The sequence below is a fragment of the Novipirellula artificiosorum genome, from assembly GCF_007860135.1.
GTDB classification, from domain to species: Bacteria; Planctomycetota; Planctomycetia; order Pirellulales; family Pirellulaceae; genus Novipirellula_A; species Novipirellula_A artificiosorum.
On record NZ_SJPV01000001.1, the window covers coordinates 1,215,656 to 1,637,078 of the forward strand.

Here is a 421,423-nt window from a genome sequence, read left to right on the forward strand (position 1 = left end):
CGACAACGAACGATTCATGGAACGGATCGACAGGGGGACAAGGTAGGTGACCGTAAGAAAGCATCAAAATAACTCATCCGGTTGATTCCGTCGACGCCGGCACACCTGCCGGTGGAAGTGCTGTTTTTCGGCTACCCCCAACTGCGTCCCAGACTGGATGCCAACTTGCCGGTCACTTCCGCCCTATTTTTCGTCGCGCGTCCTCGCGTTTCGCCCCATGTCCGCGGTTGACTTTGGACTGGTTTGTTCACCACTGGTTGCGTCAACGCCGAACGCACGCAGCGCATTCTGAAGTGATTCACCACTAATCTCTGCGGGCAATTCGACCACTTGGACTTCGCCGCTTGGACGGGCCGCATCGTCGAGTTTCTCGATCATTTCGCAAACCAACTCAAGTAGCGGTTCTCCCTCGGTGCTGACCAATAGCGAGTTTCCTACGCTATCCACTCCAAGTGACAGCTTACCTTTGAATGAAAAATCGGCACCGCCACCATCACGCCCTCCCTCGGTTTCCACAAAACCGCTTCCGCCCCCGTCGCGGTTCTTCTGAGCCCCGTTTCCTGGGCCTCCGCTCGCACCCTGCTTGCCGCCGCCTTGAAAGGTTTTGTCATTGCTGCTGAGCAGGTCTCGGTAGGCCTCCTTCACCGTCTCGGCAATTTTATCGGCCTTGCCAAAACGGATCGACACCAGCTTGGTGTAGCGAGATTTTCGCTTGTTAGCCGGCTCTTCGGTGTCCCAAAGATCGATCAAATCGGCAATCGTTCGAAGCTGGTCGGAGGTGGCTCCCGTGACCACCAACGTGCTGGTGTCGGCATCGTCAATGAACCTCATCTTGTTGCCTTTGCCCAGCCCCGTCGGCCCATCGTCGCTGGTGTCTGAGTCGATATCCCAGTAATAACGATAGAACGAATCCGAAGCGGAGTCCTTTTTCTCGTCCTCGTCCTCGAAATACTCTTCCAAGTTCAGCCGCATCCAATACGCCGTCGCATGTTTGATTTTGAAAACATGGTAGGGGCGTTTCGGGGGCGAGATTTGCAACATCAAATCCTCGAGTCGATCGAGTGCTTTGGTATCACTACTGCTCAAGACCAAGTTGCCTGAGGGATCGAGCTCAATGCGAACCGCAGCCGGTGGGCCGGCCGCTGAATTTGCATTGGGCACTTTTTTGACATCGCCAAACATGCGATCGAAATCACGGCTCGATCGAATCGGCGGCGCTTCGTCGGTTGGGTTCTCCGATGGCGTCGGTTGCTCTGGGGCCAATTCAGGTGATTGCATCGCGGTCAACCGATAGCCCCGTTGGGCACCGGAGTTCGCCAAATCAGCTTCCTTCGCGACTTCGTTGACCTCTTCGGTGTCGGTCGCATCGGAATCGTCGGACGTCGGCGAACGATTCGGATCGATGAAGTCTTCCGTCTCCGGCAGCTCTAATGGGTTCGGGGCCAATTGGCTCCATTGCCTCTTCAATCGTTTTAAATACTCCAGCGTTTCGGGAGTCGCCGAGGCATCGATGACCCGGATGGTGCGGTCGCTGCCACCGGGTGGAGGCAACTCGCCCAATTTGATCAACAACGATTCAACTTGCTCCATCTCCATCGGGTTGGCCCACAACAACACCTGTCGGTACCGGCTGTTGGCAGCGACACGGAATTCATCCTTGTCCTCCTCTTCCTCTTCGTTGCCATAGCCGTACCACGAGTAACGCTGGTTCCGGCTGTTCTTGTCGTCCTCGTTCTTCTGTCCCATCAGAAAAGCGATCGACTCCGTCACTTCGCCTGCATCGAGTCGTCGCAGTTGCAGCACCTGGAAACTGCGTCCGCTGCCGTCAAGTCGTTCGATCAGGGACTGGATGATAAAACGATCGGCTGGGGAGCCTGACACGATCAGGGCGTTATTGTCTTCGTCGACGCGGATACGAGTCGATGGCTCTAGGATGTTCATCTCACCCACAATGTCGACCAACTTCTCGGGATCGAGCGAGGCGAGCCGATAGACTTGAATGCGGCTCTCGATGTCCGAAAGGGAGGCAACGGACTGACTCGGCACGTCAATTCGTTTGATAAACTCACTCGCGATCATGACACGGTCTTCCGGCGCCCGAATGATGACGGAATTTTGACGCGTGTTGGCGACAATCGAGATTTCCGTTTTTTTCTCGGGCGTTGGCGGCGCCTCGCCACCGCTTCGCTGCCGCATCTGCTGCATCATTTGCATCTGCTGAGGCGTCATCGGCGCCGCACTTTTTTTCTCGACGCCTAAAAACTCTTCGAGCATCTTTTTCGCTTCCTCCGCTGGTAGGTACCGTAGCTTGAACTCTGGAGCAAGCGCTTCACGACTGTCGATGCTACGTTCTTGTAGCAACAAATTCGCGATCTGTTGCACGTTGATTGCCGCGTCCATCACCTCGATGCGGTTGGTGGTTGTCAAGGCGGTCAACCGACCGTTGGAACTGATCATCGGTTTCAGCTCCTCCGACAGTTTCTCAGCCGACAGCCATGCGACATCAAGCGATGTTCGGACAAACGTGTGCGGCGAAAGCGTATCGAGGCTCTCGGGATCCACTCGCGGCACAATCGCAGGGTTGATCGATTCCGTCTTCGCCACGGTCAACCCACCATCGAGTTCCAAGATGACGTAGCCTCGTGCCAATAAATAGCGATTAAACAGATCGCGTGTTTCGGCTACCGTGTATCGTCCTGGTGACGAAAGGTTCACTCGGTCGCCTGGCAGTTCAAGCCAATCGAGCGGCTTGTTCGAGATCTCTGCGAGCCATTGAACCAGACCAACCCAGGGTTGATTGCGAAACTGAAAGGCAACTCGTCCATCTTCGCCGACGGTCGCCCGCAATTCCTCGGGGTCCGCATCCTCGTCTTCGTTTTGGTCTCGGCGAATGACCTTCGGTTCGGGCCCCTCCGGCTTCTTGGTCTCTTCTTTGCCTTCGTCGCCCTTGTTTTCTGCTCCTGCCTGACCCGGATTCGCACCCGGCGGCATCGCACCCGGCGGCATCGCACCGGGCGGTTTCACACCTGGCGCCATCCTAATCGCGGCAGCGGAGCTAACCGGTCGGCTAGGCGCCTGCGCTAGACCCGACGCCGGATGGATCCATGCGGTAAAGACAAGGCAAACAAGCAGCAGAAAGAACGAACGCAAAACAGACACCTGTGTGCAGAGAAGAGGGATTACAAGCCCCACCGGCCGAGTGATGTTAACGCATTATGGCCGGATAAACGAAGGATGACAAACGTTCGTGACATTTCTCTAAAAAAAAGCGTCCCCGCGGCAAGAAAACCTAGAAAAACAACTCCTTTTCATGGACCAGGGTCGTGGGAGTCAGGTCGTCACGGATGGCAGTCGCGAGCATTTGCTCCCCTTTCTCATTTTTGACGAAGACGGCTTCACCGGGGCTGACGTTTGCATTCCAGTGCCGCTGAAACACCGCAACCAACTCGCGTCGAGTCGCCAGGCAGGAAGGCACGGCGTGCAGCATCGCCGTTTTGCGAATCCGGCGTTCAAAGAATCGGCTGATGAAGTTTGGGAGCCATCTGCGAACCATCGTATCGACCGGAATGTCAACGCTGCGAGGAATCAGGTATCGGGGTTGATCAATCGGGCAGAGCGTTTCGCGTACCGCGGTGGCGAAGATCTTGGCATCGGATGGTATTGCCCGTTCCAAGAACACACGCACGTAGCCTCCGTCGCGGATCGCAACACGGAGGATCGACTCGGATCCAATCATTTGGTTTTCACGAAGCGCCAATAGCACGGAACGACTGATCGCCAAAACAATCGATTGTAAATCCCATGCCGAGCGGCTGCCTTGAAAAGGCGGATAGCCAAGAGTCAAATTTGGGCGACGCGATGCTACTTCGATCGCATGAACGGGTTCCGCATTGTAGGGTTTGCCGATCCGCCACAGATTGTAGATTTCGTCCCGGCGAGCAGCGCGGTCCATCATGTCGTGGTTCAATTCGTCCACGTTTCCGTCGACCCATTCAGGACGCTGCGTTGTGAAGGCCGCATGAACGTGGCCGCCCCCTTTTTCAATGGCTCCGTCGTCACAGATTCCAAAGATCGTTTCGTGTTTCTTGATGAATCGGTGGTAATCCGCCAGACCGTTGGTGTGTTCGGGTGCGATGCATACGATGTCCCAATTGTTCGCAACCTTCCGCGGTTCGTTGGGATTCAATCGAAGGGAACGACCCCTCAATTGCTTGACGGTCATTGATGTCGTCACCGTGGATAGGTCGATCAGAACATTCACCGTATTCGCATCCCATCCCTCGCCAAGTAAACCGCGCGTTCCCACCAAGCAGCGTGTGACGCCGTGCTGAAACAATTCAGTGATCATTTCCACGTAGACTCGCGGGCACCAATCGCTGCCTCGGCCATTGATCTCGTAGAAGTTGCCTTGACGCGTTTCGTTTAATTCGACCTCGATCGAACGTCGTTGTAGCCAGCTGGCCGCGTCACGCATTATCCGGTGAACCAAGTCGCCGTCGACCAAGACGGTCGATCCGGTAATCAACACGGGGTCAAGATCATTGGTTTGCATGTCATCGACAAGGGTTCGGAACGCAGCAACCGCGCCGCCCGCTTCTGCGTCGAGCACGTCAGCCACATCCGCTGAGATCGCCGACGATTTTTCGTAGTCCGCGATCACGACGGCTCGCGTCTCGTCGCCAAGGATCTCCATTTCACGGCGAAGCAGCTTCGCAACGGCAGCAGACTTGCTACGCGTGTACGCGATGACGCGCGATACCGGGGATGCACAAGCACGAATGCCGGTTTCGGTGATCTGAACTCCAAGCATCCTTAGTCGATCCACCGCGACCTCAGCCATTCGGTGATCCTCGGGATGGGGCGATCGTCTAAGGTAGTGACGCGTGTAGCGATCGATCAGCGTGCCCCATTGATCCATGCTGACCGATTCGACTTGCAATGGAGGTGGGACGTCCGCCGGGATCTCAATGGAACGGGACTGTAGAAACGCGACGGCCGATTCTGCAAACTCACGATCCCGCACATAAAACGATCGCCAATCCGCAGCTTGTCCGACGGGCAACTGTTTGTCTCGGAGCACACGGACCAGCCAATCGATCAGCGATTCTCGCGAGCTGGGTGACTCGCCCAACGGGGGACTGCAAAGCTGGTCCAGCAGGGAGGCGAATTGGTTGTCCACACCTGCAATAAAATCCAATTCCTTTTCGGTGGGACGAACGAAGTAGGCGAGATCTTGGTACGGGGCCAGAAAACCGTCCTTCACGACCGCTGGCACCGGAACGTCATAGTCAATCGGTCCAAAGAAACGATCGTATCGCTTGATGTCCTCCTGCTTTCGATTGGATCGATCGGGTGGCGTCGCCGTTAAGCCAACGATGATGGGGTCACCGAGGTATTCGCTCGCCTCGGACAAAACCCGTCCCCAATGACCCATCAAATGATGGCACTCATCCAAGATGAGCAGTCCCACCCCGGTCTCGCGCAGCCGGACCAATGTGTCGATACACGATCGATGGAGCAACGACATGGCCAGTCCTCCGATCGCATCGTCATCGCGAATTCGCTTTCGGTAGCCTGACAATCGCTCGTTGAAATACTCGGGATTGTGCCGTCGCAGGTCATCGATCCACACTTCCGCTTCGGTTGCATCTTGGGCTTGGTCTTTTTCCAGCAAGGTCTGCGTCCACAGATCAATTGCCCGTTGCTGGTCCCACTCGGTGGACCGAGCGGGCATCGTCACCGATTGGTACGTCAACGATGTCAACCTTCCGGGAAAATCGGCCGATGTGCTGATCAGCGACTGCAAGTCGTCAACGCTGCGGTGCTTGAACAGATCGGTGCGAGTGACCCATTGAGCCTGGATCGCGGAGTTGGGCGACAAGACCAGGGCGGGTGTACCCACCAATTCGGCCCAAATGTACAATCCGATCACGGTCTTGCCGCTTCCAGGCGGCGCAACGATATGCAGTCGTCTTTGGCCCGCATTGAGTTGCCGGCTTGCGACTTCGACCACCTCTTTTTGACTCGGTCGCAATTGACCGGCGAAACGAATCTCGGGCATCATCTCGCCTCAAACAGGGGCTTCACGTCGAGACGCGTTGTTTCGAACGCGGGCCGTTGAGGGGGCGGGATCAGCATGCGGCATGTCGACGCGAAAAAACTTGCAGCTGGCCGATTGCAGTTCGGGTGCAAAATCTTGTCTTGAAGTCAGCACCAGTAGAGCTTGATTCGGCATCGCTTGCATCAAATCTCGATAAAGCTTGTCGGATTCCGAACGCATCGTATATTTCGCCTTCGCCAAACGGATCAGTAAGTCTTGCAAGTCGCTGGCATGATGGGATGATCGAGTACGATTCGATAGTACCTCCTCTCCCGTGATCATCATTTGCACTTGAATTGCACGCTGGCGAAGTTCGGTAACGGCGGTTGCGGCAAACGACAAGACACGTTCGACCCCCTCGTCCCGTTGTGTCCCTTTCGCCGCGTCGCTCGGAGCGGTGTCGACGAACAGGATGGCCGTACGGACACCCGGCGAATGGAATTCGCGCACGATTGGACGGCCCAGTCGCGCCCAAGAGGCAAAATCCCAACGGCGAACGGGCATTCCGACCTCGTATTCGCGGCTGCCTGCGTAGTCATAGGCTTCACTTGCCTTAAATCGTCTCGCCCACCGAGATAGTTCCGACAATTGTCCGCTCGCGACCGCGTCATCGGACTCACTCAACAATCGCGGCGAAACTGCGATCGTCGCACCGCTAGGAAAAATCGCCGAAGATTTGAACAAGCAAAAGGGGAACAACGAGCGGACTCGGACGCGTGGCAATCTCTGAACGCCACGATCAGAAAATCGGAGCGACGCCTCAATCGAAACCAGTTCGTGTGGCCCGATGACCGGTACCGATACGTTATCGGATTGCAATTCAAAACTTTCGTAGCGGTTGTGAACACCGAATCTCGATTTGCGAAACAACCGACGTTGCCGAAACAGCGATCGAGTCTCGCTAGCAACAAAGCCCGAGGTCAACTGTAACGCCGGCAAGGAGCGACGATTTCGGAGGTGGATCCGAACGGAAAAGACTTGGCCCGCTTCGACACAAGGGGGCAAGCTGAAACCAATCTTCAGCCGCGGTGACATCCACCAATTCACACCCCATCCGATCGTCATTGTGGACACACAGGCGGCAAACAGACCAATCCAAGGATATCCCCATAAGATGTTGAGGGATAAAATCCCGACCAACAGCAGTGTGACCGATGCCGCGGTTGCCGAACGCCGAATGGCAAGCATCACACGCACAGGAAACATCAAGAGGGCGATCAGCTGCCGCAACGAGATTCCCAGCCATCGCCCAAGCTTGGGAGTCATGCCGGCACCTCGATCGTTCGGACAAGCTCATGAATCGTTTGAGTGGTTTCTGATGAAGAGGCCAGAGCGTTTCGGGGTGAAACGCGATGCGACAACACCGCGGGTGCAAGAAGTTGGATGTCATCGGGAAGCACAAAGTCGCGTCCCATTAGCACCGCTCGTGCCTGAGCGGCGCGGAGCAGCATCTTCGATCCGCGCGGACTGCACCCGACGCGAAGTCGCGTATCGGTTCGTGTTGCCGATGCGATCGCGACAATGTACGCCGCGGCTTTGCGGTCCACTTTGACATGCCGAACAAACGATTGAAGCGCAAGCAATTCGTCTTGCGACATCACCGGCTGGAGACCCTGTGCGGGATCATGGGAAGCCTGCTCAAGCAACAAGTCGATTTCACTTTCCGTGTCCGGGTAATCCATCGACAACCGCATCAAGAAGCGGTCGAGTTGCGATTCCGGCAATAAAAACGTGCCTTCGAAACCGGTCGGATTTTGGGTGGCCAGTACAATGAACGGCCGTTTCAGCGGGTATCGGGTGCCATCAATGGTCACTTGCGATTCAGCCATTGCTTCGAGCAAGGCGCTTTGAGTCCGAGGGGACGCGCGGTTGATCTCATCGGCGATGAGCAAGTTACTAAAAATCGGTCCCGAGCGGAACTCGAACGTTCCCGAAGAGGGCCGAAAGACACTGCTACCCAAGATGTCTGCTGGCAACAAATCAGGCGTGCACTGAATTCGCTGGAATTCCAAGTGGATCAGGCGGGCGAGCGATTTTGCAAGCGTTGTCTTTCCCACACCCGGTACGTCCTCCAACAACACCGAACCCTCGGCCAACAGTGCGGTCAACACTGCATCGATGACATCGCTTTTTCCAAGAATGATTCCCTGGAGCGATTGACGCACCAAATCAATTTTTGCCAATAGCACGTCCGGATGAGCGGGAACGGCAACGGGAGTTGGAACAGACATTGCTTGTAGCGATTTGAAAAGGGAAAAAGCGATCTGTTTCTGTGGCGGTCCGCAAAAACAATATCGGACTCGCAGCGTGACAGTGTAACCGAATCAATTCGCGGGTGGTTACGGTTGTTCGTATTTTGCGGCCCCCTTGGAATTGGCAGCGCGATCGATTGGGACTGCGCACGCTATCTGCGACCTATGCTATCGATAAACACGTGGCGCGAGGCCCACGCTTCAACATTTTTGCGTCAATCGGTCGCACCGAGGGGAAGAAGGAAGAATGAGATCCATATCCAAAAAATGCATTGGTGTCTTGACGAGCGGGGGCGATTGCCCAGGGCTCAACGCGGTGATTCGCGGTGTTGTCAAATCGTCAAACCAACTCGGTTATGATTGTGTCGGTTTTTTGCAGGGGTACGAAGGCTTGCATGATCCGGTCCGTTATAAAACGTTGACACCCAAAAATACCACCGGGATCTTGAACCAAGGCGGCACGATCCTGGGGTCGACCAACAAGGGACGATTCGCAGCGACCGTAGGCGTGTCGGATCGAGTCGAGATTGATCCTGAATTGCTCGCAGGCGTGAAAACGACTGTTGAGCAACTGGGGATTGAGGGGTTGGTCTGTGTCGGAGGCGACGGGTCACTGGCGATCGCACAACAATTCCACGAGTATGGAATTCCAGTGGTGGGCGTTCCAAAAACCATCGACAATGATCTGTCATCCACGGCATTCACCTTTGGTTTTGATAGTGCGATCGAGTGCGCGACCAACGCGCTCGACCGACTGCATACGACGGCGGCAAGTCACGGCCGAATCATGGTCTTGGAAGTGATGGGACGTCATGCCGGCTGGATCGCCCTGCATGCGGGAATCGCAGGGGGCGGAGACGTGATCTTGCTGCCGGAGATCCCTTGGACCTGGGAAAACGTCTGCCACAAGGTGCTTTCACGGGAAAGCCAAGGCAAGCAGTTTACGTTAGTGGTCGTCGCGGAAGGTGCTGCCTTGCCGGATGGCCGTGGCGTGGGCAAAGAACAATCCGGCCGGCAAGCCCAACTTGGTGGGATTGGGCAAATCGTGGCCGAAGAAATTGAGCGGAGGCTTCAACGCGAAACCCGTGTCTGTGTCCTCGGTCATCTCCAACGGGGCGGTGCACCGACAACATTTGACCGAGTTCTCGCGACTCAGTACGGTGCCCATGCCGTGCGATTGATCGTTGAAGGTAAACTTGGTGAAATGGTCTGCTATCAACCACCAGACATCATGAGCGTTCCGATCACCGAGGCCGTGAATCAACTGCGTCAAGTGGATCCTAATAGTTCCGCAGTGCAGGCGGCTCGCGCCTTGGGGATCAGTTTCGGCAACAGTACCGCAGATTCCAGCCCGTTTGCTTTCCGATCCGCAACGGATCATCGTAGCGGCCAAGGGCTGAGCCGTCGCGAAACCGTCGAAACCGATGCCGCCTTTGCGCTCGATCTTGTTGAAGCGGCAACCGAAGAAGCCTTGGCGTAGTGCGCTGCGATCACCCTCCAAGCGTGCTGCCGCTCGGGTTAGGTTGGACCGATCTCGGCGGTGGCTCGGTTTGTGTCGCGGTTCGCTGCTGATTCGCAGCAATGGATGTCGAGATCGCAACGAGTTAAAGAGGCGGCTATCGAGCCGTCCCGAGCAAGTGCTCCTCCAAGTAATTCGTCATCAGCTTGCGCAAATGGCGGGTCGTGTTCTTTCGCTCGCTAATGGAATGGGATCGATTCGGGTACGCCATCATCGAAAACGGCTTGTCGTTAGCGATCAGCTCATCGAATAGCATTTCAACGGTTTGGTAGTGGCAATTGTCATCCCCCGTGCCATGAATAATCAGCAAATTGCCTGCCAACTGTGATGCGAAACTGATCGGCGAACCCTTGCGGTACCCTTCGACGTTCGATTGCGGCAATCCCATGTATCGTTCTTGATAGATGGTGTCATAGTAGCGTTGGTTCGGAACGGGCGCGACCGAGATGCCGGTCGCATACAGCTCAGGAAACTTGAACATCGCGTGAAGGGTCGAGGATCCTCCACCGCTCCACCCCCAAATTCCGACCCGCTTTTCATCCAAGTAGGGACGCTGTTCCAAGACGTTGCGAAGCGCATCGGCTTGATCTGCCGGTCCCAGGGTGCCGATTTTTCGGTACACGCATTTCCGAAACTCCCGACCACGTGGCACATTGGTTCCACGGTTGTCAAAACTCATCACGACGAGGCCGCGTTCGGCCAACATGCGGTGCCATAAATAAGTGCTCCCCCCCCATTTATTGGTCACCGTCGTGCCAGCGGGTTCGCCGTAGACATAAACCAGCAAAGGGTATTGGGTTGTAGGATCAAAACCAGGCGGTTTGATGCACGATCCGTCAAGGGTCACCCCATCGTCAAGTGTGACGCGGAAAAACTCCGTCTCAACTCGCTGTAGCTCGGCCAACTTGTTCACCAATTCCTCGTTGGTCTCATAGACGCGAATCGTCTTGTGTTCCGGCAAGGAAACCAGTTCGACCACGGGTGGGACTGCGAGTGAACTATGAGTGTGTATCGCAAACTTGGCATTCGGCGAGATGGCATAGGCATGCGTGCCTGTGGCACCCCCCGGAGTGATACGAACCGTCGATTCACCTGCAAAATCGCTGCGATACAAATACCGTTCGGTTGCGTTCTCTGGTGAAGCAAGGAAGTACAGTTGCCGGTGGGATTCGTCGACCTTCAACAACTCGACCACATCAAAATCGCCTGGTGTTGCCTCGACGGCGACCCCGGTTTCAACATCGACGCAATAGGCTCGCCGCCATCCCGTACGGTCACTGATCCATGTAAAACGCTTCCCCTCGTCCATCCAAAACAACTCGTCGTGAACGTCCACCCAAGCGTCATCGGTTTCTGTTAGCAATACGTTGACGGTCCCCTTGTCGACATCTGCCAAAAAGAGAGTGTTCGTGTTCTGCAATCGATTGAGTTGCTGAATCAGCAGTTGTTTTGACGCGCCACCGGTATCGGACGTGTTGGGGACCCAGTCGATCCAGGGGACATAATGATCGCGACGATCGCCAGGCAATTCGATCCAAGAGGTTGCTTTCGATTCGAGATCGACGACGCCGATACGACAAATGGGATTTCGCGTTCCCGCTTTGGGGTAAGCAAACCACGTGACCTTAGGATAGAGGGAGTCGGTATTGTTGATGAGAGGAAACTTCTCGACTCCTGCGGTGTCAATCTGCCAGTAGGCGATCTTGGTTCCGTCGCCGTTCCAGCGAAATGCGTCTCGCAAGCGGAATTCTTCTTCGTAGACCCAATCGGTCGTCCCGTTGATCACCGTATCGGAATCGGAATAGGTCAGTTGCGAGATCGAATGGTCGACGAGGTCTTCGACGAACAAATTTCGATTGCGGACAAAAGCAACTTTGTTGCCATTGGGTGACAGTTTCGCGAACATCATGGAGGAAGCGGGTCCATCGCCGCCAAGTTTTCGCAATTGGCGACTCGATCGATCGAGCAGCCAGTAATCGCCTCGCGTGTTGGTTCGCCAAACCCGCTTGGTGTTGGTGAAGACAAGCAAGCGGTTCTGATCGGTCGACCAAGCATAGTCGTCGATCGAAAGCGGTTCGGATTCGCCCGGGGGAACCAGTTCGCTTGCAGACACCATCGTTGATGTTTCGCCAGTCTGGGCGTCGTGCCGGACAATTTGTTTGGCGTTCGAATAGGCATCCGAAGGTTCAAGCGTGGTCATCGCCGTCGAGGGGCCGTCGCGATCTAACCAGCGAGCCGAGTAGCTCTTGGCGTCGAAATCATGGTCTTCATAGATTCGATCCACCGTCAACACGGCCTTGGCATCGGCCGACACCGGGGCGGGCGTCTGCTGTGCGAACGTGGTGGAACCAAGCAGGGGCACCAGCCATGAGCAGGCAACGAAAAACAATCGAGGGTTATAGCGCATCAATCTTCGCATCACGGATTCAGAGGGGATTTGGAAGTGCGAACCTCCCCACTTCACTCTGCCAAATGAAGAGTTTTGAACACATGCTCAGAGCAGGGGGAACCAGGAACAGGCTCGCATCAATAATGAGGCGGTTTCTCGTCTAACGGATCTTCAGCCGGCTCTTCCACCGATTTCATTTCCTTCATCTTCTCGGTGAGTTGCTTGATCGCATTCTGCATCCGATCTTGCCGCATGGCTTGTTCGGTCACCACCTCATTTAATTGGTCACATACTCGCTGCACATGGGCAATATGGATCTCGAGTTCGACCAACCGCTCGCTGAGTTCGGTCTCGGATGACATCGTTTACAACTGATCCGCGTTGAAAGTGTCCCCTTGGCTCAGATCGCCCGTCTCCAACCCCTTCATGAACCAACGCAATCGTTGTTCGCTCGTTCCGTGAGTGAAGGATTCGGGGACGACATAGCCGCGGCTTTGACGTTGCAAACGATCGTCTCCGATGGCGGATGCAGCACGCAGTCCTTCTTCGATATCGCCAGGTTCCAGGATGTCTTTAGACCTCTGGGCGTGATGCAGCATCACGCCGGCAAAGAAATCGGCTTGTAGCTCGAGTCGGACGGATGCCAGATTTGCTTGCGTTTCACTTTGCGTTCTTCGGACCTGTTCGACTTGGTCGGTATAGCCGAGTAGGTTTTGGACATGATGTCCTACTTCGTGGGCGATCACGTAGGCTTGAGCGAAATCTCCCGGCGCGCCAAGCTGCTGTGACAATTGATTGAAGAACGAGGTGTCCAAGTACAGCTTCTTGTCCGCAGGACAGTAGAAGGGGCCGGATGCCGCACTGGCCATTCCACATGCCGATTGAACCTGCCCGCTGAACAGCACCATGCTGGGCTTTTCGTATCGCCGCCCTGCTTGTCGGAACAACTCGGTCCAAACGTCTTCGGTATCTGCAAGGATCGTTTTCGCAAACTCGCCCGCTTCAACCTCTTCGGGGCTCAGTTCGGCTTCGCCACCGGGACCCTGGGCCGCCGGAGCGCCCTGTTGAGCCTGCTGCATCACCTGTCTCGGGTCGCCTCCCATGAACGCGACCAACAGCGCCATGATCATCAGACCAATTCCACCACCGACCGCGACTGGACCGCCAACACCGCGACGATCTTCAACATTTTCACTCTGACGACGTCCACGCCAACGCATTGGCTAACTCCAATAAAAGCAATGAGTTCCAGAATTTTGAAAAGGTGCCCCACTCGGGTATCCACAGTTTTAGAACCCGCGACTAGGATTTTCTACGGGGCTATTGTATCGAGCATCGCTTTTTTGGCGAATCGAGCTATAAACGGGACTTCTGCATCCCTTGTCGACGAAATCCCTTGTCGACGAAAAGGATGGGGTCACGACGCGATTCCAGCGACCTACGCCATCGAGGCAGCGTCATCCGAGCGATCGCTCGCTTGGTTTGCGGTCGTGATGCCCCTCGACTTGGTGTCGGCCCATTTTACGAAAACGGAACCGGAACATCGGTACTGGGTCACTTGAAACTCGTCTTCCCCCCAATTCTCTCCCCCACTTCTCTTCATGATCATGTCCGACTCAGCGACTGAATTCGTTTCGCGTGCGACTCCACTTCGAGCCGCTGTTACGGGTCTGGCTGCTGGCGGAATCATGAACGGCCTTTTTGCGGTGGGCACATGGTTCTACTCCGGTGCGGCGATGGCCGCTGGCTGTGCGACCGATTTGGTGATGCCCGTTGGACTGATTTGGACGTTTTCGCTTGTCGCGAGTCTTGTCTTTTTCCGCGCGGGGCGTCGCTGGGCCTCGGCCGCCATGGTGGGGATTTTCCTGTTGGTTTCAGTAAGCGGCAATGGCTGGATAGCAGACAAGTTCATCCATTCAGTCGAAATGCCGCGAAAGACACTGCAACCGGCAGCCGAGCCACTTCGGGCAGTCGTCATGCTCGGAGGCTCCGCGGGATTGGCCTACGATGACGTTCCTGAGCTCCGTGATGCCGGTCAGCGAAACTGGCTGACCGCCCAACTATGGGCTGCCGGTAAAGCCCAAAGTGTGATTTGTACCGGGACGTCGCCGGTCGCCAAGATGGGGCCTTCGGAGGTCGGTCGCGTGCTGTTTGAATCGATCGGCATTCCCGAGGACAAGATCTTCGAGGTTCCTGGGGACAATACGTCTCAAGAAATGAAGAACTTGGCTGCTTTTTTTGCTTCCCCACCCAAGGCCTTTCCGGTCACCGGCGAGATTGGCTTGGTGACCAGTGCCTTTCACATGCACCGGGCGATCCGGTTGGCGGAAGCGGAGGGGATCGATTTCTTTATCCCGCTACCATGCGGCTACGAATCGTCGGCTCCTCAAGACTTCTCCCCCCGCATGCTGGTCCCCAGTGCTGAAGCGATGGATACCTTTTCTCACGCGCTCAAGGAACGGTTGGCCCGAATCGTCGGCCGGTAACGCATCTTGCCACCAAGACCGCGAGCACCGAGGAATTGGAATCGGCGTTGAGTTTGTTCGCAGACGATGTGACTCGGGTTCGCGAGTGGATCTGGCCTGACCTCAGACTCTAGATTTCGCGGGCGAAAGAGGGATTGAACCTGATTCGCCAACCCGCTTCGGTGGCGTTCGTATTGGGACCCTCCAATACCGGTGCGGGCAGTGGCTCTTCGTCTTCGGGCGCCACGGAGGGGGCCGCGTTGGTTTCCTCATCGAGGTCGGACGACTCTTCTGTGGGCGTACTCTCGAAAGATTGGACCCGTGATTGGGGTTCTTCGTTGAAGGTTGCCGGCGGCATCAGCACGGAATAACCGTTGTTGTCGATCGGTTGAGAAACGGTCGGCGAACTCATGATGACATCCGACGCACTCGGTGAAACGGAAAACGATGAGAAACCACCGATGATTGCGGGGCTGAACGGATCGTAGTAGGAGAGGGGAACCTTTTGAACCACTTGACGTGGGACCATCACCGTTTCGTTGACCGTCACGTACTTTTGGCGTGTCACGGGCCGGCTTACTTTTCGCGTCACCGCCTCTTGTTCGTAGTACGAGACTTGAACCGGTTCTCGGCGTGTCTCGTAAACGGTCCGTGTCGTTTGTACGGGCACTTTGCGAACTTGTTCTTCGGTCACCCAGCGCTGCTGAGTCACGGGGACCTTGCGAGTCAACGTTTCGGTTACCGGACGTTGGACGACATACGGCACCTTACGCACTTCGGTCGTTGGAACCATCCGTGTCGTTTGAACGGGCACGTTTTGTGTCATCGTTTCGGTCTGCATCCGCTGTACTTGCACAGGCACGTTCTGTGTGACCATCTCGGTCTGCATCTTCTGAACCTGAACCGGCACTTGCACCTGTTGGACTTGAGGGACATACGAAGTCTGTGCAATCTGCTGCTGAACATAATTCGGACGATAGGCCATTTGCGTTTGCACCGTCGGCGGCGTCATTTGGGGTGTCACCGCGTAGGCACCTCGGACGCGGGCGAAAAGCCCAAACGGACCGGGCACCGCGTAGGCATTGGGCACGTATTGCGTCTGGTATTGCAGTTGCCCTGGTGTGACGACTTGTTGCGCAACATAGCCGCCCGTGTCGACGGTTTGATTTTGGTACGTTGTCACGGGACGCATCGTCGTGTACTGCTGCGTCTGGTACTGAGTTTCTACGACCGGGCGTTGAACCGCATACTGCTGTTGGCGATACTCGGTTTCGACGACCGGGCGCTGAACCTGATACTGTTGTTGGCGGTATTGGGTTTCGACGACTGGCTTGTAAGTCGTGTATTGTTCTTCACGTTCGGCGGTTTCCGTCACCATCCGCGTCTGCGTGACCGTTTCGTCGCGGTACGAGGTTTCGACGACCGGCTTCCAAACGGTGTAACGTTCTTCACGGTACGAGGTCTCGACGACCGGTTTGGCCACCTTGTACTCTTTTTCTTCGGTTCGCGTTTTTAGCACAGGGCGATAAACGGTCTCTTCTTCCTCGACGTATTGCGTTTCATAGGTCAATTTCAAGCGTTGGACGGTTTGCGGCTCCATCACCGTTTCACACTGCAAGCGATACGCTTGCTCAAAGCAGCAGGCATCTTGGGCCTTGACGTCTATCGATGGGGTCGCAACCGCCACAGCCGCAAATCCGCCATAAAGACTGAGTCGTATTATGTGTCTTCGATTCATTTTTCTTGCCATCCACAGAACCTTGGAACGAGCCGGATCCCTTTCCAGCCGCCGGTCAACTCGCACGCGAACCGATATCGCAGAGTGCTTCGCTACTCTTCTAAGGTTACGCACCGCTTGAGGAAAAAGTAGTGGAAACCTCGAAAAATGCGAACATTTAATGCCGAGCGAACCCACCAAGTTCACCATTTTTCCTGGTCTGTTTATTTGCCGCTACAGATGTTGCCTTTTATCAACAGCGTCGAACCAGCCGAGAGGCGAAAGCGTTCTTACCGTAGGACCGCCGCGGCAGGCTCCGCCAATGGGACTTCAGCCGACGGGCGAAGGTTACGGCGCCAGCGGGTCGAGATTCGGATCGAGGCCCAGTTGACGCATCGCCGCGCCGATGGACTGACCCTGTTGCGTCAATTGGATTCGTCCGCGACGGTGCTGCCGCGACACGATGCTCTGAGCCCGACGAACGATCCAGCCAAGGTTCTTTCTTGAAGCCCGAATTCGATTTGCTTTGTCGGGGCCGAAAGCCATTTCGACGACTTCGTCATCGGGGCTGACAAACGTTCGGACGCTGCCCGGGTCCCCTTGTCGCGCGCAGCGGCCAGCAAGTTGACGATCAATCCTCGCTGCCGGATGCAGTTCGCTGACGATCACATGCAGTCCACCGGATTGCCTCACCCTGTCCGAAACTTGGATGTCGGTACCTCGACCAGCCATGTTGGTTGCCACGGTGACTCGCCCCTCGGTTCCCGCAGCAGCAATGAGTTCGGCTTCGTGGCGGCGGTGTCGTGCATTGAGCACGACGTGAGGGAGGCTGCGTGAGTGCAGCAAGCGGCTAAGCGTTTCTGACTTTTCGATGGTCCGTGTTCCGAGCAGCACCGCTCGGCGACCTGCGACCATCGATTCAACCTCGTCAACGATTCGCTCAAACTTATCCTCTTCCGAAACACAAACCGTGGTTGGCAACACGGTGCGTCGCGAGGGGCGATGGGGAGCGACACGTTCCAGCGGAAGTCCATAGACCTGTGCCAGTTCACGGCGATCTTCCCATGCCGTCCCGGTGGTTCCCGACAAATGCTTGAAACGCGTGACTAGCTCTTGAAGGGTGATGCGCGCGACCGGTTGTGAGGGACAGGTGATGTTGACACCTTCGCGGGCTTCGATGGCTTGCTGCATGCCGTCGGCGAAGGAGCGGTCTGGTTGCGTGCGCCCGGTGAATTCATCCACCAAGAAGACGCGATTGTCGAGCAGAATATAGTGCTGGTCACGACGCAACCGATGGATCGATTCGATCGCACGTTCAACGAAATGGACGATCGCCGTCGTCGTCATCGAATTCATGTCTGCGGGCATCGGTGAACGGGACAGCTTCGAGTAGCCAAGCGGGGTCAAGGCAACTGCATTTGTATCAGTAGGGACCACGTAGTCGCAGGAAGTTGATAGCGATCTGGCAATTTGCGCTGCCCACAGGTAAGCGGATCGATCAGCCGAGTCGATGGGTCCGGTGGACGAAGTAACGATCAGCGGCGTTCGCGCTTCGTCAATCAGGACGTTGTCGGCCTCATCAACGATCAGAACGTCCATCCGCGGAGATTGCCGCGGTGGGGCAGCAGCGTGGCGTCGCCTTGCCTCTCGATCGGCCATTTCTTGCTGCAGGTAATCGAATCCGAATTGTCGGAGCGTGCCGTACGTGACGGAGGCCGCGTAAGCCGATTGTTTCGCAACCATGCTGCAAGAGGCCGACACCGCGTCGACGGTGATACCGAGATCGTCATAGATCGGATGCATCCAGTCGGCATCGCGGCGAGCCAAGTAGTCGTTGGCCGTAGCGATATTGACCGTTCGCCCGTTGCTGGCCATCGCGATCGCGGCCACGGCAATGGCCAAGGTTTTGCCTTCGCCCGTTTCCATTTCAACAATGCCACGGCCGAGCAAATGGTTAGCGACGGTGACTTGGGTCTCCCTCAGTTCGACCCGTAGCCGATCGGCAACCGATTGGCGGATTTGTGACAATTGCATCCGCGGGATCGGATCAGGCGGCGGCGAGAATGGAAAGGACAACCGGGATATCAACTGTCGCTCTCCAATAGAGGCCGGGGGGATGGAAGAGGAAATGCGTCGGAGGAATCGGAATATTTTACATCACCGTTACACTTCGTGGGCAAATCGGTGACAGAACGGGGATTACAAATCGCTAGAATCCAAGTCGTTCGTGCAAATCGCGTTGCGAATCGCAGCGTATGCTGTCGCTCACGGAAATCCACTAGGAACTTGCCATGGCTTCGGTCATCCAGCCACCCCCACAAAAAACTCGTCGCTCCCGCGAGACCTCCTCGCCTCACTCGGCGACGGTGCTCCCGTCGAAACCGAAACCGACCGCTTTTTCGAATCCAACGGCTGCCGACCGTCGTCGCTGGGACAACGTCAGCGTCTGGGCCATCGGCTGGCTGGCGATTGCTCATGTGGTCGTTTTGGCCGCTCCGTTCACGTTCACCTGGGCGGGGTTGGGCGTCGCGCTGCTTTTGCATTGGATCACCGGCAGCCTTGGGATCTGTTTGGGGTACCACCGTTTGTTGACCCACAGCGGGATGAAGACCTATCCGTGGGTTCGCTACCTGTTTGCTACGGTCGGGACGTTGGCGGGCGAAGGTTCGCCGCTGGATTGGGTAGCAGACCACCGCAAACACCATGCCCATAGCGACCAAGAAGGCGACCCGCACTCACCGCACGATGGTGGATGGTGGTCGCATGTTTTTTGGCTCGCGTTTCACACGCACGATGGCGACCGAAAAGCGTACCTGCAGCGTTGGGTTCCCGACCTGTACAAACAACGCGGCATGCGAATCCTCGACGTGTTGTTTTTGCCCCTGCACCTTGCCACCGGTGTTGCGCTGTTCGCAGTCGGCTATGGGTTCGGCGGCCTCACGTTGGGCACCTCGTTGCTGGTTTGGGGGATGTTCGTCCGCTTGGTCGCCGTTCTGCACGCAACGTGGATGGTCAACAGTGCATCGCACTTGTGGGGCTACAAGAATTATGAAACGACCGACGACAGCCGGAACAATTGGTTGGTTGCAATCGTGGCCTATGGCGAAGGATGGCACAACAATCATCACGCATACCCACGCATGGCCAAGCATGGGCACAAGTGGTGGGAATTCGACATCACTTGGCAAGCCATTCGATTTCTAAGGGCCACGGGGTTGGTTTGGGATGTCGTCGATTACCGCACCGCATCAGAGAAAAAAGCCACGAAGCCCAGCTAATTCAGACAGCGGCGCCAGACGCTTTAGTCGGTACGGTCGCGATGGTTCACCTCGTAAACGGTGACCGATTCGTTGGGTTGCGAAAGCAGCATCGAAAATGGCAGCTTGGCCACGTGAAGTGTCGCGGCTTCCGTTTGCACCGATTCGAGAAACGCGGGTTCAAGTAAGTTCTCATCGCTTTGGGGGCTGGAGTAGGGTGACCCTTCGATCGGGCCAGGATCAAGCCAAATCCCAGTCGGGTCCAGTTGCATCGTCCCCATCTCGAAATCGACCAGGATCCGCATCACTTCGTAGCTGACCCATACATTGAGGAAATCGTTTTGAGCGTCGAGTAGGTCGGAGAGTGCCGAGACCAAGTCACGCGCGGCGGTGGGGGAGGCACCCTGATTGGCTTGTCCGGGTCGTAGGGGGGGATTCAACTTCAATCGCGCGATGTCCACCTGGGCAATTGCGACCTGAACCGCGACACGACGCACTTCCAAGTTGATCTGATTGAGCGTGACGATGCGAAGCGTGTTTCGCAAGCTTTGTTTCACCCGATCTTCGAACAACATGTACGCACGCCGCGATTCTTGGTAATCGATGAGTGCCTCGCGGTAGCGATTTCTTTCCACCAATCGGGCGGTGGGAGTATCGAACTGTGCCCCAAAGCGAATCCGACTGTTGTCTTTTCGGAAATCGACGATGTTGCCCGAGCGAGTTCCTAATTGGCCCGTGACCACGATGTCGAGGTCACTCTTGAGTTCATTCGCAATGAACTCAATGTTTCGCCAGCTATCGACCAAGTTGGCACGAGCATTCATCCAATCAAGCCGGTTGACTCGAGCCACCTCGATGGCCTCGATGGGATCGAGTTCCAAGTCCATCAACGTAATGCCTTGCAAGCGGACCTCAGCCTGAAGCAGAGAGAGCTCCAGTAGCAAATCCGACAGCTTCGTTGCGTACTTGTTGAGTTTCTTCCAGCGACGCTTCATCGGCGATAGTTCGCCGTCTTCTCCTTCCTCGATCTCCTCCATGCCGCCGTCGATCGAATCGATCACCTCCGCGATCTCGTCCTTCAAGTGGGGCAAACGATCTAACAGAAACCCAATCCGGCGCATCAGAGAGGTTTCTTCGTAAACGCGAGGATCGACATCGGCTCCGAGTTCTTCAATTTTTCGCTTGACCTTTTGCAACTGCTCGCGTCGCTCGGGCAATCGCGTGTCGAGATCTTGAACGTCTTCCTCGGCTGACGCCACTCGCTGGGCGATTCGGTCTTGGAATGCGGAAACTGATTCGACGGAGTTGACGATCAGTGCATCGGTAGGATTCGTGCGGCCCTTGCGAATCAACAGCAGGATTTCAGCAAGCTCCTCTTGCAATTCGGTCAATTCGGGGCTAATCAAAACAAACCGGTCGAGCAAGGTGTCGCGAATTTCAAGCGGCAGATCGGGCGGCAGCCCCATCTCCATCTTGAAACTGTCGAGTCGCGATTGATAAGCAGACTTGGATGACAACAAGCCACTTTGGGCATTGAGCAAGGCTTGGCGCGCCTGGTCGACCTGCAACCGGCTATTGATTCGATTCGCGTCGAACGCCGCTTCAAGTTGCGCTAAACTATCTCGTAGTGCCACAATGTTGGTCGTTTGGTTGCGGATTTGTTGTTGGTCTTGCAGCAGCCCCAAATATCCCCCTGCATCCGCAACGCCAGTACGACCGCTCGGGAATCCTGCGATCAGCCCGAGTCCATTTTGTCCAACGACGTCACTCAAGCTCGGGCCGCTGCCGGAGTTGCGGCCAGTGACAATGTTGACGTAAAAGCCTTGGCGGTATTGCTCCATTTGCCGGACGTTGGCGAGTAGGGTTCGTTCGCTCTGCGTTAATCGTTCCATCACTCGCGCGCGACCACCGAATCGCAGTAACGGCTGAATCAAACTGAAATCGATGGCCGAGGTCAGGACGTTGGAATCGGTTCCCCAAAAATCGAAAAGCAGTGAGTTCGCGAACCCCACGACGATCTCTCCACCGGCAGTGTTCAACTTGTTGAATCCGGCAAAGGAACGCACCGCGAGCGGGCTTGTCGCGCCGATGTCACGGCCAAGGTGGCTTTGAAACGTGCTGGCCCCGGCATAGAATTGATGATCAAAGCGAAATCGCTCAAACGACACATCCAATGCCGACCGATACAGCGTTTCGCAATTGCGTTGATAGTCACGGGAATTGATGCGTGAAACTCGCACCGCATCCGCAAGGTCCAATGTCACGGTGCCGTCGTCATCGGTGGGAAGCGATGCAAGCCATCCGTCGGTTTCGACCGATCCGAGCGTGCCGTTACGATTCCAGTGCTTCCAGCCTCGTTTGCCGTCGACACAATGCATCAGTTGGTGCGACCGTGGGTCGTCCGGCGGCATGGGGGGGCAGTCGATACAGAAGGGGTCGTACATGCGAGAGTTCGGCGGAGCGTAAACGGTGCCGCCGTCCAGGTAGCCACCTTTTTGCTCGATCAAACAGGTTGCTTCGCGGTCCGCACGGCGCCGATTCCACGATCGCGAACACCCGACCAACACCAAAGTTGCTACGAGCAGCAATCCAGCCGTCATGGAGTGCCGATTCCACATCCTGGGTGTCGTATCCGTTGTAAGAGTGCCTGCTGAACCACCATCGTATTGGATCGGCACCGTTTATAGCGATCATGAGGATAAAACCGGTGAGAGGATGTTGTTTGCTAGCCTGCCGGGGTCGATGCGATACCTTTCGGTTCGGGTGCAGGCCAGACGCCCTGATGGGTCGCCCTTGACATGAAGTGCGCATATGCGCATATTGAGTCTGTGGTTTGAAACGGGGTCCAACTGAATAAAGCAAACGATGCCACCACCGAAGCAATGCCGACGCGTTGGGATGTCGGTTGACTGCACCTACTTCAAGCCTGCGGGAGTTCCGACCCGCAGCCTCGAGGAGGTTGTTTTGGCCATTGATGAACTGGAAGCGATGCGGTTGGTCGATGTCAACGGCCTCTATCACGACAAGGCGGCGGAACAGATGGGTGTTTCGCGACGAACCTTTGGACGGATCCTCGATACGGCGAGGAAGAAGGTTGCCCGCGTGTTGGTCGAGGGAATGGCTCTACGGATTGAGGGTGGGCACATTGAAATCGTCAAGCAGCGTACGTTTGCCTGTAGCGAATGCCGGCACATCTGGAATTTGCCGTTCGGAACCGGGCGGCCAAAATCGTGTCCGGCATGCGACAGCAAGCGGTTCCGAAGAGAAGTCACAACCTAGAGGATCCTAAGATGAAGATCGCAGTTGCTTCGAGTGATGGAGTGTTGATTTCCAAGCACTTTGGTCGTTCGAGTTGCTTTATTGTTTTTGAGACGCAGGGTGAGGCGATTATTCGCGAGAGTGTTCGTGAGAATCGCCAGACGGCACATGCCAAAGGCCACTGCACCGGAGATCATGACCACCACGATGGCGACGATCACCCTGTGCACAGTCACGACGACATCGCGATGGCGTTGTCGGATTGCACCATCGTTTTGTGCTATGGCATGGGATGGCGAGCCGCCGAGGCACTTCGGCAATCGGGGACCCAGCCGTTTGTCGTCGATGGGGAGATGACACCCCGCCAGGCAGTGCTGCAGTACCTTGCGGGGCAATTGAAATCAGCAAGTGACTTTTGTCGTTGTCACTAGTGATCGATAAACTCGGTCGTTCGATTTTCAACTTGATTTTCACCAAATGAAGGAACCAACCATGAAATTGACATCACACATGATCGTGCTCGTGACGCTGGCGTTGACGTGTTCCGCGAACGCATGGGAGACGTTGCCGACGACCGCGGGGCCGACGGCGGAACCGGCCAGTCAAGAAATGATCGAACTCGGCAAGCAATTGTTCTTCGATCCACGTTTGTCACTGACGGGCACGGTTTCCTGCAACACGTGCCACAACTTGATGGAAGGTGGCGACGACGGGCGGGAGACATCGATGGGAATTCATGGTCGTACGGGGCCACGCAATGCGCCAACCGTTTGGAACTCCGTATTCCAAGGGTCCCAATTCTGGGATGGGCGTGCCGCAACCTTAGAAGAGCAAGCCCAAGGCCCCATCGTCGCAGCACCCGAAATGGGAATGCCGGATCACAACCACGCGCTCCAGCGAATTGCGAAGATCCCGGGTTATCAAGCTTCGTTCCAGTCCGTTTTTGGAAGCGAAAACGCCTTGACGCTCGAAAATGCGGTGAACGCGATCGCTGCATTCGAGAGGACCTTGATCACTCCTCATAGCGATTTTGATCGCTATCTCGACGGCGAAGAACATGCGATGAACGCCCAACAGATCGCGGGGATGGGCCGGTTCGAAAGCGTGGGCTGCACCGAGTGCCACGACGGGCCGGCACTAAATGGCTGGCAACCGGGTGATGTCGAAAGTGTCTTTCAAGAATTCCCTCGTTCGATGGACTCCGGTCTGGTCGATCGGTATCAGCTCGCGGCAGACCTTGGCCGATTTGCGGTGACGCAAGCGGAATCCGACAAGCATCTTTTCAAGGTGCCAACGCTTCGCAATATCCTGCTAACGGCTCCTTACTTCCATCACGGCCGTGTCTCCACGATTCACGAAGCGATTGATGTGATGGCACAAACGCAGCTCGATACGGAGCTTAGCGGAGCCGAGATTGCTGAAATCGCCGCATTCTTCGCCGCGTTGGACGGCCGATTTCCCGAGTTGCCGCTTCCTCGATTGCCATCGAGGGCAGGGGAATCGGTGATTGATGAGCCTGAGGTGTTGGATGAGTAAGGTGTGACGGACCACTAGAATTCCGACTCAGCTTGAATTGTGAGTCGGCGTTCGGAGTAGGGCCGGTTCCCACCGGCCAAATCACTTGAGAGTGTGGCCTGTAGAAAACGGCCCTTCCCGAAAATTGAGCTGCGGCGGAATACAAGTGGACCGTCAGCATTAGATTTTAGGGTAGTGGATTTCGCCAGAAATCCGTAACTCAAATGTTCTTAGGGACTTCTGGCGAAGTCCACTACGTCCCAACTCGCAGTTTTAACCTCGACGGTTCACTAGCTTGTCCGGGCTGCTGGCACCCCTTGGAAATCCTATTTCAATTGCACGCGACAGAGTTTGTCGTCGGCGGTCATGTAGAGCGTCTTCTGGTCGCCGCTGAGGGTGCAATTGCTGATGCGTCCGCCCGTGATGATTCGTCCGAGTAGTTTGCCCTCCGGCGTAATCAAGTAGACGGCTCCGGGGCCACTGCAGTAGATCATGCCATCTTTTGCAACCGCCATACCATCGGGAGCTCCGGGCATGGTTTTCGCGTACTCGGTGGCGTCGAAGAGGACTTTGCCTTCACCAAGGGTCTGGTCTTCGTTGATCGGTAGTGCCATCAGGATTGGCGCCGACGAATCACTTTGGGCAACGTAAAGCGTTTTCTCGTCCGGCGATAAGCCAATCCCGTTGGGCCGCGAAAACTGTTTCGTTAACAAGCTCAGGGCACCATCGGGAGCAAGCCGGTAGACACCGCAAAAATCCAATTCACGCCGTGGATCCGCAGCACCATCTGGCAAACCGTAGGGCGGGTCGGTGAAATAGATCACCCCGCTTGAATCGATCGTCAGGTCATTCGGACTGTTCAATCGTTTGCCCTCAAAACGGTCGGCCAGCGTCATCTTCCCTCCGCTGGGCGTCAAGACCGAAACTCGGCGATCTCCGTGTTCGCAAGCGACAAGCCGACCCTGGCGATCGAGGGCCAATCCGTTGCTGCCGGGCTCGAGCCCATAGTAGCTGTCTCCGGTGTAGCCGCTTGGCTTCATGAACAACTCAACGCCGCGAGCAGCGGACCAGCGGAAGATGGAGTTGCGTGGGATATCCGAAAATAGCAAGTGTCCGCCATCGTCATCGGCCACCCACAGTGGGCCCTCGGACCAGGTGAAGCCTTTTGCCAAGACTTCAATCTTCGCATCGGCGGCGACCCGTTCCGAAAACGCAGGGTCTATCGCTTCGACCCGTCCGATCGCCGTTGGTGACTGGCTCCTGGCAACGAGAGTCATTTGGATTGAGACGAGGCATCCAAAAGCGAAAAACAATACACGTCGTCGAAAGTGTCGCATGATGAAAACTCCTGAGATGAGCTGGATGAGTGATGGGGCTGCGGATAGAAATCACGCAGGTTGCGGATGGTCTTTGATCACATTTTGGTAACGTTCAATCACTTCCATCGGCAAATCGTAGTCTTCCAAGTTGCCGCTAAGGAATTTCTCGTAGCCGAGCAAATCCATCATTCCGTGACCGCTGAGGTTGAACACGATGACCTTCTCTTTACCTTCCTGTTTCGCCAAGTTGGCTTCACGAATCGTTGCGGCGATGGCGTGATTCGTTTCCGGCGCAGGGATAATGCCTTCGGTTCGCGCGAACAACAAACCGGCTTCGAAGCACTCGGTTTGCGGCAGCGCGACGGCATCAATGAAGCCCGCTTGCATCGCAGCGCTGACCAACGGTGCCATGCCATGGTAGCGAAGACCGCCTGAATGAATCGGGGCGGGAATGAAGGTGTGCCCAAGGCTGTGCATCGGCATCAGCGGCGTCATCCTTGCGACGTCGCCATGATCGTAGGTGAACGGGGCGCGGGTCAGCGTGGGGCAGGACGTCGGCTCGGCGGCGACCACCTTGATTTTCGCCCCGTGGATGACGTCATAGATGAAGGGAAAGGCCAATCCCGCGAAGTTGCTGCCACCGCCTGCACAGCCAACCACAACGTCCGGAGTCCTCTCGCCAAACTTCTCGAGTTGTTTTTTGGTTTCCAGGCCAATGATCGTTTGATGCAGCATGACATGGTTTAGCACGCTGCCGAGCGCGTAACGCGTTTCACCTTTTGGATCTGCCACCGCCTGTTCGATGGCTTCGGAAATCGCGATCCCAAGCGAACCGGGGGTGTCAGGGTCTTGTTCAAGGATCGTGCGGCCTGCGTTCGTTTCGCGACTTGGACTGGGGACACAGGTTCCGCCCCAAGATTCCATCATCATTTTGCGGAACGGTTTCTGGTCGAAACTGATTCGCACCATAAACACCTTGCACTCTAGCCCCAGCAACGAACAGGCGAACGACAAGGCGCTGCCCCATTGGCCCGCGCCCGTTTCGGTCGTGATTCGTTTGATTCCAAATTGCTTGTTGTACCAAGCTTGCGCCACCGCCGTGTTGGGTTTATGGCTGCCGGCCGGCGAGACGCTTTCGTTCTTGTAATAGATCTTCGCCGGTGTACCGAGGGCGGCTTCCAGCGCGGTTGCGCGAACTAGCGGCGTCGGTCGCCAGCGAGCCAACAGTCCCAAGATTTCCTCTGGAATGTCAATCCAGCGATCCGTACTCATCTCCTGTTCGATGATGTTCATCGGGAAGACAGGCGCCAGCATTTCAGGCGTGATCGGTTGCCGGTCTGGCCCCAATGGAGGGTGCATGCGAACGTCAGCAGCCAAGTTGTACCATTGGCGTGGCATTTCGGATTCAGAAAGAAATATTTTTTTCATCGTGGTTGGTGGGATGGGAGGCAAAAAAAGGGCGAGCCATAGGCAGGAAAAACTTCTAACCAGAGATACGATACGCTCCCTCGGGTCAAGACGCCATTCCCGCACTCGGGGGGCCTCGTTTTTTGTCTTGCGTCCGTCGCTCTGTTTTGCGACCCTTGACCTCTCCGTGAAACTTCACGTTACCCACCCCCATGATCTCTAAGGATGGAGCCGCTTGCTGTGAATCGTCATCATTGTTCGTCCATTTCCGTGGCACTGCTGGCTGCGCTGACTGTTTCTCTTTCAACTGCGCAAGCGGAGGAACCGGCGAATCCTGCCCCCAGTGTGCTTGAAAAATTCACGCTTCGCTACGACTTAAACGCGGGTGAAACCATTCGATATGAGGTCACCCATCAAGCAAAGACGAAGACTCGGATTCGTGGCGCTGAGGAGATTTCTCAGGTTCATACGGTCAGCCAACGACACTGGGACGTATTGACCGCAACGGAGGATGGCGAAGCGGTTTTTGAGCATGTTGTTGACAGCGTCGAAATGACGCAGCAGCGAGGTGAAGAGGAGGAGCTTCGTTGGTCCAGCGAAAGTGGCGAGGAACCGCCTATGGAATTTAGCGTCGTTGCGAAACAGCTGGGCACGAAGTTGGCCACCGTCACGATTAACTCCCAAGGGAACGAAACGCACCGCGAGGATCATGCGGGTAGCAAGGCCTCGTTGGGAATGGGATCGTTGACGCTACAATTACCCGAAGAACCTCTTGCGCTAGGCGCCTCGTGGTCGGTGCCGCATGAGATCAGGGTTCGACTGGAGAACTCGGAGATCAAGGTCATTAAGATTCGTGAACGCTATACGCTCGAAAAGGTCCAAACGGGCGTTGCGACGATTTCACTTCACAGCGAGCCGCTGACACCGATTTCCGATGATTCGGTACGCGCTCAGGTCGTTCAGCAGCTCAGCAATGGTGAAATTCGATTCGACATCGACAACGGTCGCATGCTGAGCAAGCAGCTCGACTGGGATGAAACGGTCGTTGGTTTCCAAGGTGCAAACAGCTTAATGGAATACCGAGCTCGGATGACGGAGCGTCTCGTCGACAAGGTTCAACGAACCGCCACGCGTCCTTAGGATTATCAATTGGCTGCCGTTCCACCCTGGTCCGTGGTCTCTGCGCGAGAGCGATGTCGTCGGGTCGCCTCGGTGCGATCGTTCGTCACGCAGCGCATGGCCCGATTCGTTCAACTCGCGTCCAACGATCAACGAACCAACCCCTTCGAGACGATCACCGCAGAGCTCCTACCGCTTTGCGAATCTCTGAGGTTTCTCGGCCGCACGGGGCCAAAAGTCTTAAAGCCACGCGTTTGCGGGCTGGCGGGGCGTCCCGTTTGGCTGTGGGGCGTCCGCAGCGTGGTCCGACGCGATCCGCTCGGAACGGTACTGATCATCGGCACGTGGAACTATCCGATCTTTTTGGTCGGGACCCAGGTTGCCCAAGCGTTGGCCGCTGGGAATCGCGTGCTCGTCAAGCCGGCCGAAGGTTGCGAAACGACGACGGCGGAATTGCTCCGCTGCTTCCACGATGCCGGGATCCCAACCGATTGGCTGAAACAACTTGACTCTCCCGCGATCGAGGCCGTCAAGGCAATCGAGTCCGGAGTGGATTTGGTCATTCTGACGGGCTCGGCTGCAACCGGGCGGCGAGTGCTTGAACAAGCTGCTGCGACGATCACGCCGACCATCATGGAACTGAGCGGGTGCGATGCGATGATCGTATTGCCCAGTGCCGATGTGTCACGAGTTGTCGATGCGATTGACTTCAGCATTCATCTCAACGGAGCCGCAACCTGTATTGGGCCTCGAAGGTTGATCGTGGAAAACTCTCCCAAGACGCGACCTTGGCTGGAGGATCTTCTTACACAGATCGAGACTCGATTTAGGCGGCGAGACTTGGTCATTCACCGCTCAGCCCGCGACAACGTTGCCGAGGCCGTTGAGGGGGCCATCTCCAGCGGTGCGGTCGATCGCGTCGGTCTGTTTGATGCGAACCGAGTGCGAACCACGGGACAGATGAACGCGGTCCTGCTCGATGGTGTTGCCGCGGACGCAGAGATTGCCTCGGCCGACCTGTTTGCTCCCATTCTGAGCGTGATTCGAGTCGATGACATCTCCAACGCCATCGGCATCGTCAATGGATGTCGCTACCGATTAGCCACCTCGATCTTCGGTTCGGATCGCGACGCATCCGTGATGGCAAGGCAGCTTGCTACGGGTTCCATCACGATCAATGACGTGGTCTTTCCGACTGCGGATCCACGCGTTCCCTTTGGCGGTCGTGGCGAGAGCGGTTTTGGTGTCACCCGGGGTGTAGAGGGATTGCTGGCCATGACGGTTCCTGTCACGGTCAGCCGTCGAACGAGCCGATTTGCACCTCACTTGCGCCCCCAAGACCAATTCGACCTAGCGAGGATGACAGGACTGATGCAGTGCAGTCACGCAGGGTCGGTGAAGTCGCGAATCGCGGGACTCAAGCAGTTGATTTGGCCCCAATAGGCAAATCTTGAAGCGTCTTGCTGTTTTGGGCACCAAGCGGAATTGGCCCACAAACAAGGGATGCTGGTTTTGCTACAATAGGCGTCCTGTCACCGCATCGACAGCCTGACCCACGCAACCCGCCTGACAATCGAAATCCCCACGAGGTTCTCCGAATGATCGCCACCCGATTCATGATTTGTGCCAGTTTGGTGTGTGCAATCGCATCCGGTACTTGCGATACGACACAAGCTGCAGACCTCTTCGTCGAAGCAGAGAGCTTTGCCGATCATGGCGGGTGGAAACTCGATACGCAATTCATTCAGCAAATGGGATCGCCCTACCTGCTCGCCCATGGACTTGGCCAAAAGGTTCCCGATGCGGTGACCACCGTCGAGGTCCCCGAAAAAGGCACCTACCGCGTCTGGATCCGCTCGATCGATTGGGTGGCACGTTGGGGCGTGAATCCGTCACCGGGCACGTTTAAGCTGAGCATTGGGGAAACGACGCTCCAGCCCACCTTCGGAACCGTGGGCAGCGAGTGGAGCTGGCATGATGGTGGTACCGTTGAGTTGGCAGCCGCAGCGGTAGAACTCCGGTTGCAGGACCTGACTGGTTTTGACGGCCGATGTGATTGCATCTACCTGACCACTGATTTAGAGGCAACGCCACCACCCGCAGATCGCGTGTTGTCCGAATGGAGGCGAAAACAATTGGGCCTGCCGGATGAGCCCCAAACACGCGGCGGATACGACTTGGTCGTGATTGGCGGTGGCTACGCAGGAATGGGCGCTGCGATTTCGGCAGCCCGGATGGGATGTCGCGTTGCGCTCGTCCAAGATCGCCCTGTACTGGGCGGGAATGGATCAAGCGAGGTGCGGGTTTGGGCAAAGGGTGAGATTCGCCGCGGAAAATTCCCTCGGATTGGCGAGATCATCGAAGAATTGGCCGATTCGGCAACCAAGTCGCCCGGTACCTACGAAGAATTTGAAGATGCCAAGAAAGAACGTATCGTCCGCGCCGAACCCAACATCGACTTGATGTTGAATCATCATGCTTACTCCGTCGAAATGGATGGCGAGCGAATCGTTTCGGTCACGGCACTCGATACCACCACGGGAGCCGAAGTAAAAATCCTCGGCGACTATTTTTCCGACTGCACCGGTCACGGTTGGATCGGGACCTGGGCGAACGCTGAACGAACGATGGTTCCAACTGGACGGATGGGCATGAGCAATATGTGGGCTTGGGACGAGGTCGACGCCCCGACCACGTTTCCCGAAACTCCTTGGGCCCTCGATTTGTCGATGGCCGATTTTCCTTACCCTCGCGACCACCATGGGCAATGGTTCTGGGAGAGCGGCTTCGACAAAGACGCGATCAACGATGCCGAGGCAATTCGGGATTGGAATCTACGCGCGGTTTATGGTGCGTTCAACGCAATGAAGAATCGTGACGGTGCCGATGAGCACACCCGTGCGGTTTTGACCTGGGTCGCTTTCGTTGGTGGACCTCGCGAAAGCCAGCAATTGATCGGCGATGTCGTGCTTACCGAAGATGATATTGTGTCCAAGCGGGATTTCCCTGATGGCTGTGTTCCGAGTACGTGGTCGATCGATTTGCATTATCCCAAAAAACAATATGCGGAGAAATTTCCTGACAACCCCTTCATCTCCATCGCCGTGCACGGCAAAGGTGTCGATCGGTCCTATGGCTATCCCGTTCCGTATCGGTGCTTCTACAGCAAGAATGTCGAGAACTTGTTCATGGCTGGCCGCTGCATCAGCGTGACTCACGAGGCACTAGGGACGGTCCGCGTGATGAAGACGTGTGGCATGATGGGAGAGGTCGTCGGCAAAGCTGCATCCCTCTGTGCAATTCATGATTGCAGTCCTCGTCAGGTTTACCAGGATCACTTACCTGATCTACTCGATTTACTTCAGCTACCTGGAAAAGCCCATCGCAGCACACCCACCGCGGAGATCGTGATACCTGCTGACTCCCTTCCGTTAGCGACTTCGTTGGGTATGCCAGCGGGAATCGATCCTGCTAGCATCGAGGGGATCGTGGCAGATGATTCACAGTCAACCAAGACGGGGCGCTGGACCGCTGGTACCGGATTGAAGGATTATGTTGGGTTCCAATACTTGTATGCGTCCCCAGACAGCGGTGCGGAGATCGTATTTAAGTTAATAGTGAAAGACTCAGGCCGTTACGCGATCGACGTGTTCACGCAATCCCATGCAAATCGCTCGACCCGCAGCCCGGTATGGATTCGCTACGGCGATCAGCAACAAAAGCAAACCATCAATCAACGTAAATTGCGCGAGGAACCCTATGTCTCAGTTGCCGAGATTGAGCTGGCAGCCGGACAAGAGGTAACGGTTTCAATCGAAACGACCGATGCCGACGGGTTCGTTCATGCCGACGCGGTTCGGCTCCGAAAAACCGATCCGGCTAAGCATCAATAGTCTCGATCTCACTGGCTTGGGACCGTCGTTGCTCAACGGGCTTTCCCGCGACGGCCCAAAGTGGCGTATCGTTCCTTAGGGTCGTTTCTTCCCTCAGAAAGTGTCAACCGATGACCGCCGAGCAATCCAATTCAGCCGCTCTGCCCCCGCATGATCGGGAATTCCAACAGGCGTCTGAGGTCGTCATGGCTCGGGATGTCATGCCAGTGAGTCGACGCGAGGTGATTGCGGCGATGACTTGGACCGTGCTGGCCGACCTGCTGCTCTTTCGCGCGGTCGGTTTCTCGGGGCCTGCCGTTTTCTTTGCCCTCGTTCCGATCGTATTGTTGATGGGGCGTACTCGGTTTCTTCGGCCTCGGTACGGGATTTCCATCGCATGCTTGTCGCTGCTTGTTGCGATACGTCTCGCTTGGCAGGGTTCGGTTCTCACGTTCGTTTCCGCTGTGGCTCTCACTCTGGCGATTTCGATGGCGGCGGCAGGGTCCGTCCCGTTTGTCTTCGAAGGCATTGTGTTCGGAGTGCGTGTTCTGTTTGACGGTGCCTCGCGAATCGGACGATATCGGTGCTGGGGCAAGGTGCGCAACAGGGCAACCACCGGGCCCTCGTTAGCGAGCTGGCTTTTACCACTGGCATCCGTGTTGGTTTTCGGCGCCCTTTTCCTGTTCGCCAATCCCGACCTGTTATCCACGACACGTACGTACTTGTTCAATCTAGCCGACTATGCATGGCGATGGGTTTCAGCAGAATCCGTATGGGAGATTCCCTTTTGCATTTTCGCCTTGTTGGTTGGTGCCGGCCTCGTTTGCCCGAGGTTGCCGATGTTTCAGCTTGGCCCACAAACGGAAAAGGACGCCTCGGCCACGGCACCGGATACGGCCCAGTGGCTGCCCGCCTTCTACAATTCACTGGTGGTGCTGATTCTTCTGTTTGGTGGTTATCTTTGTTTTGAATTCGCTACCTTGTGGAAACGTGATTTTCCCACAGGCTTCTATTACGCTGGCTACGCGCATCAAGGGGCGGCATGGTTGACGGTTGCCTTGGCGCTGGCGACCTTACTACTTTCAGCGGTCTTCAATGGGACGATTCTCAATCACCCACGAATCGTTCCGCTACGATCGCTTGCCTGGGTCTGGTCCGGTTTGAACCTACTGCTCGCCATTGCGGTATACAATCGTTTGTTCATTTACGTCGGCTACAATGGGATGACGCGAATGCGCACGGTAGGCTTTTTCGGCATCACCGCCGTGGTGCTCGGGTTCCTGCTGGTGTTGTATAAAATGGCTCATCACCGATCTTTTTGGTGGCTGATCCGCCGTCAATTGATGGCACTGGCGTTAACCGTCATCGCCTACAGTCTGTTTCCCGTGGACTGGGTGGCCCATCGCTACAACACGTCTCAAGTGAATCGCGGCTACTTGCATCCTTCCGTCATGATCGCGGTGAAACCGATCGACAATGAAGGTTTTTTGGCGTTGATTCCACTGACCGACCACTCGGACGAGATCATTCGCGAAGGAGTGCTGGCAATGCTGGCGTCTCGCCAATCCGAGTTGGAAGGGGGGTTGCAAGCGAATGCCAAGCATTGGACGTCGTATCAAGCGTCCGAAGTGATCCTGTTAAAGCGGCTTCGAGCGAAACAATCGAAGTGGGCGGCGTATTTGAATGCTCCGGCCTTGCAAGCCGCAGCAAGGAATCGCTTCGAAGACTACGCCATGCAGTGGTATTAGCGTGTTTGGACACCGCCGTCTGCACCGGACCCATCGGCCTTGCTTTTCGTCATCTTGTTCAGCTTCGCGTCACTCGCAATCCGGTGGTGGAGACGGACATGTCCACAAAGCGAGCTCGGGCATTAGGGGGTTGGCTCTCCAGGTCACGGCGTAGCTTTACGGCGTCCCTTGTGGTTTTCGCGATCAGGTACAGAAAGCCGCCGCCGCCCGCCCCGGCCAGTTTCAACGCCGAAACATGCGGCTCCATACGGTTGACCAACTCCGCGACCTCAGGCGGATTGGTGCCTTGATCGAGTTGTTGATTCAATTCCCAACTGCGGCGGATCGACTTGGCAAAGCTGTCCATGTCCGATCGCTGCGCCGCGTCGAAACAACTCAAACTATTGTCACCGATTGACTTGAGCACGCTCAGCCGATTGGGATCGTTCAAGAACATCCCCCGCACGATCTCCGACAACACATCATGGGCGACTCGCGTGATCCCCGTGTAATACAACAACGTTCGTGAAGTGAACTCGGGTGAATTGAAGAAGTCCGAGGGCAGCCAGCGAACCGCAGCCTGCTGCAAAACGCCTGGTTTCGTTTGAATCAATTTCGCCCCGTGCAAAAGACCGCCGAATTGATCTTGCCATCCGCCACCGCTACCCAACATTTGTTCCACTGCGCTGACGCGAGCAGCAATTTCATGCACGTCCCAACCCAAGTGACAAAGCTCGCTCAACGCTCCGAGCACGGTCCCCGCAAGAATGCTGCTGGTTCCCATTCCCGAGCCTTTCGGGATCGCCGCCAACATCGACACATCCACTCCGCCGCCAAACCGTTCGAGTTGCTGCTGAAGCGACTTAAAGGCGTCGCCATTGAACTTGGGGTAGAAACCGGCAAGCGCCAACGCGGCCTTGGCAACCGAAAAGCCGCTGCCAAGCCCACGGTAGCTGCCGATGTCTTCATAGCAAGTCAGCGTTTCGCTTTTGCCCAAATCGATTGACCGAATGGTGATTGTTGGCGATTCACACCGACGTGCAAATACTTGCACCGGGGGTTGGCCATTCATGTCAACGGCAACGTTCACGACGCTACCCCCGATCTCCATGCAATACGGCGGCGTATCCGTCCAACCACCGGCCAAGTCAACTCGGGCCGGACTGCGCGCCCATACGATTTGATCCTCGGCTAATCGGAACTCAGGCAACACGCGTTGATGCTCGTAGGGTTGCACGAGAGACCGTTCGAGCAAGCCGAAACAGGAAGCCTCTTCCTGTCGCCAGCCGTCATCGCCGCGTTGACGCAGGACTTCCGAGCGGAACATTCGATTATGGACCGCTAAAATGACGCTTTCTTCAGCGTCCCATGCGGGTGGAATTAGGGCATCGGACGATGCGTACGTTTCTGCTGCGGCGGACAAGTCCAAGTTGTAGAAGACGCTTCGGTTGCCGTGAGCCGCCATGATCGGCAAAATCGCCTCCCGAAGTTTTGAACGCTGTGCGTACAATCGTTCCAGCGATGCTGAGTGTGCGAGTTGCCTCGCCGACATCCGACGTCGGTTCCGCCACAAAGTGCGATGAGCCGATGTGTCATCACCCGGGCTTCGATCGATCATCCATTGGACAAATTCGCCGCTCAGCTCTTTCCTCGAAAGTACAGGAAAAAGCTCGGCTTCCTGCAAATCCGTATCGGACGCGATCCCCGCCTGAGCGAGATTCAAACCGCGAGCCGTGAACCAATCCCCAAGGGGATGTTCCAGCCACCGCGTTTGTGGGTCGCTGACGCTGCCTCGGAACGAATCATGAAAGCCATACACGCGAATGGCAAATTCATCATGCCCGATTGGCACAAAATCTAAACAGCAACCTTCGCCGAGACGCAAGCACCAATCGTTTGGCGGGACGCCGGTCAACATGTGTCGACGTGACAAGGTCCATGTCGAAGGGATGTAGCTGTTCTCGACCCACAACGATTCATTCTCTTGTCGCCGTAGCGGAACGCCAAACTCGGCATCCTGAATGAATTGGCGTGGTTGGGCTAACGACGGCACGACGCCCAATTCCGTTTGGTCCCGCACGATTGTTTGCAAATCGTACATCGAATCAATCACGTCAACCGTCTTGCCAAAGTGATAGAATTCCCCGTGCGAGATGGGGGCAACGGCGACGGTCAGCTGTGAGATGGTTTTATCGATTGCTTGGGGTTGTTCGCCCAATCGAAGTGCCCAGTGGCCGTACAGATCACATGGATTCGGCTGATCGTTCGTCTCAAACATGGAACGATCACTGTCCCACCCGCACTGTGTCATCAAACAATTCACCGCTCGACTGCTGAGTAGCCAAACTCCGATATCAATCAGAAATGCGGAATCTCGCGAGCGGTCACGGATTTCGTCCGGATCTGGCTTCTGCAAAAAAGTCTTCAATCGGGAGGGTTGCGATTTGTCGACGAACATCACCCCGAAGTTCTTTGCGATCTCCGGGTTCGCCCACATCCCAAGCAACACCACGTCGGCGCGGGGCAGCGGATCGAGCAACCGGGTGCTCCGTAGCAACACGTCGCCACTTGCGATCATCACGCGAGCATTGTCCGCTGCATTTTGAAAGGCAGCTTGCAAAAACGGCTCATTGACGTCAAGCAGCGTCTGCCCAAGCCGTTGCCCTTTCGCCCAACGTAGCGTAGGAATCGGAATGAACAGCTTGCCGACCGTCGCATAGGCTGGCAATCGACGGCTTTCACCCCCGCCGTGGATCACGATACGGCCACGTTCCTCCATCCAATCTGCAAACGATTCGCAACCGCTGTGCAACCACGCTTGATGGAGGATATGAGCGGTTCCGCCTCCCGATCCCAACTGTGCCGCCGGTGGGTCTGACGTCGCGTAACAACGCTGTGCAATGTCACCGTGACAATTTTTTAACTGCTGCGCCATTTGGGGAGGTAGCGACAGCAAGAGTTCCTGGTTCAGATTCATGGACCGCATCTTCGTTTGTTCACAGTTGGATGGGGGTAAAGTCTAAACCAATGCGGACGAAATGGCATCCCTTGGTTTTGTCGAACGCTGGCCGCAGACAAGGGTACGGTTGCCCATCCATCATGCGTGATCAGGATCGAGAGCTGTTTTGACCAAAAAAGATGCGGCTCGTTCTAGATAGAACGCTCGTTCCGATTCTGCAAGACTCGCGTGATCACTCGCGCGAAAACCGACTAGGTTTTGCGGTGAAACGACGTCGCGTCAATCGTCCTGGGGCCATTGCGGCTGCTTGTCTCGCCTGAATCGGGCCAACGTGTAGACTCCGAACGGCCTTTGCGCAGCGGTTCGCTTGAGGATTTCGACTCCGCCCCATGCGGTGATCCCTCACGACTTCGCCGTTCGACTTTGACATCCGAGAACCGGACATATCGGCTCAAGACGTACCGTCGGACCAGATCTCGACCCGCTGGAACGAGTAACAGAAAACCAAGACCATCCGTCAGCAGTCCAGGGGTCAGCAGCAGAGCAGCCGCAAAAACGACCATCAATCCGTCTTGGATCTCACGGCTCGGCATTCGACCTTCGGCGAGCGCCGAACGAAACCGGTACCACGCCATCACCCCTTCTCGCTTCGCAAGCATCGAGCCAATGACACCTGTGACGATGACAACCCCAAGCGTCATCGCCACACTTGTCGCATCCGCCAACCGCAACAGCAGGGCCAATTCGACGAGCGGGATGATAATGAACGCCGCGAGTAATCGGAAAAACATCACAAATTCCGTGTTTGTTGAGTAGCCATGCCAACCGTAGGCCCACCGCCATTATGACATCGAAAACGCTATGATGGTGATTGGTTGCAGTTTCCGTGCCAACGCCTTCACTCGGAATTCTACCCACATTCGGTGCTCCCCATGAAATCCTGCGTTTTGTTGACATTGCTTGTCTTCACTCCCACCGCGATTCTGTTTGCCGTTGAGCCACCGCGGGTTCTCGACGCCGATTGGCAAATCGAGCTCGTTGCCGCTGAACCCGACCTTGTGACCCCCGTCGGCCTCTGCTTCGACGGTTCCGGCCGGCTGTTGGTGATCGAGTCCAACACCCATTTTCCGCCCGACGACTACGACGGTCCGAAAACGGATCGCGTCTTTGTTTTTGATGACACCAAGGGGGATGGGTTTCTCGACCGCCAGCGTTTGTTTTACGAGGGAGGCATCGCGACGATGGATATCACTCCGTTGGATGACAATTGGATTGCGCTATCGACGCGGCGTGAAGTGGTTCGGATTCGCGACACCAACGGTGATGACGTTGCCGACGAACGAGAGGTGTTGCTGACGCTTGAAACCGATGCGGATTACCCGCACAACGGTCTCAACGCAGTCACCGTTGGCCCCGATCGACGGCTTTACGTTGGCCAAGGCGAGAATTTTGGCGAGCCCTATTCGCTCGTCGCAGCCGATGGATCGACGCAAGTCGGTAGCGGCGAAGGGGGAAATGTTTTCTCGATCTCTTTCGACGGAAGCGATCTGCAACGCGTGGCGACCGGTTTCTGGAATCCGTTTGGCCTTTGGTTCGACAAGCAGGATCGTCTATGGGCCGTCGGTAATGATCCCGATGCAATGCCCCCGTGCCGTTTGTTGCACGTGATCCCCTGCGCGGATTACGGGTTCCAATTTCGCTTTGGGCGTGCTGGCACGCATCCACTTCAATCGTGGAATGGTGAGTTGCCAGGGACGCTCGGTAGGGTTGCAGGGACCGGCGAGGCGCCCTGTGCGGTGGTCGGCTATGGCGAACATTTATGGGTGACGGCTTGGGGCGATAACCGGATTGAGCGATACAAATTGGAGGAAAGCGGCGCCAGTTGGCAGAGCCGTACCGAAGTCGTGGTACAGGGTGATGCGAGGTTCCGACCCGTCGACATGGCGGTCGCCGCAGACGGATCAATCTACATTACCGATTGGGTTGACCGCAGCTACCCGGTGCACGGTCAAGGTCGGCTGTGGCGGATGAGCCGAAGACAAAACGCACCGCCGATCCTGGCAACGTTGCCTGAGCGGACAGCGGCTGAAAGCGAATCTCTTCGGTTGATGAATGATCCGAGTCTCCGTTCCCGTGATCGTGTCGAGGCGCTTCGCAGTCGTGATCCTTTTCTGCGGCAAGCCGCAATGGCCGGGTTGGTTCGAACGGGACAGTTGAAGGACGTTGATGGGAAGATGGCCACCCGTCCTTTGCAACGCGTCGGGTTGATGACCGCGTGGCGATGGGAATCGCTTTCGGATCCCAATCGCATTTCTACGGCGGGAAGAAATGAATGGATAGAATGGGGATTGTCCGACCCGTCCGCTCAAGTCACATTGGCTGCGGTTCGCTGGGCGACCGAGTGTCAATGCCGCGAGATGCTGCCGAAGATTCGCTCGTTGCTTGACCGAGAGGACTTGTCACCATCACTTTTCAATGCTGTGATCGCCTCGATCGCTTTCCTCGAAACGGGCTCCGCGGCGAGTGGCAAAAGAGATCCGGCGATTGAAAAGACGTTGATTGAGTTTGCGTCGGAACAAGATCGGCCTGCAAGCTTACGAGCACTTGCGATACAAAAACTAGCATCCGAGAGTGACGTGCCGTCCGATGCGGAGCTTGGTCGCTGGTTGCGTGGCGAAAACGACCGAGACTTTTCGCGGGAAGTTGTGCGACTACTGGCGGAGCGAGCCAAGCCAACATCGCTTGCGGAGTTGGCGACGATCGCGATGGATTCCTCACTGGACGAGCAGACTCGAGCCGATGCGCTGGCGAGTTTATCGAAGAACGCGGGCACCTATTCCTCTGTGTTCAACCAATTGGTCTTGCCAAAGCAATCCGAGTTGCTTCGCACCGAAGCCAAGCGAGTTTTAAAGCACTCGTGGCAATACGATGCCGATAAGCGACCGCCAAACAAACAGGTTGCAGAGTGGTTGGCCGCGCTCGGAAACGGCGGCGATCCCGATGCAGGGCGGCGTGTTTTCTATCGTTCTGCTTGCGCAAGTTGCCATGCCCACAGCGGACGTGGTGCCACGACCGGACCGGATTTGACGACGCTCTCGGGACGAATGACACGACGCCGAATACTAGAATCCATCCTCGAACCAAGCCGCGAAGTCGCGCCCCTGTACGTCCCTTGGCGAGTCCTGACGGTGGATGGTCATGTGTTGACAGGCTTGAAACTTGGCGAATCCGGAGTGCGGAAACGTCTTCGGTTTCAAGGGGCCGATGGGATCACGTTCGAAGTACCGCTCGATGAAATCGAACAGCAAGATCCGATCACTCAATCGATCATGCCGGCCGGGCTCGAGGAATTGATGTCGATCGCCGAACTACGTGACCTGTTGGCCTTTTTGGAGAGTCGCCCAGAATAGACATCACGCGAGAGTCTTCTTTCAAGTGATGACACCATCGGAGACCCTGCTCTTAGAGCACCCTTGCGGCGAGCCGTTTTCTGCTGAAATCGGTCGATGGCCTATCCCATGATCTTCAATGCCAAATACGGCGCCAGATTAAACACAAAGATTGCGAGCTTGTAGTTCGCCAGGAATTGAAAATAGATCGGTGGCAGCTGTTCCTCATCAATCGGAAACAACTGAGCGTGAATCCGCCTTACGGACTTCCCGCCTAGGACCAAGGAGAGGGTTGCCAAAACAAGAACGCTGAAGTTGATCACCAAGCACCATCCCAAGAAGCTGGCGAGTGTTTCGGTGGTCATGGATCTAGTCCTTTCGGTGAACGAGCCTCTTGAGTCTCAGCGACGATGCTGCAACTCGTGGTACGTGGCCTACGAAGCGTTGACCCTTCTAGGATAGCACGGTCTACCGCTGCCGGCGGTGGCTACGTTAAAGATCAAAATGCTCTAGCTGGACAGCGCCACTCTATCGGTAATGGTGGTATCCTGCCGCCAGTGGTTTGTCTATGGTTCAGATTGCGGCGGCAAGGATGCCACCGATACCAAAATGACGCTGTCCAGCTAGTTTCCAGAAGGGTCGAGCATTTGGTGCAGCAGTCCACGCGTTTCCGCGAAACCGCTCGCGGTCGCGATCGGCCCGAGCCCAGGATTTGCGACGACTCCGTCGTAATGTGTCAGCAATTCACGTAGTGCCAAGGCATTACCGCTTTCGACAAGAGAGTGGATTCGATCGGGTGCCAAGTAATCCATCCATGCCTCACCATGTCCCCCCTCGCTTAGCGCATGTGACAACACTTCACTGGAACGCATCAGGCGATCGGCGACGGGGCCTGCCACCGAATCGGGTACGACGAAGTCGCTTGAATAGGAGGAATCGGTTGTTGCGACGGGAGGGGAAAACGTTTGGTACGTTAAACCCGGCACTTCGGAACGCAGGACCAGCGGCGATCGCCGGCGACGTGGATCGTCTCGGCGGCCTGGGTAACGGCTGTCAAATCGATGTTGCTCGATGAAGTAGGGATCGTCGAGCAGGTCTGGTACCCGGAAACTGCCCGATTGGTACGGATCGTTCACATAGCCGAGTCCATACGGCGCGACACTGCCAAACGTTGAATAACCGTAGCCTCGGTAGGAACCGATACCGATTCCCATACGCATCCCTCCGCCTCGATAGGCAGGTCGGCTGGAGTAGGAGTGAGGATGCCCACCGCCACGATAGCGGCCTTGAGCGCTCACGTCACGAGAACTGGAGACGACCGTCAGGGTCAGGGCGAGCAGGGCGGAAAACAAGCGAACCATGATTTGCAACTCGGGTGAGACGACGAAAACGGAGCCGTTCAAGTCTACGTTGTCATTCACCCGAATCGGCAAGAACCAAAACGGCGAACGGCTGATTTTCAGCGTTACAATCCCTACAAACGCCAAATCGGCCTGTCGATCCCGGAAAGACGCTAAACCAATCTCTGCCGTGCTTCGACCACGGAGCGAACGACCCGCGAACGATCCTCTCCGACGCACGTCAAATGTCCCATTTTTCGGCCCATTTTTGCCTCCTGTTTGCCATACAAATGCAAACAAACGCCCTCCACCGCGATCGCTTGGTCCCAAGCAGGTGGTGATTCGCAATCGCTGCCCCAAACGTCGCCTAGCAAATTCGCCATCGCGGCCGCACGAGAAACAAGATTCGTCTTCCCGAGCGGTAGGCCACAAATCGCCCTGACGTGCTGCGCAAACTGACTCGTGTGACACGCTTCGATCGTTAAGTGACCGGAATTATGAGGTCGCGGTGCGACTTCGTTGATCAACACCGTATCGGATTCAACGAACATCTCCACACATAACAAGCCGACCACGTCCATGGTTTCTGCAGCCGAAACCGCGATCGATCGGGCTTGGTTTTGCACCTTTTTGGATACGGCTGCGGGAACCATGGAAATATCCAAGATATGGTTCGTGTGCTCGTTCTCGAAAATGGGAAACGATGCTGTCCGTCCGTCCGAACTGCGTGCCACGATCACCGAGACTTCTCGATCAAAGCAGATCAATTGCTCCGCCACCCATCGATCGCATGATGCCCAATCGACCTGCTTTGCGTCTTCGATTGTTTCAATTCGGTGTTGTCCCTTACCGTCATATCCGCTTCGGGCCGTTTTCAAAATCAGCGGCAACCCAACCCGCTCGGACGCGACCACAAGCGAATCAAAATCATTTACTTCCGCAAACGGCGCGACCGGCAAGCCCGCGTTTTGTAAAGTCGATTTTTCCCGAAGTCGATCTTGGGCCGTCGCCAACACGTTTGCCGATGGATACGTCGGAGCGAACCGCTGGCAAGCAGCGATCGTGGACGCTGGGATGTTCTCAAACTCTAACGTGATCACGTCACAGCGACTTGCAAACTTTTCGACAGCCTGCATGTCATCCAACTTGCCGACGACACACTCATGAGCCACCTGCGGTGCCGGCTCATCCCTTGATTCGCAGAACACGACCACGCGGTACCCCATGCTTGCCGCGGCCATGGCAAACATCCGCCCCAACTGGCCACCTCCGACCATTCCGATGGTCCCGCCCGGCAAGATGACCTTTGTAGACTCACTCATCTACAACTCCGCTGATTCGAGTACAGCGGCGGTTTGTTTGGCAACAAACTCGTCAAGACGTTTGGCGAGCGCGATGTCGGACAACGCCAAGATTCGAGCTGCCAGGATCCCCGCGTTCTTTGCACCAGATGGACCGATTGACATGGTCGCCACCGGAATGCCGCCGGGCATCTGCACGATGGACAACAACGAATCGAGCCCCTGCAGCGCGCGGCTCTGGACCGGAACGCCGATCACTGGCAAATTTGTCTCCGATGCAACCATGCCCGGCAAATGAGCCGCCCCGCCCGCCCCGGCAATGATCACTTTCAATCCGCGACCTGCCGCCGACGTCGCATAGTTCACCATTCGCGACGGTGTCCGATGCGCCGAAACAACCAACTTTTCGTTCGGTATGCCCAGCTGATCAAGGATTTCTGCTGCGGCACTCATGGTATCCCAGTCATTACGGCTTCCCATGATGACGCCGACCTGAGCCTCCGTCGCCGCAAATTCACTCGTTTTCGTCATCTCTCAATACTCCAAGTGCTCCAAAAATTCTAACCTTGACCCTACCCGCCGATCACTTCCAAATTAGCAAACGCGAGTCGAAAATTTCGTTCGCCATCGTCAAACCGGATCATTGCGGTTCGCTTGGGGCCTCGACCGGTGACCGAGACGATGGTTCCCTCGCCATACTCACCGTGCCGCACCTGAGTTCCCTCGCGATAAACGGTCAGCGGAGGTGCGGATCCGCTCGCAAGCATCTCTGCGGCGGTTTGCAAGCTCGCCAGCGGCGCTCTCGTTTTCTTCTTTCGCTTGGCAATCTCTTGTTCTCGATCCTGTTCCGTCAATTGGCAGGTTTCATCAAACAACGAGTCCGGTTTCTCATGAACCGCCGAACCTGAATCCTGGTTCGGCTCGGAATCCTGGTTCGCCTCAGAATCTTCTTCTGGTAAATCCCATGAATCCGGATAGCTGTTACCGTATGGATCGTCATCAAACCAATTTTGCTGAACTTCGCTTTCAACACGCCGTATTTCATCAAGCGGCATTTCGTTGAAGAAGGGACTCGGCACCGCTGGTCGAGAGTCTCCTCGAAACGTGCGACTTTTGCAACAACTCAACTGCAATCGTTCCTTCGCTCGCGTGATCCCCACAAACAGCAATCGGCGTTCTTCTTCCATTCCTGCATCGGTGTCTCGCGATCGCGAATGGGGCAGCAACCCATCTTCGACACCAATCACAAACACACGCGGGAACTCGAGCCCCTTTGCGGCGTGCAGGGTCATCACCGTGATCCGATCGTTCTCATCCTCGAACGCGTCGGTATCGGCCACCAGTGCCGTTTGTTCTAAAAACAATTCAAGCGATCCATCGTCTGGATGGTAACGGTCAAACTCAACGCCCGCCGTGATCAACTCGTCGACGTTTGCGACCGCACTGCTATCCTGTTCGTCGACATGCGATTTGAGCAAAAACGCTTCATACTTCGTTTCCTCAACAACGTAGCGCAGCAAGTCCTCGATCGATGCGGTCGCCTTCAAGCTGAGACGATCGAACAGTTCCACAAATCGGGTCACACAGGTTGCAGACCGTTTTGCGAGTCCTTCGATCTGGTCCACCTGACGCGCTGCATCGAGCATGGGAACGTTGTGTCGGTCGGCATAGCCTCGAAGCCGCTGGATGGTCTTGGCACCGATCCCACGCGTTGGCGTGTTGAGGATCCGCTGCAGCGCCACATCATGCCGTGGGTTGTTGATCAAATGCAGATAAGCCAATAAATCCTTGATTTCTTTACGTTGATAAAACTCTAATCCGTTTATGATTTGATAGGGCAGTCCACGACGCCGCATCGCGTGTTCAAGCGATCGCGAAAGGGCATTCATGCGATACAGAATGGCAAAATCCCGAGGCCGGAAACCCTCGACCGCCATCGCGTTGGAAATCTCGTCTGCGATCGCGTCGGCTTCTTCGTAACCATTGTGATAGATCCGCAGCACCACCGGGTCGCCCTCGTCGTTATGCGTGTACAACTCCTTTTGCTTTCGCCGGCGATTGTGCTGAATCAATTGATCCGCAACCCGTAAAATATTGGGTGTGCTACGATAGTTTTGCTCCAAGCGAACCGTTTTAACGCTCGGGTAGTCCTTTTCGAAATCGAGAATGTTGTTTAAGTCGGCACCGCGCCATCCGTAAATCGACTGGTCGGGATCACCCGTCACCGACAAGTTGGGATGGTCGATCGAAAGCGCCCGAACAATCGCGTATTGGGCCAAGTTGGTGTCTTGGTATTCGTCCACCAAAATGTATCGAAACCGGGCATCGAGTTGTGCGCGAAGTTCTGGGTTGTCTCGAAGCAATAAAGCGATGTGTAACAGCAGGTCGTCGAAATCAACGGCGTTCGCGGTCAATAGCTGCTGCTGGTATTGTGGGTAGACCTTTGACGCCATCGTCGGTCCCGATCGCTTCGAGCTTGCTAGCATCATCTCGGGCGTCACCAATCGATTCTTCGCGCGGCTGATCGTCGAGGCGATTTGTTCCGGTGACGTATGGCTGGTGGAAACGTCGGCCACCTCGATCGCCCTCTTCATCGCTTGTTTTGAATCCGAGGTGTCGTAGATCGAATAGTTTTCAGCCAATCCGACCATCGGGGCATAACGACGCAGCAATTGTGCGCAAAAACGGTGGAACGTTCCCATCCAAACCGACTGACCCGGGACCAGCTTTTCGACTCTCAATCGCATTTCATCCGCCGCCTTGTTCGTGAAGGTCAACGCGGCAATCTGAGACGGTGCGATGCCCTGCGAGATCATGTAAGCGATGCGGTGAGTGACCACGCGAGTCTTTCCCGATCCCGGGCCTGCCAACATCAGCAGCGGGCCGTCCAGATGAGTGACGGCGTCGATTTGGCTCTCGGTCAGGTCTTTCAGAATCGCATCCATGACAGCCATCAGAGCGTCTAGTGGAAAGTTGAGCTGGGAAAAGCGAGCCAGCGAGGAAGTCAGGCGAGCCGGCTGGCATCCGCGGTGCCTTCGCCTCCGGCCGGCCTTCAATGATAACGAATCGGCGAAAAATGGTTAGTCGAGGAGCCGACGGATGTTGACCCTTCATTTTCAGGGTTAGACAACCTTCCCTCGTGACTTTGCTGGCTTCCCTCGTGACTTTGCTGGCTTCCCTCGTGACTTTGCTGGCTTCCCTCGTGACTTTGCTGGCGTTACGATAAGCGGGTTACCCCACGCTAGAGCGAGCATCGAAAGACGAAAATGGCCGCAAAGAACGTACTCGGCACCGATCTTCAGTCCTGCAGCACGGACCCGATGACCGGGTTCTACCGCGACGGATGCTGTAATACGGGTGCATCCGACAGTGGGCTGCATGTCGTCTGTGCCCAAATGACCGCTAGTTTTTTGGCATTTTCAAAGGAACGGGGCAACGATTTGTCGACCCCGAACCCCGGATTTCGCTTTCCTGGTTTGAAACCAGGCGACCGTTGGTGTTTGTGTGCTGCGCGTTGGAAGGAGGCCTATGATGCCGGCGAAGCGCCGCCTGTCGTGCTGGAATCGACCCACATCAGCGCGTTAGAGTTCGCCTCACTCGAAGAATTGCAAGAATACGCAGTGGACTCCTCCGAATAGAATGAAGCATCTCGCAGAGAGGGCTTGCGAGAGCGAACCCGCGGCGCTAAAATCCGTCTCCTTCAGCGATGAGTTCGACTCATCCGCACCCCTAGCTCAATTGGATAGAGCATCGGTCTACGGAACCGAAGGTTAGAGGTTCGAATCCTCTGGGGTGTACTTCTAAAGCCAGTAGCCATAACGGTTTCTGGCTTTTTTCGTGTTAGCATTCGCGGAAGTTGTGGTGAGAGCGAGTTGATCTGGCGGTGAGTGGCGGGATTCTCTATTTGGGGGTGCATGAGTGCTTCGGTTTTAGAATCTCAGTCGGTTGATGAACGTCTAAGGTCACTGACGACCTTGGTCGAGGAGCTGATGCAGGAAGTTAGCGACCTGCGATCAGAAAACGCGGATCTGCGACAGCAGGTCCGCGAGTTGCGATGCGACGTCGGGTATTGGAAAAGCATGCATGCCCGTGCCGTGCAGCGGCACACTCTGACTCAAGCGGAACTGGATCAATCCAAAGCCGAGGTTCGGCAACTCAAAGCGGAGCGTTTCGGTAAACAGTCCGAAAAGAAATCCAGCAAGGATCGGTCCAACGATCTGAGTGATCCTGACCAGCCGCCCAAACCCAAAAACCGACGTGGGCAACAACCCGGTCGTCCCGCTCCCAATCGACGAGACTACTCTCACTTGCCCGAGCGTGAGCAACTCATTGACTTGCCCGAGGACGCAAAAGTCTGTGCATGCTGCGGCGAGCCACTGGTAGGTCTCGGGCAAAGTGATCCCTGCGAGCAGATTGAAATCGAGACGATCCTTTACCGGACAATTGACTCGCAGTGAATGACGGCAGGTTGTGTAAGCTGGGTGACAACTCACGGTCGCGCTGCAGAGGTGCCATAGAGTGGGATAACGATCAGGTTGTCAGCTCGTGCCGGGCATTGATCCCAGTTCAGACGATTTGTATTCCCAGCGGATGCGTCTTCGATAATATGGTATGGATCGTTGGGAGGAGCTTTTCGGTGATCGGTCGTGGAAGCGAAGATCGACATCTGTGAACCCGCGCCAATTCTTACGGCGGGCTCTGATCTCGGGCCATTGCGGCAGATGTTGAAAATACCTCCGAGGACTTCGGTGCGTCCACCCTCAACGGTTTGAAACGCTGTTCCGCTCTTTTCGGTTTTGAATCCAAGCACCCAAAGATCGGAGCCGATGTTTTTCACTTCGGGCGCAGCCCGCTCCGGATTCAACTGCCGTGCCCAGACCTACTGGCCCGTCAGCTCAAGGCAGTTCCTATACGGGCCAAATTGATCCGTCGTGCAGACGTTCTCGACGAACAGCTTTCCGCCCGAAACCGAGTTGCGATAGAGCGCCGCCACCTGTACTTGCAAGTCGCTCAACACAACCGTGCGCGCGATACGTGATCGACCAGATAATGGGCTCCGAAGAACAGTTCAAAGGAGAACAGATCCTCGATGAGCAGCGGTCGATCAGACTCCCCGACCACGCGGAACGCGCCAAGCCCGTCTTCGTCCTGCAAGCGGGGACCGGCCAACAGATCGACATACATGAAATTCAGACGTTCGACAGTCGGCGGAACTTCAATGGTTCCATTGATCAAATAGGTTCCTGGCTGGAAGAACACAACGGGCTTGCCAGACCGGCACGCGTCCTGGATCGCGTCGGTGTCGTCGGTCACACCGTCCCCCGTGGCGCCGCACTCGTTGACTGAAACCGTCTTCAAAAATGATCTCTGCGTTCGCTTGCGCGACGAGACTTGCCATCCAGACGCCAACCAAAATCGGCGTTGTCAATTTTTTACGTGTTCGCATTAGTAGTCCTTTGAGCTGGATGACGTTGTTGTACAAGTCAAGCGGAGGCATCATTCTCTGTTCGACGCTCACCCAAACTCGGGTGGTGTTGGGACTTGCTGAGAGCCAACGCCACTTGCGTCTTTGAGTTGCCAAGGACGGGCTCAATTTCCATCAGTCGAAGACTCATCAATTGTCGGAACGACGGTGCCCTTCCACTCCCGCCATTTTGTTCCGCCAGAAGAGTCCTCACGCAGTGACTTGTAGAAGCTGATCCATCCGCCGTTGCGTGTCCGTGACCAAATAGGGATGTCGGTCCAGAAGTAGCCGATCAACATTTCGTTGTCGGATTGCGGTTCGACAATGCTTTGGATGGCCGAATCGAGCTCGGCAAGAAACCGGGGGTCGAAAACATCCTTATAGGCAAACTGCGAATCGGGTTTCCATACGCAGACGGGAACGAGATTGATGCCTTTTGTGTAGGGATAACGCTTCCAAATCCATCGCGGTCCCTGGTAGCAACCGGCATTGAATCCCCACGACCTGATTTGTTTGACAACAGCGTCGTAGTCCTTCGATGACATGTTGTGGAAATGGTTGATTCCGAGAGCCCGGTAGCCATGTCCTTCGGGCGTGACCAGGAAGTGACGACCGTCCAAATGCTCAAGCCGAAAAAAACCAGTAGCCTCAGCCTTGATCGTTCTGATACCGCCGTACTGATCGAAAGCCGGTTCGTCACCAAATCCCAAGGTTGGAACGGAGACAAGCATGAGTGCAGTCAGGAACGTTGAAAGCTCTCGGGAAGGCTACGTCGCAAAACGGTGGCACCAACCAGAGTCCATAGACTGAAATTTCATTGGCGTTCCACAGTCAAGAAGAAGCAGAGCAGAAGGCACCGACGCATCAACATATTACTCGTTGACTCGGTCGCTGTCACGGCTCGGGTCCTTTTGCGGAGAATTCGGCACACTTGCGTTGAATCGTCCTCGCAATCGAGTGCCGTTGTGTCTTATAAAATGCGGGCTTTTTCTCAAGAAGTGAATGGCGCTGGTTGCGAAGATCCAATGGCACGCAAGCCAGTTGTTCCCGCGCGTCGAATTCATCGCGGCCAACAAGCATACGTTCTGGGCGGTTGACAAGGCCTTCGAGACGGCCGAGGAGGTCTACGCCGAGTTCAAGAACACGCCCGAGGGACGACGATTCACACCTCGGGCGACCTTTCACGATACAGGGCGAGCAGACGTCCACTGGGCCGAAAGCCGCACGATCACCACGTTCGATCGCGTCGTGTGTCGCGACGCTCGCACCGATCAACTGCTCTGGAGCCACAACGTCGGCCCCCACTGAACGGAACCGGCGTTGGAACAAGGACAGGTCTACGTGCCGACCGTCAGGTACTGGTCGTACATACGAGCCGCTGCTGTTTGCGTTTGGCATTGGTAACACAATGTCTTTGGGTATTCGGAGACAGGCCAACTGATCGCATGGTCGACGATCATGATGGGCTCTCCTGTGCTGCGATGTATTTCATCAAAATAGCTTTGATCGAACGACGATTCTTGCTTGCCCTGTCCGCTGAAGGGACCGAACTCTTGGCCATCCTGAACAGAAATCTCATCGGTGTATTTGGCCGCTGCTGCCAGTACCGCTTGCGGATGATCGTGTGATTTGAATTTTTCAGCTAACACCAACGCTCCGTGGTCTTAAGTCGGGTGAGGCCGAACGATAATTCCCTGAGCCTTGTGCCAGGTTTCGGCATCCAATCCTGGCGCGTCCCGACGTCCCCCTACCGCCCGCTGCGCGCGGCTAGGTAGGCGAAGTAGTATCCTGTCGGGCCGATCGACTGATGGACGGTGTACTCGCTCATCTCGGGCCAGCCGGCCGTATCGATGTGGAACTCGGAGGCCGGCCAGTTCTCGGCCGGTGGGACGAGGTTCTTCCCCAACACCCAGGTCTTCACCCAGTCGGGGACCTTGGTTGGGTCGTGCGGGCCATAGATCGTGATGCCGCGCGGTGCCGGGTCGCCAGTCCGCATGGTGTCGCAGTGCAGCGGGGCGCGCGGATAGTCGTGGCCCAGGCCGGTGGTCATCGTGGCATTGACCGGATTGGCGCCGACGGTGTACTGCGTGGCGGCCACGGCCCCGGCCAGGTACTTGGCGTCGCCGGTCAAGTGGTGTACACGGGTAAGCACAGGGCCAACGATCGTCTCGGGTGTGGTGAAGTAGCCGACGAATCCCATCATCGGAAGCTGCGGCACGCGGGTTGTGGTGTTGAAGCCATTGCGGCAGCCCACCTCGAGCGCCTGCTCGGCCGAGACGATCAGGGCCTCGCGAGCTTTCTGCATTAGCGCCGTGTCGCCAACATCGTCTGGAAGGTTGGCATAGGTGAACGTGGCGTCGAGCTGCTCCGCCGGATCGCCGCCGACTATCGCCGAACACTCCAGAAACGCTGCATGGAACGTGTCGTCGCCGGTCAACCGCCATAGCTCGACAGCCGCCAGGGCACGCGGCTCGGCGATCGTCTCTTCGGTGGTACCCTTCACGCGGCCGCCGCGCGAGCGGACCTGGTCAATCACGTCAAGGTTTTCATCGGCCCACTGCCATGCTCGCTGTGCGGATTCGGCGAAGGTGTCGGCCATCTTCTTATCGTAGCGACGCAACAGCCCGGCGGCCTTGGCGGCCGCGGCAGCGTGGCGGTAGCTGCTAACCGGGTCGGGCGCATAGACGCCGACCAGCAGCGATTCCTGCCAGCTCGTTTCGCCGGGCCTGGGATGTGCCGTCGACTCGACGCCACCGCCAACGCCGCCATCGTCGTCTTGCAGCCGCCGGTAGAAGTCGATGTTCCACAGCGCCTCGTCCAACAGGTCGGGCAAGTGGTTGTTGGCCTCCTTGGTCGGCAGGGCCAGGTTCGCTTTTTCGAAGAACGTCGGGAACATCTCCAGTAGTTCGAGCTGCAGGTAACTGACCCGGAGATGTAACGATCGGCGATCCCAGTCGCCAGCGTCCATATAGCCCCCCCAGGCCTGGTCGTTTCGAGCCAGCGACGACGCATCGAGCTTCGTCCCCAGCAGCCGACCAAGCGACTCTCTGACCACGTCCGATTCGCCGTCGAGCACCGTGCGATCGAGCCGGAACACCTTGCTGCCGTCCGCCGGATGGAACGGCCGCGGGCGACGATAGTCGGTCACCGGTGGTCCCAACGCGATTCCGCTACGATGGCACAGCAGGCCGTGCATCGATGTCTCGAATGCCCGCAGCCACACGTCGTCGGCGATCCGCAACGGATAGCTCACGCCGACGTTAGGAAAGAGCACGCGATAGGTGCCCGGCGTGGTGAAGTCGGAGAAGTCGAGGTGGTAGACGTTCGTGCGGTTGTGGTTTTTTTCGGGCCGCATCCGTTCGACCTGCTCGGCGGGTACAGCTAGACGAACGTCGCCCTGATAGACCGATTGGCCCGACTCGGCATCGATCAACTCGAAGCGCTGGACGTCGTAGGCCAGCTCGCCCCCCGTCCCCAGCCACACCGACAGATACGCCCGCTTCAGCGGATCGTCGGGCCGAAAACCGACATGCGAAACGTGGACCGCCTCACTGCGAACGTTGTGCGGCTGGTGTGTGTAAGTCACTTGAGGCTGACGAGTGTTGATGCCGTGCAGCTCGATCGTATAAGGAGTGCCCTCCTGGAGTGGCTCGGCAAGCTTCAAATAGACGACGTGTCGGATCGGCGCTTGACCGTTGTCGGCTCGATCGAGTGGCTTGCTCTTGCGAAACACATCGGTTGGCTGGACAGCCTTGCCGGGCTCGTCGGTGATGCCAATGCGATAGGCGGCCGGTTCGGTCAACGTCTCGCTGGTGATCGCCTGACCTTCCAGCCGCGATTCGGTGGTGATGGTCCGGCCCTGGTCGACCAGCAGGCCCAGCCGTTTCAGATTGCCGCTTTCGTCGTCCTTGCGCCACACGCTACGGGCAGACGACATTGCCGGTCGACCATCCTCCCAGGCCAAGTACGTGTGGTCCTTCTTCTCGACACGGATCTCGTCGTCCGGCTGGGCCTGGTACGGGACCTGGCCGCCGGGGATGCGTCGTTTCTCTTGGATAGTCACTGCAAGGATGTTCGGAGCCACAGCGCAAACTTGCTGCAGCTCTGGTCCGTCCGCGGGATGCTCAGCGCCCTCGCGGAGCATCCTCGCTCGGGCCTCTTCCTCGCGACGCGATTGCTCTTGCTTGCGGGCTATCTCCTGGTTGACCTTTGCCACTTTGGCCGCACGCTGCGCAAGCAACTCGGTATTGGGCTTGGCCAGCGTGATCTCACGGATCAGGATGTCCAGTGGCGAGCCGCTCCAGTCGCCGATTAGTAGTTGGCTCTGGATCATCGACGTGTCGAACGACCGATCGACCTCGTCGGTCGCGGCGGGCGAGACGGCCCAGCCATCGTTGGGCATCAACGGCGTGAATTCGCTGGTTGACGCCTTGCTCAGGTCGTAGCTGAATTCGCGTTTAACGCCGCCGGCATCCTGCAGGATCAGCTTCAGCGTTGACGCCCGGTTCTGGGTGCCTCGTTTGACGACCATCACCGGGCAGTCGGCGCCGCAGTTGGACAGATCAGCCGCCACGTTGTAGCCAGCTCCGCCACGCCCGTTTTCCGCCACAATGTGGGCTACGCCGCCAGCGACTTTGACGTGTTCCTGAAACGATCCGAACGCATAGCCGATCGGCATGGCAAACGTGTTGAGCACACCATCGATGGCCGGGTCGAGCGCCCCCTCAATCTTCAGATCAGCCAGCCAGACCTTGCCCTGACCCTCGAAGGTCAGGTTGAGAAAGATCATCCCGACGTCGGTCGGGACAGAGACCGATTGGTTGCCCGATTGCCAGTCGCCTGGTCCGTTGGCCACCAGGATGGGTTTCGAGCCGCCCTGGCCGCCGATCAGGTTGAGAGCTAGCGACGCGATCTTGACTTGCCCCGCCACCTTGACCCGGGCAGATACGGTAATCTTTCTGTTCGAGTTGGTCAGCAAGGCGCGACCCAGTGCCCCGTCGGTCGGCTCGGTTGAGAAATCCAATAGCATGGCCGCTTTGCCGCCGGATGCTTCTCCGCCGGGCAGGATTTCGGCCTTGCCCGACTTGATCTCGGGCTTGCCCCAGAACTTGCCGAAGTCGACCTGCTCGGCCCCGGTCGCCGAGCAGGCAATGGAGGCCTGGGTTGTGAACATGACCAACGCCGAAAGAAACCGTATCGCTCGCATCACTTGTCCTCGTTGGATGTTTTAAAAAACACACCACTGTAACGGGTCATTTTTTTTGGTGGAAACGCGTTCTTTGTCACAAGGTGATATGCACGGTGACGCCTCATTGTCCGTACTCGATCAGATAATACGGTGAACCGTCTCGCGCAGTATCAACTTGGAAACGGCCGTTTTCGATTGTTAACGTCTGGCCTGTTCTTGATCCACCATGATCGAGGATATGAATTGTCGGAGATCCTTCACGTTTGAGTTGAATGTCCGCGACAACGGGTTCCATAACGATTGGGCCATCGGGTTTGTTACCTCGTGTATTTCCGAGACTCATCAAGTAACAGTCATTCAAAACGACCATCCCCTCGTTACGGGCACGAGCAATCGCTGTCAATAGGATCCCTTCGTCCTTTGCGATGGTACCGTGTGGCGATTGAGCGCTTAGGTACACTGCCGCAAAGCGGCTACGAGGCGTGATCTGTGTATCCGCCATGGGAATCACCCGATCTTTTGCAAACCCAATCACTGCCTGTGTCCCTGGTGTGCTGATCGCAATATGCCCATCCTGCGCGTGCTTGCCCGGTGTCCAAAGCAATTCACGTGTCGTCGAAAGCAGGTGTCCCTTCCGCTTGTGCTCGGATAGGTCAAAGTGATCCGTAGCTTCAAACTCACCTGAAAAACGGACGGTCCCACGTGCGACGGCTAGCGACTCGGCGGAAAAGACCTCGCTATCGAAAGTCTTCTCGTCCCATTCTTGACGGACAAATTCGTCAAATCCAATCTGCTGCTGATCGAGCGAAGGAATGTGTACGTTGCGATGGTGGTTCACCATTGATTCCTTAACATCACCCCTCAGCACTTGCCGAGAAACAGCGGGGAAGACGCCAATGAACTGTGGTGCGGTTACGTCCCAGCTATGCCCTCCGATGATGCTGCTGAATGTGCCGTCGTCAGCGTTTTGGAAGGCGTAGGAAACGTCCCAGCCCTGCAAACCCATTCCATAGGCCCCAATAATTGCCGGCCCCTCGACGCCCCATTCATTCGGCAAGACGTGAATCCACTCCGACAGCATAAATGGACGGTCGGTAACCTGTTGCAGCGAAGAGGACAGACTGCCCGATCCCGGCACTGCCAGCATCGAGGCACTTCGAAACGGCCCCAACCCACGCCCTCCGCCAAAGTAATTGTGCCGATCGATCGTTCCGATGCGATAGTCCGAATGCAAGTTGTAAAAATGGCTCGTCATCCGACCAGCTTGCCAATTCGAAGCAATCAGTTCGCCTTCATAGCCTGCCTCGCGAATCGCATTCGCGTAGCGATCATAGACATTGTTTTGCAACTCGTACAAGAACGCCATCGTATCAAGCAACCGACGCTGCGCGTCTTGCTGCGAAGTGTTCAGATTCGTTGGATCAAAGAACCAAGGATTGCCAGCAGGGTAGATTCGATTCTCGCTCCAGTTCTCATCTTGCGGTAGCTTTTGATTCTTCAGCAAACCATGGTTGAGTGCTTTGTCGCCCCAAGCCTGCAGGAATGCAGCTTCCGTTTCATATTTATGTTTCAGCCATTCGGCAAACATCTCCCCACCGCGTTTTCGCAGTGTCGGGCTCTTGGCCATCACACTCGTTACGCCACCGAATAGGGCGCTGTCTTCGTTGTAAAGCTCAACATAGGCAATTGCGGTTTCTTGGGCATAGGTTTGACCTGTGTAAGGATTGGTGTGTCGCAGCAGGGTCGCGACCTGGTCGATCAGCAAATCCTGTAACTCCGTCGACAAATAGAGACTGCCATGCTTTGCGCTGACACGATTGTTTTGCAGCGGGCCGAATTCATCCATGTAAGGAACCCGTCCGCGATCGCCCGGACCAACATCAACAATGAACACCGGTGACAGCTTCGTGTAGATCCCACGCTCTTTCAATGCGGCGACATAATAGTCCATTCGATCAAGTCCCTCAGGATCGAACTCAGCAGCGCTTTCTTTTGTCAAGATTCCGGCCCATCCGGTCCCATCCGCGTACTTGTGCAAGCGAACGGTGTTGACACCCATCGCAGCATAAAAATCGGCCCGCTTGTCAGCCAGCTCTTTTTCAGGAGCGCAAGCGGAGTATGAATTATTCAGTCCCCAGAGCTTGATGGGTTTGCCGTTGTACACGAGCTTGTCACCATGACGCTTGATGCGGCCGTGTTTGCCCGCCGGTTTCTCGAGCCAGGATTGCATGTTCCACTCGCTGTCCAAAGCAATCGGGCTTGGTGGGTCAAAACGGTACCAGTGGGTCATGTCGACAAGCGATTGCGCCGCATCCATACCAGCTACAAATTGCATGGACTTGGGGAGTTGAATGCGAAATGCAAGTTTTTGGACAACGCCTTCCTTGATCCCATCTTTGGCAATCGTGATGCGAGCTTGCCGATCGGCAGCAATCGATGTGGGCTGTTCAAACATCAAGTGAGTTTTGTCGCCTGCCGCATCAATCAGCTCAAGCTTTACCACTTGTTCACCAAGGTCAACTCGGCCCAGTGGCAAGCGATGCGTTACATTGGTGCCGTCATGTTGAGTCACAACGACGCTGCCCCCATCAAACGCGACCCCGGGGTTGAGGCCGAACTGCGCAATGACTAATTCCGAATCGCCACCGGGCTTCATCACGGCTTCGAAACGTAGTTGATCTTTCGCAGGCGATGACCAAGCTCCTACGATGGTAAACGGTGTTTGCGTTTCCTCGATGACATTTTCAAATGAAAACCGAGCAACGTCGCCGTCCTCGCTAACGCTCTTCTCGCGTTTAACGCTTGACCAACCGGGCCCCCAATCATAGTAGTTGATTCCAAAATACTCGGTCGTTCGATCAAGCACAGACAGATCACCGGACTTTGGATTCACAACGCTTAGCAGTTCGGCTTGGGCCGATAGGGTGATGAGCCAAAAGACGTTGATAGAAGTCAGAAAGATAAAACGCTTGGCCAGACAAGGCTTGAGTTGATTGACAAACATGGTTTTATGGGGAGAGCGATGGATGGCTTGGGTAGGAAATCGAATTCTGAGGGAGCGCTCGCCATTTTAGCATCATTCTGATCAATTCTGTTTGCAAGGCCGATAACTTTATTTGGTCGCTTGCTACTCCAATAATGGTCGCTTCTACATGTTTGCCCAGATGATTCATGGCATTGGGGCTAGATTACGTGACGCAAGCCAAAGTCCGGCTACTTTTAAACTTTGTCAACCAAGAACGTTCTTCTCAATCGTTCTATTTGACATGCAGGGTGACGCCGAGGTTATTGTAACCGCTCGAAGGCTCCCAGATGCTTGCACCGTTCCGCTTGCTCGCTAAGCGGATGCTGTAGTCTGGGTTATTGCGGATGGAGTCGATCGGATCTGGCAGGTTCAACAGCCAGATAGAAATGGACCTCACACTGATTCCGATCAAGTCAAAGGCGGAGTTCCATCGAAGAAATTGCCCCATTTGTCCAGCCCGCGTTGGTCGCAAAACAAAATGCCAATGCGTGGGCATTAAGCTGTAAGAAAAAAATTCAACAGCATACCGCCCAAGCCCCTTGGCCAGCGTGCGCTCCAATGCTTCGTAGTCTATGGTTCGTTCTAAGATCTATCGCTCTACATTGCCACGGTATTACCACGGCTCAGAGCGTGATAAAATGCAACCGCTTCATCTGCACGGTTCGGTCGCGGCATCCGATTACCTTGTCGCAATGGCAAATTCAAACATCAACAAGCTAGTACAGCCAACATCATTCCCTACCTAGACGCCCCCCTACCCCTTTTCAGACAAAGCGTAGCATCGCCGTCTGTCGTCGTATCGGCTACGCGTGTCCCATAAGAGCCAAAGGAAAGTCGTTCGATGAAAACATGCACGCAATATTTGGCTGTTGCCAATTGCCTTCTGGTCGTTAGCCTGGTTGCCACTGCGCCAGCGGCAGCAGACGAACTCCAGAACGCTGTCAAGGACAACCAGGGGGCGAACCTCCAGGATGGCTGGCTCGCCGTTGAGTCGTTTGAAGACCTGCCGCCGATCGAGCGCAACGCCCTTCAGGCACGCCGTGCCCTGGTCCAAAGCAATCTCTACATGCGGGGTTGGCTGAAAAAGGTAGATCCGGCCTCGGGCCTGATCCCCGAGAACTTAGCGCGCGGCATCGACCGCTGGAACGGGCGGAACAACGCCGCCGACAACTATGCGTTCATGGTTCTCACCGCAGCCCTCACGGATCGCCATCGAATGCGGAACGAACTGCGTGACATGCTGATCAACGAGCAGCGACTGACCAATCGTGTCGATCGGCTTGGAGATGCCTACAAGTTCTCGACGCAGGCTTTCGAGCATGAGTTTGTCGACATGGACCGGATCATCTTCGACAACTCCGAGTATCTCAAAGACGGTCTGATGCCATGAAGCGCAGTTGCCATCAACAGGTTTGAGTTAAACGAATGCAATTCCTGCGGAAGCGGTTCAGGAGTTCCAAATTCTCGTTGGAGTGGCTCTTCCGCTGAGGCCACCGAAGCAGCAGCAACAAGAATGAGTGCAAGGCTTGTGGCGATAAGTCTCATGGGTTTCAGTTCCTGTTGTGTTTGGTGTCGTTGCCGTCGCCAGACGGTTGATATGTCGGGATTTCCAAGCTCTGGCGAGCGAACCCCTTCGGCCGCGACTCGATCGATGCTGGGTGTCTGGAGCAGATCGCTGCCGTAGGCACTGATCGCGCTGGTGGCGTGATCATCGCTCATACCGAGTAGAATGTTCGGCTTGTCACCGGCGATCGTTACCGAAACGCCAGAAATGGTGATGCCGAATATTTAAACAGCCTTGAAGAGGTTCATGGTGATTGATTTGCACTTATGAATGGATGGGAGTTGTAAACGGGACAGCGCCACTTTGGAGCCGAAACGTCGTAAATGCAAGCTCGAAGCGCAAGCGAGTGGGGGGGGGTGACGTAAGTGGCTCACTCGCTTGCGCTTCGAGCTTGTATGAAGATGAAAGCACTAACTGTCGTTTTTGATGATGCGGAACGGACGACGCGAAGTGACGGTTTCGCCGCTGGCGTCTTGATACTCCGCCACCAATTCGTATTCGCCTTGTTCGGATGGAAACTCCATCTCCAAGGACTGAATCTGTTGACCGAATGCTGCGACGACGGGGCGGAAACTCTGCTGAGTCAACACATCATTGCCGCGAACCAGTTTGACAACGATCTCGTTTGTGAATTCGCTTGGCAAATCGTTCGTGACATAGAGCTTGAATTTCTTGGTCCCACCAGCGGACATCTCGGATTGCCAGAAATCCAGCATGAGTCCTATTGGGGCGAAGGCATCCTTCACTCGCTGCTCGAATAGCGGATCCATCTTCAAAGCCTCGACATCCAAGAAGTGATCACTGGTCGCTCCGCCTTCGGGACGTGGAATATCGCCGGGACGTGAATAACCGAGCACCGTGAAATGCAGCACGCCGGCACACTTGCGTTTCGCTCGCCAAAACTCGGTCAGCGCTGCCAGGTATCGAGCGTAGATTTCACGACGTTCCGCGACAGTTGAGTTCGATCCCAGCAAATCTTTGTAGACTTTCTGTGTCAAACAAGTAGGATTGCCGTCGCGCGTCAACCAAAGCCATGCATACTCGTTGATGATAATCGCATGCTCGTTGACGTTTTGATTTTGGTAAACCTTTGGGGTGCCATCCAGTTTGGCGAGATCACTCAACTTGAACGGTTTGTTACCCCACTCGACGGCACTAAACAGATACGGATGCGATTCGAGACAGTCAGATTTTGATTGGGCTTCTCCCCAGCCGTTGTCCCAAGGGCGATTGGAAAGGTCCAACCTGCGAACCTGCATCAACGCTTTACCAGTTTGGTCCGTTTCACTCTCGTTTTGTGCATCCCAAATCACGACGCAGGGATGGTTCCAACGCTCCCGCATCCAATCGACGTACTGGGGAACAATGTGTTCCGTTTTGGGTGATTCGGGTGGTTTCGCACCTGGGTTCAATGTCCAAATCGGAAACTCATCTTGAATCAAAATCCCTTCTTCATCTGCAATGTCGTACCAAAATTCGGGTGGGAATCCGATGCAATAGCGTAGCGAATTCCAGTGCATCGTTTTGCATTTCCTATGCAGATCGCGAACCCACTGCTCTCGCCACGGTAAGTCACCTCGCGCCGAATCTTCGAAGAATCGCAGAAGCGTGATGTTGCTGCCTCGCATGTAGTAAGGCTTGCCATTTAGCATCGCTCGCTTGGTGACTGGGTCGAAATGAAACGACCGCATTCCAAAGCGTGACTTCGCTGCGTCTCCGTCTGTTTTTATTGTGACTTGATACAAGAATGGATCTTCGGGCGACCACAAATGACAATTGGGAATCGGGATGGTCATCGTGACTTTGCCGTCGTCATTCAGGCCGGACGCTGTAGCGGTTCCGACCGGTTCGTCTGCCGACGCGGTTGTCACTTCGGCTGAAACATCGACATCAGGATCGTCCGCTTCAATTTCCGCAACGATGGTGACTTGCCGAGCATCGATGTCGGGGACGACTTGGACGTTGCGAACGTAAGGTTTTCCCGTCAGAATCAGTTCGACTGAATCGTAAATTCCTGGGATGTAGCGATACTTTTCAAAATCCCAGCCGTTCGGGCGGTCCTGTGGTAATGATTCACGATCGGCACCGACTCGAATCACAATTTCATTCTCTTGTCCGCCCCCTTTCAATACGCTTTTGACGTCAAAGTAACCGGGCGTGAACGACGGCGGATGCTCCGCGATCATTTCTCCGTTAACCCAGATCTTGCTGCCGTATTTCGCTTTATGCAGTTTCAATATCGAAACCGCCGGGATGTCGCCTTTGATGGTAAAACTCTGGCGATACCAAAACGCTTCGCGTAGATCGCTTTTGATACCGACTTTGTCAAACGCAGGCTTCGCCATGTCGACCAGCCCAGGAACAGGCACGGCGTGGTCGAACGATTCCGGACGGTCACTCATCGTTCCTTGCGCAACTTCCCATTCGCCATCAAGCGAAACGTTCTGACGAGGTCCTGATGGTTTCAGTGATGCCGAAACAGGTTCAAAGATCACAAACAATAAACAGAAAATCAAAAACAGATTTAGGAATTTCATGAGGTAGGTTCCTACGCAGGTGAGGTGGGAAGGAATTCGCCGCTCTGACGCTAGCCAGCTAAGTTCCGCTTTCCGAAGCGGGGCGGCTGTAGTCGTCATCATATCGACTGATCTCGAGTACCATACTTTCGGCACCCGAGCAGTGAACCGTTCCGGCGGGGATCAAAAAGTGATCGTGCTTTTTTGCAGGGATGCAGTTAGCATAGCGGTCGGCGTCAAACGCCGCGCCGCCCGCTTGAGCAGACTCTAAATCCGCAATCATCTGGTCGGGATCAATCCCGTCTTTCAGTCCCAAATAGACACACGCATCCGGACCAGCATCGAGCATGTAATAGCTTTCGTCTTGCGTATAGTGCATCCCAAACGTGTTTTGAATGTACTCGGTAAGTGGATGGACTTGGAACGATAAATTACCGCCGCCGATTGTGTCCAAAAAGTCGAATCGAATTGGGAATGCCGCCTCAGAACGTCCATGGACGGCATCACCCAATAGAGACACCGGTTGATCGAGAACCAAATCCATTGCCGGCAACTCAATCGTCTGGTCGCCCATCGAAAGTAGTAAACTGTTCTCTTCGGGAACACAATCGAAACACCATCCAAAGTTCGATTGGTCACGATCAAGATCACAGAACTGCTTCATCCATTGGCCCCCCCGGGGTGCCGGATCGAAAAAGGGGACGACACGAAATGGACGGTGTGCCGAAACACTCAATCCGCGGCGGACGGCGTCACCGTCGGCCAGCTTTGGCTCATTGGCGATGGTTGTATCAAGCAAGAAATCCCAACTACTGATAAGCGGTTTCTTCCAACGGTCGCAGACTCGCCAATCGACAAAGAACGCTCGTTTGTACTGAACTTTAATGTCGGCGGATCGATTTTTCACTCCTAAATTATCCGCTTCGCCACGCCGATAGCGAAGCTGTCCTTCCCACCGAGGCATGTCGGCATACACCAACACGTCGTGCTCGACCATGCTGGCACCGCAACCGACGATCAACACGATTCCACTTTCGACTTTTGCAACTTGGCGTCGTAGCCGTTCGACTTTTTCAGCGTCAAAAAACTCGGCAAGCGTCAAACCCGACAGGAACCCGAACACGGGATCGTCGCCACCGAGAAAGGGGGCGACCAGCGAATCGATCGCCTCTGGCGTTTTCATTGCCTCTTCAACATTGCCCGCCATCGCGACCTTCAGCCGTGACCGCAACTCACGGCTGATTGTGCCGACATCGACGCCAGTGTAACAGTCGATTGCGACGACGGTTTTGTTGCCGTCTCGCCGCGAAATTGTATCACGCAAGCGATCTGCGATAGCGTCCCATCCCTTTACGACAGCGTCCTTTGAGTCGGGAACTGCCACAGATGGGAATTTGTTGTAGTTAGATTTCCTCGTCAATGGATTCTCTCGTTTGTTGTGTTGCACTTTTCATCGACCAACCACTCAGCAGCCGCCAAAGCGACAGTGGGCTAATTGTTCTCTTGCCGATCTTGCTATTCATCGCTTGCTTTGCCTTCTCTCTAGGGCCGCTGACGTGGATTGTGATTTCTGAGATTTTTCCCAATCGAGTGCGAGGGCGAGCGATGTCGGTGGGAACGTTTGCTGTGTGGGGCGGCTGCTTGTTAGTCGCACAAACGTTTCCATGGCTACTTGAAAAAGCGGGGCCCGCATTCACGTTTTGGCTCTACGCGGTGTTAGTATTCCCCGCAATCCCACTCACGATTTGGCTTCTACCTGAGACAAAGGGAAGAACGCTTGAAGACATTGAAAACGGTTGGCGCAAGCACGCATGAGTGTGGACCAGCAAAATACAATCCAATGCAAGCTAGAAGCTTACGCCACGTTTCCATTTCCAAATACCAAAGCAAGTACCGGCCACCCACGCTTCCCGCGTTCGGGGATGCACCCGTACCCAGACGCCTTCACACCCGCCATCGCGTGGCTGAAGATCCAAAGGAGTGCGACGTGTTAATACCTCCCAATTCTGTCCGGCATCTACCGAACGGATCACGGCCGCATTGGACAAAAAAGTGTTGCGACGGGACACCGCGTACAGGATAGCTGGGTCGATGGGATCGACCGCAACGGAACGGATACCGACCGTGCACTGTTGGTCCTTGGGAAGATTGGTGAATGTACTCCAGGACTTGCCATCCCAGACGACCAGTTGTCGCGAGGTGGCTGCGTAAACTCGGCTGCGCAGATGATCCACGGCCAAGTCCACAATCCGTCCCGGAGCCTCAGCCAAGGTCTGCCACGTGCGCCCACTGTCGGCCGAAGTCACCACAGTTCGTTCACCCTTCACGCCATGCAACGTGCCATCGGATCCAGCCGATGCGGTGAACACGGCATCGCAGTCATTCATTGCCAGCCATGACCGCCCGCCATCTTCGCTGCGCAAATTCGAAACAAAGGCCACCTCGGGCCGGCGCGGGTCGCCGCATGCTACAGCGGGGCCGACGAGTTGCTGTTGAGTGTGCAGCCAGGTTTCTCCGCCGTCACGTGACAGGGCCAAGGTTCGAGGGCCGTGCCAGCGACTGGTGCTGCCCACCGCCAGAACGTCGGGCGAGAGTGCGTAGGCTCCGTAACTGTGCCCGCCCCAGCGCTGGCCTGAAACGTTGGTGTATCGCCATGTGTCGCCGCCATCGTCGCTGACCGCGCCGTTGTAGTCCTGCGAGCCCACAAACAACAGTTCTGGGTGATGGACATTAAAATTGAAGCTATCTCCCACGAGAATCCCGGTGTAACCGTTGGCGTGCCAGGCGAATCGCTCGCCGCGATTGGTACTGCGATTGATCCAGTCTCCGCCGAAGGAGAATGCAACCGATGCATCGGTCGGGTGCCAAGCAAAGAGGGTCTTGCGCGGGTTGTAGGGCAAGAAAGCGTCACTCGAATCGAGCTGGACCTGGTGCCACGCGCGGCCTTCGTCGTGTGAAAAATAGCGAGGCCAGTCATATTTTCCCCCGTCGGCCCAAAGCAGCAGAGAGTCGGGACTCACAGGACTTGCTGTGATCTGATGCAAAGTCTTGCCCTGGGGTAATCCAGTGCTAGAGATTTTCTGAAAGCTTCGTGCGCTATCGCGTGAGACATAGACGCTATCCCCAGAGGTCATCAGTACCCGGTCGGAACGCTTGGACACGACGGTGACGGAGGTGCCGTTCGATTCAAAGGCAATGATATAGATGAATCGATTCACAGCAATTGTGGTTGCCACCTTCATTCCAGGTTGACCGGCGGTCGACACCTGTTTGTAGAAATGGTATCCCGGCAGCACTTCAAAGCTGCCGTCTTCATGCACGCGGATTGCGGCGGCGTCGTTCGCTTCGCCGTTCTTCCAATGGGCATTGCGATGAATACCAGCCCACGGTATGTAGCCGTTCACTTTGGCCGTGTAGATATTGCTCGTCCCAGCACAAATAGGGGGGCGTAACCGTAGTTTTGAAAGTAGTGCCAACAGCTGGTTTCACCAGGAGTAATGCCGACATTTCGCAATCCTTCTTTGTCGAGATAGGGACGAAGGAGTTTAACGAATTGTACAACATACTGTGGCGGCCAATACGCATTGTAGTCCCAGCCAAAATCACTCTCGTTCCATTTGTCCATGCTATAGCCGCCATGCACAGGAAAGTCGTAGGGTTTGTCGCCCTGATTGTGCAACGACACATAGCCCACTGGCAAACCGTCATTCCTTAAAAATTTGATCCAGTCTGTCATGTAGCCAGCAAGCTTTGCAAATTGGTCAGGATCAAGATCGCGGGCGCGCATTTCCTTTTTCTTGGTGGCCCAGGTTGGAACGCCATAAGCTGTCGTAACGATCTGCAGATCGCTACCGGGCTGTCGCGTCATCTTCAATCCATGGTGGACGAAATCACGCATCCATCGAGTCGTTGTGGCGTGATCGTACTTACCATTTCCAAGTGGTTCGTGAATCGGATCGAGGAACATTTTAACGAGTCCGACTTTCAGTCCATCCTCACCAAAAATGAGCTGCAAAATGGAATCGCGAATGCCTTCCAGAAAATTCGGGTGTTCCGCTGCGCCTGCCTTTTCGAGCGTGACCGTTTCGCGGTAAATGCCGGGATAGACGTGAATGACGCTTCCAGGCAGCGCGAGTTTGACAGCGGCAGAAATGGTTTTGAATGGCTTCTCGATGCTCCGCTACTGGTTCTGCTAGCGCTAGCCATTTTCCCAGCCAAAGAACTCCACAATTTATCTTGGAATTACCGACGTCGTAAGCTCAGCGTTCGAGACGTTCCGACTCGCTGAGTCTTCCTCGCTCGCGACGGACTCAAAGCTTAACTGACCGTCGTCTAGCAGGACGATCGGTGACCTCGATGCCCAGCTGTGCTGATTCAGAGTCGTTTTGCGCAGACAGACCCAGCGACTGCGCCAACGATGCCTCATAGCTGATACACGCTGTCACACCAAAGAGGACCAGATGTGCGAAACCGCCCACCGTCTTTGATCTCGACAACCTGTTTCGTTTCATTCCTCAAAACTGAATGAACGAAGATCCCAGTCCCCTAGCCCGACAGCAATCCGACAGCCCTCTGTGTCAACATCAACAGTAATACGATGGCAAACAGGAGAACCGCCATCCAAAACACACCCTCTCGATGACTTGGTGACCAGCGTTTGACGTTCATTGACATCGCCCCTTCAACCGGAATTTTACTTTCATCAAACCCACCTTCCGCGCCACCCTTGTTCCTCTGCACATGTCGTTCCACCCCCAATGCAAACGAGACGGCGTTCTATTTACTAGCGGCATACCGATCGCGTGAAGGACACCGTTGTGCCTCTCGGGACGTGCGATTCATAAGTTGCGGAACTGTTTTGCCCACACCGAGCGGGATGCCTCGATCTGCGTGTCACAATGATGCTTGCTAATGGACTGAATGGATCTTGGGCTTTACGCCAACGGCGTTGTATTCCAAAGCCTAGCTGGACAGCGGCACTTTATGAGCAGCAAGGCTTTAGCCCGGATATTGCATCCGCTGATTGCGCAGCCCCTATAGCGCGAAAGCCTTAGTTCCGGTATGTATTGGAGTTACGACACTTCATACACCACGAACCCAAGGCTTTCGGCAATGACAAAGCGTACACGAAAACGACCTGTACTGAAACGGCTCCGACGACAAGCTGTTGAGCTCGATTTCGATGGCGGAACGCTCACCTCCGACGGAGGCCTCGTGCTGCTGCGAGAGGTCGACCGTAGGCTCGATCTGATTCGCCGCATTGACGAAGCGATTCCCGAGTTGCCGCCGGACGCACTCCCGCACAAAACAATTACGAGGACGAACATCAGCCACTCGCAAGTCCCTCGACGCACAGCCGGTTTGAAAATCGAATCGACTCCAAGGCAATTTTTGAATTACACGAAGTCCTTGTCGATACTTTCCTGGACAGTTTTGAAGAACCTCCTGAAGAGATTATTCTTGACTACGACGCTACCGACGACACCATCCACGGCGAGCAAGACAAACGATACTTCAACGGGCTCTATGACAGCTATTGCTTTCTTCCGTTGTATGTTTTTTGCGGCGACCAAATCCTCGTTTCATACCTTCGTCCCAGCAGTGTAGGGGCGGCCCATCACGCTCGCGGAATTACCAAACTATTGGTTGCCAAGATCCGATCGCGATGGCCTGATGTACGGATCACCCTACGCGGCGACAGTGGATTTGCGATCGAACGATTGATGCGTTGGTGCGACAAGAACGATGTTAGCTATGTATTTGGTTTGCAGAAAAACAGCGTTTTGATCCGGCAAATCGCGTGCGAAATGACACGAGCCCGCATCAAGCAGTCTTGTTTTGGCACCAAGCAAGCGTTCTTCAAATGGCTCCGCTATCGAACGACAAAGAGTTCGGATCGCCATCGCTGGCCAATCAGTTTCGGTTGATGCTTTCGTCGTTCGCTTATGTGCTGATGGATGGTCTGCGGCGTTTGGGTTTGTCCGCCAGCGAGCACGCACGCTGGCGTGTCGACACGATTCGTCTGAAGTTGATGAAGATTGCTGCGCGGGTTCGCGTGACGGCACGACGCGTGGTGTTTCATCTATCGAGTCACAGCCCAAGCCCGCCGCCAACGTCCATCGACGCGAAGCAGCAGAACATCGCATCCGAATTGCGAATTGCGATGCTTCAAGAAGCAGCCAATCAAGAGCCGGCCGTCAATGCCGAGCGGAGTGAAGAATCCCAAGTCGATCTACTCAAACAGATCGATGTCGTTATCGCTCAACAGAAGAACACCACTTCGACACTTCAGGACATTCAGAGTAAGCAAATCGAGTTGAATACGGAACTCGGACGGTTGGCCAACAAGCAACTCGGCGAGGGGCCGCCCTATTCGATCTTGATGCTCAAGCAATTGAAACCGTTCGGGCCTCTCGCGTAATTCGATTTTGTTTTGTTCTCAAAAAGCCACCGAGACGATGGAAGAAAGATGGAAAGGGAAGGCAGCCACCCCATCCGAGTCGCATCGATCCTCTCGGTTCCCCCATCAGTCACCTTCTAATCCTAAAAGATCGACCCGCGTCACCGGTAACCCACGTGAAATTCAGTTTGTGCCACCCCTAAACGAGCCGATCGCTGTTCGTCACCCGGTTTCTTTGTTAGCTTTTGGATTGTTGGGGCGCGCCAAATTCGCTGATTTAAAACGGAACAACGGGAAGATTAAGATGAATCGACTTGCAGTCATCACCATGCTATGGACAGCACACATCGCGTGTGCTCAGGACATGCCGAAGCAGAGCGTTTTTGGTGGTCTCGAGAACATGGTGCTTTCGACGGGCTCCCGCAGAATACGGCTGATGGACCAAACTGGGGAGATCAAATGGTCCTACCCCGCCGGCAATGCGCACGACTGTTGGATGTTGCCCAACGGTAACGTCTTGTTTGCCGATGGTGAGATCAAAGAGGTCAACCCTGAAACGAACGCTATCGTGTGGCAATACAAGTCTCAAAAGACGCGGGGTGGCGGTGCTTTTTCCTGCCAACGATTGCCGGGCGGCTTGACGCTCGTAGGCGAAAACTCCACAGGCCGAATCTTGGAGATTGACCAGGACGGAAAAATTGTCTTTCAGATGCAAGTTCAGCCGTACCGCGAGGGGGATCACCATAACCTCCGAATGGTCCGCAAACTGAACAACGGCAACTACCTTGTTTGCCACTCGGGAGCGCATGTCGTCCGCGAACACACGCCCCAAGGAGAGGTCGTCTTCGAGGCCAAAGTCGATAACATCGCTTTCTCTGCGGTTCGGCTCGACAACGGAAACACCCTGACGGGACACATCGATCAGATCACCGAATTCGATCCCCACGGAAAGGAGGTCTGGAAGTTATCCAATAAAGAGATTGAGGGCGTGGTCATCGGCTCGATGTGTGATGTCCACGTCCTGCCGAACGGCCACATCGCCGTGGGTGTCTACCAAGCCTATCAAGAAGATGGGCGTGGTAATGGACTCTTTGAGATTACACGCGACAAGCATTTGGTGTGGCGTTATTCCAATCCGAACGAAGACAAAAACATGATGGGCATCCAGGTACTTGACGCGACCGGAAAGCCACTACAAGGCACTCCGTTGAGATGAGCCCCGACGCATCGGTGCAGCACCAATCGTTGACCACGCGAAAGAGGAGAGTGGATTGGCCCTAGTATTCCGCCGCAACTCAATTTTCGGGAGGGCGGTTTCCTACCGGCCACACTCTCAAGTGATTTGGCCGGTGGGAACCGGCCCTACTCCGAACGCCTGCTCGCAATTCAAGCTGAGTCGGAATACTAGTGGTGCGTCAAGATCAAGAATTGGGGTTAAGGGGTCGGGACGTCGGGTTAACTGGCCTTAACTGGACACGATGGGCTCGAACGCTAGCCGCGTTTGTGTGGCGCAACCAATCCGCTTCCGTCCGGGTTGCCGTCTCCCGAGTTCGGTGCGGGACCGAATAGTTCGCCGTCGCCGACCGAGCCGGGCAGCGTGTCGAAGCCGCTTCCGTCCGGTATGCCATCCCCGGCGTTCGGAGCGGGGCCGGGCATCGCGTCGACAGCCGGCAAAATCGGATCCTCGGAATCTTCCGCCACCATCGCGAGATCAACGGCCACCGGTTCCATGCGCTCGGCGACGGCGACATCGGCTCCACCTTTCCATCCCATTCCGGGACGTTCGTGTGCCCCCGGAGACTGACCGACTCGATCGGATTTTCTAGCGTGACACTGTGTCTCAGGTGGATTGACGATCTCCACGACGTTTGCCGACTCCGCATCGGTGGCCGGTAGTCCGGCAGCTAGATCAGCGGCCACGTCACCGGCGAGCAGACGACGCGTCTCCAGTGATTGGCAAGCCAGTTTCCGGCAGCTTCGTTTTCGATCTGATTTCATCTCAATCTCCTCCGTAATGAATAGCTTGTGACGAGAACAACAATCTAAACCCGCAGCAACAAACTGACGGGTTTGAAAAAGCGCGCAATTTCTTCACACCTCCACCGGCATCGTCGTGCAAATATTTCTCACACGAAGTCACCGTCGCACGTCGGACTCCCCAAATTCCCCGGCAACAACAATCTGACCCGGTTGGTTGATCGTTCCCCGTGCCCTTAACCAAGCAATCCCTGCACATCGCGTTCCAAATGCCCGATGGGTTCTGAAGAGAAGCATCCGACCGAACAACGCGAGCGACGCATTCGGTCCTTCTTGCCTTGCAGCCGACGGTCCGTGATTCGGATCTTGACCATCCTTCATGGACAAAACGACGCACACTCATTGCGCGAGTGGCGCATGTGAGTCGGCAACCCTACAAGCACGCGGCGCCAGGGAGTGCATCGAAACCAAAATTCATCCGCCTCAAGTTTGCGTGGGGGATTTTCCTTAGCATGACTCGGGTATTCCCGGTTCAAAACAAAGCGACCATTGGTAGTGCGCATTCTTAGCCTCGACTGGAACCTGAGACATTGATTCACGAATCAATCATCCGGCGGAGCCGAACCTACGCTCACGGCACCGAGGAGTGAACTCACGGCTGCGGTGGGAAACGTCGCCAGCGGGACACGATAGAATAGGGCAGTGCGACGAGCCGTGTTGTGCTCGCCGTGAGCGTCTAAATGTTAACCGAGAGTGTCCGAAATGAACCCGCACCGTGCATCCTCCATCCAGGATCGGCGAGATTTTCTTCGCATGTCTGCCTGGGGCGCCGCCGCGACGGCAGTCACAGGTATGGGGATATCCCGTTTAGAGTCAGCCGAAACGCCCGATCTCGTGTCGCCCGCTCAACTGCCGACCCGGCCAGCAAGCATCAAAGTGCTGATGCCGCGCGATCGAGTGCCGCTGTCGTTCATCATTGATGATTCAACGTGCTTGGTGAACATGGGGCACTTTTGCAATCCTCAGTTCGCGGCCGCCTGGCCAAACCGCGCCGAGTATCAAAAACCGTGGAGATCATGGCCGCGTGAGATCCCCGATGGCTTTGTCCGCCAATTCGGCGAGTGGTGTGCCGATCAGGGGGTGAAAGGCAAATACAGCATCGTCCCCAATCCTGCCTGTGTCGGCTGGCTTGATCGCGAATTGCCCGGTTGGTCGCGAGCCGAATTGCAGTCCAGCTTGAAACTTGTCCGCGAGTTGATGGTCCCCAACTGGGACATTCATCCCGAGATGATCACGCACACTCGCGTGATCAATCTGAAGACCGGCAAACCGATGGCGGAGATCAATGCGGCAACCATGGAGAATTCGTATCCACAGGAGCAAAAGAGTGTGGACGAATTGGCGGCCTATCTGGCCTATGCACTTCGCATCTTGAAGAACTGTGGTCTACCCTGCGAAGGAATCACCACTCCCGGGGGATTTGGTAACTCGGTGAAAAGCGAATTGCCGCTCGCGGTCGACCAGGCGGTTCGCGACGTGTATGGCATCGACCTGCCGCACTATTTCAAGTATGCGAACTCTGGTGACCAAAGTACCGAGCCCAAGCTCGAACATTTGCGCGGCGTGGGAACCGACGACGTGCGGTTAACCGTACACGTTCCGGCGGGAACGGGCGATTGGTTTGGCGGTTGGCAGGGCGATTCCCTCTCTGAACCCGATCGCTATTGCGATGCCGAGGCGACCCGCGGCCGAATGGTCGAACTGATCCAGCGGCGGCAACCAGCGGTCATGCTCTGTCATTGGCCGGGGATGTACAGTAACGGCAGCGAAGAAGGGTTCCGTTCGTTCAAGCGAGTCGTTCAATCGTTGGCATCGCGATTCGCCGACGACACGATCTGGATGAAGGTCAGCGAGATTGGCCGCTACTGGGCCGCCAAACAATTGACCGAGATTAGCCGTGACGGTAACCGGTTGACGCTCACCGCACCCTTTGCCGCGGAAAGATACACATTGCAGGTTAACGGCGCGTCGGGACCTGTGAGCATCGAGCAGGGAACCGATCGCACGATGCTGCGAGAGGCGACCCGTCGATCGACGTTGGATGCAGGGACATGGATCGCTAATGAACGAAACCTTGTCGCTTGTTTCGACTTGCCGAAGGGGACGAGCGAGGTCGTGCTGGGAGCGACTTCCTAGTATTCCGACTCAGCTTGAATTGCGAGTAGGCGTTCGGAGTAGGGCCGGTACCCACCGGCCAAATCACTTGAGAGTGTAGCCAGTAGGAAACGGCCCTTCCCGAAAACTGAGCTGCGGCGGAATACTAGCCCGTTCCACTTGCCGCCCGCAGACAACCCTTCTGCGACGACCCACCTTCGGTAGATGTAGTCGGTGCTAGGGAAAGCAAGAGCATTTTTCGGCTTTGCTTTCCGCCGAACGAATGACAAACGTTATACTCCGTGCCATCAACTTTACCAAGCTGATCAAATCAGGCACTTTGAATACACGCAAAGGCCGCACTCAGCGGCGAAGCACGATCCGACATCCAATGAAAATGAATTCAATGAAATACTCACCCGAACAAAGGCTCTGGACATCCGTCCTCATCGGTGTGATGGGTTTAGCCGGCAGCGGTTCAGCGTTCGCCCAAGTCTCTCAAGAAACCCTCGAATCGATCGCCATCCCTGATGAGGTCGAGACACCGATCGGAACGCTGGAGTTCTTCGACGGCGTGCCGAACGACGCTACCATCGACAAGCTCTACGACAATCTCTATCGGATGCGGGCTGTCGAGGTTTATCTCAACAACCAGGGCGCTGCATCGCTCAATGCCATGCGGAAAGGCAATGCAAGCATCGGTGCGGATGCGTCCAACAAGGTCACGATTTCCGAGCAACTCCTTCAACCCGCATCGCTCTACCTCACGGGCAACACTTCCACCTTGTATGCCCTGACCTATCTCGACCTGAAAACCGAAGGTCCGCTGGTCGTCGAACTTCCGCCCGGCATGCTGGGATTCCTCGATGACGCTTGGTTCCGCTTCATCGACAACCTCGGCGTGATCGGCCCGGACAAGGGCCAGGGTGGCAAGTATTTGCTGCTTCCTCCGGACTACAGCGGAGACGAGCCCGAGGGCTATTTCATCGTCAAGCTGCCCACCTACAACAACCTGATGTTCCTGCGTGGTTCGATTGCGAAGGGACTCGCGCCGGCCGTGGAGAATATTAGATCGAAGCTCCGGATCTACCCACTCGCGAAGGCGGACAACCCTCCTGCCACCGAGTTCATTAACATGTCCGGTAAGAGCTACAGCACGATCGTCACCCGTGACATTCGTTTTTTCGAGGACCTCAACGAGCTGGTGCAAGTTGAACCCCTCGATGCAACCGGACCGGAGATGCGAGGCCAATTGGCGGCGATCGGCATCGTTAAGGACAAGCCCTTTCGCCCTGATGCCCGCATGAAGGCAGTTGGAAGCCACCGGGCATCGTGAAGGCAAGATAAACAAGATCCACTACATAAGTTATCACGCGGTTTGATTTTTTGTTGTGGTGATTTTACGTGGCTGTGGCTTCCAGTCGCAGTCTCTTTTGATCTGGGGCTGGAAGCCACAGCCACGTTTGCGGGCCCGCCGCCTTAAGGTAAAACCGATGAATACCGTAATGACGTACCAACCTACCCGACCAGCGACATACCAAAATCTTCTCAATTCAATGACTATGACAACGAACACTCTCACACTAATACTGACCGTTGCGCTCACTCTCACGAGCGCCAACGCACAAAGCGATCCAGCCGTAGAATCCAAGACGCCCATCGTCGTTAACGTCGACAATTTCAACAAAGCACAGACGGATTTTGAGTTCGAAGGAATCGCGAAGCTGTCGGGTATCAACCAGGTTCACAGCAATCGGACGCCCACGCCCATCGACAAGCAAAATGTCATTCGAATGAACCGCGATACGCTTTATAGCATCGGCGTTGTTAACATTTCAAAAGGCGCGACGGTAACCATGCCCGATAGCGGCAAGCGATACATGTCCTTGATGGTGATCAACAACGACGGCTATGTGAATGACGTCTATTACGGTGCTGGTTCGCATGAATTGACGATGAAGAAGTTTGAAACTCCCTACGTCGGCGTGGTCATTCGCACGCTTGCGAATCCGGAAGATGCCGCAGATCTGGCGATCGCCCACAAGCTTCAGGACCAGATTCAGATTGACACGGGATCTGACGAACCTTTTGTTCTGCCGAACTACGACAAAGCCAGCTACAAGGCGACGCTGGATGCGATCCTTGAATTGGCCAAGGGACTGAAACGATACACCCAGACCTTCGGCTCCAAAGCCGATGTCGATCCGGTTCACTTCATGATCGGCAATGCATCCGCTTGGGGCGGCCTGCCGGACAAGGACGCTCAGTATGTGAATGTGCAACCGAACCTGCCGGTCGGCGAATACGAGATCACGGTCAAGGATGTACCGGTCAAGGGCTTTTGGTCCATCAGCCTCTACAACGAAAAGGGATATTTTCAGCAGAACAAATACAACGCCTACAGCCTCAACAGTCTGACTGCCAAACCCAACAGCGACGGGTCCTACACCATCCGCTTTGGAGGAGATCCAAATACCACAGAGAATTGTCTGCCGATCATGGAAGGATGGAACTACGCCGTTCGAATGTATGAGCCGAGTCAGGCGATCATCGACGGCAGCTGGACGTTCCCGGGCCCACCGAAGAAAAGAAGCAAGTGAACTACATCGATGTCACAAGGTAGAAACCGTTTCAAGTTCCACCGACAAAGTCACTCACGACTCATTACCCCCTAGAATCAATGAAACCAAGCATCATCACCCTAACACTTATCGGCACGCTCACCATCGCGACCGCCTACGGACAGAACGACCCAGCCAGGGAAGCCGCGAAAACGACGGCGGCTTCCATCCCAGACAAAGTTCATACGGTGGCTGGCGAACTAGAATTCTTCGATGGCGTGCCGATTGGTGACACCAACGACCTCGTCTATGACTACCTAACCCGCTCGCGTGCGCTCGGGGTCTACCTTGACAATGTCGGCGCAGTATCGATCTACAGCGTCCTTGCCGGAATGGCCGAGCAAGGAGCCGACGCACCGAACAAGATCGCTATCTGGGAACAGCTGATGGATTCCCGCACGCCGGTTATCACCTCAAATACCTCGACGATGTATGCCTACGCTCCCACGGATCTGGCAAACGACGGACCGACCGTCATCGAGATCCCACCCGGCATGCTCGGCTTCCTCGACGACGCATGGCAGCGATTCGTCGGCAACATGGGTGTCACTGGACCTGACAAGGGCAAGGGCGGTAAATACCTCGTCATCCCTCCCGGCTATCAGGGCGAGATCCCGGACGGCTACTTCCTGCTGAAGCCGCCAACCAACAAAAACTTCCTATTCCTGCGTGGCTCCATCAAGGACGGCCTCGAGGCGGCCGTTGAGAACTTCAAATCCGGGCTGAAAGTTTATCCGTTGAAGGATGCCGCCAATCCGGCACCGACAGAACTCGTCAATATGTCCGGCCGGTCGTTCAGCACGATCTTCCCGAGCACCTTGGAATACTATGAGATTTTGAACAACATCGTTCAGGCCGAGCCGATCGATGCGGTCGGTCCAGAGGTGCGTGGATACATGGCCAGCATCGGCATCGTCAAAGGACAGCCCTTCCATCCTGACGAGCGGATGAAGAAGCTGCTAACCGAGGCGGCCTTGCTTGGAAATGCCGCAGGGCGTTCCATTACTTACGACACACGAATCTCCGGGGTGAAGATCTATCCTGATACGAATAGCAATTGGGTGACCGCCTATGCGAACAAGAACACCTCCTTTCAGGAGGACGGTGCGATGAATCTCGATGCGAGGGTGCTCTTCTACTACAACGCGGGCGGCGTGACTCCCGCGATGGCGACACCTCATGTGGGACAAGGTTCCGATTACGCTTTGGGTGTGTTGGACAACAACGATCAACCCTTCGATGGCGCGAAGACCTACAAGCTGCATTTGCCGCCGAACGTGCCGGTGAATGATTTCTGGGCGGTCACGATCTACGACACCCAGACCCGTTGCCAGCTCCAGACCAGCCAGCTTTTCCCCACCGTCGGCAGTCTTACCAAGGGGATGAAGAAGAACCTAGACGGTTCCTACGACGTCTACTTTGGACCCAAAGCACCCAAGGGCAAAGAAGGCAACTGGCTTGCTACCAAACCTGGCAAAAGCTGGTTCTGCATCCTTCGCATGTACGGACCGCTCGAGCCATGGATCGAAAAAACCTGGCGTCCCGGCGAGATTGAAACGGTGAACTAGCGATTCATCCACACCAGGATTCGGGGTTGGGCCGCAGCGGTAGTCGCCCTTTGGTTTCAGTTGGCAGGGTGTACTTAAAGGCTGGGGCCATTGTCTGGCGGCATGGACTGATGCCACTCCAATAACGACTTTGTGAGTTGGTTCGCAACTTCGGCGTGGCCAACGGCTACGTTCTTTGACTCCGCGGGATCATCGCGTAGATCGTACAGTTCGACTTCGGTGCCGTCGTATTCGCATAGCAACTTCCACCTGCCCGAACGGACAGCCAGATCAGGCAGGTCTTCGTCGCCGTAGAAGGAGTCGCGATCGGGAGGACGACGAAAGAAGATCGGAGCCTTGCGAGAGCCTCCTTCGCCAAGCAGCGTGTTGACGAGCGGCTCACCATCGAACGCGGTGTCGTCTGGAAACGGCGTATGAGTTAACTCCAGCAACGTCGGTACAAGGTCGATGGCCGAGAACGCCGATCGCTTGTCCACATGGTTTTGCTTCTTCACGAACTTCGGTCCCCAAACGATCAACGGCGATCGAAGGCCGCCCTCGTAAAGGTGCGTCTTGAAGCCCCGATACGGCCCCGCTTCGCCAGCACCCTGTTCGGGCCCGTTGTCCGAGCAAACCAAGATCAACGTGTTGTTGCGAAGTCCGTCGTCGTCCCGAATTCGATCAAACAGCCTGCCCAACTGTTTGTCCATCGACTCTAGAACCGACAGATAGAGTGTTCGCTTGGAACCATCGCCCCAAGTTTCCACCGGTGGCCAGAACGGTGAATGAACATCATCGGGCCAAAGGTTGACGTAAAACGGCTTGTCAGCCTCCTCTGCTTTATCGATGAACGGGATCGCGGCGTCCACAAACCCTGATGTAATCTCACTGCGCAGCATCCATCGATAGCCTTCACCCAAGCTTTCCGCTCCGCCCCAAATCCTGCCGGGTTCGTTCTGCCCCGGTTTTAGTGTCAGAGGCAATAGCTTTGGCCCCATACCTTCAAAATTGGTTAGCGACTCGTCGAATCCGTAGTCCGTGATCGCTGGAGCCTCGTTGACGTCTCGCTGGCCGCCCATGTGCCACTTGCCAAAATGCCCAGTCGCGTAGCCTGCCTGATGAAGCGATCGTGCCAGCATGGGAGCCTTCGGATCAAGCCACTGCGCCATCCCGCGTCGATGGTTGTCCTTGCGATTATTCAAAAACGACGTGATCCGCCAACGCTGCGGATACTGTCCGGTAGAAATCGCGGTTCGCGATGGCGAGCAGATCGGCGAGTTGACGTAGAACTGCTCGAAGCGAACACCTTCGGTCGCCAGACGGTCGATATTGGGCGTTCTGGCGTCCTCATTGCCGAAGCATGAAAAATCGCCCCATCCCATATCGTCGATGAAGACGAGAACGATGTTGGGCTGATCCGCCGAGTTGGCAACAGCCGGAGCTTGCCCAAAAACGACCGCCAGCAGTGCGATGCTCGCACAACCAGTACAAGATTGCGAGGTTCGCTGCGGAAATCGAATTGTCATCTTAAATCTATTTAGGTTCATGTTTTTGTTCCGTGTAGTATCAATATCGGGATGGGGCCCCCCTCCCGACGCTCTCGCGACCAATGGATTGTTCTCGAAGTCGTAATTGTACCCGTTCCGTTCATGCTCGGTCTCGTGCAGATTGAACTGTGGAAGAACGGCAAGCAATGCGTCGCGTTCGTTTCGATGAGCGTCGCTTTATCGGGGCAAGCGGGCAGCTCGTAAATGGTGTGTCGGTTCTTGTCGTCGGTATCCTATCTTTGCCTTTGTGTCCGCAATGTGCGTACTTGTTCGATGCAGTCGTACCCGTATTATGTGCATGGACACGCCAATTATGTGCATGGACACGCCAAAAGACAATCATTTTGATTCATGTAGGACAATCAAGATGAAAGCGATGCTCATCAACGCCTATGGCGAAAACGCGACCTTTGAAGCGGCAGCCTTGAAGGGGCAAGTCGGACAAGCATAAACTCGCTTGGAGAGAAAAAAAGCGATGGGCAAAGTGGTTGTAGAGGACTAGTCCTCAATCAAGCGACTGCCTAATTTAGAAAAATGAGAAAAACTCGAAAACCCTCAGCGTTTTGCGGGTGTATTGGAGGTTACGAAGACTTCAATCCACTTACTCAACGGAGGGTTTCGAGTGAACGCTAAAGTACGTCAGCAGCTCCGAAAACGCAAACGCAAATTATTACGCCGCATCTCAATTGAGCATGGAAAATGGCAATCTCCCATGATCCGTCCGGCGACGACTAAGATCGAACTCGCTGAGAAGCAACAGGCCGTCACCTGCGGAGGACTGGCGGCGATTGTCGAACTCATCAAAACGCTTGGGATTCGAAAGGAACTGAATCGATCGGCCAGCGTGCTGAAACTCCATCTGCCCTATGACGAAGCGGATCACATTCTAAACATCGCCCTTAACTTGCTCGCCGGTGGGACATGCCTTGATCACATCGAACACCGACGCAATGACGAAGCCTATCTCGATGCACTTGGAGCCGAACGCATCCCCGACCCGACGACAGCGGGTGACTTTTGTCGACGATTCAGTCACGTACAATTGATCATGGTGATGCAGGCGATCAATCGTGTTCGACAGACGGTTTGGAAACAGCAAGAAGACCGTTTCTTTGATTGTGCGACGATCGAAGCGGACGGCACGATGGTGGAAACCGCTGGCGAAAAGAAAGAGGGAATCGGAATCAGCTACAAAGGACAATGGGGCTATCATCCGCTGGTTGTCACGCTCGCCGAAACCCAAGAATTGCTTTACATCCACAATCGCCCTGGCAACCGAGTCAGCGAAGAAGACTCGGCGTTCTTCTACGACCTGGCGATCGACCAATGCAAAAAAGCGGGCTTTCGAAAAATTGTCCTTCGTGGCGATACTGCATTCTCTTCAACCGAACACTTGGATCGCTGGGATGAGTTGGGCGTGAAGTTTGTCCTCGGCTACTCGGCCCATCGAAATCTTTGCCGAATGGCCGATTCCCTGCCAAAAACCGCATGGAAACGCCTCGATCGATCCTCAGTCGGTGCAGCAGACGAGATGAAGCGTGCGAAACGTCCGAAAGTGAAGGAGCGCATCGTGGTCGCCAATGGCTACAAGAACAAACGCCTCACCGGTGAGAGCTACGCTGAATTCGAGTATCGTCCCACGGCATGCAAGAAGTCGTACCGGATGGTTGTCGTGCGGAAAGACATCGATGTGACCAGTGGCCAGCAATTGTTGTTCTCTGAAGAAAAGTATTTCTTTTACATCAGCAATGAAGCTTCCGACGATGCGCCTGCTCGCGAAGTCATTCGTGCCAGCAACAAACGCTGCAACCAAGAAAATACGATCAGCCAACTGAACGCCAGCGGAGCGTTGACCGCGCCGCTGGACAACCTAGAGAGCAACATGGCGTACATGGTGTTTGCGTCACTGGCTTGGACGTTGAAAACATGGAGCGGAATGTTGATCCGGGTCAAAGGCAACGAAGGTCAGCGGCGAGTCCGTCGAGAAGCACGCAACCGCATCGTTCGGATGGAATTCTGGACGTACTTGAACTCGCTGATGCTCCTTCCTGCACAGGTCATTCGTTCATCGCGTCGGCGAATATTCCGATTATTAACGTATCGACCCACGGTCGACTTGCTGATGACGATGCATGACCACATTCGTCAGCCGTTACGCTGTTGAAGAACGAATCATCGAAGCCGAAGTCTGGATGCTTCGGTCCGCCGCGGCGCCCAACCAAAAAGAACACTGACTATGCGAACAACCACGACGAACAGACGACAAGCCAGGCCACCGGTCCGCCACGTTTTTCCGCCGCGATACGATCAGAATCTCAATGAACGGTCGCTTGATTGAGGCCTAGTCACGACCGAGGCAACTACAATGGAAAGGGTACGACCTTGCCTCTTTCTGTGATGCGGTAAACCGTAATGTACCGATTGGTGTGGATCATCGCTGTCCTATTGATTCTGACTTTGGTCGGGATCGGTTGGTTCACTCTGGTTGAGGGCTGGTCGTTACTCGATGCGGCCTACATGACCGTGATCACGATCAGCACCGTTGGATACAACGAGGTTCGGCCGTTGTCGGATCGGAGTCGCGTTTTCGTGATGTTCTACTTGATCGGCGGATTAGGGGTGTTTCTTTTCGCCATCGTGCAGTTGGGTGAGTTGATTGTCCGTGCGGAATTGAGAACTTGGTTGAGGAGACGTGGCATGATTTCAACGCTTCACTCGGTAAAGAACCACTTTGTGGTGTGTGGGTTTGGTCGGATGGGACGCACGATTTGTCGCCACCTTGCCGATCGCAGTTTGCCATTCGTCGTCGTCGATCGAGACGAAAGTGCGCTTGCGGACTGCGAACAGCAGGGATGGCCGTGTGTTTGTGGTGACGCCACGAGCGACCACACGTTGTTAGAAGCGGGGATTGAACGAGCTCGGGGATTCGCGGTTGTTTTGGATAGCGATGCAGACAACTTGTACGTGGTGCTGTCCGCTCGATTGCTTTCGCCCGGGCTTCAGATCATTGCAAAAGCGACGGACGAGAACGGTGCACGCAAAATGGAAAAGGCAGGTGCCAACCGTGTGGTGAGTTTGTTTGCGACCGGCGCCGCAACGATGGCTCAGCTCATGATCAATCCGCAGGTCGAGGACTTCTTTGAAATCGTTTCAGGTTCGGGAACCACGTTGGACTTGGCTGAAATTCGAGTCAGTGCTGGTTCGCCATGTGCTCACCTTGCACTCGAAGAGACCGACTTTCGGAAACAGGGCGTCATCATTGTGGCGATTCGTCGACCGGATGGTGAGATCCTGCTGCCACCCTCTGCCTCGACCCCGATTCTTCCTGACGACGTACTCATCGCCTTGGGGGAAGTCTCTGCGGTGTCGGGTCTGCTTTCACGCGAAGCGCAATAGCTGGACCACTCCAACGAATAATCCGGGCTCGTGCTCGATCGTCGAGTTTCAAAGCCGAGATTCGAGTAGGAAGACGAGCACCACTTTGTAAAATTCGAGTTCAATTTTATTGAAAACCCATGACGCGAAACTGCAAGACCTGAAAACGCCGGGAAAACGGTCTGCCCTGGGTCTTCGTCGCCCAGGGATGCTGCGGACGAGCCCACGTTTTCAGAGGCCACGGGAGTGATTTCCAGCGAGCCAGCCGACCCGTGGTTTAAGATGGAGCAACCGATTTTTAAAAAATCACCGGAAATCTTCTAAGAAACCGAGCTATGGCGAGTCTACTTCTTTGAGAGGACGCTTTTCGTGGCCATTCAGCAATACCAGGCGCAGCGAACCGAATGAATGTTGAATCCGAGTCCCCAAGTCGATCGGCCTAGCGACCACGATGAGTGTGCGCTCACCGTTGGGGCTCTGTTCGATTCCGAGGAGTCGCCCTTGCTTTGTTACGCATTTTCCCTGATTGGGGAGCGCGCGGTGGCTGAGGATATCGTCCAAGAGGTTTTTCTGCAGCTGCACATTCATTGGAACAAAGTTGACTCTCCAAGAGCGTGGCTGTTCCGAAGTGTCCGTAACCGTGCCTACAACCACCTTCGTGATTCCCGACGAGAAGTTTTCGGCAGCGATAAGGGTGACATGCAAGATCCGAATGCTTTAGAGGAAACGCCCGAAAGCGTGCTGGTGCGGATGGAAGCCGCCGCTGCCCTGCGCCAGTTGCTAGCTGAACTCGACGAGAGCGACCGACAGCTGATCACGCTCAAATATTTTGACGGCCTTCCGTATCGCGACATCAGCACAGCGACGGGTCTCAGTATGGGCAATGTGGGTTACCGTCTGCACCATATTTTGAAAGCACTGGCTGCCAAATTGGGTCCACTGGGAATCGATGAAATCTCATGAATCAAACTCCAAACCCTCCCTCGAACGATCCGGAACTCGAAGCACGCATCGTGGCGCTTGTGCTGGGTGAGGCTTCGGAAGCCCAACGGTCAGATGCCCCTCGCGATGAGCTGAAGCGGCTGATCGAAGAGCATCCCGAACAGGCCGCCTTCATGAGGGAAATTCAAAATGTGGACGGACTGCTGCGCGATGTAGCAAAGGGCGAAGCGGTGGGTGGTGAGGAGGAATGGAAGTTGCCTGCCGAAAAACGCAAGATCGTCCTTGCTGAGATACACGGCGAGCTTCCGGAGTCGTCACACGGCAAGTCTGCTGTGAGCATGCCCCTTCGGCGTCGTATGATGCAGCGAGATTTTTTGCGCAGCTTCGCGAAGGTGGCGGCCGTGTTGCTTGTTGCCGTGTTGTTTGGAAGTATCTGGTTCGGTTCGGTTGCGATGCGAACAGCCCAACGTGCGCGAAGCTCATATTCTTTGTCGCAAAGGAAGCAACTCGACGATGCCCTGCACTCTGAATTGAATGCGGTGGCAATACCGGAATTGTCGAGCTACGCATCCATGGCGGAGGGGGCGATTGCAAAGCATGGCGCGATCGTCATGACCGACGGTATCGTGAGCAAGGATGATCGTGATTCAAGCCGCGGACGGTCAGCAATGAGCACTGCAGAGTCAGACTCGAAGAGTTCCCTTTCGGGGATCCGAGAAAGTCTCGAAGCGAAGTCGCTCCCTTCACCGTATTACCTGCAAGACGATGTGCAGTACTTTCCTGCCGGCCCCGAATTTAAACTATCGCGTGAAGCGGCGGTGCTGCGGCAAACGCGAAAAGAGGAACTACAGACTCGCGCTGGACAAACCGACGTACTTCGGCGATCGATGTCATTACGCGGAGGTACAGACCTCAGTTATTCTCTTGAGGCCGCTCCGGCAGATGCGCCTGCGGCGGGGCGAAAAATGGATGTTGACATGGACATCGATGGCGTTGAGCAAGAGGGTGTTTGGCTTGACCATGAATCCGTCCGCGCGGACGGAATGTCGGCAGGGCTTGCTGGTGAAGACAAGGTCTTAGGCGAACGTCTGTTGGAGGAATCGGTCGCCGCCACGTCACGTGATGTGAAGGGGCAATACTTTTCGGCTGATTCCGCAAGCATGGGTGAGCCCCCCGCGCCCTCGGCGCCATGGGGTGGTATGGGAGGAGGCGGCATGTCGGGTGGAGCGGCGATGGATGGTTTGTCGGATCGATCCAAGAAAAATCTCGATCGTGATCAGTACGATTTCGGCTTGCAAGAGAATTCGCCGATGGATGGCGAAAGCGAGCCGATGGCGACGATCGACGAGTTGAGTATCGCGGGAAAAGTGGTGAAGGGATTGACCGAAAACAAGACGGCGGACCAGCCTGAGTGGAGGGTTCAACCTGGGCAGTCAAATCGAGGATGGTTCTTTGGCGACGATGCATCGCGCGAGCATGCTGACCCTGTACCGGCTGAGCTGGAGGAATTGGGGAAGGACTCGATCAATCTTAACCTTGGTGGCATCGCATCCGCTTGGGATGAACTTCCAACGCAGCAGAAAGCCGAACTTGGAGAATCGCGTCAGCTTGAGGACCACTTTGCGGCGATTGACGGGGGAATGCGGTATCGTTTTGTGGCTCCTGAGTTGCCCGCTTTGTATGGGCAAGACTTATTCCGAGATTATAAGAATGCGTCGCCTCAGAGATTGGCTGCTCCCGCGGGTCTCGATGAAAAGACTGCCGAGGCGGAAGCCTTTTCAACCTTCTCGCTGCACGTCAGTGACGTTTCGTTCAAGCTTGCCCAAGCAGCACTTGCCAGTGGTTCGTGGCCGGAACCTGGCAAGGTGCGTATCGAAGAGTTCGTCAACGCGATGGATTATGGCGATCCGATGCCTAGCGAAAGTGAGAAAGTCGCTTGTCGTGTCGAACAGTCCATCCATCCGTTCTTGCAGCAGCGGAACGTGTTGCGAGTTTCCATGCGAACCGCGGCCGCGGGGCGTGCAAGCAACACGCCGCTTCGTTTGACGCTCTTGTTGGACAATTCCGGATCGATGGAACGCATCGATCGCAGTCAAACCGTGCGTCGCGCTTTCGCGATGCTAGCCGAACAACTGAAACCCATCGACCAAGTCACTCTGATTAGCTTCGCGCGGCAACCGCGACTGTTGGCGGACCAAGTGAGCGGTTCTCAATCGAACGAGCTTGTTCAGCTGATTGACAATCTGCCCAGCGAAGGCGGCACCAATATCGAAGCCGCCCTGCAATTGGCGTTCGAAAAGGCGCGAGAACAACAGCTTGAGGGTGCCCAGAATCGAATTGTGTTGCTTACCGACGGAGCCGTCAATTTGGGCGATGCCAATCCCGACCGTTTATCACAGATGATCGTGACGATGCGCGGTGCGGGGATCGCATTCGATGCTGCCGGAATCAGTGCCGAAGGATTGAACGATGAAATCCTCGAAGCCCTCACTCGCAAAGGCGACGGCCGTTACTACTTGCTTGATTCGGTCGCATCGGCGGACGATGGATTTGCCCGCCAAATCGCGGGTGCACTGCGTCCGTCTGCTAAAAACGTCAAAGTGCAGGTCGAGTTCAATCCCAAACGGGTTGGACGCTACAAGTTGCTCGGTTTCGAAAAGCACCTGCTCAACAAAGAAGATTTCCGCGACGACCAAGTGGACGCGGCGGAAATGGCTGCGGCGGAAGCCGGAGTGGCGCTTTATCAATTCGAAGCAAAGCCGGATGGTGAAGGGGATGTTGGTTCGGTGTCGGTGCGATTTCGTGACTTGTCGACCGGCCAGATGATCGAAAACCACTGGCCGATCCCCTACGAACCGGGCGCCCCTCGTCTTGATCGAGCCGCTCCGTCGCTACGCATCGCAACCTCGGCCGCACTGTTAGCGGCCAAGCTCCGAGGCGAGCCGCTCGGCGAAACCGTCGACTTGAAAACCTTAGCAACTTTGATCGCAGGATTGCCCGATCAGGATCGAACAGCACCTCGAATCCTGCAGCTTGGGCAAATGATCCAGCAGGCCCGAGAAGTGAGTGGGAAATGAACCCATGGCATGCAGGCCTTTTGAATATCACGCAGGTGCAAGCCTGAACCCCAACGAGCAACCAGCTATGAAAACAACTATCTCACCCATGTTCCGTGTTGCCTCGGATCTCATCGTGCTTGGACTTGTTAGCTTGATAGGTTTTCCCTGTCACGCCGGCGACGAAATAGACGGAGCCAGGTTTAGCAGTTCCATTGGCCCCGATGGCACCGGTTCGATCGTTGTCGAAGCCCACGGCCATCTACCGGAGCCGCCGGTGTTCTACACCGCCAAGGCCAACGGAACCGCCAAAGTCAGCACCGATTACATTGAGCAATCAATTGATGTGGCAATCCGTGTCATTCAAGGTGATGCGAAGACGCTGAGCTTTGGGCTCCGGGGTGAAGGACAAGTGATCTCGGTTGAGGGTGACAACGTGCTGTCGTGGTCCGTTCGCCAAGTGGGCTCCGATCGGTTCCTTGACCTGCACCTGGAAGAAAACGCTACGGATGCGAAAGCGATCGTCGTGGTCCGTTCACCTGATTTTAAATCCAAGCTTCCCGCAGCGATCGATCTAACCCACCTCGCGCCGGGAGACTCGGTTGGTTTTGATGCGACGTTGACGATCGAGTACGTCCCCGAAATGGAGGGCACCGTGACTGACGTGACGGGGTTTGCTCCGATCGATGCCGATGGCACCGTCAAACGTTTTCAAACCTCGACCGGGGGACAAATCACACTGTCGCTCCGTCGCAGTGGTGCTGCGCCCCCGTCCGTTGAGTGGATCGATACCACATTGCGGGGCGATGTTCATGCCGATAGCGATTCGGTTGCGTTTCAGTTTCGAGGCACGGCACGGGTCAGCGAAGACAATGCTGAAATCACGATTCTGTCTGGCAATGCCGCGGTCAGCCAAGTGCCGAGCGATCCCCATTATCGCTTGCGACTCGTCATCGAGAACAAAATACCGGTCTACAAGCTTGTGTTTCCCAAAGCGGGTGAGTATCCCGTCACACTCGAATTCGTTGCGACATTGGCCACGCCCGAGGCCAACGGGCATCGCATGGACTTCACCATTGCCGCCAGCGCTGTCGTTCCCTTGACGCTCATGGGACTCGATGCGGATCTCGAGTTTCACCGCGATCAACAATCGGTGGTGCCACTACGAGACGATGACGCTTGGTTGGGTTTTTTGCCCGCCAGCGGGCGTACTCGGCTGCAGTGGAAAACCGCGCGCAAGGCAGGTGACGGAAAACTCTTCTTCACCACGACCGGCCATGTCGAAGCCAAGGTCGGTGCGGGCTTGCTGCGTCAGGACCATCAGATTGACTTCCAAGTCCTTCAGGGTGAGCTGAAGAGCATTCGGATTTCGTTACAGGGCCCCGGGGAGATCCTCGACGTTCAAGGCAGCAACCTCGTTGGATGGAAAGTAAGCGGCGAGGACCTGGATCGGCAATTGGAGGTGACGCTTAGCCAGCCGATCAAGGGCACCCGTCAAATCAACGTCCGCAGCCAAACGCCACTCGGTGCCTTTCCCGTTCGCGCCCAAGGATTGCGATTGAGTCCGATCGGTGCGATTCGACATTCTGGTTTTCTGCGAATGACCAATGTAGGATCGGTGCGTTTGGCACCCACGGGGTTGAGCGGATTGACTCAATTGGCGCCAGAGCAATTTCCTGGCGAGCCCACCGAAGCGCGGCAAATCTTCGTCTACCGCTTCCCGGCTGCTGACCATGACTTCACCATCGTTGCGGACCGGATCCAACCGGAAGTCAACGTGTCGGAATTGGTTCTCTATCAATTGGCCGAAGCGGATCGTGTGATCCAAGCGGACGTCGAATTGGATATTCGTGAAGCGCCAATTCGTGAGTGGGACTTTGGCATTCCAGCCGACTATTCGGTCGTCTCGGTTAGCGGCGCAAACGTGGCGGATTACATCGCAACGTCCGAGGTGAATGACGGTCGACGCAACTTAAAAGTCATGCTAAATCAGGATGTCATGGGACGCCAACTCGTCACGTTGCATTTAGAAAAGAGCGAGGCCGCGGCCGCCGAGGACTGGGTCTTGCCACGCATCGAATATCCTCAAGCCAAAACGGTTCGCGGGGACATCGGGATCATTGGCGCACCGGGGTTCCGGATTGCGGTGGAAGAAACCGAGCTGTTGGTTGAAAAGCCGCTTTCGTATTTTCCCAAACCCACGGCCGGACTCCAACAAGCCTTTCGTATACGTCAGCCGGAGTGGTCCGCCACGATGCGAATTGAATTGCTTGAGCGGAGTGTTCAATCGGATGTGTTCCATTTGTATTCTCTGAACCAACAAACCGTTTATGGCAGTGCGCTGATCAACTACTTCATCACCGGTGCTCCCGTCTCGGAGTGGAGAATTGCGGTACCGCCCGAGTTTGGCAATGTGATGGTCGACGGCCAAGATGTCCGCACTTGGCGTCAAGAAGACGACACGCTGATCGTTTCACTCCACCAGGGTGTCATGGGCGCTTATACCTTGTTGGTAACGTTTGAAGAAAAGCCAGATCAAAACCAAGGCTCATTCCAGGCTGGGCAGGTGGCTCCTCTCGGCGTGCAGGGCGAACGAGGTTACGTCCAAGTGGTTAGCCCGATGCAAGTGGAGATCCATACCCTCTCGGTCTCGGACGACATGCTACAACTCGATCCGCTTGAATTGCCCGCAGAGTTTCGGCTGCTCAGTACGGCCCCTTCGCTGGGGACGTGGCAATACACCGAGCGTCCCTTCCAACTTGATTTGAAAGTCAACTGGTTCGAGCCCGGCACCACGGTGACCCAGGTGGTTGAATTCTCCGAAGCGAATAGCCGTGTTTCGCAGGATGGCGAACTGGTGACCGATGTGCTGTACTACGTCAAATCTCGGGGGCAACGCACGCTCAAGGTCAAGTTGCCCGGTGAACCGGTTCGGCTTTGGGAAGTATCGGTCAACGGTCAAGTCGTCACCGCCCGGCAAGCGGACGAGGCGACGTTGATTCCGCTGCCTGGTGGAATCAATCCCAACGTGCCGATCGAGGTCCGTTTGCGATTGGGGAAACCGTCGGTTGACGAGTCCAAGCCTCTGCTCGCCTTACCGATCGTTTTTGCGCCCGTGCTAAAAACACAATGGACCGTTAGCGGAGACGAGAAACACGTGTTGGTTCCCAACGGTGGAACGGTCTCGCCAGCGGTACCCGTGACACGGCCTTCCGGCTTCGATTGGGTGGCCAAACGTGGGCTTTTTTCACTGCTGTGGATCAGTCTGTTTGCCGGCATTGGAATTTGGGCGTGTGGTCAGACGAGTGCTTGGCGCGTGTTGGGGCTGCTCGGACTGGCGATCGCAATGATTGTCTGCTTGGCAACCGCTCGTACGGCACTGTCACAGGCGGGATCGCCGAATCCGTTGCAGCTGAGCTTGCCGATTCTATCCTCAGGGGACTCCGTCGAACTTTCTGTCAAGAATATGCCGTTGTGGCGAGTTGATTTTTCGTTCTTTGGATTGCTCCTTTGTCTGGCGGGTATCGCCGCGATCATTTTGTCCTATCGAGCATCCATCCCGATGGTTGCAAAGTTCGTCCGAACATGGACATCGTCCTCTTGCGAGGGCAGCGACCGTCAACAAATTGGCATGCGCGGTGTCGGCATGCTGCTCCTTGCATTGGGTGTTTTGCTGCAAGGGGGTGGTGCTCCTTGGTTCTATGCCCTGCTTGCCCTGGCGATTCTTGTTTTGCTTTTTGTTCGTCCAGCGCGCGGTGCGATCGACAGCCTTGGTCGATGGTTTCGTCAGCTTGATCCGAGACCCACCGCAACCACGGCAGACGACGGAAGCGATTCGAGCGGGGAAAAGGGAAGCGAGGAATCATCAAGCACGCAGTCCGGTGGCACCGTGACAGCGACGACGGTACTGCTGGCCTTGATACTGTCTTCAGCGTCTTCATCACTGTGGGCGGACGTTCCCCATGGTTTTGAAGCAGCCGATTCCATCCATCAGGAGTGGCAGCTAGCGGATCAGGAATCGCGATTGCACGCCAAGGGAACGATCGCGTTGTCGGGGCAACCCGGCGATCGATTTTTGCTGCTGCGAGCGCCGGCGGTGTTGACTCGCTTCGAAGGAAGGGGGCTGCGTCTGAGCAAGTCAGAGATTCCTGGATTAGGCCTTGCCTACGTGATCAGCATTCCCGTTGCGAAAGAAAAAGCGGAGCCGACGGTGCCCGGCGAGGCTAGCGTCCTCCGCTCACTCTCCCCCGAACCCGTTTCATACGAGGCGACGTTCGAGTACCAAATGGAAGCGGTCAATCCAATCGAAGGCGTGCCTGTGCTGACGGGCACGGCGGCGGTTCGGAACATCAACGTTCGCTATGACGAAGCCGGCTGGGATGTCCTTTGCCCGACCGCTGTTCGCGTTGAACCGATCCCCAGCGACGCCTCAAGGACCGAGGCTGACGTGTTGCTCGGTCCCGGCAACGCGAGTGTCTTGCTCCGACCCAAAGCGCGTGACGTGACCACCGAGCAGACGCAGTTTTTCGTCGAAGCCTCGAACCTCTATTTGCCAGGTCCCGGTGTGGTCGACGGTCGTCATCGACTTCATCTCCGCACTTCGCAAGGTCAAGTCAGTGAACTGAGCGTGATCGTCCCCTCGGGGCTGACTGTCAGCGCGGTCAATGGTCCCGTGGGATCTTGGCAATTCGACGCTGATAGCGGTCGCTTAAAACTCGAGATCGAACCGGCTCAGTCGCAGCCATTTGATGTCATGATCGAGACGCAGCGTGGTCTCGATCCGTTGCCAGCCGAGGTCGAGTTGGCTCCGCTGAGAGTCGCCAGTGCGGATGGCGAAGTCGGACTCGTTGCGATCGCGTTTGGGCCCGATGCCCAGCCGGAAAAGTTGGAGTCACAAGGAATGTCCGCCGTCAACTTAGGTGATTTTGATGCCGGGCTGCTTGCAAATTCACAAGCCGTGTTGCATCGGGTCTATCGTTATGGTGTTGAGGGTGGTGGACTGATGCTGCGCGTGGCCGCAGTGGAGCCGGAAGTCCGCGTTGTCAGTCAACAAGTGCTTTCGCTCGGTGATGAACGCGTGGTCTTGGGCGTTAATTTCTCGGCAGAGATCTCGCGAGCGGGCTTGTTTCAATTGAGTTTCCCCTTGCCGTCAGGACTCGAAGTCGAATCATTCACAGGAGCCTCGCTGCACCATTGGACCGAACTCAGCGAAGGGGACCAGCGACAGATTCTGCTGCATCTCAATGGAAAGACGATCGGTTCGCAGAGTTTTTCGCTGACGCTCTCGGGTACCTCGCCGACGGAAGCGGGCGAGTGGGAGATTCCTCGTTTTGAAATGAATGAAGCAACTCGCCAGACTGGCGAATTGGTCGTCCGACCGACCACCGGAATTCGGCTCCGAACCGTGTCGCGTCAAAATCTGTCGGAGACCGATCCGCGTACCATCGGCGGTCAGGCGCAAGGTGCGTTGGCGTTTCGGCTGTTGCAACGTGATTGGAACCTTGTGCTCGGCATTGAAAAACTCGATCCCTGGGTGACCGGCCAGGTGCTGCACGAAGTCACTTTGCGCGAAGGTCAAACGCGATCTGCGCTGATTGCTGACTTTCAAGTTCAAAACGCTTCGGTTCGAACGCTCCAAGTCGTTCTGCCGATCACCAACGAGGACGAAATCAAAACGCTGCGAGCCAGCGGGGATACCGTCAGCGATTTTATCTCGGTGTCGCCCGAAACGAATGTATGGGAAGTTCAGTTTAAACGCCGCGTGATTGGCAAAATTCAGTTTCGAATCGAGTACGAGCGACGCGGAGATCGTGAAAACGAGCTCGAAGCCTTCGAGCCCGTCGAATTCCCTCAAGCTCGCCAGCTTTCGTATTACTTTGCGATTCGGGCCGGCGGCCGATTGGAGTTAACGCATGAGACTCTGTCACAAGGCTGGCAGCGGGCGGATTGGAACTCGGTCCCGCAAACACTCCGTGATCTCGGAAATCGAAATGCTCCCGCCGTCTCGCTGCGTGCGGTGATGCCGGAGAGCCCGCTGCAGATCATGGTCAAACGCCATTCGCTGGCCGAGGCGCTGAAGCTCCGTGTGGCCGAAGGCTCTTTGACCACCGTCTTGTCGCCCACCGGTAACCAATTGACCGCCGTCGCGATGAGTATGGAGGTTATACAACGCAGCAGTTTGAGCGTGGGTTTACCCGAGGGCGGAGAGTTATTCAGTATTTTTGTCAACGGTGAAAGTGTGAATTCCATACGACTCAATGGCAAAGCAAATGTATGGCAGTTTTACATCCTGCCCGGCATCGACGACCGCACTGCGCAAGTTCGCTTTGTCTACTCGGTCGCGGGCGAGAGTCTGAGCGGATTGAAGCTGACCAGTCCCGAACTGAATGTGCCTCTGGAAAATATTCAGTGGAACGTTGTTGCGCCGAAGGGATTTGAATTGGTCGACAACGATGGCAATCTCGAGCTCGTCCGACGGTCAAACCAAAAAGCCTATGACCGAACCTCGTACTTGTCGAAGATCAGCGGCAAGCGAGAAGTGCAGGCACAACAGGCTGCCGAGCTGTTGGAGCAGGCCAATCAATTACTCCAAGCGGGTGAGCAATCGAAGGCTCGACGCGCGCTTAGCAGCGTTGCCAATCAATATGCACTGGATGCGGCCTCGAACGAAGACGCACGCGTGCAGCTCGAGAATCTGCAAACGCAGCAAGCAATCGTGGGGCTCAACACGAGACGACAACGATTGTATCTCGACAATAAACCCAGTGACGATGGCCTCGCCGATAACCAGCAGCTCCGTGAAGCGGCGGCGGTCAATCCCATCCTACAGCAACAGGAACTCAATTTTCGTCCTCAGCAATTCAGTGAACTGTTGCGGGGCAACACCAGTGAGGACAACGCGATCCTCGGGCAGATCGCCGGTCGTTTGGTTCAGCATCAACACACCACGGAACCCGCGCCGCAGGCCATCCTGATTAGTCTCCCCGAGGAAGGGGCGGTTTACACGTTCAGTCGAAGCGTTCAGGTTGCCGAAAATGCACCACTCGAACTTGATCTCGATTTTGGCTCGCAACTCAGGCTTCACCTCTGGCAGATCGGTTCGGTACTGGCACTCCTAATCGCCATCGCGGCCACGTTGGCGTGGGTCACGACGAGACGAGAAACCGCGTAGCAAGGTCAGCCGGATGGAGCACTAGTTCGCCGGTGGCGGTGGCAGTTGGATCGCAGATCCGGGAGCGGTGAGTGCTTGATAGTAGTGCTTCAGCAATCCATCGACCGACTGAAACTCTGGACGCGATGCGAGCGATGCGAAACGGGGGTCGGCCGCGACCGTATTGAATTTCTGGATCACGGCCTGGACCTCCTGAGCCGAGGGGTGCGATACACCAAGGAACATGGACGATGGAAGCCCAAGGTACGTCTTCCATTGGTCGTCAATCAACTCGTACAGCTCGGGTGCGAGTTGGGTCAACTGAGCTCGCAACGCATCAGCCTCGGATACACTGTTTTGCTGCACGAGTTCCGGATGATGTGCAAACTCTGCGGGCTCCGGAGCGGGTACCGTGGCGTTGGGCTTGTTGCCGGCAGCGTAAGACGCGACGGTCGCCGTCAATTGCAATGCGGATGGGGGCACGACAACGGGTTGCCCCGGCGCAGGGCTGCGGTAGTAAGAGCCGGTTGCGAACTGGTCCACTTGGACAACCGACCCATCAATGGACACGCCGGCGAACAGGCCGCGGCTACGCGAGTAGGTGTAGATTTCGGCTTGCAGTTGTCCATCCGTTGCGATCGCGGTCCCACGTCCCACGGGACCGGCTGCGGCTGACGCGTCTCCGCCGATGGTCAACTTGCCAGCAAGCAACCCTTGGATACTGCGAGGTGTTTTGAAGACCAAGATGATGTCCGAGGATTGGACGCCAACCTGCCAGCCAACGTTGCCCCCGGTCAAAGTGACGAACACAGGAGCATGCCAAATTCCATCGTTTTCACGAACAAACAGAAGCCCCCGGCCGTGACGTGCCCCAATAATGAAGCTGCCCTTGATGACGTTTGGGATGATCGCAACCCCCGAAGCGTTCTCAAGCATCGCCTGGGGAATCTGGTTGCCGGGAGTCGCCATGGTCTCGGTCAACACCACCGTGGCGGCCTGGATAACCTGCTCTTCAGCAACTTGTCCCTGAGCCGCCGGGGGCGAAAACGAATAGATAGCAACGCAAACAATCAGGCAAGTCATTCTCAGCATAACGTATGGGTCCGTCGTAACGAATGGTTTGGTATTAAACGTTTGGGCGGAAGTGTAATCGATTCGAGAGCCTGCCAAAACATGGAAATTTCGGTTTTGATGCGTCTGTTTGGCGAGCCAATCTGCCGATACAGAGCGAAAGGGTCTGCGGTACGACCGCAAACGAAGTGAGCTGCCGCTCGGGCCAGGTTGGCCCGCTTACGTTGGCCCGCTCCCCCATAGGTCGCTGGAATCGCGATGTGAGAAGTTCCACTTCAGCGATTGATGGATCGAAAACGATAGCAGAGGGTTATTTGCTGCGATGCGAGAGAATATCACCAAGACCGTCAGTTTTCTGCGTGCGACTGCGATTGGGGGGGTGTTTTTCTTGTTGCCACTCGGCGTCGTCCTGGGTTTGCTGGGCTACATCTACAATCTCGTCATCGCCGTCGCCGCCCCTTTGCATGACGCATTGCCGTCCTGGTTGCCGCTCAACACTCCAGTCGGAATTGCCTTCCTGTTCTCTTTGTCGGTCACGATCTTGGTGCTGTTGTGCTTCGCATCGGGCATCGCGGCTCGCCGAGCCATTGGCAGACGGTTTTCCCAGACCCTAGAGAAACAACTCACGACCGTCTTTCCAAAGTACGCCATCTACAAAGATCTCCTGGCGGGCAATCTGAAGCACGATCGTATCGGTCCCTCGCTCAAACCGGTATTGGTTTCGAGCGTCGACGGCTATCGATTGGCGTTCGAGGCGGACCGACTTGAAAACGGTTTGGTCGTTATTTATGCACCGGGCGCTCCAGATACTTGGATTGGTGCGGTGACCTTGGTTCCACACGACCGCGTTTTTCCAACGGAAATCGATTTCAATGAGACGCTTGGGATCTTTGAGCGGCTTGGACGCGATTCTCGGGTGATACTGGCTTCGGTTAAGTTTCCGGATCCGCAGGGTGGGCCAATCGTAGGCGTTGTTCCTGAACCTCAGACAGAATGAACTGTGCGTGTCTCCGTTTCTTGGCTACCCGCTTCGAGCGTGTATTTGGTTTGGCGAAGTGCCGTTTGCGTTCGATAGGAGGAAGGTATCCCTCCAACTTTCTGCAAAGGTTACCTCAAGTGGGCACCCACCTCTCTCGCCTCCCGCTGTCATTCGCCTTCACGACCGTGCTCTTGATTGCGGGCCAAGCGGTTGCGCAGGAGGAACGCGAGATCGAGACCGACCGCGATTCGTTTACGCCAGCCCTATCGACGGTGGAACAAGGTCGGGTCATGGTCGAGGCGGCCTATACGTTTGTTGATAACTCGGGTGTCGCTGAATCGCACAGTTTTCCGGAACTCTTGCTACGCTACGGTTTAACCGAGAATATCGAGTTGCGTTTTGGATCCAACTATGAAATCGGGGGCGAACCCAATGCGACCTCTGGCAGCGGAGGATTTGATATCGGTGAAGCGTTTGAGACGGAGCCAGGTGCATTAGAAGAAGAAGCGAAAGTGACTTATGGCTTCAAGGTGCTGTTGCTTGAGCAACATGGTTGGGTACCGTTGAGCAATTTCACGTTGATGGGCGCTACCCCCACGAGCGGAAAGGAAACAGCGTCTCGAATGATCGCAAGCTACACGTTCGGATGGGATTTCAATAATGAGTGGGAGTGGGCATCGGCAATTCGATACGGGTTCATCGGTGCCAGTGAGGATTCGTTCAACAGCTGGGCTCCCTCGACGGTCATTCGGGTCCCTGTTAGCGAGCGAGTGAAGCTTCACGCGGAGTATTTTGGCATCTTCACCGATGGTGCCGAGTCGGAAACCACGAAGCATTTCTTCAGCCCAGGTGTCCACTACCTGATCACCAAGGATCTCGAAGTCGGGGTTCGCGCCGGTTGGGGACTGAACGACCAATCGGCCGATTTTTTCTCGAACGTTGGTTTCGGTTGGCAGTTCTAAAGAATCCGGCGATCCCCTCATGCGGCGAGAGCTCAATAACTCGTGCGAAATCGTTGGCGATTTTGATGGGCAGCGCTGCACACGCTTAACGAGTCGTTATAATGCCAGTCCAGTGCCGGGCCTATGACTAGCCCAATAGGCGTTTGCCACCTCAGGCACCCCTTGTCCAAATGCCGCAAGCTGCGGTGATTCCAGCCGGACGGATGCTCGGCCCCATCGACCCCTCTTCGAGACACGCTGACACAGAATAGGTTTGCAAATGCGATCAACCAGGATGCGATTTTTCGTTGCCATTTTTTCGATGGCCATTCCCCTCGCCGGGCTATCGGCCGATGATTCCAGCGGTGATTCGAGTGTGATCCGCGAGATTCAAGCCTACGTGGAGGCCTTCAATGCCGAAGATGCGGCAAAGGTCGAATCGATGTGGGCTGAGAATGCCACTCACATGGATCATGAACTCAATCAGCGAACGGACGGGCGAGCTGCGATCATGGCAGATATTGCCGCGGTGTTTGATCTTCCAGAGCCTGTGACGCTATCGGGATCCGTCGACAATGTGCGGATGGTCACCGATTCCGTGGCGAGCATCGACGGCAAAATCAACGTGACCGTCGGGGATTTTGAGCCAACAACCAACAAGTTCTCGGCGATCTTGACCAAGCAGGACGAAAAATGGGTGATTGACTCGATGGAAGAGATGTCGGTGCCTTCGCCGGTGTCTGCTGCCGCGGCCCTCTCAAAACTTGATTGGCTGATCGGGTCTTGGCAAGACGCTTCCGGTGAGATGCGTGTTCGCTGTTCGGTGAAACGAGCCATCGGCGGCTCGTTCCTGGTCCGATCGTTCGAAGCCTCGGCGGATGACGAGGCGGTTGCGCAAAGTACGCAGGTGATCGGCTGGGACCCACGACTTGGCCAGTTTCGATCGTGGACGTTTGATGCTGACGGATCCTTCGGTGAGGGGGTTTGGAGCGAGAATGGTGGGCAATGGCTGATCAAATCGGCGCAAGTGCTCGCTGATGGTCAGACCGCATCCGGCACCTTTGTGATGACTCCGCAAGATAGCGATCACTTTGCGATCGAGTTGATCGGGCGAACCATCGAGGGCGAGTTGCAGCCGTCTTCCCCCGAAGTGACGGTGTCACGCGTCGGTTCTTCGGATGAGGCGGACGATTCGACGACGACTACGGAACCATCATCGGGGCAATGAAGATGAAGAAAATACTAATTTGTGTTTGTATGGTTGCGTCGTTTTGCATGACGGACGCATCCGATTCGTGTGCGGGTGGGTTCAAAGGTGGCGGCGGACGTGGCGGTGGCGGTGGCCGCAGTTTTGGAGGCGGCGGCGGTCGCCCATCGAGCATGCCGCATATGGGAGGCGGATCCCGTCCCTCGGTTTCCCGTCCCTCGGTTTCCCGTCCCTCGATGTCTCGACCCTCGGTTTCGCGGCCGACGACATCACGGCCTAGCATGAGTCGACCCTCGACAAGCCGCCCGAGTTTTGGGGGGACGGGTTCGAGTCGTCCAAGTATTTCTGGGTCGCGCCCCAGCTTTCCCTCAAGCAGCAGTCGTCCCAGCACAAGGCCCAGTACGCGGCCAAGCCTGGGGGGCGGCGGTCTTGGCGACGGGTTGACCGGTGGCTTGAAGCCGTCCACACGCCCGTCCACCCGCCCGTCCACTTCCAACCGGCCTTCAACGTTGCCGGGCAACCTAGCGGGCGGCAATCTGGGAGCCACTCGCCCGGGCGGAAGCCGGCCGAGTGGCGGATTGGGAAGCAATCGGCCCACAACCTTGCCGGGTAACAAACCAAGCTTTCCGAGTTTAGGTGGCGGGGGCCGTCCCTCGACACGGCCTGGTGGCAGTGTGGATCGTCCGTCGAGCGGTGAACTTGGCGACTTTCTTGGCATCGGCGGTGGGATTCGCCCTGGTGGAAACCGTCCAACGACGCTGCCGGGTAACGTCAAACCCAATCGCCCCGGCCTTGCCGACCGACCCTCGACGCTGCCGGCCCGACCTGGCGATGGGATTCTGCCCGGTGGAAATCGTCCCGGTGGGGGCGATTCCCCTACGACGCTGCCTGGAAATATCCGACCCAATCGCCCGGATATTGCCGACCGACCCTCGACGCTGCCGGCCCGACCTGGCGATGGGATTCTGCCCGGTGGAAATCGTCCCGGTGGGGGCGATTCCCCGACGACGCTGCCTGGAAATATCCGACCCAATCGCCCGGATATTGCCGACCGCCCCACGACCCTGCCGGCCCGACCTGGCGACGGAAATCGTCCCGGGCGTCCAGACCGGCCCAATCTTCCTGGCATCGGTGCGGGGATTGGCGCAGGCATTGGCGCTGGCATTGGAAACAACATCGGCAGCGGAAATAACAACAACATTTCGATCGGCAACAACCGTCCCAGTATTCGCCCAGGCACGCCTGGACGCCCAGGATGGAACGATCGTCCCATCAATATCGGGAACCTCAATGTTGGGAACAATGTGATCAACAACCGCCCCTCTTGGGTCAACATCGATCGCAACCAGTTCAACAATATGCAAAACCGCTGGGGAAACCAGATTGGTGGTCTGCATGGTTGGGCCCAAACGCGCCCGGGACGGGTAGGCTATTGGAACGGCTGGGCCAACGGGGTTCGGTTCGGCTGGAATTCACACCAATACCACCACAATTGGTTCTGTGGTGATTGGTGGAATCGTCACCCGGGTGGGCTGTGCCGTTGGCATTACTACCATCAATTCAACAACTACCCTTGGGGCTATTGGTGGCGTCGCCCGACTTGGGCCGTCGCATCCAGTTGGTTCACCTGGCCGGCACCTCAGGCGGTTTGGTCGGAGCCAATTTATTATGATTATGGAACCGGTGGGAACGTCGTCTACAACGAGGACAACGTTTACATCAATGGCGAGCAGGTGGCGACGGCGGATCAGTTTGCCGAGAGTGCAGCTGCTCTGGCAACCGTACAGCCACCGGAATCCGAAGAGGCTGCGGAACAGGCCGAATGGTTGCCGCTGGGCACGTTCGCCTTGTCGATGAGCGAGTCGGACAAGGAACCCACGAACATCGTTCAATTGGCCGTCGATAAATCGGGTGTCATTTCAGGCACGTTGTACAACCGCGATACCGATGAGTCCCATGCCATTCAAGGACGTGTCGACAAGGACACGCAACGGGTTGCGTTCCGCGTCGGCGAAACCGACACGATCGCTGCGGAAACCGGACTGTATAACCTGACCCAAGATGAAGCCCCGTTGTTGGTCCATTTTGGAACAGAGAAAACAGAGAATTACCTGCTCGTCCGCTTGGACCAGCCCGAGGACGATGCCGCGGAAGCGGGGGACGATTCGGCCGACAACGCCGAGAGTTCCACCGATTAGCCGTTGTCGCTTCACGCCGTAGCGACGTTGCTTTGTCTCGTTGCTGCGGCCTTTTTTTTATTGGCAAGCTATTGGATCACGCTATGTGCCACTCTCTGAGTTCTTGTCGCCTGATGATGGCGCTTTCGGTTTTTGTTTTGGGGACCGCTCCGACCGCCTTCGCCCAAGACCCACTCCACTCGTGGAACGAGGGATCCGCAAAGGCCGCGATCCTTGATTTCGTCGACAAAACCACGGCGGAAGACTCGGACGATTTTGTCGCGGTCGAGGACCGCATCGCGGTCTTTGACAACGACGGCACGCTTTGGCCCGAGAACCCGCTACCTTTCCAACTCATCTTTGCGATTGACGAACTCAAGCGACTTGCGCCGAAGCATCCCGAATGGAAACAAGACAAGCTGCTTGCTGCCGCATTGTCGGGTGACGTCGCAACGCTAAAAGAGGACGTGATGGGGTCGCTGAAGCAGCTTCTCATCGCCACGCATAGCGGGATCACAACGGACCAGTTCAATCAGCGAGTCGAAGATTGGATGGCAACCGCCAAGCATCCACGATTCGACCGTCACTACACCGATTTGGTCTACCAGCCGATGCTTGAGGTGTTGGTTTATTTGCGTGCAAACGGGTACCGAACCTTCATTGTTTCGGGCGGGGGTGCCGACTTCATGCGAGTTTGGGCGGATCAGACCTACGGAATTCCCTCCGAACAGACGATTGGATCGATCGGCGAGGTGAAGTTTGAAATTCGCGATGGCGTTCCTGTTTTAATCAAACAAGCTGCGATCAGCTTCATTGACGACAAAGAGGGAAAGCCTGTCGCGATCCATCGTCAAGTTGGACGTCGGCCTGTTGTCGCATTTGGCAACTCCGACGGGGATAAGGCAATGTTAGAGTGGACCACGATGGCCCGTTCTCCGAGCCTTGGTGTGATCGTCCACCACACCGATGCCGAACGTGAGTACGCTTACGACAAGTCCCCCCAAAGCAGTGGCAAACTCATCGAGGCTTTGGCGGATGCTCCCAAACGAGGCTGGGTTGTGGTCGACATGGCGAAGGACTGGAATCAAGTTTTCCCTGACGAGAATGCACCCAGTGCAGGAGCTGCAGCAAGAATGGATTTGGCGGGAACGAATTGGTTGGTCGAAGACATCGCGGGTCGCGGCGTGATCGACCGAGCCCAAACCACGATCGAGTTCAGTGAAGACGGCACGGTATCGGGAAACACGGCGGTGAATCGTTATTCCGGCAAGGTGTCGATCAAGGGTGACTCGATCGATTTTGGCCCCCTGATCACGACGCGCCGTGCCGGACCGCCCGCGGTGATGGACCAAGAACAAAAATTCTTGGCCGCGATGGAGCGAGTCAAACGTGTCCGCGTTGACGAGAATGGCTTGCTGCACTTCGGCGGTGAGGATGGCGAAGCCGTGATTCGAGCATCCAAAATTCAATAGCGTGACGACGACACGCTGACAGACTGAGAATGCGTCGCAGAGCTGGTTCGGGGTGGCTCCGTGTTTCGCTTTTTTCTAGACGACCTCGTTTTGTTTCAGGAATCGACTATGAGCTATTTTTCGTGGAAAACGGTTTCCACGGCGTTTGTCGCCATCTGCGTCATCGCCTCCTCCGCGGCCAGAGCGGACGAGAAGCGTCCGAACATCGTGATCATTTGGGGAGATGACGTTGGGCGTTCCAACGTCAGTGCCTACACCCAAGGCATGATGGGCTATCGGACGCCGAACATCGATCGTGTCGCTCGCGAAGGCATGTTGTTCACGGATTACTATGCCGAACAGAGCTGTACCGCCGGACGAGCCTCGTTCATCATGGGCCAACACGGGATGCGAACCGGATTGACGAAAGTGGGTTTGCCCGGTGCCGCATTGGGAATGCGACAAGAAGACCCAACGATCGCGGGTCTCTTAAAACCACTCGGTTATGCGACGGGTCAGTTCGGTAAGAACCATCTTGGTGACCGCGATGAAATGTTGCCAACCAACAATGGTTTTGATGAATTCTATGGGAACCTGTATCACCTCAATGCCGAGGAAGAACCAGAGCATCCCGACTACCCGAAGGACCCTGAGTTCCGCAAAAAATATGGACCGCGGGGCGTCCTTCACTCATTCGCCGATGGCCGTATCGAAGACACGGGACCGTTGACCCGCAAGCGAATGGAAACGATCGATGATGACGTCGCCGATCGCGCGGCGGACTTCATGGAGCGGCAAACTAAAGCGGACAAGCCGTTCTTTGTCTGGGTGAACTTCACTCACATGCACTTCCGAACTCACGTCAAGCCGGAGAGCAAGGGCCAATCGGGCCGCTGGATGGGTGAGTACGCGGACGCCATGATTGACCACGATAAGAACGTCGGCACGGTGCTCGACAAGATCGATGAACTCGGCATTGGCGACAACACGTTTGTGATGTATAGCACCGACAATGGGCCGCACATGAACAGTTGGCCTGATGCAGCGATGACGCCGTTCCGCAACGAGAAGAACTCGAACTGGGAAGGGGCTTACCGAGTTCCCGCCATGGTCCGATACCCCGGCAAGATCAAGCCAGGCAGTGTCTCGAACGAGATCGTTTCCCACCTCGACTGGTTACCGACCCTCTTGGCAATGGCAGGCGAACCGAACATCAAAGAGAAACTTCTTGAAGGCCACAAAGCGATCGGTCGCGATTACAAGGTTCACCTTGATGGATACAACTTGCTGCCTTACTTAACAGGGGAAGAAGAAGAGTGCCCTCGAGAGTCGTTCATCTACGCGAACGATGACCAGCAAATTACGTCGCTTCGCTTCGACAATTGGAAACTCGTTTTCATGGAGCAACGTGCTGCGGGAACGCTGCAAATCTGGTCGGAACCCTTTGTTTCGCTACGATTGCCCAAGATGTTCAACCTGCGTCTTGACCCCTACGAGCGAGCGGACATCACGTCCAACACCTACTATGACTGGGTTCTCGATCACGCGTTCCTACTCGTGCCCGCTCAAGACTACGTTGGAAACTTCCTCTCAACATTCAAGGATTTCCCACCACGCCAAAAAGCGGCCAGCTTCAATCTCGATGAGGTTCTGAAGAAGTTGCAAGAAGGCGGCGGGTCGAAGTAATTTTCTTGCCAGATCCCTACGGCGTCGGTTCGCAGGAACCGACGCCGTGTCTGCTCCGCCAATCCGGCTCCATGGCATCCGTGGGACGATCCGGTTTTGTTACAATGACATGCGGAGGATGTAAATCCCTTTCCCTCTGCAGCTCTTTTGACTTAAGGAACCAAGCATGTCGGAACAACGCACCGCGGTGGAAGAACTGATCCGCACCCTGAAACGTGAACGAGACGAACTGGCGCTGAAGATGCATTTGGCGAACATGGATGCGAAGGATGAGTATGAACGGTTGTCATCCAAGCTAGGTGAACTAAGCGATCAGTATGAACCGGTCAGCGATGCGGTAGAAGAAACCGCTGGCAACGTCTTTTCGGCGCTCAAACTCGCTGCCGAAGAAATGAAGGCCGGCTTTCACCGAGTCCGCAAAGCGATTTCTGAAGAAGGATGATCGATAAGAAAATGACTTCGCGCGAACAACTACTCGAACTCCAGCGGCGGATGTCGTTGTCGATCATCGGCCAGGATCACGTGGTTGAACGCTTGCTTCTCACCTTGCTTTGCGACGGCAATGCCTTGCTTGAAGGCCTTCCGGGGCTTGCAAAGACCCGTGCGATCAAGACGTTGTCACAGAACTTGCAGTCAGACTTCAGCCGGATTCAGTTCACGCCCGATTTGCTGCCTTCGGATATCACGGGTGCCGAGATGTACCTGGGCGAAGACGCAACCGAGCGTTTTCAGTTTCAGCCTGGCCCGATCTTCGGCAACCTGATTCTTGCCGACGAGATCAATCGGTCGCCCGCGAAAGTGCAAGCTGCCTTGCTCGAAGCGATGGAAGAACGCCAAGTCACGGTGGCTGGGAAAACTCACAAGATGCCGAAACTGTTTATGGTATTGGCAACGCAAAACCCAATCGAACAAGAGGGAACCTATCCGCTGCCCGAAGCCCAGATGGACCGGTTTCTGATGCACATCACGATGACCTATCCCGATGACATATCGGAAAAGGCGATCGTACGGTTGGTTCGCAACGAATCATCGCAAGATGACGTAAAACAGCAAGCTCCGATCATCCCGCAACAAGCGGTCTTTGCGGCTCGTGGTGAGATCCAACAAATTGGCATTTCCGACGCCATGGAAGATTACTTGGTTGCCATTGTCGCAGCGACGCGCCGTCCCGCCGAATGGGATTCGGATCTTGGCCGTTGGATAAGCGTTGGGGCAAGTCCCCGTGGGTCGATTGGTCTCGACAAAGCCGCTCGTGCACATGCCTGGTTTCACGGTCGTGACCAAGTAGCACCTGATGACATCCGAGCGATTGTGCATGATTGCTTGCGGCACCGCATCATCCTCAGCTACGAAGCCAACGCGGACGGCGTCACGGCTGACGAGGCGATTACGCAAATTCTCAAACTCGTCGCCGTGGCATGAAATCAAATCTACTGATTCAGCGTCAGACGGCACAAGCAGCTCGCAAACGAGCCGCCGGCGGGTTCGATGACGAACGTGTGTATGTCAATCTGCACCAACTGAATCTGCTTCAGCATCGAGCTCGCGGACTTTCGTTTCTGCCAAAGCAACCGGTTCACAGTTTGCTCTCGGGTAGGCATGCATCGCGGATTCGTGGACGAGGACTCAATTTCGAAGAAATCCGAGTTTATCATCCTGGCGATGACGTGCGCACGATTGATTGGAAGGTGACCGCACGACTTCGCAGCCCCCATACACGAGTTTTTACCGAGGAACGCGACCGTCCGGTGTTGCTGGTGGTGGATCAACGTATCGGAATGTTTTTCGGGACGCAGTTGAACATGAAATCGGTAACCGCCGCGCAGGTCGCTGCGTTGTCGGCGTGGCGGGTGCTTGATTCAGGGGATCGGGTCGGAGGAATCGTATTCAACGATTCCGCGGTTGAGACCATCACGCCACACCGCAGCCGCCAGACGGTTGAGAAGATTCTTCAGACGGTCGTTCAATTCAATCACCAGCTTTCTGCGGATTCAGCGGCACAGCCGAACGCGGCGAAATTCAATCAAGTGCTCGAACAGGTCGTTCGGATTGCGAAACACGATTATCTGATCACCCTCGTCAGCGACTTTTTCGGTTGCGACGATCAATCGTTTCGTTATCTACAGCGGATTCGGCAACACAACGATGTGATCGCTGCGTTCGTGCACGACCCCAGTGCATCGAAGTTGCCAACCAGTCGCGATTTCGTGATCACCGACGGTGATCTGCAAGTCGAGTTGGCTTTGTCCGGAAAACGAATGCGACAACGAATCGAAGATTCGACAAGCGGCCGAATTGCCAATGTCTTGGCATTGCAAAACCGATTGCAAATGCCTGTGCTACCGATCAGTACGGCGGAACAGGTTTCGAACCAGTTACACAAGTTGTTAGGACATGCAGCCAGATCCCTACAGCCTTGATCGACTTCAAGACATTGTCACCTCGGAGCCGGTACGATGGTGGCCACCTGCGCCATTTGGGTGGTTTGTCATCGCATTGCTCTCGCTTTGGGGATTGATCTTGGTTGCCATCCGAATCCATCGATGGATCTTTAACGCCTATCGGCGTCAAGCGCTGCGGGAACTCACGAAACTCCAATGTGGCCAAGACCGGTCACTGACCAAGGTGTCGATCCTGCTCAAACGGACGGCACTTGCAGCTTACCCTCGCGGACAAGTTGCTGCATTGAGTGGAGAGGAATGGACTGAGTTTTTGAGGGACGCATGCGATCACGTCAGCTTCCACGGCGGTATCATGAAACAACTGGGGACCGCTTCGGTTCAATCGGAAAACGCTCCGATTGCGGAATCCGATTGGCTTGCGGTTGTCGATGAGGCCCGTTATTGGATCAAGCACCATCGGGGTGGCGAATTCGTGGAGGAAGCACGGTGATTCTGTTTGCATCGGCGTGGTTCTTTCTGCTCTTACCGCTACCGATCTTGCTGCATTTTTTGCTGCCCCCCTTTCAAGACGCTCGTTCGGCACTTCGCGTTCCTCTGTTTGACACTCTGGCGAAGACGAGCGGTCAAACCCCCGCCGCGGGAGCGGTGGTTCGTCGACGTGGGCGATGGCAGTTTGCCCTTGCCTTGCTGTGCTGGGTTGCCATCGTCACGGCACTTGCTCGTCCTCAATGGCTTGGTGAGCCGATTGTTCGCGAGCTTCCGACGCGTGATCTATTGCTTGCGATTGATTTGTCGGGTTCGATGCAAACGGAAGATTTTGTCAACAAGGACGGTGAGAGAGTCGACCGATTGACCGCCGTCAAAGAAGTCCTTGACGACTTCCTGACCGAACGACAAGGTGATCGGGTCGCGATGATTGTTTTTGGTAACGGTGCCTTTGTGCAAATCCCATTCACCCAAGACTTGGAGGTATGCCGTCAACTACTTCAGCAAACCGCCGTGGGCATGGCCGGCCCGAAAACGGCATTAGGTGATGCGATTGGGCTGGGGATCACGCTGTTCGAGCGCAGTGAACTCAAAGACAAGGTGATGATCGCCTTAACCGATGGAAACGATACGGGTAGCCAAGTCCCGCCTGCTGAAGCGGCAAAGATTGCGGCGGACAAAGGGATTGTGATCCACACGATCGCAGTCGGAGATCCAGCCGCTGCGGGCGAAGAAAAGATCGACGAGGCAACGCTCAAGGAGATGGCCAACGTTTCCCAGGGGCGTTTTTTTCGAGCCAATGATCGCCAGGAATTACAACAGATCTACACGGAGCTGGACAAGATGAGCGAACGAAAAGTGGAATCGATTTCGCATCGACCGAAGCGGGACTTGTACTTCGGTTTCCTAGCCGTGGCGCTGATGCTGTCGGTGGTTTATCACGTGATTTTGATCCTACGGGGCATGCTCGAACGAAGAGTAAGTGCGGGATGAACGAGCTTTGGAACCACTTTCATTTTTTACGGCCTTTGTGGCTATGGGCACTTCCGGTCGTTGTGTTCGTTTGGTGGTTACGGGTCCGTGCCAACGATCCAAAGCAAGCTGTCAAGGGTGAGATCGCGTCTCACTTACTAGAACACCTGGTGAAGTCACCGACGGTGACCTCGTCAATTCGGCCGATCACGCTGTTATTGCCGCTTTGGATCGTTGCCGTTGTCTCGCTTGCGGGCCCAGCGTTTCGTCGCCAACCGTCACCCTTTGCCGAAGACAAGGCTCAGTTGATGATTCTGGCCAAAATGACTCCATCGATGTTGACCGAGGACTTGCAACCGTCTCGGTTGGAACGTGTGCGGACCAAATTGCATGATCTGTTGGACTTGCGAAAAGGATCCGGGTCGGGACTGATTGCTTACGCGGGATCCGCCCATTTGGTGATGCCGGTAACCACGGATGCGGGTGTTATCGATCATATGCTTGAGGCCCTCGATCCGTCGATCATGCCCAGTGAAGGGGACAATCTCGTCCAGGCCTTGGATGCCGCGGTCAAGCAGCTTTCGGAGCAGAATGCCGCAGGATCGATTTTGGTGGTCACCGATGCTATCGATGCGGGTCAGCTTTCCGCTTTGCAGCGATGGCGTGCGGAGAACGCGATGTCGGTACAGATTTTGGCGGCACTTCGCAACGACGCTTCTTTGGCAGCTTCGGGCATTCCAAAGGCAGCAGACACGCTCCATGCTCGCGTTCAAATCGTATCACCCGATGATCATGATATCGAGTCGATCGCCAAGTCGGCCGATCGATCGATCGTAACCGCCAGCAACGCCGATGCGGCTCAGTGGCGCGATGACGGCTATTTCCTGGTCCCCGTTCTCGCGATCGGCGCTCTGTTTTGGAGCCGTCGCGGATGGAGTGTGAGCGTTCGATGAGAAAGAATGGGGTACCTCAAATTCTGAGGAAGTGGGCCATCCGAGCGACCATCGTGATGGTGCTTGCCGCTACCTTCTTGGCATTCAAACAAGGTCGCAGTTTTTTCTCGACTGCCGATTGGCGTGGCCAAGCTCGGATGAGAAAGCAGGACTACAAAGGTGCTGCGGAGACGTTTGTCGATCCGATGCGTCAAGCCGAAGCGTTCTACCGAGCAGGTGACTTTGAACGAGCCGCATCGGTGTTGGGTGGATTGCCTGGCGAAAAGGCTGACTACAATCGAGGCAACTCGCTGGTGATGCTCGGCAAGTACGACGACGCTGTCAAAGCCTATGACCTAGCACTCGTGACTCGACCCGATTGGGAAGCAGCGAAAACGAATCGCGAAATCGCCGCCGGCCGAGCGGAACGTTTGAGGAAAGAAGGGGGCGTGATGACGGGAGGCAAATTGGGAGCCGATGAGATCATTTTCACCAAGAACAAGAACAATAAAAGCGATGGCGATACGGTTGAACCACAAGAAATGAGCGATGAAGAAACCCGTGGGCTATGGTTACGACAGGTTCAAACGACGCCACGTGATTTTCTGAAGTCGAAGTTCGCTTATCAAAACGCCATGGCCGACGAGGGGGCGAGCGATGAGTGAACCGTATGGCATTGGGGTGACCAAGTTCGCCAGGGAAGATGGCACGCGACGAAGGGGCCGTCGCGGCATTCCACTTCGATGGCTGGTGTTCTGGCAAGTCGTTTTCTTAACACCGGCTAACCTCGTGGCGCAAGAGCCAATCGTTGTACGTACCGCGATCCAGCCGAAACAAGAAGCGATCGTTGGCCAACGCGTCCTGCTGAAGATCGACGTTCTGGCTAAGGACAGCTGGGCAAACCTTCCCTCTTTGCCCAACTTCGAAGTGCCCGGCGCGGTTGTCTATGCACCACCGACCCAAAGCGTACGGTTGAGCGAGGCGATCAAGGGGGACAGCTATACGGGGCAGCAATTCGAATGGTGGCTCTATCCACAACGAGCCGGCAAGCTCCGAATACCAAGTTTAAAACTGGCCGTCGAGCTGAAAAGCTTCGGAAGCGACCGTGAACCAGTGACCGAATCGAAAACATCCGATGCCATGACTCTTGATGTTGGGTTTGCCAAGGGCGCCGAAGGGATGCCAGGGATCATCGGAACGGAAAGGTTTTCGATCGAGCAAAGCTGGTCACAGCAGGAAACGTCGTTGAAAGTGGGCGACGGTATCAGCCGAACGATCACTCGCTCGGCTGAGGGCGTTCCCGGCTTGGTGTTTGCCCCCATCGAAACGCCAAAGATGGTTGGCGTTCGGATTTATCCCAAACAACCCGAAGTCGAGAATGCGTTCAACCGTGGCAGTCTGACAAGTAAACGCGTCGATCGTATGACCTATGTCTTTGAAGCCGAAGGTGAGGTCTTGTTGCCGGAGATCGACATCGCATGGTGGGATACGTCCGACGAAAAACTCCGTCGGGAAACGCTCGACGCACGCAGGTTGACCATCACGCCGGCGGATCGACCCACGACCTCAGGTGCGAACGGCTCGGTGGAGCCGTATGAAGACAGCAAATCCGTATCCCGATGGCTGATCTTGTCCTTTATCGTCCTCGTCGGACTTGTACTCCATTGGGCTTGGAAACCGATCGTCCATCGATGGAACGGATGGCAATCGAAGCGACGATCGTCGGAGCGATCGTACTTTCGACGATTCGAGGTCGCGGCGAAGAGTAACCACCCACGCGAGACGCTTCGAGCCTTGGTCCAGTGGTGGGATGTCGCGGATCGCCACAGTCTCGCTCCACGGCTGGACCGGTTCTTCCTCCGCTACGGTGATCGCGATGCATCGGCTGTTTTGGTCAAACTTGAGAAGGCCGTCGACCAGGATCAATCGCCATGGTCGAGTCGCGATGTTTTGGCCCAAGCCCAATCGGCTCGGACTCGATTCCTGGCAGATCAACAATCGAGGCAACCGGTGATATCACGTCGTTTGCCAGAGCTGAATCCCTAGTGCTTCATCCACACCAGGATTTGGGGTTGGGCCGTAGCAGGTGGGTTCCCTTTCCCGGGTCTGATGCGAAGCCGTATCTTTTCGCTAATCCCTACAGCCTCCCTAGCCGATACAATTGGTGAAGTCTGTGTTCCTGCGCGCATGCTCTCGGGAAACGCTAGCAACAATGCCGGCGATTCCCGAAAAATCGTTCACTCTGCGGAAATTGGGAAAACGTGTCTCAAGGTTCAAAAGCAATACTCGGATCTCGCGGCGCTGGGCCGTTGACTCAGTGGATCACCGATTGGGGATCTGCGGTTGTTGATAGCGTGACGATGGTCGGCGATATTTCGTTGTTTGCCTGGCAGATGTTCCGCTGGTTGTTCACCCGGTTGCCACGACGTGGGACGATCTTGGTGAACTTCTATCAAGTGGGTGTGTTAAGTTTGCCTGTGGTAGCCCTAACCGGGACCTTCATCGGCATGGTGTTGGCGGTCAATAGTTACTACCAGTTTCACATGCTTGGACTGGAAAGCCGGCTCGGCGTGGTGATCAACACATCGCTGGTCCGCGAACTCGGTCCTGTGCTTGCGGCAACGATGCTGGCAGGGCGGGTTGGCAGCGCGATGGCTGCGGTGCTTGGTACGATGCGGGTGACCGAGCAGATCGATGCGCTCACGACGATGGGAGCCGACCCGATTCATTATTTGGTGGTCCCTCGTTTCTTGGCCTGTATTCTGCTGATCCCCGCCTTGACGATCATGGCCGATTTTATGGGGATTGTCGGTGGGTATTTTTACAGCGTCGTGATCCTGGGCATCGATCACGCCGCCTATTTGAACCACTCTCGTGATGGTGTCGTCGGGTTCGACTTGTTCAGCGGCATCTTTAAGAGTTTCTTTTTCGGCGGCGTGATCGCGATTGTCAGCTGTTATCGTGGGTTTCACTGTGAAGCGGGTGCCGAAGGTGTTGGCAAGGCGGCAACCGCAGCGTTTGTCTACTCTTTTGTCCTGATTCTTGCCATTGACTTGTTCATGAACATCTTGCTGGATGCGGTTTATTTCAAGTTCTATTCCCAAGGGGCATCGCCACTATGAGTACCGCCATGCTTGAAAAGGAAAACGACTACGAATCACACTCGCTGGAATCCGGTCCGGACGTGTTGGTCGATTGCGAAAACGTGGGCGTCAGTTTCCATCACCAATTGATTCTGGCCGGCATTGATGTTTCGGTGCTGCGAGGCCAGACGGTTGCAGTGATCGGCGAGAGTGGTTGTGGCAAAACCGTTTTCATGAAGACCATTGTTGGCTTGGTTGCTCCCACCGTCGGGTCGGTCAGTTTTGAGGGGCAACGATTGAGCGAAATGAGTCTGATGCAATTGACGCAGACGCGGAAGCGATTTGGCTTTGTCTTTCAAAACGCAGCGTTATTCGACAGCATGTCGATTTTGGAGAACATCGCCTTCCCGCTCCGGCAAAACGAAGAAGTGTCAGATTCCGACGTGCGCGATCGCGTGATGCAGTTGTTGTCCGAAGTCGGGCTGCCCGCCGAGGTCGCGCGGAAGTACCCCGCGGAGCTATCCGGAGGGATGAGGAAACGTGTCGGACTTGCCCGAGCCTTGATCCTGAGGCCCGAGTTGGTCGTGTATGACGAACCGACGACCGGGCTCGATCCGATCATGAGTGATGTGATCAACGAACTGATCCTGGAAACGCGTCGTCGCTATCCGGTCACCAGCATTGTGGTGACGCATGACATGCACACGGCCCGAAAGGTCGCCGACCGCGTTTTGATGTTCTACCCGCGACGACGGTTGCAGCCCGACGAATCCCAGGTGCTCTTTGATGGTTCGCCGAGTGACCTCGAGCATGCGGAAGATCGTCGTGTGCGGCAATTTGTGCGTGGGGAAGCGGGAGAACGGCTACGCGAAATCTCACTGGAATCGGAAGCGTAGTGGGTTGGGGCAAGCATCCGGTTTGCGAAACGTCAGTTACGAGAAAGTGTCATGGACGACAATAAGCTTCGATTCGGTGTCGGCGTGCTGGTCATCTCAGCGATCGGCATCGGCATCATCCTCACATTCCTGTTTGGTGCGTTTCCAGACGTTTTGAGCAAGGACTATAAGTTGACGGTCAAATTCCCGTCGGCCGAGGGAGTCAGCGAAAACACTCCGGTGCTGCGCGATGGCGTTCGGATTGGACGAGTGGACGACATTTCGTTGTTGCCCGAAGGCGGCGTGTTGGTCGGTTTGTCGATGGACAGCGGGCAGGAAATCGCTCACCGTTACGTCCCCACGATCGGCAATAGCTCGCTGGTGACGGGTGATTCGACGATTGAATTCGTGCGAGCCGACGAACGAAAGCTGGCAGAAATTTTCCCCCAAGATCGAAGTATCGTTGATGCGCCCTACGGCGATGGCGACTACTTGGACTACGGCCAAAAAACAAAGAACCCCTACTCGGTCTTATTCAGCATGGAGGAGCAAATGTTGCAAACGCTTGAATCGATCCGTATCGCAGGGGATTCGATCTCGACCGCAGGGCAAAGCGTGAACACGCTGGCAACCCAGGTACAAGGCACCGTGGGCCAGGCGGATGCGAAAGTCAATCGTGTAGCGGACGAAGCCGTCGAAGCGCTGGAAGAATTCCAAGGGGCAATGCGAGACGTTCGATCGATCGTCGGGAACCCTGAATTGCGTCAGGGGCTGGAGGATTCGATTTCGCAGTTGCCACGATTGCTGACCGAAGCGCAAAAAACACTCGATAGCACACAAAGAACCTTCGAAGGATTGCAGCGGGTCAGTGACCGCTTCGAGCGAGTCGGCGTGGCCGCGGAAGAAACGGTGGCGAGTGCCAAAAGCACCGTGGACAGCGTCGATCGAACGGTCAGGAACGTCGAGAAATTCACCGAACCGTTGGCCGAACGCGGGGACGAAATTGTCTCGCAGGTGCTCACCAGTCTTGCCAATGTCGATCGCACACTCGCTCAGGTGGAAACGTTTGGCAAGGCGGTCAACAACAGCAACGGATCGTTTCGTCGGTTCCTCGAAGACGAGGACATTTACTGGGAGATCCGACGGACCATCGGCAACATCGAGCAGGCGTCGGCACGCATCCGGCCCATCCTGGATGACGTGCGGATCTTCAGTGACAAAATCGCTCGTGACCCACGCCAATTGGGTGTTCGCGGCGCGATCTCACAGCGTCCCACGGGCGCGGGGCTGAAATAGTTTTTCGGCCGTTCGGCAAATCCATGCTTGCGACGAGTGTTACCACCCTGCACTTAGGTCACCAACCCCTTGGTGACGGTCATGAAGACATCTTCAAGCGTCGGGTCGCGGTCGTTGAACGATCGCATTCGCACTCCTTCGCGAATCAATTGTTCCATCAACCCTGCGATCACTTCATCATCGGCTTCCAATTCGGCGACAACGCGGCTGGGTTCTTGTTCAAGCGAACGCAGCTCGGGGCAACTTCGTAAAATCGACAAGCCGGCTTCTTCGTTGGCGAGGAATTGAATCTCGACAAATCGGTTTCGGCGAATTTGCCGATAGACGCTGCCGATCGGTCCGCTCATCAACAGCTGACCTCGCTCGATGATTCCGATCGATGTGCAGCAATCGGCTAGCTCGGTCAAAATATGGCTGCTAATCAGGATCGTCTTCCCCATCTTTCGAAGCTCTTTCAACAACGCCTTGACCTCGATTCTCGCGCGTGGGTCGAGCCCGCTCGCCGGCTCGTCCAGGATCAAAACGGGGGGGTCATGCACTAAAGTCTTGGCCAGGCAGAGACGTTGTTTCATGCCTCGCGATAAGCCGTTAACGAAGTCATCGCGTTTATGACTGAGATCGAGAAGCTCGAGCACATTGTCGATGATCTGTTTGCGGTCGGTGCGTCCGATCCGATAAGCAACGGCAAAGAAGTCCAAAAACTCCCAAACACGCATGCCATCGTAAACTCCGAAATTATCAGGCATGTAGCCAATGGCTTGTCGCACGCCGACGGGGTCACCCATCACATCGCAGCCGGCTACTTCTCCTCGTCCGCGACTGGCCCTGAGCAAGGTTGCCAGAAATCGGATCGTCGTGCTTTTGCCAGCACCATTGGGGCCGATGAATCCGAAGGTCTCGCCCGCATCGATTTGCAAATCAATGCTGTCGACCGCCATGAAGTCGCCGTAGTCCTTGCCGAAACCGCTGAGTGAAATCATAAGAAGGCCGCGCAATCGAGTGAATGGGAAAACATGTCTTGCCGCCGCTTGCCAATCAATTCGAATCGCTCGATTCGCCATAGTCTGGCAACGAAGATCGGAAATCGCTCGGCAAATTCACGTCCGCCTGCCTCTTCCGAAAAGGGGGATGACTCAGATGGGCCAGGACGACCGTTTGCGCCGTCGCTTGATTGGCTTGGGGAACAACCGACATCGTTGGCATCGAAGCATCAATCCGGGCAACCATCCTTGCCGAAGCCTCGGGGATCGCAGCCGAGTTGAGCAATCGGCTCATCAAGCGTCGCGATTGCAGCGGCAAGTTGTTTGGGACGCTGACCTGATCAGCCGAACGAAACCGAAGTTTTGCTTTTGAATTCGGCAAGACGGAACCGAGTACCGCAACGCGCACCTGCCCTGCATCGTCTTTTGCACTCACCATGGCATCAAGCAACTCGTAGTCCGTGTCATTGAAAAGCTGATCATCGCGTTGATAGATGCCACCGCCTAAATCGAGGATTTGTTCGACGTGAATCATTTCCGTGTCGTTACTGTCTACCGCGACGCCCGCTAAATGAGGCCCTTCGTCGAAATCGGTCCGAAAGACCATCGGCCGACTTGAGGTGGAATCCCTCGAAGGACGCAGTGCATCGGCAGCCGCATCGACCGTCTTAAATCCAAAGTCGTATTGGCTCGACAAGGAGTTGTAGATTGCGACGACTCGCGACAGATGGGCACGAGGGTAGGAGGGTTGCGTTTCCAGCACGGCAATCTCCGTTTGGCTGCGGGCAAAACCAATGTCCAGCCGTGCCGCCCGTGCCACCCAAATCGCGCCAACAAGTGCGATCACCGGAGTGGCTAACCAAGCGTACTCCAATCGACCGAGCAGTCGAAAAACAAGGTAGTTCACCGGAACAAGGGCCAGCAAGTAGAAACCAAGTGATCGAATCACCAATTGTGAGCTAGGAATCTCAATCCCTGACTCACGTTTCAAGATGTCTTCGCAGAGGCTGATCGTATCACTGTCACTCGACCAACTGCTCGTTCCCGCGAACGGATCGACTCGTGTGAGCACATCGATCGATTCCGCAGGCTTGGCGATTTCTGCCCGCGGGCTTGGCGTACGGGGGCCCGCTTCTCTTTCGTCCAAGACGAGCTCGGGAAGTTGCCGTCGCAACACGTCGTCACGCGATGCGAGACGAAATTTTGTGTTCATGGTCGGATGCGTATCAGTGCGATCGAGATCAATGTAGCGCTGGACCAAGGACATTTCCTTGCTTGTCAATTGCCGTCGTGGGCGATCGAGGATCACCGCGTTGAAGAAACTGTCGTACGATTGCCAATTCGTCATCCAATCGCTCATCAAATCAAAACGCGTCTGGACGACGCGGCCACGCCCGGCACGACGGGCGAGGATCAATCCGCCCGTCCCGTCGATGGGTAGAGCATCCTCCGCCTCAAGACCTTCGACCGCAATTCGTCCTGATTGGCTCTTCAGCAGTGCGATTTGATTGTCGGTGGATCGGTCCGTAGCGACCGCCCATTTCGATAGCAGTTCGGCGCCCGCGTCGCTATCGAGCTCGACATTCCCACGAGGGCGGATGGGCAGCAAGTCCGCAGCGGCCGTATTCGCAATCGATTCACTCGCAATTGCCCCGTTGACGATCAATTGACCGCCAAAGTGAACCCAATCGCGAAGGGCTCGAAGTTGTCCAGGCGTCAATGCATCGGGTGACACGTCGTCCCAAAGCAAAACTGCTGTACTCGTCCAATCGAGCATCGTTTCGGAAAGCGGCTGTAACTCACCCGACCTCGGAATGACGATGTGATAGTTGGCCGCTTTGCTTTCGAAATCTAAGTCACTACGAAACGGACGACGCCAATCGGCCACTTGCAACTTCGCAAACCTCTCAGGACGCGCCGTCAAAATCACGAAAAAGTACTCTTCCGAAGAAAGCGTTTTAAACTCACGCGGCTGCGGACTTGTTGGGAAAGTGGACGTGCGTCCGCTGGCGACAAACGTGCTGTCAAGCAGCATGCGCTGTGTCGCTGTTTTTGCTCTCGGAGCCAACACGCGATAATCAAAACGTCGCTGTTGGCCCTTGGGTAATACAACGGGACGTACGTTCTGCAGCGGGCTGTCGATGCGATTGGCCGCTTGGGCTGTTCCTGCGGAGATCGCTACTTGAGTTTGCAGTTCTCCTCGCGAGTCTTCCTTGTTGCTTCGGATCTGTTGAGACGCGGTTAACCAATGCCCAGGTTTCACCAAACCGTCCGGCGTCACCATGCCATCGGGAAAAACGCGAGTGGGTTTTGCCGTAAACGCGGCGAGCGGGGCCTTCTTCTTCTCTTCCTCTTCTTGGGTCGGATCGCTGCGACAGCCCTCGCAGCCAGCAATCAGTAGGCTGCTGAGCAATAGAAAGAAGAGTGGCAATCGACGCATCGGCCGTCCCGCAGGTGCGCAAAGAAAAGAAAGGACCAAGGAACGAAGAAATTCCCCGAGGTAAGCCGGAGGGTCGGTTGATCAATCCTACCCATAAAGCCCTGCCGACGGATGACAGGACACGATCTGATAACACGATCCTCGCCAGGAAAGATCCTGGCTTTTCCCTAATAGCGAGCCGTGACAATGCCCTCGTTGGTCAACGCACCCAAGGAAGCTCACCAACCCATGGGAAGTCTACCAGCCCATGACCATGTTGGACTCAATCGCCTTACGTGCATGCTCCAAATCGCTGCCGGTTTCCATGCGATAGAGGCGGATGGCGTTTACCTTGTCGCCCGACGAACGGCTGAGACATTCGCGAGCAATCGCGCACGGGTCGGCCGTCGTATTGGTCAAGCCAAGTGCCCCTTTACTAATGACCCAGGTGTCTCGAGGACGTTTGGTGAGCCGAGCGATCTCGTCGCTCGGATAGGCCTCGGCGACAACAACTCGAGCGGCCTCCTCGTCCTCCGCCCAAGTGATCAGAATATGTGAGTCGGTTTCAACCTCGAACAGTGGCATCGGAAGCTCCTTCAGCAGGGTCAGCAACAAAGGTGGCGAGGCGACGAGTGCGCCACGCTCAATCACTTAATGATACCGCCATCGGATCGACATGCAAAGTTTAGGATGCCCCGATTTGCTTTTCTTCGCCAGTTTTCCTATTGCCCAGCAGGAGAAGGATGTTTTGGCGGTTTTTGCGGGACCAGATCAAGAGAGCTCGTGAAAAGGAGCGACACGCCGAATGGGGGGATTGCAGTTGCAGACGCTAACGTTTGATCGCGGTTCCCCGGAGGCACAAAAAGCCGAAGGTTACTGCACAGGCGGACATAATCCCCCACTGAGTGACCGACATTCGATTGAAGTACCGGACCAGCTCGTTGAGGGCTTCGGAGGACCAATCGCTGATCGAAAAGGCGAGCAAGAAGTCAGAAATCATAGTGAACCTAATGGGTTGGACGATGGCCATCGACGGAGCAACCATCTCGAAATGCTCCGCTGAACCCTAGGTTTCCTGGATCGCTGGGCCGCTGGAAAATGCCCGCAACTGGCCGTAAAACCTCGGCAAGGACCATCTTGATCGTCACAAGCCGAACAATCAGATCTAAGTTCGCGTCGTCGAGAAAAGTTCTTGCCAAAGGTGACTTGCGGCCGCCGACTCGGCCGATATAATTTGCCTCCTACCAAGAATAAACGCGTTCCTAAGCGAGTACGTTGTTCTTGGACCCTAAACGCATCTCTTGCCAGATTGCAAAGCGGGTTCGCCCGAAATCTGGTGAGTGTCTCGTTCGCGAGGCGCGGTAGCTCAATTGGTTAGAGCCCCGGACTGTCGATCCGGAGGTTGCGGGTTCGAGTCCCGTCCGCGTCGCTTCTCAGTTAACCAGTGATTAACGGCATTTGCCGCGACCTGCCGAACGTCGGCAGAGCACTCTTTCAAGCGTAAGTGGTTCGGGAACTTTCCCGATAACGCAGAAACGAGCTCCGGTAATGGCTAGGCCGTCGACGTTCCCTCGTACCGGAAACACTCATCCGGGTTGATCCTTCGGAATAGCGGGTTGCTGTTCACCGCTTTCGCCCAGCTTGGATTCGGTGTAACGGCGTCGAAGTTCCTTCTGAGCATCTTCCAGCTGTTGAATCGTGTTTGCCCAGGCGAGGCAGTCAGGCTCGGCCGTCAGTTCTTCAGGGTCGGCGTCCATAAAATCTCTGTCGGGTAACGTTTGCGAAAACTGGGTGGCCGCGGTTGATGTTCCATTTGTAATCGCGCTACCGGTCGCTCCGGTTCGCGACGGGGATATCTGGCCATTGATGGGATCAATCGTGCTCTTCGATCGATGGATCAATTTCGCGAGCCTTTTACCCATCAGCCTTGGCTTTTTCGAGTTCTCCGCGTGCAACCCATGGTTCGTCGCGTGTTCGTGCTTAACGCTTGTCCCGAATCATCGCAGGCAATCGTGCAACCTGAGGAGGTTTTCAACTCGCCTTGTTAGTTCGACTCGGTTTACCGGCGTACTAAGGAAATCGTCGGTGCCAGATTCAACTGCCCTCTCGATATCATCGAGGGAATTCAGTGAGGTCACCATCAAAACCATCGCGATGGAGTCCTGTTTGATACGTTCGCACGCATCGAATGCATCGAACGATTTCCTTGCGGTGTCGAGCAGAACGAGTTGCGGCTGAAAGGCGCGCAGTTGTTCGAGAGCATCAGCGTCGGCAGCGACCGATTGGATTTGGTAGTCGTATTCGGAAAGGTGCTCGCGAATTCCGTCAGCATCGGCTTCGCTCATTCCGGCAAGCAGTATCCGTCTAGGTCGAGCCATGAGATTGTCTGGGTCGGAGCTTTAGCGGCTTAACGCGAGCTCGAAGAATCGGCTCGCTTGCCGCCAGGCCGCTTGACAAGCAAGCGTAAAGCGATTTCATGGTTCGCGAACTACTTCTCGATTCTTCGATGTGAGCCAAGCCACTCGCCTAAGCATCATTTCGAATGCGAGCGACAGTACCGCTGAAAGTACCAGTACAGATATGAACATGGCGAAGGTACCTCGATAATCAGCTAGTGAGGTTGAACGCATAGCATTTGAAGCCGCCCGCTCAACGTATTTCGGCATCATCCCCATCGACACACCAGCGGCAATGCGACACGCTCGAATCGCTCTGTTGGAAAGGTCCGCGGCAAGAAAGGTCGCCGAAAACATCGAAGCCACGGCGGCAATCGCTCCAAATCCAGCTAGAATCATCATCGATCGCACGTCTATCAGTTTCTGCAATCCGTTGAAACTTCCAGTTCTCCAGGAAGCTGATACAAATTGGGCGATGACTGCTGAAGCCACGAAGTAGCTCACGCCCCTGAAACGATCAATAGGCTCAGGGTTGAGTTCTTGCTGAGCGTCACCGGGATGAAACGGATTGATTTTCATTTTTGAACCAACTATCACGATCGACCGTCTCGATAGCGAAATGGCGAGCCACCAGCAGATTTCGTATTGTACGAGATAGAGTAGCTCGCGTATTGCCACCAATCATGTTCATGATCCTCTGCTACGGGAAAGGTCTCGATCGGTTCCGTTGTCTCTGAAGAGAATCGCCACCAACGAAACTCGCGAACAATCCGGCGGCAGTTGCCGCACAAGTGACACGACTCAAGTCGCGTTTCCCGGTGATGGGGTGTTGGCGGCACCAACGCAACCAGACCGGTGAGAATCACACCGATGGCGAATCACGCTACCAAGCCCCGAAAATTGCAATGTAAATAGCTGTGCCAATCAGGCCAATCCCCCCGATGAACCTTACCAAAGAACTCAGTTTAGCCAAACCACCGGTAAGCTCGTTTCCGTATTTGTCACGAGCGGTACCAGATTTGAGTCCCGCTACGCCAAAATAGAGTAACGCGCAACCGAGCACCGTCATTCCGGCACTAAGGACGAGTGGATTCTCTCGCAGCCATTGATTGGCCGCGCTGTTTCGGTCGGCAAGAATCGCGAATTCCGATAGCATTTCTTCTCTACTTGTTTTAGGCGGGTAACGGTTGCCGTCACCTGGGACGGACGATTGATTTTCCATTGGTGAAGCCGTGCAAGCCGTCCTCAGGTGCACGGCTTGGTTCTGGCTTCCTGCCTTCACCGTACTCGTACTCAGCCTCGCGGTACTCGTACTTGTACTCGCTTCCGGACTCAGCCACGACGTCCGAACGTGCAATCAAGCGTGTCAACATCGAGACGATTCGATGGAGCAGTCGTTTCAGTTGGCGATGGCGTTCATCACTCATTCCATCGGTCGCCGCAAGACTGTCTTGGATCGCAACACATTCCAGCACTGATCCGCGTGCGATGTCGAGAAAGCGACTGCGATCCTTGAGGCTCCGTTTCCCGTTGCCTTCGGCGATGTTCAGCGGAATCGATTGGGCAGCACGTAGCCATTGGTCACGAGCGTGACGATGGCAACCGCCAAGATCCTTTGCGATGGCGAATGATGACGCGACGTAGTCAATCGAGAGACGGTAAACGTCGAGCCGATCGTGGTCGAAGATTGGTTCGCTCATCAGTGCCCCATTCGAGTAGGAGTACGAGTACCGGCTCACGCCTGAGTACGAGTACGATGTCACTGTGTGCCAGAACTTGTATATCAGCGAAAGGCCCGGCGATATTCCCTGAGGGGAGACTATTCTCGCCGGCATCACCTTCGGTGCCGTGGGTGGCACTCACGTATTCTCGTCGGTCGACCGCGTATTCTCGCCGGGGAGGTGAGATCGCCTCTTTGAGTATTCTCACGGGTTCCCGCAGTGGTGTCAATTAACATTCGGGCGTGATTAGAACTGCCAACAGAAGAGCGATTGTGTGTCGTAAAAGCGAATACCCGACACGTCGAAAGAGTGGGAGGGGCAAACTGTCGCAGCTGGCACTGTGGCAACGAACTGTTCACTCCAGTGTCCAAGCATGCACAGCCAAGCAACCTTGATAGCGGATTCTGCAAGGGGAACTGTCGCAACAAAACACCGAGCTTCAACCTGCTTTGTGCTGTAGTCGATCACGCTTGAACCGAACCGACTTCATCATGTCTTCACTCTCTCGCGGCTTGGAGCTCGTGCAGGTTTTAGGTGTTTGTTTATCGGGTCGTTGCGTCTGCGGAGAACCCCTCACCCCCGACCCCCTCTCCCCGCGAGCGCGCGGGGAGAGGGGAGCCAGAATCCATCAGCGCGTCGTGTATCAATACCGATACTCTCTGGATGGGGCACGCTAACTGGACGACCTCAACATTGCACGGAGAAGGGAGTCTGAGATGAAGGGTGCTGATGCCCATTATTGGGAAACGTCGGCGTCGGAAACGTCGGGATGGATTGATAGCCCGATTGCTAGGAACAGAAACGGGCCAATCGAAAAGGCCGCAACACCAAATCTAACAGTCCAGGCTAAGCTCCCACTAACAAGTGATGGTGAGATGGCGGGCGACGGGATTGCTATTGCTTCAAGTGGAACATCAGCAGATGTTGCCCCTTGCCGCCAACGGCCAAGCGGTCGCCGGCGGGTGAGAACTCGAGATCCCGGATCGGTTTCAGGTCCGTTCGCACCGATAATTGTGGCTCCCAGTTTTCGGTGTCCCAGAACAGCACTTCGCCGTCAAAGTACCCGACCGCCATGACGGAACCGTCCGGGCTGATTGCGATGCTGCCAGCTTGGTTGGCGTTGGGGTGGCGGCGTGCGATTTGGTCAAGTGTCGGCGTCGACCAAAGGGTGATCGATCCATCGTAAGCCCCCACAACCAGTGTCTCACCACCTGGCATGAACTCCATCGTTTTCAATTCAGCAACGTGACGTTCCGCCAAGAACTCAAGCTGATCGTTGTCCCCTATTCGCCACAACGCAATCGTCTCCTTTTCATCATACGTTGCCAGCAGCCCAGAAGGCTCATCGTAGGCTTTCGCTTCGATCGGTAGGTCCATCTCAGCGCTAGCACCAACGAGCGTCGGTCCTTCGTCGGCTGTCTCTCTGATTTCGAGCCAGACGGGCTGGTATCCTCGAGTATGGACGGGTTTTGAGGATTCGATGTTGTCGCCGGTGGCATCAGGCGTCGATTCGTCATCCATAGCAGTATCGACCGATTCGTTTTCACAAAAGCCGATTAGCAATCGATCACCTACCAGCACGACCTTGTTTGTATTGGGTTGGTTTTCTGTCATGGCATGCCGCCCCCCATCCGATGCACTTCGCAGTGATGCTTGATGTTGCCGTTCATTGGTGACAAGAAACCGATCGTTCCCAGCAAAGAATAGGTCGGTAACCCCCCTGGCACCGCTTGGGGATTGCCAGAGAATTTCACCGCTACTGACATCATGGTAACTGAGGTGGCCAGCGCCGCTCACTGCGACCAGCGCTTTGCCATCGAAAGAAAAACACAACTTCGCAACCGTCGGTTTCGCTGGAAAAATTGTGTCATAGATCGGTGAGGGTGACGCCTTGGTGAGAACAACCGTGCCACCGCGAAGCCCGATTGCAACGGCACTATCTGCCAATGCGGAATCAATGACCAGCGGATCCCACTGAGAACTTGATCCAGCATCGGGGATCTCGTCGCCCACCATTGAACTAAGGAAACTCCGGCGTTCATACAGCGCTGCCAACTCCATGTTGGTTTGCCAAAGTCCAACTCGATCTCGCCCTGAAACCAGAAATCTCGGGTGCATCGGGTTGGTTCGATACTCCACAACATCAATGTCGGGATAAAAGTCCAAATGGCTCCACCAGAGATAGGGCTGCTTGGATCGGAGATCCCAGAGCACCGCATCACCGACTTCCGTGCACAGAATGCCCCATCTTAGGTCGCGTGAAACGCGAGCCAGATCCCACCTCTGGACCGTGAATTTCGGATGAACCAAATGCTGTTCCTCCAGCATCTCTCCCGTATCGAGGTCACCATGATAGGCGTCCCCATCTTGGGTGAGAACACAAAAGCGATCTCCTTCGATCGATACGGCAATCGCAATGACAGCGGCATCACCCATTTGCCGATTCCAAAGTTGAGTGCCACCTGGACCGTTCCAGTGTTCCAGATGACCTGATTGCGTACCAATTAAGTAGCCGCCCTGATGGCCTGTGGCAGCCAATGCCATTACATGTTCAGGCGTCGAGTGAGATAGGCTTTCGGCTCGATTCGCGTCCACATCCAATCGGATCGGCCCACCGTCACGACGGACCAGCAACACCGAGCGAGTCTGGTTATCCAAAGCCAAACGTACGCTCGGCGATTCGTCAAGATTACGGTACTGAGCAATGATGGATTGCGATTTGAGATCCCAGACGCGGATGCCCTCTGCGCCACTGGTGGCCAGCCAACTTCCATCATCCGATATCGCAAGCCCCATCAGAGTCTTAGCATCAGCTTGCCAATGAACCATTGACCGCTTGGCGGATTGATGCAGAAGCCGCCAGGCAAATCCTCGCGATTCGGTGGGGAATCGCGATTCGTCTTCGAGTTGATCCAAGACGTAGTTTGGTTCTTGGTCCAACAGAGTGCCAAGCCGCAAGAGCGTTTGATTTGAGACGCTGCGACGTAGTCGAGCGGCTGTGGCTGCATATCGTTGATTGGAAGCTTGCAGGCGGGAACGACTGGTTTCAAGCTGTTGGTTTACGTCCGCTAGCTTGCGGGCTCGATCCGATGCCAAGGTCGCCCACAAACCGGCGGCGACGCCAAGCACTAAGAACAATCCAAGAACCACTACGGATACCGCGGCGACACGCCGATGCCTCTGACACCATTTCCAAAGCGAGACTGCGGCGTTTTGCCTGCGAGCACGAATGGGATGGTTGTCCAGATACCGACGCAGGTCATCGGCAAAATCGGTGATCGATGCGTATCGTTCTGTGGGGTCCTTTGCCAGAGCCGTTTCCAGGATCACCTCGATGTCGCCACGAAGTTGTCGATCGACTCGACCGATGGGTACCGAAGCAGTGTTCTGAACGATCTGGGCCGATTCCCACATCGATTTGTCTTTGAGCTGGTAAGGAAGCCGACCAGCAAGCAATTCGTAAAGGACCACTCCGAAACCATAGATGTCCGTGTGGAAATCAATTCGTTCTGGTTCGCCACTGAATTGTTCGGGGCTCATATAACAACGTGTTCCGATCCAGCCATCGGCCGTTGATGCGTTTTGTTTGGAGGTATTCGCTCTGTGCCGAATTCTGGCCAAGCCAAAGTCGATTAACTTGGGGACTCCTTCTCGCGTGACCATCAGGTTGGCTGGCTTCAAATCGCGATGGATCACTCCTGCTTGGTGGGCTTCGGACAATGCGTCCATGTATGCCAAGCAGAGCCGAATCGTATCGGCGTGCGTCCAAGCAGATGACTTCCGCTGTTGCTTGATGAAGTCGACGAGGTTCAGCCCATCAATCCATTCCATCGTGAAAAACAGTCGTTGCGAACCAAAGACCTCCGCGACACCGGCATCAAAAATCCGAGCAATGTTATGATGCTGCAAGGAAGCAAGTAGCTCTGCCTCCAGACGGAATCGAAGTTTTGATCGCTCTCGCTCAGCGACATCCTGCAACAGTTTCAGGGCAACTTTTCGCGTTGGAAATGCTTGTTCAGCGAGATACACGATCGATGTGCCACCTCGCGCGATCTCCTTTAGAATTTTGTACTCACCGATCGTTTCCGGCGTCTTCGCGACGGGGACTTTTTCGAATCGAGAAAACGCTTCCAGCATTGCGATGTGGTCGCGCAGCTGATTGGCCAGGTCAGGATCACCTTCGCAGAGTTCTTCGGGATCAATCGGCTGTCCACTTTTCTTGAGCTTTTCCCAGTGACCGATTAACTGCTGAAGCGGAATGCTGATGCCGGACGATTCATCGGGTGAGGATGAGGTTGTCGTTTCGTCGCCTGAATTCGTCAAAGGAACTTGCCCCTCGTTAGCTGGATCGCTTGCCGAATGATTGGCAACTCAACATTTCATCATCATGGTATCGCCAGACAGTGCTTTGGCGATCGTAGTTTTCGCCTCGGACCATCGTCGTTGAAGCTGTCGCCGAAGATGCACAGCGGCCAACCGCCTCAAATGGGTAGGCGATTTCACCTGCAGCGAGGAAATTCCAAAGTGCAGTCGGATCAGTGCGACCTGAACGATGTCATCGGTTTGTTCCCAACGACGAACGATCGGAAACTGACGCAGCATCCGGCCGGCATGTTTGCGGAACTGTGATTCGAATAAGCGAAGCAGCTCGGCTTCGTCGGAAAACGAATCGAGTTTGAATGACACGGTTTGAAGACACATACTTGCTCTTCATGTTTGCGCATGAGCAGTGAACAAGACGCCATCATAGTGGCAAGGTAGCGCTGGTCAAGCGAGTGTCCAAAGCATTGACTAATTGAATACGAATAGGTGATGAGGATTCTACGTGGCAAGGAGCTCTTCAAACATTCCAACGCGATGCTTGGTGATCTTGCCGGTCCCGTCGACGCGGATCACCGTTGGTATCGCAGAAACTTCGTAGTCTTCAAAAGGACCGGACCATGGGCCTTGAGGGTTGGGAGCGCCAACGAAGATCGGGCACTTCAGGTTGAACTTCGCGACCTTTGCTTCCACTTTTTCAAGATCGTCTTCAGCGGCAAAAACAACGAGGTGCTGGACCGGTGAATCTCGATCGATCGCGGCTGCAAACTGTGCCAGCATGTCTTCGCAGGGAGCACATGCGAGTGAGGTGAATCCAATTTCGAGTGGTCGGCCGCGGAAGTCGACAATCGATTTTGGTTGGCAATTCACCCACTCTCCCTCGCCAAAATCAGGTGCCTCTTTGCCGACCAGAGCCTGCTGCTTCTGTCGCATCTTGTCGTTTTGTTCTTTGTCTTTCGCGTGCTCTTTCCAAATGGCATCCCATTCCGCTTCGCTGCGGTCAGGATCGTGTGTGTAGACCATCAACGGGTCGTAGCGAGCGTCGACGACGCGGCCCCCCTTTTCGAATTCGATGACAAACTCATCGTCTGTGGGTGGTGTTTCAAAATCAAAGCGGGTGATCGATTCTCCGGTCCAAGCGAGAATGCGAGGATGATCGCGATGGGAACCACCCGGCGGAACGCGATAGTTTTTTACATCGCATCGCATGGGCCAATGGATCCCCGGCGCTACGGCCTCGAAGTCGGAAAAAAGGCGGACGCTGTTGCCGTGTCGCGTTCCGCGAAGACGCATATCGGTTGTCCCGATGATATACCGCGTTCCTGGCGCGTCGGTGAACATGAAACATTCCTCTCCCTGGTGGACCAGCCAGCCATCTGAAAAACAATTCCGGTTCTCGTCGAGCCGCAGCTCGTAGTCGAACTTCGGGCCACATTGCTGCAACCACCATGGCACCACATTGCAAGGCCCCGAAAAGGCGAATCCAATGACATCACAGCTCGTTGGCTTGATCATATAAGCGTCGGGTTCGCCCTGTCGTCGGTAGACCTGTTTCGCCATTTCGCCGTCCCAGACAATGCGGAGGTGGTCTGTCGGGGAAATCTGGTCGAGGGCAACGCGATTCTGATCAAACACCCATCGATAGGTGGATTTCGAGATGGGTTTGAGCGAGGGGAAATCCTTTTCGTTGATGTCGATTCCAGGCCACTGCTGCTGAAGTTCCGCTCGAATTTGATCGATCTCGAAGGGTTCCTTGTGCTGCGTCCACTCCTTTTCGATCACACCGTATGGCTGCGACTCGAACCATGCTTTCGCACGTTGCAGTCGCTGAATCCCCGGACGCATTTCGTCGGCTGAGATCAGCGCTCGTTCGAAATGGGTGAATTCGGGGGTCACCTTGGGGTAGCCCGCAAGCCGTTTCCAAACCGCCGTCCCACAAAACAGCACCAGTCCCATGGCGACAGCGACCCCAAGCAAGTTTCGTCGCATACCCTACTTCTCACTTCCAAAAAAATGAAACCTTTGCTCCGCTGTCCCGCCTTGCACACAATGGTTCGCGTGAGACGTGGCATCGTTGGCTGAACGCGGCCGCCGCAGTCGACGCTACCTGATCTTGCGGACAAATTCTTCATCATCGCCGCATCTCCAGAAATGGACCGATGCTATCTTGATCCCCAATGACCTTCATTTTACAGCGACCAGGGGAGAACGGCAATCATTTGCGGACGTTCTCGTCTCCATTCAACGTCGAAACAAGGGTCGGCTGTTATCCCGATTCGACCAACGAATCGGTGCGCCACAGGTGTTCGACAAAGACACGCTTGCCAACGGGCAGGGTGATGGAACATCGATGCGGTCGTTTGTAAAACCCTTTCAGGGTACAGGGTATTTGGTGTGACGTGGTCGACAACCCAGGGTGCGCATTGCGGCTACGCCGCGGCGCGACCCTGGGCTATGGAATGTAACGCCGTTGGCGTAAAGGTCGGCAAAAGGGGACGGGGGTATTAAAGGACTGCACCCGAGTTTCCGAGGTAGGATAGGAATTGAGTCGCGAAAACGACCCCCGTCCCCTTTTGTCTTGCGTTCGACACTCGGGCAAACAACTCGGCAACGAACTCATTTCGATTGACTGCCATCGCGGAATGACTACACTTCGCTCTGCCGAAACCTAATAGATTCAAATTGGGGATTTCACTGTGAAGCTGGCTGTCTTGAACCTCTGCTGTCTCCTTGTCGTTCCATCGATGCTCAGCGCCGCACCGCCAAACGCCGCGGGGATGGTTGAAAAGCAAAGTGTGATGGGGCCTCTTGTCGTGCATGCTGGTAACGGACGCTACTTTGCAACGCCTGACGGAAAGCCTGTTTGGCTGACCGGTTCGCATACCTGGGCTACTTTGCAAGAACGGGGCATTGAAGGTGAAACGCCAGCCTTCGATTACGAACAATATCTCGGCTTCATGCAGCACCATGATCACAATTTCCTGCGACTGTGGGCTTGGGAACATAGCCAGTGGATGCAGTTTGTGGATTCGGACGTCCATGTGCGATACAAGCCAACGATCTTCCAACGCACCGGGCCTGGGGTCGCGCTCGATGGTGCACCAAAGTTCGATCTTACGAAATTCAATCCCGAGTTCTTCCAGCGGCTGCGAGAGCGGGTTGAGGAGGCACGGAAACGGAATATCTATGTCAGCGTGATGTTCTTTCAGGGCTTTAGCGTGAAGAAGCCGCCAGCATCACCTCGTAGCGGTAACAATTGGCATGGCAATCCGTTTAACAAATTGAACAATATCAATGGAATCGACGGCGATCCATCAGGCCGAGATGCGGGGCACGAATTGCATACTCTCCTAACGCCCGACGTTACGCGAGTTCAAGAAGCCTATGTCCGTCGCGTGATCGACACGCTTAATGATCTCGAAAATGTGTTGTGGGAGATTGGTAATGAATTGCCGGCAAGCTCGGTTGAGTTTCAATATCACATGGTTGATTCTGTCCGCGAGTATGAATCGAGCAAGGCAAAGCAGCATTTGATTGGGATGACGGGCGCGCCTGTGAAAACAGCGGAATTAATGGCTAGCGGCGCCGATTGGATCAGTCCGCCCGGTTCCGTCTGGACCGACAATCCTCCGCCCTGCGATGGCAACAAGATCATTGTCGTCGATACCGATCATTGCCGAGCGATGAAGTACGACCCCGATTGGGTTTGGATCAACTTCACACGTGGCAACCACTTTATACTGATGGACTCGTACATGGACTTCCGCGTGGGTTCGCCGAAGCAGCCAGATCCGAAATGGAATCCGACTCGTGATGCGATGGGGGCCGCTCGGCGGTTGTCTGAGCAATTGGACCTGAGCCACATGAAACCCTTGCCCGAACTGGCATCATCGGGTTTCTGCCTGGCTGACCCAGGCACGAGCTGGGTTGTATTTCATCCGGGCGGGGATTCGTTGAGCGTCCAGACGGGACGGGGACGGTGGCGGGCAACCTGGCTCGATCCGATCACCGGAAAGGCGGTTTCGCACCGTGACGTGGATTCGGCCGAAGTGTGGGTTTCCTTCAAGCCACCTCGGCCTGGTCGTTGGGTTATGCTGGTTACAAAGTCACTGCAACAAAGATGAGAAACAATCATGCAATGTCACTCTTTGCCATCCTTCCTTATCGCCTTGGCCATCACCTGTTCCTCCGTGCAAGCGGTTGAGCAGTGGGGTGTCTTTGAGCTAGATGCCGTATCCAACGAAGCGCCGCACACGATCGATTCTGCTTTCTCGGCGACATTCTCTCAAGGATCACAGAGTATTTCTGTTCCGGGTTTTTGGTACAAAGATGACGTTTTCAAAGTGCGTTTCAGTCCGCCGACGTTCGGCTCGTGGAGTTACAAAACGCACAGCAAGTATGTCTCACTTGATGGCAAGTCAGGGTCAATCCAAGTTGGAAAGCCCTCGGGCGACAATCATGGCCCCGTGCAAACGTTCGACACATTCTATTTGCGGTATGCAGATGGGAAGACGTACCATCAATTTGGTACCACTTGTTACGCCTGGGTGCATCAACCGGAATCATTGCAACAACAGACGCTCAAGACGTTGGCGGCTTCTCCGTTCAACAAGATTCGTTTTTGCGTATTCCCCAAGAACTACACGTACAACAAGAACGAACCTTCCTTTTTTGCGTTTCCCAAGAAGGCTGATGGGACATTCGATTTTGATCGGCCGGATCCAGCGTTCTGGGAGCATTTTGAACAGTGTGTTCTCGATCTGCAAAAGCTGGGGATTGAGGCCGACTTGATCCTGTGGCACCCCTACGACCGTTGGGGCTTCGCCGACATGAGCGACGCGCAAGATGATCGATACTTGCGTTACTGTATCGCACGCTTATCGGCGTATCGCAACGTTTGGTGGTCACTTGCCAATGAGTTCGATTTCATGACCAATCAACCGGCTGGCCATCGCGGCAACAAACAACTGGGGGACTGGGACCGCTTCTACGAGATTCTTGAGAAAGAAGATCCGCATCATCGGTTGCGCGGAATTCATAACGGGCGATTGTGGTATGACCACACGAAACCTTGGGTGACGCACGCGAGTTTGCAGACGTCGGATATGAAGGGGGGAGTCCGATATCGTCAACAGTATCAAAAGCCAGTGATCTATGACGAGTGCAAGTATGAAGGCAACGTCCCGCAGGGCTGGGGAAACTTGTCCGGCCGTGAAATGACGCAGCGGTTTTGGTTGGGCACGATGAGCGGTTGCTATGTCGGGCACGGTGAAACGTATTTACATGATGACGACATCCTTTGGTGGTCCAAAGGAGGAGTTCTGCACGGCAGCAGTCCGCAGCGAATTCAATGGCTCAAAGACTTTATGGCCCGTTCCCCGGAATTCGACTCGCTCAAGCCGCTTGGCAATGACCAGGGCGACTTCTTGCTGGCGAATCCAGGTGAGTATTACTTGCTGTATGCATTGGCCGGTACGACACCTTCGGTCACGCTATCGGGTGATCGTCCCTACAAGGTCGATGCGATCGGCCCGTGGGAGATGCAGGAGTGGCCGGTAGGCACGGCGGATCCGGGCAAGTACCAAGTTGAACCGTCCGGCAATGACATGGTCTATCGATTCGTGCCGTATGCAGCGGGGGAAAAACTTCGTCCGTTGGCAAAGCCGACTGCCGACGTGTCCGAAGGCGTACCACCGTTGGCCGTGAAGTTTACCAGCGGCATCGCTGCGAAAGTGGAATGGGATTTCGGCGACGGATCGGCTAGCCATCAGAAGAACCCGGCGCACACGTTTGATCAACCTGGCATCTACACGGTGACGCTCAAAGTAACGGACCGTGATGGTGGTAGCGCCCGCAGTCAAATGAGAATTGTCGTCGATCTCGACTCGAAAGCACCGATCGTGCGCGCGGGTTTTCGAGGCGATGAAAAACCCTTGCTCCAATTCAACGGAACCGCAAAGCGGTCAGCCGATGGAGCATTGTTCTTGCCCGACGGTGAGCCTTGGGGCTGGGTGAAAGCAGGTGACCGGCCCGTTGAAGACCTCGCTGGATTGCGATCGTTTACTATCAGTGGTTGGCTCAAGCCAGAGAGCTTGGTCGCGGGTCAGGGCGGCAATCGAATTCTATTCTGTCTGCAGCATGATCACTCGGGGATCGATTTGGTTTGTCACCGCGACGGCAGATTGCGATTGGCGGTCAACGAGTGGCCTGATGGAGTTCAAAACGACAGTTCGCCTGGGAAACTCGTCGTTGGAAAGTGGACGTACTTTCGCGTCACGTACGACAGCACGGCTACGAAAAACAATGTTGCTTGGTCTTTCTCGTCACCGCTTGATCTGCCAGCGAGTGTGGCGTCGGTGAAGCTCGACCGGCACACCGATTACAACGCGGGACCCGTCGGTTCCAACGTTGGCCCACTGGCCCTTGGGAATTTCAACATCACACTGCAAGGTGCCGGACTTGACCGCCAGTTTCGAGGCGAAATGCGTGAGCTCGAAATTTTTGGCAGCCGGATCAGTGGGATTGGTGCTTTGCCTGGGATACGAAAAGGTGACGGGCGTCGTAAATGACGGTGACGTTAGGTGTTCCGCAATGTTGTAAAACCCTTTCAGGGTTTGGCGTGTGAGGTGTTCGATCTCCCAGGGTGCGCATTACGGCTTCGCCGCTGCGCGACCCTGGGCTGTGGAATGTAACGCCGTTGGCGTATGGAGTTGCACGTTGCGTTACCGCGACGCGGTTTGATTCCACAGGCCAGGGTCGATGCGAAGCAGCGCACCCTGGGTTCACTTGCGCCGAATCACGATTCGAGCTCATCAAGTCTTTTCTCTAACGCTTCAATCCGCTCGTTTACTGTGTCCATCCGCGCGATCAACGCATCGACAGCGTTGTTGCTGGCCTTCGCTGGCGAAGGTGCTGCTGCGGCTTGCTTCTCGATCTTGGCCTCGAGGTATTGTCGTTCTTCGGGTGGGTAAAGTTTATGAGCGAAGGTTTGTCCTCGCCCGGGTGGGGTCAGCGGTTCGATCAAGTCTTTTTCGATCAGCTGATCGACAATTTGTTGCGTGGTGCTTAAATCGTCTAACGCGTACATCCGCGAAGCTCTGGTGCGAATTTCACCTAAGGTCTGGGGGCCTCGTAACAACAATTCCGTCATCACCGCGGCACCGGGACTGTCGACGTCAAGCCACTCGTACGCCGCGTGCCGATACTTGGTCACCCGCCCACTGCCTTGAATCTCTCGCGCGGCACCCACCTGTTTGAGTTCGTCGATCGCGGTGAGTACATCGTCTTCATCGAGTTGGAGCTGTGGCGATCGATTCGATTTTTGATTCGAGCCGCTGATGATACCGGATACCGACAACGGGTAACTGTCGGGCGTGGTCTTTGCTTTTTCGACCAAGACACCGAGCACGCGCCGAGCGTCTCGCGATAGAGGGACCGGTTTCGATTTTTCTAGCGATGCGTCTTCGTTCATCGTTGCGAGCCAATCAAGAGTGGGATGAGGTGATGCTTGAACACCATCTTTGCGTGTTCGCATGCCCTGCTCAACTCCCCTTTCGCACGAACGGGTTAAAATGGGTTAAATTGGAGCCCTGCCCTGTGTATCGTCGTGCGGCACGGCCGCAGGCGAAGCGAGCTACCGCTCGTAGTGGCTTTGGCCCGCTCCCGTTGGTCGCTGGAATTGTGCTCAACTAACATCAAATTCAGCGATCACGGATAGGTTCTTAAAGCAGAGGGTTTTTAACGCAAAGGGAGATGATTTGATGCGTAGGGTAACTGCTTGCTTGATGGTTCTCATGATGACTTCCGCCGCAACCGCAGCGGAACGGCCCAATGTCGTTTTTGCTTTCGCAGATGATTGGGGTTTTCACAGCAGTGCGTATGGGAAATTGGATCCTGGTGGCGTGAACGATGTCGCAACGACGCCCCATTTTGATTCGGTTGCCGAGCAAGGGGTGTTGTTCACTCACGCCTACGTCAGCGCTCCGTCCTGTACGCCTTGCCGAAGTTCGCTGATGTCGGGTCAACACTTCTGGCGCTGCGGTCGCGGCGCGATCCTGCAGGGAGCGATCTGGGATTTTTCCAGCCCCAGCTACCCGCTAATGCTCGAAGCGTCTGGATATCGGATCGGCCATACCTACAAGGTTTGGAGTCCGGGGACGCCGGCCGATGCACCTCATGGCGGTGCCGCGAGGGCGTTCAACTCGGCGGGGCGTCGCTTCAATGGGTTTTCACAAAACGCGATGAAGGCGACGGATCCCAACGAGGCCAAGCAGAAGTTGTTCGACGAAGTACGCCAGAACTTGTTGTCCTTTCTGGATCGCAATCAAGACGACCAAGTGGATGGCGATCAACCGTTTTGCTATTTTTTTGGGCCGACCAATTGTCATCGCAAATGGATCGCCGGCAGTGGCAAGCAGTTATGGGGGATCGACCCCGATGCGTTTACCGGAAAGATCCCACCCTACTTACCGGATGTCCCGATCGTGCGTGAGGACTTTGCCGACTACTTTGGTGAGATCCTGGCTTTCGACTCCGCGGTCGGCGTCCTCACCGAGGAACTCGACCGGCTTGGCGTTGCCGACAATACAATCCTTGTCATCAGTGGGGACCACGGTTTTCCTGGGGTGTCGCGAGGCAAATGCAACCTGTACGACTTGGGGACTCGAGTCCCTTTGGCGATTCGTTGGCCCGACGGTATCGAAGTGGAAAACCGTGTGATCAATGATTTTGTTTCGCTACCCGATCTCGCTCCCACCTTTTTGGACGCAGCCGGAGTGGCTATCCCCGGATCGATGACGGCGCGGTCTTTGATCCCGTTGCTCAAGAGTAAGCAATCGGGAACCGTTGATCCGAGCCGTGATGCGGTGTTCACCGGTCGTGAACGACATGTTGCCAAGGCTCGCACCGGAAACAAGCCCTATCCTCAACGGGCCATCCGTACGGATCGCTACCTGTTGATCATCAACTTTGAACCGGATCGATGGCCGATGGGAACGGCAACGGGGTATGGCCAACCGGAGGGGGAACTACCCGATTTTGCAAAGCTTCGTGAGAACACTTTCGCTGGCTTTGGTGACATGGATGCGAGTCCCACAAAAGCTTGGATCGTAACGCATCGCGAGGATCAGCCCGGGATGTTCGAGTTTGCCATGGGGCGCCGGCCGAGGTTCGAGCTTTTTGATCTTCAGAACGACCCGCACTGCATGAACAACTTGGCGGACCATCCAGAGCATCGGGCGACACGCGACCAGTTGGACGAGAGATTGATGGAAGAGCTGCGTCGAACGGGTGACCCGCGTGTCCGTGACGAAGTGGTTTTCGAATCGTCACCCTTTACCGACTGAGCGTGTCGTTAGGGGTCGATGGCACTGCGATTGACCTGTCGAAACTGCCCCAAGGGAAGGTAAGGGGTGGGTCCCAGGTTTGATGCGAGGCAATGCAGTGATCCACCTTTCGTCGCGAGCTGCGTGCAGTCGATGAATTTGATTTCCCAATCGGGAAGCAGTGCTTCGTAGACGGATTTGACCTCTTGCTCGATCGCCGGTGCAACCCCTTGGTAGGACGGGACTAATAGAACACCGTTGGCAAAGATCACGTTGGTGTAGCTTCGCGCGAGTCCGTCCTTGATTGCGGGCATCGGAACGCGAGCTAATTTCAGCGGGTGCCCATTGGCTTCCAAAGAGGAAATCTGTGTGGCGAGAGCGTTGAGCATTTGACCATTGGGATCGCTGTCGTCTCGTAGGTCGGAAAGCACAAGTGTGGTGGGGTCCGTGAAGGTCATGAACAGGTCGATGTGTCCGGTCAACTCGCCCATCAAGGGTTCCACGGGCATGATCGCTGTCGCCCCCGTCACGTATTTGAGCCCACTCTGGATCGCCGCCAGGTCAAAACCATATCCAAGGTTGTCTTCGATCAAACTCGTCGAGCAAATCGTAAAACCTTGGCCGTTGGACAGCATCGCACCGCCTTCAATATGTAGTGGCGTCTTGATCATCCTCGCGTTCCACCGCGTGGACAGCAGTCGTGGAAGCGAGTCGTTCACCGAACGCTGGAAGTTGTCGAATCGCACTTGATGTGAGTCGAACCAAACTGAGTTTCCGGCTGCCGACTTGGCGACGATCGGTCCAAAGTCACGAAACCAAGGTACTTCAAATTCACAAACCCCAAACCGAATTCGCTCCGTTGGGATTTTGGCGATTCGGAACGCCTCGATCGCTTCTTCAAGTGATTCGTCATTGTCGGTCAGAAGGTCGATTCTCCATCTCTGATGCGTTGCGCGGGCAATCTCGAGGACCGTTTCATGAGCCCATTGATAACTTCCCCACGCGAGTACAACCGCTGATTGCGAATCAAATTCTGCTACTGCCTTGATCTTCAGATCAGGTTCTGGCTGAATCATTTCGGTTGCCATATCGATCAATGGAATCCAACGCCAAACGTCAGCATTCTGAGCCTCGATTGCCAAGAGGTTGTGATCCACGTACTCCATCGCATTTCGATAGCGAATGGTACTGGATGCGGTATCGTCGCTGACGTTGTAGTTTTCTGCGTCAGTTAGCATCCTGTCGAGCTGTCTGCGTGACTCCTCACAAACGGCTTTTGCCTCATCAAAATTTCGCTGCAAATATAACCCCTCGGCCAAGAGGGTCAGCGTGTCGATCATGAGTTCATGGGTGATACTCAGAGGGCCGCTACTCGTCTCCTTTTTTAATATTTTGACCGATTCGCGAAGTTCCGAGATTCCACCCTCGCCCATTCGTTGTTGCAGCACGCCGAGGTTTCGCATCGTCAGTGCCAAGGCAATCTGCTCTGGCGATTCGCGATAAAACGATGCGTTCTCCAAAAGCAGGTCGAGAGCTTGTTTATCAGCGTCAATCAGCGTGAGGACACTTGCGAGTGTGTTTTTCGCGAAGGCGGCTAATCGCTTGTCATCGTTTTGGGACGCAATCGACACGGCCTGTGTCAAGCAGCGGACGGCCTCCCGGTTGTTGCCTTCCAAGCCATGCAATTGGCCGAGCCGGAAATTTGCGGTCGCTTGTTGGATCGGAAAATGGTTTTGGTTGCGTCTGTTATGCAGCCAACGCAGCAGCAACTGTTTCAGGTCGTTTCTTACGAGTGAATAGTCATCGCTCGGCTGAATCCGCCTCGCTGTTTTAGTCAAAAACTCTCTCTGCAGCGAGTCGAGCTCGTCAAGAGACATGCTCAAGAAAAGATCCGCTTCGCCCAAGTCCGTTTGTGACTGGCTCAGATCGAGTTGCGACTGAGCGTAATTGTGATTCGCTTCCGCCAGCAGGACGGCCGTGTATCCGGCAGCAAGCATGCACAGCACCGCGATCGCTACGAGGCCTATCGGGAGGAGACGCCGGCGTTGATATGAGCGAAGTGTCAAGCGAAAGATACTTCAAGGAGGGTGGGAATGGTTGGAATGGTTGGAATCGCCGCAGGCGTAGCGGGAGTGCCGGAATGGGCCGCAACTTGCTAAACCGCGAATCGACCGATAAGTAGCGGGGGGTAGGGTGAAAAAGAGAGAATTCGCTGGCCGCGATTTCAATCTCTCTTGTGCGCGGATCTTGTGCGCCACCGTTTCACCGCCCCCCAGAGTGATGCCACTCGACTAGCGCGGGGGGAAATTGATTAAGTCGGGGTGGGGGTGAGGCGGTGTTTTTTGAAGCGACAACCGCAATCGTGTGGCTTCGGCGGTCAGGCCGCCCGCTTCGAACCGTTCCATTAGGGTGATCGTGGGGCCGACCTGCATCACCAGCGGCAAGGCATCAAGCTTCTCTTGCCATCGAGTCGCTTGACGGGCAATGTCTGGCGGTGCGGTGGTTCGCCAACGCAGCACCTCGGCCAACTTGGCAATTTCGGGTCGAGCGTTATCGCGGCTGAGGCCGGCGAGCGTCTGAGCGGCAGCGTCTCGACGATCGGACGACAACAACCAACTGGCAGCGATCAATCGGACGGCAGGTGACGGGTTGTCGAGTTGGTCGTCCGCCACCTTGCGTGTCTCGGATTCAACACGACTGCTGCTCCACGCGACGGGCAGCCAGGCCAGGACCAGTGGGGGCAGAGGGCGACGATCAAGTTGTTCCACCAGCTTGATTGCAATGGCAGCCCGCCCGCTCCGCCATGCGGCTTGAGCGGCCATCATCGACAGCCATTGTTGCTGCCAAATCGGTGGACGCTGTTTCAGTGTTTCCAGCAGACTTCGTAGCGATTCGTTGAAGCCACCCTTCATGAATTGTTCGATGGCCAACGATTGCTGTTTATCCTTGGCGCCCACTTCAACCCAAAGCACCCGAGCGGCCGCGACGACACGCTGTTGTTTGGTTTGACGGTTCTGAAGCACCATCCGCTTGGCATCAAACTCAGCGATCTCGCCGCTGACGGTTTCGATCGCTTGCGGGTACCACGTGCTTTGGGTCGCGGTGGGTCGGGGCGGCTCGAGCCATACTTGATCGGGTTGGGTTTCTTGGGCGTTACCACGCATCCCGTGTGTCAACGAATAGAGCAACATCAGGATGAAAACAACACGAGCCAGGATTGCATTGGCAACCTTCATGCGAGCAACCTTCCTTGTTGTGGATGTCGGGTGGCAGTCGCTACGTTTGTCGAGCACACGGCAACTCGGTTGAATTCGACGATGGCCGAGATTGCTGGCACTCATGGTACCGTTATCGGTTGAGGGTTTCCCAGCGAACGGAGGTCAACGTAGTGATACTGCCCATTGTTTTGAGCGGCCAGCTGTTGCAAGAAGCTATCGTTCGTCGCGCTCGGTTCCGAGCCAAATTCAATTGCGTGGATGGTGGTGCCTGCTCGTTCGGCTTGCCGACGAATTTCGTTTAGTTGCGAACCGGAGAGCCTTGGAATCCGGGCATCGGTCAGAAAGAAGATGACATCCGGTCCCATTCGAAGTGCCATCCTTAGCGCACTTTCGTGTTCCGTCGCTCCATAGGCCGTGATCGACTCGACGAAGTGAATGGCTCGGCGGAGCGTCGCTTCTTCGGCAAACATCAAACCGGTCGTCATGCCTTCGGTCTGAAACGGCTTGGGCTGTTGGTTGTAGAAGATGATTTGAAACTGCTGCCGCTCGGTCAGCGTTCTCAAACTATTGACCAGTTCACGTTTTGCGGCTCGAAGCGGTAAGCCGCCGTTGCCGTTCATGCTGTCGGATCGATCAAAGACATAAACGAACCGGGAACCGCTGCCCGAAACCCCGAACACGCTGGTTGTCGTTCGGTTTGAATCCCCATTCCCGCCGGGTGGTTGTTTTGAATCGAAGGCATCGGCATCCAGCGTGGTTTCCCCGGCGATGCCGGTCCCAGAAAGGGGCGAAGGGGATCGTTGTAGCTCGCTTAAAATCCCATCCAAATCGATGGGGGGCGACAAACCGGCGGGCGGTGCTGCCGCAGACACCGAATCGGCCGTGGAGGACACGGCGTTTTCGCTGCTCACGTCGCCTTGGGACGTCTCGGCTGAATCCACATAAAGGTCACGCTCGGGCATGCGATGGACCATCGCGATTCCGACCGTCCGGTCAACTTCCGAGCCGCTCCCCGATGGGGGGCTCGAGAGCAGAAATCCCAACGTCGTCAACAGCAGGACATGAAAGACCAGCGAAAACATCAAAGCTGGAAGCGGCCGCTCGGGCAGTTCCATCTCCAAGGTGTCGGTCGGGTCGGGTGAGGCAGGATGGTCTAAAACAGCCATTCCGGAGGATGGGCTTATGGAAAAGGTGGAATAATGTCTGGATTTCACCGGGAACCGCGGTTCCGTCGCGAAGCGACGCTTTTCAGAATCGGTCTCGGCAATTACTTTAGTGGACCAACCTATTCTAACTCCATCACGCCCCTTTGGGGGGCAGCACTGCTGGGCGGAAATCGTCCGGTGGTGATTTTTGGATGATCAGTGAGTCGAATTACCCTGCGGAGAAAAACCTCGTGAGCAATGCTCGATACCTATTTACCAGTGAATCCGTCAGCATGGGCCACCCCGACAAGCTGGCCGACCGTATTTCCGACGGAATCTTAGACGCGTTGCTCGCCCAAGACCCCAATAGCCGCGTTGCATGTGAGACGATGGTCACAACGGGAATCGCCATTGTTGCCGGCGAGATTTCGACCAAAGCGGTGGTTCAATATTCCGACGTGATTCGCGAAGTGATCAATGAAGTCGGCTACACCGACGACCAAATGGGTATTTGTGGCGACACCTGTGCCGTGATGGTTTCGCTCGATACGCAAAGCCCCGATATCGCTCAAGGGGTGAATGAAGACGGGGCGGCCGGAAAAGACGTCGGAGCGGGCGACCAAGGCTTGATGTTTGGCTATGCATGCAAAGATACGCCGGAACTGATGCCGCTGCCGATCGCTCTTTCGCACCGCATTATCAATCGGATCACGGAAGCGAGATTTGCTAAGGAAGTCGATTGGCTCCGTCCCGATAACAAGTCGCAAGTCACCGTGGAATACGAAGGCTCGAAGCCCGTTCGAATTGACACGGTGGTGGTCAGTGCACAGCATGGTCCGGATGTGACCAATGACGAAATCCGAAAATTCATCATCGAAAAGGTCATCAAGCCTTCGATCCCTGCGGAGTTGGACAAAGGTGATATCAAATACCACATCAATCCAACCGGCCGATTCGTCGTCGGTGGACCCCATGGTGATTGTGGTCTGACCGGACGCAAGATCATCGTCGATACCTATGGCGGTTGGGGACGTCACGGTGGGGGTGCGTTCAGTGGCAAGGACTCGACGAAGGTGGACCGAAGTGCGGCCTACATGGCTCGCTATGTCGCCAAGAACATCGTCGCAGCGGGCTTGGCGGAACGTTGTGAAGTACAACTTGCCTATGCCATCGGAGTGACCGAACCGGTCAGCGTCCATGTTGACACCGAGGGCACGGGCAAGGTTGATGATGCGAAGCTTTGCGAACTCGTTCGCGAGCATTTTCCCCTGACGCCATCGGGCATCATCAATCATCTGCAACTTCGTCGTCCGATCTTCCGCCAAACCAGTGCCGGTGGGCACTTTGGTCGCGAAGGGGACGCGTTCACGTGGGAAAAGACCGACAAGGCGGAAGCTTTGTCCGAAGCGGCAGGCGCCGCGGCAACCGCGTAGTTGACTTTCGATCGTTACCGCACCCAATCGAGACGACCGTGCAATTGGCTTGGACGACCGATCCCCATTTCGACCACGTCAACGTGGACTCGATGGATCGGTGGTTCGAGCACGTTGCGTCGCAGCGTCCATGTGGCTTGATCGTCACCGGTGATCTTTCCGAGGGAAGCGACGTCGTCGTGCAATTGCGACGATTGGCGTTGACGCTCGGCATCCCGATCTATTTTGTTCTGGGCAATCATGATTTCTACCAAAGTTCCATTGCCCGAACGCGTCAACAAGTTGTGTCGTTCGCTCGCGACCAAGATCAACTCTTCTACTTGACCGATGTGGGGCCGATTCAACTTGCCGAAGGTGTCTATTTGACCGGTGATGATGGATGGGGCGATGCGACGATTGGCAACTATGAAGCATCGCCCATTCGGCTGCGCGATTTTGAACAGATCGAAGATTTCCGCGACGCGGATCCCACGGAGCGCAAAGCGATGTTGCAACGCGAAGGGGCCGATTCTGCGGCGCGATTGAGAGCCAAGCTTGAATCGATTCCCATGGATGCAGCGAAAGTTTTGATCGCGACGCATCTCCCTCCCTTTGCCGAAAGCTGCTGGTACCAAGGCCGAACGACGGATGAGTTTTGGGCTCCGTTCTTCGTTTGTGGCAGCATTGGAAAAATGCTTCTCGATGTTTGCTCCGCTCGAAGCCACTGCGACTGGATCGTGTTATGCGGACACACGCATCACGACGGCGTCGCGACGCTGGCCGACAACTTAACGGTTTACACCGGAGCCGCCTGCTACGGAGATCCAGGGATCGAAGCGATGATCCAGGTTGAGGCGAACGGGGTTCGTCTTGCACCTTTTCGGGGCGGCAAGAGCACGCACACCATTTGATCGTGGGCACTGGTGCGCTTTTGTCGGACGAACCCTAAGACGCCCCCAGGCGTAGGTTGATCACCCTCGCCATCTTCTGCAGGTCTTCGGGCTGTCGAACGCGAAGCATCGCTCCAAATTCCGAGAGCGTCGCTTCGTGGCAGGTTGCGAGCTGCGAGCATGCTGCGATTTGGACCACTTGCGGTAGCGATCGAGTGAGCGCCATCATGAAGCGAGTGGATTCCGCAAACGAATCGGGCGTGATCTCCCAAACGACCACGATGTGTGGTTGGCCTTGCCGCAATTGGCGCCCTGCCAAAGCGACGACTTCATCGTCATCCGCAGCGCGGACCACGGGGGTTACCGAATCGGCAAGCTGCTCGGTACAGAAACAGCGGACCGCTTCGATCCATCGATTCCCGTGTTCACAGACGATCCAAGGCCGTTCAGGCGACGCATCGAATAGGCCATCGGCAAACGCATTCATTCGTCGTCACTCGTCCCGCCTTTGGCGGCTACATCCAATCGCCGAATCAAACGCGATCGCGTGATGCCAAGGACGCGTGCAGCGGCCGCTCGATTCCCGCCCGTCGATTCGAGGGCCCTCTCAATCAGTTTGATCTCGTACGCCTCGAGCAAGTGATCGAGTGCCAGATCGATGCAGGGCTTGGTTTTCGGCTTTGCGGCCGGATGGTACGAGCGGATCGCAAGTGGCAAGTGTTCCGCACCGATATGGTCCCCCGGAGCACTGCGGATTGCATGACGGAGGGCGGCATCAAGCTCAGCGAAATTATTGGGCCAAGGGTAGCTCACCAAAGAATCAATCGCGGCACGGCTGACACGTTCGGCACGCCCCTCGCCCGCAGCGTACCGCGAATCGACGATTCCAGTTGCTATAAGTGGGATGTCTTCGACACGCGACGCCAACGGTACGAGCGAGATCGTCAGACCACCGATCTTTTCGATCAAGTCGGCAATGATCATGCGTCTCGGTTCAGGCAATTCCGTCGTCAAGGTGGGCGCAAGGTCGTATTCTCCCATCGCCGAATCCTGCAAAACCACGCCGTCGCTCGAGCATAAACCGATGATGCGAAAGCGATGGGTGAATCTCTCGACGAGATTGGCAAGATGCCGCTGAGCCTCAACCGGCATTTCGTCCAGGTCTCTCACGATCGCAGTCGCCAGAGCGTCGGGCGATTCGGTGAGTCGGTTGACTGCGGGGATGATCGAGGCATCCAAGAGTTCGGGGTCCATTAACGGCCCATCGACCATGACCAGCGGCTCGCGGGGACATGCCGTGTGGTGAATTTGTCGTGCAATCGACTCCGCCGCCGATCCAGGCGGACCAAAAAAGCCAAGGTGAGTGCGCAGTGACGCAGCGACGTGTAACCGAGATCGGATACGGCGTGCTGCCAAGGAGGTGCCAGCGGTTGCTAAGGTGGCAATCGAAGCATGCTCTTTTCGCCAAGCATCAAGTTGTGCACGAACAATTGCTGCGTTTGCTATCTCTTCATGGATCGTCCGATCGTCGAATTGTCCTGCAATGGCGAAGACAAACGATGATTCCTGAGAACCAATTCGCACAAAACGAACATCGAGCGGTTCGATCCGCTGGGGGGGAAACGAACTCGGTTTCGCCTGGCCCGCCGCCAGCGGGCGGTGCGTCTGGCCCGCCGCCAGCGGGCGGTGCGGCTGCACACGTAACGAAGCCGTCCCACGAGAACGAAGCCCGGGAGGGGCTGACAGCGTAGCAGCAAGCTGGTCCAGCGGGTCATCCGAAACGGGACTGCCTGCTACCGCGCGGCGGTTCAGCAAGGCCTCACCCTCGAGACCAAGCCAGCGTGCCGTGGCGGCCGACAAGTAGACCAGCTTGCCGTCGGGGCCTATCGCCCAAACGGGAGCATCGGATGCGTCCAGCAGACGCATCAAGTTTCGGATTTTGGTGCCAGCGGTCATGGACCCTATCTTCGGAGGTCCCGGCGGACTCCGCTAGAACACGTCCAAGATGAAATGATGTCCTTGGTGAAAGCGGCGGCTGCTGGGGTAATAGTTGTGCCACTTCTTATTGTAAACCGGGATTCGCATTTCTGGCGGATAGCGGTAGTACATGCTATCACTGCTCTGGAAATACTCTTGGCTGTAGAAGTTCTGCGGATAGTAAACGTACGGATAGTGGTAAAAGCGATTCCAATCGCGGGAGCCGGCTTGGCCACCCCAGTTTTGGCCGTAGGCATGCTGTTCGGCCGAGGCGGAATCCGCGAGGGCGAAACAACTGCACGAGACCACAGCAGCAATCAGTAAATGGCGGAGCATCCGGTATTTCTCCCACTCGGGGCTTCCTGTCGAGTGCGCGATGAAGGCACACTCGGGCGTTGGTCGTAAAGGAACGTACCAGGACTATCGGCACATTCAGTATCACCGGTTGAGTCGTTCATGAGCCGAATGAGCAGCAAAATTCTGCGCATCCGACGAAACGGACCGTTGATTCGACTTCTCAGACCCCACCCCAGCGACCTATGATGGAAGGGCCGAGATGATTGAAGAATCGGCAGAAGCCTTTCTTACCCAATAATTCCATCTTTCCGTTGGTCAACCGTATGTCGATTCGCCAAATTACCGCGATCGTTTTGGTCGCGTTCGCAGTCGTGACATCGCCGGTCGTTACCGTAGCCTGTCCGTTCTGTAGTGCGGTAGGCCAAACGCTTCGGCAGGAGATGGCTTTGATGGATGCGGTCGTGATCGCCACCTCGATCGAAGGCGATTCGGCACGAAATTTGGAGACCGGTGAGGTCCGAATGCGGATCGAGCGGGTGTTGAAGGGGGGCGATTTGGTCAAGCAGGGCCAAGAAGTCAATGCGATCTACTATGGCGAAGTGGCGGTCGGTCGGCGGTTCATGCTTTCTGGGGTGGATCCGCCCGACATGCAGTGGTCTTGCCTGCCACTGAGTGAACGAGCCGAGGCTTATGTGGTGAAGATTCCAACGCTCGGCGAGGACGACTCCGAACGACTCAAGTTCTATTACGACTACCTGCAAGATGACGAAGCGATGTTGTCGCGCGACGCCTACGACGAGTTCGCGATCGCCCCTTATGCATCGTTAAAAGCGCTGAAGCCGCAAATCGATCATCCGAAGTTGGTGGAATGGATTGGCAATCCTGAAACGAGTGTCGATCGCAAGCGATTGTATTTGACGATGCTTGGCGTGGTGGGCGATCAGCAGGATTTGCCGTTTTTGGAGCAAATGCTGCGAAGTTCTCAAAAAAGCACTCGCAGCGGTTTGGACGCGCTGATCGGCTGCTATTTGACCCTTGCGGGTGAAAAGGGGCTGGCGGACGTTGACGAGCTGTTTTTGGAGAACAAGAAAGCATCCTATGCCGACACCTACGCCGCGATCATGGCGATCCGATTTCATGGAACCGAAGGGGATGTGATTCCTCGCAGCGCGTTGGTCGAATCGCTTCATCATGTGCTCGATCGTAAGGACCTCGCCGATTTGGTGATCCCTGACCTTTCACGGTGGTCCGATTGGAGCCAAATCGAGAAGATGAGAGAGCTGTTTTTACAAGCGGATCCTGACAACAACTGGGTCCGAGTGCCGGTGGTGAATTATCTGCGGGCCTGTCCACGGCCCGAGGCAGCAAAGCTGCTTGAGGAGCTTGAGAAAGTCGATCCTGACAGCATCAAACGGGCGAACAGCTTTTTCTCGATTCCCGTGCCAGCGCAAGACACGAGCGAGTCGGAGACGTCGATACAGCGAAAAACGGATCGAAAGACGGTCCAAAGGAGCGAGAACGAGTCGAAGAAGCCGGCTGCCATGCTCACTCGGGTAGGCCCGCCCGCTCAGAAAGGCCCGCTTGCACCGAACGGAACGGTCGGGACGGGCATCGCCGCCCCCGATCCGGTTGGCTTTGGCGAACGCAAAGCCGCCGGTTTAGGGCCGATGGCCGCGACACCGAACCCTTGGCGATTGGCTTACGTAGTTTCGCTAGCTCTGTCCACGATCATGATTGGGCAATTCTTGCTGCTCTCGGGCGGTCCCCAAGCGAGCGGCTTGTAAGCCCATTCGGCTGCGAACTCCGGTCATCGGGTGGCATGGGGCTACGTCAGGTCAGGATTTGGTAGTTGACACCCCTTTTCGCACTAGGTGCTCAAGAAAAAAATGTCTGCGGAACTTCAGATGTCGACAGCCGATGATGCGGTCGATTTTCCTTATCGAGCGGTTAACCGACCAGCCATTGCGTCGGTGTTTTTTTTCATTCTCGCTTTGCCGGGTCTGATTCCAACGTTTGCCCCGATGTTGGTTCTTGCCTTCGTTGGCTTGGGAACGGCTTTGGTCGGGGCGCGTGCGATCCGCCGCTACCCCAACGAGTACAGCGGTGGTGGATTAGCGATGTTTGGCATGATTGCGAATTTGTCGCTCCTGATCGGCGGCAGCTCGTTGCATGCGTACATTTTCATGACCGAGGTCCCCGAGGGTTACCAGCGCGTTCCGTTTTACCAGCTTCAGCAACCCGACGAGGGTCCCGACTTCCCCACCGAATTTGCTACCGGTATTGACGGTGAAGACGTTTTCATTAAGGGTTACATCCACCCGTCGTCTGGGAGCGGATTGTTGCGCCAATTCATTCTTGTCCCCGACCTTGGCACTTGTTGCTTTGGAGGCCAACCCAAGAGCACTGCGATGATCGAAGTCACGCTGGCGGGTGGAAAAAGCGTGGAGGGTGGGATGATCAAGCGGAAATTGGCGGGCAAATTCACCGTCAATCGCGTGCCTCACAAGAAGACGGATTTCGACAACATCGTCTTCTATCGGCTGAAAGCCGACCAAGTTCGCTAAGGCTCTACCCTTTCCCTTTAGAAACGACTGCGCATGGTTTTCCTTCAAACCTCTCGATCGATGCTGTCTCTGCTGGTGGCGTTTTTTTTTGCGGCGTCGAGTTCGGTGATTTCGGCTCAAGGCCCTCAGCGGAGCCAGATGCCCGAGACTCGTAAACCGGTCGAAGTGCGAAAGAGCAGTGAAGCGTCGCTGGCAAAAGGCGATATCACGTTTGACGATTTAAAGTTTGACATCGAGAAAGATGGTGTCTTCGATAAGTCGCGTTTGACCAAAGAGGTGAAGGGGCTGGAAGGTGTGAAGGTCAAGCTTCGCGGCTACATTCTACCGAGCACGCTATTCAAGGAAACCGACATCGACCAGTTTGTCTTGGTGCGAGACAACCAAGAGTGTTGTTTCGGGCCGGGGGCAGCGCTTTTCGATTGCGTCATTATCGAGATGGTTCCCGGTAAAACCACTGATTTTGTCACCCGCCCCGTGACCGTCGAGGGCAAGTTCAAGATCGACACCGAGAAATACAAATACCCGGGTGGCCAGGGTCCGGGTGGCGCCAGTCACTTTGCCATCTTCAAAATTGCCGGTGAAGCGGTCAAATAGTCGATCATTGGAAAATTGCTCTTGCTGCGTCCTGCGGTATCTTTTTAGTGTGGCGATCGTTTTAGGTGTACGAACCTGGTTTCGTTTCAAACGCCTTCTTCCCCTTGGAAACGATCAATGCACTCCCGAGCGAGCGAACCGAACACCGCGATGCCCCGCAGACTGTGTCTGTTGGTGACCGCTCTGTTTGGCGGTGTTCTTCTCGGATGTAGTCAGAATCCCTACTTGGCCAGCTCACCCGGCGGGGCGTGGCAGGTCCCGCAAAGTGTCGCGGTTCAGCCCTCGGAGGCCCAAATCGCCGAGTTGAACCGACGCGTTCAGTTGCTCGACGACAATAACCGACAATTGCACACCCAATTGGCTCAGAGTGAGCAACAGTCGCAGGTCTATCGCGACGAGTTGAATCTCGTCCGTACCCAGCTTGCCGATACGACTCAGAGGCTCGAGTCGACGGCGATCGCAGCCAAAGAGGCCGAGAACCGCGTCCGTGGCTTCCAAGCTTCGACCCAAATGCGCGGCGGAACCAGTATTCAAGCCAACACGGATTTGACGCAAGCAGCGAGTCGATTGAATCTGGGAGGCGTTCCGGTCGAGAGAAACGGGGACGTGATTCGTGTCATCGTCTCATCCGATCATCTGTTCCAACCGGGGACGATTCAGTTGTTGCCCCAGGCAGCCACCACGCTGGATCCCATCGCGGCTCAACTGCGAAGTGTCTTTCCGCGACAACGAATTGGAATCGAAGGCTATACCGATGATGCACCCTTGTATGGAGGCCAGGTCGCGACCAGTCACCAATTGACAGCCGGTCAAGCGGCTTCGGTCCTCGACTTGTTGACGCGTCGTGCGGGCATGCCATCGCAACAATTGTTCACGGTGGCTCAAGGTGCCAACAACCCGCGTCAACCCAACACCTCGGCTGCCGGTCGCGCAGCCAACCGTCGCATCGAGTTAGTCGTCTATCCTGAGACGTTCTAGTGCCTTTGGGTCCATGGCCACGCGCGCTTGACGAAGACGCTATGATTGAGGGAATTCCGGGCCACGCCGGAACTCCTTTCCTGTTTGTCTAGCTCCTCGTTGAGTTTCGCTGATGTTGAAAGTGCACTCGCTTGTCAAGTCCTTTTCGGTCGATGCGGGAGAGGTGCGCGCGGTGGATGAGCTTTCGTTTCTGGTGCCGAAACAAGAAGTCTACGGGCTGCTTGGGCCGAATGGGGCAGGCAAGACGACCACGCTGCGGATGATTCTCGGCCTACTCGATCCTGACCAGGGGTATGCGGAAGTGGAGGGGATCCGAACGGCTCAGGATCCGATCGCGGTGAAGTCGCGATTGGGTTTTGTTTCGGCAAGCGACGGAGTCTATCCGTGGCTGAGCGTTCGTGAGATGTTGCTCTATTTTGCCGATCTTTACGCGGTCGATCCGGATGTGGCCCACCGCCGTGCCGAAGAGCTCTCTGGGATGATGGGGATCGAAAAGTTGCTTGATCGGCGTGCCGGCACGCTCAGCACCGGACAGCGGCAGCGAGTGACGCTTGTGCGCGGCTTGATTCATGATCCTCCCGTCATGTTGCTCGATGAACCGACGCGAGGACTGGATGTGGTCGGAGTGCAAACGATTTTCGAGTACATTGATCATTTGAGGGATGTGGGAAAAGCGGTCGTCGTCTGCACTCACCGTCTCGATGAGGCCGAGCGGTTATGTGATCGCTTCGGATTGCTTCACCAAGGACGATTACAATACGAAGGTACCATGGGCGAACTACGAGCGGCGACTCATCGCGAGCACTTGGTGGATATGTTCGTTGATCTGATGAGTACAGCCACGGCATGAGCGGAAACACCACCCAAAGTCGAATTCTTCGGCTCTGCCAAAAAGAGCTTCGCGAGACGATTCGTGACCGACGTACCGTCGCAACGCTGCTGCTGATGCCACTGCTGCTGTATCCGCTATTAAGCATGGCACTGAACCGATTTTTGCTGACATCGGATGTCGGTGCGGCAAATGTCTTTCTTGTTGGTTTGGCGTCGGAGCAGGAAGGTGAGCTGTTAACCGCTTACTTGAATGATCCCAACAGCCAGCCACCCGATTCGATCCTGCAATCGAGTTCTGGCGATTTAGCTAACTTTGACATGCGGTTGATTGAGAATCAGGATCCCGTCGACGCCTTGAAAGAGAACGTGGTGGACGTTGCGGTCAGCATCAAGCTTGGCGATACGCCCGAATTCACGATCACGGCTTATCAGGGTGATGGGGCGAGTGAAACGGCCCGTCGGATCCTTGTCGAACGGTTGCAATGGGTGCGCTCGAATATCGCGCAGCGATTCGCCACCGAACACTCAGACAACTACCGCCCCCCCGCCGAAGTTTTCGTTCGCACGGTGGGTGATTCGGAACGCATGCCGCTGCTGGCGACGATCGTGCCGTTGGTGTTGGTGCTGATGACGATTACCGGAGCGGTTTATCCCGCAATTGACCTGACCGCCGGCGAACGCGAACGGGGGACGATGGAATCCTTGATGGCGTCTCCGGTACCGAGATTTTACGTTCTGTTTGCCAAGTATGTCGCGGTGGTGATCGTGGCGCTGCTGACCGCGATGATTAATTTGCTGGCCATGTTCACGACGCTGTGGGCTTCTGGCATGCTTCGTTTTCTGACCGGCAACGATGCCTTTCCCTGGACGACGGTGCTACAGATTCTGGGGCTGTTGGTTTTGTTCAGCGGATTCTTTTCGGCGTTGCTGCTGTCCTTAACCAGTTTTGCAAAATCCTTCAAAGAGGCCCAGGCGTACTTGATTCCGGTGATGTTGCTGGCCCTTGCACCGGCGATGTTGTCGTTGATGCCAGGTGTCAAGTTATCGGGTCCGTTGGCGATTGCTCCGTTGATCAGCATTGTGCTGCTTGCGCGAGATCTGTTAGCCGGCACGTTTCAACCGGTCGGCGCCTTGGCGGCGGTGATCAGCACCGTTGCTTACGCAGCTGCGGCCTTAGCGATCGCGGCTCGGCTGTTTGGAAACGATGCCGTGATGCGGACAAGCGAGCAATCGATTGGTTCCTTTTTCAAACGCCCACAGAAAATAACCGCGGTACCGAGCGTCCAATCGGCGGCGCTAATGTTAGCCCTGCTCGTGCCAATCTATTTTGTCGGATCCAACGGTCTGATGCGTTTCTTGCAAGCGGCTCGTGACGAAATCACGATGTCGACTCAGTTTGTGCTCAACGCGCTAACGCTCGCTTTGACGTTCGGACTGGTTCCATTGGCTGCCGCCTACCTTGGCCGAAACCGCTTGCGAACCACATTTCGCTTGAGCATGCCTAGCGTGATCAGTTTGATCGGTGCGTTCCTCGTTGGCCTTGGAGCCTGGGCGATCGCTCACGAATCCTATGTGCTTGCCCAATCGCTTGGGATTGGGGGGCTGAGCGAACAGCGGATCAAGGATGCACTCGGGCAGCTGGAAGCCTGGAAACAGGTGTCGCCATGGTTGCTGCTCTTTACGTTCGCGTTCGCCCCGGCGGTGATCGAGGAACTCTGCTTTCGCGGCTTCTTGTTTTCGTCGCTTTCTACCGCGTTATCTCCGCCACGCGTGATTCTGTTGACGGCCGTTTTGTTCGGATTGTTTCATGTGTTGACCGGCAATGCCTTGTTGATTGAACGGTTCATTCCCACGACGTTGCTGGGAGCCATTCTTGGCTGGGTCGCCTATCGAACCGGCAGCGTGATACCGGGGATGTTGATGCATTTTGTTCACAATGGCCTGCTGGAACTGGTCGGTCGCTACCATGAGCGAATTGATTTCTTTGGTAGCGACCTGAATGACCAAGCCCATTTGCCCACGGCGTGGCTGCTTGGGACCGCAGCCATTGCCATGCTCGGTGCGTGCTTGATTGTATGGAGCACGCGGAACCGTTTCGCTGAGCAAGCCGGTTAGTGCGACGAGCTTTGGTAATCGGCCAATGCGCTCATCGAACCTTTCAGCTGTTGGTAAAGATCTCGGTAGATCGGGAACAGCTGGTTGTAATTGGCAACCGCCTTGCGATCCGGCTTGGTTTCTTCGGCGACCTTGATCGTCGCGGTGCAAGCCGACTCGATCGATTTGTACGCTCCGTCGCCGACGGCTGCGAGCAGTGCAACGCCAAACGCCGCCCCTTGTTCGACTTCCAAGCGGGTGATCTTCTTTCCGAAAACATCCGCTTGCATCTGTCGCCAAAAGGGATTCTTGCTGCCACCACCCGATGCTCGGATCTGTTTGACGGGGACCTCGAGTGATTCGATGATGTCCAAGCTGTCGCGCAAGGCCAACGTGATCCCTTCCATCACGCTGCGAGTCATATGACCACGTGTGTGAGTCAGGTTCATACCGACAAAGCTGCCACGGGCGTTGGGGTCGGCGTGGGGTGTGCGTTCTCCGTTCAAGTAGGGCAGGAACAACAAGCCATTACTCCCGGCGGCAACCGCTTCGGCTTCCGCTGTCGCCGCTTCGTAGCGTTTGGCCTTATCGATTCCGGCAAGACCTTGCAGCACGGAATCGACCCACCACTGTAGCGACCCTCCGCTGGTCAAATTCACTCCCATCATGTGCCATTTGCCGTTGACGGCATGACAAAACGTGTGCAAACGCCCGGCGGCATCGTACTGCGGCTGGTCACTATGAACGAACATCACGCCGCTGGTTCCGATCGACGTGCTCAGGACACCCTTTTTCACGACGCCATTGCCGACCGCGCCGGCAGCACAGTCGCCCGCACCGCCGACCACTTTGCAATCGGTGGTCAATCCGAGCAGCTTCGCGGCTTCGGACGTCAGCGTTCCGGTGACTTGATCGCTTTCGACCACTTCGGGAAGCAAATCCATGTCGAGTTTCAACTTACCCATCAATTTTTTCGACCAGGTCCGTTTCACGACATTTAGCAGCAGCGTCCCGCTGGCGTCGCTGACTTCGCTGACGTAGTTGCCGGTCATCCGCCGCCGGATGTCGTCCTTGGGCAGCAGTACTTTGGCAAGTTTGTCGAAGTTCCTCTTTTCCTTATTGCGAAGCCAGAGGATTTTGGGAGCCTGAAACCCGGTCAGCGCTGGGTTGGCCACCATTTTGATCAGTGCTTTTCGTCCCCCTGCTGCTTGGGTGATCTCGTCGCATTCGGCCGTTGTCCGTTGATCGTTCCAGAGCAGCGCAGGGCGAATCACCTTACCGGCTTTGTCGACAAAGACCGAACCGTGCATTTGGCCGCTGAGTCCGATCGCCTTCACGTCGGCCGGTTTCAGCCCGCTGCTGCGCATCACGTTACCCACGGTTTTGATGGTTGCTTGCCACCAATCTTCGGGGTCCTGTTCGGTCCATCCTGGCCGCGGTTGATGCATTGGGTATTCGGCGTTGGCTTCGGCGACGACCGTCCCGTCCGCCTTGATGAGCAGCGTTTTTGTACCGCTCGTTCCAATGTCAATTCCAAGATAATGGCTCATAGGTAGGTTCCAACGTGGGAGGAAATAAAAAGGAGAAAATGGATGACGAACAGCTCCACACTATAGTGCGTACAAGGCCGTAGCCAAACATGCCGTCCCAAAAACCCAAAAGCGAAATCGTGGCCGATTCTCCCAACGCCGTTTTTCTTAACCGACGAGAGCTCCTCGCCACCGCGGGGGCTGCCTGGTTGGTTTCAGGATGCAGCCGTGACCCCGAACCCCTTTCGTCGCCAACGGTCCCCCGCAGCGACGTGCCGATTCAAATCACGTGGGTTGGGTCCGAACAGGACGCCGAATCGATCCGTCGAGCTTGGGCGGCGGTGGATCCCCAGCCATTGAAAATCAAGTCGCTGCCCTTTTCGCGAGCCAACGAGCCCAATTGGATCAGCGATCTCGTTGCCGAGGCACAACGAAGCGACTTGGTGATCTATCCGTTGCTGGCAACCGCTGAGTTGGTTGGAGCGGAGGCCTTGGTCCCGATCAGCGACGAACAGTTTGATGAAATGGAGCAGGAGCTTGGGCCATTCCTGTCCGCCCCCCGAAATGGAGCGGCCCGCTATGCGGACGAGTATGTTGCAATGCCTCTCGGAGCTCGACTGCCGGCGCTGCTGAGCATACTCGAGGTCCCCGATTTGGTTTCTTGGGCCGACTATGATTCATGGGTGGCGACGGAGCTCGAGGGTCAAGCGGCCGAGCCACTTGCGGATGGCTGGGCTGCGGTGATGTTTTTGTGGAGAGCGGTGTCGTCGATTTCAAGTGGTTGGCTGTTTACTCGAGACGACTTCGTGCCGACGATTCAGTCACCGCCCTACGTGGAAGTGCTGACCCAGATGGCCGAAACCGCGACTCGCTACAAATCTGGTCGCTTGACACCCGATCAAATCTGGGAGTCGTTGCAGAAGGGTGAGATTGCTGGCGGCATCGGATTTCCAACCACGCCGATGACCAGCGAGACCGAAATCACGATCAGCGATCTGCCTGGTGGTGGCGAAAGCATCCGCATGTTGCTGGATCCCTTTTCCCCGGTCGTTTCGGTGTCGAGCCATTGCCGCCAAAGTTCCGCCTCGAAGCGTTTGATGAATTGGTTGTCAGGGGGCGAAGGAAGCCAATTGCTTCGCCGGGAGGTACGTATGATCACTCCAACGCGATCGGCCAAGCCGTCCGTGTTGGCTACCGAGTCGCAAGCCGGCAATCCTTATGAAAAATGGTTGGTGGAGCGATTGACGTTGCCGGTGACGGTACCCTCGCTGCAATTGCATTCGGCGGACGCGTACTACCGATCGCTCGATGAGGCCGTTGGGCGATGCGTCGACGGTCAAACGTCGGCGGAGGATGCGCTCCGCGAAGTTGCCGAGCAATGGCAGACGCTGACGCAGCGAATCGGCAAGGAAAAGCAGCTATCGGCATGGCGGCGAGCCCAAGGGTTGCGGGCTTAGCGGAGCGGGTTGGAGTTCAGGCTTCCGCCGTACGAGCGCAACCCGCAGTCGCCTGAAGGCTAAACTCCAGCGCACACCCCCTCATCCCCAGCCCTTCTCCCCCAGAAAAACGGGGGAGAAGGGAGCCAGGATATCGGGCGAAGTGATCGCTGCACGTTCATCCCAACCTCCCTTGCAGGTGGGATTTTCATCAGGCCTCCCGCATGCAGGGTGAAGTCCGTAAACGCCTATTGTTCAGGTACTTTAAGACTGCACGACCTTCTCAGTGTAGAATCGGCTTGTACTTTGTCACTGCTTGATTTCTTGGGGCAGAGGAACTCGCAGCGAGTTCCCTCGGTACACCGGGAATTGCGGAATGTCTCTACGGCGTCACCTACGCCTGCTCTCCGCATTCTTAGCGGTGACAAAGTATTGGCGGTCTTTTCACTTGTCTCGGAGAACTCAGATGCCCTCTGCTCGTCACTCTCTTTTCGCTTTCGTTGCTATCTGTGGCTTCGTCTCCTTGATTGGGTATGAGCCCGTGTTGGGCGCAGATGCTTTACCCGCGGGTGGCAACGACGCAGCCAGCACCTGCATTTCTTCGCTACCCCCGACGACGCCTGCGATTCAGGACGCCATGCAGTCGCGTGCCTTTGACCAAGCCTGTGAGTTGATCGAAGCGGAACTGGCAAAGGAAGCCGTCACCGATGCCGACCACCTGCGCTACCTACAAGGGGTCGCATTGACCGAAGCGAAGAAATACGACGAAGCCATCGCGGCATTTGAGCGGCTTGAAAAAGACTTTCCCGAAAGCGATTGGATTAGCCGGTCGCGGTTCGGACGTGCGAATGTCATGGTACGGCAGCGACAATACATCGACGCGGGTGTGATCTACGAAGCGGAAGCCGAGCGGCTACTTTCCCGCGATCGAAAAGATGAACTCGCAAAGATCTACTTGGAGTTCGCCGATCGCTACTTCGAGGGTTTGCCTGCCGAGGATCCAAGTCAAGCCAAACAACCAGACTATGCACAAGCGCTGACGTATTACTCCGAGGCCGTCAAGCTAGGTCCGACGCTGGCGGTTCGACAACAGATCGAGTTTCGTATTGCGCGTTGCCAAGAAGAATTGAAGCAAAATGCAGAAGCGGACAAGTCGTATCAGCGGTTTCTTGATCAATACGCTGAGGGCGAATCGGCGGGAACCGAGGAAATGCTGGTCGAAGTGCAATTCCGACTTGGCAGCGTCCAATTGGGACAAGGGCTGAATGCTGCGGCGAGACGAACCTGGCAGGACTTGTTATTGGAGGGGAAACACAAAACAACGGAATCCGCGACCGATGCGATCCAAGAGTTCGTGGCCCGAGCCGAGTACGAAATCGCGCATACCTACGGATTGCCCAAAACCCCAACGGTTGGCGATCTCGAATTGGCAGTCGCGGCAGCTGCGAAATTCTTACAGAACCATCCCACGCATGAACTCGCACCGAAAGCGGAGTACGAAATCGCAGGTGGCTATTTTCATCATGGCCGCCATCAGCAAGCGATCGAGTGGCTCAAAAAGCTGATTGACAACCCTGCGTACCAATCGTCGGACCAAGTCCCGATCGCTCGGCAAGCGCTCGGGAACCAATTCCTGGCTCAAGAAAAGTTCGATCAAGCGATATCGGCCTGGAAAGCGTTTCTCGACAAACATCCGACCGATCCGAAATGGCCAGAGGTGCAGAAGCGGATTGTCGATGCCGAGTACGCGAAAGGAGAGTATGCGGCGAAACAAAAGCAATACGACGCCGCGCGAGAAACTTGGCAAACGTTCCTGAACAAATACCCGCTCGATCCTCGCGCCGCTTCGATCCTGCTTCAATTTGGCAAGATGAAGTACGACGCGGGCGATGCCGAACACACCGAGAAGGTGTCCGCTGCTGTGGAAGCGGGACAGTCCGCTCAATCGGTCGAACTCAGCGAGGTGTCGGCTTCGTTGTTCGAAACCGCGATCGTCGATTGGCGGCGAGTGGTCAGCAAGTACCCCAAGACGTCCGAAGCATCCGAAGCGTCTTGGTTGATTGGCACGACCTTAGAAGACCAACTTGGAAAACTCCCCGAAGCGCTAAAGGCCTACAAAGAGACAGAAGGTGCCTTTGCCGCCCAAGCCCATTCACGCATTACAAGATTGACCACGCCTCAATTGCAATTGGTCACCGAGCGTAAATTCCGTTCCGATGAAAAGCCTCGCATCAAGCTCACGACACGGAACCTCGAGAAGGTGAGCGTTAAGGCCTATCGCGTCGACATGACCGACTACTTTCGGAAAATGCACTTAGCCACTGGTCTCGAAAAGCTGGACATCGCACTGATCGATCCCGACCAACAATTCGAGCATTCGATTGATGGTTTTGCCGAGTACAAACAAATCGACGGTGATGTCGAGATCGCGATCGACGGACCTGGCGTGACCGCCGTGACGGTTTCGAGCGAGAAATTGGAAGCGACCACGATGGTGGTCGTCAGCGATATCGACATGATCGTCAAATCGTCAAGAAATGAATTGTTTCTGTTTGCCGAAAACATGTTGGAAGGCAAACCGGCCGCCGGCGTCAGCGTGTTAATCAGCGACGGATCGAAAGTGTTTGCCGAGGAAATCACCGGCGACGATGGCGTGCTGCAGAAGAACTACGACGAACTGAAAACGGTCCAGGATTTACGAGTCTTTGCGGTGCATCAAGGTCATGTCGCCTCGACGGTGAACAATCTGAACGGCCTCGATTTTGCCGTCGGGCTGACGCCACGCGGCTACCTCTACACCGACCGACCTGCCTATCGTGCTGGTCAGTTGGTGAACATCAAAGGGATCGTACGTTGGGTCGATCAAGATCGGTTCACGTTTGCGGTGGGCGAGACATTTAAATTGGATCTCTACGATTCTCGCGGGTTGCTGCTGCAAAGCGAAGACGTGGCTCTGAATGCGTTTGGCGCGATCACCAGCAATTTACTGCTGCCCGAGACGACGGCCGAAGGCGATTGCCGCGTTCACCTACACCGGGTGTCAGCCGGCGAAGACGATGCGGTTGGCGCGTTGTCGTTTAGCACCTCCTTTAAGGTCACCGAGTACAAGCTGGAACCGATCGAAATATCGGTTGACCTCGAAAAGAGCGTCTATTTCCGAGGCGAAACGGTCAAGGGCGTGATCGAGCTGAAGTATTACTACGGCACTCCTTTGGTGGGTGAAAGCGTTCATTATCGCCTCGGCAATGATGGCGAGTTGTTGACGGCCAAGACCGATTCAAACGGAAAAATAGAGATCGAGTTTGAGACGCAGCGGCTGAGTGAATCGCAGGTCTTGCCCCTAACGGTCGAATATCGCGACCGCAGCTTGTCAGCCACGCAGATGGTTTACATCGCAACGCGCGGATTCGCCGTGACTGCTTCGTCACGAAGAGATGTCTACCTGGTCGGCGAATCGTTTGAGACCCAATTCCAAGTTGCCGATCCTGCGGGAGACCCCGTGGAAACGAAGTTGGAGGTCGAAGTCTTCAAGCAAACGACCACGCCCACCGGTCAAGGGGAAAAATGGGTCGAATCGCATCAAGTGACAACCGATTCTGCGGAGGGCTTTGCGAGACAAACCCTTGCGCTCGATGACAATGGAATCTACAAAATTCGGGCGACGGGAACCGATCAATTCGGAAATCAAGTCAGTGGCGAGCATCAAGTACGCATTTCTGGCGACAAAGATGCGATCCGGCTGCGGATTCTCGCCGAGCGTCATTCGTTCAAGGTGGGTGAATTGGCAGAACTGAACTTGCATTGGCGTGAACAACCCGCCCTGGCACTGGTGACGTTTGAGGGAGCATCGATCCTGTCGCACCAATTGGTGGACTTGGCACAAGGCAACAACACTTTGAAAGTTCCGATGAGCGTGGATTTTGCCCCCAATGTTTATTTGAGTGTCGCGGTCATGCAGCGAAATCAATTCCATGCCGCAGAGAGCGAATTTCAAGTTGCCCAGTCGCTGCAGGTCACGCTGACCCCGGATCAAAACGAATTGACACCTGGCGGCGAAGTGTCGGTCGAGATCGAAGTTGCCGATCCACAGGGCAAGCCGGTTTCCGCCGAGCTTTCACTGGCGTTGGTGCAAACGAACTTGTTGCAATCGTTTCAGGAATCGCAAACCGCGATCGATGAGTTCTTCCGTTCGGGCCGGCGAACGCGGGCGGTGCGTCAAGCAACCAGTTGCACGTTCGATGATCGTCCCACGACAAGGAAGATCAGCCAATTCTTGCTCGCGGAATCGGAGCGGCGCGAAACGCTCGAGCGTGAAACGCAAGAATTGGCAATTGTTGGCGACTTTGCCGTCTCGCAGTATTCGCGAGCTCCACAGGCTCAAATGGGCGGCTATGGGATGGGCGGAGGCGGTTTTGGCGGCGGTTTCGGTGGGATGGCTCCGCCGGTGCCCAATGCACCCGCTTCGATGGAGCCGCAATCGGCTGTCACTTCGGGCCGGATCGTGTACGGTGGCGCCGTCAATGCTGACGCCGGGCAGGCAGGGCAAATGCAGATGGGGCGGCAGAGCGGCAGCAATCGAGCGATGCCTTCGTCTAGCAAGACGTGGGCCGCCAACCTTTCATCGGAGCTGAACGAATCGCCCCAAGACCAAACCAGTTTGGTCCTTTCCACGACCTCTTTGGGGCTCCCACAACAAAGCCAGGTATCGATCAACGGGATCACGTCCGCAGGGAAATTCGTGACCGTGAACGGACGAGGCCAAGCAGAAGCGGAACAATTGGCTCGCAGCCAAGGGTTGCAAGTTTTGCCCGCGACCGCTTATGGCGAAACCGCATTTTGGGACCCTGTCGTTGTCACCGACGAGCAAGGCAAAGCGACCGTGACGATCACGCTGCCCGAGCGATCGACCGCGTGGCGACTTCGTGCCAAAGGCATCAATCATGGCACCTTGGCGGGTGAAGCGAGTGCGGATGTTGTGACCAAGAAGGATTTGTTCGGTGAATTGAAATTGCCGTTGGCCTTCACCGCTGGTGACTCCGTGCAGGTTCCTGTCGAGATTCATCATTCGCTCGACGATGCGCGAAAGGTAACGGTGAAACTCAAGGCGACGTTGGGTGACAAATCGACCGAACAGACCCAAGCAGTCGACGTTGAGGGCCCCGCGATTCAAAAACTGGTTTTTCCTGTCGAAATCGAAGCAGCCGATCAAGCCGTGTTTGAATTGTCGGTCTCGGCCGACGATGGTCGTTCGGATCAAACGACAGCCGTCGTAGCGATTCGACCGTACGGTTTTCCTGTCTACGCGACCGCCAGTGGGACGTCGAGTCAAAGTACTTTGGCGATGTTGGCCTTCAACGAAAAACTGAAAGCCGAAGAATCATCCCTAGAGATCTTGATTGGCGCCAACGTCAACCGTTCGCTGGTCCGCAGTGTGCTCGGCAGCGGCGACGTGGTCTTTCCCTGTGGACTGATTTCGACCAGTCCGATGGAACGAGCTGTATCCGACGTGCTCGGTGGAGTCAGCTTGCAGAAAATGATGGGTGAGGTGATGCAAGGCAACTCGCCCGATTCACAAACGCTGAGCAACCGAATCACATCGGCCGTGACGGTGTTGATCTCGGCGCAGCGTCAAGACGGCGGCTGGGCGTGGTCGGGAAAACCGAATCAAGGTGACGCGGATTCCTACCTATCGGCGCGAGTGATGTGGGCGCTCAGCGAAGCGCGTGCGGGCGGATTTTTGGTTCCCTCCCCTTCGTTCGACAAAGGCAAGTCCTTCCTGCAATCCTCCTTCACCTCCACACCGCAAAGCAACCTCGAACGACAAACGGTCTTGCTGCATGCGATGGCGGTTTCGGGGTGTGGTGACTTTGCGTTTGCGAATCGTTTGTACCGTGAACGCAATCGGCTTAGTTCCGCAGGGCTAACGCATTTGGCCCTCACGCTCGCGGCGATGAACCGCAAAGAAATGGCCGCCGGATTGATCGATCTGATCAAGATTCCGTTCGACAGCCAACCGATTGCCCCAGCCGATCGTAGCCGCATGTTGCCATGGACGCGAAATCGAGTGGAACTGCAAGCGATGGTGTTGTTGGCGATCGAAGAGATCGTTCCGAATCATCCGCAGGGTGCCAAAGGGGTCGAGGCCTTGATGGCGGCACGCATCGGTGACCGTTGGCCGGTCGAAAAATCCAATGGTCCAGCGATCGCAGCCTTGGCCCGTTGGTATTCGATCAAGCGACCTGGATTGGAAACGTATCGGTTGACGGTTTCGGTGAACGATCAAGAAATCGAAACGCTCGAGATGGATCCGGCACAAGACCCAGGTCGTCGCATCCGTGTTTCCGGTCGTTTGCTACGCAGTGACAAACCCAATCGGATCGAGTTTTCCTTGCAGGGGCGAGCGACTTTCTGCTACTCAGCCGTTCTGACCGGCTTCGTGGCGGCGGGCGAGATCGAGAGCACGACCAAGGAGTGGTCCGTCAGCCGCAGCTACGAACCCGCCAAACGCATGTTCGACGGTCACGAAGTACCGCGAGGCTTCGATGTCGTCAACGGAAGTTACAAATCGTTCACGAACCCGTTGACTCAATTGCCCGTCGGGCAGCTTGCCGAAGTGACCTTGAAGCCGCGTCGTTATGTCGCTTCAAGTCAGCGTGATCAGCCGGCGGATTATCTGGTCTTAACCGAACCGATTCCGGCTGGTTGCGTGGTGCTGAGCGAATCGGTCTCGGGAACCTTCGAGCGATTTGAGATCGGGCCGGGGCAAATCACGTTTTACCTCGGCGATCGACAATACCCGGGCGACATTCACTACACCGTCGTCGGCTATGTCCCCGGCCGTTACCGAACACCGCAATCGGTGCTGAGAAGTTTTTATGAGCCAGCTCACTTTGCCGTTTCCACCGAAAAGGAATTGCAGGTTCTCGGTTCCGAAGGCATCTCAGCCGACGAATACCGCTGGACACCCGACGAATTGTATTCCTTGGGCCAGCAAGCCTTCGAGAAGCAGCACTATGCCTTAGCTCACCAACACTTGACGACGCTGTTTTCGAGTTGGCAACTCGATGCCGACAAATACAAACACTGTGTCGAGTGGCTGTTTGCCGCTTCGTTGGCCGAGAACATGCATAACGACATCGTGGCGTACTTTGAAGTGTTGAAAGAGAAGTATCCCGAGGTGGAGATCTCGTTTGAAGACATCCTGCGGGTCGCCAAGAGCTACCAAACACTCGGTGAATATGAACGGAGCTATTTGGTGTACCGGGCGACGATCGAAGGGAGCTTTGAACGCGAATCACAAGTCGCTGGATTCCTGAACGCGCGGGGCGAATTCGTTCGCAGTGTTCAGGCCATGGAAAAGCTGCTGCGTGATTATCCCCGCGAATCCTACATTGCGTCCGCTGCCTATGCCTTGGCGCAAGAAACCTTCCGCCGTGCTGGCTCCGCGAACCAGGATCAGAAAATGAAAGCAACCGGTTTGACTCGGGTGCATTTAATTCGTTCGTCCATCAAGATGCTTGACCATTTTGTCACCACCTGGCCACTTGACCCTGAGGCAGACCAAGCCAGCTTTGCCTTGGCGACGGCATTGGTCGATTTGGAACAGTTTCCCGCAGTGATCCAGCGTTGCAAGGCGTATGCCGATCGCTATCCAAGCAGCCGATTATTGGATTCGTTTTGGTACATGATTGGGTACGCGCACTTCGAACTCGAACAGGCTGAGCAGGCCCTCGAAATGTGTCGCAAAGTCGCCGCGGCGACCTTCCCGGTTCCCGCGACAGGGGCCACCCGGCGAGCCGACAACCGCTGGGAAGCGATCTACATCATGGGCCAAATCTACCACAGTCTGGGCGATGCTGCGAAAGCCATTGCGGAGTACACGCAGGTCGAAGAACGGTTTGCGGACGCCGCCGAGGCGATTGACTTCTTTAATCGAAAACAGGTTGAATTTGATGAAGTCACGACCATCAAAACCGACAATCCGAAAACGGTGGAATTGCGATTTCGCAACATCGACGAAGTCGCATTGAAAGTGTACCGAATCGACTTGATGAAGTTTGGTTTGATGCAGCGAAACTTGAACCGGATCACAGCCATCAATCTGGCAGGCATCAAACCGCATCATGAAGAAACGGTGCAACTTGGCGATGGCAAAGACTATCGGGATCGGACGAAAACGCTATCGCTGCCGCTCGAGAAGGAAGGGGCTTACTTGATTGTCGGTCGTGGAGGCAATTTGTATGCATCCGGCTTGGTGCTCGTCAGTCCCCTGACGCTGATGGTCCAAGAAGATGTGCGATCCGGTAGAGTACGGGTGAGCATCAAGGACGCAAGTGATGACCGGTTTGTCAGCGACGTGCACGTCAAGGTGATCGGCTCGGCGAATGATCAATTCGTTTCTGGTGATACCGATTTGCGAGGGTTAATGATCGCGGACGACATTCAAGGAACCTCGACGGTGATCGCTCAACGAGGTGCGGACCACTATGCGTTTTACCGAGGCAAGTTGCCGATGCAACGGGTCCAGGCCGAAGACGACCCGCCGATGGGGGAACCGTTCGGTGGGGGAGAGGATCCGTTCGACGATCTATTTGGTGGCGAGCCCGCAGCGCAGCAAGCTGCACCACGTGGAGCGAAAGGGAAGGGAACGCTGCGAGATAACCTGTTGCGGCAAAACTGGATTTTTCAAAACGAAAAGCAACAGCTCTACGAAGGCTTGCTCAATAACGAGCGTAGCGGCATCAAGTCGAAAGAGGCCTATTAGCATTGGGAACATCGTGGCGGCTTGGATCGGATGCTTGTTTCGGCTGCGGTTTCTCAGCCCACCTTCGCAGGGTCTGGATCAAGCGCCGTCGGGAGTGCTTCGGATGGTTCCTCGCGTCAGCACGTTGCCGGAGATGGCGGTCAGGTGGTAAGCTGCGGGAAATCGAAAACGTCACTTTTTTCCCGTTCGGATCGGTCCATGCCTCGCATTGAATTCGTCTACTTTGACCTCGGCAACGTGTTGCTGTCGTTTGATCCCGAGCGTGCTTTGACGAACATGGCCAGCGGGTTGGGGACCACCGCGCGGGAAGTGGAACAAAGCCTCTACCTGAGCGGGCTGCAAGATCGCTACGAGCATGGCGAAGTCACGGGTGAGCAGGTGGCGACGATCTTGCGGAATCAGTTTGGCCGCAGTGAGGCGGACTTGACGACTGCGGCTTTCCTTGAAGCCGGCAGCGATATGTTCACGCCGATCGAGTCGATGATTGAAACCGTGACCCAGGTTCAGCGATCAGGCATTCGCTGTGGCTTGTTATCGAACACCTGCCAGTCTCACTGGGATTGGGTCAATCGTCCGACCTGGCCCGTCGCAGCCATTTCATGGGCGACTCAGATCTTGAGCTGCGAAGTCGGTGCGATGAAACCCAATCCGGTGATCTACGAAGCCGCCGAAAAGGCAGCGGGCACACGGCCCGATCAAATTCTATTCCTGGACGACCGAGAGGAGAATGTCATCGCAGCGATGGATCGCGGGTGGAATGCAGTACAATGTTTTGGTGGCGAACAAGCCGAAGCCGCATTGAAGGAATTTGCGGTGATTTGATCAACGCTTCATATCAAGGGCCACGCAGCCATCGGCGGTGGTCGGAACGCCACGGATTCTGAACGCCACGGATGATGTCAACCCGCAGGACGTTGGTCTCCGACTTCTATTAAAAACACAAACATGACCTCCACCGCTCAAATTCCATCGACTCCTCTTCTTCCCATTTCGCCTCGACCGGTGGCGGTCATCGATATTGGGGCGACGAGCATTCGGATGGCCATCGCGGAAATTCATCCCGATGGCGAAGTCCGCACCCTTGACACGCTGGTTCAACCGGTCGATCTCGGCCGCGAAGCGTTCGCAATACGGCGGCTCAGCCGCAAGAGCATCGAACGAGCGGCAGCGATCCTGAAACAATACCAACGTGTGCTGCGTGAGTACGGCATCACGTCGAATGAGAACGTTCGCGTGGTTGCGACGACAGCCGTTCGGGAAGCACTCAACCGTTTGGCATTTACCGACCGCGCGTACATCGTCACGGGATTGACGGTCGAGACGATCGATGAAGCCGAGGTGAGCCGTATCACGTACATGGGGATCGCACCTCAGCTGCGCAGCGATCCCGAACTGGCCGATGGCCGCTCGATCGTCGCGGAGGTCGGTGGTGGCAACACCGAGGTGTTGGTGATCCGCAGCGGCAACGTTCTCCACAGTCAATCGTATCGACTTGGATCGCTGCGGCTATTGCAATTGCTTGATCAGGCTCGCGTCCTGCCGTCGCGACGTCGCGGCTTTTTGGAAAGCCATATTCGGAGGACGCTTGACAATATGGTTGACGACGTCCAACCCGATCCGACCAACCGCATGGTGGCATTTGGCGGCGACATTCGATTCGCCGCGCATCGTTTGCTCGACGATTGGGACGGCGTTTCACTGGCTCCCCTGGCGACCGACCGCTTGGCCGAATTCACCGATGAGGTGCTCAAGCTGGATGAAGACACCATCGTGAGACGTTACGGCGCGAGTTTCATTGAAGCGGAAACACTCGGCCCGGCACTGTTGGGGTACACCATGTTGGCTCAGGCCTTTCAACAGCCTTCGCTGTTTGTGTGTGACACCAATTTGCGAGATGGGCTGCTGCATGACATGGCGGTCGGTGGCAGTTGGACCGCCGAATTTCGCAATCAAATTGTCCGTTCGGCGTTGGGTTTGGGGCGTCGTTTTGATTTTGACGAAGCCCACGCACGGAATGTTGCCGAATTATCGAGAAAACTGTTCGACCAGCTCAAGCCAGAACACAAGCTTGATTATCGTCATGAGGTGATCCTGCATGTCGCTGCATTGCTGCATGAGATTGGGTTGATGATCAATGTACGGAGCAATCACAAGCACGCCTTGTATGTCATCCGCAACAGTGAGATTTTTGGATTGTCGAAGAGCGAGTTGTTGCAAGTCGGTTTGCTCGCCCGCTATCACCGCCGTGCCTACCCCCAACCGTCGCACGAAGGTTATGGGGCGCTGGGCCGAGAAGAGCGAGTGGTGGTGGCCAAATTGGCGTCGATTTTGCGTTTAGCCATTGCGCTGGATGATACGCGCAGCGGCCGTATCCGAGAAATCGAATGCACGCGAGAATCGAGGCAATTGGTCATCAATGTCCCTGGTGTCGATGATGTGTCGCTTGAACAGGTTGCGATGCGACAGAATGCTGGGCTGTTTCGAGACGTGTTTGGCATGCCGGTCTTGCTACGCGCGGGACGCTGATAAGTAAACAGAAAGGATAAGTGATCCATGTCCCATCGCTGTGTTTTCCGTGTAACGCCAGTGGCTTGTTTCTTGGGGAGTCTTTGTTTGGCATTTTTGATTCGGTCCGAGCAGACTCAAGCGGACGACCTCTATGCGATCGCTCGAGAACAGTTGGTGCGAGATCGCATCGCAACCGCTGGGGTGACGGACGAGCGCGTTCTTGACGCGATCCGTGCCACGGAGCGGCATGAGTTTGTGCCGCGAAGCCAACGGGAACGCGCTTATTTGGACATGTCCCTACCGATTGGCGAGTCGCAAACGATCAGTAGCCCGTTCATCGTTGCGATGATGACGCAAGCGATTGAGCCGAAATCGACCGACATCGTATTGGAAATTGGGACCGGCAGCGGCTACCAAGCGGCCGTGCTCAGCCCGCTCGTCAAGCAGGTGTACTCGATCGAAATCGTCAAAGAGCTTGGCGATCGCGCCGCCGAGACGCTGAAGCGGTTGGATTACAAAAACATTTCGACTCGTGTCGGCGATGGCTTCCTTGGCTGGGAAGAAGCAGCACCGTTTGACAAGATCATCGTCACCTGTAGCCCCGAATCGGTCCCACTGCCGCTGGTCGAGCAGCTCCGTGAAGGGGGTGTCATGATCATTCCGGTTGGCGAACGCTATCAACAAACGCTCTATTTGATGACCAAGCAAGAGGGGAAACTTGTTCGCAAGGCGCTCCGTCCTACCTTGTTCGTTCCGATGACCGGCGAAGCAGAGCAAGGAAGGCAAGTCCATCCCGATGCAGCCAATCCCGTCGTCGTGAACGGCGATTTCGAAACCCTGCCAGGCGATGAAGAGGTCGCGGTCAACGATTTCGTGCCAGGCTGGTATTACGGTCGCCAAGTCAAACACGTCCGCGCGGACAGCAACGATTCGAAGGATACCGCGAGCGGCAAGGCGTTTGTTCGCTTCGAAAACGAGACCCCTGGACTCAGTTCGCATCTGTTGCAAGGCATCCCGATCGACGGAAAGCAAGTGTCCATGATCCGGTTGAGCGGGCGCGTGCGAACCGACGGGGTTCAAATCGGCCCCGATCCCGAATCGCTACCGATGATCGCGATCAGCCTTTACGACGAGCAGCGCCGCGACCTCGGGACCTACTGGCTCGGGCCCTTCCGAGGTACGCGATCTTGGAAAGAAGTCAGCCGATTGGTGCGAATTCCTGGGCAGACTCGTGAAGCGATCCTCCGGTTGGGCCTGTTCGGAGCCACTGGGTTGGCGGAATTTGACGAAATTGTGATCAAAAAAGTCGACTGAATTTGGGTGATTCCGCCTGCCGATTCCCTCGATCACGCCGCAAGGTTGACGCAGACGCCCTTGTCTTCCTGGGCTATAATTCCTTCCTAAACTGCTTGTTTCTCCGCGAGCAGCCGCTATCCTACCGCTAGCGACGTCTCCACCTTCTGGAGTGCGAAATCGCTCTTTTCAATCGAATCATCGAGCTTGACGGAGGGTTTTTCTGCAGTGATCCATTACTTAAGGGTTCTCACCATTGCCTCAGCAATGGTCGCAGCGAGCAGCTTGCCGAACATCGTGTCGGCAGCTGGCAGTTACGGTTCTTACGGCGGCAGCTACGGTTCTTCTGGCGGCAGCTACGGTTCCTCTGGTGGCTACACCTCTCACGGAGGGGGATCCAGCGGCGGCTACGTGGCCTACAACCTTGGCAGCTCGGGCGGTCGCGTTGGACCGCTTGCAAGTCTGTTTGAAAAACTCCATGCGAAACATGCCGCTCGCAAGGCAGCTCGTTACCAAGGTGGCTGTAGCGGTGGCAGCACGGGATACGCTGTGTATCGCAGTCGTGGCGGATCGAGCGGTGGATCCTATGGGGGCTACTCGGGTTACAGCGCAGGATGCTGTGGTGGAAGCGTCAGTCCGGTCAGCTTCGTCATCGGCAGCTACGGCAGCAGCGGAGGAATCAGTCGATACGAAGCTCCGACGGTTCCGGCGGTCGATTTCTACTCGGCCCCGATCGAATCGGAAATGGGCTACGAGTCACCGATGATCGAATCGTCCTATGAAACGTATTCGTCGCCGATTGAGGAGACAATTCTTGAGGGCGGTCAAGGCTCGGATGCGATCATGGAAAGCGGTCCGAGCGTGATTGCCGATCCAGAACCGCCCCTTGAAGACGGTTCGGTCAGTAACGAAACGATCGAAAATTCGACTCGCTATGAATCAGCCAAACCACGGCTCGACCAAGATGCCGCATTGCTAACGGTCGCCGTCCCTGACGATGCCAAGGTAACGGTCAACGGGCACGTTACGACGAGTGAAGGCAACGTTCGTCAATTCATGTCGCGTGGATTGAAAGAAGGATACGTCTACACGTACGTGGTGCATGTCGACTATACGTCCGATGGCGAGACGATGTCGGATTCACAGTCGATTCAACTTCGCCCTGGTGACGTCGAACGGGTGATATTTGACGTTCCTGTGAAAGAGCCGCAACCGGAAACGAAAGCCGCGCCAGCAAACAGCGATGTCGTCACGGTTGTGAAGTTGCATGTGCCCGAAGGCGCTGCCGTCACTTTGGCGGGTAACGTGACCAACGGCAAAGGTAGTTTGCGGACCTTCCGTACCTCGCAGTTGAAGCCGGGCGAGCAATGGACCGGGTACACCATTCACGTCACCGCAACGGTAAACGGCCAATCGGTTAGCAAGGAACGAACCGTTGATGTGGCCGCCGGCAGCACGACGGAGTTGACCTTCGATTTCGACAGCAACGCAATCGCTCGACGATAGTCGATGGTTCGTGTTACCGTATGATGGCAACGCCATTTCGAATCAGCCGCACTCTTTACAGAAGGGTGCGGCTTTTTTTTGGGCCGTTCACGAGATCCGTTAGCCCGGATTATTCGTTGGAGTGGTAGGCTTTAGCCGATTGCGTGCTGGATCCTTACTGAATCGGCTAAAGCCTACGACTCCAACATACGCGTCTGTTTTGATCCTGTAAGGATCTCAGAAGGTAGCCCAGGGGTCGCTGCGTAGCGGCGCACCCCGGGAGAGGGGAGAGGGGAGTCAGAATCCATTAGCGCGACTTGTGTCGATCATTTTAGTCTCTCTGGATGGGGGACGCTAAACGGCACAACCTCCAAGCGGGAGAGTGAAATCCGAAATTTGTTTATAGAAGGTCCCAAGCGGTTCGATACAACGCCAGCGGGCGTAAAGGCACTCCTTCGAGGCAAAGGTGCTTTCGGAATCATCCCTTTCGGTGCTAACGCCCCAACCGTGAAGTTGAATAGGGCCAGCACACTAACTTGCCCGAGGGTGAGCCTTTTCATAAACCGACAACAGGTTTGCGGCGCTGACGTGAGTGTAGATTTGGGTTGTCGCCAAACTCTTGTGCCCCAGCAATTCTTGCACACTACGAATGTCGGCCCCGCGATCGAGCAAATGCGTCGCAAAACTGTGACGAAGCGTATGTGGGCTGGTGCGGGTATCAAGCCCCACCACTGCAATGTACTTGTCTAACATCCGGCCCACGCTGCGGGTCGTCAGGATACGACCGAAACGGTTGACAAACACCGGAGCATCGCGTCCGAGACTTTCCGCCTTCGGATCTCGAACGCGGCGTTTTGCATAGGCACGAATTGCCTTGATGGCGTACGATCCCAACGGGCTGATCCGTTCTTTGCGTCCCTTTCCGCGAACGCGAAGGATCTGTTCTTCGAAATCCATGTCACCGTCGCGAAGCGCAACCAATTCGCTGACCCGCAGACCGGCCGAGTACATGGTTTCCAAAATCGCCCGATCTCGCAGCCCTGCGGTTTCACCCGCAGGCGGAGCCAACAACAATTGGCCGACCTCTTCGTTGTTGAGCACATGCGGCAGTTTCCGTTGACGCCTTGGGTTGCGCAACGGTTTGGCGGGATTACTTGTCGCGATCCCTTGTCGCATTGCGAATCGATAGAAGCTTCTTAGGGACGCCAGTTTTCGGGCGATCGTGGTGCGTGCATATCCGGCCGCTTGCAGTGCGGCCTGAAATGCGCGGAGATCTTGCGGCGTCAATACATGGGGCGCCGGCGTTTTACCACGCGTTGCATTCAACCATTCCACTAAACCAAAAAGATCTTCCCGGTACGCTTTGACCGTCAATTCGGAGGCGTTGCGCTCGGTCGCGAGGTATTGTAGAAATTGGGCGATTGAACGATGCATGAACCGCAGCCATCGATGGGAAAACCGGAATGAGCCTTGGCGAACGGGCGCAGCAGATCAATAGAAATCATCAATCGACAAACTATCAAACTCTTCGCTGGCGATCATGTCGTCATCCGTCGGCACAGCATCGCGGATCTTTCGGCTCAGCATCGCGGCGTCATACCATGAAAAATCGAGCTCCGGGTCGGCTGCAAAGCGAGCCAATTGGCGAAGCGTGCTGTCGCGGTTCTCGTCGTCAAACAAAAAGATAAACCGCTCTTCACCTTTTACGAGCGCAAGAACGTTGATTTCCTTATCCATGGATGCGACTATCCGTTTGCTGTCTTATCGATACTTGCCATTCAGCCGAGACCACCCGGCCTGCCCGGCTTTCAGTATCGGCTAAGGGGCCAGCGGAGGATGAGGTCGGTCTGCTCACTTCCCCCCCTGGATTCCAGCATTTCGGCAATGTGCAAGTGACAACAGAAACGAACGAAATCTTCGCTACGTTTCAAATAACCCTGCCATCCTCCCGGGCGTGCATCATCCCCCAACTCGACGTAGTCGGACAGCCGGTCGGTAAAGTAGGAATCGTCACCCCGATAGATCCGAGTGTGTGACAAAACCGGTTCGTGATTGACAAGCGGTACCGGTCGCACCGGTGAGGGAGGGTCGGGGATCAGATCGGTTGGGTCTGGCCAATCTTGAGGCAGGGGCGCTTCGGGCGCCGGATTGCCACCGAGTCCGAAAAACACTTCGGTGGACGCAGGGTCGTCTGTACTAGCAAATGCGTCCCCCCCTTGTGACGAATAGGCTTCATCGGGGCTGCCCAAATCGAAGGAAGCGTCGGTTGAGGGGGAAACCGGCAATTCGGCTGAGACGCGGTGCAGTTCCCGCTGGGCGATCTCTTGCCCATCGTTGGATGCCAGGGGTGTTTGTGTGGCCAATTGGCTGCGCGCCAGTTCGAATTCGGCCTCGCGAGTGATCCTACGAGGGATCTGCTTCTCGTTTTCGGTACCCCACGGCAAACCGTAACCAGCGGGAATGGGATGGAAGCCTTCGTTCGCGGCGTACCAATGAACGGTCATCGCCATGCGTGGTGGATAGTAGGCTTGGTAATCCGTGACCGATCCAACAACCAGCGCCTCGACGCCCATCTGCTTGGCGAGTCGCTGAAAATCTTCTCCGGTGGTCGGCTCACCGTACGTGGCAGCGTATTGCATCCACTGAGCTTTGGTGACACCAATCGGCAGGACTTCAAATCCAGCAATCGATTGCAGTGCCGCGTAGTAGCCTTCGGCGACCATTTCGGTGTCGAGCGTCGGTTCGCTGCTCTGATTGAAGAATGGCAGCACGGCGACCCGTTTCATCTGCGGAAACGGGTTGTGAAGCGTCTCGCGATGACGCGTTTCGGGCACCAAGGAGCAGCCCGTCGCGAAAAGCGAAGTTGCGATCAGGAACAGCGGTGCAAATGATGGACGGAGTTTCACGACATGCCTCGGCGCAGCGAACCGCGCAATGTCTCTCCACCCCCGCTGATAAGAATCGACGCTCTCCGACCGCAAGCTGAACAGAATCCGAGTATTTTTACAAAGAACGACGACTCGCTGCGGTCGTAGGGGCTGCTGACGGGGCACTCGTGTTCCGCCGCAGCTCAATTTTCGGGAAGGGCCGTTTCCTACCGGCCACACTCTCAGATGATTTGGCCGGTGGGAACCGGCCCTACTTCGAACGCCGACTCGCAATGCAAGCTGATTCGGAATACTAGTTACGAATGTAAACAGGAATGTAAATCGTCCGATGGGATCGATAGCGGCTGCTTGTCATCGGGGTCGCGGTCCAGGTTGGCCGTAACGGCTCATATCCCATCCATAGATTCCGCTCAAGGCGTGCGATGCGCTGTTGCGTTCGGTACATTGCCCGTGCTTGGAGCAGTTCTGCCGTTGTCCGCGCCGAGCTGTGCAGATCGGCTGAAGGACTTGGCTCCGCTGCCAGAGTCGGCGGGGCAATCGAGTCGAACAGGTTGGCTCGCTCCTCGGGCCCGATAGGTTGCGAATCCTGTGCAAAAGAACGCCCGACACAAGCAAGCGAGATGAAGGCGAATGCAATCGCGATCGCAAATGGAAAACGGACGTTCATAGTGGCTCACTAAAAAAACAGAGGGTGCGTCGGTAGGTCGCAGCCACAGGGGATGCTTGGTCAAAAGATCGGTGGAACGCGTCGAACCACATCACGGAACCGTCAAAAGCGCGACCACTTCCTTTGATTTCGGTGGCGAAACTGAGGATTATTTGGATCCTCCCCTTCAAATTTTGCGAAAACCGATTCCACTGTTAGAGTGAAGTCGCGGTCGAAAGTCATGCGGTTTCTGCCTAAAATGGTTAAGAGTGGACTTCCGCATCATCTGGTCCACGCTCATTTCTACACAACTCTCCGAAACAGAGGTTTTTGACTGTGAAAAACATGAAAACGGTTTTGACGACCCTCACGGCTGCTGGCATGCTCGTCGTAGCGGCTGGCTGTCAGCCACCAGCAAAGCCCGATGTCTCTACTGACATCACGGTTGAAGAAACCACCACCACCAGCGACTCGAACACGACGATGGCCGTCGAAACTCCGAGCAGCAACACGACCGCTGCTGCCGAAACCCCAGCCGGCGAAACCCCGTAGGCTTTTGGCCAAATCGTTGGAACCGGATCGGTTCGAGCTTCAGCAGCGTAGGCGTATCGGTGTTGCCGAAAGACGTCTACGCTTTTTTTGTGGCGAACGGCTTCAATCGGCTCTCCCACGGCGCGGGATCCGACAGCAAACGCAACTCGATCAGCAGGGCGGCGACGGGGACGCCACCGAGATTGTCCGTGCACAGTTTCACCAAATCCTTGTGCGTGCAAACGATCATCGACACCGCGTCGCCGAGGGAACGCGCCCACTGGCGAATCGCTTGGACCGTGTCGGGCGAGTAAGCGTCATGATCAGGCAGGGTTCTCGAATCGACAAGGTTGGCGCCGCAGCCGCGAAGCGTTTCGGCAAATGCGGCAGGGTTGCCGATGGCCGAAACGACGGCAATGTTGCGACCGCGGAGCGAGTCGATCGGCATTTCACGGTTGGGATACTCGAGCAACCTCGTCGGGGTGTGGCTCGAATGAACGATGGGAACCCGAGCGTTTGCCTGTTGGACTCGTTGCTCGATGCGCTGAATGGCTTGATCGCTGACCGAGTCACAGCGTGAGAGGATCACGATGTCCGCTCGACGGAGACTCACGATCGGTTCGCGCAACAGTCCGCGCGGCAGCAGGTGCCCAAACCCAAACGGCTCGGTCGCATCGATGACAACGACGTCGAGATCGCGATGCAAACGCCGATGTTGGAACCCATCATCCATCAAGATCAGTTCCGTTTCCAATTCTTCGACCGCGATTCGGGCAGCCTCCACACGATCTGCATCTTGCACGTGGGGCACGTCGGGCAACCGCGCATGCAGTTCGAGTGCTTCGTCGTTCGCATCGTTTTCGCCGCGACCGTAACCACGGCTCACGATCGCGACGCGAATGCCTTGGGCGCGAAACCATTTCGCCAAGAAGCACACCACAGGCGTTTTGCCAGTGCCGCCGGTCGTGAGATTCCCGACGCTGATCACTGGGACGCCACAACGATGAATTTCACTTCGCCCGGTATCGTAACTTCGGTTGCGTCTCGCGATGGCGATGCGGTACGGAACACTGCCGATCGACAACCCGGTTCGCATCAACGAGGCGAGCAATCCTTTTCGTTCTCCGCTCATGATCGCTCGAAAATCGATCGACATTGCTAGGGGTTCCTTCGGCCGAGGCCTACCAAATCATCCACCGGCCCTTTCGGATCGGCCAGAATCTCGTCAGTGCTTTGCGGATCAATTTTACGACACGTTTCGGTCAGCAGATCCGCCAACTCATCGAGCGGATCTTCCCACGTTTCCACCGTCGATTCGATGGGTGGCACATTGGCCATCTCGTCGAGCAGCAGGATCATCCGCAAGCAATGACGAAACAAGATCCCTTCTTCCTTCTGCAGCTTTCTGGCTGTCACATACTTGTTGAAGTCGCCACCGAACTCCAACAGCTCACCGACAATCCAGACCGGCCGCACGTTCACGTTGTGCACGCGAGGAAACGCATCACGGAAGAGTCGGAGGATCTTTTCACCGATCGTCAGCGGCCACACCTTCGGTTCCTCAAACATCACGCGACCGAACCCACGATCGCGAATCTCTTCCTCCTCTTCATCGCTCTTGCCGCCAAGTTCTTCGGCCGTTGCGAGACCGAGCTTCAATAGTTGTGGATCGAGTCTTGTCGTGGCTAAGGTTCCCGCCGGCATGTCTTCATACGAGGGCATCCGCGTAAAGCGAGCCACCGTTCCGGGGACTTCCAAAACGCTTTCAAGTGCTGCAATCCGTTCGTTTGGATCGGCAATCGCCAATTGGTCCGCCAAGTAGACACCAAACAGCGGGTTGATGCTGCGGAGGTGAACAAGCCTTTCCAATCGCTCGGTGGGAAGCGCGTGATCGGGCCGATATTCGTCGACTTCGTAACCACGGCTTTCGATCAAGTTCGGGTCTTGATTCGCCTCGGCTTCCTTCTCTTTTTTCTTGGGATCCTCCTCTCGCATTTGGTCCAAAATCTCGCCGAACAAGCCTTCCGTTTTCGGAACCCCCGTCGCATCCTCTTTCGGCTTCACCGGTTTTGGCTGGGCTGCACGCGGTTTTGGATCGAGTTCGATGTAGCCGGCGGTCCACAGCGTGATCAGCATCCGATTCAAATCTCGCTGTGCCTCTTCGATCCCTTTGGGCGGCAGCAAACGGCGATTGACCAGATCGCGTATCGGCTGGACCGCCGAGTCTTGCCCGAGCAAGTAGGCCAATAATCGCCACGGCAACCGTCCCCGGCTCGACAAGTTCGCAGACGTCGCTTGTCGCAACTGCTCGAACTGACCTGCCGTCCAATAGGATTCGCCAGCCCGTCGCTTTGGCATTTTCTTTTTAAGCTGTTTTCTGGCCTTCAGCAGTCCCGGGTCTTTGGTGTCTTCGGGAATCTGATCAAACTTTTCACGCCACTTATTGATCTTTACGTCATCTTCATGAGCGAGCGAGAAGACGTACCCGCGATCATCAAATTGTGGACGTCCCGCTCGACCGAAAATCTGCTGGGCCGATGCCGGATCGACCAGCTTCATCTTGTCTCGCGGCCCTTTCAACAAACTCGGCAACACGACGCTACGTGCTGGCAAGTTGATTCCGGCCGCCAACGTTTCCGTGCAAACACAAAAGCTGAGCAGCTTCCGCTGGAACAATTCTTCCACCATCCGACGGTACCGAGGCAAGACACCCGCATGATGGACACCGACACCACGCATCAAAATCGCCTTCAACTTCGGTCCAGCCCCCTCGCTCATGTCCGCTGCATTCAAATAGTCGGCCAATTCGGCTTGGCGATGTTTATCGATCAGCTTTTTGCCTTTCAGTAACTCGGCCGTGGTCCAGCACTGTGATCGGCTAAAGCAAAACAACAACGCTGGCGTACGGCGCGACGCTTCATCACCCGCTGCGATTTTTTCGGAAAAATCCGCCAAAATCTCATCCTCAATCCATTCATATTGCAGCGGTACTTTGCGCTCGGTTCCTACGACCAATTGCAAGCGTCGGTTGTGGGCCCGGTACAACCACGATGTGAAATCCATCGCATTCCCCACCGTGGCGCTCAGCAACAACGTACGAATGTGGGCCGGCAGCATGCCCAGGGTCAATTCCCAAACAATGCCGCGTTCGGGATCGTTGAAACAATGAAACTCGTCCATGACCACCGATGCGACTTCGGCAAAGTCGAACGATTCCGGATTCAAGAGTCGATTCAGTAGAATTTCGGCGACGACCACCAACACGGGCGCGTCCGGATTCACGCGGCGATTTCCCGTGACCAAGCCGACTTGATCCGCCGAAAATCCCCAGCGAACGGCCGATTGGCGAAGTTCGTCGAGTTTCTGGTCGGTCAGCGCGATCAGCGGCGTGGTGTAGTACATCCGCTTGCCGGTTCGAAGCGCCTCATAGACGGCCGCTTCGGCGATTAACGTCTTGCCGGTTCCGGTCGGCGCACACACCAGCACGCCTTGGTCGTTCGTAAAATACGCCAGCAGCGATTCTTCTTGGACCGGGTAGGGCTCGAACGGGATCTGCTCAAAATATTCCGAAGCGAGCACGTCGCGATCGGGAATGTCGTTAGTTTGCGTCATAGTCGCTATGTTGTAACAACCGAGTGCCATTCGGTCGACTTGCGTTATCGGATGCAATGGCATCCTGAGCAGCGACTTCCGATCTTCCCGTTCCGAACGCTCGGCGCGCTCCGCTAGGATTGGTCAACCATGAAAAACCTCCGCCAAGACGCACTTACCATCTTTAACGCTGGCGTGGCCGCGGTTCGCGGCCGGCAACTCGTGGACTCTCACGTGACCATCGAAGACGGATCGCTGATCGTTGCCGATCATGCCTTCTCCGCTGCCGATTATGACCGCGTCGTCGTTGTCGGCGCCGGGAAAGCAACTGCCGCCATGGCAGCGGGATTGGTCGCGACCCTCGGCGGTTGGTTGCCCGTTCACGGTTGGATCAACGTGCCCGCCGGTACCGAGATCGCCATGGATGGTGTCCACGTCCATACGGCTCGTCCCGCCGGTGTCAACGAACCTCGCAGCGAAGGCGTCTACGGCACTGAGCAAATCTTGCGGATCGCAGAGCAAGCGGGGCCACGCGACCTCTGCATCGCGCTGATTTCTGGCGGTGGCAGCGCGCTGCTGCCCGCACCGCGAAAAGGAATGACCCTCGAAGACAAGATCACCGTCATCCGTTTTCTCAGCGGATCCGGCGCCGACATTACCGAACTGAACACCGTTCGCAAACACCTCAGTGAAGTCAAAGGGGGGGGACTGCTCCGCGCATGTCGAGCCGGTCACTTGCTCACGCTCGTGTTGTCCGACGTGCTCGGTGACCCCGTCGACTTGATTGCGTCGGGGCCGACCGTGGAAGATCGATCCAAACAGCACGAAGCACTCGAGATTGTTCAACGCTTTGATCCTGACAAGACGTTGCCATCAAGCGTCTACTCGCTACTGCAGAGCCAACCGCCGGCACGACCTGCTGTGACGACGCAGACCACCGTGATCGTGTTGGGTAACAACGCATTGGCCGTCGATGAAGCTGGCATTTGCGCCGAACGACTCGGATTCAATCACGTGATGCACTCGGCAAGTCGGGCCGAAGGCTCGGCGGAAGAGGTCGGACGTCATCACGCCGAAATGATCGTCAACATGTTACGAGACCACACGGGCCATCGATCGAATTGTTTGATCACCGGGGGGGAACCGGTCGTGACCCTGGCCCCGGAAAACATCCGGGGCCTCGGTGGACGCAATCAGCAGTTGGTCTTAGCGGCTTATCAGCATCTACGCGATGGTGATCTGACCGATGCCGAGTGGAGTCGCTTCGCATTTCTCTCCGCAGGAACCGACGGCGAAGACGGCCCGACCGACGCCGCCGGCGCGATTCTTGACGGAGCGGTTCACCAAGCTGCGATCGCACGATCCCTCGACCTCGCCGACCAGCTCCGTCGCAACGATGCGTATCGTTTTTTTGAGAAGTGTGGTGGCTTGATTCGAACCGGCCCCACCGGAACGAACGTCTGCGACCTTCGCGTCGCGGTCGTCGCCTCAGGCTAACGCCTGTCGCCAACGGTCGGTTCCACCGGATCCTTCCTGCTTGGGAGCATAAAATCTGACTATTTTGTGTTGCGCGATGCCTCGCTTCGCATCTTTCTTATCTGAAGCGTTATTTTCCCACCCAAACGCCCCGAGGCAAAAGCGTGAACCTTTCGAACACCGAAGAGCTTCCTGACCCTGGTGATAAGAACCCAGTGGATCTTGACGAGCGGATAGGGATCGTTTTGCAGGCTTGGCTCGAACGCCGCGAAGAGCGGGTGGCCGAAGACGCTGAGCAACTCATTATGGATCATCCGGAACTCGCGCCACGACTGCGTGCGTGTGTTGAATCGATCGATCTGCTCAGCGGTGTCGCCACTTCGATCGATGCGGAACAGCAAGCTTGCTATCCGAAGATTCCCGATTTCGAGATTCTTGGCACGCTCGGCCGTGGCGGGATGGGCGTGGTTTACGAAGCAAAGCAACTATCGCTCGATCGTGTCGTTGCGCTAAAGGTCTTGCCGCTTGGGACGGTGAATCCGCTGACTGCGAAACGATTTCAGCGCGAAGCCGAAACCGCGGCGTCCTTGCACCATACGCATATCGTTCCAATCTATGCCGTGGGTCAACACAAGGGTGTTCATTGGTACGCGATGCAGCGGATTGTCGGTTTGCCTTTGAACCAAGCGTTTCGAGAGCATACCGATGGCGTTGAAATCGACGAAGTGGTACGGATCGGTGTCGAAGCGGCCGAAGCATTGGAGCACGCGCATCATCATGGGGTGCTGCATCGCGATATCAAGCCCGGTAATCTGCTGATCGAGCCGGAGGGTCACGTCTGGTTGACGGATTTCGGACTCGCTCGTCGCGACGCCGATGTGACGGCGACCGTTTCGGGGGCAATCCTCGGGACGCCTCGCTACATGAGTCCCGAGCAGGTATTTGCACCTGCGGGTCAGTCGCTTGATTTTCGATCTGATATTTACAGTTTGGGCGCGACGTTGTTTGAATTGGCAACTGGCACACCGCTGTTCGATGGCCCCACACCGCTGGATGTGCTGCAACAAATTCGCACGTTCCAAGCCCCAAGCCCACGATCGATTCAAGCCAGGATTCCGCGTGATTTGGACGTGGTTCTCAAAAAATGTCTCGAGAAGGATCCAAACAACCGTTATCAATCGGCTGGCGATTTAGCCGACGATTTGTGCGCCATTCGCGATGGTCGCCCAATCAAAGCTCGCGGCGTGCCGTTATGGGAAGTCGCCCGACGTAAATTGATCCGTCACCGCGAACGCGTGAAGTTCGCCGTGGGGATGGTGATGGCCACTGCAATCTTGCTGCTTGGTTCGGCTATCGTGTGGCGCGGCCGACAAGAAGCTCGCAAGGGCATGGTCCGCATTGTCTCACCGGGCGGTCCGTTCATTGCGTCGGTTTATCGAATGGGCGACGCGGTCGATCCGATCGCTACCGTTACGGTGCCAATGCAAGATCCCTTGGTGCTCGACGAAGCTTCGTATCAAGTTCGTTTAGCTGGCGAGGATCAGCACAGCAGTTTGTCACGGTTTGATGTTTCCGCTGGCCAGTTGACGCGAGGGCTGCTGGTCAATCGATCCGAACCGTTCGATGCGTTCGATGCGATTGAAATCGAGGGCAAAGAACTTTGGCTGCTGCGAGGCGATTCGCCTGGGGAAGAGTTGTTGGCAACGATCGATGCGGCCAACGCCCGTTGGGCGGTTGACCTTGGCGGACGCGAGTTGACACACTTGCACGAGTCACCGCACCATCCACCATTGGCAGAACTGCGCAGCGATAAGGATGTTGTTTGCTTGGTGGATCTGTTTGACGGTCGCGAGGTTTGGCGATCCGTGGCGGAGATCGATCGGCTAAACCAGCGGAGTTTGTTTGAGGAACCGACACCAAGGGTTCAGGGGAATGCGGATGGCTACAGTATCGTTCATCAAGCTCGCGATGGCATTCGGTCAACAACGATTCGCGATCCGTCCCCAAGTTCGGAGCTTAGGAACGCTCTCGCCCGACTGCCGCCCCAGGCACGTGACCGCCGTTTCGAAAGACTTTCTCCGATGTCACCGTTTTGGGGTGGCAATACAGTCCGTTCGACATTGTCATCAATCGTGATCGGCATCGCGCAGACTTGTCTTGCGATTCTATTGCCGCTTGGTTATCTGGTTCATGCAGTGCGCAAGCGCTCTTTCAGTTTGTTGTATCTCCTGCTCGCTCCGGTGGTTGTCGTCTTTGCAATGTTGACCTGGCAATCGTTGCTTGACCCGTCTAAATCGCTCTCGAGCGACCCAAATGTGCGCCAAGGTTGGCCGATTACACTGATCGCTGGCTTGTTTCTAACGGCCGCGTTGTATGCGTTGACTCATCTAATTGTTCGAAAAAACTACATCGCACTGGGGGGCATCTTCTTAGTGGCTTGCTGTCTGACCTCCGCATCGGCAGTGATTCCGATTCTGTTTCAGCGAATGTCCCGTGAGGGTCAGTGGTATACAATCACCGTGGCAGACATCGCGTTTTTGTTTGTGATGATGTTGCTTTATACAACACTTTTCGGTTTTCCGATCGTCAAGCTGGTCCAATGGATTCGCAAGATCACCGGGCGGGTATCGCATGGGTAATTTCGACGCTACAAACGGCGATCCCGAGAGCAGTTTGCGTCACAGTTGGTCGATTGGCCCGCTGCGCCCGTGGTTGTTACGAATTGCAGTGAAGGAGATTCCGGATCATTTGCGAGGCAAGATTGATCCGTCGGACGTTGTCCAGCAAACGCTGCTTGATGCCTGGCGAGGCGACGCTGGTTTTCGTGGATCGTCTCACGCCCAGCGATTGGCATGGTTACGAGTCATTCTGCGTCGCGTGGTTTTGCAAAACCAGCGAGGGTTGCGGGCCGCCAAGCGAGGCGACGGTATCGAGCGAGTAATCAACGACGCGATCAACCGAACAAGTGTTCGCATCGAGGATATCGCAGTTGGCAAGGAGCCCAAGCCGGATGAAGCGGTAGAGGACGCCGAGCAAAATCTGCTCGTTTCCTCTGCAATCGAACGCTTACCCGAAGAGTACCAACGCGTGATCGAACTGCGACATTTCGAGCATTTCACTCACGCTGAGATCGCGTCGAAAATGGAGCGTTCACCTGCCGCAATTCGCATGCTGTGGATCCGCGCATTGATTGCGCTTCGGCAAATGGTTGACAAGGCTGAGTGATCGATCAGCCCATCCGGCCAACGGATGCTGGAATGGGTTCGGTCGATTCCCGCCCATTTCTGCGTTTTTGTTACCGCAAGTTGCTGTCACAAACGGTGACCGTTTCCCAGTTGTCCTTTTGCTCGGCGATGAATTGCAGATGCGGCTCGACTGTTTGGTAGGCGTCGTGCGACGGGCGGTCTCTGAAAATCACGTGCAGGGAAACGTCAAAGTCGAGGTTGACGGGCCGATTGAGTTCCGCTTCGCGTGTGCCGACCGAAAAGTCGACGACACCCTCGTGACCGTCGAGATACTTCTCACAAGCACTGGCGAGCGACTCGATCGATTCGGGGCTGCGGTCCTTGAGAACGAAGAAAACGTGGTGGGCCAAGCGAGCCATGGATTGCACTTCCGAGCGGTAAAAGAGGATAGGGTGTGGGCAAGCGAACGTTTCTCGCCCTCCACCAAACCTTACTCGTTCAAATCGCGATTGGAATAGGGGCTCTTTGGGTCCCGTTTCTTCAGGCCCGCTCGGTCCATCAGCGAGCTCTTCATCAAGTCTTCTAGGTAATCATCGTCTGCGGGCGGTGGTCCGTAGGCCCCGAGGAGCTGCGGCTCATATTCAATCGTGAAATGGTGTTTGGCGATGGACACTTTGCAATGGGGATCGAGCCGTTTGCGGATCACTGGCCGGCCGTCGACCTTGATCCCGTTGCGACTGTTCAAGTCACGAATGAACCAATACCCGTGCTCTAACGTCAAGCGGCAATGCTGCCCCGACACGTTGGCGAATTTCAACTGGATGTCACACTCCCCACGACGGCCGATCAACAAGCGATCCTTCACCAGAGGGATAATGTCCCCGCCGCCGGTGGGGGTTAGCTGGCCATAGGGACCGGCGAAGTCAGGTTTTGATTCAGTATCCACGTTGCGCTCTCGATCGACTTGCTTGTTCACAGACTAGAACCTATTTTGACCGGTTTCCTTGAAATGGCAACGGTTCGACATGGCATCTGAGCAACGATTCGATCAGCGATTGGCCTGGCGATCCGAAAATTTGCGTTTTAACGCCTTTGGGGCTGCATTGAAGCGAAAGTTTGGCGGTCGAATTCAGCGGGTCAGTATCGACGCCGGTTTTACCTGTCCAAATGTTGATGGCGCCGTCGCTCGCGGAGGGTGCAACTTTTGTGACAACCGTTCGTTCAGCCCCTCTCGCCGGGTGCGGCTGAAACAGGTGAACGAGCAGTTGACGCGGGGGATTGCCTCGGTGACAGAGCGATACTCGAAAGTTGCCGGGTTTATCGCCTATTTTCAACCTGCCACCAACACTTACGCTCCGGTTGATCAGTTGGAGGAGCTTTTCGAATTAGCCCTTTCGCTCGACGACCGAGTCGTTGGGTTGGCGGTCGGGACACGGCCTGATTGTGTTCCCGATTCCGTGCTCGATCTGCTCGAGCATTTTGCGAAGACCGCCAACGTCTCGCTCGAATTTGGCATGCAAACGATCCACCAGGCGGGGCTCGATTGGATGAATCGGGCTCATGATCACGCCAGCATGGTCAACGCGATCGACCGCAGCCGAGGTCGTGGATTCGAGTGCTGCGGGCATGTGATTTTGGGCATTCCGGGGGAGACGCACACGATGATGATGCAGACGGCCCAGGAGGTCGGACGGTTAGGATTGGACGCAATCAAGTTGCACAACTTGTATGCGGTTGAGGGCACGCCGCTTGGGGATCAAGTGATCGCAGGGGAAATCGAATGGATGGGAAAAGACGAGTACATTCACACCGTCGTCGATTTTCTCGAGCGGATTCCCCCCGAAACGATTGTCGAGCGGATCAGCGGGGAGGCGCCACCGAGTTACTTGATCGAGCCACGGTGGTGCCTGGAGAAATCATCGATTCGATTAGGGATTGAGCAAGAATTCGCTGCTCGCGGTACACGGCAAGGGGACCGTTTCGTTCCGCCCGAGGTTGCCCCCGCCGATCGGCCTCGCCCCAGCGACACGACGCCCGAGTCGATTCGTCACCAAATCGATCAGCGTCGCCGATTGCCCGTGCTCAAAATGGAAGGCTAGTTGCGGGACTACATGCGGGTTGATTTGTTGCTATTCTACTTGCGTAGCGCGGTGCGACCGCAAACGAAGCGAGCAAACGCTCGGATCCCGTTGGCCCGCATCCGTGGGTCGCTGGAATCGTGTCACGAGGACATCCATTTCGGCGACAACTGATTTCGAGGGATTTCTTTGCTTTTCCCTCCATGATTGACTCTTCTACCGAAGGAAGTTGCATGTCCGCAGACCCCGCGGCGAACCCAGACGCCATCAGCTCCGATGCCCTTAGCGAGGCAGATACGGGCCGGCTGCATGAAGCGCGCAGACGCATCATCGAACAACTTGGCAAAATCATTGTTGGCCAAGAACGGGTCATCGATGAAATCATGATCTGTCTGTTCAGTCGCGGTCACTGCATGCTCGAGGGGGTCCCGGGGCTAGCCAAAACCCTGATGATCAGCACGCTCGCTCAAACCTTGGACCTGTCGTTTAGCCGAATCCAGTTCACGCCCGACTTGATGCCGGCCGACGTCACGGGAACGGAAATCATGGAAGAAGACCGGGCGACCGGTCACCGTGATTTCCGCTTCATGCAGGGACCCTTGTTTGCCAATGTCGTGTTGGCCGACGAAATCAACCGCACTCCGCCGAAGACCCAGGCCGCACTGCTCGAAGCGATGCAGGAACGACAGGTCACGGTGGGCCGTAATCGCCACCCGCTTGCCGATCCGTTTTTCGTCTTGGCCACGCAAAACCCGATCGAACAGGAGGGCACTTATCCGTTGCCCGAAGCCCAGCAAGACCGCTTCATGTTCAAGGTCTATGTGAAGTATCCGAGCTTTGATGAGGAGTTCGAGGTGGCGCGGCGTACAACCGGCACGGCCATCGAAAAAGTCGAAGCGGTGCTTGGAGCCGAAGAGATTTTGCGATTGCAGCACTTGGTGCGGCAAGTGCCCGTCAGCGACCATGTCGTTCGCTATGCCTTGTCGCTGGTTCGGCAAACGCGCGTCGGCGGTGATGGCGTGCCCGATTTTGTCGATGAGCTTGTCGGTTGGGGGGCCGGTCCCCGGGCGGTCCAGTTCATGATTCTCGGTGGCAAGGCTCGGGCTCTGTTGCAAGGGCGTTTCCATGTGCAAATCGAGGATATTCAATACTTAGCCAAACCGGTCCTTCGTCACCGCATGGTGGTTAACTTTGCCGCGGAAAGTGACGGGGTGACCAGCGACGATGTGATCGACCGCATTATCGCGGCAACGCCAACGACCGAGGATGAACTTTCACGCGATGCCCGATTCCAAAAGATATTTGCGTCCTGAGGTCACCGCGCGAATCCGTCGGTTGGAGTTGACGGCGCGACGTGTGGTCGAAGGGTTCCTGTCAGGAATGCACCGAAGTCCTTACTTTGGACAGTCGATCGAGTTCCTGCAGCACCGCCAATACACTCGAGGTGACGAGATCCGTCATATCGATTGGAAGGTCTACGCGCGTCAAGATCGATTGCACATCAAGCAGTACGAAGAAGAAACCAACATGCGGTTGACCTTGTTGGTCGACCGCTCGGCCAGCATGGCGTACGGCGACGGGGAATCGAATAAGTTCGACTATTCGTCTTCGATTGCCGCTTCGTTGGCCTACCTTGCACTTCGTCAAAAAGATGCCACGGGGCTATTCACCTTTGACACTCAAGTCCGAGCGACCGTTCCGGCCAAAAGCAACCAACAGCAACTGACGCGTATCCTATCGATGCTCGACTCGGTGGGTGCCGACGGCCGAACTGATTTGGTGGCCGTCGCGAAGGAAATTGCTCAAGGCATTCCACGCCGCGGTTTAGTGGTGATCCTTTCCGATCTGCTCGGAGTGGATTCGCTGGTCGAAGGGTTGAGGTTCCTGAGAAGTCGAGGCCACGATGTCGCAATGTTTCACGTCTTGCACGGCGATGAATTGGATTTCGAGTTCAATGGAGCGACTCGCTTCGAAGGTTTGGAAACCGATGACATGCTCAATTGCAATCCAAGAGCCTTGCGGGAAGGATACCTTGAGGCCTTGAATGAGTTTTTGACCAAGACCAAGCAAGCGTGCGGCCGATTATCGATCGATTACCTACAAGTCCGGACGAACGAGCCGCTGGACGCGGTGTTAGCCAAGTTTTTAGCGGCACGGCAATCGTTGCCGAAGTTGAAGAAATGAGAGACAGCGTGGGCTGGGGATGAGGGGGCCTCGTGGACGCAACTCAGGGCCAACGGATGGCCAGGAGGCAGCAAGACAGATGACAGCAAGAATACACCTTACACCGGGACCCTGGACTGATGAAAAGATTGTGGACACGTTCTCGCAGTTAACCGAACTAGACCTGGCTCCCTTCTCCCCCGATTTTTCGGGGGAGAAGGGCTGGGGATGAGGGGGGATCAGCACACGCAAATGGCCAGTAACTCTGGCTCGGCGAAAGCCCCTCACCTCCAGCCCCTCTCCCCACAAGGAGGTCGTGCAGTTTTTAAGTTGTTGATTGAAAAAGACTTACAAGATTTACCTCTCCCTCTGGGAGAGGTCGAGCCTAAGCGAGGGAGAGGGAAAACGGGCTGCGATTACAACATGAAATTCCAGCACTGTTTCTATACCGGCCCTCCCCCTCGCTGCGCTCGACCCCTCCCGCTGCGCGGGCAGGGGTGGTTGGATACCTAAACACTTCAGCAGTCACAACTTAAAAACTGCACGACCTCCAAGTGGGGCGAGGGGAGCCAAAATGGATCGGGTCGGTGTGAACGTGAAAAATGGCTTCGTTTGTCTAGTCGAATTCCTTTCATCAGGCCACCCTGACCCCTGACCGCTGACCGCTGACCGCTGACATCTGACATCTGACATCTGACATCTGACATCTGACATCTGACCCTCAACTCCCCACTCGACCTTGTTCCTTTACCCTGCTTTAACGATTGGCTTTCTTTTCGTCGCGGTGCCGTTGTTGGTCCATTTGATCAACATGCTTCGGCATCGGCGGCAGAAATGGGCCGCCATGGATTTTCTGCTGGCCAGTTATCGGAAGCAGAAGAAATGGATTCGTTTACGGCAGATTTTGCTGCTGCTTTCTCGGTTAGCGGTCGCTGCGGTCCTGATTGCGATGCTTTGTGGTTGGACGGGCGGTGGACCGATCTTGGGGGTCCTGGGGGGCAGTACGACGCACCATGTCGTGGTTTTGGACGACAGCTATTCGATGGGAGACAGCAGCGGCGGCGTGTCGGCCTATGTTCGTTCGCTACAGACGCTCCAGGATCTGACGCGTCGTTTGGCCAGTGACGATGGCATTCATGAGTTAACGGTGATGCGATCGAGCCGCGCGGCGATGACCGTGCGTGGTGGTAGCGACTCGGGTGACTCCGCTGCTGATTTGTCTGCCCAAACGATCACTTCCGACGCTCGGTTGATTAACCGCGTGATGTCAACCGAAGTTTCGCCGATTCAAACCGACTTGGTTGCCGCGCTCGATCTTGCAGGAGAGTTGATTCGCACCGCGCCGGCCGACCAGAAGGTCCTGTACATCGCCAGTGATTTTCGGCAGCGTGATTGGGCTTCCCCTCAACGAATCGCGGAATCGATGCGTGCAATCTCCAGTGATGACGTCTCGATTCGGATGATCGATTGTGCGATCCAGCCCGTATCCAATTTGGCCGTGACGGACATTGCTCCGGTTCGGGATGTTTGGGTCGCGGGAGTGCCGGTCGTCGTCAATGCGACCCTCCGCAATTATGGGCCCAACAATGTAAGCAACGTTCCGCTTGAAGTGAAGGTCTACCATTACTCGGCGGAACTCGGTCAGCCCGACCCGACGTTGGCCGTCAGCGGCCGAGTCGAATCGTTGCCTGCCTTGGTGATCGAATCGCTGGAAGCGGGAGCCGAAATCACCAAGACGTTTCAGGTATTCATCGCCGAACAGGGGACTCACGCGATCGAAGTCTCGCTTCCCGAGGATTCGCTGGCCATCGACAATTCGCGAACGTGTACGTTACCGCTATCGGATGCCGAGAAGGTTCTGATCGTCGATGGCAGCACGGATGGGCGTGGCGCTTATCACGTGGCCTCGGTACTCGATCCCGGCAGCCAAGTGCGTATCGGTGCGATTCCCGACATCCAGCCGCTCTCGTTCTTGCGATCGGCAACGGCTGAGACTTTGGCCACCTATCGCGCCATCTACCTTATCGATGTGCCGGAGATCAGCGAGAATGTCGCGGATGCGCTCGATCGGTATGTACGACTTGGGGGCGGATTGGCTTGGTTTCTTGGCAACGAGATCAACAAGGATTCTTACAACGAACAGCTTCTTGCCGGTGACCGGCGCCTCTTGCCGCTTCCGCTAGAGACGCAAACCGATGTTCCGCCGCCCTCGGAAGCATCGTCTGCGGATGTGATCTTTGGTGACGCACCAGAGCTTCTTGCACCTCTGCGAGCCGGTGGTGATGCCGCCCTTTCGTTGATCGGTTTGTCTCGTTCATGGACGCTCGAAACGCCAAGCCTTGAGCAACCGGATGATACCGATCGACCGCGAGTCCGCGTCGCGATTCAACGCCGTGACGGTGCGCCGCTCGTCACCCAGCATGACGTTGACCGGGGGCGAATCATCACGGTGCTAACCGGATTGGATGGGAGCTGGACGAATTGGCCGGGTGACCCCACGTTTGTTGTCTTCCTGCTGCAAGCGAATGCAGATTTGTGGAGTGGTGCGGCTCCGCCAACCCAGCGGTTTATCGATGAGGCCGTGAATCGTCAGGTAGCACTTTCTGCCTACGCGCCCGAAGCGACCTACGTGCCCGCCGCGATGGAACCACCACGCGTGCCGATTGAAGTGGCGGCGAATGTGATCGAAGATGCTGCGGAGCCTTTTGCTTCGATCGCTCAATTCGCGTGGGATCCTACCGAATTGGTCATTGACGGCGAAGCGAACCTGAATGATCTGTTGCGGCCTGGCATCGCCGAATGGGTCTTGACCCGTAGCGACGGACGTGGCCAAGTCATCCCCGTCGCCTCGGTCCTTCGTACCGGCGAAGGGGATTTGCGGCGTGCGGATTCCGCAGCGATTCAGCAGGACTTGTTGCCCATCGAGGTCAAGTTTTTGTCCAGCGATGATTGGACCGCGCAGTACCAAACGGCTGGCAGTTCGACGTTGGCCTTGCTGTTGCTCGGTTTGCTCGGCACACTGCTTGCCGCCGAGCAGACGCTTGCGTACTGGGCAAGTTATCACGCGCCTGCAAGCGGAACACAAAAATCAAAACGGTCCTTTTTAAATCACCAAGGACCGTTTTCTGTCCGAGGTGGACGATGAATGAAATGATCAACGAATCGATTGGCCACGGCACGCAACAAGTGGTCTACGAATTCGCGCGGGCGTCGACGCTTGAAGGTTGGTGGTCTTGGGCCCTGCTGATCGGTTCGCTGGCTGCGCTGTTGTTCGTTTCCGTACGGCTCTATCGTCGCGATGTCGCCGAATTGCCAAAGCTGACACGGTGGACCTTGATCTGGCTCAGACTACTGACGATCGCCTCGCTGATCTTTTTCTTCTTCGATTTGCATCGGCGAACCGAGCGGCGGGTAACGCGACCGAGTGAGGTGGTGATCCTGGTCGACACCAGCCAGAGTATGTCGCTGCCCGTTGGCGCGATCGCCAGTACCGAGACGCGAGCGGAACGAGCGGCTCGGGTCTTAGCCGAATCGGATCTCTTGTCGCGGCTTGAGCAGGAGCACCGGGTCAGCGTCTATGCGTTTGACCAAGCCAGCGCCCCCCAATTGCTTGAAACCCGTGGCGGATTTTTTGAGACCCGCGAGGATGACGAGGCCGATTCCTCGTCGTCATCGTTTTCGACCTTGGCGGTCGTCGGCTCGTTGCTTGTGGCCCTCGGGGTGTTGCTGTCCGCGCTGTCGTTGTTGGTCGGAGCGGCGGGTCGGACTCAGGCGGTGCCTTGGCTGCTGGCCGCGACAGCCACCTCGTTGGTGCTCGGTGTGATCGTGCTCGGCAGTGTCTACGCGGTGCATACGGACCAATCGCTGACGCAAATTCTCGGGGTCAGCGAAGAAGCTGCTGCGACACAACAGGAAAAGGCTCCAGCGGAACCGAGCACGACTCCGGCGCCTGTTCGCGTTGCCGATTGGTCTCAAGCCATCGCGGCCACCGGCTCGCAAAGCCGAATCGGTGATGCGTTGCGAAGTATCTTGTCGGATTTTGACCCCTCGACGCTATCCGGCATCGTCGTCATGACCGACGGCCAAAATAACGGAGGCGTTGGGACCGGAGCCGCGATCGCAGCCGCACGACGAAGCGAAGTTGCCATCTTCCCGGTTGGCCTAGGCAGCAGCAGTGCCCCAGTGAACGTACGGGTCGTCGATCTTGACGCTCCGCGACGCGTCTACCCCGGTGATAAATTCGCGGTTACTGCGATGCTACAAGCCAGCGGGCCAAACAACCTGGAAGTCGATGTTCAATTGCTGGACCAACTTGATCCTTCGGCTACCAGTGGCATGAATGCAGCGGACGAATCCTCAACGAGTTTTGGGGAAGTGGTGGATAGTCAAAAAGTGAAAGTCGCCAGCGACGGAACGTTGACCTCCGTCCGCTTCGAGATCGAACCCGAGACCGTGGGCCGTCGCCGCTTGGCGATTCGTGTTGTTGCACCCGAGGAAGACCAGAACCAACGTGACGATGCCCGATCCGCTCGATACGAAGTGGTGGCGAAGAAGTTGCGCGTCCTCGCCATCGCCGGGGGGCCAACTCGCGAATACCGTTTCGTGCGAAACTTGTTGTTTCGTGATAAGTCGATCGAGCTTCATGTTTGGTTGCAAACGGGAAGACCCGGCATGAGTCAAGATGCCGATCGCGTGCTCGATCAGTTCCCCGCGAAGCCAGAGGAATTGTTCGAGTACGATACGATCATCGCGTTCGATCCCGATTGGACAGCGATCAATGCCGATTCGCTTGACCTGCTCGATCGATGGCTTAGCCAGCAAGCCGGTGGACTGATCCTGATCGCGGGGCCGGTCTACCATCCCCAATGGACAAGGCTGAGGACCGATCCGCGGGTGAGCCGCATTTCGGGGTTCTTCCCGGTCAATTTGTCGACGCGTGGAGCTCTACTCGCAGGCGGTCGGCAAGGTGGCGAGAATTCGTGGCCTTTCCAATTTACCCCCGAAGCGCGGCGAGCTGAGTTTTTATGGATTGCGGAAGATCCGGCCGACAGTTTTGATGCTTGGGAACAATTTGGCGGTGTCTACGATTTCGTTGGCGTGAAAACGGCAAAACCCGGTGCCAAGGTTTATGCCTACTTTTCCGATCCCACCACCGAGGTTGGCGGATCGCTGCCTGTTTATTTGGCATCGCATTTCTACGGTGCGGGTCGCGTCTACTTTCAGGGCAGCGGTGAGATCTGGCGACTGCGCGGGGAAAGTGATGCTTATTTCGATAGCTACTACACCAAGTTGGTCCGCTGGGTGAGTGAAGGCCGTTTGATGCGTGACAGTACCCGAGGTGTGTTGCTGGTCGATACATCGCGAGCGATGGTCGGGGAAACGGTCACGGTGCGTGCCATTCTGAGCGACGACCAATTCGAACCCCTCGACGTCCCCCAAGTCGCAGCCAAGTTGTTGTCCCCGAGTGGCCGTATCGAAGATATCTCGCTGTTGCCGCTGAAAGGCGAGCCCCGACCGGGTACCTACGGCGGTCGTTTTGTCGTTCGCGAAGCGGGAAGCTATGAATTGTTGCTAACGCTCGGTGATGCATTAGAGGAACAAGTCCTTCGTCAAAGCGTGCAGGTGCGGCTGCCGACCGTAGAACTCGAGCGACCGCGACGGAACGATGGGGAACTCAAACAACTCGCCGAGATGACCGCGGGTGTTTACACCGCCGTCGATCCCGATACGACCAACGATCAGGTCAGAAAAACATTGACGGCAGAGCTAAAACCGCAACCGCAAACCACGATCTTGCCTGGCACCCCTGACATCGATTTCAATCGTCGCCGCAACGTCGTGCTGATGTGGCTGATTGCGATGATGCTGACCATGGAATGGGTGACAAGGCGACTCCACCGGTTGGCATAGGGCTTTCGTCGTTGGTGAGCACGCCGCGGCTGCTTTGCTATAGCTAAGAAGGTGGGTTCACGATGGTGAGCCGTGTTCGCAATTCGACACTATGCTAAACTACGTTATCTTGGCGCCCTTTTCATTGCCTTTCCTTTCGATTGTTTTTCTCGATGGCCAAACCGTCTTCGCTTGATCCGAAACTTCGCGAATTGATCGATTTGCTGCGGCAACAGATTCGCCGCTATGTCGTCATTGATTCTTTGTTAGCAATCGCCGCGGTCATTTTGACCGCATTTTGGATTGGATTGGCGTTGGATTATGGCCCCGTGTTACTTGGCGGGACAGAGATGCCGCCGCTGGCGAGAGCCATTTTGTTGATGTTGGTTGCGGGCACGGTCATCGCGATCACCGCTCGAATGTTGATGGGTCGGTTACGTCGGCCGCTTCCGGACGACAGTTTGGCGCTGTTGGTCGAACGTCAACATCCTAACCTTGGCGGCCGGCTGATCACGACGGTCCAGTTAAGTGAAGCGACACGGGAAGGGGATTCGCATTCGCCCGAGTTGCTTCAACGCGTCCACCGACAGACAGCCGCAGCCATCGACGAAGTCGAGACGCATCGAGTCTTTTCGTGGCAACCGATCCTGCGCAAATCGATGCTGGTCGCGCCATTGGCGTTGGCAGCAATCGGGCTGCTCTTGATCAGCCCCCAAGCATTCGGCCGAGCGGCGGGCCGTTTGACGCTGCTTTCGAATGAACCCTGGCCAAGACGCGCTCATCTTGAGATGGTCGGGATCGAGTTACCGGTGATCTCTGCTGCGGAAGAAGATGCCTTGCCCCCTGAATTGATTCCGTTCGTGGACAACAAGCTCCGACTGCCTAAGGGTAGCAGCGGAACACTTCGAATTCGTGCCAAGGCCGACGACGCCGAAGTCCCGGTGGTTTGCACCGTCTATTATCGCAGCGAGGATGGCACGCGGGGACAATCCAACATGCGGCGAATCGGTCGCGTGGTTGACGGTTATCAATCGTTTGTGCTTGACGGTCCGCCACTGGCGGGGTTAAGCGAATCGCTCTCGATCAGCGTTCGTGGGCTTGATGATCGATTAGCGGAATACCAGATCGACGCGGTCACCCCACCTGCTATCACGAACATGGAGGTCTCGGTCCGCTATCCCGATTACCTGCGCAGTGAGGGTTCCTCTTCCTATGACTTGCAAACCCGTTATCAAGCAGGACTTCGGCTTCGCGAAGGTAGCGACGTTGTCCTGACGGCCACAAGCAATGTTCCGCTGAGTGAGTCCGATGTTGTGCTGCGGACCGATTCCGGCGCGACCGAAGCGATTGAGTTGACACCCAACAAGGATCACCGTCAAAACCAAGTTATGATCGAGAATTTTAGCCGTGCGACGGCGATTCGGATCGTGCCACGAGATTGGGAGGGCATTTCGGCTCAGGCCCCTTATCGCTACTACCTTGGCGTGATCACCGACGAGGCCCCCGAAGTACGATTGCGGCTGAAGGGGATCGGGACTGCGGTGACTCCGATCGCCAAGATCCCGTTTGAGGTTGTGGCAACCGACGACTACGGGGTCGAGTCGTTGCAAGTGACCGCTGCGACGATGGTCAAGGCAGAGCCAGGGAAGAGCGACGCCGCCCCCACCGAGTCTGCCGACGCAGCGTGGACGAACGAGTCCGCCTCGGTCAGCGTGCCATTGAGGTGGGATCGCGCAGGAAATGCGAATTCCGAAATCGACTTGCGAGACGATGCTGCATCGGGGCGTTTGCCTGAGCTCCGTCCGGACGAAGCCATCAGCGTGTTTGCCGAAGCTGACGATGCTTACGACCTCGGACAGCCGCATTTGACGCGTAGCGAGCTCTTCCGTTTGCAGATCGTCACACCTGAGAAGTTGCTGGCACTTTTGGAGCGGCGCGAACTCGGCCTACGAACGCGGTTGGAACAAACCATCGATGAGACCCGTCATTTACGAGACACGCTCGATCTATTGCGTTCGCAAGGATTCGAAGACGTCGTGGAGGGTGAATTGGGCGAGGATGCTGCGGGGGCTCTCGGCGACCAAAACGACGCGACGCATGCCAAGCAAGTGAGACGGCTTCGGGTGCAACAATCAGGGCTTCAGGCGAACAAGACGTCCGAGGAACTCACTGGGATCGCTGCATCGCTTGACGATTTGCTTGAAGAAATGATCAACAATCGTGTGGATTCGGCGGATCGCCGGGAACGGATCGGATCCGGCGTGCGTGATCCGCTGAAGAACATCGTTGGAGGACCGCTGGAAACGCTGAAACGCCAAATTCGGGAACTCGAAACGCTGCGAGATCAGCCCGTTGAAGCGAGCGCGAAAGCGACGGATTCGGTTCAAACCGCGGAAGAGGTCCTGCTGCAATTGACCGCGGTGTTGGAAAAGATGCTTGACCTGGAAAGCTACAACGAAATCCTTGATATGGTTCGTCAGTTGATCGAGGACGAAACGACGCTGCTTGAGGAAACGAAAAAAGAGCAGAAGAAGCGAGTCATGGATTTGTTTAAATAGTCTTCGGATCCCCTAAAAGAATGCTCATGAAACTGCCCAAGCACTTGCCGCGAATCGCCATTGTGGTCGTTACCCTGTTGGTTTCGATGGCTAACACGCTGGCCCAAGAAACGAATTTACCGCAACGTCAATCGGGAGTCGCCGGTCGCTACGAACGACTCGAAGAGTTGCTGCTGCGATTGGCGGAAATGGAATCCACCGAGAATCCCGAACGCGCGGCGCTGCTGCGCCGTGCAGCGCGTCAATCACGCGACCAGTTTGTGCTGAATAAACTTCAAACCGCCTCTGCGGCTTTGCTGAACCAGCGGTTCCAAGAAGCGGTCGATAACCAAACCGATGCGAAAGAGGGGCTGGAAAGCTTGTTGCAGTTGTTGATGAGTGAAGATCGTTCAAAGCGCATTCGTGATGAAAAAGAACGTATCGCAAACTTGATCAAGAACTTGAAACGGGTCGAGCGTGCCGAGCGTAGCACGCGTTCGAGGACGGAGAACGGCGCCGACATGAAAGAGGTCGAAGCCGAACAGAAATCCATCACCGAGCGGAGCGAAGCACTCAAAGCCGAGCTGTCGCAAAATGACGACGCCGAACAGGAACCGAAGGAGTCCTCCGAAGACGAGAGTTCCGACCAAGCCACTCCCGACGAAAAGGAAACCAACCCAGACAAGCCATCCGATCCGGCTGGCGAAAAGCCGGAATCCGATTCCGCTCAAAAGCCGAACGATTCGAAGCCAAACAAACCCTCTTCCTCGAAGCCGTCACCACCGCAATCGAAGCCGTCGGACCAGCAGGCTGATCCCGAGAGCGAATCCGAGCCAAATCCAGATCAGCCAAGGGAAACGCCGCAGGCCAATCCCTCGGAACCATCACCCCCCCAGCAAGCTCAATCGCCCGAACAACTCGCCCAACAGCAGCTGCAAAAGGCGATTGAGAAAATGCAGGAAGCGGAAAAGGAGCTCGAAACCAGCCAGCGCGACAAAGCGTCGGAGCGTCAGCGGGAAGCGGAAGAAAATTTGCGGGCGGCCATCGACCGATTGGAACGCATTTTGCGTCAGCTTCGTGAGGAAGAAATGCAGCGAGAGCTGGCGAAGTTGGAAGCTCGACTGCGCCGAATGGCGGCGATGCAGTCCAAGGTGCTTGACGATACCGTGGCGCTGGCTGCGACTCCAAAAGCACAACGAAACCGGCAAACCGACCTGAAAGCGGGCGATTTGGCCTTTGAAGAAAAAAAAATCACCCTCGAAGCGGATCGGGCGATGCTACTATTGCGAGAAGAAGGATCCAGTGTCGCGTTTCCGGAGGTCGTTTCGCAAATTCGCTTGGACACCACGCATGTAGCCGAGCGATTGGGCGAAACCAAGATTGATGCGGTCACGCAGGGGATCCAGACGGATATTTTGGCCGCTCTCGAAGAAATGATTGAGGCCTTGCAAAAGGCGCAGCGGGATTTAGAGAAGAAACGACAGGAGCAGCAGGGCGAACCCCAACAGGGGGGGCAGGAGGAACAGCCGCTGGTCGAAGCGTTGGCGGAATTGAAGTTGCTGCGTACGATGGAAAAGCGAGTGAAAACGACGACCTCACGCTACTCGGCACTTCTCGAAACGGGCGAATCGTCGATCGCCGAAACGCTGCCGCTGCTACAAGACTTGTCGCTGCGGCAAAATCGTCTGTACCAGATCGCTCGAGATTTGGTATTGAAGCGAAACCAGTAACAAAACCCGAGGATGCCCGTGGCTGTTTTTAACGCATCTCGATCGACGGATCTGCCCAAAACTTGGGCAGCCGCTCAGCCCTCGGCCACCGTTTGGGTCTGTCCGACCCCCTGTTCAATCAAGTTTTCGGTTGCCGCATGCGTCTACTTCGCGGCGGCCATTGTTGCGACTTCGGTAGCGTTTGGCGACGATGCCTTCGAGCGACGATCGAGCTGGCAGCGGTACGATGTTGCCCAAATGTCTCAGATGCTGCGGTCGTCACTTGATGAAATTGGCGTTTTGCCCCTTGCCATGGATCAAGCGTCCGAACAGTTCATCGCGGCGATTGAAAAGCGGGATATGGATCCACTCGATGCGTATGTCGCCAGCGTGCGACGGATCGTGCCGTCGGTCGACGCCTTGGTGATCTCAACCGAGATGAGTTTGGCGCAGGCGGGGGCCAGCATCGACCCCAATGCTCCCACCTATGGCGAGATTGAATCTTTATCCAAAACGCTTCGGATGACCCTACGAACGTGGCTTGGCCGCGAGCTCGTCCGCAGTCGTTTGTATGACGAAGCGCTTCCAGTGATTGCGGAAGTCGATGCAACCGAATCGATTGACCCCGCTGCGGTGTTGTTCTATCGCGGTGCGTGTTATCACGCCTTGTTGATGAAGACGGAAGCCTTGGCGGATCTCCGGCGCCTTCTTGAAAACGAGGACGAATCTCCCATTCGCTTTACTCGAACCGCTCAGATGATGATTGCGGACATCAAACCACTCAAAGAGGATTCGCTTGACGAAATCTCGCGGATCATGACCGATGTTTCGCGGCGTTTGGATCTGGGACGCACCGATGAAGAGGTGGAAAAGCGGGAGCAACAGATCATCGACAAGCTGACGAAACTGATTGACAAGATCGAGCAGCAACAGCAACAACAGCAACAGAACCAATCCGCGGGCGGTCAGAACGGCCAAGGCCAGCAACAGGGAACGCCGATGGAAGACAGTCGAATCGCGGGAGCCAATGGCAACGGCGACGTTGACCCCAAGCAAAGAAAAGATGGCGAGGGATGGGGCAATTTGCCTCCCGCACAGCGACAAGAAGCACTGCAACAGATCAGCCGCGATTTGCCAACCCACTACCGCGAAGCCATCGAAGCCTATTTCCGAAAGCTGGCAACCGAAGGGAAATAGAGCGAGGGAGCGTCGCCACCCCCGTCTTTCGCATTTCTTAACACAATCTTCACGGATTCATAACACAACTCTGCCTCGTGTGTTGGGACGTCGACTGCTAGCCTACATGGCAAGTGTCAAGTCGAAGTCGCTCGAGTGACCTTTCCCAACTCAAAATGCAGAGTACTCAGATGAAACGTGAGTCTATTTTTCACTTGATGATCGCCCTGGTGGCAATCACCCTCGGATCCCGGTCGGTTTCGGCCCAAAATTCCGGCCTGCTGGGCAGGGTGGAGATCGATGGTAGTAGTACCGTCTATCCGATCAGCGAAGCAGCAGCAAGCGGATTCACGAGAGCTTTCCCAAAGGTGAAAGTTAATGTCGGTGTTTCTGGAACTGGGGGCGGTTTCAAGCGGTTTACGGTTGGCCAAACCGACATCTCCGACGCATCTCGCCCGATTAAGGCCACGGAATTCGAAGCAGCGAAGGACGCAGGAGTTGACTTCTTTGAACTTCCCGTAGCCTATGACGGTTTGACGCTGGTGGTTCACAAAGGCAACAACTGGGTGGATCATCTAACGATTGACGAGATCAAGAAAATCTTCACGAGTTCTGGGGCCGCAAAGACATGGGCCGAAGTTCGTCAAGGTTGGCCCAATAATCCCATACAAATTTTTGCACCGGGGACAGATTCGGGAACGTTTGATTACTTCAAAGAGGTCGTTGCAGGCGATGACGGTTCATTGCGCTCGGACATGAGCACCAGTGAAGACGACAACGTTCTGGTCACGGGCGTTTCCGGTTCACCAAATGCCATCGGTTTCTTTGGCGTCGCCTATTACGAAGAAAACAAGGACAAGTTGAAATCGGTCGCCATCGTGAATCCTGAATTGAAGGAACCCGTATTGCCGACTGCTGCCACGATCGAGAAGGGAACTTACGCACCATTCAGCCGTCCGCTTTTCATCTACATCAACGCTCGCTCGTTTCGGCGTCCCGAAGTCAGACAGTTTGTTGCCTACTACTTGAAGAACGCCGCTGACTTGGCGACCCAAACGGGCTATGTTCCCCTACCCAAATCCGTGTACGCCGAAGCCATGAATCATTGCCGGCAAGGGAAAACAGGGACGCATTACTTGACCAAGGACATGGAAAAACGATCGGGTGCGGTGACCGAGATTTACACGACTGAAACGCTTGTCAATTAGATGTCCACCGTCATGGAAACGCACGTGCCGGCCGAGGAGCGGATTCGCAGCTTCTTTGTTCGCCCTCGCCGAAGTCTGGCGACGGTCCGTTTGAAAGAGAAGGCGATCTTCTTTGTGCTGATTTGTTGTGGCATCTTCTCGGTGCTCATTACCATCGCAATCATTGGCGTGTTGCTGAGCGAAACGATCACGTTCTTTGGATTTGAAGAAGTCAGCCTAAAGAACTTCCTTGGATCGGCTCAATGGACGCCGCTGCTGGGTGCGACCAAGAGTTTCGGGATTTGGGGGCTGATCAGTGGCACGTTGTTGATCACTGCGATCGCAATGTGTTTTGCATTGCCGCTCGGTTTGATCACCGCGGTGTATTTAAGCGAGTATGCTCCGCGTCGCGTACGAAGCGTCCTCAAACCAGTGCTCGAGGTGTTGGCGGGGATCCCAACGGTCGTGTATGGCTTTTTCGCTTTGACCACGATCACACCGATTTTGCAGTGGCTGCATGGTGGCTTCAACGTTTACAACGCGATGAGTGCCGGGATCGCGGTTGGGATTCTCTGTTTCCCGACGGTCTGCTCTCTCGCCGAAGACGCGCTACAAGCGGTGCCTAGCTCGCTCCGAGACGCCGCCTATGGTTTGGGGGGGACTCGCTTCGATACGTCGGTGAAGGTCATTGTGCCAGCGGCGCTGAGCGGGATTATCAGTGCGTTCTTGCTGGCGATCGCTCGAGCGATTGGTGAAACGATGATTGTCGCCCTCGCCGCTGGAAGTCGCCCACAAATGACCCTTGATCCGCGCGACGAAATTCAAACGATGACCGGCTTCATGGTCCAAATGGCAGGTGGTGATGTGTCGAATTTTGGCACCGAATACTATTCCATGTATGCGGTCGCCTTCACACTCTTCGTCATGACGCTTTCGTTGACGCTGATTGGAAATGTAATCCGCAAACGTTTCCGGGAGACATACGAATGAGCCGCTCACCAACAACGAACGAAGAGGACATTGAAGCGAGACTGAAGAATGCCGAACCGGCCAGCAATCGATCGAGGATGCAAAAGGATCGTGCGTTTCGTTGGCTCTGTATCGCCATCGCAACCGTTTCGGTTCTTGTCTTGGTCGCCTTGTTGACTTCGATTGTGGTGCAAGGCGTCCCGGTGATTTCATGGACCTTGCTCTCGGGCACTCCGGAGCCTGAACCAAGCGAAGCCGGTATGTTTCCTGCGTTGATGGGGACGATTTGGATTTGCAGCTTGTGTGCACTGATCACGTTGCCGATTGGTGTTGCAACCGCGGTATTGCTTGAAGAATTCAAGCCGCGAACCAAAGTCGCTGCATGGTCCTATAGCCTCATTCAGCTGAACATCAGCAACCTTGCAGGGGTACCGAGCGTGGTCTATGGCATCTTGGGCTTGACTGCGTTCGTGTCGATGTTCTCGCTTTTCGGGAATGCAACGCAACCGGGCGCAGCCGTTTGGGAGTGGGGAGCAACCTATTATGACCAATTCTCGAACCTGGGCAGCGATCCTTTTTTGATGATGAGTGATGAGGTGGATGAACGGTACTTTCTTGTGCCGGTTGAAAACCGTACCAATCCACCGACCGTGCCGACCGAAGGGATGATGGCGTACGAAAACAGCGTGGCGGGTTTGGTTCCCGTCGAGGTGCATGTGGCCGATGCCATGGGAGATTTGCCGACCGATCCCGAAGTGTTGGCAACCAGCATCGATTCGGCGGCGGTCCCGGGACGCATTAGCGAAAAGGCATGGTACTATTTCCAATTACCGCTTGGGCGTGGCGTGTTGGCCGGAGCACTGACGCTGATGCTGGTGATCCTGCCCGTGATCATCATCAGCACTCAGGAAGCGCTCCGCGCGGTTCCGTCGTCGTTGCGAGATGGGGCGCTCGGGATCGGAGCGACGCCTTGGCAGGTCGTTTGGAATGTGACCTTGCCCTCGGCGATTCCGGGGATCATGACCGGTTCGATCTTGGCCATGAGTCGTGCGATTGGTGAAACGGCACCGATTTTGATCATTGCGGGGATCGTGTACATTCGAACCTCGCCTCAACATCTGATGGACAGTTATACGGTCATGCCGCTTCAAATCTACAACTGGACCAGCCGACCTCAAGATGAGTTCCACTCGCTTGCAGCCGGCGGGATTGTTATCTTGCTGGGCATTCTGCTTTCGTTCAACGCTGTGGCGGTACTGATTCGTCACCGAATGCAAAAGCCATTGAGCTGAGTACTTATTCACAACGGGCGGCAAGGCCGCAAGAAACGAGTTACCGCTCGCGGATCCTTTTGTCGCACCAAGACAAGCATTCACCTGTTCAACGAAAGAGGAGTGAATTGACCCGTCATGTTATCGCCAGACACTGAATCGATCGGTTTGATGAACGAAATTCCTGCGACCAAGCCAACGGCAAAACCAACCGCCCCGACGGCTTCCGAACCACTTGAAGCGGCTATTTGCACCCAAGACTTGTCGGCCTGGTACGGCGACTTTCAGGCCCTGCATTCGATCACGATCGACATTCCCAAGAACCATGTCACCGCGTTCATTGGCCCCAGTGGTTGTGGAAAGAGCACGCTGCTGCGGTGGTTCAACCGTATGAACGATACTGTGCTGTCGGCGCGGGCGACCGGAACCGTGCGGCTTGGCGATTTGGATTTGCTCAGCCAAGAAACGGACACCGTGGATCTGCGCAGACGCGTGGGGATCGTTTTTCAAAAAGCGAATCCGTTTCCCAAGAGCATCTATGACAACGTCGCTTTTGGTCCACGCTTGCATATGAAATTGAGCAAGAGTGAGTTGGATGAATTGGTGGAATGGTCCTTGCGAAAAGCGGCCGTCTGGGAAGAAGTGAAGGACCGTTTGCATGGTTCCGCACTGGGTTTATCGGGCGGTCAACAACAACGACTTTGCATCGCGCGTGCGATTGCGGTTGGCCCCGAAGTGTTGTTGATGGATGAACCCTGCAGCGCGCTTGACCCCGCCAGCACCTTGGCGATCGAAAACTTGATCTTCGAACTGCGCAAACAATACTCCATCATCATCGTGACTCACAACATGCAACAAGCGTCGCGATCGAGTGATAAGACCGCTTTTTTCTTTGAAGGTCGTTTGATTGAGTTTGCCGATACCGAACGTATTTTTACTCAGCCCGCGGACAAACAAACGGAAGACTACGTGAGCGGTAAGTTTGGCTAGTGGTGCGTCACAACGAAGAATTAGGGTTGCTGGTAGTGGATCTTGTCAAAGATCCCCGTGTCATAGGATCTTTAACAAGATCCACGACCCTGAAATTTGATGCTGACGGTCCGCTAGGAACGTATTTCAAAGTCGAAGCTTGAACCTCCCCTACCCATCGCGCTGAAGCGCAAACTCCAACACTTCCTCTGCAATGTCAAAACACCTTCAACGTGGCCTCGATGCGTTACGGCAATCACTGGTCGATCAATTCGGAAAAGTCGAGCAAATGATCCAATTGGCGGTTCGTGCGCTGGTGGAACGTCGTACGGACTTGGCTGATCGCGTGATCGCCAGCGACGAGGAGGTCGACCATACGGAAATCCTTATTGAAGAAGAATGCCTCAAGCTGCTGGCTCTCTACCAACCGGTCGCCAGCGATCTGAGGCGTGTGATCACGGTGATTAAAGTTAACAGCGACTTGGAACGGATGGCCGATTTGGCGTGCAATATTGCGGAACGCGCACGAGCCATCGATCTGCATCCGTTGTTTAAGGCACCCGAAGAGTTGACCGAGATGGTCGCGATTGCCAACGAGATGGTCCGAAATGCACTTGACGCCTTTGTGGAAGACGATCCGGCGAAGGCAGCCGACGTCATTCGTACCGATGCCATGGTGGACACACTTAACCGAATCGTCATTGACCAACTGCACGAGACGATGGTTCATGATCCTGAGAGCATTGAACCCGCGGTGAATTGTTTTAGTGCTTCACGGCATATTGAACGGATTGCCGATTTAGCCGAGAGCATTTCCGAGGATGTCATCTATCTGGTCGAAGGCGAAATCATCCGCCACAAGCACGGCGTCTTTTTCGATTCCCATCAACGTCGTTCTTGATGCTCTCGCCGACGTCCCCTGCGACGGCTTGGCTGTCAGAGGGTCTTCAAGTACTTCAACACCCTTGCGGGTGACAGTTTCGTGTTGTACTCGATTCGTGGCATCCCCAGCTCGGGAATCGATTCTGCTACCGAATGGGAAATCGCCAGCAGGATGCGACCGGAATCACGAAACCGATTCAGCGTCCTGCCCTTCTCCTGCAAATATTCAGGAGTCCAAAACCCCACGATTTCCAACAAGACATCGCCATGAATCGGATGGCGCAGCGTAAAGTCGGGCATAAAGACGGATTGGCCCTGATGCAGAATCGTTGCCTCACGCAGCAGCACCCATCCAGCGGTCTCAGCCTGCTGCCATGCTTCGTAGAACGACTTTTCTAAATCGCTGTCGAAATCGTCGTTTCGGACCTCGCTTCGCAACCCATCGCGAGGGGATAAACGCAGGGCATAGCGTTGCTGCATCGGCCCCAGCACGGTCGCTTGCATTCTCCAACCTTCGGCTGACAACAAGCCAGGCAGGAATTTGGCCAATGCAACTCCATAGCGACGCGTGCTTCGTACCACCGATGCAGGTCCATCGAAACGGAGTCGATAGCCGGTGCCATGCGGTTCGATGCTGTGCATCAAACGAGCAAGTTTGGCGTATCGCATGATTTGCTTGAAGTCTCGCTCAGCCCAAACGGTCATGGACAACGCTCCGTACAACGCTGCCTGCGTCTGTGCGACGTTGTAGCAGCGAAGGAGTCCGCCGGCGTCCAATTCCTTTGGCGGTTGGATCAGCGGGTGGAATTCGATCACATCGTTGAACAACACCGATTCGATCTCGTCCCATTCCCTATTGAGTTCTTTGGCAATTTGTTGCTTGACTTCCGATTCGGCATGATCGAAAAGCTGATCCGTCGCTTGCACCAATGGATGCTTTGTAGCGGCCAGCAAGAAGACTCGTTCCCTTAACTTGGCTGCTTTGGATGCCGTGTCCTTGCGGTACTCGCTTGCGTCGTCAAGCAGTTTGCAGAACGCCGCAATACGACGAGTTGAACAATCGTCGGTGTTTTGCAAAATCAGCCGAATACTTTTGTGCAATGTTCTACGTGGCTGCCCAACGCCTTGGCGATAGGCTGCCAACATCTGTTGAGCGAGCGGCAGGTAATGTGCGTGCGTCTTTCGAGTCAGCCGATCGGGATGGACTCGTTGGTTTTGAAAGTCGAAATGGAGAATCGATTGTTCTTTCGTCAACATCATTTTTTCCGGAAAGCGTCACTGCGTCGTCGGTCCCGCGAACGGATTTCGTCGCGAGTCCCCGAGGTGACGATCTCGTAGAAACAGGCACGGCCGAAACGATTCTTCCTCAGGACACGACCGAGTCGTTGCAAAGCTTGTCGTGTTCCGCTTCCCCCGCCCACGACGATGGCTACATTCACTTCGGGCAAGTCGACGCCTTCATCGAGCACACGGTTCGCTACGATCACAGGGTAACGACCTTCACGAAAACCCGCCAGGATTTCTTTCCGTTCGCGTTTGCGACAATGGCTTAGCAGGCAGGGAACCAAGAACCGTAGCGAAACATCACGCGCCATGGCGTTGGAACCGCAAAACACGATCACCGGTTCTCCGGCATGTAGCCGAAACAAATCTTCAATCAGACGAAGCTTGTCGGTTGCCCGGTCTTCGATCGATCGCTTGGCATGGAACGCCAACATGGCCGCCCGAGCCTTGGGGTCACTGCCGCTGTCACGGCACAGCGTTTGCCAATCGTAGCCAGGGTCGTCGACCCGCCGTTCAGCGATAAAGTTTGCTACCGTTCTCCCAAGCATCTTGTAACGCTCGCGTTCTTCCTCCGACAGGTGCACCGACATTCGCACGATGTCGTAGTGAGCCAATGTCTTGCCCCGCGCCGACTCGATCGCTTGAGTGTAAACTCGCGGTCCGATCAATTCGTCCAAAAGCACTTCCATTCCGTCACGTCGCTGTGGTGTCGCCGTCAATCCAAGCCGAAAGGGGGCGGCACTCATTCGGGCAGCATCTTGCCGGACCGAACCGGGCAAATGGTGGCATTCGTCAAACACAACAAGTTGGAATCGGTTGCCGATTCTCGGCATATGGATCGACGCGCTGTCGTACGTGGTCACGCTGATCGGGCTGACGCGATGAACTCCGTCGCCAATGATTCCGGCGTCAATCCCGGTGGCGGCCAAAATCCGATCATGCCATTGGTACATCAAATCACGCACGGGCGACACCACCAAGACACTGCCGCCGAGTCGAGCGATCACGTGGAGTGCAACCTCGGTTTTCCCCGTCCCCGTGGGCATCACGACGACGCCGCGACGAGTGGCGAACCAAGCGTTGACGGCGTCGGCTTGATCGCGACGAAGCGAGTGCAGGTTCTGCCTCGGAAATACGACCGGCTTCCAATCTGCAACGTCGTCGATCCAAGATGCCGCTAAATGCAAAGAAAACCGCTTGGCGACCTCACCGTAGTGAATCGCGTCGGTCCGCCAACCCTTTGACCGTGGGTCGCTCACCCAGATATTCGGTTCCCACAATCGCTTGAGTAACGACTCGGAAACGCCGGAAAGGGTCAGCGTTCCCTGATCAAATGCCAATCGCACCGAGTTGGCGAAAGCAGAATGGGACATCGTGCCTTGGCGACGAGCCTAAATGGAGGGGATTGGTGTACCGGAGCGATGCCGTATCATAGACGGCACGCTCACGCGATCCAAGCTTTGTCACAAATACAGAAGTCCACTTTTTACGGAAATAGAAGAGATGTCACACCTTACCAACACCGAATCGGTAGTCGCCTCGCGGTATTCGGCGGCCGCCGAGGCGGTGGAACCGGCGCTTTGCTGTCCGGTCGATTATGATGCCCAGTACTTGAAAGTGATCCCGCAAGAAGTCATCGACCGAGATTACGGTTGTGGCGACCCGTCGAAGTACGTTCGTAAGGGTGAAACTGTCTTGGATTTGGGGAGTGGCGGGGGCAAAATCTGCTTCATTGCGGCTCAAGTCGTTGGCGAATCTGGGCGTGTGATCGGCGTGGACATGAACGACAACATGCTCGCACTCGCTCGCGCTAGCCAAGGGTCCGTTGCCAAGCAGATTGGCTATGACAATGTCACGTTCCTTAAAGGCCGTATTCAGGACATGACGATTGACCGCGACCGAGTCGATGCCTACCTCAAGCAGCATCCGGTCAGCGATGAAGCCTCGCTTCGAACCCTCGAAGCGTTCCTCGCAAGCTTGCGCCACGAAGCACCGATGATTCCAGAGGAATCGGTCGATGTGGTTGTCAGCAACTGCGTTCTAAACTTGGTCGATCCGGCTGAAAAAGCAGTGCTATTTGAAGAGATTCACCGCGTCCTGCGGGTCGGAGGGCGAGCCGTGATCAGTGACATCGTTTGCGACCAAGAAGTTCCAATGCATTTGCAACAAGACCCACAGATGTGGAGCGGCTGTATTTCAGGCGCGTTCCGTGATACCGATTTCGTCAACGCGTTTGTCGAAGCCGGTTTCTATGGTGTGGAAATGGTGGCGTTGCAACAAGAGCCCTGGCAAGTTGTCGAAGAGATCGAGTTCCGTTCGGCAACCGTGATTGCCTACAAGGGGGAAGTGCCCTTGGAAACGGACGAAGCTAAGAATCACACGGTGATCTATCGTGGCCCGTTCGCGGCGGTGCGAGATGAGTTTGGTGAAGAATTCTGGCGAGCGGATCCAACGGCGGTCAACGAAGCGACTTTTCGCAGGATCAACGAAGATCCTTACCGCGATCAATTCATTCGGATCGAAGCCGATGGTAAGAAACGCATCACGCGGACGCCGGTACTGCCCGTCGCCGATGCGTGCTGTTCCTCCGGTGAATGCTGCTGAAAAAACGGACTTGCCGAAGGGGCACCGTTTTAGGCAAAGTTTTCTATGACGCCAACGCCTTGAATGCCGGATTGCATCAAGCGGGTCGCCAAGCGTTTGACTTCGTCCGCGTCGGTGTGTTCCACATCGCGGACAATCATTGCGCTTTCAACCGACGTTGCATACGATGTCGCGTCGTCGGATTCACCGATGGGGCCATCCACAATCACTAAGTCGAAGTGCTGTTTAAGCGTTTTGAGGAGTTGCTGGATTTCATAGGGCTTTGCTTGATCCGCCATGTCGGTTCCGAACAATGGCAAGAAGGTCACGCCGTCTTCGAGCCCCGCAACGGCAACGCTGCTGAGGGGTTGTCCATCGCGAATCGCATCCAACCACCCCGCTTCCACATCAAGACATAGATCATCCACGAGCGTCGGCGCAATCGTATCCCCATCGACTAACGCGACTCGAATTCCGGCTGCGGCCGCCGCCATCGCGACGCCCATCGCAACGGTGCTTCGCCCCTCTTCCCCATGGACACTGGTGATCAAAACGCTGCTCAAGCCGGTGTCGACAGCCTCCAACATCTGTTCCGCAATCTGCTGAAAAATTTCACCGTTGAAGAACAGTTTCGCCACATTGGCAGGCAAGTCGAATTGGTCCACTTCCCAGGCTGGCCGAAACACGGTGGTGGCTGCCGCAGATGCCATCGCATCTTCGATCGCCTGCTGTGCGTCGGCGTGAGTCAGCGCGGCAGGCTGTTGGATCAGGGTGGGGCTTGGCTGCGACGACTCGACCGTCACATCGGTTTGCGATGGCGGATCGGATGGCTCCGCTGCAAAGTTTTGCTTTTTCGTTCTCGGCTTCAGCTGTTTGATCGAGAAACGAACATGTGCTTGATCTGCACGCGTCGCTTGATTGCTTTGTGAAATCGACGCATCGCTCCCCGCCGGAGACGCCGATTCGGTGGGGGGCAATCCGGTCTGTTTCGATTCGCTCGGCAACGTCTCGAGTGGCAATGTCTCCCGCGGCAACGTCTCGAGTGGCAACGTCTCGAGTGGCAACGTCTGATCCGGCGATGTCTCAAGCGGCGACGTCTCAAGTGGCTGGGGCATCGTGATGGTTTCAGAGTGGCCGTAGAGCGATGCCAACTGGTCACTTTCGGCTGTCCCGATCGTGAAAGACTCGGTGATCATCTGATCGTTCTCATCCGCCAGTTGAATGTCGTCATCCAAGTGCGGTTTCGGAACGACCTGCTGAGGGTCGCTATCTGCGCGATACTGATTGTCATCCGCTTCATCGATCCACCACGTCGCTGCCGCTTCGGCGGAAACCTGTTTGGTGGTTTGCTCGCGAACAGGCGTTTCCGACATCGAAACCCCCGAGTCAGGTTCCTGGGATGCAACGTTGGTGGTGGCCGCTTGACGATTTCGTCGGGAAAATGCCTTGACGAATCCTTGGTTGTTTGAATTCATGGTCGCTACCAAGCTGTGAACGGTTGATCGAAGGGAGGAGTAAATGTCATGCGGTCGGGGGCGAGTCGAGCTTGGGCACGCAGTTGGTGCCCAGACTTATTGTCCGGGGAAACCGGTTGGGAAATAGTTTTCCCAATTGGAAATGCCGTCCGGAGTGGCGGTCGCCGGGTAATCATCATCCTGGGGATTCGAGCTCTGAATCGCTGCGGGCTGAGCAGTCACCTCGGGGGCCACGATCTCGTCCGTTGCCGTTGGATACCGATTGCTGAAGTGCGCCGTTGTCGCAAGTTCACTGACTTGAGCTTCGCGGGCGTCCGGGGTCATCTCGCTGACCGTCGTTGCCATTGCGGAACCCGATCGATTCGCGGCTCGCGACGTAGGCAACGGCGAGTCGGTAGCACTCGGCGTCGAACCTGCGGTGGCTTCAGGGATTGGCGCCGACAGTGTGGCGACCAAGGGAACCTCATCGGACATCTCACTCGGCGTCGTTTCTGCGGTGGCAAACGAAATCAAATCGGTGGGAGGCACCAATTCAAAGGACTCACCTTCCGATGAATTAGCTTGATTCGCTCGGTTTTGAGACCGTCGACCCACCACCAAGGCGGCGACCACAACCGCGAACAGCAGCACCAAGACCAAGCTGTGTGAACCCATCGACTCGACCCAGCCGCGGCCCGATGGCGCGTCGGGGGCAGCCGCCCTTTCGCCCACTGACGCCTCTTGGATCGGCCCAGAACTGTGAGGATTCGAACCGTGAGGATTCGAACCGTGAGGACTCGAACCGTGAGGACTCGAAGCGTGGGGAATCGAAGCAATCGGATCCACGATTAACGGGGCCGACGGATGCCGATTTGGCTCGGCCGGTGCCTGAACCTTGGCTTGTCGATCTTGGTCTAGGGAAACAGCCGGTTCTGGCTGCTTGGTGCTCGCTGATTGTGGAACGTTGTCGGTTTGCGAACAAATGGGCTCGTGGGCCATCCCACACCCTTGTGCCGTAGGCGCGGTGGAGGACCGATACAGATTCTGCAGCTGGAATAGTGTCGGCGGCAAGGAGGCGTCCGATTCGGGGCCACCGGTCGCAGGGGCTGCTGGATGCGGTAGCTGCCCGCGTCTGCCGTCTTGGGCTGGATTGGGCGAGACGGTCATGTGATCTTCCTGAAACACGAGTGCGAGGCGCCCCGATGGGAGCGTTCTATTGCTTTCGAACCGATATTCACCACAAGGGGACCCATACCGGACTCCGGGTAATTAGATCGGCCTGCAACGGTCTTGATCTTTAGGATGCCATTACCGATCCTTCGGAATGTGCGGAATAGTCAAAGTTGGCCGACTGAGCAATATTGAATGCCCCGTTTCTTGGCAGTTCACCTTGTTAATCTGCGAACAGACGAAGAAGATACTGGGGTTAGAGCCCACGTTTTTGCATTCAAACGACGAAATCACACGGAAATATGCTTCAATCGACGCCAACTGATACGCTGATCGCTGAACTGGTTCGCCAACGAATCCTGCTGCTCGATGGTGCAATGGGGACCATGATCCAGCGGCTGAAGTACGACGAAACGGCTGTGCGTGGTGAGCGTTTCGCGAATCATCACAAGGATTTGAAGAATTTCTCCGATATCCTCTGCCTGACCCACCCTGCGGAAATCACCAAGATCCACCACGCCTATTTAAAGGCGGGTAGTGATATCATTGAAACCAATTCCTTCGGGGCCTCGCCCGTTGGAATGGTTGAATTTGACCTACCGCTCGAATTGGTCGACGAAATCAACCACGCCGCGGTGGCTTGTGCTCGCAGCGCTGTTGATTTCTGGAACCAGCAGACCCCTGAAAAGCCACGTTTTGTCGCCGGATCGATTGGACCGACCACCAAGCAGACCGCGATCAGCACCAACGTCGAAGACCCCGCTCACCGCGACACGACTTTCAACGAGATGAAAGACAGTTACCGGGCTCAGGTCGATTCGCTGGTCGAAGCGGGCGTAGACCTGCTGATGCCGGAAACGGCGATTGACACGCTGAATCTCAAAGCGTGTCTGTTCGCGATCGAGGAGTTCTTCGCCTCGGGCGGTCGGCGTGTACCGGTCATGGTCAGCGGTACGTTTGACAAAGGGGGCCGAACGTTTGTCAGCGGCCAAAGTGTCGAGGCCTTCGTCACGTCGTTGGCTCACTTTCCCCTGCTATCGATTGGGATGAATTGCGCTTTGGGACCCGATGTGATGCGCGGCCACATTGAAGAGATGTCACAATCCACGGGGATCCCCATCAGCTGCCACCCCAACGCGGGATTGCCCAATGACATGGGCCAATTCGACCTCGGCCCTCGGGCGATGGCGGAAATCGTGGGCGAGTACGCCGACAACGGCTGGGTCAACATCCTTGGCGGTTGCTGCGGGACCACCCCAGAACACATTCAAGCGATTGCGGAACGTGTCCAGGGCAAGCAACCCAAGCAAGAATCAAGCGGCCCCGTCTACACCCGTTTGTCGGGCCAATTGCCGATGGTGATGCGACCCGAGATTCCGTTCACCATGATCGGTGAAAGAACGAACGTCGCCGGTAGCCGTAAATTCGCTCGATTGATTCGTGACGAACAATACGATGAAGCCGTCGAGATTGCTCGCGAGCAGGTCCTCAACGGGGCGATGGTGATCGACATCAACTTTGACGACGCCTTGCTCGATGGCGTGGAGGCGATGACTCGTTATCTGCGTTTGATCTCGGGGGATGACGTGGTTGCTGCGGTGCCCGTGATGATTGATAGCAGCAAATGGGAGGTTCTCGAGGCCGGTTTGCAAAACGTTCAGGGCAAAGCGATTGTCAACTCGATCTCATTGAAAGATGGCGAACCAGAGTTTCTACGACGAGCACGCTTGGTGCGCCAATATGGTGCGGCTGCGGTCGTGATGGCCTTTGACGAACAAGGGCAAGCCGCGGACGAAGAGAATAAGGTGCGAATCTGCAAGCGAGCCTATGATCTGCTGGTCAACGAAATCGGCTTCCCGCCGGAAGACATCATCTTTGATCCGAACATTTTGACGGTCGCAACGGGGATTGAGGAACACGACAACTATGCGGTCGATTTCATCAATGCCGTTCGTCGCATCAAAAAGGTATGTCCAGGTGCAAAGACAAGCGGCGGAGTGAGCAACATCAGCTTCAGCTTTCGTGGTAACGATCCGGTCCGCGAAGCGATGCACAGTGCGTTCTTGTATCATGCCGTGCGCGCGGGATTGGATATGGGGATTGTCAACGCCGGCCAATTGGAAGTCTATGAAGAGATCCCCAAGGACTTGCTCGAACGTGTCGAGGATGTGCTACTAAACCGTCGCAGCGACGCGACCGACCGGATGCTCGAGTTTGCCGAGTCGGTGAAAAGCAAGGGCAAGAGAAAGTCCGGCGAAGACTTGGCTTGGCGAGACGCGGCGGTAGCCGATCGCATGAAGCATGCCCTGATTAAAGGGATCGACAAGTACATTGTTGAAGATGCCGAAGAAGCTCGCCAGCACTACGACCGCTGTTTGCAAGTGATCGAAGGTCCGCTGATGGACGGCATGAGCGTCGTGGGCGATCTGTTCGGCGCCGGGAAAATGTTCCTGCCACAAGTCGTGAAGTCGGCGCGGGTCATGAAAAAGGCAGTCGCCTACCTCGAACCGTTCATGGAACAAGAGAAGATCGAGGCAGGGGTTGAAAACGATGATGCGCGAGGAAAATTCCTGATTGCAACCGTCAAAGGCGACGTGCATGATATCGGCAAGAATATCGTCGGTGTGGTGCTGCAGTGCAACAACTACGAAGTCATCGATCTGGGCGTGATGGTCTCGAGCGATACGATTCTCGAAGAGGCAGAGAAACATAATGTCGATGTCATCGGGCTCAGCGGGTTGATTACCCCCAGTTTGGACGAAATGGTGCATGTCGCTCGCGAGATGAAACGCAAGAAGATGGATATCCCGCTACTGATTGGTGGCGCGACTACCAGCGCGAAACACACCGCAGTCAAAATTGCCCCTGCTTACGACGGTGGCGTGGTGCATGTGTTGGACGCCAGCCGTAGTGTGAATGTCGTCGAAAAGCTGATCAGTCAAGAAAACAAGAAAACCTTCATGGCCGAAAACGAGAAGCTGCAGCAGCAGTTGGCGGCCAGCTATCGAGATCGCAAGCAGACGCTTGTCACCTATGCCGAAGCATTGGAAGAGCGGTTTGCAACCGATTGGGACACCGTGCAAATCGAGAAACCCTCATTTACCGGTGTGAAGGTATTGAGCGACTTCCCCCTTGAAGAGATTCGTCCTTACATCGATTGGTCTCCCTTTTTTATGACCTGGGAATTGAAAGGAAAGTACCCAAAGATCTTTGATGACAAGGTGGTGGGAACCCAGGCAAAAGAGCTTTTCGATGATGCAAATCAGCTGCTGGATCAAATCATTGCCGACAAGACGCTTCAAGCCAATGCCGTTTATGGATTCTGGCCAGCCGCCAGTGATGATGATGACATTGTGCTTTACAGCGACGCGGCCCATTCGCATGAATTGACGAGGCTTTACTGTCTTCGTCAGCAATGGGAGCGCAAGGGGCAAAAGGATTATCGTTCCCTTGCCGATTATGTCGCTCCGGTCGATAGTGGACGCAGCGACTACCTTGGTGGATTCGTTGTCACTGCGGGCATCGGTGCAGAGGCCTTGGCCACAAAGTTCAAAGCGGAGCTGGACGACTACAAAGCGATCATGGTGCAAGCCGTGGCGGATCGGTTAGCGGAAGCCTTTGCAGAGTTGATGCACGAACGAGCACGAAAAGACTGGGGCTTTGGAACGGCGGAAGGCTTAACCAAGGAAGAAATGATCGCCGAGAAGTATCGCGGAATTCGGCCGGCGGCCGGTTATCCCGCCTGCCCCGATCATACCGAAAAGAAAACGCTGTTCGAACTGCTCGATGCCGAAAAGAACACGGGGGTTGAATTGACGAGCAGCTATGCGATGACACCTGGTGCAAGCGTCAGCGGTCTGTACTTTGGTCATCCCGAATCTCGTTACTTTGCCGTGGACCGAGTCACCAAAGACCAGATCGAATCCTACGCCAAACGGAAAGGCCAATCGATCAAAGAAGTCGAACGATGGCTCAGCCCCAACTTGGCTTACGACCCTGAATGACCGTGCCGCTGCGGGTCAGCAGAAGCTACAATTCGGTGATGCGACGCATCATCTACCTATCGCTGGCAAGCTGGGTCTGCTTTGCTTTTTGGGCCTTGCTTTTCTATTGTTTTTGGCGACTCCAATGGTTGCGGCCTCATGGCGTGTGGGCCGTTGCGAGTTTGTCGACGATGTTCGGGCTGTCGCTGTGGTTGGACCTTATCGGGCTTCGGTCTTTGTGGCGAGGCAACAGACGCGTTGCGGTCGTGGGTTGGATGCTGATCGGAATCGTCCCGCTTGCCTCGTTTGGCGTACATCGCTTGAGCAGCGTCGAGACGTTCCAAAATCGATTGCCAAATCGCGTAACGACCCTCGACCGAGTGTCGGCGTGTTGGCTTTCTTCGTTTTTCCACGCTGCTTCGTTGGCTAAGCTTGATCGATCGGTCACGGGACGCCACGTGGTCCTGCTTGATCAGGGGCAATCAAAGAATCCGAGGGATCTCGTCGCTCAAATGGACGCGCATCTCGAGCAGATGGCAGCTCGGATTGGGCAAGCTCCGCCCCAACAAATGATTTATTGGGTACGAGGATCGATCCTGGGCATTGATGGCTTTGCCGTGGGGCCATGGGCCTTTTGCAGCCGCAACGAAGATGCTGCGACGTTGACCCCCCTCGATCGTCACGAGGTCGCACACTCGCTGGTCTTTACCCTCAGCGGTCCGGATCAAAATCCGCCGCATTTGTTGGTCGAAGGTTGGGCGGAATCGCAGAGCAATGATGACAAGGCGATGATCGAATCGCTACAGCGAGATCGCAGCGTTCATCGCCATCACCGGATCGATGATTTGGTCCAGCATCCATACTATGGGGCATCACGCGGACCCACCTATTCACACGGAGGGCCGTTCTGTCTCTTCCTGATGCAGCGATACACTCCCGAAACGTTTTTTAAGCTATATCGCGGAGTGCGGCGAGACTCGTTTCGAAGCGACGCCGAGCGCGTGCTTGGGGATCCTTGGTTGGAGGTGGAATCCCAGTTTTGGATGTGGTTGAAAAGCGAAGCGGAGCAGATCAGCAAAGAACGCTTCGTCCAGGACGGGCGATTCGAGAACGTCATCGAGTTCGACGAAGGTGTCGATCGCGAGCAGTGGGAAACGCTCGTAGAAAAGTGTAGCTTGGCCGAGTGGACGGATCACTCAATACCTCATGATGTGTCGTATGCCGTTGACCTTTCGTTCAAGGATAAACGCCAACATCGAACTCCATTGATCGACCGACACCTGAAGGCGGTTTTTGATCGCCAACAGTGCTGGATCACCGAAAGCCAGACGCCGCCAACATCGGAACGGTTCCTCATGATCACAGGCGAAAAGATCGCAGATCTGATCCGCCATCAAGATGGTTTGGTGACCGGTTCGTCGGCGGGGACTCAGATCCGTGCAGAAGTTAACCACGAGATCTACTCCCTCCTCGAAAGGACGCACCAACCACTCGACTGCAATCCGTGGGGCTATCTTCCACGACAACGAAACGATCTCACCTACAACGAGAACATTCGAATCCACTCCGTTGTAGCACCGTCGCCAACCACAACGCAATGGACCATCCGTTTTTCGAAGCGGATGGAATATGGGAAGACGGAGCGTCCATCGCATGAAGGACAAGAAGTGGAAAGGGAAGTGGAAGAGGAAGAAGTGGAATTGAGGTTGGGCGAAGCAAATGGCATGGCGTTGTCGAAATTGATTCTGATGATCCAATCGACCGGAGAACGCTACACCTATGAAGCCCGTTGCGAAAACGTGGGCGGCAGAATCATGCCGGTCAAGGGAGTCCTGACAGTACTCGACGATCAATCGCAAGTGCTGGCGGAAGGCCGGGTCTCAACACGACGGATGACGTCGCAGGAATCGCTCGCAGTCAAGCAAGCCGTCGCTGCGATGGCAGCGAACGTGGATACCGACTTCAAGTCGATTTGGGCGGATGATCTGCGCTGGTTCGTTTTCGCGGTGCTGGTCGGGGGATTGGTTTGTGTTGCCATCGGCCGCGAGCCCCCTCTTCCTGAACGGCATATCGGTGAAGTTTCGAGCCGATGAAGCCTCAAAAGAGCGTCTCACTTAGGAAATGGGTAAACCAAGGATAACGACCACGGAGTGGTCACTGCTACCGGGCACTCCCTAAGTTGGGTCTTCTTTAGAGGCGGTACACCAACCTGCGACACGAATAATCCTAGCTAGACGCAGTGCAGTCCTTAGGATCGTTACAAGCGTCTCTGTTCGCCAATCGTTAAAGCTTTTCTGGCCAGAAAAGTTGCCTTAGAAGGGCAAGTTCCCGCAACCGGCGTGCTATGTTTTTTTGGCCCAACACCTACCACTGATTCCTTGAGAACGTTTACCGCAGCTTGCCACTTGCGGTCTCGCCAGCGTTCTTCCAACCGATAGGGACACCATCATGCCAAAAGCGAACGAAGCCGATCAAATCGAAGACCAGAACATCATCACGATGGATCGCCGCAGCCTGGACCGCCGATCGGGCAACCCCGAGGCCGTCGATACGGGCATGATGGAAAAACCTCGTCGCAAAAAGCAACGCCGTCGTCACATCGACCCCACGACCTGCGAACGAGATTACAACGAACAAGAAATCGAGTTCATGCGGGCGATGGACGACTACAAACGAGCCGCCGGACGAATGTTCCCAACCTGCAGCGAAGTGCTCGAAGTCATCCGTTCGCTCGGTTATGTGCAATTGACTCGCGAGCAATTCGAGGTCCTTGAGCTCGACAGCGAAGCGGATGAGGCCTACGAAGCAGAGACAGACATCGAAGCGGACCTGGAAGAAGAACTCGCCGACGCATAAAGGCGGTAGCTGGGGTTGGAGTTCAGGCTTTAGCCGCACGAGCGCATCCCGCAGTCGCCTGAAGGCCAAACTCCATCGCACAAACCCAAATCCAAGCTGGCGTAGCGGAATTCGCCATTTTACGCCCACTTGCCTTGCAGGCAGGCTTCCCATCAGGCCGGGTTTTTCGAGTAGCCAAAACCTGCACGACCTCTGCGCGGGAGTGGTGACGTGAATGGCACGGTCCATGGTACACTTCCTCTGACGCCATTCGGGCTGTTCTCCGCTTTGGATCTATCTTGTGCACAGACTTGTTCGATGGTTGTCCTACCTTTGGGCTTCCCCCTACACGTTGACCGGAATCTCGATCGGCCTGCTATTGGGTGGCCGTTTTCAGTGTGTTCATGGAGTGGTCGAAATCAGCGGCCCGCGTATCGCTTTGATTTTGAGACGCATGGTCGTCCCTGCCTTCGCGCTGACGTTCGGTCACGTCGTGTTTGGCCAATCTTGCGAAGCACTGGACATCACGCGAAACCATGAACGGGTGCATGTTCGCCAATACGAGCGCTGGGGACCTCTGTTCGTGCCGCTGTACTTGCTCTTTTCTGCGGTGCTTTACCTGCGCGGCCGCGACGGGTATCGCGAGAATCCGTTCGAGGTCGAAGCGTATGCCGTGGACGATTTTTGAAGAGGCCTGCGTGTCGAGGGGCATCGTTTCCCAGCTTTACGGCTGTTGTGGAAAATCTTAAGGTGAGAGGCTCCGCCACGTTCGCTTCGCACTTCGTCCCCCTGCAAAGCCGCGACAAGACACGAGCCGTATGCCGACAAGCCCCCAATCTCCGTCCCATCAAGCCATCATCCGTCCCAACGGATCGCTCGGAATCGTTCCAGTCGATCCACTCGATGCAAAGTTCGGCCAAGGGGGAAGCGTTCCCGCGGCATTGATCAAACGGTTTGCGAAATCGACGGTGGAGGGATTGGCCTATTTGGTTTCGACGCGGTGTGACGGAAAAATGCCGCCGTCGATTCAGTTCTGGCGGGACTTTACCAATCGCTACTTTCGATCACTCTGTCGCCAGCAGACGCCGGCAGCCAATTGCTGGGAAAGCCCCCAATGTCCCGACGAACCCTCCCTTCGTGAGATCCTCGACGCAGCACCTCCGATGCGCGGACTCGAATATGCCTCCGTCGCCTTGCTGCAGTCGCTTTGGCAGCTGCTTGACGATCATACTCAACATCATGCCACAGCTAAGCCAGGGGGACTCGCAAATTATTTGCATTCGCTAAGGCCGGATTGGAATCTTATTGGACGCGTCACGTTTCATCTTGCCGAGAACAAGAAGAACCCTCAACTGCCCTTTGCGTTTCTCGCCACCTTTACCGAAAGCCAATCAGGCGGCGTGATCAAACATGTTGCACTCGCCGAAGCGCTCAAACGATCGATCGCGGAAAACGACACCACGCAACTGGATGCTTTGCTCGCTCCGGTTTCTCGTGCAGCCGAAACGTGCGAGTTGATTGACAAAATGCTTGATTCGCGAACGCTGTTTTCACCCCAAGCATGGGGCATCCAACAAGCGTACCGTTTTCTATCCAGTGTGCCGCAAATGGAAGACGCTGGCGTGATTGTCCGCGTCCCCAATTGGTGGAATGCGTCGAAACCCCCGCGACCACAAGTCCAGGTCAAGATTGGCTCCAGGAATCAATCGATGTTGAGTGGGCCGAAATCGCTTGATCTCGATGTGAACGTATCGATCGATGGAATTCCGCTCAGCGAACAGGAGTTAGCGGAATTGATGGCGGCACGCGAAGGCATGACGCTGTTGCGAGGCAAATGGGTTCAAGTCAATCAAGAACAATTGCAAACAGCTCTGGACCAGTGGAAGCAGTTGCAAGCTCAGCACGTCACTGGCGTGGGCTTTCTGGAAGGTTTGCGGATGCTCTCAGGTGCCTCACTCGGTGATGAATCCTTTGATGATCAACTTCGAAGCTGGACACGTCTCGAACCGGGGCCTTGGTTAAAACAAACCCTCGATGAACTTCGTGAACCGAGCGGTAGGATCAACATCGATCCGCAGCGTCGATTGAAGGGTACACTCCGGCCCTACCAACAAGACGGTGTTCGTTGGCTCTGGTTTGCCACACAACTCGGGCTAGGCGTCTGTTTGGCGGATGACATGGGGCTCGGGAAAACCATTCAAGTGATTTCATGGTTACTGCAACGGAAACAGTCGTCCGGAAAAAAAAGCAAGCCGAGTTTGCTGATCTTACCGACGTCACTGCTTGGCAATTGGCATCGCGAAGTCCAACGATTTGGCCCCGATTTGAAAATGTGGATCTCTCACCGGTCGATGACCGATGCTGCGGAGTTGAAGAGGATCGCAGCGGCACCTGCGCAGGAACTGGCGGGCTATGATCTGGTCGCAACCACCTATGGATTGGCCCGCCGTGAAAAATGGCTTGCCGAAATGGAATGGGCAATGGTGATCCTGGATGAAGCTCAGGCAATCAAGAATGCCGGTGCCGCTCAAACCAAAGCGATCAAGGCAATCCCCAGCGAAGGCCGACTCATTCTGACAGGCACCCCCGTCGAAAATCATTTAGGTGACCTTTGGTCGCTCTTTGATTTTTGCTCTCCAGGTCTGCTAGGTTCCGCCGCCGAATTCAAGAAGTTTGCCAAATCCGACGATCCGAGAATCCTCTCCCAACGCCTCGCCTCGATCCGCCAATTGATTCGTCCGTACGTCCTGCGTCGGATGAAAACCGATCCCAATGTCGTGCCTGACTTGCCAGACAAAACGGAAATGCGGGTGGATTGCGGGCTTTCGACCAAGCAGGCGGCACTCTACAAGCAAGTCGTCCACGAGCTTGAACAATCGCTTGACCTTGCAACCGGAATGCAGCGCCGCGGTAGGGTGCTGTCGGTGTTGATGCAACTGAAACAGATTTGCAATCATCCCGCGCTGTATCTGAAACAGCCAGAATTCGCAGGGGATGCATCCGGAAAATTGACGGAGTTAAAACAGATCTGCGAAACGCTGATTGAAAAACAAGAGAAAGTACTGGTCTTCACCCAGTTTCAATCCATGTGTCAACCGCTGGCCGGGTTCTTGCAGCAGGTCTTCGGCAAGAGTGGCTTGATCTTGACAGGAAAGACGCCAGCAAAAGCACGCAACAAGATGGTCGAAACGTTCCAACAGGATTCAGGACCACCTTTCTTTGTGATCTCCGTCAAAGCGGGCGGTACAGGGTTGAATCTGACTCAGGCCAGTCATGTGGTCCATTTTGATCGGTGGTGGAATCCCGCCGTGGAGGACCAAGCAACCGACCGTGCGTTTCGGATTGGACAGAAGAAGAATGTCGTCGTTCACAAATTTGTCTGTCGCGGTACCTTGGAAGAAAAGATCGATGATATGATTGCTGCCAAGAAGGAGATCAGTCGCGAGCTGTTTGGCAGTGACGGTGAAATCGAATTGACCGAAATGTCAAACGAACAGCTCATGAGTTTTGTTGCGTTGGACCTTCAAAAAGCAACCACCTCTTAGAAATCGGAATTCAGTATGGGATGGAGGGACTACGGCCACTGGAAGCCTTACGTTCCAGTTCGGCAGCGGATCGCAAACGGAAAAAGACAGGCAAAGAAACAACTGAAGAAAGACGAATCACTCGACCCGGTCGAGAATGTCGGCCGCGTGATTGCAAGCACATTCTGGGGGAAAGGATGGTGCGACCACTTGGAAAAGTACAGCGACTTTTCCAATCGATTGCCCCGAGGCCGAACCTATGCTCGCAACGGGTCGATCGCGCACCTGCGAATCACCAAGGGGCGAGTCGATGCGATGGTGTGCGGGTCCGAATTGTACAAGATCACGATCAAAATCGAACCAATGGATGCGTTGCGTTGGAAGGCAATTTGTCGTGACAGTGCCGCATCGATCCATTCGGTCATTGACTTGATGCGAGGAGCATTGAGTGATTCGGTGATGCAACGGTTGACCGATCCGAAAACGGGACTGTTCCCGGCCAGCGATGAAATCAAGATGAATTGTGATTGCCCCGATTGGGCCGGGCTGTGCAAGCATCTGGCTGCGGTACTGTATGGAATCGGACATCGGCTCGATCACTCACCCGAACTGTTGTTTGTTCTGCGCGGCGTTGACCAAGCCGACTTGGTTTCCGAGTCGTTATCGACCGTCAATGTCAACGAGGCCATGGGACTCGATCAGCAGTCGAGTATCGATGCGAACGACTTAGAATCAATCTTTGGCATTGATCTAGCCAATTCGGCTCAACCGGTTCCCCAGCCAAAAGTGGCAAAGAAGAAAGTCACCCGCAAAAAGGTCGTTGGCAGAAAGAGTACGAAGAAAAGGGCGACGGAAAAGAAGGAGATAGCGAAGAAGGAAGAGCCAAGCAAGAAGGTCACAAAGAAGAAGGTCACAAAGAAGAAGGTCACAAAGAAGAAGGTCACAAAGAAGAAGGTGGCAAAGAAGAAGGTTGCAAAGAAGAAGGTTGCGAAGAAGAAGGTTGCGAAGACAACCAAGGTTCAACGCAAGCGAAAGAAGGCCGCGAAGAAGTCGAAGTGAGAAGACGCCTCTCACAGAACGCCCCCTTTCTTACCGCTTGGGATGCCAAGCAAATGACTGACGGATTTGTCTTGTCTTTCATGCCGCAGGCATGTCAGCAATTAGCCGTGGGCCGAGCGCAGCGATGCCCACGGATAACGAGGAAAAATCTCTCTTCCGACCCTGGAAGGGTCGCAGCGATCCGTGATCTTCGACCCTTCCAGGGTCGGGCCTGTTGGTTGTTACGTGTACCGGGGGTGCGCCGCTTCGCAGCGACCCCCGTCTACCTTCTGAGATCCTTTTCAGGATCAAAACAGGCGCGCAGGTGTCGCTTAGGGACACAAGGGTCCAGTGCGACGGGGGGATGAGCCGTCGGCTCACAAACAAGACGGAACTTACGGTTTCTCGCACTAACCCGACCACCGGCTAATGGCTAAGAACACCTTCGATAGGTCTCACCTCCACAAATCCCGCTATCGCCGATTCAGGATTGGGGAATCTCCAACGCCGTCGGCGCTCCTTGACATCCATGAGCCACAAAACCAACGAGGCCCGCGGACAATCACTCTTGAGGATCAAACTCAGTTAGGATTGCGATCCGCTAAACAACGATTGGATCACGGTGCCGTTACGGACCAGCGTGATCGGGCGGCCGGTGCCGGATTCGTACTCCATCGTTGGGTCGATCCCGAGATTATGGTAAAAGCTGGCGGCAACGTCGTCGGGTGAGATCCCTTCGTGACGCGGCCCCGATCCGGTGTCGTCACTTTCGCCAATCACCTGGCCACCTCGTACCGCTCCACCTGCCATCAGCATGAACATGCATCGCGGATAGTGATCGCGGCCTCCCTCGGCACTTCGGCTGTTGATTTTTGGGGTTCGCCCAAACTCGCCCGTAACAAACACGGCTGTCGATTCAAGTAGCCCGCGTTGCTCGAGTCCCACCAGCAACCCGCCCAATCCTTCATCTAGTTTCGGTAGATTGACCGTCTTCAACTTGGTGAAGTTATCTTGGTGCGTGTCCCAGCCTCCCAGTTGGACGCTCACCAAACGCACGCCAGACTCGACAAGACGCAGCGCTAACAAGCAGCTTTGCCCGAACGCGTCTTCGCCAAACTGTTTCGCAAAGCTCTCGGGTTCCTTGCTGATGTCAAAGGCCTCACGGGCACGTGAGGAGGTGATCATCGAATAGGCTTGCTCGCCGAATTGATCAAGGCCTTCCAGCAACTGGTCATCTTTTTCAAGGGTTGCGAAGCGACGATCGAGTTTCTTGAGCAACCCCTGCCGTCGCTTAACTTCATCAATGCCAATCCCACCAGAAAGTGAAATCCCTCGAACGCTGTAGGGCTGTCCAAACTGAGGGGACGAATTGGTTTCGAGCGCCGCGTAGCGAATCCCCAAAAAGCCGGGGCCCTGACTGCTGCGTGGCACGGCCACTTGGCTGGGAATCTCTGCGTCCGAGGGTCGCTCTTTGCTAAGCACCGCTCCGTAACTGGGGTACTCCAACGACGGCAAGGGTTTGCTTCCCGTATTGACGTACTCACGCCCAAGTTGGTGGGCCGCCAACGTGTGACTGACACCGCGCAGAATGGCATACTTGTCGGCACAAGCCGCAAGCTTCGGAAGATGTTCGGAAATCTGAATGCCAGGGACATTGGTCGCGATGGGTTTGAAGGTTCCTCGAATCTCCTCCGCTGCGTTCGGCTTCATGTCGAACATGTCCAAATGAGACGGACCGCCGCTGAGCTCGACAAAAATAGCCCGTTCCGCTCGGCCCGACGCAATCTGTCCCGCCTCGGCCAACCGCAAGTAGTTGGAAAGCGTCAAGCCACCCACCGTCAAGGCGCTCGCCTTAAGCATGTCGCGACGTCGAACTCCATCACAAGTCCTGTGTGTATTCATCACTTCGTTCTCTCCCAAAAGACTGAGGTTCACGCTTTTGCGTGCATCCCCCAAAAACGGATCCAATGTCGTCCTCGAACCACTCAGTGCGTGATAATAAACTCTTTCGTATTCACCAAAGCCCAAAGTAGTGACTCGACACCCTCGGCTTTCGACTCCGATTGCTCAATGTACTCGGATGCAATCGACTGCTCTTGATCATCGGGATACCGGCTCAAGGTTCTCAGGTAAGCATCCTGAACCAGCTCATCGATTGCCTTGATTTGGATGCCCTTGGCCAAATCATCCGAAGGCTCGACTTGCTTCCATGCATTGGGGTTGTCAAGGAGTCGCGCAAGCGGAGGCATCTCGAACCCAAACTGATTAAACTTGCTCTTGACGCGGCGATACTCCTGCTCGACTCTGGGCTTCATCTTTGCCCTTCGCGCGAGCGGCGTGTCATTGAACTGACGTACCTTCGCGAGGATCTGTTTTCGGTAGCCTTCCGCCGCTCGAGCTGCTGCCATCTTTCGCGGGTCGATTCGCTGATCGGGCCCGTCGACGCCCAACGAACGACACGCCTGAGCGACCCAGCCGTCTTTATCGGCCAATCGGCGATGCATGTCCGAATCGTTCCGCAAATAGATCGACTGCAGCAAACTGGGTGCATTACTGCGGTCACAGTCGCAATTCGATTCCCGAATCGATTGTCCAAAGACCTGTAAAGCAAAATCACTGCGATTTCTCGCTCGCGGAAGTCCCTCTGCGATCGCCATGGCGTCGAGTTCGGTGCGAAGTTCGCTCACCTTCTCATCCGATCCGGTCGCCAACACAACCGCATCGTAGACGACCTCGGCTGGCAAACGCCGGGGAAGGTGATGGGAAAAATTAGTACGATCGGCGACATTCGTCTGATTCGTCTCGGCACTTCGTTGGTACGTGTCGCTCGCTACGATTTCTCGGTGAAGCCATTTCAAGTCAAAACCGCTCGCGATGAACTCCGTCGCCAAGTGATCCAACAACGGCTCATTGCTTGGCGGGTTCGCCATATTCATGTCATCGGTCGGATCGACGATCCCAATGCCGAAATAGTTGCTCCAGACGCGATTCACAATCGCCTTGGCAAAGTAGGGATTCTCATCTGATCGTAACCACCGCATCAGTGCGGGACGCGGGTCGGTGGTCAGCATCACCGGAGCGGTTTGGCCAAGGATGTTGCCGCTCAAATTCGGAAGATCGTCCACTTTGCGACCCTGCTTCTTAGCCAATGCTCGAGCCTTCTTCACCTTTTCCGAAACAAACCGATCGGCAACATACAATTCGCCAAACGGAACCGTTTTTCCCTTTACGGCCGCTTGATAAACCGCTTTTCGCAAATCGCCACCACTCAGTTTCTTGCCACCGGTCACTTCAGCGAGCAATTCGTTTCGCTCGGCTTTTGCCTGTGGGGATACTTGATTCGGATTCGTGCGAATCGTTGAAAACAGCTGTGCAAAGTGATCGAAATCATCTTTTGACCATTGATCAAAAGGATGCTTATGGCACTGCGCGCACTCAATCCGCAGCCCTAAGAACGTGTAAGCGAAACCGATGGCGCGGTCCTCGGGTTTCTGGAAATTCCGACGAGCCCAATACAACGGCAATCCCTCTCGCTGGGCATAGACATTCTCGTTGCCAGCCTTGCATGCCTCGGTCATGTTCTCACAGTACTGAACGTAACTCTCATCCTCTTCGCGACTCTGCGCTTCGACGATCCCCGCAACGATCTCGTCGTAGGGGATATTCTGTTCAAGTCGAACGCGAAGCCAATGGTGCCACAATCGTGATGCGGCACCTCGAACGGGCAAGGCATTGTTCAATTGCTCTTCACTGTTTCCGGTCCAGTCCGACAACCGGGTCGCCCACCATGCGGCATAGGCGGGCGACTCGAGAAGTTCGTCGACGAGTGCCAAGCGTTTTCCGGGTGAATCGTCAGCCAAGAATTCTCGGACGGTATCGCCAGCGGGTAGGACACCGGTCATGTCCAGTGATACACGACGAATGAACTCCGCGTCGGTACAACTGGGTGAAGAGACGATTCCGAGCTGATCCAGCTTCCGTAGTACAAGCTGATCGATAGGCTGTTTCGCAGTCGCGGCTGCATGTTGCCTTGTACCGATTGGCCGCAACACAGGAATCGCCGCAACGGCATTGTCGTAGTAGATCACAACATGGGTGTCCCCTTTCATGCCGGACGTGACCGTGCCGTATTCATCGATGAACGCAATCGAATCATCATTGGTACTGAAACGACACAGCGGCGTGACCTCTTCACGTGTCCCGTCTTGCCAAGTTGCAATCACCGATAACGAGACCGATTCATCGGGGTTCGTAAAGTGAATTTCGCTGGGCGTGACTTCCAAGCGGCTAAGCGTATGCATTTTGTTGGCATCGAACGACGCCCCGGCGTCAATCCACCGTCGCAGCACGTGATGCTGCCAACTTCCCGCGTCAAATCGTTTCCCGCCTTCGTGCATCTCTGCATCCGTCGGCTTGGCCAGGATCAAACTCTCATCGACATCGTCGACGTCCACACGGCCACTGTGTTCGGCCAACAACGCTTCATGGTCCGCCCGAAAGTCGTAGCCGAACAGCGAGAGTTGAAATCCACCTCGCCCTTGAAACGAACCATGGCAGGCGCGACCGTTACAGCCAAGCCGACCGATCAACGGAACAATATGTTTCTGAAAATCAGGAACCTCGTCGCTGTCCAACGATTCAAACCGTTGGTTCAGCGGAGCAATCGATCGCAAATCGTCTCGCTCCACGGTGCCCCCGACGGTCGCAGCCGTGTTTGCCGCAAGCGCGACAAACGTCCATGATGTTGATTGCAGCAGCAAGGACGCCGCAACAAAAACAACGCTCCTCGATTGAACGAAAGCCATCGATCGACCCCACCTAATAGACGTCATTTCCACTTGAATGCGTCGCCGACGAGCATCGCATGCTCCTCGACCCGCCGCTCCAGTATACCAGCGACATACCCTGTGTGGGGGCCTGACGAATCGGTGGGGGTTTGGAGACCGATGGAAAGTATCAACGATTCGAAAGTGGTCGTATGCAGCAAAGTCAATTGGGTGCCAAGGAACCCTCTCCCTCGCTGCGCTCGACCTCTCCCAAAGGGAGAAGTACACCACCGCTCCCGCTTGGAGGTCGTGCAGTTTTTAAGTTGTGACTGCTGAAGTGTTTAGGTATCCAACCACCCCTGCCCGCGCAGCGGGAGGGGTCGAGCGCAGCGAGGGGGAGGGTCCAGGACGCGCGGCCAACTTTTCGATACGTCTTAATATCGATTCGTTAGGCCGCCCCGTGGGGGATGTTTTTCCTTCCAAACCGACGTTTTTCAGCTCGTTGCTTTCTTCGCTTCCGCTTGACGCAGGGCTTCCACCAACTGTTGCAGCTCAGTGACCGTCAATTGCTCGGTCCGACTCGTCTCACCGTGTCCGAGCGATGCGAGCACCTGATCGACCTCGGCTTTATCCAATCTCCCCTTCATCGCACTGATGACAACGCTGCGCAAGAATTTGCGACGGTGAAAGAACAGGGCTCGGACCGTGTCATGGAAATACTTCAAATCGGGAATCGCGGCCCGTTTTTCCGGCTCGGCGTCGAGGCGAATGATGGCGGAATCGACCTTCGGCCGTGGCCAAAACACCTTCGGAGAAAGCACGCGCACGATGCTTGCCCGGCAAACCGATTGCACCCAAACGCTTAGCGCCCCGTAATCCTTCGTCCCCGGTTGGGCGACCATGCGGTCGGCGAGCTCCTTTTGGATGGTGACGACGATCACGTCCGGGTAGGGCGTCTCGTGAAGCAAGTTGCTGATCAGCGGGGTCGCAATGTTGTAGGGCAGATTGGCAACGAGTGCGAATCGAGCATCGTCTCCGATTCTCGCGATCGCATCACGAATGTGCCCCATCAAATCATCACGGAGCGCATTCTTGTTTCTCAGCGCATCGCCTTTGAGCAATAGCACGTTGGGCCGGCCAGAGAGTTCCTCGCTGGCCAATTGGTGCAGATTCGCGTCAATCTCGATGGACAACACCGCCCCCGCGGCATCCGCTAGCTTTGCAGTCAACGATCCGACCCCCGTACCGACCTCGAACACGACATCGTTTGGCTTCAACTCGGCCGATCGAGCGATCAAGTCGATGAGATTCAAATCAATCAGAAAGTTCTGACCGAACCGAGTGACCGGGCGCAAACCAGCCTGGGCCAGCCGCTTGGACAAGTACGTTGCCGTTTGCCGCGTTTCGTTGGGCTCACGTTCGTTGGGATACGGCTGATTCAAGTGTCTGTGTCGCTGTGAGTGGGTGCAAGCGGCGCTTCGCCATCGCCAAGCATTTCCAAAGATCGCTGGACGTATTTGGCCAACACATCGGTTTCGATATTCACTTGGTCACCGTTGGAGAGCTGCCCAAGCGTGGTGACGTCGAGGGTATGAGGAATCAAGGCAACGCTGAAAGAATCCTGATCCGCGTCCACAATCGTCAAACTGACGCCATCCACCGCGATGCTCCCCTTGCTGGCGATTTGTGGAGCCAGTCGCTTGGGCACTTCGAAGCAGAGCGTGGCCCAGGGCGGATCGTTCTTCCGTTCACGCAGCATTCCCTGGCCATCAATGTGGCCTGTGACATAATGCCCCCCCAACCGATCGCCAATCGCAAGCGAACGTTCCAAATTGACGCCTGAGCCGATTTTTAGCGTGCCTAAATTGGTCCGCGAGAGCGTTTCTTCGCCAGCTTCGAACTCGAGGATTTTTCCGGCAGCTGCCACAACGGTCAGGCAGCAGCCATTAATGGCAACACTGTCGCCAACTTTCACACCTTCAGCCACTCGACCTGCGTCGATGGCGAATCGCTTCCCCGGCGGCTCATCACGGATCTCCGACAATTGGCCCATCGCTTCGATAAGTCCGGTAAACATGGCTCATCACTAACAGTTAAAGGAAAACAGGTGTTTGAGACGAAGGAAAACGCTCGCCGCCGTCCATGACGGGTAGCGGCAATGCAGCTCATTGGACAAAATGCCGGCGGTTTGCACAACGCAGTGGTCAGAAAAACCGACTCGCGGCTTGGCTGCCCGGACATTTCGTCACGATCCCAACACACTTTCTGTTCCCACTTTACGAGGCCTCTCAATGACTTTAATCGAAGCAATTCACGCACGCCAAATCCTCGACAGCCGCGGCAATCCTACCGTCGAATGCGAAGTGCTGCTCAGCGATGGAGCACACGGACGAGCAGCCGTCCCCAGCGGTGCCAGCACCGGCGTTCACGAAGCCTGGGAACTGCGAGATGGCGATAAATCCAAGTTCCTGGGTAAGGGCGTGATGACGGCCGTCGACAACGTCAACAACAAGATCGCCGATGCGTTGGCCGGCATGGACGCGACCGACCAAGCCGCCGTCGATGCCGCGATGCTCGAACTCGACGGATCTCCCAATAAAAAGAACCTGGGTGCCAACGCCATCCTCGGTGTCTCGCTTGCCACCGCACACGCCGCGGCCGCCTCTACCGGACAACCCCTGTATCGCTACCTCGGTGGTGTCGGTGCTCGATTGCTGCCCGCCCCGATGATGAACATCATCAATGGTGGCGAACACGCGGACAACGATGTCGACGTCCAAGAGTTCATGGTCATGCCGCTCGGTGTCGATTGCTTCAGCGACGCACTTCGTTGTGGTGCAGAAATCTTCCACAACCTCAAGAAGGTCCTTTCCGACAAAGGCTACAACACGGCCGTCGGTGACGAAGGCGGTTTCGCACCCGATCTGAAAAGCAACCAAGAAGCGCTTGACGTGATCATGCAAGCGATTGAAAAAGCCGGCTACAAAGCGGGCGAACAAGTTTGGATCGCCTTGGATCCCGCGTCGACCGAGTTCTATGACTCCAAGACCAAGAAGTACAAGATCGATGGCAAAGAAATCAGTGGCGACGAAATGGTCGACTTCTGGGCCGATTGGTGTAGCAAGTATCCGATCTGCAGCATCGAAGACGGTTGTGCCGAAGACGATTGGGACACCTGGAAGAAGCTGACAGACAAGCTTGGCGACAAGATCCAACTCGTTGGCGACGACCTGTTCGTGACCAACGTCGAACGCTTGCAACGTGGTATCGACGAAGGGATCGGGAACAGCATTCTGATCAAGGTCAACCAAATTGGAACGTTGACCGAAACGATCGACTCGATCCAATTGGCGAACCGCAATGGCTACACGGCTGTGACCAGCCACCGCAGCGGTGAAACCGAAGACTCGACGATCGCCGACTTGGCGGTTGCTCTTTCGACCGGCCAAATCAAGACCGGTTCGGCAAGCCGCAGCGACCGGATGGCCAAGTACAACCAATTGCTACGGATCGAAGAGATGCTTGGCGACGCTGCACTTTACGGCGGTCCCGTCCTCGCCAAGAAACTGCTGGCAAAGAGCTAGTTCCCTCTGCAACGGGTTGAACCATTCGCCGGCAATGCCCGGCGGATGCAAGATTGAAAAACAAAGCCATACGCATCCTCGTGCGTATGGCTTTTTCGTTTTCGTGCTTTCAAGTTTGTCTCTTCCGGCGGATCATCCCGTGATCAGATTCAGCAAGTCACCGATCGTTCGGTGCCAATTTATGGTCGACTCGGATGGTTTGGATGATCTGATCCAAATCCGGAGAGCCAGCGGCAAGTTGGTGCGAACGAATCCATTGCTCCTCGGTCGCCGAGGGGCCGCAATCGGGCAACGGGATCAAGTTTTCGTTGTCCGCTTCCGATTCACAGGTGATCGCCGTGATTCGAGGAATCGGGGCATGATCGGGACTGGCCACCAAGCGGATCTTCTCGATCCGGTCCCCTCGAGGGGCGACCACCAAATAGGGCTGGTAAGGGTCAGCCGACGGATGCAGATACGACGCCTTTGAGGAACTGAGGCGTTTGTAGCGCCCATCCAGCGTGAAACCGATGATCAGGGGAAAGACGTCGGGTGAACCGGTCGCGTAATGGACTTCGATGGCACCGCAGGACTGCAGCGGTTGTCCACCGCTCACGGTACCGCCAAGGAAAAAGAGTCGTCGAGCGCTGAAGCCACATGGTAATTCGATTTGCCCGCTGTTTGGAATCAGCGTGAATGTCGAGACGCTCCGTTTGAACGGTACACCGGGCGCAATGGTTTCATAACGAACGTCCACGGACCGTTCGGGTCGCTCCCAACCATCCGGCATACCTTGACGAAAGTCGATCGTCAGTGACGAGCCGGCATCAATCTTCCCAATCCCCATCCACCCATAGGCACTACCGCTGTTACCGTCATGGATTTCGATTCGCACCTCTTTGCCTTGATGCGGACGGACGTTCCACGATCGCTGCTGCATGCCGTCATGACCCGGTGCAGCCGTTTGCATCAGCATTTCGCCTTTACGAGCATCGACCAGAGCGATGTAGTTTTTCCCCTCTCCGCCCCCCGCGCCGTCGTGGCCACAGATCGTGAAGGAGATTTCATCGTCGGCGATCACAAACGGAGGCGAGGAGGCGACCCCGGTACCCGCTTCCCCTTGCCCTAACGACGAGAAGTAGGGTTCGATCGCACGGTTTGCTCCATCCCGATCAAGCAGGGCCCAGGTGGTGCCCGCAGTCGTGGGAGGACTTTTCAGGGCCTGGTATTTCTTCGAAATGGACGTGGGCTCTTCGGTGAAGCCTGCGCCAGTAAACAGAATGCAGAGCAGAACCATTGCTCGTGAAGTACAGGGAATCATCGCTACTATCCTACCTTCCAATATCGTGTGAATGCTTGTTGAGGGTGCGACGCCTCGTCTCGTAGCCAACCCGTGTAAAGCATCGTGCAAAAAACAACGCTCAAATTTCCAATGCTGAGCGGTATTGGGCGCTAGCCGCCGGATGATTCGTTGGAGTGCTAGGCTTTAGCCGATTGCGTGCTGGATCCGTGCTGAATCGGCTAAAGCCTACGACTCCAACGTGCGCAGTTTATTTTTGACTCAATCGATGTATGCTGATTGTATACAAAGGGTTACGGGGAATAGGTTTGGACGGGCTCGCCGCGAGAAACCTCAGGTTTCGTCCAGTCGCAAGCTAGCCTATCTACACGGTATTGCTAGCCCGGTAGGTGATTGATCCTGAAAGGATCGCAGAAGGTAGCCGGGGGTCGCTGCGAGAGCAGCGCACCCCCGGTATTGAACGAACAACTCGGACCGACCCTGGAAGGGTCGAAGATCACGGATTCCCGCGACCCTCTCAGGGTCGGTTTAGAAATCCGCATATCGATCCGGTGGTATCGCTGGCGCTCAACCACCGGCTAACTTCTGCGATCCTTTCAGGATCAAAACAGGATGGAACTAACGATTCCTAACGCTAGCCGCCGGGTTTAGGCTAGAAAACTCTATTCGCATTTAACGGTGGCTAACGCCATTCCGCTCACCTATTGTCCGACCGTCACTAACTGGATAGCGCCGCTCAGTCCGAGATTGATCTGGCAAATGACGGTAAATCGCCCACAAAGTGGCGCTGTCCAGCTACGCGAGATCGGGAAGTTCCCATCCTTGACGTCGCGGTCGATCCAAGTACGCATTCGCTTCTTCGTCCCCGGGAAATTGCTCTTCGTTTGGATCCCAACGAAGCTTGCGGCCCACTTGCCGAGCAATGTTGACCAAGTGACAAACGCTGATCGATCGGTGACCGATTTCGACGTCGGCGTTAGGCGTTTTGCGCGTGCGGATGCAATCGAGCCAGTTCTGGATATGGGGTCGGGCAACCCAACCCGCTCCTTCCCAGGAGAGCGCCTCTTCGAGGGCCGGTGGATTGCGAACGAAATCAGGCGGATTGGTGGTGAACTTGTTGCGGTTGATCTCAATCTTTGCATCACTGCCAGTGAAGATGCCGCCTCCCATCGGTCCCTTGTCGAGTTCGTAATCGACTTGAATGCCATCGGCATAGCGCATCGACACCTTGCCGTTGGGTCCCGGCGTCACGGGCCAGATTTCTTCAGGCCCTGTCAGACTCTTGCCCAACGCCCATTGAATTTGGTCAACTCCGTGTGCGCCCCAATTGGTCATTTCGCCACCCGAATAGGCTCGCCATCCCATCCATCCAAACTGCAACGCATGATTAAACGGTCTCGCCTCGGTTTGTGCTTGCCAAACGTCCCAGTTATCACCCTCGGGGATTGGCTGCTCCGGCAGCCCCTGATAGTCTCGCGGCCCCGTATAGCAAATCCCCTGAACTCGCTTGATTTTGCCGATCCCGCCTGACCGAACCAACTCACAGGCAAATCGATTCAACTCCATCGTTCGCTGTTGCGAGCCCACTTGGAAAACGCGGTTGTACTTCCGTACTGCGTTGACCAAAACGCGGCCCTCATGGATCGTCAACGTCAAAGGTTTTTCGGCATAGATGTCCAACTCTGCCTGGCAGGCATGGATGCAAGGCAGTACGCGTGCGTGGTCGGGAGTCGCCACCACGACGGCATCCAGGTTCTCCGATTCAAACATCTGCTCGTGGGAGGAGTAGGTCTTCCAGTTCTGTTGTTTTTCCTTCAGCGTATCGATCATGCGCTGCTGGTAGACGTCACAGATCGACACGATACGACCGTCCGCGGGGACGTGATCCATCAATTGGCGAGCTCGCCCGCCGGTACCAACAAAACCGATGATCACGCGATCATTGGCCCCGGGTCTACCCGCTGCAGCCAAGACACCCTGAGGAATGAAGTAGGGCAAAGCAATGGCACTCGCAGCAGCGCTGCGTTTCAAGAAACGACGCCGAGAGGACTGAGGTGAACGAGGCATGTTGTCGGAGCTCGGGGTGGGTGGGAAGACTCGCTGCGGAGAGGGAAGCCGATCGGAGGAATTGGGGGAAATCAATCCGCCACTATACCATGCCGCGATCCGGGCAGTGCAGCGGCCCCAGCCCAACGGTATCGATTCACTCTGAGCAAGAGTCACCACGGGATCGCGACAAAAAAGGCATTGGTATCGGCACCCTACCACTCAGGCTCCCTTCTCCACCCGATTTTTCGGGGGGAGAAGGGCTGGGGATGAGGGGGGCGATCATGCAGAAATGTCACAAGGCGCAGAGCCGACTTGTACACTCGCGTTGCCGCTCCCTACGCGGGCGTGCGCGTGGCGAGCAGATCCAGTCGATTCGGGCACCGTCTCAACACACCATGCCGCCGTCTTCAGCAGCCCAGCCCCCCCCAGCCCAATACCTTGGGCGAACGACAACTGCAAGCGATAACGCGTTTGGTTTCCGCAACGAAGTCGATGCTGCCAGCATCGGAAAGCATGATCCAAACCATCGATCGTCTTAAACGCGTGAAAATTTTGCACACCAGGATTTCGGCAGATGAGCATTCGCTTCACACCTGCTACCGAGAAAAAACGAATCACAGTATCCAGAAATGCCATAACTCCTTTCGGTATATCGACTTGGAAGTGTTTTGCGAGATTCGTAGCTGTGCACGCCATGTTTGGCACTCAACGTGCAAATACGAAATGCTCATCAGCGTTCGCTCTGGCTGCAAATGTCTGGAAGCGGCAAGTCCCCATAACAACCTTTTAGGAGAAGTTCAGTGAACAGTCAGTTTTCAATCGGCTTTGTAATCGCGCTAGTGATCGGTCTTGCTGCCGGTGCTTTGTGGCCAAAATATAGCGATTCACTATGGAGCGATTCATCCTCGCTGTCTAACAATGCTCAACAAATCCGTTTCACCGATTCCGGAAGAGGTTACGGAGGACAGGGATTTGACCAAGGTAGAGGCCGGTTCCAATCCGGTTCGGCAGGGCAATGTGCCGGGAATCGAGGTATGGGATCACAGCAAGGGAACCGAGGATGTAGCTCTAGCGGGTGCAGCGATTCCAATCATGCGTCCGCGGGTGGTTGTTCGGGCAATCAAGGATCCGGCCGAGGCCAAGGAAATCACGGAGGTAACAATGGTGGATGTTCAGGAAGTGACCATTCGGGACATGGCCAGCAAGGTGGCGGGTGCAGTGGTGGCTGCGAAGAAGCTCATGGCGGCGCTGGTTCACCTGGAAACGGTCAGGGGCGCGGAGACGGCCGAGCCCAAGGGAGATTTGGAAGAAACCGGAGTGTAGCCCTCATCTCGACGCCAAATGGTCTCGGAAAACAGAGGCACCAAGGCGGAAACGCTCATGCGGGAGGTTGCCAGGAAGCTAACGGGCAATGCGATTCACAATCGGTTTGCTCGGAGGGCAACACATCGTCTTATTGCCAAGCCAACTCTTCCGGCCAGCGCCAAAGCTGCAGTGACTCCGGTGATGCTCATGGATCATGCCAATCGACTGAAAATCGTGACGCAGTCAATCACGAACAAAAAGCTAAGGAACGGCACGGCGAACCTTCCGCCGAACATCACAGCCCTGGCATGGGCATGGGCATGGGCATGGGCATGGGACGCGGTTGGGGACGAGGTCTTTCTGAATTCTCTGAAGACTCCACAGAGGATTCTGTGGAGCAAGAGAATGCTGATGAGGCTCAAACAAGGGACTAAGCCCATAAAAACCACAGAGTGCGGCGTGGATCAATGACGTAGAGATTTCTCGCCGCACTTCCCGAACGGGTTCTCGTCAAACGCACTGATCAAGTAAGGAATCATGCCATGTCTTCCGCCGATTTCGCAAATCCCGATACGAGCGTCCCCAGTCGCAAGCGGCGTGCTCGTGCAGAAATCACCAAGCCAAGTGTTGCTGCATCGGTCGAACGTCCATTTAGCCTCCGTGGCTTTATTTCCATTCTGCTGGTGTTCTGCTTGTTCATGATGTTGATTTCTGGTTTCCTTCTCTACATTGCCCCGCGAGGACGGGTTGCCAACTGGACATCATGGACCGCCCTCGCTCTTCGACGCGACCAATGGGTGGCGGTACACATCAATTCAAGCTTGATCTTTATCGTTGCGGCCCTTTTTCATTTGATCAAAAACTGGTCGCGTATGGTTGGCTACCTCAAACAGAGATCCAGCATGCGAGTCAATATGAAACGGGAACTCGCCGCAGCGTTCGTTTTGACCAGTCTAATCCTTGCCGCAACGATCTTCGAGCTACCGCCCATTAGCATACCGATTGAGCTCAAGTACAAACTGAGAGATAGCTGGGAGCAAACGAGCGACCAACCAACTTCATCCAAAGTGATTACGATCAACAATTCGTTGCCTGGGGATCGTGTTTTGTCGTCGCTATCTTGAACGAGCGTTGGAATTGTTGAAAAACTACGGACAATGGACTACGACCGAAGTCATCAGACGCTTGATCCGGCTCTCGTGACGAGCCTGGCATTCCAGCTCCGTCAGTTCGGCTAGGTCTTGAATATGGCTGAGATCCTCCGCTGCCGCGCGATCGGCCGACGATTGAAACTGGTCGCGAAACATCGATGAACGCGGAGTGGCCGAGATCGCGTTTACAAATGGAAGATCATCAGCGACCACCAGGTCACGGCGACCACTGTGAAGTTTGCGGTCGAAGTTTACGATTTTGCTTGCCTCGAACGATTGCCAGATCTCCAAGTACTGGTGCCGGGCCAACCGGGGGTGGCGGGTAAAAAAACAGATCGACGTTAGCCAGTGGCCAACGGACGATTCGACTGGCCAACCAGTGCGTTCGAGTCTGCCACTTCCCGGCTCGCTGCATTCACCTCAGTGGGTGTGTTGAGCAATACCAACGGGGACGCCTGAGGCACGGTGCTCAAACGGGCCACCGTTGTAACCGCACGGTCACGCTCATGGCGCTAACGTGGCCGCCTATTCCAATGTGGACGAGGGTTGCATGTTGGCCTTCTTGTACTCCCAATCGTGGGCCAGGAAGTGCTTCAATGCGCCGAGCAGATAGGATCGAAACCGGCCACGCTCTGGCTCGGCAGAAGCGAATCCGCGGGTCTCGATGAGGCGGGCGAAGAAGGACTGCGTCAGGTCCTCGGCATCGGTTGGAGAATATCCGCGATTGCGCACGAAGGTATAGAGAGGATACCAGTATGCCTTGCAGAGCTCCTCTAAAGCCTCTTGAGCCTGCGTCTGGCTCGCCCCGTCTGGTTTCGCTGCAACCACCAGACTCCAATGCGTGGTAGCGAATTCGCGGGCGCCTTGCGGATCATTATCCATTCATCATAGCGGCGGGGAGCTCGGTTGGTGCTGGGGGACACCGGAGCCGGATCGGATCGCGGGAATCAAACCTTCGACAACCGCGATTTGCCAGACTACGGCGGACATCGCGACCGATGCGAGTTCCGCAGTCTGCTTCGTGCACGAGGATGCATCGACCTCGCGGCGTTCACTCAGACTCTTCGACGCACAGTTCGTGAAGAATCCGACACCGTTTGTCGGAACTGTGCAGCGAAGTGGCGTTATGAAGCGGTGTCGACTTCGGCGCGGCTGAGTTTCTAGCTGCTTTCCTCGCAGCTCGCCCGATCGCCTTCGTTACAATATGACTAATCACGCCATGAACCGGAAATCGCGAGGCGCGGTCGTGACTGCTCGCCGGATTTGGCGATCCTGGTTACGTTGAGATGCTCCGTGGCGGTAGTAATACGACAAAAAAATGGGGCGAGGATTGGCTGAGACGCCACAACTGCTAATTGTCGGTGGTCCGAACGGGGCTGGCAAAACGACCGTCGCATTGCAATACGCGTCGTCGGAGGCAATTGCGTACATTGGCGCTGATGCAATTGCTGCACTGATTGCTCCTGACGATCCGACCTCTGCTCGGGTTGATGCAGCGAGACAGTTTATTCGATCCGTCGATGATATTATTGCGGACAAGGGTTCTTGTGTGGTGGAATCGACGTTGTCCGGGCGATCGTTTCGAACCCGCATTCTTGAAGCGCGAAACCTTGGATACGAAATCACGATTGTCTTTGTCTTCGTTGATTCGGTCGATGTTTGTATTGCACGCGTCGCAGAACGCGTCCGCAAGGGTGGACATGACGTGCCGGAATCAGACATACGGCGCCGTTATGTTCGTAGCATCAAGAACTTCTGGTTGCGCTATCGCGAATTGGCCGACAATTGGGTTGTGCTTTACAATGGAGGAAGTCGGATACAAGATGTATCAACTGGATCGCGTCGCGAATTGACCGTTCGGGATGCGACTCTCCACAAGGCCTTTTTGAAACTGGTTGAATCGCTGAATGATTAAGAAATCGATTTTGACCGCTGAGCAATACGCCAAGATTGATGAACTCGTGCGACAGGGAAGCATCGCGGTTGACAAGGCTCAAGACGAAAGCAGGCGTCTGGGTGTGCCTAATGTCTATTCCATCAACGGCCGACTTTACTATGAAACTCGAACTGGCGAACTCTCCGTTTCGGACCCTGGCGTTAACGCCCCAGAAACAGGTGATGAACGGAAGTCGCAGTAGCCGGTCAATTTCGTAATAGTCGATCAAATCCCGCGACTTGCTAGTCGCATGTTCCGCTGTATTCACAAGGGCTTGGGATCAGCCCTTATCGCCCTCGGCTCTCACTTCCGCAACTCGCGTAGGTTGCATCGACCGAACAGAGTTCGGTCGAGTGCTTCGCCACTACGTTGAAGTCGATGGCGGCGACGCTCACCGGGTGTACTTTCAGGGCACGCCGCATCTGGGTAGCAACCTTGCGGCGCTGCGAAGTTTGCTGGAAGTCGGACAATTCATCGGTGACTTGAACTTTGGCTTCGATGCTGCGTTGGCCTCTGCCATTCGCGACGGGCACGGACAGATCTCGCATGACCTACTGCCAGATAGCATGTTCCTAACTTACTTGAATCGTCCGTCGCGGCCTCGACATCTGGAACGCTACGCAATCTACCGCGGGAAAGCGTTCTCGCGAACGCGGTCGTTTTTTGTGCGAGCCGCTTTGTCATCGACAATCAAATCGCTTGCACGGCGACTGGACGAGGACGGCAGCGACGACATCAGTGTCGAATTCGCCCGCGCAGCCCTCGATACACTGGTGTTGCCCGACGAGATCTTCGAGGGCGATCTGTGTGTGACGTCCCTTAGTGCCCAGTTTGAAGGGGTGGAAAAAATCTACGACTATCGGCTCAACCATACGGCATTGCCGCGTGATCCAGACGTGGTTGAGCACTTGGCCCAACAACTGGTTTCGGACAACCAGTGAGTGACACGCAGATCAACGATTCCCGACTCAGCCGCATTCAATGTCGATTAGAAGTCGATAAGCACGATTTCTCGCCGGGCTCAGGCTGGTTGTTCGGTTTTCAACTCCTCTGGTTTCGCATCTGGCGATCAGAGCGCAATTATTTAAGGGCGAGGAGGGGGCAATAGCGGACTCTGGTATTGCGTTACAAAGACGCTTCGGTCGAAGTGAAAATCGCGTCGGTGTCTTCAGAATCCGGACAACGACACGCCGAAACGGCCTCAACCGAAGACGCACCGGTTTCATCGACCGACGCGAGTCCGCGGGATTGCTTCGATGCACACTTCCCGAAATCGAGGACTACCCGACAAAAAACGGCTCATCCGACGGAAGCGCGCGGAACCCAGACTCGAGGTTTTTTTGGAGGTATGGCTCCGGTGTCCAATGATGTCTTAGAAAAGAGTCCCCGACGGACGGTCGTTCGCCGGGAACCGGTAGCACCCTTGGCGCACCGTCGACCGGGATATCCCTTGTCAAGTTGCACCTCTGCAGAGCTCGACTCCGTTTCTCCCGGAAACTGCACGATAACCAGTGAAAATAGCTCCTGCCAGCAATGATGGGACACCGGAGAGATGCCTCGAAAACCTCCTGCGCACGCTTCCGCCGGATGAGCCAAAAAAACTGCGCTGAATCTGCTAACTTACGGCGCTGATCACACTGAAGCGGCGAAGCGGCGAAGCGGATTGCTTCAAGAGCTTTTCGCAAATGGGGTCAACGGTTCATGTTCGACGACGTGTTGACAATGGTTGCATCGGCCTCAGCGAGTTGCGTTGAGCTCGCACTCGCATCGGTGAACTCACCGATGCGAGCAAGCAAGGAGCGTTTCGTCGGATCTCAACGCGTCTTCCCTGCGAGCGTGGTTCACATCGACCCGTTGGAGTTAAGCAGCCAGGGCGAGCCTGACCGAAGCAGTCTTGCGGTCGCTCCAACTTGGGCGGGCGGCTGTCGACGCCGGGGTAAGGAACGCCGTTGGCCGTTCATCAACCTCCAATTCTAGGGTCCAGAAGTAAAGGTCGACACAATCGTTCGCAGTGTGCGAGTGTGCCCGGATTGTGCGAATACTCTCGCACAAAGCCGTTAACTCATCGTCACCGCGATTTGTTTGCTGATCGGCACAGCGATTGCTGTACTTGCCAACTGAGTGACACGCCAGCACTATTGGAGATTCAGATGGTGGCAATCCAATGGAAGAACGTATCCGACTGTTGTTTAAAAGTGTTTGTTTGTGCGATCATTTTGGCGTCCAGCAATGCGTTTGCTGATGAACCCACATCGTCTGGAAAGGTTCAGTTGCGGTGGAAATTTGGAAATGGGCAAACATTCTACTACGCGCAGCGAGATGAGTACGCTGCCCGCGAAACCGTCGACGGTGCCGTCCACGAAACCACCAATCGACGCACCACTCTGTACAGCTGGGAGGTCATTTTAGAGGGTGAAGCGTCGGCAATTGGTGTTAGTTTCGAGCGTGTCAAACGCGAATCGATCACACCGGAACGAACGATCACGACGGACACATACATGCCTTTGGGGGCGAACGACTTGGATCCCGAGGAGAAATTCTTTCAAGACGAGGTTTTTCGCTTCGTGCAGTCGCACTTTTTGTTTTACGCGACACCAGACGGCGGCACGGTTTTGCCAGAAGAAGTTCCAGGAATCGAGATAGAACCGTGGATGAGAGTTCCTGAAGCGATCAGCGACCCGCGAACCTTCACTCCGGGGGATACGGTCGGATTGCCAAAGAATGCGGTGTCGATCGGTGATTCCTGGACGGTCCCGCTTTACGACGGCAAGGGGACGAGTCGGTTTCAACTTGTCGGTCAGGAAATTCGGCTCGGACACCGTTGCTGGCTGATCGAAGGTCAAACGACCTACCATCAGATGCCTGAATTTTTGAGTCAACATCCGGACCTCGAAAGCATCCGTTCCGGCCCAAGAATAAGCACGTATTGTTTCGATTCGGAACTTGGCCGACTCGTTCAAGGTGAGGAAAAGACCCCACTACAGATGAAGTTTCGCGACGGCAGAGTTGCTGAAACTACCGTGCGGGTGATGCGGCGATTGATGGAATCGCCACTCGAGCCGGTGACGATGAAAGTGACTCGCAAAATCGCAGGCGGCCAAACCATCACGCTAGCGTATCGTGGCGGTTCGCCCACAAACTCGCAGTGTGCTTGGGCGGACGTCGCGAGCGCGGGCGTCGGCTTTGGCGCAACTCAGCTTCCTGACGGAAAAGTTGACGTGTCAGAATTAGCGTGGTCGATCGTCTTGACTCCGAAAGTAGCCGATATTCAATCGGTTCGAGTGTATGACGTCACTTTCGCTTCAGCGGTGCTAATGTTGGATGATAACCCCCCCAAGGTTACCGATAAGTCGATGGTCCTGCTACTTAAAAAGTTGCCTATCAGCGATCCGCTGGCGCGATGGTTTCACGAAGACGTTGCGACGGAACGGATCTTTCGAATTGAACTGAACAACAGCCGCGGTGAAACCAAGGTGCTCCACCAAGCAATTCTGATCCAAACGGAACAAATCAGAGCATCAACTCAGCTCGCTGCTCACGACAGCTGAACGGTCACGCGTCGATCATTTGTGGAACGCGATTGTGCGTTTCAATTCCGCCAGCCGCCCCCGGACCGCCCTCGTTGATCTCAATCAGAAACCGCAGCAGCTCCAAAAGCTCCTCGCGATGTCTCAAATTTCAACGGTCATGAAATCGATCGCGGCCATTGTGTCCTAGCGAGCTTTTAAGAACTTACTCGACGAGCCCATTGTCTTTCGACTCGGCGCAGGTTCGATGCCCTGCGACTTAAGAATGTTTCCAACGGCCCGAGCTGTTTCAGTTGCGTGCGGAGGCGGCGCCAGCGACCCCAGGAGCGATCATCGATCGGCGAGGCCGGAAGATGTCAAGGGAGCGAAACAGGCCTTTTGCCGTCTCGGCAATTCGTTGCGCAACTCGCAGCGGTTGCATCGCCCGCTAGCTCGAAGCGAAATCGCTTCCACGCACACCTCGTGAAATCTCGGACCAGATCGAATGGAAATTGCGCTCAAGTCGCTACCTGCATCGGTGTGCCGACCGTGGATAAAGCCATCAACAGGAATGCCATAATTTGACCGCCGCCAGGCGTCTGTCTATAAATACGGATCCGCGTTCTTGGTTCGGATCTGCATGAATTGGTGATGCCAACATGGCTCAAAGTACGTCGGAACCCCCTGAGTCGGCGCGGGTGAACAAGAAAGCAAGGGCAGTGGTTTTTGCCGCATGGGCTGTGGCAATCGTAATTGTCTGCTTGATGCAGCAATCTGACATCCGGCGTGCTTGGCGAGTATCCCGTCTTCCACGCGTACCGGGAGAAATCGTTTCCAAGCATGTCATAGATGTAAATTATCGATACTCAGTAGACGGGTCCGAGTATACGAGCTTATGGATAGGACCCGAGCGACAGGTCAAACGCTTCGCTATCGGCCAGCCAATCGAGGTTGCCTTTTTCCCAAGTCATCCGAAACGCTCATACATCTATCCGGAAAACCAGTTCATGCGATCATCCGCCTTTCAAGACTTGGTGGGTTCGCTGTTGGCCTTCATTTTGATTCCCATTGTTGTTTTCTTCTTACTGTCAAGGACTCAGGGGCTTCAGATCTGGGAAAGATGACCCGTCCCCACCGGCCGTTTGCATGGTGGGAAGTATTCATTGGCTCCGGCTTAAGACGTCTCCCCGACCCGCCCGAGAGACCGCGCCGTTCTTTCGACCCACAGCGAGAAAAAGTCCGCCGAGGAGCTGGAGATCGAAAGGTAAGCCAGCAGTGGGACGGTCTACAACCAGATTTCCTTGATGGCACCAACGGCTGTAGAAGCACCCTTGTTTGCCGTGCAACGTCGATGCGCAACTCGCGGCGGTTGCATCGACCTCCGCGCTTTAGCTAAATCAATTCGACGCAGTTTCCCTGGAATGTCGGACTATTTTGGGGTGAATGTGCAGCGAATCGGCTGCGGTAACTAATACGCCCGCTCGAGAGCATCTTGGACGCGGCAGTGGCTTCTCTAACCGTTCTGCCCTAACGCTGAGAGTCGCCGAGACTCGAAGACGGTGTTGGGACTGTCAGTTGACTGGCGTTTGAGTAGGTCAGACCGAAGAGCAAGGTTCCGATCAGGAGAACGCACGCCGCACCGGTGATCCGCAATCCGGAAGTGAAGCGAGCCCGCCGAGGATCGTCAGCCTTCATCTGGCGGAAAGCGACGCGCCTGCCGAGGATGGCGAGCACGCCGATGCCGGACATGGCGAGTGCCATTCCCGCGGAGATGGCAGCGACCATCAGGATGGCAGGAAAGAGGAGGTCGTTGGCCACGCCGAAGAGCAGCACCAAGAGCGCGCCGGTGCAGGGGACGACTCCCACCGCGAGGGCGAGCCACGTGCCCGCACCCCCATTTTTTTTCTCAAGCGCGGAGCAGGCGAGGCAGTCGTGATGAGCATGATCGTCGTGGTGGTTACCATGACTTTCGTGATGGTGATCATAGCTGGCGTGGGCGTGATCACCCGTTTCAGCTTCCAGGCTTTTCCGCGATTGTCTCGAGGCTTGGATGGCACTGCGCAACATCACGGCTCCGATGGCCATGATCAGGACGTAGCTGCCGAGGCGGATGGCGCGGTAGTCCGACGGAGCCTGGCCGGTGGCCTGCCTGACGGCAAAATCCATCACCAACACGACGATGATCGAAGACAGGACATGAAAGATCGCGATCAACACTCCTATCGTGAAGCCTTTGCGCAAGCTGCCTCCATCGCCAACAAAGTAGGAGATCACCACGGCCTTGCCATGGCCGGGACCAAGCGTGTGCACAAGACCGTAGCCGAAGGCCACCAGGATAGCGAACCAGAACGCCTTCGAGCTCCCATCGTCGCGAAGGCCGCTCATGGCCTGAGTGAAAATCAGGGAAACCTTCGCCTGCGCTATTTGAAACCAGCTGTGCCCTGCGAAGGCACTCTCGGGAATCTCCACCTTGGCGAGGTCGTCCGAATCCGCAGCCGAATAATCGCTGATTACATCGGTCACCATCGTATAGGCGACCTTCACCTGCATGCTGCCATCGACGAGGAACAGGTCGTAGCTCGCCGGTTTCACTTCAATCGTTCCTTCGATCCACACCGGGGAGAATTGCCCTCGCGGTTCCATCCCGCCCGGAACCGAGACGTGGATCATTTGATTCGGAGGCGGCGGAGGCGTGTGAATGCAGGCACCCACCCAGGGAACGAGCAGGAATTCCGTGATCTTCTGCCCACCCGTCCCGAGTGGCAGGACATAACCGGCGAGTCGCACCTGCTTGCCGTTCAGAGTGCCGTTGACCGCGGCCAGCGCGTGTGTTCGCTGGGCGACGATCTCTCCACGCAAAGCGATCAATCCATCGATATCGATATCGTCCTCTTCAAGCCGCTTTACAGCGCCAGTGAGCTTCTCCAGTTGCTCTGGCGTAATTTCCACGCCTTCCGACTGTAGCTCCCGTATTCTGGAGGCTATCACGAGGTCGAGTTTCTGATCAGAGGTCAACTCGAGAAAGGGATCGTTATCAATCTCAACTTGCGGGACAAGATTTCTCCACGTGATTGGCTGCACCTTGTCAGTGGAGGCCGCCAAGTCGATGCCGTTAGTGAACGTTTGATGGAACGCATTCACAGCGCTATCATCGCGCAAATCTTCCCTTTGAACGAAGGTGTTGGCATCCAGGGTCCAGCCGCTGAACATACGCGACTCTCCATCGAGGATGAATATGGTGGCATCGCTTGCTTCGACACGCAGCAGGCCCGAGACTTGAACCGGCACATAGAGAGACTGGCCCTGCGGATCTTCTTTCAACTTTACCCGCACGAGTTCGTTCGGCGGAGGCGGCGGAAGATGGCTGCACATCCCCACCTGCGAGACCAGATAGCCGTAGTAGGTGCCATCTGGGGCCTGCGGCGCAGGGATCAGATAGCCCGACAGCGTCACCTCGACCTTGTCCAACGCGGGGTTCGTGGCCATGAGTGCGGCCCTCCGCTTCTTGGCGACCTCCCAGCGTTGGGCGATCAGCTCATCGACGTCGTAACCGTTGATCTCAAGCATGTCCTTCGCCGCGGTGCGTCGGTCTTCGAGCCGGGCACGCTCATCTTCAGCGAAATCGTTTTGCGCGAGTCTCTCATCCACCTGAAGAATGAGCTTCAACTCATTCAGCAGTTGGAACCCCATGTCTCTGTAGGGATCGTCAAAGACAACGGCCAGAGGATCCGCAAGGTCTGAAAACTCGATCTCTTCAGGGGCAGCAGAAACCTTGGTAGCGGCCAACATGGCCGCCACTGCAAAAACGAATCCTAAGAACCGCATATTACACATTCCGGTTTAACACGGTGTTAGGCATGAAAAAGGTCATTTGTCTTTTGCCGTTAAGTAATAAAAGTCGTAGAGAGTCCGGCCAACTTCCGCAATGGCGCGATCCCGGTCCGCCACGGGTGTCTTGCTGCTGTTCGTGAACACGGCGATCGCAAACCGCCGACCGTCGGGGAGCGTGACATAACCGACGTCGTTGGCAATTCCGCCTGCGGTTCCGGTCTTGTGCGCTACGGACGTTCCCTTCGGCAACAGCCCCTTGATACGGTCAGCGCCGGTGCGCGTGCGCGACATGACTCCCAGCAGGAACTTGCTGCTCTCGGCGCTCATCGCCGTGCCACCGTCGATGGCAAGCAGCAGTTGCAGCATCGCAAGGGGCGTTGCGTGGTCGCGGGGATCCGCCTCGAAGTCCGGATTGGGATCAACCTGGGCAATCACCAGTTCCGGGTTGTTTTTGATGGCCTCAGCGACAATCTCTGGCGTGGCCCCCGACAAGCCGTAGAAATCCATGAGAATCTGGCGGGTAGTCCGATCGACCCTGAAATCGGTGATCCCGAGCCTGTGCAGGTTCTTGGTCACCGCCGCTGCTCCGCCTGCCAGCTCCATGCAGACGTCGGTCGCCGTGTTGTCGCTTTCCGTGATCATCACCTCGATCAGGTTCGCCACCGAGAGCTTGATCCCGGGGTGCGGGAATGTCTCGGCAAGCGCAATTACGCCGGTGACGTACATGTCGGGCGGGACTTCGACCAGTTGGTCGAGCCTGAGCTCTCCTTTGTCTACGCGATCCAGCACGGTCGTGGCGATCGCCACCTTGTAGGTGCTGGCCATGGCGAAGGTCTCATCCCCATTGACCGCGATGACCTGGTCGCCGCCAATTTCCTGCGCAGCCACACCAATGCGGCCAACCAGTCCCTGCGAAAGTTTCTCGATCTTCTGAGAAACATCTTTAATATTTTTTTCTTGAGCTAATGCCGATTGAACTGCAAGTAATAACGAAGCCATTACCATTAAATACAGTGCTATGTTTTGTTTCATCGTTCTTTTCTTATTGTTATTAAGTCAATTTAATTTGAGTGAAGACGGCGTTGCCAACAGCAAGTGCTATTGCCCGATAAAAGTGGCGTAGCGCAGCGAACTGATTCACTCGCTGTTAATCGTTTTCCTCGGTGGAGCGACGGAAGATCCGGTGCTGCATGCTAAGGAACGCCGGCTTTCCAGACTTGTCACGCAGCAACTCACCAACCGTTCCTTGAAAGGCACCATCTGTCATGATAACCATGTCTTCACCCACGCTACTCATCGAAATCGGTGGAGGGTTCTCATAAAATTGGACTCCTCCCAATGGTTTGTATAAGCGATCAGCCATGAGCTGGTCGTTGTCAAAAAAGATTTTGTAGTCTTCATTATCCCCTAACCAAAGTCCTACGAAAGGTTCAAGGGAACTACGATCTGCAGTGACTGTAACCAAGGGTATTTTCTCAATATCCAAATACTTTTTGAGAGCCAGTGCGATTACCGCATCGTACACCTCAATACCACGGTCGCTGTTGGTAAGAACAATGATCCCAAATTTCTTCTCCGGTGCAAACAGCATCTTGGCGGTAGCACCTGCCGACCGACCGGCATGAAAAACGGTTCGCACACCGCCGATATCCTCAACGAACCACGTAACGCCGGTGTGTTCACTCAGCTCGCCTTCGACCAAGGGACTGTGCGACATGTCCAGCAACTTTGGAGACAACAGTTGACTTCCGTCCTTGTCCTTACCGTCAAACTGAAATTGCATCCACTTCAACATATCACTGGCGTTACTGAGTATGGCTCCGGCGGGATAGACGCTGCGAGGAAAAGGCATAAAGCTGACCTGAGGTTCGGACGTCCCGTCATAGACTCCGGCATGGCCAACAGCAAAGCGCTCTGCCATTAGTTCCGCCATGAAGAATGAGGTGTGCGTCATGCCCAGGGGCAGAAACAACTCGTCCTTAACTCTTTGTTCATAAGATTTTGCACGGCTTACGACTTGAATGAGGCGTCCTGCAATGATGAAGTTGTTATTGTTGTAAGCCCAGACTTCGCCATAAGGTGTGCGTTGCGGTAGGAATCGAAAAGCCCGCACGGCCTTCTCCAAGGCATCTTCCCCTGAACTGGGATCCTCAAAGTAGTCGCCTTGCCAGCCAGTCCGGTGCTGGAAAAGGTCGATGACCTTCGCCTTTTCTGAAGCCTCGCTATCGAGGACCGAAAACTCCGGGAGATACTTTCGAACCGGGGCTTCGAGGTCGAGCTCTCCGCGTTCTGACATTTTAAGAGCTACGGTGGTCGTAAAAGTCTTCGATATGGAGCCGATATAAAACACGGTGGCTTCAGTGACAGCCTGAGGATCGTCAACATTGGTAATGCCCAGGCCGGCCATTTGGACCTTACCATCGTGAAGGATCCCGATGGCTAACCCTGGGACTTTGATTTCGTCCATGAGTCGCTGAGCTTCGCTCTTAATTTCCTCAAACCGCGTGTCCATGTTTTTCTCCTGGGCAAAGGCCGACGAAACGGTCAAAAGACCTGTCGTCAGGAGTATGCGGATGCTGGTAGAAACATTCATGGTCTGGATGGCAGCTTTTGGGGGGTTGTGGATTTCATCGCTGCTCTCAGGCGAGGGATTGAGGACGAGGAAATCACGGGCGTGACGTGATCACTTTTCGACCTTCTGGGGGAAGGCACCCGTGAAGGTATCCGGCATACCCGTCGAGAAGGTAGCATTCCACGACTCGACCGAGATCGGCTCGAAGCGCGGTTTGTCTTCGGGTTCAAACCGGATCGGCTGACCAGGAAAAACCGGAAGCTGCACATCGTCGCGCACAACCACCTGACCGTTGACGATCACGGCTTTCATGCCCGTCGAAGGGATAGCGCCATTTTCGTAGGTTGAATTGTCCGTGAAGAGTTCGGGGTCAAACACCACGATATCGGCAACCATGCCAGTCTGGATGCGGCCGCGTTCTTGCATGAACTTCAGACCGGTATCGCCCAGATGCTTGGCAGCGTTGTAGCTGAGGATCGACATCAACTGCATCATGGGGATGTTGTTTTCCCGACCGAGGCGAATCGTAGCGCCTCGGGCGCCCGCCGTGCGGGGATGAGTGCCGCCCAGCTTCTCCATCGGGTAATCCCACGGGGCGTCGTACGGCGTGGCACCAACCGCATCGCTGGCCATGGTCACGCCCTTCAGCGTCAGCCACTTCGCCTGGTCTTCTTCGGGCATCTTGAAGAGGACGATCGGCCTGCTCGGTTCGGATTTGACGGTGGCCTTGTAGGTCTCCAAGGTATAGTACTCACCCGTGACCGGATCCAGCATGGTATCTTCATAGCGATGACCCAGGTCGTCGACCCAGCTCTTAGGCTCCAGGAACGAAGCATTGATCGTGGTGGAACCGGCAGCGTAGGGATAGACTTCACCCCAGATGTTGTGGCCCTGTTCCTGAAGCCCGATGATCATTTCGTGTGCAAGCCGCCAGCCTGGGTTGTTGAAATGCAGGACGATCGCCGGGGCGCCAAGCGCCAGAGCGTTGGCGACGAGTTCCTGCGCGCCGTTGTTCTCCGTGGTGTCGGTGCCGAGCGTGTAGCGGGTATGTGCGCCGGTTGGGCGGCCATAACGTGCCCCGACTTTCTGCACCTCGAACATCTCGCGTGAAGAGACGCCTTCTCTCATGTAGCCCACGGTGCTGCCGACGCCCACGGCGCCAGCCTGCAGGCCCTTGTCAAGCTCTTCGAGAATCGCGTTGCCCTGTTCCAGGGTCGGGCGAGTCTGGCTCCAGCCAGTTTTCTTCCGGGTTTCTAAAGCGGCTATGGGGCCGTCTTTCAGGTAATCGCCGTCTGACCCGTCGATGAACATCGCACGGGCAAATTCGTGGCTGACCGCAATGCCATAGTTGGCCTGGGTCTTACCGGCGCGTGCTTTATACCAGCCGTCGATATAGGATCCTGCACAGCCCATCTCGAAATCCATGCTGCTGGTCAGGCCGTCGCGCAACCCGAGGGAATAGCCGATCGGCATTTGAAAGTGAAAATGGGTGTCGATGAAGCCCGGTGCCACGATATGGCCGGTGGCATCCACCGTCTCGGCACCTTTGAGTGGTTCTTTGCTGATCGTGACGATGCGGCCGTCCTTAACACCGACATTGGCGATGTCGTTGAACAACGTTTCAGGGTCGATGACCCGGCCGTTGTTGATCACGAGGTCGTAGTCCTGGGCAAAGACCGACGAAACGGTGAGAAGGCTTGATGTCAAAGCCGCAACAAGGGTGAACACATTAAACTGCTTGCGCCCTTGTTTAAGAACTCTTCTTATTTGATTCATTTTGTTTTTCATATTGGTTGTTGGTTGTTTAGGTGCTCGCTCTTCAATAGACCAAACACTGATTGCAGAACTCACTGGTTCGGTTCAAAAATCCTTGGTTCGATATTAATCTGGTCAAGGCGGCCCTTTTCCTGAACCGGAAAACGGATCGGTTTACCCGGAAAGACCTTTTGCACTTCGGAATCTTTCACCACCACGACGCCGTTCACCAACACGTAGGGAATACCGGTAGAGGGCAGCGCTCCTTCGCCCGGCTTGTAAGTGCTGTTGTCAGTGACCGTGTCCGGGTTGAAGACGACGATGTCGGCGTCAGCACCCACCTGCACCCGTCCCTTGGTCCTGAATGGGCTGATTCCGCCCAACTCGTCGAAGTACTTGGCGTGCAGGTAGCTCATCTTGGAAATGGCCTCCATCAGGGGCATGATCTTGTCTTCGCGCACCATGCGCAGCACCTTGGCGCGTGTCCCTGCGCTGCGCGGGTGGACTGACTTGCCTTCATAAGGCGAATCCCACGGGTAATACTCGAGGTTCTCATCCTGGATCGCCATACCGTCGGAGACGATGACCACACCTGGCTGAGCCATCCATTTAACGATGTCCTCTTCCGGGTTGATGTAAATCAAAACGGCTCTGCCGGGGTCATTCTTGCGAACGTCCTCATACATCGCCTTGTCCCAACGGGTGCCATCAAGGTTTGCGACGTCTGAATAGGTGATTCCCATTTGAGCCATACCTGCCTCTGTAATAACATCGGTAGAGGCAATGGTAGAACCTGCTACGTAGGGGTAAACCTCGCCCCACACCTTGGCCCCTCTCTTCTCCCTGGCATCGTTGATCAGAGGAATGGTGTACTCCCAGTCCATGTTGCTGTTCAGGTGCGAGGCCATGAATGGCGCATCCAGAACCAAGGCGTTGGCAAGCATTTCCTGAATACCAAGCTGCCCTCCAGTTGGGGGGCGAACGCCGGCAAAACGGACGTGTCCATTGGTAACGCGACCGTATTTTGCAGCCAACTCCTGGTACTTGTATAATTCGTACTGGGTCACACCCGTGGTCATGTAACCGACTGGAACCCCTACGCCTAAAGCTCCTTGGCGAAGGCCTTCGTCGACTAGGCGCATGATCTCGGTCATCTCCTCCTTATTGGGCAAGGTGGCCGTCCAGCCTGGCTTGCGCCCCTCTTTCTCAGCCTTTACGGCGGCGGCTTTCACCGTATGAGCGAACAGGCCACCCATGTCATTACCCAGAGCCGCGATTTCAGGGCCATCCAACACTGATATCCGGGCAATGAGCGCGAGCATTACCATACCGTAGTTGCTCTGGGTTTTCCCCTCGGCCTCTGCATACCACTTGGCGATATCGCCGGCGCCTGCTTCGAAATCCATCTGTGTGGTCAAGCCATCACGCAAATTCACCTTGCGACTGAACGGGTCGGTCGCGTGCTGGTGCCCCTCGATGAAGCCCGGAGCTACCACGTGACCCGTGGCGTCGATGGTCTCCTTGCCGGTGATGGCGTCCTCGGTGATCGCAACGATCTTGCCATCCTTCACCCCGACATTGCGCACGCCATCGAAGTTGGTCTCGGGGTCCATGACCCTGCCGTTGTTGATCACGACATCGTGGTCCTGGGCCGAAAGCGTAGCGCCGCCAAAGAGGGCAGCAGCCAGAATTAAGGAGTAAGCGATCAGCTTCATGACGTGGGCCCTTTGAGATTGACAGGTTTGCGGGAATGATCGTGTCCCAATCGGTGGTTTTTCACAGTACGAAGTCGAATGATGACCATCGCTCTATACGCGATGATCGGATTAGTGTGCGATTAGCGTTTATGAGTGTTCCACAATTTGCCTCTCATCGATTCTTTGGAACGTGAAGATCGTCGATCAGAAAGCGTTTCCATTCCAACTCACCTTTCTTCCCAAAGTTGATGAGATTGCCCACCCGCTGGAAGACATCTTCTGCCATGCCATAGCCAAGCTCGTTATAGACCTCGAAAGCGGCCCCCATCAGATCGTAACCTTCTTGCTTCAACATTTCGGTGAATCCAAATTACGGGATGATTCGGGGGAACACTAATCAACGCTGATCAAACACTAATTTCTGGTTGCCAAATCGTTTGATGCGTCTGCGATTGGTCTCATGAGGGATCCTATGAATTTGGGTGATGAATGGAGCGCGTTTCAAACAGTTTGGAAATGTCGCTGCTGTTCACTCCGCCGCGACTGCCAATGAACACAGTCCGGGACCTCGGGGGTTCCTCTTCCCGAAGCTGTCCGACGGTGATCGCGGCACGGCCTGACGTTGCTTGCAGGATGCCGACAAGATCGACTTCATTGAGCACCGCGACATCCGACGTTTCAATCACGATGTACTCCGGTGGTTCGTAAGACCCCGGTTCGTTCTCGGGCAATCTCACCGCAGCCTCTTCTGCAATGGTAGCGGACGCCGCGGAAAGAGCAGAAGCAACCGAATTCCCGGCCGCGGCCATTTTGATGAAATTACGACGGGAATTGGAGAATATTTCTGCGGCTTGATCGGACCCCATCTTTTATTCTCAAGTGATAAGTAGTGCATGATGGACTGGCAAACTGCTTGATTGCGAACTCGAACGCTGAAAATTCGTTGATACTGTTCCTAGTGAACATTCAACAGTCAACTTCGACCTCGTCGCCTTTTCCAACGCGCAGGCTTACCCCCCGCCTATTCTATCAGCAGGGGCCGTGTGAATGTAAAATTCGAGTGTCTTGTCTCAACGAAATCGATATGCAAAAAGCGCAACCGATGGCTCGTGCGGCTCAAAATCAGTCCGACCGATTCGCCACCGAAACGCGGCAGTTTACCGACGTCAGCGAAATGACCGAGGCTTACCAGGGCCGTGCTGACGTTCGATTCATCCAAACGGCACGTGGCAGCGTCACGGCGAAGTCCCGGCTGACGTCAATCGGCCCGCTGCAAATTCAACAGTTTAGCTGGACCGGCAAGCTGATCACCGAGGCTGCAAACGCATCGAATCGGACCACCCTGTTCATTCCCGAACCGCAGGCACGTCCCGCGTTCATATCTGGCGAACATCTCAACGACGCACAAGTCATGCTGTACGGCCCGCACAGCGAGCATTTCGGCGATATGTCAGGTCGTAGTCGAGCCACGCAATTGTTTTTGCCCGAGGGAATGCTTGAGCAAGCGATCGGGGCGCGTCTGCAAAACGATCCGATGAACCTGGCATCAAAACGCCGACTTCTGACTCCCGGGCGTGTCGCGATGCATTCCCTGCGACAACTGATCGTCGAGCTGACTCAAATCATTGATAACGACGAGGATGCAGGAGTCGAACCAGTCTGCACTTCGTCGCTGATAAACAATCTAGTCGATCGCATTGCCGAGACTCTCTGTCGCGATTCATCGCTGGCTTCGATGGCGAATGATCAGCTTCACGCAAGCGGTTGTCTCTTGTCTAGAGTGAGGGACATTTTCGAAGAGTCTGGACGAGAGTCGATTCACCTCTACGAGTTGTGCAAAGAGTTTGGCGTCAGTGCACGTACGCTGCAAATCACTTTCAAGCAGGCCTACGGCATTTCCCCGATGCGATACCTGAAACTTCGCCGGCTCCACGCGGTGCGTCAGCGTCTGATCACATCATGTGTGGATGACGTCAGTATCAAAAGAGCAGCCCTGGAAGGCGGCTTCTTTGACCGAAGCCGTTTGGCAGAAGACTTCAGGAAACTATTTGGTCATCTGCCTTCGCAGACTCCAAGAGCCTGACACAAGAGCAACGCGACCGGCCTCAGCTTTGCCCGCAGCGCGATCCCATGGCACATTATGATGATTCAGTAGAACCTAAAGATATTAGCCAAATAGCCCATATTGTCGGACGCTGAAGGATGGCGTTATCGTTACGATTGCCACGAACTAAATCGTGACCGCGGCGTTGGCACTCGGCTACCCTATCAGGAATTCTTGTTCGGTTGCCCGAACGGCGGATTACCGTCGCGCAAATGCTTGCCTCGCCTTGTTCCGAACCTATCGAGACGCGTTGGTTTCAGCAAGCTGGATGATGGTTGTCTCCAAAAACGAAAAAAGCCGGCGGTTAGCCGGCTTGGGTGGATGGGTTTCGTAATCGGTTTTGATCGGTCGATCGACTGGTCTATCGAGACTTAGGTTGACCCCCGCGAGCCGGCCATTCGTTTGAGGCGCGTTTTGCCGGCGGACCGCTCCTGTCGCCCGCCGCGAGAGACAATTTGGCGGACGACCTCAGGCTGGGGCGTTATCGCACGGAGTTCGGTACGAACGACTCAGAACAAGGCACAAGGGTGAATACGCAGGCAGTCATTGCTGCAGAGTTCGGCAAGGGACGAATGATTGCCTTTGGCTTTCATCCGGAAGCGAGGAAAGCGACCCAGCCACTCGTCAAGCAGGCGGTGCTGGCAACCGCACCCGAAAACCGAGATCGCCCGGCCAAGAAGCCTCCGTAGGTCCCGTTCTCTCAATCCCGCTGAACGAAGTGCAGAGCGGTGACGGAGGTTTCCCGTATCCCGTCGCTCGGTAGGTCACGAAAGAACGGTTTTCGCTATTGAAGAAACTGCATTGATTGCAGAAAAGAGGCGACGGTGGGATTCGAACCCACGAATAAAGGATTTGCAATCCTTCGCCTTAGCCACTTGGCCACGTCGCCTTTGTTGACCCGCAAATTAGGAGATGTGTGCGGATTAGTCAAGATCGCGAAATTGATAGAAATCGACGAAGCGATCCGGATATGGGGTTTCTATCGGATCCTTTTCGGGTCTCTCTTTAGCCAGACGCTCGAAAAAGATCTTCGGCGGGTCGCTTTGGCGGCGGGGACCGTCATGAATGCTAGCTTGCTTGTCTCGAGAACAACAAATCTGTCGTGACATTCAAGCTGAGCTTTTGTTACACCTCATGAACAGCCGTTGGTTTTGGGGCATTTCCATCGGCATGGTGATGGCCGCTGTATCCTTTAGTCGACCGTATTCGTGACCTGTTGGGCAATGATTGTGATCCACTCCCGCATTGATTTCCGTGCCGCGACGCGCTGGATGATCTGGACCGTCTGGTTCGGGACGCCCGCGTGGTTTGCCTTAACGACAACGGCCGCAGAATCGCAATTAGGCCAAGCGGCAGCCATCCCGCTATGGCAGCAGGGCGTTTCTCGATGGACGGGCGCGGGTTACAGCCAAGTCCCGAACACCCCTTCATTTTCAAACGACTCAGTCGCGGCAACAAGCGAGGCGATCGCCCAGGTGTCGAACGAGGTGCCGGCGCCGCCGAGCCCGGTTCCCTATACCGTACCGTATATCCCCTCGATTCAAACGCTCTCTAGCTCGCCTCTATTAATGCCGTCGACGCAAGACCGGATCGCAGCGCAAAGCACAGCTCCCAGCCTTGTGGGGCCCAGCCTTGCGGAACCTCAAGTTTCGTCGGATCCGTCCGCGGTGCCGCTTACCGATTGGTCCGATCTGCCGCCGATTGGACAAGGGCTTGCGACCGAATTGCCTCAGCCCCTCTCCGAACCCACCTTCACGCCGCCGTCGTCCGATCCGCTCGCCAATCAACCCATCACCATGGAACCACTTCCACTCGAACAAGAGGTGATCCATTGGTATCAATATCCCATGCGTTGGATGCAAGGATGGAATAGCCATGCCGAGTTCGGTCTTGATGGCAGCTCGGGCAATGCCGAGACACTCGCGCTGCAGACAGGCTTAGAGATGAAGCGGAAAACAGACGATTACACCTTGGCGCTTGACGTCGATTACCGGGTTGCCAGCAGCCGTGATGTGACGACCGAAGACAATGGCCGTTTTAATGTCGACTATGACCGCATGATCAATGAGACGCCTTGGTCGTTGTTTGGGAAATATGGCATGGAGTGGGACAAGTTCAAAGCGTTCGATTTGCGGGTCAACATCAATGGTGGTGTTGGCTATCACTGGATTCGCACTGACGATACCACGTTGGTCACGCGTTTTGGTGCCGGTGCGTCCCGCGAGATCGGAGCCCCGATTGACGAGTGGACCCCTGAAGCGGTTTTTGGACTCGAAGCGGAACGTCAATTGACCCGTCGCCAAAAGTTGAAAGCGAAGGTCGACTATTTTCCTGCCTGGGATGATTTTGCCGACTATCGACTGGTTAGCGACTTTTCGTGGGAAATCTTACTCGATGGCAGTGAGAATCTTAGTTTGAAATTGGCAGCGACCGATCGCTACGACAGTACCCCGCAGGGAGCGAAAAACAACGACCTCTACTATTCCTTGTTGTTGCTTTACAAGTTCTAGCGAAGTGTTGGTGCGGCGGAGTCGTGTGCTGTAGAATGCGGGGCCAAGCAAGCATCCCCTTCCGATTCTCACACCACGAGTCTACTTGATGCGCCCCCAACCGACCTCGCTGCTTTTGTCCCTTTTTTTCGGCATCGGCTTGTTTGTCTCCGCGGCGATGGCGGAAGATCCTGGTGCAACCTTGACGCTGAGGGCTGATGCGACGGGGCCCCAAGTGAACCCGAATGTTTATGGTCACTTCGCCGAACATTTGGGGCGATGTATCTATGAAGGGATTTGGGTCGGCGAGGATTCTTCGATCCCAAACACACGCGGCATACGCCAGGATGTCGTTGCTGCACTTCGCGAACTGGAGATTCCGGTGTTGCGTTGGCCAGGTGGCTGTTTTGCCGACGAGTATCATTGGAAGGATGGGATTGGCCCGCGAGAAAATCGCCCTAAGCTGATCAATACGCATTGGGGCGGTGTGGTCGAAAACAATCACTTTGGCACTCACGAGTTTCTTGATTTGTGCGAGCAAATCGGTGCCGAACCCTACATTTGTGGAAACGTCGGCAGCGGATCGGTCCAGGAGATGATGAACTGGGTGGAGTACATGACGTCCGACGCGGATTCACCGATGGCGAACTTGCGGCGAGCAAACGGCCGCGACAAACCTTGGAAGGTTCCCTACTTCGGAGTCGGCAATGAAAGTTGGGGATGCGGCGGAAACATGCGACCGGAGTTCTACGCCGATCTGTACCGACGCTACAACACCTTCGTCAAAAACTACTCGGGGAACAGGATCTACCGCATCGCCTGTGGGTCAAACGGAAGCGACTTCAATTGGACCGAGGTCTTGATGGATCGTGCTGGACGAAGAATGAACGGATTGTCGTTGCACTATTACACCCTCCCCACTGGTGATTGGGGCCGAAAAGGATCCGCCACCGAGTTTGACGAAGCCCAATACCACGCCACGCTGTTTCAAACGCTGCGAATGGATGAATTGATCGCGAAGCACGGTGAGATCATGGATCGCCACGATCCTCAAAAACGTGTTGGCATGATCATTGATGAATGGGGCATCTGGACGGATGTAGAGCCCGGAACGAATCCAGGTTTCCTGTACCAGCAGAACTCCCTACGTGACGCGATCATTGCAGGTTTGAATTTTCACATCTTCCATCGTCACGCTGACCGCGTGGCGATGACCAACATCGCGCAAACGATCAATGTGCTGCAAGCCATGATCTTGACGGACAAGCAGGCGATGCTCCGGACGCCAACCTTCCACGTTTTTGAAATGTTCAAAGTTCATCAAGGCGGTACCGTGCTGCCGATCGAATTGAAGACGCCGAAGTACACGCTCGACGGCAAATCGATCCCAACGGTCAGTGCATCGGCGACTCGTCGTGATGACGGAGTGGTTTCGCTCTCGTTGGTGAACACCCACCCGACGGAATCGATTCGCGTGGCCTGTGCTGTTGGAGAGGTTCCGCTGAAGTCGGTATCCGGCCGCGTCTTGACGGCCCCCGCCGTGAATTCACACAACACCTTTGACCATCCCGAAACGGTGAAGCCCACTGAATTCACCGCGGCGTTGGTCGAGGGTGATACGTTGAACGTGGATTTGCCTAGCAAGTCCGTCGTCGTGTTGACGCTTCAATAGCCCACTCGAAAGTTCAACACGGCTTAGACGCTGTAATTGACGCAAACGCCACCCTCGGCGTTGGATCGGTAAGCGGCTTCGACACATGCCATCGTTCGCATCACGTCCTCGATGCAGGTGGGCATCGTGGGGGCACTGCCCTCCAAGTGCCGTTGGACCGAAGCCATCGTGCCGACGAATGCCTCGGGGAACCACGATCCGTCAAGCTTCGTGGTTTCCCATCGGGGTTCTTTTCCGTCACGGAGCAGGCAATACTCGAAATGGTCTGGAACCCCGTCGGGGTAATTCATTAGCAGCCCCATCTTTGCCTTCACGGCTCCCTGGGTGCCTTCCCACTTGATGTAGCTTTGTTGGTTGTGCGGCCCAAAATCATGGCCGTGATTGGTCAAGATGGTTGCTTGAATGTCATCGCCGTAGTCCATGATCAGGGTGCTTCGGGTCGAAGCTAACTCGGCTTGCTTGGGGTGCTTGACGGTTCGAGCATAGACCTTGTCGGGATCGCCAAGAAACGACCGAACCAAATCCACGTAATGGATACTGTGCTGTTGAATTTCCACTCGAGGCAGCGGATGGATATGGGGGAACAAATGCCACGGCGTGTAGACTTCGACGTGAACTTCGAGGTGATGCAATTCGCCCAGCAGTCCCTGGTCCAACAGCCACCGCGTTGCCATCACAAACGGCGCGAACCGCAGCTGGCAATTGATCGCGGCTTGATGCCCTTTTTCGTGGCATTTGTCGCGAATCGCGAGGGTCTGTTGCCAATCATCCCCCATCGGTTTTTGAATCAGCACGTGGGAACCCTCCGGCAGCTTATCCAGCACGTCCACGAATTGAGGTGGCATCAGGGCAATGTCCCAGACGACCTGCGAAGGAGCGTCCGCGACCGCTTGTTCGACCGAGTCATAGACGTTTGGGATGCCGTAGGTGTCGGCCAACGCACGAGCCTTTTCCGCGGTTCGATTGTAAATCCCGTGAACGGTGAATCCGGCCTGTTTGTAAGCGGGCAAGTGCGCATCTTTGACGATGCCCCCTGCCCCGAGGATGATAATCGGCACGCCGCGATCAGGCAGTTGCGGCTTGTAGTCGATGTCCATGTTTCGGGTCCTCAAGAGAAAGGGAATTCAGGCAGGTTCCGATCCGAATGATCGTCAAATCGTATCGATCCGTTGTTGTGCCTTCGCCGTGATGGCTTCAATCGGAGTTTCGGTGTTCATGGTGCTGAGCACCAATTCATCAATGACTTCGGCCAACTTGGACCAATTCGCCAAGCGTGGCAAGGTTCGAGCGTGCTCGTGCAACGCTTCAAGGCGATGGTAGTAGGGCACTTCTCGGTTGACATCCGCGTCGTGCCATGTGCTGGTTCGGCATCCCGTGCCGCCATTGAGCGTCAATCGTTTGTCGTTCTTGCGATTGACCATGAAACAGATGAAATCATAAGCGATCCTTGCATGTTGTGACCCTTTGCCTACCGCATAAAGCCAGTAGCAATTCAAAGAAGCGGAGTTGCACGCGGCAGCGTGGGGGATGGGGCCGATGTCCACTTTTCCTTTCACCACGCTTTCGGCGACCACCTCGCTCATCGATGCAAATCCGAACCAATTGACCATCATCGCGACTTCGCCGCGCGCGAACGCGAGTCCTGATTTGACGGAGTCGAGTTGTCGGCAATCGGGGTGTATGGCGGAATGATCTTGCAACAGGTCCCGATAGAATCGCATCGCATCGTGAGCCGCCTGGGTATCGACTCGCACCCGTCCCGAATCGTCGACCAGTTCGCCGCCTCGAGTCCAAACGTGCAGCGCAAAATCGAACACGGTGTTGTGGCCATCCGGGTAACCGGCGACCACCGTGCCGTAAAGGTTTTGCTCGGGATGCGTAAAGAAGCGAGCGAGCTGGTGGAAGGCGTCCCACGTTTCCGGTAGTGCCAACTCTTTCCCCGTTTGCGCGAGGAAGGATTCGCGATTTGATGGATCCTCAAAGAGATCTTTGCGGTAAATCAAACATTCAGGGCCATCGTGGAACGGCACCCCAACGATCGAGTCGCCGAAATCTTGGAACCCGAGCATCGATGGCGACCATCCGATCGGAAAGTCTTCGGGCGGATCCGAATCGAGCAGGGGCTTGAGGTCGAGCAGCGATTCGGTCGCTTGGGCTTCGGCAATCCAATCGGTCGTGATCTGCGCGATATCCCAATCCCCCTTGCGCAGCCCATCGCTACCGAGAATCGAATCATACAGCGGATGCAAATCCAGCGGCACCGCTTCAAGCTGCAGATTGCATGGAGTTGTTTGGCAAAACGCATCCCACATTTCGGCGATCGATCGTTCAAACGGTTCAAATTGTCGAACCGCGATTCGTAGCACGTCTTTGCGATTCCTGGTGGTCATATTGAAGCTGCCCTAAAGAGAGAATTCCTGATCCAGCACGGTGTTGTGTTCGCCAAGATCACACGACCCTCTTGATGCGGTGAGCCGTTGCCCATCGATTCGAATCGGGCAGCGCGTGGTCGCATAGCGAGTCCCGTTGCCGCGGACCACTTGCTGGGTCATGTCCAAGACTTGAAACCCTGGCTTGCCCATCATCTGATTCCAATCCAGTACTTCGGCGCACCAAATGTCGGCGGGTTCCAGGATGGAAAGCCACTCGGCGGTGGGGCGAGTCTTCAAATGATCCACCAAGATCTGCTTGATCGCGTCGCGTTGGTCGAACCAGCTGTGGGGGTCGATGTATTCGCCCAGCGGCGGGCATTCCAAAAGCTCGCCAAGCCTCGGGATACTTCCCATTGCCAACGACAGGTATCCATCGGCGGTGGCGTAAACTCCGTAGGGCGCTCCCAACAGTGTATGAGCATTGTTGGTTTTCGTTCGCTGCGGCAGTTCACCGTCTTGCAGGTAAACGGTGAGAGGTTCGAATTGATAATCAAGCATGGCTTCGAGCATGTTGACTTCGACGAGCCCACCTTGGTCGCGTCCATTCAGGCCGATCGAGAGACGAACCAAACATGCCAAGATGCCCGTCACCAGCAACGCACCGGCCCAGATGTCAGCGATCGCAACCCCCACCGGAACGGGACCATCCTCCGCATTGCCGCTGAGCCAAGTCATGCCCGAAAGCGATTGAGCCAGCAAGTCTTGGCCCGCTTTTTCACGCCACGGACCCTGTTTGCCATAGCCGCTGATTTCGGCGTAGACGATTCCGGGGTTCGTCTTCTTGACCGTCGCATAATCCAGCTGCAATCGATCGATCACGCCGGGGCGAAAATTATGAAGGACCACATCGGCTCGGTCGATGAGCTTCCTGATCTTCGCAAGATCCTTCGGATCCTTCAGATCGGCAACGTAACCTTCCTTGTTGCGGTTGATTGCGTGGAAGATGGTCGATTCACCGTCAATGTCGATGTCCGACACGTACAAGTGGCGACAGATGTCGCCCGTGCCAGGACGCTCCACTTTGATCACGCGTGCGCCCAAGTCGGCCAGACGCAGCGAGGCGGATGGGCCCGAAAGGAATTGGCTCAGATCGACGACGAGCAGGTTCTCAAGTGGTTTCATGATTCTCGAATGACCTTGAAAGTCAAGGCGTGCTTGAGCGAAGTGTCGGTGGGGACTTCGATGAACAAACCGGTCGCATCGCGTTTCCAGTTGATTTTGCCGTCGTAGCCAACCAGGGAGATGTCCGATACCTCACCGCGATAGGTCCCGCCCCCAAGCCAGCGGCAAACGACCTGTTTGCCTTCGTCGGGGACGCCCAACGCAATCACGTAGAGATTGCCCTGATTGGTTGTGTAACGAACGTCTTCGCCCGAGAAACCATCAAACCCCATGTCGGACAAGTGCCCCACAGGTGTAACGGTCGGGCCTTCTCCGTAGACCAACCAGGGACGCGACCCGTAGATCGCTTCGCCGTTGATACGCAGCCAATCCCCAATGCCTCGCAAGATTTCCTTTTGAGCTTCTGGGATGGTTCCATCCGGCGCGGGAGCGATGTTCAGCAGCATGCAGCCATTCTTACTGACAATGTCCACGAGGTCGTCCACGATCCGGTCAACGGGATAAACGTCCATGTCGGCGGCAAAGGCCCATGTCGATGGCGAGATCGAAGTGTCGGTCAACCAGGGATCGGGATAGATGTCGGGCATCCGGCTGCGTTCCAGGTCGACCGTTGCCGTCCCCAGGGCCAAGTCGGGCCGTTTGTAAGTTAACACGGGTTGTTGACCCTGTGCCAACGCGTGGTTGTAGTATTCCGAGACCATTTGCATCCGAGCACGCTCGGTAAAGATCTGGAGCCGATTGTCGAACCAAAGTAGATCGGGCGAGTAGCCTGTGACAACTTCATTGATTTTGTCGAGCCAAAGTTGCTCCCACTCGTCCGACGGCATCGGGTCGATACACATGTTGGGATTGACATTGCCGAGTCGGCCCATGCTTTGAGCATCGGAAGACGGATACTGCGGGCCGTACAAGGAAGCGTAGGTTGGGTCGGAAGCATCGGTGTTCTTGTCCCAGGTTGGGAACCATCCCCAATGCCAAGAATGGTGCATGCTGACCAAGAACTTCAGCCCTCGTTTTTCCACGGCTTTCTTCATCTCGGCGACCACATCTCGACGGGGTCCCTTGCTCGCTGCATTCCATTCATTCACCTTCGAGTCCCACATCGAAAAACCGTCGGCGTGTTCACCGACTGGGCCGGCGAAACGAGCTCCTGCTTGCACGTAAACGTCGACCCACTCGTCGGCGTTAAACTTCTCGGCGGTCAGCAGGGGGACCAGATCTTTGTAACCGAACTCGGACACAGGACCAAACTTTTCGAGGTGCTCGACATGGTTCGGATGCCCCGGTTTGTACATGTTTCGGCCGTACCAGTCGGTGTTACGCTTGCCTTGTGAGGCTGAGTAAACGCCCCAGTGAGCGTAGATGCCGAATTTCGCATCGCGAAACCAGTCGGGGCATTCGTATTGCTCCAACGACTGCCAATTGGCTTGGAACGGTCGGGGATGGAGCGAACCGGGCTCAGGCTCATCCGCTGCAAGCGTCGGTAATAAAAGGCAAGGGAGTAGTAATCGTGCGACGAGACGCAGAAATGTCTTCATGATGGTTCGACTTTCGGGAGGGTCATGACAGGGGGAGTGATCTTCGGAGGGGCTGTTTATTTCTTTTCCACTTGGTCGGCCCATTTGGACGGTTCACGGTATTTCACGGTTTGTAAATGCTCGGCATACATGACGAGTTCGCCTTCACCCTTGAACATCATCGCCTCGCCTTCCGAGATGGTGCGGCCGATGGACCGACGCTTCAGGCCGATCTCAAAGTCTTCATACATCCATGTTTCGACATTGAAAGCAGGGATGTCCGCGTGGGTTTCCGAAGGTGTTGACTCAGGCATGATCTCGATCCTTTAAGATGCGTTCCGTATCTTGCCCCACTCGCGGAGCGGCGTCGTTGCAGTACAAGCGATGCCCATCAATTCGTACCGGACAGCGAAGCGTTCGCACGACCGCATCCGCTCGGCGGACGTCCTGTTCCATTCGCAGAATCTGATAGCCTTCTTGCTGGCGGAGCTGCTCGTAAGTGAGGACTTCCGCGCACCACACGTCGGCGGATTCCAGCAATTCGAGCCAATGCGACGTTGGTAGCGTGCATAGCCTTTCCGCTATCAATTCCCGGATTTGAACAGCATGTTTGAAACCGGCCTGTTCTTCGACGAATGAGGTGATCGGCTCGGACCCAAGCAGTGGTCCAAGCTTCTGCAGCGGCCCCATTGCTAAGGCCAAGTGCCCATCGGCGGTGGGGTAGACGCCGTACGGAGCCCCTTGATAAGGGTGAGCCGCGAAGTTGGGACTGCGGTTGGGTAGCCGATGTCCGTCGTTCAGAAACGTCGTCAGTGCTTCAAATTGCATATCCATCGTCGATTCGACGAGGCTCACTTCGACGAGAGCACCTTGATTCGTCTTTCCACGTCGAACCAGTGCAGCCAAAAGCCCTTGGGCGAAATGGACTCCACAAATGGCATCCGCTGCCGCCAAGCCGATGGGGACCGGAGGCGAATCGCGGCGACCGGATAGGAACATCAAACCAGTCATCGATTGTGCAAGCAAGTCTTGGCCGGGCTTGTCCCGCCAAGGTCCTTCGGTGCCGTATCCCGAAACCTCTCCATAAACGATGCGAGGATTCAGGTCGCGGACGACGTCGTAGTTGAGCCCCAGTTTGTCCATCACACCCGGGCGAAAGTTGTGTGTCATCACATCCGCACGCGCGACCAACTTCTTGACCCATGCCAAGTCATCCCGATCCTTCAAATTGGCAGCAAAAGATTGTTTCCCGCGATTGATGGTATGGAACACCAAACTATCGCCATCGACAAACAGGTTCTTGGTTGCCAATTGCCGGCAGGCCTCACCCGAGCCGGGGCGTTCGATCTTGATCACCGTCGCCCCCAGATCCGCCAATCGCAATCCAGCCCACGGGCCCGCAAGGTATTGGCAAAACTCAAGGACAACGAGTCCTTCCAGTGGTCTCATGCCGAAGCTCCTTGTTGCGATTCGCGGTACAGGGTATTGAGTTGCTCGAGCACCGTTTTGGGGTCGCCGCCGTCCCTCAAGAAGGCTCGAATCGGTGCGCCGCCTCCATCACGTCCCTGGAACCGCAGGCTGCCGCTGTAGCGAGGCCGCAAATAGGCACGATCCAAACAGGGCAACGTATCACGAAAATAGTCGTCGGTGCGCCGATTCAATTCATCATCCAACCAGGCGAGCCGACAACCGGGCTGACCGCCGTTCTCGGTGAACTGCGTGCATTGGCATCGCGGGCCAGCCACCATCTGCACGTAATCGATGGCCGCATCCAAATGCTTGCAGCGACTGGAGATGGCCAGCCCCGTGCCACCGAGAGTTGTCTGCATTCGCCGAGAGCCATACTGAACCACGTCGCCAAATTTCAGTCGCCGACGCGCATAGCCTTCGCGGGCATAGTTCGAATACCCATAAGCAAACGGGCAATAAGCCCAATCGTCCGTTTGGGTCATTCGTTCGTAGATGCGAATCGGATTCCAATCAAACGATTCACGAGGCAAGAAGGATGCCAATTCCCGCAATCGCTCAAGTACCTCAATGCCCCGTTCTAGGTCGATCACCTCGTGCCGACTGTGAAACAGACCCCCTTCGGAGACGTCTTCGCTCAACCGACAACCGAGCATGTAGAAATTCATCAACGTGTCCTGAGCGATACCGGGCACGAGCACCAAGCCTTTGCGAGCCAAGTGGATCAGATCCTCCCAGGTATGAGGGACGGAGACGCCATGCTTGGCAAGTAGGTCGGCGCGCCAGGAAGCGACCGGCGTGGCTGCATCAATGGCCAAAGCCCACTGCTGGTCATCAAAGCGATAGCTTTCGTGCGAGGCGCCGACCGATTGTGCTTGCTGTTCCAAGAGAAAAGCTTGGGGCAAGATCGGATCAAGGGGTTCGAGCACTCCCTGTTCGGCCGCAAATCCAGCCCATGGATGGTCGATCACCAACAGATCGTACTCGGCGGCCAGTTCCCCGAGGGGCTGATCGGCAAACGCTTGCAAGGACCGTTTTTCCCAGCGGATGTCGATCCCCTGATGAAGTTCGCCAAACCGTTGAGCCGTCGCCACCATGGGCAGGTAGCCGCGAGTGTGGTCCCAGGTGATGCCGCGAAGCGGAGTCGAGGCGAGCGTCATGGAAAAACGATTTCTTGCATAAGGAAAAATATTTTCGCATATGAAAACACTTGCGTGCCCGCCGGTCAAGTGGTATTTTCGGATACTGCATTATATTTTTGCATTGGAAATTGCGTTTTTGGGTCTTTATGTCGGAAACCATCAAATACAGCGTCCCCGCCTTTGAGCACGGGCTCGACCTGATGGAATTGCTGTTGGGCTGCTCGGAGCCGTTGTCGCAAAAAGCGATCGCAGATCGTAGCGGCAAACCGGTGAGCTCGGTGTTTCGGCTGCTCAATTGCCTCGAGCAGCGGGGCTATGCCCAACGGGATCCGCGGTCGGGCGAGTACCGCCCGACCCTGCAGCTCTACAGTCTGGCGCAGCTTTGTCCGGCCCATCGCCGGTTCCGGGACTTGGCCGCCACGCCCATGGCGGAACTGGCTCAAAGCGTCGGTGAGTCCTGTCATCTTTCGATCCTCGATGGCGGACGGGTTCGGGTGGTGTACAACCAACCGAGTCCCCACATGCACTCCTTGAACATCAGCGAAACGGTGACGTACTCGGCCGTCAACACTACCGCTGGAAAACTGTTGCTTGCACATTTGCCCAGCGAGACGCGTCAGGGGTGGCTGGACAACGATTCGGACTACCGAGCATTCCGCAAATCGCAGCGTGCTGCTTTTGATCGTCAATTGCGTACGCTGGAAGAAAATGATGAGCTCGTGATTGCCAGCGAGCCGACGCCAGGCGTCTTGGATGTCGATCGCTTGATCCCCGCTGCATGGATGGGAAATGATGCCGTGCTGGGGACTCCCTGTATCCTGAAGTGGAGCAAGAAGTCACAACAGTCAACCTTATTGCCAGCGGTCCGCAAAGCCTGCCAGCAAATCGCAGCCATTTTTGAAAAGGAATCGCATGTTTGAGGAAATCCATTTTGAAGACTACGAACTGAATTCCCAGCGAACGACGCTTGGCCGAACGATCACCGAAGCCGATATCGTGTTGCATGCAGGGCAAACGGGCGACTTTTTTCCGCATCACATGGACGCGGAATGGTGCAAGACACAAGATTTTAAGCGGCGAATCGTACATGGTACGTTGACGTTTGCGGTGGGCGTGGGGTTAACCGCGAACGTGATCAATCCGGTTGCCATGAGCTATGGTTACGATCGATTGCGATTCTTGAAGCCTGTCTTCATTAATGACACCCTGCATTCGGTCGTCACGATTTCAGAAAAGCGGGATCATCACAAGCGGCCGCATCAAGGCATTGTGACGGAGCACTTGGAGGTGGTCAATCAAAACGACGAAACGGTCTTGGTGTGTGATCATTTGCTGATCGTGAACAAGAAGTCATAGGGCGGCGTCGCCCTCGGGGCCCCCTTCCTCGTCTCTCGCCAAACGGCAAAGGTATCTTTTGATGGTTTCCAATCCGCTTCTGGGTGCCGCGCTTCATGCGGTTGGCGCCCTATCTTCGTCGAGTTGTTACACACCTCAGAAGAAGACCACGGCATGGTCTTGGGAGATTTACTGGATCGCGCAAGCTTCCTTTGCGTGGCTGATTCTGCCGATCCTCGGCGCGTTCTTGACGATTCCCAACTACATGGAAGTTCTGTCGAGTGTTCCCAGCGAAGTGATGTGGCGATCATTCGGGCTGGGTGCGATCTATGGCATCGGCGGATTGACGTTTGGACTTGGGATTCGCTACATCGGCTTTTCACTCAACTACGCGATCGCGATTGGCATTTCCGCGGGGCTGGGAACCATTTTTCCGTTGATCTGGAATCCCAATGATGGATTTGTCTGGCTGCTTGATGACAAATTCTCGACGACGCCTGGTAAGATCGTCTTGGCCGGCATCCTCTTGTCGCTCGTGGGTATCCTGTATTGTGGATGGGCCGGCGCGTTGCGCGAGAAAGCCAATGCCGGCGCCGTTGGCGGCGGCAATCGCTCGGAGAGTCCCTTCTCGTTCCGGATTGGCGTCCCCCTGGCAATCATGGCCGGTGTGCTTTCGGCGTTATTCAACTTTGCCCTGCTGGCGGGAGAACCCCTGGAGAAAGCAGCCTTGGCCGAGGGGGCCAGTGACCTGTTGAAAATGAATGCGATTTACCCCTTTTCCAATGGCGGCGCGTTCCTGACGAACTTCATCGGCTGTCTGTTCCTGATTCGACGCAATGGCACCGCCAGCCAGCTGATACGTCTGCCGAAAGAAGGCGGCGGCAACCTGGGCTTCTATTATCTGATGGCGCTCCTGAGCGGCGCGTTCTGGTACTTCCAGTTCTTCTTCTACGGCATGGGGCATGCGAACATGGGGCAAACGTACGGCTTCACCAGTTGGGCGCTGCACATGTCGATGCTGATTCTGTTCAGCAATATCTACGGATTCGTCTTCCGGGAATGGGAAGGCACCGATGGCCGACCGAAACGCATTCTGCACCTTGGGATGGCGATCATCGTGGTCGCAACGTTGGTGATTACGTACGGAAACTATCTCGGTGAGCAATAAGCTTGCTCGGGCGCGTCGCAAACGAACCTGCGGGGGGTGGCGTTTCTCCCCCGCCCGCCCGCCTTCCTGCCTGCTAGTCCCCTCTGTCTGTCTTTCAGCCCCCCCCCTGCTTGCACTTGTGGGCGGCGATCTTCACTCGCGGATGCGATTCAATCAGGGTGCTGGCTCCGATCGCGGCATGGGGCGACGGTGCCAGCGCAGCCCCGAGTTGCCAGCGCAGCCCAGCGTTGCTAGCGAAGCCCGGGATGGTGTCTTCATGTTCAGTTGTTTGTTCCGTCGAAATCAAGGCTGCATCTCGAGCCGAGGTCACAGCTTCTCTTTTTCTCGTTCCTTTGTTGGCGCAGCCGCGGTTGGAGCTGTTTTGACGACAAGCGAAACTCGGCAGAGATTGGTTTGCCATGGTGATGCAAGTGCCGCTGCTTAGCCCGGGTTATTCATCATTCCAAAAAGATCTTACCCGTAACCCTTCATAGGCCAAAGGCTTACATCGCTTGAGAAAAAAGCAGACTGCGCACGTTGGAGTGGTAGGCTTTAGCCGATTCAGCAAGGATCCGGCACGCAATCGGCTAAAGCCTACCACTCCAACGAATCATCCGGCTTCGGATCGTTTTGTCGGCGTCGTGATCGCTTTGGGATCGGAGTCGAGCATTGCCCAAGCGAGCGGGAGGAGGGGTTGTGGCCGTTTCTCGAATCGCCAACTGCGTCAAAACGACCGATGGACAGCCATATATGACACCGGTTTGATCACACTCTGAAAAGGTTTCCTGAATTTTCACGAATTGCCGGAGATATCGCTGAAGAAATGATTGACACTGCCAACGGAGAGTATAGATTCTTGGGTTCAGGGCGTAGGTTCGCCCAAATTACGCAGCCGTTAAAGCTTCCCGATTTTCTTCTGTTGCCTCACAGGCTGTGAGACGTTTTTGGAGGGTTACCCTAGATGAAAGCATCATTGCTAAAGTGTGTGCTTGGTGTTATTGCGACGCTCGTGTTCGCGGTAAACGTTCAAGCTCAATGTGGTTCGTGCGGAGGCTGCGAGAGCGGCTCCGGTTGTGTCTCTAGCGACGGTGGCGTCGTGATGGGCAGTGGTTCAGGCGCCGTGGTTGAAGGCGTCGTATCAGATGCAGGGGCATGTGGCCCGACTGTATCTTATCAAACTCAAACGGTGATGCGTTCGCAGTACGTCACCGAGACGAAGATGGTCCCTTCGACGACCTATCAACGTCAAACTCAGACCCGTATGCGTACGGTCTCTAAGCAAGTCGCACGAGTGGAATCTCGTTCGCAAGAGTACACGGTGATGGTTCCCCAAACGCAAACCCGTACCGAAAACTACACGGTTCAAGTTTGTGTTCCTTACACCGAAGAGCAACCCTACACGGTTCAAGTTCCTGTCACAACTCAAGTTGAACAGAGCTACCAAGTTTCGGTTCCTTACACCGATCAGGTTGAGCAAACCTACACGGTGCAAGTACCTTACACCGAGAACGTCGAGCAGTCTTACACGGTTCAGGTTCCTGTTACCGAAACAAAGACTCAGACCTACATGGTCAACGTTCCTTACACGGAGCAGGTCGCTCAAGAGTACACCGTTCAGGTTCCTGTTCAAAAGACTCGTGAAGAATCGTACCAAGTGTGCGTTCCTTACACCGAAGAAGTTGCACAGAACTACACGGTTCAAGTTCCTGTGACCTCGTCGCGTACCGAAACGTATCAAGTGTGCGTTCCTTACACCGAAACGATCACCCAGAACTACTCGGTCAACGTTCCTTACACCGAAACGATGACTCAGGACTACACCGTCAACGTTCCTTACACCGAATCGGTTGAGCAACCTTACACGGTTAGCGTTCCTGTTACCGAGCAAGTGGCTCAGAACTACACGGTTCAAGTTCCTTGCACCGAGCAAGTCGCTCAAACGTACCAAGTTCGCGTTCCTGTGCAGCAGACCCACACTGCATACCGAACCGTTTCGACTTGTGTTCCTGTGACGACGATGCGTTCGGTTACCAAGGACATGGGCAGCTATCAGTGCCAAGCGGTTCAAGTGAGCGGTAGCAGCTCGTACGCTTCGGCTGGCAGCAGCCGTCGTGGTATCCTCGGCGGATGTGGCCTTCTCGGCAAACATGGTGGCTGTGGTGGTTGTGGATCATGCAATAGCTGTTCCACTTCCTGTGGCTGTGGCGATGCATGTGGTGGATGTGACAGCGGTTGTGGTGCAGCAGCAAGTGCATGTGCTCCTCAAATCGCCTACCGTCGCGTTTACGTTCCAAATTGTGTTACGACCCAAGTGCCGGTGACGACCTATCAGCGTCAAACGAGCCAGGTTCCTTACACCTACACGACGACCAGCTACACCTGCGAAACCAAGACTCGCATGGTACCGGTTACCAAGATGCAAAGCGAAACTCGCACGCGTATGGTCAACGTGACGAAGTACACGACCGAGCAACGCACGCGAACCGTTCAGGTTCAAAAGTGCCGTCAAGAAACTCGTCAGCGTACTTACGAAGTTCAGAAGTGCCGTACCGAAACTCGCACCCGCGAAGTTCCCGTCACTCGCACTCGTATGGAAACTCGCACCCGCGAAGTTCCTGTCACCACGATGACCACAGAAACCCGTACTCGTATGGTTCCTGTTCAGCGTCAACGTATGGAAACCCGTACTCGTACGGTTCCTTACACCGAAATGACCACCGAAAATCGTACCCGCATGGTTACGGTTCAGAAGTGCCGTCAAGAAGAGCGTACTCGTGAGTATCAAGTCACCAGCTACACTACGGAAACCAAGACCCGTAGCGTTCCTGTGACCAAGATGCGAACTGAAGAACGTACTCGTATGGTTCCTGTCACGAAGACTCGTTTGGAAACCCGCACTCGCATGGTTCCTCAAACGACCTACACGACCGAAACCCGTACTCGTACGATCAACAAGACTCGTATGGAATCGCAAGAGCAAAGCCGCGAAGTCAGCTTCACGGTCAACGTTCCTGAAACGCGTACCCGCACCTACAACGTGACGGTTTACGACACGGTTCAAGAGCAAGTTCCTGAAACTTTCAGCGTTTGCGTCCCCGTGACGACCATGACGGCTGTTCAAGTTCAGAAGTGCGTTCAGGTTCCAAGCACGATTCAGGTTCCTGTCTACAGCTCGCCCGCTCCAGTTTCGGCTGGTTGCAGCAGCTGTGGCGGTGGCGAAGTCATCAGCAGCGGTGCCATCATGCAATCGGCTCCTGTTATGGAATCGGCTCCCATGGCGACTGGTGCTGGTTGCACCAACTGCGGCAACTAGAGCGATACGCTCAGAATGAGTAACCCTTCGAGCGTCGCGTTGGCGTGAGAAATAGGAGTGGCCCCGGAAAGCCTTGTGCTTTCCGGGGCTTTTTTCGTTCTCACCTCACCGGGTCTCCTGAAAAAGCCTAGAATGGTGTTCGATACCGTTTTTTCAGGCGACGACACTTCTGTTAGAATGCTTTGGATCGACGGACCTTTCGCAGTGAACCGCTGCAACACGCTCCTCTTTTCCCTCCGTTCCTGATGCAGCACGTCGACGTCAAAATCCACGGACCGGTCGCGACCGTGATGATGAATCGCGCTGACCGACACAACGCCCTGAGTCCTCGCTTGATGGAGGAATTGCAAACGGCCTTTGGAGACATCCACCAAGAGGGTCGCGTTCGGGCGGTGGTTTTGGCTGCGGCCGGTGAGCATTTTTGCGCTGGCATTGACTTAGCCATCCTCGATGAAATTGCCAGAATGCCCCCGCAGGAAGCGTTACAGGAGTTCATCCATGCCTGGCGCCACTACGCCGATCTGCTTGAGCAGATTTTACGGTTTCCAAAACCGGTGATTGCAGCCGTCGATGGGGCGGCAATTGGCGCGGGTCTTGGGTTAGCGTTGACAGCGGATTTGATGGTGGTATCCCAGCGAGCCACGTTGTCGGCCGCAGCGGTCCGCCGCGGATTGGTCGATGGGGCGACGACCGCCTTGATCGCCTTTCGCAGCGGAGCGGCGACGGCAGCCAAAATGATGTTGACGGGAGAGAGCATGGGCGCCGAGGAAGCCTATCGTCGTGGGCTTTGTGAACCACCGGTCGCAGCCGAGCAAATCTGGGTGGCTGCGTCGGACCTTGCGAAGGTCTGTTGCAAGGCCCCGCGCGAAGCGGTGCAAGCCACCAAGCGGGCCCTCAACGAGCAGATCGGAGAAACCCTGATGACTCAAATCGCAGCCGGAATTGCTGATAGCGCCGCAGTTTGTTCAACCGATGCGGCGAAAGAGGGCGTCGCTGCTTTCTTGGAAAAACGCGATCCTGATTGGCTCTAGTGCTTTGTCCAGATTAAAAATTAGGGTGAGACCGGACGGCTCGCGCCGTTCCGCTACAAGTTTTAGCGGCAGGGCGCGAGCCCTCCGGTCCCTCGAACCCTAAAATTAAGGATTGACAAAGCACTAGCCCCTCGATTGTAGTCGAGGTGCTACCCAGGCATCCCTTCCCTCTCTACGAAATCCTCTGCGATGACGAATCCTTCGGACATTGTTTGGCACGACCACGCTGTGAACCGCGCCACTCGCGAACAAAATCTTGGCCAACGTGGTGTGGTCGTTTGGTTCACGGGGCTTAGCGGATGCGGCAAGAGTACCGTCGCGAATGAGCTGGATTGCCAGCTCAGCCGGCTTGGCCGATCCACCATGCTGCTCGATGGCGATAACATTCGCCATGGCCTCTGTGCGCCGCCCGATCGACTGAGAACCGAGCATAGCGAAGCATTTGCCGCAAGATTCGGACTCGGTTTTGGCTCGATGGATCGAGAAGAGAATATTCGTCGCATCGGATCGGTTGCCGCATTGATGGCATCGGCCGGGCTGATCACGTTGACGGCGTTTGTCAGCCCTTATCGAAAAGACCGCGATCATGTCCGCCAGATCGTGGAAGCCGCCGGCCGCGAGGGGGATTTTATCGAAGTCTTTGTCGACACGCCGCTGGCGATCTGTGAATCACGTGACCCAAAAGGGTTGTACAAGAAAGCGAGAGCGGGCGAGATCAAACACTTTACCGGCATCAGTGATCCGTATGAGCTTCCAGAAAACCCAGAAATACACTTGCCGGGTGGCGAGGGGATGTCAGCGGCCGAACAAGCAAGCGTTGTTCTGCGATGGTTGATCGCGCGAAACGTGTTTCAAGCGGGTTGAGCGAAACCGTTAGGTCCATCGACGCAGCCACTTTTCCAGGATCAAGAGATTCCAAAGCCGGTAGCCGTGGTTGTGTTCGTTTTGCTCGTGGGCTCGCACCAACTCCGCAACCGTTTCTCGTCTCATCAACGGAGCAATTCTTGCATCGTCGGCGAGCAAGGTTTCATGCACCATGGGTTTCAGTTCATCACGGAACCAATGGGCGATGGGGATTCCAAATCCCATCTTGCTGCGCGTGAAAATGGACTTTGGAATCATCGTCCCAAACGTGTCCTGCAGGATCAGTTTCCCTCGTCGGCCGCGAAACTTGTACTTCACTGGCAAGCTTGCGGCAAACTCGACCACCCGGTAATCCAGCAGGGGTTGTCGAACTTCAAGGCTGTTGCCCATCGACGCGATATCGACTTTGGTGCAAAGATCGCACGGCAAGTAGGTCAACACGTCCGTCGTCGAAGCCCGGGTGACGATATCGCGACCGGCCGACCGGTGCCACGCCGAGTCGAGGAAATCAATGGGATCGTCACCCGGAAGCTGCGCAAGAAAGTCGTTGGTGTAGAGGTTTCCGCGGAGGGATTCTGGGAAGATCTGTAGCCAATTCAGGTAGCGGCGAACAGTGGATTGTCCGAATGCTTCCGAAAATCGTTTGGCTCTGCGAATGACCGAACGGCGTTTTGAGGAATCGGGTAATTTTTGAATCATCCCAATCCCCGGGATGCGATGAACGGGGAACCATTTTTGTAGCTTGCTGCTGAGCCATAGCGCACGGTACCGCTCGTAGCCCGCAAACAACTCGTCGCCACCGTCGCCGGACAAGGCCACGGTGACTTGCCGCCGAGTCAATTCGGATAGGTACCATGTCGGGACCGCGGAAGAGTCGCCGAACGGTTCATCGTAGTGCCAGACCAACTTGTCGATAATGTCGACACCGCTTGGGCGAACTTCGAATCGCTCATGCTTCGTGCCAAGGTGTTTGGCAACTTGAGCCGCGTAGGCCGTTTCGTCAAAGTCCGCAATCGGGAAACCGATGCTAAACGTTTGCACGGGTTGATCGGATAGGGATTGGGCAATCGCCGTGATCAGCGACGAGTCGATCCCGCCGGACAGGAAAGATCCGAGCGGAACATCACTTTGCATCCGCAACCGAACCGAATCGGTCAGCAGCTCTTTGAGTCGTTCGCAGGCTTCGCCATGAGAAATCGGCACCTCCCGCGACGGGTCGTAGTTCCAATATCGCTCGACTCGAAGCTGACCGTTTTCATAGACAGCAAAATGCCCTGGCGCAAGTTTATGAACCCCTTTCCAAATCGTTCCCGGCGGTGGAATGTACTGGTACGTTAAGAACTCATCGATCGCTGCTGGATCAATCTCATTGCAAACGTTGCCGGCTTCGACCAAGCACTTCAGTTCACTGCCGAAAACCAATCGGTTATTTTTGACGGCATAGTAGAGTGGTTTTTGTCCAATCCGGTCGCGAGCCAAAACGGTTCGGTTTCGATTGGCATCCCAAATGGCGATCGCGAACATGCCGTTGAGTTGTGAGAAGCAGTCGGTGCCCTCGTCTTCATACAGGTGCAAGATCGATTCGCCATCACCGTGCGTCGCGAACGTATGCCCCGTTCCTTCCAGTCGTCGACGGAGTGTCTGGTAGTTATAGATTTCTCCGTTGAAGACCATGTGGACCTTCCCGTCCTCGTTGGTCATCGGCTGGCGAGCACCTTCAAGGTCGATAATGCTCAGCCGTCGAAATCCCAGAGCAACGCCCACTTGCCGTCCGTGCGCATCATGGTGGTCGTTGTTGATCCAGATCTGAGAATCGTCGGGGCCTCGATGGGCGATCGCATCGGTCATCCGTCGAAGCGTCGACGAATCGATCGCGTGGCCGTGGTCAAGCCACACCGCTCCGGTGATCCCACACATCGATTGTTGTTTCCTTGCCCACGATTTGTTTCAGTTCTGTTCAGCTAGTATGGCTTGACGGCTTGGATCGGACAACGTGCGGCCAGCACCTTGGGTGAACGAAGTCTAAGTTTCGATGGTGCGGATGGCATCGATGAAATCTCGCATGAATTGGTATCGCTGGCCTGGTCGTTTTTGAATCGCTTTCATGACGACGTCGTCCGCCGATTTTGGGATGTTCCGATCGGGCGAGCGTTCGCTCGGAGGAGGGATTTCTTTGTTCTGGATGTTGTCAAACGTCTCGTTGATGTTTGCACCACGAAAAGGTTCTCGAATTGCCAACGCTTCGTACATCGTCACTCCCGCGCTGAAAATATCTGATCGTTCGTCGATGCCGCGGTTCCCGTTGACTTGTTCGGGGGACATGTACAAAGGGGTTCCCGGTCGCTGGCCACCACCGGTTAGCGTCTTCAATTGCTGACTCTCCGTTTCTTCGGTGGTCAGCACGCTGCGGTTGAGCGGTTCGTTGTCGTCCGCGTGCCCCCAAACTTTAGCCACGCCCCAATCGAGCAGGATCACCTCACCGAAGTTCCCAACCCAGATGTTCTCCGGCTTCACGTCTCGGTGGATCACTCCACGAGCGTGCGCGTAGGCGAGTGCTTGGCAAGCCCCAATCAGGATCTCCAAACGGCGGGATAGCGGGTAAGCATCGATCGTGTCCTGTTCGCCTTGTGCAATCCGCTTCAATATTTCGAACAGGTTCTCGCCCGAGATCCGCTTCATGACGAAGTAGATTCCCCACTCTTCGTCGTTTCCGATATCGTAGACTGGTACCGTGTTGGGGTGCTGCAATTGCGCGGTCACTCGAGCTTCGCGTAGCAAACGCCGCTGTTCACGCTGATCGTGTCGCGTTTCGGGGAGCAGCGACTTGATCGCGACGGTGCGACCGGTCACGCAATCGAAACCGGAACGCAGCACCGCGCTACCGCCACGTGCCATTTCGCGAAGACCGCTATACCTCGCCAATCCAGGGGGGACGTTCTGTGGCAGGTCGGGATCGGTACCCGACAGGATAATGGTAGGTTCGTTGATCATGCATCTATTGTAAAGCAAAAAGCCTTGCCAACGCACCGTCGGTTCTTGTCACCGTGGCGGAGTCGGTTGCTTTGGCATTTGAGGTGTCGTTGCGGACGAAAAAACAGTCATCCCCGACAAGACCCGAGCAAGAAAAAACCCCCCAATGGCTCAATGGGCCATTGGGGGGAGTGTTGAATGCCATCGACGCAGGAATCCAAATGAATCCTGCTGCGTTTTACGCGTTCACGGGAAGCTTGGCGCCCTTGACCGTGGTGATGATTGCGCTGGCAACCATGTAAGGATCCGCGTTCGATGCCGGGCGGCGATCTTCCAGCCAACCTTTCCAGCCATTCTTGACCGTTCCGATCGGAATGCGAATCGACGCGCCACGGTCGGAGACACCGTAGCTGAATTTGTCGATCGATTGGGTTTCGTGAAGGCCGGTCAGCCGTTGGTCGTTGTCCGCACCATAAACATCGATGTGATGCTTAATGCGTGGTTCGAACGCCTTGCAAATCGACTCGTAGATTTCCTTGGACCCGCAAGTTCGCAGGGTCGTATTGGAGAAGTTGGCGTGCATGCCGCTACCGTTCCAGTCACCCTGCATGGGCTTGCAGTGCCAATTGATGCTCATTTCATACTTTTCGGCCACTCGCTCGAGCAAATAGCGAGCGATCCAAACTTCGTCACCAGCACGTTGTGCACCCTTGGCGAAGATTTGGAATTCCCATTGCCCCATCATGACTTCGGCGTTGATCCCTTCAACGTTCAGACCAGCATCGAGGCACATTTGCAGGTGCTCTTCGACGATGTCGCGGCCAACCGCTTTGCCGTGTCCGACGCTGCAGTAATAAGGTCCCTGGGGACCCGGCATCCCATCGACGGGGAAACCAATGGGTTTCATCGTGTCAGGATTCCAAATCGTGTATTCCTGTTCGAAACCGAACCAAAAATCGTCATCTCCATCTTTGATGGTCGCACGACCATTGGTGCGATGTGGGTTGCCTTCGGAATCGAGCACTTCACACATGACCAAGAAGCTCTTGCCACTGCGACCGGGGTCGGGGCAAACGAAAACGGGTTGCAGCAAGCAGTCGCTGCTGCCGCCGGGTGCCTGCTCGGTCGACGAGCCGTCGAACGCCCACATTTTGGCGTCTTCGACCTTACCACTGAAATCCTCGACCACCATCGTCTTGCTACGCAGGCTTTGGGTAGGTTGATAGCCGTCGAGCCAGATGTACTCTAACTTGCACTTAGTCATGTAATCGATTCCCCTTGTGAATCATCGGAAAAAGAGAGAATGCGAGCGTGCTGTGAGTGTCTCACCATCCGCCCAACAGAATCCAAACGGTTCTACCTACCGCACCCAGGCTTTCGGTCTGCTAGCAAATCCACGCCAGCAAGATCGAGTGGGTTATCCAAAACAAGGAGTCCAATCGCCCGCCTCAGACCCTCAATAGGATATCTGATATTTTTTTGCTGAAAAGGATGTAATTGAGCGATCGATGCCAGGGGCCCAGAACGGGAACAGAAAAGCCACTGGGTGAGTGGTTTCGCCGAGATTTGCACCAAAAAGTCATGCTCCCGTCGGCCGGCCCCTTGGGCCAACACTAGTCGCACGGGCGTTTTCGCATTCTAATACGGGGCGAATGCTTGGAGCGGTTCCCCTCAACCCCGCCGGTTCGAGAGGGACCGGGATCGGTCGCCAAAACACGATCGTTCGAATCCAACAAGTAATCTCACTGCGACCGTTTCCGTACCAGGATCCACCGATGTCGATGAACTCTGATAACCCCTTCCAGAATCCCAACGCTGCACCCCGCAATCCACAGGGCCAATTCCCAAGCGGGCAGTTGCCGCAAGGCTCGCCACCGCCCAAGAAGAGTAATGTCTGGCTTTGGGTGCTCGGTACCATCGTTGTGCTGGGCGTTGTCGGGGGCTTGGTCTGTTGCGGTGGTAGCTACTTCATGTTCCAGATGGGCCAGGGCATGATGGGAGAGGAAATTACACGTCAGATCGACGGAGACCCAACCGTGGTCGAGCAGATCGGTGAGATCGAATCCGTGAAGATGAGTATTTCTGAGACGGCCAACCAAGAAATGACCCAAGGTAAACCTGGGGCGATCGCCTTTGACATCCAAGGCGATAAAGGTTCGGGTGTTTTAGTGATCCAGCAGGATCAAGGGGTCCCAGGGCAACCTTTTGCATTGCGATCTGCCGAATTGGTCCTGCCCGATGGTACACGTCATCAGCTGATTCCAGCGGACAATGCCGAGCCTTCGAGTGGGGAGTCCGACTCCGAAATGCAGGATCAACCAGAGGACCTGAATGATTTTAGGGTTCGCGATATCGAGTCGCCCGAGCCAGCCTTCCCGTAGTCTTCGGTGCTGCTCCCAAATCATCTCTTTCTACTTTAACTCCAAAAAATTGATTCATGAAAATTGCAACTTTCGAAACCGACAAAGGCACGATCCGTATCGAGCTGTTTGACGACAAAACACCCAAAACCGTTGAGAATTTTGAAAAACTGTGCGAGAAGCAATTCTATGATGGCTTGAAATTCCACCGAGTCATTGCGGACTTTATGGTGCAAGGCGGATGCCCGCAGGGAACCGGCACAGGTGGCCCTGGCTATCAATTCGAAGATGAATTTCATCCTGAACTGAAACACGATGGCCCCGGTGTGTTATCGATGGCCAATGCCGGTCCGAACACGAATGGTTCCCAATTCTTCATCACGCACCTGGCGACCCCGCACCTGGACGGGCGTCATTCGGTGTTTGGAAAGGTCATCGAAGGCCAAGACGTGGTCGATTCGATCAAGCAAGGCGACGTGATGACGACGGTGCGAGTCACCGAAGCCTAGGATGCTGCATCGATTCGTCGCCCAGTGGATCGCTGGGGCTATCCTGGGGACGGCGGTGATTGCGATGACGTCACCGTGGTTTATTCGAAGCTACCTGCCGCAGCGGTTTGATTCCCTTCGCCGCGTTGCCGTGCTTCCGCCCGGCGCGGCCTATCGGTGGCGAAGTGAAGGGTATGCGACAACCCAGATTGGGCCTTTGGGGATGCCGGGACGAGACGCCGTGCTTGCGCCAAAAGATGCGGCGGAGTTCCGCATCGCCATCTGGGGCGATTCGCAAGCCGAAGGGGTTTGTCTCGATGATGCGGTCAAGTTGCATCAACAGATCGAGCATTTTGCCAGAGCCGCAGGAATCGATGTTGTTGCGCTGCCGATGGCCCGAAGCGGAGACAAAATGGCGGATTGGATCGGGCAGCTTTCTCGAATCGACGATCCCTTATCGATCGACGCGCACGTGTTTCTTGTTGCAGAACTGTCCGACCTCGAGGCGGTCGATGGCGAATTCATCGCCGCAGACCTCGTCGCCGCAGACCTCGTCGCCGCAGAGCTTGACGCAGCAGAGCTTGATGCGGAAGAGTCGGAAACGATGCGGCGACGAAACCAACTTGCGACGAAGTTGCCGGCGTTCGTCATTCATGCTGGCCGCCGTCTCCTGCAGACGGCCGATGGAAGACCTCGACCCTTGCGTTTTCGTGTCGGTCCGGTCCCCCAAAACGACGCGGTGCCCCAAAACGACGCGGTGCCCTTGGACGGCACGACATCGAATCCGACCGATTGGCAAACGGTGCTGCTGCAGCTGAAATCGGCTACCGATCGCTCGATCCTGATTGTCTACGCCCCGAATCTCCCTGCGATCGTCAGGGCTCCCGGCTCGTTGACGAGTCGTGTGGTCAGCGAGGATCCGTGGCATGAATCCTTTCAGCGGCTCACCGACGCGGCTGCTTCGGCAAACGTTGCCATCCTTGATGTTCGCTCGAATTTGCTGGCCGCTGCGGAATCCAACGCGTGGCCCCACGGCTTTCATAACGGTCGCTTTGGGTCGGGGCATCTGAATGCGACGGGATACGAGCAGATTGCACGGCGTTTGGTGGACCACTTCGAACGGAACCTCACACCTGCTCGGTAGCGAATCGTTGCATCCGAACAAGGGTTCGGCCGAACACTGATGTAGGGTGGTAAAGGAACTTGCGATGCTGTTCACACAACTCGAATTCATTGCCTTCCTTGTTGCGATCGTGGTGGCTGTGTGGCTTGCTCGCAACCGCAGCCTGCGCAACGCGATTTTGTTGGCGGCTAGCTACTACTTTTATGCCTATTGGGATTGGCGTTTTTGTGGCTTGCTGCTGTTGTCGACGCTGGTGGATTTCTTGGCCGCTCAAGGCATTGCTGCTTCGCAAGACAAGCGGGTGCGGCGGAGATGGCTTGGGCTTAGCCTGAGCGTCAATCTAGGGGTCCTCGGTTTCTTCAAGTACTTTAACTTCTTTATCGATTCTGCATCCCCTTTGCTCGATTCGATAGGGCTCGGTACTCAGACCCTACCGATTGTATTGCCGGTCGGCATCTCTTTTTATACGTTCCAAACGCTTAGCTACACGATCGATGTCTATCGGGGCGTGCTGCGCCCGAGCCACCGTTTGAGCGACTTCGCACTCTATGTCGCATTTTTTCCTCAATTGGTTGCGGGTCCGATCGTTCGTGCTCGTGAATTGTTGCCACAGTTTGCTACGGCGCCAACTTGGTCGACGTCACGATTTTACGGAGGCATCCAACAGTTGTTGCGAGGCGCGGTGAAGAAGGTTTTGTTAGCGGACCGGCTTGCCGAAATGGTCGATGTTGTGTTTGCGGGCCCCGATTTGTACAGCACGGCGACCGTTTGGATTGCGGTCATCGCGTATGGCGGACAAATTTACTACGATTTTTCCGGCTACACGGACATGGCCATCGGTGCGGCAAAGATGTTGGGTTATCGTTTCCCCAAGAATTTTCGTCATCCCTATCTGGCAACGTCCATCGCCGATTTTTGGCACCGATGGCACATGACGTTGTCTCGCTGGTTGCGTGACTACCTTTACATTCCGTTGGGGGGGAATCGAGGCCGCGAGCTCGCGACTTATCGAAATTTATTGATCACCATGATTCTCGGGGGTCTTTGGCATGGCGCCGCATGGACGTTCGTTTTGTGGGGCTTGCTGCATGGATCCGCATTGTGCCTGGAGCGTTGCGTTTCACGGTTTTCTACCCACCGGATCTACCCGGTCGTCGGATGGGCGACGACGATGATCGTGGTTTTCTTGGGATGGGTGCTGTTTCGTTCGCCTGACTTGGCCACGGCGAAGGCGTTTTCTGCCAAACTGTTTTTCCCATCAAGTGGGATTCATTGGTACCCACCGCTGGTACTCGCAGTGATTGTCATCATGATGATCGAACACATCGCGTGGCAAACTCGCGCACGCCTTGCGATGAGGTTACCCGCAGCGACCTGGTACGCGCCGATTGCAACGGTGATCATGTTATGGTGTCTGTTGCTCTATGCACCCGTCGATTTTCAGCCGTTTGTCTATTTTCAATTTTAGATCATGTTGTCGCCCGTCGGATTGGATTCGGAGAGAGTCTATTGAGCCAACCTCGTCATCGACCCGCCGCAGTTTCGGAGCCAAAGCCAATATCGATGATGGTCGCCTTCGTTGCGGCTGGAGTGGTGGTGGCGGGGCTGAGCGGTCGGCTCGCACCCCACTGGGTTCCCGATTCCGCCAGCTATCTGAACTATCCGTTTGGGTCATTGGATTCGATCTGCCGGTCGATCCGCACGCCCGGTTATCCGCTTTGGTTGAGACTATGGCAAAGTACGCTGGGAATCGCCGCGGTGCCGCTGATGCAGGTGATCGTTCATGGTGCGGCCAGTGGTTGGTTTGCCACGCAGTTGCGGCGAATGGGTTTGCCGACCACCCCGGCTGTGGTCGCGGGAATCGCCGTTGCAATTGGATGCACTGCGATGGACCACATCAGCAGCCTTTCAACGGATGCTTTGGCTGCGTCGGTCGGAGTGATGGTGGTTTGTTCGCTACTGCAATGGGTGTTTGTCGTTCATCAGCCTAGGTGGATGCTCCTCACCGTGGCGCTTGCCACCCTGGCGATCATGCTTCGGCCTGCGTATTTGTTTCTGATTCCCTGGTTGTTTGTCGCCACCTTTTTGTTGGTCTGCCATCAACGCCGCGGCACGAGGGCTGCGTTTTCGAATGCAGCTATCGTATCATCCGCCTCGCTGCTTCCGGTTGTGGCTTGGATGTTGATGCGTTTTTTTGTCGTCGGTGATTTCGCCATGTTGCCGTTTGGACACCAGAACTTGGCGGGCGTTCTGGTGCAATTGGTCTCCGATCAAGAATTGGAGCGTCTCACTGGAGACGCAGGTGATCTTGGTCATGAAGTGGTCCAGGCCAAAACACGCTTTATCGAATCAGGCGGACGCTTCGCGGACGGGCCCCCAACTGCGACGATGACGATTGACGGTTCCTGGGACGACATGACTTACTCGGTTGTGATTCCCGCTGCCGAAGTGCTCCGTGGTGATCAGTCCATTGCAAGTCACCACTTGGTTGCGAGGATGAATCAACAAATCGTTGGGCGGTATCCGATCCGATACCTTGTTTGGTATTTAAAGAATCTACGGCGTGGCGCGTGGGCGATCGCAGCGGACATGGTGATGCATCCCCTCTTCTTGGGTGTCATCGTTGTGGGGCTTGGCTGGATCGTCTATTGTGCGGTGACCGTTCCCGGTGCCGGTACGGCCATCGAGTTGCAGGCCCGTCAGGGTGTGGCGCGACTTGCCATCGTTGCAACCACTTACCTGTTCGCCAACTTGGGCTTTGTTGCGATAACCAGTCCGACGATTGGCCGATTTAGCGACGCGGCAGCGATTTTTCTGCCAGCATGGATTGCCGTCGTGTTCGTGCAAAACTACTTCGGTACCGCATGCTGTTCGGCAAAGGGGATGCGTCATGAATGATCGGATGCGTACCTTGGTGCTACTCGGTGTGGGGCATACCCACGCGGACGTGGTTCGTCATTGGATCAAATCTCCGATTCCGAATTGCCGATTGGTTTGTATTTCGCGATTTGCCTATTCCACCTATTCAGGGATGTTGCCAGGGACCTTAGCGGGCCAGTTTGAACGAGCCGAAATGCAAATCGATCTTGAGCCACTGGTAAGAGCCGCAGGAGCTGAGCTGCGGATGGACGAGGTGGTCGGCATGGACCCGCAATCGGGCCTTCTTTTCTTTGCCGAGGGGGCGTCTTTGCGCTTTGATGTCCTGTCGGTTGGTGTGGGATCGATGCCCTGGGGAGTGGATCAGTTTCGTACCGAATCGGTGGTGCCGATCAAGCCGATGCAAACATTTTTGGACCGACTCGATGCGCGGATCGAGTCGGTTGTCCCTCATCGTCCGCTTCGCGTTGCTATCGTGGGTGGCGGAGTCGCGGGCGTGGAGATTGCGTTGTGCTTGCGAACTCGCCTTGAAAGCCGTTTCGCGGGGCGTGAGGCATCGATCGAGATCGTTACAAGCGGAGCGAGTGTCGGTGACGGGCTTTGTGAGAAGAGCATCACGAAGCTCCATCGCCAATTGAAAAAGCGGCAAATCCGTGTTCTTTCTCAGACGCGAGTTGTCGACGTGACGACGGATTCCGTTGTGAGCGAAGCCGGCGATAGCATCCCAAGCGATTTGGTGGTCCTTGCGACCGCAGCAACGGGCCCACGCGTGCTATCGGTGCTGGGTTTGCCGATGGATCATCGCGGCTTTCTCGCTACCGATCGAACACTGAAAACCACGGCGGATTTCCCTGTCTTTGCCGTGGGCGATTCAGGCACGGTGATCGAATCCCCCTCGCCAAAAGCGGGGGTTTATGCGGTTCGCCAAGCACCGGTGCTGTGGGAGAACCTGAACCGTTTGCTTCGGAACGAACCTCTCGAAAACTACCATGCACAAGCCGATTTCTTGAAGATTTTGAATACCGGCGATGGGAAGGCACTGCTACAGTACAAAGGCTGGGTCATTCATTCCCGTTGGTGTTGGTGGCTAAAAACATGGATCGACAAGGGGTTCATCAAGAAGTTCCAGGAGAAGTGGATTGAGTAAGAAGAGATCGGCCGCCGGCGGTGGTCATGCGAAACCGAGCGGCAGTCCGGATGCATTTGCCGAAGCTGCGGAATGTTTGAAAACGATCGCTCATCCGGTACGTTTGCGGATGATCCAATTGTTGTTGCAAGGACGCTACACGGTCGGCGAGTTGGCCGAAGATTGCGAGGTTCCCGATAACGTGGCGTCGGAACACTTGCGATTGATGCAACGCTGCGGCTTCTTCACCAGTGAGCGAGAGGGACGACGTGTTTATTACCAAGTTGCCGAGCCACACTTGCAACAATTGATGCAGTGCATCGAAGGCCGCTTTCTGAATTAGCGATCTTCCCCATGCTGTTTCCACCATGCGACTGCCTCTTCGACACCCCACGGGTATTCGCTACGAAGCAGGTCGATCGCTTTGCCGAGCTCCTTCACCGTGCTGTAGCGATCGTCGGCGTTTTTTGACATGCAGGCGTAAACCAGCCCGCGAATCGATTCGGGGACTTCTTCGCCACGATGAATGCCAATGCCAATCGGCTGTTCGCTGATGATCAATGCAAACAGAGACTCGGGATCGCATTCGGCAAACGGAGGTCGACCGGCGAGCAAGTAGTAGGCGACGCAGCCGATCGAATAGATGTCCGAACGGGGGTCCATGACGGTGGGTGACCGAAATCGTTCGGGAGCCATGTACATCGGTGTTCCCGCCCAAACCACCTCGCTGGTTTGATACGTGCTGTTGTCGGGGCTCAGCGGCTTGGCCAAGCCATAGTCAAACACCACTGCCCAGTCGCCCACCGAGGCATCGAGCGACAACATGATGTTCTGAGGTTTGATATCACGATGAACCAAGTCCATGCCGTGGGCTTCAATCAACGCTTCGCAAACTTGCCGTAGCACGTAAAGCACTCGACCGATTGGTTGAGAGCCACTTCTCGCAACAACCTCTTGCAGCGTAAGACCGTGCAGGTACTCCATCACACAGTAAGCTTCCCCTTCTTCGGATCGTCCATAATCGTAGATCATCACGCTATGCGGGCTGCTCAGTGAAGCGGCAAGCTTGGCTTCGCGATCGAAACGCAAGCGATCTTCTTTGTTGTGACGATCCCCACGAAGCAATTTAAGTGCCGTATCACGGCCAAGTTGACGATGCTTGGCTTTGTAAACCACCCCCATCCCTCCGCTCCCCAACTCCGAAACAATTTCGTAGCGGCTAAGCGGATGAACGGCCGCATGATCTAATAGCGATCGCCGCGCCAATCGGCTTGCCGCAACGAAAGCCGTCACGGTCAACAGGCTGCCAAGCAACAGAAAGCTCGACCAAACGATACGAGCTGGGGCAAAGGCTTCTCTCACGCCCTTTTCGACAATGACCGCAAAATGCCATTTCGAGCTCCATCGCCATCCGCCGACGACCGATTCGCCAGCGTAGTTGTTGTAGGGCTTCAAACGCACGTCGGATTCGCCTTGCGTTGCCGACGCGACCGATTCGGTTAGCGGCAAGGCCCTGCGTTGGATCTTGCTGGCGGTGTCCGCGGAAAGCCGAACGCCGGGATCCGTCACTCGTAGACCATCGGCGATTTTGTCGGGAGCCATTTCGAGATTCCCCCGGTGATATAGCGTTGCGGCATGTCCGCTTTCGCTGATCATCATTCCTTCAGGGTTGACGGCATAGGCATCCAGTCCATTCCCCAAAGCGGCATCACGAAGCTTTTCGTTGAATTGTTCGTACAGCTGGATGCCCGAAACCAACATGGCTGCAATCACTTCGTCGTTGTCATCTCGGATGGGGACGATACAGGCCATGGCGGGGCGACCGGTCTTGGGAACGTAGCCCTCGATCGAGTCGTCGATTCGTTCGGGGCCGAAGAACATCGTTTCGCCTCGCAGAGCACGGGCGACATCACCGGCACCGGTCGGAGCAACCGGCTGGCCAATGTCCTCACGGCTTTCGAGCCAGCTTGCAATCGTCGTGAAGGAGTGATTCCAAACGATAAAGCTGACCGATTCGACTCCGGATAGGATTTGCAGTTCATCATGAATGCGGTCCGACTGCGGCGCCGCCTTGAGCGTTTCGATCGGTGGCCGGGTTTCCGCGAGGTCCACCAGTTCAACGACGCAGTCGCGAATGCGAGTTTGCCGCGCCCACGATTCGACAAGCTGCGATTTGTTGTCCATGAATTGATCGGCCACCAAATTCACACTATCCGCCACTCCCGTCAACTCATTGCGCAGCGCCATTCGAACGCTGTCTTCCACGCTTCGGTAAGTCCACCATCCGACCAATGCGGTCGGCAAGACGGCGGCGACCCATAGCCAACCCGAATTGATCCGCCGGGTACGACGCGATTTCTTGGCGAACAGCAATTGGCTTGGCGAACTGTGGTCGTGTGACCGGCGGGTGTCGTAATCCCGCGGCGAGGCATGCGTTCGCTCGGCACCACGTTGTGTGATCTCCGAGGCGGAAGCTTTCTTTTTTTGTTTTGGCGGGGCGGGGTTTTTCCCCTCGGCGTGGACCGGCGACGTCGTCTCTCCACCTCGCTCGGTTTCCCCCGGTTGGGAGACCGCGGAGGGCATCGCAGGGGGCAAACCGAGGGAGGCTTGCAGCGGAATGGCGTTTTCCCCTTCGGCTTTCGCCGATTCCGCGTCATGTTCCCCCAACAACGACATGACTTCGGCCACCAGTTCTTGGTCGCCCGCGGCCTGTCTCACCACAAAAGCTCGTTGATCCGCCCCAGAGAGTTCCTCGGCAGCGAGAAACAAATCGCGGACGAGCGTGTACCGCTTTGCGTCCATCAATCCGACTCAGTAGGCATGTTTCCCCGCTGCGTGTCGTCCGACTCATCGATCATCGACTCATCTTGCCGGAGTTCGCGACGCATCCAGGCGCGAGCCATCGCCCAGTCCTTTTCTACCGTTCGCAGGCCCAAGTTCATCTCTGCGGAAATCTCACGCATCGTCATGCCACCAAAAAAACGAAGCTCAACGATCCGAGCTTGGCGAGAATCCAGATTCGCGAGGGTGTTGAGCAAGTCATCCAACGCGACGACGTCTTCATCGGAGCTCAGTTGGAAGGTGACATCATCGGTCAACATTCGGCGGTCCCAACCACCGCCCCGTTTTTGGGAACGCACCTTGCGAGCGTGATCCACCAAGATACGCCGCATCACGGTTGCACCAATGGCGAAGAAATGCGTCTTCCCCTGCCAATTGATCCGAGATTGGTCAATCATCCGCATGTAAGCTTGATGGACCAACGAAGAGGAACTGAGCCGCTCGCGCATCGGTTCGTGCTGCAAGAATCGACCAGCCAATCGACGCAAGTCATCATACATCAACGTGAACAATCGGTCGGTATCGGCCGGTTGCCCCTTGACGCTCTGTTCCACTAAATCGTTGACACTGCTCATTTTTCGCCGCTTCCAGGGTATCGGCAATTCAGTATAGCTCGACAGTAAATATAGGTTGGCTAATAAATCGCAATCCGGGCCCCGTTTTCCATCTTTCCATGCGTTCTTCGTCGAAAGAGAATAACGCGCTGGCCGTTGGGTGCGATCGGAAATTGTCGCCGTCATCGAAAGTTATCATGGTTTTCTGCCGACAAGGACTTCTCGTTTTCCTCCCACGGGTCCGGGGGCCTTCTGAACATCGAAACCAACCTCGCTGAGTCGGTCACGAATCTCACGTTTGACGCAATAGGTAACAAGTGTTCCTCCCGGTCGAACCATTGAATGCATTTTTTTCAGCATGGGACCACTCCACAAACCGGGGTTGTCCTGGGGAGCAAACGGATCGAAATAGATGGCATCAAACGGCTCCGAATCGCTGTTCCAATCCGACGCGTCGGCAAGGTGTATCTGAATCCGTTGCTGTGCACCGGCATCCCAGCCGTAAATCGCCGGGCCGAATGGCAGTTCGCGGCCATGCTTCACTTCCAATCGCTCCCGCCAACTCATGTATCGATGCACCAGATCAGGGTCGCTCACCCAAGAATCGCATTGAAGTTGGTTCATGATCTGCGCAGGCAGCCACGCCTGTTCGATCGCGACGTAACGCAGGGGGGTCCCGTTGGCGATCGCCGCGTCCACCGTCATCAGCATGGCCATCGACGTGCCCAAGCCGATCTCTAACACGGATGTGTCCAGGCGTGCACTTATTCTTTCTTCCACGCCACTGTTGTGGAAATAAACATGCCGCGTCTCCGTCAGAGCGCCAGAACAGCTGTGGAACGTGTAACCTCCCTCGTTTGTTCGAAGCGTGCGGCTACCATCGTCGGTGATTTGGATCGTCAACTTTGGGTCCACGGTCGTCAAGGTTTCTCGTTCGTGGCGATCTGGCATGATACTCGACTTCTCGATGGCCATTGACAGAGGATGTGGTAAAATGTCGCAGCCTAATCGTGGTAACCGCCCCTTTATTTGACGGACTTCTCCCGCGCATGATGAACCAAGACACGGACTTTGACATTATCCCGACGCGTGAAGCGATCGCAACGGTGGAGCGTGACATCCAATTTTTCCCTGCGAAAAACGGTGCCCCCGCTTCGCTGAGGCAGGACCAAATCACCGAATGGAATGAAACGGGGTATTTGTGCCCATTAGATGTTTATGATTCGGGTGAGATTCGCGACATCCGACAATACTTTGACGAGTTGCTCGCGAGCGAGATTGCAGCGGGTGGCAACAGCTATTCCATCAGCAGCGCCCATCTGAAACATGCCCGGGTATGGGACATGTTGACGAACCCACGGATTGTTGGCTACGTGGCGGATTTGCTTGGCGAGGATGTCGTGGGTTGGGGATCCCATTTCTTTTGCAAAATGCCACACGATGGCAAGCGAGTCGATTGGCATCAAGATTGTAGTTTTTGGCCCCTCACGCCTACCAAAGCGGTGACCGTTTGGTTGGCGATCGACGACGCCGATGCAGAAAACGGTTGTATGGAAGTCTATACGGGATCACACACGCAGGGGCTTCTCGATTTTGAGAGCAGCGACGCGGAATCGAACAATGTGCTGGACCAGGTGGTCAAGAATCCTGAGCAGTACGGAAAATGGACCCGGACGCCGCTGCGAGGCGGACAGATCTCAATCCATAGCGATTTGCTTGTTCACGGCTCGATGCCCAACCATAGTGACCGCCGGCGCTGCGGTTTGACGCTGCGATATTGTCCTGCCGACGTGCACGCTTACTTGGGCTGGAACCGGAAAGGCGTGGTCGTTCATGGCATGGCGGATCGTCAAGCTTGGCCCGGCGTTTCCCGTCCAAATGCCTAGAACGACTGGACTTTGATTGACTTTCATCGACAATGGTTACATCATTCATCGACTCGAACATCTCCACCCGACGCCATTCATGACTTTAGCCTCACACTACTCCTCCTCGCGCTGTGCGATCTCGTTTGAGTTGTTCCCTCCCAAGACGCCCGCCGGAATGCAGGCCTTGGTGAAGAATGTGAAGCGGTTGACCGAGTTCGGACCGAGCTATTTTACTTGCACCTACGGCGCCGGTGGCTCGACTCGGGGGACCACCCTGGATGTGGTCGAGCAGGTCAAACGGGTCACGGGGTTGCCGGTCGCATCGCATTTGACCTGTGTTGGATCGACCGTCGATCAGCTTGCGGATTATTTGGTGGAAGCATCGCAACGCGGCGCCGAATACATCGTTGCGTTGCGTGGTGACCCGCCCAAGGGGAGTGACCGTTTTGAGGCGGTTGAGGGAGGCCTTCGGTATGCGAACGAGTTGGTCGAACTGATTCGTCAACGCTTTGCGGGTCTGGGAATCGCGGTTGCGGGGTACCCCGAAGTCCACCAGGAAGCACCCGATGCGAAGACGGATCTGGACAACTTGAAGCGAAAGGTCGACGCAGGAGCGGACATCGTGGTGAGTCAGTTGTTTTACAACAACGACGATTTTTATCGTTTCCGCGATGCATGTGTTGCGGCGGGAATCTCCATTCCGATCGTACCGGGGATCTTACCGGTGACCAATTATAAGCAAGCTGAGCGGATCGCCGCGATGTGCAAGGCTGCGATTCCTGCTTCGCTCGCCAACGCCATGAGTGAGAACGATGACGAGGATTATCAATTCAACGTGGGTGTCGAGCACGCTCGGGCGCAAACGGTTGACTTGATTGAAAACAACGCGGCCGGCATTCACTACTATGTGTTAAACAAAAGCGAAGCCGCCGCAAAAATGCTCGACGGGCTGGAATTGGCTACCGGCTGAACTCTAGCTATTGCGCCCGGAGGTTGAACGCACCAAAGTGGATTCCAGTCGGTTCGTTGTAACCGAAGACGCCGCCAGGAGCAAAGTACTTTTCAAACGCTTCGTATTCAGGCAGTTCGTTGCGCTCGAGCAGTTCCGAAAAATTGCGAGCGACAACGTTCTTCTCACCCGCTTTTCGCAAAAAGCCACGGGAATCCTCCGACTTGGCCAATTCGTACAACAGCCGCAGGTAGTCGGCTCCCCGGACAAACGAGACCATAAACGGTTTTTCGCCGTCCAGTTTTCCACCCAATTCGCTGACGATCAAATCAAAGTCTGAGTCTTCGACCAAGCGGGGGATCCCGCCTTGTTTGGCTCGAATGATTCGTTCGCGAAAGGTATCGCTGTCGCCCAAAACGATCCAGTTGCCAACAATGGTCATGCCGGGTTCGGGTTGGCGAAAGCTCTGGGGGAGATTCCGTCTTGGTTGCGGCGGCGAATAGACGATGCTTCCAGCGACCGTCTCGACCTTGACCGCATTGGGTTTGAATTCTCGAAAACGGGCAATCGCACTTTTCGCCTTCTCTGGATCCTTTAACTCAAAGGCGTAGGCCACCACTTGGCTGTTCAGTTTGACCGGCGGCTGCAACCAGGTCGCGCTCGCATAGCGGCCGGTCAAATTGTCAATAATGTCTTCTTGGAAATTCATCCGGGTTGCTTTTTCAAACGGCTCCTCAACGAGTCGTTTGAGCGGATCTTCTCCTTGGAACAATGCAAGAATCTGATCAAGGTTCTCATAGGCTTTGGCAAAATTCCAATGGACGGTCGAATAGGCGGTGACATCCGAGGGAACCCAATCCGGAGCCGTGATGTCGCCGGTTTCTGGGCGAAGCACACCGAAGATTCCGTCTCGTGGGGTGTCAATCAAGACATGCAGGTGATTGATGTCCTCGAACGTTTCGCCTCCACGAAAGGAGCTGCCGCCAATACCACGAATCTTCTTCAGCCCCAGATCCTCCAAGATTGGCCATACCAGGGCGGCCGCACCACCCCGCTTGACCAATCGTTCGACCAACCGATACGGATCGGCATAAAACGTCACCTGAGGCCGCGTCGCCTCGGCGCCAATGCAGCGTGACATGACGTTGCCAAAGTTCGAATTGTCGGACAGCGACGCTTCCTCACTGCGGTCCAACCAATGATCGAGCGCCTTGGCAGCCGTATCGTGTCCAATTCCGAAGACGACCGTCCCGTCCTTTTTGAAGTACTCAACTTCCGGACGTCCTGGGCGCGGCGGCAGCAACCGAACCAGTTCCACTTTGTCGATCGTGCTGGTTCGCCGCACATAGCCGCCACCGGTCATGCGAGCTTCCAAGCGATCGATGATCGCCATCAAGTCACCGACGTTCTCTTTGGCATCGACCATGAACAACCCCGCTAACCCGTATTGCTCCCGTCGTTTTCGAGCGATACGACGACGAATCGCGGCGTCCGACTCGTCGGCCTCGTCTTCCTGCGATTGGGCAGCATCCGTGTCACTGTCCGGGGGGTTACCCGGCATCATTGCCGCCGCGACCTGACCTCGAGGAATCGCCAGCAACTCATCAAGTGTCACCCCGACCTCATCGCTGATCTGGGTAAACAACTCTGCTGCCGTGGTGTAGATATCACCCGCGAACGGCCTGAGCTTCGGATCATTGAGCATGCGGCCGACCGACGATTCTCTCATCGCGACTCGGCTTTCATCGGCATTGTCGATCCGCAGGTAAAGCAGGGTGTCCTCGGGAAGCAAGTGAGGTGAGCCTGGGATCACCACCTCGTCGGCTGCCGTCGCATCCGAGGGGAAAGCCAGCGTCAGGACCGAAACAGAGATGGCTATCAAAGGAGCAAGGAATCGCAACATGGGACGATTTTTCGAGGGTGGGAGGGATTCGCGTGAGAAAGGTTCCGTCAATGTTGTATTCGAGATGGCAGGCAAAGTCTTGCCGTTGGCAAAGAAATTTATTGTTTTTCGAAGCGACAAATCCCTCTTCAACCCCCGGCCGGATCGCGACGATTTTGACGGCAACGCTCCCAAGTTGTTGGCTTCGAGGGCGGATTTTCAGAACCTTTTCATCGATTCGCGGTTAAAATAGGCAGGTTCCTGAAGTTACTTTGTTCTTGCCGTCTTGAAGAGTTACGTCGATGCACGCACGTCTCCTTGCATTCGCTAGTTTCGTCGCCCTGATGGCGATGCCCTCGTGGGCCCAGTTCGACTCCCAGCCGGCAACATCCAGTTCAGGAACGGGAACCGGCACGACCGCGACGCCGATCGCCGGCGGTCTGGACGCTGCGTCCGCTTTTTCAAACGTCGAACGAACCGGAGCGATTGGTGAATCGGGGGACTCGGGCAAGGGGTTTAGCGTTGTCGGCACCTCGACCAGTTCCAGCCGCAGCTCTCTCGGTGGTGGGATGGCTGGTGGAATGGGCGGCCTTGGTGGGTTCTCAAGTCTGTTCGGTATTGGCAACGCGACCGGTGGCGGCGCATCGAAGCCGGTGATCCGAACGCGACTGCGTAGCGCCGTCCAATTCCAACCGAGTTCGCCCGCGCTGGTTCAGCAGATTGCAAATCTCAGAATGCAGACCCTTCCGAGTACGAGTCGAATGCCCGGAGTCAACGTTCGAGTGGATGGGCAAACCGCGATCCTTGGCGGGACCGTTCGCAGCGAGAGAGATCGTCGGATGAGTGAACTTCTGCTGCGACTCGAACCCGGTGTTCGCAACGTCGAAAATCGAATTCAAATCTCGCCCTGAGCTGGTTAGGACTTTCCTTGAAACTGAAAGTCCGTTCCGTCAAAGTCGACTTCGACGGTCATCCCCTCCTCATAGGCATTTTTCAACAGCGACGCCGCTAACGGGTTTTGGATTTCATTTTGAATCACCCGCTTCAAAGGCCTTGCTCCGTAGGTCGGGTCGTAACCGGCCGATGCGATCTGGTCGATCGCGGCATCGGTGACGTCCAAGTGCAGCCCATTTTGCTCGAGTCGTCGCGCTAGCAATTGCAATTGAAGTGTGACGATTTGTCGAATCTCTTTGCGATTGAGTGGGTGGAAGATCACAATGTCGTCGACCCGGTTCAAGAACTCAGGCAAGAACCTTGCCTTCAATGATTCTTGAACGGCTTCGCGCATTTCCTGTTCCGTCCCTCCTTCTTCGGCCACGCGCTGGATCGCCTGACTGCCGGCGTTGCTGGTCATCACAATGACCGTGTTGGTAAAGTCGACCGTGCGGCCGTGACCATCGGTCAACCGGCCATCGTCAAGCACCTGCAGCAAGATGTTGAAGACGTCGGGGTGTGCCTTTTCCATCTCGTCAAGCAGCAGCACCGCATAGGGGCGACGGCGGACTGCTTCGGTCAACTTACCGCCCTCTTCGTAGCCGACGTATCCCGGAGGTGCACCAATCAAACGAGCGACGCTGTGTCGTTCCATGAACTCGCTCATGTCAATCCGCAGCATCGCTTGTTCGTCATCAAACATGACTTCCGCAAGGGCTTTACAGAGCTCGGTTTTCCCCACACCGGTTGGTCCCAGGAACAAGAACGATCCAATCGGTCGGTTGGGATCCTGCAGGCCGCTGCGACTGCGGCGGACGGCATCGGAGACGCCCTGCACCGCTTCGTCTTGACCGATCACCCGGCGGTGCAACCGTTCTTCCATCACCAATAACTTGGCGCGTTCGGTTTCCAGCATTCGGGTCAGCGGAACACCGGTCCATGCGCTAACGACTTCCGCGATTTCATCTTCGGTCACGTCATGACGTAGCAGTCGCCGCTTTTCTTCCTGCTTCGACTCACTGGTTTGGCTATCCGTTTCCCGCTGTTCGGCATCATCCAGCCGATCTTGCAGTTGCGTTAGTCGACCGCGAACGTCGAGCATTTCGCGATAGATCGACTCGGGGCTTTCACCGCGCAGTTGTTTTTGCTTCGCTTCGGTATCGAGTGTCGCGAAGCGATGCTCGAGTTGTTCAATTTCTTGACGGACCGATTGGACGTCGTCCAGCCCCATTTTTTCCGCGTCCCATTGTTCCCTGAGGCTCGCCAATTCATGGTTGATCGCTTCCATTTCCGTCTCGATCTCTTGGCGTTTTTCAACGGCGGACTCTTCCTGCTCATCCACCAATTGGCGGTGGGCCAATTCGAGTTGTCGCAATCTCCGCTGCAAACGATCGATTGGTTCCGGAACACTTTCCTTTTCCATTGCCAAGCGGCTTGCCGCTTCATCGATCAAATCGATTGCCTTATCGGGCAAAAATCGATCGGCGATGTAGCGATTGGAAAGCGTCGCTGCCGCGACAATCGCGCTGTCGGTGATGCGAACACCGTGATGCGACTCGTAGCGAGACTTCAAACCTCTCAGGATCGCGATCGTGTCCTCGACGGTGGGTTCGCCTACGTAGACCGGTTGGAAACGACGTTCGAGCGCCGCATCCTTTTCGATATTCTGGCGATACTCGTCGAGAGTGGTGGCACCGATACAGCGGAGCATACCCCGGGCTAATTCTGGTTTCAACAAATTGGCCGCATCGGCGCTGCCTTCAGCTTTTCCGGCTCCGACGACCAAATGAAGTTCGTCGATAAACAGAATGACCTGTCCACCTGAATCTTTGACCTCGCGCAAGACTGCCTTCAGCCGTTCTTCGAAGTCACCACGGAATTTTGCACCGGCAACCAGCGCGCCCATGTCCAACGAGATGACACGCTTGTCTTTCAAGCTCTGCGGGACATCCCCTTCAAAGATTCGCAATGCCAACCCTTCGGCAATCGCTGTCTTGCCGACGCCAGGCTGTCCGATCAAGACTGGATTGTTCTTGGTTCGCCGCGAGAGAACCTGAATCACTCGGCGGATTTCGTTGTCACGACCAATCACGGGGTCGAGTTTCCCCTGAGCGGCAAGTTGCGTCAGGTCGATGCCATATTTTTCCAGCGCCTGGTAGGTGTCTTCCGCGTTCGGGTCGGTTACCCGTGCCGATCCGCGAACCTCGCTCATCGCCTTGAGCACATCGTTCTCTGCCACACCGATCAAACTCAGCAAGTTCTTGGCTTTGCTCTCCGCTTGCGTGAGCCCAAGCAGTAAATGTTCGGTGCTGACGTATTCGTCTTTTAGTTTTGCTGCCGCATCGGCTGCGGCGTCAAAGGTCTTCTGCAGACTCGCTGCGAGTTGCGGTTGGCGGCCACCGGAAACGGACGGCAGTTTCTTTAATTCGCTATCCACCAAGCCTTTCAGCTTTGCGGAATCGGCGTTCATCTTGTCGAGCAAAGGACGCGTGATGCCGTCTGACTCGGCCAACATCGATGCAAGAAGTTGCAGCGGCGTGATCTCGGGATGGCCGGCCGAAGCGGCATTTGCCTGTGCGTCGGCGACGAGTGATTGTGCCTTCGTCGTGAGTTTGTCAAATCGAAATGCCATCTTGAATCGCTCCTCTTGCCCCGTCGTCCTGCGACCTTGGCCGCAGGACGTTTGTTGAATCCTGTCCCGCGGTGACCCCGCGGGACGATCTTAATCCTTGACTTCGAAATCTGCGTCGATTGCGTCGTCATCTTCGCTCGGTGCAGCCGCAGCCGCACCGGCTGGGTCCGCACCGGCTGCCGCTCCCGCAGCATCGGTCTTTTCATACAGCACTTTGCTGAATGCTTGTGACGCTGCGTCGAGCTCGTCGGTCGCTTGTTTGATCGCGGCAACGTCCTCCGTTTCAGCGGCATTCTTGACCTTTTCGATCGCCTTGTTCATCGGTTCGGTATCCGAATCCGCCAGCTTTTCCTTGTGCTCGGCCATCAATTTTTCAAGTTGATAAACCTGCTGGCTTGCCTTGTTGCGGGCTTCAACCAACTCGAACTGGCGACGGTCTTCGTCGGCGTTGACGTCGGCGTCCTTTCGCATTTGTTCGATTTCGTCTTCGCTTAGACCGCCTGCTTCCTTGATTTGGACCGACGCTTCTTTACCGGTTTTTAGTTCCTTCGCGGAAACGCTCAAGATCCCATTCTGGTCAATGTCGAACTTGACTTCGATCTGAGGCACACCACGTGGTTGTGGGGGAATGCCTTCCAAATTGAATTCGCCTAGCAAGCGGTTGTGTGCGGCCATCTTTCGTTCACCTTGGAACACACGCACGGTGACCGCGGTCTGGTTATCCGCTGCGGTACTAAAGACGTTCTTCTTCTCGACGGGGATCGTGGTGTTTCGCTCGACCAAAGCCGTCATCACGCCACCTTCGGTTTCAATCCCAAGGGTCAGAGGCGCCACATCGAGCAGTAGCACGTCGGTACGGTCGCCCGCCAACACGCTCGCTTGAATCGCAGCGCCGACGGCAACGACTTCATCGGGGTTCACACCTTGGTGGGGATCTTTGCCGAAGATCTCTTTCACAATCTCGCGAACCTTCGGGACACGCGTGCTACCGCCGACCAAAACGACTTCGTCGATGTCGCCCGGCTTCATGCCAGCGTCCTTCAACGCTTGCAGTACCGGTTCCTTCACCTTTTCGACTAACGAATCGATCAGTTCCTCGAACTTGCTTCGAGTGATCTTCATCGTCAAATGCTTCGGTCCTGATTGGTCCATCGTGATGAAGGGCAAATTGATGTCGGTTTCCGGCAGCGTGCTGAGTTCCTTCTTGGCTTTTTCACACGCTTCTTGCAAACGCTGCAACGCCATCGCATCGTTACGCAAATCGATACCGCTGTCCTTCTTGAACTCGTCAGCGACATAGTGAATGAGGGCCTCGTCAAAGTCATCCCCACCGAGGTGCGTATTACCCGAGGTGCTGATCACTTGGAAGACTCGGCTCTCTTGCTCTTCATCACCGCTGTCGGCAACTTCCAAAACCGAAACGTCGAACGTCCCGCCACCGAGGTCGAACACGATGATCTTTTCATCTTTCTTTTTATCCAGCCCATACGCCAATGCCGCAGCGGTCGGTTCATTAATGATTCGGGCGACTTCCAAGCCCGCGATCTGACCCGCATCCTTGGTCGCTTGGCGCTGCGCGTCGTTGAAGTAAGCAGGTACGGTAATCACCGCTTTGTTGACTTTGTGTCCCAGATAGGACTCCGCAGATTCCTTCAACTTTCGCAGCACCTTTGCCGAGATCTCTTGCGGTGTGTATTCCTTGTCACCGACTTTGATCTTGACGTATTCGCCTGCCCCACCGGTGACGCCGTACGGCACCATCTTTTCTTCGGACTCGACCTCATTGTGTCGCCGGCCCATGAATCGTTTCACCGAGTAAACGGTTCGCTTTGGGTTGGTCACGGCTTGCCGACGAGCCGGTTCGCCAACGATCGTATCTTCCTTGTCGGTGAAAGCGACCACACTCGGGGTCAAACGGTTGCCTTCGGGGTTGGGGATGACCTTCGGCTCGCTACCTTCCATAATCGCTACAACGCTATTCGTTGTGCCGAGGTCAATTCCGATAATCTTTTCGCCTTGAGCCATGCTGGTTCTCCTAAAACTTTCGAATCAATGATGTGTCGCGTTGACCAGACCGAATCAAGATTCGAGCCCTGCGGCGACGTTGGTGGTGAGTGAAACGGTCGCTCGTCCGCTGGGGCGGACTGGCGCTGGGCCGACCGGCAATCAAAACGTTGTCGAATCGTCAGCTCCATTGAGGACACGAAGAAGATTGGCAAAGCTTGTGCCGAACAGCTTGTCAAGACGCCGTTTTTTTTCTGGCAGCCGAGAAATACCCCGTTTTTTCCGGTAAAATCGCTTTTGCGTTTCTTCAACTCTTATTGGGCGAGCTCGAAACTGGCAGTCGCTGCCGAGTGGCTCGATCGATGCGATGCGCCCGGTGTCAAAATGACAGCCTTTGGGGTTAAATGAGATCCGATTCTATTGTCACCCTTCAAAAGCCCAATCGATGAATCTTCCGACCGACCGCATCCGAGAAATTGACTCGCAAATCCTCCGGCTGATTGAATCACGTGCCGCGGAGGTCGATGGGGTGTCCGGCATGGCGATGGACCCAAACGAAGCCGCACTCGGACGCGTTGCTGCGGCTGCCCGAGACATCGATGCAACCGTTGCCGCCAACACGTTGAAGTCTTCTCGGATCGCTCCGTCATCGCAGGCCGAGATCCTCAAGCATATCGCAAGCGTTTGTCTCGCTACCGTGACCGAGCTTCGTGTTGCGTTTTTGGGGCCGAAGTACAGCTACAGCCATTTGGCCGCGATCAAGTATTTTGGCGAAGGAGCCGATGTGGCTCCGGTCGGTTCGATCGCTGCGGTGTTCGAAGCCGTTACGCGTGGGGACGTGACTGCGGGGTTGGTGCCGATTGAAAATAGCACCGATGGGCGGATCGTGGATACGTTGGGGTTGTTCATTCGCAAGCAGGCGCACATCTGTGGCGAAGTGGTGCTGCCGATTCATCACAACTTGTTGTCGAGTTCGCCGCGAGAATCCATTCGTGAAATCCATAGCAAGCCCCAGGTGTTGTCGCAGTGTCGCAAATGGTTGGCGTCACACTTCCCGGACGCAAAGCTTGTGGAAAGCGGCAGTTCCACGGCGGCCGCCCAGTGGGCTGCGAGCCAACCCGGAGCCGCAGCGGTCGCAAGCATCGAAGCGGGGCGTCAGTACCGGTTGGACGTGTTGGCTGCAAACATTGAAGACAACTCCAATAACGTCACTCGCTTTGCCGTGCTCGGCAAAGAGCATCCTCAACGGACGGGTGACGATAAGACATCGTTGTTGTTCCAGGTCAACCATCAACCCGGTGCGCTTGCGGACGTGATGACCGTCTTTAAAGCGAACCGATTGAATTTGACTTGGATCGAGTCCTTTCCCTCACCCGATACTCGAGCGGAGTACCTGTTCTTTGTGGAGTTGACCGGCCACCAAGACGACCCCGCCGTCGCCGCTGCCTTGCAAACGCTGAGCCAACAAGCTCAGCGTTTGGAAGTACTCGGCTCCTATCCACGGGCGTTGGATTAGATCAACGCACAACGAGAAGCATCCGTGTATTGCCACGGCGGACGGTCAAGCGGACCGATTGCCGTTGCTCGATCGCTTCGTCCATGATCATCTTCAACTGGTCCGCCGAAGAAACCTGGATACCGGCGGCCGATTCGATCACGTCGCCGACTTGCAGTTCGCCTTGAGCGGCGAGGCTGCCATCTCGGATGCTGTTGACAATCAACCCGCTGCGGAGTCCTTCGTAGCCATACTTGCTGGCCGATTCGGGCGTCACGGGAATCAATAAAGCGCCCATCACCTCACCGCTACCGAACATGGCCATCGCGGCGCCTGTCCGTTCCTGCAAATGGACGGTGACTTTCGATTCCTTGCCATTTCGATTGACATCCATCACGACGGTCGATCCGGGAGGACGGCTGGCGACATAGTTGCGCAATTGAGCACCCGATTTGATCTCTTTTCCGTCGAGTCGTGTGACGACGTCGCCGGGTTGCAGTCCCGCGGTGGCGGCGGGCTGGTTCTCTAAAACCGCACCGATCAATGCACCCGATTGGGCCGAAAGACTGTACTTCTTGATGCGTTCAGGGGTCACATCGACCACCTGAGCGCCGAGAAAGCCTCGTCGGACCTCGCCATTCTCGATAATCGATTCAAGGACCGGTTTCGCGAGCGATACCGGAATCGCGAAGCCGATCCCCGCGCTGACGCCTGAGCGAGACAGGATGGCTGTATTGATGCCAACCAGTTCGCCTCGCAAATTCACCAACGGTCCCCCCGAGTTGCCAGGGTTGATGGCAGCGTCGGTCTGCAGAAAGTCCTCAAAACCATTGCCATCGTCGACAATGCCTTGGATCCGGTTCTTTCCGCTGATGATCCCGGCCGTGACCGTTTGGTCCAATCCAAACGGGCTGCCGATCGCCAGCACCCAATCGCCGACGCGAATCTCGTCGGAATTGCCCAGCAGAACGGGCTGCAGCCCGCTGAGGTCCACTTTCAAAACGGCCAAGTCGGTTTGCGGATCGGTGCCGACGACTTTTGCATCGATGACCGTATCGTCACTCATCTGCACCGATAGCGTGTCTGCGTCTTCGACGACATGATTGTTCGTCAGAATGTAGCCGTCACTGCGAACGATCACACCGCTTCCCATTCCCTCATGTTCTCGTTTCTGGGGGCGCCTGGCTCCGAAGTCAAAAAAATCTTCAAAACCGGGGGGGACTTGTTGACGTAGACCGGGCGGTAAGCTTTGTGCACCTCCGATCACTTCGGTTTGCTTGGTGCTGATACTGACCACGCTCGGACGGATCGACTCGGCAACATTGCGAAAGGCCGACGACAAATCTTGCGCCGTCGCGAGAGGATGACTCTGAAGCGGGCGGTCAGGTTGACGCGGTGCGTCCTGCGCCAAAACGCCACGGTTGAGCGGCTGAGGTAGCGTCAAAACCGCGCCGGTCAGTAGCGAGCCGACGATCATCGCTCCGAACAGAAGGCTTATTCTTTTCCACAATTGGTCCACCTTAGGTACTCCTCACTTAAATCATCGTTATTGAAATCGGTTTCATCTCATTGGCATGATTGTATTCTGCCGATACGTCAAAATATCGCCTATCTTCACTAAAAAGCAAACCGGAAAACCTGACCCTAGCAAGCACCTCGATGGGAGTTCGCCCCGCTCGGGAGAACGCGGGGGCTTTGTGTTTGGCTCCCGAAAACGCAGCCCGTCGACGTTGTCAGCGCGGCCGAAAAGAGTTCGCACCCTTTTTCAAAGACCTGGGTCCTTTTTACGCCATTGACCGAGTGCCGTTGAACATTTGCAGCCCTTCATCTGCTAAGCTGAGAGGGAACGCCTACACGCAAGGAGCAACCAAATTGATGCGAGACACTTTGACGGTGATTTTGGCCGGAGGACGCGGGACGCGGCTTGAATCCTTGACGCGGGATCGAGCAAAACCAGCCGTGCCGTTCGGTGGTTTGTATCGGATCGTCGATTTTGTGCTGAGCAATTGCCTCAATAGCGACATGCGCCGCCTCTTGCTGCTGACGCAGTACAAAGCCCAATCGCTTGATCGCCACATCAACCTCGCTTGGCGGAATTATTTTTGTCGCGAACTGGGTGAATTCATCGATGTGATGCCGCCACAACAGCGGATCGATGACAATTGGTATCAAGGCACCGCGGACGCGGTTTACCAGAACATCTATGCGATTGAGAACGCGCAGCCCAAGGATGTGGTGGTTCTCGCGGGCGACCATATCTACAAGATGAATTACAAGCCGATGGTGGATTTTCACCGCAAGATGGACGCCGATATCACCATCGGCGCGCTGCGAGTGGCTCGTAACGAAGCGACTCAATTCGGCGTGCTGCAAACCGATGTGGATCATCGGTTGACGGGTTTTCAAGAAAAACCAGCCGATCCAATTGCCATGCCCGAAGACCCCGACATGTGTTTAGCGTCCATGGGCATATACGTTTTCAACGCCAGGTTCTTGTACGAACAGCTTTGCGACGACGCGACAAACACCGGAAGCGATCACGACTTTGGCAAGAACATCATTCCGGCGGCGATTGACGATTACCGTGTTTTTGCCTTTCCGTTCTTAGACGAGAATCGCAAGCGAGATGCCTATTGGCGTGACGTCGGGACCATCGATGCCTACTACGAAGCGAATATGGACCTCGTCGGTGTTGATCCTCAGCTCAACCTCTATGACCAAGTTTGGCCGATTCGGTCCTACCAACCGATGCTTCCGCCACCCAAATTTGTTTTCGGCAGCGAGGGGCCTTCGTCGCGACGGGGTGAGGCGCTCGATTCAATCGTTTGCCAAGGGGCGATCATCAGCGGCGGTAGCGTCTCGCGTAGCGTGATCGGGCCCAACGTGCGGATCAATAGCTATGCGCAAGTCGAAGACAGCATCTTGTTTGACGGCGTCGAAGTCGGTCGGCGATGTCGCTTGCGGCGCGTGATTATCGACAAGGGAGTCCACATTCCCTCGGAAACCGAAATCGGTTTTGACCCAGCCGCCGACGCCGCTCGCGGTTTCACGGTGACCGATAGCGGGATTGTGGTGATCGCTCGAGGGGAACAGATTGAACCGTCACGCGGACGAATGAACGTTCTATCCTAGGCGCAGGTTGAACTCCAACAACTCCGACGATATCGCGTGATGAGAACGTTACATTGCAGGGAAATGCGATCATGATGATGGCTGGCGGATTATCGCTCGCGCTCGTGTTGCTGGTCATCGGCATCGCGATTGGATTGAGGCTTGCTCGACGGCAATCCAAAACGAATGCAGCGATGAGTCAAGACGAACGTGAACGGATGCTGCAGATGCTCCACGAGCTCGGGGCCTGGACCAGCGAGTATTCAGGAAATGTGTCGCAGTACCAAAGTCGGCTCGGCGAACTGAGTGATGCGGTCCGTGTCGATCCGGCGGTCCATCAAGCTGCTCCCAAGGTGGTTTCGCTGCTCCAGCAGATCATGGACAGCAATTCTCAGTTGAAATCACGACTCGATGCTGCCGAGCGCCAACTCGATAAACAGACCAAGCAGATCGAGAGTTACCTGACCGAGGCCCGTACGGACGGGCTAACCGGACTCTACAATCGCCGAGCCTTTGACCAACGGCTCGACGAGCTGTTTGCTGCATTTCGCAAAGGAGGTCGGTCCTTCGTCTTTGTGCTCGTCGACATCGACCACTTTAAGTCCTTCAATGACACCCACGGGCACCAAGTTGGCGACCAGGTGTTACAGCAGGTCGCCAAGACGCTTCGATTGGAGTTGCAGGAATCGATCATGGTTGCCCGTTTTGGTGGCGAGGAGTTTTCCGTCTTGATGAATGGGCCGCTACGGATCGCTGCGGAAAAGATGAATGAAGTGCGAAAGAAGATGGCAGCCCTTCAGATCGAAATCGGCGCCAAAAAACTGTCGGTCACCATCAGTGTTGGTTTGACGGAACCACGCGACGATCTGGTGGTCAGCCCCGTGGTTCGCCGTGCCGATGAAGCGCTTTATGCAGCCAAAAACATTGGTCGCAACCGAGTGTATTACCACGATGGCAAGGGAGCCATGCTCGTTGGAGCACCGGAAGTGGCGAGAGGTTGACGGGGCGCGGAAGGGGCCGCTGACGTCGTGATCGGGCAAAATCGGTCGTGGAGGGAAGCGGGTGGCTGGTCGCTCACGTGCTGAAATGGCTTCGTGGTTTGCCTTGTTCAACGCGGGGACCTGGGAAACGAAAAATCCCGTATATTGTAGAACCGCGTGCCCTGCGTTTTATTGTCTTCTGTCGCCCGAGCGACATCCATCCTTTTCCTCATCAAGATCGACTGAACCATGAGTGGTGACAACGACGGCATTCCGAAAGATGGTGTGCATCCCGAACAGAATCCCTACCATTTTTCGGACGTCGAGATGGACCGAGAGCCTGATACGGCGGTCGCACCGGATGAGCTTCAACTCAAACAGCCACCGGGGTTGTGGGTTTTGTTCATCACGGAAATGTGGGAGCGATTCAGTTACTACGGGATGCGTGCCCTGTTGGTGCTGTATTTGATCGCTTCGACACAGACTCAAATTGAAAATTCGAGTGGCGAGATGGTCGCCAACACGAACCCCGGTTTTGGTTGGACCGAAGCGAACGCCGCGATCCTGTATGCGATCTACACGTGGGCCGTCTACCTCACACCGATCGCCGGTGGTTGGCTTGCCGACAAACTGCTCGGCACGCATCGATCGATGTTGTTGGGTGGATGGATTATCGCATTGGGGCATATCACCTTGGCGGGGACCGAGCTTTTCGGTGTCACCGCGGGCGAAGTGGTCACTCTGCAAACCAGCCCCGGCGCATTGATTTGTTTTCTGTTGGGTCTCGGTTTGATCATTATCGGCACCGGCTTCTTTAAGCCGTGTGTTAGCGTGATGGTGGGCCAGTTGTATGGCCCCCAAGACGATCGTCGAGACTCGGGATTCACCATTTTCTATATGGGAATCAATCTTGGTGCGTTTTTATCACCGATCATCGCAGGCACCCTCGGCCAAAAAGTTGGCTGGCATTGGGGTTTTGGTTCGGCAGCGGTTGGCATGATCTTGGGGTTGATCTTCTATCAAATCTATCGTCCCAAGTACCTTGCGGGAGTCGGTCTATCGCCCAAGCAGGTTGCCGAGGATCGGGCGGCCGGTGTGGTCAATCGTTCTCATGTCGATGAAACCGAACTGACGCGATCGTTCAATAAGGTGGACTTGCAACGACTGCTTGTCATCTTGATCTTGGCCTTCTTCGGTAACATTTTCTTTTGGGCGGCCTTTGAACAAGCTGGGAGCTCGTTGAATGTGTTCGCAGAGCAAAACACCAACCGAACGATCTTGGGTTATGAGTTTCCTTCCACTTGGTATCAATCGGTCAATGCGCTGACCATCGTTCTTTGCGCGCCACTGTTTTCTATCCTCTGGGTCTGGTTGGAGAAACGAAAAGCGAATCCATCCACACCGGTCAAGTTTGCAATCGGTTTGTGGTTGTTGGGATTGGCCTTCGTTGCCATGGTGCTTGCTGCACTGGAAGCGACCGGAGGCGAGTTGGCAGCCCCCTATTGGCTGCTGATCACCTACGTGATTTGTACCTGGGCCGAATTGTGCTTGTCCCCCGTTGGTTTGTCGATGGTGACTAAATTGGCGCCCGCGCGGTTGCAATCGCTGATGATGGGGGTTTGGTTCTTGTCGTTCTCGGTGGCCAACTTGCTGGGCGGCTTGATGGCCGCGTTTTCGACCAAGTTCAAGCCGGGGCCCGAAGGGCAGCCCCCTGAGGCATCGTTTATCTTCGAAGGGTTGCCGGGGTTCTACCTGCTGCTGATCTTGCTACCGATGGTTGCGGGATTCATCATTTTTGCCTTGTCCCCAATCTTAAAACGAATGATGCATGGGGTAAAATAGGACGGCTTGCTCGGTCCCAACGGTCTCCATGAACGATAACGACGAATCTCGTTTGATCGGTATGCTACGTCGCGTCATCCGCGATTGTGGCAAGTTGTACAATCAGTGCGGGAAATGGATGGTGCGCCGCTATCCCAGTTTGATTGAAGGCGATCCGAACACGTTCGTCGAATTGATGGATGATCTGCACCGCGGGTTGTTGGTGAAGGTCTACGTGACGATTGTCCGAGCCGACGACAAATGGACGGCACCGGAAAAACGTGTGGCAGCCGCGATGATCGAACACCTTTGGGGCCAGCAACTCCACGGTGCTCAGCTCCGCGAGGCCGCTGTGGGGCTGTTCCAACAAGCGGACCAATTGACTTGGGAGTCGCTGGTCGCCCCGTTTGTTCGCTACACCCCCTTGTCCGACAGCAAGGTGCAAGTGGAAACGATCGTGATGCGATTGGCCAACCTCGTTGCCAAGTGCGACGGACAGACCATGCCCGAAGAAGGGGTCGCGTTGCACACGCTGCAACGTTCGATCGATATGGCACTCCATCCCGCGGATCCCAAGTCGGTTCTTGCTCCCTTGGGGACCTCTTCATCGGAAGGCCCGTCGGCATCGGCGTATCAGTACGCACAAAAGCAAGCGGAGGAATCGGATGAGGCGATGTCCGAAGCCGAGAGCCAAGAGGACCGTCAACGGCGTTTGCAAGCGGCCATGCAAGAACTCGACTCGCTGATTGGGCTGCAATCGGTCAAGGACCGCGTGCGAAGTTATGCCAACTTCCTGAAGCTTCAGCAACAGCGGCGTGATGCGGGATTGTCGACCATGCCGATCAGCTTACACATGACGTTTGTTGGCAATCCGGGAACGGGCAAGACGACCGTTGCGAGAATTGTAGGGCAAATCCTCGGCGCACTCGGCACTCTGGAAAATGGCCATGTGATTGAAACGGATCGCAGCGGATTGGTCGCCGAGTATGCAGGGCAAACGGCACCGAAGACCAATAAGTTGTGTGACTCGGCGCGAGGCGGTGTGCTGTTTATCGACGAAGCTTACAGTTTGATCGATGCCTCGGGCGATGACGCGTACGGTCGAGAAGCGATTCAGACGCTGCTGAAACGGATGGAAGACGATCGCGAATCGATGGCGGTCATTTTAGCCGGATACAGTGATGAGATGGCCAAGATGATTCGAAGCAATCCTGGATTGTCCTCGCGAATCAACACACGGATCGATTTCGAGGATTATTCGCCAGCCGATCTGGGACGGATCTTTGAGTCATTGTGCCGTCAAAACCAATATCAATTGCCGAGCCCGGCACGACATCGATTGCTGCTGGGATTTCACCATCTGCATCAGCACCGAGACCGCCATTTTGGAAACGGAAGAATGGTGCGGAATGCCTTTGAAGATACCGTGCGGCGGTTGGCGGACCGGATTGCCGAGGTCGCGCAATTGACCGAATCGCTGTTGACGGTCTTGGTGGAAAGCGACATCTGCGTGCCAAGAGTTAGCGGCGAAGAGCTCGATGCGTTAGCATCCCAGCCACACACGCTTCGAATCCGGTGCAGTGGCTGTCAGCGCTTGGTTCGAATTCAACCGGGCTCGCTCGGGATGCAAGTGCGATGCAAGAAATGCGAGCAGGTACAGTTGGCGGATTGGGCAGAGGTTTGCTGACCGCGTTGTGCCCAACCAGGGTGCTTCCGGTCGAGAGCGTCTTATGATTTTAGATAGCTTGCTAGCGACTTTGCCGGAGCGGGCAGTTTCAACAGCGGCGCAAAGTCGGCGGTCGATTCATCCACGATGGCAAACAGTTCGGCGAGCGCTTTGGTGTCGGTTCCCGTCAGCCGCTCAAAGGCCTGGGTGAATTCAGCTTGTTCGGTCCACGATAGTTCGCTACAGGAAGGTAGCAGTGACGCAAGCGCGACGCAGGCGCTGCCCCGAGCCGGTTCGCCCTGGTCGAGCAGGTCTCCGATTTGCGTATGCTGCGCGATCAGTGCGATGAACTCTTGCGGCAGACTCCAACGACTTGCCAACAGTGCCGCGGCATCGGCGTGGTTCCAGCCAAACATTTCTTGTTCGAGCCCACTCAAACGCCGCCCTTCCATCGCCCGTCGTTCGACCAAGCTTTGGTATTGTTCGGGCAATTCCTTTAACAGCAACGGGATTGCCATGTCTTGCAGCAAAGCACCCGCGAACAGGTCTTCCGCGTTCTCGACCTTCAGGTTCCGTCCAAGTTTGCGCGCAAAAATCGCTCGGCGCAGCGAATCCTGCCAAAGGGACTTCAAGTCAAAGGGACCGAATTTTGGATTCGGAATCACGCTGAAGACCGCGTTCCACAAAGCAAAGTTGGTGATGGCACGGCTGCCAACGAGCGTCAAGGATTGTTGAACGCTCATGATTTCCCGACTAAATCCAAAGTACGACGAATTGACGAACTTCAGCACTTGCCCCATTAATCCTGGATCGGCTTCGATCGGCTTGGCAAACTCAGCTGGCCCCACGTCGGCCCGTTGCGAAAGCTGAAGCAGTGCGATCGCGCTGTGAGGTAAGGCTGGCAAGACTTCCGAGTGAAAGACGTCTTCAAGCGTTGTGGGATCGATTGCAGTCGACATGATGGGAATCTGCTTTGCTAGTTTGTCAGGTTACGAAAAGGGCTGCGAGGCCAGAGCGAAAACGTTTGTCGTGATGCTCAAGGAATCCGCCCGTAGAAAATCTAGGTCGAAAAGCGATCGGATCAAACTATTTTTCGATCGGATGCGATTTCATTGTCAACGTTTCCTGCCTATTATTCCGGCCCGTTGATCGGCGGAATCGACAGGATCGTTAGCAAGCCCGCGGTGTTTCGCGGAATCAACAGGGAGGGCGTTTTTGCATCCTGCAGCCGTTTGCTTTCGGCAACGCGGATCGCAGGGTGTCGCCACCGAGATACCGATAACGTGTTGCCAGAGCAGGAGTTGTGGCGGGAGATCTGCGGCGGAATTCGCGTTGGCTCGCGATCTGCGTCAAGTGACCGTCATGACTCTCCTCAACGCTCCCGTCGACGATCGATGGCAACTGAAGCGCTTGCTTCTGGTCCATGCGAAGTGTTTGGCTGTCTCTATCCTGTTGACATTAGCCTGTGGGTTCAGCGGTTCCCGCGAGTTTGGGGACCCCGAATCCATTGCGGTTGAAAGCTTACACCATGACATTCCGCTGCCGCCCGAGTCCAAGATGCGGCTACTGGATCCGCAGAACCCTCGCTCGATTCCCCCGATGGGCTGGAGACGAACCAATCGCGGCTGGGAACACACATCGACTTGGCCTCGCGAAACCCAGTTCCGTACGGATCGATCGATCAGTGAGTTGATCGCGCTGCAAGAGTCGCGTGAACCCAAGTGGTTACAGTTCACGCTTGAAAAAGTGAGTCAGATTCCACCGCTGATGATTGCGGTGTTGCAAATCACTGCGATTGCAGCACTGATCCATCTCAGTCGCCACAAACGTGCGGAGCAAGGCCCAGCGGAATAGCTACGGCATGGGAATCGTTGCGGTTTCCGCGTAGACTTTGGCGGTGACGTGTTGGACGTTGCCGTCTCCATAGGCCACATAGCCGCCCGACCCCGGAACCCCTGCCTCAAAGCTGAGGATGTACTTCGCATCCGCGGAGGGATCGTCGCTCAAGTTTCCACCGTAGAGGACGATGAAGTCACCTGCGAGTAGACGCAACAGCGTTTCACCACTGCGGTTCGTTTCCGCCTCGTCGCGTGCAGCTTCCTTGGAGAGAAACTCGACAAATGCCTCTTGGCTCGGAGGCGACGTCCCGTGTTGTTGATGAAACGACCGGTAACGCGAGGCGATTTCTGCCAGGCAGGCCTTTCGAGTCAAAATCTCGTTCGCCGCTCCGTCGTCACTGCATCCACTTGATGTCATGACGACGGCAACCGCGAGCCATCCGAGTGAGAAGGAGACGCGTTTTGAGAGCAGGTTCATGGAAGGACTCACTTAGGATGGGGCTAGGAACGCATCAGGATACCGATGGCATCCAAGTATCGCTGCACCGTCTCGGCATCGACATCCGCCCACTTGTTTGTTTTGTGCCGAAGCACCGATAGCTTCAGCGATTCGATTGCATCGGCTAAATCATCGGGCAGCTCGGGGAGACCCGCGAAAGGTTGGCTGGCGGGTTGATCCGGGTCCTCGACTTCGGCTCCGTGCGATTCGCCCTTGGGTTTGTTGGATTCCAAGGAGGAAAACTCTTCTGTGTCGCCGAAGTCTGGGTCTTCGTAACGCGGCCCTGCGCCAACCCCGTCCGGTTCATCGCCATATTCTTTCGTCCGTCCACCACCTTGTGCTGGCAACACGACGTCTTCATCGGTATCGACTTCGATGATTTGGCTCAGGGTTGGCCGCTGCGATTCGACGGCTCCGGTCGCTTCCCAGCGTTTTTCCCGCATCCCCGAAACGCTCCACGATTCCTGGACCGCTCCTTCAAGCCACATCGCTGCGTCGTCCCAATCGAGTGCGGCCAAAAAATGACTCCAGTACAACCCTTCGTAGGTGTTGTAGGTCGAACCAAAACGATCGAAAACGCGACGCAACCGACCAACGTGTGGGGCGGTCACTCCGCCCACGCGACGAGCCCACGCGTCGTCGGAATGCTCGGTTGCAGGGGCACCCGAATCGATCAACGCTTGTCGCCAATTGTGAATGATCTCGCCTTTTTCCCAGTTTGTGGTGCTGATCAGCGTGTTCCATTGGCCCACGAACGGTTCGGCCAACTCCGCCATTTTGGGGTCATGCTCCCAAGCCTGTTTCGCCTCCACCACGTCGGGTTCGATCACTTCGGCACCGGAATCATAAGGGTCGGTGCTCGCTTCGATTTCTGCATCGTCAGCAAGTTCGACAGCCTCGGGTTCCTGTCGTTCGTCGTCGATTTGGAAGGGGGTTTCGTAAGGTTCGTCAGGAGTCATCGGCATCCATCGCAGAGAAAAAGGGGGCAAAGATCAGGCCTCTGAGAGGCTAACGAAGGATCAAGCTGCGATGAAGCGGACGCGGCCAATTTCGCCCTCACGGCGGCAAAAAACGGGTGGGTCGACGCATTTGGGCAAACCCACGGGTGTGGATAACCTGTCACGGTTATGCCGAGATTCCCAATCCCGCGTTTTTTTGTGCGGCGGTTGCCGCGCCGAATGAGATTCCAGCAAAACAAAAACAGTCTGGATGGGGAACCTCGGACCCGCACATGATAGAATCGTTTCGGGGATTCCTCGACCATTTCCCCTTTTCTGCCCGTGAATTCTGCCCCTGAAGCCAGTCTCGCAGGAGCCGCTTGTTTGTGAATCGGTTGTTTCCGTACTTTCGACGACTCCTGCCTGAGATTTCTCCATGCCTTTGACCGCGCCATTGAAACGAGTCCTGGTCTGTCGCCCGATCGTTTTCTCTGCAATCGTCCTCGCCCTTCTGTGTTCGATGCCATCGCCGGTCGGTGCGGACGCCCCAGGGCCGACGCGGGAAGGACTCGATTTTTTTGAGACGAGTATTCGTCCGTTGCTGGTCGATCATTGCTACGAATGTCATTCACGCGAAGCGGATGAAAAAGCAGGCGACTTGTATCTCGACTCCGCCACAGCGATGCTTCGTGGTGGAGCGCGTGGGTCGGTACTTTCAAGACAGAACCCAATCGACAGTTTGTTCCTGACAGCCATCCGCTACGACGATGCAGATTTGCAGATGCCACCGGATGGGAAATTGGATTCCGAAGTGATCCAAACGTTTCAGCGTTGGATTGAAATGGGAGCCCCAGACCCTCGCGGCGAGGTCACGGAGCCAACGGTTTTGTCCGGTTCGCCGATGGATAAAGATCCTCGCTCTCATTGGGCATTCGTTCGGCCCGTTTTTCCTGAGCCATCGAGTCGGATCGACGATGCTTCGCAGGATCGAATCGATGCGTTTGCTGCCGATGACGCAGCTGCAATCGGTTTGGAAATCGTCGATCAAGCATCCAAGCCAACGCTGATTCGACGTGTCTACTTTGATCTGACGGGCTTGCCGCCAACGAAAACGCAGGTCGATCGATTCGTTGCATCGGACCGGCCCGATTCCTTTGAACGGGTGGTCGATGCGCTCCTTGCATCGCCGGAGTTTGGTGAACGGTTTGGCCGTCACTGGCTCGACGTGGCCCGCTACGCCGATACGGTGGGGTATGCTTTGGCGGGCAAGGAACGACGGATCAAAGGCAGCCATCGATACCGTGATTGGGTGATTCACGCTTTTGCCAGCGACATGCCTTACAGCGAAATGATCTTGCATCAACTTGCTGGCGATCGGACGGATCCTCAAAACGAAGCCGGCAACCTCGATGCAATGGGCTTTCTAACGATCGGACGCCGATTTTTGAATCCGCTCGATACGATGGATGACCGGATTGACGTGATCTCGCGAGGGCTATTGGGGATGACGGTCAGTTGTGCTCGATGCCATGACCACAAATTTGATCCCATCCCCGCAGCGGATTACTACGCACTGTTCGGGATCCTGCACAGCAGCAGGCAGAACGAAGACGGGCCGAGTCCGTTGATGATGACCGATGTTGAAAAGCCTCACGACAGCCCGATTCTGTTACGAGGTCAAGCGGGAAACCGCGGCGAAATCGCGCCACGCCAATACTTGACCGCGTTGCGTACCGTGAGTGATTCTCCGTTTACCGATGGAAGTGGTCGTTTGGAGTTCGCAACCAAAATTGCTGCGTCCGACAACCCGCTGACCTCGCGCGTGATCGTGAATCGGTTATGGGGTCATTTGATCGGCAAACCGCTTGTGGATTCGACGAGTGACCTGGGCATTCGAACCGATCGACCAAGGATCGCGGAGGTGTTGGAGGAGTTTTCGGCCGATTTCTCACAGCACCAAAGTATCAAGAAGACCGTGCGGCGGATCGTCCTGAGCCGGATTTACCAGCAATCGGCGGACGCCAACCGCGATGGCGTGGAAAAAGATCCTGATAATCAACTGCTCGCTCGCGCGAACCGCCGCCGACGTGACTTTGAATCGCTTCGAGATTCGCTGTTGCAGGTTTCGGGATCGCTGGACCAAACGATCGGTGGTGAACCGGTTGAGATCACGTTGCCAATGCCCACCAACCGCCGCACGGTTTATGCGTTGATCGATCGCCAGAACTTGCCAGGCGTGTTTCGCACGTTTGATTTTGCCAGTCCCGACACGCACTCGCCGCAACGCTACTTCACGACTGTGCCTCAGCAATCGTTGTATCTGATGAACAGTCCCCAGGTCGTCGAGCTGGCTCGCAGAACCGCAGCGAAAGTGCGTGCCGTCTGCGAAACTTGTGACGAAGCCACCTTAGCGAGCACGTTGGTAGAACAAGTGCTCGCTCGCGAGTTGAGGGAATCCGAGTTCACCCCATTTGTGGCGTTTTTGAAGCAGCCCGTTTCCGAAGCGGACCCGATTGAGGATCCGCGGCGGTTTTGGACCCACGGGACCGCGACGCTCGACCCAACCGAAGGTGTCCACCATTTCAAGCCTTTTGGCATCTTTCAAAAAGGTCAATGGCAAACGGAAGCCGCATTTCCTGCCGATGGCCCCTTCGGGTACGCAAGCCTAAGCCGTGAAGGTGGGCACCCCGGGCGCCAGAAAGATGGGGCCGTGGTCCGCAGATGGACATCGCCCCAATCCGGCGTCGTCACCCTTCGCGGCACGCTGGGTCACCGGTCCGATCAGGGTGATGGTGTGCTGATGGAAATTTGGTGCGATGGGAAGCGGCTGTTTGGTGGCGTGCAGAAAGGAAGTAATCGGCCCTACGGCCCGATCACGGTTGAGGTTGAGAGAGGGGACGCGATCGATTTCGCTGCAAACTGTCATCAAACGGACGCTTTCGATTCCTTCGCTTGGCGGGTTCAGTTGAAGCTGACTCGCGACGGCGACAGGGGAATTGCAACCGATTCGGTTCGAGACTTTGATGGTCCGATCCGCACGACAGAACTCGAGCCACTCGATCGGCTTGAGCAGCTTGCTCAGGTGCTATTGATGAGTAACGAATTCGCGTTTGTGGATTGACCGTTCCGATCGAGACTGTACTTTTGAACCCCTTTGCCGGTCGCATTCATGTCGGCTGCGGTGACAGCGATCACCGAACGTGTACTGAGATTTGCCACTCGAGCGCCCCGTGGAACCGAAGGCCGCAGCACGGTCTCATCCTACCGCTGGACCGATGACAAAAAAATGGTGGAATTACCAAGAAACTCGGTCGTGGTTGGGATCCTTGGCGAAACTTTGCAAAGTGGTGGTGGTTTCAATTCTAATCAGCTTGCCGCGAATCGATCCAAAGGGTCCAAGAAGGCAGGCCATCCTGTCGTTCTACACTACTCTTTCGGGGAAACACGTCAATGAAAATGAAACACATCGTGGCTAGCTTCTTTGCTGTCGCAGCCTTGGCTTTAATGGTGGGCGACGCGTGCGCTCAAGGTGGTCGTGGTGGCGGACCGGGTGGCGGTGGCCCCGGCGGAGGAGGTTTTGGGGGACGAGGTGGCGGCCCCGGTGGGGGTGAATCGAGTAGTGGTGAAGCCATGGTCGGACTGCTGAGAATCGAAGAGGTCCGCGCCGAGTGTGAGCTCATGCCCGATCAAGAGGAAGCGTTGAAGAAGATTCAGGACGACAGTCGAACCGAACGGCCCGATTTTGATTTCCGCAACGCGAGCGAAGCGGAACGAACCAAGTTCTTCGAGAAGATGCAAGAGGAACGCGCCGAGCGGGCAAAGAAAATCGAGGGTCAGTTGGACCAAGTGCTGATGCCTGCCCAGATGAAGCGTCTGAAGCAAATTGCGCTGCAGGTGCGAGGCGTGGGTGCGCTCAGCGACCCCGAGATTCAGAAGGAACTCGAAGTAACCGATGCTCAAAAGAAGGAAATGGAAGAGGTTCGCACTCGAGTTCAGGAAGAGATCCGGAGCAAGATGCAAGAGCTGATGCAATCGGGTGATCGTGATCGCGAAGCGATGCAAGAAGCGTTCTCCAAGGTTCGCACCGAAATTGAAGACAAGGTTTTGGCGGTGCTGACTTCGGACCAAAAGGCCAAGTTCGAAGAGATGAAGGGCGAGGCCTTTAAAATGCCTGAAGGCGTTCGTGGAGGCGGATTCATGGGCCGTGGCGGTGCACAAGGTGGTCAAGGCCGTGGCGGTGCACAGGGTGGTCAAGGCCGTGGCGGTGCACAGGGTGGTCAAGGCCGTGGCGGTGCACAGGGTGGCCAAGGTGGCCGTGGCGCACGACGTCCCGCTGGAGCCGGCAATTAGCCAAACTCGGGACGCGACGAAGCGCTCCGTCGCTCCGATAGGGGCAGGCTCCGAAACGAGTCTGCCCCGTTTTTTTTAGAAACTCGCAATGCCGTGATCAGACAGTTTCGAGCGCGGTTCCCTACCCTTCGCTGTTTAGCTTTCGCCTAGCCAATCGAACACCGATTGGCTCGCCAAACGCTCGCGGCGGAGACGCTGCTCGGGGTCGTCGTCGATCAAGCCGCCCAGTGGGATCAGACCGGTCGAGGGAGTCGACAATTCAATCGGCTGGTATTGTTCGAACGCTTGCATGCGTTCGAAGCCCCGAGCGATTCGCTCACTGCCATCTTCGCTTGTCCATTGAAGCCGGTCGCTTTGACGATCCCATTGGCTGGCGGAATCATCGGTGTAAAGGTTGGCGATATCTTCGCCACCGTTGATTGCGAACGCTTCGATGGATTGGAATCCACGAGCACTTGCTTGATACCCGGGGCCATTGATCATCGAGCGGCTTGATGAAATGTTCATCGTGTCGTCGCCCACCGAATCATACAGCGATGCCGAATCGTGCCCGCCCGCCGTTGAGTAGGCATAGAGTCGCTCAAAACCGTATGCAGCTTGAAACGTATCTTTGCTGCGCAGACTGGAGAATTGGGGTTTGACCGAGAGCGTGTCATCGCCTTCGGAGTCACTCAGAAAAGCATGGTCTTCGCCGCCCGCGTTGGCATGCACATAGATGCGATCGACTTGGTTGACTTGAAACTCAAATCCAACACCCGACAACCGTGCGCTGTTTGGCTGTGAACGCAAAATGTCATTGCCAATCGAATCATAGAGCGTTGCTCGATCGGGACCGCCACCTCCGTCAAAAACGACCGATTCCACACCTCGTAATTCAATTTCGAAGGTGTTGGTCGACAAACGGCTGATCCCATCCGTCGTCGATCCCGGAAACAGGATCAGACGTTCGGCCTGGTTCGACCCAAGAATCTGTAGCGAGTCAGCGCCAGCGCCAACATCGATCGAGAACGGCGTTTCAGCGGATAGGGGCGAATCGAAACGATAAAGTTGACCAGCGTTACGAAGTTCGATTCCGTTGCGAAGGTCCAAGACATACGAATCGTTCTCGTTCGAACCGAGAAAATGTTTCCCGTCAAAGTCAGCGAGGTTTGTGTCCACGCTCTCCGGCGCAGCGGTATCGTGATTCAAGGGATGGATGGATGCTTGCAAGTCGATCACCGAGTAGGACACGCCCGTTTGCGGATCGGTCTTCGTTGCGGCTCCGTCATGCAGTCGGGCGAGGATGTCGTCAGCCGATGGTTCAAGGCCTTGGTCGATCATCGATTGACGAACCAGCATGGAGGCGGCAGCGATTTGCGGCGTCGCCATACTGGTTCCATCGAGCGTGGCAAAATCATCGATGTGTCCGTCCCATCCATAAACATGTTCGGGGACGGCGCTACGGATCGATTCACCGCTGGTGGCAAGCAAACCACTGGCGCGTTGCGAGAAAGAACTGAGCAGCCCCGTGTCGTCGACCGACCCAACCGCGACGACCGACTCGCTCGAAGCGGGAAACATCAAGGAAGTGTCATGAACCGAATGACCGAAGAAATTTCCTGCAGCGGCGAAGACCAAGATGTTGTCCTCACGCAGTAGTTGCAGTTCGTCTGCTAAGAGGCTGCGAGCTTCTGCCAAGTTATCGGCATTCAACGCGGCTCCCACCGACAAGTTGACGGTGGTGATGGGCGAGTCAAAGCTGTTTCGATGCTCGTGAACCCACTTGAGCGACGATTCGATCCAGGCCAATTCTCCGCGACCGGCGTCATCGAAGACGCGAAGGGCAACCAGATCGGCTCCAGGAGCGACGCCGGAGAATCCTTCCGATTCGCCCGCCAGCAAGCCGGCGACGTGCGAACCGTGAAACCCAGCAGGGCCATCGTCGTAAGGATTCGAGTCGTTTTCGGCGAAATCCCAGCCGCCAACGACTCGGTACCCTGGTCCGAAACCACCGCCAAGCGCGACATGATCCCATGCGACGCCGCTGTCGATGACTGCCACCGTCTGGCCATGGCCGTCCAAGGGCGTGGTTGCCGTGTCGGCAGCCAGGGCGCGAAGATCGGCGGCTTGTTCCAGGAGGTCCGGACGCTGGGTGTTCTCGCTCGGATGGATCGACGGCAGCAGCGGCTCGGTCGTGTCGTCAGCCGTGTCGATGTGCAGCGGAAGGACTTCGAGCAACAGATCGCCCGGTAGACTGGCCGACAACGCATACCGCTCTTCGCAGGCTTGGATGGAATCGTCGGTCTCGAATGCGTTCCGATCGTGAAGGGAGGGGGCGTTTCTACGATTCGTCATCAAATCAAGCGATCCGCTTCGGGTTGAATAGGTGGCCCCTCGGACACGGTGGTCCGGGTCGAGCGTGACTCGGTGTTTCGGCGGCTGCCAAAGAAAGCCTAGATCGCAGACTCGCCCACCACCTACCTAACCCGACTTTCTCAACAACCAATCGATCGAGGTGGTCGGAATTGCCGACACAATATGACGAGTCGTCATATCTGTTACCGCGAAAGCTGGATTTGCGAGGCCTCCGACCGATGTCGCTGCTGAAACTTTGGAATTCTCTGTGTGGGCGATCCTCTGAAGCGAAAAAACAACCGCTCGATGGTGGTCCTGACGAGAAGAGCCAATCGGCTGCCTCGACGGCCCAGGGGACTCCGGAACGGGCGGCCAGCGAAAAGCTGGATCCCAAGCCCAGTCGCAGTCGGTTCGGATTGAACATCGGCTCAGGCCGGAACTCGGATTCGGGGCTCTGTAAGCTGCTGAAGCCGTTGGAAATCAACACGTTACTGGAAGTGGGCGTCGGTGATGGGGCGCGGGCGGTTGCAATCGTCTCGAGCCTTCAACGATCCCGACCCGACGCGAAGTTGCGTTATGCGGCCATCGACCAGTTCGAATTGGGGGAGGGCGCGGTCACGCTGATGCAGTTTCACAAGCGAGTCCGGGCCGAGGGAATCTCGCCACAAATCTTCCCTGACGCTGTCGACCAAGGGTTGATGCGGTTGTCGCACACCATCGGTCGAGTCGACGTGGTTGTCATGGGGTTGTCAGCGGAAAAGTGGCAAACTCCGCCAACGCTGGGGATGCTTCGACGGGTTTGCCATGAAAAAACCTCCATCTTTTACAGCGATGATGGCACCTGGAAATCGTACCAGCTGGTGTCGGATCGAGTCCGCAAAGCAGCGTAAATCCATTTGAGAGCGGTTTGTATCGATCGTAGCGATTACGGAGTTCCGCGGGCGTGTTCGCCGATCAAATTGCCGGCATTCGCAACGATTTGACACCGTCCTAAGAGCTAGGTTTGGGAAGCAATTGTCATTGCCCCGAGGCGACACCCGCCTCGAGACGCAAGCTCGAGCCACCCGCTTCCTTTGATCGTCGTGATAACCATGCAAGGACTTCAGCTTACCTATACACAATTGGCCGGTTCTTCAAATCGGGCGGCGGTCGACGTACTTGTCAGCATGATCGATCATCCAAATCCGGCCACGCGGTTGATGACGATTCAAGCGCTGCTTCGTCGAAGTGAACCGGAGTGTGGCGAAGCCGTTTTGTCACGTTGGGAATCCTTGGACTTGGAATGTCGCCGTCATTTGCGCAACAAGAAAGATTGGATTGCACCGGCCATTGAAAATTCGCTTCAGCAGCGAGACGCGAATTTGGGGCGAGCGATCGCGGCGACCGAAACGTTAGGGGTCCAGGCGGCCGTTTGTCACTTGATTCCGATTGCGGAAATCCATCCCTCGGAGGTCGTTCGCGAATCGGCGACAAAGACGATTCTAGAATTGGTCCACCAATTGGGACGTGACGCAAGAGCCGAAAGGGGGCAGCCCTCCGTTCGGATGCCGATTCTTGCCAGGTTGGCCGAATCGGTGAAGCGATTTAGCATCCATCGAAATGAGGATTTGGTTGACGCGTTCTTGATGGTGTGCACGTGGGGTGATGCCGAGTTGCGTGATTTGATTGCCCCCGATTCGCAATGCCGGAATCGCATCGCCGAGCGATTGCATCGGACTTCGCGCGTCGGCATTGTCGAGTTGTTGACAGGGTTTCTTCATCGCCGAAGCGTCCCACCGTTTATCCTGAAAATTTTGGCCGATCGCCGTGATGAAGTCTATCGCGATTTCTACTTGCGAACGATTGGACACGAGCCTTCGCCGATTGTGCAACGGAACCTGGCCGAGGTTGGTATTCCAACTTGCTGTTTCGGTGATGCAAAGCTCATGGATCAAATTAGCCCAGACCACCGTGCCGCAGCGGTATTCGTTTACAACCAAGCACACGCGGACTTGATGGGGTACTTGCGAACCGTGGTCGCTGCGCTCAAGCGTGGCGGTCCTGGCGTCGTGACGGCATCGGTGATTGGCTTGGGAAAGTGCGAAGTCCCGAACGTCAAAGTTTGGTTGCGGTCCGCAGTCGTCTTGGCCAGCGGTGACTCCGCCGCCATTCAGGCGGATCCCAATGCTCAGCTTCTTGAAAATATGATCCAACTACTCGATCATCCCGACGCGGCTTTGGTCCGGATGGTACGACGAACGCTCGAACCCCTTCATGTGGATTCGATGTTGGACCGACTGCAAGCGTTACCAGCGGAACACCGGCGTGCGATTGGGCGAATTGTCTTGACCATTGACTCCGACGCAATCGCTCGGATTCGTGACGGCCTTCGTCATCCCGTTTTGAAGAAGAGACTCTCGGCGATCGCTGCGGCAGACGCCTTGGCTGCGGTCGATCTGCTAGGCGATGCCTTTGAGAGGATTTCGCGAGAAGATCACCAAGAAGCCCGCATGTTGGCTTGTGAAGTGATGGCGCATGCCGAAAGCACGCGTTCCTTGACGCTGTTGAAGGAGATGGCCGCGCTGCCGCCGTGTCCGGTCCGTGATGCTGCGATCAAAGCGCTCGAACATCGTGGCGCGTCGTTGGTTTGATTGTCATTTTTGTCGTTCGATTCCCTTACCTCCCCCTGCGTGAACCATGATGTCGATGTTCCTCACCGCGTTGATTGCCGAAACTCGGATGGCTGAGATTAGCATGCAATATAGTGAAACGACGGTTGACAGCGGGATGTCGGCCATTTGGCTGGTGCTCGCTGCCGCTATCTTGGTGGGATTGGTCTTTGCCGGATACCGCGTCTATCGCACTCACACTCAGTCCCTCAATTGCCCGAAGTCTTTGTTTGTCGAATTGTGTCGAGCGCACCGAGTCAATCGTGCGGGCACGAAGATGTTACAATCGATTGCAACTGCATCCGCGTTGGAACAACCGGCGAGCCTGTTCTTAGGCGAATCCTTGTTTGATGCTGCCGTTACCCAGGCCAAGGAAACCCTTCGCTTCAAGCCGGAACAGATCGCTCAGTTGAGCATGATTCGGCGACGTTTTTTTGAGGCATAAGCTCTGCACGCCCTAAAACGCATCTCGATCCGCATCACTCGGCATTCGCCAATCACCTCGTGGTGACAAGCTTACCGAACCGACCTTTGGCCCATCCGGCACACAGTTTCGCTTGAATTGGTTCTTGAAGAAACGGTCGAAGAACGTGGCGAGCGTTGCTTCGATTGTCGCGTTGTCGTACGGTTGGCTGAACGAAGCGTGCTTTGCCAAGTACAAGATCTTTTTTCGATTGAAACCGCAGCGGACGAACTGATAGAGGAAGAAATCGTGAAGCTCGTATGCGCCGATAGACGCTTCGGTTTCTTGCCGGATCGTCCCGTCGGAAGCCGGTGGCAGCAACTCGGGCGAAATCGGTGTGTCGGCAACGCGATGCAACAATTGCGTGATGTCGCCGCTAAAATAGTGATCGGCTACAAACCGTACCAAGAACCGAACCAACGTTTTGGGGATCGAGGTATTGACGTTGTACATCGACATGTGGTCAGCATTGTAGGTGCACCATCCGAGCGCTTGCTCGCTCATGTCACCGGTACCCAGTACAAAACCACGACTCATCAGCAACAGGGTTCGAACGCGAGCTTGGACGTTTTCGAAGGTTAAATCCGTTGCTTTGGGTGAAACCTCGCTAAGTGCCTGTTGCAACGATTGGGGGGTTGTCTGTTCGTCAAGGGTGATGCCAAGTGGGCAATGGTCGATCGCGAAGAACGTGTCGAGGCAAAGTTTGCGAATGTCGATGGTGTCGCCGCTAATTCGGGTCAACTCGATGAGTGAGTCGGCGCTTCGTTTGGTGTGTTCGGTGGTGCCGTAGCCCGGCATCGTGATCCCATGGATGCGTGTCCGTGGGATTCCGCTTGCGTCGCACGCCCGCAACGCCACCAACAGCGCCAAGGTGCTATCGAGCCCTCCGGAAATACCGATCGACAGCGGAGTACTCGCTGACAGACGGGACAACCGTTTGGTCAACGCTGCCGTTTGGATCGCGAAGATCTCTTCGCAACGCGCTTCCAATTCGTCCGATTGCTTGGGAACAAAAGGCTGCGCGTCCACCTGGCGAAGCAGCGGTCGGTTCGGTGACGCGGTCACGCCATCACGACGTGGCAGTTCGATCGAACGGTAAACGGTTTGCAAGGACTGTTTTTCATCGTCAAACGATCCAATCACACGACGATCGTGAGCGAGTTTCCCCAGGTCGACGTCGCAGGTGACGATTGTTTCCGTTTCGTCGGTGGGGGACGGATCATCCATGATCGATCTTCCTTCGGCCAAGATGAGTCCCGCTTCTGCGATCAAACAATGCCCGCCGAACACCAAGTCGCTGCTCGATTCACCGGGACCTGCGGACGCATAGGCATAGGCGGCGATACAACGCCCTGATTGGCTGCGCAACAAATCGCGTCGCCATGCAGCTTTGCCGATGGTTTCATTGCTCGCCGACAAATTCACTAACACATTGGCTCCCGCAAGCGCCGCACGACTTGAAGGCGGAATTGGCGTCCACAAGTCCTCGCACAATTCCACCGCAATCACCGCAGGGTCGTGTTGAAACAACAGATCGGTTCCAAACGGAATCGTTTGCCCCAGCAACTTGAGAGCCCCGGGGTCATTCTTGGAGGCGGCTCGAAAGTGGCGTCCCTCGTAAAACTCACGATAGGTGGGTAGGAACGATTTTGGAACCATTCCTTGGAGCTGTCCCGCGTGAATGACCGCCGCAACGTTCATCAACGAGTCGTCAACCGCAACCGGCAAGCCTACGATCACCACCTTGGGATGCGAAAGACTATGTTGAACGATCGTGTTGAGTGAATCGATCGATGCGCTGAGCAGCGAATCGGTGGCGAACAGATCGCCACACGTGTACCCCGTCAATCCAAGTTCCGGAAAGACGACCAAGTCCGAGTCAACTTGTTCGACGATCCGGATGGTCGCCAAGGCATTCGCAGCCGGATTGGCAACACGAACAACAGGTGAAACGGTCGAGATTCGGTAGAAATCCTTAAAGGGCACAGCGCGCGTCGGAGGATAGGGTGTCGAAGTACACGTTAAAACGTGCGAAGGAGGAAGTTGGATTTCACGCTTTGGCGTGCAGGGATACGAGTGAGACGAAATCGCAGTGACGCCTTCACCACTGCCACTCGGTCGTCACGCTTTCACTCTGTTTATCGATCGCTAAAAATCATCTGCTTTTTGATACGCTTCAATCAATTGCTGCTCGCCCTCTTTTCCTTTTCCACTTAAACCATGCTCCATGCCCACGACCCCCTTGTAGCCTTTTTGGTGAAGGTGTTGGAAGACGTTTTGGTAGTTGATTTCGCCCGAGTAAGGCTCTTTGCGACCGGGGTTGTCGCCCGTTTGGAAATACGCGATCTCACTCCAACTGGCGTCAATATTCGGGATCAAGTTGCCTTCGGTGATTTGTTGGTGGTAGATGTCGAACAAGATCTTGCAACAGGGACTGTTGACCGCTCGACAAATCGCGTAGGCCTGATCGCTCCGCTGCAAGAAGGTTCCACCATGATTGGCGTACCAGTTGAGAGGTTCAAGGACCATCACCAAGCCTTCGGGTTCCACGATCTCAACGCAGCGTCTTAGCATGTCGATCACGTTTGCTGTTTGATAGCCTTCAGCCAAGCGGCCGCCACCGTAACGATTCCACTTGCTGTCCGCATGTTGTTGATCCACGCTGCCGGGCACGACCGTACACCACTTTGCATTGACGCGTTTGGCCACGGTCACCGCATCCTTGACCGCTTGAAGAATCTCCGCGGTTGAATCTTCTTCGGGCCTCACAAAGGTCGGCTTGTCGAAACTGGCGTAAGCGACGAAGACGCCCATTTGCATGCCGAGCGAATCAAGTGTCTTGCCAATCTTCTCTTGCAGTTCCGCGGGTTTCGAAGGCATCCCATTGTCTTCCCAAGCGGTAAAGCCTTGGTCAGCCGCGAACTTGATCTGATCGATCACGTCGTCGCCAGCAAGGTTGCGAAACATTCCTTGGTGAGGTGCATAACCCAACTTGAAAGTCTTGACGCTGCTGGCAGCGTCTTGGGCGGTGAGTGCGGATGGGGTCAGCATCGCGACGGTTCCGGTCACGGTGGCAGACTTTAAAAACTCTCTTCGTTGCATGGTTCGTCTCGAGGAATTAATGGCTTGAATGTGCTGCGCTGGTGGGTCGGCCACCCGATTCGTACTCTTCGCACCCCAGTATAACCGCCGGATCCGGCGTGTGTCGTCCGCTCGCTTGGTAATCTTCGTCTGCCTACAACGAACCTTTCAGACAAACTGTTTCGCGGTCGAAGCGATCCGTACGCAGACTCAGCCTGCAAGCGATTTGACAAACGGGATCACATCTTCGTCGTAGCTGAAACCCGCCGTTTCACCGGCGTCGACAAACCGTTTCACCAAATTACCTTCCGCGTCATAGACGAAGACCGCTGGAATCGACGCGAGCTCAAGCTCGGCAAAAATCTCGTCACTGGCGGTTTGGCTGATGAACGTGGGGAACGTCGCTCCAACGGAGGTCAAGAAGTTGACGATGCGTTCTTCATAGGATTCTGGTGGCCGAGATTTGCGGCCGTCGAAGTCGACATCGACCGACATGCATTTGACTTTGTCACCCAATTCTTTGTTCAATCGCACCAAGCCGGGGAACTCTTCCAGGCAGGGTTGGCAAGACAGTGACCAGAAATCGACCACGGTCAATTTGTTGACCAACGTGATCTGCTGTTCGATTTCTTGCCAAGATGCGTAGGCGATGGTATCGCTTGCTCGCGCCCCGGTGCTGCTCTGGTCGGAGTCGATTGGGGGCATTTCCAATCCCTCCGATTTGTCCGGCGGTTCAGGGGAGGTTTCCAACGCGGGATCCTCACTCGGCGGTAATTCGAGACCGCCAGCAGCATCGTTGATCGATGAGGTCTCCTTGGGAGGCGTTTCGCTGTTCATCGCTGTCGATGGAGTCATCGCTGCCGATGGAGGAGGCGAGACAACGACCGGTGATGTGGATTCCTGTTTTCCACATCCGTTGAGCGAGATGGCGAGGGAAATGGAAGTGATAAGCAGGGGGCTGAAGTGTTTGATCATCATGATTAGGCTCGAGGTCGTTGAAGGAAACAGTCCTGTACCGCCATTCTATCGCCAAGCAGCCGTCTGCGGAGAGTGCCCTGACGAAAATCGCACGGCCTCGTCTGCTAGCATCCAAGACTTCCCACGCGGGCAAACCCTTGGCCGTTGTTGGAACTTGACAAACAAGCAACAATTGCAAGCCGACTTCGTTCCTCACTCTCGCAACCCACCTATGAACCCTTTATTTCGCCATTTTTCGCTCTTGTTGGCTCTCTCGGCATGCTGCGCCGGTTGTGGAAGGAACCCAGCCGAACAGGCGGGTTTACCACAACGGTCCAACGAGACCGTCTCGACCATGCCGCTTGCGGCTCCGCAGAGCGAACGAGCCGAAATCGAAGGGCAAGCCTTAGCCGAATTCAATCGCGGCGCGGGTTTGATCGAGCAGTACAAATACAGCGACGCGGCAGAAGCCTTTGAAAAGGCCCTCAATTTGGCTCCGGATTGGACCGCTGCGAAATTCAATATTGGCTTGGCGCTGTTGAATCTGAATGGCGAAAAAGGTGCCAAGGAAACACTCGGGCGGGCGAGAGATTTGTTCCTCGAAATCTTGCAAGCCCATCCCGATCATAAACACGCTCACTTTTCGCTCGGAACCTATTACCAGCACGCAGGGGACAACGAGAAAGCACTCGAGCATTTTCGAGCCGTGTATGAGCTGGATCCTCAAGACCCGTTTGTCAGTTTTCGTTATGCCGAACTGTTGATTGGCTCGAACGATCATGAACAGGCTCGCGAGATTTTAACGGACATTGTCGACAACGATCCCGGTTTCACGTCGGCGGTCTACCGGTTGATGATTGAATACCAACGAGCCGGTAACCCGCAGCGAGCCATGGAGTTGGCAGAACGGTTTCAGAAACTAAAGTCGACCGAGTTGACCCCAGAAATCTACAGCATTGGCAAGGTCTACGGAGCGTCCGGACAGTACTACCAAGTGCTCGGCGCCGACAACCTTCCACTGTCGCCTCGCCCCGCGACGGAAGTGAGGCTTGATTTCTCGCCTGAGGTTCTCAAGTTCGACGCCATGCTGGTGGATTGGAAACAGCGGAGTGCACCCGAGGGCGCCGGCATTCGCTTGGCGGGTGTCGCCGCGGAGGACATCGACGACGATGGTGATTTTGATTTGTGTTTGACCGCTTTGGATGAGGAAGGCAAAACGACGCTTTGGATGAATGATGGTTTCGGGCACTTCTCCGAGGGCGCGGCGATTGCCACGCAAGGCGTTTCACCCTGCATTGCGGATGTGGACAACGACGGAGATGTCGATCTTTGGCTGGGCCGCGTGGGGAAGGACCAGTTGTTTGTCAATCGCGGTGACGGCACATTCCAGAGCGTCGATTCGGTGAAACAGGCAGACGAGGATTGGGTGACCACCTGTGCTCGGATGATCGACGTCGATTGTGATGGCGATCTTGATTTGGTCGCATGCCGATCGGCTTCGCAATCGATACCGCCATCGCCGGATGCCCCAGCGGTTCGATCGAGCATCCTCGGAAACAATCGTGACGGAACGTATCAGGATTTGACTGGACCCTTGGGGCTTGATGATCCGATGAACGCGTCGCTGGTTGTTTCGGGTGATTTCGACAACGACCGCGACTTGGATATGGTGTTTTTCAAGGCGTCGGATCAACTCCCCACCGTTTGGGTCAATGATCGAGCCTGGTCAAGCCATCTTGCGGATGTGGAGAAGTCGGGTTTAACGATGACGCATGTCCTTGGCGCCACAACCGGGGACCCTGACAAAGATGGCGACCGTGACTTATTGGTTTGGACGACCGATGGTATGACGTTGCTCGAAAACGATGGACACTTTCACTTTACCGCACTGACTCGTTTCGCCGATGCTCATGGCGGGATGGGGGGAACAGGGGGGCAGTTCGTTGACATGGACAACGACGGTGATTTGGATATCGTCATCGGTGATGCCGCTCGCAAGGATGGTTCGATCGGTCCAGCCATTCTTGTGAACCAGTGGCCGCAACCGGCGTTTGAATCGCTGTCGGACATCAACCCGAAGTCTCTTTTGTCGGCGATCGAGACGGGTGGGCCGAGCAGTTGCGTGGCGGCTGATTTCACAGGCGATGGAAAATGTGATTTGTTTCTCAATCCGATCGGGCAGGCTCCTTTCATCTTGGTCAATCGCTCGGCGGATGCCCACTGGGTCGGGCTGAAGATGGCCGGAGCCGAGGGAAGCGAAAAGAAAACGCGTTCGAACCAATCGGCGCTGGGCACTCGAGTGGATGTGAAGAGCGGCAGGGTTTGGCAACAGTATGTCGTCGGGGCGCCTTCGGGCTCGGTCGCCATGCCCCCATTGCGGATCCATGCGGGGTTGGGCGACGCGACGAGTGTCCAGTGGTTAAGGGTCGTTTGGCCCGACGGGGTGCTGCAAGCCGAATTGGAGTTGGCTGCGGACCAAGTCGTCGAACTCGCTGAATTGCAACGCAAAATATCTTCCTGCCCCCATTTGTTTGTCTTCAATGGCGATCGCTATGAGTTTGTTAGCGATTTCGGCGGCATGGGTGGGCTGGGCTACCTCGCCGCGCCCGGCATCTACGGACAACCGGATCCGACCGAGTATGTCCCCCTTCCGAAGTTGGCTCCCGTGGAGGGTCAATTTGTGATGCAAGTTCTCGAACCGCTTGAAGAGGCGGTCTATTTTGACGAAGCAAAATTGGTTGCGGTCGATCACCCCGTCGGGACAACCGTCTATCCGTCCGAGCTGATGGCGATCAATGTCAGCCCGCCGAGTTTTGAAATGTTCTTGTGCAACGATCCGATTCGGCCGGTTGCCGCTACCGATCATCAAGGCCGCAATGTGACTGCGGCCGTGCAAGCGATTGACCGTCAATACGCGGGTGCGACCGATCTCGATCCGCGGTTTTTGGGGTACGCCGACGACCATTACGTCGAATTGGATTTCGGCGATGCGATGGATGATTTGGATCCAAACTTGCGGTTAATTCTGTGTGCGTATGGTTGGGTTGAGTACAGTTATTCAACGACAAATTTTGCCACCGACCAAGCGAAGTTGCCACTCAAAGCACCGACCCTCTCGGTCTATCGCGACGGCAAGTGGATCGACGAGTTTGTCGAGTTTGGCTACCCTGCGGGTCTCAATCATTACATGACGCTCGACGTCACCGGGCACCTTCGCGCTGGCGATCGACGCGTCCGAATCCGCACAAACATGGAATTGTTTTGGGATCAAATCTTCTTGATGCAACATCGCGAACAGATGGAGATGAGGATCCAAGAGATTTCGGTTGCTAACGGCGAGTTGCATGACCGGGGTTATCCACGCGAGTACTCACCGGATGGTCGCCATCCTAACTTGTTGGACTACACCAACATCGATCGGGGGGCGCCGTGGAAACGTCAAGAAGGTGACTACACCCGGTTCGGTGAGGTCACGGAGCTGCTCCATGAACCCGATGACCGGTATGTCATCTTTGGTCCAGGCGAGGAATTGACGTTGAAGTTTGATGTCGATTCGCTCGAACCTTTGCGGGACGGGTTCACTCGCAGCTACCTGTTGAAAGCCGACAGCTATTGCAAGGACATGGACTTGTATACGGCTGAGCCCGATACGATCTCGCCGCTGCCGTTTCACGGCATGAGCGCGTATCCCTACCCACCATCCGAACACTATCCCAAAACGCCGGCCCACGTTGAGTATCGCCGCAAATACAATACTCGATCCGTTCGTAGTCTCCGGCAATAAAATGGGGGGTCTTGATCTGTGGAGGTTCGGTTCCATTCGCCGCGCGTGCCTGACCCAACAGGGGGTGATTCGGTACCCTCGTTGATGAGGTACGATGGGGGGGATCGCACTGAGGTCGTGCGGATTCCAGACAAGTGTAAGAGCTGATGCCGGACGAAGGCCCCAAAACGGACAGTGATGACGAGGATCGCGAAGACGAGCATCGCGAAGATGAGGATGTTGCTTTCCAACGCTTGCTTGCTGACTTGATCGCCGCCGTGGAACGCGGTGAAAGGGTCGATCGCGATGCTCTGGATCGTGACTATCCGCGATATGCAAAATCCATCTGTGAGTTCTTGGACGATCACGAGCGGCTTCATGGTGCGGTAGACGAGCTCTTCGAACCGCCGAGTGAAGAGGATCCTTACGCGACGCTCCATTCCTCCGAGGATCATCGTAGCGGTAGCCGAGTGTGGTCGCTTGCTCGCTTTGGGGAAACCGAATTTCCCATTTCGTTTGGTGACTATTCCCTTTTGCGAGAGATCGACCGCGGCGGAATGGGGATCGTTTTCGAAGCCTTGCACTGCAGTTTGAACCGCGTCGTTGCACTGAAAATCATGCGGACCGCGGGATTGGCAAGCGAGGAAGAACTGCGGCGTTTTCGTTTTGAAGCGGAAGCGTCGGCGGCGATCAAGCATCCGAACATCGTCCCCATTTTTGAAGTAGGCGAAGCACACGGGCTGGTCTACTTCACCATGGCGTTCGTCGATGGCGAGGACTTAAGCTCATTGGTGAGGCGAAGGCAAATACAGCCGCGAGAAGCGGCAAAGATCATGAGCAAGGTCGCCGATGCCGTCGCGACCGCTCATCGTCAGGGTGTGATCCACCGCGATTTAAAACCGTCCAATATCCTGGTCGACGAGAAAGGCGAGCCCTATTTGATTGATTTTGGTTTAGCCAAACAAGAAGAATCTCGCGATGCATTGACCTGTGCTGGGCAAATTCTCGGCACTCCCGCCTACATGGCACCCGAGCAGGCAAGCGGAAAATGTATTCAGAATCCAGCGTCCTGTGACCTCTATTCGCTCGGCGCGGTGCTGTACGAGTTGCTGACTCGTCAAGCTCCGTTTCACGGTCCCACTCCCTTCGACGTTTTGTTGCAAGTCGTTGATCGGGACCCTGCAAGACCACGACAACTATGCAAACAGATTCCTCGTGATCTGGAGACGATTTGCATGCGAGCGATGGAGAAGGATCCTGCACAACGCTACCCGTCCGCCGAGCAGATGCAGTTGGATCTGCAACGTTTCCTACTCAACGAGCCCATCCTCCGTCCACGCCCGACGCTTTCCGATCGTATGCAGATGTGGTGGCGGCGTGAACCGATCTTAGTAAGTCATCTTTGCGGGATTTTCTCGGTCTTGCTGGTGGTCATCGCGGCACAGTTGATTCGCGAGACCGATTCGCAGAACACGAAATTGAAGGTGACACTGTTGCTCGTCTGGCTCGTCGGTAGCCTGCTCTTTCAGCGTCTTTCGGTGGTGAACCGAATGACCGACGTGGCGCATTGGTTGTGGGCAGCGTTTGATGTTGCAACCTACACCACGCTCATCTATTGGGCGGATCCCCCACGCGGGCTATTGCTGGTCGGCTATCCCATGATGATCACCGCCAGCGGGCTGTTTTATCGAGCCCGCTTTGTCGTTTTCGTGACTTCCGTCTGCGCCATCGGATTCCTGTTGCTCTGCGTGAGCGTCGAGGATCCGATGACGCTGCGGACGGATTTCTGTGTGATCTATTTGTCGGGACTGGTGGTTCTTGGCCTATGCCTTGTTTCGATGATCCGCCGGGTCCGAGGCCTCAGTGACTACTTTGGCAGAGGCAACGAGTAGGCGGTTCACCGTTGTCGGCGGCCATGAACTCACGGACTAAGTCGCTTCCTTGTTCTTGTTTCGCTTCTTGCCGCCTTGGTTGGCTTTTTTCTCGCCAGCAGGTTTCGTCATTCGTTCCGGCAATAGTTCCTTTTGTTCGTCGGTCAGAATTGCCATGACCTCCTTCTGCAACTTCTGGCGAACCGCCATGATCTTCTTCATGGCTTCGGCCTGAGCTTCGGTCAGCCCGGCGGCTTTGTTGATCGCGGCAACCATCTCACTCCCTTTTTTGTCCGAGTCTTTCATCGACTGCTGGGCTTCCATCCGCTTTTTCAACAGTTCAGGCGTTAACTTGGCGGACTCGCGAATCTGATTCATTTCCGTATCGACCTTTTTGGCCATCTCTTTGATCTTCTCAACTTGCGCGTCCGTTAACTGGACACTCTCAAGCTGCTTGATCAGTTGATTGGCAGCACTGCGGCTGGCACCGCGGTTGCCTCGCTTCTTCGTTGTTGTTTCGTCGGCGCTAGCGGGGATCGTCAAACACATGGCCAATGCCAACACACTCATCATTCGGATCTTCATGGACATTACTCTATCAAAGGGGGGAAAGCACGCAGCCAGGCGAAGCCGCAATTGGGGAGCTGCTGCTCGGCACCAATCGTCGCAGCAAGCGAGGATTCGCCCGATACCTGCGTGTCGGGGAGCTAGGGATGTTAAACCACCCGCGTCGGCAGGTGTTTCGCCAAAAGACCGTAGCAACACGAAACCGGCAAGAATTCCGGGGCGGGTGCATTGTCCCGATTCAAATCGAGGGTCCGGTTGAAGGTGGCGCGGCGGTCCTCTAACGAGAGTTTCGGTGCAAGGCCGCCGAGCGACGTTGAGGTCGTCCTCAACTCAAAATTGGAGGAAACGCTCGTTAAATCCCCGTTTCAGCATAGGGATCAAGGTAATCATCGTCGGAGGCCGGTTTCTTCTCTGCTGGTTTCGAGGCCTTCTCGGATGGCGTTTGTGCTGGCTTGATTGGCTGAGCGAGCGTGGGTTGACCTGACTGCGGTCCTTGCGTTGATGAGCTGCCGCCAAGATCGGGTTCGGGAGCCGGCAGCGGCTCGAGAACGGACCGGCCCGATGCGTCAGAGTTGTTTGCCGGCGATGCAGGATTGGAAAATGGCGAATGTGAACCGCTTTCGGACAGGAACCGCGGATCGCCGTTGTCGACTCGAAGGTGAAGTTGATGCCGAGTTTCAGCAAAGCCGGCAAGCGAGGTGATCCAGCCCAATTCGGGATTGCCGACCACACCGTCATAGTGCAGTACGAGTTCGGCGAGTAGGTCCGTCGAGGGCGAACCGGAGTCGACCCACTCGACGATGCGGTGCGGAGCCAAATAGTCGCGCCATCCCTCCGCCTCGTCACCGAGGAATTCGAGGCCATCGGAAAGCTGGGCCGCCGCTCGAGCCAGGGTGGTGTTGGAGAGGTTGGGATTGAAACCGCCCTCGGGATAGACGGGCTGGTCCCAAATCGGCGGTTGCAGCCCGTTCGGGGCGTCTGCGGAATCGTAGGCAGACGTGTCTTGTGGGCCTGCTGGGGAGGCGGCGTCATAGCGTGAACCACCGTAATCGGGGTAGTCGTATTCCGGATAGCTGTAACCCGGTACGCGTTGGCTGGGGACACGGTAGCTTGGGGAGACCCCGTAACTTGGCAGGACCCCGTAACTTGGCAGGCCGTAATCACGCGGGATCGTCGGGACAACGAATCCAGGAATCAGCGGACCGTAGCCGGGGTAAAACGAACGGTAGCCGTAGCTGTACGGCCGATAGTCGTAGATGCCTGCTCCATAAGAACGGTAAGCCCCATAGCCGATCCCCGTGTCGATTGACGTAAAGGGAGCACGTACGCGCGCGGCCCCCCAAGGAGCGACATCGACTGCGACATACGGAGCACGCACTCGGACACCACCCCCGAACCATTGGGCGGACGCGACGGTTGAAGGCAGCACCAGAAACAGCGTAGCGGCGAGGAGAGAATGGCAGCGGTCGATGGCAGTCGTCATGGCAAGGGGGTGTCAGTGAGTCGCGAAGTGGTCCGATAGGAGCTAGTGGACCGTCAGCATTAAATTTTAGGGTAGTGGATTTCGCCAGAAATCCGTAACTCAAATTTTCTTAGGGACTTCTGGCGAAGTCCACTACGTCCCAACTCGCAGTTTTAACCTTGACGTCCATCAAAGGGTTTTCCGAGCAAAGGGAATATTTCGGGGTCAAGGAATGCTCCCGAGGTTGTCGCCTTGACCGAGCGGCGGGGCCGTCGTCGATCGCAGGGCAGACTCCCTTATTCTACATCCCGGAGCGTTTTTCGAACGAAGTTTGCCGATAATTGTGTCTTCAATTTTGCGAGAGCAAACGTTTTCGGCGATTTTTGGGCACTGGAGAGCAATTTTCGCCGCTTCTACGCACGACTTCGCTTCGGTAGCTCTTGACAGAACAGCCCGGAAACGGATACTTGCCCTTCCAATTGACTCAAGCTCGACGGAAAAGATCCACAAACACCTTCCTATGCCAACCATTAATCAACTCGTCCGAAAACGACGAAAGCTGAAAAAGAGCCAAAGCAAGTCGCCTGTTCTGGAAAAATGTCCTCAAAAGCAGGGCGTTTGCTTGCAAGTCCGTACCATGACTCCCAAGAAGCCGAACTCGGCGTTGCGGAAGATTACGCGTGTACGATTGAGCAATGGCAAGGAAGTGACGGTTTATATCCCTGGCGAAGGCCATAATTTGCAGGAACACTCGATCGTCTTGGTTCGCGGCGGCCGAGTTCGTGACTTGCCGGGGGTTCGTTACCAAGTGGTCCGCGGTTCGCGTGATGCCTTGGGCGTCGACGGCCGGAAGCAGTCGCGAAGTCGTTACGGCGCCAAGAAGTAGGGCGACGGGAAGTAACGAATCGCATTTAACGTTTTTGATCCAGCACTTTGATCTCGGTGTTTGCTCGCGTCCATCGCGAAGGCCACCCCGATCCACACCGATTAACCAAAATCAATTATGGGACGTATCACAGCTAGCCGGACCTCGCTCAAAGGCGATCCGAAGCACAATTCGATGTTGGCAGGCAAGTTCATCAATTGTTTGATGCTTGATGGCAAGAAAACGACCGCACAAAAGGTGTTCTACGACGCGTTAGCCGAGATCGGAAAGCGGAATTCCGATTCCGAGCCGATTCAGATCTTCGAGGAAGCGGTTGAGAACATCAAACCGTACATCGAAGTTCGCAGCAAGCGGGTCGGTGGTGCGAGCTACCAGGTTCCGATGCAGGTCAATCGGACTCGCCAGCAAAGTTTGGCCATTCGTTGGTTGCTTGCTGCGGTGCGAGACAAGAAGGGTCGCCCGATGCACCTGAAATTGGCCGATGAGGTGTTGGCTGCTTACAAGAAAGAAGGCGTCGCTTACACGAAACGCGAAAATACCCACCGCATGGCGGATGCGAACAAGGCGTTTGCTCACTTCGCTTGGTAGGATGCTCGCTCGAAATGATTCAACAACCGCGATCCGGTGTCTCACCCGGTCGCGGTTTTTTATGCGCTGCGGTAATCTACCTGCAGCAGCCACTCGCTAAGATACAGTCACCGTCTCGTACTTTGTTTTCTTGTCAGTGTTGAACTGACCCTCCACCTCTAAGCCCGCAATTGGATAAGCTCGCAATCGGATGGCCACCAATATTTCTAAACTTCGCAACATCGGTATCATCGCTCACATTGATGCCGGCAAGACGACCGTGACCGAGCGGATGTTGTACCTCAGCGGGGCAAAGCATCGTGTGGGTCGCGTCGACTTTGGGACGACGGACACCGACGATGACCCTGAAGAGCAAGAACGCGGGATTACGATCTTTAGCGCCTGCGTCAAATACAATTGGAAAGACTATTCCATCAACTTGCTTGATACACCGGGGCACGTCGATTTCACGGCCGAAGTCGAACGCTGCTTGCGCGTCCTCGACGGCGCCGTGACGGTCTTTTCCGCACGCGAAGGCGTTGAAGCGCAAAGCGAAACCGTTTGGCGACAAGCGGACAAGTATGGGGTTCCGCGAATCGTCTTTATCAACAAGATGGATCGCGAAGGAGCGAACTTTGAGGCCGTCTTCAACGATATCGGTCCGCGACTCGGTGGCCGGCCCGTGGCGCTTGAAATACCGGTCGGCCAAGGACCGCCCCACACCAACAATCCCTTTCGCGGCGTGATTGACTTGGTCGAAATGAAACTGATGGTGTATGACCCGGAAACCGAAGGCAAACAGGTTAGCGAGACCGACATCCCCGACGACTTGATCGATGAGGCGACGTTGTGGCGTGAGCAGATGCTCGACGTCGTCTACGAACTCAGCGACGAAGCGATGCAATTGGCGATGGAAGAAAAGCCGGTGCCGCGCGAGTTGATTGTCGGAGCGATTCGTCAAGGTTGCATCGAGATGACGATCCAGCCGGTGTTGTGCGGATCGGCGCTGCACGGGATCGGTGTGCAGCCGCTGATGAGCGCCGTGGGCAACTACTTGCCCAGCCCGTTGGATCGACCACCGGTGGCAGGCGTTGACCCCAAGAAGCCAGACAAGGTCCTGAGCCGGAAACCCGATTCGACGGAACCCTTCTGTGGTTTGGTGTTCAAGATTTTGCCCGCCAAAACGGGTGACAACTATTGGCTGCGTGTTTACAGCGGCGAATTAAAGCAGAACTCACGCGTCCAATGTCCCAACCGTGACAAGAAAGAAAACGTTGCTCAGTTGTGGCAAATTCATGCGACCAAGAAAGATCGCGATGGTCAGATCGACTCGGTCGGTGCCGGCGACATCTGCTGTTTGATCGGCCCGCGTTTTGCCATCACGGGGGACACGCTTTGTGACACAAAGCAGTGGATCGAGCTACCAAGCATCAAGTTTGCCGAAACCGTGTTGTCGATGGCCATCGAGCCGGAAAGTACGGCGGATCGGAAGAAGTTGGAAGAAATCCTGGAGATGCTCAAACGGCAAGACCCAACCTTCCAAGCGGTCGAGAACGCGGAACTGGGGCAAACGCTAATCAGTGGGATGGGCGAATTGCATTTGGAAGTGATCCAACATCGGTTGACGCGTGATTTTGGCTTGAACGTGAAGTTTTATAAACCACGAGTCAATTACCGCGAAACGATTGGTGGCCATGCCGATGTTACCGGACAATGCAATCGGCAAATTGGTGCGTCACATATGTTTGCGAGATTGAAGGTTCGGGTGGCCGCTTTGGAGGATCCCTCGGCTCCGGTGCTTGTGTTTGATCGTTTGCCGGCTGAATGTCCGTTGCAAGGCAATGCCCGCGCTGCGGCGATCGAAGAGCTCCGCCAGCGGGCTCAAGGAGGCGGTTTGATCGCAGGTTTTCCACTCTCGGGTGTGAAGATCGAAGCCTATGACGCTGAGGTCCACGAAGAGGGCAGTGATGAAGTGGCGTTTCGAATTGCCGCAGGCGATGCCTTTGATCGTGGATTGGAAGCGGCTGGCCCCGTGCTGCTTGAACCCGTCATGAAAATTGAAGTCACCACACCCGAAGACTACATGGGCGAGATTGTGGGTGACCTGCAGCAACGTCGAGCGATCATCGCGGCAACGGAAACACGGGGCGCGATGACGGTGATCACCGCACACGCGCCGCTCAAGGAATTGTTCGGCTACAGCAGTGCCGTTCGCAGCTTGAGCCAAGGACGTGCGGGTAGCAGCATGGAACCGCACAGCTATCAACCCGCCCCCAAAGCAGACGCGGAAGCGTTTCAGTATTAGGGCAGCAACCATGGGACGGACATGACCGAGACTCTTTCCTACATCCGTGGTCAGGCAAAGCAGTGTTTCCCTGCCGACGCTCTGTCCGCGACCGGCAACTCGCCCCTCGCGGCGCCGTCGAACCACGACCATGACACGCTCGTGCTGATCGACCAAACACGCTTGCCCGCCGACTTCGTGACCGTCGAGTGCGGCACGGTGGAGCAGGTTTTCGACGCGATTGTTCGCCTGGTCGTTCGCGGCGCACCGGCGATTGGGATCGCCGCAGGCTACGGCGTCTGCTTGGCTCGAGATGCCGATGGGAATCGTTCGCCGATGGCCTACCTTGAAGCGATCGATCGATTGGCCGGCAGCCGTCCGACCGCCGTCAATCTGTTCTGGGCACTCGAGCGAATGCGAACGGTCGTCGAATCGGTGGGGGCCGGCGACGGACTGCATCATCGATTGGTGGCCGAAGCGATCGCCATCCACGATGAAGACCGGCAAATGTGCAAAGCCATGGGCCGGCACGGGGCGTCGCTGCTGAGCGAATGCGAATCGGTCATGACCCACTGCAACGCGGGTGGATTGGCGGCGTCGATGTGGGGAACCGCGTTGGCACCCATTTACCATTTGCACCAATCAGGCCACACGCTGAACGTCTTTGCCGATGAAACGCGACCCTTACTGCAAGGCGCACGGTTGACGGCCTGGGAACTGTCTCAAGCAGGCATTCCCGTCACCGTGCTGACCGATTCGATGGCAGGATCGCTGCTGCGAACCGGTCGCATCGACGCCGCAATCGTCGGCGCCGATCGCATTGCTGCCAACGGTGATGTCGCGAATAAGATTGGAACCTACCCGTTGGCAGTCCTGGCGAGCTACCACAACGTTCCGTTCTACGTCGCCGCACCGTCGAGTACCTTTGACCCCAAGTTGGCGAGTGGGGATTTGATCCCCATCGAACAGCGACACCGAGACGAAGTGGCTCGACCCTACGGCGTTCCACTGGTTCCCGATGCCGCCAAAGTCATCAACCCCGCTTTCGATGTGACACCCGCCGAATTGGTCACGGCACTGATTAGCGAACGGGGCGTGGTGAGGCATCCCAATCGTGAAAAGCTAGCAAAACACTTTGAGCAGGCTTAAGGCGGATGATTCGTTGGAGTGGTAGGCTTTAGCCGATTGCGTACTGGATCCTTGCGCAATCGGCTAAAGCCTACCACTCCAACGTGCGCAGTCTGTTTTTGACTCAATCGATGTAAGCTGATTGCATACAAAGGGTTACGGGGAATAGGTTTGGACGGATGAATAACCCTCCACGCCTGCCCCGCGATGACCTGAAGGAACTCGATAGTGAGTTCCTGGAGAATCCGGGTTATGGCGGTTCGGCGAAGCTACGATCCGTAGAGAAAAAGATTTGCGATTTCTTGTAGATTCCCCTTCGCGGTGACCAGACTTGTCACAGCACCGGCTGATACTTCTGTTGTCGAGCCAACGTGGTCTTTTGGGTTGTCTCAATGCGAGACAGGAAGATCAATTCGGAATCGACGCGAACCGTTTCCGCGCAAGGTGTCTGATACAGGGTCAGTCGTTTCTTTCGTGTTCTTGCACGAATAAAAGAACAAAAACGTGGTCAAACACGCAATAAAGTTCAAGAATACAAACGAACCTAGCACCAGAGCCTGCCGTGTGTCCAAGATTGGCACACCATTTGTTGGTAGAAGGAACTTGTTCGCAACATTTAACAAGCAAGTCAAGGAAGTAGAGCAATGCTAGTATTAAGCCGCAAAGAGGGTGAGCAGCTATTGATTGGTGAGAATATCGTTTTGACGATCAATCGCATCTCTGCGAACCGTGTTGCGATCGGCATCGAGGCCCCCAAAGACATTCGAATTGTGCGGGGGGAACTCGACCAAAAGGAGATCTCGCCGCGGGGCGTGTCCCCGATGTCGGTGGTTGTGGAACAGTCGACCGTTTCGGTCGCTAGCCAGGCGGATCGGTGATCTAAGCGGCGCGACGAAGACGCCCGTAGACCGGTTTTTGCATTCGGATTGTTTCTTGCAACGCCTCGGCTGCCAGCTTGACTTCGTCAACTCTCACTCGCCGCTGCATTTCAGCCGCGGCGGAATTGGCTGAGAATTGGCCGAGAGCTTCGCTCAGGCGTGAAGGTCGTGTGAGGTTGCAGATCATACCGGCGAACGCATCACTTAGCGGCTTTCGATCGCCCAGGATTGCTTGGCGGATTGCGGCGAGCCGTTTCCCCCGGCGAAAAGAGGGCGTGTTCCATGACACCACCCCGTCCTCGGCCTGGATTTCGCAGTTCTCCGCGGTCACGGAACGCCAATCGGACGTCTTGGCGGCTAATCCGGCGCAGTAGGACGCCTCCAGCAGATCGGTTCCCCGATAGCAATGGACCGCTCCGCGCAGCGTTTCTCGGCGCCAGAACGACGCTTCGATGAAAACGCCGTCGATTCGAGCGACGTCCCGACGATCCAGTGCGGATTGGCCTGCTCCGGTCGGTTCACACAACCGTCCCGGGTGATCATGCCATCCTGCGGCGAGGATTTGGTTGGAACGGATTTGCCTCACCACCGGCGCCACCGATACGACGTCAGAATGCTCAAATTTCTCCAGCGCAGCATCCGTCCATCCCGCGGTTGCTTTCAAACCAGAGCCGAGGACATGGACTAATCGCCCGCGAGCCGAATCCACTCCCTTGGCGATCAGGTCGAGCTCATCGGATGAATCTGCTGTGACGAAGCGGACTTCACCGCTCAAACCGAACGGATCGTCGTAGTGTCCGTCATGTGCGACGATCACTTCACATGCGGCTGGTTGATGCTCGAGAACGCTGATGAGGCTGTTTTCGAACGCCACCGTGTCCTGACCAACAGGCACGACGACACTCAGATGGGGAAGGAGAGGGATTTTTGGCACCGATACACCTCGGGGAAGAACGCCAGGCTCGTTGTACTCTCTCTTTTTCGGTAGAAATATCGACACAGATGAGATCTTCGCCACCGAAACGCCCAAAATGGACAACCCATGGACACTCGACAACTCTCTAGCGATGGCCCGAAGGTCTCAGAAATCGGCTTTGGTGGGTGGGCGATTGGCGGCGGATGGGGCGGCACCAATGATGCCGAATCGATTCGGGCCTTAAACGTGGCAATCGATCGAGGCGTCAATCTGATCGACACGGCGGAAGGCTACGGCGATGGGCATGGTGAACGGGTGATCGCCGATGTTTTGAAAAGTCGCGCTGAACCCTTGTTTGTCGCGACGAAGACTCCGCCGGCAGCGGGGCCGTGGCCACCAAGTCCCTATTGCCGCTGGCAAGATCGCTATTCGGCCGCTTACCTGCGTGACAACGTGAACGCGCGGCTCAGGAACCTCGGTATCGATCGAATCGACCTGCTGCAATTGCATACGTGGACGCGAGCTTGGAATGATGATCCTCAACCTCTGCTCGTCCTACGTCAACTTCGCGATGAAGGCAAAATTGGCCTGATTGGGGTCAGCACTCCCGAACAGGACCAAGACTGTGTGATCCAATTGATGCGAAATGGGCTCGTCGATGTCGTTCAAGTGATTTTCAACCTATTCAACCAGGACGCAGCTGCTCAGATCCTGCCCGTTGCCGCAGAAACCGGCACCGGGGTGATTGTTCGCGTCGCTCTCGATGAAGGTGCATTGGCCGGCAAGTACGCCGCGGACCATCTTTTCGCCGAAGACGATTTTCGCCACCGGTACTTTGCGGGGGATCGTATGAGTCGCACGGTCGAACGCGTGGATCAGATCCGCGAGGATGTTGTGGCGTTTGGCTTGGCAGACGACTACACCCTTGCCGATGTAGCACTCAAGTTTGCGTTATCTCGGCCCGAAGTCAGTACCGTGATTGCGGGAATGCGAACCGTCGAGCAAGTCGAGCAGAACACACGGACGAGCCAATTGCGGGATTTGCCACCCGAGATGTTGACAAGACTTCGCCGACACAACTGGCGCCGAGGTGTCTGGTATTCCGGCAAGTGACACCGTATTCACTTGGCCGGTGAGGTTCCAGCTAGCCTTCGCTGTCGCTGAGGACGGCCATGAACGCTTTCTGGCTGATTTCGACGTTGCCGATCGCCTTCATCCGTTTCTTGCCTTCTTTTTGTTTTTGCAGCAGTTTGCGTTTTCGCGTGATATCACCGCCATAACATTTGGCGGTTACGTTCTTTCGCATCGCCGGCACGGTTTCGCGAGCGATCACGCGGCTGCCAACCGCCGCCTGGACGGCGACTTCGAACATATGCCGTTCAATTTCGAGCTTCAATCTTTTCACCACGGCGCGGCCTCGTCGATCGGCGTCGGCTCGGTGACAGACGATGCTCAATGCATCCACGCGACTACCATTGACCACGATGTCTAATCGACACAAGTCGGCTGGCTCGAACCCGACCATCTCATAATCAAGCGTCCCGTAGCCGCGCGTGCAACTCTTGATCTTGTCGTGCAAGTCGTACACCACTTCCGCCAAGGGGATGTTGTAACCCAGCATCGCTCGCTGGGCGCCGAGGTACTCTTGCGTCTGCTGGATCCCGCGACGTTCTTGACACAACTTCATCACAGCGCCGATGTAGTCGTTGGGAACGATGATGTTGCAGCGTACAATCGGTTGACGAAATTCTTCGATGTCGCCTGGGTCCGGAACATCTTGCGGTTTATGGATCGAGATTGTTTCGCCTCGCTTGTTGATGATCTCGTAGGTGACGTTCGGAGCCGTTTGGACCAAGTCGATGTCGGATTCATTCTCGAGTCGCTGTTGAATGATCTCCATGTGCAACAGACCGAGGAAGCCACAGCGAAACCCAAACCCCAAAGCCTCGCTGGTTTCGGGTTCAAACTCGAAGCTCGGATCGTTGATCGAGAGTCGCTCGAGCGCATCTCGCAGTTCGGTGAAATCTTGGCCGTCGCTGGGAAACAAGCCACAGTAAACCATCCGTTTGGGGCGTGAATATCCGGGCAGGGCCGGAGCATGCTTGTCCCCAGGAATGGAGATGGTGTCGCCGATATGAACGTCGCCAAGGCTCTTGATGTTGCAAATCAGGTAGCCGACTTGGCCAGCCTTGAGTTGATCGCAGGGTTGGCGTTGCGGCGCGAACCGTCCCAATTCCACCACCTCGTGGACCGAGCCCGCTTTCAAAAACCGAATCTTCTGGCCTTTGCAAACGGTCCCGTTCATGATTCGGACGTAGGTGATCGCGCCTCGAAAATCGTCATAATTCGAATCGAAGACCATCGCTTGCAGTGTCGCAGCTGGGTCGCCGGTTGGCGTCGGGATGTGCTCGATGATGCAGTCAATCAACTCGTCGACCCCCTGGCCCGTTTTGGCACTGACTCGAACGCACTCATCGGGGTCGGTACCGAGCGAATTCATCATCTCCTCAGCCACTTCCTCGGGCCGAGCGTGGGTCAAGTCGATCTTGTTGATCACCGGAATGATTTTAAGATTGTGTTCCATGGCGGCGAAGGCGTTGGCGACGGTTTGTGCTTCAACCCCTTGGAAGGCATCGACCAGCAGCAAGACGCCTTCGCAACAGGCCAAAGACCGTGAAACTTCGTAGTGAAAGTCGACGTGGCCGGGCGTATCGATTAGATTCAGCTCGTAATCCGTGCCATTGCGTTTGAACCGCATGGTGACCGCACGCGCTTTAATGGTAATCCCACGTGATCGTTCGAGTTCCAAATCGTCCAGCAATTGTTCCTTCATGTCACGATTGCTGACCGTTCCGGTATGCTCAAGCAAGCGGTCGGCAAGGGTGCTCTTGCCGTGGTCAATGTGAGCGATAATGCAAAAATTCCGAATGTTCGATGACATATTGTTTCTTCAACGATTGGCCTGACTCGAATGGGGATCGAAGGATTCGACCTCATTCCTTCCCTAGATATTCATGCGTGATCGCATTTTCCGACACCGCAATTTCGATGTCGCGTCCGGACGGCGACTGTGCACCCCCGTGGTCGTAGCGTAAGGGGGCGTTTCGTCACTCGATGCCGTCGCGAGGGCGGTCAAGTGGGGTGAGGTTTCGCTTTGAGACAGCGTGTATCCGAAGTATAGAAAGGGGGCCGCATTGCCACAACGAGCATTCTTGTTTTTCATTTGATAACGTCCTACCCTCTGTCCTCTGTCGGAGCCGCTTGCAAGTCCATGAAAGTTGTCTTCCTCACCGCCGGAGCCGCCGGTATGTACTGCGGCAGTTGCATGCATGACAACGCGATCGCGCGATCCCTACGAGCGAATGGAGTGGATTGTGTCTTGCAACCGATCTACACGCCGATTCGGACCGATTCGACCAGCGTTGCTCGCCATCAGATCTTCTTTGGCGGTATCCATGTGTACTTGCTTCAACAATGGCCCTGGATGCGGTGGGTTCCGAAGTCGGCACGGCGGCTGCTCGATTGGCCTCCCTTGATTCGGCTGGCCACCCGCCGGGCTGCCTCGACGGACCCAGCGAAACTGGGTGAGCTGGCGATTTCGATGTTGCAAGGCGTTGATGGCCGACAAGCAGAAGAGGTGCTGAGGTTGACGGCATGGTTGCAGCAGGAAATGCAACCAGACGTGCTGGTGCTGAGCAACCTGTTGATTGGAGGTTCGTTACCGCTGATTCACCAGCGGTTGCCCAAAACCAAAGTCTTCGTGATGCTGCAAGGCGACGACATCTTCCTCGACCATTTGCCAGAATCGGCCCGCGCCCAAGCGATCGCATTGCTCAGCGGTTTGGTCCAATCCGTTGATCGCTTCCTCGTCAACAGTCGATTCTATGCCGACAAAATGGGATTGCTGCTGAATATCCCCGACGAGAAGATCTGTCGGGTTCCACTGTCGATCGACTTGGCACCCTATCAATCGAAACCGAAGGCAAAGGGGGCAACGACCTCGTTTCGGCTCGGTTATCTGGCTCGAATCTCCCCTGAAAAGGGACTGCACCGACTTGTGGATGCTTTCCTGCATCTGGCCGTGAAAGCAGAGCACCAGGACATGACGTTGGAGGTTGCGGGTTGGCTTGGCGAAGCGAATCGCCCCTATCTTGAAGCCATCCAAAGCCGAATTCGTGAAGCGGGACTACAAGACCGCTTTACCTACCACGGCAGCCCGCTGTTGCCGGAGAAGATTGTCTTCCTGCAGTCGCTCGATCTCCTTTGCGTGCCGACGGAATACGAGGATCCGAAAGGCTTGTTTGCACTCGAGGCGATGGCGTGTGGGGTCCCCGTCCTGTTGCCCGACCACGGTGCCTTCGGCGAATTGATCGAATCGACCGGCGGCGGAATCGTTGTGCCGCCAAACGATCATCAGGCCTTAGCCGATGGCATTGAAAGGCTGAAACGAGACCCCTTGCTGCGTGAATCGCTGGCAACGCAAGCGACGGTCAACCTGCGTGAAAAACACTCCATCGAATCGACGGGGCGCTTGCTCCGGAACTTGTTTCCTTAGCTGGACCGTCATCCAATCGCTCTCCATCCCCCCCGTGTTCGGAACGCTTTGCTACGCTTCAACCTTCTGCGGGATCAAGACGCCGTAGACTTCCACGGTCTTTCCCTGCTCATCAAAAATCGGCTGACCACGAACGACCAATGATCGGTATCGGTTGTTCGTGCCACGCTGGCGGATTTTGATCTCGTAAGCCGCGCCGGAGTGGGTTGCATGGGTGATGGCTTCTTGCATCCGTTCGCGGTCGTCGGGATGGATCGAATCCATGTACTCGCTCAAACTGGGGACTCCCTGAATCGGCTCGCGGCCGGCCAACCGAAAGGCTTCATCGCTCCAGGTCAGCTGTTTTGTTCGTATCTCGTAAGACCAGGTCGCCAAACCAGCAAGGGCTTGCAGATCCCGCAGTCGTCGTCGGCTTTGTCGGAGGTCGTTTTCGGCCTGTTTGCGAAGCGAGATGTCGCGGATGCTCGAAATCAACAGCCTTTCTCCATCGAGAGTGGTCACTCGGCCGCTGATCAACACGTCGATCGGTGTGCCATCTCGATGCTTCAGTTGGCCTTCGAAATTATCGATTCGTCCGTTTTTTTCCAGCTCCGCCAATAATTCATCGCGGCGTCTCGGGCAAACCCATAGGTTTAATTCCGACATCAAGTTGCCGACCACTTCCTCTTCATCGTACCCCATCAAATCGCTAAACGTTCGGTTGGCTTCGATCACTCGCCCGGAACCGATTCGCACCAGCAAGCCCGCTTCGGGTGAATGAGTGAACAACACCGAGTAGCGAGATTCCTTTTGGATCTTTTCGTTTCTCTGATCACGATCGCGTCGCACCCTCGCCGCACGCTCGCTGTCACCCAGCCCGACCGATTCAAGCAGCGACAACGCCAAATCCAAATCGCCTTGCTCCGTCGCCACTCTGGCAAACTCCAGATTCAAGTCGACTCGCAATTCCTGAGCGTGCCGGTTTTCGGGCCAGATCTCGAGCGCTTCCATGAGTAGCACGTCCGCGACGCGGAAACCTTCGTAGGGATTGTCCACGTGGAAGGTTTTCATTTGTTCTTGAACGCGTTTCACCAATCGCGTGCTTTCTTCGTGTTCACGTTGTTGCTCAATGGCGGTCACAAACGCATCCACACTTTCGTGGCGGTCGTTCGGATCGGTTGCCATCGCCTTGATTGCAATGTCTAACAACTCTCCTTTGATGCTGGTCGGGCGAATTTTGTTTTCCGCTGCCGCATGAATACATTCCAACAGCGTTTCGCCGTGATGAGGCGGATAACCGGTCTTGATTTGGAACAAGATCGCGCCGAGCAAGTAAACATCGGTCGCAAACGAGACCTGTTGCGTGTCGCCTCGAGCGAGCTCGGGCGCCATGTAGGCAGGCGTTCCGCCGATCGTGGGGTGGGTCGATTCGAATTGGCCATCGGTACCTTGATTGGCATCGTGGCTGATTGCCAACCCCCAATCAGCCAATAACACTTCACCGAATCGACCAAGCATCACGTTCTCTGGCTTGATGTCGCGATGGATCAAGCCACGTGAATGGGCGTAGCGAATCGCATCGGCAACGCGGAGCAGAATCTGAACATTGTCGTTGAGCGATTTCTCTTTGATCTGTTGATCCCAGCTCGTTCCATCGATCCGTTTCATCGAATAGAACAAACCACCCTCTTGGTCGACGCAGACTTCGTGAAGTGCGATCACGTTTGGATGATCCAGCCCACCGATCACGCGTGCCTCGGTCAAAAAACGCTCACGCGAGGGTGGGTCGATGGCCAAGTTATTTCGTAGCACCTTGATCGCGACTTCGCGATCAATGGCTCGTTGGTGAGCTTGATAGACAACACCGGTACCACCGGCTCCGAGTTGGCCGACCAACCGGTAATCCGCGTCACATCGTTGGCCGCCGCCGATCGTGGTCACATGCCGTTTGGGCACAAAACCCGCATCCTTGCAATCCGATGGGCGAGCCATCCCCGCGGTAGGCGATGAGGCCACGGACGACCATTCAATCGTTTCGTTTTCGGAGCCATCCGCGGCGGGGTCTTGGTCGCGATCCTCCCCCTCCTCTTTCCAGTCGGGATGGGCCAACAACGCTGAATCGTGGTCTCCCGACAACACGACGGTTTTTTCGTCAGCGGGCATCGAGGCTAAGCGACTCCTCAGTTGGGAATTCGTTAACACGGCCGTGATCAAGTTCAACGAAGTTCCCGCAAGCGGTTCCGCCGATGGGGCGCCCGCCGAGTTTTGGGTGGATTCAGGGGGCCGCGGGGTCATGAGAGGCAGTGGCCAACGAGGGTGTAGAGCGAACAGCAGGCACGATCGATAAACCAGACGCGATCGACAAACAACGAGAGTCTGTTTAGTTTAAGATCGCTGTAAAGGGACGAACAGCTTCGTGGGACCACAAACAACGATTTCACGGGTGCACCTTTTTTCAAGGGCCCCGCCTTTTTTCAAGGGCCCCGCCTTTTTTCAAGCGACCCGCCTTTTTTCACGCGACCCGCCTTTTCTCAGGGAAGGACCTGCTTATCTAAGGGCGGAAACTGGACCCGAAAGCCTCGGTCTAACCGATTGTTCGCTCGAAATGCTTTTTCAGGAACGCTCTTAGCTTACGGCTGCGAACGTGCTTCAGTTCGGTCAATTGCAGCGTCACCTCGGTGCTGGAATCGCTGCGCGGACGCACCGGGCCGTTCACGTCGAGGGATTCAAGCTGCTCGAGATCCACCGCTTCCTTGGGGCCTGCCAAGATCACTTGAACCGACTCGGGGGTTTTGGTTTGGACGCGTGCCCAATGCTTGCGTCGCCCCTTGGGGCGTACCGTGACGCGGTCGGGGGCATCGAAACGCAATGAACTATCCCCGGCCACCTGCTCGAGCAATTTGAGCGTCTTGTCGGCCAACTCAATCGGCCACTCCGGTGATGCGTTGTCCGGAAACCCTTTGACCAGTGAATGCCAGCGACGACCCAGCAGCTGCCATGGATCGGTCGTTGGGGGATCGGTCGTTGGGGGATCGGTTTCCTGGGTAGCCTTGGTCGATCGCCGTGGTTTCTTTCTCGCTGGATCCCCCGACGCTTCTGCCGCGGCGGTTGGGGCCTTGCTGCGAGCGGTGCGTGGGGTCGGTGGACGCCGCGACAGGATCTCCGCCAAGTAGGGTGCCGTGACGCTGGGGTTTGGCTTCGACGCAGAGGCAGCGAGTTGTTCAGGAGTTCCGGCAAAGACAATTTGTCCACCTTCCATGCCTGCCCCTGGCCCCATGTCGATGATCCAATCGGCGCTCTTGATGACATCCATGTTGTGCTCGATCACCACCATGGTATTGCCCATTTCGACCAGTCGTTGCATCACGACGAGCAGCTTTTCGATATCGTCGAAATGCAACCCGGTCGTCGGTTCGTCAAGAATGTAGAGCGTCTTGCCTGTCATCGGTCGAGCGAGTTCGGCAGCCAGTTTGACGCGCTGCGCCTCACCACCTGAAAGGGTCGGTGCAGGCTGTCCGAGGGTAACGTAGTCCAGCCCGACGTCGCAGATGGTTTGCAGAATCCGTCTGATCCGAGGGTAGTCCGAGAACAATTCCAAAGCTTCACCGCACTGCATGTCCAGCACATCTGCGATGGATTTTCCGTGGAACTTGACATCCAGCACGTCCGAGTTGTATCGGCGGGAATGGCAGTCCTCACAGGGGACCCAGACATCCGCCAGAAAGTGCATCTCGATTTTGAGTTGTCCGCTGCCTTCGCAGGTTTCGCATCGCCCGCCGGACACATTGAAGCTGAAGGTCCGCGACGAGAAACGTCTCTCGACCGATTCGGGAAGTTCGGCAAACAATTGCCGAATCAGATCGAACATGCCGGTGTAGGTCGCGGGGTTACTGGTCGGGCTATTTCCTAGCGGGGACTGATCGACTTGGATCACTTTGTCGACAAATCGCACCCCATCCATTTTCTCGAATCGACCGGGACGAACGCGTGCACGATGCAGGCGTCGAGCGAGTGCCGGGTAGAGCACGCCTTCGATCAGCGAGCTTTTTCCGCTACCACTGGGGCCGGTGATTGCCGTCAAAACACCGAGCGGCAGATCGAGATCGATCCCCCGAAGATTGTTTTCGCGTGCTCCTTTGATCGACAGCAAATTGACATACGGCGTCCCTTGATCGCTCAACGCGGGCCGTCGCGATGCAGGAACGGCCAGTGTTTTTTCTCCGGTCAGGTAGGCCGCGGTTACCGACTGCTCGTAGGGTTCGACCGCTTGCGGTCCTCCCCGCGCGACGACGCGTCCGCCATAGCGCCCGGCACGCGGGCCAAAATCGCAGAGATAATCGCTACTGGCGATGACATCATGATCGTGCTCGACCACAAGCAAGGTGTTGCCAAGATCACGCAATCGATGGAGCGCGCCGATCAATCGGTCGTTGTCGCGCGGATGCAATCCGATCGTCGGTTCATCCAAGACATAGAGCACGCCGCACAAACCGCTACCCAATTGAGCAGCCAATCGAATCCGTTGTGCTTCGCCACCAGAGAGCGTCGCGGCTCCACGGTGCAGCGTCAGATAGTCGAGACCGACGTCGAGCAAAAAGCGGACTCGTGAACTGATTTCGCGAACCAATTCTCCAGCAATTTTTTGTTCGCGTTTTTCCAACTTCCACGATTGGATGTGGTCAGCGAGTCTGGCCAATGGCATGTGAACCAAGTCAGCCATGGTCCGATCACGAAAGCGAACGGCGGCGGCGTCTTCATGCAAGCGTGAACCGTCGCACGCGCTACAGTCAATTTCGTCGACAAACTGTTCCAACTTACCGCGAAGACCGGGGGTCAGCCGAGCCGCTTCGGCAAGTGCGGGGTAGAACCCTTTGAACTGGTAACGGAACAGGACCGCTTCGGTTCCCGTTGTTTTCTTTGGGGCCGCATCACGGTCGCTTTCGCGCACTTCGATCCAGGCATCGCCCGTTCCGTGGAACAACATCCGTCTCTGGGTGACGGTCAGATCCACGTAGGGTGTATCGATAGGAATCCGCGCGTGTCGCGAAAGGGAACGAAGCATCCACTGGGAAACCGCTTGGTCAACCGACGGCCAAAGCAGCGAAGCCCCCTCCGCCAAGGTTGCGGTTGGCGAGGAGATCAAAGCGGCCGGGTTGGTTCCACGTTGCGTTCCAAGACCTTCGCATTGAGGACACCAACCGATCGTCGAGTTGAACGAAAAATGGTGGGGCGTCAAGTTCGTGAACGAACGGCCACAATCACCGCAAACCAAGTGTTGGCTATGAGTGATCACCGTCCAATCGGTTTCGCCACGCTCGTTATCCGCCAAGGCGACTTGCAAAACCCCCACGCCGAGTGACAGCGCCTGTTCGACACTGTCGCTGATTCGTGATCGATCGGACGGTTGCACGACGATGCGGTCAACCACCACTTGCACCTGATGTCGCTGCCGTGCATCAAGCATCGGGGCTTCGTCGAGACCGATCGTTACACCATTGATGCGAATCCGTTGGTAGCCGGTGCTGCGAAGGGATTGCCAGGTGTCCTCGGAAGCGGGGCCCGATTGAACCTCGATCGGGGCAAGCAGCAGCGCGCGAGTGCCCGGGTCAAGCGACATCACTTTGTCGACGATTTGGTCTGGCGTCTGCGTTCCAATCGGTATTTGGCAATCGGGGCAATGCATCGTGCCCAACCGCGCCATCAGGATTCGCAGGTAGTCGTAGATTTCGGTGACGGTTCCCACCGTGCTTCGTGGCGAATGGCCCAGGTTTTTTTGTTCCAGCGCCACCGCGGGGGATAAGCCCTCGATCCGCTCGACCTTGGGTTTTTGGACTTGGCCAATGAACTGTCTCGCGTACGACGACAACGACTCGACATAGCGACGTTGTCCTTCGGCGTAGATCGTGTCCATCGCTAGCGAGCTTTTTCCGCTACCGCTGGGGCCGCAAAACACGGTCATCGCATCGCGGGGGATTTCCACATTGACCGATTTCAAGTTGTGTTCCGTCGCTCCTTCGACGGTCACATGGGTGTTGGTGTTGACGAGGGTGTCAACGGTCTTCTGGGGTTGGGTCGACGCCTTTGGGGCTCGACGTTTGATACCCATCGCTTTGGCAAGCGCGGCACCGGTGTGGCTTTTCACCTTCTTGGCGACCGCTGCGGGCCTGCCCTCGGCGACCAGCGATCCGCCGCCCTCGCCCCCTTCGGGCCCCAGGTCAATGACCCAGTCCGCCGTTTTGATCACGTCGGTATTGTGTTCGACGATGACGATCGTGTTGCCGCGGTCGGCCAGCCCGTGGATCACATTGAGCAGCAATTGGATGTCTGCGAAATGAAGCCCCGTTGTCGGTTCATCGAGCACATAAAGCGTGCGTCCCGTTTCTCGTTTGCTGAGCTCGCGGGACAACTTGATCCGCTGAGCTTCACCGCCGGAAAGCGTCGGGGAGGGTTGGCCAAGTTTCAGGTATTCTAAACCGACGTCGACAAGGGTTTGCAGTTTCTCAGCGATTTTGGGGATGTTCTTGAACAGTTCGAGCGATTCGGAGATGTCCATTTCCAGCACATCCGCGATCGATTTCCCTTTAAATTCAACCGAAAGCGTTTCGCGGTTGTAGCGTCGGCCTTGGCACACAGGGCAGGTGACCCAAATGTCTGCTAAGAAGTCCATCTCGAGCTTCGACGCTCCGTTGCCATCGCATGCCGCACAACGTCCACCATCCACATTGAAACTGAATCGGCTTGACGTGTAGCCGCGAGTTTTTGCCTCTGGCAATTTCGCATACAGATTGCGAATCTCGTCGAACACCTTGACATAGGTTGCGGGATTGCTTCGCGGCGTGCGACCTATGGACGATTGGTCGATCGCGATGGTTTTGTCGAGGTGTTCCAGGCCATGAATTGAATCGTGGTCGCCAATTTCACAGCTCGCACCATTGAGAGCGCATCGCAGCGCCGGTTCGACGATGCCACCAATCAGCGAACTCTTGCCGCTGCCCGAAACGCCGGTGACACAGGTGACCGTCCCGAGCGGGATGGAGACATCCACGTTCTTAAGATTGTGAAACGTCGCACCGCGAATGGTGAGCTGAGTTTTTGGGTCGATCTCGCGAAGCGTCTGCGGCAGTTCGATCTTTCGAGTGCCCGATAAAAATTGGCCCGTGACACTTCGGCTCGATTTGGAGATCGTAGCAACGTCGCCGGCGGCGACGATCTCGCCTCCCTTGACGCCCGGTCCCGGACCAAAGTCGATCACGCGGTCGGCCGCTCGCATCGTATCCTCGTCATGCTCGACAACGATCAAGGTGTTGCCGCGATCACGCAAATGCACGAGTGTTTCAATCAAGCGATCGTTATCTCGGGGATGCAACCCGATCGACGGTTCATCAAGAATGTACAACACGCCGACCAGCCCGCTACCAATTTGGCCCGCCAATCGGATTCGCTGCGATTCACCGCCCGAGAGCGTCGGTGCGGTCCGACCCAATGTCAGGTAATCAAGACCCACTCCGAGCAGGAACCCCAATCGCGTGCGGATTTCCTTGAGGGCTTCGGCAGCGATGGTTGCATCGGTGCCGGTCAGTGCCACATCTGAAAAGAAGTCCACGAGAGAATCGATGGGCAATTCACATAGCTGAGGCAGCGTTTGTTGATTCTCTGCATGGAGATTGAGGAACGGTTTGCTTGCCGTGGTCAGCGTGACGGCACTGGCTTGTGAGTTGAGCCGTTTGCCATGGCAATCAAGGCAATCGATCGTCGCCATGTACTTTTCGAACTGTTTCTGCTGCATTTTGTTGCGATTGGTCTTGTATCGCGTCAGCAGTTCCGGAACGAAACCTTCGAACGAACCGGAATACTTTTTTGCCTTGCGGCCCCCTCGCCATGTGAATTCCATCGCATCGTCGGTGCCCCACAGCCAAATGTGTCGGCACGGTTCGGGGAGATCACGCCATTTGCCCTCCAACATGGTTCCGGGGGCGAGCTCCATCGCTCGATCGATCGCATCGGCAACCCCTTTGTAGATGTGACGACGATAGCGTCCCAGGTCGCCCCATTTTCCGAGCAGATCGATCGCTCCTTTGCGAATCGACTTGGTGTCGTCCGGAATCAACAACTCGGGCACAAACGTGTACAGGTGGCCCAGCCCATCACACGCTTCGCACATCCCTTGCGGGCTGTTGAAGCTGAACAATTGTGGTGACGGAGGCTTGAAGCTTTGACCGCAGGATCCGCAGGCATATTTTGACGAATAGAGCAAGTCTTCGCTGGGGTTGGCCGTCACCGCGTCGTTGGCTTCGGTCAGCGAGATCATCAGGGTGGATTCACCCAGTTTCAAGGCGGTGTCGACCGCCTCGACCACGCGGCCACGGTCGCGCGCATCCGGATCGATGCGATCGACGACGACCTCCACATCGTGGCGATGTTGGCGATCCAACGTGGGGGGATCATTCAAATGGATCGTTTCGCCATCGACCCGGGCTCGCGAAAAACCTTGTTTGCGAAGGTCTTCGAAAAGATCGCGAAACTCGCCTTTTTGCCCGCGGACAAGCGGCGCCATAACCCACAGGGTCGCTTCGCGGGGGAGCGTCTCGATGCGCGTCGTGATCGCGTCGCGTGATTGTGCGGTGATTTCGCAGCCACACTCTGGGCAATGGCCGGTGCCAACACGAGCGAACAGGACGCGAAGAAAATCGTAAATCTCGGTAATCGTGCCAACGGTGCTGCGCGGATTATTGCCCGAGGACTTTTGGCTGATGGAGATCGAAGGGCTCAGCCCGCCGACGAAATCAACGTCGGGTTTGGGCATTTGTCCCATGAATTGCCGAGCATAATTGCTCAAGCTCTCGACATACCGTCGTTGCCCCTCGGCGTAGAGGGTGTCGAATGCTAGCGAGGATTTTCCACTGCCGCTGACCCCTGAAAAACAGATCAACTCGCCTCGCGGCAACGTCAAATTGACGTCCCGCAGGTTGTGCTCTCGAGCTCCTTTGACCGTGATTTCCCTCGTCGCCATGCTCGATTCTTGTACCTATTTCTATTCGCAACAACACCGATTCAGCATCCACGCTAAGGAGAACCTGCGGAGAGAGAAAGGGGTGGTCAATCTGTTTCTGGGCCTTTGCGATCCCACGGCGAAGCTTCCAATCCCCTCGTGAATGATGGCAAGCTGCGGTAAAACGATAGATTACTAACCGCAAGCGACAGGGGTAGAGTTCGGATGGCAAAAGGATTGTTCACTCAGGGGATGTGCGTCCTGCTGCGCGAACCGGTTTCGATTGGCGAGTTAGAGGAGCGGTTGGCGGCCTTCGAACTCGTCGGACGACACGAATCGATCGAAGATGATGACGCGCCCGAAACCCTGGTCCTGAAGTATCGAGAGGATGTCGGTGGTCACCTGCTGGTGACGCCCTGTCGATCCCCCTGGCCAGACGACATGGGCGATCCCGATGAGTCACCCGAGCGGTTTGTCGCTTGGTCGCTGGGGCAGTTCGGGCCGCTCGCGTTTCCCGGCTGTTTGCAACGGGCGTCCGAGCAATCGTGGGGATGGGAAGGGGGAGCCGATGTGGTTCCCTTGCACACGGCCCACATTCGATTGTTGATCAGTTACGTGCTCGGGATGGAAGAGGTCGACGGCGAAGACGACGACGAAGACATTCCGTTGGTTCCGGATGAATACGATGCAATGGGCGAGATGCAGTTCATCACACGCGCGGTCACGGCATTGTTGGAATTGCCTCAAGCGATTTGCTATTTCAATCCGGGTGGCGAAGTGCTTCGCGACCAAACGGGACTGCGCCAAGGACTCAACTACGCTTGGAATCACGAATTGCCCGCATTGGACATGTGGACCAACGTGCGAATTTTCAAGGCCGATGAGGAGTGGTCACTGATGGACACGGTCGGCAATGGCCAATTGGACCTGCCAGACATGGAAGCGATCTATCGTGCCGACCAATTTGAACCAGCCGACGTCGAGCGTTTTTTGCGAAACGCTTCGCTCTACATGCTGACATCCGAAGAAGAAGTCGAAGAGGGTGACACCGCGGATGGCCCTGGGGAGATCAGTTGGTTGGCGATGGAATGCGCCGAAGCGTTATCCGACCCCCCCCGACCGACGATCCGTTGGGCTCCGCAGAATGGTACCGATCCGCCTGCCGAATTGTTGGTGCGAGGCGACGCGCCGGAGGAAATGGACGAGGATGACTTCGATGAAGATTTCTTGGATGAAGATGACGACGTTGATTTTTGAGCCATCCATTGCAAAGGGCTAGCTGGACAAAGCCACTCAGTCCAAGATTGATTCGGCAAATTACGGTAAATCGCCTACAAAGTGGCGGTGTTCCGCTAGCCAACACTGCCGGTTTCCCCTTCACCGTGACTGGGGCGATAACGCTTGGCTTTCATCCTCAAGTTCAAAAACTCGACCAGTAAGGAAAAGGTCATCGCAAAGTAGACATACCCCTTGTTGATCGGTGTGCCCACGGCGTCGCTGACCAAGACCACGCCGATCAGCATCAGGAAAGACAATGCCAACATCTTCACGGTGGGATGGTCTTGCACAAAATCGCTGATTTGGTTGGCAAAGATGATCATCACGGTGACCGCGACCACCACTGCGGCGATCATGATCTCGATGTGATTGGCCATTCCGACCGCAGTGATCACCGAATCGAGAGAGAAAATCACGTCCATGAAGGCGATCCGGACCAAGACACCCTTCACGGTGATCGCCGCGCTGCTGCGTCCCGTGGGGGTGATCCCGTCTCTCGCTCCACCTTGGTCACCGGGTAAGTTGCCAATCTCGGCTTCTTCCTCGTCCCCTTCGATCTTGTGATGGATTTCACGGACCGCGGTGTAAAGCAGGAACAAGCCGCCGAAAAGCAGAATCAAATCACGCCCCGAGACCTCGTTGATCTCCGGGTCTTCGGCCAAACGCTCGGCCAGCGACGAAAACGGGATCCAATGAGACAGTTCTAAGAGCGGCGATTGAAGACTAATCAACCAGCCGATCATCAACAGCAGAAGGATTCGCATTCCCATTGCCAAAAACAAGCCGACTCGTCTGGCAAACGAGCGTTTTTCTTCGGGCAAGCGCCCCGTGATGATGGCGATGAAGACAATGTTATCGATCCCCAGGACGATTTCCATCGCGGTCAACGCCAATAGCGCCACCAAGGACTCAAACGACATCAGCGATGCGCCTTCCGCGATGTCGATGGACGATGCGAGTAACATGAAATCGATTCTCTTCTAGTGATGACTGAATAGGGGGGCAGCAAGCCCGGCGATTCCGATCAGAACGAGCAACGCTAATGTGATTCGTCTCAACCGAACTCGCCCCAACCAAGTGCCAAGCTTTAGTCCTGCGTAGGTTGCCAAGAGTAACAGCGGAGTTAGTGAAGCGGCAATGATCCCTGGTTCAATGATCCGTGTTCCAAAACCGCCGTACAAGAACCCTAACGCAGGAAACAAGCTAATCAGGTAGGCCGCGAACAGAAACCCTCGCATTTTTCGAGTGTCCCAGTCGTGTGCCTGAACCCAAAACACCATCGGCGGCCCGCCCATGCCGACAAGTCCCTGTAAGAACCCCGAAGTTGGAAAGGTGAGACATGCCCAAATGGGATGCAGGCTTGCTCGTGGCTTCGGATTAAAAAATACGATCGTCAACGTCACGATGAGCACGACGCCTCCGACAAATTGCCGCAGGGTGACAATCGAAAACGTTTCCAAGGTCTGCAGTACGACAATGCCAACGGGGACAAACAGGATTCGGGTGAGTCCAGGCCAGGTCACTTTCGAAACGTCGATGGCATCCCGAAAGGACCACACACCCCACAGATTCTGTGGGATGGTCGCCACCAACAGCGATGTCTGGGCCTCAGGAATCGAATACCCGAACCACAGTAGCACCGGAATCGTCAAAAGGCCCGCTGCAAATCCAGCAGCCGATTGAACAAAGATTCCGAGGCAGAGGATCAGGGCGAACGGGAGGTAAGGGTAGAGTTCATGCATGCGGACATCTTGGCGGATGAGGTGGTGGGTCGGGAAGAACCCCCCAAAACAGCCGTTGACGTTTTTTTTAGTTCATCCGCCTCAAGCGTGCGCGGGGGATGTTCCTTGGCCCCACGGACGCTTCCGTCGGATGAACGCATTTTTTTGGGATCGTGATGTGCGTCGGAATCCTAATCGAGTAGAATCAGGGTTCCTCGCGACGCCGCAATGCAGACGCGTTCATGCCGTGTGCACCCCCGCGCGTCCCTTTCCCCTCCCTATGCCACGCACACTTTACACTCACCTATTCGTGAAAGGCTGTATTACTATGAATCGCTTGAATCGTCGCCAATTCACCTCCCTCGCAGCCGCCGGCATTGCGACGGCTTCCATGCCTCGCCTGAGGGCTGCTGGTCCTAACGAGACGCTTGGCGTTTGTGTGGTGGGAGTCAATAGCCGTGGCAACGAACACATTCGTGGATTCAACCACGACCCACGGACCGAAATTCGTGCAATCGTCGACATTGACGAAAGCGTCGGTCAACAACGAGTGGCAAAGGTCGCAGAGATGCAGGGCAAGAAGCCCAAGTTCTTTACGGACATCCGGGATGCAATTGATTTCGACGGCATCGACATTCTCAGTGCTGCGACGCCCAACCATTGGCACGCGCTGATGGGAATCTGGGGCATGCAAAGCGGCAAAGATGTCTATGTCGAAAAACCCATTTGCCATAACATCGACGAAGGCCGTGCCTTGGTTGCAACCGCGAAGAAATATGGGCGGATGTGCCAAACGGGAACGCAATGCCGCAGTAGCAGTGCCGTTCGTGATGCGATGCAGTTTATTGCCGAGGGTGGAATCGGCGAAGTCAAGTTTGCTCGTGGGTTGTGCTACAAACGACGCGCTTCGATCGGACCGCTTGGCGACTACCCCATTCCTGAAAAAGTCAACTTCGATCTTTGGAGCGGCCCGGCGACCTTCACCGATCCCAAACTCACCCGCCGCAACTTCCACTATGATTGGCATTGGCAACGGCACTACGGCAACGGCGATTTGGGGAACCAAGGTCCCCACCAAACGGACATCGCTCGCTGGGGGCTGGGGCTCAATCGGCATCCCAACGCGATCTTCACCTATGGCGGTCGCTTGGGTTATCAAACCGAACGCAAAGACAAGAACTACGTGGACGCCGGCGACACCGGCAACACCGAGATTTCGATCTACGATTACGGTGACAAGTGCATCGTCTTCGAAACACGCGGCCTGGATTGCAAGACGACCTCAGGTCCTGAAATCGAAGGGTTCTTCGGCAACGAAGGCAGCAACAAGATCGGAGTGATTTTCTACGGCAGTGAAGGCTATCTCGCCCAAACGTCGTATGAGCATTGCACGGCCTACGACTTGGACATGAACGTGATCAAGGATTTCCGTGCCAAGAACGTGGGCGATGCCCACTTCGCAAACTTTATCGATGCTTGTCAGTCGCGTGACGCGTCGAAACTGAATGCGGACGCGTTGATGGGGCACCTTTCCGCCGGGGTCAGTCATCTCGGGAACATTTCGTATTACCTTGGTGAGCAAAACCACGGATCCCCCGATGAGATTCGCCAGATCTTGGCGGGTGTCAAAAGCTTGGATGATAACGATGCAACGCTAAAGCGGACCGTGGACCACTTGGTCGGCAACGGAGTGATCTTGGAGGAAACACCGCTTTCGATTGGTGCACAATTGAAGTTTGATCCCGAAACCGAACGGTTTATCGGCAATGAGGCGGCCAATGCGATGTTGACTCGTGAGTACCGTAAGGGATTTGAAGTTCCAGCACCGGAAAACGTTTAGAACAACGAAACGTCAAGCGGTTTGAATCGGCAGGAAAGCGGTGGCAGCGCCCTTTTCTGCCACGCCCTCCAACCGCTTTGCCCGGTCTCGACACCGATCGTCCTGCGGGGCGATGGGGACATTGTTCGTCGTCGAGCGAGCGGCGATTGCAGAGCACGGATTTCGCATACACTAGAGTTAGTTGCTGTCCGTTTTCTGCAAGAGGCTGTTTTTGATGTTTCGGTTTTCAATCTTACTCTGCGGGGTGTTGCTCCATGCCTCCAGCGGTGTTGCCCAAGAGTCGCCTGCTTCGCCACCGGGATTGGATCGAAGTCGCGTTGAAGAACGGCTTGAAGGGGATTTCGGTTCTGCCGACATCGCTGCAGCGACGTCGTGGGCCGATTCCCTGGGGCTTGCCGATTGGCTCGGCCCGCTCGCCCCAGTGGCCCTTTCTCCATTCTTTGGCGTCACCTGCTTGTCCGGGCTTGCGATCTGGGGGCCGGATTGGGCGACCGATAACGCATTGCTCGGTGCATCGGGGCCGCTACAAAACCACTCGCTCTTCTTCGTTTTCTTAGCGTTAACGGTCTTGACCAGTTTGCCGCGACTCACCAAAGTCAGCAAGCCATTTGCACAAGCGACCGATCGGTTGGAAACCTACGCGGTGATTGTGATCTTGTTGGCGATCAAGGTCATCGCTTCGCTGGATAGCCCCGGCGAAGATCAAACCGAAGTCGTGATGGTTCAGTTGGGCGTGGTTCGTTTCACCGTCGACACGCTGTTGGCGGTCGCGATGGTGATCAACGTGTTGGTGATCAACAGTGTGAAATTCTTCTTTGAGTTTATGGTTTGGTTGACGCCGATCCCGGCCATCGATGCGATCTTCGAATTCTGCAACAAATCGCTCTGTGTGACGCTGATGGCGGTCTACGCTTTCAGTCCAACCATCGCAACGATTTTGAACTTGGCCATTCTGCTAGTTGCCGCGATTGTGTTGCGTTGGGTCAGCCGACACATTCGCTACTATCGCACGATGGTCTTGGATCCGGTGGTTTCTCGCGTCTGGTCCGCTTATGGTGATCCCAAGCACCCCGAAATGGTCGTCTTTTGCAAGGGCGCATTCGGGCCCTTTGCAGCCAAGAGCCGACTGCGGCTGCGGCGGGACGAACTGGGCCAGGGTTGGCAACTTCGCGAAGCGAATTGGTGGATGCCGGGCGGCGAACACGCGCTTGACGAAACCGCCGCACCACGCATCCGTCGCGGTTGGGTGATGCATACCATCGAGGTCACCGATTCCTCAGGCCAAACGACCGAGTTTGCCGTTAGCCGCCGCTACGATTTGGCACTGCAAACCTTGGCAAAACGCATCGGCATCTTGGTTGACGAACAACCCGCGGCCCAGCCGCGGCGTCCAACGGAGGCCGCGGTTGAGTTTAACTGAGCCGTGAAGGGTACCTATTTGCCGCCCCGGATCTTCCAGTTCGGATTGGGCACGTGTGCTTCGTCCATCATCGCGGTCGCCTGTTTGACGATCTCCGGATGCTGGTCGGCCCGGTTTTCCTGCTCGCTGATGTCTTGATCCAAATCAAACAGTTCGACCGACCCGCTGAACATGGGCTCGCGAATCGCTTTCCACTTTCCAAACCGGACGGCTTGTCGGCTGCCTTGTTCGTAAAATTCCCAGTACAAATAGTCGTGCGCTTGCTGCTCCGCTGCGTTCCCCTTTAACGTCGGTACAAAACTGATGCTGTCAAGGTTCTCCGGTGCATCGACCCCCGCAAGCTCGGCCGCCGTTGCCATCCAATCACCAAAGTAAGCAATGTGCTCGGTGGTTTGTCCGGCGGGAACCGTTCCCGGCCACCAGGCGATCGCCGGAACGCGGATGCCACCTTCGTGCATCGCACGCTTGATCCCGCGAAGCGGTCCCGACGGATTGAAGGTTTCCAAATGATGCCGCGATTCGTCGTGCGGTCCATTGTCGCTGGTAAAAAAGACCAAAGTGTTCTTTTCGATTCCAAGTGCGGTCAATTGGTCCATGATCCGGCCCATGTCGGTATCCATCCGTGTGATCATCGCCGCTTGTCCCTTGTCTTGGTCGGACCAATCGCGGTCTTGGTAGATTCCATAGTCGGGGACCTCGGCGCCGTTGCCGGTCATCTTTGATCCTTCGTTATTGGCGTGCGGGATCGTGAGCGCCAGGTACAAAAAGAAGGGATTGTCCTTTTCGCTGTCGATGAACTGCATCGCTTCTTTGGCGAACAGATCATGAGAATAGTCGACCCGCTTCGTTGCGCTTCCGCCAACAAAGCCCCCATACTTGGCTTCCTTGCTCACAGGCTCGACCACGTTGCCCAGCAGTTCTTTTTGGTCGCCTCGCCACAAAAATTCCGGATAGTAATTGTGCGCATGGACTTGATTGAGGTAACCATAGAATTGGTCGAAGCCTTGCTTAAGGACAAATCCTTCGCTATCGACTTCGCCGAGTCCCCACTTGCCCACCAGCGCGTTGGTGTAGCCAACGGGTTTCAGAACTTCGGCAACCGTCACGTCTTGATCACGGAGTGATTGGACCGTCATGTCGCCGCCCCCCGCATTACCGCGAACGTGAGTGTGGCCCATGTGTTGACCCGTCATCAACACGCTACGACTGGGGGCGCAGACGGTATTGCCAGCATAAAACTGGGTAAACCGCATCCCCTCACGAGCCATTTGGTCGAGCCGGGGGGTCTGGATTTGCGTTTGCCCATAACAGCCCAAATCGCCGTAGCCGAGATCGTCGGCGAGCACGAAAATCATATTGGGGTGTGTCGTATCCGCACACAGTGGCTGGGGCAGCACGAGAGAAAGGGAACAAAGAACGAGCAGAAGGAGCGAACCTTTTCGGTAATGCATCAGTAGGATTCGACAGTCGGAGTGGGTGGGGATTCTCATGCAGAACACCGCACTTTACGGCGTCTCGCATGATAGTTTACACCATGGGAGAAGTTGCCTGGGTTGATTCTCGGGCGAATCCCGTCGAGTTCCCTGGGGAACCCGACGATCGAGGAATGTGCTCAAAAGTTTCGAAACGATCCAAGGATAAGAAAAGCATGGTTTTACGATTTGCATTGGTTGCCGCGGCGACGTTCGCTGCGATGGGATTTGGCATCGATACGGCGACGGCGCAAGAACCGGTCTTCGTCCAGCTCGATACCAGCGAGGGGACCATCGTGCTGGAGCTGAATGTGGAAAAAGCCCCCAAGTCGGTCGCTAACTTTGTTCAGTATGTCAAAGATGGCTTCTACAAGGATGTGATTTTTCACCGAGTCATCGATGGATTTATGATCCAAGCGGGTGGGTATGACACCGACATGAAGATGAAGAAGACCTTGCCAACGATTCGCAACGAAGCCGGAAATCGGCTGAGTAACGAAAAGTACACGATCGCGATGGCACGTAAGGGCGACCCGCACAGTGCCGACAGCCAATTCTTTATCAACACCGGAAACAACACCAACTTGGACCGCGCGAATTTTCAAGACGGTTTCGGATACACGGTGTTCGGCAGAGTGATCGAAGGCCAAGAGGTTGTCGATCGAATCGGCAAAGCAGCGACCAAGTCCATTCCCGACCCTGTGATCCGAGGCGCTTTAATGCGTGATGTGCCGGTCACGCAGATCGTCATCAAGGACGCACGCGTGGTCGAGAAAAAGTAGCGATCCGGAGTCGATGGCCCCCATTTGCACGCTGAGAACCTATCCGAAAAGGGGTCTGACCCTTTGTCGACCGACGTTTCGATTGCTCAAGAACTCGTTGTTTTCCAATGGAATTGCTACCGATGCGCTCAGACCAAGAGAGGGTCAGACCCCTTTTCGGATAGGTTCTTAGAAGTCGCTTCGTCGAAAGTAGACACAACTGAGCGTCATCATCAGCAGGATGAACAGAGAGCAACTCAGTACCGGTTCGAGAATTTTGTAACGTACCAGTTCGACGGGGCCAGATGCATCACGATGGAACTCGACGGACGTCTCGCCGCTAATGATTGCGGCGACCGTCCCGCCGAGTTCGCCGGTTTGCGGCGTCAGTGTGCGCAGCGGCGTCATCAAGTAGCGGTCGACTTGCCGCCACCGCGACACGTGTGGTCGAAGGAATCGTCGGATGCCAAAATGCTCGGCGTCCAAGAAATCAACCTGATCGAGATGGTGAGCCAGCACGATTTGATTTGATTTCGAGACATATTCAACGGTTTCAACCTTCTTGACCGGTATCTCTTTTTGCATGTCCCAGGTCTTGGCGACCGAATTCCATTCGAGGATCCGGCAACGTTTGTCACTGGTCAGCACGACGAACCGATCTTGATCCCCCAACGCGACCAAGGCAAGGCAGGTCAATTGCTGCGGCAGGGTCACCAATGCCTTTTCTTCGAGCGTCGCGGTCTCCAGCACGCGCAGTTCACTCGTCTGTGTGGCGACAACGACATGGCCGCCTCCGGTGGCCAGCGAGGCAAATCGCGGCAGTTCGTCAAAAAGCGTTTCTTCGGCGGTCCGTGTCCATGTTGCGGGGATGCCGGCATCGCGATTGCCGTGTAGCGAGAACAAGTCTTTGCCACTGAGGAACACCAAGCTGTCGCCCGACGAATCGATCGCAAACGTGCGAGGCGGATTGAGTGCAATCTCTTTCGGTAGGATGTTTTCGAAGCCCGCCGTGGGGACGCCCATCATGCTGGATAGTTTTGCCATCCAATCGGGTTGCGACGAAGGTGTGTTTTCAGCAGACGCGGAACTTTCGGGTTCAACCGACGCACCTTCGGATGCGTCCGGATCAGGAGCCACCCCTTGCAAGACCTTGGACTGCGACGTGATGGCCGCGCCGCTGGTGTTGACGGCCAACAAGTCATCGCCCGCGACCAAAAGCCTCGTTGTCGCGGTCGGCAATCGCAAGCTCGGTTGCGGGCGCCAGCGGTTCGGTTCGGTCAAAACCAACAAATCGAAGGCTCCCATGCCAAACACGTTCATGCGGCCGCCGACCACGCGTGCCGTTGCAATCGAGCCGTCGTCAAGAGTGACCGGAGGCAGGACACGGTCCGCGCCAAGCGCTTCGGATTCAAAGACCTCGTCCCACTGCTGTCCCGCTGCGTCCCACCGTAGCAAGCCTTCGCCTCGCGTGGTTGCGAACACCTCGTCGCCGCTGATTGCAAGATGTTTGAGCGAATCGGGGCGGCTCACGAAGACGTCAAAGAACCCGCCGATGAATCCCACAACCACACAGAAGGCTCCGAACATGCATGTCACACCAATTGCCAAAATCGGAGAACGCCAACGCAGTCCCGCGAACACCGAAACACTATAGAAAACAGCAAACACAAAGACCGAAACGGGAATACACAGCAACACACGAGCGTTCCACACATCGAGCCGAAGTCCCGAAATCAAGTACAGCCCAATCACCAATTGGATCACACAGAGACAGACGAAGGCGCAGCCACCGATGAATTTGCTGATCAGCAGCATCGATCGTGAGATGGGTTTGCTGAGCAGCAGATGCAGCGAACCGGGCTGGAGCATGTCGGGGACGATCGATGCGGTCACCAAGATTCCCAGAAAAACGAGAATGAACCCGAGCAACCAATTGATGATGGTCGGAAGGACCATTTGGTTGAGCACGATGCGGAACTGTGTTTTATCGATCGCCAAGCGGGCGGGGAAATCCATCCCGAAGTAGGTCAATCGGATCGAGCGAGCGGAACGGGATTGAAACACACCGGGTAACGCCGCTTCGATTCGAAGTCGCGTGCGTCGAGCTCGCAGCGAATCGCTCATCGCTTCGGCATCCATCGGGTCGAGTTCTCGAAGCTCGCGCAGCCGAACGGTCGACTGCCAGGCTACGGGGTCGTACCAGGTTTCGTCATCAAACAGTTCATTCAGCGAATCGGAGAGTTTGCTGAACCAAATCCGAACGTCTTCCCCCTCGCCCACTTGCCGCAGCTGCCGCTTCAGATCTTCGGACAGAGCCGCAGCAATTCGGCCGGCCGGTTTGGACGCTTGATTGGGGTCGACCAGACCTTGGGCGAGCATCGCCTTGAGCCGCGATGCGTTGTCGAGATCCCGGTCGAGAAACGTTGTCGTGTAGTCCTCGCGATATCCAATCGGCGATAACGCACCGAGCAGAATCCAGATCGCGACGAAAGCGATCCACAGAATTCGCGACGAGAGCGCAGCGTGAAACGAGTCGAGAATCACGGCGAGGTAGGGCCAAATCGGTTTCACGCCGGCGCCTCAAAGGGGGCGATCTCAATGTCCGCGGGTTCGGTCGGCGGAGCTTCACTCCCCTGCACTGCCTGCATGAAGGTCTCTTCAAGCGACGCGCGTTTGAGGACCAAGCCTCGCAGCGAAAGCCCCAAACCACGAATCCGGTCCACGGCGTCGTCGACTTGCTGTTGCGAGGTCAGCGGCAGTGAAAAATGTAGCGAGCTGGGGGAATCGGCGTTCGACGTTGCTGTCATCGGTCCGCCGCTGCGTGGTCCCAACTGCATTTGCGGAAACAGCGGCGAGAGCCGTGCCGCGAGCTGCCCGGCTCCCGCATCCGCATCGCTGACTTCGAACGCGACCTGCTGGAAACGATCGGATCGCGTCAGTTCATCAATACGACCGACGGCACAGATCTTTCCCTTTGCCATGATGGCAACGCGTGAACAGATGAGTTCGACTTCTTGCAGGATGTGGCTGTTTAAGAAAATGGTTTTTCCCGATTCTCTCAATCGATTGATCACAATCCGAACTTCGTTGCGACCGACGGGATCGAGGCCGTCGGTTGGCTCATCGAGCACCAGCAGGTCCGGGTCGTGCATCAATGCTTGAGCCAAACCGAGGCGTTGGTACATCCCCTTGCTGAATTGACGCACCGATTCGCGATCGCGTCCCCGGAGCCCAACGAGTTCGAGCAATTCGTCCGAACGTCGGGCGATCTCTGGCGATGCCATTCGGCTCATTCGTCCGTAGTATTTCAGGGCCGTACGGGCCGAATGGTGACGGTCGACACGAAGCGATTCTGGCAAGTAGCCGACTCGCATTCGCGCCGCGATGCTGCCGACCGGTTGTCCGAATAACGTCGCCGTCCCCGAAGAAGCCGTGACGACTCCGAGCAAGATTTTGATGAGCGTGGTTTTGCCGGCGCCGTTGGGACCGAGCAATCCAAACACTTCACCAGCGTCGGCGTGCAGCGAAACGCCACGAAGGGCCTCGACCGTGCTGCGGCCGCGCAGCGACCAGGGCGCATAGGTTTTCGTCAGTTCGTCAACCTGTACAACACTTTGGCCCGAATCGTGCCGCTCGGGATCGGACCGTGGTTGTTGAGAAGTCGGTGGGGCGAGAGAGATGGCGTTCACACTGACAAAATGCGAATCAGAAGGTAGGCGAGCCAAGTCGCCATGACCGCAATCAAACCGACTGCTAACCAGCGGTGAGCCGGTTGCCGCCAAGAGAGCGGGTGGACTTCGCGTTCATACAAATGGCGAAATCGTTCGCGTTGGGGTTCGGATTCGAAAACACCGTCATCGACCAATTCGTGAAGTCCGAACTGAACCGAATACTCGACCACGCCAAAGACGCTGTGGCGAAGGCGTTCGCCATCGACCCCGAGTCCTTCAAAGTACCAGAGTTGGTTGCCGAAGCACTGTTCGGTTTCAGGACGCTCGTCGACGCATCGCAACTGAACGATCTCACTATGATCGGGGCAGAAACGTGCCCGTGTCATTGCACGACCACAATCCAGGCGCACCTGTCGAATCGTTCGCTCAGAAAAACGTCTGGTCCTCGTATCCGCACCCATGGGCCGTTCTCCAACTTACCGCCAGGGAAAAAGGGTCGCCTCGTGAATATCATTATTGCCGGTTAGTCTACTAACGTCACCGGGATAATTGGTGAAAAATTCCCTTTGTGCTCCAGAAAAATGAGTTGCTGCCGACTTTTCGCTGTCGGGAAGCCGCAGCGATTGTGCTTTTTTTTCGGCGGAGCTCGTTTCCCATTTTAACCGTTTTTTGGGCTATTTCCCATGTTTGAACGCCGTTCTTTGACTGCACCGATCACGCTCGGTGTGGTCATGATCCTGATTGTGGTCGTGTTGACGGTCGTCTGGATTCTCGGCAACTGGCTGATCGCCCGCGGTGAACAGGCGTCCGCGCCTGTGTACTACACGATTTTGGCGACGGGGTCGGTGATGTTGGCGGCGATGTTGGCCGGGGTGATTGCTTATTTGACGTTGACGGTCAAGGCCTTCAATCTCAACCGGCGCCAATCGAATTTTATCGATGCGGTCACGCACGAATTGAAAAGCCCGATCGCGTCGCTGAAGCTGTACTTGCAAACACTGGCCCGCCGCAATGTGGACGAACAGCAGCAGAAGGATTTTCATCGTTTCATGCTCGAGGACGTTGAACGACTCGATTCACTGATCAACCATTTACTCGACGCCGCTCGGATCGAACGGGGCACCGAATCGATGGAGAAAGAGCCGATCCGGCTCGATCAGCTGTTGGCCCAATGCAGTTCCGCAGCCTGCTTGCGGTATCACGTGCCCGACGAGACGATTGAAGTCACGTGTGAGCCCCTTACCGTGCGGAGTCAGCCCGTTCAATTGGAAATTTTGTTTCGAAATTTGATCGATAATGCCGTCAAGTATGGAGGGACACCCCCCAGCGTGAAGATTCGGGCGGAAACGATCGATGATCACCAAGTGACCGTTTCGGTGATCGACAACGGGGCCGGAATTCCTGCGAACCAGAAACGGAAAGTGTTTGGTCGATTTGTCCGGTTGGGCAATGAGCTCGAACGGAGCCGTCCGGGCACCGGGCTCGGTTTGCATTTGGTCCGCAACGTCACCAAAGCGGTGGGGGGGATTGTGCGGATCATGGATCGACAACAAGGGACGGGAACTGAATTTGTCGTCACGCTTGGTGGGGTCGTGCCGACCGAAACCGACCTTCCGAAGAGCGAGAAACCGAAATCATGACGAGACCGCATATCCTGGTGGTTGAAGACGAAAAACACCTTGGTGTTGGCATCAAATACAACCTCGAAGCAGAGAATTATCGTGTCACCCTGGTCGAGGACGGTCCCACCGCACTTCGATTGGTCGATTCGGCGAGCGTTTCGATCGATCTGATTGTGCTCGATCTCATGTTGCCCGGAATGAGCGGCTACTCCGTTTGCGAATCGATCCGAAGTCAGGGCTTGGTGATCCCCGTTTTGATGTTGTCGGCTCGGACGCTCGCCGAAGATCGCACACGCGGCTTCGACGTGGGCGCGAATCAATACATGAGCAAGCCGTTTGAGTTGGACGAATTGCTGAGCCGGATCAAGAACCTGCTGCAGATCTCGGGGCGCGAAGCCGGAAACGTTGCGATCAAGAAGCCTCGTCCGGTGGTCGACCAGTTTCAATTTGGCGAGGTCAAAGTGGATTTCGAAACCCACGAAGTGATCGTGTCAGGCGCGACGGTGCGGATGACTCCCAAGGAACTGAAGCTGCTGCGGTACTTTGTCGAGAATCCGAATCGGGTGATTAGCCGTAACGAATTGTTGAGTGAGGTTTGGGGCGTCTCTGGAAATTTGCAAACGCGAGCGGTGGATCAATTCATTGCGAGATTGCGGAAGATCATCGAAGTGGAACCGAGTAGCCCCGTGCATTTGTTGACGATTCGAGATGCGGGTTACCGGTTTGTTGCCGACAGCCCTGCCCGCCCGAACTAAATCGCGGCAAGGCGCATAAAAAAAGCTCCCGGAAAGTACGTAATCCTAGGGGGGCGGAGGACAACGCGCTTCTGTTCCGGGAGCCGGTGGTTTGGCTCATAGGGAGTCAAGGATGGTTGGCTCGATCGGGTCGGACACATCCTTGTGTCGACCGACCGAACGCTTACATTGCAAAACCAAAGCCGCCGACGCAAGCCCACTTCCATGTGTTTTCAATTCGACGCGTTCCGCAGCACCCAATCATGGGGCCAATGCAGGATCGTCTCAGTTTTGCAGTGCCATACGCTTTGCTTCAGATGACTGTTGCTCAGCGATGGGCGAAGAATAGGGGCAACCGTCGGGTTCGGTCAAGACGAGTTTTCTTAGAAAAAGAGATCAGCCTTTTTCGTTCGATTTGGGGCCTACAATCTTGGAAATGGCTCGAATGAAGTCGTTGGCGTCATCGAATTCGCGGTAAACACTGGCAAATCGGATGTAAGCGACCTCGTCTAAATCGGCGAGATGCCGCAGCACGATATCACCAATCTGTGCGGCGGTGACTTCGGAATCGAAGGATTCGTAAATTTCGGCCTCGATGCTTTGGACCACCTGCTCGATTTTCGAGCTCTGAATGGGGCGTTTGGAACAGGCGCGTTCGACACCGCGGCGGATTTTTTCGCGGTCAAGCGGTTCGCGTGTCTGGTCGCTTTTGACGACCCGAACGTTCAGTTGTTCCAATTTTTCGAGCGTCGAAAACCGCCGATGGCAGGACGAACAGATCCGTTTGCGTCGAACCATGTAGCCGCCCTCGGCCGCTCGAGTGTCGAGGACACGGTCATTGTCAACGTGACAGTAGGGGCATCGCATGATGGTGGTTCGATGACGGGAAGCGGCTGGGCCAGTATATTATCGGATAACTCAACCAATTGAAAGGAAAACAATCCATGTCGAATTCGGAACAAGCAAAGGACGAAGCCGGTAGCGATGATTCTGCGAAGCAACACGGTTCGAAGCAACACGGTTCAGACGAACCGGTTTCTTCCACGGGGACGCCCGCGAATGCGGAGGAATCGGCTGCCTCAAAGTTTCGTCAACACGTTGCTTCGAAACAGTCCGATCTGGACGACTATGAGCCCGAAGAGAACCTTTGGAGTGGACGGTACAGCTCCAAAGCGATGTTGGGGTCCTGGATCGCCATGGTCGCCGCCTCGATCGTGGTCCTGATGCTGCCGTTTTTCGTGAGTTCCTTCCCGCTGTGGTTGTCCGGAGTGCTCTTGATCTTGATCTGGGTGATCGGGGTTTTGATCTATGCGTGGCGTCGGCTAGGGTTCCATTACCAATTGACGACGCAGCGTTTTATTCACAAAACCGGGATCATCACGCAGCGAACCGACCGAATCGAAGTGATCGACATTGATGATGTCAGCTTCACGCAAGGCCCGGTTCAGCGTATGTTCGGGGTGGGCACGATTCGCTTGACCGGCAGCGATCGCACGCATCCGGAACTTTCGATGTTGGGCATTTCCAACGTCAGCGAGGTGGCGGGGCTGATTGACGACATTCGGCGAAAAGAGCGCCGACGTCGCAGTTTGCACATCGAGTCGATATAATAGCGATTCTGGGGCGGAAGCCCGATTTTTCGTCGAGCGATTCGCTTGACGGCAGTTCTTTTTTCTGAGTCTGGTTGAGAGGGAATCGGCGTGGCCGAATGGTATATCCAGCAGTCAGACACGGTCGAGGACATCGGTCCCCTTCGGCCTGTTGAATTGTTGAAGATGGTTCGTAGCGGCGATGTCACACCGGAAACGCAAATTCGCAAAGGCGATTCGGCTTGGTTCAGCGCGTCCGAGGTGGGGGGGCTCTTTGAAGCAGCCATGCGGCCGACGATCGAGTATTTTTGTCCGCAATGCGAACGACCGGTCCACGAACCGCCCGTGGTGTGTGCCTATTGTGGCCGCGAGATTCATCGCGCGTTGACGAAGATCACCGAGAACACGATCGCTGGCGGAGCGAAACGATCGAAGGTTGACCAGCCAGGGAAATCGGTCCAACAGTGGCTCAAAAGCAAGATGCTTCGCCGCGACGAAGAAAACGAAGAAGGGACAGGCTAATCAACCTGTCCCCTCGAAAAAGCTCATCGGAGATCGCTGTGCGAGCTACCAGATGTACTCAGCACCGACCGAAAAACCTTGGATGGTCAAACTGTCGTAGTCGTAGCTTGGCTGACCAACCGGGTTTGCGTTGACAAAGTTGTTGATCGAGGTGTCGTCCAAGCCGCCGTAGTTGACGTCTTCGACTGCGATCAAGTAATACGAACTTCGAACGGTCCATGAGTGGGTCAATCGGTACAACAACGTGGCTTCCAACTCGCCCATCACGGTCGTGTCGCGTTCGGTGTCATCGATCACGACCGTTCCCGGTGTTGCGACAGGATTAAGCGAGTTGGCGGTCAAGACGGTGCGACGCTCGATATCGTTTTGCATCCATGCCAACTTGGCTCCGAAACCAAGGTTCACACCGGCAACCAGGTTGTACCAGACGTCGAAACCCGCTTGAGGGCCGAACAATCGGTTCTTGTTGCGATCGTTGGATGAAAAGTATCGTGGCAAGTTGGCGTTGACGGTGTTGTTGTTTTCGCCGAGTGCCGAATAGATCAGTCCGTCGGTGTAGCGTAGGTGCCGAAGACCGACCAACCATGAACCTTGGAAGCGGCAGTAAGGGCCCATGGTACGTCGACGATAATTCAATTCAAAACTATCGAAGTCGCTTTCGACGTTAATGGATTGAACCAGCGAGCGGTCGGTATCATCGTAACCGTTGTTGGGGTCGGTGCCGAATGCACTGATGTACGAGAACAAGCCCGCGTTGGGGTCCGAAACACTCGCACTGCCGCCCCAATCTTGTCCGCCCATGTAGGTGAACTCGAGGTTGCCGCCGGCACCGAAGATCATCGCCGCCGAAAGACGCATCCCTGCTTCGAGGTCACCACCGTCGGCGTCATCGAGGCTCAAAACACGTGGGCCATTGATCCCCAGCGAGGTGACGTCGCGGCCGCTGCCACCGCTGCCGTGTCCCAAGAACAAGGCTTCGGCGGACAAGTCGTACCAACGAAGTGCACACCGACCCGCATCTTGATAAGGAGCGAGATTGGCCAAGCAGCCTAGCAAATAGCCGCGGCCAAGGAATTGGCAGGCACTGCATCCATCCCCTTGGCAAAACAAGCACATGTGCCGGAGATTCGACAGGCCACCACAGCTTGGGCAGCCTTCTTGGGCACACCCGCCGCAACCGTCCGAAGCACAGCCAAGACGACCGAGCAAACCGCCTTCGCCGAGGACTCGGCAACTCAGGCAACCGCATCGGCCACCACATCCGAGCCCATCGCAGCCACTGCCACAACGATCACAGCCGTAGCCGGTGTCGCCATAAGGCATCGCGCCGTATCCGCTCATGTCCCCATAGACATTGGGATCGCCATAAGCAACGGGGCTACCACAGTTGCCCGTGCTGCAACCGCCGCCGTTGTAGCCCACGGGCATCACGGGGCCTTGGTACATTTGTGGAGGAACCATGCCCGCCGGGGTCACGTAGCCGCTTCCCTCATAGTCGGCGTCTGCATGAACGACTCGCGGCGGCTGGGCATGCGCGGGTGGCAAGCCAGCGTAGATCGCAAGGACCGCTGTGGCAATAAGTGTCAGGCAAGTCGATTTCGGTGGAATCATTCGGTGCATTGCAAACGTCTCCGCGGCGTCACGCCGCCTCGCTATCGGCCGGTGGTTCAAGAGCGGGAACGATTGCACTGATACGGAAAGCCGCTTTCCGCATGCATTCGATGACTTTCTCTCCGCGACCCTTGCGGCGAAAGCCTCTGGAAAACCAAAGCGTTCAAGCGTTCGCCGAAACGAATCGCCCACTTTGGTTCCCCTTTTCCCCCTCTGTTTGGCTCTGAAGGTGTCACCTTGCCAAGCGGCATGGCGGCCAAAGCGATAAAAAACGTACGTTCCCATCGTTCGGCACAACTCCTTCACGCGGATTTATCGGCACAACCTGCCGCCAAGATTTGGTTATTCCGCTCGATCCGAGTAGGAAAAGTTTCCGGCGTGGCAAATGAGGAGAGCAAGGCGAGTTGTAGGGAAGGCCAGATGACAGATGACAGATGACAGATGACAGATGACAGATGACAGATGACAGATGACAGATGACAGATGACAGGTGACAGATGACAGGTGACAGGTGACAGGTGACAGGTGACAGGAGGAATCCAAGTCAACCTATTCCCGATTCCCACCTTCTGGCATCGTCAGCAGCGGCTGGTCGCCGTCGGGCCAGCGGACGTAGAGCTCGCAGCGGATCTTGCCGTCCTGTTTTAGCTCGGCAACCATCGTCTGCAACTGCGCCACGCGCGTGGACAGCGTTTCGCTCCATTCGATCGATGACTTCAATTGGTCTCGTTGCGTTCTCAGCTGACGACGCTGTGTCGAATCGGCGTGTTCGTACCATGCTTCGATTTGGTCTTGTAGCCGAGCAAATTGGTCATTGCGAGCAAGCAATTGGTTTGCCAGCCGCTGGATTCCGGGTTCGGTAAACGTTTGCCAAGGCAAGGAAGGGTCGAGCCGAGCGGCGTGGCGGATCTCGCACGACAATTTGCGGGTGCAGTGGACGTTGAACAGGATTGCGATTTGCACCTGCTCAAACTCCGGGTTTGACAACACCGCCAACGATCGAGCCCGACGTAGATGGTCCGGCTTGGGCGGTTCCATCCATCCAAGTTCGATCGTCTCAGGTAGATCCAATTGCAACGACAACCGAGTCACTTGGGGCAGCACCGCTGCGCCTAAGTCCCAGCTCGGCCGGTAATCGGATTGGTCAAACACCATTGACCACGGATCGGCCTCGATTCCCGCTCGTAGGTAGGCGGCGTTGCCGTGTTCATCTCGCAAACGGCCATGCTGCAGCAGTGCGGCCACGGTACTGTCTTTGGCCTGGGGCGACCAACCAAACACGAGTTCTTGTTGGTCGCGAGTCAATGAGGCGATTTCGAGTTTCCGGCGACAATCATGGATCACATGATGGCCAGCCGATTCGTCGTTGTTCAATTCCACGGCGACATCGATCGGGAATTGCAGCGATAGCGTGTTGGGCGAAAGGTGGCCGATTCTTGCCCTCTTGTTTTCGTCCGTTGCCTCGGGCAACGCCACCGCTGCGACCGCTGCGATACGAATGGATTGGGGCGTTTCCGTTACCTCGGCGTCCGAATCCGCGCGGAAAGCCGTGGCAGGTTTCGCATCGACATCGGCGCTGATTTCGTGTTCCGTCGCACGGAGCAAGTATTTTTCAACATCCGTCTCTCGATCGAGCGGACTGGAAACTGCCGGCAACAGATTCTCGATCGATAGGATCGGCTGTAGATCGATCAACGGCTCGGAGCCGTTTGGGTCGAGCGGCTTGGAGTCAAACGTTTCCAGTCGCATCGTAAGGTCGTCACTCGCGATAGGATCTGCTGTTTGGGTGGGAAGGGATTGCGAAGCTTGTGACGAGGGAAACGGGCTGGGGGTCGCGCGAGCGGAACGTTCCGAAGGTACCCGCGTTTTGAGTATCGTCACGACCACGCCGCCAACGATCAGCAGCGATGCCGCGACCACCCATCGTCGCTTTGCCGCAAGGACCTTTTGGGGGGGTGAAAGATCCGCGACCCCTGTGGCGGCATCGGCAGAATCAAAGCCGGGCTTTGCTGCAGCGATTTCGGTCGGTTGGGGGACGTTGTCTGCGGCCGTGCTGGCAAGCACCGCTGCGCGGAAGGATGCGATTTGTGCTCGGCTGGAGCCACGGATCGAGAGCGTTGAGCGGGGGGCCGATGGGCAAGGATAGCACGCAGATTGGTAGCAAAGTTCTCCTTGCGTCCCGATGGACCATAGCGACAAGTCGATCGGGGGAAACGCCTCGTCGTGGTGTTTTTCCCAATCGATCGCCGCGTCGCGAAGTTGGTCGCACCAAGTATCGACGACCGATTCCGGAGGCTCACCGAGTCGATCGATCAGGTCTGCAATCGTTTCGGTCGGTGAAGCAGGCATGGATGGCTCGGGCATTCTTTGGGAAGGGGCCGATGCCATCCATCGTACCGCGCCGTCGCACTTGGGGGCCGTCGCACTTGGGGGCGGGGGCACACCCTGTTGCAATTCTCAACAGATGGTGCAAAACGAACCAAGCAAGATGAGGCAATGCGGGCGGCGGACGCGCCTCGTGCGCCCGCCCCCCGCATCAAGCCCATTTGCCGGATCGAATGCGTCAACGAAGTCTCAAAATGTGGCCGTTTTGGGGAAAAACGGCCACGGCACTTTGTCGCCGAACTCGAATCCTGGCAAACCAATCGACCGGCTTTAGAGCCGTCGACGATGAAAGTCAGATGCATTTTGTGGGCCAACGGGGCTCTGAGTTTTTTCAGCGGAGCGGTTTTGATGCGAACCACCCGCTCTCCGAGCGCATGTATTCCAGCAAAAAACGGCCGCTGGCGGGTTGCCGCTCAAGAAGGATTGCGCCGGAGTTCAAGAATTCACAGCCTCAACGGTTGGGTGATCCGCTGACAGCAGCCATTTCTTCGAGTAAAACTCGTCGGGTTCTCGACGCGGACCGCCTTTCCTGTTCCCACGTTCCTCTCGCAAGTCAAACGGGCTGTTTTGAATTATCCGCTGCTGTTCCGAGTGCTTGGTTCCATTTGTCTGCTGATTGGCGGTTCGATGAGCTTTTGCTTGCCGTTCGCGTTCCCGACGCTTGCGGATCGGACTTACTTGCCTGCCGCGACAGCGATGGAGGCGCAGGCGATCCGAGGGTTGCTGATGAGCATGGTCATCAGCATGGTTGCCGGGGCGGTGTTGTTGCTGATTGGACGCCGACATCGTGGTGGGCCGTTGTATCAAAAAGAGGCGATGGCCATCGTGGGTCTCAGCTGGGTGTTGGCCACCATGCTTGGGGCGCTGCCGTTTTATTTAAGCGGGACGCAAATCGCCGCCGGCCAACCGATTACGTTCGTCGAAGCGATGTTCGAATCGCAATCGGGCTTTAGCACGACCGGTGCCACGGTGTTAACCGATTTGGAAACGCCCGAGTTGGTTCCTCACTGTATCTTGTTCTGGCGATCGTGGACCCACTTTCTCGGTGGGCTCGGCATTGTGGTGTTGTTCGTCGCGATCCTCGGTCAAGGGTCGGCAGGCAAAGCGATGATGCGCGCCGAGATGCCGGGACCGACCAAAGAAGGCAGTATGCCGCGGATGCAGCACACGGCGCTTGTCTTTGCCGCGATCTACGTGGCGCTCAACGTGATTTTGACGGTCATCTATTTCCTCGAAGGCATGTCGCCCTTCGATTCGTTGTGCCATGCCTTTGGAACGATGGCTACGGGCGGTTTTAGCACTTACAACCGCAGCCTCGGTCGTTTCGAAAGTGTCACGATCGAATACACCACGATCGTGTTCATGATTCTGGCGGGAACCAACTTCACGGTGCTTTACCTGACACTGCTCGGTGGACCCAAAAAGCTGTTTCGCGATGTCGAGTTTCGAACGTTTCTTGGATTCATCGCCGCCGTCACGGCGGGAGTCGTCTTCTTTGGGATGCAGGCGGAAGATGTTGGTTTTGGTTCGATCGCCAGTTCCGTGCGCTACGGTTTGTTCCAAGTGGTCTCGGTGATCACGACGACTGGCTATGGCACCGCCGACTTTGATGGATGGAACAACTTTGGTCGCGGGATCTTGTTGCTCTTGATGTTCGTCGGTGGATGTGCCGGCAGCACCGGTGGCGGGTTGAAGGTGATTCGTCACATTCTGTTTTATAAGATCCTTCGCCAAGAGATTGAGAAAGCTCATCGACCGCGTGTCGTCCGCCCGCTTCGCGTTGGCGGGGCGACCGTCGATGATCCCAACTTGGCCCATGGGATTGTCGTTTACTTTTCAATGATTTTGGCAATCTTTGTCTTCTCCTGGCTGATTCTGATCACCTTCGAACCGAGCAGCACGTGGGGCGTGGTGGCCGAGGAAGCGATCGCGGAGTACGAAGAAACGCAGCCCCAAGAGGCGGTGGACCGGATCGAGCAGTCGAAACAGGAGATCGAAGCATTGATGGACCACGGGACGCTGGACGAAAAACTGCTCGATTCGGCAAGTGCCGTTGCGGCAACGCTCAACAATATCGGTCCAGGACTCGGTGTGGTTGGGGCGACCCAAAACTATGCTCGGTTCAGCCAGGGCGCGAAATTGCTGTTTGTTTGGCTCATGATGCTCGGGCGTGTAGAGGTTTTTAGTGTGCTCGTGCTGATTTTCCCAGGTTTTTGGCGCCGGATTTGATTCGCATTTCGGCCAAGGAGGTGGCCCAAGTCTCAGCGACTTCGGCGGCGCTGGTAGAATGCTGGGATCGAAGCTCCGTATGGCCGATCACCGGTCAAAGCCGGAATGCCAGCGCCCACTCTTCCTTACCACGACCGAGATTCCCAGGAACGAACCATGCGTGGACGATACCTCTTTCCCCTTTCGATCCTGTTGGCGATCCGTTTGGCGGTCGTCAGCTGCGTTGGCCAAGATGATCGTGCGGAGAGGGATCAACCGCCCCAGCCCTCTCGTCGTGCGGTGATCATCCCGCTGCACGAAGACATCAATCCGCTCAGCGGGGCGCTATTGGAACGGAAATTCGACGAAGCGGTCGAGTCCGGCGTCGATGTCGTGATCTTTGATATCAATAGCCCCGGCGGTTTCACCACGGTGACGTTCGAGTTGATGGACATGGTGCTCGATGCCAAGAAGGTCGAAACGGTCGCATGGATCGAAAAGGATGCAATCAGCGGGGCGGCATTGTTCGCGTTGTCCTGTGACCGCATCCTGATGGCTCCCGATGCCCGGATGGGGGACGCCGGTGAGATTGTGATGGGAGCCGACGGTGCCTTTCGCTACACCGAGGCGAAAAGCCGCAGTGTGCTTGCGCAAAAGGTCCGCGACACCGCCGCTGCGACAGGACGGCCGATGGCATTGGCGGAGAAGATGACCGACAAAGACATGGTGGTGTTCAAAGCGACCTACAAAGAAGACGGAACGGTGCGCTACTTCAGCGACAAGGAATGGGTCGCAATGGAGGACCAGGACGAGTGGAACAAGGGTCCGCCGGTTCGCGAAGCCGGCAAAGAGATGTTCTTTACCGCCAATGGACGCCGAGCGGTGGAGTTGGGCATCGCCGATCAAACCATCGAGAGTCGGGACGAGCTTGCGGCGGCGCTGAACGTGTCCGAGCCGATTCCTGTCATTGAACGATCGTGGGTGGATACACTTGTCTTCATACTGAATTCCGGTTTTGTCACCTTCCTGTTGATCGTGATTGGTTTAGTCGCGTTGGTGGTGGAATTGAGTGCTCCAGGTTTGGGGGTCGGCGGGCTGACGTCCGTACTCTGTTTTGGGCTGTTCTTTTGGAGCCGTTTTCTCGGTGGCACCTCCGGATGGCTCGAGGTGACGTTGTTCCTCGTCGGGGTTCTGTTTATCGGTGCGGAATTGTTCGTGATTCCAGGATTTGGGATCGCGGGTGTCGGCGGCATTGTGTTGATGCTTGGATCGTTGGTGATGGCGTCACGTCGTTTTGTGTTGCCGCAAAACAGCGAAGAGCTGACGGGTCTTGGGATGGACGTTTTGACGGTATTGAGCGCGTTCGCGGTGTTTCTGTTGGCGCTGCTGTTTATCGCCCAATACATCGGTGAGATCCCGGGGCTCGGTCGGTTGACGCTGAAGCCAACGATTGCGATCGATGGCATTTCCGTTGCAGATGCGGCCAATGCTGCATCGCTGCCGGGATGGCAACGCGTCGAGATTGGCAGCTTCGGTGAAGCGGTTTCGCCACTGCGTCCCGGTGGCCGCATTCAAGTCGACAACGACTTCACGGTGGACGTCGTCACCGAAGGCGACTTCATTGAGACGGGGACTCAAGTCAAAGTGGTTGGCAAGCAGGGCGCCAAAGTGATCGTACGGGCGGTGTAGGGATCCGCGCGAACCGCAGCATAGGCGGACTCCCGATTTCTCAACGGTTGTCGATGCGACCTTCGGGCTTCTCTAGGCCCACTTAAGTGCCCCCCACTTTTCCTGCTTTAGGCATATTGTCGCCCTCGGTTGGGGTTCTGCACACGCTTCGGTATAACGGCTAGACTTTGTTGGAGTTCAGCCTCTGGGCTGCTCTTGCTGTTCGCCAAGCGGATGCAGGTGAAAGCCTGATCTCCAACGCCGACTTCGCCCTCTTGATCCATCACCGGAGATCCATAAATGACGCCCGTCAAATCACTCAATCATGTCGGCATCGCCGTCCGTTCGCTCGACGCTCAACGTTCGTTCTACGAGGGAACGCTCGGCGCCGAATATGAAGGGACCGAAGACGTACCGAGCCAAAAAGTTCGCGTCGCATTCTACTTGATCAACGACGTTCGATTGGAACTGCTCGAACCGACCGATCCCGAGAGCGCGATTGCGAAGTTCATCGAAAAACGGGGCGAGGGCTTGCATCACTTGGCCTTCACCGTCGACGATATCCAAGCTCGGATTGCCGAGTACAAAGAAGGCGGCATTCGCATGATTGACGAGACCCCACGTCCGGGGGCTCACAAAGCACAAATCGCGTTTGTTCACCCCAAGAGCAGTTGCGGCGTGTTGACGGAACTTTGCCAGCCTGCTCACTAGTTTTTTTGGGTTGGCGTTCCGCTTTTCGCTGTTGCAACGGTTTGAAGAGAACCTTGCTTGCAGGCAAAGTCAGGACTCCAGCACCCCCCTTACCCATCCACTTCCGACTCGAGGAACCGATGTCGAGCTCAAAACTGTCTGTCAAAGACGATTTTCCACCTGTCGATTACGAAACATGGCGAAGCACGGTCGAAGCGACCCTGCATGGCGCTCCGTTTGAAAAGAAGCTCGTTTCGCACACGTACGAAGGGATCGACATTCAGCCGGTTTACACGCGGCGTGACGAACTCGAGGGCAAAGACCCCAGCGGATTTCCGGGATCTTCGCCATTCCTGCGTGGCAGCAAACCGCTCGGCAGCGTGCTCAACGGCACCGATTTGCGCCAAGAGCATGCTCACCCTGATATCGACGTCACCAACAAAGCGATTCTTGCGGATCTCGAAGGAGGGGTGACCTCGATTTTGATCAAGCTGGATACGGCCGCACGCCAAGGCAACCCGCCAAGCGAAGTGGGAGCATCCGTGGGTCATGATGGGGTGATGGCTTATGACGTTCACGACTTTGATGGCGTGCTCAAGAAAGTCGGCCTCGACATCATCGATGTCGCGCTCGATGCGGGCGCAGCCTACCTTCCCGCCGCCGCGACGTTGGCGGGGGTTTGGGACAACCGCGGCGTGATCCCGGCGAAAGCTCGCGGTGCGTTTAACGCCGATCCCTTGGCGGCTTTGGCCCGCGAGGGCAAGCTTCCCCTTTCCGCAGCGACTGCGATGAAGCAGTTGGCGGACCTCGCCAAATGGACGTCGCAGCATTACCCGCATGTCACGGCGGTTGGCGTCGACACCGCACCCTACCATGACGCCGGGGCGACGGCGGCCCAAGACATCGCGTTTTCGATGGCCACGGCGGTGGAGTACCTGCGAGCGATGACCGATGTTGGCATGTCCATCGACGACGCGGCGAAGCAGTTCTTGTTCCGCATCAGTCTGGGCACTCACCACTTCCTGGCGATCGCGAAGGTGCGAGCGGCACGGCAGCTTTGGGCTCGTGTGATCGAAGCGTCCGGCGGAAAACCGGCCGGGATGAAGATTCACACGCGAACGGGCAACCGCGTTCTGACCCAGCGTGATCCTTACGTGAACCTGCTTCGAAACACCGTTGCCGCTTTTTCAGGCATTGTCGGCGGTGCCGATGCGGTGACCTCGGTTCCGTTTGACCAAGCGGCTCAATTGCCCAACGATTTTAGTCGCCGGATCGCACGCAACACGGTGTTGATCCTCGATGAAGAGTCCCACCTGAACTGTGTCGTTGACCCAGCGGGTGGAAGCTGGTTCATCGAAAAGCTCAGTTCCCAGCTTGCCGAAAGTGCGTGGGGGCTGTTCCAACAGATCGAAGCCGAAGGAGGCATGTTCGCGGCACTGAAGAGTGGATGGATCGCTTCGCAAATCGATGCCGCCTACGCCCCGCGAGCCAAGGATATCGCGACCCGACGCGAGGGGATTACGGGGGTCAGCGAGTTTCCGAACCTTGCCGAAGAACAACTCGATCAGCGACCGGTTGACGTCGGTGCTCTTCGAAAAGCCGCCGCGGATCGTCAGAACGCCAAATCGGCGGAGATGAAGGACTTGTCCCTCGAGACGGTTTTGCCGGCCGCTTGCTTGAAGGCTGCCAGCGAGGGAGCGTCGATCAGCCAACTTGCTCGAGCGATCGGGTTCCACAAGTCGACAACCGAAATGACTGCGATTGAGCCTCACTTGTTTGCTCAACCTTTCGAAGAGCTTCGCGATGCAAGTGATGTGTGGTGCACGACCAAAGGCCAACGCCCTTGTGTGTTCTTGGCGAACATGGGGCCGGTTGCCCACCACACCGCCCGAGCGACGTTCGCCAAGAATTTCTTCGAAGCGGGTGGTTTCGAAGTGATTGGCAACGAGGGCTTCAACGATGCGGACGCTGTCAGTGCCGCACTGAAAGCGAGCGGTGCAAACATTGCCGTGATTTGCTCGTCGGACAAGCTCTATCCCGAAATGGTCCCCGCGGTCGCACCTGCGTTAAAGGCGGCTGGGGCACGATCGATTGTGTTGGCCGGACACCCTGCGGACAACGAGTCTGCGTGGCGTGAAGCGGGAGTCGATCGTTTTATCTTTATCAAATGCGACGTGTTGGCCACGCTACGCGAACTGCTCACTGACGAAGGAGTCCTTTCGTAATGAATGCCATCCCAAACTTTACCGAAGTCCCGTTGCAGTCCCCCGCTGCGTCCGATGCCTCGCTTGACGCGTGGAAGCAGGCGGTCAGCGACAACCAAGATCGTCTGAGCTGGAAAACGCCAGAGCAGATTCCGATCAATGCACTTTACAGTGCCGATGATTTGGCGGATTGTGATCACCTCGACACGATGCCCGGCTTTGCGCCGTTCATTCGCGGGCCGTACGCGACGATGTACGTCATGCGTCCATGGACCGTGCGTCAATACGCAGGTTTTTCCACTGCCAAGGAATCCAACGCGTTCTACCGCCGCAACTTAGCCGCGGGTCAAAAGGGGCTTAGTATCGCGTTCGACTTGGCGACCCACCGTGGCTACGATTCCGATCACCCTCGCGTTGCGGGCGATGTCGGCATGGCGGGTGTGGCGATCGACAGTATCTACGACATGCGAATGCTGTTCGATGGGATCCCGCTCGATAAGATGAGCGTGTCGATGACGATGAACGGTGCGGTCCTGCCCGTCATGGCGCTCTATATCGTTGCGGCAGAAGAACAAGGCGTAGAGCCCGAAAAGCTTTCGGGAACGATCCAGAACGACATCTTGAAGGAGTTCATGGTTCGCAATACCTACATCTATCCGCCCGAACCGAGTGTTCGCATCATCGCCGACATTTTCGATTACACCTCGCGTGCGATGCCAAAGTTCAACAGCATTTCGATCAGCGGGTACCACATGCAAGAAGCGGGTGCGACCGCCGACCTCGAGTTGGCTTACACGCTCGCCGACGGACTCGAATATGTTCGAACCGGCATCAAAGCGAACTTGGATGTCGACGCATTTTGCCCTCGATTGTCGTTCTTCTGGGGCATCGGGATGAACTACTTCATGGAAGTGGCGAAGATGCGAGCGGCGCGGCTGATTTGGGCCAAATTGATCAAGCAGTTTGATCCCAAGAACCCAAAAAGCTTGTCGCTAAGGACGCACAGCCAAACCAGTGGTTGGAGCCTGGTGGCACAGGACGTTTACAACAACGTGATCCGCACCTGCGTCGAAGCGATGGCAGCAACGCATGGCCATACGCAATCGTTGCACACCAATGCACTTGATGAAGCGATCGCGCTGCCGACGGACTTTTCGGCCCGAATTGCTCGCAACACGCAGTTGTTCTTGCAGCAGGAAACCGATACCTGCAGCGTGGTTGACGCCTGGGGCGGTAGCTACTTCTTGGAAAAACTGACCCACGATTTGGCACAGCGGGCCTGGGGGCATATCCTGGAGGTCGAAGAAGTCGGTGGGATGACCAAGGCAATTCAGGCGGGCATTCCAAAAATGCGAATCGAAGAAGCGGCCGCGCGAACCCAGGCCCATATCGATTCGGGGAAGCAACCCGTGATCGGGATGAACAAGTATCGCTTGGCGGTGGAAGATGAACTGAAAGTGTTGCAAGTCGACAACACCGCAGTCCGCACCGCACAAATCGAGAGTTTGAAAAAACTGCGAGCCGAACGTGACCAAATTGAAGTCGATGCGAAGTTGGCGGCGCTGACCGCTGCGGCGCGAGACAAGAACGGTAACCTGCTTGAATTGGCGGTCGATGCGGCTCGAGCGAAGGCGACCGTTGGGGAAATGAGTGCGGCGCTCGAAGAAGTTTACGGTCGCTACGAAGCGCCGGTGCAAGCCGTACGTGGTGTGTACGCCGGTGAAATCAAGGGACACGATTCGATGAAGAAAGTACTCGACTTGGTCGATCGGTTTGAAAAGGCCGAGGGTCGTCGGCCTCGTATCATGGTTGCCAAGATGGGACAAGATGGGCACGACCGCGGTCAGAAGGTCATCGCCTCGGCGTTTGCCGACCTCGGCTTCGACGTGGACATCGGTCCGCTCTTCCGGACTCCCGGTGAAACGGCAAAGCAAGCGGTCGAAAACGACGTTCATATCGTCGGTGTCAGCTCGCTTGCCGCAGGCCATTTGACGCTGGTGCCTGAGCTCAAGCAAGAACTGACCAAGCTCGGTCGTGAAGACATCATGATTGTTGCCGGTGGCGTGATTCCACCTCAAGATTACCAGGCGTTGTACGACGCGGGAGCCGCGGCCGTGTTCGGTCCCGGTACGGTGATCAGCGATGCCGCAGTGATGTTGCTTCAGAAGCTTGCGGATCAGCTTGAGATTTCGCTGGTCTCCTAGTGCAAAGGGCCCCAAGCGGTCGGTCGTACCCCCATTCTTCGCTGTGACAAATCACTAGCGGAGCGCTGCAGTTGATGCCTTGACGTGCCGGGCGGTCGGAGCCATGTCGTTGTTCTTCGTGAACAACGACAGGGTTCTGTGTTGGGTTGTTCCAGCTCTACCGCACGGCTCTCCTTCCCTCTCGCACGCTACGGCGTGACCTCCAACACTCCATTCCTCATGTCCCCCGCACCACGCCGTCGCCAACTGACCGCAGACGATTACTTCGCAGGCGTTCGCGACCGCAACCTGTCGGTCTTTGCTCAAGCGCTGACCGTGATCGAGTCGAGTAGTCCCCGGCATCGCCCGATTGCCGAAGAATTGCTCACACGGCTACTTCCGTTCACGGGTGATGCGTTGCGGATTGGAATTACGGGGGTTCCCGGCGTGGGCAAGAGTACGTTCATCGAAGCCCTGGGGATGCACTTGGTTCGGCGTGGATTGCAGGTCGCTGTTTTGGCGGTCGATCCCTCAAGCGGCGTCAGCGGGGGCAGCATTCTCGGCGACAAAACTCGTATGAATGAACTGGCGTCCGAGGTCAACGCGTTCATTCGTCCGTCGCCTGCGGCGGGGACGCTCGGCGGCGTGGCGAACAAGACACGCGAAACCATGTTTGTCGCCGAAGCGGCCGGTTACGATGTGGTTCTGGTCGAAACCGTGGGGGTCGGTCAATCGGAAACGATGGTGTGTGACATGACCGATTGTTTTTTGGCGCTGATGTTGCCAGGGGCCGGCGATGAGCTTCAAGGAATCAAAAGGGGGCTGTTGGAACTTGCGGATGTGATTGCGGTGAACAAAGCCGATGGCGACAACCGCAAAGCTGCGGAGCTCGCGGCACGGCAATACCACACCGCCTTGGAGTCGTTGACCGGACATGACCGTGAAAAAGCACCCACCATCTTGACCTGCAGTGCTCGTGACGATGCCGGCATCGAAGCGGTTTGGGAAGCGATCGAAACGAAGTGCCAAATGCGGCGAGACCGCGGTGAGTTTATCGATCGTCGCCAACGCCAAAATCTGCGATGGTTATGGGCACTGGTCGATGAGCATCTGCGGCGAGCGATCCACACGCACTCGGCCGTGAAGCAGATCTACGCCGACATTGAGCAACAGGTCCTGCTTGGTCAAATGCCGGCCGCAGCCGGCGCCAGGCAGATCTTTGCCGCGTTGGGGCTAGAGTAGCGACTCGCCCGTGATGCGTTGAAAGGCTTCGTGGTATTTCGCTGCCGTCTGCTCGATCACCTCGGGTGGTAGCGGAGGCGGATTGCTTTGTTTGTCCCATCCGCATGTCGACAAGTATTCGCGGACAAATTGTTTGTCGAACGACGGTTGAGCTGCACCTGGCGAATAGCTCGCTGCGTCCCAGAACCGAGAGCTGTCGGGTGTCAAGACTTCATCCACCAAGACCAATTCGTCATTCACGATGCCAAATTCGAATTTCGTGTCGGCGATCAGCAAGCCTCGGGTGGCTGCGTATTGGGAGGCCTGTTCGTAGATCTCGAGGCTCTTGCGGCGAAGTTCTAGCGCCAAGTCGCTGCCCACATCGGCGATCATTCGGCCAATCGATACGTTCTCGTCGTGCCCTTCTTCCGCCTTCGTTGCGGGCGTGAAGATGGCTTCGGGTAAGCGATCACATTGACGAAGCCCTGGGGGAAGCTTGTTGCCGCAGACCTCCCCGCTTGCCTCGTACTCTCGCAACCCGCTCCCTTCCAAATAGCCGCGGACCACGCATTCGAATGGGACCACCTTCGCTTTTTCGACAATCATGATGCGTCCCTCGAGCGGCGCGGTATCAAATTGATTCGACACGCGGACCGGGACGTCGCTGCTGCGCAAGTGATGGCGAACGTCGAGGCGAGAGAACCAAAACCGGCTCATTTGCGTCAGCAAACGGCCCTTGCCAGGGATCCCGCTCGGCAGGATGAAGTCAAAGGCACTGATCCGGTCGCTGCTGACGATCATCAATGCGTCGCCCAGATCGTAGACATCGCGTACCTTGCCGCTACGTCGTGGGAGCGGCAAGTGGGTCTTGAGCAGGGCGCCGGAGGCGTCGAATTCGTAAAGGTCGTCGGTCGGTTCGTTCGCGGTGGGGTTCATAAGCTTACTTTCGCAAACGATGCGATGGCCGACAAGCCGGCTCACTATTTTGGGGCTCGCCCTGTCTCGTCTCGCGTGCTGGGCGGTGAGAAAGTACAATACGCAAGGAACGCCAATCTTTCCGCAGAAGCTGGTCTCGGTTTCTGGCGGATCCAAAACGGTATGGCGGAGTTTTGCGTTGATTGGGTTTTCTTCTTTTCCTTGGAATAGCTTGGCTTGCAACTATGGGACAGTTTCACTTTGACGTCCCCGACACGGTGCAGGATCTGGTCAAGGAATCGCTGTGGAAAAATGCCTATATCTGTGGCATCGAAGGAGTTCCCTGGCAATCTCGCAGCGAATTTGATGGCTCGCAACTCACAATCACTCGCGGGATCGATTCGTCTGGGAAACTCTTTTTGGCCTGCCCGGTCGAAGGCGTCGGCTATACGACACTCAGCACGTGCAGTCTTCGTCCGCTCGACGAGCCCCATTTGTTGATGCTCGAATTGGCCCGCGGCAGTTGCTCGCGGGCTCGAGTTCAATCCGATGCTTGGGAACGTGCCGGGTTGGTGTTGAGCGCCAAGTTCAACGATCTTCTGCAACGGGGTACGGATCGATTTCTTGACGCCGCACAGCGGCGAGGTGACCCAGGCACGGCATCCGAAATCGCCGTCGAAGCGATCGCGTTCTTGACTCAGGCGCTGGCTGACCTCGGTGACAGCTATGCGATGCAGTCGATTGCATTCCGCAAGCAACGCGAGACACAGATTGGAACGTTGCTGGGTGCGTCGGTCGTTCCGCCTAGCCCCAAGGAAAGCCCGCATGCCGAGGACTATTGCAGCGCATTCAATACCGCAGCGGTGCGTGTCAGCTGGGCGGAAATCGAAACGGATTCAGGTCGGTTTGATTACGACGCGGCCGAAGCATCGATCCAATGGTGTGCCGCGCAGGGATTACGAGTCATTGGTGGACCGCTGTTGGATTTTCGTGAACGCATGCTGCCGCATTGGCTCTACCTGCTTGAAGACAACTTTGAATCACTGCTCGCGTCGGTTTGTCAGTTTGTTGAGCGAACGGTGGTTCAATTGCGTGGGACGGTCCAGCTTTGGAATTGTGCATCGGGACTCAATACGCCCGGTCCGCTGCAGCTTGATGACGAACAAGTCATGCGGTTGGCCGTAGGGATTTTGCAAACGGTTCGTCGCAACGACCCGAACACGCCAGCAATCATGAGTTTCGACCAGCCATTTGGCGAGTACTTGGCGAATCATCGTGATGGAATTTCGCCGCTGCACTTTGCCGATGCACTGGCACGTAGCGGACTCGGTATGGCAGGCTTGGGACTCGACATTCGCCTGAACTACTCCAGCGGCGCGACGCTGCCCCGATCGGCAGTCGACTTTGGTCAAATGATCGACCGCTGGGCGACGTTGGGAATGCCGTTGATGGTGCAGTTGGCAGTCCCTGGGGATCGTGGTGTTGACCAACACGCAACGTTACCGATCGAAACCTTACCGGCCACGCCGTGGGATTTGGATGCTCGCAGTGAGCAGCTTCGAGTCGCGGGACCGCTGATTCGAACGTTGTTAGCAAAACACTGCGTTCATGCTGTCGTCTGGGACGGTTGGTCGGACGCCGAGTCACACCTTTTGAGCCACTCAGGCATGATCGACGAGAACAACCAAGTCCGGCCCCTGCTGGAGTATTTTACTCGGGTCCGTCGGGAGTTCCTGGTTTAAGGCATCGCTTGTTCGGCGTAGGCGGCGAACTCCAAAGCGGCCTTCTCGGGATCGAATTTGCCTTGATGCAAAAGGACTCGACAACGGATGTCCAACGAGGTTCCCGCGCGAAGCGTGACCCCGGCGGTTGGTTTTCCACCCGTGAAGTGATGCACGCCGAAGGGATTGGCCGCAAACAATCCGTAAGTCCGTACGTGCCAAAAGCAGGGTGCCGCGAAACTGGACGGATGATAGAACAGGGTGATCCCAACCGTTTTGCCATCGACCGGGCCACTGTAATCGACCCAATTCGATTGCTTGCCCCAGGCTTCGCCGTCTTGAAGCCCTTCGGCATTGGTGATCTTTCCCCCTAATTTCGCATCGACCTTCATCGTTCCGGCCACGCGAATGCCAAAGCTCCCCTCTTTGGTGTCGCCAAAGTTCACATCGCCATCGGTCGCATCGAGTCGCAATTCGCAATCGATGACTCGTTGATCCTGCTGTGCGCCAAACGTAAAGGTGCGTGTGTCGCTCAACAATCGTTTGCCTGTCGCATCTCGCCATTCGTTCTTTGTGGTGACCACCACGTTGCCGGTTTTCGGATCAACCACGGCCTCCCCGGCGATTTGGACGATCTTGCCTGATCCCTCATCGTCGGCCCAAAAGTCAACGCCATTGACGTCTCCGTGCGTGAACCACAACGAGCGATGGTGGTCATGGTCGTGTTTTTCACCCGGCGTGCTGTCAAGCATTGGGAAATCACGGGTCATCCGTTGCCCACCCGGACCCTCTATCGGATAGACGATCGGCTTTCCGCCGCTGTTGGCCAAATAGGCAGCAAACAAATCCTCGCCTTGGAGGATCCGCCAGCCATCGGGGTTGGTGGTCGGAACGACCGAGAGTGTTTTTTGTTTTGCAGGTGCTTCGGCAAATGCAGGAATCGGCATCTGGAAACCGATCAGCAAAACGGTTGCGCTCAGAAAGGAATTCAATCGACGAAGGAAAGGAGTCATGGGGTGCTACTTGTCAAAGGTGGGGATTCGGAGGAAAGGCACATCAAGGCAAAAATGCTCGAGTGGACCGTCAAGGTTAAAACTGCGAGTTGGGACGTAGTGGACTTCGCCAGAGGTCCCTACGAACATTTGAGTTACGGATTTCTGGCGAAATCCACTACCCTGAAATTTATTGCTGACGGTCCACTAGTGCACGACATTGTTGCTGAACTGGTCGGGGCCGCCTAACATCGGCAGGTGTTGGTATTGAACCACTTTCCAAACGCCGCCCGTATTCTTTTGCATTCGCAGGATCAGCCGTCGCACGACGCGAAGGTCTCGAATCGATCCCGACTTGTTGCTCACGTCTGCTTTGACCGTTAGATCGACGTCTGCTTCGGTCGGGCTGCTGCCATCAATGATGTCGATGCCTCGGATCGAATTGATCTTGGCTGACTTAAAAGTATACAGGGGCAATTCTTGTCTTGCTTGCTGTTCGGCATCGGGGTCGCCGATGTATTGATACGTTTTTTCGTATTCCCCGGCTTCGACGGCCGCTGCGACTTCGAACAGGATCGTTTCGATTTGTTCGCGATCGGTGACCAACAACGATGCGGCAATCCAGGCGACGGGAATCAACAGCAGCAGAACCACACCGGCGATTCCGGGGAGGCGTTTCCCGGTTTGCAACCATCCGAACAAGAGGGCCGCGCCAATCAGCCCAAGCATCAAGGACACCATCAGCGGTTGTTCCGAAATCATGGTCATGACGGTGGGGTCCCTTTCGACAAACAGGGGTGGCGGGTTGCTACAGCCCCACCATTTCAAGCAAACGAAGCGCATTGGTGGTGGGCGAGACACCTTCCCGCATCTTGTAGTCAAACGTCATTGTATCGTGACCGTCGTCGCCCTTGGTGATCGTTTCGCGGAAATGAACGGTATGAGCCATCGAGTGGAGATCGGGTTCGTCAGCCAATTCCAAGTCATGCGTGCTGATCGCGCCGATGGACTGCAAGTTGATCAAGTGCCGCAGCACCTGGACGACAGCGATTTGGCGTTCGCGGCTGTTGGTGCCTTGAAGAATCTCGTCGAGCAAGAACAGCAACACGCGATCATCTTGCTGCGCCAGACGTCGGGCGTGATCGACGACTTGTTTGAGCCGGTGCAGCTCCGCCATGTAAAACGAGACCCCTTCGCTGAGGTTGTCACTGACGCGTATGCTTGTCGCCAACTCCATCGACGGCAGCGCGAACTCGCTCGCACACACGGGCGCCCCAGTCGCAGCCAACGCGACGTTCAATCCAATGCTTCGAAGCATGGTGCTTTTGCCCGACATGTTGCTGCCGGTCACCAACAACAACGTTCCCGATGGGCCTACCGAAACATCGTTGGTGACGCGGTCGGTATCATTCAGTAGCGGATGCCCGATCGAGACGGCGGCGAGTGTTCCACCCCCATCGCTCGTTGTTTTCCATTGCGGAAACGTCCACTGCGGATACTCATCTCGGAGCGCCGCAAGAGAGACCAACGATTCAAATTGTCCGAGAGCTTCGAACCAGTTGGAAACGACGTCACCGTACTGCTGTTGCCATTGCTCGAGCCGATGCAACACGCGGACGTCCCACAATGCGAAGGCCTGTAAAGGAAGGTAGACCAAGAACGTTGCGGCGGATTGCCGAAGTGATCCAGCCGAGGCAACCTTTTGTAACGATCGCATGCCTTCGGCAGCCGACCGTTCGCCCGTCAAAAGGGTATCGCGAATCTGTCCCAGTTTGGACATTTCTCCGTTGGCGTCATCGACCGGCAACTCATGGGCGGCGTCAAACAATTCGGCATAGTCGGCCACCGCACTGCGACTGGCCATGGCGATCGAAAAGATGCTGTGTGCCGGCCCAAGCATGATGCTAGTCATCAGCAGATTGATGAACCCGAGTCCAATCAAACCGGCTAAATGCAGTTTGGGATTTCCGGCAGCACTGATTCCAAGCACGGACGCAAGCACGCCAACGAAGAAAACGCCTGCAAGTATCGCCGAGACATTCGCCCAAATCGACAACCAGCGACGCGACTCGAGCCATCGCTCACCGCCGGCCCACGAAGCAAAGCGATCAGGATCCCCGCTGCTTTCGGCAACCTTTCGCGAAAGCATGTAAAAACGGATCCGTTCCTCGCGCAATGGAGCGAGCGTTTCAATCGCTCGAGTCCGTGGGATTGCCTCGGCGGCGATCGCAGGTCCGGTCAACCACGACGCAAGTGTACGAATACCCGGAGTGGTCGCGGTCATCGATACCAAGTGAAACAATGATGCCTTGCCAAGCAAATCCAAGTCGGTTGCGACGTCATGCTGAGCGGTGGGCAGTTCAATTTCCGATAATTGGCGGCTCAGGGTGGCGGTTGCCAGTCGCTGCCAATCTCGTTCGATTCGGGCGATCAGACGACGAACAACGGAGCGTTCACGACGAAGGGATTCTAGCTGATCACGAACCGGTTCATTCAAAATGACTGTGGTAAGAAAGCCGGCCAGCGCGATCCAACCGATCGGCCATGCCGATGGCATGCCGCCAAAGTGGGTCCCGAGAAACAGAAAGACAATCGCCAACAGAAACAAGACCACCCGAGCGGTGCCGAATTTCCGATCGCGAATCTTCAACAAGCTTCGCGCCGCTTCGATCTGTTGCAACTGAGTGCGATACCGATCAAGTGCGTCATCACCGTTGCCAACGTTTGTTCCTGAGATGGCGGTTGAATCGGTCAAGCGGGATCACCTTCCATCGATGAACGGCGAAAACGTGAGTTGGAAGTAGCCGAAACGACTTTCGCTGCGATCCGGTCTTGGAGATTGGGACGGAAAATGGTCAACAACAACAACGGCAAGAACCACGCAATGTACAAGCCGCCACCGTAGCCATGCCAGAATTGGGCCGCAACCATCACCGCAGCCGAACAACCAATCAACGTGCCGAGATTCTTCTGCGCAGGCCAGGCGGCGAGGAACGAACACAGGATCACAAATGCAACGATGACCGGTAGTCGCCAAATGGGATTCCAACCCAGCCCCCAAATTCCACCCAGACGCGCCTGTTCCACCTCGGGTTTGAATAGACCAAACATCGTTCGCAGATGCTCAATCAGTGATTCCGTCCCTGCGAACGACAACAACATCATCAGCAATCCGAGCATGGCGCCAACACCGATCAGGAACCGCCAGACACCGCGGCGCCAATAGAAACTGATCCAAAGCGGCAACAGAAACAGCGGGTAGTAGACCAAGCCCGAGGCAAGACCAAGGAAGATGCCGGCGAACAAGGGTTTGCGATAACATAGAACGGCCCATAGCAGTAACGCCGCAGGCAACGCATGGTCCACACGGCCGGTGTACTGCGCGGTGTAGGGCAACATCAAGTACAGCGTCGCGCAGCCCACACCGGCCTTGATGTTGCTGAAGTGCCAATTGCCGATCAGCACGATGCCGATCACGATGGCCGCGTGAGCTGCGATGGCAAGGACCTTGGCAAGGGTCGCGAGGTGAGCTTGAGGTTCGGTCAGTTCGGGTTCGGTCGCGGGTGCACCCGCGGCCAATGCATCGGTAACCGGTCGCGTTGGAATCGCCGGCAACATGTTCATCAACGCATATCCCGGCCCCAGTTTGGGGCCCTGCTCGATCTGAATGCGCGGCGTGCTATTGACCACATTGGCCATCATGAAAATGAACAACGAGACGCCGATGAACGTCAATCCGCCACTGGTGAGATTCGGATCCAATTGGGGACGGCGAACCATCAAAGGGTCAAGTAGCAGTCGAGTGAGAATCAGAAATTGGATCAAGAACAAGTAGATGAACCCGTAGCGACGGATGGACGCCGGTTCGACATCGCTATCGCTATCGGACGTCATCGGAGCCATCGCGACCGGGGCGTTCTCTTCCAAGCCGTCTTCAACCGGTGGCGCGGCGTCGATCGAGTCTGCAGCTGCGTCCGTTGCTTGAGGCAATGGAGCTAACAAGGAGACGAAGAATTCTCGGCTGGTGACCGACAACGGACCTTGTTGAGGCGGTTGTTGGCGCGCCGACGTTTGGCTTGCAGATGCGTCTTGGTTGCCGCCGCCTCCCGTCGGCATCGGTGGGGCGTGCCGCTGCGCGACCACTTCCGATTCGATCTCTTGGATTTGACGTTGCCATCCTTTGTGGACCATCAACAGTCCGGGCGCGAGCAGGATCAGCAGGATCACGTCGAGGTTGCGGAAACTCCAAAACCGATGGAAAACGAAAAACAACCCAATCGTCAAGAATGACGACAGGTAAACCCAAGTGGTTGGGTCAGGACGCCTGTAATAGAGCAGGATTTCGCTCATCAAGTTGAAGCAACGTTGGTTGCCGCTCGCTTTCACGTCACTCGATACTAAGAAACTAAACGATCTCTATAGGATACGTCGATTTGGGTCCACTGAAAAGCACGAGCCCGCCAGCCGATTGAGGGAGGCGCAAGAGCCCCTTACGGCTTTGGATGTTCGTCTTTTACGGTGTTTGAGGTCCGACGCTGCGACTAAGAGTCGATCTCGACCCGTTCGCCATGGGCGTCACGACAATCCATCTCGAGGTGTTCTGGGAATAACCCTTCGCTTCCGAGGATTTGGACCGCCATTTTACCGACGTCTTCCATCTCCATCACCTCACGACGTTTCTTGTTGTTCAAGTGTGCGGCGACTTCATCGTTGACGCGAATCGTGACGCGCTCGATGTGCTTGTTTTGAACCGCCAAGGCGAGCATCCGAATCACTTCGATCGACATGCTCTCGGCGGTCTTGACCAAGCCACGACCTTGGCAACATGGGCAATCGGTGTAGATGCTGCGTTTCAAACTTGGGCGGATTCGTTGCCGCGTCATTTCGATCAAGCCGAACGGGCTGGTCCGCAAGATCTTCGTTCTCGCACGATCGTTTGCCATCGCGTCGCGCAAGGCTCGTTCGAGTTTGCGGCGATGGCTTTCCTTTCGCATGTCGATAAAGTCATTGACGATGACGCCACCGAGGTCTCGCAAACGCAATTGACGAGCGATCTCTTTGGCCGCCGCCATGTTCAAGCGGAACGCATTTTCTTCGGCGGCATCGGTCCCTCGGAAATTGCCGCTGTTGACGTCGATCGCCACCAAGGCTTCGGTCGGGTCAATCACGATCGATCCACCTTCGGGAAGCGGCACTTGGCGTTGATTGATCCGCATGATCTCTTCTTCAAGTTTGTACTTGTGAAACAGCGGTTGCGCGCCGTCATGCAACTTCAATCGGTCAACCACGCGCGGCATGACCATCCGTAAGAAGTCCTTGGCTTTCTCGTACGATTCACGCTCGTCGATAATGATTTGGTCAATGTCTTCGCTGTAAATGTCGCGAATCGTTCGAATGATCAGATCGCTCTCCTCATACAGCACGCCGGGGTCGTTGCTGCCTTTGACGCGTCGAACGATCGCTTTCCAAAGTCGCAGCAAGTATTCGAGGTCGCGCTGCAATTCGGGCTCGCTACGGCCCGCACCCGCGGTACGCACGATAAAGCCGAGTCCTTTGGGCGGGTTTAGCGACAGCAAGCATCGTTTCAATCGTTTGCGGTCGTCATCATCTTCAATCTTTCGACTCACCCCGACGCGACCGAGCGCAGGCATCAGCACCAAGTAACGGCCAGGAATCGAAATGTAGGTGCTCAGTGTCGGGCCTTTGGTCCCGATGCCTTCCTTGATGACTTGAACCAACACCTCGTCGCCACGGCGAAAGATTTCTTGGATCGGTGGCTTGACGCGTGGACGCCCGCCTTTGAAAGCGTGTTTTCGACCATGCCCTGAATCCCGCGCTCGTTTGGCAGCCGCTTCGGCCATTTCATCCGATTCTCGCATCACTTCTTCGGGGTCGTAACCTCCTTGACGAAAATACTGAGGTTCGACGTCACTGATGTGCAGGAAACCGTTGCGGCCGACGCCGAAGTCGACAAATGCCGCCTGGATGCTCGGCTCTAAGTTGACAATCTTGCCGCGATAAATATTGCCGGCAAACGCTTCGACGCTTTTCCGCTCGATGTAGAGTTCGTCAAGTCGGTCGTTCTCAAGAACGGCAATCCGACACTCCTCGGGCTGCAACACGTTGATCAACATTTCTTTCTTCATGAACATTCACCTTTCAGGTGTTTGGCCAGCTGGGTACGAACGAAAACGGTCGGTTCGTATGGACGCTCGCCGGGGTTTCGTATGCGGTGTTTAGGTTGTTTCGGCTCGAACGAACTCGTTGGCATCGTCGGATTCAAAATCGCTCTCTAAGGCAACGCGGACCCGCGCGACCGACGATCCGTTTTCGATCCAATCGTCAAAGCCAAGCAGAGCCAGGACATCATGCGGTTTCAGCGATGCCGCATCGGTTGCGGCAAGCGACAAATGCAGGTGGCTCGGGCCCAGTTCAAGCTTGGGGATTTGTGTGGCCACCGTAGCAACCACGGGTTTCTTTTTTCTCTCGATCGATACCGTGTCTTGTTTTTTTAACTGTTCAATGGCATCGTTGATTTTTGCCCGGTCGGTGCCTTCGGGGATCGTGATCGTGTAGTCGCTGCATCGCAGTTGCGCTTTCTTCGCGCCTGCGGGCAACCGGGCCACACTCTTGATGGTCAGTCCCGGTTGGTTGTCGCTGGCGAGTCGTTCAAGCAACTCGGCGGGTGACAAGTCCTCGGCAAGGTCAAGTTCGACCACTTCGTCAAATCCTTCGACACCCAGGGCCAACGCCGAGGGGAATCCGATGCGGGGTTTGGGGTGAAAGCCTTCGGTCATGGACGGTTTTAACGCCACGCGTCGAACGACTCGTTCCCAAAGCCGAGCAAGGTCGCGATGGCTAATCCAACGCAACAAATCCTTTTTTTCGAAACGAACGCGGTAGCGAATTCGTAGCACTGCCTCGAGAGGCTGCTGCGGCGTCCGGCTTGTGGCTGATTCGGTTTGATCCGTCAAAGTACTCATTTTCGTTCTTGCGGGATTCTGCAATCGGAGGAGGATCCCAATTGTGTTTCTCGCTTCTGCTATTTCAGAACCAATTCCGGTACCAAGTCACCCAACCGGTCGAGCAAATACAGGTCGACGTCGCGAGCGGTTTGGAACTTCATCACGCGTTCGGCGATCTGTTGGCATTGCTCCATCGTCACGCTGCGAATGGCCTTCTTGACACGATGCAGTGTCGACGGTGGAACGCTCAAGTTCCGCACGCCGAGTCCGATCAGCAACAGTGCTCGAGCCGGGTTGCTGCTCATCTCGCCACAGACGGCAATGGGGGTGTCATTGGCGTCTGCCACTTCGATGCTTCGGGCGATCAAGCGAAGCACGGCGGGATCACAGGATTGATACAAATCGGCAACATATTCGTTGCTGCGGTCGACCGCTAAGGTGTATTGGGCCAAATCGTTCGTGCCGATACTGAAGAAGTCAACTTCGCGGACGAAATGGTCAAGCATCACCACGGCGGCAGGGACTTCCACCATCATTCCCACCGGGATATCCGATCGGTAGGGGATGCCCGATTCGCTCAAATCCTCTGCAACCACGTTCAACAGCATTCGTGCTTGACGCAATTCGACGATCGTCGTGATCAGCGGAAACATCACGCGGATATCACCGTGGACGGCTGCCCGTAAGATCGCTCTCAATTGGGGGCGAAACAAATCCAGATTACGAAGTGACAAGCGAATGCTTCGGAGACCGAGGAACGGGTTGTGCTCTTGTTCGACCAACGGCCGATGTCCCATCTTGTCCGCGCCAAGATCGAGCGTTCGGATCACGACCGGACGGCCATCCATTTCACGTACCACTTGGCTGTACGCTTCGTAGTGATCTTCCTCGCTCGGCTCATCGGCACTCGACAAGTACAAGAACTCGGTTCGATACAAACCGATTCCGTCGGCCCCCCGTTCCAAGCAAGCATGTGCTTCTTGTGGGAACTCAATGTTGGCGCTCAATTGGATCCGAAGGCCATCGGACGTTTCGGCCGGCAAATCCTTTAATTCGGCAAGGCGTGCGGTAAGCGATTGACGCTGCTGCAGCCGTAGCTGGTAGTGTTCCAACGTGGCCGCATCGGGATCGATGATCACCCGACCGCGATCGCCATCGACAATGACATGCGCTGCGCTGCCGATCGCGTCAAGAAACGGTCCGATTCCAACGACCGCCGGCAGTTCGAGGCCTTTCGCAACAATGGCCGTGTGGCCGCCGGGACCCCCTGTTTCGGTGCAAAAACCACGCACGTAGCGACGATCCAAGCCGGCCGTTTCGCTCGGGGTGAGCACATGCGAAAGGACGATCACCGGTTCGGTCAAATCCGAAAGCGGTTGCCGAGAAACCGCGCCGAGTTCCAGCAGCAGTTGTTTCTCAATATCGAGCACATCCTCGGCGCGATCGGCAAGCAGCGGATTGTCGAGTCGGCGGAGTGCGGTGGCGTAATTGTTCAGCACGCGGCTGACCGCATACGCGGACGATTGGAAATCCTCCTGGATGCGACGCCCCAGCTCCGCATGCAGTCGCGGGTCGTGCAACATTTGCAACTGGGCTGCAAAGATGTCGCCTGTATTGGCGCCGGCGACAGCCGAAGTTTCAAGCCGGTTCGTTTCCAATCGAGCCGAGACGGCGTCGACCGCAGTCGTGAGGCGCGCGAACTCGCCCGCCGCATCTTCTGCGGCGACCAAGCAACGGGGAATTCGATATCCGTCCGCGTCCAAAACGAGCGCGGGACCGATAGCGACTCCCGGCGATACGGGGATACCTTGTAATTCGATCATCAAAGGATCGGCTTATTCGCCCATTTCCTCGAATCCCGCTTCGAACAAACCCACGATCGCTTGGACCGCGGTTTCTGCATCCGAACCATGCGCTGACACCGACAACTCCGTTCCCGCAGCTGCCCCAAGGGTCAGTAGTGACAGAATGCTTTTGCAATCGACGTGTTCGCCACCCTTGCCGATCTTGATCGTCGATTCGAACTGCTGCGCGAGTCGGACCAACATGTCGGCGGGGCGAGCATGCAATCCCTGGGGATTGCGCACGACGACCGTCGTTGAAAGCGAGGAATCATTATTCATTAGCCAGATACAAACTGGTTGTCGTCGGCTTCTTGAAGCAACTGGCTGATGTCGTCGGCCGTTTTGCTCTGCTTGAGGAACCGGCAGAAATTCTCGTCGCGTAATTGACGCGAAATGTTCTCGAGCGCCCGCAAGTGATCGCCGGGACGTTCCGGTGGGCTAATCAACAGGAAAAACAATTGAACACGCTCGCCGTCGAGGGAATCGAAATCGACCCCTTCGGAACTGACCCCTACCGTGCCAACCAACTTCTGCACGCTGGGGTGCTTGGTGTGAGGGACCGCGACGCCACGACCGATGCCGGTGCTGCCGAGATCTTCACGCTTCATGATGGCCGAAATGATGTCTTCTTGCTGATCGGCTTCAATTTGGCCCGAGTCCAAAAGCGATTGGACCAATTCTCGAATAACCTCTTCCTTCGAAACGGCCTTCAAATCCGCACGAATGGCTTTGGTGTTGATAAAGTCTGCGAACTTCATTGGGATGGGATTCCTTTATGAAATCAAATGGATGAGTTGCATCTGCGAGATCGATGGACCACATCGGTCGAACGTTTCCGGTCGACTCGCTGCAGCCAAGGCTTCTCTCAGTGATTGACGCGAAGGAGCATGCCGAAAGGGTCGCCAAGGACCAAGTGCGACTATTCCTCTTCCGCAGCAACCGAAGGGTCAATGTGTTTGTGTCCTGCGGTCCGATGACCGGTCTTTTTCTCTTTGAGTCGGCGGAGTTGCTGTTCGACTTTCGGAATCGCTAAATCGAGTGCGGCGATCACCGTGCCGGCGGCTGCGGTGGAGAGACAATCGTCGGTCTTCTCCGCCGAAACACGTATTTCCAAGGAAGGCTTGTCCAAATTTTCTAAGTCGACGGTGACTTCGATCGCATTGATTCGGTCGTAAAGACGCCGTAACTTTTCCGCCTTCTCCACGATAAGCTGTTGATCGCCTGGTTGAAGACTGCCGTGACGCGCCGAGACGCTTACCTGCATCTTGATGTCTCTCCGTGATCGGTAGAAATGAACGTGCGGACTCGAAAGAAACGAGGAAAGAACACAGATCCTTTCGCCCGGCCTACTGACGAAGTCCTGAGCACAAACCGTTAGCATACGCGAGAAACGCTCCAAAGAATAGCGATCCTTTTTCCTATTCCTTACAGAACCTGTTCGCAACCTGCCCGAAGATGTGGTCGCATGTATACATCTGCCGTATTTCGTACCCTTGCCCCGGTGACAACATCGCTAAGGGCGTGTTATCTTATCCGCCTAACGATTCACCCAAAACTTCCTCGTAACCCCTTTGGTTCACATGGCCCGAAAGGTCGTCAGTCGAAAAGCGAAAGCAGCGGAGGCGGAGGCTGCGGAAAAGCAGGCTACGGCCAAGAAAAGAGCGACAAAGAAGAGAGCGTCGACTCGAAAGACGAAGAAGAAGGCGGCGGAAGATGTCCGTCTGAAACTCTATTGGGGGGTGTTTAGCCAGAACCTCAAACGCGTCGCTGTTTTCGAGTTTGATCAGAAGAAGGAAGCGGAGAAACGTGCGACCGAATTGAGCAAAGGGGGCAAGTCGCCTCACTTTATTCAGAAGGTCAAAGAAGAGATCAAACTCGAAGGCGAATAGTCGTTTAGCGGAGCGAATTTGACTCAATCATCTGGCGGCTCGCCCTCGGTGGATCGCCGCTCGCCCTCGGTACAGCGCCGTGTGCCTGCGGAATGGGAGCCACAGCAAGCCATTTGGCTTTCATGGCCCCATAACAAAGAGACTTGGCCAGGCTTCTACAAATCCCTGCCTGCCTTCTATGCGGCCTGGGCCGAGACGCTTTCTCAGAGCACCGACGTGCGAATGCTGGTTCCGCCCACACAGCTTGCGTTGGCGAAAAAACGGCTTCAGGTTGGCGATGCTTCGCTCCGTCGCGGCCGCCTCGAACTGGTCGTGGTGGAAACCAACGATGCGTGGGTGCGTGACTACGGCCCGACCTTTGTCTATGACCGTCATGAGGATCGGTTGTTGGGGGTCGATTGGCGGTACAACGCGTGGGGCGGAAAGTACTCGCGTTGGGAGGCCGACGATGCGGCTGCCGCGGCCATTTGCGAGCATATTGGAATCGACTCGGTTCGTAGCAAGCTGTGTTTGGAAGGCGGTGCGATGGAAACCGATGGCCAAGGTCGCTTGTTGACCACGCCGGAATGTCTGGTCACCGATACGCGAAATCGTGGCTGGTCCAGCGAGCAGATCGCGATGGAGCTTCACACGCAACTTGGGGTGACCGAGATTGTCTGGCTCACAGGAGGTGGCTTGGTCGGTGACGATACCGATGGACATATCGATCAACTCGCTCGTTTTCTTGATCCCGAAAATGTGGTGGTCGCTGTCTGCGACGATCCCGACGATCCCAATCATCAGCCTCTTGAAGCAAACTATCGCCAACTCCAGTTGTGGGCCAGCGAGACTGACCCCCAAGTCCAGGTGCATCGGTTGCCGATTCCCGCCGCTCGTGAAATCAACCAGCAACGGGTGCCGGAAAGCTACTGCAATTTCTTGATGCTTGGGCGAGACCGTTTGTTGGTCCCGGCGTTTGGCCAGCAAGCGGCAGACGATCAGGCGAGAGGAACGTTGCAAGAGCTAGCGCACGGAGCCGTGGTGGAAACGATGGATTGCCGCGATTTAGTTTGGGGCCTCGGAGCCCTGCACTGTGCAAGTCGTGATCAACCGTTGTGCTGAGAGCAGGAACTGCTCGTCCTTTGTCACAGGTCATGCCTCGCAAAACCGCCAGCCTGTATTCGATGACCCACAGCTTCCGCGGAAATCGGGTCTCAGCTGTCGACGGACCACCCCTTCTTGGGTTGCGCGTGGATCACGGGATCATGGTGTGTGGACAGTTCCTTGATCCTTTGGCTCGTTTTTTCAACCGCTTGTTGATTGATCAGAGGCAGCAGCGATAGGCGGAACGACACGGTCTCGCCCGGTTGAAGCGTGACCATGCGATCTTGCTCGGTTTCGAAGGACCGAGCGTTGGGATAGTTCGTGGCGGGTTCCATTCCGACGACATAGCCATCACTTTTCGCAGCCGTGTTTTTCCAGAGGATAAAGCGAGGCAACTTGCTGGTGTTGTACGTCACCGCCATGCCTCGAGATTTGTCTTGGGAACGGACCATCGTGGTGGTCTCGTTCGAGTCGTCGTGGCACAAGGTCGCAAAATAGACTCGTTCTCGATAGCCGTTCTCAGGCTTCTCAAATTGATTCCAGTGGTCCATTTCAGCTGCCGACAGCGCATCTTTGGGGGCAAGTTCTTCGATCGGGGCTTCCAAGACGGCACCCTCTTCAAGGATCGGGGAACCGATGTTGATATGGTACAGCAACTGCATCGTCGCTTCGGTCGATAGCTCGTTGGTCACATCATCCATCAAATAGACGCGGTGGCTGCCGGCTTGGACGCGAATGCGACTCTTGAGTCGCAGCCGTTTAAAGAACAATCGCGATTCGATGACCTCGCCGACGAGATCCAATCGCCCCGAGGCTTCGTCGTATTCGATGGCCAAAGAATCGGCGGCAAGGTTTCCAATTCGGCCGTGCAGCGGGTAGACGAGTTGGCCTTGTTCATCGTGCTGCGGAGCGCCGTTGCTTTCGAGTCCGCATCGCACCACCAATTCGTCAAAGCCTTCGAGCCAGCCCAATCCACTGGGGTCGAAGGTCGGGACCAGCGCCGGATGGACCGGCCCCGAAATGGGGGAATCCCAACCGTAGCGGATACCTTCGGATTCGATTTTCCAAATCGACATGCCGCGAGTCGGCAGCACGGTGACACGAACGGCGCCCGAGTCGATTTCGACCACTTCGACGCCATGCGACACCCCTCCGACGAACCGCCCGTGGCGGGTTTGGATATTTCCTTGGCGAGTTTCCACGGCCATCGAAAGTGGGGAGGCATCGTCCCACACAATTTGGGATTCGCGATCATGCCAGATGCGATGAGAAGCGGTTTCAGTCATAGTGAATTCATCCTGTTGAAAACAAAGGTTGGAGGGGGGGGATCGGGTAGGGAAGATTTTGTGCGTCTTTGAGGGGTTTTCTTGTCGCGCTGTTGCCGAGTTCGATGGAACCAAATACAACAGGGATTCCGCTGTGCCCTGTTAAGGGCGGCATGATTTTCCTCCCGGACGTCTTTCCCGCCTGGCGCTCGCCGCCTGAAGCTGCGAAAAACTCGCGCCGGCCTATTGGTTGATCGATCTGTAAGCACAAAGCGTACTACGAACCACGAGCAACGTGAAGTTGGACGATAACTTGCCCAAAGCGGGTAGCTAAGCTTTACGAAAAAAGGAATCACTGACGATGAAATTGCATAATGCGATGTGGCCGGGGCTTGTGGGTAAAGGGACCGACGAGGGGCAAGAACCACCGATCAGCCTCGAACGGATGCTTGATTTGACTGCCGCTGCGGAAGTCGATGGGCAAAAGTTTGACGGGATCGACTATTTCTTGTTCCTGCCCCATACGAACCCTGAAGCGTCGGATGATGAGATCCGCCAAATCGCTGACATGATCGCCAGCAAAGGGTTCAATGTCGGTTCAGTGGTCGCACCGGTTTGGAAGGGAACCGTCGGTGATTCGGCGATGGGCAATAGCGAACAACGCGAATTGTTTTTGTCGGCTGTGAAAGTGGCATGCCGGATCGCTGGCATTTTCAACGAACATGGCGTGCGCAAGTACGGTGTGATTCGAATCGACAGCGCTGAGTTCGGCCTCGATGCGTGGGGGCAAGATCCCAAAGCGAACACGCAAAAGATTGCTGGCACGTTCAAAGAGGCGGCGAAGATTGCAGCGGATCATGGCGAACGCTTAGCGGCGGAAGGCGAAATTTGCTGGGCCGGCATGCATTCTTGGAAGGAGATGCTCAACCTGCTCGAAGCCGTCGGCATGCCAGAAACGTTGGGCTTTCAAGCGGACTTGGCTCACACCTATTTGTACTTGATGGGATACAACGCACCGGAGCATGCACTGCTGCAGGACGGCTACAGCGAAGACGAATTCTATGCCGCCTACACGCAAATGACCGATCAGCTGCGTCCTTGGACGATCGATTTTCATGTCGCCCAAAATGATGGCGAAGTCCATGGTGCCGGCGATCATGATAAGACCGGTAAGCACTGCCCGGCGGATGATCCCAATGGCAAGCTGGATATCGTGAAGTGCTCGAGCTATTGGCTTAAGGACGCCGAAAGTCGCGGAATTCAACACATTTGCTGGGACGGCTGCATGTTCCCCAATGCGGTGCTCGAGGATCCCAAAACGTGGAACACGATTTTGAAGACGATGATTCAGGTTCGCGATGATCATTTGGCAGGTAAGGGCCCGCACACCCTGTAAAGGCCTCGGCCCCGTCCTGAACAAGCAACCGCGTGAATTGTGACGAGACATCGAGGTGCCTTGTCATGCGATTTTTCGCCACGCGGTTCCGTGTCGCAGAGATTCAACGTCGCGGAGCTCCAAACCAAGATCCGTCATTCTCCCTTAACCTTTACTATTATTGGAAACCAATCGTAATGAAAACGCTTAACGTTGGCTTGATCGGCTATGGATTTATGGGGCGTACCCACAGCAATGGCTATTCGCAGGCGCCTCACTTCTTCACCAATGAATATCGACCCGTTTTGAAGGCGGTCTGTGCTCGTAGCGAAGACGACATGGAAGCGGCTCAGGCATTTGCCGACCAATGGGGGTACGAGTCGGTCGAAACGGATTGGCGCGAGATGATCAAACGAGATGACATTGACATCGTGGACATCTGCACGCCCAACCATTTGCATGCTGAAATGGCGATCGCATGTGCCGAAGCGGGCAAGATGATCGTTTGCGAAAAACCCTTGGCGATGAACTCGGCACAAGGTGAAGAAATGTGCCAAGCCGTTGAGAAAGCTGGCGTGAAGAATATGGTTTCCTACAACTACCGCCGAATCCCAGCGGTGACTTTGGCCAAGCAGCTCATCGATGAAGGGCGTTTAGGAAGGATCTTTCATTACCGAGCGAATTTCCTCCAAGACTGGACGATCAATGCGGATGTCCCCCAAGGCGGTGCGGCAACTTGGCGGCTGGATGCAAAATCGGCCGGCAGTGGTGTCACGGGCGATTTGTTGGCTCACTGCATCGATACCGCGCTGTGGCTTAACGGCGAGATCCTTGATGTCTCGGCCGTGACCGAGACGTTTATCAAGGAACGCGTTCACAGCGATACGGGAAAGAAACAGCCCGTCACGATCGACGATGCCTGCAATTTCTTCTGTCACTTCAAGAATGGGTCCCTCGGCTTGTTCGAATCGACGCGTTACGCTCGAGGCCACAAGGCGCTGTATACCTTTGAAATCAATGGCGAGCATGCGTCGATTCGCTGGGATTTGCACGATCTGCACCGGCTGGAGTATTTTGATCATCGGGACGATTCCATCGTTCGTGGATGGCGGAACGTCCATATTAGCGATGGAGACATGCCCTACATGGACCATTGGTGGGTGCCAGGATTGAACATTGGGTACGAACATTCCTTCGTCCATCAAGTTGCCGATTTCTTGAAGTCCATCGAAACCGGCGAAGCCTTTCACCCGAGTTTCCGCGATGCGCTGGAAACGCAAAAGGTTTGCGACGCGGTGCTCGAAAGTGCGGCCGAGCGAGCCTGGAAGAACGTCTGATTTTCAGCGGCGCCCCGCGACCCAAGTTTCGCGGGGCCGGTTGCAGTGAAGAGAAGTGATCCATACACAGGGGAGGACGACAGCGATGCCAAAAAAAGAATTGTTGGAAGCTCTGCAAAAGGTTCATCACGAACTTGAGCAGGCAGAACATCTTGATGCTGCAGAAGTCGAACGACTGCGTGCCACGATGCGTGAGATTCAATCGGTGATTGAGGATCAAGCGGACCAGGCCGCCCCCTTAAGCGAGCAAGTCAGCGAGTCGGCTCGTAGCTTCGAGGAATCGCATCCGGTGCTCACCAATACGCTCGGTCGGATCGCCGACATGCTGCAACAAATGGGGATTTAAGCTCCCGTTGCGATCGTATTTTTCCGGCGTTTTACAACGCCTTGCCAAGCTTCGGGCTAAGTTGCGTGAGCCAGCCAGAATCGTCTGAGCGCCGCTTTGATTTCGGCGTGACCAAACAGGATTTGCTCTTTTCGGTTGCCTCGACGTCGATCGGAGACGCCCCGCAGCACGGCGCGGATGGCACTTTCTCGTTCGCATTGGCTTGCCAATTGGTCCGCGACCGCCAATTGAAATCGCATTTGCGGATAAATCGGAACACGTTGCTTTGCGAGTGACCACGAACCCAGGTCGACTCGATTCCAACCATCGCCATCCGAGTCACGCAGGAACGGACGCAAATCGGCAGCCAGCTTCTCGGTCGCCGATTGATGGACCATCACCTCCACTCGGCTATTGTGCGGAGCGTAAAGCGCCCAGGATGGCCAATGGTCCCAAATGCCGAATCGCTCGCCGATGGGCATGATCATCGCGATCACGACAAGAACGTTAGGAACCCAGAATGCGACCGACCTCGGTGGTTCGGGTTCCGTAGGTTGTTCGATTGGCCGCAGGAAAAGAAAGTAGGCTTGAAGGATCAGCAGCATGTTCCAAAACAGCACGCCCAAACTATGTCCCAGGTTCCATGGCCCAAGAATCGCAATCAGGCTGATGTGCATCAGGATAATGAAACATCCCGCGACCCGCCGTGTTTGGGGAATCAGCAAGCCGATCCCGAACAGGGCCTCGCAGGCGGGCAACAGCAACGCGATCGCTGCGAGGGTCGAACGGTCCAACCGATCGGTGAGCGAGCCCAGTCCAGGAATCCAAATGGCAGCCAGGAAGTCTTGTCCCACCGTATGGGCGAATTGGTAGTCGAGTTTGCCGAGTCCGCTGTAGAGATAGATGCTCGCGGCAATCGGAATCAGCAGACGCCGTGCCGCGTAGGGGTTTCGGGTTGCGAAAACCGTTGCGTAAATGGCGCTTTGATACGCCCATGGCTGAAGCCGGTGTTGATTGAGCACGAACGAGAGGCAAAGCGAAACGGCTACGATCCACCATCCTTGGCGATCGAATCGAGTTCCGATGACGATGGCCAAACAGGACAACACGATCGCGAGCGTGGGCAACCATAAAACCACGTGCGGCATCGACGCTGGCAACCTGACCATTGGGACGACCAATGCCGAGGGTTCGCCACGCCACAGCGGGAAGGTTCCGCCGATCAGCACGAGTAACATCAGGGCCCAAAGCCGCGGCAGCCATCCCGATGATTCGCGCGTCTCGGCAGAGATCATTTTTCGGCCTCGTTGCGTTTGGCCTGTTCGGTCGTCGATCGTGGAAACCGATAGAAGACACGGGATGCAATACCAAGCGAAAGGACCAGCAGCGCCGAACCTGCCAAGAAGGGGGCGCCAGGTAGAATCACCGGTGCAAGATTGCTCGTGAAAAACTTGAACAGTCCGGCCGTGAACAGCAACGGGGCGATGACGTTGGTCAGGCTGACCAGTGAGGTCAACGCGCCTTGGACTTTCCCTTGGTCCGATTCGTCAACCGTTTCCGCAATCAGACTCTGAACCGCTGGTCCCGCCACGCCCCCCAGCGCGCCAAACACGATCACGCAAGGCATCATCCATGCTTCCGAAGCCAACCCATAGCCAGCGAACGCGATCGCGGAAATAAGCGTTCCAAACATCACCGCATTGCGTTCTCCGAAACGCTGGATGAAGGGCCGAACCATGCCTCCTTGAACAATGATCGCCGTGATTCCCACCAATGCCAAGGCCATGCCATTGATCGCAGCATCCCATCCAAAGCGATAGCCCGTGTAGAGCACCCAGACATTTTCAAGGCCACGTTGGGCGAGCGATTTACAAAGGAACACAATCGCCAATGCCGTCACGAACGGATAGACCTTCAATTGACGGAGGGTGCCAAAGGGGTTGCCGCTGGAGAGCCGGAATTCGCTGCGGCTTTCCTTGGGCAAGGATTCGGGGAGCACGAAAAAACCATAAAGCCAATTGATGAGCGCCAGTCCGGCGGCCACAAAAAACGGCAATCGTAGATCGATGAGACGCAGCAAGCCGCCGAGCAACGGGCCGATGGTAAAACCCAATCCAAACATCATTCCAATAAAGCCATAATTGCGGGCCCGATTCTCGTCGGTGGAAACATCGGCGATGTAAGCGTTTGCCGTTGTGATGCTGGCTCCCATGATTCCCGCAAGCAGGCGTCCGATAAACAACCACCAAATGTTCAGTGCAAACCCTTGAATTAGAAAATCAATTCCAAGACCAAACAGAGACACGAGCAAAACGGGGCGACGTCCAAAACGATCGGATAAGGCGCCCAAAATCGGAGAAAACAAAAACTGCATCAGCGCATACGTCGCACCAATGACCCCCACATAAAAGCTGGCCTCGGATTCATCGCCATGAATCAGATTTTGGACCAATTCGGGCAACACAGGGATGACGATGCCAATCCCCAAAATATCGATAAAAATCGTCAGCAGGATAAACGCGATCGCAGCTTGTCGCTGTGGGCGTCCTAGTGGCGACTGCGATTCCGTAGCGGTCAAAGGGATCTCGTTTTCGTTTCAAGTCGATTCGTCATCGTTTCTGACACCGTTTGCGCGTGACACGTCAATTCTCAATCTGCCCTAAAACCACTTGGCAACCTCACACAGCCCTTCGGCAGGATCCGCGAGTGGCCAGTATTCGAGTCCGACGTAGCCGTTGTAGCCGGCTTGACGAATCGCATCGAAAATCTGAGGGTAGTTCAATTCACCACGACTCAACTCGTGGCGTCCCGGATTGCCAGCAGCGTGAAAGTGTCCGATCCGATCGATGTGAGTGGTCAGGTTGTGGATCACATGGCCTTCGCTGATTTGTTGATGGTAGATGTCGAACACCACTTTCACGTTGGGGCTGTTGACGGCGTCGACAACCGCAAACGCTTCGTCGCTGCGAACGAGGTAATAACCTACATGGTCGACCAATTCGTTGAGCGGTTCAATCACCAGGGTCACGCCAGCGGCTTCGAGCAGCGGCTTGGCCTCGGTCAGCCCGTCGACGAGCGATTGATGTTGTACTTCGCGAGGCACGCCCGTGCGGAAATCGCCGACTTGCGAAATCAGTGTCTTGCAATTCAAACGCTTTGCTGCCTCGATCGATGCTTCAAGCCCGCAAAGGTAATCGTTTCGCAATGCCGGGTCGACCAAGCTGATGAACCGAGTGCAGCAGGCCGAGATCGTCATGCCGTGATCGTCACGGGCTGCCATCACGGCGTCAAGGTCTTTGTCCCACCATCCCCAGAACTCGAACGCACGGTAACCACAATCCGCGACGATTTTGACCGCATCGGCAACCGGCGTGTTCTGAAAAACCGCATCGATGCAGACGGAGGGTTGAAAGGAATTCGACATTAGGCAACTTCAGAGGGCGTTCGATTCGGGCAGGGACTTCGTGACGCAAGACCAATCCCGCTAAATCGAAATGTGTTTTCGTTAGCGGAGCGGCGCAAGCCGCCCGGTTCTTCTATGGAATTGGCGAGGCCTCGATACCGGACGGCTTGCGCCGTGCCGCTAAAACCGGACCTCGATTTAGCGGTATTGGGCTTGCGCCGTGCCGCTAAAACCGGACCTCGATTAGCGGTATTGGGCGTCAGACGCCAGAGAGTCTACACAAGAACGTACTCAGGGCACAGTCTTGTGCTAATCGGTCGCCATTTCCAGTTCGAGCGCCGGGGCCCCGTCCGTTCCCCCTTCATGACTGATGAAGTTCAACCAGTTGTCGTCGTCGACGAGGCCACCGGCAAGAATCAAGGTCACCGTCCCGGTCTTCGAGTCTCGTAGGAACTCCGCCAATCCTTCCCCGCCGATACGCAACTGCTTGTCCTTGCCGATTTCATCGCGAGTGAAGCTCGTTGCCTCGAGCATCGGCAGCATTTCGATCCCTCTTCTAGAAAACGAGTGGGTCCAATCGATCGCTAATCGACCCGATTCTTTCCATTTCTCTGCTTGGGGAATCGTATTTCCGCGCAGCTCTAACAAAACGTCACGCGGTCGTTCGACGTCCGCCAGCGTCAGCACCAAGCTGGCGCTGTGGATCTTGTTGCGCGACTTGCCCAGGTTCGACAAATCAAATCGCAGGTAGGCGTGCGCCAAATCGGCATTGTTTCGCCTCCGAACAGCGATATTCCTGGATTTGCCGAGCGGCTCCTCCATGTCCGTTCGGCTCACCGTGGAATCGGCGCCATCCCCCTCGCCGGTGCTGATCCGAATCAAATGCGTCGGCGGTTCGGTTGCTTCGGGTTCCTGCTCCGGTTCCGAAGGAAGCGATTCGGCGGGGGCTTGCATCGACCCCGATTCCGGTGGCATGACATCGGTTGCGCTGGGGCGTTCCGGCGAGACTTCTGGGGGCGATCCAGCAGCGACGTCCGCGGGCGATGGTTCGACTGAGGCCGTGTCGACTGAGGCCGTGTCGATTGAGGCCGTGTCGATTGAGGCCGTGTCGATTGGCGATGGCTCAACCGCTGCCGCTTCGTCCTGTGATAGCCCTTCCGGTGCTGGCCCGTCCGGTAACTCGTCTCCGGTGGATGGGGCCTCGATGCTCGCCGTGTCAGGAGTGACTTGTTCGGTTGGCAGCGTTTCGCCCGAGTCCGTGGGTGCCGTGGGCTGTCGATCCGCAGCGGACTCCGACGCGACGTTTTGCGCCGCTACCTCGACCGGAGCTTGAATGATGATCGGAGCCTGAGCCGTTGATCTTGCATCGCGGGTTGTCGTCAACACAAAGATCACAAGAGGCACGATCAACAACAAACAAGCACCGATCGCAAAGAACGGCCAATACTTCAACAACTCGTTCGGCTCGGTGGTCTGCGCAGAAGCGGCTTTCTTGGTTCCAGCCTGGCCGGGGCGGCTGTGTACAGGCGAAGCGGGCAGCGTCAGTGGCGAGACAGGAAACGCGAGCGGGTTTTCCACGGTTTCCGGAAAGACGTCGGGGACGACATCAAAGATCTCGCTCTCCTTCTTGCTGACCACCTCAATCAACCCTTGTTGCAGCTTGTTGATGGCCAATGCGACTTCGCTCTCGGCTTCACAATCATGCTCAGCGGTCTTCAGCCGTTGTTCGAGATCCCTTGCCGAAGTAGGCCGATCCCGTGATTCCTTCGCCAACAGCCGATGGATCAAATTGGCAAGCGGTGCGGGGATGTTGGGATTCAGTTCGCGAACCGGCTTCGGTTTGTGAGCCAAAATCGCAACGAGCTGTCCCGACACGGTGGAGGACGATAACGGCAATCGCCCCGTGCATAACTCGTAGAGCACCACACCGAGTGAGTACAGGTCGCTGCGGTCGTCAAGCGGATCGGTGCGTGCCTGTTCGGGCGAGAGGTAGCCGGGAGTCCCAATCACCGATCCGCTTCCTGAGAGCCGATCGACAGGGGTTTGCGCTAACGCGAGTCCAAAGTCGAGTATCTTCACTCGATCGGTGTCTTGTTCAATCCAAATATTCGCGGGTTTGATGTCGCGGTGCACGATCCCTTGGGCATGCGCGGCGGCAAGGCCTCGAGTGATCTGCTTGGCAAAGTCGAGGATCTTCCCGTAAGGCAACAGTTCCTTTGATCGGTTCAGCGCCTCAAGTGTTTGCCCTTTCAATAATTCCATCGCCATGAATGGCGTGCCGCTCTTTTCGCCCACCTCAAAGATCACGACGACGTTGTCGTGATGAACGGCCGCCATCGCACGCGCTTCTTCGATGAATCGCGTGCGACTATTCGGCGTCGCCGCAATTTTTTTATTCATCACTTTCAACGCGACCGTTCGCTTCAATCGCGTGTCTTCGGCGCGGAAGACAAATCCCATTCCTCCCTTGCCGAGTTCGCTGATGATGCGGTAGGCGCCGAGCATCCCCAGATCGTCCGGCTGGGATGCGGGCGATAAGAAGTCGTAGGCTTGTTGGGTCGTGTTCATGGATGAGTAACGAGAACGATAAGTTGGGAAGATCGTCCGATGCGCCCAAGCAACGTGCGGGAAATCCGTGAGCGGAATGGCGCTCACCACCGGTGAACGAGGACAGGGCTTTCTAGCACAAAACCGGCGGCTAGCGCCTTGCCGCTCACCATTGGAAATCCGAAAGTTCTTTCTCGCACGATGCTAAAACGTGTTTTTCACAGCAGTGGGGATAGACACCCACGCCCCATTTTAGCATGCCCAACCGTCGATAGGGGCTGGCGAGCACCTAGAGTTGCCAGGAAATTTGCAAGGGATTTTGCGATTCTGACCTCGATCCGAGCATTGTCGGTCGTTCCGCTCTGAACAATACTGGTCCTGTCGTCAAACCGGTCTGCCCGGAAAACCTGTGCACTCCGCGCAGTTTGTTGGCCCCAACTCATTCACTGGTCATGAAATATGAAGTTTGTTTTCTGCGGTATCCCCGTTTCGTTCTCGTTGCCATCGTTGGCATTCTCGCTCATTCTCGCTGCGGGTTCGGTTGGCCTCGCGTCCGCAGAGACGTCCACGGCGGCGAATACCTTATCGGAATCGGAAAAACGTAGCGGCTGGGAATTGCTCTTCGACGGCAACAGCATGGCGGGATGGCGCAACTACAACTCCGACGAAGTCTCGGATGGCTGGAAAGTGGTCGAGGGTGCTTTGGTGCGACAATCTGGCGGTGCCGGCGATTTGATCACGAACGAACAGTTTGACGCATTCGAATTGTCGCTTCAGTACAAAATCAGTGAGGCTGGCAATAGCGGGTTGATGTTTCATGTCGTCGAAACCGATGGACCGCCCTGGCACACCGGCCCCGAAGTCCAAATCCAAGACAACGTCAAAGGACATGATCCTCAGAAATCCGGTTGGCTTTATCAGCTTTTCGATCCCCAACCGCCTCGATGGGCCAAGGACACAACCCAAATTGACGCGACGCGGCCGGCCGGAGAGTGGAATGAGTTGTATCTGCGAGTCGCGCCGAGTGATTGTCGCGTTTGCATGAACGGCCAACTCTACTACAGCTTCAAAGTCGGGGACGGACGTTGGAACGATCGCGTTGCGGCGAGCAAGTTCTCGGCATTCGCTGAATTCGGAAAAGCAGGGAAGGGCCACCTTTGCCTGCAAGATCACGGTGATCCGGTCGCGTTTCGTAACATCAAGGTTCGTCGCTTGGACGAAGACGAATCGGTGAGCCAACCGATCGATGGCCAACTCGGGCTGAAGAACACGTTGGCGTTTCCCGATCTCCAGTGGGACCAGTGGGAAGCGATCGACGATGCCGGCCAAATCCGTCCGCTCCGGTTGATCGAGTTAACCTATGCCAAGGATGACTCGAATCGACTGTTTGCGGTTTCTCAGATCGGGGCGATTTGGACGTTCCAGAACACACCCGATGTGGTGGAGTCGGAATTGTTCCTCGACCTTCGCGGCAAGGTTCACGATTGGAAGAGACCCGGAGCCAACGAACAAGGGTTGCTTGGGCTTGCGATGCATCCCCAGTACAAGTCGAACGGAAAATTCTATGTCTACTACTCGCACCCGAGTGAAAGCAAGTCGATCCTGTCCTGCTTTCACGTCTCGAAGGACGATCCCAACCGAGCGGATCCCAACAGCGAACAGATTCTGATGCAGATCGACCAACCCTTTCAAAATCACAATGGCGGCAGCATTGAATTTGGTCCGGATGGTTACCTGTACGTTGGATTGGGGGATGGCGGCTACCGCAATGATCCGCTCCAAGCCGGCCAGGACCTTTCCAAAATTCTTGGCAAAATCCTGCGGATCGACGTCGACCAAGCGAGCGATGCCAAACCTTACGGGATCCCCCTCGACAACCCGTTTGTGAATGTCGCTGACGCCCAAAGCGAAATCTACGCTTTTGGACTTCGTAACCCCTGGCGAATCGCCTTCGATCCCAGCACCGGTCGTTTGTGGACCGGCGATGTTGGCCAGGAATTATGGGAGGAGATCGATGTGATCGAAAAAGGGGGCAACTACGGATGGAGCAGCCGCGAGGGAACCCACCCGTTCGGCAATCGGGTCGTTCGCAGTGAGGGCAGCGATCCAATCACGCCCGTTTGGGAATACGACCATGCGATCGGTAAATCGGTAACGGGTGGACGTGTCTATCGCGGTCAGCGCGTTCCAGCCTTGTCAGGAAAGTACTTGTATGCGGACTACGTGACCGGCAGCATTTGGGCGTTGTCCTATGACCCGCAAACCGGAAAAGCAACTCGCAACGAACAGGTCGTTCCCGATAGCATGCCTGTGCTTGCTTTCGGCCAAGACCCCAGCGGCGAGGTCTATTCCTTAACCAACAGTGTTCGTGGCGAGTGCATCTATCGGTTTGATCTCGCCGAATAGGTACGTCGGCGCGACTCAATCCTTCAATAGAAACTGAATCTCGGTGAGGTACTTTTTCGGGTTGCCGCGAAAGATCATGCCGGGGCCCTTGTGGTAAACCTCACGGGATGGACATTGCAATTCCATCCCGTTTTCTTTGGCATGTCGCAATATTTTTTCATAGGAACGGCTGAGCCGTTCGTAGGGCCCCAAGTGCATCAGCGAAAGGCAGCGTCCCGCCGGTAATTCATGAACCTTGATCGACTCGGTCGATTCTCCTTTGCGGATCGGCATGGCCGCTTCGAAATCGGCGTCTTCCGCACGGTATTCGGTGTCGTAGCACAACAGCATCGGTTTGCCACACACGTGTCGGCCAAATTTGCGGCCAATCGTGGCGAACCCCGATCCACACTCACAGTACTTGCCTTTCATACGGACACCCGCAACCAGAACCGTGTCGAGCGTTTTCTTCTCGACTGAAAAATTAGAATCGGACATCGTAGCATTGGCCTCGTGTTCTTGATGGATGATTTGCTCCAATCGTAGGACAAGTTGGCGGTCGGCTCGCATGCGGTCTTGGATCGTTGTTTTTCGCGATTCCAAGAAAGCTAAAATGGTGCCGTCGTCGTCATAGTTGCCTACGATTTCCGAAATTTCAGCGATCGAGAATTCCAATTCACGCAGTCTTGCGATGACTCGAGCGGTATCGATTTTTGCCTCGGCATAGAACCGATAACCGTTGTCTCCGTCAACGTGCGAAGGCACCAAAATACCTTGCTCGTGATAAAAACGCAGCGTCTTGACCGTCAAGCCGGTCGCCTTTGAAAATTCACCGATGCTGAACATATTCGTAGTCTACGGCCTCCCGTAACGGGAGAGTCAAGCGGTTTTTTTGAAAAGTTGCTTCCTACCGATTCTCAATCCGTTCGATCAGGTCAAACCACTCCGGATCGACCTCGATTCCATACCCGAAGGGTGACCGGTTCACACTGGTCAAGTCGATCGATCCGTCGCGGATTTTGAGCGTAGGGAAAACGGATCCCAATGCTTCATGACTTTGATAAAGGTCCGCATGACGCTGCAGCGTCGCGATTTGAATCGGCTGCGGCATCGGTTGCAAACCGGCGACATAGTGATGTCCGTTTCGTTCCATGTGCGTCAGCCCCAGGGTCGCCCCGACCGCCAAGTCTTGCAGCAACGCGATCGGCCCAAGGTTCATCAGATCTTCTCCGGTGCAGACATAGGTCTGGGCTCCGAGTTGCTGATTGAGCTGTCTCAATCGACAAGCGTTGACGATGCCCTTGATGACCCCTTTGCAATTCTTGTGGCTGGTTCCAACGTATCCCGCCTGGAGCGCCCGGCTCAAGCTGGATGATTCACCGTCCGATTCATCAATGATGATCGGCGGCCGCTCGGGCCACGCATGGAAGACATCGCGGGTTGAATCGGAAAGCGCAACATCGCGATGCAGGGGTTGCTCGACCACCATCAACCCGCGATCGATAAATCGAGCGAGCTGCGAATCGCTGCGGAGTGTTTCCCAGAACGATCGAAACGCTTGCGGGTCGTTGAAAAATTCGTTGCCATCGAGTGTGAACCGAAACGACGGAACCAAGGCTTCAAACAGCTCGGCAAGACGTCTCAATCGTGATCGAGCTTCTTCGATTTCCGCGGGAACCTTGATCTTGAAATAGGAAATGCCATTCTCTTCGATGCACGATTGAAGCGATTGGGGCAAGCCATCATCGAGTCGATGTGTATCGTCGATTTCGGAGTCGAAGATGGGGTCCGCAAGTCCCACGGTGTGTCGAATCTGCATCTTGACCGTGGGTTCCGCTGGCAAACAGGCGTCCGGTTGGATGCCTGCCAATTCGCTGTAGCACTCATCAAGTCGAATGCCAAAATGATTCGATCGCACCGCTTCGTGGAACGTCATCGATTCTCGCTGGCACGTCGCATCGATTGCCGCGCGTTCGACCAGGGAAACGCCAAAATGCCTCAGCAGCGGAGGCAATCCGTGCAGCCGGGGCTCGTTCATTTGACGCTGGTACAGTTGCTGCCAAAACCGAAACACGCTTGGCTGCGGCCCCATCCCGATCGCTGCGTGACATGCCGACCGGATCACCGTCAACATCTCTTCGATCTCGGTTTCGATGCTTGCCTCAGGCTGCTTGGTGAACCATTTCGGTGGCAACACATCCGCCGCCACCCCGCGACTCACTTTGCCATCGATTCGAAAGTCCGCAAACACGATCAAGTAGGGCACCGCGGTGAGCGTTGCGATGCCGTAGCGGAACGGCATCCGCGTGGCAATCTCGACTTTGCGAAGTTCGACTCGTTTGAGTTCGAGGGTCATGACGCCGCCGAATCGATTCCTAGAAACAAATCTCGACCGCGAACCAAATTGGCGATCTTGCGATCCGCGATGCTGCGCTTGTTCATCCAGAACCCACAATCCGGATGAACCCAACGAATGCGATCGTCGCCCACCCTTTTCGTCGCCGTCTCAATTCTTTGCGCGATTTGTTCGGGGGTTTCGACCGTGTTGACTTTCACATCGACCACGCCAATCCCCAGTCCCATCCGTGGGTCGACACCGTCACGGAAGTATTGAAGTTCGTCGTACCCGCGAAAAGCAAACTCCAACACGACATGGTCGCAGTGCAACGAATTGATCAGCGTCATCAATTGTTCCCAATGCCCCTTTTGAATGCTTTGGCCACCGTAGTTGCCAAAACAAAGATGCACGCCTTTCTCTTTTGCCTTGACCGCACCATCGAGAACCAAGTTGATCGAGTCGGCTGCCCAACCGATTTCTTCGGGGTGGCCGGTGATGTTGGCTTCGTCGACTTGAATCACCTCAGGATCGATGTCCGCCACTTGCTTGGCGAGTGCACGCCCCAGTGCCATCGCCATTTCGGGGCGGCTGTTGTAGTGGTGGTCCATCAGGGTTTTGCAAAGCATATGCGGGCCCGTCAACGTGAATTTCAGTGGATGATGGGTGCATTGCCTGGCTCGCGCGTAGTCGCGAGGAATGTTGAGGGTGCCTTCGTCAATCGGTCCTTCCACGACGCCAGCGGGCGCGACGCGGAACCCCATGCCTTCGAGTTGTGAAAACTCGACAATGTCTTTTCTCGTCACCTGTTCTCGGATCCCGTCCATCGGCTTCACGAAGTAATCGATCATTCCATTGGTGTCGGGGTGGTTGACGTCCCAGCGATACAATTCCCCATCCACGACCACATCAATGCCTGCCATTTCTTGCGTTTTGAAGACGACGCGGGTGGCGTCGATCAAGGCTTGTCCCGACGGCATCGCCATCAACCACTCGGGAACGGGATAAGAACCGACAACGGTGGTTCGGAGACTCGGTTGGCTCATCGGGCAGCGGACCTATTGCAAAAAGAAGAGGGAGCATTTCTTGTCGTCGAGGCGTCTACTATAACCGATCACCCCGCTTCGGATTCGTCTTTGGACGTGCGATTTATAAGTTGCGGAACTGTTTTGCCAACACCGAGCGCGTCACGCGGCATACCTCAAAGAGGTTTTACAATGAACGGCATCGACGCCGTAAAATGATGCCAATCGGCGCTGGCGTCCTTGTACAACGCCTGCGGCGTAGGATAACGATGTCGACACCGTGGCCCCCAGGGTGCGCCGCTGCGCGTCGACCCTGGGCTCTGGAATTTAACCGCTTCGCGGTAAATAGAATTCCGAAACTTATTTATCGAACGTCCTTCGGGATAACGATCGTGCATTGAAACCACTAGTGGGCCAGTCGGCAATGTTGGGTGATCTCGTCGGCGGTCGCTTTGTAACCGACATAGAACGGTCCAAACTCACCGTACTTGGCACTCGCTTCATCAAATCGCATTTTGTAGACAATGTCTTTTAAGTACTGAGGATTGCGTCCCCACAACGTGACCATCCATTCCCAATCGTCGAGTCCCACGCCGACCGTGATCAATTGGCTGACTTTGCCCGCGAACGCCATGCCACTTTGGGCATGTTCGGCCATCATTGCGTTTCGTTTGCTAAACGGTTCGTTGAACCAGTTTGCACCGACCGCACGCTTTTTGTTCATGGGGTAGAAACAGGCCGACGGCCAATCGGGGAATTCAGGTTGCAGACGTTGCTCCCTCATCATCGGCAAACGCCGCTCGTAAGCGTTCATCTTCGCGGCCAGCGTGGGGGAATCGGGTTCCGCGCCGCTGGCGATCAGCCGATCACGGTATTGCTCCAAGCTCGGAACGTACTCGCTGATTTCGCTGACCGAAACGAACGACCAGGTCGCTTCGACGAATTGGCCCAGCGGCGGTGCCATGATCTTTTGGTGGACCGCGTCGACCTTGGCCGGATCGGGATCCATTGACATCACCGCAAAATCGGCTCGATGTCCGCTGGTCCAATAGGCTGCCAAACGTTCGGGAGCTTCGCCGCTTTCTGGGTCCAAGGCGGTGCGAAATTGGTCTTGGCACGTCTTGCTCAGCGGGCCGCTGATCGCTTCGCGGCGAAAACGGTACATCGTATGGCCACAATGCCAACCCTGTTCCGGTATCACCGAAGGTTCCGGCAACGGGGATCCAGCCTGGCCATGCGACGGAGGGCGCTGCGACGGGGGACGCTGCGACGGAGGGCCAGACGACGGAGGGCCAGACGACGGAGGGCCAGACGACGGAGGGCCAGACGACGGGGGGCCAGACGACGGGGGTCGTTGAGGTGGTGGATTGGATGTCATGGGTCTTGGATCGATCGAAAGCGAGGAACAGGGTCGAAGCCAACCAAAGCATACTGATCGCTTCGATCAAAAAACAGCCGACCGGCCGTTTCGCCTGATTGCGGCGGTGCAAACGAAAAACGACCCGGTCAGGGAAATTCCCCGATCGGGTCGCTTCGATCACGTCTGAATAGGATTCAGCGGGCTACCTTGTAAGCATGTTTCAGCGAACGTAGCTTGCACTGGCCTGAATGACGCGACGCTTTGTCGTAACCGATGCGCTGGGATCAACGATCGGTGCAGGTGGCATTGGAGCAGCTTGAGGAGCAACCGGTGCCGAGTACTCGATCGGAGCCGAAGGTGCACCACAGCCACAGCTAGGAGCAACAGGAGCTCCACAGCCACAAGCCATGTCGCAACCGCTGTCACAGCAGCTGCTCTTTTTCTTGCAGAGGTTGCCGAACAGCTTGCTCAACAAACCACAGCTCTTCTTGCTGCCACAAGCCGAGTCGCAGCCCATGTCGCAAGATGCAACTTCGCAGCCACACTCAGGCTCGCAGGCCATGTCACAGCACGAGTCGCAACTCGATTTGTTGCACAAGCTGCATTTGTGGTTGAACAGCTTCGAAAGCAATCCGCCACTCTTCTTGCCACAGGGGTTGCAGCCCGAGTCACAGGTCGCGACTTCGCAGCCACATTCTGGTTCGCAAGGAGCTTCGCAGCCACAGGTTGGTTCGCAGGCGATTTCGCAAGGAGCTTCGCAGCCACAAGTTGGTTCGCATGGCGCTTCGCAGCCACAAGTCGGTTCGGCACAACCGCCACTGAGGCAGCTGCCGCTGAACAGTCCACAGCTCTTCTTAGGAGCTGGGCAACCGGTGTCGCAACCACACACGGGGGCTTCGCAGCCACAGGTCGGTTCGCAGGCGACTTCGCAAGGAGCTTCGCAGCCGCAGGTGGGTTCACAAGCAACCTCACAAGGGGCTTCGCAGCCACAAGTCGGTTCCGTGCAACATCCGGTATCACAGCTGCTGCTCGAGCAACAGCCTTTTACGCCGAGCATTCGATCCAGTAGATCAAACCCGAAGGATTGAGTACAGATTGAACTGCCAAGCACGAGAGTCAAAGTTAGAATTGTCCGCTTCATTGGAGCCATATCTCCCTTATGCAATTTTGCGGGAAGTTGTTGCGATGATTCACAAGTTGAAAGTGCGATGCTTCACCGTTCAGGATTGTTAGGTGAGATCCAGTCGCCGAACGAAGTCGCCGGCGAGCACACCTCAAAACCCTCTTTCTCGACAAACTCCAACGGATCGGGTGCGGACACCCGGCCCGCCGACTTCGTTCAGTTTATCGGTCTTCCTGACAATCACCGCTGCCGTGGCTCAGTACAACCTTGCCAGGCTTGGTGCGTTTGAAAGACCACTCTCTCATTTGATCGAATCATCATGTTTCGCCCCGACATCCGATATCGAAGCCTTTTGGGTCGTCTCGTCCAATTTCCAGCTGTCCACCGTGGTGGGCCGCATTCCATAGCGAGACAATAACGATATCGGCGGACGAACCGCTCGGAACCAGTGTTCCAAGCGATTTTCGTGAGCTTGGAAAGGTTTGACGGCTGGGTAAAAAAGTCTTGCGGTTTTCAATGCAGCGGTCGCGTCGCCTCTGCGCCTGGAATCTCGTGAACAATCGGTATAGACTATGATCCGACGTCGCGTTGCGCGTTTTCATTTACCTGTTGCTCCGGCCACCCCCTGGTTAGCTAGGTTGGTTCCCCTTGGGTCCGGTTCGTGCTTGGTCGTCGATTATTCCTTCCTTTCAGGTCAAGAATCAGCAAGCAAGTGACTACCGACGCCCAATGGGTCCAATTGACCGATTTGCCCCCCGTCGTGTGTCCCTGTGGACTGGCTCGCCGAGCCTTCGCAGACCGCGATGAGTTTCCGGGGACCGTGCATTTGACGGAAATCAGCTCCGATGCTCGCGAACATTACCACACGACCCATACTGAGATTTACGTCGTACTCGAATGTGAGGAACACGCGGCGATCGAGCTCGATGGCACCCTGCACCCTGTTCGCCCCCTGTCGTCCGTTCTGATCCCTCCCAAGGTACGTCACCGAGCTGTCGGCCAAATGAAGGTCCTGATCGTTTGTTCGCCTAACTTCGACCCGGCTGACGAGTTTTTTGATTAGCTGCGATTTGTTCGCTGGCCCTGTTTTCCTCTCCATGAGTCACTTTATGAAATCTGTGTTTGCTCGCTCCCTCCCCGCTTGTTTGTTGGTCGCTGCTGCTTTGGGCAACGTCGCGGCAATGGCTCAATCTGCGGATTGGCCCTACTGGCGAGGCCCGAAATTTGATGGTTCTGCTGAGGCCACGGGGCTCCCCGATAACTGGGATCCTGATGGCGGCGAGGGCAGTCATCTGATTTGGAAACGAGACGACATCGGCGGTCCCTGTACTCCGATCGTGATGAACGGACGTTTGTACACAATCCAGCGTTCCGAAGAAGGAACCAGTCGAGAAGGGGAACGTGTTGTCTGCCTGGATGCGAAAACGGGCGAAACGATCTGGGAAAACCGCTACAACGTTTGGCTTTCGGATGTTCCCGCTGAACGAGTGGGTTGGAGTAGTGTGGTTGGCGATTCGGAAACGGGAAACGTCTACGTGCTCGGCGCCTGCGACCTGTTCAAATGTATCAACGGGGAAACCGGTGAAACCGTTTGGGAAAACCCGCTGCATGAGCAGTATGGGATGCTCAGCACCTACGGAGGGCGTACCAATTTCCCGGTGATCCACGAAGACTTGGTGATCATCAGCGGCATCATCATTAATTGGGGTGATTACGCCAAACCGAATCATCGGCTGATGGCGTTCGACAAACGCAGCGGCGAGTTAATTTGGTTCAGCGGCACGAAAGACCTCCCCGAAGACACGACCTACTCGGCACCGAGCTTGGTCACCATTGACGGCCAGCGACAGCTGATCTTTGGCGCCGGCGATGGAGCGATTTGGGGTTTCCAGCCGCGGACAGGCAAGCCACTTTGGCATTACCGCCTTTCGCTGCGCGGCATCTATGCGACTCCGCTGGTCGATGGCGACATGGTGTTTGCGACCCACAGCGAAGAGAACATCGACGGGCGGTCGATGGGCGCGGTCGTTGGCTTGAAAATTTCGGGAACGGGCGAAGCAACGAAAGTCGAAGAGGTCTGGAAAGTCAAAGACCTGATTGTCGGGTACAGCGAACCGGTCGTGATCGGCGATCGGCTGTACGTCGTCGATGACCGCTGCAAAATGTGGATCTTTGACAAAATGACGGGTGAACCGATTGTTGAGCAAAAGGGGTTCGTGAGCAGCCGGCAACGCAGTGCGTTGCTCTCGGCAGACGGCAAGATCTACGTGTTGAGCGAAAATGGTCCCTGGGCGATCGTGGCGCCGACCGAAGAGGGCTTCGAAGTGCTGAACAAAGGACGGATTCGCGACACGCAATTCGCCGGTTCGCCGATCGTTGCCGACGGCCGTTTGTATTTCCCCAGCACCACGGCGCTTTACTGCGTCGGTTCCGAATCGTCATCGCAGACGCCGATCGAAATGGCCGATTCGATGGGCGAAGAAGCTGCCCCGTCCGAAAACCTCGAAGCCACTCAGATTCTGCTTGTCCCCGCCGAAGCGATTGTCAAACCGGGCGAATCGATCGAGTTTTCGGTCCGTGCGTTCAATCGACTCGGCCAACCGGTCGAAACGCCAACGGAGGTGACGTTGAGCGTCGAGGGTCCCGGCACCGTTGAGGGGATGACCTTCACGGCTGCACGCGATGTGGCGCATACGGCCGCAGTGATTCAAGCCCAATGCGGCAACGCGGTCGGCATCGCTCGTGTCCGCATCATTCCACCGTTGCCGTGGAAGTTTACGTTTGACGGGCTCGGCGATCCGCCGGTTTCGTGGGTCGGGGCGCGGTATCGTCACGTGATTCGCGACATCGATGGCTCGCCTGCCTTGGTCAAGATCGTCACGATCCCCAAAGGAGCACGCAGCCGTGCATCGATGGGGCCAAGTGATTTGTCCAATTACACGATCACGGCGGACGTTCGTGGGGCACGCATGAGCGACAAATTACCCGACATCGGTGTGACGGCTCACGGTTACACGATGGACTTGATGGGTGAGAGCCAGCAGCTGCAGATACGAACTTGGGACGCGCAGCTTCGGATGGCCGAAACCATCGACTTCCCCTGGAAGGAAGACACTTGGTACCGAATCAAATTGCGAGCGGAGATTGAAAGTGAACCCCCCGCAGCGGTTGCCGTTTTGAAAGGCAAGGTTTGGCCTCGTGATGAACCCGAACCCGAAGATTGGACGATCACCGCACGTGACGAATCGCCCAACATGAACGCCAGTCCTGGTTTGTACGGCAACGCAAAAGATGCCGAGATCTACATCGACAACGTCGAAGTCTTTGCGAACGACTAAGTCGCATCGGTCGGGTAAGAGGTGACCGCTTTCGTCGCCTCTTCCGCCCGACTCAGCCGGCCCCTGCCGGCACACCTACGCTTTCACTGTGCCATCGATTCAACACTCCCTACTGATCCTTGATGAAGAAAAACGAACTGTCCGCATGGACCATGATTTTTGTCGCCACCGTGTGCGGCAGCCTGACTTCGCTTGCCCTCAGCGGTTGTAACCCGCCGGCGCCCCCCGACGAGGTTGATCTTTCGATCGACATCGACGAGGGCATGCCCGTCGAGTCGAGCAATACCACCGAAGCAGCAGAAACGCCCGGGGATGAAACGCCCGAAACAGAAACGCCCGGGGACGAAACCTCTTCAGCAAATGGGGCGAAAGCCTTCGAGTTGACGCTGGTTGCCACCAAAGCCGAATCGGTGAAGGAATTTGTTGCACCCGAAGTCGTGTTGGAATCGGGGGATTCGTGGCCCCAATGGGGCGGCACTCGGCTGCGCAACAATGCTCCGAACGTCAGTGGTCTTGCCGAAGTCTGGGACACCGGGCGGTTTGACCGGAAAACGGGCGAGTGGGACAAAGAAGCCTCCGAAAACATTCGTTGGGTTTCCAACCTCGGCAGCCAAACGTACGGCAATCCGGTCGTCTCAGGCGGCAAGGTCTTCGTCGGGACCAACAACGGTGCCGGTTACATGGCTCGTTACCCCTCGACCGTGGACCTCGGCTGCTTGTTGGCATTCAACGAATCCAATGGCGATTTCCTGTGGCAACACAGTAGCGAAAAACTGATCACCGGTCGTGTTCACGATTGGCCGCTGCAAGGGGTCTGTAGCGCATCGTTGGTCGAAGGGGATCGGCTTTGGTTTGTGACCAATCGCGGCGAAGTCCGCTGTTTGGATACCGAAGGGTTTTATGATGGCGAAGACGATGGGCCAGTGACCGACGAACCGGCCAACGTGGCAGAAATCATGAACGCCGGTCCTGCGGCCGAAGCCTATGCGGCGGCGCTCGCCGCGCTCGGCGAGGGCAAGCTTTCCAGCGCAGCCCAACAAGTTCTCGAAGATGCCGGCGAAGCGGTCGAAGGCGACGTCGCGGTCAAGACCGTTAGCGAAGGAAAGGTTTGGACGCTGAGCGGAAACTTCGGCGGGATCGACCGAGTGATCACGGTCAAAGCGATCGGCCCACGCTTGAAGTTCATCAAAACACTTGGAACTCAGGATCGACGCGAAGCGGATACCGTTTGGGCCTACAGCATGATGGAGGAGCTCGGCGTCAGCCAGCACAACATGGCTTCGTGCAGCGTGACCAGCTATGGTGATTTGTTGTTTGTGAACACCAGCAACGGGATCGATGAATCCCATATCAACATGCCCGCGCCGGACGCCCCGACCTTCATCTGCATGAACAAGAACACAGCCGAGGTGTATTGGACGAACGATTTCCCCGGCAACAACATTGTGCATGGTCAGTGGTCCAGCCCGATGGTGGCCGAGTTCGATGGCGTTGTTCAAGCGATCTTCGCTGGCGGTGACGGATACCTGTATAGCTTCCGTGCCGACCAAGGCGTCGACGGCAAACCCGAATTGCTCTGGAAGTTTGACTGTAACCCCAAAGAATCCGTTTGGGTGCTGGGCGGAAAAGGGACACGCAACAATATCATCGCCACACCGGTCGCCTACGACGGTTGGGTCTACGTGGCGGTGGGCCAAGACCCCGAGCATGGCGAGGGCGAAGGGCATCTGTGGTGCATTGACCCGACCCGACGTGGCGACGTTTCCCCCCAATTGGCCGTCAAGATCGAAGATGATGGAACCCGCACCCCCATTGCTCACCGGCGAATCCAAGCGGTGATTCCCAAGAATGGCGAAGCGGCCGTCGACAATCCGAACTCGGCCGTGGTCTGGCACTACAGCAAGTGGGACCAAAACGGCGACGGCGAGTATGACTTCGAAGAAGAAATGCACCGCAGCTGCGGTACCGTGGCGATCAAAGATGATCTGCTCTACATCGCCGACTTCGCCGGATTGGTCCATTGTCTGGGGGCTAAGCCCAACGACGACGGAACCCCGGTGCTCCACTTCACCTACGACATGTTTGCCCAAAGTTGGGGCAGCCCGTTGATTGCAGATGGACGAGTGTATATTGGTGATGAAGATGGCGACGTGGCGATTTTCGAATTTGGTGCGGAAAATAACGAGCCGATCGAAGAGATCAACATGGGAACCAGCGTTTACAGCACGCCCGTTGCCGCTAATTCAACGGTGTATATCAGCACCAAAGACAAGTTGTTCGCGATCGGAACGAGCGAAGATTGATCGGATCGCCGATGATTTGGTGCTTGTCAGTTAAAAACGGTCGGATAATCTGCGTGTAGTTCCCTGGTTTCACACGCTGGGTCGGGGAGGTGTTTCCACTTCCTCCGGCCGTTCCGATGGCGGGTAGGATGACCGTGGCGCGAATCCTCTTTTTCTTCCAACATACGACTTCCAAAATAGACGGTTCGTTGCTGAAACGACGAATCGGCGATCTCGATGGCTAAACTTCTCGTCGACTGTGGCAATTGTGGCCCAGATTTTCAATCCATCCGTCGGATGGTGTCGTCTCGTTTCAAAGCGTCGGTGGTGCAAACCCACGGGCTTGAGGACACTTTGCAGGTCCTGCGGACGCGAAAGGTTGATTTGGTGACGATCAACCGGAAATTGGACCGAGACTATACAGACGGTTTGGAGGTTCTTGCTAAGATTAAAGCGGACGCTGAGGTGGGAGCGGTTCCGGTCATGTTGGTGACCAACTACGACGAACACCAACAATCCGCGATGGATGTCGGTGGCGTTCTCGGATTTGGGAAGCTGTCACTCGAAGACGAGGCGACCCGTGAGTTGCTGGAGCCGTATCTGAGCGAAAAAGTAAGCGAACGAACATGACTGGACCGACTCGAAAACTACTGTCTGCGAAAATTCATCGAGCCACCGTCACCGGTGCGGATGTCGATTACGAAGGCAGCGTCACGATTCCGCCTGAATTGATGCAGGCGGCTGGGATTTTGCCTTACGAATCGGTCCACGTCTGGAACACCACCCGCGGCACTCGGCTGGAAACGTATGCGATTGCTGGATTGCCGGGGTCCAGCGACATTTGCATGAACGGAGCCGCTGCTCATTTGATGCAGCCAGGTGACCGTGTGATCTTGGCGACTTATACGTTTGTTCCCGAAGCCGACGCCGCCAAACATCGCCCCAAGTTGGTGTTTGTCGACCAATTGAACCAAATGGTCCACTCCGGTCCCGAAATCGCTGGGCCCCAACGTCGCGAGGCGTTGACCCCGTAAGGCGAGAGGCAAAAGAGTTCTGGCCGTGCGACGGACTTCCAGTTCCGTCGAAAGTCGTACCAAGGGCAAATTGGCTTCTGCCGCTCGCCTAAAAAAATCCAGCAAGGATGCCAATTAGGTAAGTACGGTTGAGTGAAACGGCCGGGAAACGTATTTTATGGCGGCAATGCGTCGACTTTTGGGAGCACAGCCTTCAGGGCCTAGTCTTGTTGGAGCTCTGCCTTTGACTCGCTCACGCGGATCGCGGCACCCTGATGGTCGTGAAAGCCTGGACGCCAAGCTCGGCTGCGGCCATGACGGAAATCCATGAAGTACCGACAACTCGATAAAATCACTTCGATTGAACCTGGCAAACGAATCTCGGCCGAGCGGACGCTTCTGGCCGATGAGGAGTATTTGCACGACCACTTTCCGCGGTTTCCGGTGATGCCCGGCGTGATGATGCTCGAGGCGTTGCACCAGGCCGCGATCTGGATGATTCGCACCGGGGAAGACTTCAATAGCCCATTGGTTTTGCTTCGTGAGGTCAAGAGTGTCAAATTTGGCGACTTCCTCGCACCGGGCGAAACCTTGCAAATTACCGCCGAAGCGGTCAAATCCGAAGGTCTCGTGACCACGGTCAAGGCGACCGCGTCCAAACAGGGCCGAACGACGGTTTCGGCTCGGATGCTGCTCGAACGGTGTAGCTGTAACGACCCGGAAAGACTACAAACCGACCAAGATGTTCGCCGGCGCGCGAAAAAGCAGTTCCTGGAACTGTTTGGGCCGCTGGCCGATTTGCCCTCGACTCAAAAACAGGCCTGACCCTTTTACCAGCTCGGGCCCCCCTTCACAAACATTCAACCGACCCGTTTCCCTATTACAAGAAGCTCCCAAAGGATTCCCCATCATGGCCCTTTCTCAAGACGAAATCTTTGCAAAAGTTCAAGAATCACTCGTTGACGCGCTGGGTGTCGACGATGACGAAGTGACCCGCGACGCGACGTTGGTGGGTGACCTCGGGGCCGAATCGATCGACTTCCTTGACATCGTCTTCAAACTCGAAAAAGCCTTCGACATCACGATCCCACGCGAAGAGCTTTCGCCCGAAGACGTTTTGACCAACACCCAATACGTTCAAGATGGCAAGGTGACCAGCGAAGGTCTGGCCGAATTGAAGACTCGGATGCCTTGGGCCGATCTGACAGAATTCGAAACCGATCCTCGCGTTGAGCACTTCGGAAACTTGCTGACCGTCGGCGATTTGTGCAACTACGTCGAAACGAAACTCGGAGCCTGAGCCGTCGATGCGTTGGTTTTGGGTCGATCGTTTTACGGAGTTTGTTAGCGGCAGCCACGCCTACGGCATCAAGAATGTGACGTTGGATGAGGCGGTCGTGGACGAATACCAACCCGGTTACCCGATGTTGCCGCCCACCTTGGTGATCGAGGGGATGGCACAATTGGGCGGGATCCTGGTGTCCGAGCACTTCGCGTTCGAGAAACGATGTGTGCTGGCGAAGGTCGGCAAAGCGTTGTTCCATCGGCCTGCGCTGCCGGGGGATCAACTGGTGTACCGAGTCACGATGGAATCGGTTCACGAAACGGGCGCGACCGTTACCAGTACGAGCCATATTGGCGATGCACGGCACGCCGAGATCGATTTGATGTTTGCTTTTTTAGAAGAAGGCCGTTTCACCGACGGCCCACTGTTCGGTCCCGGTGACCTCGAAGCGATGCTGCGGCTGATGCACTTTTTTCACGTCGCAGTCGATGCTTCGGGCAATCCGATTCCGAAGTACCCGAACCTCTAACGGTTTTTTGCAAACGACGGCGCGGAAGCGAAAAGTGCTTTCGCTTCGCTCTCGCATTTATTTTTCCATCCCATCCCTTCCCAAAAATACATCAAGCAGGTTCCCCCATGCGTCGCCGAGTCGTCGTTACCGGTATCGGAATGGTCAACCCAATGGGCCATGACGCACAGGTCGTCTGGTCGGGGTTGAAGGAGGGCAAGAGCGGCGTGGCGAAAACGACGCTGTTCGATGCCAGTGGTTTTCCGACGAAGATCAGCGCCGAAGTCAAAGATTGGGACGTGACCAAAGTCGGTGAGCCCTTAGAAAAGTGGGCCAATCGCGGCCGGCACACGCGGTTTGCGATCGGTGCCGGCAAACAAGCCATCGCCGATAGCGGCGTGCTCGATTCGATCACCGATCCGACGCGCTTTGGTGTCTACATGGGGTCGGGCGAAGGCAACCAAGATTTCACGACCTTTAGCAAGATGATGTCGGCAGCCTTGGCCGACGGCGAATATGACGCCAGCAAGTTCATTGCCAAGGGAATCGAACTACTCGACCCGGCGAAGGAACTTGAGCAAGAACCGAACATGCCAGCGGCTCATTTGGCTTCGATGTTCAATGCGCAAGGCCCCAATTTGAATTGTTTGACCGCCTGTGCCGCCAGCAGCCAAGCGGTTGGCGAAGCGACCGAGATCATCCGTCGTGGGGACGCCGATGTCATGCTCGCCGGCGGAACGCACTCGATGATCCATCCGCTCGGCGTGACCGGATTCAACTTGTTGACGGCGATGAGCGAAAGCAATGACGAGCCGACCAAGGCAAGCCGACCGTTCGATCGGCTTCGCAACGGTTTCGTCCTCGGCGAAGGTTCGGCGATGATCGTGCTCGAAGAACTCGAATCGGCCAAGAAACGCGGGGCCACGATCTATGGCGAGGTCGCCGGATACGGATCCACCGCCGACGCCTACCGCGTGACCGACATCCCACCCGATGGGCACGGCGGGATCGCAGCGATGCGCATGGCGATTGCCGATGCTGGCTTGAATCCGAACGATATCCAGTACGTCAACGCGCACGGAACGAGCACCACGGTGAACGACCGCGTTGAAACCAAGGCTTGCAAAGAGGTTTTTGGTGAGAATGCCTACAAGGTGCCGGTCAGCAGCACCAAGAGCATGATGGGCCACTTGATTGCGGCCGGTGGCGTGACCGAAATGATCGTCTGCTTGTTGGCGATCCGTGACTCGGTGTTGCCGCCGACAATCAATCAAGAAAACCCCGACCCCGATTGTGATCTCGATTACGTTCCCAACGTCGCCCGGGAAGCATCGGTACGCTACGCGTTGAACAACAGCTTTGGGTTCGGTGGCCAGAATGTGACGTTGTGTCTGAGTCGCTTTGAGTAACCCGATGAATGAATTTACCGATTCGGAACTTGCTGCTTTTCTTGACGAGGCCTTGCCCGCCAGCCGCAGTGCTGAATTGGAACACTGTCTTCGCACCGATGCCGAGTTGCGAAAACGCGTCACCGAAATCCAAGGCCGCGAAGCAGCCGGGCTGCACTCGATCGGTGCGATTTGGCGACGCGATCGCCTCTCTTGTCCCTCGCGGTCGGAGCTCGGCCAATGGATCCTCGGGACGTTGGCGACCGATGCGGCCGACTACATTCGCTTTCATCTCGACGAAGTCGGATGTCGTTATTGCCAAGCCAACTTGGCCGACCTGCAAGAAGCGTCCAAAGCGAACGAGCCGGTGAGTGAACGTCGCCAGCGCTATTTTCAAACCAGCGTCGGCCATCTGAAGAAAGACGACGCGTCGCGGTGATCGCCGCCCTTCTTTCTCTGGCACCCTTCTCCCCCGCGAGGAGGTCGTGCAGTTTTTAAGTCGTGACTAGCACAGTGTTTAGGTATCCAACCACCCCTGCCCGCGCAGCGGGAGGGGTCGAGCGCAGCGAGGGGGAGGGCCGGCATAGAAACCGTGCTGGAATTTCATGTTGTAATCGCAGCCCGTTTTCCCTCTCCCTCGCTTAGGCTCGACCTCTCCCAAAAGGGAGAGGTAAATCTTGTAAGTCTTTTTCAATCAACAACTTAAAAACTGCACGACCTCCGAGCGAGGAGGTCGTGCAGTTTTTAAGTTGTAACTAACACAGTGTTTAGGTATCCAACCACCCCTGCCCGCGCAGCGGGAGGGGTCGAGCGCAGCGAGGGGGAGGGCCGGTATAGAAACCGTGCTGAAATTTCATGTTGTCATCGCAGCCTGTCTTCCCTCTCCCTCGCTTAGGCTCGACCTCTCCCAGAGGGCATTGGTATCTACACAAGTTTCCTTAGTTTGTAGACTGCCCTGGATGGAATCAATCTTCCGCGGCTGGAGCCGCGTCTGCAACGTCGTTATCTGCAATTGGTGCAGGAACACATGAAATCGGCCA

313 protein-coding genes, 3 tRNA genes and 1 pseudogene (1 of these 317 only partly in view) are annotated in these 421,423 nt (G+C 55.9%); 173 read left to right on the forward strand and 144 right to left on the reverse strand.

The features are described 5' to 3' along the window. The 5 genes from Poly41_RS04255 to Poly41_RS04275 form a co-directional block, all read right to left on the reverse strand. Positions 1-18, reverse strand: the 5' end (the start) of a protein-coding gene (locus Poly41_RS04255) for an MMPL family transporter (protein ID WP_146524619.1). Its footprint begins 2,727 nt before the window's first position; only the first 18 of its 2,745 coding nucleotides appear in the window; it begins with the start codon at positions 16-18; its stop codon lies off the left edge, out of view. A gap of 165 nt (positions 19-183) precedes the next feature. Continuing rightward, entirely contained in the window at positions 184-3,159 is a 2,976-nt protein-coding gene (locus tag Poly41_RS04260; protein WP_231615390.1) for a secretin N-terminal domain-containing protein, read from the reverse strand. 130 nt (positions 3,160-3,289) lie between these two features. Further along, positions 3,290-6,064, reverse strand: a complete 2,775-nt coding sequence (locus Poly41_RS04265; protein WP_146524620.1) for a DEAD/DEAH box helicase family protein — start codon at positions 6,062-6,064, stop codon at positions 3,290-3,292. A gap of 6 nt (positions 6,065-6,070) precedes the next feature. Then, on the reverse strand, positions 6,071-7,366 hold the full coding sequence (locus tag Poly41_RS04270) for a DUF58 domain-containing protein (protein WP_146524621.1): 1,296 nt from the start codon (positions 7,364-7,366) through the stop codon (positions 6,071-6,073). After that, entirely contained in the window at positions 7,363-8,331 is a 969-nt protein-coding gene (locus Poly41_RS04275) for an AAA family ATPase (protein WP_146524622.1), read from the reverse strand. Before Poly41_RS04275 ends, Poly41_RS04270 begins: the two co-directional genes overlap by 4 nt. A gap of 268 nt (positions 8,332-8,599) precedes the next feature. Between Poly41_RS04275 and Poly41_RS04280 the strand changes: the two genes are divergently transcribed. After that, the gene (locus tag Poly41_RS04280) at positions 8,600-9,832 is read left to right on the forward strand and encodes a 6-phosphofructokinase (RefSeq protein WP_146524623.1); all 1,233 of its coding nucleotides are present in this window, start codon (positions 8,600-8,602) and stop codon (positions 9,830-9,832) included. A gap of 136 nt (positions 9,833-9,968) precedes the next feature. On the opposite strand, the gene Poly41_RS04285 is transcribed toward Poly41_RS04280, so the two are convergent. The 4 genes from Poly41_RS04285 to Poly41_RS33820 all read right to left on the reverse strand — a co-directional run bounded on the left by Poly41_RS04285 (position 9,969) and on the right by Poly41_RS33820 (position 13,863). Then, positions 9,969-12,290 carry a S9 family peptidase gene (locus Poly41_RS04285; protein WP_146524624.1) on the reverse strand — a complete coding sequence of 774 codons (2,322 nt, stop codon included), beginning with the start codon at positions 12,288-12,290 and terminating at the stop codon, positions 9,969-9,971. Between the two features lie 107 nt (positions 12,291-12,397). Then, a complete protein-coding gene (locus tag Poly41_RS04290) occupies positions 12,398-12,622 on the reverse strand; it encodes a SlyX family protein (RefSeq protein ID WP_146524625.1) in 225 nt (74 codons plus the stop codon). A gap of 3 nt (positions 12,623-12,625) precedes the next feature. Then, positions 12,626-13,480 (reverse strand): KPN_02809 family neutral zinc metallopeptidase, encoded by an 855-nt coding sequence (ypfJ, locus tag Poly41_RS04295; RefSeq protein WP_146524626.1) that lies wholly within the window; start codon positions 13,478-13,480, stop codon positions 12,626-12,628. A 218-nt stretch (positions 13,481-13,698) separates the two neighbouring features. Then, positions 13,699-13,863, reverse strand: a complete 165-nt coding sequence (locus Poly41_RS33820; RefSeq protein ID WP_197231054.1) for a hypothetical protein — start codon at positions 13,861-13,863, stop codon at positions 13,699-13,701. Here Poly41_RS33820 and Poly41_RS04300 point away from each other — a divergent pair. After that, a complete protein-coding gene (locus tag Poly41_RS04300) occupies positions 13,862-14,746 on the forward strand; it encodes a YdcF family protein (protein WP_146524627.1) in 885 nt (294 codons plus the stop codon). The two genes, Poly41_RS33820 and Poly41_RS04300, sit on opposite strands and share 2 nt — an antisense overlap. Positions 14,747-14,855: 109 nt before the next feature. On the opposite strand, the gene Poly41_RS04305 is transcribed toward Poly41_RS04300, so the two are convergent. Continuing rightward, complete coding sequence (locus Poly41_RS04305) at positions 14,856-16,463, reverse strand: hypothetical protein (RefSeq protein WP_231615391.1); 1,608 nt, start codon at positions 16,461-16,463, stop codon at positions 14,856-14,858. Between the two features lie 327 nt (positions 16,464-16,790). After that, entirely contained in the window at positions 16,791-18,476 is a 1,686-nt protein-coding gene (locus tag Poly41_RS04310) for a preprotein translocase subunit SecA (protein WP_146524628.1), read from the reverse strand. 257 nt (positions 18,477-18,733) lie between these two features. Here Poly41_RS04310 and Poly41_RS04315 point away from each other — a divergent pair, with 257 nt between their 5' ends. Next, positions 18,734-19,720, forward strand: a complete 987-nt coding sequence (locus Poly41_RS04315) for an acyl-CoA desaturase (RefSeq protein WP_146524629.1) — start codon at positions 18,734-18,736, stop codon at positions 19,718-19,720. A 23-nt stretch (positions 19,721-19,743) separates the two neighbouring features. On the opposite strand, the gene Poly41_RS04320 is transcribed toward Poly41_RS04315, so the two are convergent. Beyond that, positions 19,744-22,299 carry a hypothetical protein gene (locus tag Poly41_RS04320; protein WP_146524630.1) on the reverse strand — a complete coding sequence of 852 codons (2,556 nt, stop codon included), beginning with the start codon at positions 22,297-22,299 and terminating at the stop codon, positions 19,744-19,746. Positions 22,300-22,564: 265 nt separating this feature from the next. Between Poly41_RS04320 and Poly41_RS04325 the strand changes: the two genes are divergently transcribed. The 3 genes from Poly41_RS04325 (at position 22,565) to Poly41_RS04335 (ending at position 24,493) form a co-directional block, all read left to right on the forward strand. Then, positions 22,565-22,978: a DUF134 domain-containing protein gene (locus tag Poly41_RS04325; RefSeq protein WP_146524631.1), complete on the forward strand. Its 414-nt coding sequence runs from the start codon at positions 22,565-22,567 to the stop codon at positions 22,976-22,978. Between the two features lie 11 nt (positions 22,979-22,989). Continuing rightward, the gene (locus Poly41_RS04330) at positions 22,990-23,388 is read left to right on the forward strand and encodes a NifB/NifX family molybdenum-iron cluster-binding protein (protein ID WP_197231055.1); all 399 of its coding nucleotides are present in this window, start codon (positions 22,990-22,992) and stop codon (positions 23,386-23,388) included. A gap of 61 nt (positions 23,389-23,449) precedes the next feature. After that, positions 23,450-24,493, forward strand: a complete 1,044-nt coding sequence (locus Poly41_RS04335; RefSeq protein WP_231615392.1) for a cytochrome-c peroxidase — start codon at positions 23,450-23,452, stop codon at positions 24,491-24,493. A gap of 305 nt (positions 24,494-24,798) precedes the next feature. On the opposite strand, the gene Poly41_RS04340 is transcribed toward Poly41_RS04335, so the two are convergent. Together Poly41_RS04340 and Poly41_RS04345 are read right to left on the reverse strand one after the other, a co-directional pair. Then, positions 24,799-25,809, reverse strand: a complete 1,011-nt coding sequence (locus tag Poly41_RS04340; protein WP_146524633.1) for an SMP-30/gluconolactonase/LRE family protein — start codon at positions 25,807-25,809, stop codon at positions 24,799-24,801. Between the two features lie 51 nt (positions 25,810-25,860). Further along, entirely contained in the window at positions 25,861-27,219 is a 1,359-nt protein-coding gene (locus tag Poly41_RS04345; RefSeq protein ID WP_146524634.1) for a TrpB-like pyridoxal phosphate-dependent enzyme, read from the reverse strand. A 219-nt stretch (positions 27,220-27,438) separates the two neighbouring features. On the opposite strand from Poly41_RS04345, the gene Poly41_RS04350 reads away from it, so the two are divergent. The 4 genes from Poly41_RS04350 (at position 27,439) to Poly41_RS04365 (ending at position 33,937) form a co-directional block, all read left to right on the forward strand. Next, positions 27,439-28,338, forward strand: coding sequence for a hypothetical protein (locus tag Poly41_RS04350; protein ID WP_197231057.1), 900 nt, complete (start codon positions 27,439-27,441; stop codon positions 28,336-28,338). A 9-nt stretch (positions 28,339-28,347) separates the two neighbouring features. After that, positions 28,348-29,760 carry an aldehyde dehydrogenase family protein gene (locus Poly41_RS04355; RefSeq protein WP_146524635.1) on the forward strand — a complete coding sequence of 471 codons (1,413 nt, stop codon included), beginning with the start codon at positions 28,348-28,350 and terminating at the stop codon, positions 29,758-29,760. 155 nt (positions 29,761-29,915) lie between these two features. Continuing rightward, positions 29,916-32,210 (forward strand): FAD-dependent oxidoreductase, encoded by a 2,295-nt coding sequence (locus tag Poly41_RS04360; RefSeq protein ID WP_146524636.1) that lies wholly within the window; start codon positions 29,916-29,918, stop codon positions 32,208-32,210. Between the two features lie 110 nt (positions 32,211-32,320). Further along, on the forward strand, positions 32,321-33,937 hold the full coding sequence (locus Poly41_RS04365) for a DUF4153 domain-containing protein (RefSeq protein ID WP_146524637.1): 1,617 nt from the start codon (positions 32,321-32,323) through the stop codon (positions 33,935-33,937). Positions 33,938-33,995: 58 nt separating this feature from the next. Here Poly41_RS04365 and Poly41_RS04370 read toward each other — a convergent pair whose 3' ends face one another. Beyond that, complete coding sequence (locus Poly41_RS04370) at positions 33,996-36,893, reverse strand: bifunctional fucokinase/fucose-1-phosphate guanylyltransferase (RefSeq protein WP_197231058.1); 2,898 nt, start codon at positions 36,891-36,893, stop codon at positions 33,996-33,998. 233 nt (positions 36,894-37,126) lie between these two features. Next, the gene (locus Poly41_RS04375) at positions 37,127-37,666 is read right to left on the reverse strand and encodes an FxsA family protein (protein ID WP_146524639.1); all 540 of its coding nucleotides are present in this window, start codon (positions 37,664-37,666) and stop codon (positions 37,127-37,129) included. Positions 37,667-37,807: 141 nt separating this feature from the next. Here Poly41_RS04375 and Poly41_RS04380 point away from each other — a divergent pair, with 141 nt between their 5' ends. Further along, positions 37,808-40,285, forward strand: coding sequence for a PVC-type heme-binding CxxCH protein (locus Poly41_RS04380; RefSeq protein ID WP_146524640.1), 2,478 nt, complete (start codon positions 37,808-37,810; stop codon positions 40,283-40,285). Between the two features lie 101 nt (positions 40,286-40,386). Here the strand turns inward: Poly41_RS04380 and Poly41_RS04385 are convergent, their stop codons facing one another. The 5 genes from Poly41_RS04385 to Poly41_RS04405 form a co-directional block, all read right to left on the reverse strand. Then, positions 40,387-40,629 carry a DUF6868 family protein gene (locus Poly41_RS04385; RefSeq protein WP_146524641.1) on the reverse strand — a complete coding sequence of 81 codons (243 nt, stop codon included), beginning with the start codon at positions 40,627-40,629 and terminating at the stop codon, positions 40,387-40,389. Between the two features lie 258 nt (positions 40,630-40,887). Next, positions 40,888-41,685 carry a hypothetical protein gene (locus Poly41_RS04390; RefSeq protein ID WP_146524642.1) on the reverse strand — a complete coding sequence of 266 codons (798 nt, stop codon included), beginning with the start codon at positions 41,683-41,685 and terminating at the stop codon, positions 40,888-40,890. A gap of 92 nt (positions 41,686-41,777) precedes the next feature. Beyond that, complete coding sequence (locus Poly41_RS04395; protein WP_146524643.1) at positions 41,778-42,926, reverse strand: 5-(carboxyamino)imidazole ribonucleotide synthase; 1,149 nt, start codon at positions 42,924-42,926, stop codon at positions 41,778-41,780. Then, entirely contained in the window at positions 42,927-43,436 is a 510-nt protein-coding gene (purE, locus tag Poly41_RS04400) for a 5-(carboxyamino)imidazole ribonucleotide mutase (protein ID WP_146524644.1), read from the reverse strand. Between the two features lie 41 nt (positions 43,437-43,477). Continuing rightward, complete coding sequence (locus tag Poly41_RS04405; protein WP_146524988.1) at positions 43,478-45,850, reverse strand: ATP-dependent helicase; 2,373 nt, start codon at positions 45,848-45,850, stop codon at positions 43,478-43,480. A 321-nt stretch (positions 45,851-46,171) separates the two neighbouring features. Here Poly41_RS04405 and Poly41_RS04410 point away from each other — a divergent pair, with 321 nt between their 5' ends. From Poly41_RS04410 to Poly41_RS04420, 3 genes are all read left to right on the forward strand, one after another. Next, a complete protein-coding gene (locus tag Poly41_RS04410; protein WP_146524645.1) occupies positions 46,172-46,543 on the forward strand; it encodes a DUF2237 family protein in 372 nt (123 codons plus the stop codon). A gap of 85 nt (positions 46,544-46,628) precedes the next feature. Then, positions 46,629-46,702 (forward strand) — tRNA-Arg (locus Poly41_RS04415). A 117-nt stretch (positions 46,703-46,819) separates the two neighbouring features. After that, complete coding sequence (locus tag Poly41_RS04420) at positions 46,820-47,362, forward strand: hypothetical protein (protein WP_146524646.1); 543 nt, start codon at positions 46,820-46,822, stop codon at positions 47,360-47,362. A gap of 553 nt (positions 47,363-47,915) precedes the next feature. Here Poly41_RS04420 and Poly41_RS04425 read toward each other — a convergent pair. Then, on the reverse strand, positions 47,916-48,263 hold the full coding sequence (locus Poly41_RS04425; RefSeq protein ID WP_197231059.1) for a glycosyl hydrolase family 28-related protein: 348 nt from the start codon (positions 48,261-48,263) through the stop codon (positions 47,916-47,918). A gap of 231 nt (positions 48,264-48,494) precedes the next feature. After that, entirely contained in the window at positions 48,495-49,100 is a 606-nt protein-coding gene (locus tag Poly41_RS04430; RefSeq protein ID WP_146524648.1) for a hypothetical protein, read from the reverse strand. 271 nt (positions 49,101-49,371) lie between these two features. On the opposite strand from Poly41_RS04430, the gene Poly41_RS04435 reads away from it, so the two are divergent. Next, a complete protein-coding gene (locus Poly41_RS04435; RefSeq protein ID WP_146524649.1) occupies positions 49,372-49,677 on the forward strand; it encodes a hypothetical protein in 306 nt (101 codons plus the stop codon). Positions 49,678-49,706: 29 nt separating this feature from the next. On the opposite strand, the gene Poly41_RS04440 is transcribed toward Poly41_RS04435, so the two are convergent. The 4 genes from Poly41_RS04440 to Poly41_RS04455 form a co-directional block, all read right to left on the reverse strand. Next, positions 49,707-50,018, reverse strand: a complete 312-nt coding sequence (locus Poly41_RS04440) for a hypothetical protein (protein WP_146524650.1) — start codon at positions 50,016-50,018, stop codon at positions 49,707-49,709. A gap of 98 nt (positions 50,019-50,116) precedes the next feature. Further along, a complete protein-coding gene (locus Poly41_RS04445) occupies positions 50,117-53,542 on the reverse strand; it encodes a glycoside hydrolase family 9 protein (RefSeq protein WP_231615394.1) in 3,426 nt (1,141 codons plus the stop codon). Between the two features lie 136 nt (positions 53,543-53,678). Continuing rightward, the gene (locus Poly41_RS04450; protein WP_146524652.1) at positions 53,679-56,561 is read right to left on the reverse strand and encodes a glycoside hydrolase family 5 protein; all 2,883 of its coding nucleotides are present in this window, start codon (positions 56,559-56,561) and stop codon (positions 53,679-53,681) included. 253 nt (positions 56,562-56,814) lie between these two features. Next, positions 56,815-57,030: a hypothetical protein gene (locus Poly41_RS04455; protein ID WP_146524653.1), complete on the reverse strand. Its 216-nt coding sequence runs from the start codon at positions 57,028-57,030 to the stop codon at positions 56,815-56,817. Positions 57,031-57,423: 393 nt separating this feature from the next. Between Poly41_RS04455 and Poly41_RS04460 the strand changes: the two genes are divergently transcribed. Next, the gene (locus tag Poly41_RS04460; protein ID WP_146524654.1) at positions 57,424-57,972 is read left to right on the forward strand and encodes a hypothetical protein; all 549 of its coding nucleotides are present in this window, start codon (positions 57,424-57,426) and stop codon (positions 57,970-57,972) included. A 584-nt stretch (positions 57,973-58,556) separates the two neighbouring features. Here Poly41_RS04460 and Poly41_RS04465 read toward each other — a convergent pair. Next, positions 58,557-60,683, reverse strand: a complete 2,127-nt coding sequence (locus Poly41_RS04465) for a glycoside hydrolase family 2 protein (RefSeq protein ID WP_197231060.1) — start codon at positions 60,681-60,683, stop codon at positions 58,557-58,559. A gap of 58 nt (positions 60,684-60,741) precedes the next feature. Further along, positions 60,742-62,082, reverse strand: coding sequence for a class I mannose-6-phosphate isomerase (locus Poly41_RS04470; RefSeq protein WP_146524656.1), 1,341 nt, complete (start codon positions 62,080-62,082; stop codon positions 60,742-60,744). On the opposite strand from Poly41_RS04470, the gene Poly41_RS04475 reads away from it, so the two are divergent. After that, entirely contained in the window at positions 62,082-62,477 is a 396-nt protein-coding gene (locus Poly41_RS04475; RefSeq protein WP_146524657.1) for an MFS transporter, read from the forward strand. The genes Poly41_RS04470 and Poly41_RS04475 overlap by 1 nt on opposite strands. Positions 62,478-62,509: 32 nt before the next feature. On the opposite strand, the gene Poly41_RS04480 is transcribed toward Poly41_RS04475, so the two are convergent. Next, on the reverse strand, positions 62,510-64,066 hold the full coding sequence (locus Poly41_RS04480) for a sialidase family protein (RefSeq protein ID WP_146524658.1): 1,557 nt from the start codon (positions 64,064-64,066) through the stop codon (positions 62,510-62,512). Then, positions 64,063-64,560: a hypothetical protein gene (locus tag Poly41_RS04485; protein WP_146524659.1), complete on the reverse strand. Its 498-nt coding sequence runs from the start codon at positions 64,558-64,560 to the stop codon at positions 64,063-64,065. Before Poly41_RS04485 ends, Poly41_RS04480 begins: the two co-directional genes overlap by 4 nt. A gap of 18 nt (positions 64,561-64,578) precedes the next feature. Here Poly41_RS04485 and Poly41_RS04490 point away from each other — a divergent pair, with 18 nt between their 5' ends. The 5 genes and pseudogenes from Poly41_RS04490 to Poly41_RS04510 all read left to right on the forward strand — a co-directional run bounded on the left by Poly41_RS04490 (position 64,579) and on the right by Poly41_RS04510 (position 68,278). Further along, on the forward strand, positions 64,579-64,950 hold the full coding sequence (locus Poly41_RS04490) for a hypothetical protein (RefSeq protein ID WP_146524660.1): 372 nt from the start codon (positions 64,579-64,581) through the stop codon (positions 64,948-64,950). Positions 64,951-65,774: 824 nt separating this feature from the next. After that, positions 65,775-65,924 (forward strand): annotated as a pseudogene (locus Poly41_RS35600) (transposase); the annotation flags it as partial. Positions 65,925-66,034: 110 nt separating this feature from the next. Then, positions 66,035-66,589 (forward strand): transposase, encoded by a 555-nt coding sequence (locus tag Poly41_RS35605; protein WP_390621406.1) that lies wholly within the window; start codon positions 66,035-66,037, stop codon positions 66,587-66,589. Continuing rightward, on the forward strand, positions 66,526-67,083 hold the full coding sequence (locus tag Poly41_RS04505; protein ID WP_146524662.1) for a transposase: 558 nt from the start codon (positions 66,526-66,528) through the stop codon (positions 67,081-67,083). Before Poly41_RS35605 ends, Poly41_RS04505 begins: the two co-directional genes overlap by 64 nt. Positions 67,084-67,366: 283 nt before the next feature. Further along, complete coding sequence (locus Poly41_RS04510) at positions 67,367-68,278, forward strand: beta-propeller domain-containing protein (RefSeq protein ID WP_146524663.1); 912 nt, start codon at positions 67,367-67,369, stop codon at positions 68,276-68,278. A gap of 275 nt (positions 68,279-68,553) precedes the next feature. On the opposite strand, the gene Poly41_RS04515 is transcribed toward Poly41_RS04510, so the two are convergent. After that, complete coding sequence (locus tag Poly41_RS04515) at positions 68,554-69,060, reverse strand: hypothetical protein (RefSeq protein WP_146524664.1); 507 nt, start codon at positions 69,058-69,060, stop codon at positions 68,554-68,556. Between the two features lie 741 nt (positions 69,061-69,801). On the opposite strand from Poly41_RS04515, the gene Poly41_RS04520 reads away from it, so the two are divergent. The 4 genes from Poly41_RS04520 (at position 69,802) to Poly41_RS04535 (ending at position 75,382) form a co-directional block, all read left to right on the forward strand. Then, positions 69,802-71,235 (forward strand): hypothetical protein, encoded by a 1,434-nt coding sequence (locus Poly41_RS04520; RefSeq protein WP_146524665.1) that lies wholly within the window; start codon positions 69,802-69,804, stop codon positions 71,233-71,235. Positions 71,236-71,599: 364 nt separating this feature from the next. Continuing rightward, positions 71,600-72,529 carry a DUF1254 domain-containing protein gene (locus Poly41_RS04525; protein ID WP_197231062.1) on the forward strand — a complete coding sequence of 310 codons (930 nt, stop codon included), beginning with the start codon at positions 71,600-71,602 and terminating at the stop codon, positions 72,527-72,529. Between the two features lie 226 nt (positions 72,530-72,755). Then, on the forward strand, positions 72,756-73,793 hold the full coding sequence (locus tag Poly41_RS04530; RefSeq protein ID WP_146524989.1) for a DUF1214 domain-containing protein: 1,038 nt from the start codon (positions 72,756-72,758) through the stop codon (positions 73,791-73,793). An 80-nt stretch (positions 73,794-73,873) separates the two neighbouring features. Beyond that, positions 73,874-75,382 (forward strand): DUF1254 domain-containing protein, encoded by a 1,509-nt coding sequence (locus tag Poly41_RS04535; RefSeq protein WP_146524666.1) that lies wholly within the window; start codon positions 73,874-73,876, stop codon positions 75,380-75,382. A 74-nt stretch (positions 75,383-75,456) separates the two neighbouring features. On the opposite strand, the gene Poly41_RS04540 is transcribed toward Poly41_RS04535, so the two are convergent. Next, positions 75,457-76,887 carry a sulfatase-like hydrolase/transferase gene (locus Poly41_RS04540; protein ID WP_146524667.1) on the reverse strand — a complete coding sequence of 477 codons (1,431 nt, stop codon included), beginning with the start codon at positions 76,885-76,887 and terminating at the stop codon, positions 75,457-75,459. Between the two features lie 319 nt (positions 76,888-77,206). Between Poly41_RS04540 and Poly41_RS33825 the strand changes: the two genes are divergently transcribed. The 6 genes from Poly41_RS33825 to Poly41_RS04565 all read left to right on the forward strand — a co-directional run bounded on the left by Poly41_RS33825 (position 77,207) and on the right by Poly41_RS04565 (position 91,452). Further along, complete coding sequence (locus tag Poly41_RS33825; RefSeq protein WP_197231063.1) at positions 77,207-77,359, forward strand: hypothetical protein; 153 nt, start codon at positions 77,207-77,209, stop codon at positions 77,357-77,359. Positions 77,360-77,530: 171 nt separating this feature from the next. Next, complete coding sequence (locus tag Poly41_RS04545) at positions 77,531-79,072, forward strand: IS1380 family transposase (protein ID WP_146524668.1); 1,542 nt, start codon at positions 77,531-77,533, stop codon at positions 79,070-79,072. A 248-nt stretch (positions 79,073-79,320) separates the two neighbouring features. Further along, positions 79,321-80,304, forward strand: a complete 984-nt coding sequence (locus tag Poly41_RS04550) for a potassium channel family protein (protein WP_146524669.1) — start codon at positions 79,321-79,323, stop codon at positions 80,302-80,304. Positions 80,305-80,691: 387 nt separating this feature from the next. After that, the gene (locus Poly41_RS04555) at positions 80,692-81,246 is read left to right on the forward strand and encodes an RNA polymerase sigma factor (RefSeq protein WP_231615395.1); all 555 of its coding nucleotides are present in this window, start codon (positions 80,692-80,694) and stop codon (positions 81,244-81,246) included. Beyond that, the gene (locus Poly41_RS04560; protein ID WP_146524670.1) at positions 81,243-84,302 is read left to right on the forward strand and encodes a vWA domain-containing protein; all 3,060 of its coding nucleotides are present in this window, start codon (positions 81,243-81,245) and stop codon (positions 84,300-84,302) included. The genes Poly41_RS04555 and Poly41_RS04560 overlap by 4 nt, the downstream gene beginning before the upstream one ends. A gap of 67 nt (positions 84,303-84,369) precedes the next feature. Continuing rightward, positions 84,370-91,452 (forward strand): YfgM family protein, encoded by a 7,083-nt coding sequence (locus tag Poly41_RS04565; RefSeq protein ID WP_146524671.1) that lies wholly within the window; start codon positions 84,370-84,372, stop codon positions 91,450-91,452. A 21-nt stretch (positions 91,453-91,473) separates the two neighbouring features. On the opposite strand, the gene Poly41_RS04570 is transcribed toward Poly41_RS04565, so the two are convergent. Beyond that, the gene (locus Poly41_RS04570; protein WP_231615442.1) at positions 91,474-92,514 is read right to left on the reverse strand and encodes a lipid-binding SYLF domain-containing protein; all 1,041 of its coding nucleotides are present in this window, start codon (positions 92,512-92,514) and stop codon (positions 91,474-91,476) included. 310 nt (positions 92,515-92,824) lie between these two features. On the opposite strand from Poly41_RS04570, the gene Poly41_RS04575 reads away from it, so the two are divergent. From Poly41_RS04575 to Poly41_RS04585, 3 genes are all read left to right on the forward strand, one after another. Continuing rightward, entirely contained in the window at positions 92,825-93,499 is a 675-nt protein-coding gene (locus tag Poly41_RS04575; RefSeq protein ID WP_146524673.1) for a DUF502 domain-containing protein, read from the forward strand. 119 nt (positions 93,500-93,618) lie between these two features. Then, entirely contained in the window at positions 93,619-94,443 is an 825-nt protein-coding gene (locus Poly41_RS04580) for a transporter (RefSeq protein WP_197231064.1), read from the forward strand. A gap of 301 nt (positions 94,444-94,744) precedes the next feature. After that, positions 94,745-95,650, forward strand: coding sequence for a YybH family protein (locus tag Poly41_RS04585; protein WP_146524991.1), 906 nt, complete (start codon positions 94,745-94,747; stop codon positions 95,648-95,650). Here the strand turns inward: Poly41_RS04585 and Poly41_RS04590 are convergent. Further along, entirely contained in the window at positions 95,625-96,245 is a 621-nt protein-coding gene (locus tag Poly41_RS04590; protein ID WP_146524675.1) for a hypothetical protein, read from the reverse strand. The genes Poly41_RS04585 and Poly41_RS04590 overlap by 26 nt on opposite strands. Positions 96,246-96,303: 58 nt before the next feature. Here Poly41_RS04590 and Poly41_RS04595 point away from each other — a divergent pair, with 58 nt between their 5' ends. The 14 genes from Poly41_RS04595 to Poly41_RS04660 all read left to right on the forward strand — a co-directional run bounded on the left by Poly41_RS04595 (position 96,304) and on the right by Poly41_RS04660 (position 110,989). After that, a complete protein-coding gene (locus Poly41_RS04595) occupies positions 96,304-97,827 on the forward strand; it encodes a mu-protocadherin- cell-suface protein (RefSeq protein ID WP_197231065.1) in 1,524 nt (507 codons plus the stop codon). A gap of 83 nt (positions 97,828-97,910) precedes the next feature. Continuing rightward, a complete protein-coding gene (locus Poly41_RS04600) occupies positions 97,911-99,278 on the forward strand; it encodes an META domain-containing protein (RefSeq protein WP_231615396.1) in 1,368 nt (455 codons plus the stop codon). A gap of 108 nt (positions 99,279-99,386) precedes the next feature. Next, on the forward strand, positions 99,387-100,943 hold the full coding sequence (locus Poly41_RS04605; RefSeq protein ID WP_146524677.1) for an arylsulfatase: 1,557 nt from the start codon (positions 99,387-99,389) through the stop codon (positions 100,941-100,943). 166 nt (positions 100,944-101,109) lie between these two features. Further along, positions 101,110-101,385 (forward strand): hypothetical protein, encoded by a 276-nt coding sequence (locus Poly41_RS04610; RefSeq protein WP_146524678.1) that lies wholly within the window; start codon positions 101,110-101,112, stop codon positions 101,383-101,385. Next, the gene (locus Poly41_RS04615) at positions 101,382-102,365 is read left to right on the forward strand and encodes an AAA family ATPase (RefSeq protein ID WP_231615397.1); all 984 of its coding nucleotides are present in this window, start codon (positions 101,382-101,384) and stop codon (positions 102,363-102,365) included. The genes Poly41_RS04610 and Poly41_RS04615 overlap by 4 nt, the downstream gene beginning before the upstream one ends. Continuing rightward, entirely contained in the window at positions 102,362-103,363 is a 1,002-nt protein-coding gene (locus Poly41_RS04620) for a DUF58 domain-containing protein (protein WP_146524679.1), read from the forward strand. Before Poly41_RS04615 ends, Poly41_RS04620 begins: the two co-directional genes overlap by 4 nt. Next, the gene (locus Poly41_RS04625; RefSeq protein WP_146524680.1) at positions 103,338-103,835 is read left to right on the forward strand and encodes a DUF4381 domain-containing protein; all 498 of its coding nucleotides are present in this window, start codon (positions 103,338-103,340) and stop codon (positions 103,833-103,835) included. Before Poly41_RS04620 ends, Poly41_RS04625 begins: the two co-directional genes overlap by 26 nt. Beyond that, positions 103,832-104,824, forward strand: coding sequence for a VWA domain-containing protein (locus Poly41_RS04630; RefSeq protein WP_146524681.1), 993 nt, complete (start codon positions 103,832-103,834; stop codon positions 104,822-104,824). The genes Poly41_RS04625 and Poly41_RS04630 overlap by 4 nt, the downstream gene beginning before the upstream one ends. Continuing rightward, positions 104,821-105,756 (forward strand): VWA domain-containing protein, encoded by a 936-nt coding sequence (locus Poly41_RS04635; protein WP_146524682.1) that lies wholly within the window; start codon positions 104,821-104,823, stop codon positions 105,754-105,756. Before Poly41_RS04630 ends, Poly41_RS04635 begins: the two co-directional genes overlap by 4 nt. Next, entirely contained in the window at positions 105,753-106,400 is a 648-nt protein-coding gene (locus Poly41_RS04640) for a tetratricopeptide repeat protein (protein WP_231615398.1), read from the forward strand. The genes Poly41_RS04635 and Poly41_RS04640 overlap by 4 nt, the downstream gene beginning before the upstream one ends. Continuing rightward, positions 106,393-107,781, forward strand: coding sequence for a BatD family protein (locus tag Poly41_RS04645; protein WP_146524683.1), 1,389 nt, complete (start codon positions 106,393-106,395; stop codon positions 107,779-107,781). Before Poly41_RS04640 ends, Poly41_RS04645 begins: the two co-directional genes overlap by 8 nt. Positions 107,782-108,095: 314 nt before the next feature. Next, positions 108,096-108,857 carry an MlaE family ABC transporter permease gene (locus Poly41_RS04650; protein WP_146524995.1) on the forward strand — a complete coding sequence of 254 codons (762 nt, stop codon included), beginning with the start codon at positions 108,096-108,098 and terminating at the stop codon, positions 108,855-108,857. A gap of 8 nt (positions 108,858-108,865) precedes the next feature. Then, a complete protein-coding gene (locus tag Poly41_RS04655) occupies positions 108,866-109,714 on the forward strand; it encodes an ABC transporter ATP-binding protein (RefSeq protein ID WP_231615443.1) in 849 nt (282 codons plus the stop codon). A gap of 51 nt (positions 109,715-109,765) precedes the next feature. Continuing rightward, a complete protein-coding gene (locus tag Poly41_RS04660) occupies positions 109,766-110,989 on the forward strand; it encodes an MlaD family protein (RefSeq protein WP_146524685.1) in 1,224 nt (407 codons plus the stop codon). A 53-nt stretch (positions 110,990-111,042) separates the two neighbouring features. Here Poly41_RS04660 and Poly41_RS04665 read toward each other — a convergent pair whose 3' ends face one another. The 4 genes from Poly41_RS04665 to Poly41_RS33830 form a co-directional block, all read right to left on the reverse strand. Then, positions 111,043-111,969: an ABC transporter ATP-binding protein gene (locus Poly41_RS04665; protein WP_146524996.1), complete on the reverse strand. Its 927-nt coding sequence runs from the start codon at positions 111,967-111,969 to the stop codon at positions 111,043-111,045. A 55-nt stretch (positions 111,970-112,024) separates the two neighbouring features. After that, positions 112,025-114,409 (reverse strand): hypothetical protein, encoded by a 2,385-nt coding sequence (locus tag Poly41_RS04670; RefSeq protein WP_146524686.1) that lies wholly within the window; start codon positions 114,407-114,409, stop codon positions 112,025-112,027. A gap of 237 nt (positions 114,410-114,646) precedes the next feature. Then, entirely contained in the window at positions 114,647-114,973 is a 327-nt protein-coding gene (locus Poly41_RS04675; RefSeq protein WP_146524687.1) for a DUF6793 family protein, read from the reverse strand. A 244-nt stretch (positions 114,974-115,217) separates the two neighbouring features. After that, positions 115,218-115,388 carry a hypothetical protein gene (locus Poly41_RS33830; protein ID WP_197231066.1) on the reverse strand — a complete coding sequence of 57 codons (171 nt, stop codon included), beginning with the start codon at positions 115,386-115,388 and terminating at the stop codon, positions 115,218-115,220. 355 nt (positions 115,389-115,743) lie between these two features. Here Poly41_RS33830 and Poly41_RS04680 point away from each other — a divergent pair. Beyond that, positions 115,744-115,817, forward strand: a tRNA-Asp gene (locus tag Poly41_RS04680). A gap of 157 nt (positions 115,818-115,974) precedes the next feature. Here Poly41_RS04680 and Poly41_RS04685 read toward each other — a convergent pair. The 8 genes from Poly41_RS04685 to Poly41_RS04720 all read right to left on the reverse strand — a co-directional run bounded on the left by Poly41_RS04685 (position 115,975) and on the right by Poly41_RS04720 (position 124,814). Continuing rightward, positions 115,975-116,310, reverse strand: coding sequence for a hypothetical protein (locus Poly41_RS04685; protein ID WP_146524688.1), 336 nt, complete (start codon positions 116,308-116,310; stop codon positions 115,975-115,977). Between the two features lie 75 nt (positions 116,311-116,385). Continuing rightward, a complete protein-coding gene (locus Poly41_RS04690) occupies positions 116,386-116,766 on the reverse strand; it encodes a response regulator transcription factor (RefSeq protein WP_146524689.1) in 381 nt (126 codons plus the stop codon). A 96-nt stretch (positions 116,767-116,862) separates the two neighbouring features. After that, positions 116,863-117,363 (reverse strand): hypothetical protein, encoded by a 501-nt coding sequence (locus Poly41_RS04695; protein WP_146524690.1) that lies wholly within the window; start codon positions 117,361-117,363, stop codon positions 116,863-116,865. A gap of 304 nt (positions 117,364-117,667) precedes the next feature. Next, positions 117,668-117,940: a hypothetical protein gene (locus tag Poly41_RS04700; protein ID WP_146524691.1), complete on the reverse strand. Its 273-nt coding sequence runs from the start codon at positions 117,938-117,940 to the stop codon at positions 117,668-117,670. Positions 117,941-117,977: 37 nt separating this feature from the next. Continuing rightward, positions 117,978-118,484: a four helix bundle protein gene (locus Poly41_RS04705; protein ID WP_146524692.1), complete on the reverse strand. Its 507-nt coding sequence runs from the start codon at positions 118,482-118,484 to the stop codon at positions 117,978-117,980. Positions 118,485-119,399: 915 nt separating this feature from the next. Next, positions 119,400-122,828 carry a WD40 repeat domain-containing serine/threonine protein kinase gene (locus Poly41_RS04710; RefSeq protein ID WP_146524693.1) on the reverse strand — a complete coding sequence of 1,143 codons (3,429 nt, stop codon included), beginning with the start codon at positions 122,826-122,828 and terminating at the stop codon, positions 119,400-119,402. Positions 122,829-122,876: 48 nt separating this feature from the next. Continuing rightward, on the reverse strand, positions 122,877-123,206 hold the full coding sequence (locus Poly41_RS04715) for a hypothetical protein (protein WP_146524694.1): 330 nt from the start codon (positions 123,204-123,206) through the stop codon (positions 122,877-122,879). A 120-nt stretch (positions 123,207-123,326) separates the two neighbouring features. Continuing rightward, the gene (locus tag Poly41_RS04720) at positions 123,327-124,814 is read right to left on the reverse strand and encodes a TlpA family protein disulfide reductase (protein WP_146524695.1); all 1,488 of its coding nucleotides are present in this window, start codon (positions 124,812-124,814) and stop codon (positions 123,327-123,329) included. Positions 124,815-125,521: 707 nt separating this feature from the next. Between Poly41_RS04720 and Poly41_RS04725 the strand changes: the two genes are divergently transcribed. Beyond that, the gene (locus Poly41_RS04725; protein ID WP_146524696.1) at positions 125,522-126,949 is read left to right on the forward strand and encodes a DUF6298 domain-containing protein; all 1,428 of its coding nucleotides are present in this window, start codon (positions 125,522-125,524) and stop codon (positions 126,947-126,949) included. Between the two features lie 9 nt (positions 126,950-126,958). After that, positions 126,959-129,394: a PKD domain-containing protein gene (locus Poly41_RS04730; protein WP_146524697.1), complete on the forward strand. Its 2,436-nt coding sequence runs from the start codon at positions 126,959-126,961 to the stop codon at positions 129,392-129,394. Positions 129,395-129,621: 227 nt separating this feature from the next. Here Poly41_RS04730 and Poly41_RS04735 read toward each other — a convergent pair whose 3' ends face one another. After that, positions 129,622-130,359, reverse strand: a complete 738-nt coding sequence (locus tag Poly41_RS04735) for a DUF480 domain-containing protein (RefSeq protein WP_231615400.1) — start codon at positions 130,357-130,359, stop codon at positions 129,622-129,624. A gap of 226 nt (positions 130,360-130,585) precedes the next feature. On the opposite strand from Poly41_RS04735, the gene Poly41_RS04740 reads away from it, so the two are divergent. After that, positions 130,586-132,169, forward strand: a complete 1,584-nt coding sequence (locus tag Poly41_RS04740; RefSeq protein ID WP_146524698.1) for a sulfatase family protein — start codon at positions 130,586-130,588, stop codon at positions 132,167-132,169. Between the two features lie 8 nt (positions 132,170-132,177). Here Poly41_RS04740 and Poly41_RS04745 read toward each other — a convergent pair whose 3' ends face one another. The 3 genes from Poly41_RS04745 to Poly41_RS04755 form a co-directional block, all read right to left on the reverse strand. After that, positions 132,178-134,145 carry an agmatine deiminase family protein gene (locus tag Poly41_RS04745; protein WP_146524699.1) on the reverse strand — a complete coding sequence of 656 codons (1,968 nt, stop codon included), beginning with the start codon at positions 134,143-134,145 and terminating at the stop codon, positions 132,178-132,180. Between the two features lie 294 nt (positions 134,146-134,439). Next, the gene (locus Poly41_RS04750; RefSeq protein ID WP_146524700.1) at positions 134,440-135,489 is read right to left on the reverse strand and encodes a hypothetical protein; all 1,050 of its coding nucleotides are present in this window, start codon (positions 135,487-135,489) and stop codon (positions 134,440-134,442) included. Further along, a complete protein-coding gene (locus tag Poly41_RS04755) occupies positions 135,486-136,532 on the reverse strand; it encodes a vWA domain-containing protein (RefSeq protein ID WP_231615401.1) in 1,047 nt (348 codons plus the stop codon). Before Poly41_RS04755 ends, Poly41_RS04750 begins: the two co-directional genes overlap by 4 nt. Before the next feature lie 230 nt (positions 136,533-136,762). On the opposite strand from Poly41_RS04755, the gene metK reads away from it, so the two are divergent. Next, positions 136,763-137,944 (forward strand): methionine adenosyltransferase, encoded by a 1,182-nt coding sequence (gene metK, locus Poly41_RS04760; protein WP_146524701.1) that lies wholly within the window; start codon positions 136,763-136,765, stop codon positions 137,942-137,944. Positions 137,945-137,982: 38 nt separating this feature from the next. Beyond that, the gene (locus Poly41_RS04765) at positions 137,983-138,834 is read left to right on the forward strand and encodes a metallophosphoesterase family protein (RefSeq protein ID WP_146524702.1); all 852 of its coding nucleotides are present in this window, start codon (positions 137,983-137,985) and stop codon (positions 138,832-138,834) included. 34 nt (positions 138,835-138,868) lie between these two features. On the opposite strand, the gene Poly41_RS04770 is transcribed toward Poly41_RS04765, so the two are convergent. From Poly41_RS04770 to Poly41_RS04780, 3 genes are read right to left on the reverse strand one after another with little or no spacing between them, the layout of a single operon-like run. Next, positions 138,869-139,300, reverse strand: coding sequence for a hypothetical protein (locus tag Poly41_RS04770; protein ID WP_146524703.1), 432 nt, complete (start codon positions 139,298-139,300; stop codon positions 138,869-138,871). After that, on the reverse strand, positions 139,297-140,769 hold the full coding sequence (locus Poly41_RS04775) for an AAA-type ATPase lid domain-containing protein (protein WP_146524704.1): 1,473 nt from the start codon (positions 140,767-140,769) through the stop codon (positions 139,297-139,299). Before Poly41_RS04775 ends, Poly41_RS04770 begins: the two co-directional genes overlap by 4 nt. Positions 140,770-140,802: 33 nt before the next feature. Continuing rightward, the gene (locus Poly41_RS04780) at positions 140,803-141,126 is read right to left on the reverse strand and encodes a calmodulin-binding protein (RefSeq protein ID WP_146524705.1); all 324 of its coding nucleotides are present in this window, start codon (positions 141,124-141,126) and stop codon (positions 140,803-140,805) included. A 224-nt stretch (positions 141,127-141,350) separates the two neighbouring features. Between Poly41_RS04780 and Poly41_RS04785 the strand changes: the two genes are divergently transcribed. The 6 genes from Poly41_RS04785 (at position 141,351) to Poly41_RS04810 (ending at position 148,169) form a co-directional block, all read left to right on the forward strand. Then, entirely contained in the window at positions 141,351-142,871 is a 1,521-nt protein-coding gene (locus Poly41_RS04785; RefSeq protein ID WP_231615403.1) for a hypothetical protein, read from the forward strand. A gap of 120 nt (positions 142,872-142,991) precedes the next feature. Next, positions 142,992-143,651, forward strand: a complete 660-nt coding sequence (locus Poly41_RS04790; RefSeq protein WP_231615404.1) for a DUF3299 domain-containing protein — start codon at positions 142,992-142,994, stop codon at positions 143,649-143,651. Between the two features lie 60 nt (positions 143,652-143,711). Beyond that, positions 143,712-144,245: a DUF3299 domain-containing protein gene (locus Poly41_RS04795; RefSeq protein WP_231615405.1), complete on the forward strand. Its 534-nt coding sequence runs from the start codon at positions 143,712-143,714 to the stop codon at positions 144,243-144,245. Between the two features lie 150 nt (positions 144,246-144,395). Next, positions 144,396-145,223 carry an OmpA/MotB family protein gene (locus tag Poly41_RS04800; RefSeq protein ID WP_146524708.1) on the forward strand — a complete coding sequence of 276 codons (828 nt, stop codon included), beginning with the start codon at positions 144,396-144,398 and terminating at the stop codon, positions 145,221-145,223. Positions 145,224-145,335: 112 nt separating this feature from the next. Continuing rightward, a complete protein-coding gene (locus Poly41_RS04805) occupies positions 145,336-146,073 on the forward strand; it encodes an ATP-binding cassette domain-containing protein (RefSeq protein WP_146524709.1) in 738 nt (245 codons plus the stop codon). Continuing rightward, the gene (locus Poly41_RS04810; RefSeq protein WP_146524710.1) at positions 146,070-148,169 is read left to right on the forward strand and encodes an ABC transporter permease subunit/CPBP intramembrane protease; all 2,100 of its coding nucleotides are present in this window, start codon (positions 146,070-146,072) and stop codon (positions 148,167-148,169) included. The genes Poly41_RS04805 and Poly41_RS04810 overlap by 4 nt, the downstream gene beginning before the upstream one ends. Here the strand turns inward: Poly41_RS04810 and xylB are convergent. After that, a complete protein-coding gene (xylB, locus tag Poly41_RS04815) occupies positions 148,166-149,698 on the reverse strand; it encodes a xylulokinase (protein WP_146524711.1) in 1,533 nt (510 codons plus the stop codon). The two genes, Poly41_RS04810 and xylB, sit on opposite strands and share 4 nt — an antisense overlap. An 89-nt stretch (positions 149,699-149,787) precedes the next feature. Between xylB and Poly41_RS04820 the strand changes: the two genes are divergently transcribed. The 6 genes from Poly41_RS04820 (at position 149,788) to Poly41_RS04845 (ending at position 165,184) form a co-directional block, all read left to right on the forward strand. After that, complete coding sequence (locus Poly41_RS04820; RefSeq protein WP_146524712.1) at positions 149,788-151,134, forward strand: type 2 periplasmic-binding domain-containing protein; 1,347 nt, start codon at positions 149,788-149,790, stop codon at positions 151,132-151,134. Positions 151,135-151,579: 445 nt separating this feature from the next. Beyond that, entirely contained in the window at positions 151,580-159,877 is an 8,298-nt protein-coding gene (locus Poly41_RS04825; protein ID WP_197231068.1) for a tetratricopeptide repeat protein, read from the forward strand. 198 nt (positions 159,878-160,075) lie between these two features. After that, positions 160,076-160,699, forward strand: a complete 624-nt coding sequence (locus tag Poly41_RS04830) for an HAD family hydrolase (RefSeq protein ID WP_197231069.1) — start codon at positions 160,076-160,078, stop codon at positions 160,697-160,699. A gap of 123 nt (positions 160,700-160,822) precedes the next feature. Continuing rightward, positions 160,823-162,403 carry a Ppx/GppA phosphatase family protein gene (locus tag Poly41_RS04835; protein ID WP_146524715.1) on the forward strand — a complete coding sequence of 527 codons (1,581 nt, stop codon included), beginning with the start codon at positions 160,823-160,825 and terminating at the stop codon, positions 162,401-162,403. Positions 162,404-162,430: 27 nt separating this feature from the next. Continuing rightward, complete coding sequence (locus Poly41_RS04840) at positions 162,431-163,699, forward strand: protein-L-isoaspartate(D-aspartate) O-methyltransferase (RefSeq protein WP_146524716.1); 1,269 nt, start codon at positions 162,431-162,433, stop codon at positions 163,697-163,699. 207 nt (positions 163,700-163,906) lie between these two features. Continuing rightward, positions 163,907-165,184, forward strand: a complete 1,278-nt coding sequence (locus tag Poly41_RS04845; protein WP_231615406.1) for a TIGR03000 domain-containing protein — start codon at positions 163,907-163,909, stop codon at positions 165,182-165,184. 510 nt (positions 165,185-165,694) lie between these two features. Here the strand turns inward: Poly41_RS04845 and xerC are convergent. From xerC to Poly41_RS04865, 4 genes are all read right to left on the reverse strand, one after another. Continuing rightward, positions 165,695-166,597 carry a tyrosine recombinase XerC gene (gene xerC, locus Poly41_RS04850; RefSeq protein ID WP_146524717.1) on the reverse strand — a complete coding sequence of 301 codons (903 nt, stop codon included), beginning with the start codon at positions 166,595-166,597 and terminating at the stop codon, positions 165,695-165,697. A gap of 57 nt (positions 166,598-166,654) precedes the next feature. After that, positions 166,655-166,900 carry a hypothetical protein gene (locus Poly41_RS04855; RefSeq protein ID WP_146524718.1) on the reverse strand — a complete coding sequence of 82 codons (246 nt, stop codon included), beginning with the start codon at positions 166,898-166,900 and terminating at the stop codon, positions 166,655-166,657. Positions 166,901-166,971: 71 nt separating this feature from the next. Further along, positions 166,972-168,069, reverse strand: a complete 1,098-nt coding sequence (locus Poly41_RS04860; protein ID WP_146524719.1) for a hypothetical protein — start codon at positions 168,067-168,069, stop codon at positions 166,972-166,974. Positions 168,070-168,343: 274 nt separating this feature from the next. Beyond that, positions 168,344-168,718 (reverse strand): hypothetical protein, encoded by a 375-nt coding sequence (locus Poly41_RS04865; RefSeq protein ID WP_146524720.1) that lies wholly within the window; start codon positions 168,716-168,718, stop codon positions 168,344-168,346. A 315-nt stretch (positions 168,719-169,033) separates the two neighbouring features. Here Poly41_RS04865 and Poly41_RS04870 point away from each other — a divergent pair, with 315 nt between their 5' ends. Then, a complete protein-coding gene (locus tag Poly41_RS04870; protein WP_146524721.1) occupies positions 169,034-169,249 on the forward strand; it encodes a hypothetical protein in 216 nt (71 codons plus the stop codon). A 76-nt stretch (positions 169,250-169,325) separates the two neighbouring features. Here Poly41_RS04870 and lpxK read toward each other — a convergent pair whose 3' ends face one another. Both lpxK and Poly41_RS04880 read right to left on the reverse strand, forming a co-directional pair. Beyond that, the gene (lpxK, locus tag Poly41_RS04875; RefSeq protein ID WP_231615407.1) at positions 169,326-170,384 is read right to left on the reverse strand and encodes a tetraacyldisaccharide 4'-kinase; all 1,059 of its coding nucleotides are present in this window, start codon (positions 170,382-170,384) and stop codon (positions 169,326-169,328) included. Positions 170,385-170,386: 2 nt separating this feature from the next. Next, positions 170,387-172,840, reverse strand: a complete 2,454-nt coding sequence (locus Poly41_RS04880; RefSeq protein ID WP_231615408.1) for a DEAD/DEAH box helicase — start codon at positions 172,838-172,840, stop codon at positions 170,387-170,389. A gap of 129 nt (positions 172,841-172,969) precedes the next feature. Between Poly41_RS04880 and Poly41_RS04885 the strand changes: the two genes are divergently transcribed. The 3 genes from Poly41_RS04885 (at position 172,970) to Poly41_RS04895 (ending at position 177,520) form a co-directional block, all read left to right on the forward strand. Continuing rightward, positions 172,970-174,316, forward strand: a complete 1,347-nt coding sequence (locus tag Poly41_RS04885; RefSeq protein ID WP_146524723.1) for a glycerate kinase type-2 family protein — start codon at positions 172,970-172,972, stop codon at positions 174,314-174,316. A 143-nt stretch (positions 174,317-174,459) separates the two neighbouring features. Next, the gene (locus tag Poly41_RS04890; RefSeq protein WP_146524724.1) at positions 174,460-176,934 is read left to right on the forward strand and encodes a serine/threonine-protein kinase; all 2,475 of its coding nucleotides are present in this window, start codon (positions 174,460-174,462) and stop codon (positions 176,932-176,934) included. Next, on the forward strand, positions 176,927-177,520 hold the full coding sequence (locus Poly41_RS04895) for a sigma-70 family RNA polymerase sigma factor (protein WP_146524725.1): 594 nt from the start codon (positions 176,927-176,929) through the stop codon (positions 177,518-177,520). Before Poly41_RS04890 ends, Poly41_RS04895 begins: the two co-directional genes overlap by 8 nt. Positions 177,521-177,590: 70 nt before the next feature. Here Poly41_RS04895 and Poly41_RS04900 read toward each other — a convergent pair whose 3' ends face one another. Further along, on the reverse strand, positions 177,591-177,899 hold the full coding sequence (locus tag Poly41_RS04900; RefSeq protein WP_146524726.1) for a Dabb family protein: 309 nt from the start codon (positions 177,897-177,899) through the stop codon (positions 177,591-177,593). 71 nt (positions 177,900-177,970) lie between these two features. Further along, positions 177,971-178,426, reverse strand: coding sequence for an FHA domain-containing protein (locus Poly41_RS04905; RefSeq protein WP_146524727.1), 456 nt, complete (start codon positions 178,424-178,426; stop codon positions 177,971-177,973). Between the two features lie 79 nt (positions 178,427-178,505). Between Poly41_RS04905 and Poly41_RS04910 the strand changes: the two genes are divergently transcribed. The 13 genes from Poly41_RS04910 (at position 178,506) to phoU (ending at position 198,329) form a co-directional block, all read left to right on the forward strand. Then, positions 178,506-179,579, forward strand: coding sequence for a TIGR01212 family radical SAM protein (locus tag Poly41_RS04910; protein ID WP_146524728.1), 1,074 nt, complete (start codon positions 178,506-178,508; stop codon positions 179,577-179,579). Positions 179,580-179,791: 212 nt separating this feature from the next. Continuing rightward, positions 179,792-180,871 carry an AAA family ATPase gene (locus tag Poly41_RS04915; RefSeq protein ID WP_231615409.1) on the forward strand — a complete coding sequence of 360 codons (1,080 nt, stop codon included), beginning with the start codon at positions 179,792-179,794 and terminating at the stop codon, positions 180,869-180,871. Continuing rightward, the gene (locus tag Poly41_RS04920; protein ID WP_146525002.1) at positions 180,861-181,742 is read left to right on the forward strand and encodes a DUF58 domain-containing protein; all 882 of its coding nucleotides are present in this window, start codon (positions 180,861-180,863) and stop codon (positions 181,740-181,742) included. Before Poly41_RS04915 ends, Poly41_RS04920 begins: the two co-directional genes overlap by 11 nt. 718 nt (positions 181,743-182,460) lie before the next feature. Continuing rightward, a complete protein-coding gene (locus tag Poly41_RS04925; RefSeq protein ID WP_146524730.1) occupies positions 182,461-184,866 on the forward strand; it encodes a BatA domain-containing protein in 2,406 nt (801 codons plus the stop codon). Continuing rightward, the gene (locus Poly41_RS04930) at positions 184,863-187,631 is read left to right on the forward strand and encodes a vWA domain-containing protein (RefSeq protein WP_231615410.1); all 2,769 of its coding nucleotides are present in this window, start codon (positions 184,863-184,865) and stop codon (positions 187,629-187,631) included. Before Poly41_RS04925 ends, Poly41_RS04930 begins: the two co-directional genes overlap by 4 nt. Before the next feature lie 152 nt (positions 187,632-187,783). Continuing rightward, entirely contained in the window at positions 187,784-190,168 is a 2,385-nt protein-coding gene (locus tag Poly41_RS04935; protein ID WP_146524731.1) for a DUF4175 domain-containing protein, read from the forward strand. 26 nt (positions 190,169-190,194) lie between these two features. Next, positions 190,195-191,877: a hypothetical protein gene (locus Poly41_RS04940; protein WP_231615411.1), complete on the forward strand. Its 1,683-nt coding sequence runs from the start codon at positions 190,195-190,197 to the stop codon at positions 191,875-191,877. Positions 191,878-191,895: 18 nt separating this feature from the next. After that, a complete protein-coding gene (locus Poly41_RS04945; RefSeq protein WP_231615412.1) occupies positions 191,896-193,053 on the forward strand; it encodes a hypothetical protein in 1,158 nt (385 codons plus the stop codon). Between the two features lie 170 nt (positions 193,054-193,223). Continuing rightward, a complete protein-coding gene (locus Poly41_RS04950; RefSeq protein WP_146524732.1) occupies positions 193,224-194,240 on the forward strand; it encodes a PstS family phosphate ABC transporter substrate-binding protein in 1,017 nt (338 codons plus the stop codon). Continuing rightward, on the forward strand, positions 194,241-195,209 hold the full coding sequence (gene pstC / locus Poly41_RS04955; RefSeq protein ID WP_231615413.1) for a phosphate ABC transporter permease subunit PstC: 969 nt from the start codon (positions 194,241-194,243) through the stop codon (positions 195,207-195,209). Then, positions 195,206-196,480, forward strand: a complete 1,275-nt coding sequence (locus tag Poly41_RS04960) for a PstA family ABC transporter permease (RefSeq protein WP_146524733.1) — start codon at positions 195,206-195,208, stop codon at positions 196,478-196,480. The genes pstC and Poly41_RS04960 overlap by 4 nt, the downstream gene beginning before the upstream one ends. Positions 196,481-196,630: 150 nt before the next feature. After that, positions 196,631-197,449, forward strand: coding sequence for a phosphate ABC transporter ATP-binding protein PstB (pstB, locus tag Poly41_RS04965; protein WP_146524734.1), 819 nt, complete (start codon positions 196,631-196,633; stop codon positions 197,447-197,449). 193 nt (positions 197,450-197,642) lie between these two features. Further along, positions 197,643-198,329, forward strand: a complete 687-nt coding sequence (phoU, locus tag Poly41_RS04970) for a phosphate signaling complex protein PhoU (RefSeq protein ID WP_146524735.1) — start codon at positions 197,643-197,645, stop codon at positions 198,327-198,329. A 35-nt stretch (positions 198,330-198,364) separates the two neighbouring features. Here phoU and Poly41_RS04975 read toward each other — a convergent pair whose 3' ends face one another. Both Poly41_RS04975 and Poly41_RS04980 read right to left on the reverse strand, forming a co-directional pair. Further along, complete coding sequence (locus tag Poly41_RS04975) at positions 198,365-199,570, reverse strand: DUF790 family protein (protein WP_146524736.1); 1,206 nt, start codon at positions 199,568-199,570, stop codon at positions 198,365-198,367. Then, entirely contained in the window at positions 199,567-200,967 is a 1,401-nt protein-coding gene (locus tag Poly41_RS04980; RefSeq protein ID WP_146524737.1) for a DEAD/DEAH box helicase, read from the reverse strand. Before Poly41_RS04980 ends, Poly41_RS04975 begins: the two co-directional genes overlap by 4 nt. A 130-nt stretch (positions 200,968-201,097) precedes the next feature. On the opposite strand from Poly41_RS04980, the gene Poly41_RS04985 reads away from it, so the two are divergent. Beyond that, the gene (locus Poly41_RS04985; protein ID WP_146524738.1) at positions 201,098-202,198 is read left to right on the forward strand and encodes a methyltransferase domain-containing protein; all 1,101 of its coding nucleotides are present in this window, start codon (positions 201,098-201,100) and stop codon (positions 202,196-202,198) included. A gap of 29 nt (positions 202,199-202,227) precedes the next feature. On the opposite strand, the gene Poly41_RS04990 is transcribed toward Poly41_RS04985, so the two are convergent. Both Poly41_RS04990 and Poly41_RS04995 read right to left on the reverse strand, forming a co-directional pair. After that, entirely contained in the window at positions 202,228-203,652 is a 1,425-nt protein-coding gene (locus tag Poly41_RS04990) for a P-loop NTPase (protein WP_146524739.1), read from the reverse strand. A 96-nt stretch (positions 203,653-203,748) separates the two neighbouring features. After that, complete coding sequence (locus Poly41_RS04995) at positions 203,749-204,798, reverse strand: hypothetical protein (RefSeq protein ID WP_146524740.1); 1,050 nt, start codon at positions 204,796-204,798, stop codon at positions 203,749-203,751. Positions 204,799-205,103: 305 nt separating this feature from the next. Between Poly41_RS04995 and metH the strand changes: the two genes are divergently transcribed. The 6 genes from metH to Poly41_RS05025 all read left to right on the forward strand — a co-directional run bounded on the left by metH (position 205,104) and on the right by Poly41_RS05025 (position 216,202). Next, the gene (metH, locus tag Poly41_RS05000) at positions 205,104-208,805 is read left to right on the forward strand and encodes a methionine synthase (RefSeq protein ID WP_146524741.1); all 3,702 of its coding nucleotides are present in this window, start codon (positions 205,104-205,106) and stop codon (positions 208,803-208,805) included. Positions 208,806-208,843: 38 nt separating this feature from the next. After that, a complete protein-coding gene (locus tag Poly41_RS05005; RefSeq protein WP_146524742.1) occupies positions 208,844-210,877 on the forward strand; it encodes a hypothetical protein in 2,034 nt (677 codons plus the stop codon). Positions 210,878-211,232: 355 nt separating this feature from the next. After that, on the forward strand, positions 211,233-211,640 hold the full coding sequence (locus Poly41_RS05010) for a hypothetical protein (protein ID WP_197231070.1): 408 nt from the start codon (positions 211,233-211,235) through the stop codon (positions 211,638-211,640). Between the two features lie 280 nt (positions 211,641-211,920). Further along, on the forward strand, positions 211,921-212,307 hold the full coding sequence (locus Poly41_RS05015) for a hypothetical protein (RefSeq protein WP_146524743.1): 387 nt from the start codon (positions 211,921-211,923) through the stop codon (positions 212,305-212,307). Positions 212,308-212,437: 130 nt separating this feature from the next. Continuing rightward, complete coding sequence (locus Poly41_RS05020; RefSeq protein WP_146524744.1) at positions 212,438-215,164, forward strand: DEAD/DEAH box helicase; 2,727 nt, start codon at positions 212,438-212,440, stop codon at positions 215,162-215,164. 15 nt (positions 215,165-215,179) lie between these two features. Then, entirely contained in the window at positions 215,180-216,202 is a 1,023-nt protein-coding gene (locus Poly41_RS05025; protein WP_197231071.1) for an SWIM zinc finger family protein, read from the forward strand. A 564-nt stretch (positions 216,203-216,766) separates the two neighbouring features. Here the strand turns inward: Poly41_RS05025 and Poly41_RS05030 are convergent. The 4 genes from Poly41_RS05030 to Poly41_RS05045 all read right to left on the reverse strand — a co-directional run bounded on the left by Poly41_RS05030 (position 216,767) and on the right by Poly41_RS05045 (position 223,024). Next, a complete protein-coding gene (locus Poly41_RS05030; RefSeq protein ID WP_146524745.1) occupies positions 216,767-218,083 on the reverse strand; it encodes a DUF1501 domain-containing protein in 1,317 nt (438 codons plus the stop codon). A gap of 83 nt (positions 218,084-218,166) precedes the next feature. Next, the gene (locus Poly41_RS05035) at positions 218,167-220,986 is read right to left on the reverse strand and encodes a DUF1549 and DUF1553 domain-containing protein (protein WP_146524746.1); all 2,820 of its coding nucleotides are present in this window, start codon (positions 220,984-220,986) and stop codon (positions 218,167-218,169) included. 455 nt (positions 220,987-221,441) lie between these two features. Further along, complete coding sequence (gene rsmA, locus Poly41_RS05040; protein WP_231615414.1) at positions 221,442-222,389, reverse strand: 16S rRNA (adenine(1518)-N(6)/adenine(1519)-N(6))-dimethyltransferase RsmA; 948 nt, start codon at positions 222,387-222,389, stop codon at positions 221,442-221,444. Beyond that, positions 222,386-223,024: a riboflavin synthase gene (locus Poly41_RS05045; protein ID WP_146524747.1), complete on the reverse strand. Its 639-nt coding sequence runs from the start codon at positions 223,022-223,024 to the stop codon at positions 222,386-222,388. The genes rsmA and Poly41_RS05045 overlap by 4 nt, the downstream gene beginning before the upstream one ends. 214 nt (positions 223,025-223,238) lie before the next feature. Here Poly41_RS05045 and eno point away from each other — a divergent pair, with 214 nt between their 5' ends. Further along, positions 223,239-224,531 carry a phosphopyruvate hydratase gene (eno, locus tag Poly41_RS05050; protein ID WP_146524748.1) on the forward strand — a complete coding sequence of 431 codons (1,293 nt, stop codon included), beginning with the start codon at positions 223,239-223,241 and terminating at the stop codon, positions 224,529-224,531. A gap of 157 nt (positions 224,532-224,688) precedes the next feature. Here the strand turns inward: eno and Poly41_RS05055 are convergent, their stop codons facing one another. Beyond that, positions 224,689-225,831 (reverse strand): hypothetical protein, encoded by a 1,143-nt coding sequence (locus Poly41_RS05055; protein WP_146524749.1) that lies wholly within the window; start codon positions 225,829-225,831, stop codon positions 224,689-224,691. A gap of 774 nt (positions 225,832-226,605) precedes the next feature. Beyond that, positions 226,606-227,877, reverse strand: coding sequence for a Gfo/Idh/MocA family protein (locus Poly41_RS05060; protein WP_146524750.1), 1,272 nt, complete (start codon positions 227,875-227,877; stop codon positions 226,606-226,608). A 900-nt stretch (positions 227,878-228,777) separates the two neighbouring features. On the opposite strand from Poly41_RS05060, the gene Poly41_RS05065 reads away from it, so the two are divergent. Both Poly41_RS05065 and Poly41_RS05070 read left to right on the forward strand, forming a co-directional pair. After that, positions 228,778-229,182 carry a hypothetical protein gene (locus tag Poly41_RS05065; RefSeq protein WP_146524751.1) on the forward strand — a complete coding sequence of 135 codons (405 nt, stop codon included), beginning with the start codon at positions 228,778-228,780 and terminating at the stop codon, positions 229,180-229,182. Positions 229,183-229,706: 524 nt separating this feature from the next. After that, positions 229,707-230,288, forward strand: a complete 582-nt coding sequence (locus Poly41_RS05070) for a DUF4405 domain-containing protein (RefSeq protein ID WP_146524752.1) — start codon at positions 229,707-229,709, stop codon at positions 230,286-230,288. A 24-nt stretch (positions 230,289-230,312) separates the two neighbouring features. On the opposite strand, the gene Poly41_RS05075 is transcribed toward Poly41_RS05070, so the two are convergent. Beyond that, complete coding sequence (locus tag Poly41_RS05075; RefSeq protein ID WP_146524753.1) at positions 230,313-230,624, reverse strand: hypothetical protein; 312 nt, start codon at positions 230,622-230,624, stop codon at positions 230,313-230,315. A gap of 216 nt (positions 230,625-230,840) precedes the next feature. Then, complete coding sequence (locus tag Poly41_RS05080) at positions 230,841-231,197, reverse strand: RNA polymerase sigma factor (RefSeq protein ID WP_146524754.1); 357 nt, start codon at positions 231,195-231,197, stop codon at positions 230,841-230,843. Positions 231,198-231,633: 436 nt separating this feature from the next. Between Poly41_RS05080 and Poly41_RS05090 the strand changes: the two genes are divergently transcribed. The 5 genes from Poly41_RS05090 to Poly41_RS35610 all read left to right on the forward strand — a co-directional run bounded on the left by Poly41_RS05090 (position 231,634) and on the right by Poly41_RS35610 (position 236,881). Next, positions 231,634-232,230, forward strand: a complete 597-nt coding sequence (locus Poly41_RS05090) for an AAA family ATPase (RefSeq protein ID WP_146524756.1) — start codon at positions 231,634-231,636, stop codon at positions 232,228-232,230. Next, the gene (locus Poly41_RS05095; protein ID WP_146524757.1) at positions 232,223-232,453 is read left to right on the forward strand and encodes a hypothetical protein; all 231 of its coding nucleotides are present in this window, start codon (positions 232,223-232,225) and stop codon (positions 232,451-232,453) included. Before Poly41_RS05090 ends, Poly41_RS05095 begins: the two co-directional genes overlap by 8 nt. Positions 232,454-232,604: 151 nt before the next feature. Then, positions 232,605-233,192, forward strand: coding sequence for a hypothetical protein (locus Poly41_RS05100; protein WP_146524758.1), 588 nt, complete (start codon positions 232,605-232,607; stop codon positions 233,190-233,192). Positions 233,193-234,401: 1,209 nt separating this feature from the next. Further along, complete coding sequence (locus Poly41_RS05105) at positions 234,402-235,799, forward strand: hypothetical protein (RefSeq protein WP_146524759.1); 1,398 nt, start codon at positions 234,402-234,404, stop codon at positions 235,797-235,799. A 722-nt stretch (positions 235,800-236,521) separates the two neighbouring features. After that, positions 236,522-236,881: a DUF3592 domain-containing protein gene (locus tag Poly41_RS35610; RefSeq protein ID WP_456237819.1), complete on the forward strand. Its 360-nt coding sequence runs from the start codon at positions 236,522-236,524 to the stop codon at positions 236,879-236,881. Positions 236,882-237,284: 403 nt separating this feature from the next. Here Poly41_RS35610 and Poly41_RS05115 read toward each other — a convergent pair whose 3' ends face one another. The 7 genes from Poly41_RS05115 to Poly41_RS05145 all read right to left on the reverse strand — a co-directional run bounded on the left by Poly41_RS05115 (position 237,285) and on the right by Poly41_RS05145 (position 246,478). Next, positions 237,285-239,591, reverse strand: coding sequence for a HoxN/HupN/NixA family nickel/cobalt transporter (locus Poly41_RS05115; protein ID WP_146524761.1), 2,307 nt, complete (start codon positions 239,589-239,591; stop codon positions 237,285-237,287). Between the two features lie 33 nt (positions 239,592-239,624). Then, positions 239,625-240,620 carry a class A beta-lactamase gene (bla, locus tag Poly41_RS05120; protein ID WP_146524762.1) on the reverse strand — a complete coding sequence of 332 codons (996 nt, stop codon included), beginning with the start codon at positions 240,618-240,620 and terminating at the stop codon, positions 239,625-239,627. A 115-nt stretch (positions 240,621-240,735) separates the two neighbouring features. Next, positions 240,736-242,181, reverse strand: a complete 1,446-nt coding sequence (locus Poly41_RS05125; protein WP_146524763.1) for a serine hydrolase domain-containing protein — start codon at positions 242,179-242,181, stop codon at positions 240,736-240,738. A 90-nt stretch (positions 242,182-242,271) separates the two neighbouring features. Next, complete coding sequence (locus tag Poly41_RS05130; RefSeq protein ID WP_197231073.1) at positions 242,272-243,948, reverse strand: amidohydrolase family protein; 1,677 nt, start codon at positions 243,946-243,948, stop codon at positions 242,272-242,274. Positions 243,949-244,007: 59 nt separating this feature from the next. After that, positions 244,008-245,630 carry an amidohydrolase family protein gene (locus tag Poly41_RS05135; protein ID WP_146524764.1) on the reverse strand — a complete coding sequence of 541 codons (1,623 nt, stop codon included), beginning with the start codon at positions 245,628-245,630 and terminating at the stop codon, positions 244,008-244,010. A gap of 154 nt (positions 245,631-245,784) precedes the next feature. Next, a complete protein-coding gene (locus tag Poly41_RS05140; RefSeq protein WP_146524765.1) occupies positions 245,785-245,967 on the reverse strand; it encodes a GxxExxY protein in 183 nt (60 codons plus the stop codon). A gap of 115 nt (positions 245,968-246,082) precedes the next feature. Then, the gene (locus tag Poly41_RS05145) at positions 246,083-246,478 is read right to left on the reverse strand and encodes a hypothetical protein (RefSeq protein ID WP_146524766.1); all 396 of its coding nucleotides are present in this window, start codon (positions 246,476-246,478) and stop codon (positions 246,083-246,085) included. A gap of 218 nt (positions 246,479-246,696) precedes the next feature. On the opposite strand from Poly41_RS05145, the gene Poly41_RS05150 reads away from it, so the two are divergent. After that, the gene (locus Poly41_RS05150) at positions 246,697-247,695 is read left to right on the forward strand and encodes an AraC family transcriptional regulator (protein ID WP_146524767.1); all 999 of its coding nucleotides are present in this window, start codon (positions 246,697-246,699) and stop codon (positions 247,693-247,695) included. 548 nt (positions 247,696-248,243) lie between these two features. Next, positions 248,244-248,405, forward strand: coding sequence for a hypothetical protein (locus Poly41_RS33835; protein ID WP_197231074.1), 162 nt, complete (start codon positions 248,244-248,246; stop codon positions 248,403-248,405). Between the two features lie 127 nt (positions 248,406-248,532). Here the strand turns inward: Poly41_RS33835 and Poly41_RS05155 are convergent. Continuing rightward, a tRNA-Cys gene (locus tag Poly41_RS05155) sits at positions 248,533-248,605 on the reverse strand. Positions 248,606-248,924: 319 nt separating this feature from the next. Here Poly41_RS05155 and Poly41_RS05160 point away from each other — a divergent pair. Both Poly41_RS05160 and Poly41_RS05165 read left to right on the forward strand, forming a co-directional pair. Further along, positions 248,925-250,226, forward strand: a complete 1,302-nt coding sequence (locus Poly41_RS05160) for a DUF481 domain-containing protein (RefSeq protein ID WP_231615415.1) — start codon at positions 248,925-248,927, stop codon at positions 250,224-250,226. An 88-nt stretch (positions 250,227-250,314) separates the two neighbouring features. Continuing rightward, a complete protein-coding gene (locus Poly41_RS05165) occupies positions 250,315-251,877 on the forward strand; it encodes an alpha-N-arabinofuranosidase (protein ID WP_197231075.1) in 1,563 nt (520 codons plus the stop codon). 23 nt (positions 251,878-251,900) lie between these two features. Here Poly41_RS05165 and Poly41_RS05170 read toward each other — a convergent pair whose 3' ends face one another. The 7 genes from Poly41_RS05170 to Poly41_RS05200 are packed head-to-tail and all read right to left on the reverse strand — an operon-like array spanning position 251,901 to position 259,575. After that, positions 251,901-252,974, reverse strand: a complete 1,074-nt coding sequence (locus Poly41_RS05170; protein ID WP_146524768.1) for a Gfo/Idh/MocA family protein — start codon at positions 252,972-252,974, stop codon at positions 251,901-251,903. A gap of 54 nt (positions 252,975-253,028) precedes the next feature. Beyond that, positions 253,029-254,267: an extracellular solute-binding protein gene (locus Poly41_RS05175; RefSeq protein ID WP_146524769.1), complete on the reverse strand. Its 1,239-nt coding sequence runs from the start codon at positions 254,265-254,267 to the stop codon at positions 253,029-253,031. Positions 254,268-254,279: 12 nt separating this feature from the next. Further along, positions 254,280-255,431: a CaiB/BaiF CoA transferase family protein gene (locus Poly41_RS05180; RefSeq protein WP_146524770.1), complete on the reverse strand. Its 1,152-nt coding sequence runs from the start codon at positions 255,429-255,431 to the stop codon at positions 254,280-254,282. Then, a complete protein-coding gene (locus tag Poly41_RS05185; RefSeq protein WP_146524771.1) occupies positions 255,428-256,969 on the reverse strand; it encodes an alpha-L-fucosidase in 1,542 nt (513 codons plus the stop codon). Before Poly41_RS05185 ends, Poly41_RS05180 begins: the two co-directional genes overlap by 4 nt. 56 nt (positions 256,970-257,025) lie before the next feature. Then, a complete protein-coding gene (locus tag Poly41_RS05190; RefSeq protein ID WP_146524772.1) occupies positions 257,026-257,262 on the reverse strand; it encodes a hypothetical protein in 237 nt (78 codons plus the stop codon). Next, entirely contained in the window at positions 257,255-258,397 is a 1,143-nt protein-coding gene (locus Poly41_RS05195; protein ID WP_146524773.1) for a CaiB/BaiF CoA transferase family protein, read from the reverse strand. Before Poly41_RS05195 ends, Poly41_RS05190 begins: the two co-directional genes overlap by 8 nt. After that, the gene (locus Poly41_RS05200) at positions 258,394-259,575 is read right to left on the reverse strand and encodes an ABC transporter substrate-binding protein (RefSeq protein ID WP_146524774.1); all 1,182 of its coding nucleotides are present in this window, start codon (positions 259,573-259,575) and stop codon (positions 258,394-258,396) included. Before Poly41_RS05200 ends, Poly41_RS05195 begins: the two co-directional genes overlap by 4 nt. A gap of 128 nt (positions 259,576-259,703) precedes the next feature. Between Poly41_RS05200 and Poly41_RS05205 the strand changes: the two genes are divergently transcribed. The 3 genes from Poly41_RS05205 to Poly41_RS05215 all read left to right on the forward strand — a co-directional run bounded on the left by Poly41_RS05205 (position 259,704) and on the right by Poly41_RS05215 (position 262,060). Next, a complete protein-coding gene (locus Poly41_RS05205; RefSeq protein WP_146524775.1) occupies positions 259,704-260,477 on the forward strand; it encodes an IclR family transcriptional regulator in 774 nt (257 codons plus the stop codon). Continuing rightward, positions 260,470-260,913: a MaoC family dehydratase gene (locus Poly41_RS05210; RefSeq protein WP_146524776.1), complete on the forward strand. Its 444-nt coding sequence runs from the start codon at positions 260,470-260,472 to the stop codon at positions 260,911-260,913. The genes Poly41_RS05205 and Poly41_RS05210 overlap by 8 nt, the downstream gene beginning before the upstream one ends. Before the next feature lie 61 nt (positions 260,914-260,974). Continuing rightward, the gene (locus Poly41_RS05215) at positions 260,975-262,060 is read left to right on the forward strand and encodes an L-rhamnose/proton symporter RhaT (RefSeq protein ID WP_146524777.1); all 1,086 of its coding nucleotides are present in this window, start codon (positions 260,975-260,977) and stop codon (positions 262,058-262,060) included. A 94-nt stretch (positions 262,061-262,154) separates the two neighbouring features. On the opposite strand, the gene Poly41_RS05220 is transcribed toward Poly41_RS05215, so the two are convergent. Next, complete coding sequence (locus Poly41_RS05220) at positions 262,155-262,370, reverse strand: hypothetical protein (protein WP_146524778.1); 216 nt, start codon at positions 262,368-262,370, stop codon at positions 262,155-262,157. Between the two features lie 630 nt (positions 262,371-263,000). On the opposite strand from Poly41_RS05220, the gene Poly41_RS05225 reads away from it, so the two are divergent. The 3 genes from Poly41_RS05225 (at position 263,001) to cysC (ending at position 267,247) form a co-directional block, all read left to right on the forward strand. Next, positions 263,001-265,352 carry a hypothetical protein gene (locus Poly41_RS05225; RefSeq protein ID WP_146524779.1) on the forward strand — a complete coding sequence of 784 codons (2,352 nt, stop codon included), beginning with the start codon at positions 263,001-263,003 and terminating at the stop codon, positions 265,350-265,352. 245 nt (positions 265,353-265,597) lie between these two features. Further along, positions 265,598-266,383, forward strand: a complete 786-nt coding sequence (locus Poly41_RS05230; RefSeq protein WP_146524780.1) for an enoyl-CoA hydratase/isomerase family protein — start codon at positions 265,598-265,600, stop codon at positions 266,381-266,383. 189 nt (positions 266,384-266,572) lie between these two features. Continuing rightward, positions 266,573-267,247 carry an adenylyl-sulfate kinase gene (cysC, locus tag Poly41_RS05235; RefSeq protein WP_146524781.1) on the forward strand — a complete coding sequence of 225 codons (675 nt, stop codon included), beginning with the start codon at positions 266,573-266,575 and terminating at the stop codon, positions 267,245-267,247. A 9-nt stretch (positions 267,248-267,256) separates the two neighbouring features. Here the strand turns inward: cysC and asnB are convergent, their stop codons facing one another. The 3 genes from asnB to Poly41_RS05250 all read right to left on the reverse strand — a co-directional run bounded on the left by asnB (position 267,257) and on the right by Poly41_RS05250 (position 271,481). Then, positions 267,257-269,164 (reverse strand): asparagine synthase (glutamine-hydrolyzing), encoded by a 1,908-nt coding sequence (gene asnB / locus Poly41_RS05240; protein WP_146524782.1) that lies wholly within the window; start codon positions 269,162-269,164, stop codon positions 267,257-267,259. Between the two features lie 105 nt (positions 269,165-269,269). Continuing rightward, entirely contained in the window at positions 269,270-270,238 is a 969-nt protein-coding gene (locus tag Poly41_RS05245) for a serine/threonine-protein kinase (RefSeq protein ID WP_146524783.1), read from the reverse strand. A gap of 217 nt (positions 270,239-270,455) precedes the next feature. Beyond that, on the reverse strand, positions 270,456-271,481 hold the full coding sequence (locus tag Poly41_RS05250; RefSeq protein WP_146524784.1) for a glutamine synthetase beta-grasp domain-containing protein: 1,026 nt from the start codon (positions 271,479-271,481) through the stop codon (positions 270,456-270,458). 511 nt (positions 271,482-271,992) lie between these two features. Here Poly41_RS05250 and Poly41_RS05255 point away from each other — a divergent pair. The 7 genes from Poly41_RS05255 (at position 271,993) to Poly41_RS05285 (ending at position 278,534) form a co-directional block, all read left to right on the forward strand. Next, a complete protein-coding gene (locus Poly41_RS05255) occupies positions 271,993-272,598 on the forward strand; it encodes a cytochrome c oxidase assembly factor Coa1 family protein (protein ID WP_197231076.1) in 606 nt (201 codons plus the stop codon). A gap of 56 nt (positions 272,599-272,654) precedes the next feature. Beyond that, positions 272,655-273,086 carry a peptidylprolyl isomerase gene (locus tag Poly41_RS05260; protein WP_146524786.1) on the forward strand — a complete coding sequence of 144 codons (432 nt, stop codon included), beginning with the start codon at positions 272,655-272,657 and terminating at the stop codon, positions 273,084-273,086. Between the two features lies 1 nt (position 273,087). After that, positions 273,088-274,209: a hypothetical protein gene (locus Poly41_RS05265; protein WP_146524787.1), complete on the forward strand. Its 1,122-nt coding sequence runs from the start codon at positions 273,088-273,090 to the stop codon at positions 274,207-274,209. A gap of 64 nt (positions 274,210-274,273) precedes the next feature. After that, a complete protein-coding gene (locus Poly41_RS05270) occupies positions 274,274-275,656 on the forward strand; it encodes an MBOAT family O-acyltransferase (RefSeq protein WP_146524788.1) in 1,383 nt (460 codons plus the stop codon). Positions 275,657-275,751: 95 nt separating this feature from the next. Further along, the gene (locus Poly41_RS05275) at positions 275,752-277,086 is read left to right on the forward strand and encodes a hypothetical protein (RefSeq protein ID WP_146524789.1); all 1,335 of its coding nucleotides are present in this window, start codon (positions 275,752-275,754) and stop codon (positions 277,084-277,086) included. Further along, positions 277,079-278,212 (forward strand): FAD-dependent oxidoreductase, encoded by a 1,134-nt coding sequence (locus Poly41_RS05280; protein WP_146524790.1) that lies wholly within the window; start codon positions 277,079-277,081, stop codon positions 278,210-278,212. The genes Poly41_RS05275 and Poly41_RS05280 overlap by 8 nt, the downstream gene beginning before the upstream one ends. After that, positions 278,205-278,534, forward strand: a complete 330-nt coding sequence (locus Poly41_RS05285) for an ArsR/SmtB family transcription factor (RefSeq protein ID WP_146524791.1) — start codon at positions 278,205-278,207, stop codon at positions 278,532-278,534. The genes Poly41_RS05280 and Poly41_RS05285 overlap by 8 nt, the downstream gene beginning before the upstream one ends. Here Poly41_RS05285 and Poly41_RS05290 read toward each other — a convergent pair. The 3 genes from Poly41_RS05290 to mnmD all read right to left on the reverse strand — a co-directional run bounded on the left by Poly41_RS05290 (position 278,531) and on the right by mnmD (position 282,537). Beyond that, positions 278,531-280,993, reverse strand: coding sequence for a serine/threonine protein kinase (locus Poly41_RS05290; protein ID WP_146524792.1), 2,463 nt, complete (start codon positions 280,991-280,993; stop codon positions 278,531-278,533). The two genes, Poly41_RS05285 and Poly41_RS05290, sit on opposite strands and share 4 nt — an antisense overlap. Next, on the reverse strand, positions 280,993-281,607 hold the full coding sequence (locus Poly41_RS05295) for a sigma-70 family RNA polymerase sigma factor (protein WP_146524793.1): 615 nt from the start codon (positions 281,605-281,607) through the stop codon (positions 280,993-280,995). The genes Poly41_RS05290 and Poly41_RS05295 overlap by 1 nt, the downstream gene beginning before the upstream one ends. Positions 281,608-281,781: 174 nt before the next feature. Beyond that, entirely contained in the window at positions 281,782-282,537 is a 756-nt protein-coding gene (gene mnmD, locus Poly41_RS05300; protein ID WP_197231077.1) for a tRNA (5-methylaminomethyl-2-thiouridine)(34)-methyltransferase MnmD, read from the reverse strand. Positions 282,538-282,638: 101 nt separating this feature from the next. Between mnmD and Poly41_RS05305 the strand changes: the two genes are divergently transcribed. Next, on the forward strand, positions 282,639-283,472 hold the full coding sequence (locus Poly41_RS05305; RefSeq protein WP_146525012.1) for a phytanoyl-CoA dioxygenase family protein: 834 nt from the start codon (positions 282,639-282,641) through the stop codon (positions 283,470-283,472). A gap of 79 nt (positions 283,473-283,551) precedes the next feature. Further along, positions 283,552-284,424 (forward strand): methylenetetrahydrofolate reductase [NAD(P)H], encoded by an 873-nt coding sequence (metF, locus tag Poly41_RS05310; protein ID WP_146524795.1) that lies wholly within the window; start codon positions 283,552-283,554, stop codon positions 284,422-284,424. A gap of 7 nt (positions 284,425-284,431) precedes the next feature. Here metF and Poly41_RS05315 read toward each other — a convergent pair whose 3' ends face one another. After that, positions 284,432-286,306, reverse strand: coding sequence for a DUF3352 domain-containing protein (locus Poly41_RS05315; protein ID WP_146524796.1), 1,875 nt, complete (start codon positions 286,304-286,306; stop codon positions 284,432-284,434). Here Poly41_RS05315 and Poly41_RS05320 point away from each other — a divergent pair. Beyond that, positions 286,305-286,538: a hypothetical protein gene (locus Poly41_RS05320; RefSeq protein ID WP_146524797.1), complete on the forward strand. Its 234-nt coding sequence runs from the start codon at positions 286,305-286,307 to the stop codon at positions 286,536-286,538. The two genes, Poly41_RS05315 and Poly41_RS05320, sit on opposite strands and share 2 nt — an antisense overlap. 49 nt (positions 286,539-286,587) lie before the next feature. After that, a complete protein-coding gene (locus tag Poly41_RS05325) occupies positions 286,588-287,196 on the forward strand; it encodes a BON domain-containing protein (RefSeq protein ID WP_146524798.1) in 609 nt (202 codons plus the stop codon). A 5-nt stretch (positions 287,197-287,201) separates the two neighbouring features. Here the strand turns inward: Poly41_RS05325 and clpB are convergent, their stop codons facing one another. Together clpB and dnaK are read right to left on the reverse strand one after the other, a co-directional pair. Next, positions 287,202-289,850 carry an ATP-dependent chaperone ClpB gene (gene clpB / locus Poly41_RS05330; RefSeq protein ID WP_146524799.1) on the reverse strand — a complete coding sequence of 883 codons (2,649 nt, stop codon included), beginning with the start codon at positions 289,848-289,850 and terminating at the stop codon, positions 287,202-287,204. Positions 289,851-289,940: 90 nt separating this feature from the next. Beyond that, on the reverse strand, positions 289,941-291,875 hold the full coding sequence (gene dnaK / locus Poly41_RS05335; RefSeq protein ID WP_146524800.1) for a molecular chaperone DnaK: 1,935 nt from the start codon (positions 291,873-291,875) through the stop codon (positions 289,941-289,943). Positions 291,876-292,299: 424 nt separating this feature from the next. Here dnaK and pheA point away from each other — a divergent pair, with 424 nt between their 5' ends. After that, complete coding sequence (gene pheA, locus Poly41_RS05340; RefSeq protein WP_146524801.1) at positions 292,300-293,370, forward strand: prephenate dehydratase; 1,071 nt, start codon at positions 292,300-292,302, stop codon at positions 293,368-293,370. 1 nt (position 293,371) lies between these two features. Here the strand turns inward: pheA and Poly41_RS05345 are convergent, their stop codons facing one another. Beyond that, positions 293,372-294,868: a Do family serine endopeptidase gene (locus Poly41_RS05345; protein WP_231615417.1), complete on the reverse strand. Its 1,497-nt coding sequence runs from the start codon at positions 294,866-294,868 to the stop codon at positions 293,372-293,374. 140 nt (positions 294,869-295,008) lie between these two features. On the opposite strand from Poly41_RS05345, the gene glgC reads away from it, so the two are divergent. The 4 genes from glgC to Poly41_RS05365 all read left to right on the forward strand — a co-directional run bounded on the left by glgC (position 295,009) and on the right by Poly41_RS05365 (position 300,948). Continuing rightward, positions 295,009-296,481: a glucose-1-phosphate adenylyltransferase gene (glgC, locus tag Poly41_RS05350; RefSeq protein WP_261344883.1), complete on the forward strand. Its 1,473-nt coding sequence runs from the start codon at positions 295,009-295,011 to the stop codon at positions 296,479-296,481. A gap of 71 nt (positions 296,482-296,552) precedes the next feature. Next, entirely contained in the window at positions 296,553-297,461 is a 909-nt protein-coding gene (locus tag Poly41_RS05355; RefSeq protein WP_231615418.1) for a GGDEF domain-containing protein, read from the forward strand. A 228-nt stretch (positions 297,462-297,689) separates the two neighbouring features. Beyond that, on the forward strand, positions 297,690-299,282 hold the full coding sequence (locus tag Poly41_RS05360) for a peptide MFS transporter (protein ID WP_146524803.1): 1,593 nt from the start codon (positions 297,690-297,692) through the stop codon (positions 299,280-299,282). A 28-nt stretch (positions 299,283-299,310) separates the two neighbouring features. Beyond that, complete coding sequence (locus Poly41_RS05365; protein WP_146524804.1) at positions 299,311-300,948, forward strand: AAA family ATPase; 1,638 nt, start codon at positions 299,311-299,313, stop codon at positions 300,946-300,948. 41 nt (positions 300,949-300,989) lie between these two features. Here the strand turns inward: Poly41_RS05365 and Poly41_RS05370 are convergent, their stop codons facing one another. After that, on the reverse strand, positions 300,990-301,886 hold the full coding sequence (locus Poly41_RS05370; RefSeq protein WP_146524805.1) for an HDOD domain-containing protein: 897 nt from the start codon (positions 301,884-301,886) through the stop codon (positions 300,990-300,992). A gap of 403 nt (positions 301,887-302,289) precedes the next feature. Between Poly41_RS05370 and Poly41_RS05375 the strand changes: the two genes are divergently transcribed. Next, positions 302,290-302,781 (forward strand): hypothetical protein, encoded by a 492-nt coding sequence (locus tag Poly41_RS05375; RefSeq protein WP_146524806.1) that lies wholly within the window; start codon positions 302,290-302,292, stop codon positions 302,779-302,781. On the opposite strand, the gene Poly41_RS05380 is transcribed toward Poly41_RS05375, so the two are convergent. Together Poly41_RS05380 and Poly41_RS05385 are read right to left on the reverse strand one after the other, a co-directional pair. Further along, the gene (locus Poly41_RS05380; protein WP_146524807.1) at positions 302,782-303,243 is read right to left on the reverse strand and encodes a hypothetical protein; all 462 of its coding nucleotides are present in this window, start codon (positions 303,241-303,243) and stop codon (positions 302,782-302,784) included. Positions 303,244-303,266: 23 nt separating this feature from the next. Then, complete coding sequence (locus Poly41_RS05385; protein ID WP_146524808.1) at positions 303,267-304,223, reverse strand: hypothetical protein; 957 nt, start codon at positions 304,221-304,223, stop codon at positions 303,267-303,269. Positions 304,224-304,638: 415 nt separating this feature from the next. On the opposite strand from Poly41_RS05385, the gene Poly41_RS05390 reads away from it, so the two are divergent. Together Poly41_RS05390 and Poly41_RS05395 are read left to right on the forward strand one after the other, a co-directional pair. After that, complete coding sequence (locus Poly41_RS05390; RefSeq protein ID WP_231615419.1) at positions 304,639-307,323, forward strand: PSD1 and planctomycete cytochrome C domain-containing protein; 2,685 nt, start codon at positions 304,639-304,641, stop codon at positions 307,321-307,323. A gap of 329 nt (positions 307,324-307,652) precedes the next feature. Next, positions 307,653-308,552, forward strand: a complete 900-nt coding sequence (locus Poly41_RS05395; protein WP_197231078.1) for a hypothetical protein — start codon at positions 307,653-307,655, stop codon at positions 308,550-308,552. A 135-nt stretch (positions 308,553-308,687) separates the two neighbouring features. Here the strand turns inward: Poly41_RS05395 and Poly41_RS05400 are convergent, their stop codons facing one another. Next, positions 308,688-310,886: a S8 family peptidase gene (locus Poly41_RS05400; RefSeq protein ID WP_146524810.1), complete on the reverse strand. Its 2,199-nt coding sequence runs from the start codon at positions 310,884-310,886 to the stop codon at positions 308,688-308,690. Positions 310,887-311,125: 239 nt separating this feature from the next. Here Poly41_RS05400 and Poly41_RS05405 point away from each other — a divergent pair, with 239 nt between their 5' ends. From Poly41_RS05405 to Poly41_RS05415, 3 genes are all read left to right on the forward strand, one after another. Continuing rightward, complete coding sequence (locus tag Poly41_RS05405) at positions 311,126-311,776, forward strand: hypothetical protein (RefSeq protein WP_146524811.1); 651 nt, start codon at positions 311,126-311,128, stop codon at positions 311,774-311,776. Positions 311,777-311,968: 192 nt separating this feature from the next. Next, positions 311,969-313,516 (forward strand): hypothetical protein, encoded by a 1,548-nt coding sequence (locus Poly41_RS05410; RefSeq protein ID WP_197231079.1) that lies wholly within the window; start codon positions 311,969-311,971, stop codon positions 313,514-313,516. A gap of 46 nt (positions 313,517-313,562) precedes the next feature. Next, the gene (locus Poly41_RS05415; protein WP_146524813.1) at positions 313,563-313,979 is read left to right on the forward strand and encodes a hypothetical protein; all 417 of its coding nucleotides are present in this window, start codon (positions 313,563-313,565) and stop codon (positions 313,977-313,979) included. Between the two features lie 12 nt (positions 313,980-313,991). Here the strand turns inward: Poly41_RS05415 and Poly41_RS05420 are convergent, their stop codons facing one another. The 3 genes from Poly41_RS05420 to Poly41_RS05430 form a co-directional block, all read right to left on the reverse strand. Then, positions 313,992-315,983 carry an NAD(+) synthase gene (locus Poly41_RS05420; protein WP_146524814.1) on the reverse strand — a complete coding sequence of 664 codons (1,992 nt, stop codon included), beginning with the start codon at positions 315,981-315,983 and terminating at the stop codon, positions 313,992-313,994. Positions 315,984-316,145: 162 nt separating this feature from the next. Further along, positions 316,146-317,099, reverse strand: coding sequence for a TIM barrel protein (locus Poly41_RS05425; RefSeq protein ID WP_146524815.1), 954 nt, complete (start codon positions 317,097-317,099; stop codon positions 316,146-316,148). Positions 317,100-317,288: 189 nt separating this feature from the next. Then, the gene (locus tag Poly41_RS05430) at positions 317,289-318,056 is read right to left on the reverse strand and encodes a TlpA disulfide reductase family protein (RefSeq protein WP_146524816.1); all 768 of its coding nucleotides are present in this window, start codon (positions 318,054-318,056) and stop codon (positions 317,289-317,291) included. Between the two features lie 211 nt (positions 318,057-318,267). Between Poly41_RS05430 and Poly41_RS05435 the strand changes: the two genes are divergently transcribed. Together Poly41_RS05435 and Poly41_RS05440 are read left to right on the forward strand one after the other, a co-directional pair. After that, entirely contained in the window at positions 318,268-321,819 is a 3,552-nt protein-coding gene (locus tag Poly41_RS05435) for a CRTAC1 family protein (RefSeq protein WP_197231080.1), read from the forward strand. 146 nt (positions 321,820-321,965) lie between these two features. Continuing rightward, positions 321,966-323,690 (forward strand): serine/threonine-protein kinase, encoded by a 1,725-nt coding sequence (locus tag Poly41_RS05440; RefSeq protein ID WP_146524818.1) that lies wholly within the window; start codon positions 321,966-321,968, stop codon positions 323,688-323,690. 36 nt (positions 323,691-323,726) lie between these two features. On the opposite strand, the gene Poly41_RS05445 is transcribed toward Poly41_RS05440, so the two are convergent. After that, entirely contained in the window at positions 323,727-324,254 is a 528-nt protein-coding gene (locus Poly41_RS05445; RefSeq protein WP_146524819.1) for a hypothetical protein, read from the reverse strand. Positions 324,255-324,588: 334 nt separating this feature from the next. Then, positions 324,589-325,719, reverse strand: a complete 1,131-nt coding sequence (locus tag Poly41_RS05450) for a hypothetical protein (protein WP_146524820.1) — start codon at positions 325,717-325,719, stop codon at positions 324,589-324,591. A 499-nt stretch (positions 325,720-326,218) separates the two neighbouring features. On the opposite strand from Poly41_RS05450, the gene rpsL reads away from it, so the two are divergent. From rpsL to Poly41_RS05475, 6 genes are all read left to right on the forward strand, one after another. Then, positions 326,219-326,584: a 30S ribosomal protein S12 gene (gene rpsL / locus Poly41_RS05455; protein WP_008708955.1), complete on the forward strand. Its 366-nt coding sequence runs from the start codon at positions 326,219-326,221 to the stop codon at positions 326,582-326,584. Between the two features lie 117 nt (positions 326,585-326,701). After that, a complete protein-coding gene (rpsG, locus tag Poly41_RS05460) occupies positions 326,702-327,172 on the forward strand; it encodes a 30S ribosomal protein S7 (RefSeq protein WP_146524821.1) in 471 nt (156 codons plus the stop codon). 190 nt (positions 327,173-327,362) lie between these two features. Then, the gene (gene fusA / locus Poly41_RS05465) at positions 327,363-329,456 is read left to right on the forward strand and encodes an elongation factor G (RefSeq protein ID WP_146524822.1); all 2,094 of its coding nucleotides are present in this window, start codon (positions 327,363-327,365) and stop codon (positions 329,454-329,456) included. A 21-nt stretch (positions 329,457-329,477) separates the two neighbouring features. Next, positions 329,478-330,584 (forward strand): S-methyl-5-thioribose-1-phosphate isomerase, encoded by a 1,107-nt coding sequence (gene mtnA / locus Poly41_RS05470; protein WP_146524823.1) that lies wholly within the window; start codon positions 329,478-329,480, stop codon positions 330,582-330,584. 158 nt (positions 330,585-330,742) lie between these two features. After that, positions 330,743-330,871, forward strand: a complete 129-nt coding sequence (locus Poly41_RS35390) for a hypothetical protein (RefSeq protein ID WP_261344884.1) — start codon at positions 330,743-330,745, stop codon at positions 330,869-330,871. A gap of 336 nt (positions 330,872-331,207) precedes the next feature. Then, positions 331,208-331,441, forward strand: coding sequence for a carbon storage regulator (locus Poly41_RS05475; RefSeq protein WP_146524824.1), 234 nt, complete (start codon positions 331,208-331,210; stop codon positions 331,439-331,441). A gap of 1 nt (position 331,442) precedes the next feature. On the opposite strand, the gene Poly41_RS05480 is transcribed toward Poly41_RS05475, so the two are convergent. After that, positions 331,443-332,375, reverse strand: coding sequence for a glycosyltransferase family 2 protein (locus Poly41_RS05480; RefSeq protein ID WP_146524825.1), 933 nt, complete (start codon positions 332,373-332,375; stop codon positions 331,443-331,445). 108 nt (positions 332,376-332,483) lie between these two features. Here Poly41_RS05480 and Poly41_RS05485 point away from each other — a divergent pair, with 108 nt between their 5' ends. After that, positions 332,484-333,470 (forward strand): aldo/keto reductase, encoded by a 987-nt coding sequence (locus Poly41_RS05485; RefSeq protein WP_146524826.1) that lies wholly within the window; start codon positions 332,484-332,486, stop codon positions 333,468-333,470. 31 nt (positions 333,471-333,501) lie between these two features. Here Poly41_RS05485 and lepA read toward each other — a convergent pair whose 3' ends face one another. Together lepA and Poly41_RS05495 are read right to left on the reverse strand one after the other, a co-directional pair. Continuing rightward, a complete protein-coding gene (gene lepA, locus Poly41_RS05490; RefSeq protein WP_146524827.1) occupies positions 333,502-335,298 on the reverse strand; it encodes a translation elongation factor 4 in 1,797 nt (598 codons plus the stop codon). Positions 335,299-335,361: 63 nt separating this feature from the next. Beyond that, entirely contained in the window at positions 335,362-335,580 is a 219-nt protein-coding gene (locus Poly41_RS05495) for a hypothetical protein (RefSeq protein ID WP_146524828.1), read from the reverse strand. A 48-nt stretch (positions 335,581-335,628) separates the two neighbouring features. On the opposite strand from Poly41_RS05495, the gene Poly41_RS05500 reads away from it, so the two are divergent. Beyond that, positions 335,629-336,912 (forward strand): glycosyltransferase family 4 protein, encoded by a 1,284-nt coding sequence (locus tag Poly41_RS05500; protein WP_146524829.1) that lies wholly within the window; start codon positions 335,629-335,631, stop codon positions 336,910-336,912. 51 nt (positions 336,913-336,963) lie between these two features. Here the strand turns inward: Poly41_RS05500 and Poly41_RS05505 are convergent, their stop codons facing one another. Next, positions 336,964-339,054, reverse strand: coding sequence for a protein kinase domain-containing protein (locus Poly41_RS05505; protein ID WP_231615420.1), 2,091 nt, complete (start codon positions 339,052-339,054; stop codon positions 336,964-336,966). A 421-nt stretch (positions 339,055-339,475) separates the two neighbouring features. Beyond that, entirely contained in the window at positions 339,476-345,901 is a 6,426-nt protein-coding gene (gene uvrA / locus Poly41_RS05510) for an excinuclease ABC subunit UvrA (protein ID WP_146524831.1), read from the reverse strand. Between the two features lie 204 nt (positions 345,902-346,105). On the opposite strand from uvrA, the gene Poly41_RS05515 reads away from it, so the two are divergent. Then, on the forward strand, positions 346,106-347,137 hold the full coding sequence (locus tag Poly41_RS05515; RefSeq protein ID WP_146524832.1) for a DUF4261 domain-containing protein: 1,032 nt from the start codon (positions 346,106-346,108) through the stop codon (positions 347,135-347,137). Between the two features lie 95 nt (positions 347,138-347,232). Here Poly41_RS05515 and Poly41_RS05520 read toward each other — a convergent pair whose 3' ends face one another. Together Poly41_RS05520 and Poly41_RS05525 are read right to left on the reverse strand one after the other, a co-directional pair. Then, positions 347,233-348,123 (reverse strand): TerC family protein, encoded by an 891-nt coding sequence (locus tag Poly41_RS05520; protein WP_146524833.1) that lies wholly within the window; start codon positions 348,121-348,123, stop codon positions 347,233-347,235. A gap of 15 nt (positions 348,124-348,138) precedes the next feature. After that, entirely contained in the window at positions 348,139-348,900 is a 762-nt protein-coding gene (locus tag Poly41_RS05525; RefSeq protein WP_146524834.1) for a sulfite exporter TauE/SafE family protein, read from the reverse strand. Positions 348,901-349,207: 307 nt separating this feature from the next. Here Poly41_RS05525 and Poly41_RS05530 point away from each other — a divergent pair, with 307 nt between their 5' ends. Together Poly41_RS05530 and Poly41_RS05535 are read left to right on the forward strand one after the other, a co-directional pair. Further along, positions 349,208-350,719, forward strand: a complete 1,512-nt coding sequence (locus Poly41_RS05530) for a Gfo/Idh/MocA family protein (RefSeq protein ID WP_146524835.1) — start codon at positions 349,208-349,210, stop codon at positions 350,717-350,719. A gap of 214 nt (positions 350,720-350,933) precedes the next feature. Continuing rightward, entirely contained in the window at positions 350,934-352,139 is a 1,206-nt protein-coding gene (locus Poly41_RS05535) for a hypothetical protein (protein ID WP_146524836.1), read from the forward strand. 14 nt (positions 352,140-352,153) lie between these two features. On the opposite strand, the gene Poly41_RS05540 is transcribed toward Poly41_RS05535, so the two are convergent. Beyond that, positions 352,154-353,590 carry an arylsulfatase gene (locus tag Poly41_RS05540; protein WP_146524837.1) on the reverse strand — a complete coding sequence of 479 codons (1,437 nt, stop codon included), beginning with the start codon at positions 353,588-353,590 and terminating at the stop codon, positions 352,154-352,156. 197 nt (positions 353,591-353,787) lie between these two features. Here Poly41_RS05540 and Poly41_RS05545 point away from each other — a divergent pair, with 197 nt between their 5' ends. Beyond that, positions 353,788-354,393: a peptidylprolyl isomerase gene (locus Poly41_RS05545; RefSeq protein WP_146524838.1), complete on the forward strand. Its 606-nt coding sequence runs from the start codon at positions 353,788-353,790 to the stop codon at positions 354,391-354,393. Between the two features lie 168 nt (positions 354,394-354,561). On the opposite strand, the gene Poly41_RS05550 is transcribed toward Poly41_RS05545, so the two are convergent. From Poly41_RS05550 to Poly41_RS05560, 3 genes are read right to left on the reverse strand one after another with little or no spacing between them, the layout of a single operon-like run. Next, positions 354,562-356,943, reverse strand: coding sequence for an ABC transporter permease (locus tag Poly41_RS05550; protein WP_146524839.1), 2,382 nt, complete (start codon positions 356,941-356,943; stop codon positions 354,562-354,564). Further along, positions 356,940-358,061 (reverse strand): ABC transporter ATP-binding protein, encoded by a 1,122-nt coding sequence (locus tag Poly41_RS05555; RefSeq protein ID WP_146524840.1) that lies wholly within the window; start codon positions 358,059-358,061, stop codon positions 356,940-356,942. Before Poly41_RS05555 ends, Poly41_RS05550 begins: the two co-directional genes overlap by 4 nt. Beyond that, positions 358,058-358,429, reverse strand: a complete 372-nt coding sequence (locus Poly41_RS05560; protein ID WP_231615421.1) for a hypothetical protein — start codon at positions 358,427-358,429, stop codon at positions 358,058-358,060. Before Poly41_RS05560 ends, Poly41_RS05555 begins: the two co-directional genes overlap by 4 nt. Positions 358,430-358,726: 297 nt before the next feature. Between Poly41_RS05560 and Poly41_RS05565 the strand changes: the two genes are divergently transcribed. Both Poly41_RS05565 and Poly41_RS05570 read left to right on the forward strand, forming a co-directional pair. Further along, positions 358,727-359,683: a sensor histidine kinase gene (locus tag Poly41_RS05565; RefSeq protein ID WP_146524842.1), complete on the forward strand. Its 957-nt coding sequence runs from the start codon at positions 358,727-358,729 to the stop codon at positions 359,681-359,683. Continuing rightward, on the forward strand, positions 359,680-360,420 hold the full coding sequence (locus Poly41_RS05570) for a response regulator transcription factor (RefSeq protein WP_146524843.1): 741 nt from the start codon (positions 359,680-359,682) through the stop codon (positions 360,418-360,420). The genes Poly41_RS05565 and Poly41_RS05570 overlap by 4 nt, the downstream gene beginning before the upstream one ends. A gap of 375 nt (positions 360,421-360,795) precedes the next feature. Here the strand turns inward: Poly41_RS05570 and nrdR are convergent, their stop codons facing one another. Beyond that, positions 360,796-361,266 (reverse strand): transcriptional regulator NrdR, encoded by a 471-nt coding sequence (nrdR, locus tag Poly41_RS05575; protein ID WP_146524844.1) that lies wholly within the window; start codon positions 361,264-361,266, stop codon positions 360,796-360,798. Between the two features lie 77 nt (positions 361,267-361,343). Between nrdR and Poly41_RS05580 the strand changes: the two genes are divergently transcribed. Both Poly41_RS05580 and Poly41_RS05585 read left to right on the forward strand, forming a co-directional pair. Beyond that, a complete protein-coding gene (locus Poly41_RS05580; RefSeq protein ID WP_146524845.1) occupies positions 361,344-362,009 on the forward strand; it encodes a PH domain-containing protein in 666 nt (221 codons plus the stop codon). Between the two features lie 90 nt (positions 362,010-362,099). After that, a complete protein-coding gene (locus tag Poly41_RS05585; RefSeq protein WP_146524846.1) occupies positions 362,100-362,510 on the forward strand; it encodes a DUF4339 domain-containing protein in 411 nt (136 codons plus the stop codon). Positions 362,511-362,555: 45 nt separating this feature from the next. Here Poly41_RS05585 and Poly41_RS33840 read toward each other — a convergent pair whose 3' ends face one another. Together Poly41_RS33840 and Poly41_RS05595 are read right to left on the reverse strand one after the other, a co-directional pair. Next, complete coding sequence (locus Poly41_RS33840; protein WP_197231081.1) at positions 362,556-364,130, reverse strand: hypothetical protein; 1,575 nt, start codon at positions 364,128-364,130, stop codon at positions 362,556-362,558. A 540-nt stretch (positions 364,131-364,670) separates the two neighbouring features. Continuing rightward, positions 364,671-366,470, reverse strand: coding sequence for a hypothetical protein (locus tag Poly41_RS05595; RefSeq protein WP_146524847.1), 1,800 nt, complete (start codon positions 366,468-366,470; stop codon positions 364,671-364,673). 663 nt (positions 366,471-367,133) lie between these two features. Here Poly41_RS05595 and Poly41_RS05600 point away from each other — a divergent pair. The 6 genes from Poly41_RS05600 (at position 367,134) to meaB (ending at position 376,701) form a co-directional block, all read left to right on the forward strand. Further along, entirely contained in the window at positions 367,134-368,735 is a 1,602-nt protein-coding gene (locus tag Poly41_RS05600; protein WP_315853718.1) for a TrkH family potassium uptake protein, read from the forward strand. A gap of 156 nt (positions 368,736-368,891) precedes the next feature. Then, positions 368,892-370,403, forward strand: a complete 1,512-nt coding sequence (locus Poly41_RS05605; RefSeq protein WP_146524849.1) for an NfeD family protein — start codon at positions 368,892-368,894, stop codon at positions 370,401-370,403. A gap of 279 nt (positions 370,404-370,682) precedes the next feature. Beyond that, positions 370,683-371,093: a methylmalonyl-CoA epimerase gene (mce, locus tag Poly41_RS05610; RefSeq protein ID WP_146524850.1), complete on the forward strand. Its 411-nt coding sequence runs from the start codon at positions 370,683-370,685 to the stop codon at positions 371,091-371,093. Between the two features lie 119 nt (positions 371,094-371,212). Continuing rightward, positions 371,213-373,297 (forward strand): methylmalonyl-CoA mutase family protein, encoded by a 2,085-nt coding sequence (locus Poly41_RS05615; RefSeq protein WP_146524851.1) that lies wholly within the window; start codon positions 371,213-371,215, stop codon positions 373,295-373,297. Beyond that, entirely contained in the window at positions 373,297-375,480 is a 2,184-nt protein-coding gene (scpA, locus tag Poly41_RS05620; protein WP_146524852.1) for a methylmalonyl-CoA mutase, read from the forward strand. Before Poly41_RS05615 ends, scpA begins: the two co-directional genes overlap by 1 nt. Positions 375,481-375,699: 219 nt before the next feature. Further along, on the forward strand, positions 375,700-376,701 hold the full coding sequence (gene meaB, locus Poly41_RS05625; RefSeq protein WP_146524853.1) for a methylmalonyl Co-A mutase-associated GTPase MeaB: 1,002 nt from the start codon (positions 375,700-375,702) through the stop codon (positions 376,699-376,701). Here meaB and Poly41_RS05630 read toward each other — a convergent pair. After that, entirely contained in the window at positions 376,693-377,616 is a 924-nt protein-coding gene (locus Poly41_RS05630) for a phosphoribosylaminoimidazolesuccinocarboxamide synthase (protein WP_146524854.1), read from the reverse strand. The two genes, meaB and Poly41_RS05630, sit on opposite strands and share 9 nt — an antisense overlap. Positions 377,617-377,640: 24 nt before the next feature. Between Poly41_RS05630 and Poly41_RS05635 the strand changes: the two genes are divergently transcribed. Both Poly41_RS05635 and Poly41_RS05640 read left to right on the forward strand, forming a co-directional pair. After that, positions 377,641-377,826, forward strand: a complete 186-nt coding sequence (locus Poly41_RS05635; protein ID WP_146524855.1) for a hypothetical protein — start codon at positions 377,641-377,643, stop codon at positions 377,824-377,826. Between the two features lie 14 nt (positions 377,827-377,840). After that, positions 377,841-379,337 carry a glycoside hydrolase family 10 gene (locus Poly41_RS05640; protein WP_146524856.1) on the forward strand — a complete coding sequence of 499 codons (1,497 nt, stop codon included), beginning with the start codon at positions 377,841-377,843 and terminating at the stop codon, positions 379,335-379,337. Here Poly41_RS05640 and Poly41_RS05645 read toward each other — a convergent pair. The 10 genes from Poly41_RS05645 to Poly41_RS05690 all read right to left on the reverse strand — a co-directional run bounded on the left by Poly41_RS05645 (position 379,334) and on the right by Poly41_RS05690 (position 390,381). Beyond that, positions 379,334-380,329, reverse strand: a complete 996-nt coding sequence (locus Poly41_RS05645; protein WP_146524857.1) for a DUF6807 domain-containing protein — start codon at positions 380,327-380,329, stop codon at positions 379,334-379,336. The genes Poly41_RS05640 and Poly41_RS05645 overlap by 4 nt on opposite strands. Positions 380,330-380,515: 186 nt before the next feature. Beyond that, positions 380,516-381,076 (reverse strand): hypothetical protein, encoded by a 561-nt coding sequence (locus Poly41_RS05650; protein WP_146524858.1) that lies wholly within the window; start codon positions 381,074-381,076, stop codon positions 380,516-380,518. A 40-nt stretch (positions 381,077-381,116) separates the two neighbouring features. After that, positions 381,117-383,063, reverse strand: a complete 1,947-nt coding sequence (locus Poly41_RS05655) for a MutS family DNA mismatch repair protein (protein ID WP_146524859.1) — start codon at positions 383,061-383,063, stop codon at positions 381,117-381,119. Beyond that, the gene (locus tag Poly41_RS05660) at positions 383,060-384,658 is read right to left on the reverse strand and encodes a hypothetical protein (RefSeq protein WP_146524860.1); all 1,599 of its coding nucleotides are present in this window, start codon (positions 384,656-384,658) and stop codon (positions 383,060-383,062) included. Before Poly41_RS05660 ends, Poly41_RS05655 begins: the two co-directional genes overlap by 4 nt. A 191-nt stretch (positions 384,659-384,849) precedes the next feature. Beyond that, the gene (locus Poly41_RS05665) at positions 384,850-386,454 is read right to left on the reverse strand and encodes an Rne/Rng family ribonuclease (protein WP_146524861.1); all 1,605 of its coding nucleotides are present in this window, start codon (positions 386,452-386,454) and stop codon (positions 384,850-384,852) included. Between the two features lie 90 nt (positions 386,455-386,544). After that, positions 386,545-387,291, reverse strand: coding sequence for a TIGR03936 family radical SAM-associated protein (locus Poly41_RS05670; protein WP_146524862.1), 747 nt, complete (start codon positions 387,289-387,291; stop codon positions 386,545-386,547). A 59-nt stretch (positions 387,292-387,350) separates the two neighbouring features. Then, positions 387,351-389,096 (reverse strand): phosphoenolpyruvate--protein phosphotransferase, encoded by a 1,746-nt coding sequence (ptsP, locus tag Poly41_RS05675; RefSeq protein WP_146524863.1) that lies wholly within the window; start codon positions 389,094-389,096, stop codon positions 387,351-387,353. Between the two features lie 12 nt (positions 389,097-389,108). Continuing rightward, complete coding sequence (locus Poly41_RS05680; RefSeq protein ID WP_146524864.1) at positions 389,109-389,396, reverse strand: HPr family phosphocarrier protein; 288 nt, start codon at positions 389,394-389,396, stop codon at positions 389,109-389,111. Beyond that, positions 389,396-389,875, reverse strand: coding sequence for a PTS sugar transporter subunit IIA (locus tag Poly41_RS05685; protein WP_146524865.1), 480 nt, complete (start codon positions 389,873-389,875; stop codon positions 389,396-389,398). The genes Poly41_RS05680 and Poly41_RS05685 overlap by 1 nt, the downstream gene beginning before the upstream one ends. Before the next feature lie 161 nt (positions 389,876-390,036). Beyond that, the gene (locus Poly41_RS05690) at positions 390,037-390,381 is read right to left on the reverse strand and encodes an HPF/RaiA family ribosome-associated protein (protein WP_146524866.1); all 345 of its coding nucleotides are present in this window, start codon (positions 390,379-390,381) and stop codon (positions 390,037-390,039) included. A gap of 316 nt (positions 390,382-390,697) precedes the next feature. Between Poly41_RS05690 and Poly41_RS05695 the strand changes: the two genes are divergently transcribed. Continuing rightward, positions 390,698-391,006, forward strand: coding sequence for a hypothetical protein (locus Poly41_RS05695; protein ID WP_146524867.1), 309 nt, complete (start codon positions 390,698-390,700; stop codon positions 391,004-391,006). A gap of 18 nt (positions 391,007-391,024) precedes the next feature. Further along, positions 391,025-392,107, forward strand: a complete 1,083-nt coding sequence (locus Poly41_RS05700; RefSeq protein ID WP_231615422.1) for an agmatine deiminase family protein — start codon at positions 391,025-391,027, stop codon at positions 392,105-392,107. A 92-nt stretch (positions 392,108-392,199) separates the two neighbouring features. Here the strand turns inward: Poly41_RS05700 and Poly41_RS05705 are convergent, their stop codons facing one another. Continuing rightward, positions 392,200-393,375 carry an aldose 1-epimerase family protein gene (locus Poly41_RS05705; RefSeq protein ID WP_146524868.1) on the reverse strand — a complete coding sequence of 392 codons (1,176 nt, stop codon included), beginning with the start codon at positions 393,373-393,375 and terminating at the stop codon, positions 392,200-392,202. A gap of 340 nt (positions 393,376-393,715) precedes the next feature. Between Poly41_RS05705 and Poly41_RS05710 the strand changes: the two genes are divergently transcribed. From Poly41_RS05710 to Poly41_RS05720, 3 genes are all read left to right on the forward strand, one after another. Then, positions 393,716-394,750 carry a sugar phosphate isomerase/epimerase family protein gene (locus tag Poly41_RS05710; RefSeq protein ID WP_146524869.1) on the forward strand — a complete coding sequence of 345 codons (1,035 nt, stop codon included), beginning with the start codon at positions 393,716-393,718 and terminating at the stop codon, positions 394,748-394,750. Positions 394,751-394,926: 176 nt separating this feature from the next. Further along, complete coding sequence (locus tag Poly41_RS05715; protein ID WP_146524870.1) at positions 394,927-396,066, forward strand: Gfo/Idh/MocA family protein; 1,140 nt, start codon at positions 394,927-394,929, stop codon at positions 396,064-396,066. Between the two features lie 85 nt (positions 396,067-396,151). Next, a complete protein-coding gene (locus Poly41_RS05720) occupies positions 396,152-396,412 on the forward strand; it encodes a DUF4404 family protein (RefSeq protein ID WP_146524871.1) in 261 nt (86 codons plus the stop codon). A gap of 56 nt (positions 396,413-396,468) precedes the next feature. Here Poly41_RS05720 and Poly41_RS05725 read toward each other — a convergent pair whose 3' ends face one another. From Poly41_RS05725 to Poly41_RS05740, 4 genes are all read right to left on the reverse strand, one after another. Further along, positions 396,469-397,686 (reverse strand): hypothetical protein, encoded by a 1,218-nt coding sequence (locus tag Poly41_RS05725; RefSeq protein WP_146524872.1) that lies wholly within the window; start codon positions 397,684-397,686, stop codon positions 396,469-396,471. After that, the gene (locus Poly41_RS05730) at positions 397,683-398,969 is read right to left on the reverse strand and encodes a TCR/Tet family MFS transporter (protein WP_231615423.1); all 1,287 of its coding nucleotides are present in this window, start codon (positions 398,967-398,969) and stop codon (positions 397,683-397,685) included. The genes Poly41_RS05725 and Poly41_RS05730 overlap by 4 nt, the downstream gene beginning before the upstream one ends. Before the next feature lie 81 nt (positions 398,970-399,050). Then, positions 399,051-399,815: a hydroxypyruvate isomerase family protein gene (locus Poly41_RS05735; protein WP_146524873.1), complete on the reverse strand. Its 765-nt coding sequence runs from the start codon at positions 399,813-399,815 to the stop codon at positions 399,051-399,053. A 288-nt stretch (positions 399,816-400,103) separates the two neighbouring features. Beyond that, complete coding sequence (locus Poly41_RS05740) at positions 400,104-402,362, reverse strand: serine/threonine-protein kinase (RefSeq protein ID WP_146524874.1); 2,259 nt, start codon at positions 402,360-402,362, stop codon at positions 400,104-400,106. 438 nt (positions 402,363-402,800) lie between these two features. On the opposite strand from Poly41_RS05740, the gene Poly41_RS05745 reads away from it, so the two are divergent. Then, a complete protein-coding gene (locus tag Poly41_RS05745) occupies positions 402,801-404,747 on the forward strand; it encodes a PQQ-dependent sugar dehydrogenase (protein ID WP_146524875.1) in 1,947 nt (648 codons plus the stop codon). A 15-nt stretch (positions 404,748-404,762) separates the two neighbouring features. Here the strand turns inward: Poly41_RS05745 and Poly41_RS05750 are convergent, their stop codons facing one another. The 4 genes from Poly41_RS05750 to hemQ form a co-directional block, all read right to left on the reverse strand. Next, positions 404,763-405,572, reverse strand: coding sequence for a MerR family transcriptional regulator (locus Poly41_RS05750; RefSeq protein ID WP_146524876.1), 810 nt, complete (start codon positions 405,570-405,572; stop codon positions 404,763-404,765). A gap of 61 nt (positions 405,573-405,633) precedes the next feature. After that, positions 405,634-407,082, reverse strand: a complete 1,449-nt coding sequence (locus Poly41_RS05755) for an enolase-like domain-containing protein (RefSeq protein ID WP_146524877.1) — start codon at positions 407,080-407,082, stop codon at positions 405,634-405,636. Continuing rightward, entirely contained in the window at positions 407,079-408,107 is a 1,029-nt protein-coding gene (locus Poly41_RS05760) for a cobalamin-independent methionine synthase II family protein (protein WP_146524878.1), read from the reverse strand. The genes Poly41_RS05755 and Poly41_RS05760 overlap by 4 nt, the downstream gene beginning before the upstream one ends. Before the next feature lie 385 nt (positions 408,108-408,492). Beyond that, on the reverse strand, positions 408,493-409,302 hold the full coding sequence (gene hemQ, locus Poly41_RS05765) for a hydrogen peroxide-dependent heme synthase (protein ID WP_146524879.1): 810 nt from the start codon (positions 409,300-409,302) through the stop codon (positions 408,493-408,495). 1,979 nt (positions 409,303-411,281) lie between these two features. Here hemQ and Poly41_RS05775 point away from each other — a divergent pair. From Poly41_RS05775 to Poly41_RS05820, 10 genes are all read left to right on the forward strand, one after another. After that, a complete protein-coding gene (locus tag Poly41_RS05775) occupies positions 411,282-411,632 on the forward strand; it encodes a cupin domain-containing protein (RefSeq protein ID WP_146524880.1) in 351 nt (116 codons plus the stop codon). A gap of 46 nt (positions 411,633-411,678) precedes the next feature. Beyond that, the gene (locus Poly41_RS05780) at positions 411,679-413,907 is read left to right on the forward strand and encodes an outer membrane protein assembly factor BamB family protein (protein WP_146524881.1); all 2,229 of its coding nucleotides are present in this window, start codon (positions 411,679-411,681) and stop codon (positions 413,905-413,907) included. A gap of 122 nt (positions 413,908-414,029) precedes the next feature. Beyond that, entirely contained in the window at positions 414,030-416,210 is a 2,181-nt protein-coding gene (locus tag Poly41_RS05785) for a PQQ-binding-like beta-propeller repeat protein (RefSeq protein ID WP_146524882.1), read from the forward strand. A 216-nt stretch (positions 416,211-416,426) separates the two neighbouring features. Next, positions 416,427-416,819 carry a PleD family two-component system response regulator gene (locus tag Poly41_RS05790; protein WP_146524883.1) on the forward strand — a complete coding sequence of 131 codons (393 nt, stop codon included), beginning with the start codon at positions 416,427-416,429 and terminating at the stop codon, positions 416,817-416,819. Beyond that, entirely contained in the window at positions 416,816-417,223 is a 408-nt protein-coding gene (panD, locus tag Poly41_RS05795; RefSeq protein WP_146524884.1) for an aspartate 1-decarboxylase, read from the forward strand. The genes Poly41_RS05790 and panD overlap by 4 nt, the downstream gene beginning before the upstream one ends. Positions 417,224-417,529: 306 nt before the next feature. Next, a complete protein-coding gene (locus tag Poly41_RS05800; protein ID WP_146524885.1) occupies positions 417,530-418,027 on the forward strand; it encodes a 3-hydroxyacyl-ACP dehydratase FabZ family protein in 498 nt (165 codons plus the stop codon). 85 nt (positions 418,028-418,112) lie between these two features. After that, a complete protein-coding gene (locus Poly41_RS05805) occupies positions 418,113-418,502 on the forward strand; it encodes an acyl carrier protein (protein WP_146524886.1) in 390 nt (129 codons plus the stop codon). A gap of 7 nt (positions 418,503-418,509) precedes the next feature. Beyond that, positions 418,510-419,016: a 3-hydroxyacyl-ACP dehydratase FabZ family protein gene (locus tag Poly41_RS05810; protein ID WP_146524887.1), complete on the forward strand. Its 507-nt coding sequence runs from the start codon at positions 418,510-418,512 to the stop codon at positions 419,014-419,016. A 107-nt stretch (positions 419,017-419,123) separates the two neighbouring features. Next, positions 419,124-420,404 carry a beta-ketoacyl-[acyl-carrier-protein] synthase family protein gene (locus Poly41_RS05815; RefSeq protein ID WP_146524888.1) on the forward strand — a complete coding sequence of 427 codons (1,281 nt, stop codon included), beginning with the start codon at positions 419,124-419,126 and terminating at the stop codon, positions 420,402-420,404. A 4-nt stretch (positions 420,405-420,408) separates the two neighbouring features. After that, complete coding sequence (locus tag Poly41_RS05820) at positions 420,409-420,822, forward strand: hypothetical protein (RefSeq protein WP_146524889.1); 414 nt, start codon at positions 420,409-420,411, stop codon at positions 420,820-420,822. Positions 420,823-421,423 lie beyond the last annotated feature (601 nt).

Coding starts and splice junctions, on each gene's coding strand:
- Poly41_RS04820 (WP_146524712.1), top strand. CDS start 149,788: ATGCCGTCCCAAAAACCCAAAAGCGAAATCGTGGCCGATTCTCCCAAC.
- Poly41_RS05805 (WP_146524886.1), top strand. CDS start 418,113: ATGGCCCTTTCTCAAGACGAAATCTTTGCAAAAGTTCAAGAATCACTC.
- Poly41_RS05790 (WP_146524883.1), top strand. CDS start 416,427: ATGGCTAAACTTCTCGTCGACTGTGGCAATTGTGGCCCAGATTTTCAA.
- Poly41_RS04960 (WP_146524733.1), top strand. CDS start 195,206: ATGAGCCGCTCACCAACAACGAACGAAGAGGACATTGAAGCGAGACTG.
- Poly41_RS05705 (WP_146524868.1), bottom strand. CDS start 393,375: ATGACTGAAACCGCTTCTCATCGCATCTGGCATGATCGCGAATCCCAA.
- Poly41_RS05535 (WP_146524836.1), top strand. CDS start 350,934: ATGTTTCGGTTTTCAATCTTACTCTGCGGGGTGTTGCTCCATGCCTCC.
- Poly41_RS05390 (WP_231615419.1), top strand. CDS start 304,639: ATGCCTTTGACCGCGCCATTGAAACGAGTCCTGGTCTGTCGCCCGATC.
- Poly41_RS05355 (WP_231615418.1), top strand. CDS start 296,553: ATGATGATGGCTGGCGGATTATCGCTCGCGCTCGTGTTGCTGGTCATC.
- Poly41_RS05180 (WP_146524770.1), bottom strand. CDS start 255,431: ATGAAACCACTTGAGAACCTGCTCGTCGTCGATCTGAGCCAATTCCTT.
- Poly41_RS05635 (WP_146524855.1), top strand. CDS start 377,641: ATGGCCGACAAGCCGGCTCACTATTTTGGGGCTCGCCCTGTCTCGTCT.
- Poly41_RS05495 (WP_146524828.1), bottom strand. CDS start 335,580: ATGAAAAACAAGAATGCTCGTTGTGGCAATGCGGCCCCCTTTCTATAC.
- Poly41_RS04720 (WP_146524695.1), bottom strand. CDS start 124,814: ATGCGACGAAACTTGCTTGGGGTCGCTGTCGCCATGGGACTGGTGCTG.
- Poly41_RS05275 (WP_146524789.1), top strand. CDS start 275,752: ATGATGGTCGCCTTCGTTGCGGCTGGAGTGGTGGTGGCGGGGCTGAGC.
- Poly41_RS05380 (WP_146524807.1), bottom strand. CDS start 303,243: ATGAACCTGCTCTCAAAACGCGTCTCCTTCTCACTCGGATGGCTCGCG.
- Poly41_RS05020 (WP_146524744.1), top strand. CDS start 212,438: ATGCCGACAAGCCCCCAATCTCCGTCCCATCAAGCCATCATCCGTCCC.
- Poly41_RS05710 (WP_146524869.1), top strand. CDS start 393,716: ATGAAATTGCATAATGCGATGTGGCCGGGGCTTGTGGGTAAAGGGACC.
- Poly41_RS04345 (WP_146524634.1), bottom strand. CDS start 27,219: ATGAAAAAAATATTTCTTTCTGAATCCGAAATGCCACGCCAATGGTAC.
- Poly41_RS04940 (WP_231615411.1), top strand. CDS start 190,195: ATGAAACTGCCCAAGCACTTGCCGCGAATCGCCATTGTGGTCGTTACC.
- Poly41_RS04605 (WP_146524677.1), top strand. CDS start 99,387: ATGAGCTATTTTTCGTGGAAAACGGTTTCCACGGCGTTTGTCGCCATC.
- mce (WP_146524850.1), top strand. CDS start 370,683: ATGACGCCCGTCAAATCACTCAATCATGTCGGCATCGCCGTCCGTTCG.
- Poly41_RS05295 (WP_146524793.1), bottom strand. CDS start 281,607: ATGAGCAGTGTCAACGATTTAGTGGAACAGAGCGTCAAGGGGCAACCG.
- asnB (WP_146524782.1), bottom strand. CDS start 269,164: ATGTGTGGGATCACCGGAGCGGTGTGGCTTGACCACGGCCACGCGATC.
- Poly41_RS05580 (WP_146524845.1), top strand. CDS start 361,344: ATGTCGAATTCGGAACAAGCAAAGGACGAAGCCGGTAGCGATGATTCT.
- Poly41_RS05750 (WP_146524876.1), bottom strand. CDS start 405,572: ATGTTCAGCATCGGTGAATTTTCAAAGGCGACCGGCTTGACGGTCAAG.
- Poly41_RS04910 (WP_146524728.1), top strand. CDS start 178,506: ATGGCATCTGAGCAACGATTCGATCAGCGATTGGCCTGGCGATCCGAA.
- Poly41_RS05175 (WP_146524769.1), bottom strand. CDS start 254,267: ATGACCACCAGGAATCGCAAAGACGTGCTACGAATCGCGGTTCGACAA.
- Poly41_RS04555 (WP_231615395.1), top strand. CDS start 80,692: ATGTTGAATCCGAGTCCCCAAGTCGATCGGCCTAGCGACCACGATGAG.
- pheA (WP_146524801.1), top strand. CDS start 292,300: ATGAATCTTCCGACCGACCGCATCCGAGAAATTGACTCGCAAATCCTC.
- metF (WP_146524795.1), top strand. CDS start 283,552: ATGACTTTAGCCTCACACTACTCCTCCTCGCGCTGTGCGATCTCGTTT.
- Poly41_RS04325 (WP_146524631.1), top strand. CDS start 22,565: ATGCCACCACCGAAGCAATGCCGACGCGTTGGGATGTCGGTTGACTGC.
- Poly41_RS05185 (WP_146524771.1), bottom strand. CDS start 256,969: ATGAAGACATTTCTGCGTCTCGTCGCACGATTACTACTCCCTTGCCTT.
- Poly41_RS04855 (WP_146524718.1), bottom strand. CDS start 166,900: ATGGATAAGGAAATCAACGTTCTTGCGCTCGTAAAAGGTGAAGAGCGG.
- Poly41_RS04700 (WP_146524691.1), bottom strand. CDS start 117,940: ATGCTATCGGAATTCGCGATTCTTGCCGACCGAAACAGCGCGGCCAAT.
- Poly41_RS05095 (WP_146524757.1), top strand. CDS start 232,223: ATGATTAAGAAATCGATTTTGACCGCTGAGCAATACGCCAAGATTGAT.
- Poly41_RS05500 (WP_146524829.1), top strand. CDS start 335,629: ATGAAAGTTGTCTTCCTCACCGCCGGAGCCGCCGGTATGTACTGCGGC.
- Poly41_RS04775 (WP_146524704.1), bottom strand. CDS start 140,769: ATGACCGCTGGCACCAAAATCCGAAACTTGATGCGTCTGCTGGACGCA.
- Poly41_RS04915 (WP_231615409.1), top strand. CDS start 179,792: ATGTCCGCAGACCCCGCGGCGAACCCAGACGCCATCAGCTCCGATGCC.
- Poly41_RS05725 (WP_146524872.1), bottom strand. CDS start 397,686: ATGATCTCTGCCGAGACGCGCGAATCATCGGGATGGCTGCCGCGGCTT.
- Poly41_RS05415 (WP_146524813.1), top strand. CDS start 313,563: ATGATGTCGATGTTCCTCACCGCGTTGATTGCCGAAACTCGGATGGCT.
- Poly41_RS04750 (WP_146524700.1), bottom strand. CDS start 135,489: ATGAGTGCCAGCAATCTCGGCCATCGTCGAATTCAACCGAGTTGCCGT.
- Poly41_RS05195 (WP_146524773.1), bottom strand. CDS start 258,397: ATGAGACCACTGGAAGGACTCGTTGTCCTTGAGTTTTGCCAATACCTT.
- ypfJ (WP_146524626.1), bottom strand. CDS start 13,480: ATGCGTTGGCGTGGACGTCGTCAGAGTGAAAATGTTGAAGATCGTCGC.
- Poly41_RS05755 (WP_146524877.1), bottom strand. CDS start 407,082: ATGACCCTCGAACTCAAACGAGTCGAACTTCGCAAAGTCGAGATTGCC.
- Poly41_RS04995 (WP_146524740.1), bottom strand. CDS start 204,798: ATGACCGTCTCGCCCAATCCAGCCCAAGACGGCAGACGCGGGCAGCTA.
- Poly41_RS05525 (WP_146524834.1), bottom strand. CDS start 348,900: ATGCATGAACTCTACCCTTACCTCCCGTTCGCCCTGATCCTCTGCCTC.
- Poly41_RS05105 (WP_146524759.1), top strand. CDS start 234,402: ATGGTGGCAATCCAATGGAAGAACGTATCCGACTGTTGTTTAAAAGTG.
- Poly41_RS05150 (WP_146524767.1), top strand. CDS start 246,697: ATGCAAAAAGCGCAACCGATGGCTCGTGCGGCTCAAAATCAGTCCGAC.
- Poly41_RS05025 (WP_197231071.1), top strand. CDS start 215,180: ATGGGATGGAGGGACTACGGCCACTGGAAGCCTTACGTTCCAGTTCGG.
- metH (WP_146524741.1), top strand. CDS start 205,104: ATGCTTCAATCGACGCCAACTGATACGCTGATCGCTGAACTGGTTCGC.
- Poly41_RS04780 (WP_146524705.1), bottom strand. CDS start 141,126: ATGCTCCGCCATTTACTGATTGCTGCTGTGGTCTCGTGCAGTTGTTTC.
- Poly41_RS33820 (WP_197231054.1), bottom strand. CDS start 13,863: ATGAAGAGAAGTGGGGGAGAGAATTGGGGGGAAGACGAGTTTCAAGTG.
- Poly41_RS05130 (WP_197231073.1), bottom strand. CDS start 243,948: ATGAAAAACAAAATGAATCAAATAAGAAGAGTTCTTAAACAAGGGCGC.
- Poly41_RS05045 (WP_146524747.1), bottom strand. CDS start 223,024: ATGTTTACCGGACTTATCGAAGCGATGGGCCAATTGTCGGAGATCCGT.
- phoU (WP_146524735.1), top strand. CDS start 197,643: ATGTCAAAACACCTTCAACGTGGCCTCGATGCGTTACGGCAATCACTG.
- Poly41_RS05290 (WP_146524792.1), bottom strand. CDS start 280,993: ATGGACGCAAAGCGGTACACGCTCGTCCGCGATTTGTTTCTCGCTGCC.
- Poly41_RS04810 (WP_146524710.1), top strand. CDS start 146,070: ATGAGCGGAAACACCACCCAAAGTCGAATTCTTCGGCTCTGCCAAAAA.
- Poly41_RS04825 (WP_197231068.1), top strand. CDS start 151,580: ATGCCCTCTGCTCGTCACTCTCTTTTCGCTTTCGTTGCTATCTGTGGC.
- Poly41_RS05080 (WP_146524754.1), bottom strand. CDS start 231,197: ATGGATAATGATCCGCAAGGCGCCCGCGAATTCGCTACCACGCATTGG.
- Poly41_RS04980 (WP_146524737.1), bottom strand. CDS start 200,967: ATGTCCCATTCTGCTTTCGCCAACTCGGTGCGATTGGCATTTGATCAG.
- Poly41_RS04520 (WP_146524665.1), top strand. CDS start 69,802: ATGAACCCGCACCGTGCATCCTCCATCCAGGATCGGCGAGATTTTCTT.
- Poly41_RS05690 (WP_146524866.1), bottom strand. CDS start 390,381: ATGCAGGTAAGCGTCTCGGCGCGTCACGGCAGTCTTCAACCAGGCGAT.
- mtnA (WP_146524823.1), top strand. CDS start 329,478: ATGACCGAGACTCTTTCCTACATCCGTGGTCAGGCAAAGCAGTGTTTC.
- Poly41_RS05600 (WP_315853718.1), top strand. CDS start 367,134: ATGAGCTTTTGCTTGCCGTTCGCGTTCCCGACGCTTGCGGATCGGACT.
- Poly41_RS04570 (WP_231615442.1), bottom strand. CDS start 92,514: ATGACTTGCCTGATTGTTTGCGTTGCTATCTATTCGTTTTCGCCCCCG.
- Poly41_RS04310 (WP_146524628.1), bottom strand. CDS start 18,476: ATGCAATTGTCACAAATCCGCCAATCGGTTGCCGATCGGCTACGGGTC.
- Poly41_RS05605 (WP_146524849.1), top strand. CDS start 368,892: ATGCGTGGACGATACCTCTTTCCCCTTTCGATCCTGTTGGCGATCCGT.
- Poly41_RS05735 (WP_146524873.1), bottom strand. CDS start 399,815: ATGTCGAATTCCTTTCAACCCTCCGTCTGCATCGATGCGGTTTTTCAG.
- Poly41_RS05560 (WP_231615421.1), bottom strand. CDS start 358,429: ATGACACGGGCACGTTTCTGCCCCGATCATAGTGAGATCGTTCAGTTG.
- Poly41_RS04650 (WP_146524995.1), top strand. CDS start 108,096: ATGGTCGGCGATATTTCGTTGTTTGCCTGGCAGATGTTCCGCTGGTTG.
- Poly41_RS05760 (WP_146524878.1), bottom strand. CDS start 408,107: ATGAGCCAACCGAGTCTCCGAACCACCGTTGTCGGTTCTTATCCCGTT.
- Poly41_RS33825 (WP_197231063.1), top strand. CDS start 77,207: ATGGACACGCCAATTATGTGCATGGACACGCCAAAAGACAATCATTTT.
- Poly41_RS04715 (WP_146524694.1), bottom strand. CDS start 123,206: ATGTGTCTTCAAACCGTGTCATTCAAACTCGATTCGTTTTCCGACGAA.
- Poly41_RS05170 (WP_146524768.1), bottom strand. CDS start 252,974: ATGGACATCGACTACAAGCCGCAACTGCCTGATCGCGGCGTGCCGATT.
- Poly41_RS04420 (WP_146524646.1), top strand. CDS start 46,820: ATGAGTGCTTCGGTTTTAGAATCTCAGTCGGTTGATGAACGTCTAAGG.
- Poly41_RS04705 (WP_146524692.1), bottom strand. CDS start 118,484: ATGAGCGAACCAATCTTCGACCACGATCGGCTCGACGTTTACCGTCTC.
- Poly41_RS05055 (WP_146524749.1), bottom strand. CDS start 225,831: ATGATTCCCTGTACTTCACGAGCAATGGTTCTGCTCTGCATTCTGTTT.
- Poly41_RS04330 (WP_197231055.1), top strand. CDS start 22,990: ATGAAGATCGCAGTTGCTTCGAGTGATGGAGTGTTGATTTCCAAGCAC.
- Poly41_RS05780 (WP_146524881.1), top strand. CDS start 411,679: ATGAAATCTGTGTTTGCTCGCTCCCTCCCCGCTTGTTTGTTGGTCGCT.
- Poly41_RS05565 (WP_146524842.1), top strand. CDS start 358,727: ATGTTTGAACGCCGTTCTTTGACTGCACCGATCACGCTCGGTGTGGTC.
- Poly41_RS04660 (WP_146524685.1), top strand. CDS start 109,766: ATGGACGACAATAAGCTTCGATTCGGTGTCGGCGTGCTGGTCATCTCA.
- Poly41_RS04795 (WP_231615405.1), top strand. CDS start 143,712: ATGCTGTCTCTGCTGGTGGCGTTTTTTTTTGCGGCGTCGAGTTCGGTG.
- Poly41_RS04455 (WP_146524653.1), bottom strand. CDS start 57,030: ATGGGGCAATTTCTTCGATGGAACTCCGCCTTTGACTTGATCGGAATC.
- Poly41_RS04665 (WP_146524996.1), bottom strand. CDS start 111,969: ATGATTTCACTCAGCGGTTTCGGCAAGGACTACGGCGACTTCATGGCG.
- Poly41_RS05665 (WP_146524861.1), bottom strand. CDS start 386,454: ATGAAGAAAGAAATGTTGATCAACGTGTTGCAGCCCGAGGAGTGTCGG.
- Poly41_RS05375 (WP_146524806.1), top strand. CDS start 302,290: ATGACTCTCCTCAACGCTCCCGTCGACGATCGATGGCAACTGAAGCGC.
- meaB (WP_146524853.1), top strand. CDS start 375,700: ATGTCCCCCGCACCACGCCGTCGCCAACTGACCGCAGACGATTACTTC.
- Poly41_RS04885 (WP_146524723.1), top strand. CDS start 172,970: ATGAAAAACCTCCGCCAAGACGCACTTACCATCTTTAACGCTGGCGTG.
- Poly41_RS04645 (WP_146524683.1), top strand. CDS start 106,393: ATGAGTGAACCGTATGGCATTGGGGTGACCAAGTTCGCCAGGGAAGAT.
- Poly41_RS35390 (WP_261344884.1), top strand. CDS start 330,743: ATGAATAACCCTCCACGCCTGCCCCGCGATGACCTGAAGGAACTCGAT.
- Poly41_RS04320 (WP_146524630.1), bottom strand. CDS start 22,299: ATGACGGCTGGATTGCTGCTCGTAGCAACTTTGGTGTTGGTCGGGTGT.
- Poly41_RS05435 (WP_197231080.1), top strand. CDS start 318,268: ATGAACCCTTTATTTCGCCATTTTTCGCTCTTGTTGGCTCTCTCGGCA.
- Poly41_RS05405 (WP_146524811.1), top strand. CDS start 311,126: ATGTCGCTGCTGAAACTTTGGAATTCTCTGTGTGGGCGATCCTCTGAA.
- Poly41_RS04395 (WP_146524643.1), bottom strand. CDS start 42,926: ATGAGTGAGTCTACAAAGGTCATCTTGCCGGGCGGGACCATCGGAATG.
- Poly41_RS04340 (WP_146524633.1), bottom strand. CDS start 25,809: ATGCGACACTTTCGACGACGTGTATTGTTTTTCGCTTTTGGATGCCTC.
- uvrA (WP_146524831.1), bottom strand. CDS start 345,901: ATGGCGACGAGGGAAATCACGGTCAAAGGAGCTCGAGAGCACAACCTG.
- Poly41_RS05230 (WP_146524780.1), top strand. CDS start 265,598: ATGCAGCACGTCGACGTCAAAATCCACGGACCGGTCGCGACCGTGATG.
- Poly41_RS05720 (WP_146524871.1), top strand. CDS start 396,152: ATGCCAAAAAAAGAATTGTTGGAAGCTCTGCAAAAGGTTCATCACGAA.
- Poly41_RS05645 (WP_146524857.1), bottom strand. CDS start 380,329: ATGACTCCTTTCCTTCGTCGATTGAATTCCTTTCTGAGCGCAACCGTT.
- Poly41_RS05270 (WP_146524788.1), top strand. CDS start 274,274: ATGCTGTTCACACAACTCGAATTCATTGCCTTCCTTGTTGCGATCGTG.
- Poly41_RS04465 (WP_197231060.1), bottom strand. CDS start 60,683: ATGAAATTCCTAAATCTGTTTTTGATTTTCTGTTTATTGTTTGTGATC.
- Poly41_RS05250 (WP_146524784.1), bottom strand. CDS start 271,481: ATGACTAAGTGCAAGTTAGAGTACATCTGGCTCGACGGCTATCAACCT.
- Poly41_RS05260 (WP_146524786.1), top strand. CDS start 272,655: ATGAAAATTGCAACTTTCGAAACCGACAAAGGCACGATCCGTATCGAG.
- Poly41_RS04385 (WP_146524641.1), bottom strand. CDS start 40,629: ATGACCACCGAAACACTCGCCAGCTTCTTGGGATGGTGCTTGGTGATC.
- dnaK (WP_146524800.1), bottom strand. CDS start 291,875: ATGGCTCAAGGCGAAAAGATTATCGGAATTGACCTCGGCACAACGAAT.
- Poly41_RS05365 (WP_146524804.1), top strand. CDS start 299,311: ATGAACGATAACGACGAATCTCGTTTGATCGGTATGCTACGTCGCGTC.
- Poly41_RS04635 (WP_146524682.1), top strand. CDS start 104,821: ATGAACGAGCTTTGGAACCACTTTCATTTTTTACGGCCTTTGTGGCTA.
- Poly41_RS04460 (WP_146524654.1), top strand. CDS start 57,424: ATGAAAACATGCACGCAATATTTGGCTGTTGCCAATTGCCTTCTGGTC.
- Poly41_RS04335 (WP_231615392.1), top strand. CDS start 23,450: ATGAAATTGACATCACACATGATCGTGCTCGTGACGCTGGCGTTGACG.
- Poly41_RS05115 (WP_146524761.1), bottom strand. CDS start 239,591: ATGTGTAATATGCGGTTCTTAGGATTCGTTTTTGCAGTGGCGGCCATG.
- Poly41_RS05035 (WP_146524746.1), bottom strand. CDS start 220,986: ATGGCTTTCGTTCAATCGAGGAGCGTTGTTTTTGTTGCGGCGTCCTTG.
- Poly41_RS04540 (WP_146524667.1), bottom strand. CDS start 76,887: ATGACAATTCGATTTCCGCAGCGAACCTCGCAATCTTGTACTGGTTGT.
- Poly41_RS05430 (WP_146524816.1), bottom strand. CDS start 318,056: ATGATGATCAAACACTTCAGCCCCCTGCTTATCACTTCCATTTCCCTC.
- Poly41_RS04430 (WP_146524648.1), bottom strand. CDS start 49,100: ATGCTTGTCTCCGTTCCAACCTTGGGATTTGGTGACGAACCGGCTTTC.
- xylB (WP_146524711.1), bottom strand. CDS start 149,698: ATGAGCCATTATCTTGGAATTGACATTGGAACGAGCGGTACAAAAACG.
- Poly41_RS04585 (WP_146524991.1), top strand. CDS start 94,745: ATGGCCATTCCCCTCGCCGGGCTATCGGCCGATGATTCCAGCGGTGAT.
- Poly41_RS04975 (WP_146524736.1), bottom strand. CDS start 199,570: ATGATGTTGACGAAAGAACAATCGATTCTCCATTTCGACTTTCAAAAC.
- Poly41_RS33840 (WP_197231081.1), bottom strand. CDS start 364,130: ATGCACCGAATGATTCCACCGAAATCGACTTGCCTGACACTTATTGCC.
- Poly41_RS04290 (WP_146524625.1), bottom strand. CDS start 12,622: ATGTCATCCGAGACCGAACTCAGCGAGCGGTTGGTCGAACTCGAGATC.
- Poly41_RS04745 (WP_146524699.1), bottom strand. CDS start 134,145: ATGCTTGCTGCCGGATACACGGCCGTCCTGCTGGCGGAAGCGAATCAC.
- clpB (WP_146524799.1), bottom strand. CDS start 289,850: ATGGCATTTCGATTTGACAAACTCACGACGAAGGCACAATCACTCGTC.
- Poly41_RS04735 (WP_231615400.1), bottom strand. CDS start 130,359: ATGCGAACACGCAAAGATGGTGTTCAAGCATCACCTCATCCCACTCTT.
- scpA (WP_146524852.1), top strand. CDS start 373,297: ATGAATGCCATCCCAAACTTTACCGAAGTCCCGTTGCAGTCCCCCGCT.
- Poly41_RS05475 (WP_146524824.1), top strand. CDS start 331,208: ATGCTAGTATTAAGCCGCAAAGAGGGTGAGCAGCTATTGATTGGTGAG.
- Poly41_RS04640 (WP_231615398.1), top strand. CDS start 105,753: ATGAGAAAGAATGGGGTACCTCAAATTCTGAGGAAGTGGGCCATCCGA.
- Poly41_RS05065 (WP_146524751.1), top strand. CDS start 228,778: ATGCTCAACAAATCCGTTTCACCGATTCCGGAAGAGGTTACGGAGGAC.
- Poly41_RS04865 (WP_146524720.1), bottom strand. CDS start 168,718: ATGAACGTCCGTTTTCCATTTGCGATCGCGATTGCATTCGCCTTCATC.
- Poly41_RS05005 (WP_146524742.1), top strand. CDS start 208,844: ATGCGACGCATCATCTACCTATCGCTGGCAAGCTGGGTCTGCTTTGCT.
- ptsP (WP_146524863.1), bottom strand. CDS start 389,096: ATGATCGAATTACAAGGTATCCCCGTATCGCCGGGAGTCGCTATCGGT.
- bla (WP_146524762.1), bottom strand. CDS start 240,620: ATGAAACAAAACATAGCACTGTATTTAATGGTAATGGCTTCGTTATTA.
- Poly41_RS05135 (WP_146524764.1), bottom strand. CDS start 245,630: ATGAAGCTGATCGCTTACTCCTTAATTCTGGCTGCTGCCCTCTTTGGC.
- lpxK (WP_231615407.1), bottom strand. CDS start 170,384: ATGTCGATCGATTTTCGAGCGATCATGAGCGGAGAACGAAAAGGATTG.
- Poly41_RS04405 (WP_146524988.1), bottom strand. CDS start 45,850: ATGGATGCGATTCTGAAAGACCTGACCGAGAGCCAAATCGACGCCGTC.
- Poly41_RS04625 (WP_146524680.1), top strand. CDS start 103,338: ATGCAGCCAGATCCCTACAGCCTTGATCGACTTCAAGACATTGTCACC.
- Poly41_RS04655 (WP_231615443.1), top strand. CDS start 108,866: ATGCTTGAAAAGGAAAACGACTACGAATCACACTCGCTGGAATCCGGT.
- Poly41_RS04515 (WP_146524664.1), bottom strand. CDS start 69,060: ATGAAATCAGATCGAAAACGAAGCTGCCGGAAACTGGCTTGCCAATCA.
- Poly41_RS05540 (WP_146524837.1), bottom strand. CDS start 353,590: ATGCATTACCGAAAAGGTTCGCTCCTTCTGCTCGTTCTTTGTTCCCTT.
- Poly41_RS04360 (WP_146524636.1), top strand. CDS start 29,916: ATGATCGCCACCCGATTCATGATTTGTGCCAGTTTGGTGTGTGCAATC.
- fusA (WP_146524822.1), top strand. CDS start 327,363: ATGGCCACCAATATTTCTAAACTTCGCAACATCGGTATCATCGCTCAC.
- pstB (WP_146524734.1), top strand. CDS start 196,631: ATGAACGAAATTCCTGCGACCAAGCCAACGGCAAAACCAACCGCCCCG.
- Poly41_RS05125 (WP_146524763.1), bottom strand. CDS start 242,181: ATGAATGTTTCTACCAGCATCCGCATACTCCTGACGACAGGTCTTTTG.
- Poly41_RS04575 (WP_146524673.1), top strand. CDS start 92,825: ATGCGAGAGAATATCACCAAGACCGTCAGTTTTCTGCGTGCGACTGCG.
- rpsL (WP_008708955.1), top strand. CDS start 326,219: ATGCCAACCATTAATCAACTCGTCCGAAAACGACGAAAGCTGAAAAAG.
- Poly41_RS05630 (WP_146524854.1), bottom strand. CDS start 377,616: ATGAACCCCACCGCGAACGAACCGACCGACGACCTTTACGAATTCGAC.
- Poly41_RS04615 (WP_231615397.1), top strand. CDS start 101,382: ATGATCGATAAGAAAATGACTTCGCGCGAACAACTACTCGAACTCCAG.
- Poly41_RS04600 (WP_231615396.1), top strand. CDS start 97,911: ATGTGCCACTCTCTGAGTTCTTGTCGCCTGATGATGGCGCTTTCGGTT.
- Poly41_RS05740 (WP_146524874.1), bottom strand. CDS start 402,362: ATGAACACGACCCAACAAGCCTACGACTTCTTATCGCCCGCATCCCAG.
- Poly41_RS05370 (WP_146524805.1), bottom strand. CDS start 301,886: ATGTCGACTGCAATCGATCCCACAACGCTTGAAGACGTCTTTCACTCG.
- Poly41_RS04740 (WP_146524698.1), top strand. CDS start 130,586: ATGCGTAGGGTAACTGCTTGCTTGATGGTTCTCATGATGACTTCCGCC.
- Poly41_RS04265 (WP_146524620.1), bottom strand. CDS start 6,064: ATGATGCCCGAGATTCGTTTCGCCGGTCAATTGCGACCGAGTCAAAAA.
- Poly41_RS35610 (WP_456237819.1), top strand. CDS start 236,522: ATGCAGCAATCTGACATCCGGCGTGCTTGGCGAGTATCCCGTCTTCCA.
- eno (WP_146524748.1), top strand. CDS start 223,239: ATGACTTTAATCGAAGCAATTCACGCACGCCAAATCCTCGACAGCCGC.
- mnmD (WP_197231077.1), bottom strand. CDS start 282,537: ATGCCAGATCGCCACGAACGAGAAACCTTGACGACCGTGGACCCAAAG.
- Poly41_RS04435 (WP_146524649.1), top strand. CDS start 49,372: ATGGCGCTGGTTGCGAAGATCCAATGGCACGCAAGCCAGTTGTTCCCG.
- Poly41_RS05545 (WP_146524838.1), top strand. CDS start 353,788: ATGGTTTTACGATTTGCATTGGTTGCCGCGGCGACGTTCGCTGCGATG.
- Poly41_RS05200 (WP_146524774.1), bottom strand. CDS start 259,575: ATGACGCTCGCCTCGACTCCGCTTCGCGGCATCACCTGGGACCACACT.
- Poly41_RS05315 (WP_146524796.1), bottom strand. CDS start 286,306: ATGTTGCGATTCCTTGCTCCTTTGATAGCCATCTCTGTTTCGGTCCTG.
- Poly41_RS04675 (WP_146524687.1), bottom strand. CDS start 114,973: ATGCCACTGTTCGAGGTTGAAACCGACTCACATATTCTGATCACTTGG.
- Poly41_RS04280 (WP_146524623.1), top strand. CDS start 8,600: ATGAGATCCATATCCAAAAAATGCATTGGTGTCTTGACGAGCGGGGGC.
- Poly41_RS05205 (WP_146524775.1), top strand. CDS start 259,704: ATGTCGGAAACCATCAAATACAGCGTCCCCGCCTTTGAGCACGGGCTC.
- Poly41_RS04505 (WP_146524662.1), top strand. CDS start 66,526: ATGGCTCCGCTATCGAACGACAAAGAGTTCGGATCGCCATCGCTGGCC.
- Poly41_RS05640 (WP_146524856.1), top strand. CDS start 377,841: ATGGGACAGTTTCACTTTGACGTCCCCGACACGGTGCAGGATCTGGTC.
- Poly41_RS05440 (WP_146524818.1), top strand. CDS start 321,966: ATGCCGGACGAAGGCCCCAAAACGGACAGTGATGACGAGGATCGCGAA.
- Poly41_RS04375 (WP_146524639.1), bottom strand. CDS start 37,666: ATGTTTTTCCGATTACTCGCGGCGTTCATTATCATCCCGCTCGTCGAA.
- Poly41_RS04840 (WP_146524716.1), top strand. CDS start 162,431: ATGTCCCATCGCTGTGTTTTCCGTGTAACGCCAGTGGCTTGTTTCTTG.
- Poly41_RS05695 (WP_146524867.1), top strand. CDS start 390,698: ATGGCCCGAAAGGTCGTCAGTCGAAAAGCGAAAGCAGCGGAGGCGGAG.
- Poly41_RS04950 (WP_146524732.1), top strand. CDS start 193,224: ATGAAACGTGAGTCTATTTTTCACTTGATGATCGCCCTGGTGGCAATC.
- Poly41_RS05320 (WP_146524797.1), top strand. CDS start 286,305: ATGGGACGATTTTTCGAGGGTGGGAGGGATTCGCGTGAGAAAGGTTCC.
- Poly41_RS05445 (WP_146524819.1), bottom strand. CDS start 324,254: ATGAAGATCCGAATGATGAGTGTGTTGGCATTGGCCATGTGTTTGACG.
- Poly41_RS05615 (WP_146524851.1), top strand. CDS start 371,213: ATGTCGAGCTCAAAACTGTCTGTCAAAGACGATTTTCCACCTGTCGAT.
- Poly41_RS05485 (WP_146524826.1), top strand. CDS start 332,484: ATGGACACTCGACAACTCTCTAGCGATGGCCCGAAGGTCTCAGAAATC.
- Poly41_RS05210 (WP_146524776.1), top strand. CDS start 260,470: ATGTTTGAGGAAATCCATTTTGAAGACTACGAACTGAATTCCCAGCGA.
- Poly41_RS04790 (WP_231615404.1), top strand. CDS start 142,992: ATGTCGACAGCCGATGATGCGGTCGATTTTCCTTATCGAGCGGTTAAC.
- Poly41_RS04835 (WP_146524715.1), top strand. CDS start 160,823: ATGACCTCCACCGCTCAAATTCCATCGACTCCTCTTCTTCCCATTTCG.
- Poly41_RS04730 (WP_146524697.1), top strand. CDS start 126,959: ATGCAATGTCACTCTTTGCCATCCTTCCTTATCGCCTTGGCCATCACC.
- Poly41_RS04880 (WP_231615408.1), bottom strand. CDS start 172,840: ATGACGCAAACTAACGACATTCCCGATCGCGACGTGCTCGCTTCGGAA.
- Poly41_RS05570 (WP_146524843.1), top strand. CDS start 359,680: ATGACGAGACCGCATATCCTGGTGGTTGAAGACGAAAAACACCTTGGT.
- Poly41_RS05010 (WP_197231070.1), top strand. CDS start 211,233: ATGCCAAAAGCGAACGAAGCCGATCAAATCGAAGACCAGAACATCATC.
- Poly41_RS04670 (WP_146524686.1), bottom strand. CDS start 114,409: ATGCGTCGATTGCCACTCTTCTTTCTATTGCTCAGCAGCCTACTGATT.
- glgC (WP_261344883.1), top strand. CDS start 295,009: ATGGGAGTTCGCCCCGCTCGGGAGAACGCGGGGGCTTTGTGTTTGGCT.
- Poly41_RS04300 (WP_146524627.1), top strand. CDS start 13,862: ATGATCATGTCCGACTCAGCGACTGAATTCGTTTCGCGTGCGACTCCA.
- Poly41_RS04285 (WP_146524624.1), bottom strand. CDS start 12,290: ATGCGAAGATTGATGCGCTATAACCCTCGATTGTTTTTCGTTGCCTGC.
- Poly41_RS05815 (WP_146524888.1), top strand. CDS start 419,124: ATGCGTCGCCGAGTCGTCGTTACCGGTATCGGAATGGTCAACCCAATG.
- Poly41_RS04990 (WP_146524739.1), bottom strand. CDS start 203,652: ATGAATTCAAACAACCAAGGATTCGTCAAGGCATTTTCCCGACGAAAT.
- Poly41_RS05810 (WP_146524887.1), top strand. CDS start 418,510: ATGCGTTGGTTTTGGGTCGATCGTTTTACGGAGTTTGTTAGCGGCAGC.
- Poly41_RS05425 (WP_146524815.1), bottom strand. CDS start 317,099: ATGCAACGAAGAGAGTTTTTAAAGTCTGCCACCGTGACCGGAACCGTC.
- Poly41_RS05745 (WP_146524875.1), top strand. CDS start 402,801: ATGAAGTTTGTTTTCTGCGGTATCCCCGTTTCGTTCTCGTTGCCATCG.
- Poly41_RS04275 (WP_146524622.1), bottom strand. CDS start 8,331: ATGTCTGTTCCAACTCCCGTTGCCGTTCCCGCTCATCCGGACGTGCTA.
- Poly41_RS04800 (WP_146524708.1), top strand. CDS start 144,396: ATGCCCCGCAGACTGTGTCTGTTGGTGACCGCTCTGTTTGGCGGTGTT.
- Poly41_RS04370 (WP_197231058.1), bottom strand. CDS start 36,893: ATGAATCTGAACCAGGAACTCTTGCTGTCGCTACCTCCCCAAATGGCG.
- Poly41_RS05505 (WP_231615420.1), bottom strand. CDS start 339,054: ATGCCCGCTGACGAAAAAACCGTCGTGTTGTCGGGAGACCACGATTCA.
- Poly41_RS05090 (WP_146524756.1), top strand. CDS start 231,634: ATGGGGCGAGGATTGGCTGAGACGCCACAACTGCTAATTGTCGGTGGT.
- Poly41_RS05070 (WP_146524752.1), top strand. CDS start 229,707: ATGTCTTCCGCCGATTTCGCAAATCCCGATACGAGCGTCCCCAGTCGC.
- pstC (WP_231615413.1), top strand. CDS start 194,241: ATGTCCACCGTCATGGAAACGCACGTGCCGGCCGAGGAGCGGATTCGC.
- Poly41_RS04270 (WP_146524621.1), bottom strand. CDS start 7,366: ATGACTCCCAAGCTTGGGCGATGGCTGGGAATCTCGTTGCGGCAGCTG.
- purE (WP_146524644.1), bottom strand. CDS start 43,436: ATGACGAAAACGAGTGAATTTGCGGCGACGGAGGCTCAGGTCGGCGTC.
- Poly41_RS04475 (WP_146524657.1), top strand. CDS start 62,082: ATGGATTCTCTCGTTTGTTGTGTTGCACTTTTCATCGACCAACCACTC.
- Poly41_RS04805 (WP_146524709.1), top strand. CDS start 145,336: ATGTTGAAAGTGCACTCGCTTGTCAAGTCCTTTTCGGTCGATGCGGGA.
- Poly41_RS04985 (WP_146524738.1), top strand. CDS start 201,098: ATGTCACACCTTACCAACACCGAATCGGTAGTCGCCTCGCGGTATTCG.
- lepA (WP_146524827.1), bottom strand. CDS start 335,298: ATGTCATCGAACATTCGGAATTTTTGCATTATCGCTCACATTGACCAC.
- Poly41_RS04690 (WP_146524689.1), bottom strand. CDS start 116,766: ATGGCTCGACCTAGACGGATACTGCTTGCCGGAATGAGCGAAGCCGAT.
- Poly41_RS04525 (WP_197231062.1), top strand. CDS start 71,600: ATGAAATACTCACCCGAACAAAGGCTCTGGACATCCGTCCTCATCGGT.
- Poly41_RS05060 (WP_146524750.1), bottom strand. CDS start 227,877: ATGCCTCGTTCACCTCAGTCCTCTCGGCGTCGTTTCTTGAAACGCAGC.
- Poly41_RS04610 (WP_146524678.1), top strand. CDS start 101,110: ATGTCGGAACAACGCACCGCGGTGGAAGAACTGATCCGCACCCTGAAA.
- xerC (WP_146524717.1), bottom strand. CDS start 166,597: ATGCATCGTTCAATCGCCCAATTTCTACAATACCTCGCGACCGAGCGC.
- Poly41_RS05800 (WP_146524885.1), top strand. CDS start 417,530: ATGAAGTACCGACAACTCGATAAAATCACTTCGATTGAACCTGGCAAA.
- Poly41_RS05280 (WP_146524790.1), top strand. CDS start 277,079: ATGAATGATCGGATGCGTACCTTGGTGCTACTCGGTGTGGGGCATACC.
- Poly41_RS04445 (WP_231615394.1), bottom strand. CDS start 53,542: ATGTTCACAACCCAGGCCTCCATTGCCTGCTCGGCGACCGGGGCCGAG.
- Poly41_RS05820 (WP_146524889.1), top strand. CDS start 420,409: ATGAATGAATTTACCGATTCGGAACTTGCTGCTTTTCTTGACGAGGCC.
- Poly41_RS04755 (WP_231615401.1), bottom strand. CDS start 136,532: ATGGCTGTTTTAGACCATCCTGCCTCACCCGACCCGACCGACACCTTG.
- Poly41_RS33830 (WP_197231066.1), bottom strand. CDS start 115,388: ATGATTTCTGACTTCTTGCTCGCCTTTTCGATCAGCGATTGGTCCTCC.
- cysC (WP_146524781.1), top strand. CDS start 266,573: ATGACGAATCCTTCGGACATTGTTTGGCACGACCACGCTGTGAACCGC.
- Poly41_RS04560 (WP_146524670.1), top strand. CDS start 81,243: ATGAATCAAACTCCAAACCCTCCCTCGAACGATCCGGAACTCGAAGCA.
- Poly41_RS05265 (WP_146524787.1), top strand. CDS start 273,088: ATGCTGCATCGATTCGTCGCCCAGTGGATCGCTGGGGCTATCCTGGGG.
- Poly41_RS05215 (WP_146524777.1), top strand. CDS start 260,975: ATGGTTTCCAATCCGCTTCTGGGTGCCGCGCTTCATGCGGTTGGCGCC.
- Poly41_RS04935 (WP_146524731.1), top strand. CDS start 187,784: ATGGCCAAACCGTCTTCGCTTGATCCGAAACTTCGCGAATTGATCGAT.
- Poly41_RS05520 (WP_146524833.1), bottom strand. CDS start 348,123: ATGTTACTCGCATCGTCCATCGACATCGCGGAAGGCGCATCGCTGATG.
- Poly41_RS05255 (WP_197231076.1), top strand. CDS start 271,993: ATGTCGATGAACTCTGATAACCCCTTCCAGAATCCCAACGCTGCACCC.
- Poly41_RS05680 (WP_146524864.1), bottom strand. CDS start 389,396: ATGAATAATGATTCCTCGCTTTCAACGACGGTCGTCGTGCGCAATCCC.
- Poly41_RS04315 (WP_146524629.1), top strand. CDS start 18,734: ATGGCTTCGGTCATCCAGCCACCCCCACAAAAAACTCGTCGCTCCCGC.
- Poly41_RS05530 (WP_146524835.1), top strand. CDS start 349,208: ATGAATCGCTTGAATCGTCGCCAATTCACCTCCCTCGCAGCCGCCGGC.
- Poly41_RS05595 (WP_146524847.1), bottom strand. CDS start 366,470: ATGCCTGCTTCACCGACCGAAACGATTGCAGACCTGATCGATCGACTC.
- Poly41_RS05245 (WP_146524783.1), bottom strand. CDS start 270,238: ATGATCAACGAACCTACCATTATCCTGTCGGGTACCGATCCCGACCTG.
- Poly41_RS04900 (WP_146524726.1), bottom strand. CDS start 177,899: ATGGCTCGCTTGGCCCACCACGTTTTCTTCGTTCTCAAGGACCGCAGC.
- Poly41_RS05715 (WP_146524870.1), top strand. CDS start 394,927: ATGAAAACGCTTAACGTTGGCTTGATCGGCTATGGATTTATGGGGCGT.
- panD (WP_146524884.1), top strand. CDS start 416,816: ATGACTGGACCGACTCGAAAACTACTGTCTGCGAAAATTCATCGAGCC.
- Poly41_RS05140 (WP_146524765.1), bottom strand. CDS start 245,967: ATGTTGAAGCAAGAAGGTTACGATCTGATGGGGGCCGCTTTCGAGGTC.
- rpsG (WP_146524821.1), top strand. CDS start 326,702: ATGGGACGTATCACAGCTAGCCGGACCTCGCTCAAAGGCGATCCGAAG.
- Poly41_RS05305 (WP_146525012.1), top strand. CDS start 282,639: ATGAACCAAGACACGGACTTTGACATTATCCCGACGCGTGAAGCGATC.
- Poly41_RS05660 (WP_146524860.1), bottom strand. CDS start 384,658: ATGAGCGAAATCCTGCTCTATTACAGGCGTCCTGACCCAACCACTTGG.
- Poly41_RS04770 (WP_146524703.1), bottom strand. CDS start 139,300: ATGAATGCGTTTGCCGATGGCCTATTCGATGCGTCGCCTGAACGGCCT.
- nrdR (WP_146524844.1), bottom strand. CDS start 361,266: ATGCGATGCCCCTACTGTCACGTTGACAATGACCGTGTCCTCGACACT.
- Poly41_RS05450 (WP_146524820.1), bottom strand. CDS start 325,719: ATGACGACTGCCATCGACCGCTGCCATTCTCTCCTCGCCGCTACGCTG.
- Poly41_RS04485 (WP_146524659.1), bottom strand. CDS start 64,560: ATGCGTGATTTCGTCCACCATGGATTGAAGATGACGCGACAGCCCGGT.
- Poly41_RS04620 (WP_146524679.1), top strand. CDS start 102,362: ATGAAATCAAATCTACTGATTCAGCGTCAGACGGCACAAGCAGCTCGC.
- Poly41_RS05685 (WP_146524865.1), bottom strand. CDS start 389,875: ATGAAGTTCGCAGACTTTATCAACACCAAAGCCATTCGTGCGGATTTG.
- Poly41_RS04305 (WP_231615391.1), bottom strand. CDS start 16,463: ATGAATCGAAGACACATAATACGACTCAGTCTTTATGGCGGATTTGCG.
- Poly41_RS05165 (WP_197231075.1), top strand. CDS start 250,315: ATGCGCCCCCAACCGACCTCGCTGCTTTTGTCCCTTTTTTTCGGCATC.
- Poly41_RS05670 (WP_146524862.1), bottom strand. CDS start 387,291: ATGAGTACTTTGACGGATCAAACCGAATCAGCCACAAGCCGGACGCCG.
- Poly41_RS05030 (WP_146524745.1), bottom strand. CDS start 218,083: ATGAATACACACAGGACTTGTGATGGAGTTCGACGTCGCGACATGCTT.
- Poly41_RS05395 (WP_197231078.1), top strand. CDS start 307,653: ATGAAAATGAAACACATCGTGGCTAGCTTCTTTGCTGTCGCAGCCTTG.
- Poly41_RS04410 (WP_146524645.1), top strand. CDS start 46,172: ATGGCCGCAAAGAACGTACTCGGCACCGATCTTCAGTCCTGCAGCACG.
- Poly41_RS05360 (WP_146524803.1), top strand. CDS start 297,690: ATGAGTGGTGACAACGACGGCATTCCGAAAGATGGTGTGCATCCCGAA.
- Poly41_RS05400 (WP_146524810.1), bottom strand. CDS start 310,886: ATGACGAATCGTAGAAACGCCCCCTCCCTTCACGATCGGAACGCATTC.
- Poly41_RS04830 (WP_197231069.1), top strand. CDS start 160,076: ATGCCTCGCATTGAATTCGTCTACTTTGACCTCGGCAACGTGTTGCTG.
- Poly41_RS05325 (WP_146524798.1), top strand. CDS start 286,588: ATGCACGCACGTCTCCTTGCATTCGCTAGTTTCGTCGCCCTGATGGCG.
- Poly41_RS05145 (WP_146524766.1), bottom strand. CDS start 246,478: ATGGGGTCCGATCAAGCCGCAGAAATATTCTCCAATTCCCGTCGTAAT.
- Poly41_RS04535 (WP_146524666.1), top strand. CDS start 73,874: ATGAAACCAAGCATCATCACCCTAACACTTATCGGCACGCTCACCATC.
- Poly41_RS04550 (WP_146524669.1), top strand. CDS start 79,321: ATGTACCGATTGGTGTGGATCATCGCTGTCCTATTGATTCTGACTTTG.
- Poly41_RS05650 (WP_146524858.1), bottom strand. CDS start 381,076: ATGACCATGATTTCGGAACAACCGCTGATGGTGTCCTTGATGCTTGGG.
- Poly41_RS04930 (WP_231615410.1), top strand. CDS start 184,863: ATGAATGAAATGATCAACGAATCGATTGGCCACGGCACGCAACAAGTG.
- Poly41_RS05785 (WP_146524882.1), top strand. CDS start 414,030: ATGAAGAAAAACGAACTGTCCGCATGGACCATGATTTTTGTCGCCACC.
- Poly41_RS05385 (WP_146524808.1), bottom strand. CDS start 304,223: ATGACTCCTGACGAACCTTACGAAACCCCCTTCCAAATCGACGACGAA.
- Poly41_RS04895 (WP_146524725.1), top strand. CDS start 176,927: ATGGGTAATTTCGACGCTACAAACGGCGATCCCGAGAGCAGTTTGCGT.
- Poly41_RS04530 (WP_146524989.1), top strand. CDS start 72,756: ATGACAACGAACACTCTCACACTAATACTGACCGTTGCGCTCACTCTC.
- Poly41_RS04380 (WP_146524640.1), top strand. CDS start 37,808: ATGAAATCCTGCGTTTTGTTGACATTGCTTGTCTTCACTCCCACCGCG.
- Poly41_RS04365 (WP_146524637.1), top strand. CDS start 32,321: ATGACCGCCGAGCAATCCAATTCAGCCGCTCTGCCCCCGCATGATCGG.
- Poly41_RS05225 (WP_146524779.1), top strand. CDS start 263,001: ATGAAAGCATCATTGCTAAAGTGTGTGCTTGGTGTTATTGCGACGCTC.
- Poly41_RS04685 (WP_146524688.1), bottom strand. CDS start 116,310: ATGGGTAAAAGGCTCGCGAAATTGATCCATCGATCGAAGAGCACGATT.
- Poly41_RS05515 (WP_146524832.1), top strand. CDS start 346,106: ATGGCAAAAGGATTGTTCACTCAGGGGATGTGCGTCCTGCTGCGCGAA.
- Poly41_RS04510 (WP_146524663.1), top strand. CDS start 67,367: ATGAATCGACTTGCAGTCATCACCATGCTATGGACAGCACACATCGCG.
- Poly41_RS04450 (WP_146524652.1), bottom strand. CDS start 56,561: ATGTTTGTCAATCAACTCAAGCCTTGTCTGGCCAAGCGTTTTATCTTT.
- Poly41_RS04695 (WP_146524690.1), bottom strand. CDS start 117,363: ATGAAAATCAATCCGTTTCATCCCGGTGACGCTCAGCAAGAACTCAAC.
- Poly41_RS04565 (WP_146524671.1), top strand. CDS start 84,370: ATGAAAACAACTATCTCACCCATGTTCCGTGTTGCCTCGGATCTCATC.
- Poly41_RS05190 (WP_146524772.1), bottom strand. CDS start 257,262: ATGCCTGAGTCAACACCTTCGGAAACCCACGCGGACATCCCTGCTTTC.